The sequence below is a fragment of the Homoserinibacter sp. YIM 151385 genome (genome assembly GCF_027912415.1).
Lineage (GTDB): Bacteria > Actinomycetota > Actinomycetes > Actinomycetales > Microbacteriaceae > Schumannella.
In genome coordinates this window covers 1,632,186-2,080,133 of the sequence record NZ_CP115175.1, presented here as the reverse complement: position 1 = coordinate 2,080,133, position 447,948 = coordinate 1,632,186, and the positions used below count along the sequence as shown (strand labels likewise).

Sequence of the window (447,948 nt, the reverse complement as noted above, 5' to 3'; positions counted from 1 at the left end):
AGCGCGAGGTCCTCGCAGGCGTCGAGCGCGCCGCGGAGCTGGACGACCCACCGCCCGCGCGCCACCTGGAAGGCGTGCGCCGCATCCCCAGTCCACTCGTCCTCCGGGATGCCGGGCGGCGCGGCGGCGTCGACGGCGGCGTCCGCGGCGATGCCGCGAACCCGCACGCCCTGCTCGCGCAGCTGCTCCCGCGCGAGCTCCGTCGCCGCGGACTGCCGCGGCATCCCGCCTGCTCCGACCGCCGTCATCTCCAGCACCGACGCGCTCTGCATCCCCTGCTCCTCTTCTCCGGCCGGGACCGCGGCCGGGCGTCGATCGTGCCCCGGATGGCGCGCGCGTCACGTCGTCTGCGGCCGGATGGTGGACAAGACGGACCGGAACAGGGCTGTTGGGGAGAGGGGCCCGAGGACAGAATGGGGAGATGACCCCTGCTCCTCGCGGCGGCGCGCCCGCGCCGTTCCGCGTGTGCTTCGTCTGCACGGGCAACATCTGCCGCTCGCCCATGGCCGAGGCCGTGTTCCGCGACCTCATCCGACGGCACGGGATGGAGCGCTCGCTGCAGGTCTCGAGCGCGGCCACGGGGGACTGGCACGTCGGCGAGAACGCCGACCACCGCACCGTCACCGCCCTCGCCGCCCGCGGCTACGACGGCTCGGAGCACCGCGCGAAGCAGTTCGACCCCGCGTGGTTCGACGAGCTGGACCTCGTGGTCGCCTTCGACCGCGGACAGGCGCGCATCCTGCGCGCCCAGGCGCCGACCGAGCTCGATCACGCGAAGGTACACTTGCTGCTGGGCTTCGATCCCGAGAGCGGCGACGCCATCGACGTGCCCGACCCCTACTATTCCGACGCCGTGCACTTCGCCGCGGTGCTCGCCATGATCGAGCGCGCGAGCCTCGCGCTGTTCAGCCAGATCGAACCGGGAATCCGACAAGGAGCTCCATGAGCCTGCCTCCCCAGCCCCTCAGTCCGCTCGACGGCCGCTATCGCGCCGCGGTCCAGGGGCTCGGCGAGCACCTCTCCGAGGCGGGTCTCAACCGCGCCCGCGTCCACGTCGAGGTCGAGTGGCTCATCGCCCTCACCGAGCGCGGGATGTTCGGCTCCTCGCCGCTCGAGGCGGAGCAGGCGCGTGCGCTCCGCGCCTTCGCCGCCGACTTCGCGCAGCCCGAGATCGATCGGCTCGCCGAGCTGGAGGCGACCACCCGCCACGACGTCAAGGCCGTCGAGTACCTCGTCCGCGAGCGCCTCGACGCCCTCGGCCTCGAGCGGGTCGCCGAGCTCACCCACTTCGCGTGCACGAGCGAGGACATCAACAACCTCTCCTACGCCCTGACCGTCCGCGCCGCCGTGGCCGAGGTGTGGCTGCCCCGCGCCCGCCAGGTCGTCGCGAAGCTCCGGGAGTGGGCCGAGCGCACCCGCGACGTGCCGATGCTCGCCCACACGCACGGGCAGCCCGCGACGCCCACCACCGTGGGCAAGGAGTTCGCCGTCGTCGTCCACCGCCTGGAGCGCCAGCTCGCGCGCATCGAGCGCGGCGAGTACCTCGGCAAGTTCAGCGGCGCGACCGGCACCTTCGCGGCCCATGCCGCCGCCGACCCCGAGGCCGACTGGCAGGCGATCTCGCGTGACTTCGTGACCTCCCTCGGGCTCACCTGGAACCCGCTCACCACCCAGATCGAGTCGCACGACTGGCAGGCGGAGCTCTTCCAGGCGGTCGGGCACGCGAACCGCATCCTCCACAACCTCTGCACCGACGTGTGGACCTACATCTCGATGGGGTACTTCTCGCAGGTGCCGCAGGCGGGCGCGACCGGCTCCTCGACGATGCCGCACAAGGTCAATCCGATCCGCTTCGAGAACGCGGAGGCGAACCTCGAGCTCTCCTGCGCGCTGCTCGACTCGCTGGCCGCGACGCTCGTGACGAGCCGACTGCAGCGCGACCTCACCGACTCGACGACGCAGCGCAACATCGGCGTCGCGCTCGGGCACTCGCTCCTCGCACTCGACAACATCCACCGCGGCCTCGGCGAGATCGCGGTCGCGGAGGCGGCGCTCGCGGCCGATCTCGACGGCAACTGGGAGGTCCTCGGCGAGGCGATCCAGACCGTCATCCGCGCCGAGGTGACGGCCGGGCGCTCCTCGATCGAGGACCCGTACGCGCTGCTCAAGGAGCTCACGCGAGGCCGGCGGGTCGGTCAGGCCGAGCTCGTCGCCTTCGTCGAGGGGCTCGACATCGGCGCCGAGGCGAAGGAGCGCCTCACGGCGCTCACGCCGGCGACGTACATCGGCGTCGCGCCGGCGCTCGTCGACCACCTGGGGGAGTAGCCCCGCCCCTCCCTCCGCGCACGTCGCGGCGGCATCCCTCGCGCCTCATCGCGCCGCCATCCCGCGCGCGATGTGAGTTTCTCCGCATTCGCCGCACGGATCCTCGCCGCGAACGCGGAGAAACTCACATCTACGGGATGCGAGTGCGGGCGGGTGTGGGCGGGCTGCGGCCTGGCGCGGCGGGTCGTGGGGCACTGAGACGACGGATGCTCGCGTTCGACACGCCGCAATTCCGTAAACGTTTCCAATTTTTTTGTTCGGAGTCTTTCCTTTTGGCGCAAGGGGAGTCGGGGGGTCCCGGCCGCTCGCGCCCGCTGACCCCCTTTCGGGGGGCGCATCCCGGTTGCTAGCGTCCCGACATCCCCCCAGGGCTGTCCATGGAGACCGTGATGAAAGGGAAGACGATGAAGTCAGCTTCGACCGGGCGCCACGCGCCGGAGGCATCGCGCCGGCGCCGGATCGGGGGTGCGATCGCGCTCGCCACGGCGGCGCTGCTCGCCCTCCCCCTCGCCCCCGCGATCGCGCAGACCGGCCCCGCGACCACCGCCGGCGCCGCCACCGCCACCACCGCCGGCGCCACCACCACCACCGCCACCACCACCACCACCGCCGCCGCCGCCGCCGCCGACCGGAAGGTCGTCGGCTACTTCGCCGAGTGGGGCGTCTACAACCGCAACTACGACGTCAAGAACATCGCGACGAGCGGCTCGGCCGAGGAGCTGACCCACATCCTCTACGCCTTCGGCAACGTGACGAACGGGGCGTGCCAGATCGGCGAGAGCTACCCCGCCTACGAGAAGGCGCACACCGCCGAGGAGAGCGTCGACGGCGTCGCCGACACCTGGGACCAGGAGCTCCGCGGCAACTTCAACCAGCTCCGCAAGCTCAAGGCCGCGAACCCCGACCTCAAGGTGATCTGGTCGTTCGGCGGCTGGTCCTGGTCGGGCGGCTTCGGTCAGGCGGCGCAGAACCCGGTCGCCTTCGCGCAGTCGTGCCGCGCGCTCGTCGAGGACCCGCGCTGGGCCGACGTGTTCGACGGCATCGACATCGACTGGGAGTACCCGAACGCGTGCGGCCTCAGCTGCGACACGTCCGGCCCGGATGCCTACCGCGAGGTCATCAAGGCCCTCCGCGACGAGTTCGGCACCGACCTCGTGACGAGCGCGATCACGGCCGACGGCACCGACGGCGGCAAGATGGACCTCGCCGACTACGGCGGGGCCGCCCAGTACCTCGACTGGATCATGCCCATGACCTACGACTACTACGGCGCCTTCGCGGCGCAGGGTCCGACCGCCCCGCACTCGCCGCTCACCGACTTCGCGGGCGCGCCGAACCCCGGCTTCGACTCCGAGACCGCGATCGCGAAGCTCACGAGCCTCGGCGTCCCGAGCGAGAAGATCCTGCTCGGCATCGGCTTCTACGGCCGCGGCTGGACGGGCGTCACGCAGGAGGCCCCCGGCGGCACCGCGACGGGCCCCGCGCCCGGCCAGTACGAGCCCGGCATCGAGGACTACAAGGTGCTCAAGGAGCGCTGCCCCGCGACCGGCGAGGTCGGCGGCACCGCCTACGCCTTCTGCGACGGCCAGTGGTGGAGCTACGACACCCCCGAGACCATCGCCGGCAAGATGAGCTGGGCGAAGGATCAGGGCCTCGGCGGCGCCTTCTTCTGGGAGCTCAGCGGCGACACCGCCGACGGCGAGCTCGTCCACGCGATCGGCGAGGGGCTGCGCTGATGGGCGGCCTGACGCGACGCGGATTCCTCGGCACGGCCGCGCTCGGCGCGGTGGGCGCCTTCGGCCTCGCGACCGGCGGCGGGCTCCTCGCGCCCGCCCCGGCGCGGGCCGCGGGCCTGCCGATCACCATCCGGAACCTCTCCGGCGCCTACGAGAACCAGAACGTCTGGGTCCACGTCGTCGGCACGAGGATCGACACGGGCCAGCAGGGGCACGTCGACCTCTCGGGCGCCTTCGTGCCCGCCAGCCTCGGCGACAACTCCGGGCCCGGCGGCACGGCCGTCTACGGCTTCCCGCTCACCGACTGGGGCACCATCCAGCTGCCGCAGCCGATGTCCGGCCGGATCTACCTCTCGCTCGGCGAGCGCATCCCCTTCAAGGTCGTGGACACCGCGGCCGGCCCCGGGATCGCGCACCCGGCCGGGTGGGTCGAGAGCGATCCGTCGTTCGGCATCCTCTACGACTCCTTCGAGTTCACGCACCAGAACGGCGCGATGTACTGCAACTCGACGCAGGTCGACATGTTCAGCGTGCCGATCGCGATCCGGCTGCAGGGCGTGAACGATCAGACGGTCGGCGCCATGAAACCGGGCGGGCGCGCGGCGTTCTTCGACACGCTGCGGAACACGGAAGGGTTCTCGGGGCTCGTCGTCGACGACCGCCGGGTCATCGCGCCGAGCCACGGCATCGGGGCGGGGCGCTTCAGCGGCACCTACTTCGACGGCTACATCGCGGAGAGCTGGGATCGCTACAGCTCGGCCGAGATGTCGGTCGACACGGGGATCGGGCAGTACCGGCTCCGGCGGGACGGCGGCTCGCTCGTCGCCTTCCAGGGCGGCACGGAGCGCGTGCGCTTCGAGCGCCCCTCGACGAGCGACGTGCTGTTCTGCAACGGCAAGCTGGATGCGCCCAACGACGGCCTCCGCGGGCCGATCGCCGCGATCCTCGGCGCCGCGCTCAACCGGAGCACGATGCGCGACATCACCTCGCAGCCGACGACCGATCCCTCGCAGTTCTACCGGCAGCCGATCACGAACCACTACGCGGCGGCGACGCATGTGGCGCACTCGGACGGGCGCGCCTACGGCTTCGCCTTCGACGACGTGGCGGCCTTCGCCTCCTACATCGAGGACGGCGCGGCGAGCGCCGTGGAGCTCACGATCGAGCCGCTGTAGCGGGGTCGCGGCTCCCTCCTCGACCGGGGGTGCGGCGGCTAGTGCCCGCGCGGCTCGTCGTCGCGCTTGCGGCCCGCCTCGGGGTTCGCCGCGAGGACGAGCATCGCCATGACGACGAGGATGACGATGAAGGCGATGCCGGCCCACACCGCGGCGGTCGAGAACTCGCGCACGCCGAGGAAGACGATCACCCCGACGCCGAGCGCGAGCACGGCCGAGATGCCGAGGAGCTCGGCCGGCCGCGTCCGGTCGCGGCGGCTCGGGCGCCCGCTCACGCGCCGGGCTCCGGCGCCGAGGCCGCCGCGGGGCGCGCGTCCCCGCGGAGGCTGACGGCCGAGATCGAGAGCAGCACGCCGAGCAGGACACCCCAGGCGCCGAGGAGGCCGGCGACGAAGAGCGCGCTCGTGAGCACACCCCGATTGCCCTCGTCGCCGACGAAGGGCTGCGCGAGGTCGGCGGGCACGAGCAGCAGGGCGAGGCCGAGGAGCAGCGTGAGCCCGCCCGCGACGACCCAGTCGCGCGCGGCGTGGACCCGGCCGCGACCGCGGAGGCCGGCGGCGAGCTCGAGCGCCCCCGTGACGAGTGCGAAGCCGATCGCGATCCAGAGGAGCGAGCCCGGCAGGGCGAGGGAGGCGAGGGCCGCGACGAGCACGAGGAGCGTCGCGACGGCGTGTGCGAGGCGCAGCGGTCGCGTCGCCGCATCGAGGGGGTCGCGCCGGATCGCGAGCAGGAGCGGCACGCCGCTGAGCGCGTAGATCGCGAGGGCGAGGCCGCCGAGCGCCCAGGAGTGGTCGGCGGTGAAGGTCACGAGGAGGCCCATCGCGAGCGCGAGGATGCCGCGGGCGAGGACGAGCGACCAGGCGGTGCCGGGTGCGACGGAGCTCGCGGGGGCACCGGCCGATCCGGCCTCCGGGAGTCTCGACACGCGGCGACCTTCCTGCTGGACTTCGCTGCCAGTCTACGCGCGGCCCGGCTGCTCGGCCGCACCGGGCGGCGACCGTCGACCCTCCCGGCTCGACGCGGAGCAAAGGTAAGGCTAAGCTCACCCCACGTGACCACCGAGCTCCGCGGCGACGACCTCGTCCTCGCCTATCAGCGCGAGACGGTCGTGCACGGCGTCTCCGTCCGCATCCGCCCCGGCGTCGTCACCGCGCTCATCGGGCCGAACGGCTCCGGCAAGTCGACCGTGCTCCGCTCGCTCGCCCGCCTCCACCGCCTCGAGGGCGGCCGCGTGCACGTGCTCGACACCGCGACGGACGGGGAGCCGGATGCCGGGGCCGCCCCGTCCGGATCGCCCGCCCTGAGCGCCCGCGACTTCGCGCGCCGCGTGACCCTGCTCTCGCAGTCCCGGCCGCATCCCTCCGGCCTCGACGTCCGCGACGTCGTCGGCTTCGGCCGGCACCCGCACCGCCGGCGCTTCGCCGCCATGGGGGCCGAGGACCTCGCCGCGATCGACCGCGCGCTCGCGCTCACCGGCCTCGAGCACATGCAGCACCGACCCGTCGACCAGCTCTCGGGCGGCGAGCTCCAGCGCGTCTGGCTCGCGACCTGCCTGGCGCAGGACACGGGCGTGCTTCTCCTCGACGAGCCCACCAACCACCTCGACCTCCGCTACCAGGTCGAGACGCTCGACCTCGTGCGCGAGCTCGCCGAGGACCACGGCACCGCGCTCGGCGTCGTGCTCCACGACCTCGCCCACGCGGCGGCCGTCGCCGACGAGGTCGTGCTGCTCGAGCACGGCCGGGTCCGCGCCGCCGGCGCACCCCACGAGGTCCTCACCGACGCGCATCTGACCGAGGTGTACGGACTCCCGATCGACGTCGACCGCGACCCCGCGACCGGCGCCCTCCGCGTGCACCCGCGCGGTCGGCGGATCAGCCGCATCCCGGTCTGAGGCCCGTCGCCGTGCGCCGTCCGGAGCCCCGGCCGCGCGCAGCACCACCGCACCGCATCCCACCACCGCATCCATCACCGAAGAGAAGAGACCCCGTGACCCGCCGCACCATGCGCGCCGCCCTCGGCGCCGCCGCGATCCTCCCCCTCCTGCTGCTCACCGCCTGCGGCACCACCCAGCCGGGCGCCGACGCCGAGGCCCCGGCCGCCGCGGGCGGCGAGTGCGCCGACGACACCACCGCGACCTCCACCGGCCCCGTCTCGCTGACCGACGCGTTCGACCGCGAGGTCGAGCTCGACGCGCCCGCCGAGCGGATCGCGGTGCTCGAGTGGCAGCAGATCGAGGACGCGCTGACCCTCTGCGTCACCCCCGTCGCCGTCGCCGACGTCGAGGGCTACACCACGTGGGACACCGCCGAGACGCTGCCCGAGGGCGTCACCGACGTCGGCACCCGGCAGGAGCCGAGCTTCGACGCCATCCTCGGCGCCGAGCCGGACCTCATCATCGTCGAGGCCTCCGCGCCCGACGACGAGATCATCGGCCAGCTCGAGGAGTACGGCATCCCCGTCCTCGCGACGAAGGGCGCGGACGCGGCCGACCCGATCGGCCAGATGACCGACACCTTCGAGCTCATCGCGCAGGCGACCGGCCGCGAGGAGCGCGCCGAGGCGGTGCTCGCCGAGTTCGACGAGAGCGTCGCGGCGGCGAAGCAGGCCGTCGCGGACGCGGAGCTCGTGACCGACTCCTTCGCCTACTTCGACGGCTGGATCGACGGCGGCAACGTCTCGGTCCGCTTCTTCAGCAAGGGCTCGCTCATCGGCGCCCTCGGCGAGGAGCTGGGCCTCACGAACGCGTGGACGGGCGAGGCCGACCCGGCCTACGGCCTCGGCGTCACCGACATCGAGGGCGCGACCGCCGTCGGCGACGCCTACCTGCTGCACACGACGACGATCGACGGCGACACCGACATCATGCCGGAGCTCGCGAAGAACGACGTCTGGAACTCGATCCCCGCCGTCGCGGAGGACCGCATCGCCGGCTTCCCGACCGGCATCTGGACCTTCGGCGGCCCCCGCTCGGCCCAGCAGATCCTCGACGCGTACGTCGACGCGCTCACGCGCTGATCGCGCGAGGCGGGCAGGTCGTGGCGATCGAGACGCGAGCCGTGGAGGCGGCGGGCACCCCCGGTGCCGTCCCGCCTCCCGCTCCCGGCGACCCCGACCGCGGGGGCGCGCGCCGTGCCGCCGGCGCCGTCCGGGCCGTCGGGGCGATCGCGCTCGTCGCCGGCCTGCTCGCCCTCGCGGCCGGCATCCACCTCACGCAGGGCACCTCCGGGCTGGGTCTCGCCGAGCTCTGGCCGGTCCTCACCGGCGACGGCTCCGCGCAGGCCGGTGCCCGGGAGATCCTGCTCGGCTCCCGCATCCCGCGCCTCGCGGCGGGCATCACCGTGGGCTTCGCGCTCGGCGTCGCGGGCGCGCTCTTCCAGTCGCTCGCCCGCAACGCCCTCGCCTCGCCCGACACCCTCGCGGTGACGAGCGGCTCCTACCTCGCGGTCGCGCTCATCGCGGCCTTCGGCGTCTCGGTGCCGATCTGGGCCTCCGGCGGCGTCGCCTTCCTCGGCGGGCTCGCGGCGGCGGCGATCGTCCTCGGGCTCGCGGGCGGGGCGGGCTCCTCGACGACACGGCTGATCCTCGCGGGCTCGGCGGTCATGCTCGCCCTGCAGGCGGCGACCTCCGCGATCCTCATCCTGTTCGCGCAGGAGACGACCGGCCTGTTCGCGTGGGGGAGCGGCAGCCTCAGCCAGCTCGGCCTCGGCGCCTTCCTCCAGGCGGCACCGGTCGTCATCGGCGCGACCGTCGTCGGCGTCCTCCTGTCGCGGCGCCTGGATGTCGTGGCGCTCGGCGACGACACGGCGCGATCGCTCGGGGTCCCGGTGCGCTCGACACGCGCGATCGGCACGCTCCTCGCGGTGCTCCTCACGGCGGCCGCCGTGACGCTCGCGGGACCGATCGGCTTCGTCGGGCTCGCGGCGCCCGTCATCACGCGGCTCCTCGGCGGAGTCGTCCCGGCGCTCCACCGGCACGGCGTCCTGCTGCCGGCCTCGGGGCTCGTGGGCGCGCTCGTCGTGGTGCTCGCGGATGTCGTGATCCGCGCCCTCATCGGCGCGGAGGCCGCCGCCTCGATCCCGACCGGCATCGCGACGACGCTGCTCGGCGCGCTCCTGCTCATCGTCCTCGCGCGGCGGAGCCGGGATGCGGGCCCCACCCGGCGTCCGCCGGCGGCGACGATCGGGGTGCGCGGCCGCGGTCGCGTCGTCGCGGTGGTCGCCGTCGCGGGTGTGCTGCTCGTCGCGGCCGTCGTCATCGGGCTGCTCGGCGGACACCGCTGGCTGCTGCTCGGCGACGTCGCGCTGTGGGCGCAGCGGGAGGCCGCCCCGGTGATCCGCTTCGCGCTCGACGAGCGGGCGCCCCGCGTGCTCGCGGCCGTCACCGCGGGGGCGGCGCTCGCCCTCGCGGGCACGCTCGTGCAGGCCTCGAGCCGGAACCCGCTCGCGGAGCCCGGCATCCTCGGCATCACCGGCGGCGCGGGGCTGGGGGCGGTCGTCGCGCTCTCGACGGGCGCGGCGGCGGGTGCCGGCATCCTCCCGCCCGCGATCCTCGGCGCGCTCGCCGCCTTCGCGCTCGTCTACGGACTCGCCTGGCGGCGCGGGCTCAGCGCCGACCGGCTGGTGCTCATCGGCATCGGCGTCTGGTACGCGACGGCGGGCCTCTCGACCTTCCTGCTGCTGCGCGCGAACCCCTACGACACCCCGGCGATCTACACCTGGCTCTCGGGCACGACCTACGGACGGTCCTGGTCGGACGCGCTGCCGGTCGCGGGCGCGCTGCTCCTCGCCCTCGCGGTCGTGACGCTGTTCCGCCGCGAGCTCGACCTCCTCGCGCTCGACGACGACACCCCGCGCCTCGCGGGCGTGCGCCTCGAGCGCACGCGGCTGCTGCTCCTCGTCACGGCGGCGCTGCTCGCGGCCTTCAGCGTGAGCGCGATCGGCGTGCTCGGCTTCGTCGGCCTCATCGCCCCCCACGCGGCGCGCGCGCTCGTCGGCGGGCGCCACAGCCGCATCCTGCCGGTCGCGATGCTGCTCGGCGCGACGCTCGTCGCGATCGCCGACGTGCTCGGCCGCACCGTCATCGCCCCGGCGCAGATTCCCGCCGGCATCGTCGTCGCGCTCGTCGGGGCGCCGTACTTCATCTTCCTGCTGGCGCGATCGCGCGCCTGAGACGCCGCGGGCCCGTCCCGCTGCCGATCGCAGCGGGACGGCCCCGTGTCTCTGCCGGCGTCAGGCTGCGGGACCGGCGCCCCGTCGGCGGCGGACGAGGATCGCGATCCCGCCGCCGAGGAGAAGCAGGAGCACCGCGGCGCCCGCGACCCAACCCGCCTCCGTGCCGGTGGCCGCGAGGCCGTCGACGCCCGCGCCATCCGTCCCGGACCCGTCCGTCCCGGATCCGTCCGAGTCGGATCCGCCGTCGTCTGCTGCCGCCGCGACCCGCATCCCGTCCCAGCCGAGGAGCTCGCCGTCGGCGAGCGCGACCGCGAGGCGGTGGTCGCCGAGGGCGGCGCGGGCGGGCACGGTGACGCGGATCTCGCCGTCCGCGTCCACGGTCGCGGCCCCGAGCGGCGTCGGCGTCGAGAACAGCCAGGCGTGCACCTCGGCGCCCGCGTGCTGCTCGCCGACGACGACCGTGATCGTCTGGCCGCGATGCGCGAGGTCGGGGGCCGCGACATCGCCGCGGTTCGCGTCGGTCAGCTGCGAGGCGTCGGGGGCGACGGGCTCGACCGGCTCGACCGGCTCCTCGACGTCCGTGAAGCGGAGGCTCCAGTCGGCCGTCGCGCCCTCCCGGATCGCGAAGCCCTCGAGCGCCCGCGCCCGCACCGTCACCTCGCCGCGGCCCGGGTGCGTGCCCGGCTCCACGACGTCGTCGGCGACGAGGTACTCGACCCCCTCCGACACGGGCACCGTGAAGGTGTCGGATGCCGTCCCCGGCAGATCCGCGAAGGTCACCGCCGCGGGCGTCACGAGCGTCGGCTCCGGCGGCTCGACCGTGCCGTCGCCCGGCTGGATGAGCGTCAGGCGGTCGATCCCGATCGTGCCCGCATCGAGGCGGAGGCTCAGCGTCGGCGCCCAGCCCTCGAACACGGAGCGCTCGATCGTGAGCGGCAGGAGCCCAGAGCGGATCGGCTGCCACTCGCCGTCCTGCTCGATCCAGGAGCTCAGCTCGCCCTGGTCGAGCACGGTCGCCAGACGGTCGCCCGGCTCCCAGGCCACGGCGAGCGAGCCGCGACCGGAGGAGAGGCTCCGTCCCGCGCCGCGCTCCACGATGTCCAGACCGCTCGATCGGCGCGAGTGGTTGTACCAGCTGTGCGCACGGTTCGTCGGGCCGTCGGTGAGGCCGAGGAACAGGCTGTCCTCGCTCGCCCCCGTGCCCGCCATGGACTCCGGGGTCACGATGAGCGCGAAGCGCTCGCCCGCCTCGGCCGGCAGCGCCACGTGGCTCCAGCGGCGGCCGTCGGCCTGCGCCTCGAGCACCCCCGCGTCGGTGTCGACCGAGAGCGCAGCGGAGGCCTCGGCGGTGTCGCCGAAGATCTCGTACTCGTCGAGCCGGTCGGTCGTGAAGTCGTCCTCCCACACGACCTCGCCGAAGGTCTCCGGGTCGAAGGTGCCGCTGAACGGACGCTCGTGGTTGACCGGCGGGGTCGAGGCGTCCGGCACCTCGACGCCGGCCTCCGTGACCCACTTCGCGCCGTCGGCGCGCTTCGTGATCGTGAAGCGGTCGAGCGTGTCGCCCGCCTGCGTGCTCGCCGCGCCGCCGGGCCGCGTGTAGGTGACGACCGACTCGTAGCTCAGCGTGTCGCCGTCCACCCGGATCGACTGGAAGGTCGAGGTGTCCTGCGCCCGCTGGACGGCGACCGCGCCGTTCCGCGTCCAGATGTTGTCGTCGGCGCTCGGCAGCGTGTACTGCTTCTGCCCCGCGTTCGAGACGACGTAGACGGGACCCGCGGTCACGCCCGGCATCCCGGTCGCGGTCGAGGAGTGGTGGCCGCGGCCGTAGGTGTGGTCGTGTCCCTGGAGGACGAGATCCACGTCGTGCTTCTCGAGCACCGGCAGCACGTACTGGCGCCAGTCGCTCTCGTCGCGGAGGCCGTTGCCGCTGATGCCGGTCGAGAAGACGGGCTGGTGCGCGAGCACGACCGTCCACTCGTTCGGGTTCTGCCGGAGCACCCGGTCGAGCCAGGTCGCCTGCGCCGTCATCCACGCGCGCTTGCCGACCTCGCAGCCCGAGGTCGCGCCCCCGGAGAGGAGCATCGGGCAGATGTCGTCGCGGTTCGCGTTGAGCGAGACGAAGCGCACGCCCTGGTAGTCGGTGACGTAGACGGTGTCCTCGAGGATCTTCTCGAGGTGCGCGCCCCACTCCCGCTCGTACTCGAGGGCGTCGGCGGCGACGGGGCCGTTCGCGTCGTACTCGAAGGAGTCGAGGTAGGACTCCATGAACGGCTCCGGCCCGACCTCGTGGTTGCCCGGCGTCGTGAGCGAGTTGGTGCGCGCGCCGAGGTCCTCGATGCCCGCGAACCAGTCGCGCCACTCGCTGTCGTTGGTCGAGGTGTTCACCATGTCGCCCGCGTAGAGGGCGAGCTCGGCCTCGGGACTCGCGGCGACGGCGGCGTCGACGCTGTCGTGCCAGACGGAGCCGATCCCCTCCTGCGCGTCCCCGAAGTAGAGGAAGGTGAAGGGCTCGGCCTCCGCGGCCGCCGTCGTGAAGGTCCGCCAGACGCTGCGCTGGCTCCCCGACGCGACGCGGTACTGGTACTCCGTGTCGGGCTCGAGACCGGTGATCCGCGCCGAGTGGCTGCGCGCGGGGTACCCGCCGATCGAGCGCTCGGGCTTCTGCACGGCCCGCACCGTGCGCACCTCGCCGCCCGGCGTCCGGATCTCGACCGTGCCCTGCAGCGTCAGCGGGCTGCGCGAGCGCCACGTCACGTGCTGGGAGGTCGAGGGGTCGGCGGTCGGGTTCAGGATGACGCGCTCCGGCGTCCCGGTCGGCGCGTCCAGGTCGACGTACTCCTGCTCAGAGGTCGCGACGTCGAAGATGTGCATGATGCCGCGGTCGGTCTGCTGCGGCAGGATGACGGCCTCGACGCGCTTGGTCACGTCGAGCAGCGCGGGGCGCGTGCCGAAGACCCGGAAGGTGCCGTTCGCGGAGCCGTTCGCCATGTTGTTGCGCGAGCCGACGGTGACGAGCGTGGAGCCGCCCGCGACGGGGTTCGCGCTCCAGTCCGCGAGCTCGACGCGCACGTCCTGGGTCGTGCCGTCGGTGTACTCGACGACCGCCGTGCCCCAGGCGGGGCCGTTCGTCGCGAGGCCGAGGAAGGCGAGGCTGCCGGCGGTGCGCCCGCCGAGCTCGATCCGCTGACCGTGCGGGATCCAGTTGTCGGGTCGGCCGGGATCGGTCTGGGGCCAGGTGAACTCGATGCCGGTGCTGCCGTGACGGATCTTCTGCCCCGGTCCGGCGCCCGCCGCGGCGAGCCCCTCGCGGGAGAGCGACCAGTCGCTGAGGTCCATCGAGCCGAGGTTCCCGCGGCCGTTCGGGGTCGTCCCCACGTTGTTGCGGGCATCGGCGCCGTCGGTGTGCGAGCGGGGGACGTCGCCCGCGCCCGTGCCCCAGGTGCCGGGGCGGTCCGAGAGCGTGAACTCGAGCGTGCCGCCGTCGCGGGCGAAGTCCTCATCCAGCCAGGAGGCCGTCTGCGCGACGCCGTCGACCTCCAGTGCGGTCGTGTAGCGGGTGGCGCCGCCGGCCGCCGCGCCCGGCGCCACGATGTCGTAGACGCGGTCGCTGTCGGCGCTGCGGATCGTGATGCGCTCGAAGAGGGGCGCGGTCACGACGAGATCGGCGGTGCCGTGGATGACGGGCGCGATGCCGAGGTTCGCGAAGACGTACCAGGAGCTCAGCGCGCCCTCGTCGTCGTTGCCGGGCAGGCCAGACGGCGTCGTGTCGTACAGCTCGGTGACGGCACGGTGCAGGACGTCGGTGGAGGTGTGCGGGGCGCGGAGCCAGTTGTAGACCCAGGGGGTCGTCAGGGCGGCCTCGTTGGAGAGGTAGTTGCCCGTCTGCGTGTACGCGCCCGCGTCCAGCTGGGCCATGAGCACGTCGAGCTCGCGCGCGGACTTCTCGATGCCGCCGCGCTTCTCGATGAGCGTGCCGATGTTGTGGGGCACCATCCAGCCATACTGGTAGCCGGTGGACTGGTTGAACTGCCCGCCGCCCGTGCCGTCGCGGCCGCGGAGATCGAAGCTCCGGTCGAAGCCGGCTCGCGCCCGGGGGCGGATGTGCTGGGTCTGCGGGTCGAAGACGTTCATCCAGTTCTGGGCGCGGACCATCATGCGGTCGTAGGCGTCCTCGTCGCCGAGGCGCTTCGCGAGCTGGGCGATCGCGAAGTCGTCGACCGCGTACTCGAGGACGCGGCTCGTCGCGAAGTCGCCCTTCGCGTTCTCGATCATGCCGGTCGCGAAGTACTGGGCCGCGTTGCTGCGGGTCGACTCGGTCGCGGGGAGCTGCTGCGTCCGGAGCATCGAGTCGAGCGCGGCCTGCCGGTCGTAGTCGGTCGCCCCGAAGGCGTCGAGCGTCGAGAGGATCACCTGGTAGTTGTCGCCCGACATGCGCGCGGCCCCCGGCGACCAGCGCCCGGTCTGCTGGGTGAGGAGCACGATGGAGCGGTTGATGTCGTTCGCGACCTCCGGGAACAGCATCGCGATGAGCTGCGCCTGGCTGCGGTACATGTCCCAGCCCTGGCCCGCGAAGTTGATGCGGCGGAAGAGGTCCCGGCCCTCGGCGACCTCGTGGATGCGGCCGTCGAAGCCGAGGTAGCGGCCGTCGACATCCTGGCCGATGGTCGGCTGGAGGAGCGAGTGGTAGAGCGCGGTGTAGAGCTTCGTGCGCTCCTCCTCCGTACCGCCCTGGGCGTCCAGGGTCCCGAGCGCCGACTCCCAGGCGCCGCGCGCGTCCGCACGGACCTCGTCGAAGCCGGCGTCGCCGACCTCCGCGGCCGCGTTCGCCGCGGCGGACCCGGTGCTCACGTAGCTGAAGCCGGTCGTCGCGGTGACGACCGCGTCATCCGCGAAGGTCACCCAGCCGCCGGTCTTGTGGCGCTGGTCGGAGCTCGTCGCCCCGGCGACCGCGGCGCTCGTCGACCCGGCGGTCATCGCGGCGTCCTCCCAGGTGCCGAAGGAGGCGAAGTCCTGGTCGTAGGTGGTGGAGAAGTAGGCGCGGTAGTGGTTGCCGTTGTCGCAGACGTCGGTGCCGTACATCGAGCCGCTCACCGTGCGCGTCTCGGCGTCGATGTCGAGGGAGACCTCGAAGGTGCGGTTGTTCGCGCCTGAGGCGTCGAGGATGAGGGTGGAGCCCTCCGCGCCGCTGAAGTCGAAGCGGCTGACGGCCGTGCGGGCCGTCGCGGTGAGCTCGCTCGTGGTGCCGTCGGCGGTCGTCACGGCGTAGTAGCCGGGCTCGGCGACCTCGTCGTCGTGGCTGAAGCCGAGGAAGTAGGAGCGGTGATCGGTCGCCGGATTGCGGGGGAGGACGCCCTCCGCGCCGAGCTCGCCGGTGAAGGGGATCGTCGGGAACTCGTAGCCGCCGAAGCGGGTGTGGCAGCCGGTGCCCGAGTAGCGCGTCATGCCGAAGCCGCGGATCTGATTCGCCGTGTACTCGTAGCCGCCCTTCTCGCGGACGAGGTCGGCCGTCTCCCCCAGCTTGTAGGTGGTCGGGCTGGGCTGCACCATCCCGAACGGCACCGAGGCGCCCGGGTAGGTGTTGCCGTAGGCGTCGTTGCTCTTGTTCTGCGTCGTATCGAGCTCGGTGCCGATGAAGAGGTCGACCGCCTCGAAGGGGCTCAGCTCGGCCGCGACGGCCGGGCTGCCGGCCACGAGGAGTCCGCCGGCGAGGGATGCGACGAGGCCTCCCGCGAGGAGCCGCGGCCGTCGCCGGGCTCGGGGGGTGGTCGATCGATTCCGGCCGGATGCGCGCACGGGTGGTCCTCTCGGTTCCAAGGGGGATGGTCCCACCGTGGTCAGGGCGAGCGTCGCGGCGGCGTCGCGATCGTGTCGCGAAGGTGAACGCGAGATGGATGACAGCGCTGTCTGCCTCGATCCTCAGGCACATCCTGGCATGCGGCTGCGCTCCTCGTCGACGGCGGGGGCCGCGCGGAGGGCGAGCTGTCGTCGCGCGTCCGCGACGGCGGCGTCGAAGCCGGAATCCGGGTCGTCCATGATGCGTCGCGTCGCGATCGCGTGGGTGCCGACCTCCGGGTCGGGATGCCGCTCGGCCGCCTCCAGCGACGCCTCCGCCGCCGTGCCGAGCATCGCCATCGCCCGGCTCAGGCTGCGCTGCACCTCGCGCGCCCCACGGCCGAGCTGCCCGGCGAGCAGCGCCGCGAGCGCGGGCGCCTCGGCCTCGGGCACGAGGCCCGCGGCGGTCCGCCAGGCGGCGCGCGCCACCTCGTCGTCGGGATCGCGGAGCAGCTCCGGCGTGATCGCCGGCCACGCGCGCGCCTCGCCGAGCTTCGAGAGCGTGTGGAGCGCCTGACTCCGGGCCTGCGCCGCCGCGGAGCCGAGCTCGGCGAGCAGCCGCTCGAGCGTCGCCTCCCGCTCCTGGCGCACGAGCGCCCACGTCATCATGTCGCGCACCCCGAAGTCGGGCTCGACCGCGCAGCGCGCGACGAGCACCGGGATGAAGCCCGGATCGGGCGCCGTGCCCGCGGTGAGCGCGGCCTGCAGCCGCACCGAGCCGTCGGACGCCGCGAGGGCGGCGGCGAGCCGTGCCGCCGGGGTCGACGCCGCCATCCCGCGCTCCTCGCCGTGCTCGGTCTCGCTCATGCCTCGACCCTGACACGGGCGGGCACGCAGCGCGCGAATGTGACGCGCGGCGCCCGGCCGGGTCGCGGCCCTACTCGGGCGCCATGTCCGCGAAGCGGGAGAACGCGCCCTGGAACGCGACCGTGACGGTCGCGGTCGGGCCGTTGCGGTGCTTCGCGACGATGAGGTCGGCCTCGCCGGGTCGCGAGCTCTCCTTGTCGTAGGCGCTCTCGCGGTGGAGGAGGATGACCATGTCGGCGTCCTGCTCGAGCGAGCCGGACTCGCGGAGGTCGGAGATCGCGGGCTTCTTGTCGGTGCGCTGCTCCGGGCCTCGGTTGAGCTGCGAGAGCGCGATGACCGGCACCTGCAGCTCCTTCGCGAGGAGCTTGAGCGCGCGCGAGAACTCCGAGACCTCCTGCTGGCGCGACTCGACGCGCTTGCCGCTCGTCATGAGCTGCAGATAGTCGATGACGACGAGGCGGAGGCCGTGCTTCTGCTTGAGGCGGCGGCACTTCGCGCGGATCTCGACGAGCGTCATGTTCGGGCTGTCGTCGATGTAGAGGGGCGCGTCGGCGATGCGGCCGCGGACCTGGGCGAGCGTCGTCCAGTCCTCGGAGCGGACCTGGCCCTTGCGCATGTTCTGGAGGTAGATGTTCGACTCGGCGGAGAGGAGGCGCATCGCGATCTCGGCGCGCCCCATCTCGAGCGAGAAGAAGATGGAGGGCATGTCGTGCTTGATCGACGCGGCCCGGGCGAAGTCGAGCGCGAGGGTCGACTTGCCGAGCGCGGGTCGTGCCGCAATGAGGATGAGCTGACCGGGGTGGAGGCCGTTCGTGAGGTTGTCGAGCTCGGTGAAGCCCGTGGGCACGCCCGTGAAGGCGCCGTCGCGGCCGCTCGCGACCTCGATCTCCTCGCTCGCGGCCTCGATGGCCTCGACGAGCGGCACGTAGTCCTCGGCCTGGGTGTCGCCGGCGACGCCGTAGATCTCGGCCTGCGCGTTGTTGACGAGGTCGGTGACCTCGCCCTCGCTCGCGTAGCCCATCTGCACGATGCGGGTGCCGGCCTCCACGAGGCGGCGGAGCACGGCCTTCTCGGCGACGATCGAGGCGTAGAAGCCGGCGTTCGCGGCGGTCGGCACGAGGCCGGTGAGCGTGTGGAGGTACTCGGGCCCGCCCGCCCGCTGCAGCTCGCCCGTCTTCGTCAGCTCGTCGGTGACGGCGATGACGTCGGTGGGCTCGCCGTGCGAGTAGAGGGAGAGGATCGCGTTGTAGACGACCTCGTGCTTCGGGATGTAGAAGTCGACGCCCCGGACCATCTCGAGCACGTCGGCCACGGCGTCCTTGGACAGCAGCATGCCGCCGAGCGCGCTCTGCTCCGCGAGCAGGTCGTGCGGCGGCGTGCGGTCCCCCTGCCAGCCCTCTCCGCTGCCGCGGGGCTCGCGGTCGCCGGCGAGTCCGAGATGGGCGATCGACACGGGGATACCTCCTGGTGCACACGGTAGAGGGAGCGACCGTCATCCCGGTCGGCACGCGCGCACGCGGATGGATTCGGGGGGTGGCCTGGTCGGCGTCAGCCACGATAGGAGCGCGCGCCGGGAGTGCAAAACCTGCCTGTGGACAACGCTGTGGATGATTCGGGAGAAACGCCGGGCGCGATGTGAAGAACCTGTGGATCATTCTGTGGAATGTCCGGTGGACCAGAACAAAAATAAGGTCCTGATCAGGCGATTCCGCATCCACACCATGTGTGTAGAAACATGTTTAGAGTGGGACTTGAGGGTTGCTGGTTTTGCCCGGATACCTGTGCACAGATCCCTTGACACGAGCCCGGAACAGACGATAGCGGGAGGCCCGGAAGGGCCTCCCGCTATCGGGTGGAGCGTGCGCTACTTGGCGGCGACGACCTGCAGCGTGAGCTGCGCGACGACGTCCTCGCGCAGGCGCGCGGTCGCCTCGTGCTCGCCGATCGCCTTGATGGGCGAGGTGAGCTCGACGGAGCGCTTGTCCAGCTCGCCGAGGCCGGCGGCCGCGACCGCGGCGACGACGTCGGCGGTCGTGACCGAGCCGAACAGGCGGCCCTCGCGGCCGGCCTTCACCGACAGCTTCACGGGCGCGGACTCGAGACGGGCCTTGAGGGCCTGCGCGTCCTCGAGGGTGGCGAGCTCGCGCGCCGCGCGCGCGGAGCGGAGCTGCTCGACCTGCTTCTCGCCGCCACGGGACCACGCGACCGCGAAGCCCTGGGGGATGAGGTAGTTCCGGGCGTAGCCGTTGCGGACCTCGACGACGTCACCGGCCGAGCCGAGGCCGGAGACCTCGGACGTGAGAATGAGCTTCGACATTCGACGACTCCTTAACGGCCCGAGCCCGCGTACGGGAGGAGCGCCATCTCGCGCGCGTTCTTGACGGCGCGGGCGATGAGGCGCTGCTCCTGCACGGAGACACCGGTGATGCGGCGGGCGCGGATCTTGCCGCGCTCGGAGATGAACTTGCGGAGGGTGGCGACGTCCTTGTAGTCGATGACACCCACCTTGACGGACTTCGCGGGAGCGGCGTTCTTGCCGCCCTTCGGCCCGCGGGGCTTGCGGCGGTCGCCGCTGCTCTTTCCAGCCATGATGACTTCTTCCTGAGTTGATCAGACCCGGTCCGGCGCGCGGCCTAGAACGGGGTCTCGTCGTTGTAGTTGCCGGGCGTGTTCCACACGTCGCCCCCGGCGGAGTTGGACTGGCCGCCGGACGGCGCCCACGGCTCATCGGCGACGGCGCCCTGCGAGCGCCCCCCGCCGCCGTTGCCGCCGCCACCGGACGCGCGGGTGACCTGCGCGGTCGCGTAGCGGAGGCTGGGGCCGATCTCGTCGACCTCGAGCTCGATCGAGATGCGCTTGTTGCCGTCGCGGTCGTCGTAGGAGCGCTGCTTCAGACGGCCCTGCGCGATGACGCGCGAGCCCTTCGTCAGGCTGCCCGCGACGTGCTCGGCGAACTCGCGCCAGCAGGACGCGCGGAGGAACAGCGCCTCGCCGTCCTTCCACTCGTTCGCCTGGCGGTCGAAGGTGCGGGGCGTCGACGCGATCGTGAAGTTCGCGACGGCGAGTCCGCTCTGCGTGTAGCGCAGCTCCGGGTCGGCGGTGAGGTTGCCGACCACCGTGATGATCGTGTCCCCGGCCATGATCAGGCCTTCTCGGCCCCGGCGGGCTTCGCCGACTCGGCGGGCTTCGCGGCCTTGACGGCGGGCTTCTCAGCCTTCTCCGCAGGCTTCTCGGCGGGCTCGGCCTTCTCCGACTTGTCCGCGCGGGCGGACTTGCGGGCGGCCTTCTCGGCCTGCTCGGCCTCGTGCGCGGCAAGGCGCGCGACGGCCTCCTCGGCGCGGAGGACCTTGGTGCGGAGCACGGCCTCGCTGAGCTTCAGCTGGCGGTCGAGCTCGTTCGTGGCGGCCGAGGTCGCGGTGAAGTTGACGACGGCGTAGATGCCCTCGGACTTCTTCTTGATCTCGTACGCCATGCGGCGGCGACCCCAGATGTCGACGTTCTCGATCGTGCCGCCGTCGTTGCGGATCACGCCGAGGAACTTGTCCAGGCTGGGTGCGACGGTGCGCTCATCGATCTCGGGATCGAGAATCACCATCAACTCGTACTGATGCGTCATTGACCCACCTCCTCTGGTCTCGAACGGCTGCAGAGGCTCTGCAGCAGGAGGGTTGAATGCATCGCTGCCCGCGGACGGGCAACCTCGCAAGGGTACCCGCTTCACGCCGGGGATTCAACGCGAGCGCTCGGACCACCAGGCCAGGAGCCGGCGCTCCGCCTCCTCCGCGGCGAGGGGCCCCTCGTCGAGGCGCAGCTCGAGGAGGTGGCGGTAGGCCTCGCCGACCTCCCGGCCGGGCCCGATCCCGAGGATGCGCATGATCGCCTCCCCGTCGAGGTCCGGACGGATCGCGGCGAGCTCCTCGGCCTCCTGGAGCTCCGCGATGCGGCGCTCGATGTCGTCGTAGGCGTGGGCGAGCCGCTCCGCCTTCCGGCGATTGCGCGTCGTCACGTCGGCGCGGACGAGGATGTGGAGCCGCTCGAGGAGGGGGCCCGCGTCTCGCACGTAGCGGCGCACGGCGGAGTCCGTCCACGCGGAATCGGTGTAGCCGAAGAAGCGGAGATGGAGGCGCACGAGCTCCGCGACCGACTTCACCGTCTCGGTCGGGAAGCGCAGGGCGCGCAGCCGCTTCGCCGCGAGCTTCGCGCCGACCGCGTCGTGGTGGTGGAAGGTGACCGCGCCGCCCGGCTCGATGTGCCGCGTCGCCGGCTTGCCGATGTCGTGCAGCAGCGCCGCGAGGCGGAGCACCAGGTCGGGCTCGTGGCCGCGCTCGCGCTCGAGGTCGATCGCCTGCCGCAGCACCGTGAGGCTGTGCTCGTAGACGTCTTTGTGGTGCGCGTGCTCGTCGATCTCGAGCCGCAGTGCCGGGACCTCGGGGAGCACGACGGCCGCGAGCCCCGTCTCGACGAGGATGCGGATGCCGGGCACCGGGTCCGGGGCGAGGAGCAGCTTCGAGAGCTCGTCGCCCACGCGCTCCGCCGAGATGATCTCGAGCCGCCCGGCCATGTCGGCCATGGCCTCCAGCGCCTCCGGGTCGATCTCGAAGCCGAGCCGGCTCGCGAAGCGGGCGCCGCGCAGCATCCGCAGCGGGTCGTCGCCGAAGGAGACCTCCGGGGCGCCGGGGGTGCGGAGCCGTCGGACGAGGAGGTCGTCGAGACCGCCGGCGGGGTCGACCAGCCGGGGCGCGCCGCCGGGCTCCGCGTCGAGCCGCAGCGCCATGGCGTTGACGGCGAAGTCGCGACGCGTGAGGTCGGCCTCGAGGCTGTCGCCGAAGGCCACCTCCGGCTTGCGGCTCGACGGGTCGTACTCGTCGCTGCGGTAGGTGGTGATCTCGACCGTCTGCCCCTGCACGCGCGCGCCGATCGTGCCGAACTCGCGCCCGATGTCCCAGTGCGCCTCGGCCATGGGGGCGACCAGCTCGAGGATGCGGGCGGGGCGCGCGTCGGTCGTGAGGTCCAGATCCGAGACGGGACGGCCGAGGAAGGCGTCCCGCACGGGGCCGCCGACGAGGGAGAGCTCGTGGCCGGCCTCCGCGAAGCGGGTCGCGAGGGCGGCGATGGCGGGGGATGCGGCCAGCTGCTGGAGCCGCTGCAGGGCGGTGGCGACGCTCTCCATGGTGCCCCGAGCCTACCCGGCGGTCCGCGCGTGGAGGCCGCTCCGGGGGAGGCGGGCTCTACACTCGGAGGCATGCCGGCCGAGCGCACCCGAGGTTTCCGCGCGTGCGGATGACCCTGCTGCGCGCAGGGGCGGCCCTCGGCCTCGCCGCCCTGCCGATCGCGGCGCTGCCGACGGCCGCGAGCGCCGCGGCCCCCGCCCCGTCGCCGGCGCCGAGCACGAACTCGACGACCGCGCCCTCCGCGGGCGGCGTGCTCCGCACCCCGAGCCCCGCCGAGGCGCGGCGCACGGCGGGCGACGGCCTCCAGGTGGCGATGGTCGCGCCGCTCGTGCTCCCGCCGACCGCCGGCGGACTCGTGAGCGCGGAGGATCTCGAGGTCTTCACGGGGCCCGACGGGATGCTCACCCGGCAGCTCGACGCCCTCGCCGACCGCCCCGTGACGATCGGCATCGACCCGCGGATCATCGCCTCCATCCGCGTGCTCGGCGGCTCGGCCCCCGCCACGGCGACCGCCTGGCTCGACCGCCTCGACCGCGTCTCGAACGAGACCTTCCTCCTCGCCTACGCGGATGCGGATGTCGTCGCGACCGCGCAGGCGGGCGGCCGCGCGGCGCTCGACCCGGTCGACTTCGGCTTCGCGATCCAGGCCGACCGCTTCTCCGAGCCGGTCGAGGAGCCGGAGGCGCCCGAGGCGCCGACGCCCGACCCCGACGCGACCGCCGACCCCGACGCGACGGCGGCCCCGCCGGCCGCCGAGGACGAGGAGCCCGCGCAGCCCGCGCCGGGCGGGCTCCCCCCGCGCCCGGTCGACGTCGAGGATGTCGTCGGCTGGGACGCCGACATCGAGGGTCTCGCCTGGCCGGCGGACGACACGGTCGTCCAGGCCGACCTCCCGATGCTCCAGGAGGCGGGCGTCGAGCATCTCCTCCTCGGCTCGCGGAACGTGCGCGGCGACGCGCCCCGGCTGCAGCTCGACGACGGTCTCGACGCGCTCGTCGTCGACAGCGCGCTGAGCGACCGCCTCCGGGTCGCCGCCGAGGCCGCCTCGCTCGAGGAGGGTGCGGATGCGCGCCGGGTGCTCCGCCGTGCGGTCTCGGCCGCCGTGCGCGCCGGCGAGGGCGAGCTCGTCCTCGCGCTCGACCGCGCCTGGCCCATCCAGGACGACCCGCAGATCGGCGAGGCCGTCGACGCGGTCGCCTCCGTCGACGGCGTCCAGACGACCGGGCTCGGCGCGCTGCTCGAGGGCGATGCCGAGGCGGGCGAGATCCGCGATCGCGCCGAGGACGAGGAGCGGGTCACGCGCGTCGGGCGCCTGCTCCGCGCCGAGAGCGCCGATCAGCGCTACGCGGTGATCGCGGAGGACCCGCTCATCCTCACGGGCGAGCGACGGCTCGACCTCCTGGCCGCCCTCTCGACGACGTGGCTGCGCAACGCGACCGACTGGGAGGTCGCGACGGACGAGTTCCTCCAGCAGTCGCGCGAGCTGCGCGCCTCCGTCCAGGTCGTCGACAGCAGCGACCTCCTCGCCCTCGGCGCCGAGGCGCGGCTGCCGGTGACGGTGAGCAACGCCCTCGACGTCCCGGTGCGCGTCTACGCGACCGCCGACCCGCAGCGGCCGGTACTGTCGATCCCGGCGTCGGCCCAGCCGGTCGAGATCGTCGTGCAGCCCCAGTCGACCGCCACGGGCTACATCCCGGCGCAGGCGATCTCGAACGGGCAGGTCGAGGTCCGCATCGCGCTCGCGACCGCGGGGGAGCGGCCCGTCGGCGCCGCGAGCCGCGTCCGCGTCGACCTCCAGGCCGGGTGGGAGACGGCGGGCGTCGCGATCATGGGCGCGCTCGTCGTCGTCGTGTTCGGCGCCGGCATCGCGCGGAACATCGTGAAGCGCCGTCGCGCCCGCAGCGCCGGCGAGGCCGCCGGGGATGCGGGCGCCGAGCCCGCCGCGGACCGTGGCTGAGGCGGGCCGCAGCGGCGGACTCGGCCGCGCCAGCGTCCTCCTCGCCTCCGGCACGCTCGTCTCGCGGGTGCTCGGCTTCGTCAACGCGGCCGTGCTCGCGGCGGTCATCGGCCTCAACGGCCAGGCCTCGACGGCCTTCGCGGTCGCGAACCAGCTGCCGAACAACATCTACGCGATCATCGCGGGCGGCCTGCTGAGCGCCGTCCTCGTGCCGCAGATCGTGCGGGCTGCGCTCCACGACGACGGCGGCCAGCGCTTCATCAACCGCCTGGTGACCCTCGGCATCGTCGTCTTCGCGGGCGTCACCGTGCTCGCCACGCTCGCGGCGCCGCTCCTCGTCCGCGTCTACGCCAGCTCCGGCGGCCAGCTGCAGGGCGACGCGCTCGACCTCGCGATCGCCTTCGCCTCCTGGTGCCTGCCGCAGATCTTCTTCTACGCCGTCTACAGCCTCCTCGGCGAGGTCCTCAACGCGCGCGGCGTCTTCGGCCCCTTCACCTGGGCGCCCGTCCTCAACAACCTCGTCATGATCGGCTCGGTGCTCGCGTTCGCGCTCGCGCTCGGCGGCGACGTCCCGCTCCGCGACCCCGCGTCCTGGACGGCGGATCGCGTGGCCTGGCTCGCGGGCGGGGCGACGCTCGGCGTCGCGGCGCAGGCGCTCATCCTCGTCGTCTTCTGGCGGCGCACGGGCCTGGGCTTCCGCCTCGACTTCCGCTGGCGCGGCGTCGGCCTCGGCGCTGCGGGCCGCGCGGCCGGCTGGACCTTCGGCATGATCCTCGTGACGCAGCTGGCGGGCATCGTGCAGAGCCAGGTCGCGACCTCGGCGGATGCCGTGGACGCCTCCTCGCGCGCGCTCATGGTCGCCTGGCTCGTCTTCATGCTCCCCCACTCGATCATCGCCGTCTCGATCGCGACGCCGTACTTCACGCGCATGAGCCATCACGCCCGCGACGGGGAGCTGGATCGGGTCCGGGCGGACCTCGCCGACTCGCTGCGGACGGTCGGGATGCTGATCTTCGGCACGGGCGTCGCGCTCGTCGCAGCCTCCGTCCCCTTCGCGGCCCTCTTCGGCCGCACGGGCGCCGAGATCACGAGCACCGCGCTCGTGCTCGTCGCCTTCCTCGTCGGCCTGGTGCCGTTCAGCACGCTGTTCCTGCTGCAGCGCACGTTCTACGCGCTCGGCGACACCCGGACGCCGTTCTTCATCCAGCTCGTGCAGGCGGGGGTCTTCGTCTCGGGCGCGCTCCTCGTGCTGCTGCTCCCCAGCCCGCTCATCGCGATCGGCCTCGCGATCGTGACGACCGTCGCGGGCACGGTCCAGGCGATCGTCGCCCTGCTGGTGCTGCGGCGGCGCCTCGGCGGCCTCGACAGCGCCCGCTGGATCTCGGGCTTCGGGCGCTTCGCGCTGGCGACCATCCCCGCGGGGCTCGCCGGCCTCCTCGTCCTCTGGCCGCTCGGCGGCCTCGGACTCACCGGCGGCGCGGGGGAGCCGGGCGTCTTCGCGACCGCCCACCCCGTGAGCTCGGCGCTCTCCGTGGGCCTCGTCGGGGCCGCATCCCTCGCCGTGTACCTCGGCGTCATCGCGCTCATGCGGGTGCCCGAGCTGCGGGTCATGGCCGGCCCGATCCTGCGCCGACTGCCCGGTCGGGGCTAGGGCTCCGAACCCCTCGGCGACCCCGCCGGCGGGGAATGGCGAGCACCTAGGATGTGTTCTACCCGCCAAGGCAGCGACCAGAAGGAGACCTGCGCGATGCGCCAGCTCATCATCATCGGCTCGGGACCGGCGGGCTACACCGCGGCGATCTACGCCGCTCGTGCGAACCTCCGCCCGCTCGTCATCGCGAGCTCCGTCGAGTTCGGCGGCGAGCTCATGAAGACGACCGAGGTCGAGAACTTCCCCGGGTTCCCCGAGGGCATCATGGGCCCCGAGCTCATGATGAAGATGCAGGAGCAGGCCGAGCGCTTCGGCGCCGAGATCGTCTACGACGACGTCACCGACCTCGAGCTGGCGGGCGAGGTCAAGACCGTGCGCACCGCGCTCGGCGAGACCTACGAGGCGCTGACCGTCATCTACGCGACCGGCTCCGCCTACCGCAAGCTCGGCCTCGAGAGCGAGAACCGCCTCAGCGGCTACGGCGTCTCGTGGTGCGCGACCTGCGACGGCGCCTTCTTCAAGCAGAAGCACGTCGCGGTAATCGGCGGCGGCGACTCCGCGCTCGAGGAGGCCACCTTCCTCACGCGCTTCGCCGAGAAGGTCTCCCTCGTGCACCGCCGCGACGAGCTCCGCGCCTCCGCCGCGATGCAGGAGCGCGCCTTCGCCGACCCGAAGATCGAGTTCCTCTGGAACCAGGAGGTGGCCGACATCTCGGGCGCCGAGAAGGTCGACGGCATCACGCTGACCTCGACGCTCGACTCGGGGGAGCGCACCTCGCTCGACCTCGACGGCGTCTTCGTCGCGATCGGCGCCGACCCGCGCACGCACCTCGTGCACGGGCAGCTCGACCTCACCGCCGAGGGGACGATCGCCGTCGAGGGGCGGAGCTCGAAGACGAACCTCCCCGGCGTCTTCGCCGCGGGCGACGTCATCGACCCGACCTACAAGCAGGCGGCCACGGCCGCCGGATCGGGCGTCGTCGCGGCGCTCGACGCCGAGCACTACCTCGCGGCGCTCCCGAAGGAGACGCTCGCGAAGGCCGACGGCGTCGTCCCGGTCGACGAGATCAACGGCCGCGCCGAGGGCTCGTCGCCCGCCTGAGCCGACGGCCGCCCGGCCGATCCGAACCACGCGTCCCCCGCGGGCCGCACATCGAAGGAGCAGATATGTCCAACGCCAAGGCCGTCACCGACGCCGACTTCGCCACCGAGGTCCTCTCGAGCTCGAAGCCGATCATGGTCGACTTCTGGGCCGAGTGGTGCGGCCCGTGCCGCGCCGTCTCGCCCATCCTCGACAAGATCGCCGAGGAGCACGCCGACAAGATCGACATCGTGAAGCTCGACGTCGACGCGAACCCCGAGACCGCTATGAAGTACGGCATCACCTCGATCCCCGCCATGTACGTCTTCAAGGACGGCGAGGTCGTGAAGCGCATGGTCGGCGCGAAGCCGAAGCCCGCCATCGAGGCGGACCTCGCCGAGTTCATCGCCTGATCGGCCGGTCCACCCCGGTACCCGTGGCCCCGTTCCCGCTCGCGGGGGCGGGGCCCCGTCGTTCCCGCCCGTATCCTGGATCCCATCGACTGATCGGACGAGCAGCATGACGACACCGGCATCCCAGGGCACCAACCTCGACCCGTGGTTCGGCGCCTACGCCGCCCGCACGGCCGGCCTCAGCGCCTCCGAGGTCCGAGCCCTGTTCGCCGTGGCCAGCCGCCCCGAGGTCGTCTCCCTCGCGGGCGGGATGCCGTACGTCTCCGCGCTCCCCACCGAGCTCCTGCAGTCGGCGGTGGATCGGGCGGTGCGCGAGCAGGGACCGGTCGCCCTCCAGTACGGCTCGGGCCAGGGCTCGCCGGCACTGCGGGAGCAGATCCTCGACGTCATGTCGCTCGAGGGCATCCGCGCCTCCGTCGACGACGTCGTCGTGACGACCGGCTCGCAGCACGCGCTCGAGCTCATGGCGAAGCTCTTCCTCGACCCGGGTGATGTCGTGATCGCGGAGGGACCGAGCTACGTCACGGCCGTGACCGTCTTCAAGTCCTTCCAGGCGGAGGTCGTGCACGTCCCCATGGACGACGAGGGCCTCCAGCCGCAGGCGCTTCAGGAGACGATCGACCGGCTCAAGGCCTCGGGCCGCCGGATCAAGTTCATCTACACGATCCCGTCCTTCCACAACCCGATGGGCGTGACCCTCCCGTGGCAGCGCCGCGTCGAGATCCTCGAGATCGCCCGCCGTGCCGAGATCCTCGTCGTCGAGGACAACCCCTACGGCCTCCTCTACTTCGATCAGGCGCCGCCGCAGGCGATGCGCTCGGTCGAGGAGGACGGCGTCGTGTATCTCGGGACCTTCTCGAAGACCTTCGCGCCCGGTCTCCGCGTCGGCTGGGCTGTCGCCCCGCACGCCATCCGGGAGAAGCTCGTGCTCGCCAACGAGGCCGCGGTGCTCTCGCCGTCGAGCTTCTCGCAGACCGTCATCTCCGAGTACCTCGCGACCGCCGACTGGCGAGGCCAGATCGACACCTTCCGCGGCGTCTACCGGGAGCGGCGGGATGCCATGCTCGACGCGCTCGGACGCCATCTGCCCTCGCTCGACTGGACGGTGCCGAGCGGCGGCTTCTACGTGTGGCTGCGGCTGCCCGAGCACCTCGACTCGAAGGCGATGCTCCCGCGCGCCGTCAAGGAGCTCGTCGCCTACACGCCGGGCACCGCGTTCTACGCCGACGGGGGCGGGCGCAGCGCGATCCGCCTGTCGTTCTGCTACCCGACCCCCGACTTCATCCGCGAGGGCATCCGCCGGCTCGCGAACGTCATCAACGGCGAGCTCGAGCTCCTCGGCGAGTTCGCCCAGACCGGATCGCTCCCCGCACAGACGGAGCAGACCCGCCAGAACCTGCTGCCCCCGAGCATCGGCTAGGAGCCATGACCGCATCCTCCCTCTCCCGCGTCGTCGTGCTCGCCGGCGGGATCTCGCACGAGCGCGACGTGTCGCTGCGCTCCGGCCGCCGCGTCGCGGACGCGCTGCTCGAGCACGGCGTCGAGATCGAGCTCGTCGACCCCGATGCGAGCCTCCTCGAGCAGCTCCGCGCGAATCGGCCCGATGTCGTCTGGCCCGCACTGCACGGCGCGAGCGGCGAGGACGGCGCGCTCCGCGGGCTCCTCGAGTTCCTCGGCGTGCCCTTCGTGGGCTCGGATGCCGCCGCGTCGCGTCTCGCCTGGGACAAGCCCACCGCGAAGACGATCGCCGAGCGCGCCGGCGTCCCCACGCCCCGCTCGATCACCCTCCCGCGGGACGCGTTCCGCGAGCTCGGCGCCGATGCGGTGTTCGCGGCGATCTCGGACGAGCTCGTCCCGCCGCTCGTCGTGAAGCCCGCCCGCGGCGGCTCGGCTCAGGGCGTGACGATCGTCGAGGACGCGGCGGGCCTGCCGCGCGCGATGGTCGACGCCTACACCTACGGGGATGTCGCGCTCGTCGAGCAGCGGATCACCGGCACCGAGATCGCGGTCGGCGTGATCGACACGGGTGACGGCCCGGTCGCCCTCCCGGCGGTGGAGATCGAGCCGCTCTCCGGCGTGTACAGCTTCGAGGCTCGTTACAACGCGGGGGAGACCCGCTTCTACACCCCGGCCCGGATCTCCGAGGAGGTCGCGGCGCGCGCCGCCGAGGCCGCGCTCACCGCACACCGCGCACTCGGGCTGCGGCACGTCTCGCGCGTCGACCTCATCGTCGACGGCGCGGGAACGCCGTGGTTCCTCGAGGCGAACGTGCTGCCCGGCCTCACGGAGACCTCGCTGCTCCCCCAGGCGCTCGAGGCCGCGGGACACGACCTCGGCTGGGTCTACCTCAAGCTCGCGGAATCGGCCGCAAAGCCGGTCTGATCAGGACTTTCTGCGGCCGTCGGCTCTGCTACCGGAAGCCGTCCTGACCCAGCACCCCGAGGATGCGGTTGAGGTCGCCCACGCTCGCGAAGTCGATCGTGACGGTCCCCTTCGCACGCCCGAGCTGGATCTTCACCCGCGTGTCGAGTCGGTCCCCGAGCGCACCCGCGATCTCGTCGAGCTGACCCTGACGCCCTCCCGCCAGTGGCTTCGGCTTCGCACCCGACTTCTTCGCCTCGCTCGTGAGGGCCTCTGCAGCGCGCACCGAGAGGTCCTCGTTCACGATCTTCGCCGCGATGCGCTCCATGGCGGCCGGCTCGCCCGCCGAGAGGACGGCGCGTGCGTGGCCGGCGCTGAGGACACCCGCCGCGACCCGCCGCTGCACCGACTCGGGGAGTCGGAGGAGGCGCAGCGTGTTCGTGATCTGCGGGCGCGAGCGGCCGATGCGCTCCCCGAGCTGCTCCTGCGTGATCCCGAAGTCGGCGAGGAGCTGCTGGTAGGCGGAGGCCTCCTCGAGCGGGTTGAGCTGCGCACGGTGGAGGTTCTCGAGCAGCGCGTCGCGCAGCATGTCCTCGTCCGCGGTCTCCCGGATGACGGCGGGGATCGCATCCAGCCCGGCCGCCTTCGTGGCGCGGAGACGCCGCTCGCCCATGATGAGCTCGTACTTCGGCTCGCCCGCGGCGGCGCCCGCACGGGGGCGCACGACGATGGGCTGGAGGACGCCGAACTCCCGGACGGAGAGGATCAGCTCGTTGAGCTCCTCCTCGCGGAATTCGGTGCGCGGCTGCACCGCGTTCGGCACGATGTCGGCGGGGTCGAGTCGCGCGAGCCGCGCGCCCGGCACGGCGACGAGCTCCGGCTCCTCGACGCGCGGCGAGCCGCCCTCGGGGAAGAACACGTCGACCGGCCGCTGCTGCGTCGTCGATCCGTCGTCGGAGGTCGGGATGAGCGCGCCGATGCCGCGCCCGAGTCCCGTCCGCTTGGGAGCGGCCATCAGCGCTCTCCTCTCATGGCGATCTCGGCGGCCGCCTCCCGATAGGAGAGGGAGCCGGCCGAGTTCAGGTCGTAGCTGATCACGGTCTGCTGGTAGCTGGGCGCCTCGGAGATGCGGACGCTGCGGGGGATGAGGGTGTCGAGGACCTGCTCGGGGAAGTGCTCGCGCACCTCCTCGACGACCTGGTTCGCGAGATTGGTCCGAGCGTCGTACATCGTGAGCAGGATCGTCGAGACGCGGAGCTCGGGGTTGAGGTGCCGCTCGATGAGCTTGATGTTGTTGAGCAGCTGGCTCAGCCCCTCGAGCGCGTAGTACTCGCACTGGATGGGGATGAGGACCTCGCGCGCGGCGACGAAGGCGTTGATCGTGAGGAGGCCGAGGGAAGGCGGGCAGTCGATGAAGACGTAGTCGACCGGATCGTCGGCCTCGGTGAAGTACTCCTCGAGGGACTTCTTGAGCCGCTGCTCGCGTGCGACGAGCGAGACGAGCTCGATCTCGGCGCCCGCGAGGTGGATCGTGGCCGGCACGCACCACAGGGTGTCGAACTCGGGGCTCTTCTGCACGACGTCGTCGATGGGGATGTCGTTGATGAGCACGTCGTAGACACTCGGCGTCTCGGAGCGGTGCTCGACGCCGAGCGCGGTCGACGCGTTGCCCTGGGGGTCGAGATCGATGACGACGACGCGCGCGCCCGCGCGCGCGAGCGACGCCGCGAGGTTGACGGTCGTCGTGGTCTTCCCGACACCGCCCTTCTGGTTCGCGATGGTGAGGATGCGGGTGCGCTCGGGCCGGGGGAGGACCTGCTCCGCGAGGTTCTGCCGTCGCCGCGCGAGATCGGCGACCTCTCGCGCGAGCGGTGTCGCGGCGTCGTAGGGCTGCTGGGTGCTCACCGGTGGATCGAACTCCTGATGTTCCACGTGAAACACGCGGATCTCGCTGGCGCCGTGACGGGTCTCGGCTCGGGCGGGGGACCTCCCAACTGTACCCGCGGCGGCGGCACCGCGACGGCGTCGGCCGGAGGTGGATTCCCGAGGAGCTCGCGCAACGCCGCCCCGTCCATGTGCATGCGGCACGTCCCCGCCCCGACGCGCCATGGGAGCTCGGACGGTCATGCGAGTCGGCACCGTCTCGCGACGCGCGGGACACGCTCCGGCGCCGCGCATCACGCCGTGCCGTCGCCGGCCGGCGTGCGTCTCGGGCCGCTTCCGTGCCGTGGTGTGCGCTCTTCGATTCGGGCGTCCGTGCACGCCGAACGCGATGTCGCCCGGAATCAGGCCCTCGGTTTCACGTGAAACATCCCCGGGCACCGCTCATCTGCCAGGACCGCCCCGCGCCCGCCCCGACACGGAGGAGAACCGTTGCGGCCGTACGCCGCAATCCACGCGGACACCGCCCGGGAAGCCTGTCATCGGCGACACGCCGTCCCCGCCTGCCGGATCTCGTCCCAGGGCGAATCCCGGAATCACCTGGGTCGCGCGCGATCGTCGCGCGCCCTCGTGACGTGAGAAGGCAGCCGATCGCGCCGGGCCTCCAGCCCATCGCACTCCGAGGGCGTCGGCTGGGCATCGTGCTCAGGTCCCGCGAGACCACCCGCTTCGCCTCAGGAGGCGTTGAGCTCGGCCCGGCGGATCGACCGGGCCTCCGCGGCCCGGTGGACTCCGGCGACCTCAGCTTCGAGTCGACGGGATCTCACGCCAGGAACCCGAATCCGGCAGCCGCCCACCTCACCGCGCGGCACCGCCCGCACTCCATCGATGAGATCGAGCGCGTTCGCTCGCATCAAAGAACCGTGTCGAGAGCTCCGACGGTGGGCGACCACCTGACCCCACAGCCCCGTCCGTCACCCGGACGTGCGGCCTCCGCCGGACGCGCCCGCGCGACGCGAGCGGGGGCCGGAAGCCCGTCGTGCAGGATCGTGCCATCGCCGACCGCCATCAGCCCCACCGCCCCGCGCACTCGGAGAGCGGTCCACATCACCGTCCGTCATTCTGCGGCGAAGGGTCGGCCCAGCGCGACCGCGCGAGCCGGGGAAGGCCTGCACTCCTCGCGCAGGATCACGGCGCCACCACATCGTCGGACGTCGACTCGCAGTCCATCATCGGCGAGCATCGCGCCATCGCCGACCACCACCAGCCCACCGCCCTGGGCACTGGGGGAGCGGCCCGCATCGCCGCCCGTGATCCGGACGTACGGCGTCTGCCCGCCGTGATCGCGCGAGCCGGGGGAGAGGGAGGGGGAGAATCCCGTCGCGGAGCATCGCGCCATCGCCCACCATCACCAGCCGACCGCGCCGCGCAATCAGACGAGGACCGATATCGTCACGTCCCGGGGCGGCGAGAGAAGACATCGCTCGCGGTGATGTTTCACGTGAAACCCCCATCTCATACGACCGACATTCAAGCGAACCATCCGCACGGCCTTGATGCCGCCAACGAAGCCCGCTCCGGACGCGTCCGATCACATCCCGTCGCCTCAGCCACGTTGTCGACGAAGTCCATCCGCCCCGGTGCGCTGGATCCGAACAGACGGCCTGCATGACCGCACTGGATCACGTTGCCGGCCCCGCCGGTCACCGCGCGCCGACCGCGCGCGAACCCGAGGCCGAGCCCGAGTCACGACCGACTCAGGCGGACGCCGGCTTCGTCGCGCGGAAGACGCGCGTGACCTCGGAGATCACGCCCTCGCCGAGCACGACGGTCGACACGCTCTCGAGTCGCGCCTTCTTGATCGCCTTCTGCGCCGCCTCGATCTCCTCCTCGATGCGCGCACCCTTCATGAACACGAGCTCGCCACCGGGCTTGAGCAGGGGAGCGGTGATGGGGATGAGCTTCGAGAGGGCGCTGACCGCCCGCGCCGTCACCTGATCGAACTCGCCGCGATGCGGGCCGAGCTCCTCGGCGCGAGCGCGCTCCACCGTGACGTTCTCCAGGCCGAGCCGCTGCTGCTCCGAGCGGAGCCAGTCGACGCGGCGCTCCATCGGCTCGACGAGCACGAACTCCAGATCGGGGCGCGCGATCGCGAGGACGATCCCGGGAAGGCCCGCCCCGCTCCCAATGTCGGCGACCCGCCCGCGCAGCAGCGGCGCGACGAGCGCGCAGTTGAGCACGTGCCGCGTCCACAGGCGCGGGACCTCGAGCGGCCCCACGAGTCCCAGCTCCTCGCCGCGGCGCGCGAGCTCCCAGGTGTAGGCGCGGGCGAGCGGCAGCCGCTCGCCGAACAGCGACTCGGCGGCCGCGGGCTCGAGCTCGAGCTCGGTCGGCACCGTCGACGGGGGAGTGGGGGAGTCGGTCCCGCGGATCTCGCTCATCGATGTTTCACGTGAAACGCGTCAGGCGCGCGTGATCACCGTGTGGCGGTCGCGACCCTCGCCCTCGGACTGCGAGGTGAGACCGCGATCGGCGACGATGTCGTGCACGAGCTTGCGCTCGTAGGAGGACATCGGGGGCAGGGATGCCGTGGTGGCGCCCGCCTCGATGCGCTCGACCGCGTGGTCGACGAGCGCGGCGAGCTCCGACGCGCGGGCGTCGCGCGATCCTCCGACGTCGAGGATGAGACGTGAGAAACGCCCCGTGCTGCTCTGCACGGCGAGGCGGGTGAGCTCCTGCAGGGCCGTGACGGTCTCCGGCTTGGCGATGAGCGACAGATTCGACTCGCCCGAGGCCGTCACCGAGAGGTAGGCGCGGCCGCCGCGGGCATCGATGTCGATGTCGCCGTCGATGTCCGCGAGGTCGAGGAGCTCCTCGATGTAGTCCGCGGCGATGTCGCCCTCGTCGACGAGCTCCTGCTCGGTCGGCTCGTCACCGGACGCGCGCTCGGTCTTCACTGCATCGGTCATGGGGGGATCCCGTCATCTCTTGGCGCCGCCGCCGGACTTCTTCGATCGGTTCTTGCCCACCGGCTGCTGGCGCTGGGTCGTGACCTTCTTCTGCTCGATCTCCGCGACCTGCTCCTCAGCCAGCGTCTGCGCGTCATCCGCCATGCGGGCGCGGTTCTTCTTCGCGAGGCGTGCCTCGCGGGCGAGCGCCGCCTCGCTGCCCGGCGTCGGCATGTTGCGGATCACGAGGAACTGCTGGCCCATGGTCCAGAAGTTCGAGACGAGCCAGTAGAACATCACGCCGATGGGGAAGGCGAAGCCGGAGAAGGCGAAGACGAGGGGGAGGATGTACAGCAGGATGCGCTGCTGCCGGAACATCGGGCTGGCCATCATCTCGGGGCTCTGGTTCTTCGACATGATCTGCAGCTGCGTGATGAACTGCGACGCGGTCATGAGGATGACCATGACGGCGGCGATGATGATGACGGTCCAGTTGACCGGGTCCTGCTCGAGCGAGCTCTGGATGCTGAACCGCAGCGGGGCGATCCCGAAGAGCGAGGCGCTGCCGAACTGCTCCGACAGCTCCTGCGAGAGGAGGCCGACGCCCGCGCGGAAGCTCCCGTCGGGCTGCGGCTTCGCCTCGTTGAGCACCGAGAAGAGGCTGAAGAAGATCGGCATCTGGATCAGCAGGGGGAGGCACGAGGCGAACGGCGAGGTGCCGGCCTTCCGGTACATCTCCATGGTCTCTCGCTGCATCGCCTCGCGAGAGTACTGATCCTTCTTGCCGCGGTACTTGTCCTGGATCTTCTTGAGCTGGGGCGCGACCTCGAGCATCTTGCGCTGGCTCTTGATCTGGCGCACGAAGATGGGGATGAGCGCGGCGCGCACGATGAGGACCAGGCCGACGATCGAGAGCACCCAGGTGAGGCCGGCCGCCGGATCCATGCCGAGGAGCTCGAGCAGGGTGTGGAACCCGACGAGGATCGCCTCGATGACCCACTTGATGGGCCAGAGGATGGTGCCGATGATGTCCATGCCGGGTGTCAGGCCTTTCCATTGCCCGCGAGCACGAAGCCGAAGCGGGTGATGCGGTGTCGGGGAGGGTCGAAGTGCCCGGGGACGTCGTCGACGCCGCCCGCGGCCCAGGGGTGGCAGCGCGCGATCCGCTTCGTCCCGAGCCAGATCCCGCGCACGACGCCGTGGCGCTGGATCGCTTCGAGAGCATAAGCCGAGCAGCTTGGGTAGTACCTGCACACCTGGCCGTAGAGCGGCGAGATCACCGCGCGGTAGACGCGGAGGATCACGACGCAGACGTTGCGGGGGAGCAGCAGGATGCTCTGCCCGAGCCCGCGGATCATGCCCGCACCGACGAGGTCCGGCGCATCGCCGTCTGCAGCTCCTCGCGGAGCTCGTGGAAGTCGCGATCGGCGCAGCCCGGGAGCCCACGGACCACGACGTCCGCGCCGACGGCCCCCGCATCCACCATCTCCCGGCCGATGGCCCGGAGACGACGACGCCACCGGTTCCGCTGGACGGCGTTGCCGATGGCGCGCGAGGCGATGAAGCCGAATCGCATGGGCTCGTCCGAGCCGCGCTCGAGGCGATAGACGACCGAGGTCGGCGAGGTCGACCGTCGACCGCGGCGCACGGTCAGGCGGAAGTCCTGCGCGCGGACCACCCGGTTCGCCTTCGCGAGCACGGGACGGGTCAGGCGGAGAGCTCGGTGCGGCCCTTGCGACGACGGGCGGCCAGGATGGCGCGGCCGGCGCGGGTGCGCATGCGCAGACGGAAGCCGTGCACCTTGGCGCGACGGCGGTTGTTCGGCTGGAAGGTTCGCTTGCTCATAGTGGTCTCCAACGCCCGGCGAGGGACCGGGATGGTCGCGACCGGGAAGATCAGGTTGCAGCCGGGGGCTGCGTCAACTGATTAAAGATAGGCCCCCGGATGCCGAGGGTCAAACTGCGCAGGGCAAACGCCCATCATGCACGAGCCGTCGCCACCGGCGGGGAACGGCGCGCCGTGAATCCCGGGCGTGTCGCAAGGTCGGTCGCTGTGCTGGTTCTCCCCACGGGTTTCCACAGATCGCCCACAGCGTGGATAATCCTGTGGATAACCCATCCCGTCGAGAGGAAGCGCACGACATGGCCGACGAAGCCGACGCGACCCGCGAGCTCTGGGATGCCGTCACCGCCCGGCTGGGCGACGACACCCGCATCACGCCGCAGCTCCACGGCTTCATCAACCTCGTCGAGCCGAAGGGCGTGCTCGCCGGCACCCTCTACCTCGAGGTCCCGAACGAGCTGACCCGCGGGATGCTCGAGCAGCGGATCCGCATCCCACTCCTCGACGCCATCTCGTCGACCGGCGGCGAGTTCGGCGTCCAGAACTTCGCGATCGTCGTGAACCCCGAGATCCGCACGGAGGTCCTCAAGCCCGTCGAGGAGACGGCCGCCTCCATCTCCTACGTCGAGGACACCGCACCGCCCATCCAGGCGACCCGCGGCGACAGCCGGCTCAACCCGAAGTACAACTTCGACAACTTCGTCATCGGCGGCTCGAACCGCTTCGCGCACGCTGCGGCGGTCGCCGTCGCGGAGGCGCCCGCGAAGTCCTACAACCCGCTCTTCATCTACGGCGACTCCGGGCTCGGCAAGACGCACCTCCTCCACGCGATCGGCCACTACGCCGAGAACCTGTATCCGGGGATCCGCGTCCGCTACGTGAGCTCCGAGGAGTTCACGAACGACTTCATCAACTCGATCGCCTCGAACCGCGGCTCGGTCTTCAACACCCGCTATCGCGAGATCGACATCCTCCTCATCGACGACATCCAGTTCCTCCAGGGGAAGGACTCGACGCAGGAGGCGTTCTTCCACACCTTCAACACGCTGCACGACCACAACAAGCAGGTCGTGATCACGAGCGATGTCGCGCCGAAGCACCTCACGGGATTCGAGGACCGGATGCGGTCGCGCTTCGAGTGGGGCCTCATCACCGACGTGCAGGCGCCCGATCTCGAGACGCGCATCGCGATCCTGCGGAAGAAGGCCCAGAGCGAGAAGCTGCAGGTGCCGCACGACATCCTCGAGTTCATGGCGACGAAGGTCTCCTCGAACATCCGCGAGCTCGAGGGCACGCTCATCCGCGTCACCGCCTTCGCGAACCTCAACCGCACGGCGGTCGACCTGCAGCTCGTGCAGACGGTGCTCAAGGACCTCATCACCCTCGACGAGGACAACGTCATCGCGCCGGTCGACATCATCAACCACACCGCGGACTACTTCAAGCTCACGGTCGACGACCTCTACGGCTCGAGCCGGAGCCAGGCGGTCGCCACGGCGCGGCAGATCGCGATGTACCTGTGCCGCGAGCTCACGAGCCTCTCGCTGCCGAAGATCGGGCAGCTCTTCGGCAACCGCGACCACACGACCGTGATGTACGCGAACAAGAAGATCAGCGAGCTCATGAAGGAGCGCCGCTCGATCTACAACCAGGTCACGGAGCTGACGAGCCGCATCAAGCAGGACCAGCGCTACCGCTGAGCCGCGCCGGTCCGCCGGCCGTCGGATGCCGTCACCGGCATCCGCGCGCTCCAGCCGCCGTGTCGGAGACCGGAAGAACCCCCTCCTGCCCCCTGTTCTGGGGACTCCACTTCCCACATGTGGAGAAGTTGTGGAAAGTCGTGGACAACGCCGGAGGGGCCTGTGCACAGATCATGGTCGCCCTGTGGATTCCGGATCGGCCATGGCACGCGTCTCCACGGATGCCGCCGCGGTCATCGACAGCTCGTCAACAACTCACACGCGTGTAGTTCCCCGCCGCGAAAAGGCATCGCCGGAGTTGTCCACAGTCTCCACAGGCGTTAAGACGTTTAACGAGAGAAGATGATCCGGCTCCGTGCCGCAACCTCCTGTGGATGGGAGGCGAGACGAGCGACGGGGTCCGCCTCCCCGCCCTGATCCCGCCGTCCCTGTGACAGGATCGCTGTGGGAGTATTGACCCCCACGCCATCTCGAGCACGACAAGGGGTTCCGTCTGTGAAGTTCCAGGTCAATCGCGACGTCTTCAGCGAGGCCGTGTCCTTCGCGGTCAAGCTCCTCCCGCAGCGGACGACGCAGCCCATCCTCAGCGGCGTGCTCCTCACGGCGGAGGGCGGCTCGCTCACCCTCTCGTCCTTCGACTACGAGGTCTCGTCGCAGACCGAGATCACGGCCGAGGTCGACGAGCCCGGCACCGCGCTCGTCTCCGGCCGCCTCCTCGCCGACATCGCCAGCCGCCTCCCGAACGCGCCGGTCCAGTTCTCGACCGTCGACGGCAAGATCGCGGTCAGCTGCGGCTCGGCCAGGTTCACGCTCCTGAGCATGCCGGTCGAGGAGTACCCGACCCTGCCGAGCGTGGGCGAGCGCACGGGCGTCCTCCCGGCCGAGGACTTCGCGGCCGCGGTCTCGCAGGTCGCCGTCGCCGCATCCCGCGACGACGTCACCCCCGTGATCACCGGGGTCCAGCTCGAGGTCGCCGACAACAGCATCTCCCTCGTCGCGACCGACCGCTACCGCGTCGCGGTCCGCTCCATCGACTGGGACTCGGGCTCGACGAGCGCCGAGGGCGCGACCGCGCTGGTGCCGGCGCGCACGCTCTCCGAGATCGGCAAGACCTTCGGGCACAGCGGCACCGTCGCCGTCTCGATCGTCCGCACCGACGAGCGCGAGCTCATCGCCTTCAGCGCCGAGAAGAAGACGGTGACCTCGCTCCTCATCAAGGGCAACTTCCCGCCGGTGCGCCGTCTGTTCCCCGAGACGGTCGAGAACTACGCGGTCATCAACACGGCCGAGCTCGTCGAGGCCACGCGCCGGGTCTCGCTCGTCCTCGAGCGCGAGGCGGCCCTCCGCTTCAGCTTCTCGATCGACGGCCTCACCCTCGAGGCGGCCGGCTCCGAGCAGGCGCAGGCCTCGGAGACGATCGACGCGCACCTCGTCGGCGAGGACACGGTCGTGTCGCTCAAGCCCTCCTTCCTGCTCGACGGCCTCAGCGCCGTCCACTCGGAGTTCGTGCGCATCTCGTTCACGAAGACCGAGAACCCGAACAAGCCGGGGCCGGTGCTCATCACGAGCCAGTCGTCGAAGGAGCAGCCGGGCTCCGACGACTACAAGTACCTGCTGCAGCCCAACCTGCTGCTGCGCTGATCGGGCGACGGGCCCGCCCGGCGTGATCGTCACGCACCTGCAGCTCTCCGACTTCCGCAACTACGCGGAGGCGGAGCTCGAGCTGCACCCGGGCCCGAACCTGCTGGTCGGCCGCAACGGCCAGGGCAAGACGAACCTCGTCGAGGCGATCGGCTATCTCGCGACGCTCGGCTCGCACCGCGTCTCGAGCGATCAGGCGCTCGTGCGTCAGGGGATGGATGCGGCGATCGTCCGCGCGCAGCTCGCCTCGGGTGATCGCCGGCTGCTCGTCGAGCTGCAGTTGAACCGCCTGGGCGCGAACCGCGCCCAGGTGAACCGCGCCCCCGCGAAGCCGCGCGACCTCCCGCGCCACGTCTCGAGCGTGCTGTTCGCCCCCGAGGACCTTGCGCTCGTGCGCGGCGAGCCCTCCGGCCGCCGTCGCTTCCTGGATCAGCTGCTCGTCCAGCGCGCACCCCGCTTCGCGGGGGTGATCGGCGACTACGAGCGCGTGCTCCGGCAGCGCAACACGCTGCTCAAGACCGCCCGCGCGGCCGCGCGGCACGGCGACCTCTCGACGCTCGAGGTCTGGGACGAGCGGCTCATCGCCCTCGGCGCAGAGCTCGTGGTGGCGCGGCTCGAGCTCGTGGCCGAGCTCGAGCCCTTCGCCGCGGACGCGTACCGCGCGATCGCCGGCGAGGAGCACGTCGCGCAGCTCGCCATGCGGCTGAGCGTCCTCGGCGAGCAGCCCGATGACGAGCCCGTGTCGGAGGGGGATGCGGTGCACGGCCGGCGGGATGTCGTCGAGACCGCGGCCGCCTTCCGCGACTCGCTCGCACGGGTGCGCCGGCAGGAGCTGGATCGCGGCCTGACGCTCGTCGGACCCCACCGCGACGACCTCGAGCTGCAGCTCAACGGCCTCCCGGCGCGCGGCTATGCCAGCCACGGCGAGTCGTGGTCCTTCGCCCTGTCGCTCAAGCTGGCTGCGGCCGGCATCCTGCGTCGAGACTCCCCGACGGGCGATCCGGTGCTCGTGCTCGACGACGTCTTCGCGGAGCTGGATGCGACCCGGCGCCTCCGCCTCGCCGACGCGGTGAAGGACTACGAGCAGGTGCTCATCACGGCGGCCGTCTTCGAGGACGTCCCCCAGGAGCTCGCCGGCCATGTCGTCCGCATCCGGGCGGGCCGGATCCTCGAGGAGGGCGAGGCGTGATCCGCCGCGAGGAGGAGCCGGCCCACCTCGAGGCGTACCGGCGGGTGCGCGCCCGCTTCGGGGATCCGGCGATCGTCTCCCGCGACGGCCGGCGCCGGGCCGCGAAGGCCGAGGCCGAGTCGGAGCGCAGCACCCCGTTCTCGCCGGGCCGCGACCCGCGCGAGCTCGGCGCGGTGCTCGAGCGGCTCACCCGGCAGATGGGCTGGGACTCCTCGCTCGCGAAGTCCGACCTCCTCAACGACTGGGCGGACATCGTCGGCGCCGAGGTCGCGGGTCACACGGAGCCGGTCTCGATCGAGGACGCGACGCTCACGATCCGCTGCGACTCGACGGCCTGGGCGCACCAGCTGCGGAGCATGCGGACGCAGGTCACGACCCGCATCGCCGAGCTCCACCCGACGGCGGGGGTCGAGACGGTCCGCTTCATCGGGCCGGACACCCCCTCCTGGAAACGGGGCCCGCGAGCGATTCCAGGGCGCGGTCCTCGCGATACCTACGGCTAGGGCGACAAATCCGGTCACCCTCGCCGGGAAAACCCGTCAGAAGGCGGTTTCCGGCCGCCCGAAACGACCTCCTGGGATAGCATGGGGAGGTCGTGGAGCGCCTTCTCGAGGCCCCCGCGTGAGCCTCGTCAGGAGCAACGACTACATGACCTCATCTGCCCCGGATCCCACCCCCGCGGCGTCCGGAACGGACAGCTACGGCGCCGACCAGATCCAGGTGCTCGAAGGCCTCGAGGCGGTCCGCAAGCGCCCCGGCATGTACATCGGGTCGACCGGTCCGCGCGGTCTCCACCACCTCGTGCAGGAGATCGTCGACAACTCGGTCGACGAGGCGATGGCCGGCTACTGCGACACCATCCTCGTGACGATCCTCGCCGACGGCGCCGTGCGCGTCGTCGACAACGGCCGCGGCATCCCCGTCGACGAGCACCCCGTCGAGAAGAAGTCGACCGTCGAGGTCGTGCTCACCGTGCTCCACGCGGGCGGCAAGTTCGGCGGCGGCGGCTACGCGGTCTCCGGCGGCCTCCACGGCGTCGGCAGCTCGGTCGTCAACGCGCTCTCGACGCGCCTCGACGTCGAGGTCCGCCGGCAGGGCAGCGTCTGGCGGCAGTCCTTCCGCGACGGCGGCATCCCGCAGGCGCCGCTCGCGCAGGGCGAGCCGACCGACGAGACCGGCACCACGATCACGTTCTGGCCGGACGACACGATCTTCGAGACCGTGGTCTTCGACTTCGAGACCCTCCGCACCCGCTTCCAGCAGATGGCCTTCCTCAACAAGGGCCTCCGCATCGAGATCTCGGACGAGCGCGAGACGGATGCGGAGGGCGCCTTCCGCGGCGAGGTCTTCCACTACGAGCGCGGTCTCGTCGACTACGTCGAGTACCTCAACTCGACGAAGAAGACGGAGACGATCCACCCCGAGATCATCGCCTTCGAGTCGGAGGACACGGAGCGCAAGATCTCGCTCGAGGTCGCGATGCAGTGGACGACCGCCTACTCGGAGAGCGTCCACACCTACGCGAACACGATCAACACGCACGAGGGCGGCACGCACGAGGAGGGATTCCGCGCGGCGCTGACGACGCTCGTCAACCGCTACGCGCGCGAGAAGGGCCTCCTCAAGGACAAGGACGACAACCTCTCGGGCGACGACGTCCGCGAGGGCCTCACCGCCGTCATCTCCGTCAAGCTCGGCGAGCCGCAGTTCGAGGGCCAGACGAAGACGAAGCTCGGCAACACGGAGGCGAAGTCCTTCGTGCAGCGCATCGCCGGCGATCAGCTCGGCGACTGGTTCGAGCGCAACCCGCAGCAGGGCCGCGAGGTCGTGCGCAAGGCGATCCAGGCGGCGACCGCGCGCCTCGCCGCGCGCAAGGCGCGCGAGCAGACCCGCCGCAAGGGCCTCCTCGAGGGCGGCGGCATGCCGGGCAAGCTCTCCGACTGCTCGAGCAAGGACCCGACGCGCTCCGAGATCTTCCTCGTCGAGGGGGATTCCGCGGGCGGCTCCGCGAAGACCGGCCGGAACCCCGAGACGCAGGCGATCCTGCCGCTGCGGGGCAAGATCCTCAACGTCGAGAAGGCGCGCCTCGACCGCGCGCTCGGCAACGCCGAGATCCAGGCGATGATCACGGCCTTCGGCACCGGCATCGGCGAGGACTTCGACGGCGAGAAGGCCAGGTACCACAAGATCGTGCTCATGGCCGATGCGGATGTCGACGGCCAGCACATCACGACCCTCCTGCTGACGCTGCTCTTCCGCTACATGCGGCCGCTCATCGAGATGGGGTACGTGTACCTCGCGCAGCCGCCGCTGTACCGGCTCAAGTGGACGAACGCCGACCACGAGTACGTGTACTCGGATCGCGAGCGCGACGCCGTGCTCGCGGACGGGCTCGCCGCCGGCCGCCGACTCCAGAAGGAGAACGGCGTGCAGCGCTACAAGGGCCTCGGCGAGATGAACCACCAGGAGCTGTGGGACACGACGATGAACCCCGAGTCGCGGACGCTGCTCCAGGTCACTCTCGACGACGCGGCGATCGCCGACGGCGTCTTCTCCACCCTCATGGGCGACGACGTCGAGGCGCGTCGCACCTTCATCCAGCAGAACGCGAAGGACGTGCGCTTCCTGGACATCTAGCGGCCGGATCCACCGCCCGCCCGCAGCCCAGACGAGACGCAGGAACAGATGACCGACGACACCACCACCACGCCGGACGGCACCCCCGCCGACCGCATCGAGCAGGTCGACCTCCAGCTCGAGATGCAGCGCAGCTATCTCGACTACGCGATGAGCGTCATCGTCGGGCGCGCGCTGCCGCGCGTCGAGGACGGCCTCAAGCCCGTGCACCGCCGCGTGATCTACACGATGTACGACGGCGGGTACCGCCCCGACCGCGCCTTCTCGAAGTGCACGCGCGTCATCGGCGATGTCATGGGCCAGTTCCACCCGCACGGCGACAGCCCCGTCTACGACACGCTCGTCCGACTCGTGCAGCCGTGGGCCATGCGCTACCCGCTCGCCCTCGGCCAGGGCAACTTCGGCTCGCCCGGCAACGACGGCGCGGCCGCCCACCGGTACACCGAGACCAAGATGGCGCCGATCGCCATGGAGATGGTCCGGGACATCACCGAGGACACGGTCGACTTCCAGGACAACTACGACGGCCGCACGCGCGAGCCGGTCGTGCTCCCCTCGCGCTTCCCCAACCTGCTCGCCAACGGCTCGGTCGGCATCGCGGTCGGCATGGCGACGAACATCCCGCCGCACAACCTCCGCGAGGTCGCCGACGGCGCCCTCTGGGCGCTCGCGCACCCGAACGCCCCGCGCGAGGAGCTGCTCGAGGCGCTCATCGAGCGCATCAAGGGACCCGACTTCCCGACCGGCGCGCAGGTGCTCGGCGTGAAGGGGATCCGGGACGCCTACCGGACCGGCCGCGGCTCCATCACCATGCGCGCGGTCATCGAGGTCGAGGAGATCCAGGGCCGCACCTGCCTCGTCGTCACCGAGCTGCCGTATCAGGTGAACCCCGACAACCTGGCGATCAAGATCGCCGAGCAGGTGAAGGAGGGCAAGCTCGCCGGCATCGCCGACATCCGCGACGAGTCCTCGGGCCGCACCGGCCAGCGTCTCGTCATCGTGCTCAAGCGCGACGCCGTCGCGAAGGTCGTGCTCAACAACCTCTACAAGCACACGCAGCTGCAGGACAACTTCGGCGCGAACATGCTCGCGATCGTCGACGGCGTCCCGCGCACCCTCACGCTCGACCAGTTCATCACGCACTGGATCTCGCACCAGGTGAACGTGATCGTCCGCCGCACGCAGTACCGCCTCGCCGAGGCGGAGGCGCGGGCCCACATCCTCCGCGGCTACCTCAAGGCCCTCGACGCGCTCGACGAGGTCATCGCGCTCATCCGCCGATCGCCGACCGTCGACGAGGCCCGGGCCGGCCTCATCGAGCTGCTCGCGATCGACGAGCTCCAGGCGAACGCGATCCTCGAGATGCAGCTGCGCCGGCTCGCCGCGCTCGAGCGCCAGAAGATCATCGACGAGGCCGCCGAGATCGAGCGTCGCATCGCCGACTTCCAGGACATCCTCGCGAAGCCGGAGCGCCAGCGCACCATCATCGCCGAGGAGCTCACCGAGATCGTCGCGAAGTTCGGCGACGAGCGCCGGACCGAGATCCTGCTCGGCTTCGACGGCGACGTCTCCGTCGAGGACCTCATCCCCGAGGAGGAGATGGTCGTCACCGTCACCCGCGGCGGCTACATCAAGCGCACGCGGAGCGACAACTACCGCTCGCAGCACCGCGGCGGCAAGGGCGTGAAGGGCGCGGCGCTGCGGGCCGACGACCTCGTCGAGCACTTCTTCGTGACGACGACGCACCACTGGCTCCTCTTCTTCACGAACCAGGGACGCGTCTACCGCGCCAAGGGCTACGAGGTCGCCGAGGGCGGTCGCGACGCGAAGGGCCAGCATGTCGCGAACCTGCTCGCGATGCAGCCGGATGAGCAGATCGCGCAGATCCTCGACATCCGCGACTACGAGGTCGCCGACTACCTCGCGCTCGCGACGAAGGGCGGGCTCGTCAAGAAGACGCGCCTCTCCGAGTACGACACGAACCGCACGGGCGGCATCATCGCCGTCAACCTGCGCGAGGGCGACGAGCTCGTCTCGGCGATGCTCGTCGACGCCGACAGCGACGTGCTCCTCGTCTCGCGCAAGGGCATGTCGGTCCGCTTCACCGCGGAGGACGGCGCGCTGCGCCCGATGGGCCGCTCCACCTCCGGCGTCACCGGCATGAAGTTCCGCGAGGGCGACGAGCTGCTCTCGGCGAGCGTCGTCCCGAAGGCCCCGGACGGCGAGGATGCGCACGACGCCTTCGTCTTCACCGTCACCGACGGCGGCTTCGCGAAGCGGTCCGCGATCAGCGAGTACCGGGTCCAGGGACGCGGCGGCCTCGGCATCAAGGTCGCCAAGCTCAACGACGATCGCGGCTCGCTCGCGGGCGCCCTCATCGTCGGGCGGGACGACGAGGTGCTCGTGGTCCTTGCCAGCGGCAAGGTGGTAAGGTCTGCCGTGGCCGAGGTCGAGGCGAAGGGCCGCGACACCATGGGCGTCGTGTTCGCCCGGTTCTCGGGCGGTGACCGGATCATCGCCGTGGCCAAGAACAGTGAACGCAACCTGGGCGCCGATCTGGAACCCCAGGATCTCGACGAGTCGGCCGGTGCCGACGCCGGGAAGGACGAACCCACCTCATGACCAGTGTCGCCGAACGGCTGCAGCGGAAGTCGCAGCGTCAGGTGTCCTCCAAGCAGGTGCGACTCCGCCTCGTCTACGTGGACTTCTGGTCCGTCGTGAAGCTGTCGGCCCTCATCTGGGCCTGCCTCGGGATCGTCCTCGTCGTCGCCGCCTTCCTCGTGTGGACGGTGCTCGCCTCGACCGGCATCTTCGGCACGATCGACGGCCTCCTCCAGGATGTGCTCGGCGACTCGACCGCCTCCGTGACCGCCGGCTTCGGCGTGGGCCAGGTCGTCCTGTTCTCCTTCGTGATCGCGGTGCTCAACGTCATCATCGGCACGGTGCTCGGCGCCATCGGCGCGCTGCTCTACAACCTGAGCATGCGCATCACCGGCGGCCTGCTCATCGGCTTCACCAACAACTGAATCGGTCCCCGCGCCGGCGTCGGGCCGTTTTGGTCCGACCGGCTGGCGTGGGGTACTGTTCTATTCGGCCCGGCGCGTTCCGGGCCGGACGGGGCTATAGCTCAGGCGGTTAGAGCGCTTCGCTGATAACGAAGAGGTCCGTGGTTCGAGTCCACGTAGCCCCACTGTGTTGATATCGCGCCGCCGCTTCTGCGGCGCGATCGTCCGGGATGCTCGTCGAATCCGCCGGTAGACTGCTCTCGCACGGGGCCTTAGCTCAATTGGTAGAGCGCCTGCTTTGCAAGCAGGAGGTCAGGGGTTCGATTCCCCTAGGCTCCACCAGCTTCCGCGTCTCCTCCCGCGTGGCGTGCGCCGTCGTCGTGACGGGGTCAGCTGATGGAGGCGCTTCCCGTGTCGAGCGCGATGAAGGCGTCGTCGAGTGCGTCGCGGAGCGTGGGGGTCTCGCCGGCCGCCCACCGTCGCCAGGCGAGATCGAGGATCGCGAGGGCGGCGAGCACGATCGGTCTCGCCGCCGAGCTCGGATGGATGCGTGAGCCGAGTGCTTGCGTGAGGGCTTCTTCGTGCCCGTAGCGTCGATCGGCGAGTCGGGCACGGAGTGAGGGCGTCGTCTGGATCATCCGCACCCGGGCACGCTCTGCCTCCGATGCGGTGTCGATCGAGGTCAGCGCCTCCTGGAACAGGCGGTGCAGCAGCCCCCACGCGTTCTCGCCGGTCACCGCCGGGAGCCCCGCGAGGATCCCCCCGAAATCGATGGTGCGGCCATCGACCAGCGTGAGGACGGCATCCTCTTTCGACCCGAAGTAGCGGAAGAACGTGGCGCGGGAGATCCCCACCTCGCTCGCGGCGTCGTCCACGGTCACCGCGTCGAAGCCGCGCTCGGCGAAGATCGCGCTCATCGCCTCCGCGATCTCCGTGCGCATCGCCTCCCGCGCTCGATCCCGCACGCTCATGGTCATACGCGAAGTGTACCGGAGACGAGATGCAGCACCGCTTCTGCTAGTCTATCTCGGTCTTGATACTGAGTCTCACGTGAGGGGTTGTCGTTGTCGAACACTGGAGAGATCGTCGTCCCACCCGCGACGGCGGATCGGGGCCGGGTGCGTCCCGGTCCGGTGATCGCGGTGCTCGCGTTCGCGGGCATGGTGGGGTCGTTCATGCAGACGATCCTCATCCCGATCCAGGGTGAGCTCCCGGAACTGCTGAACGCATCGCGTGACGACACGGCGTGGGTGATCACGATCACCCTGCTGGTGTCGGCGATCTGCACCCCGATCACCGGGAAGCTGGGCGACATGTTCGGCAAACGCCGCATCGCCCTCATCCTCCTCTCCCTCCTCGTCGCCGGATCCGTCGTCGCGGCCCTGTCGCCGACCGTGGTGCCGCTGATCATCGGCCGCGGCCTGCAGGGGCTCGGGATGGGCGTCATCCCGCTCGGCATCACGATCCTCCGCGATGTGCTCCCCAGCCAGCGGCTGGGTTCCGCGATCGCACTCGTCAGCGCGACCCTGGGCGTGGGCGGGGCGCTCGGGCTCCCGTTGAGCGCGTTCGTCACGCAGAACGCGGACTGGCACATGCTGTTCTGGCTCGCCGCCGCCCTCGGTGTGATCGTGCTCGCCCTCATCGCGTGGATCGTTCCGGAGAGCCCCACCCGCACCGGCGGCCGTGTCGACGTCGTCGGTGTGATCGGTCTCGCGATCGGCCTGACCGGGATCCTGCTCGCCGTCTCCCGCGGCAACGAGTGGGGATGGGTCTCGCCCCTCACCCTCGGTCTCCTCCTCGGCGGGGTGCTCGTGCTGCTGCTGTGGGGGTGGTGGGAGCTGCGGACGTCCGCGCCGCTGGTGGATCTGCGGGTGAGTGCCCGCGGGCCGGTCCTGATCACGAACCTCGCCTCGATCGCGATGGGATTCGCGCTGTTCTCCTCCCAGATCGCGTTCCCGCAGCTCCTCGAGATGCCCGCCCAGACCGGCGGCATCGGCCTCACGCTCCTGCAGGCGAGCTTCATCCTCATGCCCGCTGGTCTCGCGATGCTCGCCATGTCCCCGATCGCGGGACGGCTGGAACGCACGTGGGGACCGAAGCCGTTGTTCATCATGGGCGGCACCATCATCGCGGCCGGCTACCTGGTCGCCGTGCTCATGGATCTCGGCCCCTGGCACATCCTCACGATCAACCTCCTCATCGGCATCGGCATCGGCCTCGGCTACGCGGCCATGCCGACCCTGATCATGCGCGCGGTGCCCGACACCGAGACCGGTGCCGCGAACGGTCTCAACACGCTGATGCGCGCCCTCGGCACCGCCACCGCGTCCGCGGTCATCGCCGCGGTCCTCGCGAACTCCACCACCGTGGTCGGCGGCGTCGCGATGCCCACCACGGACGGATTCCAGACCGCGTTCCTGTTCGGCCTGGCCGCCGCGCTGATCGCCACGGTGATCGCGGTCTTCATCCCGAAGCCCGTTCATCACGCCGGGGAGCACGAGGCCCTGACCGACGATCAGCTCTGATCCGAGACGAGGCGCCGATCCTCTCCTCGGCTCGCTCGGGACGCTGGAACGCGAAGCGGTCCTCACCCGCGAACACGTGCTCGTCGTCGCAGCGGTAGCCGCGCAGCCACGAGACGCCGTCGACGACGCGGAGGTAGAAGCCCTTCGGGTCCTCGTCGTCCGTGCTCAGCGGATCGGATGCGACGGTGAGCGAGTCCGCGGGGGCCCGACCCGTCGACATCCGCGGATCCGAGGAGGCCGTCTGATCCGAGAGGGCGAGGCGGAGGTACGGCGCGGTGTCGGCCGGGCACGGCCCGAGTCCGAGCTCCGCCGCCGCGGAGAGGAGCTCGGGAAGCGTGGCGCCGGCAGGCCGACCGAGCTCGGCGACCGAGCGGACCGCGATGACGATCGGCTCGACGGGGCGCCGCTCGAACACGGGATGCGCGAGCAGCGTCTCGGCGTGCGCGTTGCGCGCCACCCCCGCGGCATCGAGCGCGGCGAGGAGCTCGGGCCGGCTCAGCCCGCCGACCCCGAGGCGCAGGCCGTCCGCATCCCCGCTCACCGGTGCGCCAGCAGCTCGATCGCGATGACCGCGAGGCCGAGGAGGCCGGCCGCGCCGAGCGCGATCAGCCGGCGCCACCAGGTGAGGCGGGTCCGGCGGATCGCGACCCAGCCGATCACGACGAGGGTGACGACGAGCGTGATCGTGCTGGTCCGCAAGGCCGATGCGGCACCCCAGCGGCCCGTCGCCGAGATCGCGAGGAACACGATCGGCAGCGTCACGGCGCCGATCGCGCCGAAGCTGACCCGGAGTGCGCGGCGGAGCTCGTCCGCCGACATGAGGCGCTCGTGGATCGCCACGTGCGAGACGAGGTCGGCGACGAAGATCGCGAGGAGCGTGCCGACGACCGTCAGCAGCAGCGTGATGAGCGCGGCGAGGGCGTCGACCTCGCCGTGCGCGCCGGTCGCGACGAGGATCGCGAGGGCGGTGAAGCTGACGTAGATGCGCTCCTTGAGCTGATCGGCGGCCTCCCCGCGATCCCGGGGAGCCGACCACCTGCTGCTGCGTCTCGCCACGGCGAGGATGCTACCCCCGAGTCGGCCCGGAGACGACGGAGGCCCGCCGCAGATGCGGCGGGCCTCCGGACGTGCGGGGCGGGACTACGCGTCGGGCGTGAGCTCCGACTCCTCGAGGTCCTCGATCCAGAGGTCGTCGTCGGCGCGGAGCGTCTGCCAGGCGGCGTACGCGACACCGGCGGCGGCGACCACGCCGAGGCCGAGGAGGATGAACTTGCCGACCCCGCCCGAGGAGCTCGGCGGCTGGATGCGCTTCTGCGCCTTCTTGCTGAGCTGCGAGGTCGTCTTGCCGGCCTTCTTCACGACCTCCCGGACCCGCGGGTCCTTCGCGGCCGACAGGACGGCGAGCGTCGAGCCGATCGCGCCCGAGACGGCCGGGATGACGTCCTCGGCGATGCGGGAGCGGGCGTTGTAGGAGGCGGCGCGGCCGGCGGCGAGCGAGCTCGCGACCGTCGGCTTCAGGCGCTGGTCGTAGGCGTCGCGCACCCGGGGCGCGACATCGTCGCGGGCGTAGTTGCCGAGCTGTCGGCGAGCCTCGCGGAGCACGTCGTTCGCGTGGTCGAGGACCTCGCGCTGCTCGTCGAACACGTTCGAGGTCGAGCGCTTGAGGCGCTTGAGCTCCTTCGTGCGCTTGCGTGAGGATCCCATGGGGTGTCTCCCGTCGTCGGCGTAAGCGGTGCCCCAATCCTCCCACGGCACCTGCTCGGGTCAACCGGGATCGCCTGGGCGGCACCTGGGAGCCCGCTGGCATCCGACTCGGCTCCGGGGGCGAGGCGCTGTGGAAGAATCGAGCCATGCCTCTTCACACCGCGGTCGCCACCATCCACACCAACCACGGCGACATCCGCATCGACCTGCTCGGCAACCACGCGCCCATCACGGTCGCGAACTTCACCGGCCTCGCCACCGGCGAGCGCGAGTGGACGCACCCGCAGAGCGGCGAGACCAAGAACGAGCCCCTCTACGACGGCACCATCTTCCACCGCATCATCCCCCAGTTCATGCTTCAGGGCGGCGACCCCCTCGGCCAGGGCATCGGCGGCCCCGGCTACCAGTTCGACGACGAGATCCACCCCGAGCTGAACTTCAACGAGCCCTACGTGCTCGCGATGGCGAACGCCGGCATCCAGATGGGCCGCGGCACGAACGGCTCCCAGTTCTTCATCACGACGGTGCCCACCCCGTGGCTCCAGGGCAAGCACGCCATCTTCGGCACCGTGAGCGACGAGGACTCGAAGCGCGTCGTCGACGCGATCGAGAAGGTCGCGACCGACGGTCGCGACAAGCCGCTCGAGGATGTCGTCATCTCCTCCATCGAGATCGCCGAGGTCTAGGTGACCGACGGCCTCGACGACGCCGACTACTGCTACCGGCATCCGGGCCGGCAGAGCTGGATCCTGTGCCAGCGCTGCGGCCGGACCATCTGCCCCGAGTGCCAGATCCAGGCGCCCGTCGGCGTGCAGTGTCCTGAGTGCGTCGCCGAGGCCAACGGAGGTCGCGCGCCCCGCTGGACGCCGGCATCCGGATCAGCGCCCCGCGCGAGCAAGGCGGCGAGCAACGTCACCGCCTTCCGGCGCACCCCGCGCTGGCAGCAGTGGCTGAAGCGCTTCTTCTCGCCGGGCTCGAGCGCTCCGGTCGTGAGCATCGTCGTCATCGCGCTCACCGCGCTCGTCTCGATCCCGACCCTGCTCACCGGCATCCCGGGCCTCTTCCTCTACGCCGACCCGTCGACCTCGGTGCAGGTCTGGCGCTACTTCACCTCGGCGTTCGTGGTGCTCAGCCCGCTCTCGCTGATCCTCAACGCCGTCTTCTTCATGCTGATCGGGCCGACCGTCGAGCAGATGCTCGGGCGGGCGCGCTTCGCGACGGTGCTCGCGTCAGGCGCCGCGGTCGGCGCCTCTGCGATGCTGCTCTCCGGCGGGGCGGCCGCGGGGCTGACGGGAGCGATGTTCGGCATGTTCGCCGCCTACTTCGTCATCGGGCGCTCGATGGGCGCGAACATGACGCAGTTCATCGTGATCATGGGCCTCAACGTGATCCTCACGCTGGTGGTCAGCCCGGCCTACATCTTCATGCTGGTGGGCGGCGCGATCGGCGGCGGCGGCGCGGCCTGGCTGTTCTTCTGGCATCGCGACAAGGGGACGCGGAACGCCCGCCTTCCGTACCTGCACATCCTGGCGGGAGTCGCGGGCTTCATCGCCCTCGCGATCATCCGCTCGCTCGTCAGCTGAGTCGACGCCAGCGGGTTCGGCAGGTTCTCCACAGATCCGTCCACAGTGTGGACGAATCACAGGCGTGTAATTCAGCTCCGGATCAGCGCCAGCGGGTCGTCATCAGGAAGCCGATGAACATGATCCCGAAGCCCACCAGGATGTTGCCCGGGCCGAGGTCCGGGATCGGGAACTGCTGGTCGCTGACGTAGTAGACGATGATCCAGACGAGCCCCAGCAGCATGAAGCCGAACATCACCGGCTTGAACCACACCGGGTTCGGAGCGTCCTGGCCCGAGCGGACCTCGGCATCCTCGGGCTGGGAAGAGCGTGCGCGCGATCGGGCCATGCCCCCGATTGTAGCGGCGTAGAATCCAGGCATGAGCGCGGATCCGGCACGCGCGCGACCGCGTCGGCGCGTCTCCGTCCTGGGCGTGCTCGGCGAGCTGCTCATGACCGCCGGCGTCCTCGTGCTCCTGTTCCTCGGCTGGCAGCTCTGGCTCAACGACATCATCGTCGGCGGCCGGCTCGAGACGGAGTCGACGCAGCTCTCCCAGGAGTGGGACCTCGAGGCGGTCCCCGCGCCCCGGCCGAGCGAGAGCGCGGAGCCCGGCGACCCGCCGGTCGGCACCGCGCCCGCGAACGCCGAGCGCTTCGCGCTGCTCGCCGTCCCGCGGTTCGGCGCCGACTACTATCGGCCGATCGCCGAAGGGATCGGGGTGGCTGACGTCCTCAATCAGGGCGAGCTCGGCCACTACCCGAGCACGCAGATGCCGGGCGCGGTCGGCAACTTCGCGATCGCGGCGCACCGGAAGGCGTACGGCGGCAACCTCGAGCACATCGGCGAGCTGCGGCTGGGCGACGAGATCTTCGTCGAGACGCGGGAGGGCTGGTACGAGTACCGCTTCCGCAACCTCGAGTACGTGCAGCCGAGCGGGGTGGGCGTCATCGAGCCCGTCCCGCAGCAGACCGGCTTCGAGCCGGGCGACCGGCTCATCACGCTGACCAGCTGCAACCCGTTCTTCTCCACCGCCGAGCGCATCATCGCGTACGGCGTCTACGAGGGCTTCACGCCCCGAGCCGACGGCCCGCCCGGGTCGATCGCGGCGACCGTCCGGAAGGGAGCCTGATGTACGGCGCGCTCTGGCGGATCCTCCCCGGGCCCTGGTGGGTCCGCGTCCTCATCCTGCTCGTCCTCGCGGCTGCGGCCGTCGCGGCGCTGATCCTCTGGGTGTTCCCCTGGGTCGATCAGTTCGTGGCGCCGCAGGAGGTCACGGTCGGCGGATGACGCGTGTGCTCGTCGTCGACAACGACGACAGCTTCGTCTTCACCCTCGTCGCCTACCTGCGCGAGCTCGGGGCCGAGGTCGCGGTCCGGCGGTCGGATGCCGTGGAGGCCGGCGAAGGTCCGGCCGTCCTGCGCGGGCTGGACGGCATCCTGGTCTCCCCGGGACCTGGGACCCCGGCGGCGGCGGGCCGCGCGCCGGAGCTGGTGCGCGCCGCGCTCGAGACGCGACTGCCGCTGCTCGGCGTCTGCCTCGGACACCAGATCCTCGCCGAGGTGCTCGGCGCCCGGGTCGGGCACGCGCCCGAGCTCGTGCACGGCATGACCTCCCGCGTCGTCCACGACGGGGGCGCGCTCTACGCCGGGATCCCGAGTCCCTTCGCGGCGACCCGATACCACTCGCTCGCGGTCGAGGAGTCGAGTCTGCCGCCCGAGCTGGAGGTCGTCTCGCGGACGGACGGCGGCGTCGTCATGGGCGTGCGCCACCGCGAGCTCCCGGCCGAGGGGGTGCAGTTCCACCCCGAGGCCGTGCTCACCGAAGGCGGCCACCGACTGCTCGGCAACTGGCTCGAGGGGATCGGGCTCGACGGCGCCGCGGCGCTCGGCGCGGGGCTCAGCCCGCGCAGTAGGTGAGCTCGACCGCCGACTTCTGCGCCTGCTCGCCCTTGAGCGACTGCGCCGAGACCGCGCGCCCGCCGCAGCCCCGATCCGCGATGACCTTCACGGTGAGCTGATACTGGGCGCCGCTCAGGGTCGTCTGCGCCTCGTCGATCGACTTGCCCGTCACATCCGGGATCGAGATGCGACCGGTCGACACGATCAGCGTGACCTCCTGCCCCTTGTGCACCTCGCTCGCGCCGGCGGCAGGCTCCGTGCCGATCGCGACGCCCTCGGGCACGTTCGGGGAGTTCTCCTTGCGGGTCTCGCCGACGGCGAGCCCCGCCTTCTTCAGCGCCGCGGCCGCCTTCTTCGCCGACTTGTAGGACACGTCGGGGATGCGGACCATCTCCGTTCCCGACGACACGGTCAGCGTGATCTGCTGCTGCGGCGGCACCACGACATCCGGCCCCGGCTGGGACTTGATCACCTGACCGGCCGGCACCTCCTCGTCGACGACCTGCACCTGCACGGCGCGGAGGTTGGTCTTCGTGAGCTCGGCCTCGGCCTGCTCGAAGGTCATGCCCGCGACGTCCGGCACGCGGATCGCGACATTGCCGCTGTTGAGCGACGGCGGCGTGAGGTTGAAGACCCAGACGAGCGTGACGACCACGACGATCGCCATGAGCGAGATGCCCGCCCAGATCCAGGCGACCGGCGGGCGGCTCTGCGTGCGCGGCACGCGGTCGTCCTCATCGGCGGAGAGCCGGCGCAGCGTCGCGGCGGAACCGGCCGAGGCGCTCGGGTTGACCCCGAACAGCGTCGTCGAGAAGTCGTCGTCGCGACCGCCCGGGGCACGATCCGGGACCTTGCCCTCGACGGCGACATCCACATCCTCGCGGAAGTCGACCGCCGACTGGAAGCGCTCGAAGCGGTCCTTCGCGAGCGCGCGGAGCACGACCGCGTTGAGGGCGGGGGAGACCGCCGGGACGAGCGTCGCCGGCGGCACGGGCGCCTCGCTGAGGTGCTGGTATGCGACGGCGACCGCGGTGCCGCCGGAGAATGGCGGACGTCCGGTGAGCATCTCGTAGAGGACGATGCCCGCCGAGTAGAGGTCGGTGCGGGCGTCGACGGACTCGCCGCGGGCCTGCTCGGGCGAGAAGTACTGCGCCGTGCCGAGGATCGCGCTCGTCTGCGCGATCGTCGCCGCCGAGTCGGAGATGGCGCGGGCGATGCCGAAGTCCATGACCTTCACCTGGCCGGCGGCGGTCACCATGATGTTGCCCGGCTTGATGTCGCGGTGCACGACGCCCGCGCGATGCGAGTACTCGAGGGCCGTGAGCACGCCGTCCATGATCTTCACGGCGCGCTCGGGAGCGAGCGGGCCGTCGGCGATCATGTCGCTGAGCAGACGCCCCTCGACGTACTCCATGACGATGAAGGGCACCTGCACCTCGACGCCCGAGTCGTCGCGGATCGTCTCCTCGCCGGCGTCGTAGACCCGCACGATCGTCGGGTGCGCCATGCGCGAGGCCGACTGCGCCTCCTGGCGGAAGCGGCTCCGGAAGGCCGGATCGTTCGCGAGGGTCGGCTTGAGGAGCTTGATCGCGACCTTGCGGCCCAGCCGCGAGTCGCTGCCCTCGTACACGTCGGCCATGCCGCCGCGCCCCAGGAGGTCGCCGACCTGGTAGCGGCCCGCGAGGATGCGGACGCGCTCCGTCATGCGATCGGTCACAAGGGCTCCAGGCGGGGTCGGGGAATGCCAGATCAGTGTAGCCGCCGGGCCCGCGCGGATCCCGTGTCGCGCGTCTCGATCAGCTCACGATCCCCCTCGGGGCTCACTGGGCGGTGATGCTCAGCGAGCCCGACTCCGCACTCGAGATCTCGCCGCCGCAGATCGCGTGGAAGGTCACGGTCGCCTGGCCGGGGCCCTCGAAGGTGGCCTGCATGCTCGTCGCCGCGGCCGTCACCGGGTTGCCCGTGCCGAGCGAGATCGGGCCGGTCGAGGTGAACTCGTAGCCGGAGAGGGCGAAGCCGCTCGGGCAGCCCCGGTACGCCGCCCAGCTGATCGTGATCGTCTCGTCCGCCGCCGGCTGCGCGTTCGGCGTCGTCGGGGTGGCGGGAGCGCTCGGCGTCGGGAAGGCGCCGTACACGCGGATCTCGAGGGCCGCGTTCCGCGCGACGTTGCCGTCGGGCGCGATCGTCTGCACCCGGCCGACGAGATCGGGGCGCGGCGCCGCCGAGCCCGTCGTCTGCGTGTACGAGAACTCGCCGCCGAGCTGGTCGAGGCGGCTCCGCGCATCCTGCACCGTCAGCCCCTCGTAGTCGGAGGCGTCGATGCGGATCGTCTCGTCCTCGGTCTCGGTCGGCGTCGGCGACGGGGACGCCCGCGTCGGCTCGGGTGTCGCCGAGGAGTTCGAGGGCGAGGGCGTCGGGTCGCCCTGCGGCTGCAGCGCGAGCACCAGGATCAGCGCGATGAGCGCCACCGCGAGCACCGAGACGATCGCGATGAGCGGCCAGAACCACGGGCTGCGCTTCTTCTCCTCCTCGATCGGGACGTCGGTCGCCGTCGTCGCCGCGCCGTTCGCGCCCGTGAGCACGCGCGTCGCCTGCGTCTGGCCGTAGTTGGGGACGTCGATCGGGTTCGCGCCCGCGACACCGGGGACGGCCGCGATCGCGCCCGCGACATCCCCGCGCCGCAGCGCCTGCGCGGCGCGTGCGAGGTGCGCCGAGGAGGCCGGGCGGTCCTCGGGCTTCTTCGAGATCGAGGTGTAGACGAGGTTGCGCACCGGCTCGCTCACCGTCACCGGGAGCTCCGGCGGGGCCTCGTTGATCTGCGCCATCGCGATCGCGACCTGCGACTCGCCCGTGAAGGGGCGACGGCCCGCGAGCGCCTCGTACGCGACGATGCCGAGCGAGTAGATGTCGGTCGCGGCGGAGGCGGGCTGGCCGCTCGCCTGCTCGGGCGAGAGGTACTGGACCGTGCCCATGACCTGTCCGGTCGCGGTCAGCGGCACCTGGTCGGCGATGCGCGCGATGCCGAAGTCGGTGATCTTCACGCGGCCGTCGGGCGTCATGAGGAGGTTGCCCGGCTTGATGTCGCGGTGCACGAGGCCCGCCTGGTGCGCGGCCTGGAGGGCGGACGCGGTCTGGGCGACGATGTCCATGACGCGGTCGGTCGAGAGCACGCGCTCCCGCTCGAGCACCGCGCTGAGCGCCTCGCCGGGGACGAGCTCCATCACGAGGAAGGCCGAGCCGTCCTCCTCGCCGTAGTCGAAGACGTTCGCGATGCCCTCGTGGTTGACGAGCGCCGCGTGACGGGCCTCCGCGCGGAAGCGCTCCAGGAAGCCCGGATCGCCGAGGTACTCGTCCTTGAGGATCTTGATGGCGACCGTGCGCCCGATCACGAGATCGGTCGCCTGCCACACCTCGCCCATGCCGCCGATCGCGATCCGCGACGACAACTGGTATCGACCACCGAAGGTGAGCCCGCTGGAGGGTCTCATCTGCTCAGCACCGCCTCAATCACACTCTTGGCGACGGGAGCTGCGAGCAGGTTGCCGAAGCCGTCCTGTCCCATCCCGCCGCCGTCCTCCACTACGACCGCGACCGCGACCTGAGGGTCGTCGGCCGGAGCGAACCCCGAGAACCAGAGGGTGTACGGCTCGCCCTCGCCGTTCTCGGCGGTTCCCGTCTTGCCGGCGACGTCGACGCCGTCAATTCTTGCATTGCTGGCCGCGCCGTTCGTCACGCCCTGCACCATCATCTGGGTCATCGTCGCCGCCGTCTCCGGGCTGATCGGCTCGCTCAGGACCTCGGGCTCGAAGCCCTCCAGCACCGAGAGATCCGGGGCCGTGATCTCGTCGACGAGATCCGGCTTCATCAGCCGGCCGTCGTTGGCGACCGCCGCCGAGACCATCGCCATCTGCAGCGGGGTGACGCGGTCGCTCGCCTGGCCGAAGGCGGAGAGCATCGTCTGCGCCTCGCTCTCCGTCGGCGGATACACGCTCGGCGTCACCTTGAGCGGGATGCGGAGATCCTGCTCGAAGCCGAAGGCCTTCGCCTGGTCGGAGATTGCCTGCCAGCCGAGCTCGCGGCCCAGCTCCGCGAAGGGGATGTTGCAGCTGAGCCGCAGGGCCGTCGCGATCGTCGCCTCGGCGCCGCCGCCGCAGGTGCCGCCGCTCGAGTTCGTGATGACGCTCGAGGTGCCGGGGAGCGTGAGCTGCGCGGGGTTGTCGAAGGCGTCCTCGGGCGTGTAGCGGCCGCTCTCGAGGGCGGCAGCCGTGACGACGAGCTTGAAGACCGAGCCCGGGGGGTTGAGGTCGCCCGCGATCGCCCGGTTCTGGAGCGGCTGGTCCGCATCCGCGAGCAGCTGGTCGTAGCTCTGGATGACGGAGCCGGAATCGTGGACCGCGAAGACGTCGGCGTCGAAGGTCGGGCGGGACACCATCGCGAGGATCCGGCCCGTCGCCGGCTCGATCGCCACGACCGCGCCCTTCTTGCCCTCGAGCGCATCCCAGGCCGCCCGCTGGACCTCGGGGTCGAGGCTCAGCGAGACCGCCGCGCCCTTCGGGTCCTGGCCGGTGATGGTCGCGTTGAGCTGGTCGAGGAACTGCTCGTTGCTCGAGCCCGAGAGGTAGTCGTTGAGCGCGCCCTCGATGCCCGTGTTGCCCTGGTTGAGCGTGAAGTAGCCGGTCACCGGCGAGTAGATCCGGTCGGCGTAGCTGCGCTGGAAGCGGTACTGGTCGTCGACCGGCGTGCTCTCCGCGATCGCCTCCCCGCCGACGAGGATCGGGCCGCGCTCGCGCGAGTAGCTGTCGTAGAGGGTGCGGGTGTTCCGGCTGTCGGCGCGCAGCGAGTCCTGCTGGAAGACCTGGATGAAGGTCGACGAGCCGAAGAGGGCGAGGAACATCAGCAGCACGACGAAGCTGACCCGGCGGAGCTCCTTGTTCACGAGTCGATCACCAGCCTCGGCTGGTTGCGGACGGTGTCGGAGAGCCGCAGGAGCAGCGCCACGATCATCCAGTTGGCGACGAGGGAGGAGCCGCCCGCCGCGAGGAACGGGGTGGTGAGGCCGGTGAGCGGGATGACGCGGGTCACGCCGCCGATGACGATGAAGACCTGGAGCGCGATGACGAAGGCGAGGCCGACCGCGAGGAGGCGGCCGAAGTCGTCCTGTCCGCTGAAGCCGATGCGGAAGCCGCGCGAGACGAGCAGCAGGTAGAGCGCGAGGATCGCGAAGAGCCCGATGAGGCCGAGCTCCTCGCCGAGGCTCGAGATGATGAAGTCGCTCTCCGCGAGCGGCACGAGGTCGGGGCGGCCCCGGCCGAGGCCCGTGCCGACGAGACCGCCGTTCGCGAGGCCGAAGATGCCCTGCACGACCTGGAACGAGCCGCCGTCGGCCGTGAACACGTCGTTGTCGAAGGCGTCGAGCCAGGTGTGGAAGCGCCCCTGCACGTAGGTGAGCGTGCTCGAGGCGACGAGCGCGCCCGCCCCGAACATCCCGAGCCCGAGGAGCACCCAGCTGAGGCGACCCGTCGCGACGTAGATCATGACGAGGAAGATGCCGAAGTAGAGCAGCGCCGTGCCGAGGTCGCGCTGGAACACGATGACGCCCATCGCCGCGATCCAGATGATGAGGATCGGGCCCAGGTCGCGGACCCGCGGGAACCGCATCCACAGGAGCTTGCGGCCCACCATCGAGAGCGACTCGCGCGCCGTCACGAGGTAGCCGGCGAAGAACACGGCGAGCGCGATCTTCGCGATCTCGCCCGGCTGGAACGACATCGGGCCGAGGCGGATCCAGACCCGCGCCCCCGAGATCTCGCGGCCGATGCCCGGCAGCATCGGCAGGAGCAGCAGTGCGATGCCCGTGAACATGGCGATGTAGCGGTATCGGGCGAGGACGCGGTGGTTGCGCACCACGAGCAGCACGGCGACCGCGGCGACGATCGCGATGACCGCCCACACGATCTGCCGGACGGCCGCCGCATCCCAGCCGAGGAGCCCCTCGGCGATGTCGATGCGCGAGATCTCGGCGATGCCGACGCCGTTGAGGAGGAACGCGATCGGCACGAGGAAGGGGTCGGCGTCGGGCGCGGTCACGCGCAGCACGATGTGGACGACGAGCACGAGCGCCGCGAGCAGGCCGAAGGCGGCGAGCATGCCGGCGTCGGGCTGCCCCTGGGCGCCCAGCTGCACGAGGAGCAGCGCGGCGCCGGCGAGGAGGATCGAGATGACGAGCATCACGAGCTCGCGATTGCGCAGTCGGGCCGGCTGACGGAGGCGGATGCGGATCGTCCCGGTGAGCGAGGTGCGGGGACTCGCGTCGATCGGGCGGGGGGTCGTCGCGGCCGTCACGCTACTGACCCGCGGCCGAGGCGAGGCGGGCGACGATGTCGTTCGCCTCGCGGAGGTTGTCGGCGCTGATGGTCGCCTCGACGGACTGTCGCTGGAAGCTCGGGAGCTCCGAGAGCTCGATCGTCGTCGTCTGGTAGACGCTCGAGAGCGGGATCGGCCCGATGTCCTGCTGGACGCCCTGGAAGATCGCGACGCGGCCCTCGTCCTCGCCGACGAAGTAGTGCGCCTGCGTCCACTGGTAGGCGAGGAGGGCCGCCGCGACGATCGCCGCGATCGCGACCGCCACCATCGACAGCCACGCGATCCGCCGACGTCGGGCCCGCCGCTTGTCCTCCTCGATGAGCTCGACGAGGTAGTCCTCGCTCTCCGGCTCGAAGTGGGAGGGATCGGGCTTCGTCGCCTTGAGGGGATGCAGCAGCAGCGTCGGCAGGTTGAGCGGCCGCCGCGTCGTCTCGGCCTCGAAGCTGAGCGGCTGGCTCGCGGAGCCGACCAGCTCCGGCCGGGCGAGCGGCGCGTCCTCGTCGTCGGTGATGTCGAGGAGGACGACCGTCACGTTGTCGGGGGCGCCGTGGTCGAGGCTCTCGCGGACGAGCCGGTCGGCGGCGTCCTGCGTCCGGGGTGCGCTCGCGAGGATCGCGGCGATCTTCTCGTCGGAGACGTAGCTGGAGAGGCCGTCCGAGCAGACCAGCCACCGGTCGCCGGGGAGGGTCGTCAGGATGGAGGTGTCGATCTCGGGGGCGGCGTCGACATCCCCGAGCACCCGCATGAGCACCGAGCGCCGCGGGTGGACCGCCGCCTCCTCCGGCGTGATGCGGCCCGAGTCGACGAGGCGCTGCACGAAGGTGTGGTCGGCGCTGATCTGCGAGAGCTCGTCGTCGCGGTACAGGTAGATGCGGCTGTCGCCGATGTGCGCCATCGCGATCTGATCGCCGACGCGGACGAGCCCCGACACCGTCGTGCCCATGCCGGTGAGCTCGGAGTGCTCGAAGACGGTCTCGGCGAGCAGCGAGTTCGCGGCGATGAGCGCCGACTGGAGGGCGAACTCCGCATCCGTCGCCGACTCGTACTCGCGGTCGGCCTCGGCGATGCGCTTCGCCGCGATCGCGGAGGCGACGTCGCCGCCCGCGTGGCCGCCCATGCCGTCCGCCACGAGGAAGAGGTGCCGGCCCGTGTAGCCGGAATCCTGGTTGCTGGACCGGATCTTGCCGACATGGGAGACGGCCGCGCTCGTGGGGGTCGCCAAGGTCACCGCCGCAGCTCGAAGCTGGTCTTGCCGATGGTCACGGATGAGTTCATGGGGATGGGCGTCGGGAGTGTGACGCGCTGGCCGTCGAGGAAGGTGCCGTTCGTCGAGTCTAGATCCTGGACCACCCACTGGTCGTTCCAGAGCATGAGGCGCGCGTGGTGCGTCGAGGTGTAGTCGTCGCGGATCACGAGGCCCGACTCGCTCGAGCGGCCGATCGTGAGCTGCTCGGCGGGCAGGTCGATCTCGATGCCGGCGCGCGGGCCGCTCGTGATGACGAGGCGGCGCGCGGTGCGATCGGAGGCGGCGGGCACGGCCCGGCCGACCGGCTCGGTCGGGAGGGCGAGCGGCGGGGTGGAGGGGGATGCGGCCGCGCCGGAGGGCTCGGGGCGCGAGCTCATCGGCGAGCTCGGGTACTCCGACTCCGCGGGCATCTTCCGCGCGCGCTGGCCGAACAGGTCGGAGCGGAGCGTGTAGACGATGAAGAAGACGAAGCCCCACATGAGGATGAGGAACGCGATCCGGAGGACCAGCAGGGTGAGCTCGCTCAACGGCCGCCCTCCGTCCGGAGGTCGGCGAACTGGTCGACGTCGGAGGACTGCGCGAGGACCCGGAAGACGATCCGCGTCCGGCCGAGGTCGATCACCGAGTCCGGCTCGAGCGGCGCCTGGCCCAGCTTCTGCCCGTTGAGCTTCGAGCCGTTCGTCGAGCCGAGGTCGTTGACCTGGCCGCGCTTGCCGTCCCAGAGGATCTCGACGTGCTTGCGGGAGATGCCGGTGTCGTCCACGGTGATGTCCGCATCCGATCCCCGGCCGATGATCGTGCGGCCCTTCGTGAGCGGGTAGCGCTTGCCGTTGATGTCGAGCACGGGCGTCCAGGTGACGGCGCCCTTCATGTTGTCGGACTCGACGCGGACCATGCCGGTGCTCAGCGAGCCGTCCTGCACGAGCTGGATCGAGATCCCGCCCGCGAAGGAGTAGTGCTGCGCGGCGGCGTGCTGCTGGACGAGCTGCGTGAACTCGTCGAGCAGGGCGGGGCCGAGGGCGACGAAGCGCTCGTGGTCGGCGGCGGCGAGGCGCACCCGGAAGCGGTTGGGGACGAGGATGCGGTCGCGCGCGACGACGGCGGCCTTCGTGTCGAGCTCCCGGCGGAGCGCGGCTGTGACCTCGAGAGGCTGCAGGCCGCTCTTGAAGGTCTTCGCGAAGGCGCCGTTGACGGCGCGCTCGAGACCTTTCTCGAAGTTGTCGAGAATCCCCAAGGATCTCCCTCTCGGCCTGGAACGATCTCAGAAGAGACTAGTCGGCTGGGCTCGGGGTTCGGGGTGAACCTGCGGACCGGTCGTTCTGCGTGGCGGGTGCCGCCGCGGGCGCCCCTGCCGAAAGTGCCCGAACAGCCTCGACCGCGCCCGTCGTTCCGGGCGCACTCGAGGCTGTTCGGGCACGCTCGCGGCGGCCGCCACGCGTGATACTCTCGTGCGGTTGAGCGCGACGCCGCGCTCCTCACGCGCGAGTGGCGGAATTGGCAGACGCGCTGGCTTCAGGTGCCAGTACTCGCAAGGGTGTGGGGGTTCAAGTCCCCCCTCGCGCACATCGGGATCCGATTCGGGTCCACCTTCTCGGAGTCGCCCGTCTCGGGCCTGCTCGAGGGCTCAGTCCCCGATGCGGCGCAGGTCCCGATCCGGCACGCCGTCCTCGTTCATGTCGGCGAGGCGGGCCTGGCGGGCGTCCCAGCGGAGCCAGAGGGCGGCGAGCACCGCCGAGATGCCCGAGCCGAGGAGCACGGCGAGCTTGGCGGCATCCGTGTGCTCGGCATCCGGGAAGGACAGCTCCGTGATGAGCAGCGACACCGTGAAGCCGATGCCGGTGAGGAAGCCGACCGGGAGCAGGTCGCGGATGCCGATCGAGTCGGGCAGGCGCAGCGGGGTGAGGCGCGTGATGAGCGCCGTCATGCCGAGCACGCCGACGAGCTTGCCGAGCACGAGGCCCGCCGCGATCGCGATGAGCACGGGCTGCGCGACGAGCTCGCCGAAGCCGCCGCCGTCGGCGACGGAGACGCCGGCGGAGAAGAACGCGAACACGGGCAGGGCCACCGCGGTCGACCAGGGCCGCACCGCGCCCTCGAGCTGGTGCGTGCGCGGCTCGGACTCGCCGTGCACGGGTCGCGCCGGCACCGTGAAGCCCATGAGCACGCCCGCGATCGTCGCGTGGACACCCGACTCGTGCATGAGCACCCAGGCGACGAGCGCGACCGGGATGAGCAGCCACCAGCGCGAGAAGCGCGAGCGGATCACGAGCCCGAAGACGGCCACGGCGGCGAGGGCGCCGAGCAGGGCGAGGATCTGGATGGATGCCGTGTAGAAGACGGCGATGACGACGATCGCGAGCAGGTCGTCGACGACCGCGAGGGTCAGCAGGAAGGTGCGGAGCGCGACCGGCAGCCCCCGCCCGAAGACCGCGAGCACGCCGAGGGCGAAGGCGATGTCGGTCGCGGTGGGGATCGCCCAGCCGTGGAGTGCGACCGTGTCGCCGGCCGCGAGCACGACGCCGCTGAAGACGAGCGCCGGCACCGCCATCCCGCCGACCGCGGCAAGCACGGGCACCGCCGCCTCGCGCGGGCTGCGGAGGCTGCCGGCGACGAACTCGTGCTTGAGCTCCACCCCGACCACGAAGAAGAACACGGCGAGGAGGCCGTCGGCCGCCCAGGTGGCGAGGCTCAGATCGAGGTGGATCGCGGCCGGCCCGACCACCGTGGAGGAGACGGCGGCGTAGCCGTCGCGGAGCGGCGAGTTCGCCCAGGCCAGCGCGAGGGCGGCGGCCGCGAGGAGCAGGATGCCGCTCGTCGTCTCGAGGCTCAGGACGCGGCGGATGCGGGCGCGGGCGCCCGGGCGACCGGTTCGGGCGGTGTGGGTGTCGGTGCCGGGCACGGAGCTCCTCTCGGACACCCGACCCCTCGCCGGGTGACGCCGACCAGACTTCCCGGCACACCTGCTGTCGATGGTAGCGGCAGCGGAGAGGATGGGCTCATGGAGCAGCATGAGGACGCCGAGCTGGTCGCGGCCGCGGCGGCGATCCTCGGGCGCGAGCTCGAGCCGGTCCGCGTGCTCACCGCGGGGCAGCACGCCCGCACGATGCTGCTGCGCACCGCCCACGGCGGCGAGCCCGGCCCGCGCGAGCTCGTCGCCCGGGGGTTCCCGCCCGGCGATCCCGCCGTCGCGGACGAGGTCGGCATCCTCGCCCGGCTCGGACCGCTCGGCGCGGCGGCGCCCCGGCTGCTCGGGCACGGATCCTGGACCGGCGGCGAGATCATCCTCACGACCGCGATCCCGGGCGGCACCCCGCCGCCCGAGCTGCCGCTCGACGTCGTGGCCCGCGAGCTCGGCACGGTCCTGGCACGCATCCACGAGCTCGACGGCCGGGGTCTGCCCATCGGTCCCGACGCGCCGCCGGAGGGACGGCATCCCGTGATCGCGCGCGCTCGCGCCGAATGGCCGGAGCTCGATCGCGCCGAGCTCGTGCTCGGTCACGGCGACTTCTGGAGCGGCAACGCGGTGTGGGCCGACGGCCGGCTCACGGGCGTCGTCGACTGGTCGGGCGCGCGGCAGACGCCGCGCGGCGTCGATCTCGCCTGGGCGCGGATGGATCTCGCGCTCCTCGGCTCGGCGGATGCGGCCGAGACGCTGCTCGACGCCTACGAGCGGGCGGCCGGGCGCGCCATCCCCGACATGGTGTCGTGGGATGTGCACGCCGCGTCGCGCGCGGTCGAGCGCGTCGGGACCTGGGCGCCGAACTACGCCGGCATCGGCCGCGCCGACCTCGCCTCGGCCGAGCTGCATCGCCGGATGGACATGTGGGTGGAGAGCCTCCCGCCAGCGCGGTGATACCCCCCGGGGGTATGATCGGCACCATGCACGGCTACACCGACGACAAGACCGAGCTCCTCAAGCGCCTCCGCCGCGCCGAGGGCCAGGTGCGCGGCATCGCGCGCATGGTCGAGGAGGACCAGTACTGCATCGACATCCTCACCCAGGTGTCCGCCGCCACGAAGGCGCTCGAGACCGTCGCCCTCACCCTTCTCGACGACCACCTCTCGCACTGCGTCGCCGAGGCGACGAAGGAGGGCGGCGAGGTCGCCGAGGAGAAGATCCGCGAGGCGAGCGCCGCGATCGCGCGGCTCGTCCGCTCGTAGCCGCGTCCGCGCACCGGAGCCAGGGAGAGACATGAACGACATCGAGGTCCTCGTCGAGGGCATGACCTGCCAGCACTGCGTCATGAGCGTCACCGAAGAGCTCGGCGAGCTCGCCGAGGTGGAGGGCGTGGCCGTCGAGCTGCGCCCCGGTGCCGCGAGCCGGGTCGCCATCACCGCATCCGAGCCGATCGACGGGGCGCGCATCCGCGCCGCCGTCGAGGAGGCCGGCTACACCGTGGCCGGCGGCGCCGCGTGAGCGCGCCCGGGCTCGACGTCGAGCTCGACATCGCCGGGATGACCTGCGCGAGCTGCGCGACCCGGATCGAGCGCAAGCTCAACCGGCTCCCCGGCGTCGAGGCGAGCGTCAACTACGCCACCGAGAAGGCGCGCGTGCGGGGGAGCGGCGAGAGCGCCGGGGCGCTGCCGGACGAGGCCGCGCTCATCGCCGCCGTCGCGTCCGCGGGGTACCGGGCCACCATCCCCGCGCCGCCCGAGGAGACGCCGGACGCCGCCGACGCGGGGGATGCGGGGGATGCCGGGTCGGCCGCCGAGGACGAGGAGACGCGCGTGCTCCGCCGGCGGCTCGTGATCAGCGCCGCCCTCGCGCTGCCGGTGCTGCTCCTCTCGATGGTCCCCGCCCTCCAGTTCGAGAACTGGCAGTGGCTCGCGCTGACGCTCGCCGCGCCCGTCGCCGTGTGGGGCGCGTGGCCCTTCCACCGCGCCGCCGCCGTGAACCTCCGGCACGGCGCCGCCACCATGGACACGCTCATCAGCGTCGGCGTGCTCGCCGCCCTCGGCTGGTCGCTGTACGCCCTGTTCCTCGGCGACGCCGGCATGCCCGGCATGCACATGACCTTCACGCTGCTGGGGCGGCCCGAGGCGGGCGCATCCGAGATCTACCTCGAGGTCGCCGCCGTCGTGACCGTCTTCATCCTCGCCGGGCGCTACGCCGAGGCGCGGGCGAAGCGCTCCTCCTCGGCGGCGCTGCGCGCGCTGCTCGAGCTCGGGGCGAAGGACGCGGCGGTGCTCCGCGACGGGGTCGAGCGCCGCATCCCGATCGCGCAGCTGCAGGTCGGCGACCGTGTCGTGGTGCGTCCCGGCGAGCGCATCCCCTCCGACGGGCTCGTCGTCGAGGGCGCCTCCGCGATCGACGCGAGCATGCTCACGGGCGAGTCGGCGCCGGTCGAGGTCGAGGCCGGCTCGCGCGTCGTCGGCGCGACGAACAACATCGGCGGCCGGCTCCTCGTCGAGATCACGCGCATCGGCGCCGACACGGAGCTCGCCCGCATCCGCCGGCTCATGGTGGAGGCGCAGACCGGCAAGGCGCAGGTGCAGCGGCTCGCCGACCGCATCTCGGCCATCTTCGTGCCGGTCGTGATCGGGCTCGCCGTCATCGCCTTCGCGGCCTGGGCGCTCGGCGGCGCCCCGCTCGAGATCGCCTTCACGGCGGCCGTGACGACTCTCATCATCGCCTGCCCGTGCGCGCTCGGCCTCGCGACGCCGACCGCGCTCCTCGTCGGCACCGGCCGCGGATCGCAGCTCGGCATCCTCATCCGCGGGCCTCAGGTGCTCGAGCAGACGAAGCGCATCGACACCATCGTGCTCGACAAGACGGGCACCGTGACGGAGGGCCGGATGTCGGTCTCGGCCGTCGTGCCCGCGCCCGGCATCGAGCGAGACCGGCTGCTCGCGCTCGCGGCGGGCGTCGAGGACGGCTCCGAGCACCCCGTCGCGCGCGCGATCGTGCAGGAGGCCGGGGCCGGCTTCCCGACGGCCGCCGACTTCGCCTCCCACGCCGGGATGGGCGTGCAGGGCGTCGTCGACGAGCGGCTCGTCGTCGCCGGCCGCCCCGCGTGGATCGGCGAGCACTGGTCGATCGAGCTCGGCGGGCTGGCGGCGGAGGCAGCGCGGCTCGAGGATGACGGCGCGACCGTCATCGCGGTCGCCGCCGACGGCGTCCCGCTCGGGCTCGTCGCCGTCGCCGACACCGTGAAGCCGACGAGCGCGGCCGCCATCGCGGAGCTGCGCCGCCTCGGCATCCGCCCCGTCCTCGTGACGGGCGACAACGCGGGCGCGGCCGCCGCGGTCGCGCGCGAGCTCGGCATCGAGGAGGTGCGCGCGGGCGTCACCCCCGCCGGCAAGCTCGACGCGATCCGCGAGCTCCAGGCCGCGGGCCGCGTCGTCGCAATGGCGGGCGACGGCGTCAACGACGCGGCGGCGCTCGCCGCAGCGGACCTCGGCCTCGCGATGGGCGGGGGCACGGATGCGGCGATCGCGGCGAGCGACATCACGATCGTGGGCGACGACCTCCTGCTCGTCGCCGACGCGATCCGCCTCGCCCGCCGGACGCTCCGCGTGATCCAGGGCAACCTGTTCTGGGCCTTCGCCTACAACGTCGCGGCGATCCCCGTGGCGATGCTCGCCCTCCTCAGCCCCGTGCTCGCGGGGGCGGCGATGGCGGCGTCCTCGGTGCTCGTGGTGCTCAACAGCCTGCGGCTGCGGCGGTTCCGGGCGACGGGGGCGCCGGAGGTCGCGCGCGCGGTCCGGCCGACGGGCTCGGACCGGGATGCGGCACCGCTCTACGAGACGGGCCGGGCGCGGCCCCATCCCGCCCGTCCCGCGAGGTAGGCGCGGCTGCGCTCGTCGGGCGCGAGCTCGGCGGCCCGGCGGAAGGCGGCACGAGCCGCCTCCTCGCGACCGGCCCGCGCCAGCAGCTCGGCGCGTGCCGCGTGGAGCGGCTGGAAGTCGGCGGGCGCGGCGGAGGCGAGCTCCCGGAGCGCCTCGAGTCCGGCATCCGGCCCCCGCGTGCGCCCGAGGATCGCGGCGTGCGCGACCCGCGCGCCGAGCGTCGGCGCCACGGCCAGCAGCGCCGACGACAGGGTCTCGAGCGCCGGCCAGTCAGTCGCGGCGGTGCGCGCGCGATCCGCGTGGACGGCCTGCATCGCCGCCTCGAGCTCGAAGCGGCCGGGCGGGTGCGGGCTCGACGCGGCCCCCGCCCGCCGGAGCAGCGCCTCGCCGTCCGCGACGAGCGCGGCATCCCAGCCCGCCGGATCCTGCTCCTCGAGCGGCACGAACGCGTCGGTCCGGGAGCCGGCGCGCGACAGCGACAGCGCGACGAGCGACGCGAGCCCCCAGGCCTCCGGCTCGTCCTCGAGGAGCGCCGCGAGCGCGACCGCCAGGTGCAGGGCCTCGCCCGCCATCGACTCCGCCGCGTCCGGGCCGGCGCCGTCGGCATCCGCCCAGGCGATCGCGAAGCAGCCGTACACCGCCTCGAGCACGCCAGGCAGGCGCTCCGGCATCTCGCGCCGCTCCGGGATCCGGAACGGGATGCCGGCATCCCGGATCCGCCGCTTCGCCCGCACGAGCCGCTGCGCCATCGTCGGCGCCGGCACCGCGAACACCCGCGCCACCTGCGCGGCCTCGAAGCCGAGCACCGTCTGCAGCATGAGCGGGGTGCGTACCCCGGCGTCGATCGCCGGATGCGCGCAGGTGAAGAGGAGTGCGAGCCGGCGATCGGGGATCGCGTCGGGGTCGAGCTCGGCGAGCGGATCCACGGCGGCGCCCTCCTCTCCGTCCTCGAGCGGGGCCGCGGTGCGGACGGCGGCCGACCTCCAGGCGTCCCGCTGACGGTTGCGCGCCACCGCGAGCAGCCATCCCTCGGGATTCTCGGGCACGCCGGCCTGCGGCCAGCGGGCGAGCGCCTCCTCGAAGGCGCCCTGCAGCGCGTCCTCCGCGAGCGCGAGGTCGCGCGTCCCGGCGGCGAGCAGCGCGAGCAGCCGGGCGCGGGAGGCGCGGGCGGCGTGCCCGGCCGCCGCGCGCGCCCCCGCCGCCCGGTCCGAGGTCACGCGTTCGGCACCCACGTCCCGTCGACCGTGTGGGTCGCGCCGGGTCGGATCTCGACGGCGCCCCACGCCACGGGGGGTGCCTGCCTCGCCCAGCCGAGGGCGGCATCCAGGTCGGGTACGTCGATGACGACGATGCCGCCCAGCTGCTCCTTCGTGTCGGCGAAGGGACCGTCCTGGACGCGCAGCTCGCCGGTCGCCGCCGAGACGGTGGTCGTGGCGCTCGAGGGCTGGAGGACCTCGGCGCCGAGCAGGACCCCGGCGCCGCGCAGCGCCTGCGCGTAGGCGGCGAAGGCGCGCTGGCCCTCCTGCAGCATCTCCTCGCCCAGCTCCTCGGGCGCCATCTCCGGATAGTGCAGCAGCAGCGTGTATCGCATGGTTCCGATCCTCCACTCGGGGCCACGCCCCGTCCAGGGCCGTGTCTCGGCCCGTTCAGGAGGGTGACGATCGAGCACGACGCGGATCGACAGCTCCGGGCGGATCTCTCGGTATCCGTCGCGAGGATGACGCGGCGAGCGGGCGCGGTCCCGTAGCGTCGGAGCTCCACGACGGGGAGGTGCGGATGCTGGCACGAGGGATGCGCCTCGCGGTCGCCGCGATCCTCGCGGGCGCGCTCGGGACGGCGCTCGCGGCGCTGCTCTGGCCGGGTCCCGGGTACCTCGAGGGCGGCGGCATGTGCGCCGACACGCTCGGCGCGCTGGCCGGCGCCGACGCCTACCGCTTCGTCGGCGACGGCGATCCCGTCTTCGACCCGGCGAGCTACGCCCGCTGCCTCGAGCTCGTCGCGCCCGCGACCTCCGTGCTCGGCGGGGCCGCGGGCGTCGCGGCGCTCGCGGGCGGCATCCTGCTCGCCGACCGCGCGCTCCGGCGTCGTCAGCCGCGGGGCTCGGCCGGCGCGATCCCATCCGGGGCCGGCGCCTCGGCCGCGGCCGGCGACGAGGGCACGAGCTTGAGCCCGATGACCGCGCCGACGATGCCGGCGAGGAACACGAGCTTCCAGGGCGAGAGCGGCTCCTCGCCCGAGACGATCGCGATCGCGACGGTGAGCGCCGCGCCGACCCCCACCCACACCGCGTAGGCGGTGCCGATCGGGATGCCGCGGGCGGCGCGCCCCAGGCCGAGCATGCTCAGCACGAGCGCGACGAGGAACACGAGCGTCGGGAGAGGCTGGGTGAGGCCCTCGGAGCGGCCGAGCGCGGTCGCCCAGACCGCCTCGAGGACGGCGCTCGCGAGCAGCACGATCCACGGCATCCTCAGCTCACCGCCTTGAGCCCGACGACGGAGCCGACGAGCAGGACGAGGAGCAGGATGCGCGCGACGGAGGCCCGCTCGATGCCGCGGATCATCGCCCACACGACGGTGAGCGTGGCGCCGATGCCGACCCAGACGGCGTAGGCGGTGCCGGTCGGCAGCTCGGTCATGGCGAAGGCGAGGCCGGCCATGCTGAGGAGGAGCGCGACGGCGAACACGATCGTCGGGCCGACGCGGCGGAACCCCTTCGAGGAGGCGAGCGCGGAGGCCCACACCGCCTCGAGGAGGCCGGAGAGGATGAGGACGAGCCAGGACATGACGGGACTTCCCGAGTCAGTCTTGTCCGGTGCGGGTACTGCTCCCTCGTCCGCAGGCCCGGGATGCGGGCCTCTGCGACGAGCGTAGGGCACCTCCCTGATCAGGACCCGTGCAGCGATCGCCCGGAGCCGAGACCGACCGTGCGGTCGAGCGGCTGAGCGGTCGCTGCGCGGCGGCCAGCGCCGCGGCGTGCCGCCTCAGCCGTCCGAGCGCACGGCGTCACGCCCGGTCGTGCAGCGTGATCCGGTAGCCGTCGGGGTCGGCGAAGGTGAAGGTGCGGCCGAAGGGGCCGTCGATCGGCTCGGCGACGATCGGCTGCCCGGCGGCGACCAGCCGATCGTGGATGCCCTGGACGTCGTCGGCGCGGAGCCAGATGGCGACGCCGATGCCGGGGTGGGGTGCGGCCTCGAGCTCGGTGCCGGGCACGATGTCGCGCAGCGCGAAGGCGATGGGCGCCGTCTCGAAGACGACGGCGTGGGGCGGGCCGGCGGGCGAGCGCACGAGTCCGAGGTGCTGCTCGTAGAAGGCCTGCGATGCGGCGAGGTCGCGCACCTGGATGGAGATGAAGTCGGGTCCGATGGCGGTCATGATGGCTCCTCTGTGTGTCAGTTTACTGACATGCTACACCATGTGTCAGGATGCTGACATGACGGACGAGGATCGCATCCACCTCCCGAGCTCGCTCGGCTACCTCCTCAAGGAGGCCGCCTCCGCGCTCCGCATCGCGATGGAGGACGTGCTCCGACCCCTCCACATGACCGTCACCCGCTATTCCTGCCTCGAGCTCCTCGCCCAGCGGCCCGGGCTCTCCGGCTCCGAGCTCGCCCGCGGCGCCTTCATCACGAGGCAGTCGATGGGCGTGCTCCTCCAGTCGCTCGAGGAGGAGGGGCTCGTCGCCCGGGCGGAGACCCCCGCCGTCGGCAAGGCGCTCCCGGCCGAGCTCACCGCCCTCGGCCGGGAGCGGCTCCGCCTCGCGAGCGCCGCGGTGCGCGGGGTCGAGCTCCGCATGCTCGACGGCATGGGGCCCGACGAGCAGCGCGCCGCCTTCGAGCTGCTGCAGCGCATGACCCGCGCGCTCCGCGACCTGCCGGAGCCCTCGGCGCCGCCCGGTCCGGAGGGGTGACCGCGCCGCCTCCGGCCGCCTCCCCGCGCGCGTCTGCGAGGATCGAGCCCGTGCAGTGCGACTACTTCGACCGCGGCGTCTGCCGCTCGTGCACGCACATGGGCGAGCCCTACGCGACCCAGCTCGCCGCGAAGGACGCCCGCACGCGCGCCCTCCTCGCCGGCGCGAGCGGCGCCGGTCGGACCGAGTGGATGCCGCCGATCGCGAGCCCCGAGGAGGGCTACCGGAACAAGGCGAAGATGGTCGTCGGCGGGACCGCCGAGGCGCCGACCTTCGGCATCCTCGACGAGGCCGGCCGCGGCGTCGACCTCCGGCACTGCGGCATCACGGCGCCCGGGATCCGCGCCGCGCTCCCCGTCATCGCCCGCTTCACGACGCTCGTCGGGCTCGAGCCCTACGACGTGCCGGCCCGGCGCGGCGAGCTCAAGCACGTGCTCGTGACGGAGGCGCCCGGGGGCGAGCTCATGATCCGCCTCGTGCTCCGCTCGACGGCCGATCTCGCCCGCATCAGCAAGCACCTCCCCTCGCTGCTCGAGGCGCTGCCGCGCGCCGTCGTCGTCACCGCGAACATCCACCCCGAGCACCGCGCCCTCCTCGAGGGCGAGCGCGAGATCGTGCTCACCGAGGCCGACACGCTGCGGATGCCGCTCGACGAGGTCGCGCTGCACCTGCGCCCGCAGAGCTTCTTCCAGACGAACACCGCCATCGCGACCGCGCTCTACCGGGAGGCCCGCGAGTGGACCCGGGGCCTTCCGGCCGCGAGCGTCTGGGATCTGTACTGCGGCGTCGGCGGCTTCGCCCTCCACCTCGCCCGGCCGGGACGCGAGGTCCTCGGCGTCGAGCTCAGCGCGGAGGCCGTCGAGAGCGCACGACAGAGCGTCGCGGAGGCGGGCATCGAGGGCGTCCGCTTCGAGGCGGGGGATGCGACCGCCTTCGCGCTCGGGGCCGGCGCACCGCCCGAGCTCGTGGTCGTCAACCCGCCGCGCCGGGGCATCGGCCCGGCGCTCGCCGGGTGGATCGAGGCGAGCGGGGTCCGCCACGTCCTCTACTCGAGCTGCGAGCCGGCATCCCTCGCCCGGGATCTCGAGCGGATGCCGTCGATGGCGCTGCGGCGCGCGCGGGTGCTCGACATGTTCCCCCAGACCGCGCATCTGGAGGTGCTCACGCTGCTCGAGCGCGAGGATCCCGCACGGATCTGAGAGCTCCGGCCGTCCCGCCGAGAAGCGACCCCGCGATCAGCGGGTCGGGGTGCGGGCGTCGTAGGCGCGGAACGCCGGCTGCACCCGCATGAGCACCGCGATGATCGCCATGATGAGCAGCCCGCCGAGCACGGGCGGGAACCACAGCACGAGCGCCGTCGCGAGGATGCCGGCGTACAGGTCGCCGAGGCGCGGCCCGCCCGTCACGACGATCGTGAAGACGCCCTGCAGGCGCCCCCGCATGTCGTCGGGCGCGGCCGTGAGGAGCATCGTCGAGCGGAAGATCGCGCTGATCTCGTCGCTCGCGCCCATGCCGACGAGCGCGAGCCCCGCGCAGGCGAGCGCGACCGCGTTCGCCTGATCGAAGCGCTCGCCGACCGGCCCGCCGGCCCCCGTCTGCATGACGAGCACGACGACGCCGAACAGCCCCGCGAAGGCGCCGTAGACGGTGATCGCCCGGCCGATCGCGACGCCGTGCCGGTGCACGTGCGCGACCGGGCCGCTGAACAGGCTCGCGAGGAAGGTGCCGATCGCCATCGACGCCGTGAGGATGCCGACCGTCACCGGCCCGCCGCCGATCACGGTCGCCCCGACCGCCGGGAACAGCACGAAGGGCCGCCCGAAGGTCATCGCGACGATGTCGACGAGGAAGCTCATCCGGATGTTGGGGGCGCTCCGCAGGAACGCCCAGCCGTCGAGGAGCGAGCGCAGCCCCGGCTTCGCGACCTCGCGCAGCGGCGGGAGCTTCGGGAGGCGCACGATGCCGATGAACACCGCGGAGGCCAGCACGGCATCCACCGCGAAGGTCGGCGCGAAGCCGATCGAGGCCACGAGCACGCCGGCGAGCGCCGGGCCGACCGTGAGCTGGAAGCCGAAGCCGATGCCGTTGAGCGCCGCCGCCCGCGAGACGAGCTCGGTCGGCAGGATGCGGGGGATCACGGAGGCGCGGGTCGCGTTCTGCACGGTCGCGGCGACGGAGGCGATCGTCGTGAGGACGTAGAAGGGCCACACCTCGACCCGTCCGCCCTGCGCGACGAGCATCGCGTCCGCCGCGGAGAGGGCGACGAGGCCGAGCGTCGCGAGCCAGCCGAGGACGGCGCTCGCGATGAGCACGCGGCGGCGGTCGAAGGCGTCGGCGAGCATCCCGCCCCAGAGCCCGGCGATCACCATCGGCACGAGGGCGATGCCGCCGACGAGCGCGACCGCGAAGGTCGACCGCGTGATGTCGTAGAGCTGCAGGCCGACCGCGACGACCGTCAGCTGGGCGCCGACGCCGGAGATCGTCGCGCCGATCCAGAGGCGCGCGAAGGCGGGGGATCGCCGGAGCGGCGTCAGGTCGACGAGGCGCCGGCGCGGCGCGGGGTCGGCGGGGGGGGGGGGGGGCTCGGGCGCCGGGGCGCTCAGCTGCGCGCCAGGGCGACGAGGCCGGCGGTGATGCCGACGACTCCGCCGAGGGAGATGAGACCGATGAGGATCCAGAAGTACTCGACCACGTCCGTGCCGTCCTTTCGCGCGCTCCCTCGATGGTAACCGGCTCGCGCGACCGCGCGGACCGCGCTCAGCGCCGTGCGAGGCGGAAGACGGGGATGCGGCGGCCCTGGGTGCGGGTCTCGTACTCGCGGAAGCCGTCCGAGGCGCTCGTGAAGCGATCCCACGCGGCCGCCCAGGCGGGGTCCTCGAGCTGCTCGGCTCTGACCTCGGCGGTCTCGACGCCGTCCGCCCCCGCGAACTCGATCTCGATGTCGGGGTGCGCGCGGAGGTTGTGAGCCCAGGCCGGGTCCTTCGGCGAGCCGGCCGCGGAGGCGGGGATGATCCAGCCGTCGCCGTCAGGCAGCCCCATGACGGGGTTCTCACGCGGTTCGCCCGAGCGCGCGCCCGTCGTGTGGAGGATCACGAGCGCGTCGCCGAAGCGCGCCACCCGTCCTCCGTTGGCGCGGAACTCGGCCGCGATCTGCTCGTTGAATCCGCTCATGCGCGGGCCTCCTCGTGGATGCGGACCCGCAGGGTGCAGGCCCGGGCGTCCTCGCTCAGCATGGGGGCGAGGTTCTGCGGGTCGTGCCCGTACTTGGCGGTGAGCGCCGCGTCGAGCGCCTCGTGCTCGGCCGCGTGGACCGCGTCGTCGGGCACGTGCTCGACGGCGAGCTCGACCAGCTCCACCCACGCTGCGCTCGGCGTGCCCTCCGTGTCCTCGGGCTCGGCGCCGAGGTCGAGCCCCATCCAGCCGTCGGCGGTCGCGCGCCGGTACCACCAGGATCCGGGGCCGAAGGCGCTGCGCAGGTAGCCGACGCGGTCGCCGGCGCCGTCCGCGACCGCCGACCAGATGAAGGTCGGGACGAGCTCGCCGCTGCGACGCCTCGTCGCGATCGTGATGGTGTCGGTCTCGTCGAGGTGCTGGATGATGCGGTCGGCGTCGCTCACCCGGCCATGCTCGCATCCCCGGCCGGTGCCGCGCTGGCGACCGCCCGGTACCCTGGGGGCATGACCGGTTTCCTGCGTTTCGTCCGGGGTGCCGGGCTGCTCGTCCTCGTCGCGATCGCGGCGCTCATCGTCGTCGGCTCGATCGCCGTCGTCGGGCTGAGCCTCATGCCGGAGACCGCGATCGGCATCTTCTCGCACTAGCCGCCCGGGAATACGACACCCGTCGTCCGCGCTGGTCCCGGCATGACCTCTCTCGACTTCGGCCCCCTCGTACTCGGCGGCAACATCTTCGGCTGGACCTCGGACCGCGAGGAGAGCTTCGCCGTCCTCGACGCCTTCGTCGCCGCCGGTGGGCGCGCCATCGACACCGCCGACGTCTACTCGGCCTGGGCGCCCGGCAACTCCGGCGGGGAGTCGGAGACCATCCTCGGCGAGTGGCTCGCCAGCCGCGGCAGCCGCGAGGACGTCGTCATCGCGACGAAGGTCTTCTCGCTCGAGGCGCGCCCCGGCCTCTCGGCCGCGAACATCCGCGCTGCCGTCGACGACTCGCTCCGCCGCCTCCAGACCGACCACCTCGACCTCTACTACGCCCACCGCGACGACGAGTCGGTGGAGCAGGAGGAGACCGTGGGCGCCTTCGCCGAGCTCGTCGCGGCCGGCAAGGTGCACGAGCTGGGCGCCTCCAACTTCACGGCCGGGCGCCTGCGCAGCGCGGTCGAGATCGCGCGCGATGCGGGACTCGTCGGCTACACGGTCGTGCAGGACCACTACAACCTCGTGGAGCGCGGCTACGAGACCGCGCTCCGTCCGACCGTCGAGGAGCTCGAGCTCGTGGAGCTGCCCTACTCCTCCCTCGCCTCGGGCTTCCTGACCGGCAAGTACCGGCCGGGCGCCGAGGTCGAGTCGGCCCGCGCGGGCGGGGCGGCGAAGCTCCTCGAGGAGCCCCGCAACGTCGAGCTGCTCGGCACGCTCGACGAGATCGCGGCCGAGCACGGCGTCAGCGTGACGGCCGTCGCGCTCGCCTGGCTCCGGCAGCAGCCGACGGTCGCCGCGCCCATCGCGAGCGCCCGCGTCGTCGAGCAGCTGCCGGCGCTCCTCGAGTCGGCCGAGCTGCAGCTGAGCGCGGAGGAGCTCGCCCGCCTCGGCGCGTAGCCGCACGCGGACCGCCTGGCCGCGCGCCCCGGCATCCCCGGTCTCGCGCCCGACCGAGCGCCCGCGAAGGTGCCCGAACAGCCTCGAACGTGCCCGTGCTTCGGGCCGCGCTCGGGGCTGTTCGGGCACGTTCGGCGCGGGTCAGGCCGGTTGCGGCTCGGGGGCGGTCTCGGCTCGGTCCGGGTCGGAGGACTCCGCGGGATCGGATGCGGGCGCCGGGGACCGCGGCGTCCGCCCGTGCGGCAGGAGTGCCGCCGCGACGACCGCCGCGAGCGCGACGAGGCCGCCGACGAGCACGGCGGGGCGCGCCGCATCCACGTAGAGCTCCGGTGTGAGCTGCCCGCCCGCGTTCGTGAAGATCGCGGTCAGCACGGCGGTGCCGAGCACGATGCCCATCTCGCGGAGCGTCGCGTTCACGCCGGACGCCTTCGCGTGATCCTCGCCCCGCAGGGTCGCGAGGAGCGCCGTCGCACTCGGTGCGAAGAACAGGCTCATCCCGATGCCCGCGACGACGAAGGGCGCGACGAGCGCCGAGTACTCGACGGTCGGGCTCATGACGAGGGCGAGCCAGACGAGGGCCGAGCCCTGCAGGAGCACGCCGCCGACGAGCAGCGCGCGCGTGCCGACACGCGGCGCGATCATGCCGGCGAGCGGGGCGATGAGCATGGGCATGAGCGTCCACGGCGTCGTCTGCACCGCCGCCTCGAGGGGCGTCGAGCCGTGCACCACCTGCAGGTACTGGATGAGCAGGAAGATCGCCCCGAAGGCGCCGAAGCTGAACGCGAAGCCGATGAGGTTCACGAGCGTGAAGGCGCGGTCGCGGAACAGCGCGAGCGGGATGAGGGCGGCGCCCCCGCGTCGGCGCTGCCAGAGCACGAAGGCGACGAGCAGGATGCCGCCGAGCGCGTACTCGAGGGCGATGGTGGGCGAGTCCCAGCCGTCGTCCGTCCCGCGGACGGTGGTGTGGACGACGGCGAGCACGCCGAGGGCGGCGAGGGCCGCGCCGGGCAGGTCGAGCGGCACGCGCGCGCCTCGCTGCTCGGGCAGCGCCCACAGCACGAGGGGGATGGCGACGATCGCGACGGGGATGTTGAGCCAGAAGATCGCCTGCCAGTCCCAGCCCTCCATCACGATGCCGCCGACGAGCGGGCCGAGGGCGACGCCGAGGCCCGAGATGCCGCCCCAGATCCCGATCGCGAGCGGTCGCCGCTCGGGCGGGGTGGCGCCGGTGAGGAGCGCGAGCGACAGCGGCATGAGCGCGGCCCCGCCGACGCCCTGCAGGGCGCGCGCCGCGATGAGGCCGGAGGGGTCGGTGCTGAGCGCGGCGAGGGCGGAGCCGAGCGCGAAGATCACGATCCCGGCGAGGAAGACCCGCCGGCGGCCGAGCCGGTCGCCGAGAGCGCTCGCGACGAGGATCAGCGAGGCGAACACGAGCGTGTACGCGTTGACGAACCACTGGAGCTCCTCGACGCCGGCGCCGAGCTCGCGGTGCAGCACGGGCAGCGCGTTGGTCATGACGAGGTTGTCGAGGGTGGCCATGAACATCGGCAGGGACGCGGCGATGATCACGAGGGCGAGCGGGCGCGGTCGGCGGGCCGCGGGGGATGCGGGCGGCGCGTCGGGCGCGAGGGTGTCGGTCACGAGTCCTCCGTACTAGGTAATCGAATGATTACAACACCAGCACTGTAGGTAATCGACTGATAACATGTCAAGCATGAGCACCGGAACCGCCGCCACGCCGGCCGAGCAGGGCGGAAGAGCCGCGTCCCGCATGAGCGCCGGCGAGCGCCGACCCCTCATCCTCGAGGCCGCCGTCGCGGTCTTCGGCGCCAACGGCTACAGCGGCACCACGACCGATCTCGTCGCCAGCGCGGCCGGCGTGAGCCAGCCGTACGTCGTCCGCATGTTCGGCGGCAAGCAGCGCCTCTTCCTGGAGGCGCTCGACTGGGCCGTCGATCGCATCTCCGCCGCCTTCGTCGAGGCGGCCGGCCCCGCGCCCGACGGCGGCGTGCACGAGCTCGGCGCGCTCCAGGATCGGCTCAGCGCCGCCTACGTGCAGCTGCTCGAGGTCCGCGGCCTGCACCTCATCGTCAGCCAGGCCTTCCTCCTCGGCGGCGAGCCCGTCATCGGGGATGCGGCCCGGGCCCACTTCGCCCGCATCTGGACCCTGCTCCGCGAGATGGGGATGTCGGCACAGGACGTCCGCGAGTTCTACGCGGGCGGCATGCTCATCAACACGATGGTCGGCCTCCGCCTCGCCGACTCGATGGACTCCGACCCCGAGGTCACCGACATGCTCCGCGCCTGCTTCTCCGGCTCGCTCGAGGAGGTCGCGAAGACCGTGCCGCGACCGGCCGACGCCTGGTAGGCGGCGGGGTCGACAGGTGCGCGCCGGCGCGGATTCAGGAGCCGCGCCGCCTCGGCCCGCGTTGACCCTCCGGGGTCGCCGCCGCTCGCCGGGTCCGCCGGGCTCAACCCGAGCGCGACTCCTGAATCCGCGCCACCTGGGAGGAACGCCCCACACCGGATCGCGGCGGCCCCCGATCGATACGCTCAGGTGATGTCGCGCATCGTGTCCGTCGCGCCCGTCCTGCCGGAGCACGAGAACCCGCAGGCGGCGGTCACGGCCGAGCTGTCCCGCATGATGGCCGACGCCGAGCCCGGCCACCACGCCGCCCTCCTCGAGCGCTTCCACGGCGCGGCGGGCGTCGCCACCCGGCGCAGCATCCTGCCCCTCGAGGCGTACCGCGGCATCCGCGACTTCGACGAGAGCAATGCGATCTGGATGCGGGAGGGCACGGCGCTCGCGGCCCGCGCGGTGCAGGCGGCGCTCGCCGCGGTCGGCCTCGCCGCGGCCGACGTCGACCACCTCTGGTTCACCACCGTGACGGGCGCGGGCGCCCCCACGATCGACGCGCACATCGCGCCGCTCCTCGGGCTGCGGCGCGACGTCACCCGCGTGCCCTCCTTCGGCCTGGGATGCGCTGCCGGGGCGGCGGGGATCGCGCGCGTCCACGACCACCTGCTCGGGCATCCCCGCGACGTCGCCGTCGTGCTCTCGGTCGAGCTCTGCTCGCTGACCCTCCAGCGCGGCGACGTGTCGGTCGCAAACGCGATCGCGAGCGGCCTCTTCGGCGACGGCGCGGCCGCGGTCGTCATGGTGGGCGACGAGCGCGCGGCCGAGCTCGGGCTCCCCGGGGCCGAGGTGCGCGGCGCGCGCAGCGCCCTCTACCCGGACTCCGCGAGCATGCTCGGCTTCGATCTCGGCGGCTCCGGGTTCCGGATCGTCCTCACGGCGGAGATCGGCGACGCCATCCGCGCGAACTTCGCGGGCGACGTGGACGCGGTCCTCGCCGACGCGGGACTCGGCCGCGACGACGTGGACCTGTGGATCGCGCACCCGGGCGGCCCCCGGGTGCTCGACGCCTTCGAGGACTCCCTCGGCCTCGACCACGACGATCTGGAGCCGAGCCGCCGCTCGCTCGAGGCGGTCGGCAACCTCTCCTCGGCATCCGTGCTCCACATCCTCGCCGGGCTCCTCGAGCAGCCCGCCGGCACGCGCGGGATGCTGTTCGCGCTCGGCCCGGGGGTCACCGGCGAGGTCGTGCTCCTGGAGTGGGCGGCATGAGCGTCGCGCTGTTCGCCGTCTTCGTGCTGCTGACGGGCGTGGAGCGGCTCAACGAGCTGCGGGTGTCGCGCCGCAACGCGGCCGAGGCCTTCGCGAGCGGCGGCGTCGAGTCGGGGCGCGGGCACTTCCCGGCGATGGTCGCGCTGCACACGGCGCTCCTGCTCGGCGCGGTCGCGGAGGTCGTGCTGCTCGACCGCCCCTTCCTGCCGTGGCTGGGCTGGCCGATGCTCGCGATCGCGGTGCTCTGCCAGGCCGGCCGGCTGTGGATCATCGCGTCGCTCGGGCGGCAGTGGAACACGCGCGTCATCGTCGTGCCGGGTGCGGAGCGGGTGCGCCGCGGGCCGTACCGCTGGGCCTGGCTGCCGCATCCCAACTACCTCGTGGTGGTGATCGAGGGCGTCGCGCTGCCGCTCGTGCACTCGGCGTGGATCACGGCCCTCGTCTTCACGGTGCTGAACCTGGTGCTGCTGCTCGGCTTCCGGATCCCGGCGGAGGACCGTGCGCTCCGTGCGCTGCGGGATGCGGGCGGGGCCGGCCCCGATGCGGGCGCCGCGGGCTCGACATGACCGGGATCGACGCCGAGGTGCTCGTCGCGGGCGGCGGTCCGGTGGGGCTCGTCGCGGCGATCGAGGCGCGGCTCGCGGGGCTCGAGGCGATCGTGCTCGAGCCGCGCGATGGCCCGATCGACAAGGCCTGCGGCGAGGGGCTCATGCCGGGCGCCGTGCCGCTGCTCGGCCGGCTCGGGGTCGCGCCGCACGGGATCCCGCTGCGCGGCGTGCGCTACACGGACGGGAGCCGGGATGCCGTGCACCGCTTCGCGGAGGGCGGCGCGGTCGGCCTCGGGGTGCGGCGGACGACCCTGCACGACGCGCTCGCCGCGCGGGCCGCGGCGCTCGGGGTCCGCGTCGAGCCCGTGCGGGTCGCGGAGGTCGCGCAGGATGCCGACGGCGTGCGGGCCGCCGGGCTCCGCGGGCGCTGGCTCCTCGGTGCCGACGGCCTCCACTCGACGGTCGCGCGCGCGGCGGGCCTGGCCCGGCCGGCGCCGCGGGGGCGCCGCCGCTACGGGCTGCGCGAGCACCGGCGGGTGGCGCCCTGGTCGGAGCTCATCGAGGTGCACTGGACGCCGGAGGCGGAGCTCTACGTGACGCCCGTCGACGACCGGCTCGTCGGGATCGCGGTGCTCGCGCGGCAGGGCGTCGGGCTCGAGCGGGCGCTCGCCGGGGCGCCGGAGCTCGCGGCGCGCCTCGCGGACGCGCCGGTCGCGGGATCGCGGCTCGGGGCCGGCCCGTTCCGGCAGCGCACCCGCGCGCGCACGGCGGGCCGCATCCTGCTCGTCGGCGACGCGAGCGGCTACACGGACGCCATCACGGGCGAGGGCCTGCGCCTCGGCTTCGCGCAGGCGCGTGCCGCGGTCGGGGCGGTCGCGGCGGGTCGACCCTCGGGGTACGAGGGGGAGTGGATGCGGATCACGCGCTCGTTCCGGGTGCTCACGGGGGCGCTGGCGGGGGCCGCATCCTCGCCGTTCCGCGGGGCGGTCGTGCCGGCGGCGTCGCGGCTTCCGCGGGTGTTCGGCGCGGCCGTGGAGCACCTCGCGCGCTGAGATGCCGCGGGATTCGCGGACGACGGGCGCGCGTCTCAGGCGCCGCGGCTCGCCTCGAGGAGGCGGGTGAGCGCGTCGCGCGTCGCCTCGAGCTCGTCCAGCCCCAGCCCGAGTCGCGCGACCACCTGGCCGGGCACCTCGAGGGCGCGCTCGCGCAGGGCGACGCCGGCATCCGTCAGCCGGATGTCGAGGCTGCGCTCGTCGCCGGCGCGGCGCTCGCGGCTGAGGAGGCCGGCCGCCTCGAGCCGCTTCACGAGCGGGCTGAGGGTCGCGGGCTCGAGCGAGAGCGCCTCGGCCACGTCGCGGAGGGTGCGCGGGCTGCGCTCCCAGAGCGCGAGCATCACGAGGTACTGCGGGTGCGTGAGGCCGAGCGGCTCGAGCACCGGCTTGTACACGCCGACGACGCTGCGCGCGGTCGCGACGAGCGCGAAGCAGACCTGCCGGTCGAGGGCGAGCGGGTCGGCGGCGGTCATGCGATCAGCATAGCGGGCGAACAGTTAGTACACTCATCATCATGACGAAGGATGCGGACCGCGATCGATGGTGGGATCGCCTCAACCGCGCGCTGTTCCCCTACTTCGGTCCTGCCCAGCTCGGCACCGGTCGGCAGCCCGACCAGCCGCTCCCGAGCGCCGAGCGCCGCGCCGAGCGCCCGTGCCCGCTCTGCGGGCGGCCCATGACCGAGCACCGGCTCGAGCGCACGCGCGACCAGCACACCTCGACGCGCCTGCACTGCCCGGTCTGAGCGCGCGGCGCCCTCAGCTCGCGCGGTCGAGCGCCGTCAGGCCGAGCGCAGCGCGCAGCTCCTCCGCCGTGTCGACCGCCGTGATCGCGCCCGCCTGCTCGGGCGGCGAGCCGTATCCCCAGGTCGCGAAGATCGTCGGCACGCCGTTCGCGGCCGCGCCCTCGACATCGTGCGAGCGATCGCCGACGTGCACGACCCGCGCGAGGTCCGCGCCGCCCGCGCCGAGGCGGCGCAGCGCCTCCGCGACGACATCCGCCTTCGCGCTGCGCACCTCGTCCTCGCTCGCGCCCGTGACCGCGGTGAAGCAGGACGTGAGCTCGAGACGGTCGAGGATCAGCCGCGCCGGATGCTCCGGCTTCGAGGTCGCGAGCGAGAGGGGGATGCCGGCCGCCGCGATCTCGCGGACCACCTCCGGCACGCCCGGGAACGGGGTCGCGTCGAGCGCGCCGATCTCGAAGTAGTGCTCGCGATAGAACGCGAGCGCGAGGGCGCTCTCCTCCGCGTCGAAGCCGGCGAGGTCGCGCATGGAGTCGAGGATCGGCGGGCCCACCCAGGTGAGGAGCTCCGCGGGCGCCGGCACCGGCCGCCCGAGCTGCTCGTACATGTGGGCGAGCGAGGCGGTGATGCCGGGCGCGGAGTCGACGATCGTGCCGTCGAGGTCGAGGAGGATCGCGGTCCAGGGGGCCGCAGGGAGGTCGGGTCGGGGGCTGCTCATCTCGCGCTCAGCCTAGGTGCCGCGGGTGGACGGGCTCAGAACAGCCGGTTCTCGGCGTTGTCGAGGCCGCGCATCGCGTCGTAGTCGAGCAGGAGGCAGCGGATGCCGCGGTCCTCGGCGAGCGCGCGCGCCTGCGGCTTGATCTGCTGCGCCGCGAACACGCCCGCGACGGGCGCGAGCCGCGGGTCGCGGTTCATGAGCTCGAGGTATCGGGTCAGCTGCTCGACGCCGTCGATGTCGCCCCGCCGCTTGATCTCGACCGCGACGGAGCCGCCCGCGGCATCCCTGGCGAGGATGTCGACCGGCCCGATCGCGGTCATGTACTCGCGGCGCACGAGCGCGTGCCCCTCGCCGAGGAGCTCGATCTGCTCCGCGAGGAGGCGCTGCAGGTCGGCCTCGACGCCGTCCTTCTGCAGGCCCGGGTCGATGCCGAGCTCGTGGCTCGAGTCGTGGAGGATCTCGTGGATCGAGATGACGAGGAGGTCGGCCGTCTTCGCCTGCGCGACGCGCCAGATCTCGGTGACCCCGAGCTCCGCGCGCTCCTCGTCGACCTCGACCTGCGTGAGGGTGCAGGGCGGGCTCATCCAGTTGAGCGGCTTGTAGCTCAGCGAGTCCGAGTGGACGAGGACCGACCCGTCGCCCTTCACGAGCAGGAGCCGCGTGGCGAGCGGGAGGTGGGCGCTGAGCCGGCCCGCGTAGTCGACGGAGCAGCGGGCGATGACGAGGCGCACCCGACGATCCTACGGGTGGCCGGATGCAGCGCCGAGCCGCCAGAGACATGTCTGCGGCGCCGCGGACAGCCGTATGCGACCGTCCGTGGCGTCGCAGACATGTCTATTGCGAGAGGGCGGGCTACTTCGCGGGGGGACGGCGGCTCGCGCCGAGGCCCGCGCCCTGCTCGCGCGCGGCGGGCGTCGCGACGAGCGCGAGCGTGATGAGCGCGAGCACCACGATGAGCGCGTTGAGGATGCCGACGTGGTCGCCGAGGAAGCCGAGCACCGGCGGGCCGACGAGGAACGCCGTGTACGCGACCGTCGCGACCGCGCTCACCCGGGCGGCGGCCTTGCGGGGATCGTCGGCCGCGGCCGACATCCCGACCGGGAAGCCGAGCGAGGCGCCGATGCCCCACAGCACGATGCCGATCACGGTGACGGGCAGCGAGTCCACCCAGATCACGAGCGCGAGGCCGACGATCGCGGTGAGGCCCGCGCCGCGGAGCACGGGGATGCGGCCGAAGCGATCGAGGAGCGGCACCCCCGCGATCCGTCCGAGCGTCATCGCGGCGGTGAACACGCCGAACAGCAGCGCGCCCGTGCCGTGCGAGACGCCGCGCTCGTCGACCATCGCGAGGGCCAGCCAGTCGTTCGCGCTGCCCTCCGTGAAGGCCATGCCGAGCATGATGAGGCCGATGAGCAGCGTGCGCGGCTCGACCCAGATGGCGAGGCGGTCGCGGAGCGTGAGGGCGGGGGCGTCCGCGTCCTCCACGGCATCCTCGTGGCGGGGGATGCCGCGGAGCGCGAGCGGGCCGGCGATCAGCACGAGCACGGCGGCGCCGAGCAGGTGCCAGAACACGCCGATGCCGACCGGCCCGGCGGCGAGCGCGCCGATGCCGGCGCCGGAGACGGTGCCCAGGCTCCAGGCGGCGTGGAACCACGGCATGATGTTGCGGTCGAGGACCCGCTCGACGGCGGCGCCCTCGACGTTCATCGCGACATCCCAGAGGCCGGTCATGAAGCCGAAGATCGCAAAGCCGGCCCAGGCGACCGGGTAGCTCTCGAGGAGCTCGGCGCCGACGCCGAGCACGACCAGGCCGACCGCGAGGCCGGGCACGGTGAGGACGAGCGTCCGCCGCGAGCCGAGGCGGTGCACGATCTGGCTGGAGAGCGCGAGACCGAGGATGGACCCGACCGAGACGCCGAGGAGGAGCAGGCCGACCTGGCCGGCGTCGATGCCGAGGTGGTCGCGGATGCCGGGGACGCGCGAGACCCAGCTCGCCATCGCGATGCCGTTGAGGGCGAAGACGGCGAAGACGGCGTTGCGCCAGGTCGCGGTGCGGGTCGTGGTGGTGCTGGTCATGCTCGCTCTGCTCGCTCGGGGTGGGACTCGCGGGTCGGGGGATCGAACTCTCGAATCGATTCGATCGAATCGTTTCGACTACGATAGCGAGCCATGAGCGCCGGAGCAACGACCCGACCCACCCTCGCCGCCGTCGCGGCGCGCGCGGGCGTGTCCGCCTCCACCGCATCCCTCGTGTTCAGCGGCGCCGGCCCCGTGGCCGAGGCCACCCGCGAGCGGGTGCTCGCCGCCGCCGCCGAGCTCGACTACGCCGGCCCCGACCCGCGCGCGCAGTCGCTGCGGCGCGGGCGCTCCGGCATCATCGGCGTCGTCCTCGAGGACTCCATGAGCGACTCGCTCCGCGACCCCATGAACCTCGCGCTCCTCGACGGCATCGCCGCCGGCCTCGACGACGCCGGCAGCTCCCTCCTCCTCCTCGCGAACGCGGGCGAGGATGCCGGCGCCGTCTCGACCGCGCCCATCGACGCCGCCGTGCTGCTCGGCTGCAGCGCCTCCGTCGCCGTGCCCGTCGAGCTGCTCGGCCGCCGCCGCATCCCCGTCGTGGGCGTCGAGACCGAGCGCTTCCCCGGGGTCGCCGTCGTCGACATCGAGAACCGCGCCGGCTCGCGCGCCGCCGCCGCGCACCTCCGCAGCCTCGGGCACGAGCGTGTCGCGATGGTGACGATGGCGCTCGAGGCACCCCGCGCGCGCGGCGCGCTCACGCCCGAGCGCGAGGCCGCCGCGACCGGCCGCACGACGATCGAGCGCATCCGGGGAGTCCGCGAGGTGTACCCCGACGCCGACGGCCTCGCGACCTTCGGCAGCACGATCGACGAAGGCCGTCGAGCCGCACGCGAGCTGCTCGCGGCGCCCGCGGGCGCACGGCCGACCGCGATCCTCGCGCAGAGCGACCTCCTCGCCGTCGGCGTGCTGCTCGAGGCGGAGGAGCTCGGGATCGCCGTCCCGGCCGAGCTCAGCATCATCGGCTTCGACGGCGTCCGCGTCGACGACTGGACGACGCACCGGCTCACGACCGTCGTGCAGGACGGCCGCGAGAAGGGCCGCGCTGTCGGCCGGGCGCTCGCGGCGGCCGCGCGCGGGGAGACGGCGGAGCCGGTCGTGCTGCCGTGCGAGCTGCGGATCGGCACGACGACCGGGCCGGCGCCGCACGACTGAGGCGCGGGCGAGGCACCCCACCGGCACCGCCGCGAGCACTGCCTCGACAGATCCTCATCCGGTACGACCACCCCGGCCTGCCGGAGATGCTCGGGAGGATCGCGGCGCGCGATGACCAGTCCACGCCAAGGACCGCGGTCCGCTCGCTGCGCCGGGGACTTGAGTCGATGCGCGACGAGCAAATACAGGAGGCCAACGTGGGCTCTCCGAGCCATATCAGCTTTCGAGAAGTGCCAGAACTCATACGTGACGCCCGCACCCAAGTCAGGGTGCAGGCGCTACGCGGGGCTGTATCAGCCGACTTGATCGTGAGCCGAAGCAGTGGGCCTCGGCTCAGGCCCGGCCGGTTCAGATGCATCGTCAACGGCAGTGGTTTCGAGGACCCTGGCGTTCCAGGTGACGAACCAAGCACGGTGCCAGAACCCGATATCGCTGACCAGCGGATGCTCTGCCCACCGCACCGAGCCCGCTAGGCCGGCGCCCACGACCGCGAAGGGCGCCACGAGAAGCCAACCGAAACCGCCAGGGGATACGGTCTGCAGCCCGACGATCGCGAAAGGCAACAGGGCGATGCTCGCAGCGACTGGGATCCATCGGTGTCGGCGAAGGCCAACCGAGCCGAGGAGAGCGCCAAATGCGAGGCCGAGGAGCGATGCTGCGAGGTAGTCCATTGTGAGTCCTGCCCTACCGTCCGCTTACTTGCAGTGGGCGTCATGGTATCGGAATATGAACGGTCCGGGTGCGACGACCAAGAAGAGGCACGTCTTCTTCGGCCGATCGCTCTCAGCGAGGTTCGCTTGGGCCACCATGTAGGCCGCATACGCTGTGCAGGCGACGACGAAATTCGGGAAGCGCTTCGCCAGGGCACCACACATACCTAGTGCGATGCCGTAGTCGCGCACTTTCTTCGTCTCATAACGGTTCAATTTCGCGCCGTAGCCTGCGTACATCCAGATCCACACCGGGTCGGCGACCACTGGGTATTCTGCGGTCGCGTCACGTCCGATTACCTGGACGATCTCGTTGCCCCGAATCTCATAGTTCGTGGCAACTGCATTTCCTCCTGCATCACGTGCCCATGCCTCGCCGAGCGGGACGAACTGGCCGTCCTGACCTAGAAAGCCGAATTGCTCGCCGGTGTCATCGCTGACCGGGACGTAGCCTTCGATGGAGTAACCGAATTCGTGCACGGAGTCCGATGAACCGATGATGGTTTGGACTCTCGTCGAGCCGTCATCGAGGAGCTGTACCGCCAAGGCGTCACCGGTTCTGTCCCTTGCGGGATAGACGACGGTGCCGTCCGAGGCAGGCCTACCCGCGCCAAGCGGGAACTCATCGGGGAGCGCGAGGTTCACGGTGTGTTCGTCAGCGTCCACCAAGAGCGGCACCGTCGCGTACTCAGGAATTTCAGCAATCACCCCGGCCGCGGTCGCGGTAACGCCCGCTGCGGTGTCGACTCCCGCGACGACATCACCCTGATCAGGCGCAACGTCCTCGATCAGCTCGGCCGTCGCCTCGACGTGATCGGTCGCGACAGCTGGAGAGACCCCTGTCGTCAAGAGCGCCAAGGTGGTGATCGCGACGGGGGCGAGAAGGAGTCGTCGGCGATGGACCGACGTGAGCTCGCGCATAGAAGGCCCTCCGGTTCGGGTCGAGCGCCCGATGTGGGCGCTCTGGTGGCATGACGTTACGAGCCCGACGGCCTACCGTGAAGTCCTCATTATGGAGGACATGACTATTCGTCACATGTAGGCCTCGAGCCCTGCCGATGGGTGGGCGAGGCGGATCACCATGCAGAGCGAGATCCGCTCACCGCCTCGAGCTCGGCGTGCAGACCGGCCTCGCGGCAATCGGTACAGATCGCTGACGCTACCGGTGCCCCGTCACCATCCAGCGGCCGCCGCGGACGCGCAGCCCGAGCGTCGTGACGCGCGCGAGCATGTACCCGACCGCGAAGACCGCCTGCACGGCGATCACCGCGCCGACCGCGTCGAGCTCCGCCGTGCCGACGAGCACGAGCAGCGGCAGCACCGCCGCGAGGTTCACGAGCCCCGTCCAGGCGAGATAGCGCGCATCGCCCGCGCCGATCAGCACCCCGTCGAGCACGAACACGACCGCCCCCACCGGCAGGCCGAGCGCGAGCACGAGGATGCCGCCCGGCAGCGCCGCGAGCACCGCCTCGTCGTTCGTGAACACCCGCCCGAGCACGGGCGACACCGCCGCGAGCAGCACCGCCAGCCCCACACCGCCGAGCACCCCGATCTCGAGCAGCCGCCGCAGGATCCCGCGCACCCGGCCGGTGTCGCCCGAGCCGAGCGCGTGGCCGATCATCGCCTGGCCCGCGATCGCGAGCGAGTCGAGCGCGAGCGCGACGAGCGCGAAGAGGGTGAAGAGCACCTGCGTCGCGGCGAGGGATGCGGTGCCGTGCGCGGTCGCGACGGCGACCGTGGCGACGAGCGCGACCCGCAGGCTCGCCGTGCGCAGCAGCAGCCAGCCGCCGGCGCCCGCCGAGCGGAGGATGCCGGCGCGGCCCGGCAGCAGGCCGACCCCGTTCCGACGGGCGTGCCGCACCGCGATCGCGATCGCCGCCGCCGCCATGCCCCACTGCGCGAGCGCCGTGCCGACCGCCGAGCCCACGAGCCCCCAGCCCGCCCCGTAGATGAGCAGGGCATTGAGCGCGCCGTTCGCGGTGAAGCCGGCGACCGCGATCCAGAGCGGGGTCCGGGTGTCCTGCAGGCCGCGGAAGAGCCCGGTCGCCGCGATGACGAGCAGCATGGCGGGCAGCCCCCAGACCGCGATGCGGAGGTAGTCGGCCGCTGCCTGGGCGACCCCCGCATCCGCGCCGAACCAGCCGACGACGAGGGGCGCACCCGGCAGCCCGACCGCGACGAGCCCCGCCCCCACGACGAGCGCGAGCCACAGCCCGTCGATGCCGGCCGTGAGCGCGCCGGGCAGGTCGCCGGCGCCGATGCGCCGCGCGACGGCGGGCGTCGTCGCGTAGGCGAGGAAGACGAGGAGGCCGACCGCCGTCTGGAGGACGGTGCCGGCGATGCCGAGGGCCGCGAGCGGCTCCGCCCCGAGGTGCCCGACGAGGGCGGTGTCGGTCGCGAGGAACAGCGGCTCGGCGACGAGCGCGCCGAGCGCGGGGACCGCGAGGGCGGCGATCTCGCGGTCGTACGGGCGTCGGCGGGGCACTCCGCAACGCTAGCCGTGCGCACCGACGGACATCGGGCTGCGGGGGGAGGGGTGCGGCGGGCCGGATGTCCGCGCTCGCGCACGCCGTGCACGCGGCATCCGCCCCGGTAGCGTGGCCGCATGCCCTCAGCGCCCGAGGTGCTCGCGATCGGCGAGACCATGCTCCTGCTCGCCCCCGAGCCCGGCGCGGGGCTCGCGATCGGGGCTCCGTACCGCATCGGCACGGGCGGGGCCGAGTCGAATGTGGCGACGGCCCTCGCGCAGCTCGGCGTCCGCGCCGCGTGGGCGAGCCGTCTCGGCGACGAGCCCGTCGGCCGGCTGATCCGGGATGCGGTGGCCGGCCGCGGCGTCGACGTCACGAGGGTCGAGCTCGTCCCCGGCGCCTCGAGCGGCCTCTACCTCAAGGATCCCGCCTCGGCCGAGCAGAAGGTCGTGTACTACCGGGCGGGCTCGGCCGCCTCGACGATGGGCCGCGAGCTCGCGGAGCGCCTCGGCGCCGGGACCGCCCGGGCCGCCGGGACCGCCGACCGCCCCGCTTTGCGGATCGTGCACGTCTCGGGCATCACCGCCGCCCTCTCGGCGAGCTGCCGCGACCTCCTCCGGGCGGTCGTCGTCGACCGGGTGCTCGGCGAGGCCGCCGTCGTCTTCGACGTCAACCACCGCGCCGCGCTCTGGTCGGCGGAGGAGGCGGCACCGGTGCTCCGGGAGCTCGCGGCACACGCCGACGCGGTCCTCGTCGGCCGCGACGAGGCGGAGGCCCTGTGGGGTGCCGCGACCGCGGAGGAGATCCGCGGCATCCTGCCCGGGCCCCGGCACCTCGTCGTGAAGGACGCCGATGTCGAGGCCGTCGAGTTCGAGGGCGACACCCTGCACCGGGTGCCGACGCCGCCCGTGGAGGTCGTGGAGCCGGTCGGCGCCGGCGACGCCTTCGCGGCCGGCTGGGAGGCGGCCTGGCTGCGCGGCCTCGACGCGGCCGGGCGTCTCGGCATCGGGCACGCCACCGCGGCGGCGGTGCTCGTCGAGATCGGGGACCACGCGCCGCACCTGGACGGCGTGCGCGCTCGGCTCGCCGACTCCCAGCCCGACGTCGGGCGCTCTCAATAGGCTGGCCGCATGACCGACGCGCCCCTCGCCTCCGGCATCGAGATCGACCAGCTCGACCCCGCCGCCCGCCCCCAGGACGACCTCTTCCGCCACGTCAACGGACGCTGGCTGGATGCGACCGAGATCCCCGCCGACAAGGCCCGCTGGGGCACCTTCTACGTGCTCGCGGAGGAGGCGGAGGCCGCCGTCCGCGCCATCATCGAGGAGGCGCAGGGCGCCGAGCCCGGCACGGTCGAGCGCAAGGTCGGCGACCTCTTCGCGAGCTTCATGGACGAGGAGCGCGTCGAATCGCTCGGCACGGCGCCGCTCGCGCCGCTGCTCGCCGAGGTCGACGCGATCGACACGGTCGAGGCCCTGCTCCCCGCGATCGGCCGGCTCGAGCGCGGCGGCGTCGGCGGCTTCTTCCGGGCCTACGTCGACAACGACCCGGGCGACCCGGAGCGCTACATCGTGACGCTCCTGCAGGGCGGGCTCGGCCTCCCCGACGAGGCGTACTACCGCGAGGAGAAGCACGGCGAGCTCCGCGCCCAGTACCTCGAGGCGATCGCGCGCATCCTCGAGCTCGCCGGGCTCGACGACGCCGGCACGCGCGCGGGCCGCATCCTCGGCCTCGAGACGGCGCTCGCGGCGCACCACTGGAACAACGTCGACAGCCGCGACAGCTCGAAGACCTACAACCTGCGCAGCTGGGCGGAGCTCCGCGAGCTCGCGCCCGGCGTCGACCTCGACGGCTGGCGCGACGGCATGGGGGTGCCGGCGGGCGCCTTCGACGAGGTCGTGCTCGCGCAGCCGTCGTTCGCCGAGGCGCTCCCGGGGCTCATCGCGCCCGAGCAGCTCGAGGCCTGGCGCGACTGGCTGCGCTGGAACGTCATCCGCTCCCTCGCGCCCTACCTCTCGGGCGCGATCGTCGAGGCGAACTTCGAGTTCTACGGCCGCGCGCTCCAGGGCGTGCCCGAGATGCGGGCTCGCTGGAAGCGCGGCGTCTCGCTCGTCGAGGGCTCGCTCGGGGAGGCGGTCGGCCGCGTCTACGTGGAGCGCCACTTCCCGGAGAGCGCGAAGACGGCCATGGACGAGCTCGTCGACAACCTCATCGAGGCCTACCGGCAGAGCATCCGCGGCCTCGACTGGATGACCCCGGCGACGCAGGAGCGCGCCCTCGAGAAGCTCGAGAAGTTCACGCCCAAGATCGGCTACCCGGTGCGCTGGCGCGACTACAGCGCGCTCGAGATCGACCCGGCCGACCTCGTCGCGAATGTGCAGGCGACGACCGAGTTCGAGTTCCAGCGCGAGCTCGGCAAGATCGGCCGCCCGATCGACCGCGACGAGTGGTTCATGACCCCGCAGACGATCAACGCGTACTACAACCCCGGCTTCAACGAGATCGTCTTCCCGGCCGCGATCCTCCAGTACCCCTTCTTCGACGAGGGGCGGGATGCCGCGGCGAACTACGGCGCGATCGGCGCCGTCATCGGGCACGAGATCGGGCACGGCTTCGACGACAACGGCTCCCGCTTCGACGGCGACGGCCGGCTCGCCGACTGGTGGACGGCCGAGGACCGCGAGGCCTTCGAGGCACGGACCCGGGTGCTCATCGAGCAGTACGACGCGCTCTCGCCGCGCGACATCCCCGACGCGACGGTGCCCGGCGAGCTCACGATCGGCGAGAACATCGGCGACCTCGGCGGCCTCGGCATCGCGTGGAAGGCCTGGCAGCTCTCGCTCGACGGCGCCGAGCCTCCGGTGATCGACGGGCTGACCGGCGCCGAGCGCTTCTTCCTGAGCTGGGCGCAGGCCTGGCGGGCCAAGTACCGCCCGGCGGAGGCGCGTCGCCTCATCGCGATCGATCCGCACGCGCCGAACGAGTTCCGCTGCAACCAGATCGTGCGTAATATCGACGCCTACTACTCCACCTTCGGCGTCACCCCCCAGGACGCCCTCTGGTTGCCCCCGACTGACAGAGTGACGATTTGGTAGACACCTCGCTCGCGCACGGGCGGCGTGAGCGGCTCCGCTCGCGGCGCACGCCGCGGCACCGCGCCCCGAACCCGGTCTCGAACTTCGCCGGGTCCTTCGCCTCGCTCGGCGAGCTCGCGATGGAGGGCGCGCACGTCTCCGCCTCGGTGAGCGATCTCGACACGGGTCAGCCGCTCGTCGCGATCGACGAGCGCATCGTGCTCCCGACGGCGAGCGTCGGCAAGGTGCTGCTCCTCATCGAGGTGTCCACGCGGCTGACGCAGCGCGACTTCGCCGGCTACGGCATCCTCGACAAGGCACCCGCCGAGCAGGTCGGCGACAGCGGCATCTGGAAGCATCTCCAGGCGCCCTCGCTGCCCTTCGCGGATCTCGCGGCGCTCGTCGGCTCGACGAGCGACAACCTGGCGACGAACGCGCTGCTGCGCCAGGTGGGGCTCGGCGCGGTGCGCGCCCGCACCGAGTCGCTGGGGCTCACCCGCACGGCGCTCCTCGACTACGTGCGCGACCACCGGGGGCCCGACGACGCCCCGCAGCTCTCGGTCGGCTCGGCCGCCGAGCTCGCGTGGCTGTTCGCGGCACTCGCGCGCGGCGAGGTCGTCGACTCGATGACCTCCAGCCGGGTGCTCTCCTGGCTGTCGCTCAACGCCGACCTCTCGATGGTCGCCGGGGCCTTCGGGCTCGATCCGCTCTCGCACCGCTCGACCGATCACGGCATCCTGCTCGTCAACAAGACCGGCACGGATGCGGGGGTGCGTGCCGAGGCGGGCGTGGTCCGCGGTCCGCGCGCGGCGGTCGCCTACGCGGTGACGGTGCAGTTCAACGACTCGGGTCTCCCGGCACGCCTGCGGGTGCTCGATGCGCTCCGCACGATCGGCACCGACCTGCTGGAGTACGTGCACTAGCCGCCCCCCGGCCGCCCGCCCTGCCGTCCCCGCCCCGCCACCGTCCCCCTCCGCCGTGCCTCTTCCGAAATGCAGGATGAGCGCGGGGTAAGCCACCTCGAGCTCCCGCCAGCTCGGGCAGGCGACCTCGATCGTCCTGCATTTCGGAAGAGGCACGGCGGCGGGGGAGGGTGGGGATGCGGGGCGGGTGCGGCGGGCCCGGCCGGTCAGGCCGTGCGGGACGCCCACTCCTCGTCGAGGATCGCCCAGATGCCGGTGTCCGACCAGCCGCCCGCGCCGACCGGCCAGTCCTTGCGGAAGTGCGCCTCCTCGCGCATCCCGAGGCGGGCGCAGAGGCGGGTGGAGGCGGTGTTGCGGGGGTCGAGCTGGGCGACGACGCGGTGCGCGGCGCCGGCATCGGGGCGGAAGGCGAGCTCCAGGATGGCGAGGGCCGCCTCCGTCGCGAAGCCCTGCCCGGCGACGTCCGGCGAGAACACCCACCCGACCTCGTAGCCGTGATTCGCGGCCGAGGTGAGCACCAGGTGCAGCTCGCCGACGACTCCGCCGCCGTCGAGCCGCTCCGCCGCGAGCACCGCGCGCGCGCCGTCGATCGCGAGGCGGGTGGTGCGCGACTGGTGGGCGAGGCTCGAGCGCACCTGCTCGCGCGTCTGCGGCCCGTAGGGCAGGTAGCGGGTCACCGCGGGGTCGCGACGCCAGCCGTGGACGGCCGAGACGTCGACCTCGGTGAGGGTGCGCAGCCGCAGCCGCGCCGTCTCGATGGGCGCCGAGAGGTCGAGTCGCGCGGTCACCGTGGGGGCCTCGGGATCCTCGACCTCAGGAGGCGGAGGCGACGGAGCCCGCGGGGCCGTCTGCGGCATCCCCGTGCGGGGGGAGCGGCAGCTGCTGCGGTGCCGCGGCGGGGCGGATGCCGAAGACCGCCTCGAGGCCGGCCGTGAACTCCTCGCCGCGGCCGTCGCGGGCGAGCTCGCGCCCGCGCACCGAGGGGGTGTGGAGGATGACGCCGGCCAGATGCCGCAGCGCCTCGACGGTGCGCTCGTCGCCACCGCGGCCGCGCGCTCGCGCGATCTCGGCGTCGAGGGCGTCGAAGACGTGCTCGCGGAGCGCGACGATCGCGGGCGCCACCTCGCGGTCGGCGGCGTAGGCGCTCGCCGCGGTGTCGACGAGCCCGCGGGCCGTGTCGGCGGAGAGCTCGGGCAGCGGCGCGTGGAGCGCGATGATCTCGAGGTCGAGCAGCTCGACGCCGGGGATCCCGCGCACGGCCGGGTCGACGTTGCGGGGGAGGCCGAGGTCGATGACGAGGCGGCGGCGCGCGTTCGCGAAGTCCTCGGGAACGACCGTGTAGCGGGCCGTGCAGGTGATGACGACATCCGCCTCGGCGATCGCGGCGGGCAGGCCGTCGACCGCGTGGATGCCGTAGCGGCGGGCGAACATGGCCGCGCGCCCGGTGCGCGAGTAGACGCTGATGTGGGCGGCGCCGCGGTCGCGGAGTGCGGCGATCGTGGTCGCGGCGTAGCTGCCGGTGCCGACGACGAGGACCCGGGCGTGCGCCCAGTCGGTGATGCGGCTCGAGGCGAGCTCGAGCGCGAGCCGGACGAGCGAGCGGCCGGAGCCGCCGAGGTCGGTCGCGGTGCGGACGGCGCGCGAGGTGCTCGCGGCCCGCTGGAAGAGGCGGTCGAGTTCGCGGCTCGAGGTGCCGTCGCGCTTGGCGGCGTCGAAGGCGCGGCGCACCTGGCCGGCGATCTCGTCCTCGCCGACGACGACCGACTCGAGCCCGGAGGCGACGGCGAAGAGGTGCTGCGGGACCTCGGGGTCGCGCACGACGGAGACGGCGGCGCGGAGCTCGTCCGCATCCACCCCTCCCGCGGCGCTCATGACCTCGATCGTGCGGTCGACGGCGGACGCCGGATCCGCGGAGCGGTCGTCGAGGTCGAGGTAGGCCTCGAAGCGGTTGCAGGTGGCGATCACGACGGCCCCCTGCACGGCCTCCGCCTCGGCGACGAGCTCGGCGGTCGCCGACGGCGCGGCCGTCGAGAGCCGGTCGAGCAGGTCGAACGCCGCATTGCGGTGGTTCGCCGTGAGGCAGAGGAGCACGGACCGATTCTAAATCCACCTGCCCATCAGGGGTACGAAGGCGGCCCTTACCTCGCGCGCGGGGGACAATGGAGCCCGTGAGCCTTCCCGAGTCCCATCCCCTCGTCGACGGGCGCACCGCCGCCAGCCCCTTCGTGCGGGCCTACCGCGGCGAGCGCGTCCCCGTCCGCCCCGTCTGGTTCATGCGCCAGGCCGGCCGCAGCCTCCCCGAGTACCGCGCCCTCCGCGAGGGCCGGCCGATGCTCGAGTCGTGCCTGACACCGGAGATCGCGAGCGAGATCACGCTGCAGCCGGTGCGCCGGCACGGGGTGGATGCGGCGGTCTTCTTCAGCGACATCGTCATCCCCGTGAAGCTGGCCGGGATCGGCGTCGAGATCGTCGCGGGCCGCGGCCCGGTGCTCGAGCACCCCATCCGGACCGCCGCCGACGTCCTCGCGCTGCGCCCCCTCGACCCGGCGGCGCTCGACCCGATCCGCGAGGCCGTCGCGCTGACGGTCGCGGAGCTCGGCGAGACGCCGCTCATCGGCTTCGCGGGCGCCCCGTTCACGCTCGCGAGCTACCTCGTCGAGGGCGGTCCCTCGAAGGATCAGGGCCGCGCGCGGGCGCTCATGTACTCCGACCCGCACGCCTGGGCCTCGCTCCTGAACTGGTGCGCCGACGCCTCCGGCATGTTCCTGCGCGCGCAGGTCGAGGCGGGCGCGAGCGCCGTCCAGCTCTTCGACTCCTGGGTCGGCTCGCTCGGTCGTCGCGACTACCAGCGCCGGGTCGCACCGCACTCGCGCCGCGCCTTCGACCACCTCCGCGGGCTCGATGTGCCGAAGTCGCACTTCGGGCTCGGCGGCGGCGACTTCCTGGACGTCATGCGCGATGTCGGCGCGGACGTCGTCGGGATCGACTGGCGGCTCCCGCTCGACGAGGCGAATCGTCGGCTCGGCGGCACGTCGACGCTCCAGGGCAACATCGACTCGGCGCTCCTCGGCGCCTCCTGGTCGACGCTGCGCGCGCACATCGACGACGTGCTCGACCGCGGCGCCGAGGCGCCCGCGCACATCGTGAACCTCGGCCACGGCGTGCCGCCCGAGACCGACCCCGAGGTGCTGACCCGCATCGTGACGTACGTCCACGAACGGGGCTGACATGGCCCGGGAGCGCGTGCTCGTCGTCGGCGGCGGCGTCGCGGGGCTCGTCGCGGCGCGGCGGCTCGCGGCGGCGGGCATCCCCGTGACGCTGCTCGAGGCCTCCGACCGCCTCGGCGGGCAGCTCGCCCACCAGACGGTGGCGGGGGTCGAGGTGGATGCCGCGGCCGAGTCCTTCGCGACCCGCGGCGGGCAGGTGGCGGCCCTCGCGACCGAGCTGGGGCTCGGCGGCGAGATCGTGACGCCGCTCGACGCGCCCGCCTGGCTGCATCGCGCCGACGGCTCGAGCCTGCCGCTGCCGGCGACGAGCCTCCTCGGGATCCCGGCGGTCCCGCTCGCGGCGGACGTCATCCAGGCGGTGGGCGTCCGGGCGGCGCTCCGCGCGCAGCTCGACGTCCTGCAGCCGGGCCCGCGCGGCGCGAAGTCCCAGACGCTCGGCGAGCTCGTGCGCACCCGGATGGGCGCGGGCGTGCTCGAGCAGCTCGTCGCGCCGGTCGTGCGCGGCGTGCACTCCGTCCACCCCGATGAGCTCGAGGTCGATCGCGCGGCGCCGGGCCTCCGCACGGCGCTGCTCCGCGAGGGCTCGCTGGGGCACGCAGTCCGCAGCCTCCGCGACCGCGCCCCCGCGGGGTCCCAGGTGGCGGGCCTCCGCGGCGGCGTCCACCGGCTCGTGATCGAGCTGGTCGCGGACCTCGAGCGCTTCGGCGCCGAGCTGCGCACGGGTGCGCGCGTCCGCGCCGCCGAGCCCGGCCGCGTCGTGCTCGAGGGCGGCGAGGTGATCGAGGGCGAGGTGTTCGTCGCGGCGCCGGGGCTGGCGCGCCCTGCCCGGGCCGCCCGCCGCATCCACCTCGCGACGCTCGCCGTCGAGGCGCCCGAGCTGCGCGACGATCCCCGCGGCACGGGGGTGCTGGTCGCGCCGGACGCGCGGGATGTCGCGGCGCGCGCGCTCACGCACTCGACCGCGAAGTGGGCGTGGCTGCGCGAGCGCGCGGGCGGGCTCGAGATCGTCCGGCTCTCCTACGACGAGAAGCCGGCCTCGCTCGCGCAGGTGCGCGCGGACGCGTCGGCGCTCCTCGGCGTGCCCGTCCCGGAGCCGGTGGAGGCCGTCGTCGTCGAGTGGACGCGCGGCGCCCCGAGCCCTGAGGGGGTCGACGGGATGCGGCTGCTGGGCGAGGCGGGCGCGACGACGGGGCTCGCCGCGATCGTGCGTGAAGCCGGAGAGCAGGCTGAGCGTTTCCTCAGCGGAGGCGTCGACCCCGAGGGCGGGGCCCCTAGTGTGGGAACCCCGAGTCCGACCCAATCAGGGAGCTGATCATGAAGGGCAAGATCCTCCTCGTCACCGGCATCGCCATCGGCTACGTGCTCGGTGCGCGGGCCGGCCGCGAGCGCTACGAGCAGATCAAGACGGCCGCCGGCCGCATGTGGAACGACCCGCGCGTGCAGCGCCGGGTCGACACCGTCGAGGACTTCGTGAAGGACAAGGCGCCGGACGTCGCCGAGTTCGTCGCGGACGGCGCCAAGACCGTCGTGTCGAAGGTCGCCTCCAACCGCCGCAGCACGGCGCGCGGCGCCTCGTCCTCCTCGCGCTCGAGCGGCACCCGCTCGGGCTCGAAGAGCACGACGACGCGCAGCACCAGCGCGAAGAAGCCCGGCAGCTCGTCGAGCAGCAGCTCGAGCTAGCTCGCGCACGATCGAATCGGAGGCGGTGACCGCATGACCGAGGACGGCATCCCGCGCACATCGCGGAGGTCCCTCATCCAGCTCGTGACCGAGCTGCCGGAGCGCGTGACCGAGCTGGTCCACAGCGAGATCGAGCTCATCAAGACGGAGCTCATCGGCAAGCTCAAGGCGCTCGGCATCGGCGCGGGGCTGTTCGCCGCCGCGGCGGTCGTCCTCCTCTTCATGGTGGGCGTGCTGCTGACGGCCGCGATCCTCGCGCTCTCCCTCGTCATGCCCGGCTGGCTCGCGGCGCTCCTCGTGGCGCTCGTGCTGCTGATCGTCGCCGGCATCCTCGCGCTCATCGGCTGGCGGACGATGCAGGCGGGCATCCCGCCGATCCCCGACCAGTCGATCGAGAGCCTGAAGCGCGACCTGCGCGCCATCAAGGGGATCGGGGCCACGACCCCCGTCTCCCGCAACGACCGCCGAACCGACAACGGAGGAGCACGATGAGCACCCTGGACGACGCGAAGACGAAGGCCGCCGAGGCGCGGGCCGAGCTGGCGAGCACGCTCGACCAGATCGAGGGCAAGCTGAACATCCCGAAGCGCGCCGGCGAGCTGAGCAAGAAGGCCCAGATCGCCTACGAGGACAATCCAGTGCCCTTCATCGCGGCGGGCGCCGCGATCGCGGCCGGCGTCATCGGGCTCGTCGCCTGGGCGATCTTCAGCGACGACTGACCTCGCCCCGCGCGGGCCTACTCGCGCGAGAGACATGTCTGCGGCGCCGGGGACGGCGCCGCAGTCGTGTCTCCGGCGCAGTTCGAGTGTCCCTCCGGTGGCTGCGCCGCCGGTGGCCGGCCGCCTGTGGATAACCCGCCGGCCGCGACAGCGCTCGGAGGATGATCGTCGCGTGAGCGCGGCGGACGACGGGCGAGAACTTCCCGACGGCATGTATGCGATGCGCGGCGGGCGGATCATCCCGGAGTCGCGCGTGCCGATCGTGTGGACACAGGATCCGGCGGCGAGAGGATCGAGGGCGGCGGAATCGGTCGGCCCGACCCGTCTGCGGTTCTTCCTCGACTGGGGCGGCGGGATCCCGATCTGGTGGGACTTCGGCGGCGGCGGCGATGATGACATCGCCGCCCTCGGGCTCTCGGACCGGCTCCTCGAGGGCTTGCGTGCCTGGCAGCTCGACTGGGAGCGAGACTTCGACATCGACACGGGGTTCCCCACGCCCGAGCTCGAGCGGATCCACTGGCAGACCGGCGACGAGCTCCTCGCGCGGCTCCGCGCGGAGGTGGGGGATCGCGCCGTGGTCCTCGATGAGCGCTGAGGATCGAGGCTAGGATTCGCGGGGATGCGCCCGACAGGCGAGAATAGGGGCATGAGCGACGGCTCGACCCCTGCACCGACCACCCAGCCCGACTCCGGCAGTACCCCCGGCGACGGCGACGCACTCGGCTACACGCTGTACGCCGTGCTGCGCCGCGTCCGCGAGGTCGCCGCACCCCCCGAGGCGCTCGAGCGCGCCATCGTGGAGCTCGGCGCCCTCGACGTCGAGGTCCGCGGCCTCTACGACGTCTCGGGCATGCGCGCCGACGCCGATCTCATGATCTGGCTCACGGGCCCCCGCCCCGAGGCGCTCCAGTCGGCGCTCCGCCGGCTCCGCCGCGTCGAGCCGATCGCCTCCCTCGAGCCGACGTGGAGCGCCATGGGCGTGCACCGCGACGCCGAGTTCAGCCGCAGCCACGCGCCGGCGTTCTTCCGCGGCCTCCCGCCCAAGACCTGGCTCACCGTCTACCCCTTCGTGCGCAGCTACGACTGGTACCTGCTGCCGGAGGAGGAGCGCCGCACGATGCTCGCCGACCACGGCCGCAAGGGCTCCCAGTACCCGCAGGTGCAGGCGAACACGGTCGCGAGCTTCGCGCTCGGCGACTACGAGTGGCTGCTCGCGCTCGAGGCGGACGAGCTCGTCGACCTCGTCGACCTCATGCGGCACCTCCGCAACACGGAGGCGCGACGCCACGTCCGCGAGGAGGTCCCGTTCTACACGGGCCGCATGATCACCCCGCGCGAGCTGCTCGAGGTGGTCTCGTGACCATCACGAACAACGGCTCCGCCCCCGAGACCGGCGACACCGCGGTGCGCGTGCCCTTCGCGACGGATGCGGCGATCTGCGGCCCCGAGCATGTCGAGGAGGCCGTCGCGTACGACGCGATCCTGCTCGCCGGATTCGGCGGGCCGGAGGGGCAGGAGGACGTCATCCCCTTCCTCCGCAACGTGACGCGCGGCCGCGGCATCCCGGACGAGCGCCTCGAGGAGGTCGCGCACCACTACCGGCACTTCGGCGGCGTGAGCCCCATCAACCAGCACAACCGCGAGCTCAAGGCCGCGCTCGAGGCGGAGCTCGCCGCCCGCGGCATCGAGCTCCCCGTGCTGTGGGGCAACCGCAACTGGGACCCGTACCTGCGCGACGCGCTCCGCGAGGCGGAGTCGCGCGGCTTCACGCAGCTCATCGGCCTCGCGACGAGCGCCTACAGCTCCTTCTCGAGCTGCCGGCAGTACCGCGAGGACTTCGCGATCGCGCTCGAGGAGACGGGCCTCGCGGGCGGGATCCGCATCGACAAGGTGCGCCAGTACTTCGACCACCCCGGCTTCGTCGCCCCCTTCACGGAGGGCGTGCGCGACGGCCTCGCCGCGATCGCCGCGCAGGGTGTGGCACCCGAGGCGACCCGCGTGCTCTTCGCGACCCACAGCATCCCGACCGCCGACGCGCAGCGCTCCGGCCCGCGAGATCGGGACTTCGGGAACGGCGGGGCGTATGCCGCCCAGCACCTCGCGGTCGCCGAGGTCATCATGCGCGAGCTGGGCTCGGAGGTCGGGTGGAAGCTCGTCTACCAGTCGCGCTCCGGTCCGCCCACGCAGCCGTGGCTCGAGCCCGACATCAACGACGAGATCGCGGAGCTCGAGGGCGCCGGGGTGAAGGGCGTCGTGATCGTGCCGCTCGGCTTCGTGAGCGACCACATGGAGGTCATGTGGGATCTCGACACGGAGGCGATCGAGACGGCCGAGGAGCACGGGATGGTGGCGGTCCGGACGCAGACCCCCGGCACCCATCCCGCCTATGTGACGGGCCTCGTCGACCTCGTGATGGAGCGCGTGCAGGGCACGCCGACGGCCGAGCGCCCCGCGCTGACGGAGCTCGGCCCCTGGTACGACGTGTGCCGCCCGGGATGCTGCGAGAACGTGCGCGCCGGGTTCAAGCCGGCCGCGGCGGGGATCGCGCCGTGACGCTCCGGATCGGCACCCGCGCCAGCGCCCTCGCGATGGCGCAGTCCGGCTGGGTCGCGCGCCGCCTCGGCGACGCGGAGCTCGTGCCGATCACCTCGGAGGGCGACACCTCGACCGAGTCGCTCGCCTCGCTCGGCGGCACCGGCGTCTTCGCGACGGCGCTGCGCGAGGCGCTCCTCGCGGGGGAGGTGGATGCGCTGGTCCACTCCCTCAAGGATCTCCCGACCGCCGCGGCGCCGGGGCTGTCGATCGGCGCCGTGCCGAAGCGCGCCGACGCCCGCGACGTGCTCGTCGCCCGCGACGGCCTCACGCTCGAGACGCTGCCCGAGGGCGCCCGCGTGGGCACCGGATCGCCGCGCCGCCGCGCGCAGCTCGCCTCCCGCCGCCCCGACCTCGAGCTGGTCGACATCCGCGGCAACATCGACACCCGCATCGGCCGCGTGCTCGGCGACGCGGTGGAGCCCGGTCGCCGCCTCGACGCGATCGTGCTCGCCGCGGCGGGACTCGAGCGCACCGACCGGCTCGACGTCGCGACCGAGCACCTCGGCCTCGGCTCCTGGCCGACCGCGCCCGGGCAGGGCGCGCTCGCCGTCGAGGTGCGCACCGGCCGCGAGCAGCTCGTCGCGAAGCTCGACCACCGCCCCTCCCGCCTCGCGGTCGAGGCCGAGCGCGGCGTCCTCGCCCGGCTCGAAGCGGGCTGCGCCGCCCCGATCGGGGCGACCGCGGAGCTCGCCGACGGCCTCCTCTTCCTCTCCGGCCGCGTCTACGCGGTCGACGGCTCGGCGCACCTCACGAGCTCGCACGCCCTCTACCCCGAGGATGCGGCGGACCCGGCGGCCGAGCTCGCGGGGCGGGTCGCCGCGGAGCTGCTCGAGCAGGGCGCGGCCGAGCTCGCGCCGCTCGGACCGGACGCGGGCGGCACCGCGTGACGGGCTCCGGCTCGGCGTCCGCCTCCGCCGACAAGACGCTCGCCGGCTGGCGGGTGCTCGTGCCCCGCGGCGGCAAGTGGGGCGACGGGGTCGCGGCCGCGCTCCGCGTCCACGGCGCCACGCCCGTCATCGCGCCGCTCATCAATTTCGCGAGCGCCGAGGATCCGGCGCCGCTGGCGCGCGCCCTCGAGGAGCTCGCGCAGGGTCAGTTCGACTGGCTCGTCGTCACGAGCGCCACGACCGTCGACGTGCTCAAGAGCCAGTCGGTGCGCGTCCCCGAGACCACCCGCATCGCGGCCGTCGGCGAGACGACGGCCGCCGCGCTCGGCCTCGCGGGCTACGCCGTCGACTTCGCGCCATCCGCCGACAACTCGGCGCGCGGGCTCGTCAAGGAGTGGCCGAGCGCCGCCATCCACGGCCGCGTCCTCATCCCGCAGTCCGACATCGCCGAGCCGACGCTCAAGGCCGGCCTCCTGCAGCTCGGCTTCGCCGTCGAGTACGTGACCGCCTACCGCACGGTCGGCGTCGAGGTCGCGGAGAAGGTGCGGACGGATGCCGCCACGGGCCGCATCCGCGCCGTCCTCGTCACCTCGGGCAGCGTCGCGCGCCAGGTCGCCGAGCAGCTCGCGCCGCTGCCCGAGCGCACCGTCGTCGCCTGCATCGGCCCGCGCACCGCCTTCGACGCGCGCGCCGCCGGCCTCCCCGTCCACGTCATCGCGGAGGAGCGCTCCGCCGACTCCCTCATCGCCGCCCTCGTCGAGTACGCGGCCGAGACCGAGGAGGAGGGCGCGCCATGAGCGCCGACCCCCGCGACCGGCACCGCCCCGTCATCCGCCCGCGCCGCCTCCGCGCGACGCCCGCCATGCGCCGGCTCACCGCGGAGCACCGGCTCCACCCCGCCCAGCTCGTGCTCCCGCTCTTCGTCCGCGAGGGCGCGGCCGAGTCGCGGCCGATCGGCTCCATGCCGGGCGTCGTGCAGCATTCGCTCGACAGCCTCCGCGCCGAGATCGGGCGCGCCGCCGCGGCCGGCATCGGCGGCGTGATGCTCTTCGGCGTGCCCGAGCACAAGGACGCCATCGGATCCGGCGCGACCGACCCCGACGGCATCCTCAACGTCGCGACCCGCGTCGCGGTCGCCGAGGCGGGGGATGCGCTCGTCGTGCAGACCGACCTCTGCCTGGACGAGTTCACCGACCACGGCCACTGCGGCGTGCTCGCCCGGACCGCCTCGGGCGAGCTCGTCGTCGACAACGACGCGAGCCTCGAGCGCTACCGCGACATGGGCCTCGCGCAGGCCGAGGCCGGGTCGCAGCTCCTCGGGCTCAGCGGGATGATGGACGGCCAGGTCGCCGCCGTGCGCGACGCCCTCGACGGCGCCGGCCGCACGGGCACCGCCCTGCTCGCCTACTCGGGCAAGTACGCCTCCGCCTTCTACGGCCCGTTCCGGGAGGCCGTCGTCTCCTCGCTCCAGGGCGACCGGCGCGGCTACCAGCTCGACCCCGCGAACCGCCGCGAGGGGCTGCGGGAGGCCGCGCTCGACATCGAGGAGGGCGCCGACATCGTCATGGTGAAGCCCGCGCTCTCCTACCTCGACGTCCTCGCGGACACGGCCGCCGCATCCCCCGTCCCGGTCTGGGCCTACACCGTGAGCGGCGAGTACGCGATGATCGAGGCCGCCGCCGCGAACGGCTGGATCGACCGCGAGCGCGCGATCGACGAGGCGCTCACGAGCCTGGTGCGCGCCGGCGCCGACGCGATCCTCACCTACCACGCGATCGAGGCGGCCGAGCGGGCCGCGGGAGGCGGGCGCTGATGGGCGGCAACGGCTGGCAGTTCGAGCGGGCGCGGAGCGTCATCCCGGGCGGCGTCAACTCGCCGGTGCGCGCCTTCGGCTCCGTCGGCGGCACCCCCCGCTTCATGCGGAGCGCGCGCGGCGCGACCATCACGGACGTCGAGGGCCGCGAGTACGTCGACCTCGTCGCGTCCTGGGGTCCGGCGCTGCTCGGGCACGCGCATCCCGCCGTCGTCGGGGCCGTGCAGGAGGCCGCCGCGCGCGGGCTCTCCTTCGGCGCCTCGACCCCGGGCGAGACGGAGCTCGCGGAGCTGATCCGCGAGCGGCTCACGATCGACGGCACCCGCGGGGTCGAGAAGGTGCGCCTCGTCTCGACGGGCACCGAGGCGACCATGACCGCCATCCGGCTCGCGCGCGGCGCGACCGGGCGCGATGTGATCATCAAGTTCGCCGGGCACTATCACGGGCACTCCGACGGCCTCCTCGCGGAGTCGGGATCGGGTGTCGCGACGCTCGGGCTCCCCGGCTCGGCCGGCGTGCCCGCCGAGGTCGCGGCGCTCACGATCGTCCTGCCGTACAACGATCTGGGCGCGGTCCGTGCCGCGTTCGCCGCGCATCCCGGCCGCATCGCGGGCGTCATCACGGAGGCGGCCGGCGCCAACGCGGGCGTCCTCGCGCCCGAGCGCGGCTTCAACCGCGCGCTGTCGGGGATCGTGCGCGAGCACGGCGCGCTCCTCATCGTCGACGAGGTCCTCACGGGATTCCGGGTCGGCCCGGCCGGCTGGTGGGGGCTCGAGGCCTCCCGCGTCGTCCCCGACGGCGCGGGCTGGGTCCCCGACCTCGTGACCTTCGGCAAGGTCGTCGGCGGGGGGATGCCGCTGGCGGCCCTCGGCGGACGCGCCGACATCATGGACCAGCTCGCGCCCCTCGGGCCGGTGTACCAGGCGGGGACGCTGAGCGGGAACCCGGTCGCCGTCGCCGCCGGCATCGCGACGCTGCGGAACGCGAGCGCGGAGGTCTACGAGCGCGTGAACCGTGCCGCGGACACGGTCGCGGGTGCGCTGGGGGAGGCGCTCGCCGCGGCGGGGGTCGCGCACCGGATCTCGCGCGCCGGCAGCCTCTTCTCGGTCGCCTTCCGCGAGGGCGAGGTCCGCGACTACGACGACGTCCGCGATCAGGAGAGCTGGCGCTACGCGCCCTTCTTCTCGAGCATGCTCGAGCAGGGCGTCTCGCTGCCGCCGAGCGTGTTCGAGGCCTGGTTCCTCACGGCCGCGCACGACGACGCGGCGCTCGGCCGCATCCTCTCGGCGCTTCCCGCGGCGGCGTCCGCGGCGGCGTCCGCGAGCGCGCCGGGGAGCTGATCAGGGTCAGCCGACGCGGACCCGCTTGCAGCCGAGCAGCTTGTCGGCCTGCTTCGGCCCGGCGTTGACCGCCCAGACGCAGACCGCGTGCGAGCCCTTCCGCGCGGCGATCACCTTCGTGAACCCGGTGCGCGCCGGCGCCGCCTCGTAGCGGGCCGCGACATCGCTGCGGCTGCGGTCGGCGCGGATCGACTTCGAGCCCTTCTTGCCGTCGACCGTGAAGCGGACGGCGATCGACGTCGAGGCGTCCTCGTCGAAGGCCCAGCCGCTGATCCGGATCGCCGAACGGCCCCCGCGCACCAGCTCGAGCCGGCCGACCGCGGCGTGCGCCGCCGCCGGCGCGGTCGCGTACCGGCCGAAGACCTGCGTGTAGTAGGGGCGACCCTGGCTGTCGGTCGCGTAGCCGATGCCGATGTGCGTGTACGAGCCGGTCATGTTCGCGAGATGGCCGGGGGAGCCCTCCCAGCCGTCGACGACGCTCGTGTAGCCGTAGCCCATCGCGACGTTCTCGGCCGCGCCCGACCAGCCGGCCGGGATCTGCGAGGCGTAGGAGGGGTTGTGCGACATCTTCTTCGCGGCGGCCTGCTTCTTCGACCACGTCATGGCGACGGTCTGCATGCGGCTGTCGGCCTTGAGCGCCGGCTTGCCGGCACGCGAGCGGATCGCGTTGGTGTCGGCGAGGATGCGGTCGACGACCGTCTGCGCGCTCACCGCGGCGCGCGTCTCGGCGCCCGTCGGCGCGGCCTGCGCGGCGAGCGGGGTCAGCGCGGATGCGCCCAGCGCGAGCACGGCGGCGGCGACGGCGAGGAGCCGGGCCCGAGGACGGCGCGAGCGAGTCGTCGAACGGATGTCGGATGCAGCAGATCGCATGGTGGGGTCCCCCCGAACCCGGTGCGGCCTCGGCGCCCCCGCGCCGGCCTCTGATGCGCAACAGTATGCGCGAGCGGGGTGGCCCTCACAACCCCCGGCAGCGTTTTCAGACCGCGGGTCCAGCTCCCGTCGCGCTCCCCGCGATGAGCAGCGCGAGGGCCGCGAGGGGCAGCACGCCCTGCGTCGCCGCAGCCCGGGCGAGCTTCGGGCTCGAGGTCACGAGCACGACGGCGGCGAGCACCATCGAGGTGAGCGCGAACAGCAGCACCCCGAACCCGGCCGCCTCGAGCGGCAGGCCGCCGCCCCGGTTCCGGATCGAGTAGAGCACGATCCCGGTCACCACGCCGATCGCGAGGAACAGGTTGTAGAAGCCCTGGTTGTAGGCCATCGGGCGGACGTGGTCCGCCTCCTCCTGGGTGCTGAGGCCGAAGCGCCGCCAGGTGCGCGGCTGCGACCACGTGACGCTCTCGAACACGAAGATGAGGACGTGGACCAGGGCGGCCAGGGCCGCTGCGACGAGGCCCGCGATGCTGAGCGCGCTCATGGGCTCAGTCTGCCACCGCGGCGCCGCCGATGCCCACGACCACCCGACCCGTCGTCGCGCCGCGCAGGATCCGGGCGCCCGCATCCTCGACCTCCGCGAGCGGCACCTCGGTCGTGAGGGCGTCGAGCAGCGTCGGGTCGATGTCGCGCGCGAGCCGGGTCCAGACCTCCTCGCGGGCGGCGAGCGGCAGCTCCACCGAGTGGATGCCCAGCAGCGACACCCCGCGGAGGATGAAGGGGTGCACGCTCGTCGGCAGCTCGGCGCCGCCCACCAGCCCGCACGCGGCGACCGCGCCGCCCGGCACCGTCTGCGCGAGGACGTTCGCGAGCGGGATGCCGCCGATCGAGTCGACCGCCCCGGACCAGCGGGCCCGCTGCAAGGGCTTTCCGCGCTCGGCGAGCTCGGCGCGGTCGAGGAGGCTCGAGGCGCCGAGGCGCTCGAGCAGTCCCGACTGATCCGGGGAGCCGGTCGCGGCGACGACCTCGCGGCCCGCTCGCGCCAGCAGCGCGACCGCGAGCGTGCCGACGCCGCCGGTCGCGCCCGTCACGAGCACGGGGCCGTCGGGGATGCCGTGCCGTTCGAGCGCGAGGACCGACAGCGCCGCCGTGACGCCGGCCGTCCCGAGCGCGGCCGCGCGCCGCATCCCCAGCTCCGCCGGCACCCGAACGAGCAGGCCGCCGTCGAGACGGGCGCGGTCGGCGTAACCGCCGTGGCGGGTCTCGCCCAGTCCCGCGCCCGTGAGGACGACCTCGTCGCCGGGCTGCCAGCGGCCTCCCGAGCTCTCGAGCACCCGTCCGACCGCGTCGATGCCGGGGACGAGCGGGTCGACCCGCATCACGCCTCGGCTGCCGTCGAGGGCGAGGCCGTCCTTGAAGTTGAGGCTCGAATAGGCGAGCTCGACGAGCGTGTCGCCCTCGCCGAGCTCCGCGTCGGGCAGCTCGCGGAGCTCCCGTCGCACCTCGTCGCCGTCGCGGGTCACCAGGAGCGCCTGTGCCATGCCGCCACCCTACGCGGCGCCGGCTGGCGCGGGCTCAGGAACGGCGCCGTGCGCCGTCGGCGCGCACGCGCCATCCGCCCGTGATGCCGGCGCCGACGGCTCGGACCGCCGGCGCCGCTCCTGAATCTGCGCCACCGGATCGCGCGGACGCGGGCCGGCGCGGATTCAGGACGCGGCAGCCGGCCGGGTGGCGGGCGGCGTCGTTCGTCCGCGATGCCGCGCAGCCGGGCGGCGTGCGAACACGCGACTCCTGATCTCGCGCCGAGGAGCCGACGCGAACGCGGCGGGTCGGTGCCGTGCAGGCGGGCTCCGGCTCAGCCGAAGAGGATCGCCGCCTCCTCGTAGCGGGACTGCGGCACCGTCTTGAGGCGGCCGAGCGCGTCCTCGAAGGGCACGTGCACGATGTTCGTGCCGCGCAGCGCCACCATGCGGCCCCAGTGGCCCTCGAGCACCGAGTCGATCGCGGCCATGCCGTAGCGGGTCGCGAGCACGCGGTCGTAGGCCGAGGGGGTGCCGCCGCGCTGGATGTGGCCCAGCGTCGTCGAGCGGGTCTCCATGCCCGTGCGGGCCTCGATCTCGGGGGCGAGGATGTCGCCGATGCCGCCGAGTCGCGGGCGGCCGAAGGCGTCGAGCCCGCGCTCCGAGTGCGCGTCGTCCATGGTGTCGAGCTTGAAGCCCTCGGCGACGACGATGAGCGGGGCGCGGCCGCGCGAGCGGGCGGACTCGACCCATTCGGTGAGCTCGTCCATCGTGGTCTTGCGCTCGGGGATGAGGATCGCGTGCGCGCCGGCCGCCATGCCCGAGTGCAAAGCGATCCAGCCGACGTGGCGGCCCATGACCTCCGCGACCATGCAGCGGCCGTGCGAGTCGCCGGTCGTGCGGAGGCGGTCCATCGCCTCGGTCGCGATCTGGACGGCGGTGTCGAAGCCGAAGGTGTAGTCGGTGGCCGAGAGGTCGTTGTCGACCGTCTTCGGCACGCCCACGATCCTGATGCCGGCATCCGTGAGCCGCTTCGCCGCCGCGAGGGTGCCCTCGCCGCCGATCGCGATGATCGAGTCGATGCCCTGCTCCTGCATCACCTCGGCGACGCGCTCGGCGCCGCCGCCCTCGAAGGGGTTCGTGCGGGAGGTGCCGAGGATGGTGCCGCCCTGCTTCGAGATGCCCATCACCTGGGGCCGGCCGAGCGGGATCGTGTCGCCCTCGACGACGCCCTTCCAGCCGTTGCGGAAGCCGACGAACTCGAGGTCGTGGGCGGTGATGCCCTTGAGGACGGCCGCGCGGATGACGGCGTTGAGGCCCGGGCAGTCGCCGCCCGACGTGAGGATGCCGATGCTCATGATCCCCCATCATGCCGTGTTTCGGCGACCCGTCGCGCGCAGGTCGGAGGGCGCGGCTATCGTCGAGCCGATGCAGCCTGTCGAGTCCGATTACGCGCCCCCGCGGGAGGTGGCGCTGCGGCGCGTGCTCGGGGTGCTCGCGCAGGGCGGCACCGACCCGACCGTGCAGCGCGACGGCGAGATCTGGTGGCTGACGCTGCGGTTCCCCCACGGCACCGCGAGTCTCGCGCTGCGGCCGGCGGGCGCCGCGATCCGCGCGACCGCCTGGGGCACGGCGGCGGAGGCGGCGATGGACCTCGTGCCCGGTCTCCTCGGCGCGGACGACGACGACGAGGGCTTCGACCACGCTCGGCACCCGCTCGTCGCCGAGCTGCACCGGCGCGCGCCCGGGCTCCGGCTCGCCCGCACCACGCAGGTGCTCGCCGCGCTGATCCCCGCGATCCTCTTCCAGAAGGTGACCGCGAAGGAGGCGAAGGCGAGCTGGCGACGCCTCCTCCAGTGGCACGGCGAGCCCGCGCCCGGGCCTGCGCCGATCGGCATGCGCGTCGCGCCCGACCCGGCGACCTGGCGCCGCATCCCCTCATGGGACTGGCACCGCGCCGGCGTCGGGCCCCAGCGCAGCGACACGATCATGCGCGCCGTGCACGCGGCGGGCGGGCTCGAGCGGACCGCGGGCGTCGCGGGCCCCGAGGCGCGGCGCCGCATGCGGACGATCCCCGGCATCGGCGAGTGGACCGCCGCCGAGACGGCGCAGCGCTCCCACGGCGACCCGGATGCGGTCAGCTTCGGCGACTTCCACACCTGCAAGCGGGTCGGCTGGGCGCTCACCGGCGCGCGCGTCGACGACGACGGGATGCGGGAGCTGCTCGAGCCGTGGGCGGGCCACCGGCAGCGGGTGATCCGGCTCATCGAGGCATCGGGTGCGGGCGACTACGAGCGGCACGGGCCGCGGATGACGATCGCCGACTACCGGGCGTTCTGAGCGGGCCCAGCGGCGGCGCCGCTCGAACAGAGTTTCGAACAGGTGGAGAACCTGTGGATAACCGCGCCCGCCGACTCAGGCCGAGAGCGCGACGAGCACGGCCGGGAGCTCCGTCCAGCCCTCGCGATCCACGAAGTGGCCGGCGCCGGGCACGACCTGCGTGCTCGCGCCGAGCCGCGTCTCCATTCGCTCGCTGAACTCCGGCGGCACCGTCGCGTCGTCATCGGAGTGGATCGCGCGGATCTCGCCCGCGACCTCCCGGATCCTCGCGACCTCGGCATCCGACAGGCCCGCCGCGAGGTAGTCGTCGAGCGCCGGCAGCGTCGGCACCGGCTCGATCGTGCCCGCCACGAGCACCACGCCGCCGATGCGCGAGCCCGCCGACAGGGAGGCGACCCAGCGCAGCGCCGTGATCGCGCCGAGGCTGTGGCCGACGATCCACAGCCCCTCCGAGGCGCCGCCGAGCGACTCGGCGGCGGCCGCCACCGCATCCCCCCAGGCGCGCACGTCCGGGTGGTCGGAGTCCGGCAGCGGCACCACCACGGCCTCGGCCCCCGCCTGCTCGGCCTCCGCGGCGAGCCACGGGAACCAGTGCTTCGCGGGGGAGGCGGTGTAGCCGTGCACGACGACGAGACGCTCGGGGAAGCTCACACGACGACGCTAGTCCTTGTCTGCACCGCACAACCCGACCCGCGTCACACGCCGACGCATCCGGAGACGACCGACAGGGATGCGGCCCCCGGCGCGAGGCGGGCGTAGCGTCGCCGCGTGGACATCCTGCTGCGGGCCGCCCGCTACCTCCGCATCCGCGTCTCGAAGGCGCCCTCGCTCGAGCCGACCGATGTCGGCCGGATGAGCTTCCGCGTGCAGCTCAGCGACCTCGACGAGCTGCGGCACATGAACAACGGCGTGTACCTCTCCACCATGGACCTCGCCCGCGTCGACCTCATCTCGCGGACCGGCATCTGGGCGCGCATGCAGGAGCACGGCGTCTACCCGGTCGTCGCCGCGCAGACCATCAGCTACCGGCGCTCCCTCGAGCTCGGGCAGCGCTACGACATCGAGACGCGCATCGTCGGCTACGACGCCCGGGCCGCCTACCTCGAGCAGCGCTTCGTCGTCGACGGCGAGATCGTCGCGCGCGGGTACGTCGCGGGCCGGTTCCTGCGGCGTCGCGGCGGCGTCGTCTCCATGGAGGAGCTCGGCGAGATCACCGGCGTGGATGTCACGGCGCACCCGGTGCCGGACTGGATGCGGGAGTGGGCGGCGGCGGTCGCCCTCCCGTCGCGGAAGGCGAGCGCGCCGAGCGAGTGGTGAGGGGCGCCGCAGCGACTCGGTGTCGGCGCCTGATGCCAGCCTGATGAGGTGAGTGGTGGGACCGCGATGCATGCCTGGGGCGACGAGAGTGCTCGCACCCCGCGGCATGCCGAGCCCGCGTATCTCCTCGGCGCGGTGATCGCCGATCCCGAGGCCTGCGACGACTACCGCGACCGGCTGCGTCAGCTGCAGACGACGCGTTCCAAGCTCCACTGGAAGGATCTCGACCGCCGTCACCGCGACCGCGTCGTCGAGACGATCGCCGCGTTCGGGCTCGATCACCTCGTGATCGCCGCGACGCCGCTGGAGCTCAGGAGGCAGGAGCGTGCTCGCGCGCTGTGCCTGGAGCGCCTCGCCTGGGAGCTCGGCACGAGCCACGGCGTCACGCAGCTCGTCCTCGAGGCGCGGCCCGAATCGCTCATGCGCCGCGATGTGCGCACCATCGACACGCTGCGCTCGAAGCGGGCGATCCCGGCCGACCTCCGCGTCGACCACGGGCTCCCTCGCGAGGAGCCCATGCTCTGGATCGCTGACCAGGTGCTCGGCGCACTCGGTGCGTCGATCGTCGGCGAGGACCGGTGGTACACGGCGATCCGCGATTCGATCGAGGTCGTGCGGATCGACGTCTGAGAAGCGCGAAAGCCGGGTCCCGTCAAAGGGCGGGGATCCCGGCTTCTACTTTCCTGCTCCCAGCGGGAGTGGACCCCCTCAGGATACGGCAGTGCCCTGCTCTTGACCAGCCGGCATACGAGCGTCTCGAGACGCGTGCGCTCTGCGACGGGCAAAAGGGGGAGGCGGTCAGCCCGCCTGGAGGAGCGCCATCGCCGCGTTGTGGCCGCCGAGGGCGCTGACGGCGCCGCCGCGGCGGGCGCCCGAGCCGCAGAGCAGCACCCGCTCGTGCGCGGTCGCGACGCCCCACTGGCGCGCCGGGGTGCCGAGATCCGCGTCGTCCTCGACGAACGGCCACGAGAGCGGCCCGTGGAAGATGTTCCCGCCCGGCATCCGCAGCGCCTCCTCGAGGTCGCGGGTCGTCTTCGTCTCGATGCAGAGGCGACCCTCCGCGTCCTTGCGCAGCAGCGGCTCGACGGGCTCGCCGAGCACCGAGTCGAGGGAGGCGAGCACCTCGCGCTGCAGCCGCAGCCGGAACGCGTCCTGATCGGGGGCGGCGAGCGCGAGCCGGTCGGGCACGTGCAGGCCGAAGACGGTGAGCGTCTGCGCCCCCGAGGCGGCCAGCTCGGGCGGCAGGATCGACGGGTCGCTCAGCGAGTGGCAGTAGATCTCGGCCGGCAGCGGGTTCGGGATGCGGCCCGCGCTCGCGGCGTCGTGCGCGGCGCCCAGCTGGGTCCAGGTCTCGTTGATGTGGAAGGTGCCGCCGAAGGCCGCGGCCGGGTCGACGTCCTCGCGGAGGCGGGGGAGGCGCGAGAGCAGCAGGTTGACCTTCACCTGGGCGCCCTCCGGCCGCGCCGCAGCCGGGTCCGGCTCCTCGCCGAGCAGCCGCGCGAGCTCCGCGGGGGCGACGTTCGCGAGCACGTGCCCCGCGCCGATCCGCACGTCGTCGGCGTCGTCGTCGCCGAGCCGGACCGCGACCTCCCCGTCCGGGTCGATCGCGGTGACCTCCGCATCCACGACGATCTCGGCGCCCGCGTCGACGGCCGCGCGCCAGAGGGCGCCGCTGACCGCGCCCATGCCGCCGACCGGCACATCCCAGTCGCCCGTCCCGCCGCCGATCACGTGGTACATGAAGCAGCGGCTCGCCGCGAGCGAGTCGTCGACGTTCGGCGCGAAGGTGCCGATGAGCGCGTCGGTGAGGGCCACGCCGCGCACGAGGTCGCTCTGGAAGGTGCGCTCGATGGTCGCGCCGATCGGCTGCTCGACGAGCTCCTCCCAGATGCGGTCGTCGCCGAGGAGGCGGCGCGCCTCCGAGCGGGTCGCGAGCGGCTCCGTGGTGCTCGGGAACAGGGCGCGGGCGAGCCGCCCCGTGCTCTCGCCGAACTGCTGCCACGCGGCGACGTCGGCGCCCGCGCCCACCGACCAGAAGGACTCGGCGGTCGCCGCCGGGTCGCCGTGGTCGACGAGCAGGCCGCCCTCGCCGCCCGGCACGGGCGTGTAGGACGAGTAGCGCCGCCGGACCAGGCGGATGTCGAGACCGAGATCCCGGATCACCCGCTCGGGCAGCATCGAGACCAGGTAGGAGTACCGCGAGAGCCGCGCCCCGGTGCCGGCGAAGGCCTCGGCGCTGACGGCCGCGCCGCCGGTGTGCCCCAGGCGCTCGAGCACGAGCACGCTGCGCCCCGCCTGCGCGAGGTAGGCCGCCGCCCCGAGGCCGTTGTGGCCGCCCCCGACGATGACCGCGTCGTAGCGGCTGCGGCTCGGACGTCGCGGGCTCGGGCTCATGGCGCGAGCGTAACGCCTCGTCATGCGCGAGCGGCGGGCGCGCGGTTCCGCCTACCCTCGTGGAGGCCGTCACGAGCGGCCCCCACTCCACAGGAAGATCCGCCATGAGCCTCAGCGCCCGCCTCCGCCCCGTCGTCATCGCCGCCGCCGCGGCCTCCGCCCTCGCCCTCGCCGGCTGCGCCGGCGGCGGCTCGGGATCCGAGGGCAGCGCGAACGGCACGGGCGGGCTGACGCTCGAGCAGGTGCAGGACGCCGGCAAGCTCGTCGTCGCGACCGAGGGCACCTACCGTCCCTTCAGCTTCCACGAGGGCGGCGCGGGCGACCTCACCGGCTACGACGTCGAGGTCATCGAGGCCGTCGCCGAGAAGCTGGAGGTCGAGGTCGAGTTCCAGGAGACGCAGTGGGATGCGATCTTCGCCGGCCTCGACGCGGGCCGCTTCGACCTCATCGCGAACCAGGTCTCCATCAATCCGGAGCGAGAGGCGAAGTACGTCTTCAGCGAGCCGTACACGGTCTCGCCCGGTGTGCTCGTGGTGCCCGACGACTCCGACATCGCGGGGTTCGAGGACCTCGAGGGCCGCAGCTCGGCGCAGTCGCTGACGAGCAACTGGTACGAGGTCGCCGAGGGCTACGGCGCGAAGGTGGAGGCCGTGGAGGGCTGGGCGCAGGCGGTCGAGCTCCTGCGCGCGGGCCGCGTCGACGCGACCGTCAACGACGAGCTCACCTTCCTCGACTCGGAGAAGAACGGCGACGCGGAGGGCATCCGCATCGTCGCCGAGACCGACGACCCCTCGCTCAGCGCCTTCGCGCTCCGCGAGGGCAGCGACGACCTGGCCGCCGCGATCGACGAGGCGCTCGCCGAGCTCCGCGCCGACGGCACCCTCGCCGAGATCAGCGAGAAGTACTTCGGCGCCGACGTCACCGAGTAGCCTCCGGGGATGGACTGGCAGCTCGTCTGGGACTCGCTCGGGCCGATCGCCCTCGCCGGCGTCCTCGGCACGATCCCGCTGAGCCTCGCCTCCTTCGCGGTCGGCATGGTCCTCGCGCTGCTCCTCGCGCTGGCGCGGATGTCGCCGATCCTGCCGCTGTCGCTGGCATCCCGCTTCGTCATCTCGCTCGTGCGCGGCACGCCCCTGCTGCTGCAGCTCTTCATCGTCTTCTACGGGCTGCCGCTCATCGGGCTGAAGCTCGAGCCCTGGCCGAGCGCGATCCTGGCGCTGTCGATCAACGTGGGGGCGTACGCGGCGGAGGTCGTGCGCGCCTCGATCCTGTCGGTGCCGGCCGGGCAGTGGGAGGCCGGGTACACGGTCGGGATGTCGCGGGCGCTGACCCTGCGGCGGATCATCATCCCGCAGGCGGCGCGCGTGTCGGTGCCGCCGCTGTCGAACACCTTCATCAGCCTCGTGAAGGACACCTCGCTCGCATCCCTCATCCTCGTGAACGAGTTGTTCGCCGAGGCGAGGAAGATCGCCGCCTTCAGTCAGGAGTTCCTCGTGCTCTACGCGACGGCGGGCCTCGTCTACTGGGTGATCTGCCTGGTGCTGTCGACCGCGCAGGTGCGCCTCGAGAAGCGATTGGACCGCTATGTCGCGCACGCCTGAGCCCGCCGCGGTGCCCGGGGCGGCGCCTCGGCTGACGGTCGCCGGCCTCCGGAAGTCCTTCGGGTCGAACGAGGTGCTCAGGGGCGTCGACCTGGAGCTCGAGCGCGGCCGGGTCCTCGTGCTGATCGGACCGTCCGGCTCGGGCAAGACGACCGTGCTGCGCTCCCTCAACGCGCTCGAGGTGCCGGATGCGGGCGTCGTCGCGATCGACGGCGAGGCGATCGACTTCGGGGCGCCGGCGTCGGCCCGGGTCCGCGCCGAGCAGCGCGCGCGGCTGCGCGACGCCTCCGGCATGGTGTTCCAGCACTACAACCTCTTCCCGCATCGGACCGTCCTGCAGAACGTGACCGAGGGGCCGGTCGTCGTCCAGCGGCGGCCGCGCGAGGAGGCGGAGCGGGAGGCGCTCGCGCTCCTCGAGCGCGTCGGCCTCGCCGAGAAGCGGGATGCCTTCCCCTTCGAGCTCTCGGGCGGCCAGCAGCAGCGGGTCGGCATCGTGCGGGCGCTCGCGCTCAAGCCGCGCCTGCTGCTCTTCGACGAGCCGACCTCCGCCCTCGACCCGGAGATCGTCGGCGACGTGCTCGCGATCATGTCGGAGCTCGCGCGGGAAGGGTGGACCATGGTCGTCGTCACCCACGAGATCGGCTTCGCGCGCGAGGTCGCCGATGAGGTGCTCTTCCTCGACGGCGGGGTCATCGTCGAGCGCGGGGCGCCCGCCGAGCTGCTCTCGGCGCCGCGCGAGCCGAGGACCCGCGCGTTCCTCGAGCGACTGCTGCACTAGCGCCGTCGCGCGTCGACGCGGACGTCAGTCGGGGGCGTCGAGCAGCTCGCACACCGCCGGGTCGAGCGTGTCGAGGACCCGGCGCGAGGCCCGTTCCATGACCTCCAGCTCCTCGGGGGTCAGGAGGTCGAGGTAGAGGCGCCGCACATCGGCCGCGTGCCCGCGGATGGCGTGCAGGATGGTGCGCCGGCCCTCGAAGGTGAGCCCGATCCAGGTGGCGCGCGCGTCGTCGGCGCAGTCGCTGCGCTCGAGCAGCCCCCGCGTCTCCATGCGGGTGACCTGGTGCGACACGCGGCTCTTCTCCCAGGCGAGGAGCGAGGCGAGCTCGCCGACCCGCAGCTGCCGGTTCTCGGCGTTCCAGATGGTGACGAGCACGCTGAAGTCGGCGTGCGAGATGTCCGAGTCGCGCTGCAGCTGACGGTCGAGTGCGCGCGCGAGCTGGCCCTGCATCGACAGGAAGCTGCGCCACGAGGTCCATTCCTCGGGCCCGATGCCTGTCGCGTCGACCATGCGGTCAGTGTACGGGCGCTCCGACGCCTGTCGCCCGACGTGCCGGCGGTCGGACGGCGCGGACTCAGGAGCGCCCGGGCGGAGATCTCGGGGGATGCCCGTGCTCCCGGCGCACGCGGCGGTCGGGGCGACGGCGCTCCTGAATCCGCGCCAGGTCGATCAGCCGAGGAGCGCGTCCCTGACCGGTGCGCGCCGCGACGCCTCCACCGCGTCCGCGAGGATCCCGCGCACGGCCCGGATCGCGGCCGAGTCCCGGCCCGCCCGCCGCGCCGAGGTGAAGACGGTCCGCCGCGGAGCGCCCGCCAGCTCGACGAGGTGCACGCTCGGCGCTCGCCCCGCCCAGACGAGGTCGGGCAGCAGCGCGACCGCGTGGCCGGCCTCGATGAGCCGGATGTGGGCCTGCAGGTCGGCGGTCTCGAAGCGGACGTCGGGCTCGAAGCCGGCGACCCGGCAGGTCTGCTCCGCCCAGTGGCGGGAGGCGGTGCCGCGCGGCTCCATCACCCACGGCAGGCGCGCCGCCGCCTCGAGCGAGTCGATCCCGGCGGGCGCGCCGAGTCGGATCGCGTCGCCGACGAGCGGCTCGCGGTCGAGCTCGGCGAGCCGCGGCGCCGCGTGGTGCGGGTACTCCTCGGCGATGACGAGATCGAACTCGCGGGCCCACACCGCGGCGAGCGCCGTCTCGGGCTCGTGCTGCGTGACCTCGACGCGGAGCTGGGGATGCCGGGAGCTGAGCAGGGTGAGCGCTCGGGGGACGATGCCGAGCGCCGCCGACTGGAAGACGGCGAGGCGCACGGTGCCGGCCACCGCATCCCGCACGCCCGCGAGCTCTGTCTCGAGTCGCTCCATCTGATCGAGGAGCCGCTCGGCGTGCGCGACGACGAGCTCGCCCTCGGCGGTGAGGCGGACCCGCCGCCCCGACTTCTGCAGCAGCCGCGTGCCCGCCTCGCGCTCGAGCTGGGCGAGCTGCTGGGAGACGGAGGAGGGGCTGAACGCGAGGTGCTCGGCGACGGCCGCGATCGTCCCGAGGCGCGCGAGCTCGCGGAGCAGGCGCAGCCTCCGCAGGTCGAGCACGGCATCCCCCGATCGTTCGGTTCCTCCGACGATTATCGTGCAGGATTCATCGCTGTTCCCGGCGGATCCGAGACGCGACACTGGTGCCGTCCCGGCCGATGCCCAGGTGTCGGCGCCGAGCCAGAGGAAGCCCGAGGCCTATCGTGGTGAGCATGTCGTCCCCCGCGACCGAGGAGCAGGAGCCCGAGGGCAGCGCTCCCGAGAACCCCGAGAACCCCGCCCCCGAGACGCCCGCCGCGCCCGCCACGCAGCCCGCCGCCGGCCTCCCCGACGCGCGCGAGGTGATCGAGCTCGTGCGCCGCTGGCTGGCGCGCAGCCGCGACCTCCCCGTCGACCCGGGCGCGACGCGGCTCGCGGGGGTCCTCAAGGACCCCGACGGCCTCGACTTCACGCTCGGCTTCGTCGACCGCGTCGTGCGTCCGGAGGACCTCGGCGTCGCCGCGCGCAACCTCGAGGAGCTGGCCCGCCGCACCCCCCGCTTCCTGCCCTGGTACCTGCGCGCGGCGATCGCGCTCGGCGGCGCGTTCGCGCGCATCCTGCCATGGCTCGTCATCCCGATCTCGCGGCGCGTGCTCCGCGGCATGGTGGAGCACCTCGTCATCGACGCGACCCCCGCGAAGCTCGACACGACCCTCGCCGCCCTCCGCGCCGACGGCCGCCGGCTCAACATCAACCTCCTCGGCGAGGCCGTCCTCGGCGACGGCGAGGCCGACCGCCGCCTCGCCGGCACGATCGACCTGCTCGGCCGGGACGACGTGGACTACGTGTCCGTCAAGGTCTCGGCCGTCGCCTCCCAGCTCAGCATGTGGGGCTTCGACGAGACCGTCGACCGCGTCGTGCAGCGCCTGCTCCCGCTCTACGGCGCCGCCGCCCGGGCGCGCACCCGCACCTTCATCAACCTCGACATGGAGGAGTACCGCGACCTCGACCTCACGATCGCGGTCTTCACGCGCCTGCTCGAGAAGCCCGGGCTCGAGGACTTCGAGGCCGGCATCGTCCTGCAGGCCTACCTCCCCGACTCCCTCCAGGCGCTGCAGCAGCTCACCGCCTGGGCGCGCTCCCGGCGCGCGGCCGGCGGCGCCGCGATCAAGGTCCGCATCGTGAAGGGCGCGAACCTCGCGATGGAGCGGGTGGATGCGGCCGTGCACGGCTGGCCGCTCGCGACCTGGGGCTCGAAGCTCGAGACCGACGCGCACTACAAGCGCGTGCTCGCCTGGCTGCTCACCCCCGAGCGCACCGACGCCGTGCGGGTCGGGATCGCGGGCCACAACCTCTTCGACCTCGCCTTCGCGTGGCTGCTCGCGCAGCGTCGCGGGGTGGAGTCCCGGGTCGAGTTCGAGATGCTCCTCGGCATGGCGACCGCGCAGGCGGAGGCGGTGCGCCAGGACGTCGGCGGGCTCCTCCTCTACACGCCCGTCGTGCACCCGCACGAGTTCGACGCCGCGATCAGCTACCTCGTCCGCCGCCTCGAGGAGAACGCGAGCGAGGAGAACTTCATGTCGGGGGTCTTCGACCTCACGAGCGACGAGGCGATCTTCCGGCGGGAGGCGGAGCGCTTCGCGGCCTCCCTCGACGCCCTCGACGCCCGCGTGCCCGCCCCGAACCGCACGCAGGATCGCCTCTCGCCCGGCGTTCCGTCGGCCCCCGCCGACTTCGAGAACGAGCCGGACACCGATCCGGCGCTCGCGGCCAACCGGGCCTGGGGACGCGGCATCCTCGAGCGTGCCCGGGAGTCGCGCATCGGGATCGAGACGATCGAGCGGGCGGCCGTGGGGGATGCGGCGGCGCTCGGCGAGCGGGTGCGCGCCGCCCGCGCGGCCGGCGTCCGCTGGGGCGCCCGCCCCGCCTCCGAGCGCGCGGAGCAGCTCGACCGCGTCGGCGAGGTGCTCGAGGCCTTCCGCGGCCGTCTCGTCGAGGTCATGGCCGCCGAGACCGGCAAGACCATCGCCGAGGCCGACGTCGAGGTGAGCGAGGCCGTCGACTTCGCCCGCTGGTATGCCGCCCGCGCCCGCGAGCTCGACGCGATCGAGGGCGCCCGGCACGTGCCGGACGCGCTCACCGTCGTGACGCCCCCCTGGAACTTCCCGGTCGCGATCCCCGCCGGCAACGTGCTCTCGGCGCTCGCCGCGGGCTCCGCCGTCATCCTCAAGCCGGCCGGCCAGGCGCGACGCTGCGGGGCCGTCCTCGCGGAGGCGATCTGGGAGGCCGGCATCGACCGCGAGACCCTCACCCTCGTGCAGCTCGGCGAGCGCGAGCTCGGCCAGGAGCTCATCACCGCGCCCGAGGTCGACCGCGTGCTCCTCGTCGGCGGGTCCGAGACGGCGGAGCTGTTCTCCGGCTGGCGCCCGCAGCTGCCGGTGCTCGGCGAGACGAGCGGCAAGAACGCGATCGTCATCACCCCGAGCGCCGACCTCGATCTCGCGGTCGCCGACCTCGTCAAGAGCGCCTTCGGCCACGCCGGCCAGAAGTGCTCGGCGGCGTCGCTCGCGATCCTCGTCGGCTCGGTCGGCCGCAGCGAGCGCTTCCGGCGCCAGCTCGTGGATGCCGTCTCCAGCATCCGGGTCGGGTCGCCCTTCGAGGCGGACACCCTCATGGGCCCCGTCATCGAGGAGCCCCAGGGCAAGCTCCGCCGCGGCCTCACGACGCTCGGCGAGGGCGAGTCGTGGCTCGTCGAGCCGCGGCAGCTCGGCGAGGATCCGCGCCTGTGGAGCCCCGGCGTGCGCGACGGCGTGCGGGCGGGCAGCGAGTTCCACCTCACGGAGTACTTCGGGCCGGTGCTCGGCATCATGACCGCCCCGACGCTGGAGGCGGCGATCGCCCTCCAGAACGGCACCGACTTCGGGCTGACGGCCGGCATCCACTCGCTCGACCCGCACGAGGTCGCCGTCTGGCTCCGCTCGGTCGAGGCCGGCAACCTCTACGTCAACCGCGGCACGACGGGCGCGATCGTGCGCCGGCAGTCCTTCGGCGGCTGGAAGCGCTCCGCCGTCGGCGCGGGCGCGAAGGCGGGCGGCCCGAACACGCTGCTCGTGCTGGGCGGCTGGGAGCCCGAGTGGGAGGCGCCGGGCGGCGCGCTCGGCAACCTGCGGCTCGACGGGCTGGACGAGGATGTCGCCGGGCTCATCGCGGCCGCGCAGCCGGCCCTCGACTACGAGGCCTTCGCGCGGGTCCGCCAGGGCGCGCTGAGCGACGCGGCCGCCTGGGAGTCCGAGTTCTCGGTCTCGCGCGACAGCGCCGCGCTGGGCGTCGAGCGGAACGTGTTCCGCTACCGGCCGGCGGAGGTCGTGGTGCGGCTCGGCGAGGGCGGCGAGCTGGGCGAGCTCGTGCGCGTGCTCGCGGCGGGCGTCCTCTCGGGGGCGCGTCTGCAGGTCACGAGCGCGGTGCCGCTGCCGAGCGGGCTGCTGCCGTACCTCTCGGGGCCGGCGCCGCTGCTGCGCGGCGCCTCCCTCGCGACCGAGTCGGACGCCGCCTTCCTCGCGCGCGTGCCGGCGGAGCGCCCGGAGCGCATCCGTCTCGTCGGCGGGGATGCGGCGGCGGTCCGCGAGGCGCTCGCGGGCTCGATCGACACGGCGGTCTGGGCGGGGCCGGTGACGCCGGCGGGACGACTCGAGCTGCTGCCGTTCCTCCGCGAGCAGGCCGTGTCGGTCACGGCGCACCGCTTCGGGAACCCCGACCCGCGGATGGCGGCCCTCGCCGTCTGAGGTGGGTTTCTCCGCATTCGCCGCACGGATCCGCGCGGCAGATGCGGAGAAACGCACATCTCGGCGGGGATGCGGCGACCTAGCGCCCGAGCAGCGCGTCCAGCCCGACGGCCATGGCGGCCGCGAGGCGGTAGTCGACGCGCTCGTCCGGCACATCGACCGTGTAGCGGTCGCGCAGCGAGAACTGGCGCTCGCTCGACATCACGACGCGGCCGCTCGTCTTGTCTGTGAAGTCGAAGTGGAAGGAGAAGGGGAGGTCGACGAAGCGGCGGATGAGCGCGATCGCCTGGTTGCGCTCCTGGCCGTAGGCGTCGATCCCGGGGCCTGCGAGGTGGAAGCTGGAGCGCAGCAGGCTGGCCGTGAAGTCCTTCTGGAACCAGCCGAGCGCCACGCCCTGGCCGTCGGTCACGTCGTAGATCGCGGCGAGGTCCATGACCTGGCGCGCCCGGAAGGAGAAGACGGGCTGCGTGCGCTGCTCGTCGGCGTAGAAGGTCACCTGCTCCTTGAGGGCGAAGCGCTTCTGCTGCGCCATCCCGATGATGCGGCCCTCGGAGCCGTCGGGGTTCGCCGCTCGGATCTCGTAGCGGTTCACGCCGAGGGTGATGCGCTGCTTCACGAAGAAGCGGGGGAGGTGCTGGGGGGCCCGCGCCGGGGCCGGGGGGACGTTCGCGTCGGTCACGTGCCGAGCATAGGGGAGCTGAGCGCTGCTCAGGCGCTCCCCTCCAGGGCGGCGCGCACGAGCTCGGCGGCGTGCTCGGGGGCGACCCCCGCATCCCGCGCCTGCTGCGCGTAGGCCTGGGCGGCCTCCTCGAGCCGGCGCTCGGCCGCATCCGTCGACCAGGCGACGATCGTGCCGCCGCGGCCGCGCGTCTCGACCGCACCCGCCTGCTCGAGCTCGCGGTAGCTCCGCGCGACGGTGCCCGGGGCGAGGCCGAGCTCGGCCGCGAGGGCGCGGACCGAGGGGAGGCGGGTGCCGCCCGCGAGCGCACCGTCGCGGATGCGCGCGAGCAGCTGCTCGCGCAGCTGTGATGCGGCGTTCGGGGAGCCGGGGTCGATGCGGATGCCGTCCACGCTCGAACGCTACCCCGACTGCTCGGGGACCCGCGCTCAGATCACCCCCGAACTGGGCCCTGTCCTCCATTGTGCGGACAGCGATCTGTACCCCATACTGGTCTGCGGGGAGTGACCCACATCGCCCCGACATCGATCGAACCCGAACCTCGATCGACGTCAATTACCACAACAGCCGCCCGTACCCTGATCCCGGCGCGGCTGTGCCGATGGCGCCGGACCCCGATATGCCGGCGCCATCGGAGGTCCCGCTCGAGCCCCGCTCGCGACCCTCCTCCTCCTCGTTCTCCGCCAGAGACATGTCTGTTGCGCGAGGGACGCGCGCGTACGAGTGTCCGCGGCGCCGCAGACATGTCTCTCGCGGCCCGGGCTACTCGGAGCGGCGCTGGATGAGCCGCGACAGCACGATCGCCGAGCGCGTGTGGTCGACGCTCGGCGCGATGCGCACGCGCTCGAGCGCGTCCTCGAGCGAGGGGATGTCGCGCGAGCGGATGCGGACGATCGCGTCCGCGTCGCCCGTGATGGTGCAGGCGTCGACCACCTCGGGCACCCCGGACAGGATCCGCTTGAGGTCGTCGGGCGCGACGGTTCCACGGCAGAACAGCTCGACGTAGGCTTCCGTCGCGAGGCCCTCGACCGCCGGGTCGACCTGGATCGTGAAGCCGCGGATGACCCCGTCGGCGACGAGCCGGTCGACGCGTCGCTTGACGGCGGAGGCGCTGAGGCCGATGCGGTCGCCGATGTCCCCGTAGCCGGCTCGAGCGTTCTGTCGGAGGAGGTCGAGGATGCCGTGGTCGAGGTTGTCCATCCTCAGAGCGTACGCCGATTCATTGCGTTGTGCCTCTGATCTGCGCAATGACAGTGCGCATCATGCCGAGAAACGCCGGAAACCGCGTGTGACCATGGAGACGTGACGCTTACGCAGCCCGCAGCCGGCATCCCCGTCCGCACCGCGACCGCCCGCACCGTGCTCATGTGCCGGCCCGAGCACTTCACGGTCTCGTACCGGATCAACCCGTGGATGCATCCCGAGGCCCCCACCGACACCTCGCTCGCGCTGCGCCAGTGGGAGGTCCTGTACCGCACCTACCTCGATCTCGGCTTCGACGTGCACCTCGTCGACCCGATCGCCGGCCTCCCCGACATGGTCTACGCGGCGAACGGCGGGTACGTGCTCGACGGCGTCGCCTACGGGGCGCGCTTCCAGTTCGACGAGCGCGGCCCCGAGGGCCCCGCCTACATGGACTGGTTCCGCGCGGACGGCTTCGAGGTCCGCGAGCCCGTCTCCACGAACGAGGGCGAGGGCGACTTCCTGCTCGTCGGCGAAACCATCTACGCGGGCACCGGCTTCCGCTCCGACGCCGCGAGCCACGACGAGCTGCGCCGCATCTACGGCCGCGAGGTCGTGACGCTCAAGCTCGTCGACCCGAGCTTCTACCACCTCGACACCGCCTTCGCGGTGCTCGACTCCCGCGGCGGCCCCGACAGCGTGGCCTACCTGCCGAAGGCCTTCGACGACGCCTCCCGCGCGATCCTCGAGGAGCGCTTCCCGCAGGCGATCCACGTGAACGACGAGGATGCCGCCGTCCTCGGCCTCAACTCCTTCAGCGACGGGCGCAACGTCGTCATCGCCGCCCGTGCCGTCGACTTCGAGCGGCAGCTGCGCGAGCGCGGCTTCACCCCGATCGGCGTCGACCTCTCCGAGCTGCTGCTCGGCGGCGGCGGCGTGAAGTGCTGCACGCTGGAGCTGCGGCGATGAGCGCCGGCGCCGGGGCCGACGCGATCCGCGCGGAGGCGACGCGCACCGAGCGGGTCATCGAGCAGGCCGAGCGCTGGGGCGCCCACAACTACCACCCGCTGCACGTCGTCGCCGCCTCCGCCGAGGGCGCCTGGATCACGGACGTCGACGGCCGCCGCTACCTCGACTGCCTCGCCGCGTACTCGGCCGTGAACTTCGGGCACGGCCATCCGGCGCTCGTCGCCGCCGCGAAGGCGCAGCTCGACCGGCTCACGCTCACCAGCCGCGCCTTCCACAACGACCGCCTCGGCCCCTTCCTCGAGCGGCTCGCCCGCCTCGTCGGCAAGGAGATGGTCCTGCCGATGAACACGGGCGCGGAGGCGGTCGAGTCGGCCATCAAGATCGCCCGGGCCTGGGGATACCGCGTCAAGGGCGTGCCGACCGGCAAGGCCCGCATCGTGGTCGCGAACGGCAACTTCCACGGCCGCACGACGACGATCATCAGCTTCAGCGACGACGCGGAGGCGCGCGCCGACTTCGGGCCGTACACGCCCGGCTTCGTGTCGGTGCCCTACGGCGACCTCGCGGCGCTCGAGGCGGCGATCGACGAGAACACGGTCGCCGTGCTCCTCGAGCCCATCCAGGGCGAGGCCGGCATCCGCGTCCCGCCCGCCGACTACCTGCCGGGCGTGCGCGCGCTGACGACGGAGCGGAACGCGCTCTTCATCGCCGACGAGATCCAGTCGGGACTCGGCCGCACCGGGGCGACCCTGCAGGTGCGCAACGCGGGCGTCGAGCCCGACCTCATCCTGCTCGGCAAGGCGCTGGGCGGCGGGATCGTGCCGGTGAGCGCGGTCGTGGGGGATGCGGACGTGATCGGCGTCATCCAGCCCGGCCAGCACGGCTCCACCTTCGGCGGCAACCCGCTCGCGGCGGCCGTCGGGCTCGCGGTCGTCGAGCTGCTCGAGACCGGGGACATGCAGACCCGCGCCCGCCAGCTCGGCGAGCACCTGCAGCAGCGCCTCCGGGCGCTCGTCGGGCAGGGGCTGACCGAGGTGCGCGGCGTCGGGCTGTGGGCCGGCATCGACGTCGACCCGGCGCTCGCCTCGGGCCGCCGCGTGTGCGAGCTGCTCGCGGAGCGCGGGGTCCTCGCGAAGGACACGCACGGCTCGACCCTGCGGCTCGCGCCGCCGATCGTCGTCGAGCTCGCCGATCTGGACTGGGCCGTCGACCAGCTGGAGGCGGTGCTCGCGGAGCTCCGCGGCTAGGCCGTCGGCGGTGCCGCCGGCGCCGGCGGCAGCAGGAACACGCGCGCGAACTCCTCGAACGCCGCGGCCATGTCGAATTCGGGTTCGAGCAGCCACTGCTGCTGGAGGCCGTCCATGACGGCGGGGATGATGCGCGCGGCCGTGGCCGCATCCAGGTCCGCCCGGACGAGGCCGTCGCGCTGCGCATCGGCGATGACGGCCCGCGTGCGCTCGGCGCTCGCCGCGTAGCGCGCCCGGAAGTCCTCGTGGGCGGGATGCGAGGGGTCGGTGGCCTCGGCCGAGACGACCGTGTAGAGCGAGGTGAGCCCGCGCGTGCGCTGGTTGTGGGCGACGACCTTGCGCGACTGCTCGAGGAGGGTGTCCTCGGTGACGATGCCGGCGGCATCCTCGACTCGGCGGTCGCGCTCGCGGAGGACCTCGAGGAAGAGCTCCTCCTTGCTCGTGAAGTGGTGCATGACGCCGGCGCTGGTGAGGCCGACGCGCTTCGCGATCTCGCGGAGTGAGCCCGCGTGGTAGCCGCTGCGGGCGAAGACCTCGACGGCGGCGTCGAGGATCTGCTGGCGGCGCAGGATGCCCTTCGCGTAGGGCCCGCGCGCACGGTTCTCGGGCATGTCAGCACGGTAGCGGCTCGCATCCCGAATGAAAACCTTGCATGCGTTCAGGGTTCGGCCTAGCGTTGGGTGTTCCCGGCATCGTCGCCGGTCCCGACGGAAAGGCCGCCATGACCTCCCCGAACTTCCCCGCATCCTTCCTGTGGGGCGCCTCCACCGCCGCGCACCAGGTCGAGGGGGGCAACACCAACTCCGACTGGTGGGCGCGCGAGCACGGCCACCTCGGCGCCCCCGTACACGAGCCCTCCGGCGACGCCGCTGACAGCTACCACCGCTACGCCGAGGACATGCGCCTGCTCGCGCAGGCCGGGCTCACGAGCTACCGCTTCAGCATCGAGTGGGCGCGCATCGAGCCCGAGCCCGGCTTCGTCAGCCGCGCCGCCATCGACCACTACCGCCGCATGGTCGGCACCGCCCGCGAGCTCGGCCTCGAGCCGATGGTCACGCTGCACCACTTCACGAACCCGCTGTGGCTCGCGCGCGAGGGCGGCTGGCACGAGGACGGCGTCGTCGACCGCTTCGCCCGCTACGTCGAGGCGGCGCTGCCCGTGCTCGACGACGTGCGCCTCGTCTGCACCATCAACGAGCCCAACATGGTCTCGGTGCTCGCCGACCCGGAGGTCGGATTCCCGAGCGCGGGGCTCCCGCCGGGCGTCCCCGGCGTGACCGAGCGCCTCGTCGCCGCCCACCGCCGCGCCGTCGACCTCGTCCGCGGCATCGGCGCCGAGGCCGGCTGGTCGGTCGCGACGCAGGCCTATCAGCCCGACCCGGGTGCGGAGGCGGTGCGCGACGAGTACGCCTGGTCGCGGGAGGACGTGTTCCTCGACGCCGCGAAGGACGACGACTGGATCGGCATCCAGGCCTACACGCGCACCCGCATCGGCGCCGAGGGCCCCATCCCGTGGGCGGAGGACGCCGAGCGCACCCTCACCGGCTGGGAGTACTACCCGCCCGCGATCGGCGACGGCATCCGCAACTCGGCGCGCTGGGCGCCCGGCGTGCCCGTCTACGTCACGGAGAACGGGATCGCGACCGCCGACGACGCGCGCCGCATCGACTACACGGCCGGTGCCCTCTCCTCGGTGCTCGAGTGCATCGAGCGCGGGATCGACGTGCGCGGCTACCTCCACTGGAGCGCCCTCGACAACTACGAGTGGGGCACCTACGACGCGACCTTCGGCCTCATCGCCTGGGATCGCGAGACCTTCCAGCGGCACCCGAAGCCCTCGCTCGCCTGGCTCGGCGAGGTCGCGCGCGCGAACGCGCTGACGCGGGTCTAGGTCTGCGGGCTTCTCAGGGCGCGGGGCGTCTCGCGGCGTCGTGATGGGTGTCGCGGCCGTCCTCGCCCGAGAAGCCCGCGGTGAGGTCGTCGTACCGAGCTGCCGCGCGTCGGGCGGCTTCGATCTGCGCATCGTTGAGCTGGCCGCGGAAGTGCAGGTCGATCGAGTCGCTGACGGCGCCGCTCAGTCGTCGTGTGTCGAGGATGCTCTGGAGCCGGTGCATCACCCCGGCCAGAGCCGCGGCGGCGTCATCGATGCGTGCCATCGGCGCGGCGTCGTCGAGCGCGAGGAGATCGGCGGCGACCGCGGCGAGCTGCGCGGACTCGGCCTCGCTCAGCGCACCGAGCGAGGCGAGGGACGGCGAGTCGAGAAGCAGCTCCAGCACCGCCGCCGCATCGCCTTCCGTCTGCATCGACTCGGGCGTGACATCGGCGCGGGATCCGAGGGCGGCGATGTACTCGAGCGCATATGCGGGGACGTCCGCGTGAGGACCTCGCCGGCGCAACCCCGAGATGATCTCGCGCCGCTCCTGGAGCTCCTCGATCTGCTGCGCGTAGCGGCGGTCCAGCTGGGCGAGTTCGTCGTCGACGTCGACCGCGGAGTCGATGTTGGCGAGCGGCACGCCGAGCTCCGCGAGCCGTCTCACCCGCAGCACTCGCACCAGGTCCGCCGCGGTGTACGCGCGATAGCCGTTCGCGGACCGCTCGGGCTCCGGCAGGACGCCGATCTGGTGATAGTGGCGCAGCGTGCGCACCGAGACGCCCGCCAGCCGCGCGAGATCCCTGCTCCTCACGCGGCCGCCTCGCGCGTCTGCGGAGCTCCCGTGATCCGCGGGGTCATCTTCCAGAGCGCCGCCGTCGCGATCGCGACCACCAGGATCGGGATGACCACGAGCGGGCCGGACGGCGTCGAGACGGTCGCCAGCTCGTCCGCGAGGATGACCGGCAGGAGCAGCAGGGTGTTGTTCGTGGCGTGGATCAGGACGGGGAGCTCGAGGCCCCCGGTGCGCTCGGTGAGCACGGCGAACATGACGCCCATGAAGATGTAGTACACCACCGACCACGCGTCTGACGCGCCGTGGATCAGGCCGAACTGCAGCGCGGTGACGGCGGTGGCGACCGCAGACGCCACGAGGGGCCGCGCGAACCGGGCACCGATGGCGGGGAAGATCAGCCCGCGGAAGAGGTATTCCTCGCCGGCGGACTGGAAGGGGATCGTCACGAGCGCCACCACGCAGAGCACGAGACTGACGGCCGTCCACTGCGGGGCGCCGGTGCCGAGCGCAGGCTGGATCGCGAGCGCGTAGACGAGCCACACCGGCATGACGACGAGGGCCGCTCGGGCGAGGACCCCCCAGCGGAAGCGACCCGCCGCCGACGACATCGTGCGGAGTGCCCCCGCGCCGTACGCGAGCCTGCGCAGCAGCATGCTCAGCGGGATCAGCAGCGCGATCATGATGTTCCCCGAGACCCACAGGCCGATCGTGAACGACGGAGCCGCCGGGTCGAAGGGCTCGATGCCGAGCAGCATGTCCACGGCGATCCCGACCGGGACGGCGGCCGCGGTGAGGCCGAGGAGGGCGGCGATGCCGCCGACGGCGGCGACGAGCGTCCGCCAGAGCTGAGGTCGATGGCCGAGTGATCGGGCGTAGCCGGAGAGCGCCGGATGCCGGGACGGGGACGGGGACGGAGCGGACACGAGGTGATTCCTTCTGTGAGAGAGGCCGATCTCCCCAGGAGAAACTATGACGCTGCGTCGGGGTCAAGTCGCGCAGCCGCGCGCATCGCGACAGCTCCGACAACGCACCGTGCCCTAGGGTCGCCTCATGGCGCGTCGACCGTGGTACCGACGTCCATCGCGCCTGCTGCCGACGGTCGCCCTCCTCGCCGGTGTCGCGGTCGCCGGGGCGACGCTGCTCAGCCCCTGGCCCGGTGCGTTGGCGATTCGAGCGCTGTTCGAGCACAACGGCAGGGTGACCGCGGAGGAGATGAGTCGGCACGCGCCGGAGTCGGGTGTGACGAGCCGTCTGGATGTCGACACCGGTGCCCCCGGCTCGCGGCCGTTCGACCTGTTCGCGCCGGCCGCAGCCGATCCGGGCCCGCGCCCGGCCGTCATCTGGATCCACGGCGGTGCCTGGATCTCCGGCGAGAAGGGCGCGGTCGGGCCCTACCTGCGCCTGCTGGCATCCGAGGGATACGTGGCGGTGGGTCTCGACTACGCCCTCGGTCCCGAGCACGTGTATCCCGACGGCCTGCGCGAGCTGGCATCGACCATCGCCGCGATCGCGGACGACGCCGACCGATACGGCATCGACGCCTCGCGGATCGTGCTCGCCGGCGACTCCGCCGGGGCGAACCTGGCCAGCCAGCTCGCGCTCCTGGTGACCGACCCCGCCTACGCCGCCGAGGTCGGCATCCCGGCGCCGGTCGAGCGGGGGCAGCTGCGCGGTGTCGTGCTGAACTGCGGCATCTACGACGTCTCCGGCATCCCCGACGCGCCCGGCATCACCGGGTGGGGCTTCCGGGTCGCGCTGTGGTCGTATCTCGGCGAACGGGACTGGTCCCGCACGGCGGGAGCGGAGCAGATGTCCACGCTCGACCGCGTCACCGCCGCCTTTCCGCCGACCTGGATCTCCGGAGGCAACGGCGACCCGCTCACGGCGACCCAGTCCGAGCCGCTCGCCAGACGTCTCGAGGAGCTGGGTGTCGTCACCGTCCCCTTCCTCTTCCCGGACGACCACGAGCCGCGACTCGGGCACGAGTACCAGTTCGAGCTCGACGACCAGCCCGCGCGCGGCGCGTTCGACTCGACGATCCGCTTCCTCGACGCCGCGGTCGACGGCGGCTCGCGCGAGGAGTAGCCGGGCCGCTGGACTACTCGACGAGCCGCGGGCTCTCTCGCGTCGCCTGCGCCGCGGCGCCGATCAACGCGACCGTCTGATCGACGATGGCGGCTCGGTCGGACTCGAACGCGGCGCTCGTGAGCTCCGCCGGATCCTCGGGGTATTCCAGCGCAGAGATGTGGAGGTGGCCCCCCGGCAGCTGCTCCTTCCCCGCACCGAGGCGGAGGCGGTTGACCCGGTACATGCTCTCGTTGGAGAGGTAGTTTCCACCTGAGCCGGCAGCGGCCCGGGCGTTCGGGCTCGGCTCGAGGCCGAAGGTCAGCGCCGCGGAGTCGGGGTAGGTGCCGGCGGGCCATTCGAAGACACCCGGGTTGAGCGTGACCGGCAGGGGCCCGGTCTCGGCGTCGATCATCTGCTGAGCGGGCAGGGTGGTCTCGATGAACTGCGGCGAGGGCTGCGGCTGCGGCCACCGCGGCGACGCCGACACCGGCCCCCAGTTGAGCGCTCTGCTGTTGTCCGGGTCGCCGCCGCGGAATCCGCCCGCCCACTGCTCGATGTCCATCCTGCCTCGGTCGGTCTGGCTGAGCGTCATCACGAGATCGGCGTCGCCCGCGTGCTCCGGGTGGTCGTCGGGCACGAGCCACGGGCCGAAGGCGTCCTCGACGATCCCCTGATCGAAATCGGACCAGTTCACGGGCAGCATCACCGCCTGCACCCGCACCTGCCCGCGGTCGGTGTCGATCACGCGACCGTCGAGCTGCAGCGCCGCGGCTCCGGACGGATTGGAGGTGCGCAGGCTGTCGTCGAGGCCGAACGGGTCGAAGCCGCTGACGAGCACCCGGGTGGCGTCGTCGCCGGTGTCCTCGAAGTCGACCTCGTCGATCCCGCGCGAGGCGGAGGAGAAGCGGTGGATGAGCGCCTGGCGCTGCAGCGGATCGAGCTCGGTCTTCGGGCTCCACGCTCGAAGCGCCTTCGTGATCGCGGTGCGCGCCCAGTACAGCGGCCGGTCGTCGTACGCGTCCGCCGCCCCGTCCTCGGGCTCCCCCTGCGCTCGCTCGACTGCGGTGCGCCACAGCTCCGCTCCCGCCGCCCGCACCGCATCGTCGGCCTCCGGCCCCGGCTCCATCGCACAGAGCGCACGCTCGAAGTCGGCGACCTTCGCGTCGAAGCCGCTTCCCTGCATCAGCTGCTCCCCGGCGGGGACGTCCTCACCGGGCAGGGCTGCGGCGAGCCGCTGCTCTTCGACGGTGAGCTCGACGCCCGTCGTGAAGCAGTCTCCCGCATGCTCGCGGACGGTCGGGCTGCCCTGGGTCGAACTCGCCTGCTGCGGAGCCGAGCAGCCGACCAGCCCGACGCCGAGCGCCAGGGCGAGGGCTGCGGAGGTGGGGCGTCGAGGGGATCGTGAAGCACTCATGGTCCCAGTGTTCAAGGCCGCTGCCGGGCGATCATCAGCCCCGGGTCGGTCCCGCCTGGTCCTCGAGGATGAACTCCGTGGGCCGTGTCACGCTCGGCACCGTGCCGCGCCCGCGACCCGCGGCGTAGGGTCGAGCCGTGACCGTGCTGAGCGAGGAGCTGCTGGCCCGCATCCGCGAGCGGGCCGCCGTCTACGACCGCGAGAACCGCTTCTTCGACGAGGACCTCGTCGAGCTCCGCGAGGCCGGCTACCTCGCGCCGCGCAGCCTCCTCGACACCGCGCGCGATCAGCGTCGGCTCGCGGCCGCCGCGCCGGCGACGGCGCTCGGCATCAACATGCACCTCGTGTGGGTGGGCGTCGCCCGCGTGCTCCGCGAGCGCGGCGACGCGAGCCTCGAGTGGGTGCTGCGCGATGCCGCCGCGGGCGAGCTCTTCGCCTTCGGCAACAGCGAGCCCGGCAACGACCTCGTGCTGTGGGACTCGCTCACGACCGCCACCGAGACCCCCGACGGGGGTTACGCCTTCGCGGGCACCAAGATCTTCACGAGCCTCAGCCCCGCGTGGACGCGCCTCGGCGTCTTCGGCAAGCAGGCCGACCACCCCGACGGCCCTCGGCTCGTCCACGGCTTCCTCACGCGCGACACCCCCGGCTGGCGCGAGCTCGACGACTGGGACACGCTCGGGATGCGGGCCACGCAGAGCCGGACGACCCGCCTCGAGGGGGCGGTCGTCCCGCCCGAGCGCGTCAGCCGCATCCTCCCGGTCGGGCCGAACGCCGACCCCTTCGTCTTCGGGATCTTCTCGAGCTTCCTGCTGCTCATCGGCTCGGTCTACGCCGGCCTCGCCGATCGCGCGCTCGAGCTCGGCGTCGAGGCCGCCGAGCGGCGCACCAGCCTGAAGAGCGGGCGCTCGTACGCGCAGGACCCCGACATCCGCTGGCGGCTCGCGGACGCGGCGCTCGCCCTCGACGCGCTCGCCCCCGAGCTCGAGGGGCTCGCGGCCGATGTCGACGGCGTCGCGGATCACGGGTCGGCCTGGTTCCGGCGGCTCACCGGCGCGAAGCACCGGGCGACCGAGACGGCGCGCGTCGTCGTCGACCACGCGATGCGGGTCGCGGGCGGCGGAGGCTACCGCAGCTCGAGCGAGCTCGCGCGGCTGCAGCGCGACGTGCTCGCCGGGATCTACCACCCCTCCGACACCGAGTCGGTGCACGCGACGGTCGCCGCGAACCTGCTCGGGCCGCTCGAGGACTGAGCGGCGGCACGAACGCCGAGGCGCGGCGCGTCATTCCGCGCGGTACACGACCTCGAGGATCAGCTCGCGCGGCGTCTGCTCGAGCTCCGCGCCCGGGAAGAAGCGCCGCAGCAGGGCCGCGAACCAGGAGAGGCTCCGGCCGCGCGGCACCGCGAGCGTCGGCACCGTGAAGGTCGCGAGCACGGCGTCGTCCTGGGCGCGGAGCCGCGCCTGGATCGCGGACGGCGCGACGACGCCGGTCGAGCGCAGCTCGCCGAGGAAGGCGCGGAGCGCGAGCCGCTGCTGGCTCGACATGAGCTCCGCGAGCCGCTCCGGGTCGTCGATCCGCCCGACGAGGCCCTCCAGCCAGTTGCGCCCGCTGTCGGCCGACATGGTGTCGCGGAGCGCGCTCGCGAGCCGGCGCGCGTGGTCGCTGTCCTCCGCCGTGAGCTGCCCCGCCGCCGCGACGCGGTGCAGGAAGGGCGCCACCTCGGCGTCGAGGAGCGCGCTGCGGGCCGCATCCACCTCGGGCGCGATCCGGCTGCGGAGGCCGGCGACGGCCGTCCGGCTCGCGTCGCCCCGGCTCCGGAGGGCGCTGAACTGCCGCACGATCCCGAAGGCGACCGCGGTCGCGGCGGCGCCGGTCGCGGCGACGGGCGCGACCGCGACCGCGACGAGCACGACCGGCGGCGCACCGGGGCCGTCGAAGGATCCCGCGGCGAGCTCGGCGAGCGCGATCGCCGCGGTCGCCGCGACCGAGATCGCCGCAGCCGAGAGGACCTCCCATGCCGGGCGGTACACGGCCGTGAAGAGCACGATCATCGCCATCGCGACGGGCGGCCAGTCGTCGCGGACGAGGGCGTTCGCACCCCACCGCGCCACCGAGTCCAGGACGGACGCGGCGAGCAGCAGCCCGATGACCGCCGCGTGCCGGAGCCGCCCGAAGGGGAACCGGAAGGGGCTCGCGCCCCGGACGAAGAGGATGCCGGCGAGCCCGAGCGCCAGGAAGGCCGCCACCTCGAAGGCCGGCGCCCAGATCTCCTGCGCCGTCGCGAGCGCCATGCCCGCGCCGATGACGAAGGCGCAGACCGCCGCCGTCCACGCGGTCGTGCGCGCCGCGACCCCGCCGAGCGGGTCGAAGAGCTGGGGGCTCTGCCAGCCGCTCACGACGCCTCCCCGCCCGGTCGCGGGACGTCGAGGAGGATCGAGGCGCCGGCTCCGGGCCGGCTCCAGACGCGGACCGTGCCGCCGAGGGCCTCGACCCGCCCGCGCACGGATCCGCTGATCCCGAGCCGGCCGGCATCCACGCCCTCCGGGTCGAAGCCGACGCCGTCGTCGATGACCATGATCGAGATCGACTCGTCCTCGGGCGTGACGACGAGCTCGGCGCGGTCGGTCCCGGCGTGGCGGAGCACGTTGACGAGGCACTGCTCGACGGCGAGCGCGATCGCCGCGGCCGGCTCCGCGTCGAGCTCGTCGAGGACGGCCGGATCGCCCGTGACCTCCACCCGGAGCCCGTCGGCGCGGAAGCGCTCGACGAGTCCGTGGAGCTCGCTCGTCGGCTCCGGCTCCGAGCCGGCCCGCGGTGCGCTCTGCGGCGCGGGCCCCTCGGCGAGGCGGAGCGAGCGGGCGAGCTGGTCGAGCCCGCGCTCGGGGATGCGGCCGGGCGTCGTCGTCGCGAGGACCGCGAGCTCGTTGAGGATCGTGTCGTGGACGAGCGCGCGCGACTCGGCCTCGAGGAGGTGCCGCGCGCGGGCCTCCGCCTCCGCCTGCTCGGCGAGGTCGAGCGCCTCCGCCGAGCGCCGTCCGCGGAGCCGCGAGGCGCCGACGAGGAGCTGCGCGAGGGCGATCCCGAGCACGGTGAGGAGGGTCGGCACATCGAACTGCACGGCGCCGCCCGCGAGGAGCACGCCGGCATCCACGGCGCCCTCGGCGAGGAGCACGGCGACGATCGTGCCGAGCGGCCCGCTCGTCCAGCGCTCCGCCATCGAGCCGATGACGGCGACCGAGATCTTGATGAAGCTGAACACGACCGAGCCGGAGCCGCCCGGCAGCTCGGGCAGCGCGCCGATCAGCGAGGCGGCGTACCCGATGATCGCGGCGACCGTGAGCGGCGTGAGCAGGAGCACGCGCCAGAGCGAGGCGAAGGGGGTCTGCGAGAAGACGGCGGCCGCGATCCAGATGATGCCGAGGAGCGGGATGCCGAGCCAGTGCGTGCGGTCGGGGACCGAGAGGAGGAGGCCCGCGTCGAGGACCGCGACCGCGCCGAGCAGGATCGTCGAGAACCAGAAGTAGCCGCCGAGCAGCGCGCGCCGGAACGCCTCGAAGCCGGCGTCCCGTGCGGGAGCGCCTGTCGTCATATCAAGGTCCCCCTGGCTGATCCACGATCAGTCATATCCCATCGCCGGTCGCGGCGCGAATCCCCGCCCGGGACCGGCTCGGGCGGCGGGGGTAGGCTCCCGCCCCATGCGGCCCATCCTCTTCATCGGCGACAGCATCACGGACGCGGGGCGACGCGGCGATCCCGAGGGGCTCGGCGCCGGCTGGGTCCGGATCGCGGCGGCGGCGCTCCGCGAGCGGGGCGACGACCGGCCGGTCGTGAACCGCGGGATCAGCGGCGACCGGGTCGTCGACCTCCGCCGTCGCTGGGTGCCGGACGTCATCGATCACGAGCCCGAGCTGCTGACCGTCTACGTCGGCATCAACGACACCTGGCGGCGTTACGACTCGGACGACCCGACGAGCGCGGGCGACTTCGAGGCCGACTACCGCGGCATCCTCGAGCAGCTGCAGGGCGATCCGGCGCTCATCCTCGTGGAGCCCTTCGTGCTCCCGGTGACGGCGGAGCAGGAGCGCTGGCACGAGGACCTCGACGCGAAGCGCGCGGTCGTGCGGGCGCTGGCGGTCGACTTCGGCGCGGAGCTCGTGCCGCTGCAGTCGGTGCTCTCGGCGGAGACGGCCCGCGCCGGTGCGGAGGCGCTCGCCGGCGACGGCGTGCACCCGACGCCGCTCGGCTCGCGCCTCATCGCGGAGGCGTGGCTCGCGGCCTACGACGCCGAGGCGCGAGACGGGGCGGCATCCGGCTCGTCGTAGTGCGCCTGCCCGCTCACCGCAGGGCCGGCAGCACCTCCGTCGCGATGAGCTCGAGGTGCTCGAGATCCCGCGTGTCCATGATCTGCAGGTAGAGGCGGTCGGCGCCGAGCTCGCGGATGCCGCCGATGCGGTCGATCACCTGCTGCGGCGAGCCGAAGAGGCGCACGTCCTCGCGCTCGACCGGTGCGCCCACGCGGGTCGGCAGCGCCGCCGACAGCCGCAGCGTCGCCGGGTCCCGATCGATCGCCTCCGCGGCGGCCCGCGCGCCCGCGAACTTCTCGGCGATCGCATCCCGCCCCACGAAGCCGATGTTGAACTCCGTCGCGAAGCGGGCCGCGATCGCCGGCGTCCGCGTCACGCCGGCGCCGCCCACGATGACCGGCACCGGCGACTGGAGCGGCTTCGGCAGCGCGGGGGAGTCGATGACGTCGTAGTGGCGCCCTGAGAAGTCGTAGCGCCCGCCCTCCGGGGTCGACCACAGCCCGGTGATGATCTCGAGCTGCTCCTCGAGGATCCCGAAGCGCCTGGGCGGGTACGGGATCCCGTAGGCGGCGTGCTCCTGCTCGAACCACCCGGCGCCGAGCCCGAGCTCGACTCGACCGCCCGACATCCGATCCACCTGCGCGACCTGGATCGCGAGCAGGCCCGGATGCCGGAACGTGACCGGCGAGACGAGCGTGCCGAGGCGGATGCGGCTCGTCTCGCGCGCGAGGCCCGCGAGCGTCGTCCAGGCGTCCGTCGGACCCGGCAGGCCGTCGCCGTCGCCCATCGCGAGCACATGGTCGGAGCGGAAGAAGCCGTCGAAGCCGAGGCGCTCCGCGGCTCGCGCGAAGGCGAGCAGCTCCTCGTAGTCGGCGCCCTGCTGGGGCTCGGTGAAGACGCAGAACTCCATGGGCCCAGTCTGCCCCGGGCCTCCGCTTCCTGCCGACTCGGTCACGATCGCGCGTCGCGCGCGGCGAACAGGCCCCGCAGGGGTTCTGATGAGCGGGTGCCTCCCACTGCCGTCTCCCGCCGCCGCTGGGACGTCGTCGCGACCCTCGCCTTCGTCCTCGCGGGCGCCGCGTTCTGCGTCGTCGCGGGCGTCATGAGCCTCTGGGCGAGTTTCGCCTTCGAGGCGTGCGCCGAGGGCGGATGCGACCGCTCGCTGGGGGATGCCGCGTATCAGCTGGGCGTGTGGGGGCCGACCGCGGTGCTCGGCCTCCTCCTCGTCGCGCTGCTCGTGCGCGTGAGGCGCCGCCGACGCGGCTGGCCGCTCGCGCTCGTCGCGCTCGCCCTGCAGTCGGCGCTGCTCGCCGTCTCGTGGGCGCTCGTCTCCCTCGCGCTGACGGGGCCGCATCCCCTGCCCTGGCTTCCGCTCTAGCGGCCCCGAGTCGCCACCCGACCGCCACCGGCCGTTCACCGGACCCACCCGCGCGCGTTGGATCCCCCTCCGTACGGTGACGGGAATCAGTCCGCGGGGAAGGGAGCCGTCGTGTCCGTGATCGCCGTCATCCCCGCGCGCGGGGGCTCCAAGGGCGTGCCGTTCAAGAACCTGCGCACGGTCGGCGGGGTGCCCCTCATCGCGCGTGCCGTGCGGGCTGCGCTCGCCGCCTCCGCGGTCGACCGCGTGATCGTCTCGACCGACGACCTCGACATCGCGACCGCCGCGCTCGCCGCCGGCGCCGAGGTCGTCGACCGGCCGGAGGAGCTCGCCGACGACGGCGCGAGCTCCGAGTCGGCCCTGCTCCATGCGCTCGAGCACCTCCGGGAGCGCGGCGACGCGCCCGCCGGGCAGCTCGTGTTCCTCCAGGCGACCTCGCCCTTCATCGACCCGGCCGCCCTCGACGACGCCGTGCGCCGGGTGCGCGACGGCGAGGAGGATGTCGTCTTCTCCGCCGTCGAGACGCACGTCTTCCTCTGGCGCGACGGCGGCGCGGGCGCGACGGGCGTCAACCACGACGCCGCCCACCGCCCCCGCCGCCAGGACCGCGAGCCCCACTACGCCGAGACGGGCGCCTTCTACGTGATGGACGCCGCCGGCTTCCGCGCCGCCGGGCACCGCTTCTTCGGCCGCGTCGGCATCGCGCTCGTCGACCCGCGCGGCGCCGTGGAGATCGACGACGTCGACGACCTCGACCTCGCGGAGGCGATCGCGCCCGTCATCGACGGCGAGGCGGGGGCGCGCGCCGACACGGCCGTCGCCTCCGGCGCGGAGCTCCTCTCGAGCCGCGAGCAGCCGATCGACGCCGAGGCCGTCGTCACCGACTTCGACGGCGTCCACACCGACGACCGCGTCATCGTGAGCGACGACGGGCACGAGTACGTCATCGCGAACCGCGCCGACGGGATGGGGGTGCGGCTGCTCCGCGAGGCGGGCGTCCCCATGCTCATCCTCTCGACCGAGGTGCACTCGGTCGTCGCCGCGCGGGCCCGCAAGCTGCAGGTGGATGTCATCCACGGCAGCGACGACAAGGCCGCGGCCCTGCAGTACTGGGCCGAGGAGCACGGGGTCGACCTCGCGAAGGTCGCCTACCTCGGCAACGACGTCAACGACCTCGGCTGCCTCGACCTCGTCGGGTGGCCGGTGAGCGTCGCGGACGCCAATCCGGAGGTGCGGGCCGCGTCCCGCATCGTCCTCCAGTCTCCCGGCGGCCACGGCGCCGTCCGGGAGCTCGCCGACCGCGTCCTCCGCGGTCGAGCGGATCACCGCAGGAAGCGCAGCAGGGAGCGAGCCGGATCATGACCATCCGCATCGGACAGCACGAGGTGGGCCACGGCGCGCCCGTCTACGTCATCGCCGAGATCGGCCTCAACCACAACGGCGACGTCGAGCTCGCGAAGCGGCTCATCGACGTCGCGGCGGACGCCGGGGCGCAGGCGGTGAAGTTCCAGAAGCGCACGCCGGCGATCTCCACCCCCGAGCACATGAAGCAGACCCCGCGCGAGACGCCGTGGGGCACCATGACCTACCTCGAGTACCGGTACCGCGTCGAGTTCGACCGCGAGCAGTACATCGAGATCGGCGACCACGCGACCATGCGCGGCCTCGACTGGTTCGCGTCGCCGTGGGACGTCCCCGCGGTCGAGTTCCTCGAGGAGCTCAACACCGTCGCCTACAAGATCGCCTCCGCCTCCGTCACCGACCTCGAGATGCTCGAGGCGATCGCCCGCACCGGCAAGCCCGTCATCCTCTCGACCGGCATGTCGACCCTCGAGGAGATCGACCGCGCCGTCGCGGCGCTCGGCACCGAGAACCTCGTCATCCTCCACGCGACCTCGACCTACCCGCTGCCGCCCGAGGAGGCGAACCTGCAGACGATCGCGACGCTCCGCGACCGCTACCAGGGCGTCCCCGTCGGCTACTCGGGTCACGAGCGCGGCCTCCAGATCTCGCTCGCCGCGGTCGCCCTCGGCGCCCTCGCGGTGGAGCGCCACATCACGCTCGACCGCACCATGTGGGGCTCGGACCACGCCGCCTCCCTCGAGCCGCAGGGCCTCGAGCACCTGGTGCGCGACATCCGCGTCATCGAGCAGGCCATGGGGGATGGCGTCAAGCGGGTCTTCCCGGGCGAGCTCGCGCCGAAGGCGAAGCTCCGCCGCGTCGGCGCCGACGCGCCGCCGGCGTGAGCGAGGGGGCGGCGAGCCTCCGCCGCCTCACCGCGATCGCGATCGCCGACACCGACTCCTACGTCAAGTGGGGGGCCGCGCTGCTCGACCGGGCGCCCGCCGAGTGGGATCGGCGCATGCTCGTGCTCGACTCGCCGCTGCGGCCGAGCGACGCGCAGCTGGGGGCCGCGCTCGCCGGGACCGCCTTCGCCGCAGGCCCGGCGGACGGGGATGCGGATCCGGTCGCCCGACCCGCGGGGGGCGCCGTCGGGCCGCACCCCGCGGAGGTGGTCGGGCTGGCCGGCTTCACCCGCCGGATCGCCGAGCTGCGGCCGGATGTCGTGCTCCTCACGGCGCGCGGGCCGGCCGTCAAGGTGCTGCTGCGCGCCGCACTCCAGGCACGCGGGGTGCGCCCCGTCTTCGTGACGGGCCTCCCCGGCATCTCGATCCCGGCGACCCGCCGGGCCATCGGCTACCGGACCCAGTGCGACCTCTTCGTCGTGCACAGCCGCCGGGAGGTGCGCGAGTTCGGGCTCCTCGCCGAGCGGATGCGGCTCCCGCAGCGCTTCGCGCTCGCGACCCTGCCCTTCCTCGCCGACCGCGGGCCGCAGGACGCCGGCCACTCGCACTCGGGCGGCGACGTCATCTTCGCGGCGCAGGCCAAGGTCCCCGTCGCCCGCGAGGAGCGCCTCGAGCTGCTGAGCTGGCTCGCGGAGGCCGCCCGCCGGGCTCCGGGGCGCCGGGTCGTCGTGAAGGTGCGCGGCCTCCCGGGCGAGCCGCAGACGCACGTCGAGCGCTGGAGCTACCCCGAGCTGCTCGCCGAGCTCGACCCCGCGCCGCCCGCGAACCTCGTCGTCGCGGGCGGGCCCATGGCCGAGCATCTCGACGGCGCGGCCGGGCTCGTCACCGTCAGCTCGACGGCCGTCGTCGAGGCGGTCGCCGCGGGCGTGCCCTCGCTCGTCCTCGACGACTTCGGCGTCTCGGACCGCCTCATCAACTCGGTGTTCGTCGGCTCCGGCCTGCTCGCCGGCTCGCGCGAGCTCGTGACGGGCCGGTTCCGGCATCCCGACCCGGCCTGGCTCGACGACAACTACCTCCACGATCCCGCCGACGCGGACTGGGCGGCACAGGCCGCCGAGCTCGTCGCGGCGCGGGACGCGGGGATGCTGCCCCTGCGCCCGCAGCGCTTCGGCGCGGCCGGCGGCCCGCTCCGCCGCGCCTGGGATCGCAAGCGCGCGCTCGGCTCGGCCGACCGCTCGCTCTCGGGGCTGCTCGCGCTCGGCGTCGGGATCCCGGCGCGCGGGCTGCTGCTGATCGCCCGCGAGCTGCGGGCGCGGCGGACGGCGGCGGCCGCAGCGGCTGCTGCTGCGGCTCAGTCGGCGGGCGTCGCGGGCGGGGTGCCGAGCTCGGTCTCGAGCTCATCCCAGAACCCGGTGGGGATGCCGGCCGCCGCGGCCGCGAGCCCGGGCAGCGCCTCGACCCGCTCGAGCGAGTAGACGCCGACCACGGTCGAGTGGATGCGCGGCTCGCGCATCGAGAAGGCGAGCGCGACGGCCGCGACGTCCAGCCCGTGCGCCGCGCAGAGCGCGTGCAGGCGGTCGATCCAGGAGGCGAGGTCGTCGCTCGCCGGCTGGTACGCGTACTGCTGCCCGCGGAACGCGGAGCCCGCGAGGATGCCGCCCCCGAACGGCGCCGCGTTGAAGACCGTCATGCCCCGCTCGGCCGCCGCCTCGATGATGCCGAGCCCGGATCGCTCGACGAGCGTGTACCGGTTGTGGGTGAGGACCGCGTCGAAGACGCCGCTGCGGACGTACTCCTCGACGAGCGCCCGCGTGCCCGCCGCGATCCCGATCGCGCCGACGAGCCCCTCCTCCTTGAGCCGGAGGAGCGCCTCGACGGGGCCGCCCTTCCCGAGGCCCTCCGCGACGGTGATCGTATAGGGGTCGTGGAGGTGCAGGAGGGGGAGCGTGTCGAGGTGGAGGCGCCCGCGCGTCTCCTCGAAGGAGCGCATCGCGCGGTCGTAGTCGAAGACGCCTGTCTCCGGGTCCTGGTCGATCTTCGAGAACACGACCTTGCCCGCGGGGAGCCCGCCCGCCTCGTCGAGCGCGGCGCCGAGCAGGCGCTCCGTCTCGCCGAGCGCGTAGTTGTTGCTCGTGTCGAGCTGCGCGAGCGGCGACTCGAGCATGGCGCGCGCGACGCGGGCGTCGGCGCCCGGCCGCTTGCCGAGTCCGCTCGTGCCGATCGTGACGGGTTCGAGGTCGATGCCGATGCCCATGCCCCGATCCTCGCATCTGCTCACCGGGCGTCTCGCGCCGGCCACCTCCGGATCGCCCGGGTATCGTGCGGGCCGCAGGAGGCGGGTCCGGCAGCGCCGGCGCCCCCTGCCGCTCAGTCGCGGCGGAGGGGGAGCCGTCGGGTGGAGTCGATCGCGAGCGCACCGATGCCGAGTGCCGTGAGCACGGCACCGAGCAACCCGAGCGGCATGGTGTCCGTGCCGGTGGTCGCGAGCCGTCCGCCGTCCGCCCCGCGGCCGCCGCTCCCGCCCGCGCCGTCCGTCGCGCTGCCGCCGTTCCCGCCGCCGTTCCCACCGGGCGGCTCCTGCTCGCCCGGTGCAGCCGCGACGGTCAGCTCGACCTCCGCCGCCGTCACGGGCGCATCGCCGAAGCTCTGTCGCACGCGGTACACGCCGGTGCCCGTCGGGAGCGGCTCCGCCGGGCGCAGGACGAAGGTCCCGTCGTCGCCGACCCGCGCCGTGAGCGCGCCGCCCACCAGCCGGACCGGGCGTCCGGCCGGGTCGATGAGCTCGACGCTCGCGCCGGGCTCGCCCGTGCCGCGGAACACGGCATCAGGCCGCACGGTGTCGCCGGCAGCGGGCGAGCGGACCTCGACGGGCTCCGCGACGAGACGCTCCGTGACGGCGATGGCGTGCCGCAAGCCCGCCGTGACGAGGCCGACCCGCTCGCCCACGAGCGCCGTCCCGGCGGTCGTGACCCGCGTCGCGAGCGTGCTGTGGTTGCGATCCGGCTGGAGCGGCGGGGCGCCGAGCTGATCCGAGCCGTTCCCGCCCCAGCTGACGGCCTCCCCGCGGTCGGTGAGGGCGACGGTGAACTCCTCGCCCGCGCTCACCTGCTCGACGGTGCGTCCTGCGAGGTCGGAGGTCGTCATGTCGACGGCGACCGGGCGGAGTTCGCTCGCGGTCGTGCCGGTGCCGAGCTGGCCAGAGTAGTTCTGGCCCCAGGCGTAGAGCCGGCCGGAGCGGGTGAGGGCCACGCTGTGCTCGAGCCCGCCGCCGAGCGCGACGACCGACTCCCCGGCCGCCGTCAGCGCGCCGAGGTCGACGCGCACGGGGCTCGCCTCGTCGCCCGTGCTGCCGGTGCCGAGCTGCCCGGAGTTGTTGAAGCCCCAGGCGAGCACGGCGCCGTCGGAGGTGAGGGCGAGCGAGTGCCGCTGCCCCGCCGTGATCGCCGTGACCTCCGCACCGGCGGGGATGTCGCTGCGCAGCGGCACGGAGGAGTAGCGGTCCCGGTCCTGCTCGGTCGTCCAGACGTCGCCGCGCCCGAGCTGGCCGAGGTTGTCGCGCCCCCACATGGCGACGGTGCCGTCCGACATGAGCGCCATGCTCTGGCTCTCGCCCGCCGAGACGGCGGTCACGGTGAGCCCGTCGAATTCGTCGCCGAAGCTCACGGGGGTCACGGTCCGCGCGTCGAGGACGGTGCCGTCGCCGATCTGCCCGAAGAAGTTGAGGCCCCAGGCGTACACCGTCCCCGCATCGGTGAGGGCGAGGACGTGCTGGTCGCCGCAGGCGATGGCGGTCACGGCGACGCCGCCCGGCAGCCCGAGCGCGACCTCGACCGGGACGGCGGAGTCGGTCGTGGTGCCGTCGGCGAGCTGCCCGTAGTAGTTGCTGCCCCAGGCGAGCACGCGCCCGTCGCTCGTGAGCGCCGCTGAGTGCTCATAGCCGGCGCAGACCTCCACGAGGTCTGCGCCGCCGAGCGCGTCGAGGTCGACCGCGGTGGCGCGGGAGCGGTTCGAGCCGGCCTCGCCGATGCCGAGCTGCCCACGGGAGTCGAAGCCCCAGGCGGCTGCGCCCGTCGTCTCCGTCGTCGCGGCGAGTGCGGGCGTCGCGGCGAGCCCGACGACGCCGGTTGCGAGCGCGGCGGCAATCAAGAGCGACAGCCTCGTGCGCACCTCGCCACCTCGTCTCGTCGGGTCCCGCCGTCATCGGTGCCGTGACATTCTGGCACGCCCGCCAGACGCCGTCGAGTGCTCAGCCCCGCTGCGACGCCGCCTCGACGACCCCGCCTCGACGACGGCGATCACGGGGGCGGGAGCGCGGCCGCCGCGCGGCTCAGAAGAGCGGGTGGCCCTCGCCGACCGCGATCGTGCCGGGGACGGCGAGCGTGGAGCGCAGCAGGCGCGAGCGGTAGCGCCGCGCGAAGATGAGGCTCGTGCCGGCGCCCGCCTCGGAGACCTCCACCATGACGGCGTCGCCGATGCCGTTGCCGACGGTCACGTAGCCGTCCCAGCAGAGCAGCGCGCGGTCGTAGCCGGTGCTCGCGCGGAGGAAGTGGCGTGCGGCGCCCGTCGACTGCTCGAGCCGCTCGGTCGCGAAGCGGTGGAACTCGCGCTCGCCGGCGCGCTCCGTCATGACGAAGGGCACGAAGGGGCGACGGCCCTCGAGGATCTCGCCCATGGCGCGATCGAGCGCGGTCTCGGCGAGCTCCTGGATCGCGGTGGTGGTGACGAGCATGGCGCCACGCTATGGTCACCCCGGGCTCACCCGGGAGTCCCAGTAGGGGTCGCCCCCGACCGGGGTACAGCGCCGGGGGACAACTCCTCAGGATCCTCGAACCCGCATCCGAAACACCCGCGCAACACGTGCCGAATAGGCTCGGGTCATGGGCCACCTCTTCGAGGGCTACGACGCGACCGCGACCCGGAGGCGGGGCGCGCTTCCCTTCGACGAGATGTTCGCGCCCGGGAGCGACGTCCGCATCCCGTATCGCGAGATCCACGACGCGCTCGCCGCGATGACGCAGGAGGAGCTCCGCGGCCGCACCGAGGCGCTCGCCTCCAGCTACCTGGCGCAGGGCGTCACCTTCGACTTCGCGGGGGAGGAGCGGCCGTTCCCGCTCGACGCCGTGCCGCGCGTCATCCCGCAGTCCGAGTGGTCGGAGGTGGAGGCGGGGGTGGCGCAGCGGGTGCGCGCGCTCGAGGCCTTCCTCGCAGACGTCTACGGGCGGCAGCGGGCGGTGCGCGACGGCATCATCCCGGCGCGGCTGATCAGCTCCTCGAGCCACTTCCACCGCGAGGCGGCCGGCATCGAGAGCGCCAACGGGGTCCGCATCCAGGTCTCCGGCATCGACCTGATCCGCGACGAGCACGGCGGATGGCGGGTCCTCGAGGACAACGTGCGCGTGCCGAGCGGCGTCAGCTACGTCATCTCGAACCGCCGCGTCATGGCGCAGACCCTCCCGGAGCTCTTCGTCTCGATGCGGGTCCGTCCGGTCGGCGACTACCCGCAGAAGCTCCTCCATGCGCTCCGGGCGGCGGCGCCGCGCGGCGTCGACGACCCGACGGTCGTGGTGCTGACGCCCGGCGTCTACAACTCGGCCTACTTCGAGCACACGCTCCTCGCGCGCCTCATGGGCGTGGAGCTCGTCGAGGGGCGCGACCTCTACTGCTCGGGTGGCCGCGTCTTCATGCGCACGACCGCCGGCCCGACCCGCGTCGACGTCATCTACCGTCGGGTCGACGACGAGTTCCTCGACCCGCTGCAGTTCCGCGCCGACTCGATGCTCGGCTCGCCCGGCCTCCTCCTCGCGGCCCGCCTCGGCAACGTGACGATCGCGAACGCGGTCGGCAACGGCGTCGCCGACGACAAGCTCGTCTACACCTACCTGCCGGAGCTGATCCGCTACTTCCTCGGCGAGGAGCCGATCCTCAAGAACGTCGACACCTGGCGCCTCGAGGAGCCGGGCGCGCTCGAGGAGGTGCTCGACCGCCTCGACGAGCTCGTGGTGAAGCCGGTCGACGGCTCCGGCGGCAAGGGGCTCGTCGTCGGCCCCGACGCCTCGCCGGCCGAGCTCGACGCCCTCCGCACCCGCCTCCTCGCCGACCCGCGCGGCTGGATCGCGCAGCCGGTCGTGCAGCTCTCCACCATCCCGACCCTGGTGGAGGACGGGATGCGGCCGCGGCACGCCGACCTGCGCCCCTTCGCCGTGAACTCGGGCGACGACATCTGGGTGCTGCCGGGCGGCCTGACGCGCGTCGCCCTCCCGGAGGGGCAGCTGGTCGTGAACTCCTCACAGGGCGGCGGCTCGAAGGACACCTGGGTCGTGGGGCCGGCGAGCCCCTGGGGGGCGCCCGTCCCCGCCCCCGGCGAGACCCGCATCCAGGACCTCGTCGCGGATCAGGCCTCGGTCACGCAGTCGATCCCGATCGTCGCGGCGGAGCACCTCCAGGACCACAACCCCCAGGACGCCCCCCACCGGGACCAGCAGCAACAGCAACAGCAGGCCGCGATAGACATGTCTGCTGCTGGGCAGACGGCGGTATGCGGCTGTCCCCCCGGCGAGAGACGTGTCTCTGGCGAAAGAGGAACCGTCGAGGGGAGCGCCGCATGCTGAGCCGCATCGCCGAGAGCCTCTTCTGGATCGGGCGCTACATCGAGCGCGCCGACGGCACCGCGCGGATCCTCGACGTCCACCTCCAGCTCCTCCTCGAGGATCCGTGGATCGAGGAGGACACCGCCTGCCGCTCGCTCCTCAGCGTCATGGGCACCGAGCCGCCCGCCGAGACCGCCGTCGGCCGCGGCGACGTGCTCGGCATCCTCGCCGTCGACCGGCACCAGCCGGCGTCGATCGCCTACTCGCTCGGCGCCGCCCGCGAGAACGCCCGACGCGCCCGCGAGGTCGTCTCGACCGAGCTCTGGGAGGTCCTCAACACGACGCGCGCGCGGATGCCGCGGCGCATCGCCCAGGAGAAGGTCAGCGACTTCTTCGCCTGGGTCCGCGATCGCTCGGCGCTCGCCGTCGGCACCATGGAGTCCTCCTCCAGCCGCGACGAGGCCTGGTCCTTCTTCACGCTCGGCCGCTCCATCGAGCGCGCCGACATGACGGCGCGCCTGCTCGCCACCCGCAGCCTCACGGAGGCGAGCGGGCCGAGCTGGACGACGATCCTCCGCTCGGTGGGCGCCTACGAGGCGTACCTGCGCACCTACCGGGGCGTGCCGAGCGCGCGCAACGCGGCCGAGTTCCTGCTCCTCGACCGGCTGTTCCCGCGTAGCATCCTCTTCGCGGTCACCCGCGCCGAGTCCTGCCTGCGCGAGATCGAGCCGCGCAGCGAGCGCGTCGGCGTCGGCGACCCCTCGCTGCGGCTGCTCGGGCAGATCCGCAGCCAGCTCGAGTTCCGCTCCGTCGCGGACACGCTCGACGACCTCCCCCGCCACATGGACGAGGTGCAGGTCGCGACGAGCGCCGCGAGCGAGGCGATCCGGCAGCGCTACTTCCCGACGAGCGCCGCCCCGAGCTGGGTGGGGGAGCTGCCGTGAGCCGACTGCGCATCCGACACGAGACGGGCTTCCGCTACGAGGGCGAGGCCGCCTCCTCCTACAACGAGGCGAGGATGCTGCCGCAGTCGAGCGACGGGCAGCTCGTGCTCGCCTCCGCGCTCGACATCGCGCCGGTCTCCGGCGTCCACGACTATCTCGACTACTGGGGCACGCGCGTCTCCTCCTTCGAGGTGCTCACCCCGCACCGCGAGCTCGTCCTCACCGCGACGAGCCTCGTCGAGGTGCGTCCGCGCGCCCACCCCGAGCACCGGCTCGAGTGGACGGCGCTCGCCGATGCCGCCGACCGCAGCTCGGAGCTCGTCGAGCAGCTCGGGCAGACCGCTCGCACGAGCCCGCCGGACGAGGTGCGGGAGCTCGCGGCCGGCATCCTGAGGGATGCGGCGACGCCCTGCGAGGCGGCCCTGGCGATCGCGCGCGCGATCGGCGAGCGCATCGAGTACGTGCCGGGCTCGACCACGGTGACGACGACCGCGGCGGAGGCATGGGCGCACCGGAAGGGCGTCTGCCAGGACATCGCCCACCTCGCCCTCGGGGCGCTGCGCTCGGCCGGCATCCCCGCCCGGTACGTCTCCGGCTACCTGCACCCGGTGCCGGACGCGGAGATCGGCCAGGCGGTCGCGGGCGAGTCGCACGCCTGGGTCGAGTGGTACTGCGGCTCATGGCGCGGCTTCGACCCCACGAACCTCATCGACATCGGCGAGCGGCACGTGACGGTCGGCCGCGGCCGCGACTACGCCGACGTGCCGCCGCTGCGCGGCGTCTACGCGGGGCCGACCTCCTCGCAGCTGTTCGTGCGCGTGGAGATCACGCGGGAGGCGTGAGCGCGGCGCGCAGCGCCATGCCTCCGCTCAGACCTTCGTCGGCCAGACCTGCGGCACGCCCGGTCGCGGCATCCGCAGCTCGTCGAGCACGCTCGAGCGCAGCGGCACCGTCACCCAGCGCGCCTCCGCGGTGCCGGCCGCGGGATCGAGGGCGACGCGGAGGCGGTGCGGCGTCTCGAGGAAGGCCAGGTCGGCGACGAGGCCGCCCGCCGCGTCCCAGCTCGCCGAGCCCGCGACCGGCACGGGCTCCTCGGTGACCGCCCACGCGCCGTCGCCGAGCTCGAGCTCGTGGACGCGCTCGCCCTCGTGGAGCTCGAGGATGCGGCGCACGCCGTCGACGCGCACGGCCGCGCCCGTCACGGTCGTCTGGATCTCGGCCCCCTCGCCCGTCGCGGGCAGGAGGCCGATCGCGTCGCCCGGCTCCGCATCCCGGGGCCGCGGCTCGAGCGCGAGTCCCGCGAGGCGCGCCGCGAGCTCCCCCTCGGCGATCGGGTCGGGCTCGCGCGCCTCGCCGACGGCGGGCAGCAGCGTCGACCACACGGCGTCGAGCACGGCCTGCCCGTCGGTGCTCTGCGTCGTCAGCGCGACGACGAGCTCGAGCTCGGGGACGACGATCGCGAACTGCCCGTAGGCGCCGTCGCCGCGATAGCCGTGGCGGGACATCCAGAACTGGTACCCGTACCCCTGTGCCGAGTCGGGGGCGCCCTCGCCGGCCGTCGAGACCTGCTCGCGCGTCGCCGCATCCACCCACTCGAGGGGGACGAGCTGCCGGCCCTCCCACTCGCCGCGCTGCAGCATCAGCTGCCCGAGCCGCGCGACCGCGTCGGTCGTCGCGTGCAGTCCCGAGAAGCCGAAGTCGCGCCCCGGCGGGTGCTGCTGCCAGCCGACCTCGCCGATGCCGAGCGGGTCGAGGAGCCGCGGCCGCAGGTACTCGGTGAGGGTCTGGCCCGACTCGCGCTGCACGATGGCGCCGAGCGCGTAGGTGCACGGCTGGTTGTAGGCGAAGACGCTGCCCGGCTCCTCCTCCGGCGGGGTGAGGAGGAAGCCGCGCACGGGCTCCAGGAAGTCGATCGCGAGCGCGCCGTCGAGGGTCTCGCCCGTGTGGCCGCTCGCCATGGCGGCGACGTGGCGGACGAGGATGCGGCGGCTCCGCTCATCCGTCACCTCGGCGTCCAGCTCGGGGAAGTAGGAGAGCACCGTGCGCTCCGGGTCGAGCAGGCCCTCGTCCACGGCGATGCCGGCGGCGAGCGAGGTGAAGCTCTTCGAGAGCGAGTAGAGCAGATGCGGGCGGTGCGCGGCGTACGGGGTCCACCAGCCGGCGGCGAGGAGCTGGCCGCCGCGCAGCACCATGAGCCCGTGCGGCTCGATCTGCGGCGAGGCCTCGAGTGCGTCGACGAGGGCGTGGATGCCGGCCGGGTCGACGCCGGAGGCGGCGGGGGATGCGGTGGGCAGGGACGTCGTCGTCATGCCTCCACGCTACGCGCGCGCCCTGCGCGCCCGCTCCGCTCTCGGCATCCCCGCATCCCCGCACCCCGCCGTGTGAGGGGTGCGTAGGGATCGGCCCCCGCGGCGTGAGGATCCCGTGAGGAGCGCCTGGAGAACGGTGCCCCGGGAGTCGAATGGACGAGGCGCCGCGAGGTGCGGCGCCTGGACCCGACACCCGAGACCTGGAGTCACCCCGTGCTCGACATCCTCTACGTCGCCGGCGCCCTCGCGCTGCTGGCGCTCGTCGGCGTCATCGGCCGGGCGGTGGAGAAGCTGTGATCGCCTTCGAGCTGATCGCCGCCGTCCTCGCCGTCGCCGCGATCGTCTACGTCGTCATCGCCCTCGTCCTCCCGGAGAAGCTCGGATGAGCCCGGAGATCTGGGGCGGCATCGCGAGCATCGCGATCCTCTTCGCCGCCCTCGCCATCACCCTGCGCCCCCTCGGCGACGGGATCGCCCGCATCTTCACCTCGGAGCGCCACCTGCGCGCCGAGCGCTGGGTCTACCGCATCATCGGGGTCGACCCGGACGGGCGTCAGAGCTGGGGCGCCTATCTGCGCTCCGTGCTTGCATTCTCAGCCGTCGGCTTCGCGGTGCTCTACCTCCTGCAGCGCACCCAGCACCTGCTTCCGCTCTCCCTCGGCATGCCGCCGACGAGCGAGCATCTCGCCTTCAACACGGCGATCTCCTTCGTCTCGAACACGAACTGGCAGTCCTACTCGCCGGACGCGACCTTCGGGTACGCGGTCCAGGCGCTCGGCCTCGCGGTGCAGAACTTCGCCTCGGCGGCGGTCGGCATCGCGGTCGCCGTCGCGCTCTTCCGCGGCCTCGCGGCGCGCGGCACGGGCGACATCGGAAACTTCTGGGTCGACCTCGTGCGCGGCACCTTCCGCCTGCTCCTCCCGCTCTCGGCGGTGGCGGCGGTCGTGCTCCTCGCCGGCGGCGTCATCCAGAACCTCAACGGCTTCCAGGCGATCGAGACCCTCACGGGCGGCGCCGCCACGATCCCGGGCGGACCCGTCGCCAGCCAGGAGGCGATCAAGCTCCTCGGCACGAACGGCGGCGGCTTCTTCAACGCGAACGCCTCGCATCCCTTCGAGAACCCGAGCGGCTGGACGAGCCTCTTCGAGGTCTACCTCATCCTCGTGATCCCGGTCTCCCTCACTCGCACCTTCGGCCGCATGGTCGGGGATGTGCGCCAGGGCTGGGCGGTCCTCGGCGCGATGGGAGCGCTGTGGCTCGTCTCCGTCTCGCTCCTCTCGTGGGCGGAGCTCTCGGCCGGCGGCACCGCGCCGCAGGCGGCCGGCGGCGCCATGGAGGGCAAGGAGCAGCGCTTCGGGATCCTCGCCTCCGTCCTCTACGCCGCGAGCACGACGCTCACCTCGACCGGCTCCGTCAACTCGATGCACGACAGCTACACCGCCTTCGGCGGCGGCATCGCGCTCGTGAACATGATGCTCGGCGAGGTCGCCCCCGGCGGCGTCGGGGCCGGCATGTACGGCATCCTGGTGGTCGCCGTCGTGGCGGTGTTCGTCGCAGGCCTCATGGTGGGCCGCACCCCCGAGTACCTCGGCAAGAAGATCGGACCCCGCGAGATGAAGCTCGCGAGCCTGTACATCCTCGTGACGCCGACGCTCGTGCTCGCGGGCTCCGCCCTGAGCTTCGCGATCCCGGCCGTGCGGGCGGACGTCGAGTCGACGAGCATCTGGAACCCGGGTCTCCACGGCTTCTCCGAGCTCCTGTACGCCTTCACGAGCGCCGCGAACAACAACGGCTCCGCCTTCGCCGGACTCACGGCGAACACCCCGTGGCTCAACACGGCGCTCGGCGTCGCGATGCTCCTCGGGCGCTTCCTCCCGATCGCGTTCGCCCTCGCCCTCGCGGGCAGCCTCGCCGCGCAGAAGCCGGTCCCGGCGACGAGCGGCACGCTTCCGACCCACCGGCCGATGTTCATCGGCCTCCACATCGCCACGATCCTCATCGTGTCGGCCCTCACCTACTTCCCGGTGCTCGCACTGGGCCCCCTCGCAGAAGGACTCTCGTGACCTCCGCATTCTCGATCGGCCAGCTCCGGCAGGCGCTCCCGGGCGCCATCCGCAAGCTGAACCCGAAGCACCTCTGGCGCAACCCCGTCATGCTCCTCGTCGAGGCCGGCGCGGTGCTCACCACCGCGATCGCCATCGCGGAGCCCTTCATCGGGCGCGACGCGAGCGGCGGCAGCGAGCTGCCCGTCTCGTTCAGCGCCGGCATCGCGGTCTGGCTCTGGGCGACCGTCCTCTTCGCGAACCTCGCGGAGTCGGTGGCCGAGGGCCGAGGCAAGGCGCAGGCGGCCTCCCTCCGCGCCACCCGCACGACGACCCAGGCGACACGCGCCGAGTCCTACGACGAGCAGGGCGACCCGGAGGCGCGGCGATCGCGCACGGCCTCCGTCGCCTCCGCGGATCTGCGGCTCGGGGATGTCGTGATCGTCGAGGCCGGGGAGCTCATCCCCGGAGACGGGGACATCGTCGCGGGCATCGCGACGGTCGACGAGTCCGCCATCACGGGCGAGTCGGCGCCGGTCGTGCGCGAGCACGGCGGCGACCGCTCCGCCGTGACCGGCGGCACGCGGGTCCTCAGCGACCGCATCGTCGTGCGCATCACCTCGAAGCCGGGCGAGACCTTCGTCGACCGGATGATCTCGCTCGTCGAGGGCGCCGCGCGGCAGCGCACGCCCAACGAGATCGCGCTCAACATCCTGCTCGCGAGCCTCACGATCATCTTCCTCGTCGTCGTCGTGACCCTGAACCCGATCGCCGACTCCGCGGGCACCGCCGTCAGCATCCCCGTCCTCGTCGCGCTCCTCGTGTGCCTCATCCCGACGACGATCGGCGCGCTCCTCAGCGCGATCGGCATCGCCGGCATGGACCGACTCGTGCAGCGCAACGTGCTCGCGATGTCCGGCCGCGCCGTCGAGGCGGCGGGCGACGTGACGACGCTGCTGCTCGACAAGACGGGCACCATCACCTACGGCAACCGCCGCGCGGTCGAGTTCCTCCCGCTCGCGGGCGTCGAGCACCTCGACCTCGTGGATGCCGCGAAGCGCTCCTCGCTCGCCGACCCGACGCCCGAGGGCGCCTCGGTCGTCGAGCTGGCGGGGGGCCCGATCGAGCTCGCGAGCTCGGCCGTGCCCGTCCCCTTCACCGCGCAGACCCGCATGAGCGGCGTCGATCTCGCCGACGGCACCGAGATCCGCAAGGGCGCCGCCTCGGCGGTCGCGACCTGGGTCGCGGAGTCGGGCGGCGACCGCGACGGCGAGCGCTCGGGCCTCGACGCCATCGTGGAGCGGATCTCGGCCTCGGGCGGCACCCCGCTCGTCGTCGCGGTGCGCTCCGCGGGCGGCGCGGCCGCGACGCTCGGCGTCATCCACCTCAAGGACGTCGTCAAGGAGGGGCTCCGCGAGCGCTTCGCGGAGCTCCGGGCGATGGGCATCCGCACGATCATGATCACGGGCGACAACAAACTCACCGCGACCGCGATCGCCGCGGAGGCGGGTGTCGACGACGTCCTCGCGGAGGCGACACCGGAGGACAAGCTCGCGCTCATCCGACGCGAGCAGGAGGGCGGCAACCTCGTCGCGATGACGGGCGACGGCACGAACGATGCGCCCGCCCTCGCGCAGGCGGATGTCGGCGTGGCCATGAACACGGGGACCTCCGCCGCGAAGGAGGCCGGCAACATGGTCGACCTCGACTCCGACCCGACGAAGCTCATCGACGTCGTCCGGATCGGCAAGCAGCTGCTCATCACGCGCGGCGCGCTGACGACCTTCTCGATCGCCAACGACATCGCGAAGTACTTCGCCGTCATCCCGGCGATGTTCGCGGGGGCGCTCCCGGGCCTCCAGGCGCTCGACATCATGCAGCTCTCGAGCCCGGCGTCGGCGATCCTCTCGGCGATCATCTTCAACGCGCTCGTGATCATCGCGCTCATCCCGCTCGCCCTGCGCGGTGTGCGCACGCGGGTCGGGTCGGCGTCGAGCGTCCTCGGGCGCAACCTGCTCGTGTACGGGCTCGGCGGCGTCATCGCGCCCTTCATCGGCATCAAGCTCATCGACCTCGTCGTGAGCCTCATCCCCGGCTTCTAGGAGCAGATCAGCATGGCCACCCGCCACCCCCTCCGCCAGACCTGGACGGCCGTCCGCGCCGTCCTCGTCCTCACCGTCGTGCTCGGCCTCGGCTACACGGCGATCATCACCGCGATCGGCCAGGTCGTGATGCCCTCGCAGGCGAACGGCGCGCTCCTGCGCGGCGTCGACGGCGAGGTCGTCGGCTCGGCGCTCATCGGCCAGTCCTTCACGGACGCCGACGGGAACGCGCTGCCCGAGTGGTTCCAGTCGCGGCCCTCCGCTGCGGGCGACGGCTATGACGGCTCGGCATCGAGCGGATCCAACCTCGGCCCCGAGAACGAGGACCTCGTGGCCGCGATCGAGGATCGTCGAGCCGCGATCGCCGAGCTCGAGGGCGTCGACCCGGCCGTCGTCCCGGCGGACGCGCTCACCGCATCCTCGTCGGGCCTCGACCCGCACATCAGCCCCGAGTACGCCGCGATCCAGGTCGCGCGCGTCGCCGAGGCCCGCGGCCTCGAGGTCGCGCAGGTCGAGGAGCTCGTCGCCGCCGCGACGACGCCCGCCGACCTCGGCGTCGCCGGCCGCCCGGTCGTCAACGTGCTGCAGCTCAACCTGGCGCTCGCCGAGCTGGATGCCGGCTAGGCTCGGCGGCCGCCCCGGGGTGGGAGACTGACCGCCATGGGACGAGGCCGCCTGCGCGTGCTGCTCGGCGCCGCGCCGGGCGTCGGCAAGACGTACACGATGCTCGAGGAGGGTCGGCGTCTGCGGGCGGCCGGCGTGGATGTCGTCGTCGGGGTCGTCGAGACGCACGGCCGGGCGGCGACGGCCGCGCTCGTCGAGGGGCTCGAGCTCGTGCCGCGCCGCCGGGTCGAGCACCGCGGGGTCGTGCTCGAGGAGCTCGACCTCGACGCCGTCATCGCCCGAGCGCCGCAGCTCGCGCTCGTCGACGAGCTCGCCCACACGAACGCCCCGGGCTCCGCGCACGCGAAGCGCTGGGGCGATGTCGAGGCCCTGCTCGATGCGGGGATCGACGTCATCTCGACCGTCAACATCCAGCACATCACCTCGCTCGGCGATGTCGTCACGCAGATCACGGGGGTCGTGCAGCGCGAGACGATCCCCGACGACGTCCTCCGACGCGCCGAGCAGATCGAGCTCATCGACCTCGCACCGCAGGCGCTCCGCGACCGCCTCGCGCAGGGCGTCGTCTACCCCGCCGCGCGCATCGACGCCGCCCTCAGCAACTACTTCCGTCTCGGCAACCTGACCGCCCTGCGCGAGCTCGCGCTGCTCTGGCTCGCCGACGAGGTCGACTCCGCGCTGCAGCGGTACCGGGCCGAGCAGGGCATCGACGCCGCGTGGGAGGCGCGCGAGCGGGTCGTCGTCGCGCTCACCGGCGGCGCCGAGGGCGAGACGCTGCTCCGCCGCGGTGCCCGCATCGCGGCGCGCTCCGGCAAGGGCCAGCTCGTCGCCGTCCACGTCGCGAGCCCGGACGGCCTCCAGGACGCGGATGCGGCCCGCCTCGCCGAGCAGGCGGATCTCGCGCGCACCCTCGGCGGCAGCTACCACCGCATCGTCGCGGAGGACGTCGCGGCCGCGCTCGTCGAGTTCGCGCGGGCCTCGAACGCGACCCAGCTCGTCATCGGGGTCTCCCGCCGTTCGCGCGTGACCCGCCTCCTCGGCGGCTCGGGCACCTCCTCCGAGGTGATCCGCCGCTCGGGCGACATCGACGTGCACATCGTCACCCATGCGGAGGCCGGCGCGGTCCGGCGCTGGCAGCTGCCGAAGATCGGCGGTGCGCTGGCGCCCTCGCGGCTCATCGCGGGCTTCGCGCTCACGCTGCTCGGCCTGCCCGCCCTCACCTGGGCGCTCGTGCGGTTCCGCTCGGAGGCGACCGTCGTGAGCGACGTGCTCCTCCTTCAGCTCTTCGTCGTCGTGGTCGCCCTCGCCGGCGGGATCTGGCCCGCACTCCTCGCCGCGATCGCGGCGGGCGTCGTCTTCGACTACTTCTTCGTGCTGCCGTACTCGACGCTCGCGATCGACGATCCGCTGCACGCGCTCGCCCTCGCGATCTTCGTCGCCGTCGCGGTGCTCGTCTCGATCGTCGTCGACCGCGCGGCGCGGCGCGCCCGCGTCGCCGACCGCGCCCGGGCCGAGGCCGAGGTCCTCGTCTCCGTGGCGGGGGCGATGCTGCGCGGCGGGGATGCCCTCGGCACCCTCGTCGACCGGCTGCGGGAGGCCTTCGGGATGGCGAGCGTGCTGCTGCGCCAGGACGGCCGGATCGCGGCGGCCGCGAAAGAGCCCGAGCGGCTCCGCGGCGACGACGAGGAGACCGAGATCCCGCTCGGCGCGGGCGCCAGCCTCTACCTGCGGGGCCGCCCGCTGAGCGCCTCCGACCGCCGCATCCTCGGCGCCTTCGTCGCCCAGCTCGAGGGGGCGCTCGAGCAGCGCCGCCTCCAGGAGGTCGCGGCCGAGGCGGCGCCGATCGCCGAGGCCGACCGCCTCCGCAGCGCGCTCCTCGCGGCCGTCGGGCACGACCTGCGCCGCCCGCTCGCCGCCGCGACCGCCGCCGTCGGCTCCCTCCGCACCTCGGGCGCGAAGCTCACGAAGGCGGACCGCTCCGAGCTCCTCGAGACCGCCGACGAGAGCCTCGCCTCGCTCGGATCCCTCGTCACCGACCTGCTGGATGCCAGCCGCCTCCAGGCGGGGGTCCTCGGCGTCGCGCTCGCCCCGGTCGCGCTCGAGGAGCTCGTCGTGGGGGCGCTCGACGAGCTCGGCCTCGCCCCCGGCGACGTCGAGCTGCGCCTCGACGAGACCCCGTCGGCCCTCGCGGATGCCGCCCTCGCGCGCCGGGCGATCGTCAACATCCTCGCGAACGCGCTGCGCTTCGCGCCGGAGCCGCCCGTCGTCGCGACGAGCGCCTTCGCGGGACGCGTGCAGCTGCGCGTCGTCGACACCGGCCCCGGGGTCCCCGAGGACGAGCTGGAGCGGATCTTCCTGCCCTTCCAGCGCCGCGGCGACCTCGACAACACGGCGGGCGTCGGGCTGGGTCTCGCGCTGTCGCGCGGCTTCGCGGAGGCGATGGGCGGCGCCATGCACGCCGAGCCGACCCCGGGCGGCGGCCTCACGCTCGTGCTCGACCTGCCGGCCGCCGAGCGGGGGGAGGCCGCGGCATGAGGATCCTCATCGCCGACGACGACCCGCAGATCCTGCGGGCGCTCCGCATCACCCTCGCCGCCCACGGCTACGAGGTGACGACCGCCTCCGACGGCCGCGCCGCCCTCGAGGCCGCGAGCCGCACGCATCCCGAGCTCGTCGTCATCGACCTCGGGATGCCGGGACTGACCGGCGTCGAGGTCATCCAGGCGATCCGCGGCTGGAGCGCCGTGCCGATCCTCGTCGTCTCGGGCCGCACCGAGTCCTGGGACAAGGTGGAGGCGCTCGACGCGGGCGCCGACGACTACGTGGTGAAGCCCTTCGCGATCGAGGAGCTGCTCGCCCGGCTCCGGGCGCTCGGCCGGCGAAGCGCGCCCGCCGAGGAGGCGCCCGTCGTGTCGTTCGGGGATGTCGTCGTCGATCTCGCGGCGCGCGTCGTGACTCGCGATGGCCGCTCGGTGCGGCTCACGCCCACCGAGTGGCGGCTGCTGGAGGTGCTGCTGCGCAGCCCCGGCCGTCTCGTCAGCCGCGAGCACCTGCTCACCGAGGTGTGGGGTCCCCAGTACACGCGCGACACCGGCTACCTGCGCCTCTACTTCTCGCAGCTGCGCCGCAAGCTCGAGGTCGACCCCTCGAACCCCGTGCACCTCGTGACCGAGCCCGGCATGGGCTACCGCTTCGCGGAGTAGCCCGCCGCGCCTGCCTGGCTGCGCCGCCTGGTCCCGTCCCGCATCCCCTCGCGCGCGCTCGCATTCCCGCAAAGCGACCTGCGCTCGTGAGGGGTCCCATATGACGGGTTCCGGGGTTCTCGAACGGTCATATGGGACCCCTCGCGGGAGGCGGGAGGCGGGAGACGGGAGACGGGAGGCGGGAGGCGGGAGGGCGCGCCGCTCGCGGGTCAGCCGCGCTGCGCCGCCGCCTCGACGACCGCGATCTCCTGCGTCGCGAGCTCGCGGTCGCGCCCGTCGCCGCGATACCGCCAGCTGAGGCGGAGGCGCGCGTCCGGGTCGTAGCGGAGCCGCAGCCCGTGCGCCCGCATCATCCAGGCCACGGCGATCCCGGCGGCGAGCACGCCGGAGAGGGCCCCGACCCCCATCGACCAGCGCGGGCCGGCGAGGTTCGCGATCCACCCCACGAGCGGCGCCCCGACGGGCGTCCCGCCGACGAAGATCGCCATGTAGAGCGCCATCACCCGGCCGCGCATGACGGGCGAGGTCGTCGTCTGCACGTAGGCGTTCGCGCTCGTCATCATGGTGAGCGAGCAGAAGCCGACCGCGACGAGCACGGCGGCGTAGCTCCACAGTCCCGGCATGAGCGCGGCGGTCGCGGTCGCGAGCCCGAAGCCGCCCGCCGCCGCGACGACGATCCGCAGCCGGGGCCGCTCGCGCCTCGCCGCGATGAGCGCCCCCGTGACCGAGCCGATCGCGATGATGGAGCTCAGCATCCCGAACTCCCCGGCATCCCCGCCGAACTCGACCGCCATGGTGGAGGCGAAGATCGGGTAGTTCATGCCGAAGGTGCCGACGAGGAACACCATCGCGAAGATCACGAGGATGTCGGGTCGGCCCCGCACATAGCGGAACCCGGCGCGGATCTGGCCGCGCTCGCGGGCGGCGCGCGTCGCGGGGCGCAGCTCGCCGCGGCGCAGGAGGAGGGTCGCGCCGACGACCGCCGCGAAGGTCGCCGTGTTGATCATGAAGACCCAGCCGGCGCCGACCGCCGCCGTGAGCAGGCCGGCGACTGCGGGGCCGATGAGTCGCGCCCCGTTGAAGGAGGCCGAGTTGAGGGCGACCGCGTTCGCGAGGTGGGTGTCGGGCACGAGCTCGCCCACGAAGGTCTGGCGGGCCGGGGCGTCGAGGGCGGAGACGATGCCGAGGGCGAGCGCGAAGCCGTAGACGATGAGGAGCGTCGCGGTGCCGGTGACGGTGAGGATGCCGAGGCCGAGCGCGAGGAGCCCCATGGCGCTCTGGGTGAGCAGCAGCATCCGCCGCCGGTCGACGCGGTCGGCGATGAGCCCCGAGACGGGCACGAGCAGCAGCTGCGGCGCGAACTGGAGCGCCATGGTGACGCCGACGGCGGCCGCGTCGTGGTCGGTGAGGTCGGTGAGGACGATCCAGTCCTGGGCGGTGCGCTGCATCCACGTCCCGACGTTGGAGACGAGGGCGCCGGCGAACCAGATGCGGTAGTTGAAGACCCCGAGGGATCGGAACATCGCGCTCACGAGTCCGCGAGGCGGCGCAGGGTGGGGATCACCGCCTCGAGGGCGCGTCGCTCGTCCTGGGGGAGGTCCTCGAGTCGCAGCGTGAACCATCGGCTGCGGAGGCGCCGGGTCTCGGCGATGACCGCACGGCCGGCGTCGGTGAGCTCGACGTCGACCTTCCGGCCGTCGTCGGCGCGGGGCACGCGGCGGATGCGGCCCTCGGCCTCGAGGGCGTTGAGGGTTCGGTTGACGGAGGGCGGGGTGACGCGCTCGTGCTCGGCGAGCCGGCCGGGGGTGAGCGGGCCGTGCTCCTCGAGGCGGAACAGGATGCTGAGCTGCGCGTCGCTGATGGCCTCGTCGGCCCGGTTCACGCGGATGCGGCGCGAGATCTTCTGGAACAGGATGCGGAGCTCGTGGTCGATCGCGTCCTGATCCCGTGCCGTCATAATCTCATTAGCCTAGCTCATTAGCGCGGCTAATGTTCCCCGCCCCCGCGTGTGACCGCCATAGACATGTCTCCGGCGCCCGGGACGGCCGTGCATCGATGTCCGCGGCGCAAGAGACATGTCTATGGCGAGGGGGGTGCGGGGGGAGCGGCCGTAGGATGCGGGCATGCCCGAGGATGCCGGCGTCGCCCGCGAGGACCGCAGCTACACCGACGCGTGGGGGATCCGCATCCACGCCTACCTCTGGCCCGCGCGCGAGCCGCGCGGGATCGTGCAGATCGCGCACGGCGTCGGCGAGCACGCCCGCCGCTACGAGCACGTCGCGCAGGCGCTCGCCGCCGCCGGGTGGACCGTCGTCGCCGACGACCACCGCGGCCACGGCGCGACCGGACTCGGCCAGCACGGCGGCGACCACGCCCGGCTCGGCCGCCTCGGCCCCGGCGGCACGCACGCCGCGACCGAGGGGGTCCGCGGGCTCACGCGACTCGTCCGCGAGGAGCTTCCCGGCCTCCCGCTCGCGATCCTCGGCCACAGCTGGGGCTCCCTCCTCGCGCAGCGCATCATCGACCGCCACGCCGGGGAGTACGAGGCGGTCGTGCTCAGCGGCACCGCCCTCCGCACCCTCCGCCGCATGAACGGCGGCGACCTCGCGAAGCGGCACCGGCCGCCCGGAGGCGGCACCGGCGTCGAGTGGCTGAGCCGCGACCCCGAGGTGGCGGAGGCGTTCCTCGCCGACCCGCTCACGCTGGATGCGAAGGTGCCGCAGCTGTTCGGCGTGCTCGAGGCCGCGAAGCTGCTCGGCACCCCGCGCCGGCTCGCCCGCGATATCCCGATGCTGATCCAGATCGGCTCCGAGGACACCCTCGGCGGTCCCCGCAGCGTCGAGCTGCTCGCGGCCGCGTACCGGCGGGCCGGCCTGAGCGAGGTCGAGGTGCAGATCTACGAGGGCGCCCGGCACGAGGTCTACAACGAGACGAACCGTGCCGAGGTCATCGCGGAGCTCGCCGACTGGCTCGACCGGCACCTCGCCCCTGCGCCCGCCTAGGCTGGCCCCATGCACGGAGAGTTCAAGGTCCCCGGCGGCAAGCTCGTGGTCGTCGACCTGGAGGTCGTCGACGGCCGCATCCGCGACTTCCGCCTCGCGGGCGACTTCTTCCTCGAGCCCGACGACGCCCTCGCCGCGATCGACGCCGCCATCGAGGGCCTCCCCGCCGAGACGGATGCGCGCAAGCTGGCCGCCGCCGTCCAGGCCGCGCTGCCCGAGGGGGCGGTCCTGCTCGGCTTCGCCCCCGAATCCGTCGCGACCGCGATCCGCCGCGCCATCACGACGACGACCGACTGGTCCGACTACGAGTGGGAGCTGCTGCATCCCGGCCCGCTGCCCGCGAACATGCACCTCGCGCTCGACGAGGTCCTCACCCAGGAGGTCGGCGAGGGGCGACGCCGCCCCACCCTCCGCATCTGGGAGTGGAGCGAGCGCACCGTCGTCATCGGCAGCTTCCAGTCGGTGCGGAACGAGGTGGATGCCGTGGAGGCCGAGCGGGAGGGCTTCCGCGTCGTGCGGCGCATCTCCGGCGGCGGCGCGATGTACATCGAGCCCGGCAGCGCCGTCACCTACTCGCTCTACGTGCCGGGCGAGCTCGTGCAGGGCATGACCTTCGCCGACAGCTACGCCTACCTCGACGACTGGGTCATCCAGGCGCTGCAGGGCCTCGGCATCGACGCGGTCTACAAGCCGCTCAACGACATCTCGTCGCCCACCGGCAAGATCGGCGGCGCCGCGCAGAAGCGGCTCGGCGGCGGCGGCGTGCTCCACCACGTGACCATGTCGTACGACATGGACGGCGAGAAGATGTCGCGCGTGCTCCGCATCGGCCGCGAGAAGCTGAGCGACAAGGGCACGACGAGCGCCGCGAAGCGCGTCGACCCATTGCGCAGCCAGACCGGACTGCCGCGCGAGGAGATCATCGAGCGGATGCTCGACACGTTCCGCTCGCTCCACGGGCTCGCGCCCGGCGAGCTGACCCCCGAGGAGCTGGCCCACGCCGAGCAGCTCGTCGCCGACAAGTTCGGCACCGAGGAGTGGCTGCACCGCGTCCCCTGACGTCATAGATACGTCTCTTGCGCTCGGGACGGCGAGATGCAGTGGTCCGCAGCTCAGTCCGGGTGTCTGAACGGGCGCGGAGGGAGACGTGCACGAGGCGCGGATCCGCATCCGCCTCGGGGGAGTCGACGCGCGTCGCGGGCAGCCGGGCGGCTAGCGGTCGAGGAGCTCTCGGTAGGCGGGGTTGTCCTCGATGACGTGCGCCACGAAGGGGCAGGTCGCGATGACGCGGTCGGTGCTGTCGTCGCCGATCTCGTCGAGCGCTCGCGTGACGAGCAGCTCGCCCATGCCCTGCTCGCGCTTCTCGGGATCGATGCCGGTGTGCGTGAGCTCGATCTGCCCGGGCGCGCGCACGTAGCGCAGCTCCCCGAGCTCCTCGTCCCCGCGGAGGAGCACGAAGCGCTGCTCGGCGGGGCGGTCGACGACGGTCATCCCAGCGGCCATCCCCTTACGCTACGCGCTTCGCGCCGCGCGTGCCGCGCGTGCCGCGCGTGCCGCGCCAGGTCGGGCGCGGATTCAGGAGCGCGTTCCCGAGGGGCGCCCGGGCGGCGAGGGCGAGCCCCGGGATCCCGGCGGAGTCGTGGCCGCGGGGACGCCGAGCACGCGGTCGACTCCTGAATCCGCGCCGGGCCGCGAGCCCCGAACGGCGGGCCCGCGCGCCGAGCTGCGCTCGACGCCCTACGCGCTCTCGCGCACGACCACCTCGGTCGGCATGATGCGCGAGCGCGGCACGTCCTCGCCCGCGAGCATCCGCAGGAGCGTCCGCGCCATCTCGGCGCCCATCTCGACGGAGGGCTGTCGCACGGTCGTGATCGCGATCTCGCCGCTCAGCGCGGCCGGGCTGTCGTCGAAGCCGAGCACCGCGAGGTCCTGGGGCACGCGGAGCCCGCGCTCGCGGATCGCGCCGAGCGCGCCGACGGCCATGAGGTCGCTCGCGACGAAGACGGCGTCGATCTCGGCCTCGCGGGCGAGCAGCTCGCGCATCGCCCGTGCGCCGCCCGGCAGCGTGAAGTCGCCCTGCGCGACGAGGTCGTCGCGGAGGTCGGCCGCCCGCAGCGCGCGGCGCCAGCCCTCGAGCCGGTCGATGCCGGCGGGCATGTCGGCGGGGCCGGCGATCGTGGCGATGCGGCGGTGCCCGCGCTCAACGAGGTACGCGACGCCGGATGCGGCCGCGGCCGCGTTGTCGACGTCGACCCAGCATCCCGAGTCCGTCGCCGGGTCGAGGGGGCGGCCGCCGAACACGACCGGCATGCGCTCGCCGAGCGAGGCGAGGAAGCCGTCGCCCGTGTGATGCGAGACGACGAGCGCCCCGTCGACGTTGCCGCCGAGCAGGTACCGCACGGTCTTGTCGGAGGGGCTCTCGGGGCTCGCGAGCTGCAGGTTGAGCACGTAGTCGCTCGCCTCGAGCTCGCGCGTGATGCCCTGCACGATGGCCGCGAAGTAGGGGTCGCCGAAGAAGCGGGCGGTCGCCTCCGGCACGACGAGCGCGATCGCCATGGTGCGCCGGGCGGCGAGGGAGCGGGCGGCGCGGTTCGGCGTGTAGTCGAGCTGCTCGATCGCGAGCTGCACGGCGCGCATGACGTCGGGGCTCACCTTCGGCGAGCCGTTGACGACCCGCGACACGGTCGAGCGCGACACCCCGGCGGCGGCCGCGACCTGCTCGAGCGTCGGCGCTCCGGCGCCTGCCGTCGGGATCATGCGAGGAGTCTAGAGCGCCCGCGCGTCGATGATGCGCTGGTACTCGCGGCCGCTCCGCTTGACGGTGCGCCGCTGCGTCTCGTAGTCGACGCGCACCAGTCCGAAGCGCTTGTCGTAGCCCCAGGCCCACTCGAAGTTGTCCATGAGCGACCAGTAGAAGTAGCCGCCGACGCGGGTCCCCTGCTCGATCGCGTCGAGCACGGCGCCGAGGTGCGCCCGCAGGAACTCGGTGCGCGCGGCATCCTCGACGAAGCCGTCCGCATCCGGCCGGTCGTCGTAGGCGGCGCCGTTCTCGGTGACCATGAGCCGCACGCCCGCGGGGCCGGCGTACTCGCGGTCGAGTCGGCGGAGCAGCCGCGTGAGCCCCTCCGGCTGCACCTCCCAGTCCATCGCCGTCACGGGGAGGCCGCGGGAGTGCCAGTGCACGCCGTCGACCGCCGGGAAGGGGGTGCGCTTGGGCCGCTCGGAGGGTGCGGCGCCCGTGCTGACGACGCCGGGTGCGGGCCGCGAGCTCACCGCCTCCCCGTGGTAGTAGTTCACGCCGAGCACGTCGATGGGGCTCGAGATGGCCTCGAGGTCGCCCGGCTCGACGGGGATGCGGAGGCCGACCGCCTCGAGGTCGCGCACGACGTCCTCGGGGTACTCGCCCCGGAAGATCGGGTCGAGGAAGATCCGGTTGAGCTGCCCGTCGATGCGGCGCGCGGCGTCGAGGTCGCCGGGGGATCCCGGGTCCACGGGGTCGGCGATCGTCTGGTTGAGCGTGATCCCGAGCTCGAGCGAGGCGTCTCGGCGCCGGAGCTCGCGGATGACGAGCCCGTGCGCGAGGAGCAGGTGGTGCGCCGCGTCGACGCCCGCCTGCGGGTCCTGCCGGCCGGGTGCGTGCTCGCCGCCCGTGTAGGAGAGGAAGGAGGCGCACCACGGCTCGTTGAGGGTCGTCCAGGCGTCGATGCGGTCGCCGAGCGCGTCGTGGACGTCGCCCGCGTACTCGAGGAAGCGCTCGGCGGTCGCGCGCGAGGTCCAGCCGCCCTGCTCCTCGAGGGCCTGCGGGAGGTCCCAGTGGTAGAGCGTCAGCCAGGGCTTGATGCCTGCCTCGAGCAGCTCGTCCGTGAGCCGCGAGTAGAAGTCGAGCCCGACCCGGTTGAGCGGCCCGCCGTCGGGTCGCACCCGCGACCAGGAGGTGGAGAAGCGGTAGGTCTGCATCCCGAGCTCCGCCATCATCCGGACGTCGTCGCGGGAGCGGTGGTAGTGGTCGCAGGCGGTGTCGCCGTTGTCGGCGCCGACGACGGCGCCGGGCACGCGGCTGAAGGCGTCCCAGATGGAGTCGGTGCGGCCGTCCTCGTGGGCGGCCCCCTCGATCTGGTAGGCGGCGGTCGCGACGCCGAAGAGGAAATCCTCGGGGAAGGCACGGCGGCCGGGCGCGGTGCGGACGGGCTGGGCGAGGGTGTCGGTCATCCCTTGATGGCTCCTTGCATGATGCCGCTGACGAGCTGCTTGCCGGCGACGACGAAGAGGATCAGCAGCGGGATCGTCGAGAGGACGACGCCGGCGAGCACGATCGAGTAGTCCACGAAGTGGTTGCTCTGCAGCAGCGAGAGCGCGACCGGGAGGGTCGGGTCCTGGGGGTTGAGCACGATGAACGGCCAGAAGAAGTTCGTCCAGGTGGCGATGAAGGTGAACAGCGCGAGCATCGCGGCGGCGGGCCGCGCGGCGGGCAGCGCGACCGACCAGAAGGTGCGGATCATGGAGGCGCCGTCGACGCGGGCCGCCTCGATGAGCTCGGAGGGGAGCGCCTGCGAGAGGTACTGCGTCATCCAGAACACGCCGAAGGCGGTCACGAGCGCCGGCAGGATGACGGCCCCGATCGTGCCCTGCAGCTGCAGGTCGCGCATGACGAGGAACAGCGGCACGACGCCGAGCTGGGTCGGCACCGCCATCGTCGCGATGACGAAGACGAGCAGCGGGCGGCTGCCCCGGAACCGGAGCTTCGCGAAGGCGTAGCCGGCGAGGGTCGAGAAGAACACGACCGAGACGGAGACGACGGTCGAGACGAGGATGCTGTTCCCGATCGCCTTCCAGAAGTTCACGGCCGGGTCGTTGAGGACGGCGGCCGCGTTCGCGAGGAAGTTGCCGCCGGGCCACCACGGGATGTCGCGGCGGTTCACGGTGGAGGCGTCGCCGGATCCGATGAGGAACGACCAGTACAGCGGGAACACGCTCGCGATGAGCACCGCGATGAGGAACACGTAGGCGGGCCAGCCGGCGCGCTGCCCGTTGCGGAGGCGTCCGCGGCGCCGGGGCGCGACCGGCTCGCCGTCCTTCCGGCCGGGTCGGGCGTCGAAGCTCGCGTCGTAGGGCGCGGGGGCGAGGGGCACCTGGCTCATCGCGCGACCTCCTTCTTCCGGCGGCGGGCCCGCGGCGCATCGGCCGAGGCGATCCGCTGCGAGATCAGGTAGTTGAGGATGCCGAAGACGACGATCAGCAGGAACAGCAGCCACGCGACCGCGGCGGCCTTCCCGAAGTCGAGCTGCCCCCAGCCGAGGTTGTAGAGGTAGATGGTGATCGTCATCCACTGACCCGAGGCGCCGCCCTGGCCGTATTGGTCGAACATGCGCGGCTCGTCGAAGATCTGGAGCCCGCCGATGGTGGAGGTGATGATGACGAAGATGAGCGTCGGCCGGAGCGACGGGATCGTGACGGAGAGGAACTGGCGCAGCTTCGAGGCGCCGTCGATCTGGGCGGCCTCGTAGTAGTCGCGCGGGATCGCCTGCATGGCGGCGAGGAGGATGAGCGCGTTGTAGCCGGTCCAGCGGAAGTTGACCATGGTGGCGATCGCGAGGTGGCTGGAGAGGGTGTCGGCGTGCCAGCGGATCGGCTCGATCCCGAGGGAGGTCAGGACGTTGTTCACGACGCCGTACTGATCGCCGAACATGTTCGTGAAGATCAGCGACACCGCGACGGGCGCGACGACGTAGGGGAGCAGCACGCCCATCCGCCAGAACGTGCGGGCGCGGAGGTTCTGGTCGAGGGCCGCCGCGATGATGAGCGCGAAGATCACCTGCGGCACGCTCGAGACGAGGAAGATGCTGAAGGTGTTCCGCATCGCGAGCCAGAAGCGGTCCTGGCCGAGCACCCAGGCGAAGTTGTCGAGGCCGACGAAGTCGCCCTGGCCGCCGATGAGGTGCCACTCGTGCACCGAGACGACCGCCGTGTAGAGGAGCGGGAAGAGCCCGGTCACCGCGAAGAGGATGAAGAACGGCGAGATGTAGAGATAGGGGGAGAGCCGGAAGTCCCAGCGGGAGAGCCGCTGCGAGAAGGCGATGCGGCGGATGCGGCGGGCCTCGGCACGCGGATCGGGGCGGGGCGCGCGGCCGTCGGGGGAGCCGCCCGCGGGGGCGGCGTCGGCGCCGCGGGTGATGGTGTCGGTCATGTCTTCCTCGTCGAGTGGTGCGCGGGCCGCACGGGGGTCCATCCGTGCGGCCCGCGAGTCGTCAGGCGACCGGCCTAGCCGAGCGCCTCGACCTCCTTGACCCACTCGTTCCACGACTCGTCGACCGACTGGCTCTTGTCGACGTCGACGCGGGTGAGGGCGCGCTGCAGCGCGTCGTTGATGGGGAAGTACTTCGTGCTCTTGTAGGGCGCGACGGTCACGGCCTCCGAGCGCGAGATGAGGATCTCGCCGGTGGGCGCGTCGTTGAAGTACTCGTTGGTGGCGCTGGTCAGCTCCTCCGACTCGTAGGTGTCGACCTGGCTCGGGAAGGTGCCGGCGTTGGCGAAGGCCTGGAGCTGCACCTCGGGCGAGGTGAGCCAGGCGGCGAACTCCGTGGCGGCCTCCGCGTTCTTGCCCTGCGCCGGGACGGTCAGGTACGAGCCGCCCCAGTTGCCGCCGCCGCCCGGGAAGGTGTCGGCGATGTCCCAGCCGGTCACCTCGGGCGCCAGGCCCTCGATGACGCCGAGCATCCAGCCGGGGCAGAGCATGGTGGCGAAGTCGCCGTTCGCCATGCCCGCGTTCCAGTCCTCGCTCCACTGGCCGAGGTGCGCGGAGAGGTCCTCGCTCTCGGTGAGGACCTTCTCGAAGTTCTCCTTGATGACGGGGTTCTCGGTGGCGATGACCGAGCCGTCCTCCTTCTCGTAGGCGTACTCGACCTGGTTGATCATGCCCTGCCAGGTCGCGCCGGCGGAGTCGAAGAAGGGCTTGCCGGTGGCCTCGGTGTACTGGTGGCCGACCTCGAAGTAGGTGTCCCAGTCGCCCTCGAGGAGCGCCGCGACCTCCTCGCGGTCGCTCGGGAGGCCGGCCTCCTCGAACAGGTCCTTGCGGTAGCAGACGCCCTCCGGCCCGATGTCGGTGCCGTAGCCGATGAGGCGGCCGTCGGCGTCGGTGGCGGCGGCGCTCTTCCAGTCGACCCAGCGGCCTTCGAGCTCGGGGTCGGAGAGGTCGGAGAGGAGGTCGGAGTACTGCATCATCTCGGCGAACCAGTCGATCTCGACGGCCTCGACGTCGGCGAGGCCGGAGCCGGCGCCGAGCTTGGTGAAGAAGTTCTCGCGGGCGTCGTTGGAGGTCGCGGCCCGGTTGTGCTCGATCTTCACGTTGGGGTGCTCCTCGGTGTACTGCGCGAGGAGCTCGTCGGTGTAGCCGAAGTCGTTGAAGGTGGCGAGCGTCAGCGTGACGGGGGCGTCGGGGTCGGCCTGGCTGGAGCCGCCGGCGCAGCCGGTGGCGACGAGGGCGATGGCGGCGGCGGTCGAGACCGCCGCGGCTGCGGTGGTGCGTCGTGAACGTCTCACGGTCACTCCTTTGTGTGCGTGGATGTGGTGGTGCGGGCGCGTGGGAGCGCTCTCATGCGCGGGGCGTGGGAGCGCTCTCACGATGTTGCGCACACACTATGCAAGCGCTTCCGGCGGTGTCAATCCCCGGGTTGAAAACGTTACCGGCGGGGTGGCGGGCGCCGGCGCGATGCGGCGGAGCACCCCGCCCTCGCATGCAGCGCACCCCGCGAGTCGTCACGTTCCGCCCCCGAGCCGGCTCGGGACGGGCGGAACGCGACACCTCGCGGGGTGCGGGGTGCGGGGCGGGGGGCGGGATGCGCCCCGGTCGCGCTACCGGGGGCCCGCGCCGACCGTCGGGATGCTGTCCGTGTTCGGCGCGACGGGCGCGCCCACGAGGTCCGCCGCCCGGCGCGCCTCGACCTCGAGCTCGGCCGCGGCCGCGCGCGCCTCGGCGGCCTCCGCGACCGCCGACTTCTGGCGCAGCGGCGTCGCCTTGAGGAAGAAGCTCAGGAGGAACGCGACGAGCACGACGAGCGCCGACACCCAGAACACCGTCACGGTCGCGGTCGCGAAGCCGTCGCGGAACGGCGCGGTGAGCGCGTCCGAGGCGCCGTTGAGGAAGGAGCTGTCGGTCGCGAAGGAGCCGCCCGCACCCGAGCCGCCGCCGAATCCGCCCGCGCCCGCCTGCTGCACGATCTGGTCGACGACGCCCGCGCGCACCTGGTCGTCGGCGAGGTCGACGCCGGCCGGGAGGTTCGCGGCGACCTGCTGCGTGATCGGGCCGTAGACGCCCTCCATGATCGCGGCGTTCTCGGGAGCCTGCGCGACCGCCGGGTCGAGGGCCGCATCCAGCGCCGCGCGCAGCAGCTCGGGCTTCTGGAACGACTCCGAGATGGTCTCGGCGACCCGCGAGAAGAGCACCGAGAAGACGATCGCGACGCCCAGCGTGCCGCCCATCTGGCGGAAGAAGGTCGCGGCGCTCGTCGCGACGCCCATGTCCTTCGCCCCGACCGCGTTCTGGCTCGCGATCGTGAGGGTCTGCATGAGCTGGCCGAGGCCGAGCCCGGCGATCCCCATCCCGATCATCGTGAACCAGAGCGGCTTGTCGTAGCTCGAGAAGGTGAGGAGGAGGAACGCGCCCGAGAGCAGCCCGGTGCCGAGGATCGGGAAGACCTTGTAGCGGCCGGTGCGGGCGATGATCTGGCCGCTCGCGATCGACGAGATCATGAGGCCTCCGATCATCGGGAGCATCATCCAGCCGGCCTCGGTGGGCGTCGCGCCGTCGACGAGCTGGAGGTAGAGCGGCAGCGTCATCATCGCGCCGAACATGCCGAAGCCGACGAGCACGCTGAGGATGGTCGCCATCGAGAAGGTGGGCGAGCCGAAGAGCCCGAGCGGGATGAGGGCGTCGGCCCCCATGCGGCGCTCGACGAGGATGAAGGAGACGATGCCGATCGCGCCGAGGACGTAGCAGAGGATCGCGCCCGCGGAGCCCCAGCCCCACTCGCGGCCCTGCTCGGCGACGAGGAGGAGCGGGACGACGGCGAGCATGATCGTCGCGACGCCCCACCAGTCGATGCGCACCCGGCCGGGCGCGTGGTGCGGGATGTGGAGGAAGGCCATCACCATGATGAGCGCGCCGACGCCGATGGGGAGGTTGATCAGGAAGACCCAGCGCCAGCCGGTGATGAAGAGGATCTCGTCGGCGCCGGCGAGGAGGCCGCCGACGAGCGGCCCGATGACGCTCGAGATGCCGAAGACGGCGAGGAAGTAGCCCTGGTACTTGGCGCGCTCGCGCGGCGCGAGGATGTCGCCCATGACGGTGAGGGGGAGCGCCATGAGGCCGCCCGCGCCGACGCCCTGGAGGGCGCGCCAGGCGGCGAGCTCGATCATGGTGTTGGAGAAGGTCGCGAGGACGGAGCCGGCGAGGAAGATGACGATCGCGATGATGAAGAGCGGGCGGCGGCCGAAGAGGTCGCTGAGCTTCCCGTAGATCGGCGTCATCACGGTCGAGGTGATGAGGAACGCGGTCGTCACCCAGGCCTGCTGGTCGAGCCCGTGGAGGTCGTCGGCGATGGTGCGCATCGAGGTGCCGACGACCGTCTGGTTGAGGGACGAGAGGAACATCGCGGCCATGAGGCCGACGATGACGAGGGTGATCTGGCGGGGGGTCATCTCGCCGCCGGCCTCGGCGAGGGCGCGGGCGCGCTCCCGTCCGCTGAGGCGCTTGGTGCTGCTGGTGCTCATGGGTGCTCCGTGTCCGGTGGTTCTGGGGGTCGGGATGCGGCCGACGCACGGGAGGCCACCGGGACGCGGGTCCGACGGTGGCCTCGAGAAATTTGCGCGACGTGCAAATTTACATCTTGCGCACCCAATCGCGCAAGACGGGGCTCGTCGGCATCCCGCCGTAGGCTGACCGCATGACGTCCCCCGGCGCCGAACCCGATCCGCTGCCCTCCCGACGCGACGCCCGGATGCGCGTCACGCGCCGCGGTCGGATCGTCGGGGCCGCCGCCCTCGCGATCGTGCTCGTCGTCGCGGTCGTCGCCGTCCTCGTGCTCCTCCAGCCGCAGCCGGCGCCGCCCGCGGCGACCCCCGAGCCGACCGCGAGCGCGCCGAGTGCGACGCCGACCCCGACCGCCACGCCGACCCCGACGCCCGAGCCCGAGGAGACGTTCGACATGACGAGGAACTCCATCGACGACCCCGGCAGCTTCTGGGTCGTCGTCGACAAGCTGCGACCACTCGAGCCGCGCGACTACGCCGCTCCCGACCTCGTCGACGTCCCCGTGCCCTACGTCTACGCGCCGAAGCTGCGCAAGAAGGCGGCGGATGCGGTGGTCGCCATGTTCGCCGCCTACGAGCGGGAGACGGGGCTGCGCATGCAGTCGCAGAGCGCGTACCGCGCCTACGCGACCCAGGTGACCACCTACAACGGGTGGGTCTCGCAGCTCGGGCAGAAGGGCGCCGACCTCACGAGCGCACGGCCCGGATACAGCGAGCACCAGACCGGCCTCGCGATCGACATCAGCGCGCTCCCCGCGAACTGCGCGCTGCAGGCGTGCTTCGCCGACACCCCGCAGGGCACCTGGCTCGCCGAGAACGCCTGGAAGTGGGGCTTCATCCTCCGCTACCCGGAGGGCAAGACGAGCGTCACCGGCTACGAGTTCGAGCCCTGGCACTACCGCTACGTCGGGAAGGCGCTCGCCGCGGAGATGCGCGAGCAGGGCGTCGAGACGATGGAGGAGTTCTTCGACCTCCCCGCCGCCGCGGACTACGCCGGCTGAGCGGGAGGCTGCTCAGCCGCCGAGCGCGGCATCCACGATCGTCTTCGCCTCGGCCTGCACCTCGGCGAGGTGCTCGGGCCCGCGGAAGGACTCCGCGTAGATCTTGTAGACGTCCTCCGTTCCGGACGGGCGGGCCGCGAACCAGGCGTGCTCGGTCTCGACCTTGACGCCGCCGATCGCCGCCCCGTTGCCGGGCGCCGCCGTCAGCCGGGCGGTGATCGCATCGCCCGCGAGGGTGTCGGCCGTGATGTCGGCGCCGGACAGCCTGCCGAGGCGCGCCTTCTGCTCCTTCGTCGCCGCGGCATCCACGCGGGCGTAGGCGGGCTCGCCGAACTCGGCGGTCAGCTCCGCGTAGAGCTCCGACGGGCTCCTGCCGGTGACCGCGCGGATCTCGCCCGCGAGGAGCGCGAGGAGGATGCCGTCCTTGTCGGTGGTCCAGGTGGAGCCGTCGAGCTCGAGGAAGCTGGCCCCCGCGCTCTCCTCGCCGCCGAAGGCCACCGAGCCGTCGACGAGGCCCGGCACGAACCACTTGAAGCCGACCGGCACCTCCCACAGGCGACGGCCCAGGGAGGCGGCGACCCGGTCGATCATGGAGCTCGACACGAGCGTCTTGCCGATCGCGGCATCCGTGCGCCAGCCCTCGCGGTGCTCGGCGAGGTACCTGATCGCGACCGCGAGGTAGTGGTTCGGGTTCATGAGCCCCGCGTCGGGCGTGACGATGCCGTGCCGGTCGGCGTCGGCGTCGTTGCCGGTGACGATGTCGTACTGCTCGCGGTACCGCAGCACCGAGGCCATGGCGGAGGGCGAGGACGGGTCCATCCGGATCCTCCCGTCCCAGTCGAGCGTCATGAAGCGCCAGGTCGGGTCGACCTCCGGGTTCACGACCGTGAGGTCGAGGCCGTACCGCTCGCCGATGAGCTTCCAGTAGCCGACGCTCGCGCCGCCCAGCGGGTCGGCGCCGAGCCGGATGCCGGCCTGCTTGATCGCGCCGACGTCGATGATCGAGGCGAGGTCGGCGACGTACTCGCCGCGGAAGTCGTAGGTGTCGACCCCGCTCGGCTCGCCGCGGCGGACGTCGCGGTTCCCGCCCGCGATGAGCTCGTTCGCTCGGCCCGCGATCCAGTTCGTCGCGTCCGAGTCGGCGGGGCCGCCGTGCGGCGGGTTGTACTTGAAGCCGCCGTCGCGGGGCGGGTTGTGACTCGGGGTGATGACGATGCCGTCCGCCTGGGGGGCGCCCTCGGGGAGGCCGCGGTTGTGGCGGATGATGGCGCGGCTGAGCGCCGGGGTCGGCACGTAGTCGTCGAAGGCGTCGACGAGCGCGTGCACGCCGTTCGCCTCGAGCACCTCGAGGGCGGTCGTCTCGGCCGGGCGAGAGAGGCCGTGGGTGTCGCGGCCGATGAACAGCGGGCCCGTGATGCCCTGCTCGGCGCGGTACTCGACGATCGCCTGCGTGATCGCCGCGATGTGGGTCTCGTTGAAGGCGGTGTCGAGGCTCGAGCCGCGGTGGCCGCTCGTGCCGAAGGCGACGCGCTGCGCCGGATCCGCCGGGTCGGGCGTCCGCTCGTAGTAGGCCTCGACGAGCTCGCGCACGTCGATGAGGTCGGATTCCTGGGCGGGGGTGCCGGCGCGGTCCGTCATGGGACGATCCTGGCATCCGGGGCACCGTGCGCGCGATCCTCCCGCCGCATCCCGCACCCGCCTCCCAGTCTGTCTCGGCGGGAGGGTCTCTGACCGACACGCCGCCGCCGGGTCGCCCGTGGGCGGCGTGTCGGTCAGAAACCCTCCGCAGGCGAGCGATCTGCGGACCGCTAGGCTCGCGGCATGGCAGCCCCCGAGTCTCCCGCGGTGTACAGCTACCTGGGACCGGTCGGCACCTTCACCTGGACGGCGCTCATGCAGTCGCCGGTGTCGGAGGGGGCCGAGCTGCGCGACGTGAACAACGTCGGCGAGGCGATCGACGACGTGCTCTCGGGGCGCAGCCGCGGCGCCATGATCGCGATCGAGAACAGCGTCGAGGGCGGGGTCAGCGCGACGCAGGACGCCCTCGCGACGATTCCCGGCCTCCGCATCGTCGGCGAGGAGCTCGTGCCCGTCGACTTCGTGCTGGTCGCGCGGCCCGGCACCCGCCTCGAGGACGTCCGGACCGTCACCGCGCACCCCGTCGCCTACGCGCAGTGCCGGCTCTGGCTCGACGCCGAGCTGCCGAGCCACGGCCACCTGCCGGCGACCTCGAACGTGGCGGCCGCCGCATCCCTCCTCGAGCGCGACCTCGCGGACGCCGCGATCGCCCCGCCCGGGATCACCGAGCACTACGAGCTCGAGGTGCTCGCCGAGCACATCGGCGACAACCCCAACGCCGTCACCCGCTTCGTGCTCGTCGAGCGCGAGGGCGCCGTGCCGGAGCGCACCGGGGCCGACAAGACGAGCGTCATCGTCGAGCTCCCGAGCGAGGCGCCCGGCTCGCTGCTCGAGATGCTCGAGCAGTTCGCGACGCGCGGCGTCAACATGAGCCTCCTCGAGTCGCGTCCCATCGGCGACGCCCTCGGGCGCTACCGCTTCGTCATCGACCTCGACGGGCACGTGCGCGACGAGCGGGTGGCGGACGCGCTGCTCGGCCTCAAGCGCTTCAGCCCGGGCGTCACCTTCCTCGGCTCCTACCCGCGAGCCGACCGCGAGCCGGTCGTCGTCGACGACCGCTACCGCGACGAGGTCTTCATCGACGCGCGCGACTGGCTGCGCGAGCTGCTGAGCGGGGAGGCCGGGCGGGCATGAGCGGACCGGACGGCGTGGATCGACGCTACGACCCGAGATTCCAGCGGGGATTCCAGGGCGGCGATCCGGGTGCCGAGGCGGCCCCGCAGCCCGCCGTGCCGCCGACCGCGCAGCCCGATGCCCAGCCCGCCGTCCGGGCGCCGGAGCCGATCCGCGTGAGCGCGGCGCCCATCGCATCCGATCGCCCGTCCGCCGCCGAGCCGCGCGGACGCGAGCCGGAGCCCGAGCCGGAAGAGCTCCCGCGGGAGTCGATCTGGCGGAACCCCTACCTCGTCGCGATGCCGATCCTCAGCGCTGCGATCATCGCCTTCGGCTCCTGGTGCGTCTGGCTGATCGCCGAGCAGCAGCGCCTGTGGAGCTCCGGCGGCGGCGAGGTCGACCTGGACGACGGCTTCGCGCGCTTCGTCGAGACCCTCGGCTACACGGGCGCCGGCTCGCTCCTCGCGGCGGGCGCCACCGGCCTCCTCCTCACGCTCGTCACGGCGGCCGTGCTGCACCGGCGCGACCGGGCCTGACCGTGCTCCTCGGGCGCTCGGCGATCGCCGCCGCCTGGGCCGCGGCGCTCGCCCTGCTCGCCCTCGCCGCGACGCTCGCGGTCGGGGTGCTCGACCGGCAGCGGCGGCTCGTCGAGCTGTACCAGCGGGCGGAGGACGGTGTCACCGGCGGGGCCGTCGACACGATCGGCCGCGAGCTGGATGCGATCTCCGCCGCCTCCGACCTCCTGACGGGGCTCTTCGGCGGCGCGCTGCTCGCCGGAGCGCTCGCCCTGCTCGGCGCGCTCATGCTGCACGCGCTGCGCCGCGCCGCGAGCTAGGTCTGCGGCTGCGCCGCGTCGGCGGGCTCCTCGGTGTGGCGCGGGCTGTCGATCGTGCGGCCCTCGGGGATGCGGACCCGCAGCGCGAGCGGATCGACCGTCGTGCGGAAGGCGATGACCTCGCCGAACACGTCGCCGTCGAGCTCGAACTCGTCGGGCCGGTCGAGCCGGGCCGTGAAGGTCGCGCCCTTGAGGTAGCGCAGCGTGCGCACCTCCTTCGTGAGCCCGATGAGCTTGCGCCCGACCTGGCTGCGGCGGAGCACCCCGTTCTCCCAGATGATCTTCGTCCAGATCTGCACCCAGCCGATGAAGCCCTCCGGCCGCAGCGCGACGATGTCGAAGAACCCGTCGTCGACCGCCGCCTCGGGCAGCAGCAGGATGTTGCCGGGCAGCGAGCCGCAGTTGCCGACCATGAGGGTGTGGACGCCCATGCCGCGCACCGGCTGGTCGTCGATCTCGTAGCGGACCCGGATGCGGTCCCGGTCGCGCAGGGACTTGATGATCGCGTCGACGTAGGCGAGCCAGCCGACCTTCTTCTTGAGCTCCGGGTTCGTGTTGACGACCATCTGGGCGTCGATGCCGATGCCCGCCATCACGAGGAAGGCGTGCTCCTCGCGCGTGCCGTCCTCGCGCTCGAGCCGCGCGATCCCGAGGTCGATGCGCTCGTCGTGGCCGGTGAAGGCGGTCTCGACGGAGCCCTCGATGTGGTCGAGATCCAGGTTCAGGTTGCGGGCCAGGAGGTTGCCGGTGCCCGAGGGGAGGAGCGCGAGGGCGGTGTCGGCGTCGCGCAGCGCCTCGGCGACCGCGCGCACCGTGCCGTCGCCGCCCGCCGCGATCACGACGTCCACGCCGGCGTCGACGGCCTCCCGCGTCTGCCCGCCGCCCGGGTCCTCCTCGCTCGTCTCGAGCCAGAGGGTCTCGGCCCAGCCGTGCTCGCGCTCGGCCCGGCCGACCGCGGCGCGCACCGCATCCTGATCGATCTTGATCGGGTTGTAGACGACGGCGGCGCGGCGTGCTCCGCGGGTCTCGGGGGCGGCCATGGCACCACCGTAGGGCATGTGCCGCCCGTAGGATGGGGCGCGTGATCGACCCTCAGCTGCTTCGCGACAACCCCGACGCCGTGAGGGCCTCGCAGGCCTCCCGCGGCGAGTCGACCGAGCTGGTGGATGCGGCGCTCGACGCCGACGCCGCGCGCCGTCAGGCGATCTCCGAGTTCGAGGCCCTCCGCGCCGAGCAGAACGCCTTCGGCAAGACGGTCGCGAGGGCGAGCAAGGAGGAGAAGCCGGCGCTCATCGCGCAGGTGCAGGAGCTCGCCGAGCGGGTCAAGGCGGCCCAGCAGCGCAGCGGGGAGGCGGAGGCCGAGTTCGAGCGCCTCGCGCGGGGCATCGGCAACATCGTCCTCGACGGGGTGCCGGCCGGCGGCGAGGACGACTACGTCGTGCTCAAGCACGTCGGCGAGGTGCCCGCCTTCGACTTCGAGCCGCGCGACCACCTGGAGCTCGGCGAGAAGCTCGACGCGATCGACATGCCGCGCGGCACCAAGGTCTCGGGCGCCCGCTTCCACTATCTCAAGGGCATCGGCGCGCGCCTCGAGCTCGCGATCATGAACCTCGGCCTCGACCGGGCGCTCGCCGCGGGCTTCACGCCGCTCATCACGCCGACGCTCGTGCGCCCCGACATCATGGCGGGCACCGGCTTCCTCGGCGCCCACGCCGACGAGATCTACCGCCTCGAGGCCGACGACCTCTACCTCACGGGCACGAGCGAGGTGGCGCTCGCCGGCTACCACAAGGACGAGATCCTCGACCTCTCCGCCGGTCCCCTCCGCTACGCCGGCTGGTCGACCTGCTATCGCCGCGAGGCGGGCTCGCACGGCCGCGACACCCGCGGCATCATCCGCGTGCACCAGTTCCAGAAGCTGGAGATGTTCAGCTACGTGGAGCCGGCGACGGCCGTCGAGGAGCACGAGCGGATGCTCGCCATGCAGGAGGGGATGCTGCAGTCGCTGGGCCTGAGCTATCGCGTCATCGACACGGCGGCCGGCGACCTCGGCTCGAGCGCCGCGCGCAAGTACGACGTCGAGGCCTGGGTGCCGACGCAGGGCGCCTACCGCGAGCTCACCTCCACCTCGAACTGCACCACCTTCCAGGCGCGCCGCCTCGACACCCGTCACCGCACGGAGAGCGGGAAGACCGCGCCCGTGGCGACCCTCAACGGCACGCTCGCGACGACGCGCTGGCTGGTCGCGATCCTCGAGACCCATCAGCAGGCGGACGGCTCGGTGGTCGTGCCGGAGGCGCTGCGCCCGTACCTCGGCGGCCTCGCCGTGCTCGAGCCCGTCCGATGACGGCCGCGCGCCGGGCGCTCGTCGCGCTCGACATCGACGGCACGGTGCTCCACGAGGACGGGACGCTCTCGGACGCGGTGCGCGAGCAGATCCTGCGGGTCCGGGATGCGGGGGTCGAGGTGACCCTCGCGACCGGCCGCTCCGTCTCCATGACGCTGCCGGTCGTGGCGCGGCTCGGCATCCAGCCGGAGTACGTGGTGTGCTCGAACGGCGCCATCACGATGCGCCGGGACGAGACCGCCGAGGACGGCTACGCGCGCTGGCACGTCGAGACGTTCGACCCGACCCAGGTGCTCACCACCATCCACGAGAACCTCGAGGGCGCGAGCTACGCGGTCGAGGACGAGCACGGCGCGTACCGCTTCGAGGGCCGGTTCCCGGAGGGCGCGCTCGGCACCACGAGCGAGCAGGTGTCCTTCGAGGAGCTGCTGCGCACGGGGGCGACGCGCGTCGTCGTCATCTCTCCCGAGCACGACACCGAGGAGTTCCTCCAGGTCGTCGAGCGCATGGGCCTCCACCAGGTCAGCTACAACATCGGCTGGACCGCCTGGCTCGACATCGCGCCCGACGGCGTCAACAAGGGGACCGCGCTCGAGCGGGTCGCCGAGGAGCTCGGCGCGGACCGGGATGCGGTGGTCGTCATGGGCGACGGGCGGAACGACATCGACATGTTCGGCTGGGCGGTCCGCGGCGGCGGCACGGCGGTCGCGATGGGCCAGGCGCCGCCCGAGGTCGTCGAGGCCTCGAGCGAGCAGACCTCCACCGACCTCGAGGACGGCGTCGCGGCGGCGCTGCGCCGCCTCTTCCCCGGCTGACGCGCCGAGCTGACGGAATCCCAGGTCCCTCCAGGGTTGCCGGGCGACCCTCGGTTATGATCGAGGCTCCGTCGGGAGGGCTGTCCGAGCGGCCGATGGAGCTGGTCTTGAAAACCAGTGGGCAGCAATGCCTCGTGGGTTCGAATCCCACGCCCTCCGCGTATCCGACCCGACCCGCCCGCCTGAGCCGGCGAGCACGAGCCAGGGAGAACCCCGCATGAGCGAGCTGACGCGGGACCGCGCGAACCGCGCGCCCAAGCCGCCGAGCGTGGCCCGCCACGGGCGTCTGCCCCGGCGCGGCGCGGGGCGCACGATCGCGGCGCTCGTGTCGAGCACGCTCGCGGTCCTGCTCGTCGGGGGCGGCTCCGTCGGCGCGATCTGGGCCTGGCAGTTCCAGACCGGGATCGCGGACGAGGCGGTCGCGATCAACGAGGACGGCGAGGTCGCGGTCCCGCCGACGATCGGCGCGTACGAGGGCGGCTTCAACATGCTCGTCGTCGGCAGCGACGCCGACTCGGATCGCGAGAGCGTCCTCAACGACGTCAACATCCTCATCCACGTCTCCGCCGACCAGACGAACGCGGTCGCCGTGAGCCTGCCGCGCGATCTCGTCGTGCCCTTCCCGTCCTGCAAGCGCTCCGACGGGACGGAGAGCTCGCCCATGGCCGGGCGCCCCATCAACGAGGCGCTGTACTACGGCGGCCTCGCCTGCGCCGTGAAGGTCGTGGAGGGCGTCAGCGGCGTCGACATCCAGTTCGCCGGCATGATCACCTTCGACGGCGTCGTGAAGATGTCGAACGCGATCGGGGGCGTCGACGTCTGCGTCGCGCAGGACATCGACGACTCGTACACGGGCCTTCATCTCAAGGCCGGGGTGCACACCTTGAAGGGCCGGAACGCGATGCTCTTCCTCCGCACCCGGCACGGGGTCGGCGACGGCTCCGACCTCACCCGCATCAGCTCGCAGCAGGTGTTCCTCTCCTCGCTGCTGCGCAAGGTGAAGAGCGAGGACACGCTCACCGACCCGGGCAAGCTGTTCAAGCTGGCGGGCGCCGCGCAGAAGAACATGACCCTGTCGAAGGAGCTCGCGAGCCTCGACACGATGGTCGCGATGGCGCAGGCCCTCAACAACATCGGCCTCGACCGCATCACCTTCGCGCAGTTCCCGGGCACGACGGGCGTCGGCGGCATCTACGAGGGCAAGGTCGCCCCCATCCAGGCGCAGGCGGACGCCCTCTTCGCGGCCATCCGCAACGACCAGCCGATCGCGTTCGAGACGGCGGGCGACGACCGCGGCTCGACGGCCGACCCGAACGCCACGGAGGAGCCCGAGCCCGATCCCGAGCCGTCGGCGACGCCCGGCACGGGCGAGACCGCCTCGCCGAGCCCGACGAAGAAGCCCGGCAAGGACCCGGTCACGATCCCCAGCCTGCGCGGCCAGACGGCAGCGCAGCAGACCTGCTCGGTCGGGCGGTAGGCCGTGGCCGACGAGCAGGCACGTCCCCGCACCCGCCGGGAGGCGCGGGAGGCCGCGCCCGCCCGACCCGCGGGGCTCGCGCGTCACGGCCGCCTCGCCCCGCGCCGCGCGATCCGCGGGGTGCTCGCGCTCGTGGCCTCGACGCTCGCCGTCGCCCTCGTCGCGAGCGGCTCGGTCGCGGCGATCGCCGGCTGGCAGCTCCAGCAGAACATCGCCGGCGGCGTCGACCTCGACCCCGACGGCGGCGAGCCGATCGTGCCGCCGACCATCGGGGCCTACCCCGGCGGCTTCAACATGCTCCTCGTCGGCAGCGACGCGGACGCGGCGACGCGCGACTCGGTCCTCAACGACGTCAACATCCTCGTCCACGTCTCCGCCGACCAGACGAACGCGGTCGCGGTGAGCATCCCCCGCGACCTCATCACGCCCTTCCCGCCCTGCAAGCGCGAGGACGGCACGATGTCGAGCGCGCTCTCGGGGGCGCAGATCAACGAGGCGCTCCTCTACGGCGGGCTCGGCTGCGCCGTGACGGTCGTCGAGAGCATCACCGGCCTCGACATCCAGTTCGCGGGCATGATCACCTTCAGCGGGGTCATCAAGATGTCGAACGCCATCGGCGGCGTCGACGTCTGCGTCGCGCAGGACATCGACGACTCGTACACGGGCCTCCACCTCGCCAAGGGCACCCACACGCTCAAGGGCAGCCAGGCGCTCAAGTACCTCCGCAGCCGGCACGGCGTCGGCAACGGCTCCGACCTGACGCGCATCAGCTCGCAGCAGGTCTACCTCTCTGCGCTGCTGCGCAAGCTCAAGAGCGACGAGACCCTCACGGATGTCGGCAAGCTCTTCTCGCTCGCGAACGCGGCGACGAAGAACATGGAGCTCTCGAAGCAGCTCTCGAATCTCGACACCATGGTCGCGATGGCGAAGGCGCTCGACAACATCGACCTCTCGCGGATCACGTTCGTGCAGTACCCGACGACGTATCTCACGGGTGCGCAGGCGGGACGCGTCACGACGAACGTGCCGAAGGCGCAGGAGCTGTTCGCCGCGATCAAGGCCGACAAGGGCGTCAAGCTCGACAAGGCCGGCGACGACGAGGGCTCGACCGCCGACCCGAACGCGACGAAGACGCCGAAGCCGGATCCGTCCGGCTCGGCGAGCGCGGACCCGGAGGCGAGCGAGCAGCCGGACGACTCGGCCGTCGTCGGCGGCGTCTCGGGCCAGGACGCCTCGCAGTCGACCTGCTCGGTCGGCTTCGGCGGCTAGTCTTCCCCGCCCTCCGGGCTCAGCGGCGCTGCGCGCTCGGCGTCCGCCGCATCCACGGGAGGCGGTCCTTCGCGCGCATCGCCGGCGCCTCGACGAGGTGCCAGCTCAGCAGGGCGAGCACCGCGCTCACCAGGGTGACGAGGCCGATGCCGGCCCACACCGGCATCCCCGGGCTCAGGTGGAGCAGCGTCTGCTGCACCGGGAACGCCCACAGGTACATGCCGTAGGAGAGGTCGCCGAAGCGCGCCGCGCGTCGCGCGACCGGCGTCGAGGCGAGACCCGCCGCGACGATCACGAGGGGGAGGGCGACCCAGCTGAGCAGGCGGCCCGCCTCCGGCAGGAGCGCGCTCGCCACCGCCCACAGCCCGAGCGCGAGGAGCGCGGGCAGCGGGCCGAGGAGGCGGCGCGGCGCGAAGCGGAGGAGCGCGCCGGCGCCGAAGTAGACGAGGACGTCGGCGGCGGAGGACACGTCGGCGTCGGCGACGCGGAGGTCGAGCATCGAGATCGCGGCGGCCGCGATCGCCGCCGCCGCGATCGCGCCCGGGCGCGCGCGGGCCGGGACGAGCGCCAGCAGCGCGACCGCGAGGTAGCAGAGGAACTCGACGCGGAGGGTCCAGAGCGAGCCGTTCACCGCATCCGGGTACGGCAGCTCGGTGAAGACCCCGGGCAGCTCGTACTGCGGCACGACGGGCACGAGGTTCGCGAGGTACGCCCAGGTCGCGCCGCTCGAGAGGTACTCGCCGAGCGGCAGCGTCGAGACGAGCGGGCCGAGCAGGAAGGCGCAGACGAGCGTCACCGGCACGAGGGCGGGGAGGATGCGGGCCGCCCGGCTGGTCGCGTAGACCGCGAGGGCCGGCCGCCGCATCCAGCTCCCCATGATGAGGAAGCCGCTGATCGCGAAGAAGATCGCGACGCCGAGCGTGTGCAGCGCGAGACCGAAGGCGTAGGGCGTGCGCCCGGGCTCCCCGTGGAGCACGAAGCCGTGGCCGACGATGACGAGGACCGCGCCGAGGAGCCGCAGCGCGTCGAAGTCGTTGCCGTGACGGCCGCCCGCGGATGTCGGCTCGGGCGGGTGGGAGGTCACGGTCACCCAGTATCCCGGATGGCGCCTGCGCGCCTGCGGATCGGTTCGGCGGGGTGCCGTGCAGAGCTGCGGACATCCGGGTCGAGAGGGCTCCGATCCGCGCCGGATCGCCCGGATGTCCGCAGATCGGCACGGCGCGCGGAGTGTGGCAAGATAGCCGGGTACTTGGAGACGTCGCATAGTCCGGTCGAGTGCACCACCCTGCTAAGGTGGAGTCCCCGCAAGGGGACCGCGGGTTCAAATCCCGCCGTCTCCGCCACACGCGAAGCCCCTGGTCTCCAGGGGCTTTCGTCGTTTCCGGGGGGAGTCGGCGCGGGGCCGGCGCTCGCGAGGAGCGCCCGGCCCCGCACCCCTCAGACGTCGCGGCGCCGCAGCACCGCCGTCGCGATGCCGAGCGCGAGGGCGGTCAGCGCGAGCAGCGCCGCGCCGGCGACGGCAGGCGGCAGGAGGCCGGGCGCTGCGCCGATGGTCGCGCGGGCGAGCGCGAGGGGGAGCACCTGCGCCCAGGCGGGCAGCTCGCCGACGATGAGCTGCGCCGCGGACTGGATGATCGGCTCCAGGAACAGGATGCCGAGCATCGCGAGCACGCCGGCCACGCCCCGGCGGGCGATGAGGCCGACCGCGAGGCCGATGACGGCCAGGCAGGCGATCGCCCCGATGCCGCGCCCCAGCGTGGCGATCACATCGAGCGGGCCGAGGACGAGCGGCGTGCGGAGGATCGCGAGCGAGCCGGCGAGCGCGAGCCCGCTGACGAGTGCGTAGACGAGCCCCGCGACGGCCCCGGCGACCGCGACCGCGGCCGCCTTCGAGGCGAGCAGCCGGCCGCGGCGGGGCTGCGCGATGAGCGCCGACGCGATGCCGCCGCTGCGGAGGTCGCTCGTGCCGGCGAGCACGCCGAGCAGCGCGATCGCGATGACGGCGACCCCGATGGAGCCGGCCCCGCTCGACCCGCCGAGCGGATCCAGGGCGCCGAGCTGGGCCGCGCGCGAGGCGAGGTCGACGACCGGGAGGTCCTCGCCGAGCTCCTCGACGCCGGGCCCGATGGCGCCGGACGCGAGCGCCGGGATGAGGGTGACGAACAGCAGCTGGGTGAGGGCGAGGCCCGCGGCGCCGATCGCGATCGCGATGCGCGGCGCCGGCAGGGTGGACAGCTTGAGCAGTTCTGCGCGGACCATCAGCGCACCACCGCCCCGCCCTGCACGAGCTGCAGGTAGAAGCGCTCGAGGTCGCCCGCCGCGGTCGCATCCGCGAGCGTGACGTCCGCGGCGACGCGGCCGCCCACGATGACGACCACGTCGTCGGCGATCTGCGCCACATCCGCGAGCAGATGCGAGGAGAGCAGGATGGCGCCGCCCGCATCCGCGAAGGCGCGCAGCCGGCCGCGCAGCCAGTGCATCGCCTCCGGGTCGAGCCCGTTCGCCGGCTCGTCGAGGACGAGCAGGCTCGGATCGGCGATCAGCGCGGCGGCGAGGGCGAGCCGCTGCCGCATCCCCAGCGAGTAGCCGCCGATGCGGCGATCCGCGGCGGCGCCGAGCTCGACCTCCGCGAGCAGGGCGTCGACCCGGTCTGCGCCCGCGCCGGCCTGCGCCGCCGCGATGCGGAGGTGCTGCCGCCCGGTGCGGGCGCCGTCCAGGCCGCCGCCGTCGAGGACGGCGCCGACGATGGAGGCCGGCCGCGGGAGCTCGGCGATCGGCCGCCCGCAGATGAGCGCGTCGCCCGCGTCGGCCGAGGCGAGGCCGAGCAGGATGCGCATGGTGGTGGTCTTGCCGGCGCCGTTGGGGCCGAGGAGCCCGACGATGCGGCCGGGCCGGACGGTGAAGCTGACCTCGTCGACGGCGACGGCCCGGCGGTAGTGCTTCCGCAGGCCGCGCACCTCGACGGGCGGGGCGAGTTCGGTTTCCATGCCTCGATCGTCGCGATCGGGCGCGGCGCGCGACCCCTCCCCGGGGCCGGTCGACCTGGCCGGGGGGACAGGATGCGGGCGTCCGCCGTTCTCCCGCTCGTCAGGTCGCGCGGTATCCCAGCCGCTCCGACATCCGCGCCGAGGCGTCCCGCACGGCGAGCCCGACCTCCTCGATCGACATCGTCGCGAGGCGGTCGGCGGGCATCGACATCGTGATCGCGCCCGCGCACCGCCCGCTCGCGTCGAAGAACGGCGCCCCGATGCCGGCCCCGTTCGGCACCCAACGGCCGGGGGAGTAGGTGTAGCCCAGCTCGCGGTCCTTCGCGAGCTGCTCGCGGACCTCGTCCGCCGAGGCGAAGCTCTGCGGGGTGTTCCGGTCGATCGGCCGGCGGAGGACGGCGTCGATCTCGTCATCGCGGAGGCCGGAGAGGATCGCGAGGCCGGAGGCGCCGCCGACGAGCGGGAACGGCTTGCCGAGCTCGATGACGTAGCGGATGGTGTGCTCGCAGTCGACCTTGCTGCGGAAGACGAGGTGGTCGTCGACGCGCGCGCCGAGGTAGCAGGTCTCGTTGAAGCGCTCGACGAGCTCGTGGAGGAGGGGGCTCGCGGCCCGCACGAGGGAGTCGCGCTCGCTGAGGGCGGCGACGAGGGAGAACAGGCGGGGGCCGGGGCTGTAGACGCCGCGCTCGCCGTCCTGCTCGACGTAGCCGAGCTCGTCGAAGTGGGTGAGGATGCGGCTCACGGCGCTGCGATCGATGCCGGTGCGGCGGGCGGCGTCGCGCACGCCGATCCCGTCGCCGTGGCTGGAGACGAGCTCGAGCAGGGTGATCGCCCTCGTCAGGACGCTCGGCTTGCCGCCCCCGTTCAGCGATTCGGTCTCGCTCATCGTCCGCGTCCCATCTCGTGGCGGCCCCGCGCCCGGCCGCCGCGGCCGAGCGGTCCACATGCTACGGGAACGGCGACGGGGGCCTTGACAGATGCGCGCCGCGTCTCGTAGTAATAAGACATCGTCTTGTTGAACAAGACACATGCAACGGCCGCTCGACGACGAGCGGACGCCGGCGATGAGAACGGAGCGGTTTTCATGGTGGAGACGACGGGTGCGCGGTACCTGGCGCGGGCGCTCGACGCCGCCGGCACGACCGCCGTCTTCCTCGTCCCGACCGTGCTCTCCGCGACCCTCGTCGCGATGGAGCAGGAGACCGGCATCCGCCGCATCGTCACCCACGGCGAGAAGGCCGCGGCGTACATGGCCGACGGCTACGCCAGGGCGAGCGGGCGCGTCGGGGTCTGCATGGCGCAGAACATCGGCGCCGCCAACCTCGCCGCGGGGCTCCGCGACGCCGTCCTCGGCTGCTCGCCTGTCCTCGCGATCACCGGCGGGCCCTACCCGTACAGCCGCGGCCGCAACTACTACCAGGAGATCGAGGACCTCCCGCTCTTCAAGCCGGTCACCCGCTCCAGCCGCCAGGTCTTCGAGGCCGAGCGCCTGCCCGACCAGCTCGCGCAGGCGCTGCGGGATGCCACGGTCGGGAAGCCGGGACCGGTCCACCTCGAGCTCGCCGGGCACACGGGCGACCTCGTCGAGAACGGGACCCTGGATGCGCCCCCGCCCCCGCCCCGCGAGGCGCGCGTGCCCGGCATCCGGATCGAGCCGGACCGCGACGCCGTCCGGGCGGCGGCGGCCGCGATCGCGGCGGCCGAGCGGCCGGTCGTCGTCGCCGGCGGCGGTGTGCGCGCCTCCGGCGCCGCGGCCGAGGTCGTCGCGCTCGCGGAGCGGATCGGCGCGCCCATCGCGACCTCCATGAACGGCAAGGACACGGTGCCGTCCGACCACCCGCTCGCGATCGGCATCCCGGGGCTCTACGCGCGCGCCTCCGCCAACCAGGTCCTCCTCGAGGCGGATCTCGTGATCTACGTCGGCAGCCAGACGGGCAGCCAGCTCACGCTCACCTGGCAGGTGCCGCCTCCCGAGACGCGCGTCGTGCACCTCGACATCGAGCCGAGCGAGCCCGGGCGCCACTACGCCGACACCCTGCCGCTCGTCGCCGACGCCCGCTCGGGCCTCCGCGCCCTGCTCGAGGCGCTCCCCGAGACGGACCTGGATGCGGGTGCCGCCTGGCGCGAGCGCGCCCGGGAGCTCGCGGCGCGCTGGCGGGAGGAGGTCGCCCGGCACGTCGAGTCGGAGGCCGCCGAGCTCCGGCCCGAGCGGCTCGTCACCGAGCTCTCGCGCCTGCTGCCGGAGGACGCGATCGTCGTCGCCGACACCGGCCACGCGGGCATGTGGACGGCCGCGCACCTCGACCTCGCGCATCCCGGGCAGGGCTTCATCCGCGCGGCGGGCTCGCTCGGCTGGGGCCTCCCGGCCGGCATCGGCGCCCAGATCGCGCGCCCCGACGCCCGCGTGGTCGTCTTCACGGGCGACGGCGGGCTGCTCTACCACCTGAGCGAGCTGGAGACGGCGGCGCGCTGGCAGATCCCGCTCACGATCGTCGTCAACGACAACAGCTCGCTCAACCAGGAGATCAACCCGTACACCGTCGCCTACGGCGGCGAGCTGTCGGGCCGCCACGGCGAGCTGTGGCACTTCCGCGAGACGGACCTCGCGGCGGTCGCCGAGTCGCTCGGCGTCACCGGCATCCGCGTCACCAGCGCGAGCGGGCTCGCCTCCGCGATCGCGCAGGCGGACGAGACCCCCGGCCCCGTGCTCATCGACGTCGTCACCGACCGCGCCGCCGTCGCGCCGAAGGGCTCGTCCGAGCGGGCGCGCTGACCACCCGAACCCTGACCACCCGATCCCAGACCACCCGAACCCAGACCCCGGAACCGAGGACCCCGCATGAACCTTCACACGCTCAACGTCCGCTCCTTCCTCGAGGACGCGGTCGCCGGCAACGCGTCCTCCCCCTACCTGATCTGGGAGGACACGGAGCAGAGCTACGAGGACTTCAACGCCCGCGTCGACGAGGCGGCGGCGCTCTGGCACAACATGGGCATCCGGAAGGGCGACCGGGTCGCCTTCATGGCCGACAACAGCCCCGGCTTCCTCCACGCCTGGCTCGGGCTCGCGAAGATCGGCGCCGTGCTCGTCGCCGTCAACACGGGCTTCAAGTACGAGGAGGCGAAGTACCTCATCGACCACTCGGAGGCGCGCTTCGCGCTCATCGACCCCGCGCACGGCGAGCTCTTCCGCCGCATCTCCGACGGCTCCCCGCATCTCGGGCAGACGCTCGCGCTCGGCGCCGCGGACGGCTACGAGGACTTCGCCGACGAGGCACGCCGTGCCGGGGGCCGCGCGCCCTCCGTGCAGCTCGAGGGGGACGACCTCATCAGCCTCATCTACACCTCGGGCACGACGGGTCGGCCGAAGGGCGTGATGCAGACCCACCGCAACTACGTGCTCACCGGCCAGGCCTACCCCGCCTGGATGAAGATGGAGCGCGGCGACCGCATCTACGCCTGCCTCCCGCTCTTCCACATCAACTCGCAGGCCTACTCGACGATGGGCGCGATCGGGGCCGAGGGCGCCATGGTGCTCGCCCCCCGGTTCAGCGCGAGCCGGTTCTGGCCGGAGGTGCGCCGGCACCGCGTCAACGTCTTCAACTACATCGGCGCCATGACCGTCATCCTCTCCAAGAGCGAGGTCACCCCCGAGGACCGCGATCACGACGTCCGCGTCGCCTACGGCGTCCCGGCCCTCCCGCACGATGTGCGGATGGGCGTCGAGGAGCGCTTCGGCGTCGCCTGCGTCTCCGGCTTCGGCATGAGCGAGACGACCTACGGGCTCCTCGAGCCGATCGACGGCGAGCGCGTGCCGGACTCCATGGGCGTGCCGCGCTCGCATCCCGACCCCTCGGTCCCGAGGACGGAGGCCATGATCATCGGCGAGGACGGCGCGGAGCTCCCGCGCGGCGAGGTCGGCGAGCTGGTGCTCCGCGGGCCGGCGACGATGCTCGGCTACTTCAAGGACCCGGAGAAGACGGCCGAGGCGCTCGTCGACGGCTGGCTGCGCACGGGCGACAGCGCCTGGCAGGACGCCGAGGGCCGCTTCTTCTTCGTCGACCGGAAGAAGGACATCGTCCGCCGCCGCGGCGAGAACGTCTCCTCGCTCGAGGTGGAGATGACGATCAACACCCACCCGGATGTCCGCGAGAGCGCCGTGATCGGCGTCCCCTCGGACATGACCGACGAGGAGCTCTGCGTCTTCGTCGTCGCGCAGCCGGGCCGCGAGATCGACCCCGAGTCGATCATCGCGTGGGCCGACGACCGTCTCGCGGCCTTCAAGATCCCACGCTACGTCGAGACGATCGAGGCGCTGCCGAAGACCCCCACATCCAAGATCGAGAAGCACCGCCTGCGCTCGGGGGACTACTCGGCCGGCCCGCGCTACGACGGCGGCGTCCGGAGCACCCGACGGACCCCGGCCTGACCGCGATCCGCCCCATCCACGCACTCGAAGAAGAGGAAGCAGAACCGATGACCACCGAGAAGCCGTCCGTCGACACCGTGCGCGAGCTCAGCGAGCGCTACCGCAACTGGGGCCGCTGGGGCGACGACGACGAGCGCGGCACCCTCAACCACGCGACGCCCGAGCGGGTCGCCGCGGCCGCCGCGAGCATCCGCTCCGGCAAGCGGATCTCGATGGCGCTGCCCATGGACGCCACCGGCCCGCAGGTCGCGGGCGGATTCGGCGGTCGCTTCAACCCCATCCACCTCATGTTCCGCGACGGCGGCGACATCGAGATGGGGACCGTCATCGACGAGTTCTACGGCGGTCGCGACCGGCACCTCCGCGGCACCGACGACATCATCATCATGGCGCTGCAGTCCTCGACCCAGTGGGATGCCCTCGCGCACATCTTCTTCGACGGGCACATGTACAACGGGCGCACGCCCGACCAGGTCACGAGCAAGGGCGCCCGCTTCGGCTCCGTCGCGAACGCGACCGACCAGATGGCCGGCCGCGGGGTCCTGCTCGACATCGCCCACCTCAAGGGCGTCGACGCGCTGGAGCCCGGCTACGCGATCACCGCGGAGGATCTGGAGGCGGCGGAGGCCGCGCACGGCGTCACGGTCGGCGAGGGCGACTTCGTCATGATCCGCACCGGCATGGTGGGGGAGCGCCGCGGCGACTGGGGCGACTACGCGGGCGGCCCGGCCCCGGGGCTCGGGCTCGAGAGCGTGCCCTGGGTCGCGGAGCGGAACATCGCCGGCCTCGCCGTCGACACCTGGGGCATGGAGGTGCTGCCGAACCAGACGGAGGACGTCTTCCAGCCGCTGCACTGCGTCTTCATCGTCGCGATGGGCCTCTGGGTGGGCGAGATTTTCGACTTCGAGGAGCTCGCCGCCGACTGCCGCGAGGACGGCCAGTACGACTTCTTCTTCTGCGCGCCGCCGCTGCCCTTCACCCGCGCGGTCGGCTCGCCCGTGAACCCGATGGCGATCAAGTGAGCTCCCCGCGGCACCACGCCGTCGCGGTGCTGCCGGGCGACGGCATCGGCGTCGAGGTCATGCCGCCCGCGCTCGAGGCCGTCGACCTCCTCGGCGGGCTCCACGGCTTCGAGGTGGCGTGGACCGAGTACCCGTGGGGCTGCGACCACTACCTGGAGCACGGCGCGATGATGCCGGAGGACGGGATCGCGGCGCTCGCCGAGCACGACGCCATCCTCCTCGGCGCGGTCGGCGCGCCCGGCGTGCCCGACCACGTGTCGCTGTGGGGGCTGCTCATCCCGATCCGCCGGGCGTTCGACCAGTACGTGAACCTCCGCCCGGCGCTCCTCCTGCCCGGGGTCGAGAGCCCGCTCCGTGAGACGGCCGGCGGGATCGACATCCTCGTGGTCCGCGAGAACAGCGAGGGCGAGTACTCCGAGATCGGCGGCCGGGTCTTCCCCGGCACGGACCGCGAGCTCGCCCTGCAGGAGGCCGTGTTCTCGCGGCGCGGGATCGAGCGGGTCGTGCGGTTCGCGGCCGGGCTCGCCGAGTCGCGCGGCGGCACCCTCGTCTCGGCGACGAAGTCGAACGGCATCATCCACTCGATGCCCTTCTGGGACGAGGTCTTCGCCGACGTGCTCGCCGAGCACCCCGGGGTGGAGGGGCGGCTGCTCCACGTCGACGCGCTCGCGGCCCGCTTCATCAGCCACCCGGGCGAGCTCGACGTCGTCGTCGGCTCGAACCTCTTCGGCGACATCCTCACCGACATCGGCGCGGTCATCGTCGGCAGCATGGGCATGGCGCCCTCCGCGAACCTCAACCCCGAGCGCGAGCACCCCTCCATGTTCGAGCCGGTGCACGGCTCGGCCCCCGACATCGCCGGCCGCGGCATCGCGAACCCGATCGGCCAGATCTGGTCGGCGGCGATGATGCTCGACCACCTCGGGGAGCGCGCCGCGCACGATGCGGCGCTCGCCGCGATCCGGCGGGTCCTCGGCGAGACCGGGATCCGGACGCCCGACCTCGGCGGCACCTCGAGCACCCGCGAGGTGGCGGATGCCGTGCTCGCCGCGATCCGGGACCACGCGATGGCGGGCGCGCGATGAGCCCGGCGACCCGGCGGCCGCATCCCGCACTCCGCGGCGAGGAGCAGGTGTTCTACGACGCGCTCCGCGAGCACCGGCTCGTGTACCAGCGCTGCGCGGAGGACGCGGCGGTCGTCTTCCCGCTGCGCACCGTCTGCCCGCGCTGCGGGGGCGCCGAGCTCGCGCTCGAGACCTCCGCCGGACTCGGCGTCGTGCACTCGCACACCACGCAGTATCGAGCGGGCTCGCCGATCCTCGGGGATCTGGCGCCCTACGCGCTCGCGCTCGTCGACCTCGACGAGGGCTTCCGCGTGCTGACTTCCGTCCCGGAGGGCGTGGAGGTCGCGGTCGGCACGCCCGTGCGGATCGCGTTCGACGACGGGGACCCGGAGCTCACGGTGCTCGCCGTCGAGCTCCGCGACCCGGCCGAGGAGGGAGCAGCATGAGCATCAGCGGCAGCGCGGCGATCATCGGCGCCGCCCAGGTCGACACCTTCAAGGCCCGGGGGCGCTCGCCCGCGGGCGTCATGGCGGTCGCCGTCGCACAGGCGGTGCAGGATGCCGGCCTCCGGCTCTCGGACGTCGACGGGCTCTTCACCTCCTCCTCCTACTACGCGATGCCGACGCTGACGCTCGGCGAGTACCTCGGGGTGAACCCGACGTACGTCGACTCGACCGCGCTCGGCGGCGCCTCCTTCGTCGCGCACCTCGGCCACGCCGCGGCAGCGATCCAGGCCGGCCTCTGCTCGGTCGCGGTCGTCGCCTACGGCAGCACCCAGCGCAGCGACGCCGGCTCCCTTGTGAGCATGGCCGAGCAGTCGGCGTACGAGCTGCCCTACGGGCTCATCCACCCGATCGGCGCCTTCGGCATGGTCGCCCACCGGCACATGGCGCAGTACGGGACGACGGGCGAGCAGCTCGCGGCGCTCGCCGTCGCGGCGCGCGAGTGGTCGCTGCTCGTCGACGACGCACCCTTTCCGGAGCCGCTCACGATCGACGAGGTCATGTCCTCCCGGGTCATCGCCTCGCCCCTCCACAAGCTCGACTGCTGCCTCGTCACCGACGGCGGCGGCGCGGTCGTCCTCGTCTCGGCCGAGCGGGCCCGCGATCTCAGCCCGCATCCCGTCTACCTGCTCGGCTCGGGTGAGGCGCAGAACCACCGCAACGTCTCGGCGATGCCGGACCTCACGACGACGGAGGCGGCTCGCAGCTCCGAGCGCGCGCTCGCGATGGCGGGGGTGCGGCTCGACGAGATCGACACGGCGCACGTCTACGACGCCTTCACCATCAGCCTGCTCGTGCTGCTCGAGGACCTCGGGTTCTGCGCGAAGGGCGAGGGCGGCGCGTTCGCGGCGAGCGGCGCCGTCGCCCCGGGCGGGAGCCTCGCGCTCAACACGAACGGCGCGGGGCTGTCGTACACGCACCCCGGGATGCTCGGCATCTTCCTCGTGATCGAGGCGGTGCAGCAGCTGCGCGGCGCCGCGGGCCGGCGGCAGGTGCCGGATGCGCGCCTCTCCCTCGTGCACGCGATGGGCATGACCCTCGCGGGGCACGCGACCGCGGTGCTCTCGAACCGACCGGAGGCATGATGAACGTGAACGCCATCCCGCACCCGACCCCGAGCGCCGCGAGGGAGTGACGCCATGCAGGCCTGCGAGCGCGTCTCGATCACGATCCTCGTCGACAACTACATCGACATGCTCATGCAGAACACGCCGACGATCCGGCGGCAGGGGATGCCGGAGCACTTCCTGCCCCGGCGCGGCACGCCCCTCGCCGAGAACGGCATCTCGTTCCTCATCCGCGCGACGACCGCGGGACGCACGACGACGATCCTCTTCGATGCCGGCATGAGCGGCATCCCGATCATCCACAACGCCGGCGTGCTCGGGGTCGACCTCGCCGAGGTCGACCAGGTGGTGCTGAGCCACGGGCACCCCGACCACTTCGGCGGCATCTATGCCGCCCTCGGGGCGATCGGGCGGCGCGTGCCGCTCGTCGTGCACCCTTCGGCGTTCCACCCGCGCTCGATCCGCCGGCCGGATCTCATGCTCCAGTACTTCAACCGGGCGCTGACGGAGGCCGAGCTCGTCGAGGCGGGCGCCGGCGTCGTCGCGGTGCGCGAGCCGCTCGACCTCGCGCCCGGCATCACGACGAGCGGCGAGATCCCGACGACGGTCGACTTCGAGCACGAGGTGCCCACCGGCCGCATGACCATCCGCGACGGCCACGTGCACCCGGACCCCATCGAGGACTACCTCACGCTCGTGCTGAACGTCGCCGGCGTCGGACTCGTGGTGCTCGACCCCTGCGGGCACTCGGGCGTGCTGAGCTCGCTCGACCACGCGCGGACCGTCGGCGACGGCGAGCGCCTCCACGGCGTCCTCGGCGGCTTCCACCTGGGCCACGCGGGCATCACGCAGGAGAAGATCGACCAGACGGTCGACGGCCTCATCGAGCGCGAGCTGCGGCTCGTCTCCCCGATGCACTGCTCCGGGTTCCGGGCGCAGCGCGCGGTCGCGGAGCGGATGCCGGAGGCCTTCGCGCTCATGACGGCGGGCGCCGAGCTCGTGATCGAGGCGCGGGCCGAGTCCGAGCGGGTCCCGACATGATCCGGACGAGCACCACCCGAGGCGCCGGGACGCGCGCCGGCACCCCCCTCTGCACCACCCTCTGCACCGAACCGAAGGAGATTCGAGCATGAAGAAGCAGCACCTGGCGCCCGCGGTCATCGCGGTCGCCGTCCTGGGACTCACCGCCGGCTGCACCGGAGGCGGCGACGACGGCGCCGACGGGCGCCAGTCGATCACCATGGCCATGGCCGCCGCCGACACCTACACCGCCGAGTGGTGGGGCTGGCTCGCCGCCGACGAGCTCGGCTACTACGACGACCTCGGACTCGACGTCGACTTCGTCGCGACCGGCGGCTCGGGCGATGCGATGGAGCAGATCATCGCCGGCAACGCCGACGCGGGGAACCCCTCCGCGCCGGCCTTCGGCGAGGCGGCCCTCGTCGGCCTCCCCGTCGTCAACATGTTCACCTACTCGAGCGGCGCGATCTTCGGCATCTTCGTCCCCGAGAGCGAGGGCATCAGCGACATCGCGGGGCTCAAGGGCAAGAACATCGGGATCTCGGAGCCGGGCGGCGGCGAGGTCGCGTTCCTCGAGGCCGCGCTCCGCGACGCCGGGATCGACCCCATCACGGAGGTGCAGCTCATCCCCATCGGCGACGGCGGACCGGAGACGCTCGCGGCGCTCGACAGCGGCTCCGTCGACGCCTACTCCACCGCCTACAACGACATCTTCGCGCTCCAGACGGCCGGCTACGACCTCCTGGACTTCACCCCCGACATCTACAACACCTTCCCCGCGCGCGGCATCATCACCACCCAGTCGGTGATCGACCAGAAGCCGGAGGCGCTCCAGGCCTTCGCCCGGGGCACCGCGATGGGCATCTACTTCTGCCTGCAGAACGAGGACGCCTGCCGCGACATGATGAAGGGCGCGATCCCGGCCGCCTTCGAGCCGAACGCCGACGGCGTCTCGCAGGGCGACCTCCGCTTCGACCTCTCGCTCGAGCAGGTGCCGCCGGCGGACGAGGCCGCGATCGGCGCGCACGACACCCAGGGGACGCAGGAGTTCCTCGACCTCATCCGCTCGACCTCCGACGAGTACCAGGAGACGAGCGCGGACTCCGTGCTCAACTCCGAGTGGATCGAGTACGCCAACGACTTCGACCGCGACGCCGTGGCACAGGACGCCGCGGACTACGAGCTGCAGAACGGCTGAGGCCGCGAGCAGAGGAGAGGAGAGGACCATGACGACGACGACGGAGACGTCGGCACTGGTGCAGACGAGAGGGATCACGAAGACCTTCGGGTCGGGCGATCGGGAGATGGTCGCGCTGAGCGGCCTCGACCTCGAGGTGCGGAAGGGCGAGTTCCTCTCCCTGCTCGGGCCGAGCGGCTGCGGCAAGTCCACCGCGCTCAACATCATGGGCGGCCTGCTCGCCCCGACCTCGGGCGACATCACCTTCGACGGGCAGCCGATGACGGAGCCGCGGCGCGACATCGGGATGATGTTCCAGCAGGCGGTCATGTTCCCGTGGCGCACGACGCTGCAGAACGTGCTCCTGCCGGTCGAGATCGCGGGCGAGTCGAAGAAGGCGCACGCGCCGAAGGCCCGGGAGCTGCTCGGCATGGTGGGGATCGGCGAGTTCGCCGACTCCTACCCCTGGCAGCTCTCGGGCGGCATGCAGCAGCGCGCGGCCCTGTGCCGGGTGCTGCTCGACGACCCGAAGCTGCTCCTGCTCGACGAGCCCTTCGGGGCGCTCGACGAGTTCACGCGCGAGACCATGAACCAGGAGCTGCTGCGGCTCCAGGCCTACTCGGGCAGCACCGCGGTGCTCGTGACGCACAACATCACGGAGGCGGTCTTCATGTCGGACCGGATCGCCGTGATGAGCGCCCGGCCGGGGCGTCTCGTGGACATCATCGAGGTGCCCTTCGACCGCCCGCGCACCCCCGACCTCCAGACGACGAGCGACTTCGTCGCACTCGTCGCGAAGGCCCGCCGCATGCTGGAGCTCCAGTGACCGTCATCGCGCCGGACCCGGGCGTCACGCGGGTGCCGGCGAGACGGCCGGGGGTCGTGCGGCGCATCCGCGAGGGCTCGGCCTGGATCACGATCGTCACGATCGGCGTCATGGTCCTCGCCTGGGAGCTCGTGCCCCGCCTCGAGGGCGTGAACCGCATCCTGTTCCCCACCTTCAGCGACGTCGCCGCCGGCTTCGTGCAGCTGCTCGGCTCCGGCTACTGGTGGGAGGACCTCGGCAAGACGATGGGCGCCGTCGCGATCGCCTGGGCGATCGGGGTGTCCTTCGGCTTCGCGATGGGCGTGCTGCTCGGCACCTCGCCCTTCATCCGCACGGCGATCACCCCCTACGCGATCGCCGTCCAGGCGCTGCCGAAGGTGGTGCTCGCACCGCTCCTCATCGGCTGGCTCGGCTTCGGCCCGGAGAGCAAGATCGCGCTCGCCGTCATCATCTGCTTCTTCCCGGTCTGGATCGACACCATGGTCGGCCTGGCGCTGCCCGCCGCGAACGAGTTCAAGCTCATGCAGTCGCTGCGGGCGTCGCGGACGCAGGTGTTCCTCAAGCTGCAGCTCCCCTCGGCGCTGCCGATGATCATGGTCGGCGTCAAGCACAGCCTGCTGCTCGCGTTCACGGGCGTGCTCGTCGCCGAGATCCTCTCCGCCTCCGATGGCGGCCTGGGCAAGCTCGCGAAGGAGTTCGCCTCCCAGCTGAACATGCCCCTCACCTACTCGGTGGTCCTCGTCGTCGTCGTGCTCGCCGTCGTGCTCGTCTCGGTGGCCGACGTGATCGAGCGCCGAGTCGTGTTCTGGTCCGACGAAGCCCGAGCGAGGAAGCGATGACCCGCACCGAATCCCTGGCCGTGGCCGCCGAGCGCGGCTCCACCGCGGCGCGCCGCCGACGGCGCTCGCCGTACCTGCTGACCGCCGCCATCCTGCCCGTGATCCTGCTCGCCTGGTTCGCGGCGACCGAGACCGGGGCCGTGCCGCGCATCCTGCTCCCCTCGCCGATCGCGGTGCTCGAGTCGATCCCGCGGGTCGTGGGGGCGAACGGCTTCGGCGCGCAGGTCGCGCGCACCCTGCTCGAGATCGTCGGCGGCTTCACCCTCGGCGGCGCGGTCGGCTTCCTGCTCGGGATGCTGCTCAGCGCCTCGAGCCGGCTGCGGGCGGCGTACCTGCCGTTCCTGTCGGCGCTCGAGGCGATCCCGACCGTCATCCTCGCGCCGATCATCATCGCCGCGCTCGGCTTCGGCATCGAGGGCAAGGTGCTCCAGGCGGCGATCGCGTGCTTCTACGCGGTCTTCATCACGACGCTCTCGGGCCTCGGCCTCGCCGAGCCGAACGCCGTGAACCTCATGCGCTCGCTCGGCGCCTCGAAGTGGCAGACGATGGTGAAGCTGCGCATCCCGACGGCGCTGCCCGTCATCTTCGGCGGGCTCCAGCTGGGCGCCACGACCGCCATCATCGGCGCGATCGTCTCCGAGTTCATCGGCGCGAACGGCGGCCTCGGGTACCTGATGCTCCGCTACCGCTCGGGATTCGACACCCCCGCGTACTGGGTCATCATCTTCCTCTTCCTCGTGATCGGCCTCGTCGCGTACCTGCTCATCTGGTTCGCCGAGCGGCGCATCGTGTTCTGGCGCGCGGCCGCGATCACCCGACCCGACCTGGAGAAGTCATGACGATCGACATCCACGCCCACACCGTGCCGGAGGCCTTCATCGAGGAGCTCCGCGGCACGGTGCCGGAGGCGGCGCCGAGGATCGTCCGCGAGGACGACGGCTGGTGGTTCGAGTACGGGAGCGGGCGTCGCAGCGGGCCGATCCCCGCCGGCATGTTCGACACGGAGGCGCGCCTGGCGGACATGGACCGGCTCGGGATCCAGGTGCACGCGCTGAGCGTCCCGCCGCCGCACTTCCACTACCGGCTCGCGCCCGAGGCGGCCGCGGAGGCCGCCCGACTCCACAACGCGGCGATGCTCGGGATGGCGCGCGCGCATCCCGAGCGCTTCGTCGTGCTCGGCCACCTGCCGATGCAGAGCGAGGAGCACGCCCTCGCCGAGCTCGCCCGGCTCGTCGCCGATCCCGCCGTCGTCGGGCTCGAGCTCGGCACGAACGTCGCCGGCGTCAACCTCGGCGACCCGGCGCACGACGCCGTCTGGCGGGCGATCGACGCGGCCGGGCTCGCGGTGGTCCTCCACCCGGGCGCGGACGTCGCGGGGGCCGACCGCATGCACGACCACTACCTCCACAACTTCGTCGGGAACCCGACCGACACGACGATCGCGGCGGGCTCGCTCATGTTCAGCGGGGTGCTCTCGCGCAACCGCGCGCTGCGCTTCGGCCTGCTGCACGGCGGCGGGTTCCTGCCGTACCAGATCGGCCGCTTCGACCACGGATGGGAGGTGCGGTCCGAGCCGCGCGAGCAGCTCGACGTGCCGCCGTCGACCCTCCTCGACCGCTTCTGGTTCGACACCCTCACCCACGATGCGCACGCCATGCGGTTCCTGCTCGAGCGCGTCGGCCCCGACCGGCTCTGCCTCGGCAGCGACTACCCCTTCGACATGGCGGATGCGGACCCGGTCGCCTCGGTTCGGGCGGCACTCGACGAGCGGCCGGAGGTCATCGAGCGCGTGCTGCACGAGAACGCGCGGGAGCTGCTCACCCGACGGCCCGCCTGAGGCTCGGTCCGCTGAGCCGCGCGGCTCAGTGCCGGTGCCGCAGGGAGCGCCGGAGCCGCGAGCTCGCGGAGGCCATGTGCGCCGCCATCGCCTCGGCCGCGCCCTCGGGGTCGCGGATCGCGATGGCGTCGTAGACGAGCTCGTGCTCGCGGAGCGTGCCGCTGAGGTCCGCCTCCTCCGCGACGGCCCGCGCGACCCAGACCTGCAGCAGCGAGCGCACGCTCGAGAGCAGCTCGACGATGACGGAGTTGCGCCCGGCGGTCGCGGTGAGGAGGTGGAACTCGACGTCGGCCTCCGCGAAGGCGGCGGGGTCGCGCACGCTCGCCCGCATCCGCTCGAGGCAGGCCGCGAGCGCCTCGAGGTCGGCCGCCGCGGCGCGCTCGGCCGCGTGCCGCGCGGATGCCGCCTCGAGGTCCTGCCGCAGCTCGACGAGGTCGAGGGTGCGCGGCTGGTCGAGGATGAGGCCCCAGTCGATGACGTTCGACAGCAGCGAGGAGGAGGTCGAGCGCACGTAGGTGCCGGAGCCGTGCCGGGTCGTGACGATGCCGAGCACGTCGAGCACGGCGAGGGCCTCGCGCACCGTGCTGCGCCCGACGCCGAGCCGCTCGGCGAGCTGGCGTTCCGGCGGGAGGCGGCTGCCGCGCTCGAGCGCGCCGGAGGCGATGACCTGGATGAGGCGCTGCGCGACGGCCGAGACGCTGGGCTCGCCCTCGAGGGGGCCGAGGAGGTCGACCTCTGCGCGGCCCGCGCGGCCTCCGTCTGCAGTCATGCGACCACGGTAGCGCGACGCGAACGGCGGGCCGGGCACGCGCGAGCGCCCAGTTGGTCGATCTATTTGCGTAAGAGGTTGACCAATTGCGCGCCGGGCGGGTAACGTCATCCGCGACCCGGCCGGGCAGCACCGGCCGCACCGCACAAGGGAGTGAGGCACCGCCTTGATCGACGACGACACGACGGCCCGCGAAGGAGCAGGACGATGAGCGAGCAGAAGACGGCATCCCTCGAGATGTTCCGTGCCTACAAGTCCATCGGCGACCAGGCGATGACCCCCGCCGAGGAGCGCTTCGAGCGCCGCCGCCAGACCTCCGGCCTCATCCTCGCGCCGCTGCTCGGCGCGGTCATGCTCTTCGCGCCGCTCGATCTGCCCTGGAACCAGCAGTCGCTCGCGGCCGTCTTCATCTTCACCATGGTGCTCTGGCTCACGGAGGCGATCCCGATCCCGATCGCCTCGCTGCTCGGCGTCGCCCTCATGATCCTCTTCGGCGTCGCGCCCGCGAACGAGGTGCTCGCCTCCTTCGGCAACACGATCGTGCTGCTCTACCTCGGCGCCTTCTTCCTCGCGCAGGCGCTCCTCAAGCACGGCGTCGCGCAGCGCATCGCCTACTCGGTGCTCGGCTCGCGCGTCGTCGGCGACTCGGTCGTCAAGATGATCGTCGCCTTCGGCGCCGTCACCTGCGTCTTCTCCGCCTTCGTCAGCAACACCGTGACGGTCGCGATGCTCCTGCCGACCGCGCTCGGCCTCATCGTCGCCGTGAGCCGCCAGCTCGGCCAGGAGGATCCCACCAAGCTCCGCATCGGCACCGCGCTGCTGCTCATGCTCTCCTTCAGCGCGAGCATCGGCGGCGCCATCACGCCCGTCGGCGCCCCGCACCAGCTCATCGGCCGCGACCTCATCGAGGCGGCCACGGGCAACACCATCAGCTTCTTCTCCTGGGTCGGCGTCGCGCTCTGTGCCGCGATCCCGCTCTTCGGCTTCCTCGTGCTCCTGCTGACGAAGCTCAACAAGCCCGAGGTCACCAGGCTCGCGGGGCTCCGCGACAGCATGCGCGCCGAGCGCGAGAAGGCCGGCCGCATGAGCCGTGGCGGCGTCGCGGTGCTCGCGGTGTTCGGCCTCGTCGTCATCGGCTGGCTCACCCCCGGCTTCCTCGGCCTCGTCGCGGGCACCGAGTCGGAGATCTACACGGCCGTCGGCGACGTGCTCGACGAGGGCATCGTCGCGATCGTTGGCGCCGCCCTGCTCTTCCTCATCCCCGTCGCCTGGAAGAAGCGCGAGTTCGCGATGACCTGGGGGGATGCCGTCAAGACCGACTGGGGCACGCTCCTCTTCATCATCTGCGCGGCCGCCTTCGGCTCGCAGCTCTCCTCGACCGGCCTCGCCGAGCGCGTCGGCCAGCTGCTCGGCGACACCTTCGGCGTCGCGGACGTCGTCGTGCTGACCTTCGTCGCCGTGCTCCTCGCGATCCTCATCTCGGAGGTCGGCAGCAACCTCGCCGCCGTCGGCGTCGTCGTGCCGATCGTCATCTCGATCTGCACCGCGAGCGGCATCGACCCGACGCTCCCCGCGCTCGCGGCGACCTTCGGCTCCTCCTTCGGCTTCATGCTGCCGATCTCGACGCCCCAGAACGCGCTCGTCTACGCGACCGGCGCGGTGCCGATCACGCGCATGGTGCGATCGGGCATCGTGTTCGACGTGCTCGCCGCCGTCTTCGTGACCGCCTCGGTGACCCTCACGGGCCGCCTCTTCGGCATCGTCTGACCCGCCCCACCCGGAAGGAACCACCACCATGTCCAGCTACCGCATCGCCGTCCTCGCCGGAGACGGCATCGGCCCCGAGACGACGGCCGAGGCCCTCAAGGCCGCCGACGCCGCCGCCCTCGCCACGGGCCTGCCCGCGCTCGACTACGAGCACCTCGACGCGAGCGCGCAGCGCTGGGTCGACACGGGCGTCGCCATGACGGACGAGCAGTACGACGCCTGCGCGGCGGCGGACGCCATCTACATGGGCGCGATCGGCCTGCCCGAGGCCCGCCACCCCGACGGCCGCGAGGTCAACGGGGATGTCATCTTCCGCCTCCGCTTCGGGCTCGACCTCTTCGCCGGCATCCGCCCGATCCGCACCCTCCCCGGGGTCCCCTCGCCGCTCGCGAAGCCCGAGGGCATCGACTACGTCGTGGTCCGCGAGAACGTCGAGGGCCTCTACGCCTCGCGCACGGGCGGCACCAACGTGCGCGGCGAGGTCGCGACCGACACGATCGTCATCACGAAGGTCGGCACCCAGAAGGTCGTGCGCCAGGCCTTCGAGCTCGCCCGCGCCCGCCACGAGAAGAACCCCGAGCGCCCCGCGAAGGTCACCTGCGTCGACAAGGCGAACGTGCTCTCGAGCTACGCCTACTTCCGCAGCGTCTTCGACGAGGTCGCGGCCGAGTACCCCGACGTCGAGGCCGACTACGCCTACGTCGACGCCATGACGGCCTTCCAGGTGCTGCGCCCGCAGCAGTACGACGTGCTCGTCGCGGAGAACATGTTCGGCGACATCATCTCCGACCTCGCCGCCGCGAGCGTCGGCGGCCTCGGCCTCTCGGGCTCGGGCGATGTCGGCCACGACCACGGGCTCTTCCAGTCCTCGCACGGCTCGGCGCCCGACATCGCGGGCAAGGGCATCGCGAACCCCGTCGCGGCGATCCTCTCGGCGGGCATCATGCTCGACTGGCTGGGCCGCCGGAGCGGCGACCAGGCCGCGGTCGAGGCGGGCGCGCTCGTCGACGCCGCCGTCGAGCACGCCCTCCAGGACCCGGCCAACCGCACGCCCGACCTCGGCGGCACCGCCACGACGGTCGAGCTCGGCGACGCCGTCGTGCGCAGCATCCAGGCCCTCGCGGCGGAGCGCGCGTGAAGACCGTCGTCCTCGACGACGATCCCACCGGCACCCAGTCGGCCGAGGCCGTCGAGGTGCTGCTCGAGTGGGACGCGGACGCGATCAGGGAGGCGCTGTCGGTGGCAGACAGCGTCTACCTGCTCGCGAACACGAGGGCGATGAGCGAGGAGGCCGCGGTCTCGCGGCTCGCGGAGACCCGCGAGCAGTGCGCCGAGGCGGCCGCCCGCCTCGGCGCCGAGCTCGCCTTCGTGCTCCGCGGCGACTCGACGCTGCGCGGCCACGTCATGGCCGAGACGGAGGTCTTCGCGCAGCCCGACTCCGTCATCGCCTTCGTGCCCGCCTTCCCCGCGGGCGGCCGGGTGACGCTCGACGGGGTGCATCTCGTGCGCCTCGACGGCGAGCTCGTGCCGGCCGACCGCACGGAGTACGCGGAGGACCCGGTCTTCCCCTTCGACACCGCGGTGCTCGTCGACTACCTCGCCCAGCGCACGGCGCGGCCCGCGATCGCGGTCCCGCTCGCGGTCGTGCGGGATGCCGCCGCCCTCGACGCCGCCGTCCTCGAGGCGGCGGCGGGCTCGGTGCTCGCCTTCGACGCCGAGACGGACGCCGACGTCGTCGGCATCGCGAGCGCGATCCGCGCCGCGCAGGCCGCCGGCCGATCGCTCGTCGTCCGCTCGGCGGCGACCCTCGCGGCCGAGCTCGCGGGCGTGCGCAGCCGCGGCCTCCTCGAGGCGCCGCTCGCGCGCGATGCGGGCCGCACCCTGCTCGTCTGCGGCTCGCACACGCAGGGCGCCTCGCGGCAGCTCGCGCCCGTCGCGGCCGCGCACGGTGCGCCCGTCGAGATCGACACGGCGGCGGCGCTCGACGCCCCCGAGGATGCCGGGCGCGCGGCGGGCGCACGCGTCGTCGAGACGCTGCGCGGCGGCCGTCTCGGATTCCTCGCGACCGAGCGCGTGCGCTCGGGCGCGCACGACACCCTCGACCACGGCGAGCGGGTCATGCGCGCCCTCACGACGGCTGTCGCCGAGGCCGAGCCCGAGGTGACCGCGGTCGTCTCGAAGGGCGGCATCACCTCCGCCGAGGTCGCGCGGCTCGGGCTCGGCGCCCGTCGCGCGCGCGTGCGCGGGCAGGTCGCGCCAGGCGTCTCGGTCTGGGATCTCGAGGGCCGCAGCGGCCGTGCGATCACCTACGTCGTCGTCCCCGGCAACGTCGGGGCGGAGTCCACGATCGTCGACGCGCTGGGGGCGCTCGGCGTCGCGGCGCCGACTCCGGCCCCGGCATCCGCGGGAGGCGCGTCGTGATGCGCGCGATCGACCACGTCGCGGTGGCCGTCCGCGACGCGGACTCGGCCATGCGCTACTACCTCGACGTGCTCGGCCTCGAGCTCGTCGGCGACGAGGTGGCCGAGGATCCGGGCGTGCGGCTCGTCTACCTCGCGGCGGGACCCGACCGCGTGCAGCTCGTGCAGCCGCTGCGGCCGGGGCCGGTGCAGACCTGGATCGAGGAGCGCGGCGAGGGGCTGCACCACGTGTGCTTCGAGGTCGGCGACATCCCGGCGGTGCTGGGCGGCATCCCCGGCCAGGCGGAGCGCCCGGTGTTCCGCGGCGGGCGCGGGCGGCGGGCGTGCTTCCTCGCGGAGACCCCGACGGGCGTCAACATCGAGCTGACGGAGACCGAGCCGAGCTTCTAGGCGTCGGCGGCGGGCTCGGCCCCGAGCGGAGCCCGCTCCGTCAGACCTGCTCCGGCGCTGCGCCGCCGCCCTCGCTCCAGGCGGGCTTGCCGCCCTCCGCGGTCGAGGTCACGGTGCGGCCGATGACGAGGAAGCTCGCGCCCGCCGCCGACACGGGCGCGTGCTGGACGCCCTGCGGGACGACGAAGAGCTGACCCGGCGAGAGCGGCACGGCGCGCTCCTCGGGGTCGCGGAGGCGCACGACGAGCTCGCCGCTCAGCACGAGGAAGGTCTCGTCCTGGTCGTCGTGCTGATGCCAGGAGACCTCGCCGATGCCCTTCGCGACCTTGAAGAGGCTGCCGTTCGCCTCCGCGAGCACGCGCTGCGACCAGAACTCGTCCAGTCGCGCCGCCTCGTCCTGCAGGTCGATCGCCTCGCTCATGCGGCCATCCTCTCCTCGTCGTGCGGTGATCCCGGTCCGAGTCTGCGGCGTCGTGCGACCGGGGTCGCGGGCCGATCCGGGCACCGTGGCTCCCGGGTCGCGGCCGCGCGGGGCATCCCGTCGCATACGATTCGATCGTGGCGAAGACGACGGCGACCGCGGAGGCGGCGACCTCCGACATCCAGGCCGTCGCGCGCGTGGGGCAGATCTGCGCGCTCTTCGGGCAGTCGGCGGTCGAGCTCACGGCGGCGGACGTCGCCGAGCGCATCGGCCTCAACCGGACGACCGCCTACCGCTACTGCGCCTCGCTCGCGGCCGCCGGCATCCTCGACCGCGGTGCTCGCCGCGGCACTTTCGTGCTCGGCGGCCTGCTGCTCCGCCTCGGCATCAACGCCCTCGCGCACCGCCCCGTCGTCGACGTGGCGCCGCCGCACCTGGCGCGACTGCGCGCCGCCGTGAGTGCGACCGTCGTCCTGAGCCTCTGGACCGCGGAGGGCCCGGTCGTCGCCCTCGTCGACGAGGATCGCAGCCGCACCGTCGTGCTCACGATCCGGCCGGGCGCGCAGCTGGATGCGGCCGCGGCGCAGACGCACGTCTTCCTCGCGCACCTGCCGGAGGCCTCCCGCGCCGACTGGCTGCGCGCGCATGCCGCGACCGCCGAGCGCGAGTCGCTGGATGCCGTGATCGACGAGGCGGCCGAGCTCGGCTACTCGGCAGTGGCCGAGCCGCGCGGCTACTTCGCCGCCGTGCCGGTCCTCGGGCCGGCGGGCATCGTCGCGACGATCGCGGGGCTCGAGCCCGATCCGGCACTGGACGAGGCCGCGCGATCCGCGTTCGTCGGCGAGCTCCGCGCCGCGGCGGCGGCGATCGGCGCGGAGCTCGGAGCGGCCGCGCCCGGCCGCGCGGGCTAGCACGACCGGAGCACCTCGACCGCGAGCTCCATCGCCTCGCCCGCCTCCGGGGTCCGCCGGGCGGCCATGAAGAGATGGAAGCCGGACGGCCAGATCGCGAGGCGACACGCGCCCCCGGCCCGCGTGATCCGCTCCGCGAGCCGCTCGGCGTCCTCCACGAGGAGGTCGTGCCCGCCCGCGAGGATCGTCACCGGCGGCAGGCCGTCGAGCGCGGCACGGAGGGGGCTCACGAGCGGGTCGTCGACGGAGCGCGCCCCGGCCCAGAGTCGTCCGGCCCGCCGGAGGGCCGCGACCGTGAGCATCGGGTCGCGCCGCGGGAGACGCGGGTCGACGCGGTCCGGGACGGCGAGGTCGAGCCAGGGCGAGAACAGGAGCACCGCCGAGACGGGCGACCCGGCGTGCCGGCTGCGGACGGCGGCGGCGAGGGCGAGCCCGCCGCCCGCGGAGTCGCCCGAGAGCACGAGCGGCACGTCGGGCGCGCGCGCCGCGACCTCGGCCAGCACCGCCGCGAGGAAGCGTGCGGCGTCGTCGGCCGTCCCCGCGGGCGCGAGCTCGTACCGCGGGACGTGGATGTCGGCGCCGGAGCGCACCGCGAGCTCGGCGAGCCCCAGCCAGTGGGCCGCCTGGATCGCCCCGACGTAGGCGCCGCCGTGCAGGTGCAGGACCTGCGCGCCCGTGCGGCGGCTCCCGTCGCGGGCGGTCAGCGTGACGACCGGTCGGCCGGCGATCTCCCGCTCGACGACGTCGCAGCGCTCGTGCACGCGGCTCGGCACGGGCGCCGGCCCCGCCCGCGACGCGAGGAAGGCGGGCGTCGCCAGGGCGTCGCGGCGCGCACGGTATCGCCAGCGGACCACCGCGCGTGCGATCATCATGCGAACGGTCATTGCGCATCCCGAACTTCTCGTGGCTGTGCTCGACATTCTCAACCGATTCCGCGCGAATCGCCACTCGATCGAAGAGGATCCCCATGGACGACGAGCTCACGACCCCCCTCGCCTTCGCGGATGCGCTGCCGCCGGACTACGGCCGCTTCCTGCGCGGCGCCTTCGACCTCCACGCGCACGGGCAGCCGGATCTGTCCGCGACGGCGCTCAACCGCGGTCCGGATGTCGGCGTCGCGCGGCTCGCGAGCGCGTACGGCATGCGCGGCTGGGTCCTGAAATCCCATCTCTGGCCCACGATGGATCGCGCCGCGATCGTCCAGCGCGAGCTCGGCGACCTCCCCTTCGAGGTGCTGGGCAGCATCACCCTGAACCCGCAGCTCGGCGGCGTCGACCCCGCGGTCGTCGAGCTCGCGGCGGACGCCGGCGCCGAGGTCGTCTTCCTGCCCACCTGGGGCGCGCGGGCCGACGTCGAGCGCTGGGGCTACATCTCGCGCCTGCTCGAACGCCAGTCCCCGCGGTTCCGCGGCTTCGCCGAGGCGAACGCGGTCTCGCTCCTGGATGCCGGGGGCGGCCTCCGGAGCGAGGTCGCCGAGGCGATCGAGGTGTGCGCGCAGCGCGGGCTGCTCCTCGGCACCGGCCATGTGTCGCTCGAGGAGAGCCTCGCGGTCGTGCGCGAGTGCCGCCGCCTCGACGTGCCGGTCATGCTCACGCATCCCCTGCACTTCACGGACGACCCGGCCGAGCTCCACGTCTTCACCGAGCTCGGTGCGAAGGTCGAGTTCTCGAGCGCGCCGCTCATCAACCCCGAGTCGCATCACGGCGTCCGCGACTTCGCGGCGGCCATCCGCGAGCTCGGGCCGGAGCACGTCGTGCTGAGCTCGGACGTGTTCTCGCGGTGGGTGCCGCCCCTGCCGGAGTCGCTGCGCACCCTCGCCGAGCAGCTCTTCTACCTCGGCCTGACCCCGGAGGAGCTGCGCCGGATGCTCGTGGTGAACCCGCATGAGCTGCTGCGCCGTCCGGTGCCCGAGCTCGAGGCCGCGGCATGAGCCGGGTGCCGGCGATCGATCCGGCCGGGCTCGAGGGGGCCGGCGCCGAGCTCTACGCGGTCTACACGACGGGGGAGCGCGCCGCGCCCGGGGCCGACTTCCGGCTCGTCGACGATCTCGGCCGCCTCACCGGCCCGCCGGCGAGCTGGATGCTGCATCCCGAGCTCGGGCTGGCCCTCGAGGGGCTCGGCGGGCGGGTGCGCTTCGGCCTCGACCTGTCGCCCCGGCAGCGGGAGCTCGTGATCCTCGCGGTCGCCGAGGCGGAGGACAGCGACTTCGAGCGCTTCGCCCATCACCGCGCGGCACGGCGGGCGGGGATCGACGACGCGGAGATCGCCCGGCTCGCGACGGGCGGCTACGAGCCGCGCGACGCGGGGGAGGCGGTGCTCCTGGAGCTCACGGCGGACCTGCTGGCGGGTTCCGACGTCGCCGACGAGCTGTGGGGGCGGGCCGAGGAGCAGCTGGGCCGTCGCGAGGTCTTCGAGGTCGTGACGCTCATCGGGTACTACCGGATGATGGCGCTGCAGCTGCGCGCGTACCGCATCCGTCCACCTATGTGAACTTCATGTTCACGATACGCATTGACATGGATCGTATGACAGTCGTACAGTGCTCCTGTCCACCGGCGCCGCAGTCCGCTCGATCCCTCACCGAGCGGCAGACCACGGCGGCCGGACTCGAAGATGAGAGAAGGGCCCCATGAGCACCGCAGCCGGCGTCGACACCTCGACCACCGATCCCACCGTCCGCCGGAGGCGCGCCATCCGCGGCGCCTTCTTCGGCTTCCTCGTCGATTCCTTCGACATCTACCTCCCCTCCGTCGCGCTCCTGCCGGCGATGATCTACTTCACCCAGGGGCTCGACCCCGCGCAGACGGCCGTCGTCACGGGCTTCACCCTCGCCGCGACCCTCTTCGGACGCCCGATCGGCGCCTTCCTCTTCGGCCACCTCTCCGACCGCCTCGGCCGCAAGCGCGTCGGCGCCATCGCCATCTACGGCTTCAGCGTGGTCACCGTGCTCATCGCCTGCCTGCCGGGCGCCGAGCAGATCGGCGGCGTCGCCGCGATCTCCCTGCTCCTCCTGCTCCGCTTCGTCGACGGCATCTTCCTCGGCGGCGAGTACACCGCGGCGACCCCGATGGCCATCGAGTACGCCAAGACCAACCGGCGCGGACTCGTCGGCGGCTTCGTGCAGAGCGCATCGACGGTCGGCTACCTCGCGATCGGCGTGTTCACCTTCGTCGCACTGCAGATCGCGCCCGCCTCCGACATCGACTCCGCCTACGTCCAGTGGGGCTGGCGCATCCCCTTCGTCGTCGGCGCGGTCTTCGGCTTCATCGTGGCCCGCTTCCTCCGCAAGGACGTCGAGGAGTCGGTCGTCTGGATCACCTCCGAGAAGGCCAAGCACCCGATCCGCGAGATGCTCGGCCGCCGCGGCATCGCCGCCTTCATCCAGGTCTTCATCCTCATGACCGGCGTGTTCTTCATGGTCAACATGGTCGGCTCGGTCGTGCCGCAGCTCATCATCGGTCGCGGGTTCACCCCGAACGAGTTCAGCCTGAGCATCATCTTCGCGAACATCGTGGTGCCCTTCGCCTACATGCTCTCCGGCCTCCTCAGCGACCGCTTCGGCCGCAAGCCGATCCTCCTGACGGCGGGCCTGCTCGTCCTCCTCGTCATGACCTCGCTGTTCTGGCTGCTCGGCAGCGACGTGCCGCTGCCCTTCGGCGTCCTCATCGCGGTCATCTTCTTCGTGCAGTGCGTCAACGGCTTCACGATCGGCACCCTGCCCTCGTACATCAACGAGCGCTTCCCGACCCGGATCCGCTCCTCCGGCTGGGGCATCGGCTACTCGCTCGCGGTCGTGATCCCCGGCTTCTTCGCCGCCTACCAGGCGGGGCTGTCGAACTTCATGCCGCTCACGCTCACCCCGGTCGTGCTGCTCGTCATCGCCGGCCTCCTCATCATCGGGAGCGTGCTGGCCTCGCCCGAGACGCGCGGCATCGACCTCGCGGGCGAGGAGATGGTGAGCGCGACCGCCCGGAAGAAGGCGGCGCCCGCCGTCGCGGACGCCGATGCCTGAGCTCGCCGAGCTGCCCTCCTACCGGGACCTGCTGGCGCGCACCGACGCGCCGGCGGGCTCCTCCTGGAACGTGTTCGGCGAGGGCGACCAGCTCGGGGCGCTCGGATTCATCGGACCGGAGCAGGCGGTGCACGCCGCCTCGCTCGTCCGCACCGGCCGGGTCTTCGATCTCGACTACCCGATCAACGCCTTCGTCCCGAGCATCGCCGGCACGCGGCCCGCCACCGAGCACCGCATCTTCGCGAACAACCCCAACCACCGGGACGACTGGCTCGACTCCTTCTACCTGCAGTCCACCTCCCAGATCGACGGGCTGCGGCACATGCGGCACCCCGAGCACGGCTTCTACGGCGGCGTGCCGGATGCGGCGATCGCCGAGGGCACGCCGGATCTCGGCATCCAGCTGCTCGCGGAGCGCGGCATCGTCACCCGCGGGGTCCTGCTCGACATGCCCCGCTACCTGGAGTCCGTCGGGCGGCGGCTCGAGCTCGACCGGAACCAGGCCATCACGGCGGCGGACCTGCGCGGGGCGGCGGCCTTCCACGGCGTCGTGTTCCGCCGCGGCGACGTCATCCTGCTGCGCACCGGCTGGGCGGAGGACTGGCTCGGCCTCACCCCCGCCCAGCAGGAGGCGCGCAAGGCCGACTGGGGCACACCCGGCATCGCGCAGAGCCACGACGTCCTGGAGCTGCTGTGGGACGAGGGGATCGCGATGATCGCCTCCGACAACGCCGGCGTCGAGGCGTTCCCCGTCGACCCCGACTCCGGATTCATCGACCCCGAGGAGCCGCTGCCCGAGCGCGGCCCGATCCACAACGGGATGCTGCACCGTCCCCTGCTGGCGCTCCTCGGCATCTACCTCGGCGAGCTCTGGCGCCTGGATGGGCTCGCCGAGGCCTGCGCGGCCGACGGGCGCTTCGAGTTCCTCCTGACCTCGAAGCCGCTCGCCGTGCCCGGCGGCGTCGGATCGCCGCCCAACGCCATGGCCGTGAAGTAGCGGCCGGAAGGATCACCATGACCGTCATCGACGACCTGCTCGACGGAGCCGTCGACCTCCACTGCCACTCCGGGCCCTCGCCCATGCCGCGGCGCATCACGCACGTCGAGGCGGCGCAGCAGGCGGCCGACGCCGGATTCCGCGCCATCCTCGTGAAGTGCCACTATCACGACACCGTCACCGACGTGCTGTCGATGGCGCCGCAGCTCGAGGGGCTGCCGACCGCCGTCTACGGCGGGATCGCCCTCAACAGCGTCAACGGCGGGCTCAACCCCTGGGCGACCGACCGCTCCTTCCGGATGGGCGGCCGCATGGTGTGGTTCCCGACCATCTCCTCCCGCATCCACCTCGCGCACGCCGAGGCGCACGCCGAGACGAAGGCGCACTTCCAGCCGCTCGGGATGCTGCAGAGCGAGGAGGTCGCGGTCGTCGACGGCGACGGCGAGGTCCGGCCCGAGGTGGGCGCGATCATCGAGCAGGCGCGCGACGCGGGCGCGATCGTCTCGACCGGGCACCTCGACTCGGCGTCGGCGCTCGCCGTCGTGCGCACCGCCCACGGGCTGGGGCACGACCGGATCGTCGTCAGCCACCCCGACTTCGTCTCCGACATCGGGCGCGAGCAGCTCGCCGAGATGATCGAGCTCGGCGCCGTCGTCGAGCACGAGATCGCGATGTACCACCGCGACCACATCTTCCCGGCCGAGCAGCTGGTCGACTGGATCCGCGCCCTGGGACCCGAGCACACCATCCTCGGCTCCGATCTCGGCCAGGTCGGCAACCCGCTGCCCGTCGAGGGCTACCGCGGGCTCCTCGGCCGGCTTCTCCAGCTGGGCGTCGCCGAGGAGGATCTCGCGCTCATGGTGCAGCGGACGCCCGCCCGCCTCCTCGGGCTCGAGTCATGAGCGTCGGACGCCGTCCCGGCTTCGCACGCGCGCTGCGCGAGGCCGACCGGGCGCTCGTCGGCACGTGGGCCAAGATCCCCTCGCTCGAGACGGTCGAGATCCTCGCGCTGGCGGGGTTCGACTTCATCGTCATCGACCTCGAGCACGCGCCGCTCGACCTCCCGTCGGCGTACGCGGCGACGGTCGTCGCGCAGGGCCTCGGCCTCCAGGTGCTCGTCCGCGTGCCGGACCGCTCCGGCAGCCACCTCCAGCGACTGCTCGACTCGGGTGTCGACGGCATCCTGGTGCCCAGGGTCGAGACCCCGGAGGAGGCGGCGGCCGCCGCGAGCGCCATGACCTTCTCGCCCCGCGGCACCCGCGGCAACGGCAGCACCTCGCGTGCCGGCGCCTGGGGCGGGATCGGGCTCGAGGAGTACCTCGCCCGCGGCGACGACGCGCTGCGGGCGGTGCAGATCGAGGACCTCGACGGGCTCCGCGCGGCGCCCGAGATCCTCGCCGTCCCCCACCTCACGGGCGCGTTCCTCGGCATGGGCGATCTCCAGCTCTCGAGCGGGATGCCGGCCGGCGACCCCGTCATCCAGGCGGCCGTCGACCGGCTGCTCGAGACCGCCGCCCGCCACCGAATCCCCGTCGGCACGGCCGTGCAGACGCCCGAGCAGGTCGAGGCGGCGGCCCGCCGCGGCTTCGCCTACGTGATGGTCGCGAACGACGCCGGGATCCTGCGCGGCGCCGCGACCTCGCTCGTCGACGACATCCGGGCTCGTCTCGACGCCTGAGCCCGCCCCCAGCCCACCGACACGGAGGACCCCCATGCCCTACGACGCCGCCGACCCCCGCTCGGCCCTGACCGCCCCCGCCGCCGCCCCGGCCGCGACCGACTACTCGGGGATGTCGTACGCCGAGTTCTCGGAGCTGCCGCCGACGCTCGTGGAGCCCGGCCGTGCCGAGTGGATCGCCCGTGCGCAGAACCTCGTCCTCGCGCTCGCGACGGTCGACGGCGACACCGATCTCGGCGAGCGGGACGAGCCGGAGGAGCACATCGCGATCGCCGTCGACCCGGGCGTCTCCCTCGTCGTGGAGGCGGGCGGCGAGCGGGTCGAGGCGCCGGGGGAGCGGCTCGTGATCGTGCCGCCCGGGCGCTCCCGGATCACGGCGAGCGGCTCCGGTCGCGTCCTGCGCCTCGTGCGCTCGACCGCCTCGGACCTCGTCGCGCAGAGCGTCAACGCCGAGGACTACGCCTCGCCGCATCACAACGTGCCGCCCTTCGCCGCGTGGCCCGAGCCGGTCGGCGGGTATCGCATCCGCGTCTACGACCTCACGGTGCCGACGCTGCCCGGCTCGCCGTTCCGCCTCTACCGCTGCACGACCTTCATGGTGAACTGGATCGCGCCGCAGGACGGGCCGCGCGACCCGGCGAAGCTGTCGCCGCATCACCACGACGACTTCGAGCAGTGCTCGCTCGTGCTCGAGGGCGAGTACGTGCACCACATCCGGTGGCCGTGGACCACCGACCGCACCGTCTGGCGCGAGGACGAGCACCACCTGACGCCCGCGCCCTCGCTGGCCGTCATCCCCCCGCCCAGCCAGCACACGAGCGAGGCGGTCGGCGAGGGCCGGAACCGGCTCGTCGACATCTTCAGCCCGCCGCGCCTCGACTTCTCGCGCATGCCGGACTGGGTGCTCAACGCCGAGGACTATCCGATGCCGGCCGGAGCGGAGGCGTGAGCCGCGGCGGGCGCAGGCGGCTCCGCGTCGGCATCATCGGCTCGGGCTTCGGCGGGATCGCCCTCGCCGTGAAGCTGCAGCGGCGCACCTCCGCCGAGTTCACAATCTTCGAGCAGTCGGAAGGCCTCGGCGGGACCTGGTTCGAGAACCGCTACCCCGGCTGCGAGGTCGACATCCCCTCGCACGCGTACTCGTTCTCGTTCATGAAGAAGGACTGGCCGCGCACCCACGCGACCCAGCCGGAGCTGCTCGCCTACGCGAACGAGGTGGTCGACCGCTTCGGGCTCCGCTCCCGCATCCGGCTGTCGACGCGCGTCGAGGAGGTGGTGTGGAGCGACGAGCGGCGCGAGTACACGGTCACGACCGCCGACGGCTCGACGGAGCGCTTCGACGTCGTCGTGTCGGCCGTCGGCCTGCTCAACGTGCCGCGCTACCCGGAGTGGCCGGGGCTCGAGGACTTCCGGGGGATCGCGTTCCACACCTCCCGCTGGGAGCCGCAGCACGACCTCGCGGGCAAGCGGGTCGCGGTCGTCGGCACCGGCTCCACGGCCGCGCAGGTGGTGCCGGCGCTCGCGCCCGAGGTCGGCGAGCTCAGCGTCTACCAGCGCGAGCCCGGCTGGATCGAGCCGAAGTTCGAGCGGGCGTACACGCCGCGCGAGCGCTGGGTCTACCGGCACGTGCCGCTCGCGCAGCGCCTGCATCGCGCGTACCAGTTCGCGGTCGCGGGACGCCGCTTCAAGGCGAACGACGTCGAGAGCCGGCGGCAGCGGCAGATGCGGCAGATGTGCCTCGACTACATCGCCGAGTCGGTCGACGATCCGGCGACGCGCGCGGCGCTCACGCCCGACTACCCGTGGGGGTGCAAGCGGCCGATCGTCGCCTCCACCTACTATCCCGCCTTCAACCGGCCGAACGTCTCGCTCGTCCCGCACCCGGTCGTGCGGGTGACGGAGACCGGGATCGTGGATGCGACCGGCGTCGAGCGGCCCGTCGACGTGCTCGTGCTGAGCACGGGCTTCCAGCCGCAGCAGTTCCTCTCGAGCCTGCGCGTGACCGGGTCGGGCGGCCGCGACCTCCACGAGGCCTGGGTGGAGCGCGCGACCGCGTTCCTCGGCATCACGGTGCCCGAGTTCCCGAACTTCTTCATCCTGTACGGGCCGAACACGAACGGCGGCACCTCGATCATCGCCCAGCTCGAACGGCAGGCGGAGGTCGCGGTGAGCGCCATCCGCCGTCTCGAGCGCGGCGGCGGCATCGTCGACACGGATGCCGGCGCGACGCGCGAGTGGGTGCGCTGGATCGACGAGCAGCTCGACACGCACGCGTCGGCGATGAGCGCGGGATGCCACAACTACTACACGGTGGCGGGCGGCGCGAACGTCACCCAGTGGCCGCGGACGCACCTCATCTACCTGCTCGTCACGCGGCTCCTGCGGGGGCGGGGACTCCGGTACCGGCGGTAGCGGCCGAGCGGGCGGCCGCAGGGTCGGCGACCGGTGTCAACAATGTTGACAAACCGGGGTCCGCGGGCGCACACTCCTGCTGACGCCGCCGCCGACGAAGGAGTGCCATGTCCGAGAAGCCGATCACCGCCAAGTCGTCCATCGGGCAGTGGCTCAAGCACCCCGAGGGCGGCCGCATCCTCCGCGAGATGCTCGCGCAGGCCGGCCAGACGGAGAAGGCGCTCGCGCCCGCGAAGCTGTTCTCGCTGGAGCGGGTCGCCGGCATGAGCAACGGGATGCTGACCGCAGAGATGGTGGCCGACATGGTCGCGCGCGCGAACGGCGGGGCCGTGCCGGCCGCCGGCGAGGGCGACGAGGACGACGCCGCCGCGGCCGCGATCGCCGCGCCCTTCGAGGAGCGCATCACGCCCGGCCGGTTCGCGGGCCGGACCGTCATCGTGACCGGGGCGGGCAGCGGCATCGGCCGCGCCACCGCCAGCCGGATCGTCCGGGAGGGCGGCCGCGTCATCGGCGTCGACGTGTCCGCGGAGCGCCTGGAGGCGCTCGCCGCCGAGCACCCCGGGGCCGACATCGTCGCCGTCGTCGGCGACATCACGGCGCAGGACGACGTCGACGCGATCGTCCGCGCCGCCGGCGGCCGCATCGACGGCCTCGCGAACATCGCGGGCATCACGGACGACATGACGCCCCTCCACGAGGTGGGGGACGCGGTCTGGCAGCGGGTGTTCGCCGTCAACGTCGAGGGCACCATGCGCCTGAGCCGCGCCGTGCTGCCCATCATGCTCGCGGCGGGCTCCGGCTCGATCGTCAACACCTCGTCCGAGGCGGGCCTCCGCGGCTCGGCGGCGGGTGTCGCGTACACGGCGTCGAAGCACGCCGTCATCGGGATCACGAAGAGCAGCGCGTTCATGTATGCCGGCTCCGGCATCCGCGTGAACGCGGTCGCTCCGGGCGGCGTCGCGACGAACATCGGCGCGACCTTCGCGTCCGAGTTCGCGGCCGAGCGGCTCCAGGGCGCGATGGCGAACATCCCCTCCGTCGCGGAGGCGGCGCAGCTGGCGGCCTCCATCACCTTCCTGCTCTCCGACGACGGCACCAACGTCACCGGCGCCGTGCTGGCCTCCGACGGCGGCTGGTCGGCGGTCTGAGCACCCGCCTGCGGGCCCGTCCCGCCGGCGAGGTCAGGGCGTGATGAGCCGCTGCAGCAGTGCGCCGTAGCGCACCACGATGAGCTCGGGGTCGGCCGCTGCGAGCGCCTCGTCGCGGACGGCCCAGAACGAGTAGAGCAGCCCTCCGACGAGGGATGCCGCGAGCCGGGCGCGCAGGTCGGCATCCGGTCCCTCCAGTCGGGCGCGGAGCGGCTCGACGAAGAAGCGGTCGTGCACCGCGCGCAGCCGCGAGCCGATCCCGTCGGCGTCGCTCGCGCGGAGCAGGGCGAGGAACACGCCCCGCACGTGGGCGTCGCTCGAGAGCACGAAGCGGATGAAGTCCTCGCCGACCGACTCGAGCGGGCCGTCCAGCGGCGCCGCCTCCGGCATCCGCTCCTCGACCGTGCGGAGGAACAGCTCCTCCTTCGAGCCGAAGTGCCGGATGATGAGCGACGCGTCGACCCCGGCGCGCGCGGCGATGTCGCGGAGCGGGGTGGCCGCGTAGCCGCGCTCCACGAAGAGCCCCGCCGCGGCGTCGCGGATGGCGTCCTTCGAACCGGGCATGCCGCCAGGCTAGTCGCGCGCGTCCGGCGCGGCGCCCGGCGGGGCATCCGCGGTCGGCACCGCGCCCGTCGTCGGGCCCACCGGATCCACCGCGATCGCGGCGTGCGGATCCTCGGGTGCCGGCTCCTCCTCGATCGGCGCCGCGAACTGCGCCGCGGAGAGCCGCGCGTACGCGCCCCCGCGGGCGACGAGCTCCTCGTGCGTGCCCTGCTCGACGATCGAGCCGGACTCCATCACGAGGATGAGGTCGGCATCCCGGATCGTCGAGAGCCGGTGGGCGATGACGAAGGAGGTGCGGGAGCGTCGCAGCTCCCGCATCGCCCGCTGCACGAGCAGCTCGGTGCGGGTGTCGACGCTCGAGGTCGCCTCGTCGAGGATGAGCAGCGCGGGCCGCGCGAGGAACGCGCGCGCGATCGTGATGAGCTGCTTCTCGCCCGCCGAGACGTTGCCGCCCTCCTCGTCGAGCACCGTGTCGTAGCCCTCGGGCAGCGAGTGCACGAAGCGGTCGACGAAGGCCGCCTCCGCCGCCTCCAGGATCTCGGCCTCGCTCGCATCCGGCCGCCCGTAGGCGATGTTGTCGCGGATGCTGCCCTGGAACAGCCAGGTGTCCTGCAGCACCATGCCCGTGCGGGAGCGGAGGTCGTCGCGCGTCATCTCGCGGACGTCGACGCCGTCGAGCGTGATGCGCCCGCCGTCGAGCTCGTAGAAGCGCATCACGAGGTTCACGAGCGTCGTCTTCCCGGCGCCCGTCGGGCCGACGATCGCGATCGTCGAGCCCGGCTCCGCGACGAAGGAGAGATCGTCGATGAGGGGCGTGTCGGGCGCGTAGCGGAAGTCGACCGCCTCGAAGGCGAGCCGCCCCGCGCCCGCGGGCGCCGTCACCGGGGAGGCCGGATCGTCATCCTGCTCCTCGGCGTCGAGCAGCTCGAACACCCGCTCGGCGCTCGCGACGCCCGACTGCAGCAGGTTCACGATCGAGCCGAGCTGGCTGAGCGGCTGCGTGAACTGCCGCGAGTACTGGATGAAGGCCTGCACGTCGCCGAGCCGCATCGACCCGTTCGCGACCATCAGCCCGCCGACGACCGCGATGCCGACGTAGACGAGGTTCCCGACGAACATGCTCGCCGGCATGATGATGCCGCTGATGAACTGCGCGCCGAGCGAGGCGCGGTAGAGCTCGCCGTTCTTCTCGCCGAAGCGCGCCTCCACCTCGCGGTGGCGACCGAACACCTTCACGAGCGCGTGGCCCGAGTAGGCCTCCTCGATCTGCGCGTTGAGCTCACCCGTGTGCGCCCACTGCGCCGCGAACAGCTTCTGCGAGCGCTTCGCGATGAGCGCCGTGATGAGCAGCGTCAGCGGCACGGCGACGAGCGCGACGAGGGCGAGCAGCGGCGAGATGACGAGCATCATCGCGACGACGCCGATCACCGTGAGCACCGCCTGGATCATCTGGCTCAGCGTCTGCTGGAGGCTCTGCGAGACGTTGTCGATGTCGTTCGTGACGCGGCTGAGGAGCTCGCCGCGCGGCATCCGGTCGAAGTAGCCGAGCGGGAGCCGGTGCACCTTCGCCTCGACGTCCTCGCGGAGCCGGAGCACGGTCCGCTGCGTGATGCCGTTGAGGATGAGCCCCTGCGCGTACTGGAACACGGAGGAGAGCACGTAGAGCAGCATCGCCGCGCCGAGCACGAGGTGGAGGGCGGCGAAGTCGATGCCCTCACCCGGCACGATGTCGAGCCCGCGGAAGAACTCCGCCTGCTGCGTCTCGCCCGCCGCGACGAGCGCGTCGACGACCTGCCCCTTCGTCGTGCCCTCGGGGAGGCCGGCCGAGATCGCGCCCTCGAAGATGAGGTCGGTCGCGGCGCCGAGCACCTTGGGGCCGGCGACCGCGAGCGCGACGCTCACGATCCCGAGCAGCACGACGAGGACGACCCCGGCGCGTTCGGGGCGGAGGCGCCCGAGCAGGCGCTTCGCGGAGGGCAGGAAGGCCGCGCTCCTGCCGGTGGGCGGGGGTGCTCCGAAGCTCATCGTCCCGCCTCCTCGGCCGCGAGCTGGCTCTGCACGATCTCCGCGTACTCGGGGGAGGTCTCGAGCAGCTGCGCGTGCGTGCCGCGTCCGACGACCTCGCCGTGGTCGAGGACCAGGATCTGGTCGGCCTCCACGATCGTCGCGACGCGCTGCGCGACGACGATGCGCGTCGCCTCCGGGACGGCCGCGTCGAGGGCGGCGCGGAGCCGGGCGTCCGTCGCGGTGTCGAGCGCCGAGAAGGAGTCGCCGAAGAGGTACACGGGCGGGCGCTTCACGAGCGCCCGCGCGATCGCGAGCCGCTGGCGCTGCCCGCCCGACACGTTCGTGCCGCCCTGCGCGATCGGCGCCTCCAGCTGACCCGGCATGGCCTCCACGAAGTCCCGCGCCTGGGCGATCTCGAGCGCCCGCCAGAGCGCCTCGTCGTCCGCCTCCGGGTCGCCGTAGCGGAGGTTGGAGGCGACGGTGCCCGAGAACAGGTAGGCCCGCTGCGGCACGAGGCCGATGCGCGACCAGAGCGCCTCGGGGGCGAGTCGCCGGACGTCGACGCCGTCGACGAGCACGGCGCCCGCGGAGGCGTCGAACATGCGCGGCAGGAGGCCGAGCAGCGTCGTCTTGCCGGAGCCGGTGCTGCCGATGATCGCCGTCGTCGTGCCGGGGCGCGCCTCGAGGTCGACGCCGCGGAGCACCGGCTCCTCGGCGCCCGGGTAGGCGAAGGTCACATCCCGCAGCTCGACCACCCCGCGGGCGGGCGGCGCGGGCTCGGGGTCGCTCGGCGGGACCACGCTCGACGCCGTCTCGAGGACCTCGCCGATGCGGCCGGCCGACACGGTCGCGCGCGGCAGCAGGAAGGCGAGGAAGGTCGCCATGAGCACGGCGCCGAGGATCTGCATGATGTAGCTGAGGAAGGCGATGAGCGAGCCGACCTGGAGCGTGCCGTCCTCGACGCGGGCCGCGCCGAACCAGAGCACGGCGACACCCGACACGTTGAGCACGAGCATGATGAGCGGCATCATGAGCGCGAACAGGCGGCCCACCCGCATCGCGGTGTCGGTGAGCTCGGCGTTCGCGTCCGCGAAGCGCGCCACCTCGCGGCGCTCGCGCACGAAGGCGCGGACCACGCGGATGCCGGTCAGCTGCTCGCGGAGCACCCGGTTGACGGCGTCGATGCGGTCCTGCATGCGCCCGAACAGCGGGGTCATCCGCACGATGAGGAGGCCGACGCTCAGGATGAGCACCGGGACCGCGACCGCGAGGATCCAGGACAGGCCGGCGTCCTCGCGCAGCGCGAAGACGACGCCGCCGATCGCGAGGATCGGCGCCGACACGATCATCGTGCAGGTCATGAGCACGAGCATCTGCACCTGCTGCACGTCGTTCGTCGTGCGGGTGATGAGCGAGGCCGGGCCGAAGCGGCTCACCTCCTGCTCGGAGAACCGGCCGACCTGGGCGAAGAGCGCCGCCCGCACGTCGGCGCCGAAGCCCATCGCGGCGCGCGCCCCGAAGTAGACGGCGGCGATCGTGCACGCCACCTGGAGGAGCGTGACCGCGAGCATCGCGACGCCGAGCCCGACGATGAGGCCCGTGTCGCCCTGCGCGACCCCGTCGTCGATGATGTCGGCGTTGAGCGCCGGGAGCACGAGGGAGGCGATGGACTGCGCCGCCTGGAACAGGACGACGAGCAGGAGGAGGTGCCATGAGCCGCGCAGGAAGCGCACGAGGATTCTGCCGAGCATGCCGTCAGTAGACACCCTGCCCCTGGGGCAGGGTCAAGTCGGATCGGTCAGGCCTTCTGCAGGGATCGCGCCCGGCGGACTCCGAGCAACGCCGTGGCCGCGATGGCGCCGGCGATCATGGCGAGACCGAGGACGGTGATGACGGTCCCGCCTTCGACGAACACCGAGAGCTCGCCCCCCGCGGCGCGAGCGAACCGACAGGTCATCCCGGTCGGCAGGAGCGAGAACGTCGGCGGTTGCTCGCTTTCGTGTTCCAGCCCCTGTTCGGGGCCATCTCCCGGCCATGCGCACGACCATCATCGACGTCCTGTCACCGTGCCCGGCGCCAGGGCGTGCCGCGCCGCGTCACTCGATGTCGCCGGTCTCCGCCAGCTGATCTCGCAGCACCTTCCGCGCGCGGGAGAGGCGGGCGCGGATCGCGGGGGCCGGCCTGCCGAGCACCGTCGCGACCTCCTCCTGCGTGAAGCCGTCCCAGTAGACCAGGCGCACGATCTCCTGGTCGATCTCGGGGAGGCGGGCGATCAGCGAGCGGACATGCTCCAGTTCGTGATCGTCCGCGGCAGAGGCCTGCCGGGTGTCGAGCTCTGCCGCGAGCGTCGTCCGCAGACGGTCGCTCAACGCGGAGCGCCGGCCCCGTCCGCGACGGTACCTGGACATCGTCTTCCGGGCGATGCCGAACAGCCAGGCGCGAAGCAGATCCGGCTCGACCGTGCTCGTCCGGCTGGACTGCCAGGCTGCGAGGAACGTGTCGCTCACCAGGTCGGCGGCGTCCTCCGCTGGAACGCCGCGCTTGATGAAGAACCCCAGCAGGCCGCCCGCCTCGCGCCGGAACGCCTCCGTCAGATCTGCGCTCACCCGCGCTGGAGTCGACATCGTCGCCGCGCCGGTCAATGCAGCTGTCCCGCGCAGTCGGTCTGCAGCTCGGCCGCGCCGCTCTGGCCCGACGACAGTCCGAGCTCGTTCTCGACATCGAGCACGATGAAGTTCAGCATCGACTCGGTGAGCGCGCTGCGGTCCGGCAGGGGCTCCCAGTCGGGACTGCTCCCGTCGCCGGGGAGCCAGCCCACGGAGTCGGGGAGGTCGGCCGGGGTGCCCTGCTCGTCCCCGGCGAGGACGAGCGCGTAGTCGTAGATGCGCTGGCCGATCCCGTCGGCGGCGAACTCGTGCGTCGAGTAGTACTCGGCGACGTCCGCGAGCCGCGGCGAGAAGAGGGAGCTCGAGATGTGGGCGGTGCAGGACACCGTCACGCCCGTGTCGGTCGTGTACTCGACCGCGATGGGCACGTCCAGCCGCGTCATCTGCTCGGCCACGACGGCGCCGGCGGTCAACGCGCCCGCCGCGATCACCGCTCCCGGGACGAGCCAGAGCAGCTGCTTCCGCCGTCTGCCTCCACGCCCGGACCCCGCGTTGCGCGACTCGAGGACGAGCGCGTCGAGCGCCGCCTCCGTCGCGACCGAGGGGACGAAGGTCGGGTTGCTGCCCGACAGGACCTCATCAACGCTGCGCTTGCTCATGCCTGCCCCATCCATCTGCGACGGCGGGACCTCCGCCGTCACAGGGAGATGCCCGGCACGACGCGAAGTGTGACATCGCACCCGCGAGCACCCGGGCGGCTCAGTCGTCCTCGCGGACCGTCTTCCCGGGGCGCACGCTCGCCGTGTCGGCGACGTCGATCCGGGTCCGGCCGTCCTCGCCCTCGCTCGTCTCGATGCGCGGCGCCGCATCCCGTTCGTCCGACTTGGGGGCGCGGGTCAGCTGATCGTGCCGCTTCTCGTCATCCGTCATGTCCTCGACCATGACGGCAGTCTCGCGCAGCGCGACGGCCCCGTCGCCAGGGTCTCAGCCGCCACCCGGCTCGTGGCTACTCGGGCTCCTCGCCGACGAGCGGCGCGGGGATGCTCGCCGTGATGACCGAGCCGTCCGGGCGCCGCTGGCCCGCGATGTCGGCCGAGGCGGGCGTCCCCTCGATGACGACCCCCTGATGCGCGAGCGGCACCGAGACCGGCTGGCCCGGCATCACGACGACGGCGGAGCCGCGCACCGAGACCGTCACGGCCTCGCCGGACGCGATCTCGAAGGCGATCGCCTCGCGCGTCAGCGTGACCCGCAGCCGCGAGCCGCGCAGCGCGATGGAGAACGCCAGCTCCGTCCAGGCCTCCGGGAGGCGCGGATCGAAGTCGAGCTGCCCGTCCCGATCCCGCATCCCGCCGAAGCCGTTCGTCAGCGCGCTCCACACGCCGCCGGTGGACGCGACGTGGATGCCGTCCGCCGTGTTGCGGTGCAGGTTCGCGAGATCGACGTAGATGGCGGAGGTGAAGTAGTCGATCGCGAGGTGCGCGTAGCCGACCTCCGCCGCCACGATCGACTGCACGACCGCCGACAGCGTCGAGTCGCCGGTGGTCAGGGCGTCGTAGTACTCGAAGTCTCGGCGCTTCTCCTCGGCCGTGAACTCGTGGCCCTGCAGCCAGAGCGCGAGCACGACATCCGCCTGCTTGAGCACCTGGAAGCGGTAGATGACGAGCGGGTGGTAGTGCAGCAGCAGCGGCCGCTTGTCGTCGGGGGTGTTGTCGAGATCCCAGAGCTCGCGCTCCAGGAACTGCGCGTCCTGCGGGTGCACCCCCAGGCCCTCGTCGTAGGGGATGTGCATCGCCTGGGCCGCATCCCGCCACTCCGCGAGCTCCGCCGTGTCGAGGTCGACGCGCAGCGCCATCCGCGCGTAGGCGTCGGGGTCGTCGCGGAGCAGCCGGTCGCACATGTCGACGGCCGCCTGGAGGTTCGCCTTCGCCATGACGTTCGTGTACAGGTTGTCGTTGACGACCGTCGTGTACTCGTCGGGGCCGGTGACGCCGTGGATGTGGAAGCCGCGCACGCCGTTGCCCCGCCAGAAGCCCAGATCCGCCCACATGCGGGCCGTCTCCACGAGGATGTCGATCGCCCCGCGCGCCACGAAGTCGAGGTCGCCCGTCGCGTTGACGTACTGCATGAGCGCATGCGCGATGTCGGCGTCGATGTGGTACTGCGCGGTGCTCGCCGCGTAGTACGCGCTCGACTCGAGGCCGTTGATGGTCCGCCACGGGAACAGGGCGCCGCGCTGGTTCAGCTCGGCGGCGCGCTCGCGGGCGGCCGGCAGCATCCCGAGCCGGAAGCGCAGCGCGTTGCGCGCCACATCGGGGGTCGTGTAGCTGAAGAAGGGGAGCGCGTAGATCTCCGCGTCCCAGAAGTAGTGGCCGCCGTAGCCGGAGCCCGAGACGCCCTTCGCGGCGATGCCGCCGCCGTCGGTCCGCACGCTCGCCTGTGCGAGCTGGAACAGGTTCCAGCGCGTCGCCTGCTGGATGTCGGGGGCGCCCCCGATGCGGACGTCGGAGCGCTCCCAGAAGTCGGCGAGCCATGCCGCCTGATCGGCGAAGAGCTGCACGGCCCCCGCCTCGGCGGCGCGGTCGAGCGTGCGGTCGCAGCGGTCCGCGAGCTCGCGCGTCGGCACCCCGCGGGAGGAGTGGTACGTGACCGTCTTCGTGAGGCGGGCGGTCGTGCCGGGCGTCGCGCGGATCCGGTACACCTGCTTCGCGTGATCCTGGTCGAGGTGGGCCGACTGCTCCCACTCGTCGAGCGTCTCGAAGCGGTGGTCCATGCCCGCCGCGACCGTCATCCGGGAGTTCGCGGCGCGGTAGCCGAGCAGGTAGCGCCCGCCGCGCTCGCGGCTGAGCTGCGGGATGAGGACGCGCTCCGTCAGGGACTCCGCCTTGCGCGGGTCGAAGTCCTCGTCGCCCGAGAGCGGCTTCGCGCGGTACTCGTCGGTCGCGTCCTGGCGGTTGAGCATCTGGCTCGAGATGAGCACCGAGGCGTGCGCGTCGAGCACCGTCACCTCGTAGTCGATGACGCCGAGGTGCCGCTCCACGAAGGAGACCATGCGGCGCGAGCGGATGCGCACGTGCTTGCCGCTCGGGGTGCGCCACACGAGCTCGCGCGTCAGGACGCCCGTCTTCAGGTCGAGCGCGCGGCGGTACTCGGTGATGTCGGCCTCGAAGGGCACGAAGGGCTCGTCGTCGACGTAGAGGCGGATGATCTTCGCATCCGGCACGTTGACGATCGTCTGCCCGACCCGCGCGAAGCCGTAGGCCTCCTCCGCGTGGCGGATCGACCAGGTCTCGTGGAAGCCGTTGACGAAGGTGCCGTCCATGTGGCTGTCGCGGCCCTCGTCGAAGTTGCCGCGCATCCCGAAATAGCCGTTCCCCACGGCGAACAGGGTCTCGACGGCGCCGAGGTCGTCGCGGCGGAGCTCGCTCTCGATGAGCGACCACTCGTCGACGGGGAACCGCGTGCGGTCCATGGGGTCGGCGGTGATGCGGTGCACGGTCAGTCCTCTCCGTCGCGGCGGGATGCGCCGACGAGCACGTGGGTCAGCTCGGCCAGGTCGTCGACCACGAGGTCGGCGCCCGAGGCCGTCAGAGTGTCGGCGCCGACGCCGCGGTTCACGCCCAGCACCAGGCCGAAGCCGCCGCGGGCGCCCGCCTCGACGCCGGAGTGGGCGTCCTCGACGACGACGCAGTGCTCCGGGGCGATGCCGAGGGCGCTCGCCGCGTGGAGGTAGGTGTCGGGCGCGGGCTTGCCGGGCAGCCGCTCGGCGCGGGCGACCTGCGCGTCGACGACGAGCTCGACCCGGTCGAGGAGGCCTGCGGCGCGCAGCACCGGGACCGCGTTCGCCGAGCTCGAGACGACCGCCGCGCGGATGCCGGCGGCGAGGCCCGCATCCAGGAACGCGACCGAGCCCGGGTACGGGGCGACGCCGTGCTCCTCGAGCTCGCTCGTGAAGGCCGCGTTCTTGCGGTTGCCGAGCCCGCAGACGGTCTCCGCCTCGGCGGAGTCGGTCGGCTCGCCCTCGGGCAGCGTGATGTCGCGCGAGGCGAGCATCGCGCGGACGCCGTCGTAGCGGGGTCGGCCGTCGATGTACGAGAAGTAGTCGGCATCCGTGTACGGGCGCGCGTCGCCGCGGGCGGCGAGATACTCGGTGAAGAGCCGCGCCCAGGCGCGCATGTGCACCTCGGCGGTCGGGGTGAGGACCCCGTCGAGGTCGTAGAGGATGGCGCGGGCGGCGTCCAGCGGCAGCGGGGTGCGCATCGGTCCTTCGCTTGGTCTCGGGTGGTTCGCGGGATGTGGTGCGGGGTGCATCGGCAGGGATGCGCGTCGGTGCGCGGGGACCAGTCTTGCGCACTCGCGGCACCCGTCGGAACCGGCTCGCGCGGATTCGGCGGGGCGACATCCTGGGTGCGGCGGGTGCGCGAGGGCGGGGGGACGCGCGCTCGTCCCGCCGTGCGGGCGCGCGGGCGGCGCCGGTCCGCGCTCAGGAGGACAGACCGGGTCGTCGCGTAGGGTCGCGCGGGTGGACGTCCTCGCGATCATCGGCCGCACCGTGCAGCAGCTCGGCGTCATCGGCTTCGCGGTCGGCGTCCCCGTGCTCGCCGCCGCCCTGCTGCCCGTGACCTCCCGTCTGCGGGCGGACCGACGGCGCTCGCTCCGGCGCGCCGGGCTGTGGCTGGTGCTCGGCGGGGTGGCGCTCGTGCTCCTCGTGCCGCTCCTGCAGCTGGGCCTCGCCGCCCTCGGGCTGCGCTAGCCGCACACGGCCGTCCCGCGCGCGCCCGTCCCGCGCCCCCGTCGAGCTCCGGTCGGCCGGACGCCGTGAGGGGTCCCATATGACGGGATTCGGGTGCCCGAACCGGTCATTCGGGACCCCTCACGCGCGGGGCGCGCCCCGATGGGCCGGGACCGGGAGGCGGTGGCGCGGGCGCGAGCGCCGCCGTCAGCGTCGGCGGGGCTGGGCCGCGAGGCGCCGGAGGATCGTGAGCGCGTCGTCGGCTCGGTGCACGGGCACCACGAGATGGTCGTGGCGGAGGCCCGCGATGACGTTGCAGGGGATGCTCGCGTTCGCGAGCGCGCCCGAGACGGCCGCGGTGAGCCCCACGAGGTCGAGCGCCGAGTCGACCGAGAGGGTGATCCAGGCGCCGACGAAGTCGTAGGAGATGCCGCGGGCGTCCGCCTCGGCCCGGCTCATCACGACCGACAGGCCCTCGGGCTCGCGGACGCTCGCGAGTACCTCGACCTCGGGCGGGAGGCCGTCGCCGATCGCGAAGACGACCTCGCCCTGCCGCACCTGCGGCTCGAGCGAGCGCATGATGTCGACGATGTCGGGCCGGGCCATGCCCGGCATCCTCCCACGCGATCGGCGCCGGATGCGAGGCGACGGGTTCCTGCCGTCGGCCCGCGACGGCCTGCCAGACACGGCGGGATGCGGTCGGCGGCGGTGCGGGAGGCCGTAGCGTCGCGGCATGACCGACACCGCCGCGACCGAGCCGACCTCGCACGAGCAGCTCCCCGCGCCCGCCCCGCTGCCCGCTCTCCTCGAGACGATCGACACCTATTTCCGCGCCCTCCACGCCTGCGACGTCGACCTCCTCGACGCGGCCTTCGACCCGCGCGCCTCGCTCTTCGACGCGGACGGCGGCGAGCTCCTCGCGGAGCCCTACCCCGAGTGGCGGGAGCAGGTCCGCAGCCGCCGCTCGCCGGCCGATGCCGGCCAGAGCCGGCACGACGAGGTGCTGCTCGTCGACTGGCTCTCGCCCCGGATCGCCGTCGTCAAGGTGCGGCTGCGCATCCTCGACGAGGTCTTCGTCGACCATCTCAGCCTCGTGCAGGGCGCCGACGGGCGCTTCCGCATCGTCGCGAAGACCTGGCACTCCCAGCGTCGGCTGCCCGGCGCCGCCTGAGCCGGTGAGCTCGATCGATGGATCGGGTACCCCTCGTGCCGTGATATCGTCGTCAGGTTGCGTTCGCGACATCCGATCGGCTCTGCCGGTCATGCGCCCGTAGCTCAACGGATAGAGCATCTGACTACGGATCAGAAGGTTGGGGGTTCGAATCCCTCCGGGCGCACACTGGTTGAGACAGTCCGAAGGCCCCCGCATCGCGGGGGCCTTCGTCATTCCCGCGCTCCTCGTCCGAGCCGTCGGCGGAGTGCGCCTGTTCTGCAGGAGATCCCGAGCCGGACACGCATCCGATGGCGGGCTGGGCCCGGCGGTCCTGCAGAACGGCGACATCGGCGGCTGAACCGACGCCTGAGCCCCCGCCGCTCCGCTAGCGTCGGCACGTGACCGTCGACATCCGCCGCGCCCCCGCCGCCGAGCTGGACCCCGTGACCCTGTACCGCATCCTCGAGCTGCGGGTGCAGGTCTTCATCGTCGAGCAGGCCGCCGCCTACCCGGACCTCGACGGCCGCGACATCGAGCCCGGCGCGGAGCTGCTCTGGGCCGAGGAGGACGGTCGCGTGCTCGCGACCGTCCGCGTGCTGCACGAGGGGGATGCGATGCGGATCGGGCGCGTCGCGACGGCGCTCGAGGCGCGCAGCCGCGGCGTCGCGAGCACGCTCATGCGGGCCGCCGTCGAGCGCTGCGAGGAGCTCGCCCCGGCCTCCCCGATCGAGCTCGGGGCGCAGGCGCACCTCGCCGACTGGTACGGCCGCTTCGGCTTCCGGCCGACCGGCGAGCTCTACGAGGAGGACGGCATTCCCCACACCGGGATGCGCCGCCCCGGACTGGGGTGACCCGAGCGGTCCATTCCGGGTGAATCTCCCCGCGGGCTGACGTATCCTCCGGGCATGGACCTCGGATCTCGACTGCGCCGCACGCTCGCCGCGCTCGCGGGGATCGTCGTCGCCTCGGTCGTCGCGGGCGCCCTCGTCGCGGTCATGCTCGCCCCCGCCGTCGTCCTCACCGGCAGCGCCGCCTCGAGCACCATCGGCGTCTTCGAGTCGCTGCCCGAGTACATCCAGATCGGCCAGCAGAAGCAGCGCAACGAGATCCGGATCAAGAAGGCGGGCGGCGGCACCATGCGGATCGCCCAGGTCTACGACCAGAACCGCGAGGAGATCCCGCTCGAGAAGATGAGCGACGCGCTCAAGCTCGCGGCCATCTCGGGCGAGGACCGCCGCTTCTACGAGCACAACGGCATCGACACGAACTCGGTCGGCCGCGCGCTCGTCGGCGTCGTCACGAAGCGCAAGGACACCGGCGGCGCCTCGACGCTCACGATGCAGACCGTCCGCAACATCCTGCTGCTGCGCGCCTTCAACGACGACTCGCTCTCCGAGGAGGAGCGGGCGACGGCCCAGGCGGAGGCGACCGAGCCGACCGCGGGCCGCAAGCTGCGCGAGATGAAGCTCGCGATCGGGCTCGAGAAGGCGTACTCGAAGGACGAGATCCTCGCCGCCTACCTCAACATCGCGAACTTCGGCGGCAACACCTACGGCGTGCAGGCGGCCGCGCAGCAGTACTTCTCGCGGCCCGCCTCGAAGATCACGAACGCGCAGGCGGCGAGCCTCATCGCGATCGTGCAGAACCCGACCACCCGCGGCCTCCAGAACCCGAAGAACTTCGAGCGCAACCAGGCGCGCCGCGACTTCATCCTCGACCGCATGCTCGCCGACGGGAACATCACCCAGGAGGAGCACGACGAGGCGATCGCGATCCCGGTCGACGAGAAGTTCCTCAAGCAGAGCAAGCCGTCGAACGGCTGCTTCGCCGCGAAGAAGGACTACCAGTGGTTCTGCGACTACGTGGTCCGCTCCGTGCCGCACCTCGAGTCGCTCGGCGACAGCCCCGAGGAGCGCCTCGCGAACTGGAAGTACGGCGGCTACACCCTCTACGGCTCGCTGAGCTCCGGGCTGCAGAAGGTGGCGCGCCAGACGGTGCGGCAGTACGCCGACCCGAACGCCGCCACCTTCAACCTGGGTGCCGCGGCCGTGACCGTCCAGGTCGGGACGGGCCGCATCCTCGCGATGGCCCAGAACCGCGACTTCGACAACCGCAGCAAGCCCGCGAAGGGCACGACCGCCGTCAACTACACGAGCGACTTCGAGCACGGCGGCTCGGCCGGGTTCCAGCCCGGCTCCACCTACAAGCCGTACACGCTGCTCGCCTGGCTGGATGCCGGCAACAGCGTCAACGAGGGCTTCAACGCCGGCATCACGACGCTCGATCAGGCGGCCTTCGCAGACCGCTGCAACGGCGCCTCGGGCGGGCAGTACAAGTTCCGCAACGACGCCTACGAGACCGGCCGCTACACGGGCGTCTCCGGCACCGCCGCCTCCATCAACTCCGTCTTCCTGCAGATGGCCGAGAAGCTCGACCAGTGCGACATCCGCGACATCGCGCGCTCGATCGGCGTGCACCGGGCGAAGGGCGCCGCCGACGGCAGCGACCTCTCCACGCTGCCCTCCTGCGTCATCGGGGGATGCGAGAACAACATCGCGCCGATCACGCAGGCGGCCGCCTACGCGGCGATCGCGAACAAGGGCGTGTTCTGCAACCCGATCGCGGTCGAGAAGGTCGTCGGACCGGATGGCGCGGAGCTGCCCGGCGAGGATGCGAAGTGCCACCAGGCGCTGAAGCCGGGCGTCGCGAACACGGCCGCCTACGCGATGCAGCAGGTCATGTTCGGCACGGCCGGCGCCTCCAACCCGAACGACGGCACGCCCTACATCGGCAAGACGGGCACGACCGACGAGTCGGTCCACACCTGGATGGTCGGCTCCTCGACCCGCGCCGCGACCGCCGTCTGGGTGGGCAACGCGAAGGGCAAGGTCGCGATGCGCAGCGCCGCCGTCAACGGGCGGAGCGCCGCGCTGCTGCGCCACTCCATCTTCCGGCCGATCGCCCTGCGGGTCGACGCCTCCCTCCCCGGCGGCGCCTTCGCGGCGCCGGACCCCGAGCTCATGCGCTACGTCCCCGGCTACTTCCCGGCCCCGCCGAAGCAGGACGACGACGAGGACGACGACCGCGGTCGGGGTCGCGACCGCGACCGCGGCGGTCCCGGCAACGGGCGCGGCGGCCCCGGCCGCGACTGACCGCGCGTCCCGGCCTCCCGAGCTCGGCACGGGCCGGTTCGCGCACCGTGAGGGGTCCCATATGACGGGTTTCGCGGCCCCGAAGTCGTCATATGGGACCCCTCACGGGATGCGTGCGGACCCCTCACGGGATGCGCGTGGGCGGGATGCGGGTGCCGGGCGCCCGGAGCGCTCAGCGCGCGTCGGGAGCGTAGATCGCGACCGCGAGGGCGTCGAGCACCTCGGGGGTGCGCGGCCCGAAGGCGAGGATCTGCCCGTCCTCCATGTCGACGATGCGGCGCTTCTCGCCCGCGGTCGTGAGCGCGACCGACGGCTGCGCCTCGAGGAGGCCCTCGACGCCGCCCGTCGACTCGAGCCCGTGCGTCATGACGAGGATGAGGTCGGGGTCGGCGGCGACGAGCGCCTCGTCGGTCATGGGCCGCATCCCCGTCCAGCCCTGCTCGCCGGCGATGTCGATGCCGCCGAGCGCCTCGATGAGCGAGTCCGCGCCCGACTCGGCGCCGAACAGGTAGTAGATGCCGCTGCCGCCGCGGATGTAGAGGAACACGATCCGGAGCCGATCGCCCGGGTCCGCCGGCGCGACGGCCGCGATCTCGGCGGCCTTCGCCTCGATCGCCTCGTCGAGCGATCGCGCGAGCTCCTCGCCCGCGTCGGGCACGCCGAGTGCGGCGCCGACCTGGCGGGCCAGCTCGGCGGGCGCGTCGAGCCCCGTGCCCGGGTCGACGTAGACGACTGAGATGCCGACGTCGCGCAGCTGCAGCACGACGTCGTCGGGGCCGATCGAGCCGTCCGTCACGACGACGTCCGGCTGGAGCGCGATGACGGACTCCGCCTCGACCGTGTGGCCGTCGCCGGTCACGACGGGGAGCTCGGCCGCTTCCGGAATGGTCGTCGAGATGTCGCGGCCGACGACGCGCTCGCCGAGGCCGAGCGCGAAGATCGTCTGCGCGACGGAGCCCGAGATGTCGATGCCGAGGATCCGCTCGGCGGCGTCGACCTCCACCTCCCGCTCGCCCTGCAGGTCGTGCGAGGTGACGGTCGCGGGCAGCTCCGGCTCGCCCGCCTCGACCGACAGCGCCGAGCCGCCGCCGGGCAGCAGCGCCGTCGAGGGGCCCTCCCAGTCGTGCGGGTCGGCGAGCGGGCTCGCGTCGGCGAGGCGGACGGTGCCCGCCTCCGCCGCTTCGACGGCATCCCCGGAGCCCGCCATGCAGCCGCTGAGGAGCGCGACGACGGCGGTCGCCGCGAGCAGCGCGCCGAGGCGGGCGGGGCGGCGGGGGATGCCGGGGCGCTCAGGCGAGGACGTGCGCACGGGCCAGGTCGCCGAAGACGGCGGTGTTGAAGGCGTAGGCGCGGAGCACCTCGGCGATCATCGTCTCCTGCTCCTCGCCGCTCCACGTCTCGGCGAGCGCATCGAGGCGGGTGCGGTACTCGTCCTTGTACGCCTTCGGCTTCTCGATGCCCTCGAAGCGGTAGAAGCGCACGCCGTCGGCCTCGTAGCCGAAGCGGCGCTGGAGGAGGGTGCGGATGATCTGCCCGCCCGAGAGGTCGCCGAGGTAGCGCGTGAAGTGGTGCGCGAGGTAGGCGACGGGCTCGGACGCCGTCTGCCGCACGCGCGCCGCGTACTCGGCGGTCGCGGGGAGCGCCGCGAGGATGCCGTCATCGCCGTCCGGGTCGACGCCGAGGTGGCGCAGGTCGGCGACGATGCTCGGCACGCGCTCGAGCGCCGGATCGAGGAGCCCGCCGAGGGGCAGGCGGACCGCCGCCAGGCGCCCCGTCTCCTCGATCGCGCGGTAGATGTGGAGGTGCTGCGCCGCGAGGGCGGCGTAGTCCTCCGCGCCGCGGGTCCCGTCGAGCAGCTCGGCCATGAAGGTCGCGCCCTCGCTGGTCTCGTGCCCCGACCAGGTGCGGGCGCGGAGCCGCGCGCTGAACGGCTCGGGCTGCGTGGTCTCGCTCATCAGGACTCCTCGGTCTCGGCGTGGTGGGGGTGCTCGGTTTGCTCAGCGGCGCGGTGGCGGGGGTCGTTCCCGCCGGTCGCGATGCGGTGCAGCTCGACGACGGCGCGGCGGAGGTCGGCGCGCTCGCGCACCTCGATCGGCCACGCGACCCGCAGGGTGCGCCCGCCCTCGGGCTCGACGACATCCCACACCCCGGCCTCGCGGTCGAGGTCGACCATGCTCGCGGCGATCGCCTCGGGGGCGCCGTGCGCCTGCACGATCTGGAGGCTGTCGCGGCCGTGGTCCTCGTTCATGTGGCGCAGGACGGCGGTCGCGACCTCCGGCTCGAAGCGGCTCATGCGCGCCGCCCGCGGGCGCGGATCGCGAGGACGAGGACGACGGCGGCGATGAGCGCGGCGAGGGCGATCGCGGCGATCAGCCATCCGTCGATGCCGCCCTGGTCGGCGGCCGGCGCGAGCTCGGCGGCCGCGTCGTCGGCGGGTGCCGCGGCGGGCGCCTCGGGCTCGTCCGGGGTGTCGGCCGCGGCGCAGTCGGCATCGACCTGGATCGACAGGTCGACCGGGTCCAGCTCCTCGCCCGGCTCGTAGGTGCCGAAGGCCTCGGCGCCCTGCGTCGTGAGGGCCGCCGGGGCGTCCTCGACCGTGTAGACGCCGTCGGCGACGACCGCCTCCGAGAGGTCGAGCTCCGCGAAGCGCACGGCCTTGACCGCCACCGCCTCGCCGCCCTGCGTCTCGCCCGTGACGTCGAGCAGGAGGTACGCGGTGTCGCCCGCGAGCTCGAGCGCCGGGTTCGCGACGGTGGTGTCGAGGACGCCGCCGTGGCCGGTGAAGCGGATCGCGCCGTCGAAGGCGACGAGGCCGGAGCCGGCCGCCGCATCCAGGTCGCCGCTCGCGCCCGTCCAGGTGAACTCGGGGGTCGCGTAGGCGACGTCGCCGCTCGTGGTCCACTCGCCCTTCGCGATGGAGCCGGAGATGTAGGAGCGGAAGGAGGCCTTGACGCCCCAGACGAGCTCGGCGGAGCCGACCGCGCAGCCCTCGGCCGTGCGCGTCCCGATCTCGAGGACCGCACCGCGCGCGACCGAGCCCTGGATGGTGAGCGTGTGCGTGCCCTCGAGGCCCGCGGGGAGCCGGCCCGTCCAGCTCGCGGCGCCCGAGGCGTCCGCCGTCACGTCGTCCGCGAGCAGCACGGGGTCGGAGTAGATGACGACCTTGATGCCGGTCTCGCCGGGCCGGAACCCGGTCGCGCCGATCGTCACCTCGTCGCCCGCGACGAGCTCGCCCTCGCCCCACTCGACATCCAGCCCCGTGGTCGCGGGCGGGGTCGTCGGGATCGCGGAGGAGGTGTCGGCCGCGGCGCTCGCGACGAGGCCCGTCGAGCCGCCGCCGACGACCCCGGCCGAGTTGCGGCCGATCGTGAAGGAGACGGGGTCGAGGCGCTCGCCGGCGGGGTAGAAGCCCTGGAAGGCGGACACGCCCGCCGCGGTGAGGGTCGCGGGGACGCCCGTGTAGCGCAGCGCGCCGCCGCTCGTCGAGCGGGTGCCGCCGCCGAGCGCGAGGTCGGCGAGGACGATGCGCGAGCCCGCGACGGTCGCGGTGAGCTCGCCGCGCGTCGCCGAGACGACGCGGACGGCGGGGGAGGCGATCGTCAGGTCGAGCGCGCCCTCGTGGCCGGTGAAGCGCACCGCGCCCCGGAAGGCGGCGCTGCCGGTGCGCGCGTCGTCGGCGAGCTCGGCCTGCGACTGCGGGAAGACGAAGCGGCCGTCGGAGGCGGAGGCCGCCCCGCCCGAGACGGTGATGGCGCCCTTCGCGATGCCGCCCGTCACGTAGCTGCGGAAGCTCGACTTGACGCCCCAGCGGAGCTCGCCGGCGACCTTCGTGCCGCTCTCCGGCCCCGCCTTCTGGACGATGGTCACGGTCGAGCGGGCCGTCGTGGACCCGGCCCAGGCGGCATCGCCGCTGACGAAGACGGTCTGCACGGTGTGCGCGCCGATCGCGAGCTTCGAGGTGCGGTAGTCGATGGCGCCCGACTCGGAGGTCTCGACGACCTCGCCGTCGACGAGGAGCCGGAGCTCGCCGACCGCCTCGGCCGGCTGGACGGCACTGCGGATGCGGAGCTCGGCGCCGGCCTCGACCCGGCTCGCGGAGAGCGTCTGGGATGCGGTGGTCGCGGTCGGGGCGACCTCGGGCTCGCGGATGCCGAGCGGCGTCCAGGTGTCGAGGCTGCGGTCGGTGATCGAGAGGCCGTGGGCCGCGAAGGTGGCGACCCCGTACTCCTGGGCGGCGTCGACGGCCGCGCCGGCGGGCAGCGTCAGCGTGGTCGTGAACGTGCCGTCGACGATCTGGGCGGGGCGGACCCAGCCGCTCGCGATCCAGCCGGCCTGGCCGGGGGTCTGCCCCGGCTGCCAGGCCGCCTTGGTGCCGAGGTTGACGTAGGCGCCGTTCGCGGCGCCGGGGCCGGTGAAGCCGGAGCCCGTGATGGTGATGACGGTCGCGACCGCGGGGTCGAGGTCACGCGCGGGGCTCACGGTCACCTTCGGTGCCACGGCGGGCGCGGCGAAGGCGATGGGCGTGAAGGTGTCGAGCGTGCGGTCGGTGACGGAGAGCCCGTGGGCGGCGAAGGTCGCGACGCCGTAGGTCTCGTCGAGGTCGGCGGCGGCGCCCGCCGGGAGGGTGAGAGTCGTGGTGAAGGCGCCGTCGATGATCTGGGCGGGGCGGACCCAGCCGCTCGCGATCCAGCCGGCCTGGCCGGGGACCTGGCCGGGCTGCCAGGCGTCGGTGCCGATGTTGACGTAGGCGCCGTTCGCGGCGCCGGGGCCCGTGAAGTGCTCCCCGGTGATGGTGAGGACGGTCGCCGCCTCGCGGTCGATGCCCGCGGAGGGCGTCACGGTGACGCTGGGCTTCGGCGCGGGTGCGCGGAAGGCGATGGGCGTGAAGGTGTCGAGCGACCGGTCGGTGAAGGCGAGCTGGTGGGCGGCGAAGGTCGCGACGCCGTAGGTCTCGTCGACGTCGGCGGCGGCACCCGCGGGAAGCGTGAGGGTCGTGGTGAAGGCGCCGTCGACGATCTGGGCGGGGCGGACCCAGCCGCTCGCGATCCAGCCGGACCCTGCCGGGACCGTGCCCGGCTCCCAGAAGGAGGCCGCGCCGAGGTTGACGTAGGCGCCGTTCGCGGCGCCCGCCCCCGTGAAGCCGGTCCCGGAGATCGTGAGGACGGTCGCGGCCTCCCGGTCGATGCCCGTCGAGGGGCTCACCGTGATCTTCGGCGCCGGCGCGGCCTTGAAGGAGAGCGGCGTGAACGTGTCGAGGCTGCGGTCGGTCGCGGAGAGCGCGTGGGCGGCGAAGGTCGCGACGCCGTAGGTCTCGTCGGGGTCGACGGCGGCGCCGGCGGGGAGGGTGAGGGTCGTGGTGAAGGCGCCGTCGACGATCTGGGCGGGGCGGACCCAGCCGCTCGCGATCCAGCCGGCCTGGCCGGGCACCTGGCCGGGCTGCCAGGCCGTCTTGGTGCCGAGGTTGACGTAGGCGCCGTTCGCGGCGCCGGGTCCGGTGAAGCCGGTGCCGGAGATGGTGAGGACGGTCGCGGCGGTGCGGTCGATGCCGGTCGAGGGGGAGACGGAGACGGCGGCGTCGACGGCAGGGGCGGGCTCCGGCTCAGGCTCAGGCTCGGGGTCGGGGTCCGGGGCGGCGGCCGTGAACGCGAGCGCGCTCCAGGTGTCGAGCGTGCGGTCGGTGACGGAGAGGCCGTGGGCGGCGAAGGTCGCGACGCCGTAGGTCTGCGCGGCGTCGGCGGCGGCGCCGGCAGGGAGGGTGAGGGTGGTCGTGAAGGCGCCGTCGACGATCTGGGCGGGGCGGACCCAGCCGCTCGCGATCCAGCCGGAGGAGGCGGGGACGCTGCCCGGCTGCCAGGTGTCGGCCGTGCCGATGTTGACGTAGGCGCCGTTCGCGGCGCCCGGCCCGGTGAAGCCCGCGCCCGTGATCGTGAGGACGGTCGCGACGTCCCGGTCGATGCCGGTCGAGGGCGACACGGAGACGGTCGGCCCGTCGGCGGCCGCGGCCGGGGCGAGGCCGGCGCCGAGCGCGGCGCCGATCGCGAGCACGGCCGCGAGGAGCGCGGCGAGGGGGGTGCGGAGTGCTGTGGGCATGCGTGGACGTCCTGTGGCGAGATTCGGAGGGTGCGGGATGCGGCGACCGATCGGGTTCGGCGCGCGAGATGCGGCTAGGGTAGGTATGCCTTACCTATCCATGGCTGACCCTATGGCGAGGCCAGGCCGGTTGTCAAAGGCTAGCCTTGCCTAACTTCTGCGATATCGTCCTCGGGTGACCGCGACCAGAGCCGAGCCGCAGCGCGCCGCCGCGACCGTCGGCCGGGCCGCCCGCCGCATCCGCATCGGCGCGGTCGCCGCCGTGCTCGCCGGGGCCATCGTCCTCGCGATCGTCGTCTCGGCGGGTGCCGGGCAGCTGGCGCTCGCACCGGGGGAGACGCTCCGCGTGCTCCTCGCCGGGCCCGATGCCGCATCCGCCGGGCACGGCATCGACCCGGCCTCGGCGGGCGCCGTCTGGACCATCCGCGTGCCCCGCATCCTCCTCGCCGCCCTCGTCGGCGCGGCGCTCGCCGTGAGCGGCGGACTCATGCAGGCCGTGTTCGCGAACCCGCTCGCCGACCCCGGCGTCGTCGGGGTCTCGGCGGGTGCCGCGCTCGGCGCCGCCCTCGCGATCGTCCTCGGCTGGACGGCGCTCGGCAGCTGGACGGTCGCCGCGGCCGCCTTCGTCGCCGCCCTCGGCACCACACTCTTCGTCGTCGCGACCGCCCGCGCCGAGGGCCGCACCGAGGTCGTCACGCTCGTGCTCACCGGCATCGCGATCACCGCCTTCTCGGGCGCCGGCCTCGCCCTCATGACCTTCCTCGGCGACACGACGACCCGCGAGCAGATCGTGTTCTGGCAGCTCGGCACCCTCGGCGGCACGCGCTGGCACGAGCTCGCGGTCCTCGCCCCGATCGCGCTGCTCGGCATCGTCGCCGCCGTCCTGCTCGGGCGCCGACTGGACGCCCTCGCGCTCGGCGAGCGGGAGGCGGGGCATCTCGGCGTCGACGTCGAGCGCCTCCGCACCATGACGATCGTGCTCGTCGCGCTCCTCACCGGCACCGCCGTCGCCTTCACCGGGATCATCGGCTTCGTCGGGCTCGTCGTGCCGCACATCGTGCGCATGGCGATCGGCCCCGCGCACCGCCCCCTCCTCGCCGTCTCGGCCCTCGGCGGGGCGCTCCTCGTGCTCGCCGCCGACACGACCGCGCGGACCGTCGTGCCGGGCGCCGAGCTGCCGATCGGGATGCTCACGACCCTCATCGGCGGGCCCTACTTCTTCTACCTCCTGCGTCGGATGCGCCGCGCGACGGGATCCTGGGCGTGAGCGCCGCGGAGCCCGTCGAGCCGGTCGCCACGGCGCATGCCGCGAGCGGCATCCAGGCGCGGGGGATCGTCGTGCGCCGCGGCGGGCGGGTCGTCCTCGACGGCGCGGACCTCGTGCTCCGGCCCGGCGAGCTGCTCGCCGTCGTGGGACCCAACGGCAGCGGCAAGTCGACGCTGCTCGAGGTGCTCGCGGGCGATCGCGCCCCCGAGGCGGGCGAGGTGCTGCTCGACGGGATGCCGCTCGCGGGCGTCGCGGTGCCGGAGCGCGCGCGGCGGCGGGCCGTCATGACGCAGCACCAACGCGTCGCCTTCGCGTTCCGCGTGCGGGAGGTCGTCGCGCTCGCGCGCGCGCCCTGGCGGGGGAGGCCGGAGTCGGCGGGCGACGAGCGCGCCGTCGCCGAGGGGCTCGCGCGTGCCGACGCCGAGCACCTCGCGGAGCGCGCCGTGACCGAGCTCTCCGGCGGCGAGGGCGCGCGCGTCGCGCTCGCGCGGGCGCTCGCGCAGGAGTCGCCGACGATCCTGCTCGACGAGCCCACCGCATCCCTCGACCTCGCGCACCAGGAGGCCGTGCTCGGCGTGCTCCGTGCGGCGGCGCGTGCCGGGTCGGCGGTGCTGGTCGTGCTGCACGACCTGGATGCCGCGGCGGCCTACGCGGACCGGATCGCGATCCTCTCGGGCGGCCGGATCGTCGCCGACGGCCCGCCGGCGGAGGCGCTCGACGAGACGCTGCTCGAGCGCGTCTACGGCTGGCCGGTGCGCGTCGCGCCCGAGCCCTCCGGCCGGCTCGGCGTGCGGCCGGTGCGGGCCTAGTCGCGCCCCCTCCCGGTCCGCTCGCCGCCAGGTCGACCGCACCATGCCGCCGATGCTCGTCCGGCCCGCGCGGGATCGCGGGTCGCCGCCTTAGCGTGAGGGCATGACGCACGCGCTCTTCTCCTTCGGCACCCTCCGGCTCGATCGCGTGCAGCAGGCGCTGTTCGGCCGCGCCGTCCCGACGACGCCGGACGCGCTCGCGGGCGCCCGGCTCGGGGAGGTGCGGATCACCGACCCGGCCGTCATCGCCGCGAGCGGGACCGACCTCCACCCTGGCCTTCTCCTCGATGCGGACGCCGGATCGCGCGTCGAGGGCGCCGTGCTCGAGCTCGACGATGCCGAGCTCGCGGCGGCGGACCGCTACGAGGAGGCCGCCTACCGCCGCGTCGAGGTCGCGCTCGTCTCGGGTCGCGCCGCCTGGGTCTACGTGCCGAAGGCGCCGCCGGAGGGCTGACGCGTCCAGGCGAGCGGAGTACCCTGGCACGCTGACACGGGGGCCACCCCGCCACGCCCATGACGAATCGCACCCAGCCGAGCGCCCGCCGCCGCACCCAGACGCCCATCCGGCGGCGTCCCGGCGTGCGCATGGGCCGTGTGCCGCTCGCGCGGACGCGTATCGGAGCCGGGCTCGCCGCCTTCGCGCTCGTCGGCAGCGTCGCCGTCGCGGCACCGGGAGTCGCCCTCCCGGCCTTCGAGGAGGAGGCCGTCATCGACGCGCAGAGCTTCCAGGTCTCGGACGCGGTCGCCTCCGCGCGGGTCGCCCCGCGCGACGAGGTCGGCACCGCTCCCGGCTACGAGGCGCTCATCGCGGGCGGCACGAACGAGGACTGGGCGAAGCTCGTCATGCTCTACGGCGGCTGGCCGATGACGCAGTCGAACGTGACCGTCATGATGCGGTGGATGCGGCAGGAGAACTACGAGAAGAACTGGTGGCAGCGGAACAACCCGCTCAACAACGGCTTCGGCTCGGGCGGCGGCTCCGGCCTCGGCAGCTACGACGACCTGAACATCGCCGCGGAGATGGCCGCCGACAACCTCAACAGCGGACGCTACCCGGAGATCGCGGCCGGCTTCGCGGCCTCCGCCCCGACCGAGCAGATCGAGCGGGCCATCTGGGCCTCGCCCTGGGCTTCCAGCCATTACCAGAACGGCGCCCACTGGCACTATCACGACTACGACGTCGTGCGGGCGCCGGCGGACGCCTGGCCGTAGGCCCGGCGGCCGAGCCCCGCCTGCGCCTGTATCTGCGGGCGCTCAGCGCAGCGTGCGGCCCGCCGCGAGCAGCGCCGCGTACTCGCGGACCCGTCGCTCGCGCGTCTCGGCGCGCTTCAGCGAGGTCAGCCGGAAGATGAACGGCCAGCGCGCCGTCGAGCCCAGCGCCGCCCACGCGGCCGCCGCGGCGGGATCCGCGTCGATCGCCGCCTGCAGATCGGCCGGGGTCTCGACGCCCTTCTGGCGGTAGGCGGCATCCCAGCGCCCGTCGGCCTTCGCGCGGTCGATCTCCGCCTGGCCGGCCGGCCGCATCCGCCCCTCCTCGATGAGGCGCACGACGTGCTCCCGGTTGACGATCGACCACGGGCTGGCGCGGCGACGGGGCGTGAAGGCCTGCACCGAGAACTGCGTGTCGTGGCTGCCCGCCTGGCCGTCGATCCAGCCGTGGCAGAGGGCGACATCCAGGGCCTCCTGCCGCGTGAGGCCCGGATCGACGGCGCCCTTCTTGCGGATCAGGAGCCGCACGCCGTCGGGATCCGGCGAGCCCGCGAGGTACGCCTCCCACTCCGCCGGCGTCGTGAACGGCAGCAGCGGCTTCTCGGCGAAGGAGGACATGGCCGAAGGCTACCCCCGGCCCCCGACTTGGGATGGGGCGGCGGATCAGGCATTCCGATACCCTGAGTGGGTGGATGCCCGGGCCGTGACCGAGGACCTCCGCGCCCGACTCCAGCGTCTCAACATCGGCCATCAGGTCGAGTTCGTCGCCGGTGCGGCCGCGGAGGGCGTCATCGTGCGCGGGCCCTACGCGGATCCGGTGACCGTCGTCGAGCACGCCGGCAACTACCAGCTCGTCGCCTCCGACGCCGCGGGCCAGACGAAGGTCATCGACACCGAGATCTCGGCGACCGCCTCGACCGAGCTCGTCGCCCTCTACCTCGCCTTCCATTCGCTGTGGGCGATGAAGCGCCTCGTCGACCGCCACGGCCCCGAGGCCGTCGCCCGCACGATGCCCCAGCTCTCCACGCACCAGCAGCTCGTGATCGCCTTCATCGCGGGCTCGATCGCCTCGAGCGACCAGAACGCCGCGTCCTACGCGCAGGGTCTCCTGCAGAACGCGACGACCATGCTCCAGGAGGCGTGATGCCGGCGGGCGCGATCCGGGTCCTCGGAGCGCTCGCCGACCCCGCGCGCCTGCGCTGCCTCGCCGCCCTCCAGGGCGCCGTGCCGGAGGGCCTCGGCTTCGCCGCCCTCGCCGCGGAGCTCGGGATGCCGGAGTCGCGAGTGCGCAAGCTCGTCGCCGTGCTGGCGGGCGCCGGCCTCGTCGAGCCGGGACGTGCCGGCGTGGTCGCGGTCGCCGGTGCGGTCGCGGCCGCACGGGAGGCGGCGCTCGCCGAGCTGCCGCTCGGCTCGCTCGCCGCCGAGGAGCCCCGGCTCCGGACGGTCGCGCCCGACGGGATCGTCGAGCGGCTGCCCGTCGACGCGGCGCTCCGTCGCGAGCTCACCGAGCGCATCGCCGCCGTCCTTCCGCGCTTCGAGCGCGCGAGCGAGGACGAGCTGATGACGATGCTCGCGCCGATCACGACCGACCCTGCGCTCGTCCGCCGCGAGCTCGTCGACCAGGGGCTCCTGGAGCGCTCCGCGGACGGCGCCGAGTACCGCCGGCCCTGATCCGCTGGCCACCGGCGTGCGTAACGTCGGACATTCGGCCCGCGATCGCCGTCGTCAGCGCTTCCGGCGGCCGGCGTCCGCGGTTGCGCACACCGTCAGCCTGCGTATCGCTCCGCGAAGCCGCGCAGCACGAGGTGGGACGCGCGCACGTCCGCCGCGGCCACCCGGGCCGCGACCGCATCCACCTCGTCCGCGGGGAAGTAGCCGCTCGTGCGGTAGAGCGCGACGCGGGCGAGCATCGCGGTCGCATCGAGCTCGGGATGGAACTGGGTCGCGTACTGGTGGGTGCCGACCCGGAACGCCTGCACCGGGCAGGCGGCGCCCGTCGCGAGGAGGACGGCGTGCGGGGGCAGCTCGCTCACGGCCTCCTTGTGCCCGACGAAGGCGTCGAAGACGCGGGGGAGGCGGCCGAACAGCGGGTCCGCCTCGCCCTCGGGGGTGAGCGTGATCGGCACGGCGGCGGTCTGCTCGCCGAAGCGTCGGTCGATCGTGGCGCCCTGGTGGAGTCCGAGCGTGCCGATGCCCCAGCAGGCGCCGAGGAAGGGCGCGTCGGCCGCGATCACGCGGTCGAGGAGCTCCGCCACCTCGTGCTCGACCCGCAGCTGCGCCGCGCTCTTCGACTCGACGGGATCGGTGGAGGTGTATGGGCTGCCCGCGAGGAGGATGCCGGCGTAGTCGGCGGGATCGATCGACGGCAGCGGCGCCTGCTCGGCGCGGACGTGCTCCAGCCGCTCGGGCTCGAGGCCCATGAGCCGCAGGAAGAGCTCCCGCTCGCCGCGCGCGGCGACGTCGTCGTCGCGCGTCGTCACGAGGAGGAAGGGGCGGGGCACGCTTCGAACCCTAGCGCGGGCGCGAGGAGGGGGATGCGGCGCCCGGGCGCCGACGCGCGATCAGCCCCGGATCCCGCGCTTCTCGAGCGAGTTCTCGACGATCGTGAGGCCGTCGAGGCCCGGCAGCTTCGCGATGTGCGCGTCGATGTCGCGGATGAGCTTGCGCCCCTCGGGGCCGGCGAAGAGGTGGCCCATGACGTGCGTGACCTCGTCGTCGTCCATGACACCGGAGCCGACCGGGCCCCAGGCGTTGTTGAGCGCGAACCGCGCGATGACGCGCGCCTTCTTCGACTTCGCGAGGCGGTCGCGCGCCTGCGAGGCGTAGAAGGCGACGTGCTTCGTCTCCTGCTGCGCGATGCGCTTGAGCAGCGGCGACAGGGTGGGGTGCGACTCCATCGCGGCGAGGCGGTGGTACGCGGCGTTCGCCGACCACTCGTTCGCGGCGCCCCACGCCATGTGGACCGCCACGAAGTCCATGCCGACGAGCTTGCCCATGAGGCTCTGCTTGATCGGGTCGAGGCGGTCCTTCCAGCCGAGCTTGAGGCGCGTCGCCTTGAGCTGGTCGAAGTCGACCGTGATGCCGTGCCGGTCGAGCACCGCGGCGAGCGCCTCGCCGTGCCAGAACTCCTCGCGGTTCCACATGGTCATGAACGCGCCCACCTCGGGCTCGTTGTGCGAGGGGGTCGTGAGCATGTCGCGCATGTAGCAGACCGTGTGGTACTCGATGTCGCACATGTAGCGGAGGGTGCGCAGGGTCGACTCGGGCAGGGGGTCTCGATCGAACTCGTCGAAGTCCAGATCGGCCCACTGCACGCCGACCGAGTTCTTCGTGTACTTGTCGATGTCGAACGCCATCGCCCTAGTCCTTCCGTGCTGCCTTCGCAGCGATCACATCACGTCGGACCCCTGCTCCGCCGGATCGCCAGCGGTGGATCGACCACTGGCGGCGGTGGGCCTCACGAGAGAGTTCGGAGTCGGGGTTGATCGCGGTGGGGTTCCCGACCAGCGAGAGCCACGAGAGATCGGAGTGGTTGTCGCCGTAGCCGTACGAGCCGGCCAGGTCGAGGCCGTGGCGATCGGCGTACTGCACGAGCCAGGCGGCGCGCGCCTCGTCGACGAGCGGCGGCTTCGCGAGGTAGCCGGTGAGCAGCCCGTTGCGCTCGTGCATGCTCGAGGCGACGACCTCGTCGAAGAGCGCCGCGAGGGGGGAGGCGAGGAGGCCGATCGAGCCCGTCACGAGGACGGTGCGGTGGCCCGCGGCGCGGTGCTCGAGGATGCGCTCCACGGCCTCCGCGCTCGTGTGGCGGAGCATCGTGTCCGCGTAGCCGCGCTCGACGATCTTCTCGAGGCGGCGGACCGGCATCCCCTTGTAGCGGCGCAGGAAGGCGCGGATGAACTCGCCGCGATCGCGGCGCTCGGCGCGCAGGTATCCGGGGAGCGAGCCGAGGAGGTTGACGACCTCCTTCGGCCAGGCCGCCTTGCGGTAGCCCGCCGAGCGCACCCAGAGGTACTGCTCGACGATGTTCGACTCGACGACGGTGCCCTCGAGGTCGAACACGGCGACGACGTCCGAGCGCTCCGCGAGCGCCTTCCGCGGGCGGGCGGAGGCGGGCACGGCCGCGGACTGCTTGCGGCGCTGGTAGGCGCGCGTCATGTCGGTGATCGCCGGGAAGTGCACCCGCTGGAGGTAGTCCTCCCAGTCGATGCGCTCGACGTCGAAGCCGCGGTCCTCACGGTGCCTCGCCGGGAGGGCGGCGTCGAGGGCGCGCGTCTGGCGGTCGTCGAAGATGATCTCGGTCCGCACGTAGGCGCGGTAGAGGTCGGTGAAGTTGCCGAGCGTGTCGATGCCGGCCTTGAGCTTCGCGAGCTCGGCCTCCTTGGCCCGCTTCCGGTCGTCGTTGGGGAGGCGGCGCAGCCACAGCTCGGAGAGCTCCGCCTTGCGCTTCGCGAGGGCGACCCCGCGGTTGAACTTCCGCTCGCCCGAGAAGGACCAGTCGGGGACCTCGATGACGCCGTCGCCCTTCGGCATCGGGTTCGCCAGGTAGTACTCGCGCACGTTCTGGAACATGCGGTGGAAGGGCAGCGGGTTCGAGGCGCCGGAGGCGATGTGGAAGTACTCCGGCGCGTTCCGCTTCACCGGGTTCGCCGCCGCCGCGATGATCGCGTTGACGACGAAGTCGACCGGGATGAGGTCGAGGATCGAGTCGGGGAGGCCGGGGAACTCGGGCAGCTGGCCGCGGCCGTAGGCGAGGATCAGCGGGTCGGCGACCTTGAAGCCGTCGATCCATCCGGGGAAGGGATGCTGCAGGGCGCTCTCGATGATCGCCGGTCGGATGACGGCGAGACGGTGGCCGTCCTCGCCCCACATCTCCTCGGCGGCGCGCTCCGCCATCGCCTTGGTCAGGGTGTAGACGTCCGTCCAGCCGAGGCTACGCGCCCGGAGCCGGCCGGCCTCCACGAGCTGCTCGCGCACCCACGCGACGCGGAGCGCCTCGCTGGCGCGGGCGACCGCGATGGGGCCCTCCTTGCCGTGCCGGCGGGTGGCCTCCGCGATGAAGCCCTCGAGGGCGGCGGGCTCGCGCGAGGCGAGCTCGGTGCCGTCGTGCGCGCTGCGGGCCGACTCCCACTCCCGGCGCCAGTCCACCTCGTGCTCGAGCTTCGCCTCCGGCACGACGCCGCGGCGGAGCCCCCCGACGTAGCAGGTGGAGACGTGCACGACGCTGGGGTCGCCGCCGGCCTCGCGGAGCGCCGAGTAGAGCGAGACGGCGCCGTTGACGTTCGTGTCGAAGGCCTCGTGGATGGGCGGGTCGAAGGACACCGTGGAGGCGGAGTGGATGACGACGTCGAGGTCGGCGGGGAGGGGCGGGATGCTCGTCATGCTGCCCTCGAGCACGTTCACGCGCGCGGCGACCGCCGCATCGGCCGCCTCGGTGCCGAGGCGCTCGCGCCAGGCCTTGAAGACCGGCTTGCGCATGAGCTGGCGCAGGCGGTCCTGGCCGGTCTGGCTGCCCTTGCCGCGCACCAGGATCGAGATGCGGGTGCCGGGGTGGTCGGCGAGGAGGCGCTCGAGCACCGCCTGGCCGACGAAGCCGGTCGCCCCCGTGAGGAGGACGTGGGCCTCGCCGAGATCGATCTTGGCGCGCTTGGGGGTCACGGGACGAGCCTCGCTTCGACGTTCGCGGCGACACCGGGTCCGATGCCGGGGAGGTGCTCGAGGAGGCGGCGGATGGCGCCCGCCTCGGCGCGGCCCTCGTCGGAGCCGAAGACCATGCGCTCGAAGAAGCTGCGCTCGTCGTCCGAGCGGCCGACGGAGCCGATGGGCCAGGCGGCGCGATCGAGCTCGCGCCGGGTCAGCTTGCGGGCCCGCTCCGAGACGCGCAGGCGGCGCTCCGCCTCCTCCTGGAGGAAGCGGATGTGGCGGTCCTTGACCTCGATGACGGTGTCGACGAGCCCGTGGAGGGCGTGCGCGGCGCCCGCGAGGCGCCGATATGCCGCCTGCGTGATCCACTCGTCGACGAGGCCGGTCGTCACATGCGCGGCGACGATCTGCGGGCCGTCGAAGTTCGAGGCGATGGCGCGGAGGATGGGGCCTCGGCGCTCGGCGCGCTCGCGCCGGGTGCGGCGGGCGGCGCCGTCCTTCGCCGGGAGGTCCTCGGCGGCGGAGCTCTGCTCGAGGACCGCGTCGAGCGCGTCGGCGAGCCAGAACTTCTCGTACATCCAGGTCGTGAGGAACGCGGTCACGCGGGCGTCCTTGTGGGTCGCCGTCACGAGCAGGTCGCGCATGCGATGCAGCGTGCCGCGCTCGAGATCACGGAGCGCGCGCACCAGGCGGGCGGCGTCCGCGTCCAGCGGCTGCGTCTCCAGGCCCGAGAGGTCGAGGGCGTCGCGGTGGCTGCCGCGGGCGGTCCGCGCGAACTCGCGGACGTCGAAGACGGCCCGCTCGGGAGCGGTCGCCGTGTCGTCGTTCGCGGTCATGCGGGGATCGCCTTCGTGATGGAGCGGATCGTCGTGGTGCGGGTCCGGGGGATGCCGTCCTGTCGCCGGGCAGGACTCCCCAGCACCGTATCGTAAGCGCTATGGGAACTGCGCTCGTCACGGGCGGGACCTCGGGCATCGGCGCGGCCTTCGCGCGGGCGCTCGCGGCCCGCGGCCACGACCTCGTCCTCGTCGCGCGCGACGAGGCCCGCCTCGAGGAGACCGCGGCCGAGCTGCGCGCGACCGGCCGCCACGTGGAGGTGCTCTCGGCCGACCTCTCGGTGCGCGCCGACGTGGATCGCGTCGCCGCCCGCATCGAGGACCCGTCCAGGCCCGTCGACCTGCTCGTCAACAACGCCGGCTTCGGCGTGCACTGGAAGCTCACCGCGAGCGACGTCGAGGTGCACGACCGCGCCATGGAGGTCATGGTGCGCGCGGTGCTCGTCCTCGGCGGCGCCGCGGGGCGCGCCATGCGCGAGCGCGGGCACGGCGCGATCGTCAACGTCTCGAGCACGGCCGGCTTCATCACGATGGGCGCATACTCGGCCATCAAGGCCTGGGTGACCTCCTACACGGAGGGGCTCTCGAACGAGCTCCACGGCACGGGCGTCACCGTGACGGCCCTCTGCCCCGGCTGGGTTCGCACGGAGTTCCATCAGCGGGCCGGCATCCGCTCGTCGAGCATCCCCGAGTCGCTCTGGCTGGATGCGGACGCGCTCGTCGCGACCTCGCTGCGGGATGTGGACCGGGGCCGGGTGATCTCCATGCCGAGTATTCGGTACCGGGTGCTCATCTGGTTCACCCGCCATCTCCCGCGCACGACGGTCCGCTGGATCTCGCGCCGCATCTCCTCCTCGCGAGCCTGACCCCGCCCGCCTCGCGCGCCGACCAGCGGATCGCGCGAGGGCTCCGAATACCGCTGCGGGCATCCGGCAGTAGGCTTGCCCGGTACGTCCACCAGACGCGGGCACGGACCCGCACGGGAGGGGTTCCATGGCCGCGATGGCGCGTGACCGCTTCACGTCCCGCTCGCAAGCCGCCGCGCGCTTCGTCGCCCAGCGCGGCCTGCTCAAGGCGGTCGTCTGGACGATCACCAGGGTCACCGTGATCGGCCGCGAGCAGCTCAAGGGCGTCGACTCCTCCTACGTCGTCGTCGCGAACCACAGCTCGCACCTCGACGCCCCGCTCATCCAGGGCGCCATCCCGCGTCGACTCGGCCGCTACCTCGCGGCCGGCGCCGCCGCCGACTACTTCTTCGACGTGTGGTGGCGCCGTCGGCTGACGGCCCTCTTCTTCAACGCCTTCCCGGTCGACCGCACCGGCGCCGCGAAGCGGAGCGTCAGCGCGAAGGAGCTCCTCAGGCGCGGCGTCCCGCTCCTCGTCTTCCCCGAGGGCACGCGCACCCGCTCGGGGCGGATCGCCGCCTTCAAGCCGGGCGCCGCCGCCCTCGCCGCGTCCGCCGAGGTTCCGGTCCTCCCCGTCGCGATCATCGGCGCCTACGAGGCGCACCCGCGCGGCTCGAAGTGGCCGAAGCCCGGCCGCCTCCCCATCGGCGTCGTCTTCGGGGCGCCCATGCGCCCGCTGCCCGGCGAGACGCCCGTCGATTTCACGACCCGCATCCGCGATGCGATCCTGGCCATGCACGCCGAGCACGCGAGCCGCATCCTCGGCCGCCCGGCCGCACCCCACGACCCCGACACCACCCGAGGAGATCCCGCGTGACCGACGTCAAGCACATGAAGTGGTGGGGCTGGGGCCGCGAGGGCGTCGGCTTCCACCACGAGGACAAGCCGAACTTCGCGCCCTTCGTGCTCGACGCCGTCGGGCTCGACCTGTGGTCGGCCGAGAAGGCCGAGCGCCCCGACTTCGACGCCCTCGATGTGCCGGAGTCGAAGGCGACGACGCCCTTCCGGGCGAAGCTCGCGGAGATCGTCGGCGAGGAGCACGCGCACGTCGACGACATGACCCGCGTCGTCCACGCCTACGGCAAGAGCCTCCGCGACCTGGTCCGCGTCCGCGCCGGTGACCTCGGCCGCGTGCCCGACATCGTCGTCTACCCGGCCGACGAGGCCGAGGTGCAGCGGATCGTCGATGCCGCGGTCGCCCAGGACGCCGTCATCATCCCCTTCGGCGGCGGCAGCAACATCGCCGGCAGCCTCGAGGCCCCGCGCGAGGAGACCCGCGTCATCGTCTCGCTCGACCTCGGCCGCCTCGACCAGGTGCTCGAGATCGACGAGGCCTCCGGTCTCGCCCGCATCCAGGCCGGCGCCCAGGGTCCGGACCTGGAGGCGCAGCTGGGTGCGCAGGGCTGGACGATCGGGCACTTCCCCGACTCCTTCACCCACTCGACGCTCGGCGGCTGGGTCGCGACCCGCTCCTCCGGCATGCAGTCGGACAAGTACGGCGACATCGCCGACATCGCGAAGGGCCTCCGCGTGGTCCGCCCGGGCGGCACGCTCGTCATCCGCGCCATCCCCTCGGCCTCCACCGGCCCGAGCGTCCGCGAGATGATCCTCGGCTCGGAGGGCCGCCTCGGCGTCATCACCGAGGTCACCGTGCAGGTGCACCGCGTGCCGGAGCGGCGCGACATCTTCGCCTACTTCTTCAAGACCTGGGAGGACGGCCTCGCCGCCATGCAGGAGATCTCGGAGTCGGATGCGACGCCGAGCGTCACCCGCATCTCCGACTCCAACGAGTCCGGCTTCTCGCTCGCGACGAGCAAGGAGTCGAAGGGCATCTCGAAGAAGGTGCAGGACGGCCTCTTCGCGTTCCTCGAGGGCCGCGGCTGGGACATGGACGAGGTCTGCCTCTCCTTCATCGGCTTCGAGGGCGGCGAGGCGCACGCGAAGCGCCAGAAGGCGATCGTCGACCGCATCGTCCGCAAGCACCACGGCCTCGGCGTCGGCAAGGGTCCCGGCGTCCTCTACGACCAGAAGAAGTTCGACACCCCCTACCTGCGCGACTTCCTGCTCGACATGGGCGCGGCCGGCGACGTCAGCGAGACGGCCGGACCGTGGTCGAAGCTGGCCGGCATCCACGACGGCGTCTACGCCGCCGCGAACGCCGCCTACGAGCAGATCGGCCGCAAGGGCTGGATCATGTCGCATCTCTCGCACTCGTACCACTCGGGCGCGTGCCTCTACTTCACCTTCGCGTTCGTGATGGGGGATGAGGACCCGCTCGGCGAGTACGACATCGTCAAGCGCGCCATCCAGCAGGCCTTCATCGACTTCGGCGGCACGATCTCGCACCACCACGGCGTGGGCGTCGAGCACTCGCCGTGGCTCGAGCAGGACATCTCCTCGGAGGGCGTCGCGGTCATGCGCGGCCTGTTCGAGGCGGCCGACCCGAAGCGCACCTTCAACCCGGGCAAGATCACCGGCTGAAGCGCCCTCCGCCGGTCGAGGCGGCGCTCGACGACGCCCGCGCACGCGAAGAGGGCCCCCGCCATGCGGCGGGGGCCCTCCGTGTCGGTGCTGCGTCAGCTCAGACGATCAGCGGCCGAGGATGTTGTCGAGGTCGACCGAGTCGGTCACGTCCTCGACGATCGCGTCGGCGTCGACCGCGTTCGTGACGTCCTTGACGACGTCCTTCACGTCGGTGGTGACATCCGTGGTCGCGTCGGTCGTGGTGTCGACGACGTCGCTGACGTCGTTCGTCACGTTGCCGACCGAGTTGCCGTTGCCGGAGCCGTTGCCGACGTTCGCCTCGTTGCCGTTGCCGGCGTTCGTCTCGTTGCCCGAGGCGACGGGGGCCGTCACGTCGTTGCCCGACGCGGTGGCGTTGCCGGAGGCGATGTCACCCGTGCTGATCTCGGGGGCGAGGGCGATGGGCGAGGCGTTCGTCACGTCGCCGATGCCGAAGAGGTCGGTGAACTCCGAGCCGGACAGCAGGTGGGTCGCGGTCGAGTCGTGGCTGTCGTTGGTCTCCACATCCGTGGCGGCCATCGCGGGGGACGCGAAGCCGACGGTGAGGAGCGCGGCGCCCGCAGCGCCGACGATGCCGAAAGCGGTCTTCTTGGTGGTGTTCACGAGTGAATCCCTTCCTAGATTTTTCGGGGACAGGCCAGGGTGACCCGTTGCCGGTCGGACCGGTTCGATCCGGCCGACATGGGTGCTCCGGAGCCCCCACCACCCCCGTTTGGGGGTGGGGCTGGCAGGGTCGTGGCAGCCCGCTGGCAGTCGTGTGGGCATCGGGATCGCGACCAATCCGCCTCGGGGGTCGGCTCCGGGCCGCAGACACGAACGTCGCTCACCCGATCCGGCCGCATGTCCCCCTTTAGGCTGACACGGTGACCCGCTCCGCCTCCGCCGCCGCCATCCGGGTCGTCCCGGCCGCCGCGCCCGCCGCGCTCCGATGACGTCGCGCGAGCGCATCGTCGTCGTCGGCGACCTCCTCAACGACATCGTGGCCGTGCCGCGCGGCGGCTTCCAGCGCAACACCGACACGACGGCCTCGATCCGGCAGCGCCCCGGCGGCTCGGGGGCCAACACGGCGGCCTGGCTGGCCTCGCTCGGTGCCGACGTCGACTACGTGGGCGCGGTCGGCAGCGCCGACGCCGCGCGCCACCGGCAGATGTTCGCGGATGCCGGGGTGCGCGCGCACCTGCAGGTGGAGGTGGGCGTCCCGACCGGCACGGTCGTCATCGTCATCGAGGGCGACCGCCGCACGATGCTCACGGAGCGCGGCGCGAACGCGCTCCTCGACACGGCCGCCCTCACCCCCGCGCTCCTCGAGACGGCGTCCGTCGTGCACCTCAGCGCCTACAGCTTCCTCGACGGCTTCGGCGTCGAGGGAGCGCGGGAGATCGTGGATGCGGCGACCGCCGCCGGCGTCCCCGTCGCGCTCAATCCGGGCTCGATCGGCTATCTCCGCGACTTCGGCGTGCCGGCCTTCCGCGAGGCGACCGAGGGCGTCCGGGTGATCTTCCCGAACCTCGTCGAGGCCGAGCTGCTCACGGGCGAGCGCACCCCCGCCCGCATGGTCGCATCCCTGCTCGAGCGCCACGAGGTCGTGGCGCTCACGATGGGGGCCGAGGGCGTGCTCGCGGCCCGTCGCGGCGAGGAGCCCCGCCGCACGCCGGCCCCGCGCGTCCGGCTCGTCGACCCGACGGGCGCCGGCGACGCCTTCGCGGCGGGCTTCCTGCATCGCTGGGCGCAGGACGGCGATGTGGATGCCGCGGCCGCGAGCGGGGTCATGGTCGCGGCGCGCGCGGTCCTCGCGATCGGCGGACGCCCGCCCTTCTGAGTGCGCCCGGCAATCAGCCGCGTCCGGCGGCCTTCACGGCCTCGTAGGCGTCGAGCGCCTCCTGCCGCGTCGCCTTGAGGTCGACGATCGGATCGGGGTAGTCCTCCGTGCCGAGCTCGGGCACCCAGCGCGCGATGTACTCGTTCCGCGGGTCGAACTTCTTGGCCTGCAGCTCCGGGTTGAAGACGCGGAAGTAGGGCGCCGCGTCCGCCCCGGAGCCGGCCACCCACTGCCAGTTGCCCGGGTTGTTCGCCTCGTCGGCATCCACGAGCGTGTCCCAGAACCACTGCTCGCCGATGCGCCAGTCGATGAGCAGGTTCTTCACGAGGAAGCTCGCGCACACCATCCGCACCCGGTTGTGCATGACGCCCGTGTGCCAGAGCTCGCGCATGCCCGCATCGACGAGCGGGATGCCGGTGCGGCCCCGGCGCCAGGCCTCGAGCTCGCCCGGCTCCGGGCGGTGCCAGGGGAAGGCGTCGAAGGCGGGGCGGTAGTTGTCCTGGTCGAGGGTCGGGACGTGGAACAGGATGCTGTGGTTGAAGTCGCGCCAGGCCAGCTCGGAGAGGAACTTCTCGGCGTTCTTCTTCGCCGGCGCCGCGGTGACCGCCCGGGTCCGGTTCCAGATCTGGATGGGGCTGACCTCGCCGAAGCGGAGGTGGGGGCTGAGCCCGGAGGTCGCGTCGACCCCCGGCTCGTCCCTGCGGTGGTAGTCCTCGAGCCGCTCCTCGAGGAAGTCGTCGAGGCGGCGCCGCGCCGCGAGCTCGCCCGGCTCCCAGGTCTCGCGGAGTCCGCCCGCCCAGTCGGGGCGGGTCGGCAGCAGCCCCCAGTCGTCGAGGCGGTCGCCCTCGGCGCGGCGGCCCTCGATCTCGCGCGGGGCGGGCAGCTCGGGCCGCAGCTCGGTCGCGCGCAGCGCGTTCCAGAACGGGGTGTAGACCTTGTACCCCTCGCCGCTCCCGGTCGTGAGCTCCCAGGGCTCGACGAGCAGGTTCGCCGCGTGGCTCTCGACCTCGAGGCCGTCATCGCGGAGCTCCCGCTTGAGCCGGGCGTCGATCTCGCGGCTGCGGCCGTAGCGGCGGTTCCAGTGGATGCCCTCGGCCCCCGTCTCCGCGAGCACCTCGCGGAGGACGGTCTCGGCGGCGCCGCGGCGGAGCGTCAGGCTCGCGCCGCGCTGCTCGAGGGAGGCCGCGAGCGCTGCGAGAGAGTGGTGCAGCCACCAGCGGCTCGCCCCGCCGAGCTCGCGCATCTCGCGGCTCTCCTCGTCGAGCACGAAGAGCACGACGACGGGACGGTCCCCGTCGACGGCGGCCCGCAGCGCCGGGTTGTCGGCGAGGCGGAGGTCGTCGCGCAGCCAGACCACGACCGGGCGGCGGGGGCTCACGCGCGACCCGCCCCCTCGGGTCCGGCGGGCTCCTCGCCCTGTCGCAGCTTGTTCGTGAGCCGTGCGAGCTCGGCGAGCTCCTCGTCGGTGAGCGCGGAGCTCATGCGCTCGGCGATGACGCGGGAGTGCTGGATGCCGGCCCGGCGGAAGAGCTCCCACCCGGCCTGCGTGAGCTCCACGACGGTGCCGCGCGCGTCGTCCGGATCGCTCGCCTTCGCGACGAGACCGCGTGCGGCGAGTCGGTCGACGAGCCGGCTCACGCTCGGCTGGCTCAGCAGCAGGTGCTTGTTGAGATCGCGGATGCGGCTGCGGCGGCCGGGCTGGCGCGAGAGGTTGAAGAGGACGTCGTAGTCGGTGAAGGTCACGCCCTCGGGGAACTCGGAGCGGATGTGCCGCAGGACGGCGACCTGGGCGCGGTAGAGCGCCTCCCAGGCGTCGACGGCATCCCTCCGCGAGTTCATCGTCACACCCTATTGGGCGCGACCGACACCGCGGGATCCGCGTGACGCGGCGCACCTCCCGGACACAGCGAGAGCCGGCCGCAGAGGCGTGCGGCCGGCTCTCTTCCCTTGCACCAAGAGTGTCCTGCAATCACATTCCGCGTCCGCTGCCACAGCAAACAACTGACGCTCTTGAAATGTATAACGACGAGGTAACGGTGTCCAGTTACCGGATCGTTATTCTTCCTGCCAGTCCGCTGGGAGCGGCTCGCGCGTCAGCCGCCCACCTCCACGAGCCCGGTGCGGATGCCCCACAGCACCGCCTGCAGGCGATCCCGCGCGGCCGTCTTCTGCAGGAGACCCGCCAGGTGGTACTTCACCGTCGTCGGCTCGATGAACAGCCGGGCCGAGATCTCGGCGTTCGAGAGGCCCTCGGCGAGCAGTCGCAGCACCTCGAGCTCGCGGTCCGTCAGGGGATGCGAGCCGGACGGCGGCGGCACCGGCCGGCCGCCGGCCCGCCGGCTCGTGAACTCGCGGAGCACGCGTCGCGTCAGGCGCTGGTCGAGCGTGCCCTCGCCGGCCGCGACCGAGCGGATCGCGCCGAGCAGGCGGTCCTCCTCGGCGCCCTTGAGGATGAAGCCGGCCGCGCCCGCCTCGAGCGCCGCGAACACGTCGTCGTCGACGTCGAAGGTGGTCACCACGAGCACCTCGCTCGAGATGGCGGGATCGGCGGCGATCGCGCGGGTCGCCTCGATGCCGCCGAGACCCGGCATCCGCAGGTCCATGCTCACGACGTCCGGCTGCAGCTCGCGCGCCAGCCGGATCGCCTCCGCGCCGTCGGCGGCCTCGCCGACGACCTCGATGTCGGGCTGGGCGCCCGCGATGACCGAGAGGCCGGCGCGCACGACGGCCTGATCGTCGACGACTAGGAGGGTGATCATCCGATGCTCCGATTCCGATCGAGGGGGATGCGGAGGCGGTTCGCCCAGCCGCCGTCGGCGGTGGGTCCCGTGTCGAGCCGGGCGCCGATCAGCTCGGCGCGCTCCTCCATGCCCTCCAGCCCGTAGCCGCGCGAGGCGGCCCGCTGGCGGCGGGCGGCCGCGCCCCCCGGCGCCGGATCGTTCGAGACGCTGATGGCGATCTCGTCCTCGCGGTGCTCGACGCGGATGCGGCAGGCGGCACCCGGGGCGTGGCGGGCGGCGTTCGCGAGCGACTCCTGCACCATCCGGTACCCGGCCGTCTCCGCGAGCGGGCCGAGCCCGATCGGCTCGCCCGTGACCTCCAGCTCGACGTGGCGCCCGCGCCGCACGGCGGAGTCCGCGAGCTCGGGGATGCGGGCGAGCGTCGGCGCCGGGGTCGGGTCGCCGCCCTCGCCTCCGTCGGCGTCGCCGTCGCCGTCCGCCCGGAGGAGGCCGACCGTGCTGCGCAGGTCGGCCATCGTCGTCCGCGCGTCCTGCTGGAGGGCGGCGAGCATCGCGCCGGCACGGGCCGGATCGCGATCGACGAGCGCGGCCACGGCCTGGGCGCTGACGATGATCCCCGAGAGGTGATGCGCCGCGATGTCGTGGAGCTCGCGCGCCATCACCGTGCGCTCGGCGAGCCGCTCGCGCTCGATCCGGCCCTGCTGCTCGCGCTCCGCGAGCTCGGCGCGCTCCCGGAGGGCCTCGACGAGCTGCCGGCGGCCGCGGACCGCCTCCGCGATCGCCGCCGGCACCGCGTAGTCGAGGAGCACCCGCACGGCGGCGACGCCGAGCGCCGCGAGCGCCGGCGCCGTGCCCGCGGCGAGGAGGGAGGCGCCCCCCACCACCGCGGTCGCGGCGGCGGCGGCCCCGAGCGCGAGCGCGCGACGCCGGGGCGGGCTCGGCGCGGCGGTCGCGGCGTAGGCGGCGAACATGACCGCGAGGGAGCCGATGCCGAGCTCGCCGCCGCTCGTCGCGAGGAGGACGGCATCCACGGCCGCGATCGCGGCGAGCGCGGGGGCGGGCGCGCGGTGCCGGGCCAGCAGCACGAGGGCCTGGAGGAGGACGAGGCCCGCATGGGCGGCGGCGGGCAGGCCCGGCGTCGCGTGCTCGGAGCCCTCCAGGGCGTCGAGCCAGAGGTAGCCGGCGGCGCTCGCCGCGACGAGCAGCGGCGGCAGCGACCGGAGCAGCGCCGGCGGGATCCGCGGCGGCTCGGCGATCATCTCGCGAGTCAACCACGAGCGGTGCCCGGGCGCATCCGCCCGGGCACCGTCCTGCTCGATCAGCGGTCGCACAGCGTCTCGTCGAGCGCGTCGAGCACGATCCGGTACTGGTCCAGCAGCCGCTCCTCGTCGCTCTGGTCGACGACCGCCCACGGGAGGGCGTTCACCGCGATCGTGACGGCGGTGCCGTCCGGGCCGACCGCGTTGCGGGTCTGCATGCCGGGGATGTCGCCGCCGTGGCCCCAGGCCGCGCCGCCGCAGCTGAGCGGGTAGCGCTGGAGGCCCAGGCCGTAGCTCGCGTCGGGAGTGATCTCGTCGCCGGCCGGCACGGCATCCTGCATCTCGCGGAGGGCGGCGTCGCTCAGCAGCTCGCCGCCGAGCAGGGCCTGCATGAAGCGGTTGAGCTCGCCGGGCGTCGAGATCATCGCCCCGGCGGCCCAGGCGAAGGCGGGGTCGAGCTCGGTGATCGCGCGCAGCTCGCCGTCGCCGTCGAGGTGGTACCCCTCGGGGTGCTCGCCGGGGATGCGCTCGTCGCCGGGCTGCGGGAAGACGGTGCGCTCGAGGCCGAGCGGCTCCGTGATGCGCTCGCGCACGAGCTCCGCGACGGGACGCTCGACGACCCGCTCGACGAGCAGCCCGAGGAGGAGGTAGTTGGTGTTGCTGTACTCCCAGCGCTCGCCGGGCCGGAAGCCCGCGGGCTTCTCGAGGGCGATGTCGAGCATGTCGCGGGGCGAGAGGTAGCGGTGCTGCGCCCCGAAGGCGTCGGCGGCGACCTCGTCGGCGTACTCGGGCAGGCCGCTCGTGTGCTGGAGCAGCTGGCGGACCGTGATCTCGCGGCCGTCGATGCCGTCGCCGCGGACGAGCCCCGGCAGCACGGCCTCGATCGGCTCGTCGAGCTCGACGAGGCCCTCGTCGACGAGCTGGAGCACCAGCACGGCGACGAACATCTTGGTGTTGCTCGCGATGCGGACCGCGCCGTCGCGGGGCGGCGCCTCGCCGGTCTCGAGGTCGCCGGCGCCCGCGACCGCATCGATCTGCTCCCCGCGCGCGTCGGTGACGGCCGCGAGCACGCCGGGGTACCCGGCGTCGACGAGGTCGTCGATCCGGCTCTGGAGCGCCGGCGGCGCGGTGCTCGCGTCGGCCGGCTGGCTCCGGACCCAGGCGCCGAGGCCTACGGCGGAGGCGAGGAGCGCGCCGGCGGCGGCGATGGCCGCGATGCGGAGGCCGCGTCGACGCGGCGGACGGGGGGACTGGGTCGAGGTGTCGTTCTCCATGCCTCGAGCCTTCCGGCGCGGGCGCCCGCGCACCCCGGCCGTGCGGACCATGGCCCTGGCCGGATGGACAGTGGCGGTCGCGACCCGGCGCCCCAGGTTGTCGAGCCCGGCCCGGCCTGCCAACCTGGAGGCATGGCCGCCGACGGAACCGACCGCCCGACCACCGCGACCGCCGAGCCCGCGCCGCCGCGGCGCGCATCCCGTCCCGGGACACCGCTCCGGGAGCGCGCGCTCGCCCCCGACGTCGCCCGCGGGGCGATGCTGCTCTTCATCGTCATCGCGAACTCGCCGTTCTACCTCTGGGGGCGCGGGAGCGCGTCCTTCGGCTCCAACCATCCCGAGCCCGAGAGCGCCGCCGACGCCGTCGCGCAGGCGATCACCATGATCGCGATCGACGCACGCTCCTACCCGATGTTCGCCTTCCTCTTCGGCTACGGGATCTGGCAGCTCTTCCGCCGCCAGGTCGCGAGCTCGGGTGAGGCCGAGGCCCGTCGGATCCTGCGGCGCCGGCACTGGTGGATGGTCGCCTTCGGCGCGGCGCACGCGCTCCTGCTGTGGATGGGCGACATCATCGGCGCCTACGGCCTCGCGGGGCTCGTCCTCGTCGCCCTCTTCATCCGCCGCCGGGACCGCACCATCGTCATCTGGTGCGTCGTCCTCCTCGCCCTGCTCGTGCAGTGGGCGGCGCTGTCGCTGATCGGCGGGATCGTCGTCGCGGGGCTGCCGGAGGCGGAGGCCGGCCTCGCCGCGACCGACGGCGGCATGCTCCCCACCGCGGCCGGCATCGAGGATCCGCTCCTCGCGGCGCTCGCCCGACTCGGCTTCTGGGCGGTGCTGGCACCCGCCCAGGGCCTGCTCGGCATGGTCGTGCCGCTCGCGATCCTGCTCGCCGTCCTCGCCGCGCGCCGCGGCGTGCTCGAGGAGCCGGAGCGCCACCGGCGGCTGCTCCGCCTCGTCGCCGGCATCGGCATCCCGATCGGCTGGGTCGTCGGCGCGGTGTCGGCGGCGACGCACCTCGGGGCGATCCCGATCCCGGAGGCGGCGAGCTGGATGCTCCTCGGCGTCCACCAGCTCGCGGGGCTCGCCTGCGGGCTCGGCTACGTCGCCGTCTTCGCGCTCATCGCCGCGCACGTCCGGGAGCGCATGGCCTCGGGCGGCGCCGGCCCCGGCGGGCTGCTGCGGGCGCTGCAGGCGCTCGGCCAGCGCTCGCTGACCTTCTACCTCGTGCAGTCGCTCGTCTTCGCCCCGCTCATGAGCGCCTGGGCGCTCGGACTCGGCGAGCACCTCACGACCGCCACGATCACCCTCGTCGCCGTCGCGACCTGGCTCGCGACGCTCGGGATCGCCGCCTGGATGGGGAGGGCCGGCCTCCGGGGGCCGGCGGAGGTGCTGCTGCGGCGGCTCGCCTACGGCGGGAGGCCGGCGGCGCCGACGGGATCGCCGCCGCCCGCGGCCGCGCCGCCCGTCAGCGGCTGATCACGACCTTCCCGACGACCCCCTCCGACTCGATGAGCCGGTGCGCCTCGCGCAGCGTCGCCGCGTCGAGCCCCTCGAGCCGGGTGGTGGCCGTCGTCTGGAGCTCGCCCGCATCCACGAGCTCGGCGACCCGGTCGAGCGCCTCGCCCTGCCGGCCCATGTCGGGTGTGGCGCTGCGGGCGCGCGTGAACATCCACTCCCAGTGCAGCGTGAGGCTCTTCGGCGGGATGCCGGACAGGTCGAGCGTGCGCGGCCCGTCGATCGAGGTGATCTGGCTGAACGGCTTCGCGAGCTCCACGTAGGAGGCGAAGTGCTGCTCGGTGTACGGCGTGAAGATGTAGTCCGTGCCGTCGGGGGCGACGGCGCGCACCTCGGCGACGAGATCGGCGTGCCCGACGACGTGATCCGCGCCCATCCGCGCCGCGAAGTCGCGCGACTCGGGGCGCCCGGCCGTCGCGACGACGGTGAGGCGGGTGAGGCGCTTCGCGAGCTGCGTGAGGATCGAGCCGACGCCGCCCGCGCCCGCGACGACGAGCAGCGTGCCCTCGGCGGCGGCATCCACCCGGAACCGGTCGAACAGCGTCTCCCAGGCGGTGAGGGCCGTGAGCGGGAGGGCGGCGGCATCCGCCCAGTCGAGGCTCGCGGGGCGGCGCCCGACGATGCGCTCGTCGACCGCGTGATAGGCGGCGTTCGTGCCCTGGCGGCCGACGTCGCCCGCGTACCAGACCTCGTCGCCGACGGCGAAGCGCGTCACCCCCCGGCCCGTGGCGACCACGACGCCCGCCGCGTCGAAGCCGAGGATCGCGCTGCCGTCCGCCGGCGACACCGCCCGCCGCTTGCGGTCGACGGGGTTCACCGACACGGCGCGGATCTCGACGAGGAGGTCGCGCGGACCCGGACTCGGGACGGGCGCCTCGCCGTCGCGGAGCGCACGCGGATCGTCGAGCGGGAGGCCGCCGGTCGCGAAGACGGCGGGCATGGTCTCGGGGAGCTGGGGGGCCATGCCCGACAGGCTAGGGGCGATCCGGATCATGTGCCGGAATCGGCGGACTCCTCCTGTCGAGACGCCCGGAGCTTGTAGGGCATCGACAGACGCGGGCGGAGGCCACGGGGCCGGGTTCGTCGGCCTCCACGAGCATTCGGGGCGAGGTCGGCGGCCGGGGTTACGGTCATCCCGTCCCCACCGCAGAGGAGTCACGCATGCGCACCCGAGTGCTCGACGAGCCCGCCGCCGAGGCGCTGCCCGCCGCCCACCACGACGACGGCGAGGCCGCCGCCGGCCCGAGCATCGACACCGCGCTGCTCGGCGAGCACCTGCTCGGCCGATGGGGCGAGGTGCGCCGGCACTCGCGCGAGCTGCTCCGCGAGGAGCGCTACCACCGCATCGACGGCCTCGGCATGGCCGAGCATCGCGAGCGCGTCCTCGGGCAGCTGCGTCAGCTCGTCGCGGACGGCGCCGTCCACCGCGCCTTCCCGCGCGCCCTCGGCGGCGAGGAGGCGCACGGCGCCAACATCGCCTCCTTCGAGGAGCTCGTCCTCGGCGACGCCTCCCTCCAGATCAAGGCGGGCGTCCAGTGGGGGCTCTTCGGGGCCGCGATCCTGCACCTCGGCACCGAGCGCCACCACGAGGCGTACCTCCCGGGCGCCATGGACCTGCGCGTGCCCGGCGCCTTCGCCATGACCGAGACCGGCCACGGCTCGGATGTCGCCTCCATCGGCACGACCGCCACCTACGACGAGGCCGCCGAGGAGTTCGTCATCCACACGCCCTTCCGCGGCGCCTGGAAGGACTACCTCGGCAACGCCGCGAAAGACGGCCGCGCGGCGGTGCTGTTCGCGAAGCTCATCACGAAGGGGGTGGATCACGGCGTCCACGCCTTCTATGTGCCCATCCGCGACGAGGCGGGGGCGTTCCTGCCCGGCATCGGCGGCGAGGACGACGGCCTTAAGGGCGGGCTCAACGGCATCGACAACGGGCGCCTCCACTTCGACCGGGTCCGCATCCCGCGCACCGACCTCCTCGACCGCTACGGGCAGGTCGCCGCCGACGGCACCTACACCTCGCCGATCGCGAGCCCCGGCCGCCGCTTCTTCACCATGCTCGGCACGCTCGTGCAGGGCCGCGTCTCGCTCGACGGCTCCTCGACGGTCGCCGCGAAGCTCGCCCTCACGATCGCGATCCGCTACGCCGCCGAGCGCCGCCAGTTCACGGCCGGCGCCGACGACGCCGAGGTCGTGCTGCTCGACTACCAGCGCCACCAGCGACGGCTGCTGCCGCGCCTCGCCCAGACCTACGCGATGTCCTTCGCGCACGAGCGTCTCCTCGAGAAGTTCGACGGCGTCTTCAGCGGCGCGCACGACACCGACGAGGACCGGCAGGATCTCGAGACCCTCGCGGCCGCCCTCAAGCCGCTCTCCACCTGGGCCGGACTCGACATCCTCCAGGAGTGCCGCGAGGCCTGCGGCGGTGCCGGCTTCCTCGCGGAGAACCGCTTCACGCAGCTCCGTGCCGACCTCGACATCTACGCGACCTTCGAGGGCGACAACAACGTCCTCCTCCAGCTCGTCGCGAAGCGCCTCCTCGGCGACTTCGCGCAGCGCATGCGCTCGGCGGATGCCGGCGACATCGCGCAGTTCGTCGCCGGCCAGGTGGGGGAGGCGGCGCTCAACCGCTCCGGTCTCCGCCAGCTCGCGCAGCGGGTCGCCGACTTCGGCTCCACCGCCCGCTCGGTCGGCTTCGTGCGCGACGCCGACTCGCAGCGGCAGCTCCTCACCGACCGCGTGCACACCATGGTGGGCGAGATCGCGAACCGCATGCGCAACGCCTCCAAGCTGGATGCGGACGCCGCGGCCGAGCTCTTCAACCAGAACCAGAACGAGCTCATCGAGACCGCGATCGCGCACGCCGAGCTCCTCCAGTGGGAGGCCTTCACGGAGGCGCTCGAGACGATCGAGCACGACGGCACGAGGCAGGTCCTCACCTGGCTCCGCGACCTCTTCGGCTTCACGACGATCGAGCGGCACCTCGCCTGGTATCTCCTCAACGGCCGGCTCTCCGCCTTCCGCGCGCACGCGATCACCGACTACATCGACGACCGGCTCCTGCCCCGCCTCCGGCCGCAGGCGCTCGACCTCGTCGAGGCCTTCGGCTTCGCCCCCGAGCACCTTCGCGCCGAGATCGCGACGGGTGCCGAGCGCGCGCGCCAGGATGAGGCGCGCGCCCACTACACGGAGCTCCGCGAGGCGGGCGCCCTGCCCACCCCGGAGCCCTCCCCGAAGCGCCGCTGACCCGGGACCGCCCCACACCATCCCGCCCCCGCCCCGGGCACCCCTTCCGAAATGCAGGACCGTTCGGCGTGCGCCCAGCAGTTCTCGGGCGCGGCGGATCTCGGGTGCGCAGCCCGTCCTGCATTTCGGAAGAGCGCCGCCGGGCGCCCCTTCCGAAATGCAGGATGCGGGCCGCCGGGATGCCGTGCAGGCCCCGGCAGGCCGGGCGCAGCCCGCGAATCGTCCTGCATTTCGGAAGTCGGGCTGCCGGGCGGCAGGGGGGGCGGTTGACGGGGAGGGCGCGGGCGCGTTGCATGGGGGGATGCTGCGGATCGGGAGCATCGTGATGGGCGTCGACGACCTCGCGAGGGCGATCGAGTTCTGGAGCGCCGCACTGCACGCGCGACTGCGGCGCGAGCCGGACGTCGACTTCGCGATCCTCGAGGCGGAGGGAAACGTCGGCGAGGGCGGCGTCGCGCTGTCGCTCGATGCCGGGCACTCGCGGGTCTCGCTGCCGCCGCGCATCCACCTCGACCTGTATGCCGACGACCAGGCGGCGGAGGTCGAGCGGCTGCTGGCCCTCGGCGCCCGGCACATCGACTGGGCGGGGCGGCCGGCGGAGGCCGACGACGAGATCCTCGAGGACCCCGACGGCAACCGCTTCTGCGTCATCGACGCCTCGCCCGACGGCGACACCGCCTGGCGGGTGAGCCGTGCCGGAGCGGCCCGGACCGAGTTGCGCGGCTAGCTCGCCGGCAGCGCCGCCGCGATCGCGTCGCCGAGCTCGGCGCCGCGGGTGAGCTGCGGCCAGTGGCCCGTCGGGAGCTCCACGATCACGGCATCCGAGAGCGTCGCGAACTCGGCCATGAAGGGATGGCCGCCCGCCGCGAGCTCGTGGATGAGCGCGGCCGACATGGTGCTCGAGATGACGGTCGCCGGGATGTCGCGTCGGCGCGCGTCGCGGAGGACGCGGCGGTCGGTCGCGACGCGGAGCGGCTGCGGCACGGCGCGCGCTCGGAAGGCGGCGAGGCCGCCCTCGTCGAAGCCCGCGAGCTCCGCATCCTCGAAGGCGCTCCAGTCGGGCAGCGGGATCTCGCCTCCCTCGGCGGGCAGCTCCTCGTTGATCGCGGCTCCCTCGGAGAGCGGGCCGGAGTCGACGTAGATGATCCGGGCCACCTGGTCCACGCGCCGGTCGGCTGCGTCGTAGGCGATCGCTCCGCCGCCGGAGTGCCCGACGAGGACGACGGGACCGTCGGCCGCGTCGATCGCGGCGACGACCGCATCCACGTGGTCTTCGAGGCCGATGTCGGACCGCGGCGAGGCCGCTGACTCCAGACCGGGCAGCGTCAGCGGCCGCGGCTCGTGCCCCGCCTCCCGGATCGCGGGGATCACCGCGTCCCAGGAGGACGCGTCGAGCCAGAAGCCGGGGATGAGGATGACGTCCATGCGATCACGCTACGGCGACCCGCCGACAGCCGCGGATGCCGCGTGCCGTCTCGGGTCAGAAGACGTCGGGCGAGGGCGTGGACGCCCAGCGGATCGCGACGTCCGCGTGGCGGTCGAAGCGGTAGCCGGCGCCGCGGACGGTGCGCACGATGTCCTCGTAGGCGCCGAGCTTGGAGCGGAGGCGTCGGACGTGCACGTCGATCGTGCGCTCGTTCGGGGCCTCCTCCTCGGTCGTCTCGGCCCAGAGCGACTGGATGATCTCCTGCCGGTCGATCGTGCGGCCCTCGCGGAGCACGAGGAACTGCAGCAGCTCGAACTCCTTGTAGGTGAGGGGCGCGGTCTCGCCGTCGAGCTGGACGCGCTTGCGCGAGATGTCGATCACGACACCTCCGCGCGCCTCCGGCTCCTGGGCCGGCGCCGCCGCCTGGCGGTGCTTCGCGAGCGCGGCCGGGTCCTGCAGGGCGAGCCGCACGACATCCACGTCGCGGCCGCCCGCGCCGACGGGGGCGAGCGCGACGGACGCGTAGGTCTCGGCGCCGGGCACGAGATCGCCGAGGAGGCGCTTGATCGCCTGGACCACGGTGCCGAGGTCGGTGCCGGCGCGCACCGCGGTCTCCTCGTCGAGGCCGACGTACAGGGCGAAGCCGCGGGCCTCGGTGCCGGCGGGCACGGCGCGGATGCGGCCGGCCTCCGCGGATGACGGCGTGGTCGCGGGGGCCGCGGCGGCGCCATCGGCCGCAGGAGCCGGGGCGGGCGCCGAGTCGCCGATCGGCGGGACGGCGCGGACGGGGGATGCCGGGGCGGGCGCGGCGGGCCGGCGGCGGGCGGGGCGGATGGTGTCGATGGTCGCGAGGGACATGGTGTCGAATCCTTCAGGCTGCGCGGGCGGCGTCCGGGTCTCATCCATCGGAGCTCGCCTCGCTGTGTCGTCGTCGTGCAGAGGTGCGGACGCATCCGTCGATCGCGACGGGGTCCGGGAGTCCTCGCCTGGACCCGGACGATGCACGTCAGCGGGATCCATGGGGACTCGGGCGGGAACGGCCTCTCAGGCGCACATTCGACAGCACATGACCGCGTCCGTCGGCATCATCATGCCGACGACCCCATCCACCTCGCGGGCGAACTGGGTGTGCGGAAGGGCGGTCATGCGTGCAAGTTTCTTGCACGCGCGCAACATCTGTCAACCCGCGCTCGCGGCGACCTCTCGCCGCACCCTGCGCTGCACCCCGCCGTAGACATGTCTATTGCGGCGCGGACCCCGGCACGACGCCGTCCCTCGCGCCGCAGACATGTCTATCGCGAGAGGAGCGCGGGGGTCAGACCAGGCCGTAGAGCCGATCGCCCGCATCCCCCAGGCCGGGCACGATGTAGCCGACCTCGTTCAGCTTCTCGTCGACCGCGCCGAGCACGATCGACACGTCCGCCCGGCCCTCCATCGCCCGCTCGACGGCGGCGAGGCCCTCGGGGGAGGCGATGAGGCAGACCGCGGTGACATCCCGGGCGCCGCGCGCGAGCAGGAAGTCGATCGCGGCGATGAGCGAGCCGCCGGTCGCGAGCATCGGGTCGATGACGAAGCACTGGCGGTCGGAGAGGTCCTCGGGCAGCCGCTCCGCGTAGGTCTCCGGCTGCAGCGTCTCCTCGTTGCGGACCATCCCGAGGAAGCCGACCTCGGCGGTCGGGACCAGCTTGACCATGCCCTCCAGCATCCCGAGCCCGGCGCGGAGGATGGGCACGACGAGCGGCTTCGGGTCGGCGATGGCGAGCCCGCGCGCTTCGGCGACCGGCGTGCGCACCGTGACCTCCTGCGTGCGGACGCCGCGCGTCGCCTCGTAGGCGAGGAGCGTCACGAGCTCCTCGGCGAGCGCACGGAACGTCGGCGCGGGGGTGCGCTCGTCGCGGAGGACCGTCAGCTTGTGGGTGACGAGGGGATGGTCGGCAACGTGCACTCGCATAGGCTCAGGCTACCGTCCGAGCGGGCGGCGAGAGGATGCGGGATGCGGCCCGACGCGGACGACGAGCGCTGGATGCGGCGCGCGCTCGAGATCGCGGCGGCGGCGACCCGGACGGGCGACGTGCCGGTCGGCGCGGTGCTGCTGGATGCGGACGGCGCGGTCCTCGCGGAGGCCGGCAACGAGCGCGAGCTGCTGGGCGACCCGACCGCGCACGCGGAGGTCCTCGCGATCCGCCGCGGCGCGGAGGCCCGGGGCGGGTGGCGCCTCGAGGGCGCGACCCTCGTCGTGACGCTCGAGCCCTGCGTGCTCTGCGCGGGCGCGATCCTCGCGGCCCGCATCCCGCGCGTCGTCTTCGGCGCCTGGGACGAGAAGGCGGGCGCCGTGGGGAGCGTGCACGAGCTGCTCCGCGACCGCCGGCTCAACCACCGGGTCGAGGTCGTCGCGGGCGTGCTCGCCGAGGAGGCCTCGGCGCAGCTGCGAGCCTTCTTCGACGCGCACCGCTGAGCGCGCACCGCTGAGCGCGCACCGCTGAGCGCGCACCGCTGAGCGCGCCCGGCGCGCGCACCGCTGAGCGCGCGCCTAGTCGCTCGCCTTGATGACGATCGCGTCCGTCGAGGGGCTGCCCTCGCCGGGCGTCACGTAGATGTCGGGCTCGATGTAGATGACGCGGGCGTGCGGGATCGTCTCGCGCAGGTCCGCCTCGAGCCGGTTGATGGAGGCGGCGACCTCGGCGATACGGGTCTGGCTCGGGAACGCGACCTTCGCCGCGATCATGAGCTCCTCCGGCCCGAGGTAGAGCGTCTTCATGTGGATGAGCGCCTCGACCTCGCGGTGCGCGTTGAAGACCTCGCGGATGCGCTGCGTCTCCTCCGGCGTCGCGCCCTCGCCGACGAGGAGGCTCTTCGTCTCGATGCCGAGGATGATCGCCACGAGCACGAGGAGCACGCCGATGCAGATCGTGCCGATCGCGTCGAAGACGGCGTCGCCGGTGATGGCGGTGAGGCCGACGCCGAGGAGCGCGAGCACGAGGCCGGTGAGCGCGGCGACGTCCTCGAGGAGCACGACCGGCAGCTCGGGGCTCTTCGCGCGGCGCACGAACTGCACCCAGCCCTGCTTCCCGCGGACGTGGTTCGACTCCCGGACGGCGGTGCGCAGCGACAGCGACTCGAGCACGATCGCGATGAGCAGGACGATGATCGGCAGCCACACGTTGTCGAGCTCGTGCGGGTGCTGGATCTTCTCGATGCCCTCGTAGAGCGAGAACATGCCGCCGACGGAGAAGAGGATGATCGCGACGACGAAGGCGTAGACGTAGCGCTCGCGGCCGTAGCCGAAGGGGTGCTCGGCGTCGGCCGCGCGGCGCGCCCGGCGACCGCCGAGCAGCAGGAGCAGCTGGTTGCCGGCGTCGGCGAGGGAGTGCACGCTCTCGGCGAGCATCGAGCTGGAGCCCGAGACGAGGAAGGCGACGAACTTCGTCACCGCGATCCCGGTGTTCGCCAGCAGCGCGGCCACGACCGCCTTCGCCCCGCCTGACGCGCTCATGCAGCCCCGCTCCCTCTGTCCCGGTGAGGCCTCCAACCTACACTCGGAGTCATGAGCGTCGACCTGCCCCGCATCGCGATCCTCGGAACCGGCTCGATGGGCGGTGCGATCCTCTCGGGTCTCACCGCGGACGGCGTCGTCGTCGACGGCGGCATCCGCGTCACGAACCGCACCGAGGCGAAGGCGGCGGCCCTCCGCGCCCCCGAGGTCACCTCCCTCGCGACCGAGCTGGAGCCGGAGGCGAACCGCATCGCGCTCGCCGGCGCCCGGGTCGCCATCATCGGCGTGAAGCCCGGGATGGTGGCGGACCTCCTCCGCGAGGTGGCGCCGGCGCTCGAGCCGGACACGATCCTCGTGAGCGTCGCGGCGGGGGTGACGACCGCATCCATGGAGGCGCTCGTGCCGAACGTCGTCGTGCGGGCCATGCCGAACACGCCGTCGCTCGTCGGGCGCGGCGTGACCGGCATCGCGGCCGGGTCGCGGGGGGATGCCGAGGATCTGGGCCTCGTGCGCGCCGTCTTCGAGACGGTCGGGGAGGTCCTCGAGGTGCCGGAGTCGCAGATCGACGCGCTCTCGACGATCAGCGGCTCGGGGCCGGCCTACGTCTTCTTCCTCATCGAGCAGCTGAGCCGGACGGCGGTCGGGATGGGCTTCACGGCCGAGCAGGCCGCGGTCATGGTCGAGGGGACCTTCCGCGGCGCGAGCGAGCTGCTCGCCCGCTCGGAGGGCGACCCGGCCGAGCTCCGTCGTCGTGTCACCAGCCCGAAGGGCACGACGGAGCGCGCGATCGCCGAGCTCGAGGCGGCGGAGCTGTCGGCCGTGTTCGACCGCGCCACGGCGGCGGCGCTGGCCCGGGCCCGGGAGCTCGCGGCCGGCTGACGCGCGGCCGGCGGCGCGGGCGGCGGCGCGGGCGGCTCAGCCCGCGACGCTCGCGAAGCGCTCGATGTCGGCGGAGGAGCCGCTCGCGATGATGAGGTCGTGGTTCGAGATGACGGTGTCGGGCGTCGCATAGGTGAAGTCCTTGCCGGGGCTCTTCACGCCGACGACCGTGATCCCGTACTTCTTCCGCACGCCCGACTCCGCGAGCGTGACGCCGCGGATCGGCTTCGGCGGGTACATCTTGACGACCGCGAAGCCGTCGTCGAACTCGATGAAGTCGATCATGCGTCCCGAGACCAGGTGCGCGACGCGCTCGCCGGCCTCCGCCTCCGGGTAGATGACGTGGTTCGCGCCGATGCGCGAGAGGATCTTGCCGTGCGACTGGCTGATCGCCTTCGCCCAGATCTGCGGGATCTTGAGGTCGACGAGGTTCGCCGTGATGAGCACGCTCGCCTCGATCGAAGAGCCGACCGCGACGACCGCGATCGAGAAGTCCTGGGCCCCGATCTGGCGGAGGGCGTCCACCGAGCGGGCGTCGGCCTGGACGGCGTGGGTCACGCGCTCCGACCACTTCTGCACGAGCGACTCGTCGGCGTCGACCGCGAGCACGTCGCGGTCGAGGCGCTGCAGCTGACCTGCCGTGGCGGCGCCGAAGCGCCCCAGCCCGATCACCAGGACGGGTGCGTCGTGCGGGATCTTGTCGACCAAGGGGTGCGGTCCTCTCGAGACGGTGGTGCGTCGGGCGTGCTGGTCGGCTGCTCAGCCGACGATCGGCCGCTCCTCGGCTCTGCGGTACAGCTGTCGTCGTTGCGACGCAGCAAGCGCCGCGGCCAGCGTAACCGTCCCGACTCGACCGGCCCACATGGTCGCGGAGAGGATGTACTTGCCGGAATCGGGCAGCGACTCGGTGAGCCCGGTGCTGAGACCGCAGGTGGCGAACGCGGAGATGACGTCGAAGAGCACCCGGTCCAGCGGCTCGCCGGTGAGCTGGAGGATCGCGATCGAGGCGGCGGCGACGATCGTCGCGCCCCAGAGCACGACGCTCACCGAGAGGCGGAGGACATCGGTCGGGATGCGGCGCTCGAAGACCTGCATGTCGTTGTCGCCGCGCGCCTCGGCGATCGCGGCGAGGAACAGGACCGCGAGCGTCGTCACCTTGATGCCGCCCGCGGTCGACGCCGACCCGCCTCCGACGAACATCAGCATGTCCATGGCGAGCAGGCTCGAGCCGTTCATCTCCCCGACGTCGATGGTCGAGAATCCGCCGGATCGGGTCATGACGGAGGTGAAGACGGCGGTCACGGGCCGCCACCATGGATCCTCCCCTCCGAGGGTCGACGGGTTGTCCCACTCGAGTGCGAGGATCGCCAGCCCGCCGAGCGCGATCAGGATGAGGGTCGTGTAGATGGTGAGCCGCGCGTGCACGGACAGCCGTGCCCGGAGCCGCACCCGACGGGCGAGCGCGAAGATGACCGGGAACCCGATGCTGCCGAGGAACACGCCGATCGCGATGACGCTGAGGAACCAGGGGTCGTGGCGGAAGGGCTCGACCCCGGCCTCGGTCGGCACGAACCCGGTGTTCGTGAACGCGGACGCGGCGAAGTAGAAGCTCTTCCAGACCGCGGCCCAGGGATCCAGACCGTAGATCAGCAGCTTCGGCACGAGCGCGAGGGTGAGGGCGAGCTCGATGACGAGGGCGCTGATCGCGACGGTCGCCAGGAGGCCGCCGATCTCGCCGAGTCGGACCGCCTGAGATTCGGCGACCGGTCCGACTCTGAGGCGCGAGGGGTTGCTGTCGCTCGCGGCGATGAGCCGCTGCTGCAGGCCGAGCTTCCGCGAGACCGCCAATCCGAGGATGCTCGCGAGGGTCAGGACGCCGATGCCGCCGACCTGCAGTCCGATCAGGATGGCGACGTTGCCGAAGGTCGACCAGTGCGTCGACATGTCGACCACGGTCAACCCGGTCACGCAGATGGTCGAGACCGCGGTGAACAGGGCGTCGGCGAGCGAGGTGCCGCCCGGTCCCGCGCTCGAGACCGGCAGCATGAGCACGATCGTGAGCACGACAATCAGGCTCGTGAACACGAGGATCGCGAAGCGCGACGGCGAGGTCTTGGCGAAGTGGCCGATGCGGTGGCGGATCCGGTCGCCGAGCGAGGCGTTCTCGGAGAGGCGGGCCTTCGCCGCGACAGGACTGCTGCGCACGGGGGGCAATGGTACTCCCGGCCCGTGCTGACTACCCTGTCGTCATGGCCGACATCTTCGACGTCGTCGCGGACCCCACCCGCCGCGAGCTGCTCACCCGCCTCCTCGAGGTCGCCGAGGATCCGGGCAGCGCCCGCGGCGAGATCAGCGTCGGGGAGCTGGTCGCGGCCCTCGGCATCAGCCAGCCGACCGTCTCGAAGCACCTCAAGGTGCTCCGCGAGCACGGGCTCGTGCAGGTGCGCGAGGAGGGGCAGCACCGCTACTACCGTCTCGACGGCTCCCCGCTCGGCGAGCTCGACCGGTGGATCGCGCCGTTCGCGGATCGTCTCGGCGGCCGTGCCGGCGCCGACGACCCGGCGGTCGGGGACGAGGGCGACACCGTGTACGCGGCGGCGTTCGCGGCCTGGGCGGGCGCCGAGCAGGCGGGATCGCGGCTCGGCCGCGCCGCGGCGGAGACGGCGCACACGGCCCGCAGCGTCGTGCACGACGCGCAGGAGCGCATCCAGGGCGCGCAGGAGCGGCTCCAGGAGGGCGTCGCCCGGATCACCGGCCGCAGCTGAGCACCCCCTGAGTCTTTACAGGCGCTGACGCGACCCCCTAGGGTGTCGCCTGGGCACTCCAGTCACACTGGCAACACGGCGCCCATCTTCGATCGAGGGACGGACATGGCAGGCGAGCTCGACGACGTGCGCTTCCTCACGGTCGCGGAGGTGGCCGAGATGATGCGCGTCTCGAACATGACCGTGTACCGCATGGTCAAGGCGGGCGACCTGCCGGCTATCCGATTCGGGCGCTCGTACCGCATCCCCGAGTCCGCCGTGGCGGCGATGATCCGCCTCGGGGACGCCCAGGTCGGCTGAACAGGCTAGAATCCCCAGGTTGACTTACTCGAGGTTCTGACACGGACCCGGTGGTCCGATCAGTCCGAACGAATGAGGTGAATCATGGGCTCTGTCATCAAGAAGCGCCGCAAGCGGATGGCCAAGAAGAAGCACCGCAAGCTGCTGCGCAAGACGCGTCACCAGCGTCGCAACAAGAAGTAGACCGCCTCGCGGTCGTGAGCGCCGGGCCCTACGGGGTCCGGCGCTTCTTCGTGTCCGGGCCGCCGCCGGGGTCGGTGCGCCGCGCGTCCTTCCGCACCGCCCGCGCCTCGCGCTTGACCCGCCGCTGCGCCTCGCGGATGCTCGCGGGCTTGAGCTGCAGCACGGGCCAGTCGTGCTTCGCCGCGTGGAGGCGGAGCGGGACGTCGGGGTTCACGACGACCCGGTTGCCGACGAGGGAGAGGAGCGGGATGTCGTTGCGGCTGTCGGAGTACGCCCAGCAGTCCTCGAGGCGGGCGCCGATGCGGCCGGTCAGCTCGCGCGCCGCGACCGCCTTCTGCTCGCCGTGGAGCACGTGGCCGACGAGCTTGCCGGTGTAGATCCCGTCCTCCCGCTCGACGACGGTGCCGAGGGCGCCCGTCAGCCCGAGCCGCCGGGCCATGAGCCGGCCGACCTCGATCGGGGTCGCGGAGATGAGCCACACCTCGTGGCCCTTCGCGAGGTGCTCCTGCGCGATCCCGACGGTCTCCGGCCAGAGCCGCGGGCGGATGCGGGTCTCCCAGATCTGCTCGGCGAGCGCCTCGATCTCGTCGGGGCTGTGGCCGCCGATGAGCTCGAGCGCCCGCTCCCGCGCCGAGCTGAGATGGGCGTCGTTCTCGCCCTTCGCGATGAAGCGCATCTGGTGCCAGGCGAAGGGGAGGATGTCGCGGGGCCCGATGACGCCCTCCCGCCAGGCCTCGATGCCGAGGTGGAAGAGGCTCGTGCCCCGCATGAGCGTGTTGTCGACGTCGAAGAAGGCGACGATCGGGGACGAGCTGGGGCCGCCGGGGTCGACGTCGTTCACCTCGGGCATGGTCGGGCCAGCCTAGCGGAGCGCTCCGCGCCGCCCGCGGAGCGCGCGGTCTACGCTGGAGTCGTGCCCCGCGTCACCCTCGTCGGCAAGCCCGGCTGCCACCTCTGCGACGACGCCCGCGCCGTGCTGGCCGAGGTCCTGCCGGAGTTCCCGTCCGCGCAGCTCGAGGAGCGCTCGATCCTCGACGACCCGGAGCTGCACGAGCGCTTCGTGGAGGAGATTCCGGTGGTGCTCATCGAGGAGCGCGTGCACACCATCTGGCGCGTGGATGCGGACCGCCTGCGCCGCGCGCTCACCGACGCCGAGGAGGCATCAGCATGATCAAGCACATCGTCGCCTGGACGCTGAAGACCGAGGACGCCGCGGAGCGGCAGGCGCAGATCGCCGACATCGCCGCGAGGCTCTCCCCGCTCGTCGACCTCGTGGAGGGCCTCGCGTGGCTCGAGGTGCACGCCGACCTGCACGAGACCGAGGGCAACTCGGATGTCGTCCTCGTCTCGCTCTTCGAGTCCCGCGATGCGCTCCAGGCGTACCAGGTGCATCCCGAGCACGAGGCCGCGGCCGCCGTGATCCGCGGCTACGCCGCCTCCCGCGCGGCGATCGACTTCGAGTCCGAGCACTGATGTCGCTCGACCGGCCCTCGCTGGAGTGGCTGGCGGCGTCGCCCGAGGAGCTGCGCCGCAGGCGGCTCAAGCTCCTGCCCTTCGTCGGCGTCGCGGCCGTCGTGGGCGCGGTCGTCGTGGTCGCGTTCTGGGCGCCCGGCAGCTGGACCGTGTGGGCCGGCGTCGCGCTCGGCTGCATGGTCGTGAGCATCGCGGCGCTCGTCGCAGCCCTCCCGGCCCCCGCGCGCATGATGAACCTCCGGCACCTGCTCCACGCGGAGCGCCGGCTCGTGCGCGCGGCCGTGTTCCGCGGCGGCGAGCTGCCGGGGGAGCTCGCGGCGCCGGCCCGCGACTACGCGACCGTCTACGCGCGCTACGCCCCGTGGCAGATGCTCCAGCAGGGGGCGCTGCTGTCGGGGCTCCTCGCGCTGCAGCTCTCGATCGGGGCGGACTCGGATCTCGCCTGGATCCGCACCGTCCTCATGGTGCTGCTCGCGGCATCCCTCGTGGTCCTGCTCGTGTCGCAGGGGGTCGGGGTGCTCCGGGCGCGCCGGTACCTCGCGGGGCTCAGCGCGCCCGCCGGCTGAGGGACCGGCGACCTGGGTGCCGCCTGCGCGCTCGCGGACCGCTCCGCGCCGGCGCGTAGCGTTCCCGGCATGGGTCTCAGGAGGCGCGGGATGATGCGCAGCCCGGTGCGGATCGCGACGTCGGCGCTCGCCGTCGTCGCGGCCTCGGCGCTGGCCGGCTGCGTCCCGAGCATCCCGGCCGATCCGGATGGCGCGCTGGACCGCATCCGCGAGGACGGCCTGCGCGTCGGCGTGACCGAGAGCCCCGGCTGGGTGCAGCTCGTGGAGGGCGAGGATCCGGCGGGCGCCGAGATCGACCTGGTCGCGGGCTTCGCGGAGTCGCTCGGGGTCGGGATCACGTGGCGGCAGGAGAGCGAGCAGCGTCTCGTCGAGGAGCTCGATGCGGGGGCGGTCGACCTCGTCGTGGGCGGGATCCGGCCGGACACGCCGTGGTCGGACCGGGCGAGCACGACGCAGGCCTACGTCCTCGACGACGCTCGCGGCGAGCGTCGCGAGGAGCTCGTCATGCTCGCGCCGCTCGGCGAGAACGGCCTCGTGCTCGAGCTCGACCGCTACCTCCAGGAGCACGACGATGCGCGCTGAGCCGGGCGCCCGCATCGGGCGCACGGAGCTGCCGGACGAGCAGCGCGACGCGCTGCGTCTCGCCGTCCGCCTGGAGTGGGCGAGCATCGCCTTCCTCGCCGTCACCGTCGTGATCGTCGCGCTCGTGCTCGGCAGCTCGCAGGCGATGCGGGCGGCCTGGATCGAGGACCTGCTCTCCTTCCTCCCGCCGATCGCGTTCCTCGCGGCCCGCCTCGTCGTGCGCCGCCGCCCGGATCAGCGGCATCCCTACGGCTACCACCGCGCGACGGGCATCGCGCACCTCGTCGCGGCGGTCTCGCTGCTCGTCATGGGTGCGTACCTCATCGTCGACTCCGGCTCGAAGCTGCTGGCCGCGGAGCATCCGGCGATCGGCGGGGTCACCCTCTTCGGCGAGACGATCTGGCTGGGCTGGCTCATGATCCCGGCGATGGCGCTCACGATCCCGGCGCCCGTGATCCTGGGCCGGAAGAAGATGCGCCTCGCCGAGACGCTGCACGACAAGGTGCTCTACGCCGACGCCGACATGAACAAGGCGGACTGGATGACGGCCGGCGCCGCGATCGTCGGCGTCCTCGGCATCGGCGTCGGGCTGTGGTGGGCGGATGCCGCGGCCGCGCTCGTGATCGCCGCCTCGATCGCACGGGACGGCTGGAAGAACCTCCGCCGCGCCGTGTCCGCCCTCATGGACAGCCGCGCGAAGACCTTCGACGATGCCGAGCCGCATCCGCTCGGGCGGGAGATCGACAAGACCCTCCGCGCGATCGACTGGGTCGGGGATGCCGCCTCGCGCGTGCGGGACGAGGGCCACGTCTTCCACGTGGAGTCCTTCGTGATCCCCGCGGGCGGCCGCATGCCGACGCTCGCGCAGCTGGAGGCGGCGCGCGAGCGCTGCGTCGAGCTGGACTGGAAGGTGCAGGACATGGTCATCGCCCCCGTGGCCGAGCTGCCGGAGGAGCTCAGCCGGGGCTCGAGATGATCGCCGAGCGCTAGGCGGCGCAGGTGGTCCGCCCGAATCCGAGGAAGCGGACGGTGGTGATCTTGACGCTGCCGGTGGACGCGGTGGTCCAGGTGCTGGTGAGGTCGGTGCGGATGCTCACGGTGGAGGTCCGCCAGGAGAACAGGCCCTCGGGGCTGAGGATGGTGGAGCGGGCGGCGCCGTCGACGGCGGCGCCGGGTGTGCCGTCGACGATGGTGGTGAAGCGCTCCGGTCGGGCTCCGGCATACTTCCAGCCCACGGTGACGGAGCCGTCGGCGTTGTTCGTGCAGGTCAGACCGGTCGCGGGTGTCGCCGCCGCGGTCGAGATGGTGCTCGCGGAGGCGGTGGCGGCGGAGAAGGCGGCCGCCGCGGCCGGCGCGGGGACGGCCAGGATCGCGATCACGACGGCGGTCGCCGCGACGCCGAGGGGGAGCGGTCGCGCGAGACGGCGGCGCCGGCGGTGTCGTCCTCGTCGGGGCGCGGGCTCGCCGGCGTCGCCGCCGGCGACCGCGGGGACGACCGCCACCGCCGCGAGGAGGAGGAGCCCGGCGCCGAGGGCGACGAGCGGTGCGGTGCGGTGCTCCGAGATCCAGACCGCGGGGGTGCCGATCAGCGGCACGCGGAGGTAGCCGACGCCGGAGACCGTCCCCCGGTCGATGCGGGTGGAGTCGGCGGCGACGTTGGCGTCGCCCTTGGTGATCAGCCCCCCGTCGTCGTCGATCGCGTCGAAGCGGTGCAGTCGGAGCGTTCCGGGGTGGTCGGCGTCGGGGAAGAGCAGGACCTGCCCGGGCCGCAGCTCGTGCGCCTCGACCGGCTTGCTCACGACCACGTCGCCGACCTGCAGCGCAGGCTCCATCGACCCGGTCATCACGGTCGTGCTGTGCCAGCCGAGCACCATCGGCGCCGCCGCCCAGAACGCCAGGCCGGCGATCGCCGCGAGCAGTGCCCGCGCCGCCACGACCGCGGCGAACCGTCCCCACGCCAGCATGTCCGACTCCCCTTCTCCCCGCTCCGGTCTAGGAGTTCTGGGCTTCCCAGGTGAAGCCGAGGCTCGCCGACGCTCCCATGAGCGACGCCGGTGCATCGGGCGAGACGGTGTAGGTGATCTGGAAGGTCCGCGTCTCGGCCTTCTTGCCGGCGGGCTTCCACGTGCCGATCCCGGTCGCGTAGTCGGTCCGGCTCGTCGCGAACGTCGCGAGGGAGTCGTCGAACAGGGTGCCCTCCGCGCCGGAGGCCGGCGTGAAGCCGTTGCAGGTGCCGTAGCCGCCGCCCGAGCCCTGCTTCACCCGCAGCGTGACGTGCGAGGCCAGCCCCTTGGTCTGGTGCACGTCGGTCGCGTACAGCTTCACCGCGCTCGCCAGCGACCCGGTGGAGGTGACGGCGATGCAGTTGGTCCCGGTCGACCCGGGCTTGAGGTCCTCGGCCGAGAACAGCGCACCGTTGGCGGCATCGCTGCTCAGCGCGACGGAGCCCATCGACCAGTTGCTGGCGCCATCGGAGGTGGTCGCCGAGAACGCCGAGTACGACGCGGTCGACACGGCGATGCCGGCGACCAGGAGCGCGGACGGGATCGCGGCGAAGGCGGCGATACGGGACAGGGTGCGGTTCGGGCGACGCATGACGATGGTTCCTTCAGTCGAATGTACTGCTCGAAACTCGAGCTACTTGCAGTGTATGACTCGAAGTACGTTCATGTCAATTTTCGACTCAAACGTTTATCGACTAGCATGCCCGCATGGACGAACCCGAGGATGCCGCGGAGCGGGCGGACGAGGACCGCATCCTGGATGCCGCCGTGACCGCGTTCTACAGCGCGCAGGTGGAGCACGCCCATCTGATGCAGCACCTCGCGGTCCTGCACGATCTGAATCCGGTCGACCTCCGAGCGCTGAAGTTCCTCGGCGCGGTCGACGAGGACCGGACGCCGAAGGAGCTCGGGCGGTACCTCGAGATGGGCACCGGCGCCGTCACCGCGCTGCTCGATCGCCTCGCGAAGCGCGGACTGCTCGACCGGGTCCGCAATCTCTCCGATCGCAGAAGCGTGCGGATCGAGCTGAGCGCCGAAGGATCCCAGGTCGTGGGTGCGCTGCGCGCGGCCTACCGCCGAGCGCTCTCCCAGTCCGTGCCGATCGACGCCGTGGACGTCTTCATCGCGTTCACCGAGCGCGTGTCGGTCGCCTTCCGCGACGCGAGCAGCGAGACCGGCGACTGAGCGATCCGGTCTCGGCCCGCGCCCGCCCGAGTCCGCCCGAGGGGGCGTCGGCGTCGTGACGGCCGGGAGGTCCGGATCGGAGAGAAGATGAGGGCCGCCGCTCCCCAGCGGCGGCCCTGGCAGCTCCACCCGAAGGAGCTGGCATCAGCTCCACCCGAAGGAGCTGGAGGATCAAGGAACCCGAATCCCTGACCGGCTGATTAGATTCTCTACGAAGAGAATTCGATCGGCATATTCCCCACTTCGGGGGTATGTCGCAACGACCGCCGCCGGAGTTCAATACGGAGGCGGAGGAGGACCACCATGCCCCAGAACCTCGTGCGCCGTGAAGCACTGCATCTCAACGCCGCCCCGCCGGCCAGCCCCGAAGGCGCCGCCGCCGTCCGCGAGCTCCTCCACCTCCTCGACGCACAGCGCTCCATGGCGAAAGAGGTCCTGCGGCGCCTCGACCTGAGCAGCAACGAGACCCAGGCCCTGCGCTTTCTCGCCCAGGCGCGACGCGAGCAGCGGACCGTGACGGCCAAGGAGCTGTGCACGATGCTGAACGTCACCACCGCCACGGTCACGCACGTCGTCGATCGACTCGAGGCGCTCGGCGACGTCGAACGCGTCATCAACCCCGCCGACCGCCGCGAACGCGTCATCACCGCCACCCCCGCCGGCGTCGACAAGATCACGGCCGCCTACGCCCGGTACCACCAGCACTGCGCCGACGTCTTCGGCGAGCTCGCCCCCGCCGAGGCGGCGCTCCTCGCGGAGACCTTCGCCGAGCTCGCCGCCCGCATCGAGGGCACCGCGACACGGCCCTGACACCGCGGAGGTCGTGCCGCGACCCCGAGGGGTCGAGCAGCACGCCCTAGGGCAGGAGGCGGTTCGGCCCGCGGAACAGGTAGGTCACCTCGCGGATCGAGGACTGCTCGAGGAGCAGCATGATGACGCGGGAGAGGCCCATGCCGAAGCCGCCGTGCGGCGGGACGCCGTAGCGGAAGAAGTCGAGGTAGAAGCCGAGCTCCTCCGGGTCCATGCCCTTCTCGCGGGCCTGCGCCTCGAGCACGTCGACGCGGTGCTCGCGCTGGGCGCCCGTCGAGATCTCGGTGCCGCGGAAGATGAGGTCGTAGCTCTTCGTGAGCTGCGGGTCGTCCGCGTGGCGCGCGTGGTAGAAGGGCCGGATCGAGGTGTCGTAGTCGGTGAGGAACACGAAGTCGGAGCCGTGCTCCTCCTTCGCCCACGCGGCGATCTGGCGCTCGCCCTCCGGGTCCATGTCGGCATCCTGACGGGGCACCGTGTAGCCGCGCTCGGCGACGACGCGCTTCGCCTCGGCGAGCGGGATGCGGGGGAACGGCGTCGAGGGGATGACGACCTCGAGGTCGAAGAGCGCCCGGATGTCGTCGCCGTGCTTCTCCTTCACCGCGGTGAGGCCCGCGACGATGAGCTGCTCGTGGATCGCCATGACGTCCTCGTGGTCGACCCAGCTGAGCTCCATGTCGACGCTCGTGAACTCGGTCGCGTGGCGGCTCGTGAAGCTCGGGTCGGCGCGGAAGGCGGGCGCGATCTCGAACACCTTGCCGAAGCCGGCCGGCTGCGCCATCTGCTTGAAGAACTGGGGGCTCTGGGCGAGGTAGGCCTTGTTCTCGAAGTACTCGACCTCGAAGAGCTCGGCGCGCGACTCGGAGGCGGAGGCCATGAGCTTCGGCGTGTGGATCTCGATGAAGTCGCGCTCGACCCACCAGCTGCGCAGCGCGTGCTCGAAGGTCGTCTGCACGCGCGCGATGAGCTGCTGCTCGGGGCGGCGCAGGTCGAGGAAGCGCCAGTCGAGGCGCTTGTCGATCGAGGTGTCGTCGGCGATCGGCGACTCGAGGGCGGGGGCGCCGCTCACCTCGATCGAGGCGAGCTTCACCTCGATGCCGCCCAGCTTGACGCGCTCGTCGTGCTTGAGCTCGCCCTCCACGGAGAGGAAGGTGCCGGTGCTGAGCGCCGAGATCTGCTCGGCGAGCGGGTCGGGGGTGACGCCGTCGTGGTCGACGCGCGGGTGCACGAGCTGCACCGAGCCGGACTCGTCTCGGAGGATGACGAACTGGACCTTCTTCTGATCCCTCACCGTCTCGACCCATCCCGAGACCCGGACGGGTCCGTCGGCGGAGGCGGCGAGCTGCTTGACGAGGGTGCGGTCGGTCACGGTGCCCGAGTCTAGTCGCGCGCCGGGCGCCCGCTCTCGACGCCGGCTCGCGCGGACGCCGGCGCCCGCGCCGATTTCGACGGCGCGTAGAATACGAGTGTGCCCGCCGACCGCATCCATCTCGTGCGCCATGGCGAGGTCCACAATCCGACGCGGGTCCTCTACGGCCGCCTCCCCGACTTCCACCTCTCGGAGCTGGGCGTGCGCATGGCCGAGTCCGCCGCCGCATCCTTCGAGGGGCGCCCCGTCACGGCGCTCTACTGCAGCCCCCTCGAGCGCACCCAGGAGAGCGCCGCGCCCTGGGCCGCGCGCTTCGGCCTCGAGCCCGTGCACGAGCACCGCGTCATCGAGCCCGCGAACCGCTTCGAGGGCATGAACATCCGCCGCGAGCTCCGCAACCCGGCCCGCTGGCCCTGGCTCGCCAACCCGGCACTGCCCAGCTGGGGCGAGCCGTTCGCCTCCATCGCCCGCCGCATGCTCTCGGCGCTCCGCGACGCCTGGGATCTCAGCGAGGGCGGCGAGGTCGTCATCGTCTCCCACCAGCTCCCCATCTGGATGGTCGCCCGCAGCGTGCAGGGCCGCCCGCTCGCCCACGACCCGCGCCGCCGCCGCTGCACCCTCTCGAGCATCACGAGCCTCGAGCTGCGCGGCGACCGCTTCCGGGAGGTCGACTACCAGGAACCCGCGAGAGACTTGCTGGCGCAGTCCATCGACCTGGGAGCCGTGTGAAGCGCCTCGTATCCGCCGTCGGCGCCCTCGCCGCGGCCCTCCTCCTCGCCGCGTGCACCTCCGGCGGCTCCGGCGACCTCGTCGAGAGCTACACGAAGGGGGATGCCGGGGGCGGCTACATCTCGGGCGACGGCAGCGTCGTGACGGTCGCCGTCGGCGACCGGAAGCCCGTCCAGGCCTACGCGGGCGAGCTCGACACGGGCGCGGGCTTCGACAGCGCCGAGCTCGAGGGCAGGGTCTCCCTCCTCAACTTCTGGTACGCGAACTGCCCGCCGTGCCGCACCGAGGCGCCCGACCTCGCCGAGCTCCACGAGCAGTACGAGGCCGACGAGGACGTCGTCTTCCTCGGCGTCAACGTCGAGGACTCCGCGCCGCGCGCGCTCGGCTTCGCGCGGGAGTACGGCATCCGCTACCCCTCGATCCTCGACCAGGGCGACAACGCCGTGCAGCTCGCCTTCGCCGGCACCGTCGCCCCGAACGCGGTGCCGACGACGCTCGTCCTCGACCGCGAGGGCCGCGTCGCCGCCCGCTTCAGCGGCATCATCACCGACCCCGCGCTCGTGTCGACCATCATCGACGACACGCTCGCCGAGGGCGACTGAGGTGGGCCCCGGCGACATCGTGACGAGCGGCGGGCTCCAGCTGGCGCTGCCGATCGCGCTCGCCGCCGGGCTCCTCTCCTTCCTCTCGCCCTGCGTGCTCCCGCTCGTGCCCGGCTACCTCGGCTACGTGAGCGGCGCGACCTCCGGCCGCGAGCACAGTCGCCGCCGCACGGCGCTCGGGGCGGCCCTCTTCATCGCGGGCTTCTCGATCGTGTTCTTCGGGCTGTTCATCCTCGCGGGCACGCTCGGCCGCTTCATCCTCGAGTACCAGGCGGTCCTGCTCCGCGTCGGCGGCGCGCTCGTCATCGTCATGGGGCTCGTCTTCATCGGCCAGGTCACGGTGCTGCAGCGCACCGTCAAGCCGCGCTGGCAGCCGCGCACCGGCCTCCTCGGGGCGCCGCTGCTCGGCCTCGTGTTCGCGATCGGCTGGACGCCCTGCATCAGCCCCACCCTCACCGCGATGTCGACGCTCGCGCTCTTCGGGGGCGACCCCGGCCGCGCCGCGCTCATCGCGGCCGCCTACTGCATCGGGCTCGGCATCCCCTTCGTCCTCGTGGCCCTCGGCTTCGGCTGGGTCGGGAGCTCGGTCCGATGGGTGCGCCGCCGGATCCGGCTCGTCAACATCATCGGGGGCGTGCTCCTCATCGTCGTGGGCGTGCTCATGCTGACCGGCCTGTGGCAGCTCGTCATCACCGCGATCGGAGGGTTCAGCAGTGGCTTCCAGAACCCCCTCTGACGACGGCGCCGAGCAGGGCGCGGCCGAGCAGGGCGCGGCCGCGCAGGACCCGCTGCGCCCCGACGACCACCGGGATGCGCGGCCCGCCGCCCGCGAGGACGTCGCCCAGCCGCGCCTCGGCCCGCTCGGCTACCTGCGCTTCTTCTGGCGGCAGCTGACGAGCATGCGCACCGCGCTCGTGCTGCTCCTGCTCATGGCGCTCGCCGCGATCCCCGGCTCCCTCGTGCCGCAGAACACGAGCGACCCGAACGGCGTCCGCCAGTACGAGATCGATGACCCCGAGCTCTACAAGGTGCTCGACGGCATCCAGCTCTTCGACACCTTCGGCTCGGTCTGGTTCTCGGCCATCTACCTGCTGCTGTTCATCTCGCTCATCGGCTGCATCATCCCGCGCACGCTCCACCACGCCAGGGCGCTGCGGGCGCGGCCGCCGAAGACGCCGGCACGGCTCTCGCGGCTCGTCGGGTACCAGCGGGCGACGAGCGCGGCGGATGCCGACACGGCGATCGAGGAGGCGGCCCGGCTCCTGCGCCGCGGCGGCTACCGCGTCGAGCGCTACCCCGTGCGGGGCGGGACCTCGGTCTCGGCGGAGCGCGGGTACCTCCGCGAGACCGGCAACCTCGTCTTCCACGCGGCGCTCGTCGGCGTGCTCCTCGCGGTCGGCCTCGGCCAGGGCTTCGGCTACACGGGACAGCGGGTCCTCGTGCAGGACAGCACCTTCACGAACACGCGCGCCGGCTACGACTCCTTCAACCCGGGGCGCTTCGTCGACGGCGAGGGGCTCGCGCCGTACTCGCTCCGCCTCGACGACTTCACGAGCGAGTACACGATCAACCCCGTCAACGGGAAGGTGCAGGCGGAGGACTTCGAGGTCTTCGCGTCGGTGCGCGAGCAGGGCGGCGACTGGCGCGAGGAGCGCATCAAGGTCAACCACCCGCTCGAGGTCGGCGGCACGCAGGTCTTCCTGCTCGGCAACGGCTACGCCCCCGAGATCACGGTGCGAGACCCAGACGGGAACATCGTCGACGAGGGCCCGGTCGTCTTCCGCCCGCAGGATGCGAACCTCTCGGGCCTCGGCGTCCTCAAGGTCCCCGACGGCCTCGCGGAGCAGGTCGGCCTCATCGGCTTCTTCTACCCGAGCCCCTTCGGCGAGGAGGGCGGCCCGTACACCTCCGTCTATCCGGAGGCGGGGGAGTCGAGCCTGCTCACCCTCCAGGTCTTCACGGGCGACCTCGGGCTCGACGACGGCGTGGCGCGGAACGTCTACCTCCTCGACACGAGCGAGATGACCGCCGTCGCCGGACAGGATTCGGGGACGGCGGCGCTCGAGCTGAAGCAGGGCGAGCGGGTCGAGCTGCCGGACGGCCTCGGCTCGGTCGAGTTCACCGGGCTCAAGCGCTTCGTCGCCCTCGACATCCACCACGACAGCTCCCAGACCTGGGTGCTGGTGTTCGCGCTGCTCGCGGTCGCCGGCCTCCTCACGAGCCTCTTCGTGCCGCGCCGGCGCCTGTGGGTGACGGCCGTGCCGGTGGATGCGGCGGATGCCGGTGCGGGGAGTCGCATCGAGTTCGCGGGTCTCGCCCGCGGCGACGACCCGACGCTCGAGCGGGCCGTCGAGGATCTGGCCTGGCGTCACCGGGAGCAGCTGGGCGATCCCGCCCCCGAGGCACGGGCCGAGGCCCGGGATTAGGATGACCGCGTGAACGACCTCGCCGATATGTCGCTGATCGCCGTGTACTCGGCGGCGGTCGTCTACACGCTCGCCTTCATCGTCTACACGCTCGATCTCGCGAAGCGCTCCGCCCGGCCGACGGCCGCGGTGCAAGAGCGGGAGGCGGTGCTCGCCGGTGCGGGCGCGGCCGCGGCCGGCGCGGCCGCGGCCGGCGCCTCGGATGCGCCCGGCGCGAGCGTCTCGCCCTACCGTCCCGAGCAGCGCGACGGCGGTGCGACCGGACCGGCCGACCGCCGCTACCAGCGCGTCGCCTTCGCCCTCACCGCCCTCGCCTGGGTCATCCACGCGGGCGCCGTCCTCCTCCGCGGCTTCGCCGCCGAGCGGGTCCCGTGGGCGAACATGTTCGAGTTCGCCCTCACCGGCACCGCGATCATCGCCGGCGTCTTCCTGCTCGTGCAGGTGTGGCGCGACCTCCGCTTCCTCGGCGCCTACATCACCGGCATGGTCGTGCTGCTGCTCGTGAGCGCCACCATGAACTTCTACGTCGACGTCGCGCCTCTGCCGCCCGCGCTCCAGTCGGCCTGGCTGGTCGTGCACGTGCTCGTCGCGATCCTCGCGACCGGCTTCTTCGCGGTCGGCGCGGGCCTCTCGATCGTCCAGCTGCTCCAGCACCGCCGCGACCTCGCCGGCGGCGAGACGAAGCTCGGGTTCCTGCGCACCATGCCGAGCGCGGAGACGCTCGAGACCCTCGCCAACCGCGTCATCATCGTCGGCTTCGTGTTCTGGACCTTCACCCTCATCTTCGGCGCCATCTGGGCCTCCTTCGCCTGGGGCCGCTACTGGGGATGGGACACGAAGGAGGTCTGGACCTTCGTGATCTGGGTCGTCTTCGCCGGCTACATCCACGCCCGCGCGACCCGCGGCTGGGCCGGCACCCGCTCCGCGTGGCTCGCCCTCATCGGCTTCGCCGCGGTCCTGTTCAACTTCACCGTCGTCAACCTCTTCTTCAAGGGGCTGCACGCGTACTCGGGGCTGTAGGCCGCGCCCGCCGTCGGAGGGTGCTCGACGGACGCGTCGCGAGCTCCGCCGCCTAGGCTGGAGTCGATGTCCAGCACCGTCCCGCCCCTGCCCGACCTCGTCCTCCGGCTCGACGGTGCGACCGTCGTGCGCTCCGGCCTCGCGCTCATCGACGGCGTCTCGCTCGAGGTCCGCGCGGGCGAGCACTGGGCGCTCATCGGCCCGAACGGCGCCGGCAAGTCGACGACGCTCGCGCTCTGCGGCGCGCAGGGTCACCCCACCTCCGGCACGGTCGAGATCCTGGGCGGCCGGCTCGGCCGGGTGGACGTGCAGGAGCTGCGCCGGCGCATCGGGCACGTGAACCCGCGGCACGGGATCGACGTCCCGCGTACCGTCCTCGAGGTCGTGCTCACCGGCATCACGGGCACCCTCGACCTGCCGCCGCGCTGGGAGCCGAGCGCCGCCGAGACGGCCCGCGCGCGGTCCCTCGTGCACGACCTCGGGCTCGGCGAGGTCGAGGCGTCCCGCTGGCCGACCCTCTCGCAGGGCGAGCGCGGGCGCGCGCTCATCGCCCGCGCGCTGATCGCCGAGCCGAGCCTGCTGCTCCTCGACGAGCCCTCCACGGGCCTCGATGTCGCGGCGCGCGAGCAGCTGCTCGAGACCGTCGACCGTGTCCGCCGCCTCCACCCCGAGGTCGCGTCGATCCTCGTCACCCACCACCTCGAGGAGCTGCCGGAGTCGACCACCCACGCCGCCCTCATCTCGCACGGGCGCATCACCGCATCCGGCGAGGCGGCCGGGGTCCTCACGACCGAGCTCGTCTCGGCCGCGTTCGACCACCCGATCGAGGTGCGCCACGACGCGGGCCGCTGGTCGGCGCGGTCGGTGCGCAGCAGCTGAGCTCGGCTGCGTCCCGCTGGGCCCGCAGTCGTGGCGCGGATTCAGGAGCTCTCTCGTCCGGGAGCGATTCCGGAGCACCGCGGCGTGCGCGACTCCTGAATCCGCGCCAGTGCGCGGCCGCGCCGCCGCTCAGCCGAGGAACGTCTCCAGATCGCGTCGCATGGTCGCGAGCTGCTCGAAGTCGCCGAAGGCCGCCTGCATCCGCTCCACTGCGGCGAGCAGGATGCGCCCGCCGTCGGCGTCAATCCGTCCGTGCATGCGCAGGATCAGGAACCCGAGGCCGACGATCGACATGTCGAAGGAGGGGTCGTCCTCGTCGGGATCGTCGATGACCGCGTCGCCGCCGACGTCGGCGAACTCGCGTGCGACGAGCTCGCGCAGGGTGGTGGCGGCGGTGATCGGCGGTCCGTCGAGCGCCTCGGTGATGCTGTCGGCCGCCTCGTCGCTGCCGAAGGGCCCGAGATCGTCGCCGGGCTCGTCGTAGATCGGGTCGGTGAAGTGCTGCGCGAACTCGGGGTGCGCCGGTGGCAGGGGCGATTCGTCGTCCATGCGGCGATCGTATTCGCCGCATGGCGCGGATTCAGGAGCCTCGTCGTCCGGGAGCGATTCCGGAGCACCGCGGCGTGCGCGACTCCTGAATCCGCGCCAGCGCGCCGCCGCGCCGCGGCTCAGCCGGCGAGGCGCTCGTGCACCCGGGCGAGGCGCTCGTGCCACCAGGCCGTGCGCTCGGGTGAGGCGGTGTGCCGGGCCAGCAGCTCCGCATCCGGCTCGACCCGTCGCACCTCGACGGCGCCGTCGACCGGGAGGAGCGGGGATGCCGTGACGTCGGCCGCGAGCAGCGCCGCCGTGCCGAGGCCGCAGTCGTAGTCGAGCTCGGGCAGCGCCGCGGCGAGGTGCGCGCCCATCGAGAGGCCGATGCTCGTGTCGAGGGCGCTCGAGACGATGGCCGGCAGACCCGCCTCGGCGACGAGGTCGAGCGCGCGCCGCACCCCGCCGAGCGGCTGGGCCTTCACGACGAGGAGATCGGCGGCGCCGGCCCGCGCGACCGCGAGCGGGTCCTCGGCCCGGCGGACGCTCTCGTCGGCGGCGATCGGCAGCTGCCAGTCGTGGAGACGCGCCCGCAGCTCGGCGAGCTCCTCGACGCCCGGGCACGGCTGCTCGAGGTACTCGAGGTCGAAGGGGGCGAGCTCGTGGGCGGCGCGCTCGGCCTCGTCGAGGTTCCAGCCGCCGTTCGCGTCGACGCGGATGCGGCCCTCCGGCCCCAGGACCTCGCGCGCGGCGCGCACGCGGGCGACGTCGTCAGCGAGCGTCTGCCCGCGTTCGGCGACCTTCACCTTCGCGGTGCGGCATCCCGGGAACCGCGCGAGCACCTCGGCGACCCGTGTCGCCTCGACGGCGGGCACGGTCGCATTCACGGGGATGCGGTCGCGGCGCGGCGCGGGACCGGCCGACCACCCGAAGTCGACGGCGGCGCGGAGCCAGGCCGCGGACTCCTCGTCGTCGTACTCGGCGAAGGGCGAGAACTCGCTCCAGCCCTCGGGCCCGCGCATGAGCAGCGCCTCGCGCTCGTCGATGCCGCGGAAGCGGACACGCAGGGGGAGTGCGACCACGACGGCGCCGTCGAGCAGCTCGCGCAGGTCGGGAACGTCGGCGGTCACGAGCCCAGTCTGCACCCGGTGGTGGCGCGAACTCAGGAGATCGGGCGCCGACTGCCGCCCGGCAGCGATTGCGGCCCCGGCATCTCCTGAGTCCGCGTCGCGTCTCGCCGCTAGGCTGAGCGCGAGAGGGGGACGGATGTCGGAGAATACGGGCGAGCCGGCGACGACGACGCGCACCCTCGCCGACTACCTCTCGCAGGCCTCCGGCACCGCCTGGACGCCCACCGCGCTCCCCGGCTCGACCGTGATCCCGGTCGGACGCGACTACGGGCTGACGTCGACGAGCGCCACGGCCGACGCGGCGACGGCAGCCGATCCGATCGCCCGGGCGGCCCCCCGGCAGGCCGCCGCCGAGGAGCTCCATCCGGCCGACGCGAGCGGCGTCCCCGAGGGCGCCGTCCTCGCCGAGTCCGAGGCCCCCCTCGCGGACGCCGCCGTCGCCGAGGTGCGCAAGGCGATCCCCGACCCGCAGTCCGAGCTCGCCTCGACCTCCCTCGAGCAGGTGCTCGCCGCCTCGCAGCAGGAGCTCGCGCGGCGCGAGGCCGAGCTGCTCCCCGCCGAGGTCAGGCGCGCCATGGCGGGACCGCTCGGGCAGGATGCCGGAGCCGCGGCGGGCCCCGGACCCGCGCCATGGGCGATCCCCGCCGATGCGAGCGGGGTGTCGATCCAGGCCGGCGCGCCCGCCGTGCAGCCGAGCTCCCGGCGTGCCGCCCGCGCCGCGCGCGCGGGCATCGGCCCCGACGGCCGCCCCGTGCCGGCCCCCGGCCCGCGCATCCCGCGGCAGCCCGGCCGGGGCACGCTCGGCAAGGTCTCGACCGTCTTCGCGCTCATCGGATTCGGCATCGAGATGGTGGGCATCGCGAGCAACGAGCGGGACACCTTCTTCCTCGCCTTCCTGCCGATCGCGGTGTCCTTCGTCCTCGCGCTCGTCGGCCTCGCGCGGCCCCCGCGCGGCTGGGCGGTCCTGGGCCTCGTCCTGTCGCTCGCGTGCAACCCGATCATCGTCGCGCTCATCGGCTCCTCGATCTCCGTGTCGTGACCCGCCGTTAGGCTGGGATGCGAGGAGGGCCTGCATGAGCGAGCCGATGCCGGACCGTGCCGCGGGCCTGGCCCCGAGACCGGCCCGGAGCCCCGCGCCGCGTGCCGCGCCCGACATCGAGGTGCCGCCCCCCGGTGCGCGGGATGCGGGTGCGGCGACGCGTGCACCGCGCGCACGCCGCGTCGGCTCGCCCCGGCTCCCCGGCATCCTCGCGCTCGTCCTCGCCGTCGTGCAGGCGGTGCTGGTCGGCGCGGGGGTCGAGATCGCGCTCGCGGAGCCGGTCGTCGCGACCGTCCTCGCGATCGTCGCCATGGCTGCGGGGGTCGCGGCGGTCGTGTGCGCCGTCATCGCGCTCGTGCGACGGCGCACCCGCCTCGCGGCGATCGCGGGCCTGGTGCTCGCTGTGCTCGGCAACCCCCTCGTGCTCACCTACGGACTTCGACTGCTGGGAGGACTGTGATGGTCTCGGAGCTCTTCGACGCGACGCGCTGGCGGGAGGTAGACGGCTTCGGCGAGCTCGCCGACACGACCTACCACCACGACACGACGGGCCGCATCGCCCGCATCGCCTTCGACCGGCCGGAGGTGCGGAACGCGTTCCGCCCGCGCACGGTCGACGAGCTGTACCGCGCGCTCGACGACGCCCGCGAGAACCCGCGTATCGGCGTCGTGCTCCTCACCGGCAACGGGCCGAGCCCGAAGGACGGCGGCTGGGCCTTCTCCTCGGGCGGCGACCAGCGCATCCGCGGCCGCGACGGCTACAAGTACTCGGAGGACGAGACCGCCGTCCGGGATCCGGCGCGCGCGGGCCGGCTCCACATCCTCGAGGTGCAGCGGCTCATCCGCTTCATGCCGAAGGTCGTCATCGCGCTCGTGCCCGGCTGGGCGGCGGGCGGCGGGCACTCGCTCCACGTCGTCTGCGACCTCACGATCGCGAGCCGCGAGCACGGCCGCTTCAAGCAGACGGACGCGGATGTCGGCTCCTTCGACGCGGGCTACGGCAGCGCCTACTTCGCCCGCCAGGTCGGCCAGAAGTCGGCGCGCGAGGTGTTCTTCCTCGCGGACGAGTACGACGCGCAGCGCGCCCACGAGATGGGAGCCGTGAACCGCGTCGTGCCGCACGCGGAGCTCGAGTCGACGGGTCTCGCCTGGGCCGAGACGATCCTCGGCAAGAGCCCGACGGCGATCCGGATGCTGAAGTTCGCGATGAACGCGGTCGACGACGGGATGGTCGGCCAGCAGGTCTTCGCGGGCGAGGCGACGCGCCTCGCCTACGGCACGGACGAGGCGGCGGAGGGGCGCGACGCGTTCCTCGAGAAGCGGGACCCCGACTGGGGCCCGTACCCGTGGCACTTCTGAGGTCCGGCCGATGACCCGCGAGCTGCGCGTCGTGCCGGCTGGCCCCGAGGTCCTCGAGGCGCTGCGGGCGGCGCTCGCGGGCGGGCCGGCGATCCTCGTGCGGCCCTCGGGTGCGCCGCCGGCGGAGGCCGGCCGGTCGCCCGAGCTCCCGCGCGAGGTGCCGCAGAAGGTGGCGCTCGTCGTCGAGACGAGCGGCTCGACGGGCCGCCCGAAGCGGGTCGCGATCTCGGCCGACGCCCTCCTCGCGAACGCGGCCGCCGGGCAGGCGGCGCTCGCGGCGGGGTCGCCGGGGGCCTGGGTGCTCGCGCTGCCGACCCACTACATCGCGGGGCTCAACGTGCTCGCGCGCTCGATCGCGGCCGGCATCGACCCGGCCGTCGTCGCGCCGGGGCCGTTCACGGCGAGCGCCTTCGTGCGTGCCGCGGCGCGTGTCGCCGAACCGCATCCCCTCGTCTCGCTCGTGCCGGCGCAGCTCGCGACGCTGCTCGGCGACGAGCCGGCGCGGGCAGCGCTCAGCGGCTTCGGCGCGGTGCTCGTCGGCGGCCAGGCCACCCCCGCGGCGCTCCTCGACGCGGCGCGCGAGGCCGGCATCCACGTCGTGCGCAGCTACGGCTCGAGCGAGACGAGCGGCGGCTGCGTGTACGACGGCGAGCCGATCGGCACGACGCGGATGCGGGTCGTCGACGGCGAGGTCCAGCTCGGCGGGCCGGGCATCGCGGAGGGCTACCTCGGCGATCCGGCGCTGAGCGGCGAGCGCTTCCTCGAGGAGGACGGCGTGCGCTGGTTCCGCACCGCCGACGCGGGCTCGGTGGATGCCGACGGCCGCCTCCGCGTGACCGGCCGCCGCGACGACGTCATCGTCTCGGGCGGCCTCAAGGTGGCGCTCGGCGACATCGAGCGGGTCGCGCGCGAGGAGCCCAGGCTCGTGGATGCGGTGGCGGTCGCGGTGCCGCATCCACGCTGGGGCGAGCGCGCGGTCCTCGTGACGGCAGCCCCTGAGGATGCGGAGCTCGGCGGGCGGCTCGACGCGCGCCTCGCGGCGGAGCTCGGCCCGGCCGCGCGCCCGCTGCGGATCGTGTGGGGCACCGGCATCCCCACCCTGGCCTCCGGCAAGCCCGACCGGCTCGCGCTGCACCGGCTCGCGCTCGACGGCTGATCCTTCGGGAGGGGTTTCAGGCGACGCGCCGGGCTGGAGCCCTTGGGGATCGGCGTGTCGGCCGGATCCCCTCCCGGAGAGCGCGCGGGAGGAGGCGTCGAGCGGCGCCGAATAGACTCCGGATCGTGGCAGGAGCGAAGCAGCAGCGGATCGACCCCCGAGATGCGAACCGGGCGGCCGTCGCCCGGCCGGTGCCGCCGAAGGCGCGCGCCAAGGCGGGGGCGAAGAAGAACAGCCGGCCGGCGCCGGTGAAGCCGGCGACCCCCGGCGACTGGATCCGCGGGGCCCGCCCGCAGACGCTCGCGCTCGCGATCTCGCCGGTCGCGCTCGGCTGGGCCCTCTCCACCTACTACGTCGAGGAGCTGTGGACGCACTGGCTGCGCGCCGTCCTCTGCCTCGTCATCGCCTTCGCGCTGCAGATCGGCGTGAACTTCGCGAACGACTACTCGGACGGCATCCGCGGCGTCGACGGCGCGCAGCGCCAGGGACCGCGCCGCCTCGTCGGCTCGGGGGCCGCGAAGCCGCGGACCGTGCTGACGGTCGCGTTCGTGTTCTTCGGCATCGCGGCGGCGGCGGGACTCGCGATCACGATCGTCACGCAGCACTGGTGGCTGCTCGCGGTCGGCGCGGTCGCGATCGTCGCCGCGTGGTTCTACACGGGCGGCAAGCGCCCCTACGGCTACCTCGGCCTCGGCGAGGTGGTCGTCTTCGTCTTCTTCGGGCTGGTCGCGACCGTCGGCACGGCCTTCGTGCTCTCGGGGCAGGTCCCGGCCGACGCCTGGGTGCTCGGCAGCGCGGCGGGCGCCTTCGCCTGTGCCGTGCTCATGTCGAACAACCTCCGCGACCGGGAGCGGGATGCGGTGAGCGGCAAGCGCACGCTGGCGGTGCTCCTGCCGGACATGGCCGCCCGCATCGTCTACGTCGTCCTCATGCTCGCGCCGTACGGCATCCTCGCGTACCTGTCGCTCATCTACTTCAACGTCGCCTACGCGTACTTCACGCTGCTCGGCGCGGTCCCGGCGATGATCATCGCGGTGCTCGCGAAGACGACCGCCGAGCACCTCACGGTGCTGCGCCTGACGGTGCTGACCTCGCTCGTGTGGGGCCTCGCGGTCGCGGCCGCGATCGCGTTCTAGGCGGGCGAGCTCAGACGTCCTCGGCGCGCTCGTCGCCCGCGGCGGCCTGATCGCGGGTGCGGCGCGCGGCGAGCTGCCGCGCGATCTCGTCGCGCTGCCCGCGGAAGAAGATGTACGCGATCGCGAAGCCGCAGACGGCGGCGACGATCGCGGCGATGACGAACGGCACCTGCATCAGCAGGAGGCCCGCGAAGATGACCGCGAAGAGCCCCAGGCGGATGATCGTGTATCGGACCCAGGTCGGCACCGGGCAAGTCTAGGCTCCGCCGCCTGATCGCCCGCCGGGCGCACGGCCTGCGCCCGGGCGCGTCGCCTAGAATCGGGGCATGGCACGACTGTGGGCGATTCTCGGCTTCATCTCGGTCGCCCTCACGATCTTCGCGATCGTCGACATCATCATGATCGACGAGAGCCGGGTCCGCGGGCTCCCCAAGTGGGCGTGGGTGCTCATCTGCCTGCTCCTCGGCGTGGGCCCGATCCTCTGGTTCATCATCGGCCGCGAGCGGCTCGAGCAGCGCCAGCACGGGCGCTATCCGGAGCGGAAGCGCTCTTCGGCGCCGGACGACGACCCCGCCTTCCTCGAGCGGATCGGCCGCGACCACGATCGCGACGAGCGCATCCGCGACCTCGAGCGCCGCCTCGCCGAGCTCGATGAGGACGGGTCGGGCGCGGCGGCGGCCGGCGGCGACGCGGCCGGGCCTGGCGCTCCCGACGGCCCTTCCCGGGGCGAGAAGCCCGACGACGAGACCGGCGGCGCCGCGGGCGGCGCGCGGGCCTGATGACCCGATCCCCGGCCTCCGAGCTCGCGTCGGCGCTGCTCGGCGAGCTCGTCCGCCGCGGCCTCCGCGATCTCGTCGTGTGCCCCGGCTCCCGCTCGCAGGCGCTCGCGCTGGCGGCCGCGCGCTTCGAGCAGGCGGGGCTGCTGCGGCTTCACGTCCGCATCGACGAGCGCGTCGCCGGCTTCCTCGCGCTCGGCCTCGCGGTCGAGACCGGGGTGCCCGCGGCGGTCGTCGTGACCTCGGGCACGGCGGTCGCGAATCTGCATCCGGCGGTCCTGGAGGCCTCGCACGCCGGCATCCCGCTGCTGGTCCTCTCAGCCGATCGGCCGGAGGAGCTGCGCGGCATCGGCTCGAACCAGACGACGGTGCAGCCCGGCATCTTCGCGGGCGCCGTGCGGCGCGAACTCGACGTGCCCGCGCCCGACGACGCGACCCCGATCGCGGAGCTCGCCGCCGCCCTCGCCGAGGAGGCCCTGGGGGAGACGACGGGTCCCGTGCACCTCAACCTCGCCTTCCGGGAGCCGCTCTCGGGCGCCGTCTCGCTGCCGGACCTCGACCCGGGGGAGTGGGCCCCCGCATCCCCGGCCGGCGAGACCGTCGTGCTGGAGCCCGGGCCCGGCACGGTCGTCGTCGCGGGTGCGGGCGCCGGCGCCGAGGCGGAGGAGCTCGCGCACCGGCTCGGCGCCCCCCTCATCGCGGAGGTCGCGAGCGGCGCGCGCTTCGGCCCCAACCTCGTCGTCGCCTACCGCCGGCTGCTCGGCACCGCGAACTTCGGCGACCGGGTCGAGCGGGTCGTCGTGCTCGGCCACCCGACGCTGAGCCGCGAGGTGCCGGCCCTCATCGCCCGCCGAGGGGTCGAGACGATCGTCGTGACGCGGCCCGGCGTCGAGCGCTACGACCCGGGGCACGCGGTCGCGCGCTTTGCCGACGCCGTCGAGGTCTCGGATGCGGAGCTCCCGCCGGAGCGCGCCCGCGCCGCCCGCGCCTGGGTCGGCCGATGGGTGCAGGCCTCCCGCGCCCTCCTCGAGCGCGATCCCGCCGAGGCCGGGCCCTCCTCGAGCATTGGCACCGACTACCGCGAGCGCGCCGCCTTCGCGAAGGAGCAGCTCGCCCACCTCCGTGCGCAGGTGAGCCGACGCGATCTCGTCGAGGCGGTCTGGGCGGCGAGCTGGCCGCACGACCGGCTCGTGCTCGGCGCGAGCCGCCTCATCCGCGAGGCCGACATGGCGGTCCCCGGCAAGAAGCTGCGGGTCCACGCGAACCGCGGGCTCGCCGGCATCGACGGCACGGTCGCGACGGCCATGGGCATCGCCCTCGCCTCGCAGGATGCGGGGGAGGGGGATGCGGCGTCCTCGCGCGGGACGACGCGGGTCCTCCTCGGCGACCTCGCGCTGCTCCACGACGTCGGCGCGCTGCTCGTCGGCGAGGGGGAGCGCTCGCCGCGCATCCAGGTCATCGTCGGCAACGACGGCGGCGGCACCATCTTCGACGGCCTCGAGGTCGCGGGGTCCGCCGACCGGGCGCACTTCGACCGCGTCATGCTCACGCCGCAGCGGGTCGAGCTCGCGTCGCTCGCCGCGGCCTACGGGTGGGAGCACCGGCTCGTCGCCACCCGGGGCGATCTCGAGCAGGCGCTCACCGCGACGCCGGGCCGTGTCATCCTCGAGGTCCCGCTCGCCCGTTGAGCTGACGACGGGGGCCCGGTGCGTGGCCGCGCGCCGAGCCCCCGTGGCTTGCGAGGTGCATTTCTCCGCACTCGCCGCGAGGATCCGCGGTGCGAGTGCGGAGAAATGCACAGGGGGGGGTCAGTAGAGGGTGTACCCGCCGTCGATGACGAGCACCGAGCCCGTCACGAAGCTCGAGGCGTCGGAGGCGAGGAACACCATCGCGCCGCCGAGCTCGTCGGGGGTCGCGTAGCGCTGCATGGCCGAGTCCTCGATCCACATGCGGCGGTAGGCGGGCTCGTCGACGGGCGACATGTCGGTCTTGATGTAGCCGGGGGCGATCGCGTTGACGCGCACGCCCTGGGTGCCCCACTCGGCCGCGAGCGACTTCGTGAGCTGGTGCACGGCCGCCTTCGAGGCGTTGTAGGCCGGCTGGTGCTGGGGGCGGTTGACGATCTGCGCCGAGATCGAGCCGACGTTGACGATGACGCCCGCCTGCCGGCCCACCATCTGGCGGCCCACGGCCTGCGACATCCGCCAGAGCGCGGTCACGTTGGTGTCCATGACGTGCGCCCACTCCTCGTCGGTCACCTCGAGGGCGGGGCGGTGGATGCAGGCGCCGGCGTTGTTGACGAGGATGTCGACCTCGCCCGCGGCGGCGGTCGCCTCGGCGACGACGGCCTCGGCGCCCTCGGCGCTCGTGAGGTCGCCGATGACGACATGCGCCTGGCGGCCGAGGGCGCGCAGCTCGGCCGCGACCTCCTCGGCGGCGGCGGCATCGCGTCCGTGGACGACGATGTCGGCGCCGGCCTCGGCGAGGGCGGTCGCGAAGGCGCGGCCGAGGCCGCGGGTGGCGCCCGTGACGAGGGCGGTGCGCCCGGTGAGGTCGAAGCGGTCGATGACGGTCACGTGGGGTCTCCTGAGATCTGGGTGCGGGTCGTGCGGGTCGTGCGGGATGCGGACGGGGGACGGGCGCAGCGCCCGTCCCCCGTCGCGTCGGCGGGTGCCGACTACTTGATGAGGCCGGCCTCCGTGTACAGCTCGACGTACTCGGCGGCGTTCTCCTTGGTGATGACGGGGTTGCCGATGTCGACGTTCACCGAGTCCTCCGCGCCCGTGAGGAGGTCGTGGACCGCCTTCATGTTGAGCTCGGCGAGCTCCTGCGCGTTCTGGAGCGTGGTGGCCGTCATGGTGCCGTCCTGGATGAGGAGGGTCGCCTCGGGGGTGCCGTCGACGCCGTAGGCGAGGACGTCGGCGAAGTCGGCGTTGCCCTTCACGGCCTCGAGCGCGCCCGCGGCCATGTTGTCGTTCATCGAGATGATCGCGTCGACCTTCCCGTTGGCGAGCACCCAGTCCTCCATGAGGGTGAGGGCCTCGTCCTTGTTCCAGTTCGCGATGTCCTCCGCGACGATCTCGACGTCGGGGCGCTTGTCGAAGAACTCGGCCTGCCAGGCGTTGCGGCGCTCCGTCGAGTGGAAGTTGCCGCCGGGGCCGTTGAGGACCACGACCTTCGCGTTCTCGGGGATCTGCTCGACGCCGAGCTGCGCGACGCCCGCACCCTGGTCGTAGGGGCTCGCGTCGACCGAGTTGGCGCCCTCGATGTCCTCGACGCGGGGGTTCGTCGTGATGGTGACGATGCCCGCCTGGACGGCCTGCTCGATGTACGGGCGCTGCGCCTCGCCGTTGTTGGCCTGGATGATGATCGCGTCGAAGCCGTTGGCGATCGCGTTCTCGATCTGGGTGTTCTCGATCTCGTCGTTGGCCTGGCCGTCGAAGACCTCGAGGGTGATGTCGTCGTAGTTCTCGGCCTCGGCCTTCATCTCGTTCGCGAGCCAGGCGGCGAACGAGTCGACCTGCGCGCGGGCGATGTAGGCGACGCGGTAGCCGTCGCCGTCTCCGCCGCCGGCTGCGGTCGAGCAGCCGCCGAGGGCGGTGACGGTCGCCGCGGCGATGCCGAGGGTCAGGATCTTGCGGGTGAGGTGCTTCACGTTCTTCTCCTTCGAGGAATGTGCGGTGCGGGTGGTGGTGCGGGGTCGGTGGGTCGGGTTCAGGACTCGGCGGACTTCGACGAGCTCACCCCCTCAGGCGTCGCCGCCCCGGGCGCCGAGGTGCCGGCGTCGGTCGTGGCGGTCTTGTCCTGGCGGGGCTTGAGGATGACGGTGCGCTTCTTGCCGCGCTTCGACCACACGTCGTAGGCGACGGCGGCGGCGATGATGAGGCCCATGACGATCTGCTGGATGTAGGAGCCGACGCCCGTCAGGTTCATGATGTTGCCGAGCACGCCGACGATGAGCGCGCCCGCGAGGGTGCCGGCGGTGGTGCCGACGCCGCCCGAGAAGCTCGTGCCGCCGATGATGGGGGCGGTGATCGCCTGGAGCTCGTAGCCGACGCCCGCGTTCGGGAGGCCGGCGTTGACGCGCGCCATGAAGAGCACGCCCGCGAAGCCGACCAGGAGGCCGTTGACGACGAAGGCCTGGTACTTGACCTTGGCGACGGCGATGCCCGCCGCACGCGCCGCCTCCTCGTTGCCGCCGACCGCGTAGAGCGAGCGGCCGTAGCGGGTCTGGGTCATGAGGTACCAGACGACGATCGTGATGAGCACGAGGAACAGGGTCGGGAGGGGGACGGGCCCGAGCGAGCCCTGCCCGATCTCCACGAAGTCCCCCAGCTGCAGGACGTTCTGGCCCTGGGTGAGCTCGAGGACCGCGCCTCTCGCGACGAGCATCATGCCGAGCGTCACGATGAACGCCGGCGTCTTGAGGGTCGCGACGAGGAAGGCGTTCGCGAGGTTGCAGGCGACGCCGACGACGAGGGCGGCCGCGATGGCGAGGGCCATGCTGCCGGTGTCCTTGTAGACGAGCACGGAGACGACGCCCGCGAAGGCCATGACGGCACCCGCGGAGAGGTCGATCATGCCGCCGATGATGAGCGTCATCGCGCCGTAGGCGAGGATCGTGATCACCGCGACCTGGCGGAGGACGTTCGTGATGTTGTTCCCCGTCATGAAGTTGGGGCTCAGGAAGCTCGCGATGATCACCACCGCCGCGAGGATCAGGAAGATGGAGTAGCGGCCGGTGTCCAGGCCCTTGAGTTTCGCCAGCATGGTCAACCAACCTCGATCTCGTTCATGGCGTGCGTGAGGATCGTCTCCTGCGAGTACTGCTCGGGAGACAGCTCGGCGGTGATGCGTCCCGCCGACATGACGTAGATGCGGTCGCACATGCCGATGAGCTCGGGGAGCTCGGAGGAGATCATGAGGATCCCGCGGCCCTGCGACGCGAGCTGCGTCATGATCTTGTAGATCTCGAACTTCGCGCCGACGTCGATGCCGCGCGTGGGCTCGTCGAGGAGCAGCACCTTCGGCTCGGCGATCAGCCAGCGGGCGAGCAGCACCTTCTGCTGGTTGCCGCCCGACAGCGACTGGATGAGCGTCTCGGTGCTCGGCGCCTTGACGTTCATGCGCGTGAAGTACTCGTCGACGAGCCGCTGCTCGGTCCGGCGGCGGGTGAATCCGCCGCGGATGACCTTCTTGAGGCTCGCGAGCGTCGCGTTCTTCTTGATGCTCAGCTCGGGGATGATGCCGACGAGCCGGCGGTCCTCGGAGAGCATCGCGATGCCCTCGGCGAGCGCCTTCTTCGGGGAGGAGATGCGGACCTCGCGGCCCTCCACCTCGACCGTCCCGGCATCCAGCTTGTCGAGTCCGAAGATCGAGCGGACGACCTCGCTGCGGCCGGCGCCGATGAGGCCCGCGAGCCCCACGATCTCGCCCTTGCGGACGCGCAGGGAGATGTCCTCGAAGGTGAGCTCGCGTGCGAGCCCCTTCGCCTCGAGGACGGTCTCGCCGATCTCGACGCGCTCCTTCGGGTACGACTGGTGATCGAGGTCGCGGCCGACCATCTCGGCGATGACCTGCGAGGGCGTGATCTCGGAGGCCGCCTGGCTGCTCACGACGGAGCCGTCGCGGAGCACGGTCACGTCGTCGGCGAGCTCGAAGACCTCGTCCATCTTGTGCGAGATGTAGATGATCGACTTGCCCTGCTCGCGCAGCACGCGGATCTTCGCGAAGAGCGACTCCACCTCGCGGTGGGCGATCGCGGAGGTCGGCTCGTCCATGATGAGGATGTCGGCCGAGTGGTACACGGAGCGCAGGATCTCGAGCATCTGCACCTCGGAGACCGTGAGGCTCCCGAGCCGGCGCGAGACCGAGTAGTCGAGGCCCTCCTCGCGCAGGATGCGGGCGGCCTCCTTCTTGATGAAGCGCCAGTCGACCTTGCCGGCCTTGTGCGGCAGCCGGCCCATGAAGAAGGACTCGGCGATCGTCATGTCGGGGACGTAGTTGAGCTCCTGCGAGATCATCGCGATGCCGTGCGCACGCGCCTCGATGGGGTTGCGCACCTTGATCGGCTCGCCGTCGACGCGGAGCTCGCCGGCATCCGGCTGGTAGATCCCGTTGATGATCTTCATGAGCGTCGACTTGCCGGCGCCGTTCTCGCCGCAGACGGCGTGGACGGTGCCGGGGCGGACGTCGAAGGAGACCTCCTCGAGCGCCTTGACGCCGGGGAAGGACTTCGCGACGCCGCGGATGGAGAGGCGGGGCTCGGTCACGCGACACCCCCTCGCGCGGCGGCGACCGGGTCGTCGATGCGGGCGGTGCCGGGGACGACGATGCGCTTGAGGCTGTCGAGCGCGCCGTCGCCGGAGAGCGCCTCCTCGACCTGCTCGAGGCCGAAGACGTGGGTGACGAGGGAGTCGAGCTCGACCTGGCCGGACTCGACGAGCGCGATCGCGATCGGCCAGGTGCCGGTGTAGCGGAAGATGCCGGTCACGTTGAGCTCGCGCATCGCGACGTCCGGGACGGAGAGCGGGATCTCGTCCGCCGAGCCGACGAGGACGACGGTGCCGCCGGGGCGGGTCGCGCGGATGCCGGCGGTGATGGCCGGGGTCGCGCCCGAGGCGTCGATGAAGACGTGGGCGTCGAGGCCGTCGAGCGACTCCTGCGTCGGGTCGATCGTGCGGGTCACCCCGTACCGCTCGGCGAGCTCCCGGCGGGCCGGGTTGATGTCGGAGACGACGACCTCGATCGCGCCGAAGGCCTTCGCGACCTGCGCGGCGATGATGCCGATGGGGCCGCCGCCGGCGATGAGGACGCGGTCGCCGACCTTGATGCCGCCCTTCTGCGCGGCGGCGATGCCGACCGAGAGCGGCTCGAGCAGGGCGCCGGCGTGGTCGCTGATCGTGTCGGGGAGGTCGAAGGCGAAGTCGTCCTGGATGGTGACGTAGCCGCAGAAGGCGCCGTCGATGGGCGGCGTCGCGTAGAACTCCATGTGCGGGCAGAGGTTGTAGTCGCCGGCCTTGCAGAAGTCGCAGACGCGGCAGGCGCGCTGCGGCTCGACGGCAACGCGCCGGCCGACGCGGGCGGGGTCGACATCGGCGCCGACCGCGACGATGCGGCCGCTGAGCTCGTGGCCGAGGACGATGGGCTGCTCGACGACGTAGTCGCCGATGCGGCCGTGCGCGTAGTAGTGGACGTCCGAGCCGCAGACGCCGACGCTCGCGACCTCGATGAGGACCTCGTCCGCGGCCGGGGTCGGCGTGGGGCGCTCCTCGATCGCGATGTCGTGGATCTTCCGCAGCACGCTCGCGGACATGGTGGCGGGGATCTCGCTCATGCTCTCGTCTCCTGGGGGGTCGGGGTGCCGGGCTCTGCGCCCTGCGCGATGGTCTCGAAGTCGGCGGCGGCCTGGACGGTCAGCTCGTCGGCGAGCATCGCGCGGGCGATGTCGATCGAGACGGTGTGGTCGTGGGCGCCGGCGGCGGCCACCTCGGCGAGCTGGTCGACGCTGCGCAGGCTGGCGGAGAGGATGCGGGGCGCCTGGGGACCTGCGGCCGCGGCGAGTCCGCGGACGAGCTGGATGCCGTCGCGGCCGGCGCTCGTCGCACGGCCGACATAGGGGGCGACCCAGCGGGCGCCCGCGGCCTCGGCGAGCAGCATCTGCGACGGGTGGTAGATCGCGGTGACGAGGACCTCGCGGCCGGCGTCGGCGAGCTCGCGGGCGACCTGGAGGCCGGGCTCGCTCGCGACGAGCTTCACCACGACCTCGTCGCCGAGCTCCGCGATGCGGGCCGAGGTCTCGCGGAGCGCGCCCGCATCCTCGCCAGTCGCCTGTGCGAAGAAGCGGCGGCAGCCGGCGTCGCGGAGTCGGGCGTGGAGCTTGGGGAGGTCGCGCGCCGAGAGCCCGGCGCGGTCGAGGATGAGCGGGTTCGTCGTGACGCCGGCGTAGAGGCCGGTGCCGAGGAGCGGCAGGACCTGCGAGGCGTCGGCGCTGTCGAGGTAGAGCATCAGAAGGTCCTCCCCTCGGCCTGCACCCGGGCGAGCCGGTCGTAGCGCTCGAGCAGCTCGCCGCCGCGATCGTGCTCGGGGGTCGTGATGGAGGTCGTCGCGGGCGCCCACTCGGCGGTGAGGGCCGCGACGGTCTCGCCGCGGACGACGGCGGCGGCCTGCACGGCGGCGCCGCGCGCGGTCGCCTCCGCGGCATCCACCGTGTGCGCCTCGCGACCGGAGAGGTCGGCGACGATGCGGCGGTAGGCCTCCGACTTCGCGCCGCCCCCGATGAGGATCGCGCGGCCCGAGGCGGGGACCCCGAACTCGGCCATGCGGCGGGCGCCGCGCTCGAGCCCGAGGACGACGCCCTCGTAGGCGGCGAGCGCGAGCTGCTCGCGGGTGATCCCGGTCGAGATGCCGGCGAGGATGCCGCGCGCCCACGGCATGCGCGGGGAGCGCTCGCCGTCGAGGTAGGCGGCCATGACGGGACGGTCGGGGGCGGTCGGCGCCGCGAGCGCGAGGCGGCTCAGCTCCGCGTGGTCGACGCCGAGGAGGCGGGCCGCGGCGTCCGTGACCTTCGCGGCGTTGAGCGTGCAGACGAGCGGGAGGTAGCCGCCGGTCGTGTTCGCGACGCCGTCGATCTCGCCCGAGAGGTCGTGGACCGGCGCCGCGCTCGTCGCGAAGACGACGCCCGAGGTGCCGAGGCTGTACGCCATCTCGCCCTCGAGGAGTCCGATGCCCTGCGCCGCGAGGTGCTGGTCGCCGCCGCCCGCGCCGACGAGCGCGTCGGCGTCGACGCCGAGCTCGGCCGCGGCCTCCGCCGTGATCGTGCCGGCGGCCTCGTCGGGGCCGAGGACCTCGGGCAGCATGCTCGCCCAGTCGCCCTCGCCCGCGACCTCGGCGATCAGCTCGGGGCGCCAGCGATGCGTCGTCGCCTGGAAGTAGCCGGTGCCGGAGGCGTCGGAACGGTCGGTGACGTGGCGTGCCGTGAGCCGGGTCGTGATCCAGTCGTGGGGCACCGAGAGGCGGCGGATGCGGGCCAGCGACGCCGGCTCGTGCTCGGCCAGCCAGGCGAGCTTCGTGATCGTGAGGGCCGCGGAGGGGACGACGCCGAGCTCCTGCGCCCACCAGGCGGCGGGGTGGCGCTCGAGGGCGGCGGCCGCCTGCGGGCCGGAGGTGGTGTCGTTCCAGAGCTTCGCGGGGCGGATGACGGCGCCGGCGGCATCCGTCGCGACGAGGCCGTGGCACTGGGCGCCGACGCTGATGCCGCGCACCCGCACGGGGCGGCCGGCCGCCTCGAGCGCCTGGCGGCTCGCGGCGACGAGCGCCTGCCACCACGCCTCGGGGTCCTGCTCGCTCACGGGCGGGTGGGTCACGGGGTGCGGCGCGCGGCCGGTCGCGACGAGCGCGCCCGTCGCGAGCTCGCGGAGCTCGACCGTCGAGGACTGCGTCGAGCTGTCGACGCCCATCACGACCTCGGTCATGCGCGCACCGTCTTCGCGCGGGCGGGCAGCTCGTCGAGGCCGGGCAGCTCGAGACGGGGCAGGTCCTCGGGGAGCTGCTCCCGCATCCCGACGGCGCCCGCCGGGTGGGTGTGCATGAACTGCGCCCAGGTGTAGCCGCGGGCGCGCATGAGGACCTCGGCGAGCGCGTCGCCGAGCGCCGACTGCGCGAGCGTGATGCCGGTCGCGATGGTGCCGCCGATGTCGGCGTCGCCGTGCACGGCGACGAGGAGGCTGTGGTCGGCCTCGCGCGCGAGCGGCGTCTCGTGGCCGCGGGTGATCGCGATGATGCGGGCGCCGTGCGAGGCGGCGATGCGGGCCGACTCGATGACCTCGCTCGAGGCGCCGCCGTTCGAGATGAGGATGACGGCGTCGGCCGGGCCGATCGCGCCCGAGGCGCCGTGGAGGGCGTCCATCGGGGAGAGGAAGACGGCGGGGGTGCCGGTGACGGAGAAGACGTGCGCCATCCGGCGCGCGACGGCGCCCGAGGTGCCGGAGCCGCCGATGAACACCTTGCCGGGGGTGTCGAGGATGAGGGCGGCGGCGCGGACGAAGTCCTCGTCGAGCCCGGCGATGAGGGCGGTGATGGCGTCGGCCTCCGCGGCGAGACGCTGGCGCGCCACGTCGAGGACGTCTCCGTTGACACTCACCGGGGGTACTCCTTCATCGCAGCGGGGGAGCCGATCACGCGGGCCGTGGATCGAAGTGATGCTCATCTGAGCGGATCGGCTGGTCAGTTGAGCGTATGGCTCGACCTGGGCCATCATAGGCATCGTGAGCACATATGCAACAAGAACGTGATGTAATCGCTCATATGAGCGCAACGCCGCCTCCGGGAGAGACCCCCGACGACCGGACCCTGATGGTGCAGGTCGCGAGGCTCCACTACGAGCACGACGTCCCCCGCGTCGAGATCGCCGAGCGTCTCGGCATCTCGCGCTTCAAGGTCGCGCGGCTCATCGCCCGCGCCCGGGAGGAGGGCGTCGTCCGGATCACGATCGACGACCACGGCGTCCCCGACCAGATCCTCGCCGAGCGCCTCCGCGAGGTCCTCGGCATCGGCGAGTGCACCGTGGTGCGCGCCACCGGCGACGAGGAGCGCGTGCGCCAGCAGGTCGGCGCCGCCGCGGCCCACCTGCTCAGCACCACGCTCCGCGAGGACGAGGTGCTCGGGATGACCTGGGGCCGCACCCTCACCGCGACGACCACGCAGCTCGCCTCGCTGCCGCGCGTCACCGTCGTCCAGCTCACCGGCTTCGTCGCGGGCGACCTCGCGACCTCGCCCATCGAGCTCGTGCGGCAGATCTCGCAGCGCTCCGGCGGCGCCGTCTACCCGATCTTCTCGCCGCTGTTCGTGCGCGACGTCGAGACCGCCGAGAGCCTCAAGAGCCACCCCGACATCCGCAGCGCCATCCGCCTGTTCCCGGAGGTGACGACCGCGGTGCTCTCGGTCGGCAGCTGGAATCCCGCGAGCACGCAGGTGCGCGAGGTGCTCCCCGCCGCGGATGTCGAGCGCGCCGAGGCGCTCGGCTGCGTCGCCGACATCGCCGGCATCCTCGTCCGCGAGGACGGCTCGCTCGTCGACCCCGAGTTCCAGCGCCGCTGCGTCTCCATCAGCTCCGCGCAGCTCGTCGACGTCCCCCGCGTCATCGCGGTCGCGGGCGGCGCCGAGAAGGCGACCGCGATCCGCGCGGTCGCCCGTGCCGGCCTCATCACGAGCCTCGTCACCGACGACCGGCTCGCGGAGGCCGTGCTCGCGGCGGCCGGTGGCTGAGGTCGCGGGAGGCCCGTCCGGCGCGGTCGCGGTCGCGGGCTCGCTCTGGTCGGTGCCGGAGGACGCGCGCATCGATGCCGTGCGCGCGCTCGCGGAGCGCGGGATGCGGCGCCTGCACTGGGACATGACCGACGGCCGCTTCGCCGTCGCGGGCGGCTTCGACCCGGCGGCCGCGGCGCGCATCGCCGAGACCACCGGCATGACCGGCGAGGCGCACCTCATGGCCGAGGAGCCCCTCGCGATCGTCGACGCCTGGGCCGAGGTCTGCGACACCGTCGTGGTGCACGCCGAGTCCACGGGGTGGCGCACCGCCGTCGACCGCCTCGAGCAGCGGGGATGCCGGGCCGCCATCGCCGTCTCGCTCGCGACCCCGGCCGCCGCCGTGCCGTCCTGGCTGCCCGTCATGTGCATGTCGATCGTGCCCGGACAGGCCGGCAGCGCCTTCGACCGGCGCGTGCTCGCGAAGGTCGCCGAGCTGCGGGAGGCCGGGGGACCGGGCCGTCCGATCGGGCTCGACGGCGGCGTGACGCGCGCCATCGCCGACGACGCGATCGCCGCGGGCGCCGACTGGCTCGTCGTCGGCACCGACCTCTTCGCGGCCGGCGGCGCCGACCGCTGGGCGGACCTGCTCGGCTGAGAGGCCTCGTCCCCGCCGGTCGAGGAGCGGGATCGGGGTCTACCCGAAGGCCTCCACGACGGGGCGGAACTTCAGCTTCGTCTCGGCCAGCTCCTGGTCGGGGTCGGAGCCCGCGACGATGCCGGCGCCCGCGAAGGCGGTGATCCGGCCGTCTTCGGCGACCTCCGCGCTGCGGAGCGCGATCGCCCACTTGCCGTCGCCGGCCGCATCCACCCAGCCGACCGCGCCGCCGTAGCGCTGGCGGTCGAAGGGCTCCAGCTCGTGGATGAGCGTGAGCGCGGCATCCGTCGGCGTGCCCGCGACGGCGGCCGTCGGATGGAGCTCGCCCACGAGGTCGAGCGCGGTCGAGCCGTCGCCGAGGGTGCCCTCGACGTCGCTCGCGAGGTGCCACAGGTTCGGCAGCTTCAGGGTGAAGGGGATCTCGCTCCCGGCGAGCGTGCGCGCGTGCGGCTCGAGCGCCTGCAGCACGCTCCGGACCGCGAAGCGGTGCTCGTCGAGGTCCTTCGTGCTCGTCGCGAGGGCGACCGCGGCCGCGTGGTCGGCCTCCGCATCCGATCCGCGGGCGATGCTGCCCGCGAGGACCCGCGCCGAGACCTGGCCGCCCTTGACGCGGACGAGCGTCTCGGGGCTCGACCCGATGAGCCCGTCGACCGCGAAGCTCCAGGTGTCGGGGTACCCGAGTGCGAGCTCCATGAGCACGCGGCGGAGGTCGCCGCCCTCCGGCAGCCGCCCCTCGAGGTCGCGTGCGACGACGACCTTGCGCACCTCGCCCGCCTCGATGCGCTCGACCGCCGCGCCCACCGCGGCACGGTATCCCTCGCCGTCGAGACGACCGGGGTGGAGGGCGATGCGGTACTCGTCGCCGAGCGGCGCGGCGGCGAGCCTCGGCTCGACGAGCGGCTCGCCCGGCGTCTCGATTGTCGTCGTCCAGGTCACGCCGTCGCGTCGGCCGATCACGACGCGCGGCACGATGAGCACGCTCGCGCGCGCGGAGGCGTCGTCGAAGGCGAAGGCGCCGAACGCGACGAGCCCCGAGCCGGAGCGCCGGATCGGGTCCTCGATGCTCGCCGCGGCCGCGATCCGCTTCCAGGCGGCGGCCGCCTCCCGGAAGCGATCCGGCCCCGAGAACTCGAGCCGCAGGGCCTCGCCGAGGCCCGCGACCCCCTCGCCGCGCCGCACGAAGACGAGCGGATGCCGCGCATCGAGGAGCGGGAGGAGGGAGGTGGCGGGGGCGATCTCGCGGGTCGTCACCCGGAAGGCGGGGACGTCGTCCGCAAGGGTGCTCACGATCCCCGATCCTACCCAGCCGGATCTCGGTAGGATCGGGGGCTGTGAGCAGGGCGGACCTCAGCAAGGACCCGGAGCAGGTCTCCGGCATGTTCTCGCAGGTCGCGCGCGGCTACGACCGGACGAACTCCATCCTCTCGGTGGGCAACGACCAGCTGTGGCGCGTCGCGACGCTGCGAGCCGTCGACCCGCGCCCCGGCGAGCGCATCCTGGATGTCGCGGCCGGCACGGGCGCGTCGGCGGCGGCGTACGCGAAGCACGGCGCGAGCGTCGTCGCGGTCGACTTCTCGGCGGGCATGATCGAGGAGGGGCGACGCCGCCACCCCGGCATCGAGTTCGTCGAGGCCGATGCGATGAAGCTCCCGTTCGGCGACGACGAGTTCGACGCGGTCACGATCTCTTTCGGCCTCCGCAACGTCTCGCAGCCGCGCATCGCGCTCGCCGATATGTACCGGGTGCTCAAGCCCGGCGGCCGGCTCGTGATCTGCGAGTTCTCGAAGCCGCCGCGCGTGCTGCTCCGCGCGGGGTACCGCGTGTACCTGAAGCGCATCATGCCGCTCATCGTGCGCGCCTCGAGCAGCAACCCGGACGCCTACGGCTACCTCATGGAGTCCATCGAGGACTGGCCGGATCAGGGCACGCTGAGCCAGTGGATCCGCGGCGTCGGGTTCACGCGGGTCGCATACCGGAACCTCACGGCCGGCGTCGTCGCCCTCCACCGCGGTCGGAAGCCCGTGGACGCGGCGGTGCGCGCGCACGTCGCGAAGCGCCGCGCGACCCGCTCGCCGCGCCCCCAGGGCGGTGCCGAGTGAGCCGCACCCCCACCCTGACCGGCTCGCTGGGCCTCGGCGAGAAGGTCCTCGCGAGCCCTGCCGAGCGCCGGCTCGCCGCCGCCGTCGAGGACGGCCTCGAGCTCGTCGAGGAGCGCCTGCGCGCCGAGGTCCGCTTCGCCGACCCGATGGCGGATGCGATGAGCCGCTACCTGCTGGAGGCGGGCGGCAAGCGCGTGCGCCCCACCCTCGCGCTCCTCACCGCGCAGCTCGGCGGCGGCGTCGTCCCGGATGTCGTCACGGGCGCGGCCGCGGTCGAGCTCACCCACCTCGCCTCGCTGTACCACGACGATGTGATGGACGAGGCGGAGCTGCGCCGCGGCGTCCCCGTCGCGCAGTCCGTCTGGGGCAACTCGGTCGCGATCCTCGCCGGCGACCTCCTCTTCGCGCGTGCCGGCAAGCTCATCGCGAGCCTCGGCGCGGTTGGCCTCGACCTCCACGCGCGCACCTTCGAGCGCCTCTGCCTCGGCCAGCTCCACGAGACCCTCGGCCCGCAGGGCGGCGAGGATCCGGTCGCCCACTACCTGCAGGTCCTGGCCGACAAGACCGGCTCGCTCATCGCCGCCTCCTCGCAGATCGGCGTCCTCTACTCGGGCGCACCCGACGAGTTCCGGGCCGCCGCCGAGGTCTTCGGCGAGCGCGTCGGCGTCGCGTTCCAGCTCGTCGACGACGTGATCGACCTCTCGGCCGAGACCGAGCAGACCGGCAAGCGCGCCGGCACCGACCTGCTCGCCGGCATCCCGACCCTGCCGCTCATCCACCTGCGCCGCATGGCCGCCGAGGACGCGGCCTCCGCCGAGCTCCTCGCGCGGATCGAGCGGGATGTGGATGCCGAGGAGGGCGCGGTCGACGACCCGGCCGCCTCCGCCGACTTCGCGGCCGCGATCGCGCAGCTGCGCGCGCATCCCGCCACGCAGGCGACGCTCGAGGAGGCCCGCCGCTGGGCCGCCGAGGCGGTCGCCGCGCTCGCACCGCTCCCCGAGGGGCCCGTCAAGAAGGCCCTCACGCGATTCGCCGACGCGATCGTCGAGCGCTCGAACTGACCACGGCTCCGAAGCACCTCCGCGCGGACGACCGCGCCGAAAGGACGAACGACTCCCCATGAAGCTCCGTCTCGCCATCGTGGGCGCCGGCCCCGCCGGCATCTACGCCGCCGACATCCTGCTCAAGCACGAGCGCGCCTTCGACGTGTCGATCGACCTGTTCGACCAGCTGCCCGCCCCCTACGGCCTGGTCCGCTACGGCGTCGCCCCCGACCACCCCCGCATCAAGGGCATCATCACGGCGCTCCGCGACGTGCTCGACCGCGGCGACATCCGCATCTTCGGCAACGTCCGCTTCGGCGAGGACCTCACGCTCGACGACCTCAAGCAGCACTACCACGCGGTCATCTTCTCGACGGGCGCCGTCAAGGACGCCGACCTCGACATCCCCGGCATCGACCTCCCCGGCAGCTACGGCGCCGCCGACTTCGTCAGCTGGTACGACGGGCACCCCGACTACCCGCGCGAGTGGCCGCTCGAGGCGCAGTCGATCGCGGTCGTCGGCGTCGGCAACGTGGCGTTGGATGTCGCACGCGTGCTCGCGAAGCACGCCGAGGACCTGCTGCCGACCGAGATCCCGGCGAACGTCTACGAGGGGCTGAGCTCCTCGCCCGTCACCGACGTGCACGTCTTCGGCCGCCGCGGCCCCATGCAGGTGAAGTTCACGCCGCTCGAGCTGCGCGAGCTCGGCGAGCTGCGGGATGTCGACATGATCGTCCACGACGAGGACTTCGACTACGACGAGGCCTCGCGCAACGCGATCTCGTCGAACAAGCAGGTCTTCGTGATCGACAAGGTCCTGAACCAGTGGCGCCAGCGCGAGACCGGCTCGGCCTCGCGTCGCCTCCACCTGCACTTCTTCGCGAAGCCGGTCGAGGTCGTCGCGGGCGAGGACGGCGCGGTGTCGGCGTTCCGGTACGAGCGCACCGAGCCGGATGGCGCAGGCGGCATCCGCGGCACGGGCGAGATCCGCGAGGTGCCGATCCAGGCGATCTACCGCGCGGTCGGCTATTTCGGCTCCGAGCTGCCGGACGTGCCCTTCGACGCCGAGCGCGGCGTCATCCCGAACCACGAGGGCCAGGTGCTCGACCACCACAACGAGCAGGTGCCGGGCGTCTACGCGACGGGGTGGATCAAGCGCGGACCGGTCGGCCTCATCGGCCACACCAAGTCGGATGCGATGGAGACGATCAAGCACCTCGTCAACGACCAGGCGAGCTGGTGGACGCCGGCCCACCCCGAGGAGGAGGCCGTGACGGCGCTGCTCGAGGAGCGCGGCGTCGCCTACACCGACCTCGAGGGCTGGCACCGCCTCGACGAGCACGAGATCGGGCTCGGCGAGCCCGAGGGCCGCGCCCGCGTGAAGGTCGTGCCCCGCGAGGAGATGGTGCGGGTCTCGCGCGGCGAATAGGCCCGCTGATCGAGGAGCGCCCGATGCGGACGCCCGCGCGTCAGCCCTGCTCGCCGGTGCGCTCGGAGGCCCACGCGAGGCGCAGCAGCTCGACGAGCACCTCGCGGTCGAGCCGGCCGAGATCCTTCACGTAGACGCAGCCCGTGCCGAGCGTGTGCGGCCCGAGGCGGACGAGGAGCGGGCCGGCCTCGGGGTGGTCCTGGAGGCCGTAGAAGGTGAGCGCGGTCTTCCGGCCGGAGAGCCCCACGCGCGGCGCATCGCCCTCGTGTCCGCTCGCGGAGCGGGAGTGGTACGAGCCGAAGCCGACGATGCTCGGACCCCACATGACCGGCTCGGCGCCCGTCGTCTCGCGCGCGAGGGCGACGGCCTCCACCGCATCCCGCCGTCGACGCTCCGGCTCGATGCCCGCGAGGTAGGCGTCGACGGAGCCGTCGTGGGGGAGGGTCTTCTGCCCGGCCATGCCGACAGGGTAGGCCCGTGCGCGGGCGCGAGTCGAGGGCTCAGCGCCAGTCGAGCTCGGCCAGCACGGGGAAGTGGTCGGAGGGCCAGACGGTGCCCTCGTGCTCGTCCATGGTGCGGGCGGCCCGCAGGCGGAGGCCGCGCTGCAGCACCCAGTCGATGCGCTCGCCGGGCTCGCCCGTGAAGCCGTGGAAGGTGCCGTCGGGTCCGGTGTGCGGCCCCTCGTCGTGGACGTCGGCGAGCGACTCGCTGAGGATCTCGTGGACCGCGCAGTCGGGCCCGCAGTTGAAGTCGCCCGTGAGCACGATCGGGTCGCCGGCCGCGATCTCCTCGAGGCGGTCGAGGATGAGCCGGGCGCCGCGCTCGCGGGCGTCCGCATCCTCGGGTCGGTAGGGGAGGTGGGTGTTCGCGTGGACGAGCTCGCGGCCGGTCGCCCGCTCGCGCACCCGCACCCAGGTGGTGATGCGGGGGAAGGCGTTCCCCCAGGTGATGCTGGCGACGAGGTCGGGGGTGTCGGAGAGCCAGAAGTCGCCGTGCTCGCGCACCTCCAGGCGGTCGTCGCGGATGAGGATCGCGCAGTGCTCGTCATCGCGCCCGCCGCGGCGGTCGCGGCCCAGCATCCGCATCCCCGGCATCGCCTCGAGGAGGTCGCGGGCCTGCAGGCTGGTGAGCTCCTGCGTGCCGATGAGGTCCGGCTGCGCGTCGGCGAGCGTCCTCGCGAGGAGGGGGCCCCGCGCCTCCCAGCTCGCATCCCCCTCGTCGACGGGGATGCGCACATTCGCGCTGATGACCCGGATGCGGTTGGCGTCTGCCGTCGTCGTCACGCGTTCGAACATAGGCAGGTCGTGGAGCCGGATGCGGGCAGCTCGCCCGCGCGTCGCCGACTGTTCACCTGCGGCGGCCGCCGGGCCGCGCTCGGGGGCTACTGCACCGCCGCCGTGAGCCGCGCGATGTTGTCGAGCACGTGGAGACGGAGCGGGCGGCCCATCCACTCGTCGAGCGTGAGCTCGCGGCTCTCGAGCCGGTAGAGGTCCTCGACGGCGCGGAGGCGCTCGACGAAGCCGCGGTCGCGGATCATGACCGAGATCTCGAGGTCGAGGGTGAAGGAGCGCATGTCCATGTTCGAGGATCCGATGACGGCGACCTCCTCGTCGACCGTCATGTGCTTCGCGTGGAGGACCGTCGGCGAGCGGTAGAGGAAGATCCGCACGCCGGCCTTGAGCAGCGCCTCGTAGTAGCTGCGCTGCGCGTGGAAGACGAAGAACTGGTCCCCGATCTCGGAGACGAAGAGCTGCACGTCGATCCCGGACTGCGCGGCCGTGGTGATCGCGTAGAGCATCGAGTCGTCGGGCACGAAGTAGGGGCTCGTGATGATGAGCTGGCGCTGCGCCGCGTAGACGAGCGAGTTGAACAGCCGGAGGTTGTTCTCGCCCTCGAAGCCGGGCCCGCTCGGCACGACCTGGCAGTCGAGCCGGCCGTTCGTGACGGGGCGGACGGGCGTCGTCACCTCGCGGGTGAGCAGCTCGTCGGTCTCGGAGTACCAGTCGGTGACGAAGAGCGCATCGATCGCGGCGACGACCGGCCCCTCGAACCGCACCATGAAGTCCTTCCAGTGGAGGCCCTTCCGGTGGTTCCCGCGCTTCTGGTACGGAGTCTCGATGACATTCTGCGAGCCGGTGAAGCCGACCGTGCCGTCGATGACGAGGAGCTTGCGGTGGTTGCGGAGGTCGGGGCGCTGATACCGGCCGCGCAGCGGCTGCACGGGGAGCATGAGGTGCCAGTCGGCGCCCATCGCGGTGAGGCGCTTCTTCGTGCGCCGGAAGCCGGGGTACTGCCAGTTGCCGAGGTGGTCGAGCAGCACCCGGACCTTCACGCCGCGCGCGACGGCCTCCTCGAGCGCGTCGAAGAAGTCGGCCGTCTCGTCGTCGAGGGAGAGGATGTAGAACTCGCAGTGGACGGTGCGCTCCGCCTTCCGGATCGCCTTCGCCATGGCCGCGAGGGCCACCGCGTTCTCGTCGTAGAGCTTCGCCCGGTTGCCGCCGACGAGCGGCATCGCCCCCAGCGTGCGGTTGAGCTCGACGATCGACTCCAGCCAGGACGGCCAGGCGCCCGTGCGGGTGACCTGGTCGATGCCCTCCGTCGTCTCCTCGATGTAGCGGTTGATCTCGGCCTGCTTCTCGCGGCGGCGCTTCGGCAGGTAGTTGGAGCCGAGCAGCCAGAACAGCAGGATGCCGAGGTACGGCAGGAAGAAGATCGCGAGCAGCCAGGCGGTCGCCGTCTGCGGTCGCCGGTTCCGCGGGATGAGGACGATCGCGAGCACGCGGATGACGAAGTCGATGACGAGGAGCGCGATCGTGACGATGAATGCGATCGACCCGGGCTCCACATCCGGAGCCTATCGGGCGGGTGCGACGGCCCGGGTCGCGCCGCGACCTAGCGGAAGTTCACGAACTGCAGCGCGACATCCAGGTCCTTGCCCTTGAGGAGGGCCATGGTCGACTGGAGGTCGTCGCGGCTCTTCGACTGCACGCGGAGCTCGTCGCCCTGGATCTGGCTCTTGACGCTCTTCGGCGCCTCGTCGCGGATGATCTTCGAGATCTTCTTCGCGTCGTCGGAGGCGATGCCGTTCTTGAACGACACGTCGATGCGGTACTCCTTGCCGCTCGCGTAGGGGTCGCCGGCGTCGATCGAGCGGAGCGTGATGCCGCGCTTGATGAGCTTCTGCTCGAGCACCTCGAGCACCGCCTTCACGCGCTCCTCGGCGTTCGCCTTGAGCAGGAGCTTCTCGCCCGACCACTCGACGCTCGCGCCGACGCCCTTGAAGTCGTAGCGCTGCGCGAGCTCCTTCTGCGCCTGGCCGACCGCGTTCTGGGCCTCCATGTTGTCGACCTTGCTGACGATGTCGAAAGAGGAATCTGCCATGGACTCATGTTAGAACTCATCGGTGCCCCGATCCCGGATCCTCGTCATCGCCCTCGCGAGCGCGCTGGTCCTCGTGGGCACCGCGTGCGCGGCCGGGTTCGTCATCCTCGGCGGCCTCGAGCGCATCGGCTGGCTGAGCACGGCGTGGAGCGGCGAGGACGCGGGCGAGGATGCGGCGGCGGCGCCCGCGGACTGGGCCCCGCCCGCCGCGGTGCCGATGGCGGCGACCGCGGGCTCCGGCTACGGCGACGGGATCACGGCCCGGGTCGACGCCGACTGGGTCGCCGTGCAGAGCGGACGGACCGGCATCCCCGAGCGCGTGCTCGCGGCCTACGCCGGCGCGGCGCTTGCGAAACAGGGCGAGCTGCCCTCCTGCGGGCTGTCGTGGTCGACGCTCGCCGGGGTCGGCTGGGTGGAGAGCCGGCACGCGAGCTACGACGGCAACGCGCTCGACGAGCGCGGCACCGCCCAGCCCGGGATCTTCGGGGTGGCGCTCGCCGGTGACGGCACCGCCCACATCCCCGACTCGGACGGCGGCCGGATCGACGGCGACGCCGACTACGACCGCGCGGTGGGGCCCATGCAGATGATCCCCGAGGCGTGGCGCAACTGGGGCACCGACGGCTCGGGCGACGGCCGCGCCGACCCGCAGAACATCGACGACGCGGTCCTGAGCGCCGCGAACTACCTGTGCCGCTCGGGCGAGGACCTCTCGGGGGAGCGCGGCTGGCGCGTCGCGATCGCGAGCTACAACAGCGCCGACAGCTATGCGGGGCTCGTCGCCGAGGCCGGCACCGGCTACGGGGATGCCGCCGGCCGCTGAGCTGGCTCGGTGCTGATGGCGCGGATTCAGGAGACGCCGCGCGGAGCGCGATCGGCGAGCCCCGCGGACGCTGCCGGCGACGGGCGCCGAGGGTGCGGCCGCCGACGCGGATCCTGATCTCGCGCCGGCTCGGCGCTGGTTCGACGGGCCCGGATTTCCTTGTATCCTGATCCGAGCGCTTCCGGTCGGTGACTACACGGGACGGGCGCGCCTCGGCGAGTTACCCTAGCGGCCAAAGGGATCTGACTGTAAATCAGACGGCTCAGCCTTCGGGGGTTCGAATCCCTCACTCGCCACCAGCACGGCCCCCGCAGCGCCTCGCGCCGGGGGCCGTTCTCCTCCCGCCGACCGAGCTCAGCGCAGCAGCCGCTTCGCCATCTCCAGCTCGCGCTGCCGCGGGTCCAGCGGGTACGGGCGCCACTCGCCGGTCGGCTCGTAGCCGTGCCGCTCGTAGAACGCGATCGCCCGCGGGTTCTCCTCGTTGACCTCGAGGAGGATGCGGTCCCAGTACCGGGCGACCTCCTCCTCGACGCCCGCGAGCAGCGCATCGGCGACCCCCGCATCCCGGCCCCGCGCCGACGGCGTGACGTAGACGCCGACGAGCACGGGCGAGGCCTCGCCGTCGCGCGGGCGCGCCCAGCCCATCGTGCCGAGCCAGCGGCCCGAGGCGTCGATCGCGGCGAGGTAGCCGCGCTCGCCGCGGGCCCGCCAGACGGCCTCGCCGTGGGCGCGGGCGTCGGGCAGGCGCTCGAGGAACGCCAGCGGGGTGTCGGCGAGCATCTCGAGGCGCAGCTCGCGGACGTCGCGCCAGTCGTCCGCGGTCGTCTCGCGGATGCGGAAGTCGAGGACCACCCGCCGAGCCTATGCCGTCGCCCCGGGCGCGCCGCGTGTGGTTGGCTCAGGGCATGAGCATCGAGCTGCGCGACCTGGCCCGCGACATCGCGATCGAGGCGGGCGCCCTCGCGGCACGCCGCCGGGCCGAGGGGGTCGAGGTCGCCGCGAGCAAGTCGAGCCCCGTCGACATCGTCACCGCGGCCGACCGCGAGACGGAGGAGCTGATCCGCCGCCGCATCCTCGAGGCCCGCCCCGACGACGGCATCCTCGGCGAGGAGGGCGGCACGACGGGCGGCACCAGCGGGCTCACCTGGGTGGTCGACCCGATCGACGGCACCGTCAACTACCTCTACGGCATCCCGCACTACGCCGTGAGCATCGCGGTCGTCGAGGGGGAGCCGGACCCGCTCACCTGGGATGCGGTCGCGGCCGCCGTGCACAACCCGGCCAGCGGCGAGACCTTCGACGCCGCCCGCGGCGAGGGCGCCCGGCTCGGCGGCGAGCCGATCGCGGTGCGCGCGCCCGTCGAGCTCTCGCAGGCGCTCCTCGCCACCGGCTTCGCCTACTCGGCCGAGACGCGGGGCCGGCAGGGGGAGGTCGTCGCGCGGCTCCTCCCGCAGGTGCGCGACCTGCGCCGGCCCGGGACCGCATCCCTCGACCTCTCCTTCCTCGCGTGCGGGCGGCTCGACGCCTACTACGAGCGCACCCTGAGCCCCTGGGATCACGCGGCCGGCGTCCTCATCGCGCGGGAGGCCGGCGCGCTCGTGCTCGGGAAGGACGGCGCGGCGCCCGACCGGCAGCTCTGCATCGCCGCGCACCCCGAGCTGGCGGTCGTGCTCGAGCGGGCCGTGCGGGAGGCCGGGGCACTCGACTGGGACGTGTGACCCGCACGCGGGGTGGAGTCGCCGTTAGGGAATTGTTACCATCGACGGACCCGATGCGTGCGGGCTCAGCCCGCCACCCGAGACCGATCGCCACGGCGATGATGGAGCACTGCGCATGAACCCCAGGAGCCGACGCGAGTCACGCGCGCGCTCCGGGCGCCACGCCCGCCCCGGCCTCGGCCGTCAGCTCCTCTCGATGGGCGCCATGCTCGGCGTCGGGGCGCTCGCCGTCGGGCTCTCCGTCCCCGCCGATGCGTTCCTCTCGCCCGGACAGCATCGCGCCGAGGCCGAGCCGAGCGGCATCGCCGCCGAGACGACCGTCCAGTCGCTCGCCATCGGCGAGGTCGCCGCCGTCGCCGTCGACCGCGACGGGTTCACCGCGAAGGCCAAGCCGAAGCCGCAGGCGCCGGCCGCCGCGACCTTCACGGCGACCCGCGTCTACCCGCGTCTCGCGACCGCCGGCACCGTGCGCTGGCCGTTCCCGGGCCAGGTCCGGATGTCGGACGGCTTCGGCCCCCGCGTCTCGCCCTGCTCCGGCTGCTCCTCCATGCACGAGGGAACCGACTTCCTCCCCGGCGAGGGCAAGCCGATCTACGCGATCGCGAGCGGCGTCGTCACCATCCACGAGGACGGCTCGGGCGGCTTCGGCAACTACGTCACCCTGACGCACTCCATCGGCGGCTCGACCGTCACCACGACCTATGCGCACATGCAGCGCGGCTCCAGCCCGCTTCGCGCCGGCCAGAAGATCAGCATCGGCGACTTCATCGGCACGGTCGGCCGCACGGGTGCCACGACCGGCCCGCACCTGCATCTCGAGATCGCGGTGGACGGCACCAAGGTCGACCCCTACGCCTGGCTGCAGACGAACGTCGGCTGAGGCCCGCTTCCCCGCCGGTCGAGGAGCGGAGATGCGGACGAGGGCCGGCGCGCCATCCCGGCGCTCCGGCCCTCGCTACGCAACCGCCCTCCCTCAAAGGCGGTCGCGGTCCTGAGGTCCTCGACGACGTGCGCGGACGAGGTCGGTGACGAGCCCGACGATGACGATGCCGAGCGTCATGATGATGAGCTGGGTGAGGGTCCCGCCGAAGACGAGGACAACGGCGCCGACGACGACGACGAGGACGGCGCTGCGGGCGAGGCTGCTGAGGATGCTCATTCGATCCCCCTCAGCCTCGGCAGCTCGACGATACGTGCGAGGACCACAGCGCCGGACCGGTTCCCCACACATAGTGGAGCTCGGCGCACTTCCCCTTCGCCGCTGCGGTCTTGAAGGTGCCGAGCCAGCGTGCGACGGTGACGGCGGTGAGCGCCGCGCACACGATGCCGGGAACCGTGGCGCTGATCGCGCGGCAGAACGCCGCAGCGCCTGCGGCGCCGTCCTGGCGCGAGAGGTTTCGCGTCTCGGTCTTGCTGAACTTTATGCGGACGCCCCATCCGAAGTGCTTGAGTGTCGGGTCGGCGACGACCGGGTACGCGACGTCGCCGCGACGGTGATCGACGATCTGGGTGAGGGTGGGTCCGCCGATCTCATATCGGGTGGGGACAGCGCGCCCGCGCGCATCCAGCGCCCAGGGCGCGGCAATGGTGGCGATCGCCCGCCTGCTCTCGGTGTCGACCACGATGGCACCGCGGCCGTCCGGCCTAAGTTCGGCGCCATCCGGCAGGTCGAGCCGGTAGACGTGATCCGTGGGCGCATCAGCGTCGGCGAGGACAGTCGCGATGCGCACGCCGTCATCGGACGCCGTGGCGACGACGTCGAGCGCGTCGCCCGTGTAGGCGGCCGCGTCGCCGCGCACTGTGCCATCTGCATCCACGTCGTCGGCGATCGGGAGCTCGATGCCGATGGCCTCGTCGCCTCCTGCGTCCGTCAGGATGATCGGCTCGCCGGCGTCCGACGGGAACTGGACGCGCGCGAGCTCGCCTTCGGCCACGGCGAGCGCCCCGGCTCGGGCCGGCTCGTCGAGTGGGAGCGCTTCGCGGCGCGGGTCGAGTCCGGGATCGTCGTTCGCGGCCACTGCGCCCGCGACCGCGTCGAGCGGGTCGAGCTCGGCGGCTTCGGCCGGCGGAGCGAGCAGGAGACTCGCGACGACAGCCGTCGCCGCGACCGCCGCCGCGATGCGACGTGCGGGAGGTGATGTGGGTGGGAGTTCGGTCGCCATGGAGCTGTTCACGGTGGCACCTTTCGATCGGTTGGCAACCAACCTATTTCGGTGCGAAACACGGAGTGCGTGTTATCCACAGGCCAGCCGCCGAGGCGGCTTGTCCGCCCGACCCGCTCAGCCCTTCGGTGCCCGCAGCCAGACCGTCGTGTCGCCGGGCAGCACGCCCTCGCCGAGCGGACCCGAGGCCGTGATGACCTCGCCGTCGAGCAGCGGCGCCGCGCCGGCCGAGACGTTCGCGATCACGAGCACGTCGCCGTTGCGGTAGGCGAGCAGGCCCTCGCCCGTGCCCTCGACCCACTCGAGCGCGCCCGAGCCGAGCCCGTGCGCACGGCGGGCGGCGAGCGCCTCGCGGTAGAACTCGAGCGTCGAGCCCGGGATCCCGCGCTGCGCATCGCGCGCGTAGGACGGCCAGAACGCCGGCTGGGGCAGCCAGCTGGCACCCGTCGTGCTGAAGCCGGTGCCGGGCGCCGCCGCCTCCCAGGGGAGCGGGACGCGGCAGCCGTCGCGGCCGTACAGCTCGCCGCCGGTGCGGAGGAAGGTGGGGTCCTCGCGGGCCTCGTCGGGGAGGTCGGCCACCTCGGGGAGGCCGAGCTCCTCGCCCTGGTAGAGGTAGCTGGAGCCGGGGAGGCCGAGCATGAACGCGGTCGCCGCGCGCGCCCGGCGGAGGCCGACGACGGCATCCGGCTTGGGCTGGGTGCGCGGCCCGATCCCGGAGCCCTGCACGGGCGGCGGGGTCAGCGCGAGGCGGCTCGTGTGGCGGATGACGTCGTGGTTCGAGAGCACCCAGGTGCTCGGCGCCCCGACGGAGCCGAAGGAGTCGAGCGAGCTGTCGACGACCGCCCGGAGCGCGCCCGCATCCCAGGCCGTCTCGAGGTAGCCGAAGTTGAAGGTCTGGTGCATCTCGTCGGGGCGCACCCAGTTCGCGAGCTTCGAGATCGGCTGCACCCAGGCCTCGCCGGCGAGGATGCGGGCCGGCTCGTACTCGTCGAGGATGCGGCGCCAGTCGCGGAAGATCTCGTGCACGCCGTCCTGCGCCCAGTACGGCACGTCCGGCTCGTCGCCGCCCATGGAGCCGGAGTCGGCGGGCGGCGTGTAGTCGGGGAGGCCGTCCACCTTGGCCAGGCCGTGCGCGACATCGACGCGGAAGCCGTCGACGCCGCGGTCGAGCCAGAAGCGGAGGACGGCGCGGAAGAGCTTCCGCACCTCCTCGTTCGTCCAGTCGAAGTCGGGCTGCGAGCTGTCGAAGAGGTGCAGGTACCACTGGCCGGGCGTGCCGTCGGGCTCGGTCACGCGGGTCCAGGCGTCGCCGCCGAAGACCGACTGCCAGTTGTTCGGCGGCAGCTCGCCCGTGTCGCCGCGGCCCTCGCGGAAGATGTAGCGGCCGCGCTCGCCGCTGTCGGGTGCCGCGGCCAGCGCATCCTGGAACCAGGGGTGGTCGCTCGAGGAGTGGTTCGGGACGAGATCGACGATGACCTTGAGGCCCAGCGCGTGCGCCCGCTCGCGCATGGCGTCGAAGTCGGCGAGCGTGCCGAACAGCGGGTCGACGTCGCAGTAGTCGGCGACGTCGTAGCCGGCGTCGCGCTGCGGCGAGGTGAAGAAGGGGGACAGCCAGATCGCGTCCGCGCCGAGCTCGGCCACGGCGTCGAGGCGGCCGGTGATGCCGGCGAGGTCGCCGATGCCGTCGCCGTTCCCGTCGGCGAAGGAGCGGGGGTAGATCTGGTAGATGACGGCGGTCCGCCACCACTCGTTCGAGGCAGTCACGCGCTCCAGCCTAGGAGGTGGGGTGCGTGCGCCGCGACCTTGAGACGGGCTGAGGATCGGCCGCCGCGGCCCGGATGCGGTCGCGGCCCGGGCGTAGCGTCGTGGGCATGAGCGGCGCGCAGGGGACGAGCGGATCGGGCACGAGCGCGAAGGTGGTGGGCCTCGCGGTGGCGGGGGCGATCGGCGGGTTCCTCTTCGGCTTCGACTCCTCGGTCATCAACGGCGCGGTCGACGCGCTCGCCGACGAGTTCGCGCTCTCCGACTTCGTGAAGGGCTTCTCGGTCGCCTCCGCCCTGCTCGGCTGCGCGGTCGGCGCTTACCTGGCCGGCCGGATCGCGGACCGCTTCGGCCGCATCCCCACGATGATCGTCGGCGCGGTGCTGTTCCTGGTGAGCGCGCTCGGCACGGGCTTCGCCTTCGGCGTCGCCGACCTCATCGTGTGGCGCATCGTCGGCGGCTTCGGGATCGGCATCGCCTCGGTCGTCGCGCCCGCCTACATCTCCGAGATCTCGCCGAAGCACCTCCGCGGGAGGCTGGCCTCCCTCCAGCAGCTCGCGATCACGGTCGGCATCTTCGCGGCCCTGCTCAGCGATCAGCTCTTCGCCGAGTCGGCGGGCGGCGCCTCCGAGCCCGGGCTCTTCGGCCTGGCCGCCTGGCGCCTCATGTTCCTCGCGGGGGCCGTGCCCGCCGTCGTCTACGGCGTCATCGCGCTCCTGCTCCCCGAGTCGCCGCGCTACCTCCTCATCAAGGAGCGCGAGGACGACGCCCGGAAGGTGCTCGGGCGGCTCATGTCGCAGGACGAGGTCGACCGCGCGGTGCGCGACATGCACCGGCAGATCGAGCAGGATGCCCAGGCGGCCGAGACGGGCACCCTCCGCGGGCCGCGCTTCGGGCTCAAGCCGATCGTGTGGGTCGGCATCGTGCTCTCGATCTTCCAGCAGTTCGTCGGGATCAACGTGATCTTCTACTACTCGACGACCCTGTGGCAGTCGGTCGGCTTCGAGGAGTCCGACTCCTTCCTCATCTCGACGATCACCTCGGTGACGAACATCCTCGTCACCCTCATCGCGATCGCGCTCGTCGACCGCGTGGGCCGCCGCCCCATCCTGCTCACCGGCTCCATCGGGATGACGGTCGCGCTCGGGACCATGGCGCTGGCGTTCAGCCAGGCCGACGTCTCGAGCGGCGACCCGAGCCTGCCGGGTGCCTGGGGGCCGGTGGCGCTCATCGCCGCGAACCTCTTCGTGGTCGCGTTCGGCGCCTCCTGGGGGCCGCTCGTGTGGGTGCTGCTCGGCGAGATCTTCCCGAACCGGATCCGCGCCCGCGCGCTCGGCGTCGGCGCGATGGCGCAGTGGATCGCGAACTTCCTCGTGACGGTGAGCTTCCCGCCGCTCGCCGAGCTCTCGCTCGCGATCACCTACGGACTTTACGCGCTGTTCGCGCTGCTCTCCTTCGTGTTCGTGTTCAAGGTGGTGCCGGAGACGAACGGCATCTCGCTCGAGGAGGCGGAGACGCTGTTCCCGCCGAAGGGCTCGGCGAAGGCGAAGGCTGGCGCGAAGCGCTGACGCCGCTCGCGCTAGCGGAGCGCGTCGACCGCGGCGTCGAGGTCGAGCGACTGCGCGATCTCGACGGAGGTGTTGTAGACGCGGCCCTCGAGGGTCACGTAGACGCGGCCCGCTCGGACCACGTAGCCGATGGTGTGCGTGTCGATGTCGACGCGGAAGGTGCCGGGGACGACCTCGGCGACGCGGAGCTGCAGCGGTTCGGCGCCGACGGCGCCGGCCCGGATCGTGGTGGCCATGGGGACGTACCTCGTCTCGCTCGGAATCCCGGCGGGTGCGGGGGCACGCGCCGATCCTCGGGAGCCCTCGTCGGGTACAAGAAGCCTGGATACGACGATGACACCACGTGGGAGCGCGGCCACGGAAGCCCTTGCGTCCGACGATCATCTGTGAGCCGAAGAAGGCTCAGCGCGCACCCTCCTCGAGCGCCCGCACCTTGCCGAGCAGCACGTCGCGCTCCCGCTCGTTGCCGACGCGGCGCGCCGCCTCCGCGAGCGCGTCGACGGCCTCCTCGCGCCGCCCCAGCTGGGCCAGCAGCTCGCCCCGGACGCTCGGCAGCATCGCCGTGCCGGCGAGCGAGCCGTCGCGCTCCAGCTCCTCGACGATCCGGAGCGCGGAGGCCGGCCCCGTCGCCATCGAGACGGCGACCGCGCGGTTCAGCTCCACCACCGGCGACGGCGCGATCCGCCCGAGCGCCTCGTAGAGCACCACGATCTGCTCCCAGTCGGTCGACGCCGTCGACGCCGCGACCGCGTGGCACTCGGCGATCCCGGCCTGCAGGGCGAAGGCGCCGCGTCCCCGGCCCAGCGCATCCGCGCGCGCGAGGGCCGCGCGCCCGCGCGCGATCGCCCCGCGATCCCAGCGGCGTCGATCCTGGTCGCCGAGCAGCACCGGCTCACCCTCGCGCGTCACCCGCGCCGCGAAGCGCGAGGACTGCAGCTCGAGCAGGGCGAGGAGGCCGTGGACCTCCGACTCGCCTGGCACCAGGCTCGCGAGGACGCGCGCGAGGCGCACCGCCTCCAGCGCGAGCTCCGGCCGCATCCAGTCCGGCCCCGAGGTCGCGGCGTAGCCCTCGTTGAAGATCAGGTAGACGACGCCGAGCACCGAGGCGAGGCGCTCGCGGTGCTCCTCCCGCGGCGGCGACTCGACGGGCACGTGCGCCGCCGCGAGCGTCCGCTTCGCCCGCACGATGCGCTGCTGCACCGTCGCGGTCGGGATCATGAACGCCCGCCCGATCTCCTCCGAGGTGAGGCCGCCCACCACCCGCAGCGTGAGCGCCACCTGCGCCTCGCGCGACAGGACCGGGTGGCAGGCGATGAAGACCAGCCGGAGCACGTCGTCCTGGATCTCATCCGGATCCCAGGGGGCCGCCTCCGGATCCCGCCGCTGCCCCTCCTCCAGATCGTGCGCGATCGCCGCGAGCCGCGCATCCAGCCGCTCGCGTCGGCGCCACAGATCGATCGCCCTCCGCTTCGCGACCGCCGTCAGCCACGCGCCCGGATTCGCGGGGACCCCGTCGCGCGGCCACTGCGCGAGCGCATCCAGCAGCGCCTCCTGCGCCAGATCCTCCGCGAGCCCGAAGTCGCCCGTGACCCGCGTCAGCGTCGCGACGATGCGCGCCGACTCGATGCGCCACACCGCCTCCACCCGCCGACGGGCGGACGCCGCGGCCTGCTCGGCCCCGGCCTCCGCCCCGCGCTGGGACACGGCGTCCGCTCCGCGCCGCTCAGGCCCCGACGGGCTTGTCGGTGCCGAGCTGCTCGCGCCAGCCGTACTCCTTCTGCACGTACTCGTTCTCCTGGTCGAACTCCTCGGTCTCCGTCACCCGGCGCAGCTCGAGCTTCATGCCGGGGCCCAGCGGGCAGCGCTTCGCCCACTCGACCGCCTCCTCGCGCGTGGCGGTCTGGATGATCCAGAAGCCGTTGAACAGCTCCTTGACCTCGCCGTAGGGCCCATCGGTGACGAGCGGCGGGGTCTGCTCGAAGTCGATCACGAGACCCTCCTCGGCGGGGGCGAGGCCCTCGCCGGCGAGCAGGACGCCCGCCTCCATGAGCGATTCGTTGTAGGCGCCCATCGCGTTGACGATGGCGGTGAAGTCGAGGTCCGCGGGGAGCTCGACCTCGGCGGGCTGGCGCATGATGAGCATGTACTTCATGGGGGTTCACTCCTCGATTCCGGGGCCGTGTCTCGACCCTCTCACTCATGCGTCGAACGGGGACATGCCGGATCGACACCGGATCTCGTTGACTTGTACCGGTTCCCGGGTGCGGCGGGGAGACCGGGTCAGTCGGTGACGGCGGCCGAGTCCGCGGGGAGGACGAGGTGGCCCGCATCGAGGCCGGGGACCGTCGCGAGGCGGAGCTCGCCGACGGGTCCGAGATCCCAGGGCTCGCGCGCCAGGTTCACGAGGACGTGGGCGGCACCCCGGCCGAGGCGCCACTGGCCGGGGCGCGGGCCGGGCTCCGCCGTGAGCTCGTCCATCCGCGCGGGGGCGGGGAGCTCGTGGCGGAGCGCGATGAGGCGGCGGTAGAGATCGAGCAGCGCCGCGTGCTCGGGGCGCTCCGGCTCCGCCCAGTCGAGCTTGGAGCGCTCGAAGGTGGCCGGATCCTGCGGGTCGGGCACGGCATCCGGATCCCAGCCCATGCGCTCGAACTCGGCGATGCGGCCCTCCGCGGTCGCGCGGCCGAGCTCCGGCTCCGGGTGCGAGGTGAAGAACTGCCACGGGGTGCGGGCGCCCCACTCCTCGCCCATGAAGAGCATCGGTGTGCCGGGCGCCATGACGGTGAGCACCGCCGCGACGGCGAGCCGCTCGGGCGAGAGGGATGCGGTGAGCCGGTCGCCCGCGGCGCGGTTGCCGATCTGGTCGTGGTCCTGCGAGAACTCGACCAGGCGCCACGGCTCGGTCGCGGCGGGCACGGGGCGGCCGTGCTCGCGCCCGCGGAAGGAGGAGAAGGTGCCGTCGTGGAAGAAGCCGCGCGACCAGACCCGGCCGAGCGCCTCCGGGTCGGCGAAGTCCTCGTAGTAGCCGCTCGTCTCGCCCGTCAGCGCGACGTGCACGGCGTGGTGGTAGTCGTCGCTCCACTGGCCGCTCAGCCCGTAGCCCTCCGGCCGTGCCTCGAACATGACCGGGTCGTTGAGGTCCGACTCGGCGATGAGGTGCAGCGGGCGGCCGAGCCGGGCGCTGAGCTGATCGGTCTCCGCGCCGAGCTCGGCGAGCAGGTGCACGGGGCCGTCGTCGACGAGCGCGTGCACCGCATCCAGTCGCAGCCCGTCGACGCCGTACTCGCCGAGCCACATGGCCGCGTTGTCGAGGATGTAGCGCCGCACCTCGGGTGAGGCGAGGTTCACCGTGTCGCCCCAGGTGTTGCGCGAGCCCTGCACGAGGTAGGGGCCGAAACGGGGGAGGTAGTTGCCCGAGGGCCCGAGGTGGTTGTAGACGACGTCCTGGATGACGCCGAGGCCGAGCGCGTGCGCGCGGTCCACGAAACGGCGGTACGCCTCGGGGCCGCCGTAGCCCTCGTGCACGGTGTGCCAGGCGACGCCGTCGTAGCCCCAGTTCCAGGTGCCGTTGAAGCCGTTGACGGGCAGCAGCTCGACGAAGTCGATGCCGAGCTCGACGAGGTGGTCGAGCCGCGCCGCGGCGCCGTCGAGGGTGCCCTCGGGGGAGTAGGTGCCGAGGTGCAGCTCGTAGATGACGGCCCGCTCGAGCGGGCGACCCGCCCAGCCGGTGGAGGCGGCATCCGTCGGCGGGAGGGGCGCGGTCGCCTCGCTCTCGCCGTGCACGCCGTCGGGCAGCCGCCGGCCGCGCGGGTCGGGCAGCGCCGTCTCGTCGTCGTCGAGGAGGAAGCCGTAGCGCTGCCCGGGGCGGGGCTCGGGGCCCGACCACCAGCCGCCGCCGATCGACACCATGGCGTGCGCGTGGCCGTCGATCCGGATCCTCACCCGCTCGGCCGCGGGGGCCCAGACGCTCGAGCTCATGCCGCATCCTCCGTCGTCTCGTCGCGGTGGTCGTCGTCGCGCACGAGGAGCGCGACCGGGTATCGATCGAGCAGGGCCGCGAGCGCGGCGGGGCCGCCCTCGTGCACGGCGCCCGTCAGCGCGTCCCGCCACCGTCCGCCGGGGAGGACGACGCGGGTGCCGCGCCAGCCGCCGCCGTCGGCGAGGCCGATCGGCAGCCGGGTCGCGAGGGCGATCGCGCCACCGCGGTCGACCGCGACCGCGTGCGCGGCCGCCTCGCCGACGACGGGCAGCGGTCGGTAGCGCTCGAAGAGCTCCGGCCGGTCGCGGCGCAGGCGCAGCACGCGGCTCGTGACGAGCAGCTTCGCGGCCGCGTCCTCGCCGAGCTCCGGCAGCTCGCCGGCGTCGAGCGCCGCGAGGATGCCGGCGCGCTCCGCGAAGTCGACCGAGCGCCGGTTGTCGGGGTCGACGAGCGAGCGCTCCCAGAGCTCGGAGCCCTGGTAGACGTCGGGGACGCCGGGGCCGGCTAGCTGGAGCAGCTTCGCCGCGAGCCCGTTCGACCAGCCCGCGGGCCGCAGCCGCGCGGTGATCGCGTCGAGCGCCGCGACCGTCTCGGGGTCGTCGAAGCAGGCGTCGACGAGCGCGTGGAGGCGCGACTCGAAGGCCTCGTCGGGGGCGGTCCAGGTGGTCGAGGTGCCGCCCTCGCGGGAGGCCTTCATGACGTAGCCGTGGAGCGCCTCGCGCTCGCGCGGCCGGCACCCGACGATCGTCTGCCAGACCAGGTGCTCGAGCGGGCCGTCGCCGAGCGGGTGCGCGTGCATCCGGCCCTCGACGAAGGCGCGCCACTCGTCCGGGATCTCGCTGATCGCGTGGATGCGGGCGCGGGTGTCCTCGCCGCGCTTCGTGTCGTGCGTCGAGAGCGTCGTCATCGAGTCGGGGGAGGCGGCGAGCCGCCGGCGCTGCGCCGCATGGAAGTCCGACGGCGCGAGCGCGAACAGGTCCGGGTCGCCCCCGACCTCGGTGCGGCTCGCGAGCCGCGACACCCGGTAGAAGGCGGTGTCCTCGACGCCCTTCGCCATGACCATGCCGCTCGTCTGCTGGAAGCGGCGGGCCGCATCCGTGGCCGGATCGCCGAGGATCGGCGCGAGCAGGTCGAGCTCGGCACCGAGCTCGGGGCGGCGGCGCCGGCTCTCCGCGAGCGCGTGCGCGAGGTGCTCGACACCCGCCGGGAGGTAGGAGCGGTAGACGGGGAAGGCGGCGAGCAGCTCGGCCATGGCGTCCGCCACGCGCGCCTCGTCGGCACCGGGCGGCAGCTGCGGCCGCGCGTCGCGCACGAGCCGCAGGACCTCCGAGCGGAGGATGCCGTCGGCGATCCCGCGCTTGGTCGCGTGGATGAGGTCCTGCCAGCCGGTCGGCGTGCCGAGCCGCTCGCGCAGCTCCGCGTCGAGTGCGGTGAGCGGGGCCTCGCCGGCGGGGTCGACGAGGAGGCCGTCGATCTCGGCGAGCGCGTCGTAGCCGGTCGTGCCGTCGGCGGCCCAGAACGCGGGCAGCTCCTCGCCGGGCTCGAGGATCTTCTCGACGAGCACGTAGGCGCCGTCCGTCACGGCGGCGAGGCGCTTGAGGTAGCCGCCCGGATCGGCGAGGCCGTCCGGGTGGTCGACGCGGAGGCCGTCGGCGAGGCCCTCGCGCAGCCAGCGCAGGATCTCGGCGTGGCTCGCGTCGAAGACGGCGTCGTCCTCGACGCGGATCGCGGCGAGCTCGTTGACGGCGAAGAAGCGGCGGTAGTCGAGCTCGGCGTCCGCGCGGCGCCAGTTCATGAGCTCGTAGTGCTGACGCGAGTGGACGGTCAGCGCGTCGGCGCCGTCGTCGGCGCTGCCGGGCGCGAGCGGGAAGCGGTGCTCGAAGTAGCGCAGCTCCTCGCCCTCGACGCGCAGCTCGCCGGCCGCCGCGGCCTCCTCGATGGTGCCGCCGAGGACGGGCAGGCGCACGCGCCCCTCGCCGAAGGCCCAGTCCACGTCGAACGCCCCGGCGTGCTCGGACTCCCGCCCGTTCCGCAGCAGATCCCACCACCACGGGTTCTCGACCGGCTTCGCGACGCCGACATGGTTCGGGACGATGTCGACGAGGATGCCGAGGCCGGCCGCGCGGGCCGCCTCCGAGAGCACGCGGAGACCCTCGGGGCCGCCGCGCTCCTCGTCGACGACCCGGTGGTCTGTCACGTCGTAGCCGTGACCCGAGCCGCGGGTCGCCTGCAGGATCGGCGAGAGGTAGAGCCAGTCCGCCCCGAGCGCGCGGACGTAGGGCACGACGGCCGCCGCATCCTGCATCGTGAAGTCGGCGGTGAGCTGCAGTCGGTAGGTGGAGCGGGGGATGCGGCGCACGCTCACGCGGACGCCTCCGGCTCGGCGTCGCCCGCATCGTCCGAGTCGCCCGAGTCGCCCGCGCCGCCCGCGCCGGGCCCGGCCGCCGAGGCGACCCGCTGGGTCGCGATCGACGCCGCGACCGAGTCGTCCGCGACCTCCTCCGCCTCGTGCTCGCGGAGCACCACGAGCGAGTGCGCCGCGAGCGTGAAGCTCGCGCCGCCGCCGATCGGCGCCCAGCCGGCCTGGGCCGCGGTGTCGACCACGGCCTCCCAGCGGGTGCCGGCCCCGTTGTCGGGGATCGTCACCTCGACGTCGCCGTCGTGCGCCGAGAAGTACACGAGGAAGCTCCGGTCGACGATGCGCTCGCCGCGGGGCCCGCGGCCGCGGATCCCCTCGCCGTTGAGGAAGACGCCGACGACCTTGCCGAAGCCGGCCTCCCAGTCCTCGGGCGACATGACGCCGCCGTCCGGCTGCAGCCACTCGATGTCGGGCAGCGGCTCGCCCTCGCCGCGGCGCACCGGGCGCCCGTCGAAGAAGCGGCTGCGGCGGAAGGTGGGGTGCTCGCGGCGGAGGCGCGCGAGGGAGGCGGTGAACTCGACGAGCGGCCGGTCCGCCTCGTCCCAGTGCACCCAGCTCAGCTCGGAGTCCTGCGCGTAGACGTTGTTGTTGCCGTCCTGGGTGCGGCCGAGCTCGTCGCCGTGGGCGAGCATCGGCACGCCCTGCGAGAGGAACAGCGTCGCGATGAAGTTGCGCTGCTGCTTCGCGCGGAGCGCCCAGATCGCCTCGTCGTCGGTCGCGCCCTCCGCCCCCATGTTCCAGGAGCGGTTGTGGCTCTCGCCGTCGTTGTTGTCCTCGCCGTTCGCCTCGTTGTGCTTCTCGTTGTACGAGACGAGGTCGCGGAGGGTGAAACCGTCGTGGGCGGTCACGAAGTTGATCGACGCGACGGGGCGGCGGCCGTCCTGCTGGTACAGGTCGGCGGAGCCGGTGATGCGGGAGGCGAACTCGCCGAGCGTCGCCGGCTCGCCCCGCCAGAAGTCCCGGACGGTGTCGCGGTACTTGCCGTTCCACTCCGTCCACTGCGGGGGGAAGTTGCCGACCTGGTAGCCGCCGGGACCGACATCCCAGGGCTCGGCGATGAGCTTCACCTGGCTGACGATCGGGTCCTGCTGCACGAGCTCAAAGAAGGCCGCCAGCCGGTCGACGTCGTGGAGCTCGCGGGCGAGCGCCGAGGCGAGGTCGAAGCGGAAGCCGTCGACGTGCATCTCGGTCACCCAGTAGCGGAGCGAGTCCATGATCAGCTGCAGCGAGTGCGGGTGGCCGACGTTGAGCGAGTTGCCCGTGCCGGTGTAGTCCATGTAGTACTTCTCGTCGCCCTCGACGAGGCGGTAGTAGGCGCCGTTGTCGATGCCGCGCATCGAGAGCGTCGGGCCCAGGTGGTTGCCCTCCGCCGTGTGGTTGTAGACGACATCCAGGATCACCTCGATGCCCGCCTCGTGCATCGCGCGCACCATCCCCTTGAACTCCTGGACCTGCTGGCCGAGGGCGCCTGCGGCGGAGTAGCCCGAGTGCGGGGCGAGGAATGCGATCGTGTTGTAGCCCCAGTAGTTCGAGAGGCCCTTCTCCTGCAGCGTCGAGTCGTTGACGAACTGGTGCACCGGCATGAGCTCGATCGCCGTGACGCCGAGCTTCTGCAGGTGCTCGATGATCGCCGGGTGGGCGAGGCCGTTGTAGGTGCCGCGGAGCTCCTCCGGCACCTCCGGGTGCAGCATCGTCATGCCCTTGACGTGCGCCTCGTAGATGACGGTGCTGCTGTACGGGGTGCGGGGGTGGCGGTCGCCGGTCCAGTCGAAGTAGGGGTTCACGACGACGCCGAGCATCATGTCGGCCGCCGAGTCCTCCTCGTTGAAGGAGTCCTCGTCGCCGAAGTCGTAGGAGAAGAGGGACTGCCCCCAGCGGATCTCGCCGCAGGTCGCCTTCGCGTACGGGTCGAGGAGCAGCTTCGCGGGGTTGCAGCGGAGCCCGTTCGCGGGATCCCACGGTCCGTGCACGCGGTAGCCGTAGCGCTGGCCGGGCTGGACGCCCGGGAGGTAGGCGTGCCAGACGAAGGCGTCGACCTCGATGAGCTCGACGCGCGTCTCGACGAGGCCCGAGCCGTCGGGATCGTCCTCGAAGAGGCAGAGCTCGACGCGCTCGGCCACCTCGCTGAAGAGCGCGAAGTTGGTGCCGTTGCCGTCGAAGGTCGCCCCGAGGGGATAGGCGGAGCCGGGCCAGGTCTGCACGAAGTGCCTCTCGTCGTGGTGGTGTGGCGCCGAGCCGTCTGCCGTGTCGGGCGCCGGGTCTAGTCTTCCCGCATGACGGCCAGAGTCGGCAACATCACGTTCTATGCCCAGGATCCCCGAGGTCTCGCGGCGTTCTGGAGCGAGGTCCTCGGCGCCTCCGCTCCCCGCTCGGGGGCGTCCGGCGGCGCGGTCGCCGGATGCTAGAGTGCTCTGGTGCCGAGGCGGCTTCAGCCTGTTTCGCGCGCCCCCTTAGCTCATTGGTAGAGCACTTCCTTGGTAAGGAAGAGGTAGTGGGTCCGATTCCCACAGGGGGCTCTGCATCCGTCACCGGGATGCACCCGGCGGGGTAGCTCAGGTGGTTAGAGCACACGGCTCATAATCGTGGTGTCGCGGGTTCGAGTCCCGCCCTCGCTACTCTCAGGACCGCCTTGCGTCGCGCAGGTGGTCACCTCGCGTCTCGCGCATCGCGCATGGCTTCGCGCAGTCCCGTCATCGGGGGCGCCGCGCACGCGCATGCCCGCACGCACGCCTCAGAGGCCGGCGCCGCCGCGGTAGCGCGCCGCTCGGTGCCGCTCGGGCAGTCGCGCGCCCTCGCCGAAGATCCGCTCGCGAAGGGTCTCGCCGGGCCGATAGGACTCGCGGAGACGGCCGCGGCGCCGCAGCTCCGGTGCCGCGAGCTCCGCGAAGTCGCGGACGGTCTCGAAGGAGTGGTACTGGCGCAGGTTGATCCCGTCGATGCCGTCGACATCGAGCCAGTGCTCGATGGTGTCGGCGACCTGCTCGGGTGTGCCGACGGCGAGGAAGCGCTCGTCCCAGGCCTCGTCGACCGCGCGCCGGAAGGCGCCGACCGTGAGGTGGAGCGGCAGCCCGCCGCGCGCGACGACGTCGTGTCGCCCCTCGCGCTCGAGCGCCTCTCGGACGGTGATGTCATCCGGGTGCTGGAGCGGATGGAAGGGCACGCTCATGTGGACGAACGCGCCCTCGGCGTCGCGGTAGCCGCGGTAGCGCTCGAGCTTCGCGCGGGCCTCCTCCTCGGTGCGGCCGACGATGACGGTCGCCATCACGAGGAAGCGGGTGTCGTCCGGGCGCCGGCCGGCGGCGACGGCGGCCTCTCGGATGCTCGCGATGTTCGCGGCGAGCGCGCCGGCCGGACGGTCGGCGGTGAAGAGGACCTCTGCGTGCTGTGCGGCGAAGGCGATGCCGGCTCTGGAGGCGGAGGCCTGGAAGAGCAGGGGCGTGCGCTGCGGGGAGGGCTCGGAGAGGTGGGGCCCGGCGACGCGGAAGTGCCGGCCGACGTGGTCGATGCGGCGCACCTTCGAGGGGTCGGCGTAGAGGTCGCCCGGCTTGTCGACGAGCACGGCGTCGTCGTCCCACGATCCCTCCCACAGCTTGTAGAGCACCTCCATGTACTCCGCCGCGATCTCGTAGCGGAGGTCGTGCTCGATCTCCTCGGCGAGGCCGAAGTTGCGGGCGGCGTTCGGGAGGTAGGAGGTGACGATGTTCCAGCCGACGCGCCCCTTCGTGAGGTGGTCGAGGGTCGACATCCTCCGCGCGAAGGCGAAGGGGGGCTCGTAGGTCGTCGAGAAGGTCACGCCGAAGCCGATGTGCTCGGTGACCGCCGCCATCGCGGGGATGAGGAGCATCGGGTCGTTGTTCGGGATCTGCAGTCCGCGGCGCACGGCAGGTGCGAAGTCGTCGTCGTAGACGTCGTAGGCCCCGATGACGTCGGCGAGGAAGATGGCGTCGAAGCCGCCGGCCTCGGCGAGGCGGGCGAGCTCGATCCAGTACTCGATCTGCGTGTAGCGCTCGCGCTGGTTGTCGGGCTGGCGCCAGAGTCCGTGCGTGATGTGGCCGGGGGTGTTCATCTCGAACACGTTGGCGACGAGCTGCTTGGTCATGCGCCCGTCGCCTTCGTCACGACCGGGATCGACCATTCGGGTGCCGTGCCGTCGAGCTCCCAGACGCCGATGGCGCGGGATCGGTGGACAGCGGGGTTGTGCGTGGCGATGGTGCGCGCGTTGCGCCAGTGCCGGTCGAGCGCGGCGTCGCGATCGACCGCGGAGGCGCCGCCGACCTCGAACAGCTCGCTCGCGGCGTCGATGACGAGTGGAAGCACGGTCTGCTGAGCGCGGTAGACGTCGAGCTGAGCCTGCGTGAATCGCTCCGGATCGCCGTGCCCTCGCCGGAGGCCGTCGAGCGCGGTGTCGAGGGAGCGCGCGGCGTGCAGGGTGATCGCCTCGGCGGCGTGCGCGGAGGAGGAGAGGCGGCCGATGACGGACTGGACCAGGGCGTTCTCGCGGGGGAGCGCTTCGCCCGCGTACCCGAAGATGCGCCGTCGCGGCCGGACGTACTCGACGGCGTCGTGGAGCGCCGCCCGCCCGATGCCCGCGACGACCGCGAGGAGCACCAGCTGGAAGAAGCCCATCAGGTAGGGGTGCCGGAACCCGTCGTCGTCGGCGGAGTACGGTCGCACCTCGCGCTCCTCCACGAGCGCGGCGGTGAAGGTCGTGGTGCCGCTGCCCGTGAGGCGCTGACCGAAGCCCTTCCAGTCGTCGATCGAGGTCACGCCGTCCTGGTGCGTGGAGACGAGCACCTGGTGGTCCTCGCCTCGGTAGCGGGCGGAGAGGTCGATCCAGTCGGCGTAGATGCTGCCCGTCGTGTAGTACTTGCGCCCGTCGAGCCGGAGGCCGTCGGGGGTCTCGGTGAGCGTCGTCGACAGATCGGCGGTGCCCCCGACCTCCGACTGGGCGTTGCCGATCAGCTCGCCGTCGAGGATGCGGCGGATCCACCGCGCCCGCCGCTCGGCATCCGGTTCGAAGAACTGCTGCTCGACCACCGCGAGGTGGCCCCGGAAGACATGGGCGACGTTCGCGTCGGCGGCGGCGACCTCGATGAGCCGCTCGACGAGCTCGACGACCGCGATGCCCTCGCCGCCGTCGTCCTGCGGGACGCGGGCGCTGCCGAATCCGGCGTCGAGCAGCGCGCGGATCTGCTCGTGCGGGAGCTCGCGGTCCCGGTCGCGCTGCACGGCGCCGGCGCGGATCGCGGCGATGAGGTCGGGGTCGAGTGGCATGCGTGGTCCTTACTTGACGGCGCCGAGGGAGAGCCCGCTCACCAGGCGGCGCTGGGAGACGAGGAAGACGAGGAGGAGCGGCAGGGAGGTGATGACCGCGAGCGCCATGAGGCTGTTCCACTCCGTGGAGTAGACGGAGCTCTGCTGCGCGAGCAGCCCGCTGACGGGGAGCACGACGCCCTGGGGGAGGAAGTTGATGGCGTAGACGAACTCGCCCCAGGTCGAGATAAAGACGATGGCGAGCACGGTCGCGATGCCGTTGCCGAGCATCGGCACCGTGATCGAGCGGAAGGTCTGCCAGCGCCCGGCGCCGTCGAGCTCCGCGGCCTCGTAGACCTCCTCGGGGACGGCGAGGGCGAACGGCCGGAGCAGCATGATCGCGAACGGCAGGAGCAGCGCGATGTCCGCGACGATCAGGCCGCCGAGCGAGCCGAGCAGCCCCCAGGAGGCGAGCACGCTGTAGAGCGGGATGACGGTCATCGGCTGCGGCACCATCTGCAGCACGAGCAGCGTCGCGAGCGCGATCGCGACGGCTCCGCCCCAGCGCCGACCGCCGCGGCGCGACAGCGCGTAGGCCGCCGGAACCGCGAGGATCAGCACCGCCGCGGTCGTGAGCACCGCGATCTGCAGGGAGGTGGCGATCGCGCCGAGTCCGTCGAGGACGACATCCGCGTAGGTGGCGAGCGTCGGAGTGAAGAGGATCCCGGTCGGGTCCTCGAGCACCTGCTGGCGCGTCTTCAACGAGGTGAGCACGACCCAGACGAGCGGCACGAGGTACGCGAGCCCGAGGACGACGGCGAGGAGGCGGAAGGCGGTCCGGGTCGGGCGGGAGATCATGCGTGCTGCTCCTCTCGGCGCACCGCGCGCACATAGGGCACCGCGAAGACGGCGACCACGAGCATCGAGATGAGCGCGACCGTCGCGCCCTCGCTCATCTGGAAGTCGCTGAAGGCCGCGCGGTAGGCGAGCACCGGAAGGGTCGTCGTGGTGGTGCCGGGGCCGCCCTGCGTCGTGACGTAGAAGAAGTCGAAGCTCTTGAAGGCGTAGAGCACGGTGAGGATGCCGAGGATGCCGAGCGTCGCGCGCAGCTGCGGGAGCACGATCCGCAGCTGGGTGCGCCAGTAGCCGGCGCCGTCGAGCGCGGCCGCCTCGACGAGCTCGGGCGACACCGCGAGCAGGCCGCCGCGGATCACGAGGATCGAGAACGGCAGCGCCGCCCAGGCGATGATCGCGGAGAGGGTGAACAGCGCGAGGTCGGGCGAGGCCAGCCACGACACCGGCTCGGCGCCGAGCGCCTCGAGCGCGGTGTTCACCGGGCCGGAGTCGTCGAGCAGGAACTTCCAGGTGCTCCCGGAGACGAGCGGCGGGAGGGCCCAGACGAAGACGAGGAGGCCGAGCACGGCGTCCGTGATCCGTCCGCCGGTGGCGAGGATCGAGGCCGCCGCGAAGCCGATCACGAAGTTCGAGACCAGCAGCACGGCGGCGACGGCGAAGGTGCGTCCGATCGCCGCCCACAGCTCGTCGTCTGCGACGGCGGCGGCGAAGTTGGCCAGGCCGACCGCGGACCACTCCCCGATGATGTTCGTCGGGCCGACGTCGCTCGTCGACATCCGGACGAGGACGATCAGCGGGTACACGGCGAATCCGCCGAGCAGCCCGGCCGCGGGGATCAGGAACCAGATCGGGGTCCGGGCGCGCGGCCGGCGGCGTGCGCCGACCGCGGCGCCCGGTGCCGAGGTCACGAGCAGGTCCCGCCGCCGTCCTCGATCGCGGCGGCGACGTCCTCGATCGCGGCGGCGCTCGCCTGTGCGGCACCCGTCTGCCCCGAGTAGACGCTGCTCGCGGCCTCGCCGAGCGCGGTCTGGATGCTCGCCGTGTTCTCGTTGTTCGGCCACGTGCCGGCGGTCTGGGCGGCGCGGACGAAGGGCTGGACGGCCGCGTTCTCCGCGATCGCGGGCAGCTCCGCGGTGTCGGTGCGCACCGGGATGGAGCCGGCGGCCTCGAAGATCGCCTCGCCTGCCTCGGGGCTCAGCACGGCCTGCTCGATGAACTGCCAGGCGAGGTCCTTGTGCTCGGACTTCGCGCCGATGCCGAAGCCCTCCCCGCCCGGGTAGACGATGCTCTCGCCGCCGGCCGGGGCCGGGTACTGCGACGTGCTCCAGTCGAAGTCGACCTCGGCGGCGTTCCCGAGGTTCCAGTTGCCGTTGATGCCGAAGGCGTAGTCGCCGGTCGCGAACTGCTGCCAGGCGTCCGTCTGATCCCAGGTCGCGGTGGCCTGCGGCGTCGAGCCAGACTGCGCCCAGCGCTCGATGCGCGCGAAGGCGGCGTCGACCTCGGCGCCCTCGAAGCCGCAGTAGTCGACGCCGAGGCCGAGCAGCTGCGGGGCGAACAGCCAGGCGCCCTCGACGCTCGGCGCGCCGGAGAGCGCGATGCCCTTGTGGCGGCCGTCCGCCTCCACCGCCTCGAGCGCGGCGTCCAGCTCGTCGAGCGTCGTGGGGACCTCGTCGATGCCGACCTCCCCGAGGATGTCCTCGTTCGCATAGAGGCCGATGAGGTTGGTGAAGGGCAGCAGGTTGTAGACCCGGTCGTCGGTCCGCCAGGCGGCGGCCTCGGGGTAGATGTCCGCGTCCCCGTAGGCGTCCCAGTAGTCGCTGAGGTCGGCGGTGACGCCGCCCGCGACGAGCGTGGGGTAGTCGACGACGATGTTGTTGATGAAGAGGTCGGGGGTCGTGCCGGTCGCCACCGAGGCGAGCAGCTTCTGATCCTGCTGGTCGCCGACCGTCTGCACGATGTCGATCGAGACGTCGGGGTTCGCCTTCTCGAAGGCGGCGACCTGCGCCTCGAGCCAGTCGGCCTGGGTGCCGCTGTAGTAGCTCCAGAAGGTCAGGGTGGTCCTCCCGTCCGCAGCGCCGCCGTCGGAGGAGATGGCGCAGCCGGTGAGCGCGAGACCCGCGGCGGCGGCGACGGCGACGATTCGGACAACTCGGGATGCGGGCATCGGGCTCTGCTCTCGACAGGGGGCCGGCGGGATCCGGCGCACTCGCAGACTAGGAAGCCGACGCCTGTCGCGGTGTCGTTCGAGTCACACGCCGACACCCGACGTCACACGTCGACACGTGACGTCACACGACGACTTGCCCGCCGCATCCCCTCTTGCGCCCCCGCTATTCAGCGATACTATGTACCGGTACTCACTGTCACTGAATACCAGTGATGCCGGGTACCGGAGGCCGACGCGGCGGAAGAGGAGGTCCGATGGGCAAGCAGGAGACCGAGATGCTCAAGGGCACGCTCGAGGGCATCGTCCTCGCGATCCTCGCGGGACGATCCGCCTACGGCTACGAGATCACCTCGTGGCTGCGCGAGCAGGGCTTCGCGGACATCGCGGAGGGCACCATCTACGCCCTCCTCGTCCGCCTCGAGCAGCGCGGACTCGTGGACGTCGAGAAGGTCCCCTCCGAGAAGGGACCGCCCCGCAAGGTGTACTCGCTCAACGCCGCCGGCCGCGGGTACCTGGGCGACTTCTGGAGGACCTGGAGCTTCCTCGCAGATCGGATCGAGCAGCTCCGCGGAGAAAGGGAATGACCATGTGGATCGAGAAGATCATCGGCCCGCTCGACCAGAAGAAGCAGTACCGGCAGAGCCAGGCGCGCATCGAGGCGCTCCCGGCGCCCTACGCCGCGGCCGCGAAGGCCGTGCAGCGCTACCTCACCTACAGCGGCGGCATCGTCGACGGCGAGACGCTCGTGCAGCTGAACGTCGACCACGCCGACCTCTGGGAGCGGGCGGCCGCCGACGGCACGAGCGTCCGCGACATCGTCGGCGAGGACCCGGTCGGCTTCGCCGAGGACTTCGCCCGCGCCTACCAGGGCCGCCAGTGGATCGACAAGGAGCGCACGCGCCTGACCGACGCCATCGACCGGGCCGCGCGAGACCAGGAGCGGGAGTCGTGAGCGCCGCGATCGAGCTCCGCGGCCTCGAGAAGTCCTACGGGGAGGTCGCGGTGCTGCGCGGCGTCGACCTCGCGGTCGAGCGGGGCAGCATCCACGCCCTCCTCGGCTCGAACGGCGCGGGCAAGACGACCGCGATCCGCATCCTCTCGACCCTGTCGAGGCCGGACGCGGGCACGGCCGTCGTCGCCGGCCACGACGTGGTGCGCGACGGCGCCCGGGTCCGCGCCGCGATCAGCCTGACCGGCCAGTTCGCGGCGGTCGACGAGCGGCTGACCGGGCGCGAGAACCTCGTGCTCGTCGCGCGGCTCCGGCACCAGCGGGAGCCCCGCCGCATCGCCGACGAGCTGCTCGCGCGCTTCTCGCTCGTCGAGGCGGGCGGCCGCCGTGCTGCCACTTACTCGGGCGGGATGCGGCGGCGGCTCGACATCGCGATGAGCCTCATCGGCGACCCGGAGGTCGTGTTCCTCGACGAGCCGACGACCGGCCTCGACCCGGAGGCGCGGCGCGAGGTGTGGGCGACGATCGAGCAGCTGCGCGCCGGCGGCACGACCGTGCTCCTCACGACGCAGTACCTCGAGGAGGCGGAGCGCCTCGCCGACCGGATCGCGATCCTCCACCGCAGGCGCATCATCGTCGACGGCACGCTCGCCGAGCTGCGCGCGCTCCTGCCCGCGGCGACCACCGAGCTCGTCGAACGGCAGCCCTCGCTCGAGGAGATCTTCCTCGCCATCACGGGCGAGCCCGACACGGAAGGAGACGCGGCATGACCTCGCACGCGCTCGGCGACACCGCGACCCTCACGGGCCGCTCGCTGACCCACATCCTGCGCAGTCCCGACACGATCATCACGACCGCGGTCATGCCGATCGCGTTCCTGCTGCTGTTCGTGTTCGTCCTGGGCGGCGCGATCGACACCGGACAGGGCGCGGGGGAGGGGAGCTATGTCGGCTACCTGCTCCCCGGCATCCTGCTCATCACGATCGCCTCGGGCATCGCGTACACCGCGTACCGGCTGTTCCTCGATCTGCAGGGCGGCATCCTCGAGCGCTTCCAGTCGATGGCGATCGCGCGCTCGGCGGTGCTCTGGAGCCACGTCATCACCTCGGTGGTGTCGATCCTGGTCTCGCTCGTCCTCGTGGTCGGCGTCGCGCTGCTCATGGGCTTCCGCTCCGGCGCGGGGCCGCTCGAGTGGCTCGCGGTGCTCGGGATCCTCGTGCTGTTCACGCTGGCGCTGACCTGGCTCGCCGTCATCCCCGGTCTCACCGCGAAATCGGTCGACGGGGCGAGCGCGTTCTCGTACCCGCTGATCTTCCTGCCCTTCCTCAGCTCGGCCTTCGTGCCGACCGACTCGATGCCGGGCCCCGTGCGCGCCTTCGCCGAGCACCAGCCGGTGACCTCGATCGTGGACACCATCCGCGCGCTGCTCTCGCAGCAGCCGGTCGGCCCGGAGATCTGGGTCGCGCTCGCCTGGATGCTCGGCCTGCTCGTCGTCGCCTTCGCGATCTCGGGCGTCGTGTACCGGCGGCGCCTGCGCTGAGTGTGCTGCCCGGGCACGTCGGTCAACGTGCCCGGGCAGCACTTCTCGGCGGGCGGCGTCAGGGACGGGTCGCGCGGCGCTCGTTCCCGCGCCGATAGTCGCCGGTGGCGCGCTGGAGGAGCGCCTGATCGCGCTGCTCGTCGACGCCGAGCCGCGCCGCGAGCTTGTCGGCGGCGGCCCCACGCACCGTCGTGACGAGCCGCCCGCCGCGGCGGATGAGGACGCTGCCGTCCTTCGCCACCTGCGCCTCGAAGGGCTCGTACCCGGTCATGCGCCCAGCCCAGCGCAGGATGCGGTCCCGCGCAAGCGGGTGCCGGGCTCGGCGCGACACGCCGGGCGCGCGCACGGGTTTCGGGACTTCGGATGTCGGTGGTCGCCCGTAGTCTGGGCCCAGTCGGTGCGACACGCCGAAACCACTACATCTAGGGGAATGACACACCTGTCATTCCGGCTATATAGTGGGGAACCTCGGCGCCGGAGACGGCGACGGGCCCAGATTTCCAGACACAGTGAGGGGGTCCCACATGGACAACGACAGCATCGACGGCTACGACATCCCGGTCGACCCGATGGACCTGCTGCAGTGCGACAGCTGCCAGTAGGCATCCTCGTCCGGAGCTGCTGATCCAGCAGTGCCGCAACGAATCACCGAAGCCCCCGGCGCCTCACGGCCCGGGGGCTTCGCCGTTCCCGCCCCGCCCCCGTCACCCCCATCCGCCCCGCTCCGCCCGCACCCCCCCCCTTCCGAAATGCAGGACGGGCGAGCCCCACTCGCCGCCGGCGCCGAGGGCCTCCGCCTCCGGAACGGCTTCCGTCCTGCATTTCGGAAGGGGAGGGGGGCGGAGGGGGGCGGCGGGAGGGTGCGCGGCCGAGCAGGCAGGGCTCCCGCCGGCGCCCCCGGGTAGGCTCGACGCCGTGCCAGTGAACCCCGACCTCCAGGGCCGCACGCTCCCGGCGGCCGCCCCATACCTCGTGGGACGCGAGAAGGTGCGCGAGTTCGCGCGCGCCGTCCTCGCCGACAGCCCGCTGAACCTCGACCCGGCGGCGGCCCGCGCGGCCGGCTACCCGGATGTCGTCGCACCGCCGACCTTCCCCATCGTCGTGACGGCCGCGACGCTCGAGCAGCTGCTCGCCCTCCCCGATGCCGACATCGACTTCACGCGCGTCGTCCACGGCGACCAGCGCTTCGCCTACACCCGCCCGGTCGTCGCGGGCGACGAGCTGACGCCGCAGCTCACCGTGACGAGCGTCAAGAGCCTCGGAGCCCACAGCATGATCACGACCGCGACGGAGATCCGCGACGCCGCGGGCGCCCACGTCGTCACCGCGACCTCCACCCTCGTCGTGCGGGGCGACGAGTGAGCGCCGTGCCCGCGATCGCGGGACTCGAGCTCGGCGCGATCGTCGCCGAGCGCACCATCGTGCTCCATCGCGACCACCTCGTCCGCTATGCGGGCGCCTCGGGCGACTTCAACCCCATCCACTACCGCGACGACGCGGCGGCGGGCGTCGGCCTCCCCGGGGTCCTCGCGCACGGGATGCTGACCATGGGCGCCGCGGTCCAGCCGGTCGTCGACTGGCTCGGCGGCGACAGCGGCCGCGTCCTCGACTACCAGGTGAAGTTCACGCGCCCCGTCGTCGTCGACCCGCGCGAGGGCGCGGAGGTCTCGATCACCGCGAAGGCGGGCGCGCTCGAGCCGGACGCCGAGGGCGGCCCGGTGGCCCGCATCGACCTGACCGTCACGTACCAGGATCAGACCGTGCTCGGGAAGGCGCAGGTCCGCGTGCGCCTCGCCGCCGACGCCGGCGCCGCATCCTGACGACCGGATCCACGGGAGCCGCATGACCGTCGTCCTCGCCGACTACACGACCCTCCGCATCGGCGGGCCCGCCGCCCGGCTCATCGAGCCGGAGACGGAGCGCGACCTCGTGCTCGGTGCGCTCGAGGTGTGGCGCCGCGGCGAGGACTGGCTGGTCCTCGGCGGCGGCTCGAACCTCCTCGTCGGCGACGAGGGCTTCGACGGCACGGTGATCCGGATGGCCGGCCGCGGGGTGCGGCGCATCGACGGCGACCGCGAGGACCGCGTCCGCGTTCGCGTGCAGGCGGGGGAGCCGTGGGATGCCTTCGTGGCGCTCGCGATCCACAACGGCTGGGCGGGCGTCGAGGCGCTGAGCGGCATCCCCGGCTCGGTGGGGGCGGCCCCGATCCAGAACATCGGCGCCTACGGGCAGGATGTCGCGGAGACGCTCGTCGCGGTCGACTTCCTCGACGAGGCGTCGGGCGACCGCCTCCGCATCCCGGCGGAGGAGCTGCAGCTCGGCTACCGCACGAGCGCGATCAAGCGCGGTCGCCGCGGCATCGTGATCGCGGTGGAGTTCGATCTCGTCCCGACCATGGACCGCGCCTCGACGGGCGGCCCGGTCCGCTACGGGCAGCTCGCGGCGGCGCTCGGGGTCGAGCTCGGCGCCCGCGTGCCGCTCGCCGAGACGCGCCGCGCGGTGCTCGAGCTGCGCGGCTCGAAGGGCATGGTGCTGGATGCGGCCGACCCCGACTCGGTGAGCGCGGGCTCCTTCTTCACGAACCCGATCGTCCCGGAGTCGTTCGCGCGCGGCCTCCCCGCGGATGCGCCGCGCTTCGCGATGTCGGCGGAGCCGGCGCCGCTCGTCGTGCCGCTCGATCTCGGCCCCGAGGCGATCGCGGCGGCGGCGGCGATCCGCGCGGCGACGACGGACCGGGGTCCGGCGCAGGTGAAGCTCAGCGCGGCGTGGCTGATCGAGCGGGCCGGCATCCGCCGCGGCTTCGCGCTGCCGGGCTCGCGCGCCGGGATCTCCTCGAAGCACACGCTCGCGATCGTGAACCGCGGCGGTGCGACCGCGGCGGAGGTCGTGCAGCTGGCCGACTACGTGCAGACGCGGGTGCACAGCGAGTTCGGGGTCCGCCTGCATCCGGAGCCGGTCTTCGTCGGCGTGGAGACCTGATCGCCGATCGCGGGAATGTAGGTGATGTGTCACCGGTTGGGGCGGACATGACCATCACCACCCCTGCCGCGGGCACCCGCCGCACCAGCGAGACCAGCGTCCCCATCACCCCCCTCCTCGACGAGCGCTGGAGCCCCCGCTCCTACGACGAGACGGCCGAGATCGACGACGCCACCGTCGACTCGCTCCTGGAGGCGGCCCGCTGGGCGCCCTCCGCGATGAACCTCCAGCCGCGCCGCTTCATCGTCGGCCGCCGCGGGACCCGGACCTTCGAGCTCATCCTCGAGAACCTCATGGGCTTCAACTCGGCGTGGGCGCACCGCGCGAGCGTCCTCGTGCTCTCCGCGGTCGAGTTGGGCGCGGGCGACGGCTCGCACGACCAGCTCGCGCTCTACGACCTCGGCCAGTCGGTCGCGCACCTCACGGTGCAGGCGCACGATGCCGGCCTCCACGTGCACCAGATGAGCGGCATCGACATCCCCGGGCTCCGCGCGGCATTCGACCTGCCCGAGCACCTCGTCCCCGCGACCGTGACGGCCGTCGGCGTCGTCGCGGAGGCCTCGCAGCTCGAGGGCCCCGCCGCCGAGCGCGAGACCGCGCCGCGCTCGCGCAAGCCGCTCTCCGAGCTCGTCCTCCGCCGCGACTGATCCCCCGCCCCGTCCGGAGATCTCCCAGCGCACCCGTCCGTCTCGGTGCGCTGGGAGATCTTCGCCACCGGCGGGGTCGGTACGCTCGGGGGATGACGGTCGTCGTGCTGGGCAGCGCCAACATGGATCTCGTGGTGCGGCAGCCGCGCCTCCCGGAGCCGGGAGAGACGATGTTCGGCTCCGGCTTCCAGACCGTCGCAGGCGGCAAGGGGCTCAACCAGGCGGTCGCCGCCGCGCGGGCCGGCGCCCCGGTCGCATTCGCGGGCGCCGTCGGGGCGGACGCGAACGGCGCCGAGCTGCGCGCCGTCCTCGAGGGCGAGGGCATCGCGACGGCGGCGCTCGCCGAGCTCGATGCCCCGACCGGCATCGCCGCGATCTCGGTGCTCGACGACGGCGAGAACTCGATCGTCGTCGTCTCGGGCGCGAACGCCGAGGTCGCCGCACTCGACGACGCGGCGCGCGAGGCGATCCGCGGCGCCTCCCACCTCGTCATGCAGTTCGAGCTGCCGCAGTCCGCCCTGCTCGAGGGTGCGCGGCTCGCGCGCGAGCTCGGCGCCGTGACCGTGCTCACCCCGGCCCCCGCGCTCGATCCGGTCGACGGCCTCCTCGAGCTCGTCGACATCCTCGTGCCGAACGGCGGCGAGGCGCGCGCGCTCTCGGGCGCCGACGACGACGCGGAGGCGGCGCGCATCCTGAGCGGGCGGGTCGGCACGGTCGTCGTGACGCGCGGCGGCGAGGGCGCGCTCGTCGCGCGCGGCGGCGAGATCGTGCACGAGGTCGCGCCGGTCCGCGTCGAGCCGGTCGACACGACCGGCGCCGGCGACACCTTCGTCGGCGTGCTCGTCGCGGGTCTCGCGGACGGGCTCGAGCTCGAGCCCGCCCTCGCCCGTGCGGCCGCGGGCGCGGCGGTCTCGGTCACGCGCGCCGGCGCGACGAGCTCGATGCCGAGCCGCGACGAGATCGACGCGGCGCTCGCCGGCTGAGCCGACTCCGCATCCCTGGCCCGCGCCGCGCACGTGAGGCCCAGGTGCCGGCGGCGGGACGGGCCTAGCCGCCGAGGGCGAGCGCGACGGCGAGCCCGAGCATGAGCAGCGCGATGCCGCCGTCGAGGATGCGCCAGGCGAGCGGCTTCGCGAACACGGGGGCGAGCGCGCGGGCGGCGAGGCCGAGGGCCGAGAACCAGAGCACGCTGCCGAGCACGGCGCCCGCCGCGAAGGCCCAGCGCAGCTCGCCGTGGGACGAGCCGACGGAGCCGAGCAGCACGAGCGTGTCGAGGTAGACGTGCGGGTTGAGCCAGGTGAGCGCGAGCGCCGTGCCGACGACCGCCGGCAGGCCGCGCGAGCTCATGGTGACGGTGGGGGTCTCCGTTGCGACGACGGATTCGGAGATCCGGGCTCCCTCGGCGCCGGCAGGCTCCACGCCGCCGGGGACCTCCGCATCCGTGCCGCCCGTCGGTGCCTCGGCCGGTGCCGCCGCGACGAGGCCCCGCGCATCCGCCGCGGGCCGGCGCAGCGCGCGCCGCGCCGCGAGGATGCCGTAGACGAGCAGGAACGCCGCGCCGCCGTAGCGCGCGACCGTCTCGAGCCAGGGCACCGCGCGGAACAGCGCGCCGGATCCGGCGACGCCCGCCGTGATGAGCAGCGCGTCGGAGACGATGCAGACGAGGACGACCGCGAGGATGTGCTCGCGGCGGACTCCCTGCCGCAGGACGAAGGCGTTCTGCGCGCCGATCGCGACGATGATGCCGAGACCGAGCGCGAGCCCGGCGAGGCCGGCGGCGAGGGCGGGGAGGGCGTTCACGTCGTCGAATGTAGGACCGAGTGGGTGCGCAATCCAGTTCAGGATTCTGCACCGGCATTAGCATGATTCATCATGCGCATCCCCTCCGAGCTCCTCGAGACCCTCACGGCGGTCGTCGCCGAGGGCACCTTCGAGCAGGCGGCGCGCGTCCTCCGCGTCACGCCGAGCGCCGTCAGCCAGCGCATCAAGGCGCTCGAGCAGCGCCTCGGGCGCGTGCTCGTCGTGCGCACGAAGCCCGTCGCCGTGACGGAGGCGGGGGAGGCGGTCCTGCGCCTCGGCCAGCAGCTCGCCGTGCTCGAGCGCGAGACCCTGCGCGAGCTCGGCGCCGAGCCCGCGAGCGAGCGGCCGCCGGTCGTGCCGATCGCGGTCAACGCCGACTCGCTGAGCACGTGGATCCTCCCCGCCCTCGCGCGCGTCGCCGAGCGCGAGCACCTCGTGCTCGACCTCGTCCGCGACGACCAGGACCACACCGCCCGCCTCCTCGCGGCCGGCACGGTCATGGCGGCGGTCGCGAGCGACGCCGTGCCCGTCGCGGGGTGCACCTCGACGCCGCTCGGCCGGATGCGGTACCGCGCCTTCGCGACGCCCGCCTACGTGCGCCGCTGGTTCCCGGAGGGCGTCACCGCATCCGCCCTCGAGCGCGCACCGCTCATCGACCTCGACCGCAAGGACCACCTCCAGGTCCGCTTCGCCCGCCGCCTCGCGCGCCGCGCGGTCGATCCGCCGCGCCACTACGTCCCGGCGACGGCCGACTTCGCGATGGCGGTCCGCCTCGGCATCGGCTGGGCGATGCTGCCGGCGGCACACGCCGACGAGGCGGAGGCGGCGGGCGAGATCGTCGACCTCGCCCCCGGGCGGCACCTCGACGTGCCGCTGCACTGGCAGCAGTGGGATCTGCGCTCGAGCCTCGTCGACGCGATCGCCGCCGAGGTGCGGGCGGAGGCGGACCGGGTCCTGAGCTGAGCCCCGGGCGGTCGCCGCCCGGGGCTCAGCCGGCTCAGCGCGCCTGGCTGCGGGTCACCGGCTCGCTCATCCGCTGCACGGCCGGGGTGTCCGGACGGAGGCCGGTCACCCGGACCTGCAGCTGCTTGTACTGCGAGGTGGACGTGACCTTGTAGCTCGCCGAGGTCGAGCGGCCCTTGATCGCCTTGCCGTCGGCGAACCACTGGTACTCGAAGGTCGCGGCGGGCGTCCACGATCCGGGGACCGCGGTGAGGAGCTCGCCGGCCGCGACCGTGCCCGAGATCGTCGGCACGGGCGCGCTGGTGAACGTGCCGCGGACGAGCTTCGCGGCGGACTCGCGCTTGAGCGACTTGAACCCGGGCGCGCTGCCGGTCACCACGAGCGTGACGGTGTCGGCCGCCTCGTCCGCCGTCAGGGTGTAGCTCTTCGCGGTGGCGCCCTCGATCGGGCTCCCGTTCGCGTACCACTGGTAGCGGTACCCGGCCGGCTTGGGCGTCCAGGTGCCGACGTGGCCGCGGAGGGTCTCGCCGACCGTCGCGGTGCCCAGGATCCGGGGGGTCGCGCCGGTGAAGGTCCGCTGCGGCATCCGCTGGTACGTCCCCTCCGAGGTGCCGTCGCTGAGCCAGAGCGCGCCGACCTCGAGGCGGTCGCGCACCGCGAGGACGACATGATCGCCGGCGACCGCCAGCTCCGAATGGGATGCGGTGTTCCGGGACATCCCGAGGCTCTGCACGAGGCGGGTACCCGCCTCGGTGCCGTCCGAGCGGATCAGGCTGCCGTTCGCGATGAGGTAGAGCACGCCGTCGGCGTAGGCGGTGTCGAAGGTCTCCGTGCGCCGGGAGGAGCGGTAGACGTCCGCGACGCGGACGGCGTCGCCGCCGGGGGCGACGGCGTGGAGCACGCCGAGTCGCGTCCCCGCCGAGTAGGTCAGGAACCAGAGGCGGTCGCCGTGCACGGCCACGCCCTGCGCGGGCGCGGTCGAGACCGTGGTCGGGGCCGAGCCGGGCACGACCCTGCGGAGCGTGTCGCCCGAGACCCGGTAGTAGAGCGCGCCGTCGAAGGAGACGAGCTCCTCCCCGAACCGGATGCCCGAGTTCGCGACGATCCGCTCGGTGCCGGCCGGCGTGCCGTCGGTCACCCAGATGTCGCGCGCGCTGCCGCGCTGGAGGACGAAGGCGAGGCGGCCGTCGTGCTCGACGAGCTGACCCTCCTCCTGGAAGGAGCCGTCCGCCGGGTCGATCGAGAGCGCCACCTCGACGTCGTCGCCGTCCGTGACGTAGAGGTCCTCGCGCCCCGTGGCGGACGCCACGAAGTACAGGAGGTCGCCGACCTGGGTGAAGTCGTGCGGGAAGGAGCCCGGCGCGCGGTGGGCGGGCTCCGTCGTCCGGATGTCGAAGGCGAGCCGCGTGCCGGCGGGCGTGCCGTCCGAGGTCCAGACCTCCTTGCCGCGCTCCTCGTCGACCGCGGCGAAGTAGAGGAGCCCGCCGAAGGGTGTCAGATCGGTCGGGGCCGCGCCGCCGAAGCCCGGGATCGGGATCTCGGAGGTCAGCGTGACCGTCCCGGCGGCGCTGCCGTCGGTCACCCAGAGCTGTCGGCCCAGGTCTGCCGTCTGCGCCTCGAAGAAGGTCCGGTCGCCGATGCTCGTGAAGCGGGCGGCGTTGCGCTCGGGCGTCTCGCCGTGCAGCGAGCTCGCGGCGCCGGGGGCGATGTCCTTGACGAGGGTGGTGCCGGCGTCCGTCCCGTCGGTCTTGAACAGCTCGACGCCCTTGCCGCGGGCGAAGCCGGCGAAGTACGCGACCTCGCCGTCGGCGGAGGTGCTCGGCGAGTGGTACTCCAGCTGCTCGGCGGATGCCGAGGCGGGGAGCGCGACCGCCGTCGTGAGGAGGGATGCGGCCGCGGCGGCGGCGGCGGTTCTGCTGAGGCGGGACATCGGGTGCTCCTGTTCGACGGGATCGTGATGCTCAACCTAGAGCGCGACGCCGCCTTCCAGAGGAATACTCGATCACGGATCGGTATCGTTCGGATGTCGATCTGCACACGCACCTCGGCGACGAGTGCGGGCGCGCCGCGGTACCGGGGCCTCGACGCCACGGCGGGCGCCGCCGGCAGTGTCCGTCCCGGCGCTACGCGAAGAGGCGCTGCAGGCGCGCGACGCCCTCCGCGAGGGCGTCGTCGCCGAGGGCGTAGCTGAAGCGCAGGAAGCCGGAGGGGCCGAAGGCCTCGCCGGGGACGGCCGCGACCTCCGCCTCCTCGAGCACGAGGTCGGCGAGCTCGAGCGAGGTGCTCGGCGTGCGCCCCGCCCACTCGCGGCCGAGCAGGCCGCTCACGTCCGGGTAGACGTAGAAGGCGCCGGTGGGCGTGGGGGTGCGGATGCCGTCGATCGCGTTGAGCCCCTCGACGATCGCCCGGCGGCGGCGGTCGAAGGCGGCGAGCATCTCGGCCACCGGCTCCTGCGGGCCGGTGAGGGCGGCGATCGCGGCGCGCTGGGAGACGTTCGAGACGTTCGAGGAGAGGTGCGACTGCAGGTTCGAGGCCGCTTTGATCGCATCGGCCGGGCCGACCATCCACCCGACGCGCCAGCCGGTCATGGCGTAGGTCTTCGCGACGCCGTTGACGAGGATCGTGCGGTCGGCGAGCGCCGGCGTCGCCTCGACGATGGATGCCGCGCGGACGCCGTCGTAGGTCAGGTTCTGGTAGATCTCGTCGCTGATGACCCAGAGCCCGTGCTCCTCGGCCCAGGCGCCGATCGCGGCGGTCTGCTCGGGGCTGTAGACGGAGCCGGTCGGGTTGGAGGGCGAGACGAAGAGCAGCACCTTGGTGCGCGGGGTGCGGGCGGCCTCGAGCTGCTCGACCGTCACCAGGTACTCCTGCTCCGAGCCCGCGAAGACCTCGACGGGCGTGCCGCCGGCCAGCGCGATCGCCTCCGGGTACGTCGTCCAGAACGGGGTCGGCACGAGGACCTCGTCGCCCGGGTCGAGGAGGGTCGCGAAGGCCTGGTAGACGGCCTGCTTGCCGCCGTTCGTGACGACGACCTGCGAGGGCTCGACGGCCCAGGCGCTGTCGCGCGCCGTCTTCGCGGCGATCGCCTCCCGGAGCTCGGGGAGGCCGGCCGCGGGCGTGTAGCGGTGGTTGCGCGGGTCGTGCACGGCGGCGGCGGCCGCCTCGACGATGTGCTCGGGCGTCGCGAAGTCCGGCTCGCCCGCGGCGAAGCTGATGACGGGCCGCCCCGCGGCCTTGAGGGACTTGGCCTTGGCGTCGACCTTGAGGGTCGCCGACTCGGCGATGGAACCGATGCGCTGGGAGATGCGTGCCACGACCTCAAGCCTAGTGACGTACACTGGGCGCAGGTGGTTGAAATCCGCCATACTTCGTCGTGCCCGTGATGGGGCGCCGAACCCGGGAAGCCGGGGGATGCGCGGCGTGGTCTGGCAGGTCTCGCGCCGAATAGGGCGGTGGCTCAATTGGTAGAGCAGCGGTCTCCAAAACCGCAGGTTGCAGGTTCGAGTCCTGTCCGCCCTGCTGGTCCGGCATCCCGGACGAACCGAGAGGAATGACGACGTGGCACGCACGACCGCGGACGAGCCCAGCGAGGACCTCGTCGCGAGCGCGAAGCAGGAGCGCGCCGCACGGCGCAACCCGTTCGGCCGCATCGCCCTCTTCATCCGCCAGGTGTTCGCGGAGCTCCGCAAGGTCGTCACGCCGACCCGCAAGGAGCTCTTCAGCTACACGGCCGTCGTGCTCGTCTTCGTCGTCATCATGATGGCGATCGTGACGGGCCTCGACTACGGCTTCGGCTGGCTCATCTCCTGGGTCTTCGGCGACGGGCAGTTCACCGGCTGATCCCCGCGCGTCCGCGACCGCGCACGCAACGCGACAAGCAAGCCCGGTGTGGTGCCGGGCGCAAGGTAAGGAAGCATCCCGTGTCTGAAGAAGAGCGCCGCGACATCGATCTCGCGACGGCCGCCGAGCAGTCGTCAGAGGAGGACGAGGCCCAGGAGGGCGACGTCCTCGCCGCCGAGGAGAGCGCCGTCGGCTCCGCCGAGCACGGCGCCATCCACGTCGTCGACGAGTCGGACGAGGCCGAGAGCGACACGAGCGACCTCGAGGGCCTGCTCGACGCGCTCGACGCGGCAGCCGACCCCGAGGCGGACGCGATCGTCGACGACGCGCTCGACATCGACTCCCGCGACGAGGCCGAGGCCGCGGTCGCCGCGACCGACGACGAGGCGGACGAGGACGGCGAGGCCGCTGCGGCCGAGGCGCCCGAGGCCGCCGAGGACGCGGAGGAGGCGGAGGTCGACCCCTACGCCGAGTTCCGCATGGAGCTCCGCACGAAGCTCGGCAAGTGGTACGTCATCCACTCCTACGCGGGCTTCGAGAAGCGCGTGAAGCAGAACATCGAGTCGCGCCGCCAGTCCATGGGCATGGAGGACCACATCTTCGAGGTCCAGGTGCCGATGGAGGACGTCGTCGAGATCAAGAACGGCCAGCGGAAGCTCGTCAACCGCGTGCGCATCCCCGGCTACGTGCTCGTCCGCATGGACCTCAACGAGGACAGCTGGTCGGTCGTGCGCCACTCGCCCGGCGTCACCGGCTTCGTGGGCAACGCCCACAACCCGACGCCCCTCCGCTTCGAGGAGGCCTTCAACATGCTGAAGAGCCTCGTCCAGGTCACCGAGGCCCCGGCGAAGGCCGGCGCCGCGAAGTCGGGCGGCCCCGGCAAGGCGGCGCCCCGCGTCGTCGCGGCCGAGGTCGACTTCGAGATCGGCGAGACCATCACCATCAAGGAGGGCTCCTTCGCGGGCCTCCCCGGGACGATCTCCGAGATCACGCCGGAGCGCGGCAAGCTCACCGTGCTCGTCTCGCTCTTCGAGCGCGAGACGCCGGTCGAGCTCAGCTTCGACCAGGTGACGAAGCTCTAGCGGCGTCCCGCACCGAGGGCCCCGACGGCATCCGCTGTCGGGGCCCTCGTCGTCTGCAGACGGGTCGGTGTGTCACCGACTCGTCAGTGGTACACTCCGGGCATGCCGACGACCAAGCCGAGGTACCAGATCACCGACACCGACGAGGTCGCTCTCGCATTGGATGCCGCCGAGCTCCGCTGGCCCGGGGAGCCGCGATCCCGGCTCGTCGTCCGTCTGCTCGTCGAGAGCGGGCTGCGCATGGCCGAGGTCGGCAGGGAGGAGGCGGCCCGTCGGCGCGCGGCGATCGAGGCCTTCGACGCCGGCTTCTCCGAGGCCTACCCGCCCGGGTATCTCGAGGAGCTGCGGAAGGACTGGCCCGAGTGATCGTCCTCGACGCGAGCGTGATGATTGCATGGCTCCGCCGGGTCGACGCCCATCACGCCTCGGCGCGGAGGATCTTCCTGGACCACGTCGACGAACGGCTCGTCGCGCATCGGCTCACGCTGGCCGAATCCCTGGTCGGGGCCGCGGGCATCGGCCGTGTGGTCGAGGCCGCCTCCTCGCTGGATGCGGTCGGGATCGGCCGTCTGGACGAGCCGGACGACCCCGTCGAGCTGGCGGTGCTGCGGGCGCGGACCGGCCTCCGCCTCCCGGACGCCTGCGTCCTCCTCGCTGCGCGCCGAGATCACGCGGGACTCGCGACCTTCGATGCGAAGCTCGCGGCGGCGGCGCGGCTCGAGGGCGTAGCCGTCATCGGCGCGGCCTGACCGTCGCGCTGGGCCCGCCGATCGCGTAAGATACCCAGGTTGGCCGTCGGCCGACATCCCATCCCACCACTGCCGGGCTCGGTCCGGTTCGTGGAAGCGCGTCCTCGGACGCACGAGAGAAGGAAGCCACATGGCACCGAAGAAGAAGGTGACCGGCCTGATCAAGCTCCAGATCAACGCCGGCGCCGCGAACCCCGCGCCGCCCATCGGCCCCGCGCTGGGTCAGCACGGCGTGAACATCATGGAGTTCTGCAAGGCGTACAACGCGGCGACCGAGTCGCAGCGCGGCAACGTCATCCCGGTCGAGATCACCGTGTACGAGGACCGCTCGTTCACGTTCATCCTCAAGACCCCGCCCGCGGCCGAGCTCATCAAGAAGGCCGCCGGCGTCGCCAAGGGGTCCTCGACCCCGCACACCGTCAAGGTCGCGAAGCTCACCAAGGAGCAGGTGCGTCAGATCGCCGAGCAGAAGCAGGCCGACCTGAACGCGAACGACATCGACGCGGCGTCGAAGATCATCGCGGGCACCGCCCGCTCCATGGGCATCACGGTGGAGGGCTGATCATGGCGAAGTCGAAGGCGTACCGCGCCGCAGCAGAGAAGATCGAGGCCGACAAGTTCTACGGCCCCACCGAGGCCGTCACGCTCATCCGCGAGACCGGCTCCGCCAAGTTCGACTCGACCGTCGAGGTCGCGCTCAAGCTCGGCGTCGACCCGCGCAAGGCGGACCAGATGGTGCGCGGCACCGTCATCCTCCCGCACGGCACCGGCAAGACCGCGCGCGTCATCGTGTTCGCGACGGGCCCGGCGGCCGAGGCCGCGATCGCGGCCGGCGCGGACGAGGTCGGCGGCGACGAGCTCATCGAGCGCGTCGCGGGCGGCTGGACCGGGTTCGACGCCGCGGTGTCGACCCCGGAGCTCATGGGCAAGGTCGGCCGTCTCGGCAAGGTGCTCGGCCCCCGCGGCCTCATGCCCAACCCGAAGACCGGCACCGTCACCCCCAACGCGGCGAAGGCCGTCGAGGACATCAAGGGCGGCAAGATCGAGTTCCGCGTCGACAAGCACGCGAACGTGCACTTCGTGATCGGCAAGGCGGGCTTCACCGCCGAGCAGCTCGACGAGAACTTCAAGGCCGCGCTCGACGAGATCAACCGCGCCAAGCCGTCCTCCTCGAAGGGCCGCTACATCCAGAAGGCGTCGGTCTCGACGACCTTCGGCCCGGGCGTGCCGCTGGACGTCAGCGTCATCTGACCCGGTCACCGCACCACGGACGGGGCTCGCGCATCGCGCGGGCCCCGTTCCGCGTCTGCGGGGGATGATGCGGAGGGATGGCGTCAGAGCGTCGCCGAGTAGACCTTCCGCAGGGTCTGCCGCACGGTCCAGCGGGTCCGCTGGCCCTCGCGCAGCCGGAGCATCGTGCCGGGCGCGAGCGCGACCGAGCGTCCCTGGTCGACGCCGTCCTCGAAGTCCACCGTCGCATCCCCGAAGAGCACGACGAAGGTCTCGTCGACCTCCACGTCCCACGCGATGCCGGGCGTCATCTCCCAGACGCCGAGCTCGCGGCCCTCGCGCTCCTCGAGGATCCGGACCGCCGTCGTCGGGGCGCCGTGGATGACCTGCTCGGGCGGCAGCGGCTCGTGCTCGAGCTCGAGGGCGGCGGCGAGGATCGCCATGCCGGGCTCGAGCGGCTCGCCGGGCGCCCCGGGGATGTCGACGCCGGTCACGAGTCGAACCCCAGTCCGAGCGCGTCGAGCGTCGTGAGCAGGATGTTGCGGCGTCCGCCCCGGTGGTCGGCCTCGTCGAGCGACCAGCGGGTCGCGTTGATGCCGAGGGATGCCGCGGGCTCGGGCGGGAACGGCAGCGGCCGCTCGCGCACCATCCGCAGCTCGGTGCGGTGCGTGGGCTCGCCGCCGAGCAGGTCGAGCACGGTGTCGGCGGCGAAGCGCGCCGCGCCGACGCCGAGGCCGGTGAACCCGGCGGCGCTCGCGACTCGGCCGTGGCGGGCGGTCGTGAAGAACGCGCAGAAGCGGGTCGAGGTGTCGATCGCACCCGCCCAGCGGTGCGTGAAGCGCACCCCCTCGAGCTGCGGGTAGGTCGTGAGGAAGTGGCTCGCGAGACGCCGGAAGCTCTCCGGGCGCCGCTCGTGCTCGGCCCGGACACGGCCTCCCGCGTGGTACACGGCGTCGTAGCCGCCGTAGAGGATGCGGTCGTCGGCGGTGCGGCGGGAGTAGTGGAACTGGTTGGCGAGGTCGCCGATGCCCTGGCGCCCCGCCCAGCCGATGGCGTCGAGCTGGCGGCGGCTCAGCGGCTCCGTCATGAGCACGTAGTCGTAGACGGGCACGGTCATGAGCCGGTCGCGGCGCAGCAGCGAGGGGAAGACGTTGGTCGCGAGGGCGACCCGGTCGGCGAGGATGCGGCCGGCATCCGTGCGCACCTCGACCGCGCCGCGGCCGCGCGTCTCGAGCCGGAGGACGCGGCTGCCCTCGTGGATCTCGACCCCGAGCGCGGCCGCGAGGCGCGCGAGCTCGAGGGCGAGCTTCGCGGGGTGCACGAGCGCGGTCGTGCGGCGGTGCCAGGTGGCGCCGAGGTAGGCGGGGGAGTCGACCTGCTGCCGGAGGCGGGCGGCGTCGAGCCGGACGACCTCGGGCCAGGCGGCGGGGTCGTCGCCGACCGGCTCCTCGCCCTCGAGCCAGTCGAGCTGGTGCGGCTCGACGGCGACCTCGAGCGAGCCGGTGCGCTCCCACTCGACGTCGAGCCCGTGGCGCTCGATCGTCGCCTGCATCCCCTCGAGGTTCTCGCGGCCGAGCTCGTCGAGCTCCTCGAGCTCCTCCGGCCAGCGGCGGCGTCCGTTCTCCTCGCCGTGCGTGAGGCTCGCCTCGACGAAGCCGCCGTTGCGGCCGGAGGCGGCCCACGCGATCCGCTTCGCCTCCAGGAGAACGACGCGTCGGCCCGGGTCGCGCTCCTTGGCGCGGACGGCCGTCCAGAGCCCCGTGTACCCGCCCCCGACGACGACGAGGTCGGCGCGGGCGTCGCCGCGGAGCGGGGGATGCGCGGGCCGGTCCGGCAGGGAGTCGAGCCAGAACGCCGACTGCCGGGTGCCCTCGAGCGCGTGCTCGATGGCGGCAGCGGGCGCGGGATAGCGCTCGTAGACGGTCGTGCCGCGCGCCATGTGGTCTCCATCGTCGGGTCCTGGGGCGGGGTCCATTCAAGCGGGGCGGCGCCCCGGGATGCAATCGGCGCGCGCGTCGGATCCCTAGACTCCTCGCGTGCCCGATCTCATCCGCCTCGCGCTGCCCGCCGACGCCGCCGCGCTGCACCGCATCGCGGCCCTCACCTTCCCGCTCGCCTGCCCGCCCGACGCGACGGAGGCGGCGAAGCGCTCCTTCATCGCCGAGCACCTCAGCGAGGAGGCCTTCGGGCGCTACCTCGCGGACCCGGCGCGCATCCTCCTCATCGCGGTCGAGGCCTCGAGCGGCGAGCCGCTCGGCTACACGATGCTCATCGGGGGTGAGCCCTCGGACGAGGACGTCGCGGGCGCGATCCGCATCCGCCCGACGATCGAGCTCTCGAAGATCTACGTGCACCCCGGGCACCACGGCGCCGGGCTCGCGGCCCGGCTCATGGCCTCGAGCCTGGATGCGGCGCGCGGCACGGGTGCGGCCGGCATCTGGCTGGGCGTCAACGACCAGAACGCGCGCGCGAACGCGTTCTACGCCCGGCAGGGCTTCGAGCAGGTGGGCCGCAAGCGCTTCCGGCTCGGGGACCGCTGGGAGAGCGACTTCGTCCGGGAGCGACCCCTCTGAGCCCGGCGCCTGTCTAGGCTGGGGCGCATGCGCATCCGCTCCGCCATCGTCGGCGGCGGCATGATCGCCGCGGTCCACCGCCGTGCGATCCAGGCCGCCGGCGGCGAGCTCGTCGCCGTCATGTCGTCCCGTCCGGAGCGCAGCGCGGCGCTCGCCGACCGCTGGGGCGTCGACTCCGCGGACTCCCTCGAGGCGCTGCTCGAGCTCGACGTCGACGTCGTCCACGTGTGCAGCCCGAACCAGACCCACGCGCCGGTCGCGCTCGCGGCCCTCCGCGCCGGGAAGCACGTCGTCGTCGAGAAGCCGGTCGCGACCTCCGCCGCCGACGCCGCCGAGATCGCGCGGGTCGCCGAGGAGACGGGGCTCACGGCGACCGTGCCTTTCGTCTACCGCTTCCACCCGATCATCCGCGAGCTCCGCGCCCGGCGGATCCGCGGCGACTTCGGCCGCTGGTACGCGCTCCACGGCTCGTACCTGCAGGACTGGATGCTGTCGCCGTCGGCGGGCAACTGGCGCGTCGACTCGGAGGAGGGCGGGCGCTCGCGCGCCTTCGGCGATGTCGGCTCGCACTGGTGCGACCTCGTCGAGTTCGTCTCGGGCGAGCGCTTCGCCGAGCTGAGCGCGACGACCGCGATCGCGATCCCGGAGCGTCCGGCGCCCTCGGCCGAGACCTTCACGCTCGCCGACGCGGACGCCCCGAAGGTGCGGGTCAGCACCGAGGACCTCGCGGCGGTGACGATGCGGACCGGCTCCGGCATCCTCGGCAACGTCATGGTCTCGCAGGTCTCGGGCGGGCGCCGCAACCGGCTGTGGTTCGAGCTCGACGGCGCGGAGGCCTCCGCGGTCTTCGACCAGGAGGAGCCGGAGACCGCGTGGATCGGGAGCCCCGAGCAGGGCGTGACGATCGCCCGCGGCGCGGGCCGGGCGGCGGACGACGCGGCGCGGCTCAGCTACGTGCCCGGCGGCCACGCGCAGGGATATCAGGACTGCTTCGACGCCTTCGTCGGCGACACCTACGCCGCGATCGGCGGCGCCGCCCCGGAGGGGCTCCCGACGATCGCCGACGGCCTGCGCTCGGCGCGGATCGTCGACGCCGTGCTCGCCTCGGCCGACGGCCGCGGCATCTGGACCGAGATCGAGGAGGATCCCGCATGAGCACCCACCCCGTGACCCTGTTCACCGGCCAGTGGGCCGACCTGAGCCTCGAGGAGGTCGCGGCGCACGCGGCCTCGTGGGGCTACGACGGCCTCGAGATCGCGTGCTCGGGCGAGCACCTGGACGTCTGGCGGGCCGCCGAGGACGACGACTACCTGCAGTCGCGGGTCGACATCCTCGACCGGCACGGGCTGAAGGTGTGGGCGATCTCGAACCACCTGACCGGCCAGGCGGTGTGCGACGACCCGATCGACTTCCGGCACGAGGCGATCGTGCGCAAGCGGGTCTGGGGCGACGGCGACCAGGAGGGCGTTCGCCAGCGTGCGGCGGAGGAGATGAAGCTGACGGCGAAGGTGGCGCGCAAGCTCGGCGTCGACACCATCACGGGCTTCACGGGCTCGAGGATCTGGCCCTACGTGGCGCTCTTCCCGCCCGTGCCCGACCACGTGATCGAGGCGGGCTACCAGGACTTCGCCGACCGCTGGAACCCGATCCTCGACGTCTTCGACGCCGAGGGCGTCCGCTACGCGCACGAGGTGCACCCGGGCGAGATCGCCTACGACCACTGGACCTGCGTGCGGGCGCTCGAGGCGATCGGGCACCGGGAGGCCTTCGGCTTCAACTGGGACCCCTCGCACATGATGTGGCAGGGCATCGACACGGTCGGCTTCATCTCCGACTTCGCGGAGCGGATCTACCACGTCGACTGCAAGGACACGCGGATCCGGCCCTCCTCCGGGCGGGCGGGCGTGCTCGGCTCGCACCTCGGCTGGGGCGACCCGCGCCGCGGCTGGGACTTCGTCTCGACCGGCCACGGCGACGTCCCGTGGGAGGACGCCTTCCGCGCGCTGCGGCACATCGGCTACGCCGGGCCGATCTCCGTCGAGTGGGAGGACGCGGGGATGGACCGCCTGCACGGCGCCGAGGAGGCGCAGCGCTTCGTGCGCTCCCTCCTCTGGGAGCTGCCGACGGCCTCCTTCGACGCCGCCTTCGCCGCCAACGCCGAGTGACGGTCGCAAGAGACATGTCTCTCGCGTGTTGGACAGCGCGGTGACGCCGTCCCTCCCGCGAGAGACATGTCTCTCGCGTGGGGAGGGTCAGCCCTCGCAGACCTTGAGGACGAGCTTGCCGCGGGTGTGCCCCGTCTCGAGGCGGCGGTGCGCCTCCGCGGCGTCGGCGAGGTCGTACACGCCGTCGACGTAGACGCGGACGTCGCCCGACTCGAGCAGCCGCGAGATGACCGCGAGGCGCGTGCCGTCGGGGGCGACCCGGTAGCCGGTCGCGCGCACCCCGGCCGCCGCCGCCTCCTCGGCCATGCCCGGCCAGCTGCCCGTCGGCGCGTTGACGAGCAGGCCGCCCGGTCGGAGGACGCGGAGGGATCGCGTGCCCGTCTCGTCCTGGACGTTGCCGATCAGGTCGATCACGACATCCACCTCTCGCGCCGCCTCCTCGAAGCGCTCCGTCGAGTAGTCGATCACCTCCGCCGCCCCCAGCTCGCGGAGCCACGAGCCGTTGCGGGTCGAGCCCGTCGCGATGACGTGCGCGCCGAAGTAGGCGGCGAACTGCACCGCGAAGTGCCCGACGCCGCCGGAGCCGGCGTGGATCAGCATCCGCTGCCCCTCGTGCGCCTTCGCGGTCTCGACGACCATGCCCCACGCGGTCAGCGCCGCGAGGGGCACGCCCGCCGCCTCGACGTGCGAGAGCGTCGAGGGCTTCCGCACGACGCTGAGCTCCGTGACGCTGAGGTACTCGGCGTAGGCGCCCGACATGCGCGGCACCATGCCCATCCCGTAGACCTCGGTGCCCGGCTGGAGCGCGTGCGCCTCGTACGGCGCCTCGACGACGATGCCGCTGAAGTCGTTGCCGAGCACCGCCGGGAACTGCGCGATCGCCCCGTACGCCCCGCGGCCCGCGCGGGTCTTCGCATCGATCGGGTTCACTCCCGCCGCGACGACCTTCACGAGGATCTCGGCATTGGCCCGCACCGGCATCGGCGCGCTCCCCATCCTGAGCACCTCGGGCCCCCCGGCGCCCGAGAACGTCATGGCCCGCATCGTCGACATCGTCATCGCCTCCCCGATCTGGTCTCATCCCACCGCATCGATGAGTCGTGGATGTTACGGCCGGGTCACGGTCGCGAGTAGCATCCGAGGCATGCGACCGCGCTGCACCGCCCTCCGCGTCGTCGGCGTGGTGGGCGCGACCCGGGTCCCGCGCGCCGGGGCGGGCGCACGGCCGGCGGACGCCGAGGTCTGATGCGCGACCGGATCCTCGCCGCCGGCGGCGCCGCGCTCATCGCCGCCGCGCTCGCCGCCATCTGGGCGGCGCGCTCGACCGTCCGGCGCGACCTCTACGTCTCCGAGCTCGGGGCGGTCGGGATGCCGACGGAGCACTGGTTCGAGGCGGCGCTCCTCGGGATCGTGGCCGGGGCGAGCCTCGTCGCGCTCGCCGCCCGCGGCATCCGCTCGCGTCCCGCCGTCCTCGCCGCCTGGAGCCCCTCGCTCTCGCTCTGGATCTCGTGCGCCTTCTTCCTCGTCGCCTCCCAGGCGAACTGCACGGCGGGCTGCCCCCTGCCGCTGGGTGCGACCTTCACCTGGCAGGACCTCGTGCACACGGTCGTCGCGGTGCTCGCCTTCGCGGCGGCGTGCTGGGCGATGCTGCAGTGCTCCTTCGCGGTCGGGCACCGCGGGCTCGCCCGCGCATCCCTCGCCGCGGCGCTCTCGGTCGCGCTGATCGCGGGCGCCGGCGGCCTCATGTCGCTGCTGCGCTGGAACGCCGCCTTCGGCAGCCGGCTCGAGCTCGTCGCGACGACCATCGGACTCGCCTGGATCCTCGCGCTCGGCTGCTCGATCGCGTTCCGACGCGCCGCGACGGCCGCGTCAGCGGCGCATGAGCTCGAGGAGCTCGTCGGCGAGCCCCACGAGCCGGTGGATCTCGGACTCGTCCCGGTCCACCCAGCGGCAGCTCGGTTCGGGGTCGACCGGCACGAAGTCGACGTGCCGCTCCCACACGACGAGCGTGCGCTCGGCGCCGAGGACGTACTGCTGCCACCACACCTGCCGCAGGTACGAGCGGGGGATGCTGCGCCAGGTCGATGACGTCGTCTTGATCTCGCAGAGCTCGAGCACGCCCTCGCGCTCCCGGTAGCCGTCGGGCGTCGCGAGGTGGCGCGGGTCGGCCTCCGCGTGGAACAGCTCGCCGGAGTGCCGCATCCCGTAGACGCGGTTCGCCCAGCGGCCGATCTCGGGCTCGCGCGCGCGGCCGTGGGCGGTGAAGGCGTTGCCGGTGAATCCCGTGCCGAGCAGCTTCTCGAGGGCGAGCGCCTGGAGCGCCCTCCGGCTCGACATGCGGGCGACATCCGTCGCGGTCACGCCGCGGGCGCGGGCGCGGAGCCAGCCGACCCGGTCGTCGGAGTGCGCGACGATGCGGTCGCGGTGCGACGGCGCGCGCTCCTCGCCCCAGAGGGGGAGCTGCGGCTGCACGATCGTCACGGCATCCATCATCGCCCCTGCCGGCGTCACGAGGCGACGCACGACGCCGTGAGCGCCTAGACTCGACGCGGGTCCGAAATCAGTCCGCCGACGACGTCTGGAGTCGACACCGTGTCCCGTCAACCTCTCTCCGTGCAGCTCTACACCGTGCGAGACGCCCTCGCCGCCGATCTGCCCGGCACCCTCTCCCGCCTGGCCGAGATCGGCTACCGCGACGTGGAGCTGTTCGGCTTCGTCGACCGCGTCGAGGAGCTCGAGCAGGGCCTCGCCGCCGCCGGCCTTCGCGCCCCCTCCGGCCATGCCCCGCTCGTCGACGCCGAGGATCCGGCGCCCGCCTTCCGCGCCGCCGCCCGGCTCGGGCTGGAGACGATCATCGACCCCTTCATCCCCGCCGAGCGCTGGGAGACCCGCGAGCAGGTCGAGCAGACCGCCGCCCGCCTCGTCGAGCTCGCACCGCAGGCGGCCGAGCACGGTCTCCGCCTCGGCTACCACAACCACGCGTGGGAGCTCTCGAGCCGCATCGACGGCACCCCGGCCCTCGAGGTCCTCGCCGACCTCCTCGGCGATGCGGTCGTCCTCGAGGTCGACACCTACTGGGCGGCCGTCGGCGGCGTGGACGCGCCCGAGCTGCTGCTCCGCCTCGGCGAGCGGGTGACGCACCTCCACATCAAGGACGGCGACCTCTCGCACGACAACGAGGCGCAGGTCGCGGTCGGGACGGGCGCGATGGATGTGCCCGCCGTGCTCGCGGCGGCCCCCTCGGCGCAGCCGGTCGCCGAGCTCGACGACACCCGCGGCGACGTCTTCCAGGCGCTGATCGACAGCTACGACTACCTCGAGTCGGGGGTGCGCCCGTGAGCGCCGCGGCGAGCGGCCAAGTCGGCGTCGGGATCATCGGCGCGGGCGTCATCAGCGGCCAGTACCTCGACAACCTGACCTCCTTCGCGGATGTCGAGGTGCGCTTCATCGCCGACCTCGACCTCGCGCGGGCCCAGGCGCAGGCGGAGGCCTACGGCGTCGCCGGCCACGGCACGGTCGACGAGCTCCTCGCCCGCGAGGACGTCGAGATCGTCGTCAACCTCACGATCCCGGCCGTGCACGTCGAGGTCGGCCTCCAGATCGTCGCCGCCGGCAAGCACGTGTGGAGCGAGAAGCCGATCGCGCTCGACCGCGAGAGCGGGCGGCGACTCCTGGATGCGGCGGCCGCGGCCGGCGTGCGGGTCGCGTGCGCGCCCGACACCTTCCTCGGCGCGGGACTCCAGACGGCGTTCCGCGCGCTCGCGGCGGGCGAGATCGGCCAGCCGCTGACGGCGCTCGCGGCCGCGCAGTCCGCGGGTCCCGAGTCCTGGCATCCGAATCCGGCGTTCCTCTTCGACACGGGGGCGGGCCCGCTGTTCGACATCGGCCCGTACTACCTGACGGCGCTGGTGCAGATCTTCGGCCCCGTGTCGCGGGTGAGCGCGACGGCCTCCACCGCGCGCCCCTCGCGCACGATCGGGTCGGGGCCGCTCGCCGGCACCGACTTCCCGGTCGTCGTGCCGAGCCACCACGCGGCGCTGCTCGAGTTCGAGTCGGGCGCCTCGGCGCAGGCGATCTTCAGCTTCGACACGCACATCGCGCGCGAGGCGATCGTCGAGGTCGGCGGCTCGGCGGGCGGCATCGAGCTGCCGGACCCGAACACCTTCGAGGGCGCGTCGACGCTCTGGCAGCCGGGGGAGCCGGGCCGCGAGCTCGACGCCGAGGGCTCCACCTGGGGTCGCGGCTCGGGCGTCGTCGATCTCGCGCGGGCGATCCGCGCGGGCGTCCCGGAGCGGGCGAGCGGCGAGCTCGCCTTCCACGTGCTCGACGTCATGGTGTCGATCGCGGATGCCGCGGCGCGCGGCCGCGCGGTCGACGTGGCGAGCACGGTCGGCCCGCAGGCCCCGCTGCCCGCCGACTGGGACCCGAGCGCCGCGACCCTCTGACCGCCGCCCCCGCCTGCGCCGCCGCTGCACTCCGCCCGCCGGTCCCCGCCCGCCATCACCTTCCGAAATGCAGGACCGGCCGCCCCCGCGCCGCGTCCGGGCCCCGGCATCCCGGGGTCCGGTCGGCGCCGCTCCTGCATTTCGGAAGAGACGTGACGTGACGTGGAGCGACGTGACGTGAGGCGGAGTGAGGCGGAGCGGCGTGGGGCGGGCGGTACCGTCGTGCCATGATCGGGTCCGCGCGCCGCGTGCTCGCGGCGCTCGCCGCGGGGGCGCTGCTCGCGCTCGTCGCGGCGCCGGGCGCCGCGGTCGCGGAGTCCGGCGACTCGGCCGGCTCCGTCCCGCTCGAGGTGCGGGACTTCGTGCGCGACGACCTCGTCGATCGGCTCGACCGCTTCTATGGGGACGACGCCGCGGGGCAGGGGCTCGACGCCTCCGAGGCGGAGCCGGACGGCATCCACCGGGTCTGGTGGCTCGCCGAGGCCTGGTTCGAGGATCCCGCGACCGAGCCGCCGACGGTCCTCGCGAACGCGTGGGTCGTCCCCGTGCGCGTCGGCGACGGGCGTCCCGGCTACGCGATCGTCTGGATCGACCCCGACGTCGAGGCTCCCGAGCTCGCCGGCTTCGCGGCCGACCCGGACGCCGCCGAGGCGATCGCGGGGATGCCGGAGGCGGCGCAGCTGATCGAGGTCCCCGAGGCGGGCGCCTGGCTCGCCCTCGACGACGACGGCACGCTGTCGGCGCTGCGCTCGGGCGGCTCGGGGATCGCGGCGCCGGTCGCGATCGACGAGGCCCGGGTCGAGCGGCCGGACGGCGCCGCGACCCCGCCCGGCACGGTCGACCCGAGCGGTGCGGTCGTCGCGGCCGTGCTCCTGCTCCTCATCGTCGTCGCCGCGCTCCTCATCATGCGCGGGCGCCGGTTTGCGCGCGGCCCGCGCACGGGGTAGCCTGTCCGAGCCGCAGACCGCTGGTCTCGACGCGCCCGACCGGATCCGTCCGATCGGATGCGTCGACGAAGTCCTCGAGAGAGGGTCCCGCGCAGGTGACACGAACGATGTGACGGATCGCGAGATCCGATTCCCAGAGCTCCGTGCGCATGCGCCGGAGCTCTTCTCTTTTCCGTCCAGGATCCCGCATCCAGGACACGGCTCCGCGGCAGATCATCCACGACAAGCACAGGAGCACCATGGCGAACAAGGAAGCTGCCGTCGCCGAGCTCGCGGAGAAGTTCCGCGACTCGAACGCGGTCCTGCTCACCGAGTACCGCGGTCTCACCGTCGCTCAGCTCAAGCAGCTGCGCAAGAGCATCAGCGACGACGCGACCTATGCCGTGGTGAAGAACACGCTGACGAAGATCGCGGCGAACGAGGCGGGTATCACCTCGTTCGACGACCAGCTCGCTGGTCCCTCCGCGATGGCGTTCGTGCACGGTGACACCGTCACCGTCGCGAAGGCACTGCGCGACTTCGCCAAGGCGAACCCGCAGCTCGTGGTCAAGGGAGGCTACTTCGATGGCGCCCCCCTCGACGCGGCTGAGGTCACCAAGCTCGCCGATCTCGAGTCCCGTGAGGTGCTGCTGGCCAAGCTGGCCGGCGCCTTCAAGGCCTCGCTCTTCGGCGCTGCCTACATGTTCAACGCGCCCCTCGCGCAGGCCGTCCGCACGGTCGACGCGCTGCGCGCGAAGCAGGAGTCCGAGGCCGCCTGAGGGCGCCCCGGCGAATAGACACCCACACACCCAAGGAGAAACACCATGGCCAAGCTCACCACTGACGAGCTGCTCGACGCCTTCAAGGAGCTCTCGCTCATCGAGCTCAGCGACTTCGTCAAGAAGTTCGAGGAGACCTTCGAGGTCACCGCCGCCGCTCCGGTCGCCGCCGCCGCTCCCGCCGCCGCGGGTGGCGCGGGCGCCGCTGCCGAGGTCGAGGAGAAGGACTCCTTCGACGTCGTCATCGAGGCCGCCGGCGACAAGAAGATCCAGGTCATCAAGGAGGTGCGTGCCCTCACCAGCCTCGGCCTCGGTGAGGCGAAGGCCCTCGTCGACGGCGTCCCCGGCACCGTGCTCGAGGGCGCGAACAAGGAGACCGCCGAGAAGGCCAAGGAGCAGCTCGAGGCTGCCGGCGCGACGGTCGTCCTCAAGTAACGACCCGCACCACACGACAGGGCGTCGCATCCTCCGGGGTGCGGCGCCCTTCGTCGTCCCCGAGTGCGAGGGCGCGTGCGGCGCCGAGATGAGCGGGGACGATCCGGAGCCAGCCGGTCGCCCCCGCTCGAAGACCGCGCTCGCACGGGGATCAGGGACCGCGCGAGTTTCGGGCCTCGGCCATCCAATCAGCCCGGACCGCGTTTCGGCGCGCCCGCGCGGGTGAGGAGGGGGTGACGCCCGGAGGTCACCCGACCGCTCGGCGCGGGAGGACCGGGCGGTCTCCCCTTCACAGGTAGAGGCCGAGGGCCTCCGCCTTGCGGACCGCCTCCTCGCGGGATCGGACCCCGAGCTTCCGGTAGATGTTGCGCAGATGGGTCTTCACGGTGTTGGGCGAGAGGTACAGGGCGCCGGCGACACCGGCGACGCCGTGCCCGAGGCGGGCCTGCTCGAGGACGCCGAGCTCGCGATCGCTCAGCGGGCCCGGCAGCGCGTCGCCGTCCACGGGATCGACGGTCGCGACCGCGGCCGATCCTCCGACCGAGCGCAGCCCCTCGATGAGCGCGAGCACGACCTCCGGCTGCGGGCGCGCGGCGGCGGCCTCGAGGATGCCGGGGCGGAGCGCGTCGGGGATGATGAGCGCGGGCAGGTGGAGGCCGCCCTCCGCCATCCGGCGCAGGGCCCGGTCGATCCAGTGGCCGGTCGCGCGTCCGCGCTCGCGACTGTGCTCGATCGCGCCGCGGAGCAGCATGACCTCGACGAGGGTGCGGCCCGTGTGCGCGTCGCCGGCCTCGCCGCAGGCCTCGAGCGCCCGCTCGGCGCCGGCGAGGTCGCCGTTCTCGAGCCGGAGGCGCGCGATGATCCGGCCGGGGCATGCGACATGCCGGGGATCCGGTGCGATCGCGGTGAGGATGCGCCAGGTCTCGTCGCCCTGCCCGAGCGCCATGAGCGCGGCGGCGCGCAGCGTCTCGGCGAGCGGCCCGACGATGGGCTCGCCCTGCCAGGACTCGAGCGCGCGGCTCGCCGCGCGCAGGTGCTCGAGGGATCCGACGAGGTCGTCGCGGAGGGCCGCGAGCCGCGCGGAGGAGACGGCGGCGAGCGGCAGCCAGTCGCTCCGCCGGGCCGCGCGCGCGATCTCGGGCGCCAGATGCTCGGCGCGTTCGAGCTCGTCGCGCTCGAGTGCGACGAATTGCTCCGCGATGAGCGCGGGCGCGGCGACCGGCGAGGCGAGCAGGCGGGTGCCGGCGGCGAGGGCGCGCACCTCCGCCACGGCGCCGAGGGCGGTCTCGGGCTCGCCGTCGGCGTGGCGGATGAGGGCGAGCGCCCCGAGCATCTCGATGCGCTCGGACCGCAGGAGGTGGCTGCGGAGGCCGTCGGCCGTGCGGAGCTCGCGCTCGGCGTCGTGCAGCCGGCCGCGGTGCATGGCGAGCAGCCCGCGCTCGAGCGCGAGGCCCGCCTCCGCGCCGATGCGCTCGGGCAGCTCGGCGCCGGTCCGGTCCGCGAGCTCCTCCGGCTCGGACAGGAGCTCGTGCGCGTCGTCGAGCCGCCCCGCGCAGCGCAGGGCGGCGGCGTGCGCGAGGCGCACGGCGAGCCGCCGCCCGCCGTCGTCGGGCGCGGAGACGAGGATGCCGCGGGCCGCCTCGAAGTAGGCGAGCGCGGCGCCCGGCTCGAGGGGGTCGGGGGAGCGGTGGCTCGCACCGAGCGCGGCTGCGATCGCCGCACGGCGGCGCCAGACGTCGGGGGACAGCTCGCGGACGAGGACGCGGAGGAGGGCGCCGTGCTCGGAGGCCGCGATGCGCCATCCCGCCTCGATGGCGTCGGCGGCGCCGTCCGGGTCGCCGTCGGCGCGCGCGGAGCGCACCGCGTGCTGCAGCGTGTCTGGGAATCCGGGGTCCACGGAGCGTTCTCTCGTTCGGACGGCGCCGTCGGGGGTGGGGCGCCGAGGGAGGTCGGGCTCGATGCGGGGCGCCGAATCCGGGTTCCCAGTCCCCGGATGCGGGTTATGCACATCCTTCGACAGGGTACTTGCGGCCCAGATGGGTGTCCACCATACTGAGGACAACTTTGCTCACCCCCCACGAGCCGAGTTGCCGATCGCCCCCCACGATCGGTCCCGACTGGCCCGACGCCGGTCGACTGGAGCTGCGTCTCGAGAGCCTTACCCTCTGTCGAGCCGCCCACGAAGCCCCGTCGACAGCGACGTGCCGTGAATGAGAGAGCTCCCCCGAATGCTTTCTGGTGCCCGCACCCGAGCGCGCCGTGACGGCGCAACCGTCCCCCGCCCGCGTCGGCGGATCATCCAGCTCATCGCGGCCGCGGCCGCGGCGGTGCTGGTCGCCTCCGGCGTCGTGCTCGCCACGACCACGACGGCCGAGGCGCACACGCCGAAGGTCGCCCCGAGCTGCTCCGGCGTGCAGGTCAGCCTGCTCAGCTACAACGGCTCGAAGGGCGAGGCCAACTCGGTCACGTTCACGCAGGACGGCGTCGCGACGACGACGAAGTTCGGGTCGAAGTTCGAGAAGTTCATCCCCTTCACCGATCCCAGCACGGCCACCACCTGGTCGGTCGACGTCGACGCGTGGGACGACCCGGGCACCAAGGGCTGGGACTACACGACCTCCCAGACCAGCCAGCCGTGCCCCGCGCCGGCGATCGACCTCAGCGCGACCCAGTGCACCGAGCCGGGCGCGACGAGCGACCTCACCGCGGGCTTCACGGGTCTCGTGGCCTCCAAGGCCTACGACGTCGCGATCTCGAAGAACGGCTCGACGGTCGATGCGCTCGCCAAGTCCTTCACGGCCGACCGCACGGAGCACTCGGTGAGCTGGACCGGCCTCGAGCCGGGCGCGAGCTACGAGGTGCGCGTCACCGAGCGCGGCACGACGCTGAGCGCCGCGAAGTCGGTCACGATCGAGCCCTGCCCCGAGAACGCGGCCATCGAGATCACGATCGATCAGTGCACCGCCCCCGGCTACAGCGCCACGGTCAACGTGCTGCTGTCCGATCTCGTCGCGGGCCGCCAGTACACCGCGACGCTCGTCGGCGCGAACGGCACGCGGACCTTCGTCGCGCAGGGCCCCTCCGAGACGCTCACCTTCTCCGCTCCGGCCCCCGGGACGGAGTACCGGGTCACGCTGACCGACTCCGTCACGAAGAAGGTCACGACCTCGAACACCGTCACCGCGGTGCCCTGCCCCACGCAGCCGGCGACCCCCGTGCTCCAGCTCGCGGACTGCACGCTCGGCCAGGCGGCCGGCGAGCTGAAGATCTCGCTCGACCAGCTCCAGCCGGGCCGCGAGTACGAGGTCACCATCAACGGCGCCGCGATCGACGGCGGCCGCTTCACGGCCGACGCCGCGCAGAAGGACCTCGTCGTGGATGTGGAGCCGGGCAAGCGCCTCTCCGTCACCGTGGCGGACGTGCTCGCGTCGAAGTACGCGAGCAGCGACACCGTGACCTCCCTCGCCTGCGCGCTCGTGCCGAGCTTCTCGCTCGCGGCGAGCGTCTGCACGGCGCCCGGCGACAGCGCCGACCTCACGGTCGAGCTCGACGGCCGCCTGGCCGCGGGCCGCAGCTACGACGTCGCGATCTCGCAGGACCTCGAGCCCGTTCCGAACCAGCGCGTGCAGACGGTCGTGGCGAGCGCGGGCATGGAGCCCGTCGTCTACCGGGGCCTGACCCCGGGCCTCGACTACACGGTCACCGTCGCGGACACCCGCGACGACGGCGCCCGCGCCTCCGTGACCGAGCAGGTCGCGGCCTGCCCGCGGAACCCCGCGCTCGCGATGGACCTCGAGCAGTGCACCGCGGTCGGCGGCAAGACCGCCATCTCGGTCGGGCTCAAGGACCTCGAGGACGGCGAGGACTACACCGCGAAGCTCGAGCGGGTCGTCGACGGCGACTACGTCGCGGCCGGGAAGGTCGCCGGCATCGTGAGCGGCGACGAGCGGGTCACCTTCGACAAGCTCGTCGCGGGCAGCGACTACCGCGTGACCGTGGCGAACTCGACCGGCGTCCTGCACGCCTCGGAGACCGCGACCGCGCGGGCCTGCCCGAGCGAGCTCCCGACGCTGCCGATCCCGCCGGGTGACCTGCCGACGCTCGCGATGACCGGCGCCTCGGCGACCGGCCCGGTGGTCGGCGCGCTCGCGCTCCTGCAGATCGGCCTCGCCCTCGTCGTCATCGGATTCGTCCGCCGTCGACGCGCCAGCTGAGCGACCGGAGGGGTTGCCCAGAGCGGAGGGGCCGGGCCACGCGGCCCGGCCCCTCCGTGCGTCTGCTCGGCGGCGGGTGCCCGCCCGGCGGCGAGCGCCTACTCGGCGGCCGGCGCCGTGGTGCTCGTCCGGACCCGCAGGCTCGTCGGGATCAGCCGGGGCCGGGCGTCGAGCGGCCTGCCGCCGCCGAGCGGGCCCAGGATCGCCTCCACCGCGGCGGCGCCCTGCTCGCGGGGCGACTGCCGGACGGTCGTGAGGCCGAAGATCTCCGCGAGCTCGTGATCGTCGATCCCGACGACCGAGAGCTGCGCCGGCACCTGGATGCCGAGCTGCCGTGCCGCGGTGATCGCGCCGATCGCGATCTCGTCGCAGCCCGCCACGATCGCCGAGGGGCGGGTCCGCGGGTCCGCGAGGAGGTGGATCGCCGCGTGATACCCGCCCGCGACCGAGAACGGCGTCGCGACGAAGTCGTCGGCCGCATCCCCGGTCGGCACCCCCGCCGCCGCGAGCGCCGCGCGGAAGCCCTCGAGCCGCTTGCCGTGCACCCGGAAGTCCATCTGCTCGTCCTGCTCGCCGCCGAGGTGCACGATCCGCCGGTGCCCGAGGCTGAGCAGGTGCTCCGTGACGAGGCGGGTCACCGCGACATCGTCGATGCGCATGGTCGGGATCCCGGGGACGTCGCCTCCGATCCCCACGACCGGCTTGCCGAGGAGGTGGAGGAGATCGACCTCCTCCCGGCTCAGCGCGACCCCGATCGCGATGACGGCATCCACCCGCTTCCGCATGAGGAAGTAGTCGAACACCCGGCGGCGCTGCGTCGCGTCGTCGCCGATCCGGTAGAGGGTGAGGTCGTAGCCGGCCTCGATGAGCGCGCCCTCGACGCCCTCGAGCACCTCTGCGAAGAACCATCGGCTGATGTACGGCGTGACGACGCCGACGTTGCGGGTCGAGCCGGTCACGAGGCTCGCCGCCGCGCTCGAGGCCACGTAGCCGAGGTCGGCCGCCGCCTCGACGACTCGGGCGCGGGTCGTGTCGGAGACGTAGCCGGCGCCGCTCAGCGCTCGGGAGGCGGTCGCCTTCGAGACGCCGGCACGGCGCGCCACCTCGGAGAGCGAGCCCATGGATCCCTCCTCGGCATCCGCGGCCACCGGACGCCGTCATCCGGTGTGGAACCGATTCCATGATTGCAGGCATCCCGCGCGCCGTCGAGCCCGGATTCCGGGCGCCTCGCCGTTCCAGTCCCGTCACGGAATCGTGACATCCGGAGGCCGCCAAAGCACTTGCAGGAGTCGCCGGGCTCCCATAACGTGACGTGTGGAAGCGGTTGCGGGTCGGAGGATCACAGCGTCGATCCGCTCCCCCCGTCCGCGGGACACGCGGGCACGAAGGGCTCGACCCGAGTCCGAATGGAGACCTCGATGAGGAGGCAGTTCATGGGTTCCACCACCTTGCACCGTCGCGTGCTGTTGCCGATCGCGATCGGCGGCATCGCAGCCCTGACCCTCGCGGCCTGCTCCGGCGGCGGCGGACCGGCCGGCGACGGCCCGGGCGACCGCGGCGAGGCCGATGGCGTCGTGACCATCTACGGCACCATCGCCGACACCGAGGCCGAGCTCCTCGAGCAGTCGTGGGCCGACTGGGAGACCGAGAACGACATCGACATCCAGTACGAGTCGTCGAAGCAGTTCGAGGCCGAGATCGGCAGCCGCGCGCAGGCCGGCGACACCCCCGACCTCGCGATCTTCCCGCAGCCGGGCCTCCTCGGCGACCTCGCCGACCGCGGCTACGTGCAGCCCGCCCCCGAGGGCGTCGCCGACAACGTCGCCGAGGGCTGGTCGGAGGACTGGGCGGGCTACGCGACCGTCAACGACACCCTCTACGGCGCGCCGCTCATGGCGAGCGTCAAGGGCTTCGTCTGGTACTCGCCGAGCCAGTTCGAGGAGAACGGCTGGGAGGTCCCGCAGACCTGGGACGAGATGCTCGCCCTCAGCCAGACCATCGCCGACACGGGCGAGAAGCCCTGGTGCGCGGGCTTCGGCTCCGACGCCGCGACCGGCTGGCCGGGCACCGACTGGGTGGAGGACCTCGTCCTCCGCGAGGCCGGCCCCGACGTCTACGACCAGTGGGTCGAGAACGAGGTCCCCTTCACCGACCCGGCGATCAAGACCGCCTTCGAGTCGGTGGGCGAGATCCTCCTCAACCCGGACTACGTCAACGCGGGCTACGGCGACGTCACGACGATCAACTCGACCCCCTTCGGCGACCCGGCGACGGCCCTCGTCGACGGCGACTGCGCCCTCCACCACCAGGCCTCCTTCTACGACGGCTTCATCTCCGACGCCGGCGGCGAGGTCGCGGAGGACGGCGACATCTGGGCGTTCCTGACCCCGGGCACCGAGGCGGGCGCGAGCGCCGTCACGGGCGGCGGCGAGATCGTGGCCGCGTTCTCGAACGACGAGGACACGATCGCGGTGCAGGAGTACCTCTCGAGCGCCGACTGGGCCAACAGCCGAGTCAGCCTCGGCGGCGTCATCAGCGCGAACAAGGGCCTCGACCCGGCGAACGCGTCGAGCGGCATCCTCACGCAGGCCATCGAGATCCTCCAGGACGAGAACACCACGTTCCGCTTCGACGCCTCGGACCTCATGCCGGGCGCCGTCGGCTCGGGCACCTTCTTCAAGGGGATGGTCGCCTGGGTGAACGGGGACGACCTCGACACCGTCCTCGAGCAGATCGAGGCCGGCTGGCCGAGCGAGTAGTCAGCGCGGTGCGCGGGCCGTCCGGGGATCCCTCCCCGGGCGGCCCGCTCGCCCCTCGGCTCGCCGCTGAGCCCACGTCGTCAACGCCGACAACGAGAGAGGCATCATGAAAGACCTCCTGTCCGCGATCGGGAAGCTGCCTCCGCTGGCGCAGATCCCGATCGTCATCCTCCTGTTCCTCGCCGCGGCCGCCCTCGTGCTGTTCCTCATCGAGATCGCGCCGCGCAAGGGCCGCACGTACACGATCATCCGGGCCGTCGCCTGCATCCTGATCCCCGTCGCGGTCTTCCTCCTCCTCGGCTCCGTCTGGTGGGCCGCCGCCGTCGCCGCCGTGCTGGGCGGCGTCTTCTTCGTGCTCGACTACCGGCAGAAGGAGGGGACCGGCTACCTCTTCGCGCTGGCCGGCTTCCTCGCGCCGGCCTTCGTGCTCCTCGTGATCGGCCTCGTCTACCCGACGATCCAGACGCTCATCAACTCGTTCCTCAGCTCGCGCGGCAACTTCATCGGCTTCGACAACTTCGTCTGGATCTTCAGCTCGGAGAACAACCTCGTGACGATCCGCAACACGATCATCTGGGTCCTCGTCGTGCCGATCGTCTCGACCGCGATCGGCCTCGCCTACGCGGTCTTCATCGACCGCTCCCGCGGCGAGCGGTTCTTCAAGGCGCTCGTCTTCATGCCGATGGCGATCAGCTTCGTCGGGGCGTCGATCATCTTCCGCTTCATCTACGCGTACCGCGAGGAGGGGCAGAGCCAGTACGGCCTCCTCAACCAGATCGTGGTGTGGTTCGGCGGGAGCCCCGTCAACTGGCTGCAGCAGGTGCCGCTCAACAGCTTCCTGCTCATGGTGGTCCTCATCTGGGTCCAGACGGGCTTCGCGATGGTGATCCTCTCGGCGGCCATCAAGGGGGTGCCCGCGGAGCAGATGGAGGCGGCGCAGCTCGACGGCACGAACGCCTGGCAGCGCTTCTGGAACGTCACGATCCCGGGGATCTCGAGCTCGCTCGTCGTCGTCATCACGACGATCTCGATCGCCTCGCTCAAGGTGTTCGACATCGTCCGCACCATGGGCATGGCCTATCCGGACACGGGCGTCATCGCCAACGACATGGTGAGCCTGCTGCAGAACTTCGAGACCGGCCGCTCCTCCGCCTTCGCCGTGATCCTGTTCCTGCTCGTGCTCCCGATCGTCATCTTCAACGCCCGGCAGATCCAGAAGCAGAGGGAGATCCGATGACCACGGCAGTCTCGGCGGCCCCCGCCATCGACGAGCGCAGCTTCAGGGCGGCGACGAAGCGCACGAAGCGCCGGCTCACCAGCCGCGGGGCGACGATCGCCTCGCTCGTGATCGCGGTGCTCTGGACGATCCCCACGGTCGGCCTCTTCGTCACCTCGATCCGCCCCCGCGACGAGATCATCCGCACCGGCTGGTGGGAGATCTTCGTCAACCCGACGGTCACCTTCGAGAACTACGAGGCCGTGCTGTTCGGCAGCGAGAGCCTCATGGGGCCGTTCATCAACTCGATCGCGATCTCGCTGCCGGCGACGGTGTTCCCGCTCGTGATCGCCTCGATGGCCGCCTACGCCTTCGCCTGGATGCCGTTCAAGGGGCGCGACACGATCTTCATCCTCGTGTTCGCCCTCCAGATCGTCCCCATCCAGATGGCGCTCGTGCCCCTGCTGTCGCTGTTCTCGCGTGGCGTGAAGCTCGACAACGACAACGTCATCTACGAGGGCCTGCAGCAGGCGGGGCTCTTCTCGCAGGTGTGGGTCGCGCACACGATCTTCGCGCTCCCGCTCGCGATCTTCCTGCTGCACAACTTCATCAGCCAGATCCCCGGGGATGTCATCGAGGCGGCCCGCGTGGACGGCGCGAGCCACGGGCAGATCTTCTTCCGGATCGTCCTGCCGCTCTCGCTGCCCGCGATCGCGTCCTTCGCGATCTTCCAGTTCCTCTGGGTCTGGAACGACCTCCTCGTGGCGATCATCTTCGCCGGCGGGCAGGCCTCGCCGATCACGCGGGCGCTGGGCGAGCTGACGGGCGAATTCGGCCGCAACTGGCAGCTGCTGCCGGCGGGCGCGTTCATCTCGATCATCGTCCCGCTCATCGTGTTCTTCTCGCTGCAGCGCTACTTCGTGCGCGGCCTCCTGGCGGGCTCGACGAAGGGCTGATCCGGGAGGGTCCAGACCGGCCGGGGGCCGGGTGCCGCGGAGGGCGCCCGGCCCCCGTCCTCTGCCGGGGGCGGGCCGAGGGCGGGCCGAGGGCGGGCGGTCCGGGTCGGCGGGCGCGAGCGCACCGTCGGCGGGCCGCCGTAGGCTCGCCTCGTGAGCATGGGAGCGCCGGGGCGGCCGGGCGGGGCCGGGAGCCCGGGACGCTACGGCAAGCCGCGCACCCGCATCGGCGCCGCCGACGCCGCGGCGCAGCGCGCCGAGAACGCGGCCGCGCCCCGCATTCCCGACCTCCTGCCGCGCATCGGCTCGCTGTTCCGGCCGCACCGCCGGGCGCTCGTGCTGACGGTCGTGCTCGTGCTCATCGGCGCCGGCATCAGCGTCGTGCCGCCGCTGCTCACCCAGCAGGCCTTCGACCGCGGGCTCTTCCCCGCATCCGGTCGCCCCGACGTCCCCGTGCTCGTCGAGCTCGTCGCGCTCATGGTCGTGCTCTGGATCGGGTCCGCCCTGCTCGGCGTGTGGCAGACCTACCTCACGGCCCGGGTCGGCAACGAGGTGATGGGGTCGCTGCGCGTGCGCCTGTTCACGCACCTGCAGGCGATGGAGCTCGGCTTCTTCACGCGCACGAAGACGGGCGTCATCCAGTCGCGGCTCCAGAACGACGTCGGCGGGGTCGCCGGGGTGCTGAGCAACACGGTCTCGAGCGTCATCGGCAACACCGTGACGGTCATCGCCGCCTTCGTCTCGATGCTCGTGCTGAGCTGGCAGATGACGCTCGTCGCGGTCGTGCTCCTGCCGGCGATCGCGTTCGCGCAGCGGCGCGTCGGGCAGGTGCGCGCGCGGGTCGCGACCGAGACGCAGGAGTCGCTCTCGCAGATGACGGCGATCACGCAGGAGGCGCTGAGCGTCTCCGGCATCCTCCTCGCGAAGGCCTTCACCCAGCAGGGCTCGGAGGTCGGCCGCTACCGCGAGGAGAACCGCCGCCAGATCCGCCTGCAGGTGCGGCAGACGATGACCGGCCAGGGCTTCTTCGCGCTCGTCAACATCTTCCTCAGCATCATCCCCGCGGTCATCTACCTCGTGGCGGCCTGGCTGATCTTCCAGGATGTGGCGGTGACGGCGGGCACCGTCGTCGCGTTCACGACCGTGCAGGCTCGGCTCACCTGGCCGCTCATGGGGCTCATGCGGGTCGCGCTCGACCTCCAGACCTCGCAGGCGCTCTTCGCGCGCATCTTCGAGTACCTCGACCTCGTGCCCGCGATCGTGGACCGCGAGGATGCGAGGGAGGTCCGGCGGGACCGCCTCGGGGAGGTCGCCTTCCGCGACGTGACGTTCCGGTATCCGGACGCGCCCGCCGACTCCCGCCCGACGCTCGAGCACGTCGACTTCGAGATCCTGCCCGGGCAGCACGCGGCCTTCGTCGGTCCCTCGGGTGCCGGCAAGACGACCGTCTCGTACCTCGTGCCCCGGCTCCACGAGGCCGTGTCGGGCCGGGTGGAGTTCGCGGGGGACGACGTCCGCGAGCTCCGGCAGGAGTCGCTCGTCGGCGCGATCGGGATCGTGAGCCAGGAGACCTACCTGTTCCACGCGTCCATCGCCGAGAACCTCCGCTACGCGAGGCCGGACGCGAGCCAGGAGGAGCTGGAGGCGGCGGCGCGCGCCGCGAACATCCACGAGACGATCGCCGCGTTCCCGGACGGCTACGACACGATCGTGGGGGAGCGCGGCTATCGGCTCTCGGGCGGCGAGAAGCAGCGGGTCGCGATCGCGCGCGTGCTGCTCAAGGATCCGGCCGTGCTCATCCTCGACGAGGCGACCAGCGCCCTCGACACCGTGAGCGAGCGCGTCGTGCAGCACGCCCTCGACACGGCCGCCGCGGGCCGCACGACGATCGCGATCGCCCACCGGCTCTCGACCGTCGTCCGGGCCGACGTCATCTTCGTCGTCGACGGCGGGCGGATCGTGGAGCGCGGCAGCCACGCGGAGCTCCTCGCGGCGGGCGGGGTCTACGCGCGGCTCGTGGCCGAGCAGCTCGCGGGGCGCAGCGCGTCCGCCCCGCTCCCGAGCCCCGAAGAGGTGGGTTTCTCCGCATCCGCCGCGCGGATCCGCGCGGCGGATGCGGAGAAACCCACCTCTTAGGGGAGGGGGCCGCCGCGCTCCTCGAGCATCTCCGTCATGGCGTCGATCTCCGAGGTCTGCGCGAGCTGCATGCTCCGCGCGAGGGTCAGCACCTTCTCCTGATCGGTGCGCACCGCGATCGCATCGGCCATCTCGACCCCGCCCCGGTGGTGGGCGAGCATGAGCTCGAGGAAGTACCGCTCGGCGTCGGCGCCCTCGAGCGCGCGGAGGCGGTCGAGCTGGGCGTCGGTCGCGAGCCCCGGCATGGGCTCGCCGGGCACGTGCGCCCCGCCCTCGTGCTCGTGGCCGCTCCCGTCGATCGGCGGGATCGTCATCCAGGTCATCCGCTCCTGGCGGCTCGCCTGGGGGAGATCCCACGAGAACAGGAGCGCGTACATCTGGCCAGCCTGGTTGGACTGGGAGGTCGCGATGTCGTAGGCCATGCGGCGGACGTCCTCGTCCAGGGTGCCGTCGCGCACGATGAAGGACATCTCGACGGCCTGCGCGTGGTGCACCTGCATGTCGCGCAGGAAGCCCGCGGCGGGGCTCTCGCTCGTCGGCGGCGCCGTCTGCCCGACGCTGATCCGTCCGACGACGAAGGCGCTCGCGACGAGCACGAGCGTCACGAGGACCGCCGCGAGGACGAGCCGGCCGGAGCCGCCGCCTCGGGCGGGCTCCGTCTCAGGATCGGGCCCCACGGCCTCCTCGACCCGGGTCACGCCTGCTTGCCGGGGCCGTCGATCGCGCCGGCGCAGGAGGCGCCCGGCTCCGGCACGTCCGGCGAGCGCCAGTACTGCTCGATGAAGTCGGCGACGGCCGCGTCGGCCGGGTCCTCGAACTTCAGCTGCGCGCCCCAGGCGGAGACCGCCATGGGCGCATCCAGGTTCGGGAACGGCGAGAGGATCGCGTACTCGTCGGGCACGACGGCCGCGAGCGCCTCGAGCTCGGCGCCCTCGACCTGCGCCGGGTCGTAGGTGAACCAGAGCGCGCCGTGCTCGAGGGAGTGCACGGCGTTCTCGTTCTTCTGCGGCTCCGTGTAGATGGCGCAGTTGAGCCAGGCCGGGTTGTGCGGGCCGCCGGCGGGCGGGTACATGTCGTACTCGCCCTCGTAGTCGACGGTGCTGCCGGTGTGGACGCTCTCGAGGTCGTCCCAGGTCTGCACCTCGCCGGTCGCGGCGGGGTCGCGCGGCGGCGCGGGCACGAGCGCCGGGACGACGACGAAGCCGATCACGAGGCCGAGGACGGCGACGCCGGCCGTGATCGCGGCCGCGATGCCGATGCGGCGGTTGCGCTTCTCGGCCGCCTGCTTCCGCCTGAAGGAGGCGAGCTTCTCCTCGCGCTGGGCGGCTCGCTGCTGCTTGATGGTGGGCTTGCCGTCGCTGGGCTGGTTCATCGCGTGGCCTCTCGTCGCGCGGTGGGATGGGTGACCTGTCGACACGATCCATGCAGGTGCAACCACATTGTCCCCCATCCGATCCCGGGAGTCCGCCCGCCCGCGTAACAGACGCGCCGCCCCGGTAGCCTCGTGGGCATGCGCTACGCGGAGTCCGTGCTCGATCTCGTCGGCGACACCCCGCTCGTGCGGCTCAACCGCGTGACGGAGGGGATCCGGGCGACGGTGCTCGTGAAGGTCGAGTACGTGAACCCCGGCGGCTCCTCGAAGGACCGCATCGCGACCCGCATCATCGACGCGGCCGAGCGCGACGGGCACCTGAAGCCGGGCGGCACGATCGTCGAGCCGACCTCCGGCAACACCGGGATCGGCCTCGCCCTCGTCGCCCAGCAGCGCGGCTACCGCTGCGTCTTCGTCTGCCCCGACAAGGTCAGCGCCGACAAGATCAACACCCTCCGGGCCTACGGGGCCGAGGTCGTCGTCACGCCGACCGCGGTCGCGCCCGACAGCCCCGAGTCCTACTACTCGGTGAGCGACCGGCTGGCCCGCGAGATCCCCGGCGCCTTCAAGCCCGACCAGTACTCGAACCCGAACGGCCCGCTCAGCCACTACGAGACGACCGGCCCCGAGATCTGGCGCGACACCGATGGCCGCATCACCCACTTCGTCGCGGGCGTCGGCACGGGCGGCACCATCACGGGCACCGGCCGCTACCTGCGGGAGGTGGCGGGGGATGCCGTGCGCATCATCGGCGCGGACCCGGAGGGCTCGGTCTACTCGGGCGGCGGCGGGCGGCCGTATCTGACGGAGGGCGTCGGCGAGGACTTCTGGCCGAGCGCCTACGACCCGTCCGTCGTCGACGAGATCATCGCCTCCTCCGATGCGGAGAGCTTCGAGCTGACCCGCCGCCTCGCCCGCGAGGAGGGCCTGCTCGTCGGCGGCTCGAGCGGCCTCGCGGTCGCCTCCGGGCTCAAGGCGGCCCGCGAGCTCGGCCCGGAGGCGGTCATGGTGATCCTCCTGCCGGACGGCGGCCGCGGCTACCTCGGCAAGATCTTCGACGACCGCTGGATGCGGTCCTACGGCTTCCTGCCGCCGGACGGCGAGCAGACGGTCGCCGACATCGTCGGCACGAAGGATCCCGATCTCGCGGGCCTCGTGCACGTGCACCCGAGCGACACCGTGCGGCACGCGATCGACAAGATGCGCCGTCACGGCATCTCGCAGATGCCGGTCCTCACCGCCGAGCCGCCCGTCGTGATGGGCGAGGTCGTGGGCGCCATCGACGAGAAGGCCCTCGTGGATGCGGTGTTCAGCGGGCGGGCCCAGCTCACCGACGCGCTCGAGGGCCTCATCGCGCCGCCCCTGCCGCTCATCGGCCTCGGCGAGCACGTGGACGCGGTGCGCGAGAAGCTGACCGCCTCCGACGCGCTGCTCGTGGTCGGCGACGGCAAGCCGGCCGCCGTCCTGACGCGCCACGACCTCCTGACCTTCCTGAGCCGCTGACCTTCGAGGACGAGAGCACCATGACCGATCACGACTTCGCGACCCGCGCCATCCACGCCGGCCAGGCCTTCGACCCGACGACCGGCGCCGTCGTCCCGCCCGTCTACCTGACCTCCACCTTCGTGCAGGACGGCGTGGGCGGCCTCCGCGGCGGCTACGAGTACGCGCGCGCCGCGAACCCGACGCGCGACTCCCTCCAGGAGCTGCTCGCCTCCCTCGAGGGCGGCGACCGCGCCTTCAGCTTCGCCTCGGGCCTCGCGGCCGAGGACGCCCTGCTCCGGGCGCTCGTGAAGCCGGGCGACCACGTGCTCATGGGGAACGACGTCTACGGCGGCACGCACCGCCTCGTCCGCAAGGTGCTGGGGCCCTGGGGCGTGGAGCTCTCGACCGCGGAGTTCGGGGATGCGGACGCGGTGCGCGCCGCGATCCGCCCGAACACGAAGGTCGTGTGGGTCGAGACCCCGAGCAACCCCTTCATGAAGGTGACCGACATCGAGGCGATCGCCGAGATCGGCCGCGCGGCGGGCGCGGTCGTCGTGGTCGACAACACCTTCGCGACGCCCTACCTCCAGCAGCCGCTCGCGCACGGGGCCGATGTCGTGGTGCACTCGACGACGAAGTACCTCGGCGGCCACAGCGACGTCGTCGGCGGCGCGGTCGTGCTGCGCGACGGCGAGCTCGCCGAGCAGGTCGGCTTCCTGCAGTTCGCGGCCGGCGCCGTCTCGGGGCCGCTCGACGCGTGGCTGACGGTCCGCGGCATCAAGACGCTCGCGGTCCGCATGGACCGCCACTCGCAGAACGCGCTCGCGATCGCGCGAGCGCTCCACGGCCACGCCGCGGTCGAGCGCGTCTACTACCCCGGCCTCGAGGGGCACCTGGGCGCGGAGGTCGCGGCGCGGCAGATGCCGCGGGGCGCGGGCGGCATGCTCTCGATCGCCCTCGCGGGCGGCGAGGCGGCGGCGCTGCGGCTCGCCGGGTCGATGGAGCTCTTCCAGCTCGCCGAGTCGCTCGGGGGCGTCGAGTCCCTCGTCAACCACCCCGCGCAGATGACGCACGCCTCGGTCCGCGGCACCGAGCTCGAGGTGCCGGGCAGCCTGCTGCGCTTCTCGGTCGGGATCGAGTCCGTCGACGACCTCCTCGCGGATGTCCTCCAGGGGCTCGAGCGCCTCTAGCCTCGCGCCCCGCCACCCGCCCCGCCGGGTGGGTTTCTCCGCACTCGCCGCGCGGATCCCCGCGGCGAGTGCGGAGAAACCCACCTCGGGAGGGATGGGGGCGCCGGGATGGCGCGCGGGGCGCTCGGGAGGGACTATGGTTGTGTTCACTTCTTGATCGCAAGGACACCCCGTGTCGAACACACCACCCCCCGCCGGCGCGAAGGTGCGCCGGCCCCGACGGCCCGGCTCGCAGACCGCGCTCCGCCAGCTCAACCGGGATCGGATCGTCGGCGCGCTCGCGGCCAACGGCCCGCTGACGCAGGCCGACCTCTCGCGACGGACCGGTCTCAGCGCCGCGACCGTCTCGAACATCGTCCGGCTCATGATCGAGGACGGCGCCGCCGCCGCCGAGCAGATCACGAGCTCCGGCCGCCGGGCCGCCGCCATCCGCCTCCTCAGCGACGGGGAGGTCGTGGTCGGCATCGACTTCGGCCGCCGCCACGCGCGCGTCGTCGTCGTGAACCCCGGCTACGAGGTGCTCGGCGAGGCGGCCATCGAGCTCCCGCTCGGCTACCCGGCCATGGAGGGCGTCGACGCCGCAGCGCGGGTGCTGCGCGAGCTCCTCGCGCACGAGCACCTCGAGAACGCGACCGTCCTCGGGATCGGCCTCGGCATCCCCGGCCCCATCGACCGCCGGACCTCGACCGTCGTCCAGGGCACGATCCTCCCGGAGTGGCTCGGCGTGACCCGCGAGGACCTCGAGATCCGCCTCGGGCACCCCGTGCTGCTCGACAACGACGCGAATCTGGGGGCGCTCGCCGAGGTCACCTGGGGCGCCCACTCGGCCGTCGACAACCTCCTCTTCGTGAAGATCGGCTCCGGCATCGGCTCGGGGCTGATCATCGACGGCCGCCCCTACTACGGCCACACGGGCGTCACCGGCGAGATCGGCCACATGGCGATCGACGACTACGGCGCGGTGTGCCACTGCGGCAACCGCGGCTGCCTCGAGACGGTCGCCTCGACGACCGTGATGATGGGGCTCCTGAGCCGCAGCTCGCCCGGCCTGGTGACGACGGGCGACATCGTCCAGCGCGCGCTCGAGGGGGATGCGGGGACGCTCCGCGTGCTCGACGACGCGGGTGCCGCGATCGGCAAGGCGCTCGGCTCGGTGGCGAACTTCGTGAACCCCGCGGTGATCGTGATCGGCGGCCCGCTCGCCGATGTCGGCCCCGTCATCACGGAGCCGATCGCGCGCTCGATGCGCCGTCACGCGATCCCGCTCGTGGGGGAGGCGACGATCGTCACCACCTCCTCGCTCGGCGCCCGCGCGGAGGCGCTGGGGGGCGCCTCCCTCGCGCTGCGCCACGCGCGCGCCGCCGCGCCCGCCTGACACCGCCCCACCGCGCCGACGGGCGGGGTCGTGACCGAACTGTTGCGTTCAAGAGTTGGCGACAACAGGGATGACCGCCTACAGTTGCCGAAGACGGCTTCCCACCGACGCGAAGGGCCAGACATGGCGGACTCACCCGTGATCCTCGAGATGCGGAACATCACCAAGGAGTTCCCCGGGGTGAAGGCCCTCGACGACGTCTCGATGACGGTCCGGGCCGGTCAGATCCACGCCATCTGCGGAGAGAACGGCGCCGGCAAGTCGACGCTCATGAAGGTCCTCTCGGGCGTCTACCCTTTCGGCACCTACGGCGGCGACATCGTCTACCAGGGCGAGGTGGCCCGCTTCGGCGACATCAAGCAGTCCGAGGCCGAGGGCATCGTCATCATCCACCAGGAGCTCGCGCTCATCCCCGAGCTCTCGATCACCGAGAACATCTTCCTCGGCAACGAGCCCGCCCGCTTCGGCCGCATCGACTGGACCGCCGCCCACCAGCGCGCCGTCGACCTCCTCGCGCGCGTCGGGCTCCGCGACGACCCCGAGACGCAGATCAAGAACATCGGCGTCGGCAAGCAGCAGCTCGTCGAGATCGCGAAGGCGCTCAACAAGAACGTCAAGCTGCTCATCCTCGACGAGCCGACCGCGGCCCTCAACGAGAGCGACTCGGCGCACCTCCTCGACCTCATCGAGGGGCTCAAGAGCCGCGGCATCTCGTCCATCATGATCAGCCACAAGCTCAACGAGATCGAGCGCATCGCCGACTCGATCACGATCATCCGCGACGGCAAGACGATCGAGACCCTGGATGTCGCCGCGGGCGGCGTCGACGAGGACCGCATCATCCGCGGCATGGTCGGGCGCACGCTCGAGAACCGGTTCCCCGAGCACGACGGCTCCTCGATCGGCGAGGTGTTCTTCGAGGTCCGCGACTGGACCGTGCAGCACCCGCAGACGGCCGAGCGGCTCGTCGCGAAGGGCTCCAGCTTCACCGTCCGCCGCGGCGAGGTCGTCGGCTTCGCGGGGCTCATGGGCGCCGGCCGCACCGAGCTCGCGATGAGCATCTTCGGCCGCTCCTACGGCACCTTCCTCTCGGGCGAGATCATCAAGGACGGCGAGCGCATCGAGCTCCGCACCGTCTCCGACGCGATCGGCCACGGCCTCGCCTACGTGAGCGAGGACCGCAAGGCGCTCGGCCTCAACCTGCTCGACGACATCAAGACGAGCGTCGTCTCGGCGAAGCTGCCGAAGATCTCGCGCGGGCCCGTCGTCGACGACCTCCAGGAGCACAAGATCGCGGAGGAGTACCGCAAGGAGCTCCGCATCAAGACCCCGACGGTCGACGAGGGCGTCAACAAGCTCTCGGGCGGCAACCAGCAGAAGGTCGTCCTCGCGAAGTGGATGTTCACCGACCCCGACCTGCTCATCCTCGACGAGCCGACCCGCGGCATCGACGTGGGCGCCAAGACCGAGATCTACGGCATCATCCGCAAGCTCGCGGAGCGCGGCGCCGGCGTCATCATGATCAGCTCCGAGCTGCCCGAGCTGCTCGGGGTCTCCGACCGCATCTACACGATCTTCGAGGGGGCCATCACGGCCGAGCTCCCCGTCGCCGAGGCGACGCCCGAGACCCTCATGAAGAACATGACCAGCAACCCGAACGCGAAGAAGAAGGACGCCGCCTGATGAGCGACACCACTGCACCCCAGAAGTCCGGAGGGATCCGCGACCTCGGCAAGATGTTCGGCGGCGGGCAGTCCAGCCTGCGCCAGTTCGGCATCCTCGGCGCCCTCATCGCCATCATCATCGTCTTCCAGATCCTCACGGGCGGGAAGACGCTGCAGCCGGGCAACGTCATCAACATCGTGCTCGCGAACTCCTACGTGCTGATCCTCGCGATCGGCATGGTCATGGTGATCATCGCGGGGCACATCGACCTCTCGGTCGGCTCGATCGCCGCCTTCGTCGGCATCATCGTCGCGATCTCCATGAACCGCTGGGACTTCCCGTGGCCGGCCGCGATCCTCCTCGGCCTCGTCGTGGGCGCGCTCATCGGCGCCTGGCAGGGGTTCTGGGTGGCCTATGTCGGGGTGCCGGCGTTCATCGTGACGCTCGCCGGCATGCTCCTGTTCCGCGGCGCCAACCAGTTCGTGGGCCGCTCGACGACCGAGCCCATCGCGAACGAGGCCTACCGCCAGATCGGCGGCGGGTACCTGCCCGACCCGGCGTGGGGCGTCCCGCTCAACCTCACGACGCTCGTCCTCGGCGTCCTCGCGATCGCCGCGGTGATCTACAACGAGATCTCGCTCCGCCGCCGCCAGGCGAAGATCGGCGCCGAGATGGCGCCGGTCTGGGTCTCCGGCATCAAGATCGCGGCGCTCATCGCCGTCATCGTCGCCGCCTCCCTCCTCTTCGCGAGCGGCCGGCCCGGCCAGAGCCTCCCGATCTCGGGCGTCATCCTCATCGCGCTCGTGCTCGTCTACTCCTTCGTGACGAACCACACGATCATCGGCCGGCACATCTACTCGCTCGGCGGCAACTCGCACGCGGCCGAGCTCTCGGGCGTCAAGATCAAGCGCGTCAACTTCTTCGTCATGATGAACATGTCGATCCTCGCGGCCGTCGCCGGCATGGTCTTCATCTCCCGCTCGCGCTCCTCGGGCCCGCTCGACGGCAACAGCTGGGAGCTGGATGCGATCGCGGCGGTCTTCATCGGCGGCGCGGCCGTCTCGGGCGGCATCGGCACGGTCATCGGCTCGATCGTCGGCGGTCTCGTCATCGCCGTCCTCAACAACGGCCTCCAGCTCCTCAGCGTCGGCGCCGACCGCGTCCAGATGATCAAGGGGCTCGTGCTGCTCCTCGCGGTGGCCGTCGACGTGCTCTCGAAGCGCAGCGGACGGCCCTCGATCCTCGGCCGGTTCGGCCGCGGGAAGCCCTCGGACGCGGGCGACCCGCTCACCGTCTCGACGCCCATGCAGCGACCCGAGGTCGTTCCCGGCGAGGGAGGCCCCGACGCCTCCTCCCGGCCCCCGAGCACTACGCCGAACGCGTAGCCGGAGCATCGCGCTCCATCCCTGCACCACCAACCCATCACAACGAAAGTGACTGAACACATGCGAAAGATCGCACTCACGACTACGGCAGTCGCCGCGGTCGCGCTGATGGCGCTCGCGGGATGCTCCTCCCGCGCCGACACCGAGACCGGCACCGAGGGCGACGGCGGCTTCGCGGCCGACTCGCTGATCGGCGTCGCGCTGCCCGACAAGACCTCGGAGAACTGGGTGCTCGCGGGCGGCCTCTTCGAGGACGCGATCGCCGAGGCCGGCTTCAAGGGCGAGGTGCAGTACGCGGGCCAGTCGACCCCGGTCCCGGACCAGCAGGCCCAGATCGACGCCATGGTCACCAACGGCGCCAAGGTCATCATCATCGGCGCGAAGGACGGCGGCCAGCTCGGCGCCCAGGTCGCCGCGGCGCGCGAGTCCGGTGCCGTCGTGATCGCCTACGACCGCATCCTCGAGAACACCGAGGACATCGACTACTACCTCGCCTTCAACAACTTCGCGGTGGGTCAGGCCCAGGGCCAGGCGCTCCTCGACGGCCTCGAGGCGAAGGGCGATGGCCCGTACAACGTCGAGCTCTTCGCCGGCTCGCCGGACGACCCGAACGCCGCCGTGTTCTTCAACGGCGCGCTCGACATCCTCCAGCCGAAGATCGACGACGGCACGCTCAACATCGTCTCGGGTCAGACCGAGTTCGAGCAGGTCGTCACCCAGGGCTGGGCGCCCGAGGAGGCCCAGAGCCGCGCGGACACGCTGCTCCAGGCCAACTACGGCTCGACCGAGCTCGACGGCGTCCTCTCGCCGAACGACACGCTCGCCCGCGCCGTCATCACCTCGGTCGAGCAGGCCGGCAAGCCCGACATCGTGATCACCGGCCAGGACTCCGAGGCCGCCTCGATCCCGCTGATCATGGAGGGCAAGCAGTACATGACCATCTACAAGGACACGCGTCGCCTCGTCGCCGCGGCCCTCGACATGGTCAAGGCCCTCGCCGCCGGCGACGAGCCGGAGACGAACGCCGAGGAGAACAACAAGACCATCGAGGTCCCGACGTTCTACCTCGACCCGGTGACCGTGACGGCGGAGAACGCCGCCGAGGTCTACGCCGACAACCCCGACCTCGAGCCGCTCACCAAGTAGTCCGCTCGCAGTCGAGGAGGGCCGTCCGGGCGACCGGGCGGCCCTTCCGCGTGTGCGGCGGCTCCGGCGCGGGCACTGGCAGGATCGCGATGTCCGGTCTCGCGTTCCTCATGCCATCATGAACGCACGACCGCGCCGGATCGCGGTCGCGGCGATCGCCGCCTCCCCCGCCCCGCACCGCCCAGAGGAGTCCACCGCGTGACGACCACCGAGCCCCGATCCCGCCGGGTGATCGACCTCAGCCACCCCATCCGCGAGGGACTGCTCACCTACCCCGGCCTCCCCGAGCCCGTCATCACCCCGCACCTCACGCGCGAGGACTCGCGCGGCCGCTACGCGCCGGGCACCGAGTTCCGCATGGACGTGATGACCCTCATCGGCAACACCGGCACCTACCTCGACAGCCCCTTCCACCGCTACGAGGGCGGCGCCGATCTCGCGGGGCTGCCGCTCGACTCCCTCGTCGACCTGCCGGCCGAGGTGCTGCACCTCCGCGATCTCGGCACGCGGGGCATCCCGCCCGAGGTGTTCCACGACCGCGAGCTGCGCGGCGCCGCCGTGCTGCTCGACACCGGCTGGGATGCGCACTTCGGCACGCCGGAGTACGCGAGCGGCGCGCCCTTCCTCACCGGCGAGGCGACCGAGTACCTCGTCGCCGCGGGCGCGGTGCTCGTCGGCATCGACTCCCTCAACATCGACGACACCGAGTCCGGCGGCGAGCGCCCGGCGCACTCGGGGCTCCTCGGCGCGGGCGTGCACGTCGTCGAGCACCTCCGCGGCCTCGACCGCCTGCCGTCGCGGGGTGCGCGCTTCACGGCGGCGCCGCCGGCGATCGAGGGCTTCGGCACCTTCCCGGTGCGCGCCTACGCGACGCTCGGCTGACCTCCTCCTCGTCTTCTTCTTCCGGAGGGGTTCTGCCCGACACGCCGACGGCGCAGGCCCGAACCCCGGCGTGTCGGGCAGAACACCTCCGGAAGGGGGGAACGGCGAGGGCGGGCACGGGATGCGAGCAGGGCTCGGGGCATAATGGGCTCGCCCGCCCATGTGAACGTGCGCATGGATGCGGCGGCACCCCGACGAGGACGATTCGATGGAGACAGACCGGGTCCGCGCCCCGAACATCCGCGATGTCGCCGCGCGCGCCGGGGTGTCGTATCAGACCGTCTCGCGCGTCCTCAACGACAGTCCCAGCATCCGCGAGGCGACGAGGGACCGGGTGCTCGCCGCGATCGCGGAGCTCGGCTACCGCCCGAACCAGGCCGCCCGCGCGCTCGTCACGAGCCGCTCGCGCACCATCGGCATCCTGTCGGCGATGACGACCCACTACGGCCCGCAGACCGCGATCAACGCGATCGAGCTCGCCGCCCGGGAGGCCGGCTACCGGCTCACCATCACGAACTCGCAGACGAGCGACTACGCCTCGATCAAGGCGAGCCTCGACTACCTGCTCTCCCAGTCGATCGAGGCGCTCGTCGTCATCGCGCCGCAGGTGCGGGTCTACGAGGCGATCCACGAGCTCAGCATCTCGGTGCCCTTCGTGGCGATCGAGTCGACGGGCCGCGACATCGGCCGCAGCCTCTCGGTCGACCAGGTCGCGGGCGCCCGGCTCGCGACCCGGCACCTCATCGATCTCGGGCACACCGACATCCTCCATATCGCGGGCCCGCAGGACTGGATCGAGGCGGAGGCCCGCATGCAGGGCTACCTGCGTGAGCTGGGGGATGCGGAGCTGCGCACGCGCGCCCCGATCCTCGGCGACTGGTCGGCCTCCTTCGGCTACTACGCGGGGCTCGAGCTGCTGCGGGTGCGCGACTTCACGGCGATCTTCGCCGGCAACGACCAGATGGCGCTGGGGCTCCTGCACGCGGCGCGCGACTCGGGCGTGGACGTGCCGGGCGAGCTCTCGGTCGTCGGCTTCGACGACATCCCCGAGTCGGCGCACTTCCTGCCGCCGCTCACGACGGTGCGGCAGAACTTCGCGGAGATGGGCCGGCGCGCGGTGGGAATCCTGCTCGAGGAGCTCCGCGGGTCGCTCGACGCGGATCACGCGATGATCGCGCCGGAGCTCGTCGTGCGCGAGTCGACGGGGCCCGCGGCGGTCTGAGGCCGCCGCGTCGCGCCTGCCGGCCGCACGCCCCGCAGACCGTGTGCGGGATCGGGTCTTGACAGATGTGACCGTTTCGCCGGTAGAGTCGTCGCACGCGATGTGAACGGTCACACGAGGCCGGGAGCACCGTCGCCCCCACCCGCCGACACCGGAGTCGCCGTGAACGCCGCATCCCCCGCCGAGCCGCAGGCCGAGCCGCACGCGGCGTCGTCGGCGCGGCAGCCCGCCCGCCACGTCGTCGGGATCGACTTCGGCACGCTCTCGGGCCGCGCGCTCGTCGTCCGCGTCGAGGACGGCGCCGAGCTCGGCTCCGCCGTCCACGAGTACCGCCACGGCGTCATGGATCGCGAGCTCGCGGCGACCGGCGCCGAGCTCCCGCCCGAGTGGGCGCTCCAGGACGCCGCCGACTACGTCGAGGTGCTGCGCGAGGCCGTGCCCGCCGCGATCCGCGCGGCCGGCATCGATCCCGCGAGCGTCATCGGGGTCGCGACCGACTTCACCGCATCCACCCCGATGCCGGTGCTCGCCGACGGCACGCCGCTCAGCGACCTGCCCGAGCTGCGCGAGCACCCGCACGCCTACGTGAAGCTCTGGAAGCACCACGCGGCGCAGGCGCAGGCGACCCGCATCACCGAGCTCGCGGCCGAGCGCGGCGAGACCTGGCTGCCCCGCTACGGCGGCTCGATCTCGAGCGAGTGGGAGGTCGCGAAGGCGCTCCAGCTGCTCGAGGAGGACCCCGAGGTCTACGCGCGGACGGTGCACTGGATCGAGGCGGCCGACTGGATCGTGTGGCAGCTCTCGGGCGTCTACCTCCGCAACGCCTGCACGGCCGGCTACAAGGGCATCCGACAGGACGGCGCCTCGCCGAGCGCGGCGTTCCTCGGCGCGCTGAACCCGGACTTCGCCGGGTTCGCGGACGACAAGCTCGACCACGAGATCGGCGAGCTCGGCGACCGCGCCGGCGGTCTCACGGCCGAGGCCGCGGCCTGGACGGGCCTCCCCGAGGGGATCGCCGTCGCGGTCGGCAACGTGGATGCGCACGTCACCGCCCCCGCCGCCCGCGCGACCGCGCCGGGCGAGATGGTCGCCATCATGGGCACCTCGACCTGCCACGTCATGAGCTCCGACCGCCTCGCCGAGGTGCCGGGGATGTGCGGAGTCGTCGACGGCGGGATCGTCGCCGGCCTCTACGGCTACGAGGCGGGCCAGTCGGGCGTCGGCGACATCCTCGGCTGGTACGTCGAGCGGCAGGTGCCGGGGGAGCTGCGCGCCGAGGCCGAGGCCGCCGGGCGCAGCGTCCACGAGCACCTCTCCGAGCTGGCCTGGGCGCGCCCCGTCGGCGCGCACGGCCTCCTCGCCCTCGACTGGCACTCCGGCAACCGCAGCGTGCTCGTCGACACCGAGCTGTCGGGGCTCGTCGTCGGGCTCACGCTCGCGACCCGCCCCGAGGACGTCTATCGCGCGCTCGTCGAGGCGACCGCGTTCGGCGCGCGGCAGATCGTGGAGACCTTCCGGGATGCGGGCGTGCCCGTCACGCGCTTCGTCGCGGCGGGCGGGCTGATCCGCAACCGGCGCCTCATGCAGACCTACGCGGACGTGCTCCGGATGCCGATCGACGTCATCGGCAGCGAGCAGGGTCCCGCCCTCGGCGCGGCGATCCACGCCGCCGTCGCGGCCGGCGCCTACCCGGACGTGCGGGCCGCGGGCGAGGCCATGGGCCGCCGGATCGACGCCGCCTTCGTGCCGGATGCCGCATCCGCCGACGCCTACGACGCGCTCTTCGCCGACTACCGCGAGCTGCACGACCACTTCGGCCGGGGCGGCAGCGAGGTCATGCGCCGGCTCAAGCGCCGCCGTGCGGCCGCCCTCGCGAGCACCGCCGAGGAGGTGGCGTGATGCCGACGCTCGCCCCCGAGATCGAGGTGCAGATCGCGCGCGTCCGCGAGGAGGTGGCGGCGCTCCACGGCGAGCTCACCCGCAACGGCCTCGTCGTGTGGACGGGCGGCAACGTCTCGGGCCGCGTGCCCGGCGCCGAGCTCTTCGTCATCAAGCCGAGCGGCCTCGGCTACGACGAGCTCGCGCCCGAGAACATGGTCCTCTGCGACCTCGACGGGGTCGTCGTCCCGGCGACGCCGGGGAGCGACCGCAGCCCCTCGTCCGACACGGCCGCGCACGCCTACGTCTACCGCGAGATGCCGGAGGTCGGCGGGGTCGTGCACACGCACTCCACCTACGCGACCGCCTGGGCGGCCCGCCGCGAGCCGATCCCCTGCGTCATCACCGGGATGGCGGACGAGTTCGGCGGCGAGATCCCGATCGGCCCCCTGGCCCTCATCGGCGACGACTCGATCGGCCGGGGCATCGTCGGGACGCTCCGCGGCCACCGCTCGCGGGCCGTCCTCATGGCGAACCACGGCCCCTTCACGATCGGCCGCGACGCGCGGGATGCCGTCAAGGCGGCCGTCATGGTCGAGGATGCGGCGCGCACCATCCACATCGCCCGGCAGCTGGGGGAGCCGGTCGCGCTCGCCCCCGAGCAGATCGACGCCCTCTACGACCGCTACCAGAACGTCTACGGCCAGTCGCCGCAAGGAGCCCTCCAGTGACCCGCAGCATCGTCCCCGATCCCGCCGAGCGCGAGATCTGGCTCCTCACCGGGAGCCAGCACCTCTACGGCGAGGAGACCCTCCGCCAGGTGGCGGAGCAGTCGCAGCGCGTCGCGGCGGGCCTCGAGGGCAGCGCCGACGTGCCGGCGCGCGTCGTCTGGCGGCCCGTCCTCACCGACCAGGCCGCGATCCGCCGCGCCGCGCTCGAGGCGAACTCCGACGAGCGCGTCATCGGGGTGATGGTGTGGATGCACACCTTCAGCCCCGCGAAGATGTGGATCGCGGGGCTCGACGCGCTCGACAAGCCGCTGCTCCACCTCCACACGCAGGCGGAGTTCGCGCTGCCCTGGTCGGAGATCGACTTCGACTTCATGAACCTCAACCAGGCCGCGCACGGCGACCGCGAGTTCGGCTACATCACGGCCCGGCTCGGCGTGCCGCGCACGATCGTCGTCGGGCACGTCTCGGATCCCGCCGTCACCGCGCGTGTCGGGACCTGGGCGCGGGCCGCCGCCGGCCGGGCGGCGCTGCGGGAGCTGCGGCTCGCCCGCTTCGGCGACAACATGCGCTACGTCGCCGTCACGGAGGGCGACAAGACGGAGGCGGAGCTGCGCTTCGGCGTGCAGGTCAACACCTGGGGCGTCACCGAGCTCGCGGAGGCGGTGGAGGCCGCCCCGGCCCCCGAGGTCGACGCGCTCGTCGAGGAGTACCTCGAGTCCTACGAGGTCGCGCCCGAGCTGCGTCCGGGCGGCGAGCGCCACGACGCGCTCCGGGACGGCGCGGCGATCGAGGCGGGGCTGCGATCCTTCCTCGAGGCGGGCGGCTTCGGCGCGTTCACGACGAGCTTCGAGGACCTCGGCGGGCTCCGGCAGCTGCCGGGCCTCGCGGTCCAGCGCCTCATGGCGGACGGCTACGGCTTCGGCGCGGAGGGCGACTGGAAGACCGCCGTGCTCGTGCGGGCCGCCGCCGTCATGGGCGCGGGCCTGCCCGGCGGCGCGAGCCTCATGGAGGACTACACGTACCACCTCGAGCCCGGCGCCGAGCTCATCCTCGGCGCGCACATGCTCGAGGTGAGCCCCTCGCTCACGACGAGCCGGCCACGGCTCGAGGTGCACCCGCTCGGGATCGGCGGCAAGGACGACCCGGTCCGGCTCGTCTTCACCGCCGACCCCGGCCCGGCGCTCGTGATCGCCATGAGCGACCTCCGCGACCGCTTCCGCCTCACCGCGAACGTGGTCGAGAACGTCCCGCTCCCGGAGCCGATGCCGAAGCTCCCCGTGGGGCACGCCGTCTGGCGTCCCGCCCCCGACTTCCGCACGAGCGCCGCCGCGTGGCTCGCCGCGGGAGCCGCCCACCACACCGTCATGACGACGCAGCTCGGGATCGACGTGATCCGCGACTTCGCCGAGATGACGGGCACCGAGCTCCTCGTCATCGACGAGAGCACCGAGCTCGGCGGCTTCCAGCGGGAGCTCCGCTGGAACGCCGCCTACCACCGGCTCGCGCAGGGCCTCGCCACCTAGAGGCCCGCGGACCGGACCGCACCACCCCTCGCACCACCCCATCCACCCACCACCACCTGCACCACCCAGATCGGGAAGGAACCACCGTGAAGAAGTCGAAGAAGACCCTCATCGGGATCGCGGCCCTCGGGATCGCGTCGCTCGCGCTCGCCGGCTGCTCGGGAGACCGCACCGGCGGCGGCGACGACGGCGAGACCGCCGGCGGCACCGTCGGCGTCGCCATGCCGACGCAGCAGTCGGAGCGCTGGATCGCCGACGGCGACAACGTGAAGACGCAGCTCGAGGAGCTCGGCTACAAGGTCGACCTCCAGTACGCGAACGACGACATCCCCACCCAGGTCTCGCAGATCGAGAACATGATCTCCTCGGGCGCCGAGGCGCTCATCATCGCCTCGATCGACGGCACCACCCTCACCGACGTGCTCCAGCAGGCGGCCGACCAGGACATCCCGGTCATCGCCTACGACCGTCTCATCAACGGCACCGAGAACGTCGACTACTACACGACCTTCGACAACTACGAGGTCGGCGTGCAGCAGGCGACGTCCCTGCTCACCGGGCTCGGCATCCTCGACGAGAGCGGCGAGGAGACCGGCGAGGAGGGCCCCTTCAACGTCGAGCTCTTCGCGGGCAGCCCCGACGACAACAACGCCAAGTTCTTCTGGGACGGCGCGATCGACACCCTCCAGCCGTACCTCGACGCGGGCACGATCGAGGTCCCGTCCGGCCAGACCGAGTTCGAGCAGGCGGCGATCCTGCGCTGGCTGCCCGAGACCGCGCAGACCCGCATGGAGGACATCCTCACCGTCATCGGCGACACGCAGCTCGACGGCGTCCTCTCGCCCTACGACGGCCTCTCGATCGGCATCATCTCGGCCCTCACCTCGGGCGGCTACGCCGCCTCCGACCTGCCGGTCGTGACCGGCCAGGACGCGGAGGTCGGCAGCGTCAAGTCGATCATCGCCGGCGAGCAGTACTCGACGATCTTCAAGGACACCCGCCTCCTCGCGGAGCAGGCCGTCACGATGGTCGACTCGGTGCTTCAGGGCGACGAGCCGGAGGTCAACGACACGGAGACCTACGACAACGGCGTGAAGGTCGTGCCCTCGTTCCTGCTCGCGTCGACGATCGTCACGGTCGACGACTACGAGGAGATCCTCGTGGACAGCGACTACTACACCGAGGACGATCTGAAGTGATCCGCCGGGAGGCGGGGCGGCACCGCGCCGCCCCGCCTCCCGCGCAGCCACGCGACGACGCGAAGGAGGCGAGATGAGCACGATCCTCGAGATGCGCGGCATCACGAAGGAGTTCCCGGGCGTGAAGGCCCTGCAGGATGTGACGATCCAGGTGGAGCGCGGTCACGTCCACGCGATCTGCGGCGAGAACGGCGCCGGCAAGTCCACCCTGATGAAGGTGCTCTCGGGCGTGTACCCGCACGGGAGCTATGACGGCGCGATCGTGTTCGAGGGCGAGGAGCAGTCGTTCCGCGACATCCGCGACTCGGAGCGCGCCGGGATCGTCATCATCCACCAGGAGCTGGCGCTCAGCCCGCACCTCTCGCTGGCCGAGAACATCTTCCTCGGCAACGAGCGGCAGCGGCGCGGCTTCATCGACTGGGACGCCACCAACCTCGAGGCCTCGAAGCTGCTCGCGCGCGTCGGACTCGGCGACAGCCCCGCTACCCGCGTCAGCGAGATCGGGGTGGGGAAGCAGCAGCTCGTCGAGATCGCGAAGGCGCTCTCGAAGGAGGTGAAGCTCCTCATCCTCGACGAGCCGACCGCGGCGCTCAACGACGAGGACTCCGCCCACCTGCTCGACCTCATCCGGCACCTGCGCGAGCAGGGGATCACCTCGATCATCATCAGCCACAAGCTCAACGAGATCCGCGAGATCGCCGACGAGGTCACCATCATCCGCGACGGCCGCACGATCGAGACGCTCGAGCTCGACAGCGGCGAGGTCACGGAGGACCGCATCATCAAGGGCATGGTCGGCCGCGACCTCGAGCACCGCTACCCGGATCGGAACGCGAAGCTCGGGGAGGAGGTGCTCCGCATCGAGGACTGGCGCGTCCACCACCCCGCCGACCCCGAGCGGGTCGTCATCCACGACGCGTCGCTCGCCGTCCGGGCGGGCGAGGTCGTCGGCATCGCGGGCCTCATGGGCGCCGGGCGCACCGAGCTCGCCATGAGCGTCTTCGGCCGGAGCTGGGGCACCCGCATCTCGGGCCGGATCCTCGTGCACGGCCGCGAGGTCCAGATCCGCTCCGTCGCGGACGCGATCCGCGTCGGCATCGCCTACGCGACCGAGGACCGCAAGCGCTACGGCCTCAACCTCATCGACGACATCAAGCGGAACGTGTCGATGGCGGCGCTCGACAAGCTCGCGGCGGCAGGCCTCGTCGACGACGGGCGCGAGCACCTCGTCGCCGAGGAGTACCGCCGGTCCATGAGCATCAAGACGCCCTCGGTGGATGCCGTGGTCGGCAAGCTCTCGGGCGGCAACCAGCAGAAGGTCGTGCTCTCGAAGTGGCTGTTCTCGGACCCCGAGGTGCTCATCCTCGACGAGCCGACGCGCGGCATCGACGTGGGCGCGAAGTACGAGATCTACACGATCATCAACCGGCTCGCCGCCGAGGGGAAGGGCGTGCTCGTCATCTCGAGCGAGCTGCCCGAGCTGCTCGGCATCTGCGACCGCATCTACACGCTCTCGGAGGGCCGCATCACGGGCGAGGTGCCCGCGGCCGAGGCGACCCCCGAGCTGCTCATGCAGTACATGACCAAGGAGAAGGAGGCCGACCATGTCCTCGGCTGAGCGCACCGCCGCACCCTCGACGATCCGCAGCGCCGCCGGCTTCCTCGCGAGCCGCCTGCGGCAGATCGGCATCTTCATCGCCCTGCTCGTCATCGTCGCCCTGTTCCAGGTGCTGACCGACGGGCGCCTGCTCACGGCCGGCAACGTGGCGAACATCATCGTCCAGAACAGCTACATCCTGATCCTCGCGATCGGGATGGTGCTCATCATCATCGCGGGCCACATCGACCTCTCGGTCGGCTCGGTCGCGGCCTTCGTCGGCGCCATGTCGGGCGTCATGGTGGTCGACTGGGGCTGGCCGTGGTGGGCGGGGATGCTCGCCTCCCTCGCGATCGGCCTCGCCGTGGGCGCGTGGCAGGGCTTCTGGGTGGCGGTGGTCGGCATCCCGGCCTTCATCGTCACGCTCGCGGGCATGCTCGTGTTCCGCGGGCTCACCCAGATCGTGCTCGGCAACACGCAGATCACGCCGTTCCCGACCGAGTACCGGCAGCTCGGCGGCGGGTACCTGTTCCCGCAGCTGTTCCCGCCGAGCTCGTCGCCGGTCGAGTGGATCACGGTCGGCCTCGGGGCCTTCGCCTTCGTCTTCTTCGTGGGCGCGCAGCTCCGCGGTCGTGCGAAGCGGGTGCGCCTCGGCCTCGAGTCGGAGCCGGTGGCCTGGTTCGCGGTGAAGGTCGCGTTCGGCGCGGGCCTCATCCTCGTGCTCACCTACCTGCTCGGCGTCGCCGACGGATCGCGCGGCACCCCCGTGGTGCTCGTCGTGCTGGGGCTCCTCGTCGTCGTGTACACGGTGCTCGCGAACCGCAGCGTCTTCGGCCGCCACGTGTACGCGGTGGGCGGCAACCGGCACGCGGCCGACCTCTCGGGCATCAAGTCGAAGCGCATCGACTTCTGGCTGTTCGTGAACATGGGCGCACTCGCGGCGCTCGCGGGCCTCGTCTTCACGGGCCGCCTGAACTCCGCGGGCCCCGGCGCGGGCAACCTCTTCGAGCTGGATGCGATCGCGGCGGCCTTCATCGGCGGCGCGGCCGTGCAGGGCGGTGTCGGCACCGTCGTCGGCGCCATCACGGGCGGCCTCATCATGGGCGTGCTCAACAACGGGATGTCGCTCATGGGCGTCGGGACCGACTACCAGCAGTTCATCAAGGGCATGGTGCTGCTCGTCGCGGTCGCCTTCGACGTCTGGAACAAGCGCCGCACCCGCTCGCGCTGATCGCGCCCGCGCGGGATCCCGGCCTCCGGGGTCCCGCGCGCCGTGCGGTGCCCCCCACACGGGGGAGGGTGGAACGACGTGTTTCTGGGTAAATTCTCAGCATCGGGGTCGTGAGACTTCGTCGCGGTTGCGCCGGCAGGCGGCGCGCCGCCGAGGCCTCGGGGGCCACGTGTCACTCCTTTCGCATTCGGTTCGGACTGTCTGCCTTGTCGCTCTGACCGCGACCGCACTTGTCGCCGGGACGTTGACGGCGGCCGAGGTCCCTCACGCTGCGGCTGAGTCCGTCGAGGTCGATCTCACCGATCCGGGCACGCACAGCGCGGTCCCGCTGATCCCCAACGCGGTGGTGGAGGGCGAAGCGCAGTTCGTGCCGCAGGGTGACTTCTCCGGGGACGCCTCGCTGTCGGCGGGCGACACGGAGGTGTCGACGCCGGCGGAGGGTGCAGGTGTCGATGCGGACGTGCTCGAGGACTTCGTCCCGGCCGAGTCCGATGTGATCTCGCGTTCGCTGTACGAGACCGTCTACGACGCCGGCGACGGCATGAACGTCTCCCTGCTGTCGCGGCTGCCGAAGAACGTGCAGCTGGCAGACGGGGAGTGGGTTGCCGCGTCCGACGAGGTCGTCTCGGCCGGGGGAGGGGATCTGGTCGCGGATGAGCACCCGCTGGCGCCGGAGTTCGAGAACTCCTCGAGCAATCCGGATCTGCTCACGGTGACGGATGGCGACTACGACGTGTCCTTCTCGCTGCTCGGCGCTGCGGCGCGTCCGGCGACGGCGGACGACAACGAGGTCACCTACGCGAACGTGTTCTCCGGTGTCGACCTCAATTACGAGGTCCAGACCGGTGCGGTCAAGGAGACGCTCGTCCTCGACGGCGCCCCGGACTCGGCGCCGGTGTGGGTCTTCGAGGTCGACGCTCCCGGTCTGGAGATCGTGGAGAACGAGCTCGGCGGTTTCGAGTTCCTCGATGCCGACGATGAGATCCGTTTCTCGATCCCGGCGCCGCTCATGTGGGATTCCTCCGGGGTCGAGGGGATGCGTGAGCCGGCGAGCGCGCCGGTCGATGCGACGGTGGTCGAGGCGGGATCGAAGTGGTGGTTCTCGCTCGCCCCGGATCTGGACTGGCTGACGGACCCTGCCCGTGTGTACCCGGTGTCGGTGGACCCGACGACGACCTACGGCGACAGCAACGTGGCGGCGTTCAAGTCGAACGGCGCCACCCGGACGGACGGCGTGTTCATCGGCAACACCCGCGAATCGAACACGAACGCCTACTGGCGTTCGCAGGTGAAGTTCCCGTACTCGAATCTCTTCGGCAAGCAGGTATGGGAAGTTGCTCTCGGCGCCGGGTATGTCGGAGGGACCACGACTTCGCAGCAGGGATCGGTCAACACCTCCGACTGCGCCGGATACTCCTGTGTGGGCGAGCGTCTGCAGTTGTGGAGCATCGACACGTCGGGCACTGCCAACGGCCCGAACCTGCAAGAGCAGATCGAGTACTGGGTGCGAAAGGAGGTCGTCGGGAAGAGCCTGATGATCCGAGGAGCTGAGGGCTCCGCGTACAGCTACAAGCAGCTCGACCTCCAGCTCGGTGTGGCCTATAAGAACCTCCCTGACATCACGGGAGCTCCCGCCCCGTCTCCGGGGAACGGAGAGACGAAGGTGTCGCTGATGCCGACGTTCAAGATCACCGCGACTGATCCCTCCGGTGATGGTCTTGCGTTCAAGTATCGGATCAGCACGAAGTCGGATCACTCGGACACCGTGTGGGAGTCGGACTGGTCGAAGGAGGCCGAGCAGCAGGTCCCGAGCGGCCCTCTCGATCCGGGGAAGAAGTACTACTGGAAGGCGTACGTCCGCGACAAGTTTTTCAACGCTCTGGGGCCGGACAAGTTCGACGAGTCCCAGGACGGCCGCAACTTCACCACACAGCAGCCGGCGCCGACTCCCGCCGAAGCCTCGGCGAGCATCGACGATGACGCGGTCATCACCTCGCTCACCCCGACCATCACGACCGGCACCGTCACCGACCCGGACTCGTCGACACCGTCGTCGCCAGTCACGTATCGGCTGCGTGTCGTGACCGGCGACGACGGCATCAACGGCGTTGTGTACACCTCCGAGTGGAAGCCGTCGCCGTCGTTCACGGTGCCGACCGGGGTCCTCGAGGACGGTGGACGGTACTCGTACATGATCCTCACCGACGACGGTGTGGACTCCGAGCTCGACGCCTCCTGGACGCACTCCTTCACCGTCAACCGTCGCGTCGGGACTGCCGGTCCGTCACCGCAGGACACCGCTGGGCCGATCACGGTGAACCTCGCGAACGGCAACGGCAACCTCAGCTTCGGCTCTCCGATGGTGAACACCCTCGGCGGGCCGATGGGGATGTCGTTCAACTACGACACCCTGACCGCGCCGGATTCCGAGTTCGGACTCACCGCGTCGTACTACAACGCGATCGACGAGGGCGAGACCGAGCCGTCGTACATCTTCGGCAGTCGTGAGCCGGTGCTGGTGCGCACCGAGTCGGCCATCAACGCGAAGTGGGCGAAGAACGAGTCGCCCGCGGAGGGTGTGCCGCACGATGACTTCATGATCCGGTGGACCGGGCAGATCCGTCCGCCGGCGGGGAAGTGGCAGTTCGGGTACCGGCGAGACGCCGGCGTCAAGATGATCCTCGCACCGCCTGGGGCGGCCGAGAAGACCGTCTTCGATGCTTGGGACGTCGACCGCACCGGACTCAAGTGGGGCGGCAACCACACCTTCAACGGCTCCGCGGTGCCGATGCGGTTTGCGTTCTTCGATCACCGCAACGGCGCTGAGGTCTCGCTTTGGGCCCGCGAGATGACCGGCAGCACCTACGGCCCGTCTTTCGTCGTGCCGTCCCAGTGGTTCACCCCGGACGAGCAGACCCTCCCCGCCGGATGGGACGCGTCGGCGCCGCTGGTCGGCGGCCCAAGCGCCTACGTGAAGGCGAAGGTCACCGAGTCCGCGGTCGTGCTGACCGACCGGAAGGGCGGCAAGCACACCTATCCGAAGAAGAAGACGAAGAAGAACGGGGAGGCCACGAAGCGCAGCTTCAAGACCCCGAAGGGCGAGTACGGCACTCTCGCCCTCGACAGCAAGGGTGCGGTGACGCTCGTCGAGGATGACGGCACCGTGTACTCGTTCACGAAGGCCGGCAAGCTCAGTGCCGTCGCCGCGCCGGGGGACTCGAAGAAGGAGTCGACGCCGATCCCGGCCTACAAGCCCGGGACATCCGTCCTGGATTCGATCAGCGACCCGGCATCCCGGGTCGGAACCGCGAATCCACCGGTCTACGACCGGCAGGTCACCTTCCACTACGAGACCAGCAGCACGACTCCCACGTGCGATACCGCAGGTGACTTCAAGCGGCCGCACCCCGGGTACCTGTGCGAGATCCGCTACCCGGACGGCACGAAGACGAAGCTGAAGTACACCGAGCAGATCGTCGACCTTCCCGGCAACAACGTCCCCGACCTCAAGGTCTACCGGCTCGGAGAGATCGAAGACCCGGGGTCGGAGATCACGCGCTTCTCCTACGGCGACAGCCTCGGACGGCTGAACGCCATCACCGACTCGCTCGCGATGGACTGGCTCGCCGTCAACCCGACCGCCACTCCTGAGCTCGTCACCACCCAGCTCGAGTACGACACGGAGGGCAAGATCACCTCGGTCACCCTTCCCGCCCCCGACGGGGCCACCGCGGCAGACCGGCCGAAGAAGATCTACACCTACGCCGCCGCCGACACGACTCACGTCGACGTCGACGGCCTCGACATGCCCCCTGGGACGCACGCCACCACCGTCACCTTCGATGATGCGTGGCGGCAGCTCACGACCACGAGCGCGATGGGCCTCACCGCAACCCAGGTGTGGGATCCGAAAGACAAGGTGCTCTCGGCCACCGACCCGCAGGGGCTGATGACCACCACGATCTACGACTCGAGCGACCGCCCCACCCACAGCTACGGCCCCGCACCCGCGAGCTGCTTCGCCGCGGATCGGACACCGCTCGCCAGCTGCCCGATCACGCCGGCGCACTCGGAGACGCGGTACGACGAATCGCTTCATGGGCTGCACGTCATGTACCACGCCAACCCCTACCTCGCCGGCGTCCCGAAGATCCACACCTTCGGCCTCGAGGACGACGAACAGGGCGGCGTGATCGATCACGACTGGGTCGCCTCTCAGCCGGCCGAGCTCGGCGCGACCAGCAACAACAACTGGTCCGCCCGCATCACCGGCCTCATCACCTTCCCCGACACCGGCGACTACCAGTTCCGCATCAACGCCGACGACGGCGTCTCGATGTGGCTCGACGACATCGAGGTGCTCGACCGGTGGAACAACGAAGGTGCGCAGCTGACCGTGCCGTTCACCTACCCCGCGACGGCCGGGCAGCAGGAGAAGATCCGCCTCCACTACGTCGACCGGACCGGCAACGCCAAGCTCCGACTGCAGTGGAAGCGCCCCGGCGCGAGCACCCCGTGGGAGGCCGTCCCCGCGTCGGCACTGTCGCCGGACTACGGTCTCGCGAACAAGACCATCACCCACGACGAAGCGCCCGCCGGTGTCGCCGCCACCCAGGTCACCTCGCTGACGGCGAGCGTCCAGTACGAGCACCCGTGGCTCGGCGCGGCGACCAAGTCGATCGTCGACCCCGACGGCCTCGCACTCGCGACCGCGACCACGTACGAGCAGCCCGGCGACGGGTTCCTGCGCCGCCTCACGAAGCGCCTCCCGGCGGCGGTCGGTGCGAGCTCGGACGCCGGTGAGTCCAAGTTCCAGGCCTACGGCGCCACCGAGAACGCGCTCGCCAATACCTGCACGAATGCCAGCGGCAAGCAGTACGGGATGGCGAAGAGCTCGCAGGGACCGCTCAACTCCTCCGGCAACCGGCTCCAGACGCAGTACGTCTACGACGTCATGGGCCGCACCGTCGGCACCAAGCGATCCGGCGACAGCGACTGGTCGTGCGTCACCTACGACACCCGGGGGAGAGCAACAAGTTCAACCTATGCCGCCTTCGGAGGCGAACCCCAGCGCGTAGTGACCAATGACTATGCAGTAGGCGGCAACCCGTTGGTGGCTGCAACGACCGATCCAACCGGAACGACGACGGCAGAGATTGATGTGCTCGGCCAGTCGGTCTCGTATGTGGATGTCTGGGGTACTAGGACGAGCTCGGAGTACGAATCGAGGACAGGCCGGGTGCTCTCGACCAAGGTCGAGCCGCCCTCGGGCGCCGACTCGGTCAGTGAGTTCACCTATGACCTGGACGGGAACCTGCTCACCACGACTGTCGACGGGGTGGAGATGGCTCAGTCCACATATGGCCCCACAGGACTCCTCGAATCGGTCGAGTATGGCAATGGCTCCGCTCTCACCAGCCTCACTCGAAACGCTGCCGGCGTACAGACCGGCTCCACCTGGAACTTCGCCACCGGCGCCGACGTGGCAGAGCAAGTCAAGAGATCGCAGGCTGGCCGTATCGTTCGGAGCGTTCTCACCGACGACACAACCGTAGAAATTTCCGACTACACATATGATGCCGCCGGCCGGCTGACGAAGGCGGAAATCCCAAGACACGTACTCGAGTATCGCTTCGATATGAACACCAGCTGCGGTGAAAATTCGCACGCCGGCAAGAGCGGCAACCGCACGTCTTTCTCAGACACCCTCGATGGCGGAATTCCGACGACGGTCACGTATTGTCACGACTGGGCGGACCGGCTTACCGCAACTCAAGTTGCAGGTGCGCACCCGGACACCGCGCCGGTCGGAAGCGTAAACCTGACTATGGAAGGCCCGATGCCCTCGCTGACGTACGACGCGCATGGGAACACGACTCGACTTTCCGACCATCAGCTCTCTTACGACGCAGCTAACCGGCATATACGTTCTGAACTCGACGACGGAACCGTCGTCGAGTACCTGCGGGACGCGTCCGATCGGATCATCCAACGTACTCTCAGCGTGCCTGGCGAGGCGCCAGAGGTGCTCCGTTTCGCATTCACCGGCTCGGGTGACGGGGCATGGGCAACATTGAACGGGGCGGGTCACGTGATCGAGCGGTCGATTTCCTTGCCAGGCGGAGCAATGATGACTCTGCCGGCGGGTGGAAACGCGACTTGGTCGTACCCAAATCTCCACGGTGACCTGATCGTGACGGCGGACTCGAACGGAGCGCGAACCGGGGCGCGGTCATCGTACGACCCATTCGGGCAGCCGATCGATCCCCTCACTGGGCTAATCGGCACTAATACCTCGGACGACTCCGGCCCCGATACGATCGGCGGCTCAGATGCTGGCTACGGGTGGGTCGGCTCGCACCGGAAGCTCACAGAGCGACAGGGGAACATCCACGTCATTCAGATGGGTGCCCGAGTATATGTGCCGGCCTTGGGCCGATTCCTCGGGATTGACCCGATCGAAGGCGGCGTGTCGAACGATTACGACTACCCCGCGGATCCAATTAACGGCTTCGATCTGTCAGGTGAACGCATGTGCGTCAGAAACTTCTGTAGCGGCGGCCCGGGCGGCAATCGCGGTATCAGTCGATCGATCGCTGTCATCGAGCGTTTTCACGAGCAGTCCCGCCGGGCGTCTGCTGCGCTACGAGCCCGAGTACACATTGCGCGAAAGCGTGTGCGTTACCCAGCCGGTGAGAGATTCGAGTACTCCGAGGTGATCGTGGAGGAAGGTCAGGGCGGGCGACCGAAACTCAGAGTGAAATTCACACCCGCGTTCACGTTCGAGCTGGCCAATGGTTCACTCGGTGAACTCGGGTGGAAGCAGTTGGTCGAGGCGCACGGCCATCTGCTAGACGTACCGTCGGTGAAGCAACAATATGATTGCCATGTTGCCGGGCATTCTGGTCTCGTGTACACAAACGATCCCTACTACGATCTGGAAATGAGACGTCCGGACCTCCCCGACTGGGGTATGTCAGCGGGAGCAAGGATCATAGAGCAGCGAGGGCTGGGGGGCGCGTGCAACTGGTGAGATCGATGCGAGTGGCACTGGCGGCCGCTGCGTCGGCGGGTCTTCTGGCTGGCTGCTCGAGCTACACGGAGTCGGATGACATCGAGGTCGAGTACTCAGGATCTCAAGACGGCTTCGCTCGCGCCTGCGCATGGGCAGCCGCTGACGGATCGCTGCGGCCCTCTGATCGCGCGCCCCAGAGAACCCAGCTCTCCGATATCTCTGACCCCATCCAGGAAAGCACACCGGAGGACGGCTCCGGCCCCTATCGGTACCGACTTGAGGGCAAGCTCGAAACCGGCGGGACGGAGGCGGTGACGGGAGGCGACGAGACGTTCAAATGGGTGTGCATCGTCGAACGCGACAACGCCGAGACCGGTAGCGAAGCGTTGTCGAGGCTTACAGCCACCATCACTAAATTCGAAAAGGTCTCCGCGGCCGATGATGACTGACGCGGACTGAAGGCAGTTATAGTGCGCGATCAGCCGAGGTGCGTTGCGGGACCTCGATCAGCTGAAGCCTCGCTCAACCAGGCGCTTGCAGGACCGCACCCTTGGGCTCGGGGGTTGTGAGCTATCGCATTGCCAAAAGGCGGTCCAGCCATTATCGCGATTCTCAGATGTCCGATAATCCTCGTTATGTCCGGTCCAGTGACCACCGGTGATCGCGATGTCGAATCCGCATGCGAGGGCGAAACGCGTTTGCAGAGGACACCGCGGCCGTAAACTTCGGCAACCGCACCTCGTTCTCGGACACCTTCGACGGCGGCACCCCGACAACCGTGACCTACTGCCACGACTGGGTGGACCGCCTCACCGGAACCCAGGTGACGGGCGCGCACCCGGACACGGCGCCGGTCGGCAGCGTGAGCCTGTCGATGACGGCCCCGCTGCCGTCGCTGACCTATGACGCGCACGGCAACACGACCCGCCTCGCCGACCACCGGCTGGTCTACGACGTCGCCGACCGGCACATCCGATCGGAACTCGACGACGGGACGGTGATCGAGTACCTGCGAGACGCATCCGATCGAATCATCGAGCGCACCATGACTCCACCAGGCGAGAACCCGGAGGTGCTCCGCTTCACCTTCACCGGTGACGGGGACGGGGCGTGGGCGACGCTCAACCAAGCCGGGCAGGTCCTGGAGCGCACGATCTCGCTGCCCGGCGGGGCGATGGTGACCCTGCCCGCGGGTGCGGACGAGCGGTGGGCGTACCCGAACCTGCACGGTGACCTGATCCTCACCGCCGACGACGCCGGCGCTCGCACCGGAACACGTGCGACATACGACCCGTTCGGACAGCCGATCGACCCGGTCACCGGACGGATCGGCACATCGGCTGCGGACGATGCCGGACCCGACACGATCGGCGGTTCGGATGCGGACTACGGGTGGGTGGGCTCACACCGCAAGCTCACCGAGCGGCAGGGCAGCATTCACATCATCCAGATGGGAGCGCGGGTCTACGCGCCGGCGCTCGGGCGGTTCCTGGAGGTGGACCCGGTCGAAGGCGGCGTCACCAACAACTACGACTACCCCTCCGATCCCATCAACGGCTTCGACCTGAGCGGTGAGGTCATGTGGATCGACGGGATCGGCACCCTGGCGGCGATCAAGGCGATGGCAGCGGCGAAGAAGGCTAGACCAGGGCGCACCTCACGAGGTGGGATCGCGCTCGGGCCAGCTCCGCCGTCGCCGGATCGGCCTAAGTTCAGCCTTCCGCAGTGGGTTGAAGACCTCATTGAGACTGTCCGGAAGGAAGTGCGTGCGGCCGTCGTCAACAAGGTGGGTGTCGGCGTGAGTTTTGATGCTTGTTTCTTCGTGTGTGCGGGCGTGGGTGTGTCTTACATCAACAGCGATGCCCTCAGAATTTCAGTCCAAGCCGGGGCCGGCAACGAAGTCGGTGTCTCAGTGGGGCCGGTACTAACCTTGGGGGGATCAGCCGGCATGGCGGTGCTCGGGCGCTGCAGCGCCGTGGTAACAGGCGGCGGCAACATCGAGGCCGGTTGGGGCGGACCGGGGACTGGCTATATTGCGGCCGGGGCGGCGGCCGGGGCCCAACTGGGCTGTTCGGCAGGATTTAGCGGATCGTGGGACGTACCACTGTGAGGTGTTCATGAGCAATGTATGGATGACGATCTTGTTCTTCGGCGTTCCGGCCTGTTTGCTCGGGCTAGCGATGATCAGGTGGCGTAAGCCTCTAGCGAATCTGTACTCCAGGTATGAGGCAAGAGAATCCACGCGCTTCTTCAGAGCGCCCTCGGCTGGCATGATCGCCTTCGTTGGAATCGTAGGGGTCGCGCTCGGGATATTCGGGATCGTCTTCGGGATTACGCGCCTGTAGTGGAACCCTGAGGCTGGCGGGCGTGGCTCGGCAGGCCGCCCGCTTGAGCGATCGCGATACTAGGTGTCACCGCTCTGGCGGACGCATCGGCCGGCAGGAGTTGTCATCCGTCGCGATCGCGCCGATGGAGCCGCTGGCGGGGGCGCTGAATGACGCTGTGAGGCGCAGCAAGATCGAATGGTCGATTCACGAGCGTCACGCGACCCTCAATTCCTACCGGCGGCCGGCGAAGAAGGCCCCGACCCAAGACGAGTCAAGGTCGACCCGTCCTGTTACGCGAGCTACTGCGCTCACCGAGCCGCTCCGCGCGGAAGCGGAGAAGACAGTCACGGAGATCTGCACTCGAGTCGAGGCGGCACGGCGAACGGGTCTCCAACACCCGATAACTGAGCGCCGATAGTCTCCGCCACGTCATTCGCTCTGGCCTGTCACACGTTCCTGTCTCCGCCTCTCGGGTCGGTGTGGATTCGCTCGATGAGATGCGCGTTCTCCTGGAATGCGGCGGCGAGTCTGACTGTGCTGAATCGCCACCCGTGCGCTGTCCGGACGACGTCGTTGTCGTAGTGCCCGACGACGAGCCACCGGTTCGGCCCGCCCTCCGCGAGCTCCCGCGGCACCCAGTGTTCGGCCCGCACCTGGGCGTGGGCGGTCGCACGGTCTCCCGTGACCTCGACCACGTGTCCGGTGATGGCGTGGTGGGTGGCGTCGAACGGTGCGAACGCGCCGCTGAGGGCCGTCACGTAGTCGGCGAGCGTCGTCTGCTGTGGCGGCATGCCGGTGACGGATTCGAAGTCCATGGTGAAGGGGTCGGTGTGGACGAGCGGAGGCAGCTCGTCGAAGTCCTTCAGATCGGCGATATCGGCGTAGCGACCGAAGAGCTCGATGATCTCGGCGCGGTCGGTGTCGGTGGTCATGGTGTGGGGCCCTTCGGGTTCCGGGGAGTAAGGATTCGATCCATGAGGCGGGTCGGGAGGAGGCGGTTCAACGGCAGGGTGAGCGCCGCATCCGGGCCGAGCGTGTAGGTGGTGCGCGGTCGCTTCGCGATGGCGACCTGCGCGATCCGACGGGCGGCGCGCTCGGCAGTGATCGCGCGGTCGAGGAACCTGGCCTGGAAGGCCACGGTCGCGCTGATCAGGTCGCCGTAGAGGTGAGAGTGCTCGGCGCTCATCTGCTCGGCGAGTCTGAGGGAGAGCGGGCCGCTCTCTGCCGCCATCGGGGTCCGCACTCCTCCGGATCGGACGATCACGACCTCGATGCCCTGTGCGGCGACTTCGCGGCGTAACGCATCGCTGGCCGCCTCGAATGCGGCTTTGGTTCCCGCGTAGGCGCCGTAGATGGGCAGGGCGATCTGGGCTCCGACCGAGCTGATGTTGACGATCCGACCTCGGCTCTTCCGCAGAGCGGGCAGCAGGCTCTGGGTCACAGCGATGTGTCCGAACAGGTTGACCTCGAACTGTCGTCGCCAGATCTCGAGCGGGAGCACCTCGACAGGCGCATTGATCTCGATCGCCGCGTTGTTGATGATCGCTCGCAGCGGCCTGCTGTGCGGATCGGCGTCGACGCGCGCGCGAAGTGCCGCGACGTCGGCGGGGTCCGTGACGTCCAGTCTGATCGGCTCGATGCCTTCGGCGCTGATGGCCTCGGCGTCGTCATCGCGCCTGACGCCCGCGAGGACATGGAACCCGCGCGTCGCCAGCGCACGCGCTGTGGCTGCTCCGATCCCGGTCGACGCGCCGGAGACGAGGATCAGCTCGTTCATCGGCCGCGTCACCGTTGCGTCACCGTGGAGCTGATGCTGACGAGTCGGCGATGCAGCTCGTACGCGAACAGGTGATTCGCGAGCTTCGACTGCACATAGGCGCCGTACGGGCGGTACGCGCGGCTCGTCCAGTCGAGGTCGGCGAAGTCGATCCTGCCGATGAGATGTCCGAGTGAGCCGACGGTGAACACGCGGTCGCGGATCCGTCGCAGCAGCAGGTTGGTGAGCGCGAAGTGGCTCAGGTGATTGACTCCGAAAGCGGACATGAGCACAATGTAGCCACTGTCAACACCATGTTGTCAATGCCTACAGCTGCCGGTAGCCTCGATCTCGTGAGCGATCAGTCGCAGCGGCGCCCGTATCACCACGGCGGCCTGCGCGTGGCACTGCTCGATGCTGCCGAACTCAGTCTGCGCAGCGGCGGCGTCGAGCAGCTCTCGCTGCGTGATCTCGCGCGTGAAGCGGGCGTGAGTCATGGCGCACCCCGCCGGCACTTCTCGGACAAGCGCGATCTGCTCGATGCGCTCGCGGAGCGGGGGTTCCGTCGTCTCGGAACGTCGATCCGCGCGTCGATCGGCGGCGACGCGACATCGTTCTCGGCACAGGTCGCGGGCGCGACGGCGGCCTTCGCCCGCTTCGCGACCGACGACCCGGAGCTCCTCGCGCTGATGAACGCCGCGAAGCACCGGCCGCAGCATCCGGCGGTCGAGCACGCCGCGAACGAGGCGTTCGCGCCGCTCGTCGATCTGATCCGGGAGGGTCAGGCGACGGGGAGGCTGCGAGCCGGTCCGGTCGAGGAGATCGGCCTCGTCCTGTACGCCACGATCAACGGGCTCGTGACGCTCGTCAATACGGGGCTCGTCGACCTCGGGCGTCTGGACGCGCTCGTCGAGACCGCCGTCGACCAGTTCGTGCGGGGTGCCGCGCCGTGATCGGGCGCGAGGAAGTCTGCGTCCTGCCCGATGCGCGGATCTGCCGGATACGGAGGCGGCGTGCGGCCGTCGGTCCCGCCGCGGCTGACGATCCGACCGGCTGAACGCCGTTCACCCGAGCGGACGATGCAGGTCATCCCCGAGCATGTCGAAACCGACGCGACCGCTCCCGACCATCGATGTATGACCACACGAACACGAATTCTTCGCGGCAGTATCGCCGCCGCCACGGCCGCGGCCGCGATCGCATCCCTCGCGGGCTGTTCGCTCTTCGAGCAAGAAGGGCTGCAGGGCACCCCTCAGTTCGACTTCGCATCGGCGGACGAGGCTCGCGCGTCCGAGGAGGCATGGCGCATCCCGCGCTTCCTGAGCGGCGATGCGACCGACGTGTCGCTCCACGTCGACTATCAACGAGTCGGAGCGAACCTGCGTTGGTCGAGCGAGGACGGCATCACCGCGGGCTACTGCGCGAAGGGACCCATCTCGGGCGAGACCGTGCTGAGGACCGACTGGTGGCCGGACGTGCCTGCCGACGGCTGGGACTGCGGACGCTGGATCGCATTCCAGGTCGACGACACCTACTACGCCTGGGATCAGGGACCGCAGGCCGACCCCGAGAACGACTGACGCCGTCCGGCGGCGCGCGCGGTCCGGAGCGGCGCCGCCGATGCCGACGATCCGGCCGTGCGGGCGGGAGACGAAGCTCTCGCTCGCGCGGCCGGATCGATGGCCCAGCGATCCGCGGTTGATCGACGGCTCCTTCGGCGGAGCTGCGCTCGAGCGCACCCGGCGCGCGTGTCAGGCGGGGAGGCCGACGTGCTGGGCGGTGGTGGTCCAGAGGCGGGCGAGGCGCTCCGGGGCGGTGGTGTGCGGAGCGGTCTCGACCTCCTCGCGGTTCGCGAAGTAGCGGCCGGTGACGCCCTCGAGATCTGGGGCGGTGGCGACCCAGTAGGGCGTGTCGGCGCCATCCTCGGGGAGCGGGACGTCGTGCTCCGTCGCGCCGAACATCGCGAGGGCCTTCTCGGCGAGTCCGTCGATGCCGCCCATGATGCCGGTGCCGCCGATGATGCCGGGGTGGGCGCCGTTGACGGTGATGGCGGTGCCGGCGAGGCGCTCGGCGAGGCCGGCGGCGAGCATGACGTCCATGTTCTTGCTGTGCCCGTAGAGGGCGAAGGCGCGCAGGTCGTCGTCCGGGAAGAGCAGGTCGACGCCCCGGTAGGTGAGGTCGTCGACATCGACCACGAGGTTCGCCGACCCGGCGGGCTCGGCACCGAGGATGACGTAGCGGGCGGCGTGCTGCGGGAAGACCTCGACGAGGCGGCGCAGCAGGAGGTAGGGCGCGACGTAGTTCACCGCGATGGTCAGCGGCACGCCGGCCGCGTCGCGCTGGTCGACGGGCGCGATGAGGGCGGCGTTGCTGATGACGACGTCGAGGGCGCCCTGGGTGACCAGGCGGTCGGCGAGTGCGCGAACCTGCTCGAGGTCGCCGAGATCGGCCTGCTCGGTCGTGATCTGCACGGTCGGGGCGATGCGCTGCAGCTTCGCCGCGGTCGCGGCGAGGCGGTCCGCGCTGCGGCCGACCAGGACGACGTCGTGGCCGTCGGCGGCGAAGCGCTGCGCGAGCGCCTCGCCGATGCCGCTGGTCGCGCCGGTGATGAGTGCCTTCATGGTGAAGCTCCTTATTCGTTCGGGCTGGTTGACGTCGTCAACCGACGAGAACTGTATCATCGAAGTTGACCTTGTCAACCACGTGAGCGGAGAAGGCCATGAGCCCCGTCGACACCCGCGGCAGACTGCTGCATGCCGCACAGGAGCTCCTCGACGAGGGCGGGCCCGCGGCGGTGACGCTGCGCGAGGTCGGCCGGCGCAGCGGCGTCTCGCACAACGCCCCCTACAAGCACTTCGACAGCAAGGAGCTCCTGCTGGCCGAGCTCGCGGCGCTCGAGCTCACGCACCTCCACCAGGCGCTCGCACGCGACCTCGATGCCGGCGCTCCGCCCGTCGACGCGCTCGAACGCTCGTGCGCCGAGCAGGTCGCCCGCGCCGTCGCGTATCCCGAGCGGTACCGGTTGATCTACGGTCGGTGGGAGTCGACCGAGGTGCTCGACGGCGTCGCGCTCGAGTCCTCCGCCCTCATGGCCCGCACGGTCGCCGACGCGCAGGCGAGTGGCGCCATCGCCCCCGGCGAGCCGGAGCGGGTCTCCGCGCTGCTGCGCGCGATGGTGCGCGGAGCCGCCGAGCTCCAGACCGCAGGGCACCTCGCCGCAGACGGCAAAGGGCGCGCCGACGCTGCCGACCTCGTCAGCGACGTGCTGAGCCTGCTCAGGCGTTGAAGCAGGATGCCGGGTTGAGGCGCCCGGGCTCGCATCCGGGCGGGCGGCGTCAATGGCGCGCGGCTCACGACCTCGCGCCGATGAGCGCCGCGCTCAGCCGGCGACGCGCGCCCGGTACTGCTCGAGGATGCGCGGCTCGTGCGCGGCGTCCGGCCGGTCCGCGATCTCGACCGGCCACACGGGCCGCGAGCCCGTGAGTGCCCAGCCGGCCTGCACGCTCGCGCCCGCCGCGACGACCTCCCCGGGTACGGGGACCGCGATCGGCAGGTCGAGCACCTGCGCTGCGATCGCGGCGACCGCGCGGTTCTGCGCGGCGCCGCCGATGAGCGAGACCTGCCGCGCCTCGACGCCCTGCGCGCGCACGGCGTCGAGTCCGTCGGCGAGGCCGCACAGCATCCCCTCGATCGCGGCGCGCGCGAGATGCTCGCGGGTCGTGGAGGCGAGGGTCAGCCCGAAGAGCGTCGCGGTCGCGTCGGGGCGGTTCGGGGTGCGCTCGCCCTCGAAGTAGGGCTGGAGCACGGCGCCCGCGGCGCCCGGCTCCGAGGCGAGCGCGAGGCGGCCGAGCTCGTCGTGGTCGACCCCGAGGAGCCCCGAGATCGCGTCGAGGACGCGCGCGGCGTTCAGGGTGGCCGCGAGCGGGAGGTGGTGGCCGCTCGCGTCCGCGAAGCCGGCGACGGCGCCGCTCGCATCCGCGGTGGGCGCGTCGGTCACGGCGAAGACGGTGCCGCTCGTCCCGATCGAGACGGCGACATCCCCGGTCCGCAGCCCGAGGCCGAGCGCGGCGCCCGCGTTGTCGCCCGCGCCCGCGCCGACGAGGATCCCGGACGGGATGCCGGCCACGGCCCCGTCGGTCTCGCCCGCCGCCTCGGACGGGCCGAGGACCCGCGGCAGGATCGCGTCGTGGCCGAGGGAGGCCGTGAGCAGCTCCCGGTCGTACTCGTCGCGGCGCGGATCGAAGTAGCTCGTGCCGGAGGCGTCCGAGCGGTCGGTGCGGAGCGCCTCGAGGCCGGTGTCGACGGCGGCCCCGCCCGCGGCACCGGGCGCCCGGCGTCCGAGCAGGCGCCAGGTCAGCCAGTCGTGGGGGAGCGCGACGGCGGCCACCCGCGCGGCGTGCTCCGGCTCGTGCTCGCGGAGCCAGCGCAGCTTCGTCGCGGTGAAGGAGGCGACCGGCACGCTGCCGGTGCGGCGCGCGAGCTCGGCGGCCCCGAACTCCTCGATGAGGGCGAGCGCCTGCGGTGCCGAGCGCGTGTCGTGCCAGAGGAGGGCGGGGCGGATCGTCTCGCCCGCCGCGTCGAGCGCGACCATGCCGTGCTGCTGGCCGGCGATCGAGACCGCCGCGACATCCTCGAGTCCGCCCGCCGCGGCGACCGCCTCGAGGAGGGCGCGCCACCAGTGCTCGGGGTCGACCTCGGTGCCGAGGGGATGCGCGGCGCGGCCGGTGCGGACGATCCGGCCGTCGTCGAGGTCGCGCACGACGACCTTGCAGCTCTGCGTCGAGCTGTCGATGCCGGCGACGAGGGGCATGGACCGTCCTTCGGGAGTGTCGTCGGCGAAATCGTACCGGCTCCAGCCGAGCGGAATACCCGGCAGGCGTGCGGGTTCTACGATGGTGAGTCCGGGCGCATCCGCCTGCGATCCCACCACCGAACCCCCACCGAGGCGGCATCCCGACGTGACCACCGTCATGCACCCCGGCGACGCCCTCACGCGCGCGCAGCGGCTCGTCTACATCATCGTCCTGGGCGCCCTCGTCGGCCTCGGGCCGTTCACGATCGACCTCTACCTCCCGGCCTTCCCGGTCATCGAGGAGCAGCTGCGCACGAGCGACACCGCCATCCAGCTGACCCTCACGGCGACGACGATCGGCTTCGGCCTCGGCCAGCTGCTCATCGGCCCGCTCAGCGACAAGGTCGGGCGCCGCTGGCCGCTCATCGCGGCGACCGCCGTCCACATCCTCGCCTCCGTCGGGGTCGCGCTCGCGCCGACCGTCGAGTGGATCACGGCGCTGCGCGTGCTCCAGGGCGTCGGCGCGGCGGGCGGCGGCGTCGTCGCGATGGCGATGGTGCGCGACCTCTTCGGCGGGCAGCCGCTGGTGCGCATGCTCTCGCGCCTCGCGCTCGTCACGGGTCTCGCGCCCGTGCTCGCGCCGGTCATCGGCTCGCAGCTGCTGCTCGTCGTGGACTGGCGCGGGGTGTTCTGGGCGCTCGCCGCCTACGGCGGGCTCGTGATCCTCGCCGCCCTCCTCCTCATCGTCGAGACGCTTCCGCCCGCCCGCCGCCGGGATCGCGGCCACTCGACCGCGGGCGAGCGCTACAAGGCGCTCTTCACCGACCGCATCTTCATCGGCGTCGCGGTGATCGGCGCCATGCAGTTCTCGGCGCTCTTCACCTACCTCTCCGCCTCCTCCTTCCTGCTGCAGGACGTGTACGGCCTCGACGCGCAGCAGTACGGGCTCGTCTTCGGGCTCAACTCGCTCGGGCTCGTCGTCGGCAACCAGATCTCGGCCCGCATCATCCGCCGGGTCGGGCCGCAGTGGATCATGCCGTGGTCGCTCGGGGCGATCCTCCTCGGCTCGCTCGCGATCGTCGGCTCGGGCGCGCTCTGGGGCGGCGGGATCGCGGGCGTCCTCATCCCGCTCTTCGTCATCCTCACCGCCTGCGGCTTCACCTTCCCCTGCGTGCAGGTGCTCGCGCTCGCGAACCACGGCAAGGAGGCGGGCACGGCCGCGTCGCTCCTCGGCGCCGTCAACTTCGGCACGGCGGGCGCCGTCTCGCCCATCGTCGGCGCGCTCGGCATCTCGACGCTCGCGATGGGCTCCGTGATGGCGGCGACGATCGTCGTCGCGATCCTCTCGCTGTGGTTCCTGGTGCGTCCCTGGACGGTCCCGGCGCTCGAGCCCTGAGCGGCTAGCCTGCGGGGATGACGCCCCTGCCCACCGCGCGCCGCCGGCGCGTCTCGCCGCGGGTGGCGGGTCTCGTCGCCGCCGTCGCCGCGATCCTGCTCGTCGCCGGCCTCGGCCTCCTCATCACCCTTCGGGGCACGACGCAGCTCGACCTCGATGCCGAGTGGATGGCGGAGCTGCTCGAGCGGCGGATCGGCGCGCTCGTCGCGGTCGCCCTGCTGTTCGACTGGCTGGGCGGCGGCATCGTGGGCGTCTTCGTCGTCCCGATCGGGATCGCCGTGCTGCTGCTCGTGCGGCGCCGGCCGTGGGGCGCACTCGCCTTCGTGCTCGCCTCGGCGCTGAGCGCGGGGCTCGTGCAGGTGATCAAGCACCTCTTCGGCCGGGAGCGCCCGGTCGACATCCTCGTCGTCGCCGACTACGGCTCCTTCCCCTCCGGCCACACCGCGAACGCGGCGACGATCGCGGTGGTACTCGGCCTCATCCTGCAGCGGCGCTGGGTGTGGATCGCAGGGCTCATCTGGACGATCGGGATGCTGCTGGCGCGCACCTACGTCGGCGCGCACTGGCTGACCGACACGCTCGGGGGCTCCTCACGGGCGCGGCGGTCGCGGTCATCGTCTGGGCAGCGCTCGCGCGGCGGCTGAGGCTGGAACGGGAGCGGATCGAGGCGCTACCGTCGCAGTCATGAGAATCCTCCTCGTGGGCGCCGGCGGCGTGGGCGACGCCTTCGCGAAGATCATCGCCCGGCGCGACTTCTTCGAGCTCGTCGTCGTGAGCGACTACGACCAGGGGCGCGCCGAGCGCACGGTCGCGGCGGTCGAGCAGCGTCATGGGCCGCAGGGCGGCCGCTTCCTCGCCGCGCGGATCGACGCCTCCGACCCCGAGTCGGTCGCCGCGGTCGCGCGCGAGCACGGCGCGACCCACGTCATGAACGCGGTCGAGCCGAAGTTCGTGCCCACGATCTTCCAGGGCGCGCTCCAGGCGGGTGCCGACTACCTCGACATGGCGATGAGCCTCTCCGAGCCGCACCCCACCGACCCCACTTCGGAAACCGGCGTGAAGCTCGGCGACGACCAGTTCGCGCAGGCCCCCGACTGGCAGCAGGCGGGCCGGCTCGCGCTCGTCGGCATGGGCGTCGAGCCCGGCCTCTCCGATGTCTTCGCGCGCTACGCCGCCGATCACCTGTTCTCCGAGATCGACGAGCTCGGCACGCGCGACGGCGCGAACCTCGTCGTCCGCGACGAGGCCGGCAACGAGATCTTCGCGCCCTCCTTCTCGATCTGGACGACCATCGAGGAGTGCCTCAACCCGCCCGTCATCTGGGAGGAGGGGGCCGGCTGGTTCACGACCCCGCCCTTCTCCGAGCCGGAGGTCTTCCACTTCCCGGAGGGCATCGGTCCGGTCGAGTGCGTCAACGTCGAGCACGAGGAGGTCCTCCTCATGCCGCGCTGGGTCGACGCGAAGCGCGTCACCTTCAAGTACGGGCTCGGCGAGGAGTTCATCGGGGTGCTCAAGACCCTCCACCTGCTCGGCCTCGACTCGACCACCCCGATCCGGGTGCGCTCCGCCGACGGGCCCGTGGAGGTCGCGCCGCGCGACCTCGTCGCGGCGGCTCTGCCCGACCCCGCCACGATCGGCCCGCGGATGACCGGCAAGACCTGCGCCGGGCTCTGGGTCACGGGCCTCGGCACGGACGGCGCGCCGCGCGAGGTGTACCTGTACCACGTGAGCGACAACGAGTGGACGATGGCCGAGTACGACGCGCAGTGCGTCGTCTGGCAGACCGCCCTCAACCCCGTCATCGCGCTCGAGCTGCTCGCCGCCGGCACGTGGTCCGGCACCGGCGTCCTCGGCCCGGAGGCCTTCGACGCCGAGCCCTTCCTCGAGCTCATGGCGAGGCCGGAGGCGGAGGGCGGCTACGGCCAGGCCTGGGGGCTCGAGGAGCGGGAGCCGGCCGCGCGCTCGTGAGCGGGGCGCGCATCCGCGGACTCCGAGAGGGCGACCTGCCGGCGCTGCGGGCGATCTGCCTCGCGACGACCCTGGGCCCCCGGCCGACGGGCGCCGCCGAGGGGATGCTGCCGGACGTCTACCTCGAGCCGTATGTCCGGCGGCATCCCGACTGGGCCTGGATCGCGGCCGGCGCCGACGACGAGCCGCTCGGCTACCTCGTCGCGGCGCCCGACTCGGCGGCCTTCGCCGCGTGGTGGCGGGAGTCGTGGTCGCCGGTCTTCCGCGAGCGCCACGGCGACGACGGCTCGGAGCTCGCCCGGCACGGCCTCCTCGGCGACGACCTCGAGCCTCCCGGCACCGAGGGCTTCCCGGCGCACCTGCACATCGACCTCCTCCCCGAGCTCCAGGGGCAGGGGGTCGGGCCGCAGCTCATGGCGCGGCTGCTCGCCGCGCTCGCCGAGGCCGGCATCCCGGGCGTGCACCTCGGTGTCGCCCCCGAGAACCACGGCGCGAAGCGCTGGTACGCCCGCCAGGGATTCCGGCCCGTCGGCGGCGACGAGAACCTCCTCGCCCGGCGGATCGGCGACCGCTAGGAGCCCGCGATCGGGACGCCGACGATCGCCATGACGATGCTCGCGACGGCGACCGTCGAGACGATGATGGCGGTGATGACGGCGACCCGGACGACCGGCTTGTCCTCGAACCAGTACGCGGCCCCCGGGAAGCGGCGGTAGAAGGCCCGCATCGACATGGCCTCGGGCAGGTGGACGGCCTCGACGGGGAGCGCCTCGGCGAGCGCCTGCAGGTCGCCGCGGTTCCAGTAGTTCCCGCGCATGCGGAACAGCCGTCGGCCGTGCTCGTCGCGCACGAGGAGCTGGGTCGTGAGGTCGGGGGAGCTGCCGCGGTAGGTGTCGACGAGCAGCACCTCGCGGATCTCGCCGAGCGGGACGCGCACGATGGGCGTCGCGATGCCGTTGCCGAGGAGCGCCTCGTCGGTGACGGCGCTGAAGAGCGTGAGCTGACGCGCGAGGGCGGTCGCGCAGGCGGCGACGATCGCGACCTGGGCGACGAGCACGACGGGCCAGTTCCCGGCCGGGATCGCGAAGAAGTAGAGCGCGCCGAAGATCGGGACCATGGAGCAGACCATGGTCACGAAGGCGGTCGGCATGAGGGCGCGCCTCGGCCTGATGTGCACCCTGGTCGCCTGCAGCGTCATCCCGCATCCATCCCCGAACGATGGCCGGACCCCGATCGTCCGGCGCGCCGCGCGGGACCCGGCTCCCGTCTGACGTGCGGCAAGCCTAGAGGGGTGGACCGGTCGCCCGAAACCCTGAGCGCCCACCCCGAAGAGGGGGTCACCGAGTTTTGCTCAATAAGAGTCGGAGCCTCACGCCGGACCGGCATCACCTCAGATGGTCGGGGGCGCGGTGTAGCTTGTCGAGTGACAACCTGGCCGGGCGCTGATCAGAAGGGAACGGTATGAGATACCGAGGCGAGACGATCGTGGCGCACAGCGGGTTCGAGTCGGCAGAGGCGGCCCGCGCCGCGCTCGAGGCGGCCCTCAGCGAGGTCGTGTCGGCGCACCCCGGGGTCGCCGAGATCGGGGTCGCGATCGGCGCGCGCCCGGGCGAGCTCATCGTCCAGATCGTCTTCGACGGTCCGAATGCGAAGTATCTCGACGACTTTGCAGATGAGCTCCTCGAGACTGCGTTCGGGATCGTCGGGCGGGGTGCGACGAGACCGGGGCTCGATTTGCGGGAATCGATGTTGTCCGCGGTCTGATGGCCGACACGACGGCGCCCCTGCGCCATCGAGTCGCCGACCGGCTCGTCGGGTCCTTCCGTGCCAACGCGAGTTGGATCCTCCTCTCGGCCGGAGCCGCATCGCTCACGGCGGCTGGGATCGCGGACTCCGACTGGCTTCCGGCCGTGGTCGGACCGGAGCCGGCGCTTCGGCTGGCCGAAGCGCGTCCTGCGCTCACCATCACCGGCGTCATCTTCGGGCTGGTCGGATTCGCCCTCCGCTTCGTCGTGCGTCCTACCTACGCCGAGGCGGTCCGGCGGATGGAGCGAGCAGAAGCCGTATCCGCTCAGACCTCTTCCGCGCTGGAATCCGCCCTCCATTCGCTCCTCGTCCGGCTCGCCAGGCACTGCGAGCTCGACAGCTCGCACCAGCGTGTCTCGATCTACCTGCAACACGGCGAGGAGTTCGTCATCCTCGCTCGGTACTCGAGCAACCCTGAGCTGGCCAAGGTCAAGCGGACCACATACCCCTCAGTCCAGGGGGTCATCGGCCGCGCCTGGCAAGGGCGAGAGGAATTCGTGCGTCGGCTGCCCGAGTCACCCGACGAGGGGATCCGGCATCAAGTCGAGCACTACGGGTTCACCGAGGAGGAGGCCCGTGCGGTATCGACGCGGTCGAGGAGCATCTGCGGTTTTCGGATTGATCACGCAGACCGCAGTCTCGGCGTCCTGGTCATGGAGAGCCTCAACAAGCAGGGCGTCAGCCAGCGTTCACTCGATGCGGCCAAGAACTCATTGCTGCTCGAGAGCGCCGGGAAGATCTTGTACGCATCGTCACCGAGTTTTCCCGCCATCGCCGATCGGGCCGGTTGACGTGCCGAGCCGATGCGAGGCGGCGAACGCAATGCGCCGTCCGTGAAGAACTTGAGCGGAGGATGGGGGATTCGAACCCCCGAGGGCTTTCACCCAACACGCTTTCCAAGCGTGCGCCATAGGCCACTAGGCGAATCCTCCAGCAGCCGCACCGGGGCGCGGCCTGGAGTAGAGCATACCGGCATCCACCCGCCTCCCTCGACGCCGAGGCACTCACAGCCGCGCGACACCCGATCTCCCTAGGCTCGCCTCATGACGACGCGGATCTACATCACCTCCGCCGAGGGGCACGCCGGGAAGTCCACCGTCGCGCTCGGCGTCCTCGGGCTCCTGCAGCGCACGGCCGAGCGGGTGGGGGTGTTCCGCCCCATCGCCCGGTCCTCTCGGACGGCCGGTGAGCGCGACTACGTGCTCGAGCTGCTCCTCGCCCAGGCCGACGCCGATCTCGACTACGAGGAGGCGATCGGCACCACCTACGAGCGCGTCCACACCGACCCGGATGCGGCGCTCGCCGAGATCATCGCCCGCTTCGCCGCCGTCGAGGAGCGCTTCGACGCGGTCGTCATCGTCGGCTCCGACTACACCGACGTCGGCAGCCCGACCGAGCTGAGCTTCAACGCGCGCGTCGCCGCGAACCTCGGCGCCCCCGTCCTCCTCGTGCTCGGCGGGCGCACGAGCGACGGCTCGGACGCCCGGACTCCGGGCGAGCTCCGCCAGGTCGCGGAGGTGACCCGCTCCGAGCTCGCCGGCCAGCACGCCTCCCTCCTCGCGGTCGTCGTGAACCGCGCCGACGCCGAGCACCTCGCGGAGATCGTGCAGGGCGTCGAGGCGTCGTTCGACGAGGGCGAGGCGCGCGTGCACGTCTGGGCGGTGCCGGAGGACCCGGTGCTCGTCGCGCCCTCCTTCCGCGCCGTCGTGGAGGCGCTCGACGGGGAGGTGATCCGCGGGGATGCGGACCTCCTCGACCGTGAGGTGCTCGGCACGGTGATCGGCGCGATGACCCTCGACAACGTCCTGCCCCGGCTCCTCGAGGGCGCCGCAGTGGTCGTGCCGGCGGACCGCTCCGATGTCCTCGTCGGCACCCTGCTGGCCCACGCCTCCGGCACCTTCCCCTCGGTCGCGGGCGTCATCCTCAACGGCGGGATGGACCTCGACCCCGCCATCGAGCGCCTCCTCGACGGCCTCGGCTCGCCGCTGCCGATCGCGCGCTGCGAGAGCGGCACCTTCGACACGGCGGTGCGCATCACCCGCACCCGGGGGCGGCTCGCGGCCGACTCGCCCCGCAAGCACGATCGCGCCCTCGCGCTCTTCGAGGAGGCGGTCGACGGCGAGACGCTGACGGCGCTGCTCGACCTCGCCCCGCCGAGCGCCGTCACGCCGCTCATGTTCGAGCACGGGCTCATCGACCGGGCGCGCGCCGACCGCCGGCACATCGTGCTGCCGGAGGGCGACGACGACCGCGTGCTGCGGGCGGCGGCGACCGTGCTGCAGCGCGGCGTCGCCGAGCTGACGATCCTCGGCGAGGAGGCGGCGATCCGCGGCCGCGCGACCGAGCTCGGCCTCGACCTCGCGGCGGCGCGTATCGTGAGCACCTCCGACCCCGAGCTCCGGCAGCGCTTCGCCGAGGAGTACGCGCGGGTCCGCGCCCACAAGGGCCTCACGGTCGAGCAGGCCCTCGACACGGTCGTCGACGTCTCCTACTTCGGCACGCTCATGGTGCATCTGGGGCTCGCGGATGCGATGGTGTCGGGCGCGAAGCACACCACGGCGCACACCATCCGGCCGGCCTTCGAGATCATCAAGACCCGTCCCGGCGTCTCGGTCGTCTCCTCCGTGTTCCTCATGGCCCTCGCCGACCGCGTGCTCGCCTACGGCGACTGCGCCGTGATCCCCGACCCGACGAGCGAGCAGCTCGCCGACATCGCGATCTCCTCGGCCGAGACGGCCGCGCAGTTCGGGATCGAGCCGCGGGTCGCGATGCTGAGCTACTCGACGGGCGAGTCCGGCTCCGGCGCCGACGTCGACAAGGTGCGCGCCGCGACCGCGCTCGTGCGCGAGCGGCAGCCCGAGCTGCTCGTCGAGGGCCCCATCCAGTACGACGCGGCCGCGGACCCCGTCGTGGGTGCGCAGAAGATGCCCGGCTCCGAGGTCGCGGGCCGGGCGACCGTGTTCGTCTTCCCGGACCTCAACACCGGCAACAACACCTACAAGGCGGTGCAGCGCTCGGCGGGCGCCGTCGCGATGGGGCCGGTGCTGCAGGGTCTCAACAAGCCCATCAACGACCTGTCGCGCGGCGCGCTCGTGCGCGACATCGTCAACACGATCGCGATCACCGCCATCCAGGCGCAGGCCGCGGAGAAGGGCGGCGCCTGATGGCACTCGTCTTCGTCGTCAACTCGGGGTCCTCCTCGATCAAGTACCAGCTCATCGACCCCGAGGCGGGGGCGCCGGAGCTCAAGGGCTCGCTCGAGCGGATCGGCGAGCCGGGCGGGGATGCCGCGGATCACACGGAGGGGATGCGCGTCATCCTCGATCGGCTGGGTTCGGGGGCCGAGATCGCGGCGGTCGGGCACCGGGTCGTGCACGGCGGCTCGCGGTTCGACCGGGCGACCGTCATCGACGCCTCGGTGGAGGCGGCGATCGAGGAGCTCTCCTCGCTCGCGCCGCTCCACAACCCGGCGAACCTGCTCGGCATCCGCGCGGCGCGCGAGGTCCTGCGGGAGGTGCCGCACGTGGCGGTCTTCGACACGGCCTTCCACCAGACGATGGAGCCCGCGGCGTGGCGCTACGCGATCGATCGCGCCCTCGCCGACGAGCATGGCATCCGCCGCTATGGCTTCCACGGCACCTCGCACAAGTACGTCTCGGAGCGCACCGCCGCCGTGCTGGGCAGGCCGCTCGAGGAGCTGCGGACGATCATCCTGCACCTCGGCAACGGCGCCTCCGTCACGGCGGTCGACGGCGGGCGCAGCGTCGACACCTCGATGGGCCTCACCCCGCTGCAGGGACTCGTCATGGGCACCCGCTCGGGCGACCTCGACCCCGCCGTCGTCTTCCACCTGGAGCGGGTCGCCGGGCTGTCGAGCTCGGCGGTCGACGAGCTGCTCAACAAGCGCTCGGGGCTGCTCGGCCTCACCGGCCGCGGCGACATGCGCGACGTGCAGCGCGCGGCCGCGGACGGCGAGCCGGATGCGGTGGAGGCCCTCGCGATCTGGCGCCACCGGATCCGCCACTACATCGGCGCGTACGCGGCGCTGCTCGGCGGGGTCGACGCGCTCGTCTTCACGGCGGGCGTGGGCGAGAACAACGCGCTGCTGCGCCGACGGGCGCTGCAGGGGCTCGAGTTCCTCGGCATCCGCATCGACGACGACCGCAACGAGCTGGACTCGCGAGCCGAGCGGCGCATCTCGCCGGACGGCGCGGGGGTCGAGGTGCTCGTGATCCCGACCGACGAGGAGCTCGAGATCGCGCGGCAGGCGCTCGCCCTCATCGGCTGAGTCGGCAGCGGAGCAAAGAAAGGACCCCCCGCGCACCCGCCAGAGCCCGGTTACCCTTGCTGCGTCTCCGCCCTGGGGGAGTTGGCCTGGATGGCGCCACGCGGGGAGCCGTCGTCCAGTGTACTCGGAGCCGGGGGTGCCACGGTCGTGGGATGAGAATCCTCATCGCCGGAGGCCACGGCAAGATCGCCCGACTGCTCGCCCGCATCCTCGCCGACGACGGCCACGAGCCGGTCGCGCTGATCCGGAACCCCGATCATGCGGCCGATGTGGAGGAGGTCGGGGCCCAGCCGCTCGTGCTCGACCTGGAGGCCGCCGACCCCGCGGAGATCGCCCGCCACCTGGAGGGGGTCGACGCGGTCGTCTTCGCCGCGGGCGCCGGTCCCGGCAGCACGCCGGAGCGCAAGCTCACCGTCGACCGCGACGGCGCCGTGAAGCTGCGCCACGCGGCCGAGCTCGCGGGCACGTCCCGCTACGTGCTCGTCTCGGCGATCGGCGCCGACCGCTTCGACCCTGAGAGCGACGACGTGTTCCAGGTGTACCTGCGCGCGAAGAGCGAGGCGGACGCCGATCTGCGCTCGAGCGAGCTCGACTGGACGATCGTCCGCCCCGGCGGCCTCACGGACGGCCCGGCGACGGGCCTCGTGGAGGTCGCGGAGGAGGTCGAGCGCGGCGAGGTGGCGCGGGCGGATGTCGCCTACGTCGTCGCGCACGTCATCACCGCGCATGTGGCGCTGCGGCAGCAGTTCGAGCTCGTCGCCGGCTCGACCCCGGTGGCGGAGGCGCTGAACCGCTGACGCATGCCGACCCGGGTCGGGCGGGCTCAGATGCTCGGGCGCCCCGACGGCAGCCACGGCTCGCTCACGGCCCGGCGGGCCTCGTGCTCGCCGATCAGGTCGGCGTGGCGGAGCGTGAGGTCGATGGGGTCGAAGCCGTTGACGAGGCTGTGGTGGGAGGCGTCGTCGAGGAAGAACGGCTCGTCGAGCATGCCGACCGCCGCGCAGGTGACGGTCCGCCCCACCACATCGATGGTGATCTCCATCGCGGCGTCGGCCTCGGTGCCGTCCATGAGCCGCTCGACCATCGCCTCGGGCAGCTGCACCGGGACGAGGCCCTCCGTGGGGAGGTTGGTGCGGTGGATGTCGGCGATCTCGCTGCTGACGACGGCGCGGATCCCGCCGTCGCGCAGGGCCCACACGGCATGCTGCCGCGATGAGCCGCAGCCGAAGTTGGGCCCGGCCAGCAGGATGCTGGCGGCGGCGCGCTCGGGACGGTCGAGCACGAACCCCGGCTCGGCGCGCCATGACTGGAACAGCCCGTCGCCGTAGCCGGTGCGCTGGACCCGCTTCATCCAGACCGCCGGGATGATCTGGTCGGTATCGATGTTGGCGCGGCGGATCGCCGCGGCCGTCCCGGTGAGGGTGCGGACCGGTTCCATCAGCGGATCGCCTCCGTGCGCGAGTCGGTCAGGGAGCTCGGCGTCGCCAGATGCCCGGCGAGCGCGGTCGCGGCAGCGGTCTCGGGCGAGACCAGATGGGTGCGCGCGCCGCGCCCCTGCCGGCCCTGGAAGTTGCGGTTCGACGTGGATGCGGCGTGCCGGCCCTCGGGGACCGTGTCGCCGTTCATCCCGACGCACATGGAGCAGCCGGGGCTCCTCCACTCGAATCCCGCGCCGGTGAAGACGGCATCCAGGCCCTCCGCCTCCGCCTCCGACTTGGTCCTGGCCGATCCGGGGACGACGATGGCGCGGATGTCGCGGGCCACGCTCCCGCCCGCCGTCCGGATGACGTCGGCGGCGGCCCGCAGATCCTCGAGCCGCCCGTTCGTGCAGGAGCCGATGAACACGGTGTGGATGGGGATGTCGGCGGTCGGCTGCCCGGGGCGGAGCCCCATATAGGCCAGCGCGGCCTCCGCGGAGGCGCGCTCGTGCTCGGTGGCGAAGGTGCTCGGGATCGAGGCGCCGACGGGGACCGCCTGCCCCGGGTCGGTGCCCCAGGTGACCATGGGGCCGACGCCCGTGACGTCGACGGTCACCTCGCGATCGAACCGGGCCCCGTCATCGGTCCGGAGGGAGGACCAGTGCGCCACCGCCTGCTGCCAGGTCGGGCCGCCGGGCGAGCGCTCGCGATCCCGCAGCCACGCGAACGTGGTCTCGTCCGGGGCGATCAGGCCCGACCGCGCGCCCGCCTCGATCGCCATGTTGCAGAGCGTCATCCGCCCTGCCATCGAGAGGCCCGTCACCGGGGCGCCCCGGAACTCGATGAGGTGGCCGGTGCCGCCGTCGTGTCCGATGCGGGCGATGATCGCGAGCGCGAGGTCCTTCGCGGTGGCGTCGGGATGCGGCGTGCCGGTGAGCGTCACCGACATCGTCTTCGGGCGGGCGACTCGCAAAGTCTGGGTGGCCATGACGTGCTCGACCTGGCTCGTGCCGATCCCGAAGGCGATCGCGCCGAAGGCGCCGTGCGTCGCCGTGTGGGAGTCGCCGCAGACGATCGTCATCCCCGGCTGGGTCAGCCCGAGCTCTGGTCCGATGACGTGCACGATGCCCTGACCCGCGGAGCCCATCGGGTGCAGCTCGACGCCGAAGTCGCGGCAGTTCTCCTCCTGGAGCCGGAGCTGCGTGGTCGCCGTCTCATCGGCCAGCGGCAGGGTGAGCGGCCCCGCGGTGGGCACGTCATGGTCGGCGGTGCCGACGGTCAGGTCCGGCCGGCGGAGCCGGCGTCCGGCGAGCCGCAGCCCCTCGAACGCCTGCGGCGAGGTGACCTCGTGGATGAGGTGCATGTCGATGTAGATCAGGTCGCCGTCGCCGCTCTCGAGCAGCCGCGAATCCCAGATCTTGTCGATCAGGGTGCGTGCGGTCGATGTCATCGGGCCGCTCCCGTCGCGGTCAGCACCGCGCGGGCGAGCAGGTGCGCGCGCAGCGCGAACCCGACGAGCGCGGGGGAGGCGTCGTCCGGCACGTCGAGGCGGTCGACGTCGAGCGCGTTGACCACGATCACGTAGCGATGCACGCCGTGCCCGGGCGGTGGCGCCGCGCCGAGGAACCCGGCGAAGCCCGCGTCGTTGCCGAGCTGTCGTGCACCGCCGGGCAGGTCGGCATCCGCCGTGCTCCCGGCGCCCGCGGCGAGCTCCGAGACGTGCGCGGGGAGATCCGCGACGACCCAGTGCCAGAAGCCGGAGCCGGTCGGCGCGTCGGGGTCGTAGACGGTCACGACGTAGCTCCGGGTCCGCTCCGGCGCGCCGCTCCACCGCAGATGCGGCGAGCGGTCCTCGCCGCCGACGACGCCGAAGCGCGCGGAGTACTGCGCGAGCGGCAGCGGCGCCCCGTCCGCGAGCGTGTCGCTGTGCAGATCGAATGCGGGCACGTCGTCGAGTCGCGCGAAGGGGTCGTTCCCGGCGACCGTCGCCGTGCTGCTCTCATCTCGGGTCATCGGTCCGTCGTCCTCTCGGTCGTGTCGGTCGTGTCGGTCGTGTCGGCGGTCTCGGCGCCGAGGGGCTCGCCGCCCTCGAGGACGGCGATCGCGCCGGCCTGGAGCAGCCGTGCCAGCCGGACCGCCTCCTCGGCGTCGCGGGCGCGGATGGCGCCCACGATGTCGTAGTGGGCGTCCACGTGCGCGTTGGCCCGACCCGGGTCGGCCCGGTCCAGGAACCGGCTGTCGACGAAGGCCTCGACGAGTCGGGGCTCGAGCGAGACGAACACGTCGAGCAGCACGGTGTTGCCCGACGCCGCGACGATCGCGCGGTGGACGGCGATGTCCCTCGCGGCGAACTCCGGCGTCCGCGAGGGGACCTGGTCCCGGTGCGCCAGCGCGTGCTCGAGCGCGAGGAGATCCTCCTCGGTGCGATGGCGACAGGCGAGCTCGGCGGCATAGGTCTCGATGGCGCAGCGGGCGTGGAAGATCTCGACCAGCGCCGCGGTCGCCAGCCGCTCGCCGTACGGCGTCTTGCCCGTGGCGTAGACGCCGGAGCCCTGGCGGCTCACGAGCAGGCCCTCCGTGATCAGCGCACGCACCGCCTCCCGGACGGTCGTGCGCCCCACCCCCATCGTCTCGGAGAGCTGCGCCTCGGTCGGGAGCTTCGCGCCGGCCGGGTAGTCGCCGGCTCGGATCGCCTCGCGCAGCTGCTCGGCCACGCTCTCCGAGAGCCGAAGCCGCGATGTCGTGTCGAACGCCATGGTCCACCTCCGATTCGTCTGCTGACCTGACGAATCGTAGCGCAGTCGCGACCCGCTCGAGAGCGCGGCCGCCGCGGGAGCTCACCGCCTCGCGGCGGCGCCGGCGTTCAGCCGCCGAGCACCTCGCGCACCGCGTCGTACGCGGGCGTCGGCTCGCCGTCCTCGAAGAGGAGATCGTGCCCCTGATGCAGGGCGCCCTCGTCGTCGACCCACCAGTCGTAGCGGTCGTCGACGCCCCACGTCGTGTAGGCGACGCAGGCTTCCGAACCGAGGCAGGTCGCGAGGACGGTCGCGAACTGCTCCGCCTGCGCCTCCCGGCCTTCGGCATCCGTCACGTCGTTCTCGGAGATGCGGACGAGCAGCCCGGCGTCCGCGACCGCGTCGAGCGTCGTGGTCAGGTCCTCGGCCGTGATCTCGTCGGTGCCGAGATCGTAGACGTGTGCCTGGAGGCCCACGCCCTCGATGTGCCCGCCCTGCTCGTTGGCATCGAGCACGAGCCGGAGCAGGGCGTCCTGCCGGGGCCCGGGCACGTCGGCGCCGTTCTCGTTGACGAACTGCCGCACCTCGGGGTCGGCGTCGTGCACGGCCCTCGAGACGATCGCGGGGTACGCCGGCCCGAAAACGCGGAACCAGATGTTCTCCTGGAGGCCGGTGCCCTGATCGACGTCGAAGGGCTCGTTGACGACGTCGAGCGAGTCGAGCCGTCCCCGGAAGTGCGTGACGACGGTGGTCACGTAGTCGAGCAGGATCTCGGCGCTCGCTCGCCGCTCCCGATCGGTGCCGGTGGGGAGCTCCCGCATCCACCGGGGCATCGCCTCCGTGAACGCGATGGTGTGCCCGTGAACGGCGAGCCCCTTCGCCTCGGCGAGGTCGAGGAGGGCGTCGGCCTCCTCGAAGCGGTACTCGCCCTGTCGCGGGGCGATCGCCTGCGCCTTCATCGCGTTCTCGGGGGTCAGCGCGCCGAACTCGCCGACGAAGCGGCTCGCGTAGTCCTCGTCCGAGGCGAGCGGCCCGAGCGCCACGGCCGCGCCGATCCGGAAGCCGGGACGGATGCGGTCGGCGAGCGCCTGCAGGCCATCCGGCGACCGCTCCGCATCGGCGGCGGCCGGGCCCGCCGTCGACATGGCGGCACCGGCCGGCGCGGTGGCCGTGAGCTCGTCGACGGCGAACCTGCCCTCCTCGCTCGAGAGCCCCAGCCAGAGCTCGCCGGATGCGAAGACGCCGCCGAGGGGCTCGGACGCCAGCGTCTCGCCGTCGCTCGCGATCTCGAGCAGCTCGCCGGTGCGGCGCACCGAGAGCTCCGCCTCCGGGTCGGGGACGCTCACCCGCTCGTCCCAGACGGGTTGCGGGTCGGCGACGTCCCGCTGGGCTGCGCCGTCGAAGAGCGTGATCCGGAGGGCGTCGCCGCGGAGTACGAGCCGGAGGCCGGCGGGCTCGATGCGGAACTCGTCGGCGATCACCGGCGGGCGGTCGTACACGGCCAGGCCGACATCGGCGGTCGCGTCCGCGAAGACGGCGCCGATCGAGAAGTCCTGCTCGGCCAGCAGGTGCGTTCCGACCAGACCGAGCGGCGGGTCCGGCTGGCCGCCGCTGCCGTCCTGCTGGACGATCCGCCGATCCGTGGCGACGACCCGCAGACGATCGCCGTCGGCGGCGACCCCGGGCACCCGCGACCAGTCCTGCTGCAGCAGGTCGATGACGGCACCCCGGGACGCCGCCGGCAGCGGCGTGCAGCCCGCCAGGAGGAGCAGGAGGCCGACCGCCGCCGCGCTCGCGTGAGAGTGCCCCATGCGGTGAACGTAGCAAGGGCCGGCGCGAGTCTCGCGAACGCCGCCGGACGCGCACGCGGGCCTGCTCGACTCGGCTGGACGTCGGGGGCGGCGACTATCCTGAACGGGTGGTCACCGCCCTCTACCGCCGATACCGGCCCGACACCTTCGCCGAGCTGATCGGCCAGGTGCAGGTGACCGACCCGCTCCGCACCGCGCTCCGCACGGACCGCGTCAACCACGCCTATCTCTTCAGCGGCCCGCGCGGCTGCGGCAAGACGACGAGCGCGCGCATCCTCGCCCGCTGCCTCAACTGCGCAGAAGGCCCCACCGACACCCCGTGCGGCACCTGCGAGAGTTGCGTCGAGCTCGGCCGCGGCGGGGGCGGATCGCTGGACGTCGTCGAGATCGACGCGGCGAGCCACAACGGCGTCGACGACGCCCGCGACCTGCGCGAGCGCGCGTTCTTCGCGCCCGCCCGGGACCGCTTCAAGATCTTCATCCTCGACGAGGCGCACATGGTGACGCCGCAGGGCTTCAACGCGCTCCTCAAGATCGTCGAGGAGCCGCCGGAGCACGTGAAGTTCATCTTCGCGACGACCGAGCCCGACAAGGTCATCGGCACGATCCGCAGCCGCACCCACCACTACCCCTTCCGACTCGTGCCGCCCGCGCAGATGCTCGAGTACGTGCAGCAGCTCGCCGAGTCGGAGGGCGTCGAGGTGCAGCCGGGCGTGCTGCCGCTCGTCGTGCGGGCGGGCGGCGGCTCGGTGCGCGACACGCTCTCGCTGCTCGATCAGCTCATCGCGGGCTCCGAGGGCACGGTCGTCGAGTACGAGCGCGCGGTTGCGCTCCTCGGCTACACGCACGCCGCCCTCCTCGACGAGGTCGTCGACGCGCTCGGCTCGCGGGAGGCCGCGACGGCCTTCGCGGCGATCGATCGCGTCGTGCAGACGGGTCAGGATCCGCGGCGCTTCGTCGAGGACCTGCTCGAGCGCCTCCGCGACCTCATCGTCGTCGCCGCGACGCGGGAGGGCGCCGCGGCGGTGCTCCGCGGCGTCCCCGCCGACGAGCTCGAGCGCATGCAGCACCAGGCGCTCGCCTTCGGCGAGGCGGAGCTCTCGCGCGCGGCCGACGTCGTGAACCAGGCGCTCACCGAGATGTCGGGGGCGACCTCGCCGCGGCTCCACCTCGAGCTCCTCGCGGCGCGCCTGCTCGTGCCGGCAGCGGATGCGACGGAGCGCGGCGCGCTCGCCCGCGTCGAGCGGCTCGAGCGCCGGGTCGGCATCGACGGCGCGCCGGGCGGTGCGGCGGCTGGAGCTGCTCCGGCGGCGGCGCCCGCTCCGGCGGCCCGGCCCCAGGCGTCGGCTGCTCCGGCTGAGGCCGCTCCTGCGCCCGTCGCCGCGCCCGCTGCCGCGCCCGCTGCCGCGCCCGCTGCCGCGCCCGCTGCCGCGCCCGCTGCCGCGCCCGCTGCCGCGTCCGCGGCCGAGGCCGCTCCTGCGCCCGCGTCGGCCGCCGCGCCGCCGCCCGCCGCCGTGGCGGACGCCGAGCCCGCGGCCGAGGTGCCGCGGATCCAGCAGCCCCACGAGCGCGCCCAGCGCCCCGCCGCGCCCGCCTCCGTCGGCCCCGTGTCGCTCCAGCAGCTGCGCGACGCGTGGCCGGAGGTGCTCGAGGTCGTCGAGAAGGCGAAGCGGAGCGCCTGGATGGTCGTCTTCACGGCACAGGCCCGCGCCCTCGACGGCGACGTGCTGACGCTGAGCTTCCCGAGCGAGCGCGACGTGCAGCGGTTCAAGGAGCCGGTCACCGCCGGCGAGAGCACGAGCGAGCTCCTGCGCCGCGCGATCCTCGAGGTGCTCGGGCTCCGCGTGAAGTACATCGCCCGCGTCGAGACGGCCGCGTCGCCCACGCCGGCCGAGCCGCGCCCCGCGAAGCCCGCCCCGCCCGCTGCCCCTGCGAAGCCGTCCACCCCCGCGAGGCCGTCAGCCCCCGCCCCCGCCTCCACCTCGGACTGGGTGGTCGCGAAGATCCCGAGCGATGCGGACGCGCCCCCGAGCGCGCCCGAGCCCGAGCCCGACGACATGGGCCCGCCGAGCCGCGCCGAGACGGCCCCGACGAGCGTCGCCGAGCGCGCCCCGGCATCCCGCCCCTCCGTCCCCTCGCAGCCCGGGGCGGCGACGCGCGGCGCCCCGCAGCGCGCCGCGACGCCGCGCGAGCAGGGCGAGGCGCGCGCCGCCTCGGCGCCCGCGCCCGAGCCGCTCGCGCCCGCCGCGGCGCCGAACGGCCGTGCCCGCTATGGGGAGGCGGTCGTGCGCGAGCTGCTCCAGGCGAGCTTCATCGAGGAGGAGCAGGTCGCCTCGGCGGTCCGGCCGATCGCTCCCGCGAGCCCCGCGAGCGAGGAGTAGGCCGTGTACGAGGGCATCGTGCAGGACCTCATCGACGAGCTCGGCCGCCTTCCCGGCATCGGGCCGAAGTCGGCGCAGCGCATCGCGTTCCACATCGTGCAGACCGAGTCCTTCGACACGACGAAGCTCGCGCAGACGCTCACCGACATCCGCGAGAAGGTCCGCTTCTGCCAGCAGTGCGGCAACGTCGCCGAGCAGGAGCTGTGCGGCATCTGCCGCGACCCGCGTCGCAGCCCGACGACGATCTGCGTCGTCGAGGAGGCGAAGGACGTCGTCGCGATCGAGCGCACGCGCGAGTTCCGCGGGCTCTACCACGTGCTCGGCGGCGCCATCAGCCCCATCGACGGCATCGGCCCCGACGATCTCCGCATCTCGCAGCTGCTGCAGCGCCTCGCGGACGGCACCGTCACCGAGGTCATCATCGCGACCGACCCGAACCTCGAGGGCGAGGCGACGGCGACCTACCTGACCCGCCTCCTCATCCAGCCCGGCCTGCGGGTGACGCGCCTCGCCTCCGGGCTCCCCGTCGGCGGCGACCTCGAGTACGCCGACGAGGTCACCCTCGGCCGCGCCTTCGAGGGCCGGCGCCTCGTCGACTAGCCCGGCCGCGAGTCCCGCATGACCCCCGAGCGCCGTGCCGAGCTCGTCGCCCTCCGGCGGGCGCGCGACCTCATGGACCGCGAGTTCGCTGTCGGGCTCGACGTCGCCGCCGTCGCGCGGCACGCGCTCATGTCGCCGGCGCACTTCTCACGGCGCTTCCGAGCCGCCTACGGCGAGAGCCCCAACGCCTATCTCATGACGCGGCGCATCGAGCGCGCCATGACGCTGCTGCGCGGCGGCCTCGGCGTGACGGAGGCCTGCACCGCGGTCGGCTACAGCTCCCTCGGCTCCTTCAGCAGCGCCTTCCTCCAGCTGACCGGCGAGACGCCGAGCGCCTACCGCGCGCGCGACCACGACGCCATCGAGTCGATGCCGGGCTGCGTGGCGCGCGCGGTCGGCCGCCCGGTCCGGCTCCCGGGGCGGCCGCCGAGCCCTGCGGATCGGGCAGGATCCGAGAAGCCGGATGCGGGCGCGCGGGCGTAGCGTGGCGCCATGACCATCGCGCTGCGCTTCGTGAACATCACCGTCGACGACATCGACGCCGCCGTCGCGTTCTATCGCGACGCCCTCGGCTTCGAGGTGCGGAACACCGTCGAGTACGGCCCGCACCGCTGGGTGACCCTCGGCAGCCCGGACGAGGCGGCGGAGCTGGTGCTCTCCGAGCCGCACGCGGGACGCTCGCAGGAGGACGGCGACGCCCTCCAGGAGCTGCTCGTGAAGGGCATGCTCCCGAACCTGATCTTCAAGGCCGACGACGTCGACGCGGCGTTCGCGCGCGTCCGCGCGTCCGGCGCCGAGATCGTCCAGGAGCCGATGGACCAGGACTGGGGACCGCGCGACTGCGCCTTCCGCGACCCGGCCGGCAACATCCTGCGCCTCGCCGCCGCCTGAGCGCCGCATGCCGCCGACGGCATGCGATGTGGCGTGGGAGGAGGCCTCCGCTCGCTAGGATGGAGCGTCCCCGAACCACCGCCAGGAGCCCCATGAGCCTCATCGTGCAGAAGTACGGCGGCTCGAGCGTCGCCGACGCCGAGAGCATCAAGCGGGTCGCGAAGCGCATCGTCGAGGCGCGCCGCGCCGGCCACGAGGTCGTCGTCGCGGTCAGCGCGATGGGCGACACGACCGACGAGCTCATCGACCTCGCGCACGAGGTCACGCCGATCCCCGACGCCCGCGAGATGGACATGCTCCTCACGACCGGCGAGCGGATCTCGATGGCGCTGCTCGCCATGGCGATCAAGTCGCTCGGCTTCGAGGCGCGCTCCTACACGGGCAGTCAGGCCGGCATGATCACCGACGCCCAGCACGGCGCGGCCCGCATCGTCGACGTCACCCCGGTCCGCGTCCGCGAGGCGCTCGACGAAGGCGCGATCGCGATCGTCGCCGGCTTCCAGGGCTTCAACCGCGACTCCCGCGACATCACGACGCTCGGCCGCGGCGGATCCGACACGACCGCGGTCGCCCTCGCGGCGGCGCTCGAGGCGGACGTCTGCGAGATCTACACCGACGTCGACGGCGTCTACACGGCCGACCCCCGGGTCGTGCCGAGCGCGCAGAAGATCGAGTCGGTCACGAGCGAGGAGATGCTGGAGCTCGCGGCGGCGGGGGCGAAGGTCCTCTACATCCGCGCGGTCGAGTACGCGAGGCGCCATGGGGTCACGCTCCACGTGCGGTCCTCGTTCAACAACTCCGAGGGCACGCTCGTCGTCGAAGCCACCGAGGGAGAGAACATGGAAGAGCCGATCATCACCGGCGTCGCGGGGGATCTCAGCGAGGCGAAGATCACGGTCGTCGGCGTCCCCGACGTCCCCGGCAAGGCGGCGGAGATCTTCACGATCGTCGCGAAGACGGGCGCGAACATCGACATGATCGTGCAGAACGTGTCGGCCGCCGCGACGGGCCTCACCGACATCTCCTTCACGCTGCCGAAGTCGGACGGCCAGAAGGTCCTCACGGCGCTCACGGCCGAGCAGGCCCCCACCGGCTTCGCGAGCCTCCAGTACGACGACCAGATCGGCAAGCTCTCCGTCGTCGGCGCCGGGATGCGGACGAACGCGGGCGTCAGCGCCCAGCTCTTCCGCTCGCTCAGCGAGAACGGCATCAACATCGAGATGATCTCCACCTCCGAGATCCGGATCTCGGTGGTGACGCGCGCCGACTCGCTGCCGGAGGCGATGCGCGTCGTCCACACGGCCTTCGGCCTCGACGGCGACGGCGTCGCCGCCGTGCACGCCGGAACCGGCCGCTGATCCACGACATCCTGCCGACCTCCGCGCCATGAGCGCCCGTACCGCGAGGGCGGGTGCGCTGCGGCCTAGACTCGTCGGCATCCTCGAACCACGGGAGTAGCAATGGGCATCAAGCTGGGCGTCGTCGGCGCCACCGGCCAGGTCGGCGCGGTCGTGCGCCGTCTCCTCGAGGAGCGGGAGCTCCCGATCGACGGGATCCGCTTCTTCGCGAGTGCGCGCAGCGCGGGCACGACGCTCCCGTTCAAGGGCGAGGACATCGTGGTCGAGGATGCCGCGACCGCCGACCCCGCGGGCCTCGACGTCGCGATCTTCTCCGCCGGCGCGACCATGTCCCGGGTGCAGGCTCCGCGCTTCGCGGCCGCCGGCGTCACGGTGATCGACAACTCGAGCGCCTGGCGCATGGACCCGGAGGTCCCGCTCGTCGTGAGCGAGGTCAACCCCGAGGCGATCGACGAGGCCGTCAAGGGCATCATCGCGAACCCGAACTGCACGACCATGGCGGCGATGCCGGTGCTCAAGCCCCTGCACGCCGAGGCAGGCCTCTCGCGCCTCGTCGTCTCCACCTACCAGGCGACCTCGGGCGCCGGGCTCAAGGGCGGTGCGGAGCTCCTCGCCGAGGCGCGCGCCGCGGTCGAGCAGGATGCCATCCAGCTCGTGCACGACGGCTCGGCGGTCGAGTTCCCGGCCGCGGAGGCCTTCCCGACCACGATCGCGTTCAACGTCATCCCGCACGCCGGCGACTTCGTCGACGACGGCCTCGACGAGACCGTCGAGGAGCAGAAGCTCCGTCACGAGTCGCGCAAGATCCTCGGCATCCCGGGTCTCCCGGTGAGCGGCACCTGCGTGCGCGTGCCCGTGTTCACGGGCCACTCGCTCTCCGTCAACGCCGAGTTCTCGCGCGCGCTGAGCCCCGAGCGGGCGCGCGAGCTCCTTGCCGACGCGCCGGGCGTGCAGCTGGTCGACGTGCCGACGCCGCTCGCCGCGGCGGGCGCCGACCCGAGCCTCGTGGGCCGCATCCGTCAGGACGAGGGCGTCGAGGGCGGCCGCGGGCTCGCGCTCTTCATCTCCAACGACAACCTCCGCAAGGGCGCCGCCCTCAACGCGGTGCAGATCGCCGAGCTCATCGCGTCGCGCGTCGCCGTCTGACATCCGGGGTGCGGGCCTCGCCGTCTGAGCGGTCGAGGTGCGGGGGCCGTCGAGGTGCTGGGCCGTCGAGGTGCGGGCTTCGCCGCATGTCTTGACCCCCACTCGGGGGGCGTGTCAGAGTGTGCGGGGCTCGACGGCGAGCTCGTCCACGTCCGTCCTCAGGGAAGCCCCCGATGCTGCTCATCCTCTCCGCCGAACCCCAGCGCCTGCGTCTCGCCGATGCCGGCGTGGACACGGTCTTCGGCGTGGTCGCGGTGGCGATCGGGCTCGTGACCTGCGGGCTGCTCCTCCTGCTGGCGCGCCGTGCGCGACGCGAGCAGCTCGAGCGCCGCGAGCTCGAGCAGGCGCGCGGCGAGGACTGATCCCCGTTCAGAGCGAACCGTCGGGGCCGCCTGCTCGAATACCCTGCATGAGGTCTCGAGTCGCGCTCGCCGCCGCCCTGCTCGGGGCGGCCGTCGTCCTGGCCGGCTGCGCGCCGGCATCCTCGGATCCGGAGGGCCCCGTGACCGACCCCGACGCCCCGCTCGCCGCCTTCTACGGCGACTCCTACACGCTCGGCACCGGCGCCTCGGAGGAGTCCCGGCGCTGGTCGACGATCATCTCGACCGAACGCGGCTGGCGCGAGTTCAACCCGAGCGTCAACGGGCTCGGCTTCGTCAACAACCGCGGCACCCTCGACCTCCCGGCGGCCGTCATCCGGCAGGATCCCGACCTCCTCTTCATCACGATGGGCCTCAACGACAACTTCTCGTACCGCTTCGGTCCCGAGGCGATCGAGGCGCAGATCGACGCCGATCTCGAACGGCTGCGCGACGAGCTGCCCGAGTCCCGCATCATCGTCGTGGAGCCGTTCTGGTACACCGACGAGCGACCCGAGTCGGTCGCGGCGATCATCGGCTGGGTCCGGGACGCCGCAGCGGCCATCGACGCCGAGTACATCCCCGGCGCCTCCCGCTGGATCGAGGGGCATCCCGAGTGGATGGCGGCCGACGGCCTCCACCCGAACGACGAGGGGTATGCGGAGATGGCGGCGCGGATGGACGCGGAGCTCCGAAAGCTCGGCCTCTGACCACCTGGCGGGCGCCCTCCCGGCGGGCTCCTAGAATGGGCGGGTGACGACGAAGCCTCTCGACGTAGCCCTCATCGGCGGAGGGATCATGAGCGCGACGCTCGGGACGATCCTCAAGCAGCTCGAGCCGAGCTGGACGATCGGCATCTTCGAGCAGCTCAGCGACGTCGCCCTCGAGAGCTCGAACCCGTGGAACAACGCCGGCACCGGGCACAGCGCCCTCTGCGAGCTCAACTACACGCCCGAGAAGGCGGACGGCTCGATCGACATCTCGAACGCCGTCAAGGTCAACGAGCAGTTCCAGGTCTCGCGCCAGCTGTGGTCGCACCTCGCCGACACGGGCGTCCTGCCGGACCCCTCGCGCTACATCTCGAGCGTGCCGCACATGAGCTTCGTGTGGGGGACCGAGAACGTCGAGTACCTCCGCAAGCGCTACGAGGCGCTCAAGGACCACCCGCTCTTCGCGGGCATCGAGTACTCGGAGGATGCGGCCGTGATCCGCCGCTGGGCGCCGTCGCTCATCCCCGGCCGCCGCCGCGACCAGCCGATCGCGGCGACCTACACGGCCGCCGGCACCGACATCGACTTCGGCTCGCTCACCCGCCTGCTGTTCGGCGGCCTCACCTCGCTCGAGGGCGTGACGCTGGAGACGGACCACCGCGTGAAGCGCCTGAAGCGCGACCGCGAGGGCCTCTGGCACGTCGGCATGTCGCACGAGATCGGCGGCACCTACATCGAGAAGACGGCGCGCTTCGTGTTCGTCGGCGCCGGCGGCGGCGCGCTCAACCTGCTGCAGAAGGCCGGCATCCCGGAGATCCGCGGCTACGGCGGCTTCCCCATCAGCGGCCAGTTCCTCCGCACCGACGACCCCGAGATCGTCGCGAAGCACACCGCGAAGGTGTACGGGAAGGCCTCGGTCGGCGCCCCGCCGATGTCGGTGCCGCACCTCGACACCCGGGTCGTGGACGGCAAGTCGAGCCTGCTGTTCGGCCCCTACGCCGGCTTCTCGACGAAGTACCTCAAGCAGGGCTCGTGGCTCGACCTCTTCCGCGCGCTGCGGCCGCACAACATCGGCACCTTCCTCGGCGCGGGGCTCAGCAACCTCGACCTCGTGCGCTACCTCGTCAGCGAGGTCTTCGCGAGCCGCAGGAAGAAGATCGCCGCGCTCCAGGAGTTCGCGCCGAAGGCCGACGGCTCCGCCTGGCGCCTCATCACGGCGGGCCAGCGCGTGCAGATCATGAAGCGCGGCGCCGACGGCAAGCCGGTGATCCAGTTCGGGACCGAGGTCATCTCGGGCGCCGACGGCTCCATCGCGGGGCTCCTCGGCGCCTCGCCGGGTGCCTCGACGGCCGCGCCCATCATGTTCTCGCTCATCGAGCAGTGCTTCCCGGACCGGGTCGAGGCGTGGCGTCCGCGCATCGAGGAGATGGTGCCGAGCTACGGCCAGCGCCTCGCCGACAACAAGCAGAAGGCGAAGCGCTCGCTCGCCCGCACGGCGAAGGCCCTGCAGATCACGACCTGAACCAGATGCGGGTTTCTCCGCATTCGCACGGAGGATCCCCGGTGCGAACGCGGAGAAACCCACATCTCGAGCACGCGGGACGGTTGACGCCTGAGCGGGCCGGCTCCGGACGGCACGGTCGATCGTCCACTGTTCCGTTTCGTCGCTTGCCGGATGCTCGAACATGTGTTCGAATGTCCGCATGCGGTGGAGCGGGCAGGCACTCGAGTCGGAGGCGGTCTCGGCGCTGGCCCCGCTCGCGCGGCTGAGCAATGTGGTGCGCTCCGTCTCGACCCCCGAGTTCGCGGGGGTCACCTTCCACGAGATCCTCGCGAAGAGCGCGCTCAACCGCGTGCCCGGCGCGAGCGCCCTGCCCTTCGGCTGGACGGTCAATCCCTACCGCGGCTGCTCGCACGCCTGCGTCTACTGCTTCGCGCGTCCCACGCACGAGTACCTCGACCTCGATGCGGGGCGGGATTTCGACAGTCAGGTGGTCGTGAAGGTCAACGTCGCGGAGGTCCTCGCGCGCGAGCTCGCCCGCCCGAGCTGGGGCCGGCATCCCGTCGCCCTCGGCACGAACACCGACCCCTACCAGCGCGCCGAGGGGCGCTACCGGCTCATGCCGGGCATCGTCGCAGCACTCGCCGCCTCGGGCACGCCGCTGAGCATCCTCACGAAGGGCACGCTGCTGCGGCGGGACCTGCCGCTGCTCGTGGAGGCCTCCGAGCGCGTCCCCGTCGACGTCTCGATGTCCATCGCCGTCTTCGATCCGGAGCTGCAGGCGAGCATCGAGCCGGGCACCCCGTCGACGGCGGCGCGCCTCGCGACCGTGCGCGCCCTGCGGGAGGCGGGCCTCGGGTGCGCCGTCTTCCTCATGCCCGTCCTGCCCCACCTCACCGACTCCCGCGCCGCGCTCGACGAGGCGCTCGGCCGGATCGCCGAGGCCGGCGCGACGAGCGTCGCCTACTCGGCACTGCACCTGCGACCCGGCGTGCGGGAGTGGTTCCGCGACTGGCTCGCGCGCGAGCACCCCGATCTCGTGCCGCGCTACGCGGAGCTCTACGGCACCTCCGTCTACGCGCCGAAGGAGTACCGACGCTGGCTCGCGCAGCGGATCCGCCCCCTCATCCGCAAGCACGGGCTGGATCGCGCCGAGCTCGAGCAGGGCACGGGCACGCTGCGCTCCTCCGCGCGCCGGGAGGGCCGCGCCGGCGCGATCGTGCCCGGCGGCGCGCGCCGGGGGAGCGGCGCCGGAGCGACGCGGCTCGCCGCCGAGCTCGCACCCGAGACGGCGGCGGCGCTCCAGCCGACCCTGTTCTGAGCGTCGCGCGGGGTGGACGGCCGGTGCGCGGCAATAGGCTTAGGGGCATGAGCATGTCCGATGCGGCGTCGAGCCCCCCGGCGTCGGCTGCGCTGCCGGGCACGGCGGCGGACGGCATCGAGACGCCCGAGCGGCGCATCCGCCTCGCCATCCTCGACGACCACGAGGTCCTCCTCGACGCGCTGTCCACGTGGATCGGCGCCAACGCGCGCGACTTCGAGGTCGTCCTCGTCGCGGCGACCTGGCTGCAGCTCGTCCACAGCGCCAACTTCCCCACCGACCTCGTCTTCATCGACTTCCAGCTCAACGAGCCCGTCTCCATCGAAGCCCGCGTGCGCACCTGCCGCGCCGCCGGCGCCAAGGTCGTCGTCCTCACCAGCCTCGACACCCGCGAGGCGCGCGACCGCGCCCTCGCGGCCGGTGCCGCCGACTTCCTCTCCAAGTCGCTGCCCATGAGCGAGGTCATGGATGCCGCCCGCCGGGTCATGGGCCTCCAGGGCGAGCAGCCGACCGAGCGCTCCTGGCGTCCGCTACCCGTCGGTGGCGCCGCCGCGCACGCCCGCCCGCGGCTCAGCCCCGGCGAGGAGGAGGCGCTGCGCCTCTACGTCGCCGGCCACAGCACGGCCGGCGTCGCCGAGAACATGAACGTCCAGTACGAGACCGCGAAGACCTACCTGCGGCGGGTGCGCGAGAAGTACGCCCGCGTGGGGCGACCGGCCGGCAAGAAGGCGGAGCTGATCCGTCGAGCCGCCGAGGACGGATACCTGCAGTAGATGTCGAAGCTCTACTTCCGCTACGGCGCGATGAACAGCGGCAAGTCGACCGCCCTGCTCCAGGCGGCGTACAACTACGAGGAGCGCGGACAGCGCGTGCTCCTCGCGAAGCCCGCCATCGACTCCAAAGGCGAGGCCTCCATCGTCTCCCGCCTCGGCGTCACCCGGCCCGTCGACTTCACCGTGACCGCCGAAGACGACGTCTACCAGGTGTTCACCGCCCAGCGCGAGAAGGTCATCCGGGACACCGGGCGGGATGTGAGCTGCCTCCTCATGGACGAGGTGCAGTTCCTCTCCGAGACGCAGGTCGACGACCTGCTGCGCATCGCCATCATGGAGGACGTGCCGGTGCTGGCCTACGGCATCCGCACCGACTTCCAGACGATCGCGTTCCCGGGGAGCCGCCGCCTGCTCGAGGTCGCCCACTCGCTCGAGGAGCTGAAGACGATCTGCCGCTGCGGGCGGAAGGCGATCTTCAACGCGCGGACCGTCGACGGCGAGTTCGTGTTCGACGGGGCGCAGGTCGCGATCGACGGGGTCGACGTGACGTACGAGTCGCTGTGCGGGCAGTGCTACCTGGAGGAGTCGGGCGGCTCGCTCAACAACGCCTGGCGGCCCCGCATCGACTTCGCGTACGGCGACGAGCCCGACGCCGACTTCACCTGAGGACCTCGCGGGGGTGGGTTCGGTCCTCGCGGGGGTGCGGGGCGGCGGCGGATGCGTCCGCGTCCGCGTCCCGCGCTGCTCCTGCGTCGCGGCGCCCGCCAGGCCCGACCAGCGGCCGCGAACGCATCCGCCGCCGCCCCGCGTCTGCCGCACAAAAGCTTGCGCCGTCGGGGGCGGCTGCGTCGTCGCAGGCCGCATGCCGGGGCGCGCCGCGTGCTCATCTCCCAACAGCGACGCCGTCGGCGCGCTGGAGGCAGACGATCAGAACCCCGCCTCAGGACCCGTCCACCTGGCTGCCCATCAGCGACGTCTTCGACGCGCCTGCGCGTCGAAGACCAGAAGGCACGAACGACCAGAGCCCCCATTCGCGAAGCGAATGAGGGCCCTGGCCTCTGGTCGGGGTAACAGGATTTGAACCTGCGACCTCGTCGTCCCGAACGACGCGCGCTACCAAGCTGCGCCATACCCCGATACTGCTGTCGCCTGACGGCAACCGGTCAATCGTACCCGATTTCGGCGGCGGTGAGCGTCAGCACGATCGCCTCGGGCGGGCAGGCGAATCGGACGGGTGCGTAGATGGAGGTGCCGAGTCCTGCCGAGACCTGGAGGAAGGCGCTCGAGCCGGCGTGCCGCCAGACGCTCAGGCCCTGCGCCTGCTCGGCGGGGATGTCGCAGTTGGTGACGAGGGCCGGCCGCCCGGGGATGCGGACCTGCCCGCCGTGCGTGTGCCCGGCGACGATGAGGTCGGCGCCCTGGGTGGTGAGCCCGTCGAGCACGCGGCGGTAGGGGGCGTGGGTGACGCCGACGCGGAACACCGGCGCGTAGCCCTCCTCGGACCACTCGACCTCCTCGCGCATCTCCTCGACGCGGCCGGGGAGGCCGACCAGATCGTCCCAGCCGCGGTGGGCGTCGCCGGTGCCGAAGAACTCGAAGCGGTTGCCTCGGATCTCGATCGCGTGCGCCTCCGTCTCGAGGGGGAGCCAGCCGAGCTCGCCCTCGAGGTAGTCGTCGAGCGCCTCCGCGTCGAGGTCGGGCGGGCTGACCTTGAGGGGGCGGTCGGGCAGGAAGTACCCGAAGGGGTTCTTGAGCACCGGCCCGTAGTAGTCGTTCGAGCCGTGCACGTGCACCCCGGCGACCCCGCGGAAGGGGTCGAGCGCGGCGCGGAGTCCGGCGAGCCCGTCGACGTGGCCGAGGTTGTCGCCGGTGCCGATGACGAGGTCGGGCTCGTAGCGGGCGAGCGAGCGCACGAAGTCCTGCTTGTCGTGCTGCCAGGGCGCCATGTGCAGGTCGCTGAGGTGCAGGATCGTGACGTCCCGCGACCCGGGCTCGAGGACGCGCAGCACCTCGTGGCGGACCTGGAAGCGCCGCCGCTCGACGAGCGCACCCCAGGCGAAGGCCGCCGCCCCTGCGGCGGCGGCGCCGACCAGGGCGCCGCCGACGACGCGCCGGGGGCTCATCGTCGGACCCGCCGATCGCGCGCGATCAGCATTCCGCCCGCCGCACGGTCAGCGTGACGGTGCGGTCGTTGCTCGCCATGCCTCCCGCCTTCGGGTCCTGCTTGACGACCTTGTCGAGGTCGGAGTCGGCGAGCGGATCGTCGGAGGACTGACACGATTCGACGACGTTCGCGAAGGCGGAGAATCTCGCCTTCGCCTCCTCGAAGCTCAGGCCGATGACATCCGGCACCTCCGCGCCCTTCCCGTTGGAGCGGAAGACGGTGACGATGCTGCCCTTCGGCACGGAGGCGCCCGAGGCGGGCTCCTGCCGGACGATGGTGCCGACCGGCTGGTCGGAGGCGACGCCGCCGCCGTCCTTCATGCTGAGCTCCGCGTTCTGGATGACGCCGCGGGCCTGGTCGACGGTGGATCCGAGGACGTCGGGCACGAAGGTCGGCTGGCCGTTGAGCAGCTCGGACGACGCGCCCGGGAAGGCGGTGCCGGGGAGCGAGGCGTCGATGCGCTGCGCGATGGGCCGGAAGATGTAGTGACGCAGGAGCGCGGCGCTGTTGCCGTTGACGGCCGCCTGGCGCAGCGGCTGCTTGCCGCGGGTGTTGCCCACCCAGACGGCGGTCGCGGCGCGGGTCGAGGAGCCGACCATCCAGGTGTGGACCGAGTTGTCGGTCGTGCCCGTCTTGCCGATGTAGGGCGTGCCGTCGTTCGGGTTGGACGCCGCGGCCGTGCCGCCCATCACCTGCTGCATCGCATAGGCCGCGGTGTTGGCGACCTCGGGGCGGATGGCCTGGTGGCATCCCGCATCCTGGCCCGGGAGCTCCTCCTCGTCCGGTCCGACGACCTTGTCGACGGCGATCGGCTTGCAGTAGATGCCCTTGTTCGCGATGGCCGCATAGGCGGCGGCCTGGGTCATCGGCGAGACGGTGTTGTCGCAGCCGCCGATGACGCAGGACGGCATCGTGTAGAGATCGGAGCCGTCCGCCTTGCCGTCGGCGCGGTGCACGCCGATCGAGCGGGCGATGTCGCGGATGTCGCACTGGTCGATCTTGGAGGCCATCTGGAGGAAGACGGAGTTGATGGAGGCGGCGGTGCCCGAGACGCCGGTGTAGCGGCCGGTCTCGTAGGCGTCGTTGCGGAACTTGTACTCGCCGCCCCACGGGCCGTTGCAGCGGTCGGCGAAGTCGGCCTGGTTCAGCGTCGTGATGCCGGCGTTGAAGCCCTCGTTGACACCGCGGCCGGCATCCAGCCAGGCGAGCAGGGTGTAGGGCTTGTAGGTCGAGCCCGGCTGGAAGCCGCGTGAGCCGCCGTAGCGCTGATCGGCCGTGTAGTTGACGGCCGTGGTGCCCTTGGCGGCCTTCTCGCGGTTGTCGAAGTCGCGGTTCTGCGCCATGGCGAGGATGCGGCCGGTGCCCGTCTGGACGGTCACGGCGGCCGCGCCGAGGTTGAAGGTCGCGGCGTTCGGGTCGGCGTACTGCCGGGTGACGCCCCGGGCGGTGTCCTGGATGCCGGCGCTGAGGGTGCCGTAGAGGGTGTAGCCGCCGAACTTCCAGTTCTGGAGGCGCTCCTCGGGGGTCTTACCGAGCGCCTCGAGGTCCTTGACGGAGTTGACGACGTAGTCGCAGAACCACTGGTAGTTCTTCTTCGCGGCGAAACAGCCGTTGGAGGGCTTGTTGAGCTTGAGGAACTTCTCGTCCACCGGCGTCGCGATGGCCTCGTCGAGCTCCTCCTGCGTGAGGTGGTCGTCCTTGAACATCGCCTTGAGGATGAAGTCGCGGCGGATCTGGTTGCGCTCGAAGTTCTCGGGGTTGTCGAGGCTGCGCGCGTTCGGGTACTGGACGATCGCGATGAGGCTCGCGGCCTGAGCCGGGGTGAGCTTCGCGGCGGTCGTGGAGAAGTACTGCTGCGCGGCGGCCTGCACGCCGTAGGTGTTCGCGCCGAAGTTCGCGATGTTGAGGTAGCCGGCGAGGATCTCGTCCTTCGAGTAGGCCTTCTCGAGCCCGATCGCGAGCTTCATCTCGCGCAGCTTGCGGCCCGCGGTCGGCTCGAGTGCCTCCTGCTGGGCCTGGATGCTCTCCTCCTCGCTGAGCGTCTCGTCGTTGAAGGCCTCGAGGACGAGGATGTTGCGCACGGTCTGCATCGTGAGGGTCGAGGCGCCGCCGGAGTCCGAGGAGCCGCCGACGAGGCCGACGGCCGCGCGGGCGACCGAGTTCGGGTCGACGCCGTTGTGCTCGTAGAAGCGGCGGTCCTCACCCGAGATGGCGGCGAACTTGAGGTAGTCGCTCATCTTGTCGAGCGGGATCTCCTCGCGGTTCTGGTCGTAGATGGTGGCGATCCGCTGGCTGCCGTTGCCCTTCTTGATGCGGATCTCGTTGCGCTGCTTCTGCTGGCCCAGCTGGATGTACTCGGGGAGGCCGTCGAAGATGCCGATCGTCGCGTTGGCGGTGATGCCGGTCACGGCGATGGCGGGGGCGACCATCACGGTCACGAGCAGGCCGGCGAGTGCGGAGAAGCCGATGGCTCCGAGCGCCGCGCCGATGAGGCTCGAGGCCGTCTTCTTCTGGGCAGACATAGACAGTAGGGTACGCGAAGACCCCATCCGCCGAGCTGAATGGAAGCCCAACGATGCAGACCTGGGAGTACACGACGACCCCCCTGATCGTCCACAACACGACCGCGATCCTCAACAACTGGGGCGCGCAGGGCTGGGAGCTCGTGCAGGTCGTGCAGGGCCCCGAGGGCGGGCTCGTCGCCTACCTCAAGCGCCCCTCGGGCGAGGTCTCGGCGTGAGCGCGGTCGAGGCGCGGCTCGCGGAGCTCGGGCTCGAGCTCCCCGGCGTCGCGGCCCCCGCGGGCGCGTACCTCCCCGCGGTCGTCAGCGGGAACCTCGTCTTCACGGCGGGGCAGATCCCGCTCGTGGACGGTCAGGTCGCGGAGACCGGCAAGGTCGGCGCGGGCGTGAGCCCCGAGCGCGCGAAGGAGCTGGCCGCGATCTGCGTGCTCAACGGACTCGCCGCCGCGGCCTCCGTGATCGGCTCGCTCGACCGCGTGACGCGCGTCGTCAAGGTCACCGGCTTCGTCGCATCCGACCCGGCCTTCAGCGGGCAGCCCGGCGTCGTGAACGGCGCCTCGGAGCTGCTGGGCGAGGTCTTCGGGGATGCCGGCCGGCACGCCCGCAGCGCGGTCGGCGTCGCGGTCCTCCCGCTCGACGTGCCCGTCGAGGTGGAGCTCGTCCTCGAGTTCGCCTGACCGCGCCTCGATAGACATGTCTGCTGCGCGGGGGACGGCTGTATCCGGCCGTCCCCCGCGCGCCGCAGGTGTCCGGCGCGCTACTTGAGCTTGTCGGTGATGATCTGCATGACGGTCGTGTCGGCGAGCGTCGTCGTGTCGCCGATCTCGCGCCCCTCCGCGACGTCGCGCAGCAGCCGCCGCATGATCTTGCCGGAGCGCGTCTTCGGCAGCTCGTTCACGACGTAGACCTGCCGCGGGCGCGCGATCGCGCCGATCTGCTCGGCGACGTGCGCACGCAGGATGGAGCTCGCCTCATCGGCGGTCGCGACATCCGCCTGGCTCGCCTTCACGATGACGAAGGCGACGACCGCCTGCCCCGTGGTCTCGTCGGCGGCGCCGACGACGGCGGCCTCCGCGACGAAGGGATGCGAGACGAGCGCCGACTCGATCTCGGCGGTCGAGAGGCGGTGGCCGGAGACGTTCATCACGTCATCGACGCGGCCGAGGAGCCAGATGTCGCCGTCCTCGTCCTTCCGCGCGCCGTCGCCCGCGAAGTACATGCGGCGTCGGGCACCCGGCTTGTCGAACTTCTCCCAGTACGTCTCGATGAACCGCTCCGGGTCGCCCCAGATGCCGCGGAGCATGCTCGGCCACGGCTCGGTGACGACGAGGAGGCCGCCCTGGCCCTTCTCGACGGCCGCGCCGTCGTCGTCGAGCACGTCGATCGAGATCCCGGGGAGCGCGACCTGCGCGCTGCCGGGCTTCGTCGCGGTGAGACCCGGGAGGGGGCTGATCATGATCGCGCCCGTCTCCGTCTGCCACCAGGTGTCGACGATGGGGGCCGTGCCGCCGCCGATGATGTCGCGGTACCAGATCCAGGCCTCGGGGTTGATCGGCTCGCCCACCGAGCCGAGCACGCGGATCGAGGAGAGGTCGGAGGCCTGGGGGATCTGGCGTCCCTGCTTCATGAAGGAGCGGATCGCGGTCGGCGCCGTGTAGAAGATCGACACCTTGTACTTCTCGACGAGCTGCCACCAGCGGCCCGGCTCCGGGAACTCCGGGGTGCCCTCGTAGAGCACCTGGGTGGCGCCGTTCGCGAGCGGGCCGTAGACGACGTAGCTGTGGCCGGTGACCCATCCGATGTCCGCCGTGCACCAGTAGACGTCGGTCTCCGGGTGGAGGTCGAAGACGTTCTTGTGCGTGTAGGCGGTCTGCGTGAGGTACCCGCCGCTCGTGTGGAGGATGCCCTTCGGCTTCCCCGTCGTGCCCGAGGTGTAGAGGATGAAGAGCGGGTTCTCGGCGTCGAAGGCCTCCGCCTCGTGCTCCGCGTCCATGGTCGCGATCTCCTCGTGCCACCACAGGTCGCGGCCCTCGGTCCAGTCGACCTCGTTCTCGCCGCGGCGCACGACGAGCACGTGCTCGACGCTCGTCTCGGTGACGGCCTGGTCGACCGTCTTCTTGAGCGGGAAAACCTTGCCCTTGCGCCAGCCGCCGTCGGCGGTGATGACGAGCTTCGCCTCCGCGTCGTCGATGCGGGAGCGGAGGCTGTCTGCGCTGAAGCCGCCGAACACGACGGAGTGCACGGCGCCGATGCGCGCGATGGCGAGCATCGAGATGACGGCCTCGGGGATCATCGGCAGGTAGATCGCGACGCGGTCGCCGCGCCGGATGCCGAGGCTCGCGAGCAGGTTCGCCGCCTTCTTCACCTCGGCGGTGAGCTCGGCGTAGGTGATGGTGCGGGTGTCGCCCGGCTCGCCCTCCCAGTGGATCGCGACGCGGTCGCCGTTCCCGGCGAGGACGTGGCGGTCGAGGCAGTTGTAGGCGACGTTGAGCTGCCCGTCGGCGAACCACTTCGCGAAGGGCGCCTGGGTCCAGTCGAGCGTCTGGGTGAAGGGCCGATGCCAGTGGAGGAGCTCGCGCGACTGGTCCGCCCAGAACTGCAGGCGGTCGGCCGCGGCGGCCTCCGCGAGCTCCGGCCCGGCGACCGCGGAGGCGGCGAACTCGGGGGTCGGCGGGAAGCGGCGGTCCTCGTGGAGCAGGCTGTCGATCGAATTCATGGAGGTCGTATCCTCGGTCGATTCCGCGAACGTGCCTGGTTCGTCGCGAAGAGCGGCAATGGTCTTGAGCACCGATCCTAGCCACGCCCGACGGCATCCCGCCCGGGGGACGCCGGAGGGCGGCGCGAAGTCGCCGGGTCCGCGCGGATCCCGGGCGGAATCACCCGTTGCGACGTCCCCCGTTTGGAGTACACTCGACTCAGCCGAGGGCGACCTCGGCCCGCAGCGTTTCGCGATTCCCCCCAATCCAAGCGTTGCAGTGGCGGCGCCTGTTCCCCCCAATAGGCGCCGCCCCTCTTCGTTTAAGGCGGGTTCCGTTCAAGGCGGGTTCCGGCAGCGCTCGGCGCGCCCCTCCTCCACAGGTGCGCTTCCTGCGGATCGATGCACATCCGCCGCCGACCCGGCGCTCCCGCCGCCCCGCACCCGGCAGGCTCCTCGCATGCAGCAGCCGGATCCCGACCCGCCTGGCGGCGATGCGCCCTTCGCGGCCGTGCCGCCTCCCGGCGCGCCGGCCGCGGCAGCCGGTCGGAGCGGCGCGCCCCCGGCGCCGGCGGCCGGCGCGAGCGGCGTCGAGGGCGTCCCCGCCGGGCTCGCCCGGGTCCTCGGCCCGCTCGCCCCGCACGTCCTCGACCGCGCGGCGACCGACGTGTTCCTCAACCCGGACGGGGCGGTCTGGGTCGACCGCGGCGCGGGCGTCCTGGCCGTCCCCGGTCTCCGCATCCCGCCCGACGCGGCGCGGCGCCTCGCGGTCGAGCTCGTGTCGGCGGGAGGCCGCCACATCGACGAGCTCGCGCCGTGTGTCGACGTCCGCCTCGGGGGCGGGCTCCGGGTCCACGCGGCGCTCCCACCCGTCGCGCGCGGGGGTCCCGCGATCTCGATCCGCATCCCCGGTCGAGTCCGGCCCACGCTCGACGACCTCGACGCGCTCGGCCTGTTCGCGCCGGACGACCTGGCGCGTGTGCAGGAGATCGTGGCGGCCCGGCGCAACGCGCTCATCTCGGGTGCGGGCGGCAGCGGCAAGACGACGCTCCTCGGCGCCATGCTCTCGGCGGCTCCCGCCGGCGAGCGCATCGTGCTCATCGAGGACGTCGCGGAGCTGCGCCCCGAGCACGATCACGTCGTCGCGCTCGAGGCGCGGCAGGCGAACACGGAGGGCGCGGGTCTCGTGCCGCTCGAGCGTCTGGTGCGCGAGGCGCTGCGGATGCGGCCCGACCGCCTCGTCCTCGGCGAGTGCCGCGGCGCCGAGCTCCGCGAGCTGCTCGCCGCCCTCAACACCGGCCACGACGGCGGGGCGGGCACGATCCACGCGAACTCGCTCGAGGACGTGCCGGCTCGGCTCGAGGCGCTCGGCGCACTCGCCGGGCTCGACCCGCTGGCGCTGGCTCGCCAGGTCGCGAGCGCGATCGACGTCGTGCTGCACCTCGAGCGTCGCGCCGGGACGCGGCGCCTCGCCGCGATCGGACGGCTCGAGCTCGACGGCGGCGGGCGGCTGCGGGCGGTCGCCGCATGAGCCGCGCGTCGAGGCGCGGACAGGGTCGTCGCGCCGCCCCGCGGGGTGCGGAGGCCGATGCCGCGGCCGAGGTCGTCGAGCGGCTCGCGGTCCTCCTCGACGCGGGGATCGCGCCCGTCTCGGCGTGGGGTCACGCGGCGGCGTCGACGCGATCGGCCGTGGCCCGCGAGGTCGCGGCCGGACTCCGCTCACCGGTCGGCATCCCCGCGGCCGTCGAGGCGGCGGTCGCGCCCGGCTCGGCGGGGGAGCTCTCGCGGCTCGACTGGCTCCCGCTCGCGGCGTGCTGGCGGCTCGTCGCCGAGCTCGGCGCGCCCATGGCCGCCTCGCTGCGGGCGCTCGCCGAGGCGCTGCGCGATCTGGGGGATGCGGCTCGCGAGATCGAGGCGGCGCTCGCCGGCCCGCGGTCATCGGCGCGCATCGTGCTCGCGATGCCGCCGCTCGGCCTGCTGCTCGCGGGCGCGCTCGGCATCGATGCGCTCGGCGCACTCGTCTCGGGCCCGGCCGGCTGGGCGTGCGCGCTCGCGGGCTCCGGCCTCCTCCTCGCCGGCCGAGGCTGGATGTCGCGGCTCGTCGCCGAGGCGAGCCGGTCGGCCGGATTGCCCGGACTTCCGCTCGAGCTCGCGGCGATCGCGGCATCGGGGGGCGCTGCGCCCGACCGGATCGCCGACCGTGTGACGTCGACGCTGCGCGAGGCGGGGCTGCCGGGGCCGGACGAGGGCGAGCGTCGCGAGCTCGAGGCGCTGCTGGAGCTCGCCGCCGCGGCCGGCATCCCGGTCGGGTCGCTGCTGCGCGGCGAGGCGGCCGCGGGGCGGCGCCGCGCCCGCTCGCGGGCTCGCGGCGTCGCCGCGCAGCTCGGGGCGCGGCTCATGCTGCCGCTCGGGCTCTGCGTGCTGCCGTCGTTCATCGCGCTGGGCGTCGCCCCCGTCGTCCTCGCGCTCCTCTCCTCCACAGGCGAGCTCTGGTGAGCGGCATCCACAACTCGACCGGCGGCGGCCCGGCCCGCGCTCCCGGCACGGCAGGCTCGCATGCAGCACCGGGCGCCCCATCAAGAGAAAGAGGAACGACATGACCTCTGCACGACGCACGGGCGGCGCCCGGTGCACCCTTCCGCCTCTTCGCGCTCTGGGCGCCGCGGCCGCCGACGAGCGCGGCGCCGCGACGGCCGAGTACGCGGTCACGATCATGGCGGCCGTCGGCTTCGCGGGGCTGCTCGTCGCGATCCTGCGCTCGGGCGAGGTCCGCGCCGCGCTCGCGGACCTCGTCACCCGCGCGCTGAGCGTCGCCGGATGACGCGCCGGAGACGGGTTGCGGGGCTCCGCGCGCGAGGCGAGCGCGGCAGCGCGACCGTCGAGCTCGCCGTGGTGCTGCCCGCGGTGGTGGCGCTGCTCGTCGTCGTCCTCGCGGCACTCCAGCTCGCGGCGACCCGGGTGCGGCTCGCGGATGCGGCCGCGGACTCGGCACGGAGCCTCGCGCGCGGCGAGGGTGCGGCGCACGCGGCGGCGGTCGCCGCGCGGCACGTGCCCGGAGCGAGTGTGCGCGGCGGGGCGTCCGGCGGGGGGATGCAGTGCGTCGAGGTCGTGGTCGCGGCACCCGTGCTCGGCCTCCGGACGGTGCCGCTCAGCGCGCGCGGCTGCGCCCTCGAGGCGGGGCGATGAGCGCCGTCGCGAGCGCCGCGATCGTCGCGGCGCTCGGCATCGGGGCCGTCGCGGTGACGGGTGCGGGCGCCGTCTCCGCCGAGCGGCAGCGTGTCATCGGCGCCGCCGACGCCGCCGCGCTCGCCGCGGCCGACGGCGCCTCGGGCCTCGTCGCCGGCGCGCCGTGCGAGCTCGCGGCGCGGGTCGCCGCCGCGAACGGCGCCAGGCTGCTCGGGTGCGGGGTCGACGGCGTCGACGCGACCGTGCTGGTCGAGGGCGCCGTCGCGGGCCTCGCGGTCCGCGCGCGGTCGACCGCGGGGCAGGCGCCGTGAGCGCCGCGGCGCCGGAGCAGACTGACGGCGCGACTGTGTATGGTGTGCCTCGGAACGCGATGAGGCCGGGGCTCCGCGCTCCACTCGTCCATCCCGAGCGGCCCTCGACGCCGCGGGATCACCTCTACGCAAGGAAGAGGAGCGGGGTGCCTGCCACCAAGAAGCTCGTCATCGTCGAGTCGCCGGCGAAGGCCAAGACGATCGCCCAGTACCTCGGCGACGGCTACGAGGTCCAGGCCTCCGTCGGCCACATCCGCGACCTCGTCGAGCCGAAGAACCTCCCGGCCGAGCTCAAGAAGGGCTCGCTCGGCAAGTTCTCGATCGATGTCGACAACGGGTTCCAGCCGTACTACGTCGTGAGCGACGAGAAGAAGCGCACCGTCACCGACCTCAAGAAGGCGCTGAAGGAGGCCGACGAGCTCTACCTCGCGACGGATGAGGACCGCGAGGGCGAAGCCATCGCGTGGCACCTCCTCGAGGTGCTGAAGCCCAAGGTGCCGGTCAAGCGCATGGTCTTCCACGAGATCACGAAGGAGGCCATCCAGCGCGCGCAGGAGAACACTCGCGAGCTCGACACGGCCCTCGTCGACGCGCAGGAGACCCGCCGCATCCTCGACCGCCTCTACGGCTACGAGGTCTCGCCGGTGCTCTGGCGCAAGGTCGGGCCGGGCCTCTCCGCGGGGCGCGTGCAGTCCGCCGCGACCCGTCTCGTCGTCGACCGCGAGCGCGAGCGCCTCGCCTTCGTCTCCGCCGTCTACTGGGATCTCTCCACCGAGCTCGGCACCTCGGCCGAGGAGGGCGCGGCGGGGTTCCAGGCGCGTCTCGCGCGCCTCGACGGGCGCCGCATCGCGACCGGTCGCGACTTCGACGACCGCGGCGCGCTGAAGAGCGACGCGGTCGCCCTCGACGAGGCGGCCGCCGAGACGCTCGCGTCCGCGCTCCGCGCCGAGTCGACCACGGTGACCGTCGCGAGCGTCGAGTCGAAGCCCTACACCCGCCGACCGGCCGCGCCCTTCACGACCTCCACGCTCCAGCAGGAGGCCGCCCGCAAGCTCCGCTTCTCCGCCCGCCAGACCATGAGCGTCGCGCAGGCCCTCTACGAGAACGGGCACATCACCTACATGCGCACCGACTCGCCCTCGCTCTCGAAGCAGGCGATCGACGCGGCGCGCTCGCAGGCCGCTCGCCTCTACGGCGCGGAGACCGTGCCCGAGAAGCCGCGCGCCTACGCCGGCAAGTCCAAGAACGCGCAGGAGGCGCACGAGGCGATCCGCCCCGCGGGCGACGTCTTCAAGACCCCGTCCGAGCTCAGCGGCACGCTGCGCGGCAACGACTTCAAGCTCTACGACCTCATCTGGAAGCGGACCGTCGCCTCGCAGATGGCCGACGCGCGCGGCTCCACCGCGACCGTCACCATCCAGGCGAAGACGGCTGACGCGGGCGAGGCCGAGCTGACCGCCTCCGGCACCGTCATCACCTTCCGCGGCTTCCTCGCCGCCTACGAGGAGGGTCGCGACGAGGAGCGCGAAAGCGCCCCCGAGGCCCGCGAGGAGCGCCTGCCGCAGCTCGCCGAGGGCCAGAGCCTGGTGCTCCGCGAGGTGGAGGCCAAGGGGCACGAGACGAGCCCGCCGCCCCGCTACACGGAGGCGAGCCTCGTCAAGACGCTCGAGGAGCTCGGCATCGGGCGGCCCTCGACCTACGCGGCCATCATCTCGACGATCGTCGACCGCGGCTACGTCACCCCCCGCGGCACCGCGCTCGTGCCGAGCTGGATCGCCTTCAGCGTCGTCCGGCTCCTCGAGGAGTACTTCGGCGACCTCGTGCAGTACGACTTCACCGCGAGCATGGAGGACGACCTCGATCGCATCGCGGGCGGCGGCGAGGATCGCGTCGAGTGGCTGAAAGGCTTCTACTTCGGCGGCGCCGGGCACCGCGGCCTCCGCAACGTCATCGACAACCTCGGCGAGATCGACGCGCGCGACATCAACTCGATCCGCATCGCCGACGACATCACCCTCCGCATCGGGAAGTACGGCCCGTACCTCGAGGTGCCGGCGCCCGAGGGCGAGACCCCGCGGCGCGTGAACATCCCCGAGGAGCTGGCCCCCGACGAGCTCACGCCCGCGAAGGCGCGCGAGCTCATCGACGCGCCCGTCGTCGGCGATCGGGTGCTCGGCACCGACCCCGACAGCGGCAAGCAGATCGTCGTGAAGGACGGCCGCTTCGGCCCCTACGTCACCGAGCTCGAGCCGGAGCCCGAGGTCGCGGAGGAGGCGCCCAAGCCGAGCCGCAAGAAGAAGGAGGCCGCGCCGAAGCCGCGCACCGCATCCCTCTTCAAGTCCATGGACCCGGCGACGGTCGACTTCGACACCGCGATCCGCCTCCTCGCGCTGCCGCGCGTCGTCGGCCAGGATCCGGAGTCGGGCGACGACATCACCACGCAGAACGGCCGCTACGGCGCCTACCTCAAGAAGGGCTCCGAGACGCGCTCCCTCGAGAGCGAGGACCAGATCTTCGAGCTCGACCTCGCCGGCGCCCTCGCGCTGCTCGCGCAGCCGAAGTACGGCGCGAAGCGCGCATCGAGTGCCCTCAAGGAGTTCGACGCCGACCCCGAGAGCGGCAAGCCGATCCGGGTGCGCGACGGCCGCTTCGGCCCCTACGTCACCGACGGGATCACGAATGCGACGATCCCGCGCGGCGAGGACGTCGAGGCGGTCGACTTCGACCGCGCCGTCCAGCTGCTCGCCGACAAGCGCGCGAAGGGGCCGGTGAAGCGCAAGGCGCCCGCCAAGAAGGCGCCCGCGAAGCGCAGCACCGCCGCGAAGAAGAAGTGACGGGAGCCGCGCACCGCATGGCCGGGCTCTTCATCACCCTCGAGGGCGGCGACGGCTCCGGCAAGACCACGCAGTCGCGGCGGCTCACCGCCTGGCTCGAGGAGCAGGGTCGCACGGTCGAGCACGCGCGCGAGCCCGGCGGCACCGAGCTCGGCCTCGAGCTTCGCGAGATCATCCTCCACCGTCGCGGGTACATG

At 72.6% G+C, this 447,948-nt stretch carries 429 protein-coding genes, 12 tRNA genes, 1 other RNA gene, 3 pseudogenes and 1 riboswitch (2 of these 446 running past the window's edge); of the genes and pseudogenes, 261 read left to right on the top strand and 184 right to left on the bottom strand.

Annotation, left to right across the window (positions count from 1 at the left end; genetic code table 11):
* Positions 1-272, bottom strand: the 5' portion of a protein-coding gene (locus OF852_RS10130; protein ID WP_271119037.1) for a hypothetical protein. 37 nt of this gene lie to the left of the window's left edge; only the first 272 of its 309 coding nucleotides appear in the window; its start codon is at positions 270-272; its stop codon lies off the left edge, out of view.
* Positions 273-421: 149 nt separating this feature from the next.
* Between OF852_RS10130 and OF852_RS10125 the strand changes: the two genes are divergently transcribed.
* The 4 genes from OF852_RS10125 (at position 422) to OF852_RS10110 (ending at position 5,236) form a co-directional block, all read left to right on the top strand.
* Positions 422-946 (top strand): low molecular weight protein-tyrosine-phosphatase, encoded by a 525-nt coding sequence (locus OF852_RS10125; protein ID WP_271119036.1) that lies wholly within the window; start codon positions 422-424, stop codon positions 944-946.
* Complete coding sequence (gene purB, locus OF852_RS10120; RefSeq protein ID WP_271119035.1) at positions 943-2,325, top strand: adenylosuccinate lyase; 1,383 nt, start codon at positions 943-945, stop codon at positions 2,323-2,325. The genes OF852_RS10125 and purB overlap by 4 nt, the downstream gene beginning before the upstream one ends.
* A 389-nt stretch (positions 2,326-2,714) precedes the next feature.
* Positions 2,715-4,061 carry a glycoside hydrolase family 18 protein gene (locus tag OF852_RS10115; RefSeq protein WP_271119034.1) on the top strand — a complete coding sequence of 449 codons (1,347 nt, stop codon included), beginning with the start codon at positions 2,715-2,717 and terminating at the stop codon, positions 4,059-4,061.
* A complete protein-coding gene (locus OF852_RS10110; protein WP_271119033.1) occupies positions 4,061-5,236 on the top strand; it encodes a beta-1,3-glucanase family protein in 1,176 nt (391 codons plus the stop codon). Before OF852_RS10115 ends, OF852_RS10110 begins: the two co-directional genes overlap by 1 nt.
* Positions 5,237-5,274: 38 nt before the next feature.
* On the opposite strand, the gene OF852_RS10105 is transcribed toward OF852_RS10110, so the two are convergent.
* Both OF852_RS10105 and OF852_RS10100 read right to left on the bottom strand, forming a co-directional pair.
* Positions 5,275-5,511, bottom strand: coding sequence for a hypothetical protein (locus OF852_RS10105; RefSeq protein WP_271119032.1), 237 nt, complete (start codon positions 5,509-5,511; stop codon positions 5,275-5,277).
* The gene (locus OF852_RS10100) at positions 5,508-6,161 is read right to left on the bottom strand and encodes a hypothetical protein (RefSeq protein ID WP_271119031.1); all 654 of its coding nucleotides are present in this window, start codon (positions 6,159-6,161) and stop codon (positions 5,508-5,510) included. Before OF852_RS10100 ends, OF852_RS10105 begins: the two co-directional genes overlap by 4 nt.
* A 126-nt stretch (positions 6,162-6,287) precedes the next feature.
* On the opposite strand from OF852_RS10100, the gene OF852_RS10095 reads away from it, so the two are divergent.
* The 3 genes from OF852_RS10095 to OF852_RS10085 all read left to right on the top strand — a co-directional run bounded on the left by OF852_RS10095 (position 6,288) and on the right by OF852_RS10085 (position 10,407).
* Positions 6,288-7,130, top strand: a complete 843-nt coding sequence (locus tag OF852_RS10095) for an ABC transporter ATP-binding protein (protein WP_271119030.1) — start codon at positions 6,288-6,290, stop codon at positions 7,128-7,130.
* A 95-nt stretch (positions 7,131-7,225) separates the two neighbouring features.
* Positions 7,226-8,254, top strand: coding sequence for an iron-siderophore ABC transporter substrate-binding protein (locus OF852_RS10090; protein ID WP_271119029.1), 1,029 nt, complete (start codon positions 7,226-7,228; stop codon positions 8,252-8,254).
* A 20-nt stretch (positions 8,255-8,274) separates the two neighbouring features.
* Complete coding sequence (locus tag OF852_RS10085) at positions 8,275-10,407, top strand: iron ABC transporter permease (RefSeq protein ID WP_271119028.1); 2,133 nt, start codon at positions 8,275-8,277, stop codon at positions 10,405-10,407.
* Positions 10,408-10,467: 60 nt separating this feature from the next.
* Here OF852_RS10085 and OF852_RS10080 read toward each other — a convergent pair whose 3' ends face one another.
* The 8 genes and pseudogenes from OF852_RS10080 to OF852_RS10045 form a co-directional block, all read right to left on the bottom strand.
* Positions 10,468-16,101 (bottom strand): GH92 family glycosyl hydrolase, encoded by a 5,634-nt coding sequence (locus OF852_RS10080; RefSeq protein WP_271119027.1) that lies wholly within the window; start codon positions 16,099-16,101, stop codon positions 10,468-10,470.
* Positions 16,102-16,326: 225 nt separating this feature from the next.
* Positions 16,327-17,049, bottom strand: a complete 723-nt coding sequence (locus OF852_RS10075; protein WP_271119026.1) for a HEAT repeat domain-containing protein — start codon at positions 17,047-17,049, stop codon at positions 16,327-16,329.
* 70 nt (positions 17,050-17,119) lie between these two features.
* The gene (gene dnaB, locus OF852_RS10070) at positions 17,120-18,502 is read right to left on the bottom strand and encodes a replicative DNA helicase (protein ID WP_271119025.1); all 1,383 of its coding nucleotides are present in this window, start codon (positions 18,500-18,502) and stop codon (positions 17,120-17,122) included.
* 411 nt (positions 18,503-18,913) lie between these two features.
* Positions 18,914-19,366 (bottom strand): 50S ribosomal protein L9, encoded by a 453-nt coding sequence (rplI, locus tag OF852_RS10065; protein WP_271119024.1) that lies wholly within the window; start codon positions 19,364-19,366, stop codon positions 18,914-18,916.
* Positions 19,367-19,377: 11 nt separating this feature from the next.
* Positions 19,378-19,638 (bottom strand): 30S ribosomal protein S18, encoded by a 261-nt coding sequence (gene rpsR, locus OF852_RS10060; RefSeq protein ID WP_271119023.1) that lies wholly within the window; start codon positions 19,636-19,638, stop codon positions 19,378-19,380.
* 44 nt (positions 19,639-19,682) lie between these two features.
* Entirely contained in the window at positions 19,683-20,189 is a 507-nt protein-coding gene (locus OF852_RS10055; RefSeq protein WP_271119022.1) for a single-stranded DNA-binding protein, read from the bottom strand.
* A gap of 110 nt (positions 20,190-20,299) precedes the next feature.
* Positions 20,300-20,665, bottom strand: a pseudogene (gene rpsF / locus OF852_RS10050) (30S ribosomal protein S6); the annotation flags it as partial.
* A gap of 114 nt (positions 20,666-20,779) precedes the next feature.
* The gene (locus OF852_RS10045) at positions 20,780-22,219 is read right to left on the bottom strand and encodes a CCA tRNA nucleotidyltransferase (RefSeq protein WP_271119020.1); all 1,440 of its coding nucleotides are present in this window, start codon (positions 22,217-22,219) and stop codon (positions 20,780-20,782) included.
* Positions 22,220-22,329: 110 nt separating this feature from the next.
* Between OF852_RS10045 and OF852_RS10040 the strand changes: the two genes are divergently transcribed.
* The 6 genes from OF852_RS10040 to OF852_RS10015 all read left to right on the top strand — a co-directional run bounded on the left by OF852_RS10040 (position 22,330) and on the right by OF852_RS10015 (position 29,703).
* Positions 22,330-24,177, top strand: a complete 1,848-nt coding sequence (locus OF852_RS10040; protein ID WP_271121161.1) for a DUF6049 family protein — start codon at positions 22,330-22,332, stop codon at positions 24,175-24,177.
* Positions 24,170-25,828, top strand: a complete 1,659-nt coding sequence (gene murJ, locus OF852_RS10035; RefSeq protein ID WP_333781458.1) for a murein biosynthesis integral membrane protein MurJ — start codon at positions 24,170-24,172, stop codon at positions 25,826-25,828. Before OF852_RS10040 ends, murJ begins: the two co-directional genes overlap by 8 nt.
* Before the next feature lie 96 nt (positions 25,829-25,924).
* On the top strand, positions 25,925-26,929 hold the full coding sequence (gene trxB / locus OF852_RS10030) for a thioredoxin-disulfide reductase (protein WP_271119018.1): 1,005 nt from the start codon (positions 25,925-25,927) through the stop codon (positions 26,927-26,929).
* Positions 26,930-26,994: 65 nt separating this feature from the next.
* Positions 26,995-27,321 (top strand): thioredoxin, encoded by a 327-nt coding sequence (trxA, locus tag OF852_RS10025; RefSeq protein ID WP_271119017.1) that lies wholly within the window; start codon positions 26,995-26,997, stop codon positions 27,319-27,321.
* A gap of 106 nt (positions 27,322-27,427) precedes the next feature.
* On the top strand, positions 27,428-28,741 hold the full coding sequence (locus OF852_RS10020; RefSeq protein WP_271119016.1) for an aminotransferase-like domain-containing protein: 1,314 nt from the start codon (positions 27,428-27,430) through the stop codon (positions 28,739-28,741).
* 5 nt (positions 28,742-28,746) lie between these two features.
* Positions 28,747-29,703, top strand: a complete 957-nt coding sequence (locus OF852_RS10015) for a D-alanine--D-alanine ligase family protein (RefSeq protein ID WP_271119015.1) — start codon at positions 28,747-28,749, stop codon at positions 29,701-29,703.
* Positions 29,704-29,731: 28 nt separating this feature from the next.
* On the opposite strand, the gene OF852_RS10010 is transcribed toward OF852_RS10015, so the two are convergent.
* The 8 genes from OF852_RS10010 to rpmH form a co-directional block, all read right to left on the bottom strand.
* A complete protein-coding gene (locus OF852_RS10010) occupies positions 29,732-30,697 on the bottom strand; it encodes a ParB/RepB/Spo0J family partition protein (protein WP_271119014.1) in 966 nt (321 codons plus the stop codon).
* Entirely contained in the window at positions 30,697-31,587 is an 891-nt protein-coding gene (locus OF852_RS10005; protein ID WP_442908622.1) for a ParA family protein, read from the bottom strand. Before OF852_RS10005 ends, OF852_RS10010 begins: the two co-directional genes overlap by 1 nt.
* Before the next feature lie 1,733 nt (positions 31,588-33,320).
* Complete coding sequence (gene rsmG / locus OF852_RS10000) at positions 33,321-34,004, bottom strand: 16S rRNA (guanine(527)-N(7))-methyltransferase RsmG (protein WP_442908621.1); 684 nt, start codon at positions 34,002-34,004, stop codon at positions 33,321-33,323.
* A 21-nt stretch (positions 34,005-34,025) separates the two neighbouring features.
* Positions 34,026-34,532, bottom strand: coding sequence for a Jag family protein (locus OF852_RS09995; RefSeq protein ID WP_271119012.1), 507 nt, complete (start codon positions 34,530-34,532; stop codon positions 34,026-34,028).
* A 12-nt stretch (positions 34,533-34,544) separates the two neighbouring features.
* Entirely contained in the window at positions 34,545-35,546 is a 1,002-nt protein-coding gene (gene yidC / locus OF852_RS09990) for a membrane protein insertase YidC (RefSeq protein ID WP_271119011.1), read from the bottom strand.
* Between the two features lie 8 nt (positions 35,547-35,554).
* Positions 35,555-35,869 (bottom strand): membrane protein insertion efficiency factor YidD, encoded by a 315-nt coding sequence (gene yidD / locus OF852_RS09985; RefSeq protein ID WP_271119010.1) that lies wholly within the window; start codon positions 35,867-35,869, stop codon positions 35,555-35,557.
* A complete protein-coding gene (rnpA, locus tag OF852_RS09980) occupies positions 35,866-36,189 on the bottom strand; it encodes a ribonuclease P protein component (RefSeq protein ID WP_271119009.1) in 324 nt (107 codons plus the stop codon). Before rnpA ends, yidD begins: the two co-directional genes overlap by 4 nt.
* A gap of 29 nt (positions 36,190-36,218) precedes the next feature.
* Entirely contained in the window at positions 36,219-36,356 is a 138-nt protein-coding gene (gene rpmH, locus OF852_RS09975) for a 50S ribosomal protein L34 (RefSeq protein ID WP_022881903.1), read from the bottom strand.
* A 296-nt stretch (positions 36,357-36,652) separates the two neighbouring features.
* Between rpmH and dnaA the strand changes: the two genes are divergently transcribed.
* The 9 genes from dnaA to OF852_RS09930 all read left to right on the top strand — a co-directional run bounded on the left by dnaA (position 36,653) and on the right by OF852_RS09930 (position 46,867).
* Positions 36,653-38,053: a chromosomal replication initiator protein DnaA gene (gene dnaA, locus OF852_RS09970; protein WP_271119008.1), complete on the top strand. Its 1,401-nt coding sequence runs from the start codon at positions 36,653-36,655 to the stop codon at positions 38,051-38,053.
* A gap of 495 nt (positions 38,054-38,548) precedes the next feature.
* Positions 38,549-39,694 carry a DNA polymerase III subunit beta gene (dnaN, locus tag OF852_RS09965; protein ID WP_271119007.1) on the top strand — a complete coding sequence of 382 codons (1,146 nt, stop codon included), beginning with the start codon at positions 38,549-38,551 and terminating at the stop codon, positions 39,692-39,694.
* Between the two features lie 22 nt (positions 39,695-39,716).
* Entirely contained in the window at positions 39,717-40,883 is a 1,167-nt protein-coding gene (gene recF, locus OF852_RS09960; protein WP_271119006.1) for a DNA replication/repair protein RecF, read from the top strand.
* The gene (locus OF852_RS09955; protein WP_271119005.1) at positions 40,880-41,386 is read left to right on the top strand and encodes a DUF721 domain-containing protein; all 507 of its coding nucleotides are present in this window, start codon (positions 40,880-40,882) and stop codon (positions 41,384-41,386) included. Before recF ends, OF852_RS09955 begins: the two co-directional genes overlap by 4 nt.
* Before the next feature lie 145 nt (positions 41,387-41,531).
* Entirely contained in the window at positions 41,532-43,520 is a 1,989-nt protein-coding gene (gene gyrB, locus OF852_RS09950; RefSeq protein WP_271119004.1) for a DNA topoisomerase (ATP-hydrolyzing) subunit B, read from the top strand.
* A 48-nt stretch (positions 43,521-43,568) separates the two neighbouring features.
* Positions 43,569-46,142: a DNA gyrase subunit A gene (gyrA, locus tag OF852_RS09945; RefSeq protein WP_271119003.1), complete on the top strand. Its 2,574-nt coding sequence runs from the start codon at positions 43,569-43,571 to the stop codon at positions 46,140-46,142.
* Entirely contained in the window at positions 46,139-46,546 is a 408-nt protein-coding gene (locus tag OF852_RS09940; protein WP_271119002.1) for a DUF3566 domain-containing protein, read from the top strand. The genes gyrA and OF852_RS09940 overlap by 4 nt, the downstream gene beginning before the upstream one ends.
* 90 nt (positions 46,547-46,636) lie before the next feature.
* Positions 46,637-46,710 (top strand) — tRNA-Ile (locus OF852_RS09935).
* Positions 46,711-46,791: 81 nt separating this feature from the next.
* A tRNA-Ala gene (locus OF852_RS09930) sits at positions 46,792-46,867 on the top strand.
* Positions 46,868-46,914: 47 nt separating this feature from the next.
* On the opposite strand, the gene OF852_RS09925 is transcribed toward OF852_RS09930, so the two are convergent.
* A complete protein-coding gene (locus OF852_RS09925) occupies positions 46,915-47,502 on the bottom strand; it encodes a TetR family transcriptional regulator (protein ID WP_271119001.1) in 588 nt (195 codons plus the stop codon).
* Between the two features lie 183 nt (positions 47,503-47,685).
* Between OF852_RS09925 and OF852_RS09920 the strand changes: the two genes are divergently transcribed.
* Positions 47,686-49,050, top strand: coding sequence for an MFS transporter (locus OF852_RS09920; RefSeq protein ID WP_271121159.1), 1,365 nt, complete (start codon positions 47,686-47,688; stop codon positions 49,048-49,050).
* On the opposite strand, the gene OF852_RS09915 is transcribed toward OF852_RS09920, so the two are convergent.
* The 3 genes from OF852_RS09915 to OF852_RS09905 all read right to left on the bottom strand — a co-directional run bounded on the left by OF852_RS09915 (position 48,989) and on the right by OF852_RS09905 (position 50,754).
* The gene (locus tag OF852_RS09915; protein ID WP_271119000.1) at positions 48,989-49,591 is read right to left on the bottom strand and encodes a hypothetical protein; all 603 of its coding nucleotides are present in this window, start codon (positions 49,589-49,591) and stop codon (positions 48,989-48,991) included. The genes OF852_RS09920 and OF852_RS09915 overlap by 62 nt on opposite strands.
* The gene (locus OF852_RS09910) at positions 49,588-50,106 is read right to left on the bottom strand and encodes a hypothetical protein (RefSeq protein ID WP_271118999.1); all 519 of its coding nucleotides are present in this window, start codon (positions 50,104-50,106) and stop codon (positions 49,588-49,590) included. Before OF852_RS09910 ends, OF852_RS09915 begins: the two co-directional genes overlap by 4 nt.
* Before the next feature lie 84 nt (positions 50,107-50,190).
* Positions 50,191-50,754 carry a hypothetical protein gene (locus OF852_RS09905; protein ID WP_271118998.1) on the bottom strand — a complete coding sequence of 188 codons (564 nt, stop codon included), beginning with the start codon at positions 50,752-50,754 and terminating at the stop codon, positions 50,191-50,193.
* A 146-nt stretch (positions 50,755-50,900) separates the two neighbouring features.
* On the opposite strand from OF852_RS09905, the gene OF852_RS09900 reads away from it, so the two are divergent.
* Positions 50,901-51,440: a peptidylprolyl isomerase gene (locus OF852_RS09900; protein ID WP_271118997.1), complete on the top strand. Its 540-nt coding sequence runs from the start codon at positions 50,901-50,903 to the stop codon at positions 51,438-51,440.
* Positions 51,441-52,337: a rhomboid family intramembrane serine protease gene (locus tag OF852_RS09895; RefSeq protein ID WP_271118996.1), complete on the top strand. Its 897-nt coding sequence runs from the start codon at positions 51,441-51,443 to the stop codon at positions 52,335-52,337. It begins immediately after the preceding gene.
* Positions 52,338-52,419: 82 nt separating this feature from the next.
* Here the strand turns inward: OF852_RS09895 and OF852_RS09890 are convergent, their stop codons facing one another.
* On the bottom strand, positions 52,420-52,665 hold the full coding sequence (locus tag OF852_RS09890) for a cell division protein CrgA (RefSeq protein WP_271118995.1): 246 nt from the start codon (positions 52,663-52,665) through the stop codon (positions 52,420-52,422).
* 31 nt (positions 52,666-52,696) lie between these two features.
* Between OF852_RS09890 and OF852_RS09885 the strand changes: the two genes are divergently transcribed.
* Genes OF852_RS09885 through OF852_RS09875 form a run of 3 tightly spaced genes read left to right on the top strand, consistent with a single transcriptional unit; the run spans position 52,697 to position 54,233 of the window.
* Entirely contained in the window at positions 52,697-53,446 is a 750-nt protein-coding gene (locus tag OF852_RS09885) for a class E sortase (RefSeq protein ID WP_271118994.1), read from the top strand.
* Positions 53,446-53,604, top strand: coding sequence for a hypothetical protein (locus OF852_RS09880; protein WP_271118993.1), 159 nt, complete (start codon positions 53,446-53,448; stop codon positions 53,602-53,604). Before OF852_RS09885 ends, OF852_RS09880 begins: the two co-directional genes overlap by 1 nt.
* A complete protein-coding gene (locus OF852_RS09875; RefSeq protein ID WP_271118992.1) occupies positions 53,601-54,233 on the top strand; it encodes an anthranilate synthase component II in 633 nt (210 codons plus the stop codon). Before OF852_RS09880 ends, OF852_RS09875 begins: the two co-directional genes overlap by 4 nt.
* Here the strand turns inward: OF852_RS09875 and pknB are convergent.
* The 7 genes from pknB to OF852_RS09840 all read right to left on the bottom strand — a co-directional run bounded on the left by pknB (position 54,214) and on the right by OF852_RS09840 (position 63,058).
* Positions 54,214-55,920 carry a Stk1 family PASTA domain-containing Ser/Thr kinase gene (gene pknB / locus OF852_RS09870; RefSeq protein WP_271118991.1) on the bottom strand — a complete coding sequence of 569 codons (1,707 nt, stop codon included), beginning with the start codon at positions 55,918-55,920 and terminating at the stop codon, positions 54,214-54,216. The genes OF852_RS09875 and pknB overlap by 20 nt on opposite strands.
* A gap of 115 nt (positions 55,921-56,035) precedes the next feature.
* The gene (locus OF852_RS09865; RefSeq protein ID WP_271118990.1) at positions 56,036-57,703 is read right to left on the bottom strand and encodes a serine/threonine-protein kinase; all 1,668 of its coding nucleotides are present in this window, start codon (positions 57,701-57,703) and stop codon (positions 56,036-56,038) included.
* Positions 57,700-59,151 (bottom strand): peptidoglycan D,D-transpeptidase FtsI family protein, encoded by a 1,452-nt coding sequence (locus OF852_RS09860; protein ID WP_271118989.1) that lies wholly within the window; start codon positions 59,149-59,151, stop codon positions 57,700-57,702. The genes OF852_RS09865 and OF852_RS09860 overlap by 4 nt, the downstream gene beginning before the upstream one ends.
* A complete protein-coding gene (locus OF852_RS09855; protein ID WP_442908619.1) occupies positions 59,148-60,557 on the bottom strand; it encodes an FtsW/RodA/SpoVE family cell cycle protein in 1,410 nt (469 codons plus the stop codon). Before OF852_RS09855 ends, OF852_RS09860 begins: the two co-directional genes overlap by 4 nt.
* Before the next feature lies 1 nt (position 60,558).
* Positions 60,559-61,800 carry a PP2C family protein-serine/threonine phosphatase gene (locus OF852_RS09850; protein ID WP_271118988.1) on the bottom strand — a complete coding sequence of 414 codons (1,242 nt, stop codon included), beginning with the start codon at positions 61,798-61,800 and terminating at the stop codon, positions 60,559-60,561.
* A gap of 2 nt (positions 61,801-61,802) precedes the next feature.
* Entirely contained in the window at positions 61,803-62,351 is a 549-nt protein-coding gene (locus OF852_RS09845) for an FHA domain-containing protein FhaB/FipA (protein WP_271118987.1), read from the bottom strand.
* Positions 62,348-63,058 carry an FhaA domain-containing protein gene (locus tag OF852_RS09840; RefSeq protein WP_271118986.1) on the bottom strand — a complete coding sequence of 237 codons (711 nt, stop codon included), beginning with the start codon at positions 63,056-63,058 and terminating at the stop codon, positions 62,348-62,350. Before OF852_RS09840 ends, OF852_RS09845 begins: the two co-directional genes overlap by 4 nt.
* Positions 63,059-63,303: 245 nt before the next feature.
* Between OF852_RS09840 and OF852_RS09835 the strand changes: the two genes are divergently transcribed.
* Positions 63,304-63,387: transfer RNA gene (locus OF852_RS09835), tRNA-Leu, on the top strand.
* 61 nt (positions 63,388-63,448) lie between these two features.
* Here the strand turns inward: OF852_RS09835 and nhaA are convergent.
* Positions 63,449-64,723: a Na+/H+ antiporter NhaA gene (gene nhaA / locus OF852_RS09830; protein WP_271118985.1), complete on the bottom strand. Its 1,275-nt coding sequence runs from the start codon at positions 64,721-64,723 to the stop codon at positions 63,449-63,451.
* Positions 64,724-64,822: 99 nt separating this feature from the next.
* Here nhaA and OF852_RS09825 point away from each other — a divergent pair, with 99 nt between their 5' ends.
* From OF852_RS09825 to OF852_RS09810, 4 genes are read left to right on the top strand one after another with little or no spacing between them, the layout of a single operon-like run.
* On the top strand, positions 64,823-65,677 hold the full coding sequence (locus tag OF852_RS09825) for a phosphotransferase family protein (RefSeq protein ID WP_271118984.1): 855 nt from the start codon (positions 64,823-64,825) through the stop codon (positions 65,675-65,677).
* A 26-nt stretch (positions 65,678-65,703) separates the two neighbouring features.
* Positions 65,704-65,985, top strand: a complete 282-nt coding sequence (locus OF852_RS09820; RefSeq protein WP_271118983.1) for a metal-sensitive transcriptional regulator — start codon at positions 65,704-65,706, stop codon at positions 65,983-65,985.
* Positions 65,986-66,016: 31 nt separating this feature from the next.
* Positions 66,017-66,241 carry a heavy-metal-associated domain-containing protein gene (locus tag OF852_RS09815; protein WP_271118982.1) on the top strand — a complete coding sequence of 75 codons (225 nt, stop codon included), beginning with the start codon at positions 66,017-66,019 and terminating at the stop codon, positions 66,239-66,241.
* A gap of 38 nt (positions 66,242-66,279) precedes the next feature.
* Positions 66,280-68,613, top strand: coding sequence for a heavy metal translocating P-type ATPase (locus tag OF852_RS09810; protein WP_271121157.1), 2,334 nt, complete (start codon positions 66,280-66,282; stop codon positions 68,611-68,613).
* Here OF852_RS09810 and OF852_RS09805 read toward each other — a convergent pair.
* The 5 genes from OF852_RS09805 to OF852_RS09785 form a co-directional block, all read right to left on the bottom strand.
* Entirely contained in the window at positions 68,565-69,830 is a 1,266-nt protein-coding gene (locus OF852_RS09805) for an RNA polymerase sigma factor (RefSeq protein ID WP_271118981.1), read from the bottom strand. The genes OF852_RS09810 and OF852_RS09805 overlap by 49 nt on opposite strands.
* Entirely contained in the window at positions 69,827-70,204 is a 378-nt protein-coding gene (locus OF852_RS09800; RefSeq protein WP_271118980.1) for a YciI family protein, read from the bottom strand. Before OF852_RS09800 ends, OF852_RS09805 begins: the two co-directional genes overlap by 4 nt.
* Before the next feature lie 496 nt (positions 70,205-70,700).
* Positions 70,701-71,078 (bottom strand): DMT family transporter, encoded by a 378-nt coding sequence (locus OF852_RS09795; protein WP_271118979.1) that lies wholly within the window; start codon positions 71,076-71,078, stop codon positions 70,701-70,703.
* 2 nt (positions 71,079-71,080) lie between these two features.
* Positions 71,081-71,395, bottom strand: a complete 315-nt coding sequence (locus OF852_RS09790) for a DMT family transporter (RefSeq protein WP_271118978.1) — start codon at positions 71,393-71,395, stop codon at positions 71,081-71,083.
* Positions 71,396-71,405: 10 nt separating this feature from the next.
* Positions 71,406-71,471, bottom strand: a riboswitch (guanidine-III (ykkC-III) riboswitch).
* A 144-nt stretch (positions 71,472-71,615) separates the two neighbouring features.
* Positions 71,616-71,984 (bottom strand): VOC family protein, encoded by a 369-nt coding sequence (locus OF852_RS09785; RefSeq protein ID WP_271118977.1) that lies wholly within the window; start codon positions 71,982-71,984, stop codon positions 71,616-71,618.
* 58 nt (positions 71,985-72,042) lie between these two features.
* Here OF852_RS09785 and OF852_RS09780 point away from each other — a divergent pair, with 58 nt between their 5' ends.
* Together OF852_RS09780 and rlmC are read left to right on the top strand one after the other, a co-directional pair.
* Entirely contained in the window at positions 72,043-72,519 is a 477-nt protein-coding gene (locus OF852_RS09780) for a MarR family winged helix-turn-helix transcriptional regulator (RefSeq protein ID WP_271118976.1), read from the top strand.
* A gap of 50 nt (positions 72,520-72,569) precedes the next feature.
* Positions 72,570-73,718, top strand: a complete 1,149-nt coding sequence (gene rlmC / locus OF852_RS09775) for a 23S rRNA (uracil(747)-C(5))-methyltransferase RlmC (RefSeq protein WP_271118975.1) — start codon at positions 72,570-72,572, stop codon at positions 73,716-73,718.
* 36 nt (positions 73,719-73,754) lie between these two features.
* On the opposite strand, the gene OF852_RS09770 is transcribed toward rlmC, so the two are convergent.
* The 3 genes from OF852_RS09770 to OF852_RS09760 form a co-directional block, all read right to left on the bottom strand.
* Positions 73,755-75,053, bottom strand: a complete 1,299-nt coding sequence (locus OF852_RS09770) for an MFS transporter (RefSeq protein WP_271121156.1) — start codon at positions 75,051-75,053, stop codon at positions 73,755-73,757.
* 223 nt (positions 75,054-75,276) lie between these two features.
* Complete coding sequence (locus tag OF852_RS09765) at positions 75,277-75,690, bottom strand: nitroreductase/quinone reductase family protein (RefSeq protein ID WP_271118974.1); 414 nt, start codon at positions 75,688-75,690, stop codon at positions 75,277-75,279.
* Positions 75,687-76,136: a DUF2255 family protein gene (locus OF852_RS09760; RefSeq protein ID WP_271118973.1), complete on the bottom strand. Its 450-nt coding sequence runs from the start codon at positions 76,134-76,136 to the stop codon at positions 75,687-75,689. The genes OF852_RS09765 and OF852_RS09760 overlap by 4 nt, the downstream gene beginning before the upstream one ends.
* A gap of 60 nt (positions 76,137-76,196) precedes the next feature.
* On the opposite strand from OF852_RS09760, the gene OF852_RS09755 reads away from it, so the two are divergent.
* Together OF852_RS09755 and OF852_RS09750 are read left to right on the top strand one after the other, a co-directional pair.
* Positions 76,197-76,337: a hypothetical protein gene (locus tag OF852_RS09755; protein WP_271118972.1), complete on the top strand. Its 141-nt coding sequence runs from the start codon at positions 76,197-76,199 to the stop codon at positions 76,335-76,337.
* A 42-nt stretch (positions 76,338-76,379) separates the two neighbouring features.
* Complete coding sequence (locus OF852_RS09750; RefSeq protein WP_271118971.1) at positions 76,380-77,288, top strand: aldo/keto reductase; 909 nt, start codon at positions 76,380-76,382, stop codon at positions 77,286-77,288.
* Positions 77,289-77,429: 141 nt separating this feature from the next.
* Here the strand turns inward: OF852_RS09750 and OF852_RS09745 are convergent, their stop codons facing one another.
* The gene (locus tag OF852_RS09745) at positions 77,430-78,929 is read right to left on the bottom strand and encodes an MFS transporter (RefSeq protein WP_271118970.1); all 1,500 of its coding nucleotides are present in this window, start codon (positions 78,927-78,929) and stop codon (positions 77,430-77,432) included.
* Between the two features lie 73 nt (positions 78,930-79,002).
* Here OF852_RS09745 and OF852_RS09740 point away from each other — a divergent pair, with 73 nt between their 5' ends.
* The 4 genes from OF852_RS09740 to OF852_RS09725 all read left to right on the top strand — a co-directional run bounded on the left by OF852_RS09740 (position 79,003) and on the right by OF852_RS09725 (position 82,516).
* On the top strand, positions 79,003-79,656 hold the full coding sequence (locus OF852_RS09740; protein ID WP_271118969.1) for a TetR/AcrR family transcriptional regulator: 654 nt from the start codon (positions 79,003-79,005) through the stop codon (positions 79,654-79,656).
* A gap of 192 nt (positions 79,657-79,848) precedes the next feature.
* Positions 79,849-80,916 (top strand): type III polyketide synthase, encoded by a 1,068-nt coding sequence (locus tag OF852_RS09735; RefSeq protein WP_271118968.1) that lies wholly within the window; start codon positions 79,849-79,851, stop codon positions 80,914-80,916.
* Complete coding sequence (locus tag OF852_RS09730) at positions 80,913-81,482, top strand: isoprenylcysteine carboxyl methyltransferase family protein (RefSeq protein WP_271118967.1); 570 nt, start codon at positions 80,913-80,915, stop codon at positions 81,480-81,482. The genes OF852_RS09735 and OF852_RS09730 overlap by 4 nt, the downstream gene beginning before the upstream one ends.
* Complete coding sequence (locus OF852_RS09725; RefSeq protein WP_271118966.1) at positions 81,479-82,516, top strand: NAD(P)/FAD-dependent oxidoreductase; 1,038 nt, start codon at positions 81,479-81,481, stop codon at positions 82,514-82,516. Before OF852_RS09730 ends, OF852_RS09725 begins: the two co-directional genes overlap by 4 nt.
* 35 nt (positions 82,517-82,551) lie before the next feature.
* On the opposite strand, the gene OF852_RS09720 is transcribed toward OF852_RS09725, so the two are convergent.
* Positions 82,552-82,989: a MarR family winged helix-turn-helix transcriptional regulator gene (locus OF852_RS09720; RefSeq protein ID WP_271118965.1), complete on the bottom strand. Its 438-nt coding sequence runs from the start codon at positions 82,987-82,989 to the stop codon at positions 82,552-82,554.
* Between the two features lie 41 nt (positions 82,990-83,030).
* On the opposite strand from OF852_RS09720, the gene OF852_RS09715 reads away from it, so the two are divergent.
* Entirely contained in the window at positions 83,031-83,261 is a 231-nt protein-coding gene (locus OF852_RS09715) for a hypothetical protein (RefSeq protein WP_271118964.1), read from the top strand.
* A gap of 13 nt (positions 83,262-83,274) precedes the next feature.
* Here OF852_RS09715 and OF852_RS09710 read toward each other — a convergent pair whose 3' ends face one another.
* The 3 genes from OF852_RS09710 to OF852_RS09700 all read right to left on the bottom strand — a co-directional run bounded on the left by OF852_RS09710 (position 83,275) and on the right by OF852_RS09700 (position 86,052).
* Positions 83,275-83,976 (bottom strand): HAD hydrolase-like protein, encoded by a 702-nt coding sequence (locus OF852_RS09710; RefSeq protein ID WP_271118963.1) that lies wholly within the window; start codon positions 83,974-83,976, stop codon positions 83,275-83,277.
* Positions 83,977-84,011: 35 nt separating this feature from the next.
* On the bottom strand, positions 84,012-84,707 hold the full coding sequence (nucS, locus tag OF852_RS09705) for an endonuclease NucS (RefSeq protein ID WP_271118962.1): 696 nt from the start codon (positions 84,705-84,707) through the stop codon (positions 84,012-84,014).
* Between the two features lie 121 nt (positions 84,708-84,828).
* Positions 84,829-86,052, bottom strand: a complete 1,224-nt coding sequence (locus OF852_RS09700; RefSeq protein ID WP_271118961.1) for an MFS transporter — start codon at positions 86,050-86,052, stop codon at positions 84,829-84,831.
* 93 nt (positions 86,053-86,145) lie between these two features.
* On the opposite strand from OF852_RS09700, the gene OF852_RS09695 reads away from it, so the two are divergent.
* Positions 86,146-87,207, top strand: a complete 1,062-nt coding sequence (locus tag OF852_RS09695; protein ID WP_271118960.1) for a LacI family DNA-binding transcriptional regulator — start codon at positions 86,146-86,148, stop codon at positions 87,205-87,207.
* Positions 87,208-87,902: 695 nt separating this feature from the next.
* Here OF852_RS09695 and OF852_RS09690 read toward each other — a convergent pair.
* Both OF852_RS09690 and OF852_RS09685 read right to left on the bottom strand, forming a co-directional pair.
* The gene (locus tag OF852_RS09690) at positions 87,903-88,838 is read right to left on the bottom strand and encodes a hypothetical protein (protein ID WP_271118959.1); all 936 of its coding nucleotides are present in this window, start codon (positions 88,836-88,838) and stop codon (positions 87,903-87,905) included.
* A gap of 238 nt (positions 88,839-89,076) precedes the next feature.
* Entirely contained in the window at positions 89,077-90,402 is a 1,326-nt protein-coding gene (locus tag OF852_RS09685; RefSeq protein ID WP_271118958.1) for an MATE family efflux transporter, read from the bottom strand.
* 120 nt (positions 90,403-90,522) lie between these two features.
* On the opposite strand from OF852_RS09685, the gene OF852_RS09680 reads away from it, so the two are divergent.
* The 3 genes from OF852_RS09680 to OF852_RS09670 are packed head-to-tail and all read left to right on the top strand — an operon-like array spanning position 90,523 to position 94,382.
* The gene (locus OF852_RS09680; RefSeq protein ID WP_271118957.1) at positions 90,523-91,506 is read left to right on the top strand and encodes a sugar kinase; all 984 of its coding nucleotides are present in this window, start codon (positions 90,523-90,525) and stop codon (positions 91,504-91,506) included.
* 9 nt (positions 91,507-91,515) lie between these two features.
* Entirely contained in the window at positions 91,516-93,480 is a 1,965-nt protein-coding gene (locus tag OF852_RS09675) for a M13 family metallopeptidase (RefSeq protein ID WP_271118956.1), read from the top strand.
* The gene (locus tag OF852_RS09670; RefSeq protein ID WP_271118955.1) at positions 93,474-94,382 is read left to right on the top strand and encodes a serine hydrolase; all 909 of its coding nucleotides are present in this window, start codon (positions 93,474-93,476) and stop codon (positions 94,380-94,382) included. The genes OF852_RS09675 and OF852_RS09670 overlap by 7 nt, the downstream gene beginning before the upstream one ends.
* Before the next feature lie 206 nt (positions 94,383-94,588).
* Here the strand turns inward: OF852_RS09670 and OF852_RS09665 are convergent, their stop codons facing one another.
* Positions 94,589-95,170, bottom strand: a complete 582-nt coding sequence (locus OF852_RS09665; RefSeq protein ID WP_271118954.1) for a GNAT family N-acetyltransferase — start codon at positions 95,168-95,170, stop codon at positions 94,589-94,591.
* 25 nt (positions 95,171-95,195) lie between these two features.
* A complete protein-coding gene (locus OF852_RS09660) occupies positions 95,196-96,473 on the bottom strand; it encodes a glutamyl-tRNA reductase (protein WP_271118953.1) in 1,278 nt (425 codons plus the stop codon).
* 68 nt (positions 96,474-96,541) lie between these two features.
* On the opposite strand from OF852_RS09660, the gene hemE reads away from it, so the two are divergent.
* The 12 genes from hemE to hemL all read left to right on the top strand — a co-directional run bounded on the left by hemE (position 96,542) and on the right by hemL (position 106,643).
* Positions 96,542-97,609 (top strand): uroporphyrinogen decarboxylase, encoded by a 1,068-nt coding sequence (gene hemE, locus OF852_RS09655; protein ID WP_271118952.1) that lies wholly within the window; start codon positions 96,542-96,544, stop codon positions 97,607-97,609.
* A gap of 1 nt (position 97,610) precedes the next feature.
* Positions 97,611-98,921, top strand: coding sequence for a protoporphyrinogen/coproporphyrinogen oxidase (locus tag OF852_RS09650; protein WP_271118951.1), 1,311 nt, complete (start codon positions 97,611-97,613; stop codon positions 98,919-98,921).
* A gap of 2 nt (positions 98,922-98,923) precedes the next feature.
* The gene (locus OF852_RS09645) at positions 98,924-99,289 is read left to right on the top strand and encodes a YtxH domain-containing protein (protein ID WP_271118950.1); all 366 of its coding nucleotides are present in this window, start codon (positions 98,924-98,926) and stop codon (positions 99,287-99,289) included.
* A 33-nt stretch (positions 99,290-99,322) separates the two neighbouring features.
* A complete protein-coding gene (locus OF852_RS09640; RefSeq protein WP_271118949.1) occupies positions 99,323-99,781 on the top strand; it encodes a phage holin family protein in 459 nt (152 codons plus the stop codon).
* Entirely contained in the window at positions 99,778-100,008 is a 231-nt protein-coding gene (locus OF852_RS09635) for a DUF3618 domain-containing protein (protein WP_271118948.1), read from the top strand. Before OF852_RS09640 ends, OF852_RS09635 begins: the two co-directional genes overlap by 4 nt.
* A 172-nt stretch (positions 100,009-100,180) precedes the next feature.
* Entirely contained in the window at positions 100,181-100,603 is a 423-nt protein-coding gene (locus tag OF852_RS09630) for a hypothetical protein (protein WP_271118947.1), read from the top strand.
* A 51-nt stretch (positions 100,604-100,654) separates the two neighbouring features.
* Positions 100,655-101,368, top strand: a complete 714-nt coding sequence (gene hemQ, locus OF852_RS09625; RefSeq protein ID WP_271118946.1) for a hydrogen peroxide-dependent heme synthase — start codon at positions 100,655-100,657, stop codon at positions 101,366-101,368.
* Positions 101,365-102,561, top strand: coding sequence for a ferrochelatase (locus tag OF852_RS09620; protein WP_442908618.1), 1,197 nt, complete (start codon positions 101,365-101,367; stop codon positions 102,559-102,561). Before hemQ ends, OF852_RS09620 begins: the two co-directional genes overlap by 4 nt.
* On the top strand, positions 102,504-103,490 hold the full coding sequence (gene hemC / locus OF852_RS09615; RefSeq protein ID WP_442908617.1) for a hydroxymethylbilane synthase: 987 nt from the start codon (positions 102,504-102,506) through the stop codon (positions 103,488-103,490). Before OF852_RS09620 ends, hemC begins: the two co-directional genes overlap by 58 nt.
* Positions 103,487-104,287, top strand: coding sequence for a uroporphyrinogen-III synthase (locus tag OF852_RS09610; RefSeq protein WP_271118945.1), 801 nt, complete (start codon positions 103,487-103,489; stop codon positions 104,285-104,287). The genes hemC and OF852_RS09610 overlap by 4 nt, the downstream gene beginning before the upstream one ends.
* 65 nt (positions 104,288-104,352) lie before the next feature.
* Positions 104,353-105,303, top strand: a complete 951-nt coding sequence (gene hemB / locus OF852_RS09605; RefSeq protein ID WP_271121153.1) for a porphobilinogen synthase — start codon at positions 104,353-104,355, stop codon at positions 105,301-105,303.
* Entirely contained in the window at positions 105,303-106,643 is a 1,341-nt protein-coding gene (hemL, locus tag OF852_RS09600) for a glutamate-1-semialdehyde 2,1-aminomutase (protein ID WP_271118944.1), read from the top strand. The genes hemB and hemL overlap by 1 nt, the downstream gene beginning before the upstream one ends.
* Before the next feature lie 6 nt (positions 106,644-106,649).
* Here the strand turns inward: hemL and OF852_RS09595 are convergent, their stop codons facing one another.
* The 4 genes from OF852_RS09595 to OF852_RS09580 all read right to left on the bottom strand — a co-directional run bounded on the left by OF852_RS09595 (position 106,650) and on the right by OF852_RS09580 (position 110,391).
* Positions 106,650-107,513 carry a CAP domain-containing protein gene (locus tag OF852_RS09595; RefSeq protein ID WP_271118943.1) on the bottom strand — a complete coding sequence of 288 codons (864 nt, stop codon included), beginning with the start codon at positions 107,511-107,513 and terminating at the stop codon, positions 106,650-106,652.
* Between the two features lie 106 nt (positions 107,514-107,619).
* The gene (locus OF852_RS09590; RefSeq protein ID WP_271118942.1) at positions 107,620-108,057 is read right to left on the bottom strand and encodes a DUF1304 domain-containing protein; all 438 of its coding nucleotides are present in this window, start codon (positions 108,055-108,057) and stop codon (positions 107,620-107,622) included.
* A gap of 4 nt (positions 108,058-108,061) precedes the next feature.
* Entirely contained in the window at positions 108,062-109,054 is a 993-nt protein-coding gene (locus tag OF852_RS09585; protein WP_271118941.1) for an MDR family oxidoreductase, read from the bottom strand.
* Positions 109,055-109,368: 314 nt separating this feature from the next.
* Positions 109,369-110,391: a 6-phosphofructokinase gene (locus tag OF852_RS09580; RefSeq protein WP_271118940.1), complete on the bottom strand. Its 1,023-nt coding sequence runs from the start codon at positions 110,389-110,391 to the stop codon at positions 109,369-109,371.
* A 70-nt stretch (positions 110,392-110,461) separates the two neighbouring features.
* Here OF852_RS09580 and OF852_RS09575 point away from each other — a divergent pair, with 70 nt between their 5' ends.
* On the top strand, positions 110,462-111,373 hold the full coding sequence (locus OF852_RS09575) for a DNA-3-methyladenine glycosylase family protein (RefSeq protein ID WP_271118939.1): 912 nt from the start codon (positions 110,462-110,464) through the stop codon (positions 111,371-111,373).
* A 75-nt stretch (positions 111,374-111,448) separates the two neighbouring features.
* Here the strand turns inward: OF852_RS09575 and OF852_RS09570 are convergent, their stop codons facing one another.
* Positions 111,449-112,024, bottom strand: coding sequence for an RBBP9/YdeN family alpha/beta hydrolase (locus OF852_RS09570; RefSeq protein ID WP_271118938.1), 576 nt, complete (start codon positions 112,022-112,024; stop codon positions 111,449-111,451).
* A gap of 117 nt (positions 112,025-112,141) precedes the next feature.
* Between OF852_RS09570 and OF852_RS09565 the strand changes: the two genes are divergently transcribed.
* Both OF852_RS09565 and OF852_RS09560 read left to right on the top strand, forming a co-directional pair.
* Complete coding sequence (locus tag OF852_RS09565; RefSeq protein WP_271118937.1) at positions 112,142-112,690, top strand: acyl-CoA thioesterase; 549 nt, start codon at positions 112,142-112,144, stop codon at positions 112,688-112,690.
* 135 nt (positions 112,691-112,825) lie between these two features.
* Positions 112,826-113,320 (top strand): hypothetical protein, encoded by a 495-nt coding sequence (locus tag OF852_RS09560; RefSeq protein ID WP_271118936.1) that lies wholly within the window; start codon positions 112,826-112,828, stop codon positions 113,318-113,320.
* Positions 113,321-113,488: 168 nt separating this feature from the next.
* On the opposite strand, the gene OF852_RS09555 is transcribed toward OF852_RS09560, so the two are convergent.
* Positions 113,489-115,084 (bottom strand): phytoene desaturase family protein, encoded by a 1,596-nt coding sequence (locus OF852_RS09555; RefSeq protein WP_271118935.1) that lies wholly within the window; start codon positions 115,082-115,084, stop codon positions 113,489-113,491.
* Positions 115,085-115,188: 104 nt separating this feature from the next.
* Here OF852_RS09555 and OF852_RS09550 point away from each other — a divergent pair, with 104 nt between their 5' ends.
* From OF852_RS09550 to OF852_RS09540, 3 genes are read left to right on the top strand one after another with little or no spacing between them, the layout of a single operon-like run.
* Complete coding sequence (locus OF852_RS09550; protein ID WP_271118934.1) at positions 115,189-116,013, top strand: amino acid ABC transporter substrate-binding protein; 825 nt, start codon at positions 115,189-115,191, stop codon at positions 116,011-116,013.
* 9 nt (positions 116,014-116,022) lie between these two features.
* Entirely contained in the window at positions 116,023-116,685 is a 663-nt protein-coding gene (locus tag OF852_RS09545) for an amino acid ABC transporter permease (protein ID WP_271118933.1), read from the top strand.
* The gene (locus tag OF852_RS09540) at positions 116,669-117,463 is read left to right on the top strand and encodes an amino acid ABC transporter ATP-binding protein (RefSeq protein WP_271118932.1); all 795 of its coding nucleotides are present in this window, start codon (positions 116,669-116,671) and stop codon (positions 117,461-117,463) included. Before OF852_RS09545 ends, OF852_RS09540 begins: the two co-directional genes overlap by 17 nt.
* Before the next feature lie 24 nt (positions 117,464-117,487).
* Here OF852_RS09540 and OF852_RS09535 read toward each other — a convergent pair whose 3' ends face one another.
* Both OF852_RS09535 and OF852_RS09530 read right to left on the bottom strand, forming a co-directional pair.
* Entirely contained in the window at positions 117,488-117,973 is a 486-nt protein-coding gene (locus tag OF852_RS09535) for a MarR family winged helix-turn-helix transcriptional regulator (RefSeq protein ID WP_271118931.1), read from the bottom strand.
* A 159-nt stretch (positions 117,974-118,132) separates the two neighbouring features.
* The gene (locus tag OF852_RS09530; protein WP_271118930.1) at positions 118,133-119,044 is read right to left on the bottom strand and encodes a LysR family transcriptional regulator; all 912 of its coding nucleotides are present in this window, start codon (positions 119,042-119,044) and stop codon (positions 118,133-118,135) included.
* Between the two features lie 152 nt (positions 119,045-119,196).
* Here OF852_RS09530 and OF852_RS09525 point away from each other — a divergent pair, with 152 nt between their 5' ends.
* Positions 119,197-122,745 (top strand): bifunctional proline dehydrogenase/L-glutamate gamma-semialdehyde dehydrogenase, encoded by a 3,549-nt coding sequence (locus OF852_RS09525; RefSeq protein ID WP_271118929.1) that lies wholly within the window; start codon positions 119,197-119,199, stop codon positions 122,743-122,745.
* A gap of 79 nt (positions 122,746-122,824) precedes the next feature.
* Here OF852_RS09525 and OF852_RS09520 read toward each other — a convergent pair whose 3' ends face one another.
* From OF852_RS09520 to OF852_RS09510, 3 genes are all read right to left on the bottom strand, one after another.
* Entirely contained in the window at positions 122,825-123,424 is a 600-nt protein-coding gene (locus tag OF852_RS09520) for a hypothetical protein (protein WP_271118928.1), read from the bottom strand.
* A gap of 29 nt (positions 123,425-123,453) precedes the next feature.
* Positions 123,454-123,816, bottom strand: a complete 363-nt coding sequence (locus OF852_RS09515) for a GntR family transcriptional regulator (protein ID WP_271118927.1) — start codon at positions 123,814-123,816, stop codon at positions 123,454-123,456.
* 370 nt (positions 123,817-124,186) lie between these two features.
* Entirely contained in the window at positions 124,187-124,624 is a 438-nt protein-coding gene (locus tag OF852_RS09510) for an Lrp/AsnC family transcriptional regulator (protein WP_271118926.1), read from the bottom strand.
* A 102-nt stretch (positions 124,625-124,726) separates the two neighbouring features.
* On the opposite strand from OF852_RS09510, the gene ddaH reads away from it, so the two are divergent.
* Together ddaH and rocD are read left to right on the top strand one after the other, a co-directional pair.
* Positions 124,727-125,575: a dimethylargininase gene (gene ddaH / locus OF852_RS09505; RefSeq protein ID WP_442908616.1), complete on the top strand. Its 849-nt coding sequence runs from the start codon at positions 124,727-124,729 to the stop codon at positions 125,573-125,575.
* Positions 125,572-126,822 carry an ornithine--oxo-acid transaminase gene (gene rocD / locus OF852_RS09500; RefSeq protein WP_271118925.1) on the top strand — a complete coding sequence of 417 codons (1,251 nt, stop codon included), beginning with the start codon at positions 125,572-125,574 and terminating at the stop codon, positions 126,820-126,822. The genes ddaH and rocD overlap by 4 nt, the downstream gene beginning before the upstream one ends.
* Here the strand turns inward: rocD and OF852_RS09495 are convergent.
* Positions 126,819-127,433, bottom strand: a complete 615-nt coding sequence (locus tag OF852_RS09495; protein ID WP_271118924.1) for a TetR/AcrR family transcriptional regulator — start codon at positions 127,431-127,433, stop codon at positions 126,819-126,821. The two genes, rocD and OF852_RS09495, sit on opposite strands and share 4 nt — an antisense overlap.
* A gap of 110 nt (positions 127,434-127,543) precedes the next feature.
* Here OF852_RS09495 and OF852_RS09490 point away from each other — a divergent pair, with 110 nt between their 5' ends.
* Positions 127,544-128,713, top strand: coding sequence for a glycoside hydrolase family 1 protein (locus OF852_RS09490; protein ID WP_271118923.1), 1,170 nt, complete (start codon positions 127,544-127,546; stop codon positions 128,711-128,713).
* Positions 128,714-128,726: 13 nt separating this feature from the next.
* On the opposite strand, the gene OF852_RS09485 is transcribed toward OF852_RS09490, so the two are convergent.
* On the bottom strand, positions 128,727-129,506 hold the full coding sequence (locus OF852_RS09485; RefSeq protein ID WP_271118922.1) for a MerR family transcriptional regulator: 780 nt from the start codon (positions 129,504-129,506) through the stop codon (positions 128,727-128,729).
* The gene (locus OF852_RS09480; RefSeq protein WP_271118921.1) at positions 129,503-130,411 is read right to left on the bottom strand and encodes a CPBP family intramembrane glutamic endopeptidase; all 909 of its coding nucleotides are present in this window, start codon (positions 130,409-130,411) and stop codon (positions 129,503-129,505) included. Before OF852_RS09480 ends, OF852_RS09485 begins: the two co-directional genes overlap by 4 nt.
* 127 nt (positions 130,412-130,538) lie before the next feature.
* Here OF852_RS09480 and OF852_RS09475 point away from each other — a divergent pair, with 127 nt between their 5' ends.
* On the top strand, positions 130,539-131,573 hold the full coding sequence (locus OF852_RS09475) for an alpha/beta hydrolase (protein ID WP_271118920.1): 1,035 nt from the start codon (positions 130,539-130,541) through the stop codon (positions 131,571-131,573).
* Positions 131,574-131,586: 13 nt separating this feature from the next.
* On the opposite strand, the gene OF852_RS09470 is transcribed toward OF852_RS09475, so the two are convergent.
* Complete coding sequence (locus OF852_RS09470) at positions 131,587-132,969, bottom strand: pyroglutamyl peptidase (RefSeq protein ID WP_271118919.1); 1,383 nt, start codon at positions 132,967-132,969, stop codon at positions 131,587-131,589.
* Between the two features lie 137 nt (positions 132,970-133,106).
* Here OF852_RS09470 and OF852_RS09465 point away from each other — a divergent pair, with 137 nt between their 5' ends.
* Positions 133,107-134,222: an acyl-CoA dehydrogenase family protein gene (locus OF852_RS09465; RefSeq protein ID WP_271118918.1), complete on the top strand. Its 1,116-nt coding sequence runs from the start codon at positions 133,107-133,109 to the stop codon at positions 134,220-134,222.
* A 30-nt stretch (positions 134,223-134,252) separates the two neighbouring features.
* Here the strand turns inward: OF852_RS09465 and OF852_RS09460 are convergent, their stop codons facing one another.
* Complete coding sequence (locus OF852_RS09460; RefSeq protein ID WP_271118917.1) at positions 134,253-135,368, bottom strand: hypothetical protein; 1,116 nt, start codon at positions 135,366-135,368, stop codon at positions 134,253-134,255.
* Positions 135,365-136,561 (bottom strand): sensor histidine kinase, encoded by a 1,197-nt coding sequence (locus tag OF852_RS09455; RefSeq protein WP_271118916.1) that lies wholly within the window; start codon positions 136,559-136,561, stop codon positions 135,365-135,367. The genes OF852_RS09460 and OF852_RS09455 overlap by 4 nt, the downstream gene beginning before the upstream one ends.
* 106 nt (positions 136,562-136,667) lie before the next feature.
* Here OF852_RS09455 and OF852_RS09450 point away from each other — a divergent pair, with 106 nt between their 5' ends.
* The gene (locus OF852_RS09450; RefSeq protein ID WP_271118915.1) at positions 136,668-137,294 is read left to right on the top strand and encodes an SGNH/GDSL hydrolase family protein; all 627 of its coding nucleotides are present in this window, start codon (positions 136,668-136,670) and stop codon (positions 137,292-137,294) included.
* A 13-nt stretch (positions 137,295-137,307) separates the two neighbouring features.
* On the opposite strand, the gene OF852_RS09445 is transcribed toward OF852_RS09450, so the two are convergent.
* Positions 137,308-138,186 carry an LLM class F420-dependent oxidoreductase gene (locus tag OF852_RS09445; RefSeq protein WP_271118914.1) on the bottom strand — a complete coding sequence of 293 codons (879 nt, stop codon included), beginning with the start codon at positions 138,184-138,186 and terminating at the stop codon, positions 137,308-137,310.
* Positions 138,187-138,282: 96 nt separating this feature from the next.
* Here OF852_RS09445 and OF852_RS09440 point away from each other — a divergent pair, with 96 nt between their 5' ends.
* The 4 genes and pseudogenes from OF852_RS09440 to OF852_RS14005 form a co-directional block, all read left to right on the top strand.
* Complete coding sequence (locus tag OF852_RS09440; RefSeq protein WP_271118913.1) at positions 138,283-138,654, top strand: hypothetical protein; 372 nt, start codon at positions 138,283-138,285, stop codon at positions 138,652-138,654.
* 111 nt (positions 138,655-138,765) lie between these two features.
* On the top strand, positions 138,766-140,016 hold the full coding sequence (locus OF852_RS09435; protein WP_271118912.1) for an acylneuraminate cytidylyltransferase: 1,251 nt from the start codon (positions 138,766-138,768) through the stop codon (positions 140,014-140,016).
* Positions 140,013-140,900, top strand: coding sequence for an N-acetylneuraminate synthase family protein (locus OF852_RS09430; protein WP_271118911.1), 888 nt, complete (start codon positions 140,013-140,015; stop codon positions 140,898-140,900). The genes OF852_RS09435 and OF852_RS09430 overlap by 4 nt, the downstream gene beginning before the upstream one ends.
* Positions 140,897-141,961, top strand: a pseudogene (locus OF852_RS14005) (DUF6716 putative glycosyltransferase); the annotation flags it as partial. The gene OF852_RS09430 and the pseudogene OF852_RS14005, both read left to right, overlap by 4 nt.
* Before the next feature lie 290 nt (positions 141,962-142,251).
* Here the strand turns inward: OF852_RS14005 and OF852_RS09425 are convergent.
* The 3 genes from OF852_RS09425 to OF852_RS09415 form a co-directional block, all read right to left on the bottom strand.
* Complete coding sequence (locus OF852_RS09425) at positions 142,252-143,154, bottom strand: aldo/keto reductase (protein ID WP_271118910.1); 903 nt, start codon at positions 143,152-143,154, stop codon at positions 142,252-142,254.
* 113 nt (positions 143,155-143,267) lie between these two features.
* Complete coding sequence (locus tag OF852_RS09420) at positions 143,268-145,046, bottom strand: RCC1 domain-containing protein (RefSeq protein WP_271118909.1); 1,779 nt, start codon at positions 145,044-145,046, stop codon at positions 143,268-143,270.
* Positions 145,047-145,227: 181 nt separating this feature from the next.
* Complete coding sequence (locus OF852_RS09415; RefSeq protein WP_271118908.1) at positions 145,228-145,629, bottom strand: hypothetical protein; 402 nt, start codon at positions 145,627-145,629, stop codon at positions 145,228-145,230.
* A gap of 148 nt (positions 145,630-145,777) precedes the next feature.
* On the opposite strand from OF852_RS09415, the gene OF852_RS09410 reads away from it, so the two are divergent.
* From OF852_RS09410 to OF852_RS09400, 3 genes are read left to right on the top strand one after another with little or no spacing between them, the layout of a single operon-like run.
* Positions 145,778-147,508 (top strand): circularly permuted type 2 ATP-grasp protein, encoded by a 1,731-nt coding sequence (locus OF852_RS09410; RefSeq protein WP_271118907.1) that lies wholly within the window; start codon positions 145,778-145,780, stop codon positions 147,506-147,508.
* Positions 147,502-148,431, top strand: coding sequence for an alpha-E domain-containing protein (locus OF852_RS09405; RefSeq protein ID WP_271118906.1), 930 nt, complete (start codon positions 147,502-147,504; stop codon positions 148,429-148,431). Before OF852_RS09410 ends, OF852_RS09405 begins: the two co-directional genes overlap by 7 nt.
* Positions 148,428-149,273 (top strand): transglutaminase family protein, encoded by an 846-nt coding sequence (locus tag OF852_RS09400; protein ID WP_271118905.1) that lies wholly within the window; start codon positions 148,428-148,430, stop codon positions 149,271-149,273. The genes OF852_RS09405 and OF852_RS09400 overlap by 4 nt, the downstream gene beginning before the upstream one ends.
* A 27-nt stretch (positions 149,274-149,300) precedes the next feature.
* On the opposite strand, the gene OF852_RS09395 is transcribed toward OF852_RS09400, so the two are convergent.
* Positions 149,301-150,740, bottom strand: a complete 1,440-nt coding sequence (locus OF852_RS09395) for a serine hydrolase domain-containing protein (protein WP_271118904.1) — start codon at positions 150,738-150,740, stop codon at positions 149,301-149,303.
* Positions 150,741-150,911: 171 nt separating this feature from the next.
* Between OF852_RS09395 and OF852_RS09390 the strand changes: the two genes are divergently transcribed.
* The 7 genes from OF852_RS09390 to OF852_RS09360 are packed head-to-tail and all read left to right on the top strand — an operon-like array spanning position 150,912 to position 158,710.
* The gene (locus tag OF852_RS09390) at positions 150,912-151,037 is read left to right on the top strand and encodes a hypothetical protein (protein WP_271118903.1); all 126 of its coding nucleotides are present in this window, start codon (positions 150,912-150,914) and stop codon (positions 151,035-151,037) included.
* Positions 151,034-151,126: a potassium-transporting ATPase subunit F gene (locus OF852_RS09385; RefSeq protein ID WP_271118902.1), complete on the top strand. Its 93-nt coding sequence runs from the start codon at positions 151,034-151,036 to the stop codon at positions 151,124-151,126. The genes OF852_RS09390 and OF852_RS09385 overlap by 4 nt, the downstream gene beginning before the upstream one ends.
* Entirely contained in the window at positions 151,123-152,802 is a 1,680-nt protein-coding gene (gene kdpA, locus OF852_RS09380; protein ID WP_271118901.1) for a potassium-transporting ATPase subunit KdpA, read from the top strand. Before OF852_RS09385 ends, kdpA begins: the two co-directional genes overlap by 4 nt.
* Positions 152,799-154,883, top strand: a complete 2,085-nt coding sequence (gene kdpB / locus OF852_RS09375) for a potassium-transporting ATPase subunit KdpB (RefSeq protein WP_271118900.1) — start codon at positions 152,799-152,801, stop codon at positions 154,881-154,883. Before kdpA ends, kdpB begins: the two co-directional genes overlap by 4 nt.
* A gap of 12 nt (positions 154,884-154,895) precedes the next feature.
* On the top strand, positions 154,896-155,507 hold the full coding sequence (kdpC, locus tag OF852_RS09370; RefSeq protein WP_271118899.1) for a potassium-transporting ATPase subunit KdpC: 612 nt from the start codon (positions 154,896-154,898) through the stop codon (positions 155,505-155,507).
* 36 nt (positions 155,508-155,543) lie between these two features.
* A complete protein-coding gene (locus OF852_RS09365; RefSeq protein WP_271118898.1) occupies positions 155,544-158,042 on the top strand; it encodes a DUF4118 domain-containing protein in 2,499 nt (832 codons plus the stop codon).
* Positions 158,039-158,710, top strand: a complete 672-nt coding sequence (locus tag OF852_RS09360; RefSeq protein ID WP_271118897.1) for a response regulator — start codon at positions 158,039-158,041, stop codon at positions 158,708-158,710. Before OF852_RS09365 ends, OF852_RS09360 begins: the two co-directional genes overlap by 4 nt.
* Positions 158,711-158,919: 209 nt before the next feature.
* Here OF852_RS09360 and OF852_RS09355 read toward each other — a convergent pair whose 3' ends face one another.
* Together OF852_RS09355 and OF852_RS09350 are read right to left on the bottom strand one after the other, a co-directional pair.
* The gene (locus tag OF852_RS09355; RefSeq protein WP_271118896.1) at positions 158,920-160,233 is read right to left on the bottom strand and encodes an MFS transporter; all 1,314 of its coding nucleotides are present in this window, start codon (positions 160,231-160,233) and stop codon (positions 158,920-158,922) included.
* Between the two features lie 5 nt (positions 160,234-160,238).
* A complete protein-coding gene (locus OF852_RS09350; RefSeq protein ID WP_271118895.1) occupies positions 160,239-160,667 on the bottom strand; it encodes a MarR family winged helix-turn-helix transcriptional regulator in 429 nt (142 codons plus the stop codon).
* A gap of 166 nt (positions 160,668-160,833) precedes the next feature.
* On the opposite strand from OF852_RS09350, the gene OF852_RS09345 reads away from it, so the two are divergent.
* Together OF852_RS09345 and OF852_RS09340 are read left to right on the top strand one after the other, a co-directional pair.
* Positions 160,834-161,712 carry an alpha/beta fold hydrolase gene (locus OF852_RS09345; RefSeq protein WP_271118894.1) on the top strand — a complete coding sequence of 293 codons (879 nt, stop codon included), beginning with the start codon at positions 160,834-160,836 and terminating at the stop codon, positions 161,710-161,712.
* A gap of 9 nt (positions 161,713-161,721) precedes the next feature.
* On the top strand, positions 161,722-162,771 hold the full coding sequence (locus OF852_RS09340; protein WP_271118893.1) for a lipoate--protein ligase family protein: 1,050 nt from the start codon (positions 161,722-161,724) through the stop codon (positions 162,769-162,771).
* A 153-nt stretch (positions 162,772-162,924) separates the two neighbouring features.
* On the opposite strand, the gene OF852_RS09335 is transcribed toward OF852_RS09340, so the two are convergent.
* The 7 genes from OF852_RS09335 to OF852_RS09305 form a co-directional block, all read right to left on the bottom strand.
* Complete coding sequence (locus OF852_RS09335; protein WP_271118892.1) at positions 162,925-163,215, bottom strand: GNAT family N-acetyltransferase; 291 nt, start codon at positions 163,213-163,215, stop codon at positions 162,925-162,927.
* Between the two features lie 234 nt (positions 163,216-163,449).
* Complete coding sequence (locus OF852_RS09330; protein WP_271118891.1) at positions 163,450-164,469, bottom strand: LacI family DNA-binding transcriptional regulator; 1,020 nt, start codon at positions 164,467-164,469, stop codon at positions 163,450-163,452.
* Positions 164,470-164,478: 9 nt separating this feature from the next.
* Entirely contained in the window at positions 164,479-165,921 is a 1,443-nt protein-coding gene (locus tag OF852_RS09325; protein WP_271118890.1) for a GH1 family beta-glucosidase, read from the bottom strand.
* Positions 165,918-166,850, bottom strand: a complete 933-nt coding sequence (locus tag OF852_RS09320; protein ID WP_271118889.1) for a carbohydrate ABC transporter permease — start codon at positions 166,848-166,850, stop codon at positions 165,918-165,920. The genes OF852_RS09325 and OF852_RS09320 overlap by 4 nt, the downstream gene beginning before the upstream one ends.
* Positions 166,847-167,896 (bottom strand): carbohydrate ABC transporter permease, encoded by a 1,050-nt coding sequence (locus OF852_RS09315; protein WP_271118888.1) that lies wholly within the window; start codon positions 167,894-167,896, stop codon positions 166,847-166,849. Before OF852_RS09315 ends, OF852_RS09320 begins: the two co-directional genes overlap by 4 nt.
* A gap of 74 nt (positions 167,897-167,970) precedes the next feature.
* A complete protein-coding gene (locus OF852_RS09310; protein ID WP_442908614.1) occupies positions 167,971-169,254 on the bottom strand; it encodes an extracellular solute-binding protein in 1,284 nt (427 codons plus the stop codon).
* 306 nt (positions 169,255-169,560) lie between these two features.
* Positions 169,561-171,405, bottom strand: coding sequence for an MDR family MFS transporter (locus OF852_RS09305; protein ID WP_271121151.1), 1,845 nt, complete (start codon positions 171,403-171,405; stop codon positions 169,561-169,563).
* A 245-nt stretch (positions 171,406-171,650) separates the two neighbouring features.
* On the opposite strand from OF852_RS09305, the gene OF852_RS09300 reads away from it, so the two are divergent.
* Positions 171,651-172,517 (top strand): M15 family metallopeptidase, encoded by an 867-nt coding sequence (locus OF852_RS09300; RefSeq protein ID WP_271118886.1) that lies wholly within the window; start codon positions 171,651-171,653, stop codon positions 172,515-172,517.
* A 12-nt stretch (positions 172,518-172,529) separates the two neighbouring features.
* Here OF852_RS09300 and pgm read toward each other — a convergent pair whose 3' ends face one another.
* Positions 172,530-174,155: a phosphoglucomutase (alpha-D-glucose-1,6-bisphosphate-dependent) gene (pgm, locus tag OF852_RS09295; protein ID WP_271118885.1), complete on the bottom strand. Its 1,626-nt coding sequence runs from the start codon at positions 174,153-174,155 to the stop codon at positions 172,530-172,532.
* 183 nt (positions 174,156-174,338) lie between these two features.
* On the opposite strand from pgm, the gene pheA reads away from it, so the two are divergent.
* Genes pheA through OF852_RS09280 form a run of 3 tightly spaced genes read left to right on the top strand, consistent with a single transcriptional unit; the run spans position 174,339 to position 176,103 of the window.
* A complete protein-coding gene (pheA, locus tag OF852_RS09290; protein ID WP_271118884.1) occupies positions 174,339-175,289 on the top strand; it encodes a prephenate dehydratase in 951 nt (316 codons plus the stop codon).
* Positions 175,286-175,804, top strand: a complete 519-nt coding sequence (locus OF852_RS09285) for a hypothetical protein (RefSeq protein ID WP_271118883.1) — start codon at positions 175,286-175,288, stop codon at positions 175,802-175,804. Before pheA ends, OF852_RS09285 begins: the two co-directional genes overlap by 4 nt.
* Positions 175,805-175,806: 2 nt before the next feature.
* Positions 175,807-176,103 carry a hypothetical protein gene (locus OF852_RS09280; protein ID WP_271118882.1) on the top strand — a complete coding sequence of 99 codons (297 nt, stop codon included), beginning with the start codon at positions 175,807-175,809 and terminating at the stop codon, positions 176,101-176,103.
* Here OF852_RS09280 and OF852_RS09275 read toward each other — a convergent pair.
* Entirely contained in the window at positions 176,100-177,143 is a 1,044-nt protein-coding gene (locus tag OF852_RS09275; protein WP_271118881.1) for a diacylglycerol/lipid kinase family protein, read from the bottom strand. The genes OF852_RS09280 and OF852_RS09275 overlap by 4 nt on opposite strands.
* Positions 177,144-177,184: 41 nt before the next feature.
* Here OF852_RS09275 and serS point away from each other — a divergent pair, with 41 nt between their 5' ends.
* The 5 genes from serS to OF852_RS09250 all read left to right on the top strand — a co-directional run bounded on the left by serS (position 177,185) and on the right by OF852_RS09250 (position 182,011).
* On the top strand, positions 177,185-178,450 hold the full coding sequence (gene serS, locus OF852_RS09270) for a serine--tRNA ligase (protein WP_271118880.1): 1,266 nt from the start codon (positions 177,185-177,187) through the stop codon (positions 178,448-178,450).
* Positions 178,447-179,265, top strand: coding sequence for an HAD family hydrolase (locus OF852_RS09265; RefSeq protein WP_271118879.1), 819 nt, complete (start codon positions 178,447-178,449; stop codon positions 179,263-179,265). Before serS ends, OF852_RS09265 begins: the two co-directional genes overlap by 4 nt.
* A 74-nt stretch (positions 179,266-179,339) precedes the next feature.
* Positions 179,340-179,424 (top strand) — tRNA-Ser (locus OF852_RS09260).
* A 58-nt stretch (positions 179,425-179,482) separates the two neighbouring features.
* On the top strand, positions 179,483-180,742 hold the full coding sequence (locus tag OF852_RS09255; protein WP_271118878.1) for an LCP family protein: 1,260 nt from the start codon (positions 179,483-179,485) through the stop codon (positions 180,740-180,742).
* A gap of 3 nt (positions 180,743-180,745) precedes the next feature.
* Positions 180,746-182,011 carry an LCP family protein gene (locus OF852_RS09250; protein ID WP_271118877.1) on the top strand — a complete coding sequence of 422 codons (1,266 nt, stop codon included), beginning with the start codon at positions 180,746-180,748 and terminating at the stop codon, positions 182,009-182,011.
* A gap of 19 nt (positions 182,012-182,030) precedes the next feature.
* Here OF852_RS09250 and OF852_RS09245 read toward each other — a convergent pair whose 3' ends face one another.
* A complete protein-coding gene (locus OF852_RS09245) occupies positions 182,031-183,095 on the bottom strand; it encodes an acyltransferase family protein (protein ID WP_271118876.1) in 1,065 nt (354 codons plus the stop codon).
* 167 nt (positions 183,096-183,262) lie between these two features.
* Here OF852_RS09245 and OF852_RS09240 point away from each other — a divergent pair.
* Positions 183,263-183,354 (top strand) — tRNA-Ser (locus OF852_RS09240).
* Positions 183,355-183,448: 94 nt separating this feature from the next.
* On the opposite strand, the gene OF852_RS09235 is transcribed toward OF852_RS09240, so the two are convergent.
* From OF852_RS09235 to OF852_RS09225, 3 genes are all read right to left on the bottom strand, one after another.
* A complete protein-coding gene (locus OF852_RS09235) occupies positions 183,449-184,270 on the bottom strand; it encodes a hypothetical protein (protein ID WP_271118875.1) in 822 nt (273 codons plus the stop codon).
* The gene (locus OF852_RS09230; protein ID WP_271118874.1) at positions 184,270-184,998 is read right to left on the bottom strand and encodes an ABC transporter ATP-binding protein; all 729 of its coding nucleotides are present in this window, start codon (positions 184,996-184,998) and stop codon (positions 184,270-184,272) included. Before OF852_RS09230 ends, OF852_RS09235 begins: the two co-directional genes overlap by 1 nt.
* A gap of 100 nt (positions 184,999-185,098) precedes the next feature.
* Positions 185,099-185,884, bottom strand: coding sequence for an IclR family transcriptional regulator (locus tag OF852_RS09225; protein ID WP_271118873.1), 786 nt, complete (start codon positions 185,882-185,884; stop codon positions 185,099-185,101).
* A 198-nt stretch (positions 185,885-186,082) separates the two neighbouring features.
* Between OF852_RS09225 and OF852_RS09220 the strand changes: the two genes are divergently transcribed.
* From OF852_RS09220 to OF852_RS09165, 12 genes are all read left to right on the top strand, one after another.
* Positions 186,083-187,771 (top strand): thiamine pyrophosphate-binding protein, encoded by a 1,689-nt coding sequence (locus OF852_RS09220; protein WP_271118872.1) that lies wholly within the window; start codon positions 186,083-186,085, stop codon positions 187,769-187,771.
* A 66-nt stretch (positions 187,772-187,837) separates the two neighbouring features.
* Positions 187,838-189,427: an AMP-binding protein gene (locus tag OF852_RS09215; protein ID WP_271118871.1), complete on the top strand. Its 1,590-nt coding sequence runs from the start codon at positions 187,838-187,840 to the stop codon at positions 189,425-189,427.
* A 47-nt stretch (positions 189,428-189,474) separates the two neighbouring features.
* Positions 189,475-190,449, top strand: a complete 975-nt coding sequence (locus OF852_RS09210; protein WP_271118870.1) for a cyclase family protein — start codon at positions 189,475-189,477, stop codon at positions 190,447-190,449.
* Positions 190,446-191,534: a tartrate dehydrogenase gene (locus OF852_RS09205; protein WP_271118869.1), complete on the top strand. Its 1,089-nt coding sequence runs from the start codon at positions 190,446-190,448 to the stop codon at positions 191,532-191,534. Before OF852_RS09210 ends, OF852_RS09205 begins: the two co-directional genes overlap by 4 nt.
* Positions 191,531-191,959 carry a Zn-ribbon domain-containing OB-fold protein gene (locus OF852_RS09200; protein WP_271118868.1) on the top strand — a complete coding sequence of 143 codons (429 nt, stop codon included), beginning with the start codon at positions 191,531-191,533 and terminating at the stop codon, positions 191,957-191,959. Before OF852_RS09205 ends, OF852_RS09200 begins: the two co-directional genes overlap by 4 nt.
* Positions 191,956-193,101: an acetyl-CoA acetyltransferase gene (locus tag OF852_RS09195; RefSeq protein WP_271118867.1), complete on the top strand. Its 1,146-nt coding sequence runs from the start codon at positions 191,956-191,958 to the stop codon at positions 193,099-193,101. The genes OF852_RS09200 and OF852_RS09195 overlap by 4 nt, the downstream gene beginning before the upstream one ends.
* Before the next feature lie 54 nt (positions 193,102-193,155).
* Positions 193,156-194,124, top strand: coding sequence for an MBL fold metallo-hydrolase (locus OF852_RS09190; protein WP_271118866.1), 969 nt, complete (start codon positions 193,156-193,158; stop codon positions 194,122-194,124).
* An 88-nt stretch (positions 194,125-194,212) separates the two neighbouring features.
* Positions 194,213-195,301, top strand: coding sequence for an ABC transporter substrate-binding protein (locus OF852_RS09185; protein ID WP_271118865.1), 1,089 nt, complete (start codon positions 194,213-194,215; stop codon positions 195,299-195,301).
* Between the two features lie 28 nt (positions 195,302-195,329).
* Positions 195,330-196,106 (top strand): ABC transporter ATP-binding protein, encoded by a 777-nt coding sequence (locus OF852_RS09180; RefSeq protein ID WP_271118864.1) that lies wholly within the window; start codon positions 195,330-195,332, stop codon positions 196,104-196,106.
* A complete protein-coding gene (locus tag OF852_RS09175) occupies positions 196,103-196,945 on the top strand; it encodes an ABC transporter permease (protein WP_271118863.1) in 843 nt (280 codons plus the stop codon). Before OF852_RS09180 ends, OF852_RS09175 begins: the two co-directional genes overlap by 4 nt.
* Positions 196,942-197,784: an ABC transporter permease gene (locus OF852_RS09170; RefSeq protein WP_271118862.1), complete on the top strand. Its 843-nt coding sequence runs from the start codon at positions 196,942-196,944 to the stop codon at positions 197,782-197,784. The genes OF852_RS09175 and OF852_RS09170 overlap by 4 nt, the downstream gene beginning before the upstream one ends.
* Positions 197,781-198,782 (top strand): amidohydrolase family protein, encoded by a 1,002-nt coding sequence (locus OF852_RS09165; RefSeq protein WP_271118861.1) that lies wholly within the window; start codon positions 197,781-197,783, stop codon positions 198,780-198,782. The genes OF852_RS09170 and OF852_RS09165 overlap by 4 nt, the downstream gene beginning before the upstream one ends.
* A gap of 25 nt (positions 198,783-198,807) precedes the next feature.
* Here the strand turns inward: OF852_RS09165 and OF852_RS09160 are convergent, their stop codons facing one another.
* The gene (locus OF852_RS09160; RefSeq protein ID WP_271118860.1) at positions 198,808-199,551 is read right to left on the bottom strand and encodes a FadR/GntR family transcriptional regulator; all 744 of its coding nucleotides are present in this window, start codon (positions 199,549-199,551) and stop codon (positions 198,808-198,810) included.
* A 207-nt stretch (positions 199,552-199,758) separates the two neighbouring features.
* On the opposite strand from OF852_RS09160, the gene OF852_RS09155 reads away from it, so the two are divergent.
* Genes OF852_RS09155 through OF852_RS09140 form a run of 4 tightly spaced genes read left to right on the top strand, consistent with a single transcriptional unit; the run spans position 199,759 to position 204,128 of the window.
* Positions 199,759-201,318, top strand: coding sequence for an SLC13 family permease (locus OF852_RS09155; protein WP_271118859.1), 1,560 nt, complete (start codon positions 199,759-199,761; stop codon positions 201,316-201,318).
* A gap of 28 nt (positions 201,319-201,346) precedes the next feature.
* Positions 201,347-202,456: an isocitrate/isopropylmalate dehydrogenase family protein gene (locus OF852_RS09150; RefSeq protein ID WP_271118858.1), complete on the top strand. Its 1,110-nt coding sequence runs from the start codon at positions 201,347-201,349 to the stop codon at positions 202,454-202,456.
* Positions 202,453-203,739, top strand: coding sequence for a four-carbon acid sugar kinase family protein (locus OF852_RS09145; RefSeq protein WP_271118857.1), 1,287 nt, complete (start codon positions 202,453-202,455; stop codon positions 203,737-203,739). The genes OF852_RS09150 and OF852_RS09145 overlap by 4 nt, the downstream gene beginning before the upstream one ends.
* On the top strand, positions 203,739-204,128 hold the full coding sequence (locus OF852_RS09140; protein WP_271118856.1) for a VOC family protein: 390 nt from the start codon (positions 203,739-203,741) through the stop codon (positions 204,126-204,128). Before OF852_RS09145 ends, OF852_RS09140 begins: the two co-directional genes overlap by 1 nt.
* Before the next feature lie 40 nt (positions 204,129-204,168).
* Here OF852_RS09140 and OF852_RS09135 read toward each other — a convergent pair whose 3' ends face one another.
* A complete protein-coding gene (locus OF852_RS09135) occupies positions 204,169-204,549 on the bottom strand; it encodes a cupin domain-containing protein (RefSeq protein WP_271118855.1) in 381 nt (126 codons plus the stop codon).
* 137 nt (positions 204,550-204,686) lie between these two features.
* Between OF852_RS09135 and OF852_RS09130 the strand changes: the two genes are divergently transcribed.
* Positions 204,687-205,460, top strand: a complete 774-nt coding sequence (locus tag OF852_RS09130; protein ID WP_271118854.1) for a helix-turn-helix domain-containing protein — start codon at positions 204,687-204,689, stop codon at positions 205,458-205,460.
* On the opposite strand, the gene OF852_RS09125 is transcribed toward OF852_RS09130, so the two are convergent.
* Positions 205,457-206,332 carry an alpha/beta hydrolase fold domain-containing protein gene (locus OF852_RS09125; RefSeq protein WP_271118853.1) on the bottom strand — a complete coding sequence of 292 codons (876 nt, stop codon included), beginning with the start codon at positions 206,330-206,332 and terminating at the stop codon, positions 205,457-205,459. The genes OF852_RS09130 and OF852_RS09125 overlap by 4 nt on opposite strands.
* Before the next feature lie 95 nt (positions 206,333-206,427).
* Between OF852_RS09125 and OF852_RS09120 the strand changes: the two genes are divergently transcribed.
* The 9 genes from OF852_RS09120 to OF852_RS09080 all read left to right on the top strand — a co-directional run bounded on the left by OF852_RS09120 (position 206,428) and on the right by OF852_RS09080 (position 215,707).
* Complete coding sequence (locus OF852_RS09120; protein WP_271118852.1) at positions 206,428-207,390, top strand: DUF6282 family protein; 963 nt, start codon at positions 206,428-206,430, stop codon at positions 207,388-207,390.
* Positions 207,387-207,950 carry a carboxymuconolactone decarboxylase family protein gene (locus OF852_RS09115; protein ID WP_271118851.1) on the top strand — a complete coding sequence of 188 codons (564 nt, stop codon included), beginning with the start codon at positions 207,387-207,389 and terminating at the stop codon, positions 207,948-207,950. The genes OF852_RS09120 and OF852_RS09115 overlap by 4 nt, the downstream gene beginning before the upstream one ends.
* Positions 207,951-208,089: 139 nt before the next feature.
* Complete coding sequence (locus OF852_RS09110; RefSeq protein WP_271118850.1) at positions 208,090-209,472, top strand: MFS transporter; 1,383 nt, start codon at positions 208,090-208,092, stop codon at positions 209,470-209,472.
* Positions 209,465-210,469: a cyclase family protein gene (locus OF852_RS09105; RefSeq protein ID WP_271118849.1), complete on the top strand. Its 1,005-nt coding sequence runs from the start codon at positions 209,465-209,467 to the stop codon at positions 210,467-210,469. Before OF852_RS09110 ends, OF852_RS09105 begins: the two co-directional genes overlap by 8 nt.
* Positions 210,470-210,486: 17 nt before the next feature.
* Complete coding sequence (locus OF852_RS09100) at positions 210,487-211,371, top strand: DUF6282 family protein (RefSeq protein WP_271118848.1); 885 nt, start codon at positions 210,487-210,489, stop codon at positions 211,369-211,371.
* Positions 211,368-212,147: an HpcH/HpaI aldolase family protein gene (locus tag OF852_RS09095; RefSeq protein ID WP_271118847.1), complete on the top strand. Its 780-nt coding sequence runs from the start codon at positions 211,368-211,370 to the stop codon at positions 212,145-212,147. Before OF852_RS09100 ends, OF852_RS09095 begins: the two co-directional genes overlap by 4 nt.
* A gap of 34 nt (positions 212,148-212,181) precedes the next feature.
* Positions 212,182-213,096 (top strand): hypothetical protein, encoded by a 915-nt coding sequence (locus OF852_RS09090; RefSeq protein WP_271118846.1) that lies wholly within the window; start codon positions 212,182-212,184, stop codon positions 213,094-213,096.
* Positions 213,093-214,559 carry a flavin-containing monooxygenase gene (locus tag OF852_RS09085; protein ID WP_271118845.1) on the top strand — a complete coding sequence of 489 codons (1,467 nt, stop codon included), beginning with the start codon at positions 213,093-213,095 and terminating at the stop codon, positions 214,557-214,559. The genes OF852_RS09090 and OF852_RS09085 overlap by 4 nt, the downstream gene beginning before the upstream one ends.
* Positions 214,560-214,666: 107 nt before the next feature.
* Positions 214,667-215,707, top strand: coding sequence for an SDR family NAD(P)-dependent oxidoreductase (locus OF852_RS09080; protein WP_271118844.1), 1,041 nt, complete (start codon positions 214,667-214,669; stop codon positions 215,705-215,707).
* Between the two features lie 33 nt (positions 215,708-215,740).
* Here the strand turns inward: OF852_RS09080 and OF852_RS09075 are convergent, their stop codons facing one another.
* The 8 genes from OF852_RS09075 to OF852_RS09040 form a co-directional block, all read right to left on the bottom strand.
* On the bottom strand, positions 215,741-216,271 hold the full coding sequence (locus tag OF852_RS09075) for a TetR/AcrR family transcriptional regulator (RefSeq protein WP_271118843.1): 531 nt from the start codon (positions 216,269-216,271) through the stop codon (positions 215,741-215,743).
* A 9-nt stretch (positions 216,272-216,280) separates the two neighbouring features.
* Positions 216,281-218,296, bottom strand: a complete 2,016-nt coding sequence (locus OF852_RS09070) for an ABC transporter ATP-binding protein (protein WP_271118842.1) — start codon at positions 218,294-218,296, stop codon at positions 216,281-216,283.
* Positions 218,293-220,029 carry an ABC transporter ATP-binding protein gene (locus OF852_RS09065; protein WP_271118841.1) on the bottom strand — a complete coding sequence of 579 codons (1,737 nt, stop codon included), beginning with the start codon at positions 220,027-220,029 and terminating at the stop codon, positions 218,293-218,295. Before OF852_RS09065 ends, OF852_RS09070 begins: the two co-directional genes overlap by 4 nt.
* Positions 220,030-220,374: 345 nt before the next feature.
* Positions 220,375-220,884 (bottom strand): RNA polymerase sigma factor, encoded by a 510-nt coding sequence (locus tag OF852_RS09060; protein WP_271118840.1) that lies wholly within the window; start codon positions 220,882-220,884, stop codon positions 220,375-220,377.
* Between the two features lie 32 nt (positions 220,885-220,916).
* On the bottom strand, positions 220,917-221,543 hold the full coding sequence (locus OF852_RS09055; protein WP_271118839.1) for a hypothetical protein: 627 nt from the start codon (positions 221,541-221,543) through the stop codon (positions 220,917-220,919).
* A 100-nt stretch (positions 221,544-221,643) separates the two neighbouring features.
* Entirely contained in the window at positions 221,644-221,826 is a 183-nt protein-coding gene (locus tag OF852_RS09050; protein ID WP_271118838.1) for a multidrug transporter, read from the bottom strand.
* Between the two features lie 64 nt (positions 221,827-221,890).
* A complete protein-coding gene (locus OF852_RS09045; RefSeq protein WP_271121150.1) occupies positions 221,891-224,356 on the bottom strand; it encodes a glycoside hydrolase family 65 protein in 2,466 nt (821 codons plus the stop codon).
* Between the two features lie 26 nt (positions 224,357-224,382).
* Positions 224,383-225,144 carry an HAD family hydrolase gene (locus OF852_RS09040; RefSeq protein ID WP_271118837.1) on the bottom strand — a complete coding sequence of 254 codons (762 nt, stop codon included), beginning with the start codon at positions 225,142-225,144 and terminating at the stop codon, positions 224,383-224,385.
* Positions 225,145-225,406: 262 nt separating this feature from the next.
* On the opposite strand from OF852_RS09040, the gene OF852_RS09035 reads away from it, so the two are divergent.
* Positions 225,407-225,637, top strand: coding sequence for a hypothetical protein (locus tag OF852_RS09035; protein ID WP_271118836.1), 231 nt, complete (start codon positions 225,407-225,409; stop codon positions 225,635-225,637).
* Positions 225,638-225,823: 186 nt separating this feature from the next.
* Here the strand turns inward: OF852_RS09035 and OF852_RS09030 are convergent, their stop codons facing one another.
* The gene (locus OF852_RS09030; protein WP_271118835.1) at positions 225,824-226,222 is read right to left on the bottom strand and encodes an ACT domain-containing protein; all 399 of its coding nucleotides are present in this window, start codon (positions 226,220-226,222) and stop codon (positions 225,824-225,826) included.
* Positions 226,223-226,349: 127 nt separating this feature from the next.
* Here OF852_RS09030 and OF852_RS09025 point away from each other — a divergent pair, with 127 nt between their 5' ends.
* From OF852_RS09025 to OF852_RS09010, 4 genes are all read left to right on the top strand, one after another.
* Positions 226,350-226,787: a nuclear transport factor 2 family protein gene (locus OF852_RS09025; protein WP_271118834.1), complete on the top strand. Its 438-nt coding sequence runs from the start codon at positions 226,350-226,352 to the stop codon at positions 226,785-226,787.
* 93 nt (positions 226,788-226,880) lie between these two features.
* A tRNA-Arg gene (locus OF852_RS09020) sits at positions 226,881-226,953 on the top strand.
* 214 nt (positions 226,954-227,167) lie between these two features.
* Positions 227,168-227,620, top strand: coding sequence for a GNAT family N-acetyltransferase (locus OF852_RS09015; RefSeq protein WP_271118833.1), 453 nt, complete (start codon positions 227,168-227,170; stop codon positions 227,618-227,620).
* Positions 227,621-227,674: 54 nt separating this feature from the next.
* On the top strand, positions 227,675-229,921 hold the full coding sequence (locus tag OF852_RS09010) for a transglycosylase domain-containing protein (RefSeq protein ID WP_271118832.1): 2,247 nt from the start codon (positions 227,675-227,677) through the stop codon (positions 229,919-229,921).
* Positions 229,922-230,093: 172 nt separating this feature from the next.
* Here OF852_RS09010 and OF852_RS09005 read toward each other — a convergent pair whose 3' ends face one another.
* From OF852_RS09005 to OF852_RS08990, 4 genes are read right to left on the bottom strand one after another with little or no spacing between them, the layout of a single operon-like run.
* On the bottom strand, positions 230,094-231,230 hold the full coding sequence (locus OF852_RS09005) for a heme/hemin ABC transporter substrate-binding protein (protein WP_333781457.1): 1,137 nt from the start codon (positions 231,228-231,230) through the stop codon (positions 230,094-230,096).
* Positions 231,211-231,876, bottom strand: coding sequence for a biliverdin-producing heme oxygenase (locus tag OF852_RS09000; RefSeq protein ID WP_271118831.1), 666 nt, complete (start codon positions 231,874-231,876; stop codon positions 231,211-231,213). Before OF852_RS09000 ends, OF852_RS09005 begins: the two co-directional genes overlap by 20 nt.
* Positions 231,876-232,214, bottom strand: a complete 339-nt coding sequence (locus OF852_RS08995) for a DUF2470 domain-containing protein (RefSeq protein WP_271118830.1) — start codon at positions 232,212-232,214, stop codon at positions 231,876-231,878. The genes OF852_RS09000 and OF852_RS08995 overlap by 1 nt, the downstream gene beginning before the upstream one ends.
* Complete coding sequence (locus OF852_RS08990; protein WP_271118829.1) at positions 232,211-236,011, bottom strand: HtaA domain-containing protein; 3,801 nt, start codon at positions 236,009-236,011, stop codon at positions 232,211-232,213. Before OF852_RS08990 ends, OF852_RS08995 begins: the two co-directional genes overlap by 4 nt.
* 175 nt (positions 236,012-236,186) lie before the next feature.
* On the opposite strand from OF852_RS08990, the gene OF852_RS08985 reads away from it, so the two are divergent.
* The 4 genes from OF852_RS08985 (at position 236,187) to OF852_RS08970 (ending at position 239,299) form a co-directional block, all read left to right on the top strand.
* The gene (locus OF852_RS08985; protein ID WP_271118828.1) at positions 236,187-237,278 is read left to right on the top strand and encodes a FecCD family ABC transporter permease; all 1,092 of its coding nucleotides are present in this window, start codon (positions 236,187-236,189) and stop codon (positions 237,276-237,278) included.
* Positions 237,275-238,087, top strand: coding sequence for a heme ABC transporter ATP-binding protein (locus OF852_RS08980; RefSeq protein ID WP_271118827.1), 813 nt, complete (start codon positions 237,275-237,277; stop codon positions 238,085-238,087). The genes OF852_RS08985 and OF852_RS08980 overlap by 4 nt, the downstream gene beginning before the upstream one ends.
* A 103-nt stretch (positions 238,088-238,190) precedes the next feature.
* Positions 238,191-238,541, top strand: coding sequence for a gamma-glutamylcyclotransferase family protein (locus OF852_RS08975; protein ID WP_271118826.1), 351 nt, complete (start codon positions 238,191-238,193; stop codon positions 238,539-238,541).
* A 59-nt stretch (positions 238,542-238,600) separates the two neighbouring features.
* Positions 238,601-239,299: a hypothetical protein gene (locus tag OF852_RS08970; RefSeq protein WP_271118825.1), complete on the top strand. Its 699-nt coding sequence runs from the start codon at positions 238,601-238,603 to the stop codon at positions 239,297-239,299.
* A gap of 42 nt (positions 239,300-239,341) precedes the next feature.
* Here OF852_RS08970 and OF852_RS08965 read toward each other — a convergent pair whose 3' ends face one another.
* Positions 239,342-239,914: a YdeI/OmpD-associated family protein gene (locus OF852_RS08965; protein ID WP_271118824.1), complete on the bottom strand. Its 573-nt coding sequence runs from the start codon at positions 239,912-239,914 to the stop codon at positions 239,342-239,344.
* Between the two features lie 70 nt (positions 239,915-239,984).
* Between OF852_RS08965 and OF852_RS08960 the strand changes: the two genes are divergently transcribed.
* Together OF852_RS08960 and OF852_RS08955 are read left to right on the top strand one after the other, a co-directional pair.
* On the top strand, positions 239,985-240,440 hold the full coding sequence (locus OF852_RS08960) for a hypothetical protein (RefSeq protein ID WP_271118823.1): 456 nt from the start codon (positions 239,985-239,987) through the stop codon (positions 240,438-240,440).
* Positions 240,440-240,967: a DUF2087 domain-containing protein gene (locus OF852_RS08955; protein WP_271118822.1), complete on the top strand. Its 528-nt coding sequence runs from the start codon at positions 240,440-240,442 to the stop codon at positions 240,965-240,967. The genes OF852_RS08960 and OF852_RS08955 overlap by 1 nt, the downstream gene beginning before the upstream one ends.
* Before the next feature lie 95 nt (positions 240,968-241,062).
* Here the strand turns inward: OF852_RS08955 and OF852_RS08950 are convergent, their stop codons facing one another.
* From OF852_RS08950 to OF852_RS08935, 4 genes are read right to left on the bottom strand one after another with little or no spacing between them, the layout of a single operon-like run.
* Positions 241,063-241,797: a glutamine amidotransferase gene (locus OF852_RS08950; RefSeq protein WP_271118821.1), complete on the bottom strand. Its 735-nt coding sequence runs from the start codon at positions 241,795-241,797 to the stop codon at positions 241,063-241,065.
* A gap of 60 nt (positions 241,798-241,857) precedes the next feature.
* A complete protein-coding gene (locus OF852_RS08945) occupies positions 241,858-242,652 on the bottom strand; it encodes a ferritin-like domain-containing protein (RefSeq protein ID WP_271118820.1) in 795 nt (264 codons plus the stop codon).
* A gap of 4 nt (positions 242,653-242,656) precedes the next feature.
* Positions 242,657-244,951 (bottom strand): SDR family oxidoreductase, encoded by a 2,295-nt coding sequence (locus tag OF852_RS08940; protein ID WP_271118819.1) that lies wholly within the window; start codon positions 244,949-244,951, stop codon positions 242,657-242,659.
* Entirely contained in the window at positions 244,948-245,772 is an 825-nt protein-coding gene (locus OF852_RS08935) for a hypothetical protein (RefSeq protein ID WP_271118818.1), read from the bottom strand. Before OF852_RS08935 ends, OF852_RS08940 begins: the two co-directional genes overlap by 4 nt.
* A 101-nt stretch (positions 245,773-245,873) precedes the next feature.
* Here OF852_RS08935 and OF852_RS08930 point away from each other — a divergent pair, with 101 nt between their 5' ends.
* From OF852_RS08930 to OF852_RS08920, 3 genes are all read left to right on the top strand, one after another.
* A complete protein-coding gene (locus OF852_RS08930) occupies positions 245,874-246,638 on the top strand; it encodes an SDR family NAD(P)-dependent oxidoreductase (protein ID WP_271118817.1) in 765 nt (254 codons plus the stop codon).
* Between the two features lie 136 nt (positions 246,639-246,774).
* Complete coding sequence (locus OF852_RS08925; RefSeq protein ID WP_271118816.1) at positions 246,775-247,494, top strand: lysophospholipid acyltransferase family protein; 720 nt, start codon at positions 246,775-246,777, stop codon at positions 247,492-247,494.
* The gene (locus OF852_RS08920) at positions 247,491-249,158 is read left to right on the top strand and encodes an FAD-binding oxidoreductase (protein ID WP_271118815.1); all 1,668 of its coding nucleotides are present in this window, start codon (positions 247,491-247,493) and stop codon (positions 249,156-249,158) included. The genes OF852_RS08925 and OF852_RS08920 overlap by 4 nt, the downstream gene beginning before the upstream one ends.
* 108 nt (positions 249,159-249,266) lie before the next feature.
* On the opposite strand, the gene OF852_RS08915 is transcribed toward OF852_RS08920, so the two are convergent.
* Entirely contained in the window at positions 249,267-249,803 is a 537-nt protein-coding gene (locus tag OF852_RS08915) for a hypothetical protein (protein ID WP_271118814.1), read from the bottom strand.
* A gap of 325 nt (positions 249,804-250,128) precedes the next feature.
* Between OF852_RS08915 and OF852_RS08910 the strand changes: the two genes are divergently transcribed.
* Complete coding sequence (locus tag OF852_RS08910; protein ID WP_271118813.1) at positions 250,129-251,019, top strand: carbohydrate kinase family protein; 891 nt, start codon at positions 250,129-250,131, stop codon at positions 251,017-251,019.
* A gap of 13 nt (positions 251,020-251,032) precedes the next feature.
* On the opposite strand, the gene OF852_RS08905 is transcribed toward OF852_RS08910, so the two are convergent.
* From OF852_RS08905 to OF852_RS08885, 5 genes are all read right to left on the bottom strand, one after another.
* Positions 251,033-252,397, bottom strand: coding sequence for a cryptochrome/photolyase family protein (locus tag OF852_RS08905; RefSeq protein WP_271118812.1), 1,365 nt, complete (start codon positions 252,395-252,397; stop codon positions 251,033-251,035).
* On the bottom strand, positions 252,394-252,858 hold the full coding sequence (locus OF852_RS08900) for a MarR family winged helix-turn-helix transcriptional regulator (protein WP_271118811.1): 465 nt from the start codon (positions 252,856-252,858) through the stop codon (positions 252,394-252,396). The genes OF852_RS08905 and OF852_RS08900 overlap by 4 nt, the downstream gene beginning before the upstream one ends.
* Before the next feature lie 254 nt (positions 252,859-253,112).
* Positions 253,113-253,778 carry a response regulator gene (locus tag OF852_RS08895; RefSeq protein ID WP_271118810.1) on the bottom strand — a complete coding sequence of 222 codons (666 nt, stop codon included), beginning with the start codon at positions 253,776-253,778 and terminating at the stop codon, positions 253,113-253,115.
* A complete protein-coding gene (locus OF852_RS08890) occupies positions 253,775-255,091 on the bottom strand; it encodes a sensor histidine kinase (protein WP_271118809.1) in 1,317 nt (438 codons plus the stop codon). Before OF852_RS08890 ends, OF852_RS08895 begins: the two co-directional genes overlap by 4 nt.
* Positions 255,079-256,293, bottom strand: a complete 1,215-nt coding sequence (locus OF852_RS08885; protein ID WP_271118808.1) for a serine hydrolase domain-containing protein — start codon at positions 256,291-256,293, stop codon at positions 255,079-255,081. Before OF852_RS08885 ends, OF852_RS08890 begins: the two co-directional genes overlap by 13 nt.
* A 132-nt stretch (positions 256,294-256,425) precedes the next feature.
* Here OF852_RS08885 and OF852_RS08880 point away from each other — a divergent pair, with 132 nt between their 5' ends.
* The gene (locus OF852_RS08880) at positions 256,426-257,769 is read left to right on the top strand and encodes a DUF418 domain-containing protein (protein WP_271118807.1); all 1,344 of its coding nucleotides are present in this window, start codon (positions 256,426-256,428) and stop codon (positions 257,767-257,769) included.
* Here the strand turns inward: OF852_RS08880 and OF852_RS08875 are convergent.
* Entirely contained in the window at positions 257,759-258,772 is a 1,014-nt protein-coding gene (locus OF852_RS08875) for a zinc-binding alcohol dehydrogenase family protein (protein ID WP_271118806.1), read from the bottom strand. The two genes, OF852_RS08880 and OF852_RS08875, sit on opposite strands and share 11 nt — an antisense overlap.
* Positions 258,773-258,969: 197 nt before the next feature.
* Between OF852_RS08875 and OF852_RS08870 the strand changes: the two genes are divergently transcribed.
* Together OF852_RS08870 and OF852_RS08865 are read left to right on the top strand one after the other, a co-directional pair.
* Positions 258,970-261,057, top strand: a complete 2,088-nt coding sequence (locus OF852_RS08870; protein ID WP_271118805.1) for an acyl-CoA dehydrogenase family protein — start codon at positions 258,970-258,972, stop codon at positions 261,055-261,057.
* Positions 261,058-261,358: 301 nt separating this feature from the next.
* Complete coding sequence (locus OF852_RS08865) at positions 261,359-261,784, top strand: VOC family protein (RefSeq protein WP_271118804.1); 426 nt, start codon at positions 261,359-261,361, stop codon at positions 261,782-261,784.
* Here OF852_RS08865 and OF852_RS08860 read toward each other — a convergent pair.
* The 3 genes from OF852_RS08860 to upp form a co-directional block, all read right to left on the bottom strand.
* Positions 261,781-262,482, bottom strand: a complete 702-nt coding sequence (locus OF852_RS08860) for an alpha/beta fold hydrolase (RefSeq protein WP_271118803.1) — start codon at positions 262,480-262,482, stop codon at positions 261,781-261,783. The two genes, OF852_RS08865 and OF852_RS08860, sit on opposite strands and share 4 nt — an antisense overlap.
* A gap of 55 nt (positions 262,483-262,537) precedes the next feature.
* Entirely contained in the window at positions 262,538-263,341 is an 804-nt protein-coding gene (locus tag OF852_RS08855) for a winged helix-turn-helix domain-containing protein (protein ID WP_271118802.1), read from the bottom strand.
* Positions 263,342-263,798: 457 nt separating this feature from the next.
* A complete protein-coding gene (gene upp, locus OF852_RS08850) occupies positions 263,799-264,434 on the bottom strand; it encodes a uracil phosphoribosyltransferase (RefSeq protein ID WP_271118801.1) in 636 nt (211 codons plus the stop codon).
* Positions 264,435-264,476: 42 nt separating this feature from the next.
* Between upp and tadA the strand changes: the two genes are divergently transcribed.
* Positions 264,477-264,938: a tRNA adenosine(34) deaminase TadA gene (gene tadA / locus OF852_RS08845; protein WP_271118800.1), complete on the top strand. Its 462-nt coding sequence runs from the start codon at positions 264,477-264,479 to the stop codon at positions 264,936-264,938.
* A 75-nt stretch (positions 264,939-265,013) separates the two neighbouring features.
* Here tadA and OF852_RS08840 read toward each other — a convergent pair whose 3' ends face one another.
* Positions 265,014-265,976: a cation diffusion facilitator family transporter gene (locus OF852_RS08840; protein ID WP_271118799.1), complete on the bottom strand. Its 963-nt coding sequence runs from the start codon at positions 265,974-265,976 to the stop codon at positions 265,014-265,016.
* A gap of 51 nt (positions 265,977-266,027) precedes the next feature.
* Between OF852_RS08840 and proC the strand changes: the two genes are divergently transcribed.
* Positions 266,028-266,855 (top strand): pyrroline-5-carboxylate reductase, encoded by an 828-nt coding sequence (gene proC / locus OF852_RS08835; RefSeq protein WP_271118798.1) that lies wholly within the window; start codon positions 266,028-266,030, stop codon positions 266,853-266,855.
* A 36-nt stretch (positions 266,856-266,891) separates the two neighbouring features.
* Here proC and OF852_RS08830 read toward each other — a convergent pair whose 3' ends face one another.
* Together OF852_RS08830 and OF852_RS08825 are read right to left on the bottom strand one after the other, a co-directional pair.
* Positions 266,892-267,563 (bottom strand): potassium channel family protein, encoded by a 672-nt coding sequence (locus OF852_RS08830; protein WP_271118797.1) that lies wholly within the window; start codon positions 267,561-267,563, stop codon positions 266,892-266,894.
* Between the two features lie 51 nt (positions 267,564-267,614).
* Positions 267,615-269,060, bottom strand: a complete 1,446-nt coding sequence (locus OF852_RS08825; RefSeq protein WP_442908613.1) for a TrkH family potassium uptake protein — start codon at positions 269,058-269,060, stop codon at positions 267,615-267,617.
* A 44-nt stretch (positions 269,061-269,104) separates the two neighbouring features.
* Between OF852_RS08825 and OF852_RS08820 the strand changes: the two genes are divergently transcribed.
* The 3 genes from OF852_RS08820 (at position 269,105) to OF852_RS08810 (ending at position 270,103) form a co-directional block, all read left to right on the top strand.
* On the top strand, positions 269,105-269,620 hold the full coding sequence (locus OF852_RS08820; RefSeq protein ID WP_271118796.1) for an ArsR/SmtB family transcription factor: 516 nt from the start codon (positions 269,105-269,107) through the stop codon (positions 269,618-269,620).
* A 105-nt stretch (positions 269,621-269,725) separates the two neighbouring features.
* Positions 269,726-269,920 (top strand): helix-turn-helix domain-containing protein, encoded by a 195-nt coding sequence (locus OF852_RS08815; RefSeq protein WP_271118795.1) that lies wholly within the window; start codon positions 269,726-269,728, stop codon positions 269,918-269,920.
* A gap of 84 nt (positions 269,921-270,004) precedes the next feature.
* The gene (locus OF852_RS08810; protein ID WP_003792170.1) at positions 270,005-270,103 is read left to right on the top strand and encodes a 30S ribosomal protein bS22; all 99 of its coding nucleotides are present in this window, start codon (positions 270,005-270,007) and stop codon (positions 270,101-270,103) included.
* 28 nt (positions 270,104-270,131) lie between these two features.
* On the opposite strand, the gene OF852_RS08805 is transcribed toward OF852_RS08810, so the two are convergent.
* Entirely contained in the window at positions 270,132-270,953 is an 822-nt protein-coding gene (locus OF852_RS08805) for an HAD family hydrolase (RefSeq protein ID WP_271118794.1), read from the bottom strand.
* A 63-nt stretch (positions 270,954-271,016) separates the two neighbouring features.
* On the opposite strand from OF852_RS08805, the gene OF852_RS08800 reads away from it, so the two are divergent.
* From OF852_RS08800 to OF852_RS08780, 5 genes are all read left to right on the top strand, one after another.
* Positions 271,017-271,274 carry a glutaredoxin family protein gene (locus OF852_RS08800; protein WP_271118793.1) on the top strand — a complete coding sequence of 86 codons (258 nt, stop codon included), beginning with the start codon at positions 271,017-271,019 and terminating at the stop codon, positions 271,272-271,274.
* Complete coding sequence (locus tag OF852_RS08795) at positions 271,271-271,576, top strand: Dabb family protein (RefSeq protein WP_271118792.1); 306 nt, start codon at positions 271,271-271,273, stop codon at positions 271,574-271,576. The genes OF852_RS08800 and OF852_RS08795 overlap by 4 nt, the downstream gene beginning before the upstream one ends.
* Complete coding sequence (locus OF852_RS08790) at positions 271,576-272,142, top strand: hypothetical protein (protein ID WP_271118791.1); 567 nt, start codon at positions 271,576-271,578, stop codon at positions 272,140-272,142. The genes OF852_RS08795 and OF852_RS08790 overlap by 1 nt, the downstream gene beginning before the upstream one ends.
* A gap of 69 nt (positions 272,143-272,211) precedes the next feature.
* Positions 272,212-272,724, top strand: a complete 513-nt coding sequence (locus OF852_RS08785; protein ID WP_271118790.1) for a transporter substrate-binding domain-containing protein — start codon at positions 272,212-272,214, stop codon at positions 272,722-272,724.
* Entirely contained in the window at positions 272,714-273,700 is a 987-nt protein-coding gene (locus tag OF852_RS08780) for a cation diffusion facilitator family transporter (protein ID WP_271118789.1), read from the top strand. Before OF852_RS08785 ends, OF852_RS08780 begins: the two co-directional genes overlap by 11 nt.
* Before the next feature lie 10 nt (positions 273,701-273,710).
* On the opposite strand, the gene OF852_RS08775 is transcribed toward OF852_RS08780, so the two are convergent.
* Complete coding sequence (locus OF852_RS08775) at positions 273,711-274,688, bottom strand: signal peptidase I (RefSeq protein WP_271118788.1); 978 nt, start codon at positions 274,686-274,688, stop codon at positions 273,711-273,713.
* Positions 274,689-274,716: 28 nt separating this feature from the next.
* Positions 274,717-275,319 carry a hypothetical protein gene (locus OF852_RS08770; protein WP_271118787.1) on the bottom strand — a complete coding sequence of 201 codons (603 nt, stop codon included), beginning with the start codon at positions 275,317-275,319 and terminating at the stop codon, positions 274,717-274,719.
* Positions 275,320-275,435: 116 nt separating this feature from the next.
* Between OF852_RS08770 and OF852_RS08765 the strand changes: the two genes are divergently transcribed.
* A complete protein-coding gene (locus tag OF852_RS08765; protein WP_271118786.1) occupies positions 275,436-275,912 on the top strand; it encodes a MarR family winged helix-turn-helix transcriptional regulator in 477 nt (158 codons plus the stop codon).
* A gap of 303 nt (positions 275,913-276,215) precedes the next feature.
* The gene (locus OF852_RS08760; RefSeq protein WP_271118785.1) at positions 276,216-276,722 is read left to right on the top strand and encodes a MarR family winged helix-turn-helix transcriptional regulator; all 507 of its coding nucleotides are present in this window, start codon (positions 276,216-276,218) and stop codon (positions 276,720-276,722) included.
* A 46-nt stretch (positions 276,723-276,768) separates the two neighbouring features.
* On the opposite strand, the gene aspS is transcribed toward OF852_RS08760, so the two are convergent.
* On the bottom strand, positions 276,769-278,088 hold the full coding sequence (aspS, locus tag OF852_RS08755) for an aspartate--tRNA(Asn) ligase (RefSeq protein ID WP_271118784.1): 1,320 nt from the start codon (positions 278,086-278,088) through the stop codon (positions 276,769-276,771).
* 99 nt (positions 278,089-278,187) lie between these two features.
* Here aspS and OF852_RS08750 point away from each other — a divergent pair, with 99 nt between their 5' ends.
* The 6 genes from OF852_RS08750 to OF852_RS08725 all read left to right on the top strand — a co-directional run bounded on the left by OF852_RS08750 (position 278,188) and on the right by OF852_RS08725 (position 283,744).
* Positions 278,188-278,817: a histidine phosphatase family protein gene (locus OF852_RS08750; RefSeq protein WP_271118783.1), complete on the top strand. Its 630-nt coding sequence runs from the start codon at positions 278,188-278,190 to the stop codon at positions 278,815-278,817.
* A complete protein-coding gene (locus OF852_RS08745; RefSeq protein WP_271118782.1) occupies positions 278,814-279,419 on the top strand; it encodes a TlpA family protein disulfide reductase in 606 nt (201 codons plus the stop codon). Before OF852_RS08750 ends, OF852_RS08745 begins: the two co-directional genes overlap by 4 nt.
* 1 nt (position 279,420) lies before the next feature.
* Positions 279,421-280,155, top strand: a complete 735-nt coding sequence (locus OF852_RS08740) for a cytochrome c biogenesis CcdA family protein (protein ID WP_271118781.1) — start codon at positions 279,421-279,423, stop codon at positions 280,153-280,155.
* The gene (gene resB, locus OF852_RS08735; RefSeq protein WP_271118780.1) at positions 280,133-281,845 is read left to right on the top strand and encodes a cytochrome c biogenesis protein ResB; all 1,713 of its coding nucleotides are present in this window, start codon (positions 280,133-280,135) and stop codon (positions 281,843-281,845) included. The genes OF852_RS08740 and resB overlap by 23 nt, the downstream gene beginning before the upstream one ends.
* A gap of 27 nt (positions 281,846-281,872) precedes the next feature.
* Positions 281,873-282,865 carry a c-type cytochrome biogenesis protein CcsB gene (gene ccsB / locus OF852_RS08730; RefSeq protein ID WP_271121147.1) on the top strand — a complete coding sequence of 331 codons (993 nt, stop codon included), beginning with the start codon at positions 281,873-281,875 and terminating at the stop codon, positions 282,863-282,865.
* 66 nt (positions 282,866-282,931) lie between these two features.
* A complete protein-coding gene (locus OF852_RS08725; RefSeq protein WP_271118779.1) occupies positions 282,932-283,744 on the top strand; it encodes an ABC transporter ATP-binding protein in 813 nt (270 codons plus the stop codon).
* 129 nt (positions 283,745-283,873) lie between these two features.
* On the opposite strand, the gene OF852_RS08720 is transcribed toward OF852_RS08725, so the two are convergent.
* A complete protein-coding gene (locus OF852_RS08720) occupies positions 283,874-284,293 on the bottom strand; it encodes a hypothetical protein (RefSeq protein ID WP_271118778.1) in 420 nt (139 codons plus the stop codon).
* A gap of 119 nt (positions 284,294-284,412) precedes the next feature.
* Positions 284,413-285,402 (bottom strand): o-succinylbenzoate synthase, encoded by a 990-nt coding sequence (locus OF852_RS08715; protein WP_271118777.1) that lies wholly within the window; start codon positions 285,400-285,402, stop codon positions 284,413-284,415.
* 136 nt (positions 285,403-285,538) lie between these two features.
* Between OF852_RS08715 and OF852_RS08710 the strand changes: the two genes are divergently transcribed.
* The 5 genes from OF852_RS08710 to OF852_RS08690 all read left to right on the top strand — a co-directional run bounded on the left by OF852_RS08710 (position 285,539) and on the right by OF852_RS08690 (position 290,092).
* Positions 285,539-286,441 (top strand): hypothetical protein, encoded by a 903-nt coding sequence (locus OF852_RS08710; protein WP_271118776.1) that lies wholly within the window; start codon positions 285,539-285,541, stop codon positions 286,439-286,441.
* A gap of 34 nt (positions 286,442-286,475) precedes the next feature.
* Complete coding sequence (locus tag OF852_RS08705; RefSeq protein WP_271118775.1) at positions 286,476-286,901, top strand: hypothetical protein; 426 nt, start codon at positions 286,476-286,478, stop codon at positions 286,899-286,901.
* Positions 286,901-287,800, top strand: a complete 900-nt coding sequence (locus OF852_RS08700; RefSeq protein WP_271118774.1) for a 1,4-dihydroxy-2-naphthoyl-CoA synthase — start codon at positions 286,901-286,903, stop codon at positions 287,798-287,800. The genes OF852_RS08705 and OF852_RS08700 overlap by 1 nt, the downstream gene beginning before the upstream one ends.
* Positions 287,801-287,810: 10 nt before the next feature.
* Positions 287,811-288,956: an AMP-binding protein gene (locus tag OF852_RS08695; RefSeq protein WP_271118773.1), complete on the top strand. Its 1,146-nt coding sequence runs from the start codon at positions 287,811-287,813 to the stop codon at positions 288,954-288,956.
* 125 nt (positions 288,957-289,081) lie between these two features.
* The gene (locus OF852_RS08690; protein WP_271118772.1) at positions 289,082-290,092 is read left to right on the top strand and encodes a 1,4-dihydroxy-2-naphthoate polyprenyltransferase; all 1,011 of its coding nucleotides are present in this window, start codon (positions 289,082-289,084) and stop codon (positions 290,090-290,092) included.
* 10 nt (positions 290,093-290,102) lie between these two features.
* Here the strand turns inward: OF852_RS08690 and OF852_RS08685 are convergent, their stop codons facing one another.
* Positions 290,103-290,339, bottom strand: coding sequence for a DUF4229 domain-containing protein (locus OF852_RS08685; RefSeq protein WP_271118771.1), 237 nt, complete (start codon positions 290,337-290,339; stop codon positions 290,103-290,105).
* Positions 290,340-290,418: 79 nt separating this feature from the next.
* On the opposite strand from OF852_RS08685, the gene OF852_RS08680 reads away from it, so the two are divergent.
* Positions 290,419-290,871 (top strand): PLD nuclease N-terminal domain-containing protein, encoded by a 453-nt coding sequence (locus OF852_RS08680; RefSeq protein ID WP_271118770.1) that lies wholly within the window; start codon positions 290,419-290,421, stop codon positions 290,869-290,871.
* Positions 290,871-292,556, top strand: a complete 1,686-nt coding sequence (gene menD / locus OF852_RS08675; RefSeq protein WP_271118769.1) for a 2-succinyl-5-enolpyruvyl-6-hydroxy-3-cyclohexene-1-carboxylic-acid synthase — start codon at positions 290,871-290,873, stop codon at positions 292,554-292,556. The genes OF852_RS08680 and menD overlap by 1 nt, the downstream gene beginning before the upstream one ends.
* Positions 292,557-292,676: 120 nt before the next feature.
* Here menD and OF852_RS08670 read toward each other — a convergent pair whose 3' ends face one another.
* The 8 genes from OF852_RS08670 to OF852_RS08635 form a co-directional block, all read right to left on the bottom strand.
* Positions 292,677-293,444, bottom strand: coding sequence for an SDR family NAD(P)-dependent oxidoreductase (locus tag OF852_RS08670; RefSeq protein WP_271118768.1), 768 nt, complete (start codon positions 293,442-293,444; stop codon positions 292,677-292,679).
* Positions 293,445-293,545: 101 nt separating this feature from the next.
* Positions 293,546-294,523, bottom strand: a complete 978-nt coding sequence (locus tag OF852_RS08665; protein ID WP_271118767.1) for a sugar ABC transporter substrate-binding protein — start codon at positions 294,521-294,523, stop codon at positions 293,546-293,548.
* Positions 294,524-294,582: 59 nt separating this feature from the next.
* Positions 294,583-295,638, bottom strand: coding sequence for an ABC transporter permease (locus OF852_RS08660; RefSeq protein WP_271118766.1), 1,056 nt, complete (start codon positions 295,636-295,638; stop codon positions 294,583-294,585).
* A 2-nt stretch (positions 295,639-295,640) separates the two neighbouring features.
* The gene (locus OF852_RS08655) at positions 295,641-297,140 is read right to left on the bottom strand and encodes a sugar ABC transporter ATP-binding protein (RefSeq protein ID WP_271118765.1); all 1,500 of its coding nucleotides are present in this window, start codon (positions 297,138-297,140) and stop codon (positions 295,641-295,643) included.
* Positions 297,137-298,204 (bottom strand): NAD(P)-dependent alcohol dehydrogenase, encoded by a 1,068-nt coding sequence (locus tag OF852_RS08650; RefSeq protein ID WP_271118764.1) that lies wholly within the window; start codon positions 298,202-298,204, stop codon positions 297,137-297,139. The genes OF852_RS08655 and OF852_RS08650 overlap by 4 nt, the downstream gene beginning before the upstream one ends.
* Complete coding sequence (locus OF852_RS08645) at positions 298,201-298,875, bottom strand: transaldolase family protein (protein WP_271118763.1); 675 nt, start codon at positions 298,873-298,875, stop codon at positions 298,201-298,203. Before OF852_RS08645 ends, OF852_RS08650 begins: the two co-directional genes overlap by 4 nt.
* A complete protein-coding gene (gene xylB, locus OF852_RS08640) occupies positions 298,875-300,341 on the bottom strand; it encodes a xylulokinase (RefSeq protein WP_271118762.1) in 1,467 nt (488 codons plus the stop codon). Before xylB (OF852_RS08640) ends, OF852_RS08645 begins: the two co-directional genes overlap by 1 nt.
* Positions 300,338-301,009, bottom strand: coding sequence for a KpsF/GutQ family sugar-phosphate isomerase (locus OF852_RS08635; RefSeq protein WP_271118761.1), 672 nt, complete (start codon positions 301,007-301,009; stop codon positions 300,338-300,340). The genes xylB (OF852_RS08640) and OF852_RS08635 overlap by 4 nt, the downstream gene beginning before the upstream one ends.
* 164 nt (positions 301,010-301,173) lie before the next feature.
* On the opposite strand from OF852_RS08635, the gene OF852_RS08630 reads away from it, so the two are divergent.
* Positions 301,174-302,133: a sugar-binding transcriptional regulator gene (locus OF852_RS08630; RefSeq protein WP_271118760.1), complete on the top strand. Its 960-nt coding sequence runs from the start codon at positions 301,174-301,176 to the stop codon at positions 302,131-302,133.
* Positions 302,126-302,770, top strand: a complete 645-nt coding sequence (locus OF852_RS08625) for a hypothetical protein (protein ID WP_271118759.1) — start codon at positions 302,126-302,128, stop codon at positions 302,768-302,770. The genes OF852_RS08630 and OF852_RS08625 overlap by 8 nt, the downstream gene beginning before the upstream one ends.
* Before the next feature lie 39 nt (positions 302,771-302,809).
* Here the strand turns inward: OF852_RS08625 and OF852_RS08620 are convergent, their stop codons facing one another.
* Entirely contained in the window at positions 302,810-304,057 is a 1,248-nt protein-coding gene (locus tag OF852_RS08620; protein ID WP_271118758.1) for an isochorismate synthase, read from the bottom strand.
* Positions 304,058-304,101: 44 nt separating this feature from the next.
* Here OF852_RS08620 and ubiE point away from each other — a divergent pair, with 44 nt between their 5' ends.
* From ubiE to OF852_RS08605, 3 genes are read left to right on the top strand one after another with little or no spacing between them, the layout of a single operon-like run.
* Entirely contained in the window at positions 304,102-304,869 is a 768-nt protein-coding gene (ubiE, locus tag OF852_RS08615) for a bifunctional demethylmenaquinone methyltransferase/2-methoxy-6-polyprenyl-1,4-benzoquinol methylase UbiE (RefSeq protein ID WP_271118757.1), read from the top strand.
* Entirely contained in the window at positions 304,866-305,930 is a 1,065-nt protein-coding gene (locus OF852_RS08610) for a polyprenyl synthetase family protein (RefSeq protein ID WP_271118756.1), read from the top strand. Before ubiE ends, OF852_RS08610 begins: the two co-directional genes overlap by 4 nt.
* A gap of 58 nt (positions 305,931-305,988) precedes the next feature.
* Positions 305,989-307,341, top strand: coding sequence for an FAD-dependent oxidoreductase (locus tag OF852_RS08605; protein ID WP_271118755.1), 1,353 nt, complete (start codon positions 305,989-305,991; stop codon positions 307,339-307,341).
* A gap of 40 nt (positions 307,342-307,381) precedes the next feature.
* Here the strand turns inward: OF852_RS08605 and OF852_RS08600 are convergent, their stop codons facing one another.
* The 4 genes from OF852_RS08600 to OF852_RS08585 form a co-directional block, all read right to left on the bottom strand.
* On the bottom strand, positions 307,382-307,801 hold the full coding sequence (locus OF852_RS08600; protein ID WP_271118754.1) for a DUF1801 domain-containing protein: 420 nt from the start codon (positions 307,799-307,801) through the stop codon (positions 307,382-307,384).
* Positions 307,802-307,841: 40 nt separating this feature from the next.
* A complete protein-coding gene (locus OF852_RS08595) occupies positions 307,842-308,624 on the bottom strand; it encodes an endonuclease/exonuclease/phosphatase family protein (RefSeq protein ID WP_271118753.1) in 783 nt (260 codons plus the stop codon).
* Between the two features lie 98 nt (positions 308,625-308,722).
* Positions 308,723-310,186 (bottom strand): cardiolipin synthase, encoded by a 1,464-nt coding sequence (gene cls / locus OF852_RS08590; protein WP_271118752.1) that lies wholly within the window; start codon positions 310,184-310,186, stop codon positions 308,723-308,725.
* Between the two features lie 47 nt (positions 310,187-310,233).
* On the bottom strand, positions 310,234-310,722 hold the full coding sequence (locus tag OF852_RS08585) for a YajQ family cyclic di-GMP-binding protein (protein WP_271118751.1): 489 nt from the start codon (positions 310,720-310,722) through the stop codon (positions 310,234-310,236).
* Between the two features lie 22 nt (positions 310,723-310,744).
* Between OF852_RS08585 and OF852_RS08580 the strand changes: the two genes are divergently transcribed.
* Both OF852_RS08580 and OF852_RS08575 read left to right on the top strand, forming a co-directional pair.
* Complete coding sequence (locus tag OF852_RS08580) at positions 310,745-311,545, top strand: lytic transglycosylase domain-containing protein (RefSeq protein WP_271118750.1); 801 nt, start codon at positions 310,745-310,747, stop codon at positions 311,543-311,545.
* A 214-nt stretch (positions 311,546-311,759) separates the two neighbouring features.
* Positions 311,760-311,844 (top strand) — tRNA-Tyr (locus OF852_RS08575).
* A 55-nt stretch (positions 311,845-311,899) separates the two neighbouring features.
* Here the strand turns inward: OF852_RS08575 and OF852_RS08570 are convergent.
* Positions 311,900-312,397, bottom strand: coding sequence for a GNAT family N-acetyltransferase (locus tag OF852_RS08570; protein WP_271118749.1), 498 nt, complete (start codon positions 312,395-312,397; stop codon positions 311,900-311,902).
* A 53-nt stretch (positions 312,398-312,450) separates the two neighbouring features.
* Between OF852_RS08570 and OF852_RS08565 the strand changes: the two genes are divergently transcribed.
* Together OF852_RS08565 and OF852_RS08560 are read left to right on the top strand one after the other, a co-directional pair.
* Positions 312,451-313,263, top strand: a complete 813-nt coding sequence (locus OF852_RS08565; RefSeq protein WP_271118748.1) for an inositol monophosphatase family protein — start codon at positions 312,451-312,453, stop codon at positions 313,261-313,263.
* A gap of 115 nt (positions 313,264-313,378) precedes the next feature.
* Positions 313,379-314,143 (top strand): M23 family metallopeptidase, encoded by a 765-nt coding sequence (locus OF852_RS08560; RefSeq protein WP_271118747.1) that lies wholly within the window; start codon positions 313,379-313,381, stop codon positions 314,141-314,143.
* A 93-nt stretch (positions 314,144-314,236) separates the two neighbouring features.
* Here the strand turns inward: OF852_RS08560 and OF852_RS08555 are convergent, their stop codons facing one another.
* From OF852_RS08555 to OF852_RS08545, 3 genes are all read right to left on the bottom strand, one after another.
* Positions 314,237-314,422 carry a hypothetical protein gene (locus OF852_RS08555; RefSeq protein WP_271118746.1) on the bottom strand — a complete coding sequence of 62 codons (186 nt, stop codon included), beginning with the start codon at positions 314,420-314,422 and terminating at the stop codon, positions 314,237-314,239.
* Between the two features lie 10 nt (positions 314,423-314,432).
* Positions 314,433-315,437, bottom strand: coding sequence for a hypothetical protein (locus OF852_RS08550; protein ID WP_271118745.1), 1,005 nt, complete (start codon positions 315,435-315,437; stop codon positions 314,433-314,435).
* A gap of 105 nt (positions 315,438-315,542) precedes the next feature.
* Positions 315,543-317,189 (bottom strand): glycoside hydrolase family 13 protein, encoded by a 1,647-nt coding sequence (locus OF852_RS08545; RefSeq protein ID WP_271118744.1) that lies wholly within the window; start codon positions 317,187-317,189, stop codon positions 315,543-315,545.
* A 107-nt stretch (positions 317,190-317,296) separates the two neighbouring features.
* Between OF852_RS08545 and OF852_RS08540 the strand changes: the two genes are divergently transcribed.
* Entirely contained in the window at positions 317,297-318,754 is a 1,458-nt protein-coding gene (locus OF852_RS08540) for a sugar porter family MFS transporter (protein ID WP_271118743.1), read from the top strand.
* Positions 318,755-318,765: 11 nt separating this feature from the next.
* Here the strand turns inward: OF852_RS08540 and OF852_RS08535 are convergent, their stop codons facing one another.
* The 6 genes from OF852_RS08535 to glgX all read right to left on the bottom strand — a co-directional run bounded on the left by OF852_RS08535 (position 318,766) and on the right by glgX (position 327,350).
* Complete coding sequence (locus OF852_RS08535) at positions 318,766-318,990, bottom strand: hypothetical protein (protein ID WP_271118742.1); 225 nt, start codon at positions 318,988-318,990, stop codon at positions 318,766-318,768.
* A gap of 166 nt (positions 318,991-319,156) precedes the next feature.
* The gene (locus OF852_RS08530) at positions 319,157-320,458 is read right to left on the bottom strand and encodes an RNA polymerase sigma factor (RefSeq protein WP_271118741.1); all 1,302 of its coding nucleotides are present in this window, start codon (positions 320,456-320,458) and stop codon (positions 319,157-319,159) included.
* Between the two features lie 19 nt (positions 320,459-320,477).
* Positions 320,478-320,906 carry a YciI family protein gene (locus tag OF852_RS08525; RefSeq protein ID WP_271118740.1) on the bottom strand — a complete coding sequence of 143 codons (429 nt, stop codon included), beginning with the start codon at positions 320,904-320,906 and terminating at the stop codon, positions 320,478-320,480.
* 128 nt (positions 320,907-321,034) lie between these two features.
* Positions 321,035-322,729, bottom strand: a complete 1,695-nt coding sequence (gene treZ / locus OF852_RS08520; protein WP_271118739.1) for a malto-oligosyltrehalose trehalohydrolase — start codon at positions 322,727-322,729, stop codon at positions 321,035-321,037.
* Positions 322,726-325,035, bottom strand: coding sequence for a malto-oligosyltrehalose synthase (treY, locus tag OF852_RS08515; protein WP_271121146.1), 2,310 nt, complete (start codon positions 325,033-325,035; stop codon positions 322,726-322,728). Before treY ends, treZ begins: the two co-directional genes overlap by 4 nt.
* A 56-nt stretch (positions 325,036-325,091) precedes the next feature.
* A complete protein-coding gene (glgX, locus tag OF852_RS08510; RefSeq protein ID WP_271118738.1) occupies positions 325,092-327,350 on the bottom strand; it encodes a glycogen debranching protein GlgX in 2,259 nt (752 codons plus the stop codon).
* A 72-nt stretch (positions 327,351-327,422) separates the two neighbouring features.
* On the opposite strand from glgX, the gene OF852_RS08505 reads away from it, so the two are divergent.
* The 3 genes from OF852_RS08505 (at position 327,423) to OF852_RS08495 (ending at position 327,764) form a co-directional block, all read left to right on the top strand.
* Entirely contained in the window at positions 327,423-327,554 is a 132-nt protein-coding gene (locus OF852_RS08505) for a hypothetical protein (protein WP_271118737.1), read from the top strand.
* 39 nt (positions 327,555-327,593) lie between these two features.
* A tRNA-Thr gene (locus OF852_RS08500) sits at positions 327,594-327,665 on the top strand.
* A 25-nt stretch (positions 327,666-327,690) separates the two neighbouring features.
* Positions 327,691-327,764: transfer RNA gene (locus OF852_RS08495), tRNA-Met, on the top strand.
* A gap of 116 nt (positions 327,765-327,880) precedes the next feature.
* Here OF852_RS08495 and OF852_RS08490 read toward each other — a convergent pair.
* From OF852_RS08490 to OF852_RS08470, 5 genes are read right to left on the bottom strand one after another with little or no spacing between them, the layout of a single operon-like run.
* The gene (locus OF852_RS08490; RefSeq protein ID WP_271118736.1) at positions 327,881-329,248 is read right to left on the bottom strand and encodes an NtaA/DmoA family FMN-dependent monooxygenase; all 1,368 of its coding nucleotides are present in this window, start codon (positions 329,246-329,248) and stop codon (positions 327,881-327,883) included.
* Positions 329,245-330,423 carry an acyl-CoA dehydrogenase family protein gene (locus tag OF852_RS08485; protein WP_271118735.1) on the bottom strand — a complete coding sequence of 393 codons (1,179 nt, stop codon included), beginning with the start codon at positions 330,421-330,423 and terminating at the stop codon, positions 329,245-329,247. The genes OF852_RS08490 and OF852_RS08485 overlap by 4 nt, the downstream gene beginning before the upstream one ends.
* A 9-nt stretch (positions 330,424-330,432) precedes the next feature.
* Positions 330,433-331,260: a carbohydrate ABC transporter permease gene (locus tag OF852_RS08480; RefSeq protein WP_271118734.1), complete on the bottom strand. Its 828-nt coding sequence runs from the start codon at positions 331,258-331,260 to the stop codon at positions 330,433-330,435.
* The gene (locus tag OF852_RS08475; protein ID WP_271118733.1) at positions 331,257-332,165 is read right to left on the bottom strand and encodes a carbohydrate ABC transporter permease; all 909 of its coding nucleotides are present in this window, start codon (positions 332,163-332,165) and stop codon (positions 331,257-331,259) included. The genes OF852_RS08480 and OF852_RS08475 overlap by 4 nt, the downstream gene beginning before the upstream one ends.
* Positions 332,162-333,421 carry an ABC transporter substrate-binding protein gene (locus OF852_RS08470; protein ID WP_271118732.1) on the bottom strand — a complete coding sequence of 420 codons (1,260 nt, stop codon included), beginning with the start codon at positions 333,419-333,421 and terminating at the stop codon, positions 332,162-332,164. The genes OF852_RS08475 and OF852_RS08470 overlap by 4 nt, the downstream gene beginning before the upstream one ends.
* A 257-nt stretch (positions 333,422-333,678) precedes the next feature.
* Here OF852_RS08470 and OF852_RS08465 point away from each other — a divergent pair, with 257 nt between their 5' ends.
* From OF852_RS08465 to OF852_RS08450, 4 genes are read left to right on the top strand one after another with little or no spacing between them, the layout of a single operon-like run.
* The gene (locus OF852_RS08465) at positions 333,679-334,008 is read left to right on the top strand and encodes a PadR family transcriptional regulator (protein WP_271118731.1); all 330 of its coding nucleotides are present in this window, start codon (positions 333,679-333,681) and stop codon (positions 334,006-334,008) included.
* Positions 334,005-334,376, top strand: coding sequence for a DUF1048 domain-containing protein (locus OF852_RS08460; RefSeq protein ID WP_271118730.1), 372 nt, complete (start codon positions 334,005-334,007; stop codon positions 334,374-334,376). The genes OF852_RS08465 and OF852_RS08460 overlap by 4 nt, the downstream gene beginning before the upstream one ends.
* Complete coding sequence (locus tag OF852_RS08455; protein ID WP_271118729.1) at positions 334,373-335,143, top strand: ABC transporter ATP-binding protein; 771 nt, start codon at positions 334,373-334,375, stop codon at positions 335,141-335,143. Before OF852_RS08460 ends, OF852_RS08455 begins: the two co-directional genes overlap by 4 nt.
* Entirely contained in the window at positions 335,140-335,913 is a 774-nt protein-coding gene (locus tag OF852_RS08450; RefSeq protein ID WP_271118728.1) for an ABC transporter permease, read from the top strand. Before OF852_RS08455 ends, OF852_RS08450 begins: the two co-directional genes overlap by 4 nt.
* A gap of 58 nt (positions 335,914-335,971) precedes the next feature.
* Here OF852_RS08450 and OF852_RS08445 read toward each other — a convergent pair whose 3' ends face one another.
* On the bottom strand, positions 335,972-336,184 hold the full coding sequence (locus tag OF852_RS08445) for a hypothetical protein (RefSeq protein ID WP_271118727.1): 213 nt from the start codon (positions 336,182-336,184) through the stop codon (positions 335,972-335,974).
* 238 nt (positions 336,185-336,422) lie between these two features.
* On the opposite strand from OF852_RS08445, the gene OF852_RS08440 reads away from it, so the two are divergent.
* From OF852_RS08440 to OF852_RS08415, 6 genes are all read left to right on the top strand, one after another.
* Positions 336,423-336,515, top strand: coding sequence for a ribonucleotide-diphosphate reductase subunit beta (locus OF852_RS08440; protein ID WP_271118726.1), 93 nt, complete (start codon positions 336,423-336,425; stop codon positions 336,513-336,515).
* A 313-nt stretch (positions 336,516-336,828) separates the two neighbouring features.
* A complete protein-coding gene (locus OF852_RS08435; RefSeq protein WP_271118725.1) occupies positions 336,829-337,275 on the top strand; it encodes an FAS1-like dehydratase domain-containing protein in 447 nt (148 codons plus the stop codon).
* Positions 337,272-337,733: a MaoC/PaaZ C-terminal domain-containing protein gene (locus OF852_RS08430; protein WP_271118724.1), complete on the top strand. Its 462-nt coding sequence runs from the start codon at positions 337,272-337,274 to the stop codon at positions 337,731-337,733. The genes OF852_RS08435 and OF852_RS08430 overlap by 4 nt, the downstream gene beginning before the upstream one ends.
* Positions 337,734-337,755: 22 nt before the next feature.
* Complete coding sequence (locus OF852_RS08425) at positions 337,756-338,892, top strand: UDP-N-acetylmuramate dehydrogenase (protein ID WP_271118723.1); 1,137 nt, start codon at positions 337,756-337,758, stop codon at positions 338,890-338,892.
* A 47-nt stretch (positions 338,893-338,939) separates the two neighbouring features.
* Positions 338,940-339,539: a nitroreductase family protein gene (locus tag OF852_RS08420; RefSeq protein WP_271118722.1), complete on the top strand. Its 600-nt coding sequence runs from the start codon at positions 338,940-338,942 to the stop codon at positions 339,537-339,539.
* 92 nt (positions 339,540-339,631) lie between these two features.
* Positions 339,632-340,522: a ribokinase gene (locus tag OF852_RS08415; protein ID WP_271118721.1), complete on the top strand. Its 891-nt coding sequence runs from the start codon at positions 339,632-339,634 to the stop codon at positions 340,520-340,522.
* 64 nt (positions 340,523-340,586) lie between these two features.
* On the opposite strand, the gene OF852_RS08410 is transcribed toward OF852_RS08415, so the two are convergent.
* Positions 340,587-341,339 (bottom strand): LysE/ArgO family amino acid transporter, encoded by a 753-nt coding sequence (locus OF852_RS08410; RefSeq protein ID WP_271118720.1) that lies wholly within the window; start codon positions 341,337-341,339, stop codon positions 340,587-340,589.
* A gap of 72 nt (positions 341,340-341,411) precedes the next feature.
* Here OF852_RS08410 and OF852_RS08405 point away from each other — a divergent pair, with 72 nt between their 5' ends.
* Positions 341,412-342,302: a LysR family transcriptional regulator ArgP gene (locus tag OF852_RS08405; RefSeq protein ID WP_271118719.1), complete on the top strand. Its 891-nt coding sequence runs from the start codon at positions 341,412-341,414 to the stop codon at positions 342,300-342,302.
* Positions 342,303-342,336: 34 nt separating this feature from the next.
* Here OF852_RS08405 and OF852_RS08400 read toward each other — a convergent pair whose 3' ends face one another.
* Both OF852_RS08400 and OF852_RS08395 read right to left on the bottom strand, forming a co-directional pair.
* The gene (locus OF852_RS08400) at positions 342,337-344,232 is read right to left on the bottom strand and encodes a hypothetical protein (RefSeq protein WP_271118718.1); all 1,896 of its coding nucleotides are present in this window, start codon (positions 344,230-344,232) and stop codon (positions 342,337-342,339) included.
* Between the two features lie 193 nt (positions 344,233-344,425).
* Positions 344,426-345,616, bottom strand: coding sequence for a pyridoxal phosphate-dependent aminotransferase (locus tag OF852_RS08395; protein WP_271118717.1), 1,191 nt, complete (start codon positions 345,614-345,616; stop codon positions 344,426-344,428).
* A 132-nt stretch (positions 345,617-345,748) separates the two neighbouring features.
* On the opposite strand from OF852_RS08395, the gene OF852_RS08390 reads away from it, so the two are divergent.
* The 7 genes from OF852_RS08390 (at position 345,749) to rplA (ending at position 349,224) form a co-directional block, all read left to right on the top strand.
* A tRNA-Trp gene (locus tag OF852_RS08390) sits at positions 345,749-345,821 on the top strand.
* Between the two features lie 39 nt (positions 345,822-345,860).
* On the top strand, positions 345,861-346,142 hold the full coding sequence (gene secE / locus OF852_RS08385) for a preprotein translocase subunit SecE (RefSeq protein ID WP_271118716.1): 282 nt from the start codon (positions 345,861-345,863) through the stop codon (positions 346,140-346,142).
* Between the two features lie 80 nt (positions 346,143-346,222).
* The gene (gene nusG / locus OF852_RS08380) at positions 346,223-347,224 is read left to right on the top strand and encodes a transcription termination/antitermination protein NusG (protein ID WP_271118715.1); all 1,002 of its coding nucleotides are present in this window, start codon (positions 346,223-346,225) and stop codon (positions 347,222-347,224) included.
* A 102-nt stretch (positions 347,225-347,326) separates the two neighbouring features.
* The gene (locus tag OF852_RS08375) at positions 347,327-347,590 is read left to right on the top strand and encodes a hypothetical protein (protein ID WP_271118714.1); all 264 of its coding nucleotides are present in this window, start codon (positions 347,327-347,329) and stop codon (positions 347,588-347,590) included.
* The gene (locus OF852_RS08370) at positions 347,587-347,973 is read left to right on the top strand and encodes a type II toxin-antitoxin system VapC family toxin (RefSeq protein WP_271118713.1); all 387 of its coding nucleotides are present in this window, start codon (positions 347,587-347,589) and stop codon (positions 347,971-347,973) included. The genes OF852_RS08375 and OF852_RS08370 overlap by 4 nt, the downstream gene beginning before the upstream one ends.
* Positions 347,974-348,103: 130 nt before the next feature.
* On the top strand, positions 348,104-348,535 hold the full coding sequence (gene rplK / locus OF852_RS08365; RefSeq protein WP_271118712.1) for a 50S ribosomal protein L11: 432 nt from the start codon (positions 348,104-348,106) through the stop codon (positions 348,533-348,535).
* A 2-nt stretch (positions 348,536-348,537) separates the two neighbouring features.
* A complete protein-coding gene (gene rplA, locus OF852_RS08360) occupies positions 348,538-349,224 on the top strand; it encodes a 50S ribosomal protein L1 (protein ID WP_271118711.1) in 687 nt (228 codons plus the stop codon).
* Positions 349,225-349,307: 83 nt separating this feature from the next.
* Here the strand turns inward: rplA and OF852_RS08355 are convergent, their stop codons facing one another.
* Both OF852_RS08355 and OF852_RS08350 read right to left on the bottom strand, forming a co-directional pair.
* On the bottom strand, positions 349,308-349,697 hold the full coding sequence (locus tag OF852_RS08355) for a cupin domain-containing protein (protein WP_271118710.1): 390 nt from the start codon (positions 349,695-349,697) through the stop codon (positions 349,308-349,310).
* Positions 349,694-351,142, bottom strand: a complete 1,449-nt coding sequence (locus OF852_RS08350) for an NAD(P)/FAD-dependent oxidoreductase (protein ID WP_271118709.1) — start codon at positions 351,140-351,142, stop codon at positions 349,694-349,696. The genes OF852_RS08355 and OF852_RS08350 overlap by 4 nt, the downstream gene beginning before the upstream one ends.
* A 97-nt stretch (positions 351,143-351,239) precedes the next feature.
* Between OF852_RS08350 and OF852_RS08345 the strand changes: the two genes are divergently transcribed.
* The 3 genes from OF852_RS08345 to OF852_RS08335 are packed head-to-tail and all read left to right on the top strand — an operon-like array spanning position 351,240 to position 353,941.
* Positions 351,240-351,776 (top strand): GNAT family N-acetyltransferase, encoded by a 537-nt coding sequence (locus OF852_RS08345; protein ID WP_271118708.1) that lies wholly within the window; start codon positions 351,240-351,242, stop codon positions 351,774-351,776.
* Between the two features lie 27 nt (positions 351,777-351,803).
* Positions 351,804-352,931 carry a Gfo/Idh/MocA family protein gene (locus OF852_RS08340; RefSeq protein ID WP_271118707.1) on the top strand — a complete coding sequence of 376 codons (1,128 nt, stop codon included), beginning with the start codon at positions 351,804-351,806 and terminating at the stop codon, positions 352,929-352,931.
* Positions 352,928-353,941 carry a sugar phosphate isomerase/epimerase family protein gene (locus OF852_RS08335; protein WP_271118706.1) on the top strand — a complete coding sequence of 338 codons (1,014 nt, stop codon included), beginning with the start codon at positions 352,928-352,930 and terminating at the stop codon, positions 353,939-353,941. Before OF852_RS08340 ends, OF852_RS08335 begins: the two co-directional genes overlap by 4 nt.
* An 87-nt stretch (positions 353,942-354,028) precedes the next feature.
* On the opposite strand, the gene OF852_RS08330 is transcribed toward OF852_RS08335, so the two are convergent.
* Positions 354,029-354,994, bottom strand: coding sequence for an NADP-dependent oxidoreductase (locus OF852_RS08330; protein WP_333781456.1), 966 nt, complete (start codon positions 354,992-354,994; stop codon positions 354,029-354,031).
* Between the two features lie 192 nt (positions 354,995-355,186).
* Between OF852_RS08330 and OF852_RS08325 the strand changes: the two are divergent.
* Positions 355,187-355,714 (top strand): annotated as a pseudogene (locus OF852_RS08325) (DUF998 domain-containing protein); the annotation flags it as partial.
* Between the two features lie 96 nt (positions 355,715-355,810).
* Here the strand turns inward: OF852_RS08325 and OF852_RS08320 are convergent.
* Positions 355,811-356,422: a YqaJ viral recombinase family protein gene (locus OF852_RS08320; RefSeq protein ID WP_442908612.1), complete on the bottom strand. Its 612-nt coding sequence runs from the start codon at positions 356,420-356,422 to the stop codon at positions 355,811-355,813.
* Between the two features lie 132 nt (positions 356,423-356,554).
* On the opposite strand from OF852_RS08320, the gene OF852_RS08315 reads away from it, so the two are divergent.
* The 5 genes from OF852_RS08315 (at position 356,555) to rplL (ending at position 360,526) form a co-directional block, all read left to right on the top strand.
* Positions 356,555-357,280 carry a sugar phosphate isomerase/epimerase family protein gene (locus OF852_RS08315; RefSeq protein ID WP_271118704.1) on the top strand — a complete coding sequence of 242 codons (726 nt, stop codon included), beginning with the start codon at positions 356,555-356,557 and terminating at the stop codon, positions 357,278-357,280.
* A complete protein-coding gene (locus OF852_RS08310) occupies positions 357,277-358,386 on the top strand; it encodes a Gfo/Idh/MocA family protein (protein ID WP_271118703.1) in 1,110 nt (369 codons plus the stop codon). The genes OF852_RS08315 and OF852_RS08310 overlap by 4 nt, the downstream gene beginning before the upstream one ends.
* A 227-nt stretch (positions 358,387-358,613) precedes the next feature.
* Positions 358,614-359,333, top strand: a complete 720-nt coding sequence (locus tag OF852_RS08305; RefSeq protein ID WP_271118702.1) for a hypothetical protein — start codon at positions 358,614-358,616, stop codon at positions 359,331-359,333.
* Between the two features lie 239 nt (positions 359,334-359,572).
* Complete coding sequence (rplJ, locus tag OF852_RS08300) at positions 359,573-360,091, top strand: 50S ribosomal protein L10 (RefSeq protein WP_271118701.1); 519 nt, start codon at positions 359,573-359,575, stop codon at positions 360,089-360,091.
* 45 nt (positions 360,092-360,136) lie between these two features.
* A complete protein-coding gene (gene rplL / locus OF852_RS08295) occupies positions 360,137-360,526 on the top strand; it encodes a 50S ribosomal protein L7/L12 (RefSeq protein ID WP_271118700.1) in 390 nt (129 codons plus the stop codon).
* Between the two features lie 289 nt (positions 360,527-360,815).
* Here rplL and OF852_RS08290 read toward each other — a convergent pair whose 3' ends face one another.
* Entirely contained in the window at positions 360,816-362,423 is a 1,608-nt protein-coding gene (locus tag OF852_RS08290) for a LuxR family transcriptional regulator (protein ID WP_271118699.1), read from the bottom strand.
* 331 nt (positions 362,424-362,754) lie between these two features.
* Here OF852_RS08290 and OF852_RS08285 point away from each other — a divergent pair, with 331 nt between their 5' ends.
* On the top strand, positions 362,755-364,740 hold the full coding sequence (locus tag OF852_RS08285) for a hypothetical protein (RefSeq protein ID WP_271118698.1): 1,986 nt from the start codon (positions 362,755-362,757) through the stop codon (positions 364,738-364,740).
* Between the two features lie 98 nt (positions 364,741-364,838).
* Here OF852_RS08285 and OF852_RS08280 read toward each other — a convergent pair whose 3' ends face one another.
* Entirely contained in the window at positions 364,839-365,861 is a 1,023-nt protein-coding gene (locus tag OF852_RS08280) for a LacI family DNA-binding transcriptional regulator (protein WP_271118697.1), read from the bottom strand.
* Positions 365,862-366,173: 312 nt separating this feature from the next.
* Between OF852_RS08280 and OF852_RS08275 the strand changes: the two genes are divergently transcribed.
* From OF852_RS08275 to OF852_RS08260, 4 genes are all read left to right on the top strand, one after another.
* Positions 366,174-367,499 carry an ABC transporter substrate-binding protein gene (locus OF852_RS08275; RefSeq protein WP_271118696.1) on the top strand — a complete coding sequence of 442 codons (1,326 nt, stop codon included), beginning with the start codon at positions 366,174-366,176 and terminating at the stop codon, positions 367,497-367,499.
* Between the two features lie 106 nt (positions 367,500-367,605).
* A complete protein-coding gene (locus OF852_RS08270; RefSeq protein ID WP_271118695.1) occupies positions 367,606-368,736 on the top strand; it encodes a carbohydrate ABC transporter permease in 1,131 nt (376 codons plus the stop codon).
* Positions 368,733-369,671, top strand: coding sequence for a carbohydrate ABC transporter permease (locus tag OF852_RS08265; protein WP_271118694.1), 939 nt, complete (start codon positions 368,733-368,735; stop codon positions 369,669-369,671). Before OF852_RS08270 ends, OF852_RS08265 begins: the two co-directional genes overlap by 4 nt.
* A 159-nt stretch (positions 369,672-369,830) precedes the next feature.
* Positions 369,831-371,807 carry an ABC transporter ATP-binding protein gene (locus OF852_RS08260; protein WP_271121144.1) on the top strand — a complete coding sequence of 659 codons (1,977 nt, stop codon included), beginning with the start codon at positions 369,831-369,833 and terminating at the stop codon, positions 371,805-371,807.
* On the opposite strand, the gene OF852_RS08255 is transcribed toward OF852_RS08260, so the two are convergent.
* Both OF852_RS08255 and OF852_RS08250 read right to left on the bottom strand, forming a co-directional pair.
* On the bottom strand, positions 371,804-372,505 hold the full coding sequence (locus OF852_RS08255; protein ID WP_271118693.1) for a DUF305 domain-containing protein: 702 nt from the start codon (positions 372,503-372,505) through the stop codon (positions 371,804-371,806). The two genes, OF852_RS08260 and OF852_RS08255, sit on opposite strands and share 4 nt — an antisense overlap.
* A complete protein-coding gene (locus OF852_RS08250) occupies positions 372,502-373,179 on the bottom strand; it encodes a DUF3105 domain-containing protein (protein ID WP_271118692.1) in 678 nt (225 codons plus the stop codon). The genes OF852_RS08255 and OF852_RS08250 overlap by 4 nt, the downstream gene beginning before the upstream one ends.
* Before the next feature lie 138 nt (positions 373,180-373,317).
* Between OF852_RS08250 and OF852_RS08245 the strand changes: the two genes are divergently transcribed.
* The 17 genes from OF852_RS08245 (at position 373,318) to OF852_RS08165 (ending at position 400,813) form a co-directional block, all read left to right on the top strand.
* On the top strand, positions 373,318-374,682 hold the full coding sequence (locus OF852_RS08245; RefSeq protein WP_271118691.1) for a cystathionine beta-synthase: 1,365 nt from the start codon (positions 373,318-373,320) through the stop codon (positions 374,680-374,682).
* 20 nt (positions 374,683-374,702) lie between these two features.
* The gene (locus OF852_RS08240; RefSeq protein ID WP_271118690.1) at positions 374,703-375,854 is read left to right on the top strand and encodes a cystathionine gamma-synthase; all 1,152 of its coding nucleotides are present in this window, start codon (positions 374,703-374,705) and stop codon (positions 375,852-375,854) included.
* Between the two features lie 172 nt (positions 375,855-376,026).
* The gene (locus tag OF852_RS08235; RefSeq protein ID WP_271118689.1) at positions 376,027-377,229 is read left to right on the top strand and encodes an ROK family transcriptional regulator; all 1,203 of its coding nucleotides are present in this window, start codon (positions 376,027-376,029) and stop codon (positions 377,227-377,229) included.
* Between the two features lie 123 nt (positions 377,230-377,352).
* Entirely contained in the window at positions 377,353-378,912 is a 1,560-nt protein-coding gene (gene mmsA, locus OF852_RS08230) for a multiple monosaccharide ABC transporter ATP-binding protein (protein WP_271118688.1), read from the top strand.
* A complete protein-coding gene (gene mmsB / locus OF852_RS08225) occupies positions 378,912-380,279 on the top strand; it encodes a multiple monosaccharide ABC transporter permease (protein WP_271118687.1) in 1,368 nt (455 codons plus the stop codon). Before mmsA (OF852_RS08230) ends, mmsB (OF852_RS08225) begins: the two co-directional genes overlap by 1 nt.
* Positions 380,280-380,339: 60 nt before the next feature.
* Positions 380,340-381,425 (top strand): substrate-binding domain-containing protein, encoded by a 1,086-nt coding sequence (locus tag OF852_RS08220; protein WP_271118686.1) that lies wholly within the window; start codon positions 380,340-380,342, stop codon positions 381,423-381,425.
* A 198-nt stretch (positions 381,426-381,623) separates the two neighbouring features.
* Positions 381,624-382,307, top strand: a complete 684-nt coding sequence (locus OF852_RS08215) for a cyclase family protein (protein WP_271118685.1) — start codon at positions 381,624-381,626, stop codon at positions 382,305-382,307.
* Between the two features lie 208 nt (positions 382,308-382,515).
* A complete protein-coding gene (locus OF852_RS08210) occupies positions 382,516-383,529 on the top strand; it encodes a LacI family DNA-binding transcriptional regulator (RefSeq protein ID WP_271118684.1) in 1,014 nt (337 codons plus the stop codon).
* A gap of 246 nt (positions 383,530-383,775) precedes the next feature.
* Positions 383,776-385,428, top strand: coding sequence for a ribulokinase (araB, locus tag OF852_RS08205; protein ID WP_271121143.1), 1,653 nt, complete (start codon positions 383,776-383,778; stop codon positions 385,426-385,428).
* Positions 385,428-386,138 carry an L-ribulose-5-phosphate 4-epimerase gene (locus OF852_RS08200; RefSeq protein ID WP_271118683.1) on the top strand — a complete coding sequence of 237 codons (711 nt, stop codon included), beginning with the start codon at positions 385,428-385,430 and terminating at the stop codon, positions 386,136-386,138. The genes araB and OF852_RS08200 overlap by 1 nt, the downstream gene beginning before the upstream one ends.
* A gap of 8 nt (positions 386,139-386,146) precedes the next feature.
* Complete coding sequence (araA, locus tag OF852_RS08195) at positions 386,147-387,661, top strand: L-arabinose isomerase (protein ID WP_271121142.1); 1,515 nt, start codon at positions 386,147-386,149, stop codon at positions 387,659-387,661.
* A gap of 86 nt (positions 387,662-387,747) precedes the next feature.
* Complete coding sequence (gene chvE, locus OF852_RS08190; protein ID WP_271118682.1) at positions 387,748-388,860, top strand: multiple monosaccharide ABC transporter substrate-binding protein; 1,113 nt, start codon at positions 387,748-387,750, stop codon at positions 388,858-388,860.
* A gap of 73 nt (positions 388,861-388,933) precedes the next feature.
* Positions 388,934-390,478, top strand: a complete 1,545-nt coding sequence (mmsA, locus tag OF852_RS08185; protein ID WP_271118681.1) for a multiple monosaccharide ABC transporter ATP-binding protein — start codon at positions 388,934-388,936, stop codon at positions 390,476-390,478.
* Positions 390,465-391,688, top strand: coding sequence for a multiple monosaccharide ABC transporter permease (mmsB, locus tag OF852_RS08180; protein ID WP_271118680.1), 1,224 nt, complete (start codon positions 390,465-390,467; stop codon positions 391,686-391,688). Before mmsA (OF852_RS08185) ends, mmsB (OF852_RS08180) begins: the two co-directional genes overlap by 14 nt.
* A 244-nt stretch (positions 391,689-391,932) precedes the next feature.
* Positions 391,933-398,721, top strand: a complete 6,789-nt coding sequence (locus OF852_RS08175; RefSeq protein WP_271118679.1) for a PA14 domain-containing protein — start codon at positions 391,933-391,935, stop codon at positions 398,719-398,721.
* 11 nt (positions 398,722-398,732) lie between these two features.
* A complete protein-coding gene (locus tag OF852_RS08170; protein WP_271118678.1) occupies positions 398,733-399,152 on the top strand; it encodes a hypothetical protein in 420 nt (139 codons plus the stop codon).
* A 230-nt stretch (positions 399,153-399,382) separates the two neighbouring features.
* Entirely contained in the window at positions 399,383-400,813 is a 1,431-nt protein-coding gene (locus tag OF852_RS08165) for an RHS repeat-associated core domain-containing protein (RefSeq protein WP_271118677.1), read from the top strand.
* 663 nt (positions 400,814-401,476) lie between these two features.
* Here OF852_RS08165 and OF852_RS08160 read toward each other — a convergent pair.
* Genes OF852_RS08160 through OF852_RS08150 form a run of 3 tightly spaced genes read right to left on the bottom strand, consistent with a single transcriptional unit; the run spans position 401,477 to position 403,073 of the window.
* Entirely contained in the window at positions 401,477-401,962 is a 486-nt protein-coding gene (locus OF852_RS08160) for a nuclear transport factor 2 family protein (RefSeq protein ID WP_271118676.1), read from the bottom strand.
* Positions 401,959-402,807 (bottom strand): SDR family NAD(P)-dependent oxidoreductase, encoded by an 849-nt coding sequence (locus OF852_RS08155; protein ID WP_271118675.1) that lies wholly within the window; start codon positions 402,805-402,807, stop codon positions 401,959-401,961. The genes OF852_RS08160 and OF852_RS08155 overlap by 4 nt, the downstream gene beginning before the upstream one ends.
* 8 nt (positions 402,808-402,815) lie before the next feature.
* Positions 402,816-403,073 (bottom strand): hypothetical protein, encoded by a 258-nt coding sequence (locus tag OF852_RS08150; protein ID WP_271118674.1) that lies wholly within the window; start codon positions 403,071-403,073, stop codon positions 402,816-402,818.
* On the opposite strand from OF852_RS08150, the gene OF852_RS08145 reads away from it, so the two are divergent.
* Positions 403,050-403,739 (top strand): TetR/AcrR family transcriptional regulator, encoded by a 690-nt coding sequence (locus OF852_RS08145; protein WP_271118673.1) that lies wholly within the window; start codon positions 403,050-403,052, stop codon positions 403,737-403,739. The genes OF852_RS08150 and OF852_RS08145 overlap by 24 nt on opposite strands.
* Before the next feature lie 126 nt (positions 403,740-403,865).
* On the top strand, positions 403,866-404,366 hold the full coding sequence (locus OF852_RS08140) for a hypothetical protein (protein WP_271118672.1): 501 nt from the start codon (positions 403,866-403,868) through the stop codon (positions 404,364-404,366).
* 171 nt (positions 404,367-404,537) lie between these two features.
* Here the strand turns inward: OF852_RS08140 and OF852_RS08135 are convergent, their stop codons facing one another.
* Positions 404,538-405,407, bottom strand: coding sequence for an SDR family NAD(P)-dependent oxidoreductase (locus OF852_RS08135; protein WP_271118671.1), 870 nt, complete (start codon positions 405,405-405,407; stop codon positions 404,538-404,540).
* Between the two features lie 98 nt (positions 405,408-405,505).
* Between OF852_RS08135 and OF852_RS08130 the strand changes: the two genes are divergently transcribed.
* The gene (locus OF852_RS08130; RefSeq protein ID WP_271118670.1) at positions 405,506-406,072 is read left to right on the top strand and encodes a TetR/AcrR family transcriptional regulator; all 567 of its coding nucleotides are present in this window, start codon (positions 405,506-405,508) and stop codon (positions 406,070-406,072) included.
* 93 nt (positions 406,073-406,165) lie between these two features.
* Here the strand turns inward: OF852_RS08130 and xylB (OF852_RS08125) are convergent, their stop codons facing one another.
* The gene (gene xylB / locus OF852_RS08125) at positions 406,166-407,596 is read right to left on the bottom strand and encodes a xylulokinase (RefSeq protein ID WP_271118669.1); all 1,431 of its coding nucleotides are present in this window, start codon (positions 407,594-407,596) and stop codon (positions 406,166-406,168) included.
* 148 nt (positions 407,597-407,744) lie between these two features.
* On the opposite strand from xylB (OF852_RS08125), the gene OF852_RS08120 reads away from it, so the two are divergent.
* The 4 genes from OF852_RS08120 to OF852_RS08105 are packed head-to-tail and all read left to right on the top strand — an operon-like array spanning position 407,745 to position 411,517.
* Positions 407,745-408,974 carry a multidrug effflux MFS transporter gene (locus tag OF852_RS08120; protein WP_271118668.1) on the top strand — a complete coding sequence of 410 codons (1,230 nt, stop codon included), beginning with the start codon at positions 407,745-407,747 and terminating at the stop codon, positions 408,972-408,974.
* Between the two features lie 17 nt (positions 408,975-408,991).
* Entirely contained in the window at positions 408,992-409,618 is a 627-nt protein-coding gene (locus OF852_RS08115) for a phosphatase PAP2 family protein (RefSeq protein WP_271118667.1), read from the top strand.
* A 40-nt stretch (positions 409,619-409,658) separates the two neighbouring features.
* The gene (locus OF852_RS08110; protein WP_271118666.1) at positions 409,659-410,942 is read left to right on the top strand and encodes a saccharopine dehydrogenase family protein; all 1,284 of its coding nucleotides are present in this window, start codon (positions 409,659-409,661) and stop codon (positions 410,940-410,942) included.
* Complete coding sequence (locus OF852_RS08105; RefSeq protein ID WP_271118665.1) at positions 410,939-411,517, top strand: GNAT family N-acetyltransferase; 579 nt, start codon at positions 410,939-410,941, stop codon at positions 411,515-411,517. Before OF852_RS08110 ends, OF852_RS08105 begins: the two co-directional genes overlap by 4 nt.
* Here OF852_RS08105 and OF852_RS08100 read toward each other — a convergent pair.
* Entirely contained in the window at positions 411,514-412,092 is a 579-nt protein-coding gene (locus tag OF852_RS08100) for a hypothetical protein (RefSeq protein ID WP_271118664.1), read from the bottom strand. The genes OF852_RS08105 and OF852_RS08100 overlap by 4 nt on opposite strands.
* A gap of 335 nt (positions 412,093-412,427) precedes the next feature.
* On the opposite strand from OF852_RS08100, the gene OF852_RS08095 reads away from it, so the two are divergent.
* Complete coding sequence (locus OF852_RS08095) at positions 412,428-412,706, top strand: hypothetical protein (RefSeq protein WP_271118663.1); 279 nt, start codon at positions 412,428-412,430, stop codon at positions 412,704-412,706.
* Positions 412,706-413,539 carry a hypothetical protein gene (locus OF852_RS08090; protein WP_271118662.1) on the top strand — a complete coding sequence of 278 codons (834 nt, stop codon included), beginning with the start codon at positions 412,706-412,708 and terminating at the stop codon, positions 413,537-413,539. Before OF852_RS08095 ends, OF852_RS08090 begins: the two co-directional genes overlap by 1 nt.
* A 56-nt stretch (positions 413,540-413,595) precedes the next feature.
* Here the strand turns inward: OF852_RS08090 and OF852_RS08085 are convergent.
* A tRNA-Ser gene (locus OF852_RS08085) sits at positions 413,596-413,680 on the bottom strand.
* A gap of 111 nt (positions 413,681-413,791) precedes the next feature.
* Between OF852_RS08085 and pta the strand changes: the two genes are divergently transcribed.
* Both pta and OF852_RS08075 read left to right on the top strand, forming a co-directional pair.
* Complete coding sequence (gene pta / locus OF852_RS08080; protein WP_271118661.1) at positions 413,792-415,912, top strand: phosphate acetyltransferase; 2,121 nt, start codon at positions 413,792-413,794, stop codon at positions 415,910-415,912.
* Positions 415,912-417,036 (top strand): acetate/propionate family kinase, encoded by a 1,125-nt coding sequence (locus OF852_RS08075; protein ID WP_271118660.1) that lies wholly within the window; start codon positions 415,912-415,914, stop codon positions 417,034-417,036. Before pta ends, OF852_RS08075 begins: the two co-directional genes overlap by 1 nt.
* A gap of 16 nt (positions 417,037-417,052) precedes the next feature.
* Here the strand turns inward: OF852_RS08075 and ffs are convergent.
* An RNA gene (ffs, locus tag OF852_RS08070) (signal recognition particle sRNA small type) lies at positions 417,053-417,149 on the bottom strand.
* Positions 417,150-417,188: 39 nt separating this feature from the next.
* Between ffs and OF852_RS08065 the strand changes: the two genes are divergently transcribed.
* Positions 417,189-417,833 (top strand): SDR family oxidoreductase, encoded by a 645-nt coding sequence (locus tag OF852_RS08065; RefSeq protein WP_271118659.1) that lies wholly within the window; start codon positions 417,189-417,191, stop codon positions 417,831-417,833.
* 26 nt (positions 417,834-417,859) lie between these two features.
* Here OF852_RS08065 and leuD read toward each other — a convergent pair whose 3' ends face one another.
* The 5 genes from leuD to OF852_RS08040 all read right to left on the bottom strand — a co-directional run bounded on the left by leuD (position 417,860) and on the right by OF852_RS08040 (position 423,000).
* Positions 417,860-418,474, bottom strand: coding sequence for a 3-isopropylmalate dehydratase small subunit (gene leuD, locus OF852_RS08060; RefSeq protein WP_271118658.1), 615 nt, complete (start codon positions 418,472-418,474; stop codon positions 417,860-417,862).
* Positions 418,474-419,904, bottom strand: coding sequence for a 3-isopropylmalate dehydratase large subunit (leuC, locus tag OF852_RS08055; RefSeq protein WP_271118657.1), 1,431 nt, complete (start codon positions 419,902-419,904; stop codon positions 418,474-418,476). Before leuC ends, leuD begins: the two co-directional genes overlap by 1 nt.
* Complete coding sequence (locus OF852_RS08050; protein ID WP_271118656.1) at positions 419,901-420,467, bottom strand: YbhB/YbcL family Raf kinase inhibitor-like protein; 567 nt, start codon at positions 420,465-420,467, stop codon at positions 419,901-419,903. The genes leuC and OF852_RS08050 overlap by 4 nt, the downstream gene beginning before the upstream one ends.
* Positions 420,464-421,210: a FadR/GntR family transcriptional regulator gene (locus OF852_RS08045; protein WP_271118655.1), complete on the bottom strand. Its 747-nt coding sequence runs from the start codon at positions 421,208-421,210 to the stop codon at positions 420,464-420,466. The genes OF852_RS08050 and OF852_RS08045 overlap by 4 nt, the downstream gene beginning before the upstream one ends.
* Positions 421,211-421,317: 107 nt before the next feature.
* Positions 421,318-423,000 carry an endo-1,4-beta-xylanase gene (locus OF852_RS08040; protein WP_271118654.1) on the bottom strand — a complete coding sequence of 561 codons (1,683 nt, stop codon included), beginning with the start codon at positions 422,998-423,000 and terminating at the stop codon, positions 421,318-421,320.
* A gap of 107 nt (positions 423,001-423,107) precedes the next feature.
* Between OF852_RS08040 and OF852_RS08035 the strand changes: the two genes are divergently transcribed.
* The 12 genes from OF852_RS08035 (at position 423,108) to OF852_RS07980 (ending at position 434,706) form a co-directional block, all read left to right on the top strand.
* A complete protein-coding gene (locus OF852_RS08035) occupies positions 423,108-425,381 on the top strand; it encodes a DNA polymerase III subunit gamma and tau (protein WP_271118653.1) in 2,274 nt (757 codons plus the stop codon).
* Positions 425,382-425,384: 3 nt separating this feature from the next.
* Entirely contained in the window at positions 425,385-425,981 is a 597-nt protein-coding gene (recR, locus tag OF852_RS08030) for a recombination mediator RecR (RefSeq protein WP_271118652.1), read from the top strand.
* Positions 425,982-425,999: 18 nt separating this feature from the next.
* Complete coding sequence (locus OF852_RS08025; RefSeq protein WP_271118651.1) at positions 426,000-426,464, top strand: helix-turn-helix transcriptional regulator; 465 nt, start codon at positions 426,000-426,002, stop codon at positions 426,462-426,464.
* A gap of 9 nt (positions 426,465-426,473) precedes the next feature.
* The gene (locus tag OF852_RS08020; RefSeq protein ID WP_271118650.1) at positions 426,474-426,872 is read left to right on the top strand and encodes a VOC family protein; all 399 of its coding nucleotides are present in this window, start codon (positions 426,474-426,476) and stop codon (positions 426,870-426,872) included.
* A gap of 92 nt (positions 426,873-426,964) precedes the next feature.
* Positions 426,965-428,230: an aspartate kinase gene (locus OF852_RS08015; protein ID WP_271118649.1), complete on the top strand. Its 1,266-nt coding sequence runs from the start codon at positions 426,965-426,967 to the stop codon at positions 428,228-428,230.
* Between the two features lie 102 nt (positions 428,231-428,332).
* A complete protein-coding gene (locus tag OF852_RS08010) occupies positions 428,333-429,376 on the top strand; it encodes an aspartate-semialdehyde dehydrogenase (protein WP_271118648.1) in 1,044 nt (347 codons plus the stop codon).
* A 173-nt stretch (positions 429,377-429,549) separates the two neighbouring features.
* Entirely contained in the window at positions 429,550-429,738 is a 189-nt protein-coding gene (locus OF852_RS08005) for a hypothetical protein (RefSeq protein WP_271118647.1), read from the top strand.
* 47 nt (positions 429,739-429,785) lie between these two features.
* Positions 429,786-430,445 carry an SGNH/GDSL hydrolase family protein gene (locus OF852_RS08000; RefSeq protein WP_271118646.1) on the top strand — a complete coding sequence of 220 codons (660 nt, stop codon included), beginning with the start codon at positions 429,786-429,788 and terminating at the stop codon, positions 430,443-430,445.
* A gap of 43 nt (positions 430,446-430,488) precedes the next feature.
* A complete protein-coding gene (locus tag OF852_RS07995) occupies positions 430,489-431,967 on the top strand; it encodes a malate:quinone oxidoreductase (protein ID WP_442908609.1) in 1,479 nt (492 codons plus the stop codon).
* Positions 431,968-432,148: 181 nt separating this feature from the next.
* Positions 432,149-433,267: an Rv2578c family radical SAM protein gene (locus OF852_RS07990; protein ID WP_271118645.1), complete on the top strand. Its 1,119-nt coding sequence runs from the start codon at positions 432,149-432,151 to the stop codon at positions 433,265-433,267.
* Positions 433,268-433,314: 47 nt separating this feature from the next.
* Positions 433,315-434,040, top strand: coding sequence for a response regulator transcription factor (locus OF852_RS07985; protein ID WP_271118644.1), 726 nt, complete (start codon positions 433,315-433,317; stop codon positions 434,038-434,040).
* Entirely contained in the window at positions 434,041-434,706 is a 666-nt protein-coding gene (locus OF852_RS07980) for a thymidine kinase (RefSeq protein ID WP_271118643.1), read from the top strand.
* Positions 434,707-435,099: 393 nt separating this feature from the next.
* On the opposite strand, the gene OF852_RS07975 is transcribed toward OF852_RS07980, so the two are convergent.
* From OF852_RS07975 to OF852_RS07965, 3 genes are all read right to left on the bottom strand, one after another.
* Positions 435,100-435,176 (bottom strand) — tRNA-Pro (locus OF852_RS07975).
* Between the two features lie 27 nt (positions 435,177-435,203).
* Positions 435,204-436,163 carry a metallophosphoesterase gene (locus OF852_RS07970; protein WP_271118642.1) on the bottom strand — a complete coding sequence of 320 codons (960 nt, stop codon included), beginning with the start codon at positions 436,161-436,163 and terminating at the stop codon, positions 435,204-435,206.
* A gap of 25 nt (positions 436,164-436,188) precedes the next feature.
* On the bottom strand, positions 436,189-438,726 hold the full coding sequence (locus OF852_RS07965) for a transglycosylase domain-containing protein (protein WP_271118641.1): 2,538 nt from the start codon (positions 438,724-438,726) through the stop codon (positions 436,189-436,191).
* 53 nt (positions 438,727-438,779) lie between these two features.
* Between OF852_RS07965 and OF852_RS07960 the strand changes: the two genes are divergently transcribed.
* Entirely contained in the window at positions 438,780-438,944 is a 165-nt protein-coding gene (locus OF852_RS07960; RefSeq protein ID WP_271118640.1) for a hypothetical protein, read from the top strand.
* A complete protein-coding gene (locus tag OF852_RS07955) occupies positions 438,941-439,402 on the top strand; it encodes a RidA family protein (RefSeq protein WP_271118639.1) in 462 nt (153 codons plus the stop codon). Before OF852_RS07960 ends, OF852_RS07955 begins: the two co-directional genes overlap by 4 nt.
* Positions 439,403-439,482: 80 nt before the next feature.
* Here OF852_RS07955 and acs read toward each other — a convergent pair whose 3' ends face one another.
* Complete coding sequence (gene acs / locus OF852_RS07950) at positions 439,483-441,441, bottom strand: acetate--CoA ligase (RefSeq protein WP_271118638.1); 1,959 nt, start codon at positions 441,439-441,441, stop codon at positions 439,483-439,485.
* 439 nt (positions 441,442-441,880) lie between these two features.
* On the opposite strand from acs, the gene OF852_RS07945 reads away from it, so the two are divergent.
* The 7 genes from OF852_RS07945 to tmk form a co-directional block, all read left to right on the top strand.
* Positions 441,881-442,951 carry a TadA family conjugal transfer-associated ATPase gene (locus OF852_RS07945; RefSeq protein ID WP_271118637.1) on the top strand — a complete coding sequence of 357 codons (1,071 nt, stop codon included), beginning with the start codon at positions 441,881-441,883 and terminating at the stop codon, positions 442,949-442,951.
* On the top strand, positions 442,948-443,916 hold the full coding sequence (locus OF852_RS07940; protein ID WP_271118636.1) for a type II secretion system F family protein: 969 nt from the start codon (positions 442,948-442,950) through the stop codon (positions 443,914-443,916). The genes OF852_RS07945 and OF852_RS07940 overlap by 4 nt, the downstream gene beginning before the upstream one ends.
* 100 nt (positions 443,917-444,016) lie before the next feature.
* Entirely contained in the window at positions 444,017-444,241 is a 225-nt protein-coding gene (locus tag OF852_RS07935; protein ID WP_271118635.1) for a DUF4244 domain-containing protein, read from the top strand.
* Entirely contained in the window at positions 444,238-444,606 is a 369-nt protein-coding gene (locus tag OF852_RS07930; RefSeq protein ID WP_271118634.1) for a TadE family type IV pilus minor pilin, read from the top strand. The genes OF852_RS07935 and OF852_RS07930 overlap by 4 nt, the downstream gene beginning before the upstream one ends.
* Positions 444,603-444,917: an Rv3654c family TadE-like protein gene (locus tag OF852_RS07925; RefSeq protein ID WP_271118633.1), complete on the top strand. Its 315-nt coding sequence runs from the start codon at positions 444,603-444,605 to the stop codon at positions 444,915-444,917. The genes OF852_RS07930 and OF852_RS07925 overlap by 4 nt, the downstream gene beginning before the upstream one ends.
* A gap of 146 nt (positions 444,918-445,063) precedes the next feature.
* Positions 445,064-447,751: a type I DNA topoisomerase gene (gene topA, locus OF852_RS07920; protein WP_271118632.1), complete on the top strand. Its 2,688-nt coding sequence runs from the start codon at positions 445,064-445,066 to the stop codon at positions 447,749-447,751.
* A 17-nt stretch (positions 447,752-447,768) separates the two neighbouring features.
* On the top strand, positions 447,769-447,948 hold the 5' portion of the coding sequence (gene tmk / locus OF852_RS07915; RefSeq protein ID WP_271118631.1) for a dTMP kinase. The gene runs 453 nt beyond the window's last position; 180 of the gene's 633 nt are visible here — the first part of the coding sequence; the start codon lies at positions 447,769-447,771; the stop codon falls past the right edge of the window.

Excerpts from the sequence above, each read along its gene's own strand:
- OF852_RS08270 (WP_271118695.1), top strand. The coding sequence starts at position 367,606 with ATGAAAGACCTCCTGTCCGCGATCGGGAAGCTGCCTCCGCTGGCGCAG.
- OF852_RS09755 (WP_271118972.1), top strand. The coding sequence starts at position 76,197 with ATGACCGGTTTCCTGCGTTTCGTCCGGGGTGCCGGGCTGCTCGTCCTC.
- OF852_RS09450 (WP_271118915.1), top strand. The coding sequence starts at position 136,668 with ATGCGGCCCATCCTCTTCATCGGCGACAGCATCACGGACGCGGGGCGA.
- kdpA (WP_271118901.1), top strand. The coding sequence starts at position 151,123 with ATGAGCCCGGAGATCTGGGGCGGCATCGCGAGCATCGCGATCCTCTTC.
- OF852_RS09160 (WP_271118860.1), bottom strand. The coding sequence starts at position 199,551 with ATGACTGCAGACGGAGGCCGCGCGGGCCGCGCAGAGGTCGACCTCCTC.
- OF852_RS08925 (WP_271118816.1), top strand. The coding sequence starts at position 246,775 with ATGGCGCGTGACCGCTTCACGTCCCGCTCGCAAGCCGCCGCGCGCTTC.
- OF852_RS08480 (WP_271118734.1), bottom strand. The coding sequence starts at position 331,260 with ATGATCTCCCGCCCGACCCGGACCGCCTTCCGCCTCCTCGCCGTCGTC.
- OF852_RS08785 (WP_271118790.1), top strand. The coding sequence starts at position 272,212 with ATGGGTCTCAGGAGGCGCGGGATGATGCGCAGCCCGGTGCGGATCGCG.
- OF852_RS09135 (WP_271118855.1), bottom strand. The coding sequence starts at position 204,549 with ATGAGCGAGGCGATCGACCTGCAGGACGAGGCGGCGCGACTGGACGAG.
- OF852_RS09190 (WP_271118866.1), top strand. The coding sequence starts at position 193,156 with ATGCAGGCCTGCGAGCGCGTCTCGATCACGATCCTCGTCGACAACTAC.
- yidD (WP_271119010.1), bottom strand. The coding sequence starts at position 35,869 with ATGATCCGCGGGCTCGGGCAGAGCATCCTGCTGCTCCCCCGCAACGTC.
- OF852_RS10075 (WP_271119026.1), bottom strand. The coding sequence starts at position 17,049 with ATGAGCGAGACCGAGCACGGCGAGGAGCGCGGGATGGCGGCGTCGACC.
- OF852_RS08245 (WP_271118691.1), top strand. The coding sequence starts at position 373,318 with ATGCGCTACGCGGAGTCCGTGCTCGATCTCGTCGGCGACACCCCGCTC.
- OF852_RS08860 (WP_271118803.1), bottom strand. The coding sequence starts at position 262,482 with ATGGACGTCATCCTCATCCCCGGCTTCTGGCTCGACGCGTCCTCCTGG.
- OF852_RS08600 (WP_271118754.1), bottom strand. The coding sequence starts at position 307,801 with ATGGCCGGGCAGAAGACCCTCCCCCACGACGGCTCCGTCGACGCCTAC.
- OF852_RS09715 (WP_271118964.1), top strand. The coding sequence starts at position 83,031 with ATGACGAAGGATGCGGACCGCGATCGATGGTGGGATCGCCTCAACCGC.
- OF852_RS09105 (WP_271118849.1), top strand. The coding sequence starts at position 209,465 with ATGCCTGAGCTCGCCGAGCTGCCCTCCTACCGGGACCTGCTGGCGCGC.
- OF852_RS08930 (WP_271118817.1), top strand. The coding sequence starts at position 245,874 with ATGGGAACTGCGCTCGTCACGGGCGGGACCTCGGGCATCGGCGCGGCC.
- gyrA (WP_271119003.1), top strand. The coding sequence starts at position 43,569 with ATGACCGACGACACCACCACCACGCCGGACGGCACCCCCGCCGACCGC.
- OF852_RS09095 (WP_271118847.1), top strand. The coding sequence starts at position 211,368 with ATGAGCGTCGGACGCCGTCCCGGCTTCGCACGCGCGCTGCGCGAGGCC.
- OF852_RS08335 (WP_271118706.1), top strand. The coding sequence starts at position 352,928 with ATGAGCACCCACCCCGTGACCCTGTTCACCGGCCAGTGGGCCGACCTG.
- OF852_RS08115 (WP_271118667.1), top strand. The coding sequence starts at position 408,992 with ATGACGCCCCTGCCCACCGCGCGCCGCCGGCGCGTCTCGCCGCGGGTG.
- OF852_RS08875 (WP_271118806.1), bottom strand. The coding sequence starts at position 258,772 with ATGGCCCCCCAGCTCCCCGAGACCATGCCCGCCGTCTTCGCGACCGGC.
- OF852_RS08005 (WP_271118647.1), top strand. The coding sequence starts at position 429,550 with ATGCTGCTCATCCTCTCCGCCGAACCCCAGCGCCTGCGTCTCGCCGAT.
- OF852_RS08805 (WP_271118794.1), bottom strand. The coding sequence starts at position 270,953 with ATGCCCGAGGTGAACGACGTCGACCCCGGCGGCCCCAGCTCGTCCCCG.
- OF852_RS08970 (WP_271118825.1), top strand. The coding sequence starts at position 238,601 with ATGACGAATCGCACCCAGCCGAGCGCCCGCCGCCGCACCCAGACGCCC.
- OF852_RS08045 (WP_271118655.1), bottom strand. The coding sequence starts at position 421,210 with ATGGCGTTCGACACGACATCGCGGCTTCGGCTCTCGGAGAGCGTGGCC.
- OF852_RS08165 (WP_271118677.1), top strand. The coding sequence starts at position 399,383 with ATGCGAGGGCGAAACGCGTTTGCAGAGGACACCGCGGCCGTAAACTTC.
- OF852_RS09235 (WP_271118875.1), bottom strand. The coding sequence starts at position 184,270 with ATGGTCCGCGCAGAACTGCTCAAGCTGTCCACCCTGCCGGCGCCGCGC.
- OF852_RS09150 (WP_271118858.1), top strand. The coding sequence starts at position 201,347 with ATGTCCAGCTACCGCATCGCCGTCCTCGCCGGAGACGGCATCGGCCCC.
- OF852_RS08405 (WP_271118719.1), top strand. The coding sequence starts at position 341,412 with ATGCGCATCCCCTCCGAGCTCCTCGAGACCCTCACGGCGGTCGTCGCC.
- OF852_RS08855 (WP_271118802.1), bottom strand. The coding sequence starts at position 263,341 with ATGTCCCTCGCGACCATCGACACCATCCGCCCCGCCCGCCGCCGGCCC.
- OF852_RS08275 (WP_271118696.1), top strand. The coding sequence starts at position 366,174 with ATGGGTTCCACCACCTTGCACCGTCGCGTGCTGTTGCCGATCGCGATC.
- OF852_RS09885 (WP_271118994.1), top strand. The coding sequence starts at position 52,697 with ATGAGCGCGGATCCGGCACGCGCGCGACCGCGTCGGCGCGTCTCCGTC.
- rplA (WP_271118711.1), top strand. The coding sequence starts at position 348,538 with ATGGCGAAGTCGAAGGCGTACCGCGCCGCAGCAGAGAAGATCGAGGCC.
- OF852_RS08425 (WP_271118723.1), top strand. The coding sequence starts at position 337,756 with ATGACCGTCGTCCTCGCCGACTACACGACCCTCCGCATCGGCGGGCCC.
- OF852_RS09275 (WP_271118881.1), bottom strand. The coding sequence starts at position 177,143 with ATGGCCGCCCCCGAGACCCGCGGAGCACGCCGCGCCGCCGTCGTCTAC.
- OF852_RS08050 (WP_271118656.1), bottom strand. The coding sequence starts at position 420,467 with ATGACCCGAGATGAGAGCAGCACGGCGACGGTCGCCGGGAACGACCCC.
- OF852_RS08420 (WP_271118722.1), top strand. The coding sequence starts at position 338,940 with ATGACCATCACCACCCCTGCCGCGGGCACCCGCCGCACCAGCGAGACC.
- OF852_RS08445 (WP_271118727.1), bottom strand. The coding sequence starts at position 336,184 with ATGACCGGGTACGAGCCCTTCGAGGCGCAGGTGGCGAAGGACGGCAGC.
- OF852_RS09535 (WP_271118931.1), bottom strand. The coding sequence starts at position 117,973 with ATGGTCGACGCGACAGGCATCGGGCCCGAGGAATGGACCTCGTGGCGC.
- OF852_RS09320 (WP_271118889.1), bottom strand. The coding sequence starts at position 166,850 with ATGAGCCAGGTGCCCCTCGCCCCCGCGCCCTACGACGCGAGCTTCGAC.
- OF852_RS09490 (WP_271118923.1), top strand. The coding sequence starts at position 127,544 with ATGACCTCCCCGAACTTCCCCGCATCCTTCCTGTGGGGCGCCTCCACC.
- OF852_RS08820 (WP_271118796.1), top strand. The coding sequence starts at position 269,105 with ATGGCCGACATCTTCGACGTCGTCGCGGACCCCACCCGCCGCGAGCTG.
- rplL (WP_271118700.1), top strand. The coding sequence starts at position 360,137 with ATGGCCAAGCTCACCACTGACGAGCTGCTCGACGCCTTCAAGGAGCTC.
- upp (WP_271118801.1), bottom strand. The coding sequence starts at position 264,434 with ATGCGAGTGCACGTTGCCGACCATCCCCTCGTCACCCACAAGCTGACG.
- pheA (WP_271118884.1), top strand. The coding sequence starts at position 174,339 with ATGGCAGCCCCCGAGTCTCCCGCGGTGTACAGCTACCTGGGACCGGTC.
- OF852_RS09055 (WP_271118839.1), bottom strand. The coding sequence starts at position 221,543 with ATGAGCAAGCGCAGCGTTGATGAGGTCCTGTCGGGCAGCAACCCGACC.
- OF852_RS09030 (WP_271118835.1), bottom strand. The coding sequence starts at position 226,222 with ATGGCCCGGCCCGACATCGTCGACATCATGCGCTCGCTCGAGCCGCAG.
- OF852_RS08870 (WP_271118805.1), top strand. The coding sequence starts at position 258,970 with ATGCGCACCCGAGTGCTCGACGAGCCCGCCGCCGAGGCGCTGCCCGCC.
- OF852_RS09210 (WP_271118870.1), top strand. The coding sequence starts at position 189,475 with ATGACCACCGAGAAGCCGTCCGTCGACACCGTGCGCGAGCTCAGCGAG.
- OF852_RS08415 (WP_271118721.1), top strand. The coding sequence starts at position 339,632 with ATGACGGTCGTCGTGCTGGGCAGCGCCAACATGGATCTCGTGGTGCGG.
- OF852_RS08880 (WP_271118807.1), top strand. The coding sequence starts at position 256,426 with ATGGCCGCCGACGGAACCGACCGCCCGACCACCGCGACCGCCGAGCCC.
- OF852_RS09590 (WP_271118942.1), bottom strand. The coding sequence starts at position 108,057 with ATGAGCGCGCTCAGCATCGCGGGCCTCGTCGCAGCGGCCCTGGCCGCC.
- OF852_RS07960 (WP_271118640.1), top strand. The coding sequence starts at position 438,780 with ATGCAGACCTGGGAGTACACGACGACCCCCCTGATCGTCCACAACACG.
- OF852_RS10045 (WP_271119020.1), bottom strand. The coding sequence starts at position 22,219 with ATGGAGAGCGTCGCCACCGCCCTGCAGCGGCTCCAGCAGCTGGCCGCA.
- OF852_RS09265 (WP_271118879.1), top strand. The coding sequence starts at position 178,447 with ATGACGGCCGCGCGCCGGGCGCTCGTCGCGCTCGACATCGACGGCACG.
- OF852_RS08900 (WP_271118811.1), bottom strand. The coding sequence starts at position 252,858 with ATGAACTCGCGGAGGGATGCCGTCGACGCCTGGGAGGCGCTCTACCGC.
- OF852_RS08765 (WP_271118786.1), top strand. The coding sequence starts at position 275,436 with ATGGACGAACCCGAGGATGCCGCGGAGCGGGCGGACGAGGACCGCATC.
- OF852_RS09000 (WP_271118831.1), bottom strand. The coding sequence starts at position 231,876 with ATGAGCGAGACCACGCAGCCCGAGCCGTTCAGCGCGCGGCTCCGCGCC.
- hemB (WP_271121153.1), top strand. The coding sequence starts at position 104,353 with ATGCGCCGGCTCACCGCGGAGCACCGGCTCCACCCCGCCCAGCTCGTG.
- OF852_RS09140 (WP_271118856.1), top strand. The coding sequence starts at position 203,739 with ATGCGCGCGATCGACCACGTCGCGGTGGCCGTCCGCGACGCGGACTCG.
- OF852_RS09305 (WP_271121151.1), bottom strand. The coding sequence starts at position 171,405 with ATGACCCCCCGCCAGATCACCCTCGTCATCGTCGGCCTCATGGCCGCG.
- OF852_RS10115 (WP_271119034.1), top strand. The coding sequence starts at position 2,715 with ATGAAAGGGAAGACGATGAAGTCAGCTTCGACCGGGCGCCACGCGCCG.
- OF852_RS09215 (WP_271118871.1), top strand. The coding sequence starts at position 187,838 with ATGAACCTTCACACGCTCAACGTCCGCTCCTTCCTCGAGGACGCGGTC.
- rocD (WP_271118925.1), top strand. The coding sequence starts at position 125,572 with ATGAGCGCCGGCGCCGGGGCCGACGCGATCCGCGCGGAGGCGACGCGC.
- OF852_RS08010 (WP_271118648.1), top strand. The coding sequence starts at position 428,333 with ATGGGCATCAAGCTGGGCGTCGTCGGCGCCACCGGCCAGGTCGGCGCG.
- OF852_RS09170 (WP_271118862.1), top strand. The coding sequence starts at position 196,942 with ATGACCCGCACCGAATCCCTGGCCGTGGCCGCCGAGCGCGGCTCCACC.
- OF852_RS09810 (WP_271121157.1), top strand. The coding sequence starts at position 66,280 with ATGACCTGCGCGAGCTGCGCGACCCGGATCGAGCGCAAGCTCAACCGG.
- hemQ (WP_271118946.1), top strand. The coding sequence starts at position 100,655 with ATGAGCGACGGCTCGACCCCTGCACCGACCACCCAGCCCGACTCCGGC.
- OF852_RS08895 (WP_271118810.1), bottom strand. The coding sequence starts at position 253,778 with ATGATCACCCTCCTAGTCGTCGACGATCAGGCCGTCGTGCGCGCCGGC.
- OF852_RS09475 (WP_271118920.1), top strand. The coding sequence starts at position 130,539 with ATGGCGCGTCGACCGTGGTACCGACGTCCATCGCGCCTGCTGCCGACG.
- OF852_RS08210 (WP_271118684.1), top strand. The coding sequence starts at position 382,516 with ATGGAGACAGACCGGGTCCGCGCCCCGAACATCCGCGATGTCGCCGCG.
- OF852_RS09675 (WP_271118956.1), top strand. The coding sequence starts at position 91,516 with ATGACCGACGCGCCCCTCGCCTCCGGCATCGAGATCGACCAGCTCGAC.
- OF852_RS09585 (WP_271118941.1), bottom strand. The coding sequence starts at position 109,054 with ATGGCACAGGCGCTCCTGGTGACCCGCGACGGCGACGAGGTGCGACGG.
- OF852_RS09335 (WP_271118892.1), bottom strand. The coding sequence starts at position 163,215 with ATGGCCGCTGGGATGACCGTCGTCGACCGCCCCGCCGAGCAGCGCTTC.
- OF852_RS08265 (WP_271118694.1), top strand. The coding sequence starts at position 368,733 with ATGACCACGGCAGTCTCGGCGGCCCCCGCCATCGACGAGCGCAGCTTC.
- OF852_RS09495 (WP_271118924.1), bottom strand. The coding sequence starts at position 127,433 with ATGCCCGAGAACCGTGCGCGCGGGCCCTACGCGAAGGGCATCCTGCGC.
- OF852_RS09365 (WP_271118898.1), top strand. The coding sequence starts at position 155,544 with ATGGGACGAGGCCGCCTGCGCGTGCTGCTCGGCGCCGCGCCGGGCGTC.
- tadA (WP_271118800.1), top strand. The coding sequence starts at position 264,477 with ATGCGGCCCGACGCGGACGACGAGCGCTGGATGCGGCGCGCGCTCGAG.
- OF852_RS09575 (WP_271118939.1), top strand. The coding sequence starts at position 110,462 with ATGCAGCCTGTCGAGTCCGATTACGCGCCCCCGCGGGAGGTGGCGCTG.
- OF852_RS09900 (WP_271118997.1), top strand. The coding sequence starts at position 50,901 with ATGCCTCTTCACACCGCGGTCGCCACCATCCACACCAACCACGGCGAC.
- OF852_RS07940 (WP_271118636.1), top strand. The coding sequence starts at position 442,948 with ATGAGCCGCGCGTCGAGGCGCGGACAGGGTCGTCGCGCCGCCCCGCGG.
- OF852_RS07930 (WP_271118634.1), top strand. The coding sequence starts at position 444,238 with ATGACGCGCCGGAGACGGGTTGCGGGGCTCCGCGCGCGAGGCGAGCGC.
- OF852_RS08790 (WP_271118791.1), top strand. The coding sequence starts at position 271,576 with ATGTCGCTCGACCGGCCCTCGCTGGAGTGGCTGGCGGCGTCGCCCGAG.
- OF852_RS08285 (WP_271118698.1), top strand. The coding sequence starts at position 362,755 with ATGCTTTCTGGTGCCCGCACCCGAGCGCGCCGTGACGGCGCAACCGTC.
- OF852_RS08155 (WP_271118675.1), bottom strand. The coding sequence starts at position 402,807 with ATGAACGAGCTGATCCTCGTCTCCGGCGCGTCGACCGGGATCGGAGCA.
- dnaA (WP_271119008.1), top strand. The coding sequence starts at position 36,653 with ATGGCCGACGAAGCCGACGCGACCCGCGAGCTCTGGGATGCCGTCACC.
- OF852_RS09230 (WP_271118874.1), bottom strand. The coding sequence starts at position 184,998 with ATGGAAACCGAACTCGCCCCGCCCGTCGAGGTGCGCGGCCTGCGGAAG.
- OF852_RS08865 (WP_271118804.1), top strand. The coding sequence starts at position 261,359 with ATGCTGCGGATCGGGAGCATCGTGATGGGCGTCGACGACCTCGCGAGG.
- OF852_RS10110 (WP_271119033.1), top strand. The coding sequence starts at position 4,061 with ATGGGCGGCCTGACGCGACGCGGATTCCTCGGCACGGCCGCGCTCGGC.
- yidC (WP_271119011.1), bottom strand. The coding sequence starts at position 35,546 with ATGGACATCATCGGCACCATCCTCTGGCCCATCAAGTGGGTCATCGAG.
- rplJ (WP_271118701.1), top strand. The coding sequence starts at position 359,573 with ATGGCGAACAAGGAAGCTGCCGTCGCCGAGCTCGCGGAGAAGTTCCGC.
- OF852_RS08945 (WP_271118820.1), bottom strand. The coding sequence starts at position 242,652 with ATGGCGTTCGACATCGACAAGTACACGAAGAACTCGGTCGGCGTGCAG.
- trxA (WP_271119017.1), top strand. The coding sequence starts at position 26,995 with ATGTCCAACGCCAAGGCCGTCACCGACGCCGACTTCGCCACCGAGGTC.
- OF852_RS09045 (WP_271121150.1), bottom strand. The coding sequence starts at position 224,356 with ATGGACCGCACGCGGTTCCCCGTCGACGAGTGGTCGCTCATCGAGAGC.
- OF852_RS08965 (WP_271118824.1), bottom strand. The coding sequence starts at position 239,914 with ATGTCCTCCTTCGCCGAGAAGCCGCTGCTGCCGTTCACGACGCCGGCG.
- OF852_RS08720 (WP_271118778.1), bottom strand. The coding sequence starts at position 284,293 with ATGGACGACGAATCGCCCCTGCCACCGGCGCACCCCGAGTTCGCGCAG.
- OF852_RS09925 (WP_271119001.1), bottom strand. The coding sequence starts at position 47,502 with ATGACCATGAGCGTGCGGGATCGAGCGCGGGAGGCGATGCGCACGGAG.
- OF852_RS10040 (WP_271121161.1), top strand. The coding sequence starts at position 22,330 with ATGACCCTGCTGCGCGCAGGGGCGGCCCTCGGCCTCGCCGCCCTGCCG.
- mmsA (WP_271118688.1), top strand. The coding sequence starts at position 377,353 with ATGGCGGACTCACCCGTGATCCTCGAGATGCGGAACATCACCAAGGAG.
- OF852_RS09345 (WP_271118894.1), top strand. The coding sequence starts at position 160,834 with ATGCCCGAGGATGCCGGCGTCGCCCGCGAGGACCGCAGCTACACCGAC.
- OF852_RS08135 (WP_271118671.1), bottom strand. The coding sequence starts at position 405,407 with ATGAAGGCACTCATCACCGGCGCGACCAGCGGCATCGGCGAGGCGCTC.
- OF852_RS09165 (WP_271118861.1), top strand. The coding sequence starts at position 197,781 with ATGACGATCGACATCCACGCCCACACCGTGCCGGAGGCCTTCATCGAG.
- xylB (WP_271118669.1), bottom strand. The coding sequence starts at position 407,596 with ATGCCCCTCGTCGCCGGCATCGACAGCTCGACGCAGAGCTGCAAGGTC.
- OF852_RS10020 (WP_271119016.1), top strand. The coding sequence starts at position 27,428 with ATGACGACACCGGCATCCCAGGGCACCAACCTCGACCCGTGGTTCGGC.
- OF852_RS09080 (WP_271118844.1), top strand. The coding sequence starts at position 214,667 with ATGTCCGAGAAGCCGATCACCGCCAAGTCGTCCATCGGGCAGTGGCTC.
- OF852_RS09220 (WP_271118872.1), top strand. The coding sequence starts at position 186,083 with ATGGTGGAGACGACGGGTGCGCGGTACCTGGCGCGGGCGCTCGACGCC.
- OF852_RS08795 (WP_271118792.1), top strand. The coding sequence starts at position 271,271 with ATGATCAAGCACATCGTCGCCTGGACGCTGAAGACCGAGGACGCCGCG.
- OF852_RS09940 (WP_271119002.1), top strand. The coding sequence starts at position 46,139 with ATGACCAGTGTCGCCGAACGGCTGCAGCGGAAGTCGCAGCGTCAGGTG.
- OF852_RS09470 (WP_271118919.1), bottom strand. The coding sequence starts at position 132,969 with ATGAGTGCTTCACGATCCCCTCGACGCCCCACCTCCGCAGCCCTCGCC.
- OF852_RS08110 (WP_271118666.1), top strand. The coding sequence starts at position 409,659 with ATGAGAATCCTCCTCGTGGGCGCCGGCGGCGTGGGCGACGCCTTCGCG.
- OF852_RS09185 (WP_271118865.1), top strand. The coding sequence starts at position 194,213 with ATGAAGAAGCAGCACCTGGCGCCCGCGGTCATCGCGGTCGCCGTCCTG.
- treZ (WP_271118739.1), bottom strand. The coding sequence starts at position 322,729 with ATGAGCTCGAGCGTCTGGGCCCCCGCGGCCGAGCGGGTGAGGATCCGG.
- OF852_RS08605 (WP_271118755.1), top strand. The coding sequence starts at position 305,989 with ATGAAGCTCCGTCTCGCCATCGTGGGCGCCGGCCCCGCCGGCATCTAC.
- OF852_RS08020 (WP_271118650.1), top strand. The coding sequence starts at position 426,474 with ATGACCATCGCGCTGCGCTTCGTGAACATCACCGTCGACGACATCGAC.
- OF852_RS07980 (WP_271118643.1), top strand. The coding sequence starts at position 434,041 with ATGTCGAAGCTCTACTTCCGCTACGGCGCGATGAACAGCGGCAAGTCG.
- OF852_RS08555 (WP_271118746.1), bottom strand. The coding sequence starts at position 314,422 with ATGAGCATCCTCAGCAGCCTCGCCCGCAGCGCCGTCCTCGTCGTCGTC.
- OF852_RS09325 (WP_271118890.1), bottom strand. The coding sequence starts at position 165,921 with ATGACCGACACCCTCGCCCAGCCCGTCCGCACCGCGCCCGGCCGCCGT.
- OF852_RS08305 (WP_271118702.1), top strand. The coding sequence starts at position 358,614 with ATGATCGGGTCCGCGCGCCGCGTGCTCGCGGCGCTCGCCGCGGGGGCG.
- OF852_RS09825 (WP_271118984.1), top strand. The coding sequence starts at position 64,823 with ATGGAGCAGCATGAGGACGCCGAGCTGGTCGCGGCCGCGGCGGCGATC.
- OF852_RS09525 (WP_271118929.1), top strand. The coding sequence starts at position 119,197 with ATGTCGTCCCCCGCGACCGAGGAGCAGGAGCCCGAGGGCAGCGCTCCC.
- OF852_RS09355 (WP_271118896.1), bottom strand. The coding sequence starts at position 160,233 with ATGTTCCGATCCCTCGGGGTCTTCAACTACCGCATCTGGTTCGCCGGC.
- OF852_RS09395 (WP_271118904.1), bottom strand. The coding sequence starts at position 150,740 with ATGACGACGACGTCCCTGCCCACCGCATCCCCCGCCGCCTCCGGCGTC.
- OF852_RS08220 (WP_271118686.1), top strand. The coding sequence starts at position 380,340 with ATGCGAAAGATCGCACTCACGACTACGGCAGTCGCCGCGGTCGCGCTG.
- acs (WP_271118638.1), bottom strand. The coding sequence starts at position 441,441 with ATGAATTCGATCGACAGCCTGCTCCACGAGGACCGCCGCTTCCCGCCG.
- OF852_RS09155 (WP_271118859.1), top strand. The coding sequence starts at position 199,759 with ATGAGCGAGCAGAAGACGGCATCCCTCGAGATGTTCCGTGCCTACAAG.
- OF852_RS09880 (WP_271118993.1), top strand. The coding sequence starts at position 53,446 with ATGTACGGCGCGCTCTGGCGGATCCTCCCCGGGCCCTGGTGGGTCCGC.
- OF852_RS09405 (WP_271118906.1), top strand. The coding sequence starts at position 147,502 with ATGCTGAGCCGCATCGCCGAGAGCCTCTTCTGGATCGGGCGCTACATC.
- OF852_RS09690 (WP_271118959.1), bottom strand. The coding sequence starts at position 88,838 with ATGCGCGAGCTCACGTCGGTCCATCGCCGACGACTCCTTCTCGCCCCC.
- mmsA (WP_271118681.1), top strand. The coding sequence starts at position 388,934 with ATGAGCACGATCCTCGAGATGCGCGGCATCACGAAGGAGTTCCCGGGC.
- OF852_RS08340 (WP_271118707.1), top strand. The coding sequence starts at position 351,804 with ATGCGCATCCGCTCCGCCATCGTCGGCGGCGGCATGATCGCCGCGGTC.
- OF852_RS09725 (WP_271118966.1), top strand. The coding sequence starts at position 81,479 with ATGACCGGGATCGACGCCGAGGTGCTCGTCGCGGGCGGCGGTCCGGTG.
- rpsR (WP_271119023.1), bottom strand. The coding sequence starts at position 19,638 with ATGGCTGGAAAGAGCAGCGGCGACCGCCGCAAGCCCCGCGGGCCGAAG.
- OF852_RS09050 (WP_271118838.1), bottom strand. The coding sequence starts at position 221,826 with ATGGTCGAGGACATGACGGATGACGAGAAGCGGCACGATCAGCTGACC.
- OF852_RS08560 (WP_271118747.1), top strand. The coding sequence starts at position 313,379 with ATGAACCCCAGGAGCCGACGCGAGTCACGCGCGCGCTCCGGGCGCCAC.
- kdpC (WP_271118899.1), top strand. The coding sequence starts at position 154,896 with ATGGCCACCCGCCACCCCCTCCGCCAGACCTGGACGGCCGTCCGCGCC.
- OF852_RS08955 (WP_271118822.1), top strand. The coding sequence starts at position 240,440 with ATGCCGGCGGGCGCGATCCGGGTCCTCGGAGCGCTCGCCGACCCCGCG.
- OF852_RS08995 (WP_271118830.1), bottom strand. The coding sequence starts at position 232,214 with ATGAGCCGCTTCGAGCCGGAGGTCGCGACCGCCGTCCTGCGCCACATG.
- rplI (WP_271119024.1), bottom strand. The coding sequence starts at position 19,366 with ATGTCGAAGCTCATTCTCACGTCCGAGGTCTCCGGCCTCGGCTCGGCC.
- OF852_RS09740 (WP_271118969.1), top strand. The coding sequence starts at position 79,003 with ATGAGCACCGGAACCGCCGCCACGCCGGCCGAGCAGGGCGGAAGAGCC.
- OF852_RS08695 (WP_271118773.1), top strand. The coding sequence starts at position 287,811 with ATGACCCGCGAGCTGCGCGTCGTGCCGGCTGGCCCCGAGGTCCTCGAG.
- OF852_RS09445 (WP_271118914.1), bottom strand. The coding sequence starts at position 138,186 with ATGGAGTTCTGCGTCTTCACCGAGCCCCAGCAGGGCGCCGACTACGAG.
- OF852_RS09780 (WP_271118976.1), top strand. The coding sequence starts at position 72,043 with ATGACGGACGAGGATCGCATCCACCTCCCGAGCTCGCTCGGCTACCTC.
- OF852_RS08990 (WP_271118829.1), bottom strand. The coding sequence starts at position 236,011 with ATGCCCACAGCACTCCGCACCCCCCTCGCCGCGCTCCTCGCGGCCGTG.
- OF852_RS09040 (WP_271118837.1), bottom strand. The coding sequence starts at position 225,144 with ATGCGCACCCCGCTGCCGCTGGACGCCGCCCGCGCCATCCTCTACGAC.
- OF852_RS07945 (WP_271118637.1), top strand. The coding sequence starts at position 441,881 with ATGCAGCAGCCGGATCCCGACCCGCCTGGCGGCGATGCGCCCTTCGCG.
- OF852_RS09330 (WP_271118891.1), bottom strand. The coding sequence starts at position 164,469 with ATGATCCCGACGGCAGGCGCCGGAGCGCCGACGCTCGAGCAGGTCGCG.
- OF852_RS09905 (WP_271118998.1), bottom strand. The coding sequence starts at position 50,754 with ATGGGATCCTCACGCAAGCGCACGAAGGAGCTCAAGCGCCTCAAGCGC.
- mmsB (WP_271118687.1), top strand. The coding sequence starts at position 378,912 with ATGAGCGACACCACTGCACCCCAGAAGTCCGGAGGGATCCGCGACCTC.
- OF852_RS08450 (WP_271118728.1), top strand. The coding sequence starts at position 335,140 with ATGACCTCGCACGCGCTCGGCGACACCGCGACCCTCACGGGCCGCTCG.
- OF852_RS09890 (WP_271118995.1), bottom strand. The coding sequence starts at position 52,665 with ATGGCCCGATCGCGCGCACGCTCTTCCCAGCCCGAGGATGCCGAGGTC.
- OF852_RS09765 (WP_271118974.1), bottom strand. The coding sequence starts at position 75,690 with ATGAGCGGATTCAACGAGCAGATCGCGGCCGAGTTCCGCGCCAACGGA.
- gyrB (WP_271119004.1), top strand. The coding sequence starts at position 41,532 with ATGACCTCATCTGCCCCGGATCCCACCCCCGCGGCGTCCGGAACGGAC.
- OF852_RS08725 (WP_271118779.1), top strand. The coding sequence starts at position 282,932 with ATGTCCAGCACCGTCCCGCCCCTGCCCGACCTCGTCCTCCGGCTCGAC.
- OF852_RS09580 (WP_271118940.1), bottom strand. The coding sequence starts at position 110,391 with ATGAGCATCGGCATCCTCACGTCGGGCGGCGACTGCCCGGGCCTCAAC.
- OF852_RS09640 (WP_271118949.1), top strand. The coding sequence starts at position 99,323 with ATGACCGAGGACGGCATCCCGCGCACATCGCGGAGGTCCCTCATCCAG.
- OF852_RS08140 (WP_271118672.1), top strand. The coding sequence starts at position 403,866 with ATGCAGGTCATCCCCGAGCATGTCGAAACCGACGCGACCGCTCCCGAC.
- OF852_RS09455 (WP_271118916.1), bottom strand. The coding sequence starts at position 136,561 with ATGACGACAGGCGCTCCCGCACGGGACGCCGGCTTCGAGGCGTTCCGG.
- OF852_RS08660 (WP_271118766.1), bottom strand. The coding sequence starts at position 295,638 with ATGCTGGCGAAACTCAAGGGCCTGGACACCGGCCGCTACTCCATCTTC.
- OF852_RS09115 (WP_271118851.1), top strand. The coding sequence starts at position 207,387 with ATGAGCCGGGTGCCGGCGATCGATCCGGCCGGGCTCGAGGGGGCCGGC.
- OF852_RS09555 (WP_271118935.1), bottom strand. The coding sequence starts at position 115,084 with ATGAGCCCGAGCCCGCGACGTCCGAGCCGCAGCCGCTACGACGCGGTC.
- OF852_RS09710 (WP_271118963.1), bottom strand. The coding sequence starts at position 83,976 with ATGAGCAGCCCCCGACCCGACCTCCCTGCGGCCCCCTGGACCGCGATC.
- OF852_RS09820 (WP_271118983.1), top strand. The coding sequence starts at position 65,704 with ATGCACGGCTACACCGACGACAAGACCGAGCTCCTCAAGCGCCTCCGC.
- OF852_RS08240 (WP_271118690.1), top strand. The coding sequence starts at position 374,703 with ATGACCGATCACGACTTCGCGACCCGCGCCATCCACGCCGGCCAGGCC.
- OF852_RS08775 (WP_271118788.1), bottom strand. The coding sequence starts at position 274,688 with ATGCTGGCGTGGGGACGGTTCGCCGCGGTCGTGGCGGCGCGGGCACTG.
- hemE (WP_271118952.1), top strand. The coding sequence starts at position 96,542 with ATGGAGCCCGTGAGCCTTCCCGAGTCCCATCCCCTCGTCGACGGGCGC.
- OF852_RS08025 (WP_271118651.1), top strand. The coding sequence starts at position 426,000 with ATGACCCCCGAGCGCCGTGCCGAGCTCGTCGCCCTCCGGCGGGCGCGC.
- OF852_RS08375 (WP_271118714.1), top strand. The coding sequence starts at position 347,327 with ATGCCGACGACCAAGCCGAGGTACCAGATCACCGACACCGACGAGGTC.
- OF852_RS08565 (WP_271118748.1), top strand. The coding sequence starts at position 312,451 with ATGAGCATCGAGCTGCGCGACCTGGCCCGCGACATCGCGATCGAGGCG.
- proC (WP_271118798.1), top strand. The coding sequence starts at position 266,028 with ATGAGCGTCGACCTGCCCCGCATCGCGATCCTCGGAACCGGCTCGATG.
- OF852_RS08100 (WP_271118664.1), bottom strand. The coding sequence starts at position 412,092 with ATGCCGACCGCCTTCGTGACCATGGTCTGCTCCATGGTCCCGATCTTC.
- OF852_RS09180 (WP_271118864.1), top strand. The coding sequence starts at position 195,330 with ATGACGACGACGACGGAGACGTCGGCACTGGTGCAGACGAGAGGGATC.
- OF852_RS09545 (WP_271118933.1), top strand. The coding sequence starts at position 116,023 with ATGGACTGGCAGCTCGTCTGGGACTCGCTCGGGCCGATCGCCCTCGCC.
- OF852_RS09750 (WP_271118971.1), top strand. The coding sequence starts at position 76,380 with ATGACCTCTCTCGACTTCGGCCCCCTCGTACTCGGCGGCAACATCTTC.
- OF852_RS08075 (WP_271118660.1), top strand. The coding sequence starts at position 415,912 with ATGGCACTCGTCTTCGTCGTCAACTCGGGGTCCTCCTCGATCAAGTAC.
- OF852_RS07990 (WP_271118645.1), top strand. The coding sequence starts at position 432,149 with ATGCGGTGGAGCGGGCAGGCACTCGAGTCGGAGGCGGTCTCGGCGCTG.
- OF852_RS09415 (WP_271118908.1), bottom strand. The coding sequence starts at position 145,629 with ATGCTCGTCACCACCACCGCGATCCAGGAGCTCGCCGAGACCGCGCTC.
- purB (WP_271119035.1), top strand. The coding sequence starts at position 943 with ATGAGCCTGCCTCCCCAGCCCCTCAGTCCGCTCGACGGCCGCTATCGC.
- OF852_RS08645 (WP_271118763.1), bottom strand. The coding sequence starts at position 298,875 with ATGCTCTACCTCGACAGCGCCGACGCCTCGCAGGTCCTGCCGCTCCTC.
- OF852_RS08815 (WP_271118795.1), top strand. The coding sequence starts at position 269,726 with ATGGCAGGCGAGCTCGACGACGTGCGCTTCCTCACGGTCGCGGAGGTG.
- OF852_RS09865 (WP_271118990.1), bottom strand. The coding sequence starts at position 57,703 with ATGAGACCCTCCAGCGGGCTCACCTTCGGTGGTCGATACCAGTTGTCG.
- OF852_RS09110 (WP_271118850.1), top strand. The coding sequence starts at position 208,090 with ATGAGCACCGCAGCCGGCGTCGACACCTCGACCACCGATCCCACCGTC.
- OF852_RS08200 (WP_271118683.1), top strand. The coding sequence starts at position 385,428 with ATGCCGACGCTCGCCCCCGAGATCGAGGTGCAGATCGCGCGCGTCCGC.
- mmsB (WP_271118680.1), top strand. The coding sequence starts at position 390,465 with ATGTCCTCGGCTGAGCGCACCGCCGCACCCTCGACGATCCGCAGCGCC.
- trxB (WP_271119018.1), top strand. The coding sequence starts at position 25,925 with ATGCGCCAGCTCATCATCATCGGCTCGGGACCGGCGGGCTACACCGCG.
- OF852_RS09735 (WP_271118968.1), top strand. The coding sequence starts at position 79,849 with ATGTCGCGCATCGTGTCCGTCGCGCCCGTCCTGCCGGAGCACGAGAAC.
- OF852_RS08585 (WP_271118751.1), bottom strand. The coding sequence starts at position 310,722 with ATGGCAGATTCCTCTTTCGACATCGTCAGCAAGGTCGACAACATGGAG.
- pta (WP_271118661.1), top strand. The coding sequence starts at position 413,792 with ATGACGACGCGGATCTACATCACCTCCGCCGAGGGGCACGCCGGGAAG.
- OF852_RS08090 (WP_271118662.1), top strand. The coding sequence starts at position 412,706 with ATGGCCGACACGACGGCGCCCCTGCGCCATCGAGTCGCCGACCGGCTC.
- OF852_RS08460 (WP_271118730.1), top strand. The coding sequence starts at position 334,005 with ATGACCATGTGGATCGAGAAGATCATCGGCCCGCTCGACCAGAAGAAG.
- OF852_RS09070 (WP_271118842.1), bottom strand. The coding sequence starts at position 218,296 with ATGAGCTTCGGAGCACCCCCGCCCACCGGCAGGAGCGCGGCCTTCCTG.
- OF852_RS07925 (WP_271118633.1), top strand. The coding sequence starts at position 444,603 with ATGAGCGCCGTCGCGAGCGCCGCGATCGTCGCGGCGCTCGGCATCGGG.
- OF852_RS08525 (WP_271118740.1), bottom strand. The coding sequence starts at position 320,906 with ATGAAGTACATGCTCATCATGCGCCAGCCCGCCGAGGTCGAGCTCCCC.
- OF852_RS09790 (WP_271118978.1), bottom strand. The coding sequence starts at position 71,395 with ATGTCCTGGCTCGTCCTCATCCTCTCCGGCCTCCTCGAGGCGGTGTGG.
- OF852_RS09540 (WP_271118932.1), top strand. The coding sequence starts at position 116,669 with ATGTCGCGCACGCCTGAGCCCGCCGCGGTGCCCGGGGCGGCGCCTCGG.
- OF852_RS09700 (WP_271118961.1), bottom strand. The coding sequence starts at position 86,052 with ATGACCAGCACCACCACGACCCGCACCGCGACCTGGCGCAACGCCGTC.
- OF852_RS08700 (WP_271118774.1), top strand. The coding sequence starts at position 286,901 with ATGGTCTCGGAGCTCTTCGACGCGACGCGCTGGCGGGAGGTAGACGGC.
- OF852_RS08710 (WP_271118776.1), top strand. The coding sequence starts at position 285,539 with ATGTCGGAGAATACGGGCGAGCCGGCGACGACGACGCGCACCCTCGCC.
- OF852_RS10010 (WP_271119014.1), bottom strand. The coding sequence starts at position 30,697 with ATGGCCGCTCCCAAGCGGACGGGACTCGGGCGCGGCATCGGCGCGCTC.
- OF852_RS09340 (WP_271118893.1), top strand. The coding sequence starts at position 161,722 with ATGCACGGAGAGTTCAAGGTCCCCGGCGGCAAGCTCGTGGTCGTCGAC.
- OF852_RS08680 (WP_271118770.1), top strand. The coding sequence starts at position 290,419 with ATGGCACGACTGTGGGCGATTCTCGGCTTCATCTCGGTCGCCCTCACG.
- OF852_RS08470 (WP_271118732.1), bottom strand. The coding sequence starts at position 333,421 with ATGCCCGCATCCCGAGTTGTCCGAATCGTCGCCGTCGCCGCCGCCGCG.
- rplK (WP_271118712.1), top strand. The coding sequence starts at position 348,104 with ATGGCACCGAAGAAGAAGGTGACCGGCCTGATCAAGCTCCAGATCAAC.
- OF852_RS09795 (WP_271118979.1), bottom strand. The coding sequence starts at position 71,078 with ATGCCGTGGATCGTGCTGCTCGCGAGCGCCGTCCTCGAGGCGGTCTGG.
- OF852_RS10125 (WP_271119036.1), top strand. The coding sequence starts at position 422 with ATGACCCCTGCTCCTCGCGGCGGCGCGCCCGCGCCGTTCCGCGTGTGC.
- OF852_RS09695 (WP_271118960.1), top strand. The coding sequence starts at position 86,146 with ATGAGCGCCGGAGCAACGACCCGACCCACCCTCGCCGCCGTCGCGGCG.
- OF852_RS08770 (WP_271118787.1), bottom strand. The coding sequence starts at position 275,319 with ATGCGTCGCCCGAACCGCACCCTGTCCCGTATCGCCGCCTTCGCCGCG.
- OF852_RS09425 (WP_271118910.1), bottom strand. The coding sequence starts at position 143,154 with ATGGGCATCGGCATCGACCTCGAACCCGTCACGATCGGCACGAGCGGA.
- OF852_RS09645 (WP_271118950.1), top strand. The coding sequence starts at position 98,924 with ATGAAGGGCAAGATCCTCCTCGTCACCGGCATCGCCATCGGCTACGTG.
- OF852_RS08705 (WP_271118775.1), top strand. The coding sequence starts at position 286,476 with ATGAGCGAGCCGATGCCGGACCGTGCCGCGGGCCTGGCCCCGAGACCG.
- OF852_RS08490 (WP_271118736.1), bottom strand. The coding sequence starts at position 329,248 with ATGACCAAGCAGCTCGTCGCCAACGTGTTCGAGATGAACACCCCCGGC.
- OF852_RS08280 (WP_271118697.1), bottom strand. The coding sequence starts at position 365,861 with ATGGGCTCGCTCTCCGAGGTGGCGCGCCGTGCCGGCGTCTCGAAGGCG.
- hemL (WP_271118944.1), top strand. The coding sequence starts at position 105,303 with ATGGGCGGCAACGGCTGGCAGTTCGAGCGGGCGCGGAGCGTCATCCCG.
- OF852_RS08015 (WP_271118649.1), top strand. The coding sequence starts at position 426,965 with ATGAGCCTCATCGTGCAGAAGTACGGCGGCTCGAGCGTCGCCGACGCC.
- pknB (WP_271118991.1), bottom strand. The coding sequence starts at position 55,920 with ATGACGGAGCGCGTCCGCATCCTCGCGGGCCGCTACCAGGTCGGCGAC.
- pgm (WP_271118885.1), bottom strand. The coding sequence starts at position 174,155 with ATGACGGACCGCGCCGGCACCCCCGCCCAGGAATCCGACCTCATCGAC.
- OF852_RS08465 (WP_271118731.1), top strand. The coding sequence starts at position 333,679 with ATGGGCAAGCAGGAGACCGAGATGCTCAAGGGCACGCTCGAGGGCATC.
- OF852_RS07965 (WP_271118641.1), bottom strand. The coding sequence starts at position 438,726 with ATGTCTGCCCAGAAGAAGACGGCCTCGAGCCTCATCGGCGCGGCGCTC.
- rsmG (WP_442908621.1), bottom strand. The coding sequence starts at position 34,004 with ATGAGCGAGATCCGCGGGACCGACTCCCCCACTCCCCCGTCGACGGTG.
- OF852_RS09410 (WP_271118907.1), top strand. The coding sequence starts at position 145,778 with ATGGGCCACCTCTTCGAGGGCTACGACGCGACCGCGACCCGGAGGCGG.
- OF852_RS09195 (WP_271118867.1), top strand. The coding sequence starts at position 191,956 with ATGAGCATCAGCGGCAGCGCGGCGATCATCGGCGCCGCCCAGGTCGAC.
- OF852_RS09635 (WP_271118948.1), top strand. The coding sequence starts at position 99,778 with ATGAGCACCCTGGACGACGCGAAGACGAAGGCCGCCGAGGCGCGGGCC.
- OF852_RS09315 (WP_271118888.1), bottom strand. The coding sequence starts at position 167,896 with ATGACCGACACCATCACCCGCGGCGCCGACGCCGCCCCCGCGGGCGGC.
- OF852_RS08650 (WP_271118764.1), bottom strand. The coding sequence starts at position 298,204 with ATGAGCGAGATCCCCGCCACCATGTCCGCGAGCGTGCTGCGGAAGATC.
- OF852_RS08910 (WP_271118813.1), top strand. The coding sequence starts at position 250,129 with ATGACGTCGCGCGAGCGCATCGTCGTCGTCGGCGACCTCCTCAACGAC.
- OF852_RS10055 (WP_271119022.1), bottom strand. The coding sequence starts at position 20,189 with ATGGCCGGGGACACGATCATCACGGTGGTCGGCAACCTCACCGCCGAC.
- OF852_RS09300 (WP_271118886.1), top strand. The coding sequence starts at position 171,651 with ATGACGTCCCCCGGCGCCGAACCCGATCCGCTGCCCTCCCGACGCGAC.
- OF852_RS09650 (WP_271118951.1), top strand. The coding sequence starts at position 97,611 with ATGGCCCGGGAGCGCGTGCTCGTCGTCGGCGGCGGCGTCGCGGGGCTC.
- OF852_RS08350 (WP_271118709.1), bottom strand. The coding sequence starts at position 351,142 with ATGGCGCGCGGCACGACCGTCTACGAGCGCTATCCCGCGCCCGCTGCC.
- OF852_RS09285 (WP_271118883.1), top strand. The coding sequence starts at position 175,286 with ATGAGCGGACCGGACGGCGTGGATCGACGCTACGACCCGAGATTCCAG.
- OF852_RS09010 (WP_271118832.1), top strand. The coding sequence starts at position 227,675 with ATGGACCTCGGATCTCGACTGCGCCGCACGCTCGCCGCGCTCGCGGGG.
- OF852_RS08885 (WP_271118808.1), bottom strand. The coding sequence starts at position 256,293 with ATGGAGAACGACACCTCGACCCAGTCCCCCCGTCCGCCGCGTCGACGC.
- OF852_RS08840 (WP_271118799.1), bottom strand. The coding sequence starts at position 265,976 with ATGAGCGCGTCAGGCGGGGCGAAGGCGGTCGTGGCCGCGCTGCTGGCG.
- hemC (WP_442908617.1), top strand. The coding sequence starts at position 102,504 with ATGCTGCGAGAACGTGCGCGCCGGGTTCAAGCCGGCCGCGGCGGGGAT.
- OF852_RS09550 (WP_271118934.1), top strand. The coding sequence starts at position 115,189 with ATGAGCCTCAGCGCCCGCCTCCGCCCCGTCGTCATCGCCGCCGCCGCG.
- OF852_RS08505 (WP_271118737.1), top strand. The coding sequence starts at position 327,423 with ATGACGGCCAGAGTCGGCAACATCACGTTCTATGCCCAGGATCCCCGA.
- OF852_RS08250 (WP_271118692.1), bottom strand. The coding sequence starts at position 373,179 with ATGAACCAGCCCAGCGACGGCAAGCCCACCATCAAGCAGCAGCGAGCC.
- OF852_RS08810 (WP_003792170.1), top strand. The coding sequence starts at position 270,005 with ATGGGCTCTGTCATCAAGAAGCGCCGCAAGCGGATGGCCAAGAAGAAG.
- OF852_RS09815 (WP_271118982.1), top strand. The coding sequence starts at position 66,017 with ATGAACGACATCGAGGTCCTCGTCGAGGGCATGACCTGCCAGCACTGC.
- OF852_RS08130 (WP_271118670.1), top strand. The coding sequence starts at position 405,506 with ATGAGCCCCGTCGACACCCGCGGCAGACTGCTGCATGCCGCACAGGAG.
- OF852_RS09225 (WP_271118873.1), bottom strand. The coding sequence starts at position 185,884 with ATGAGCGAGACCGAATCGCTGAACGGGGGCGGCAAGCCGAGCGTCCTG.
- treY (WP_271121146.1), bottom strand. The coding sequence starts at position 325,035 with ATGCAGGATGCGGCGGCCGTCGTGCCCTACGTCCGCGCGCTCGGGGCG.
- OF852_RS08330 (WP_333781456.1), bottom strand. The coding sequence starts at position 354,994 with ATGTCGACGATGCGGGCCATGACGTTCTCGGGCGCCGGGGGGCCCGAG.
- rpmH (WP_022881903.1), bottom strand. The coding sequence starts at position 36,356 with ATGAGCAAGCGAACCTTCCAGCCGAACAACCGCCGTCGCGCCAAGGTG.
- OF852_RS08065 (WP_271118659.1), top strand. The coding sequence starts at position 417,189 with ATGAGAATCCTCATCGCCGGAGGCCACGGCAAGATCGCCCGACTGCTC.
- leuD (WP_271118658.1), bottom strand. The coding sequence starts at position 418,474 with ATGGAACCGGTCCGCACCCTCACCGGGACGGCCGCGGCGATCCGCCGC.
- OF852_RS09125 (WP_271118853.1), bottom strand. The coding sequence starts at position 206,332 with ATGATGATCGCACGCGCGGTGGTCCGCTGGCGATACCGTGCGCGCCGC.
- OF852_RS09720 (WP_271118965.1), bottom strand. The coding sequence starts at position 82,989 with ATGACCGCCGCCGACCCGCTCGCCCTCGACCGGCAGGTCTGCTTCGCG.
- OF852_RS09785 (WP_271118977.1), bottom strand. The coding sequence starts at position 71,984 with ATGACCGCCATCGGACCCGACTTCATCTCCATCCAGGTGCGCGACCTC.
- OF852_RS09920 (WP_271121159.1), top strand. The coding sequence starts at position 47,686 with ATGGTGGGGTCGTTCATGCAGACGATCCTCATCCCGATCCAGGGTGAG.
- OF852_RS08975 (WP_271118826.1), top strand. The coding sequence starts at position 238,191 with ATGACGCACGCGCTCTTCTCCTTCGGCACCCTCCGGCTCGATCGCGTG.
- OF852_RS09100 (WP_271118848.1), top strand. The coding sequence starts at position 210,487 with ATGACCGTCATCGACGACCTGCTCGACGGAGCCGTCGACCTCCACTGC.
- OF852_RS08000 (WP_271118646.1), top strand. The coding sequence starts at position 429,786 with ATGAGGTCTCGAGTCGCGCTCGCCGCCGCCCTGCTCGGGGCGGCCGTC.
- OF852_RS08780 (WP_271118789.1), top strand. The coding sequence starts at position 272,714 with ATGCGCGCTGAGCCGGGCGCCCGCATCGGGCGCACGGAGCTGCCGGAC.
- OF852_RS09350 (WP_271118895.1), bottom strand. The coding sequence starts at position 160,667 with ATGACGGCACGGGATCAGGACGCGATCGACCACGAGCTCCGCATCCTG.
- OF852_RS09075 (WP_271118843.1), bottom strand. The coding sequence starts at position 216,271 with ATGCCCGGTTCGAAGGACGCCATCCGCGACGCCGCGGCGGGGCTCTTC.
- OF852_RS09595 (WP_271118943.1), bottom strand. The coding sequence starts at position 107,513 with ATGCGATCTGCTGCATCCGACATCCGTTCGACGACTCGCTCGCGCCGT.
- OF852_RS08535 (WP_271118742.1), bottom strand. The coding sequence starts at position 318,990 with ATGGCCACCACGATCCGGGCCGGCGCCGTCGGCGCCGAACCGCTGCAG.
- OF852_RS08040 (WP_271118654.1), bottom strand. The coding sequence starts at position 423,000 with ATGGGGCACTCTCACGCGAGCGCGGCGGCGGTCGGCCTCCTGCTCCTC.
- OF852_RS09800 (WP_271118980.1), bottom strand. The coding sequence starts at position 70,204 with ATGCGATACACGCTGCTGCTGCACTATCCGGAGATGGCGCCCGAGGAG.
- OF852_RS08400 (WP_271118718.1), bottom strand. The coding sequence starts at position 344,232 with ATGTCCCGCCTCAGCAGAACCGCCGCCGCCGCCGCGGCCGCATCCCTC.
- OF852_RS08260 (WP_271121144.1), top strand. The coding sequence starts at position 369,831 with ATGGGAGCGCCGGGGCGGCCGGGCGGGGCCGGGAGCCCGGGACGCTAC.
- OF852_RS09510 (WP_271118926.1), bottom strand. The coding sequence starts at position 124,624 with ATGGACAACCTCGACCACGGCATCCTCGACCTCCTCCGACAGAACGCT.
- OF852_RS07985 (WP_271118644.1), top strand. The coding sequence starts at position 433,315 with ATGAGCATGTCCGATGCGGCGTCGAGCCCCCCGGCGTCGGCTGCGCTG.
- OF852_RS09255 (WP_271118878.1), top strand. The coding sequence starts at position 179,483 with ATGAGCGAGCTGACGCGGGACCGCGCGAACCGCGCGCCCAAGCCGCCG.
- OF852_RS07935 (WP_271118635.1), top strand. The coding sequence starts at position 444,017 with ATGACCTCTGCACGACGCACGGGCGGCGCCCGGTGCACCCTTCCGCCT.
- OF852_RS08160 (WP_271118676.1), bottom strand. The coding sequence starts at position 401,962 with ATGACCACCGACACCGACCGCGCCGAGATCATCGAGCTCTTCGGTCGC.
- OF852_RS08150 (WP_271118674.1), bottom strand. The coding sequence starts at position 403,073 with ATGTCCGCTTTCGGAGTCAATCACCTGAGCCACTTCGCGCTCACCAAC.
- OF852_RS09995 (WP_271119012.1), bottom strand. The coding sequence starts at position 34,532 with ATGACCGATGCAGTGAAGACCGAGCGCGCGTCCGGTGACGAGCCGACC.
- OF852_RS09680 (WP_271118957.1), top strand. The coding sequence starts at position 90,523 with ATGCCCTCAGCGCCCGAGGTGCTCGCGATCGGCGAGACCATGCTCCTG.
- OF852_RS09065 (WP_271118841.1), bottom strand. The coding sequence starts at position 220,029 with ATGCTCGGCAGAATCCTCGTGCGCTTCCTGCGCGGCTCATGGCACCTC.
- OF852_RS09025 (WP_271118834.1), top strand. The coding sequence starts at position 226,350 with ATGACCGACACCGCCGCGACCGAGCCGACCTCGCACGAGCAGCTCCCC.
- OF852_RS09875 (WP_271118992.1), top strand. The coding sequence starts at position 53,601 with ATGACGCGTGTGCTCGTCGTCGACAACGACGACAGCTTCGTCTTCACC.
- OF852_RS08540 (WP_271118743.1), top strand. The coding sequence starts at position 317,297 with ATGAGCGGCGCGCAGGGGACGAGCGGATCGGGCACGAGCGCGAAGGTG.
- OF852_RS07970 (WP_271118642.1), bottom strand. The coding sequence starts at position 436,163 with ATGAGCCCCCGGCGCGTCGTCGGCGGCGCCCTGGTCGGCGCCGCCGCC.
- OF852_RS09730 (WP_271118967.1), top strand. The coding sequence starts at position 80,913 with ATGAGCGTCGCGCTGTTCGCCGTCTTCGTGCTGCTGACGGGCGTGGAG.
- OF852_RS09360 (WP_271118897.1), top strand. The coding sequence starts at position 158,039 with ATGAGGATCCTCATCGCCGACGACGACCCGCAGATCCTGCGGGCGCTC.
- OF852_RS10015 (WP_271119015.1), top strand. The coding sequence starts at position 28,747 with ATGACCGCATCCTCCCTCTCCCGCGTCGTCGTGCTCGCCGGCGGGATC.
- OF852_RS08935 (WP_271118818.1), bottom strand. The coding sequence starts at position 245,772 with ATGACCGCGAACGACGACACGGCGACCGCTCCCGAGCGGGCCGTCTTC.
- OF852_RS09090 (WP_271118846.1), top strand. The coding sequence starts at position 212,182 with ATGCCCTACGACGCCGCCGACCCCCGCTCGGCCCTGACCGCCCCCGCC.
- leuC (WP_271118657.1), bottom strand. The coding sequence starts at position 419,904 with ATGACATCGACCGCACGCACCCTGATCGACAAGATCTGGGATTCGCGG.
- OF852_RS08485 (WP_271118735.1), bottom strand. The coding sequence starts at position 330,423 with ATGCCACTCGACCCCGACCTCATCGCCGCGATCCGCGCCGGCGCCGTG.
- xylB (WP_271118762.1), bottom strand. The coding sequence starts at position 300,341 with ATGACCGAGGTCGTGATGGGCGTCGACAGCTCGACGCAGTCCTCGACG.
- menD (WP_271118769.1), top strand. The coding sequence starts at position 290,871 with ATGACCCGATCCCCGGCCTCCGAGCTCGCGTCGGCGCTGCTCGGCGAG.
- OF852_RS08630 (WP_271118760.1), top strand. The coding sequence starts at position 301,174 with ATGAGCGCAACGCCGCCTCCGGGAGAGACCCCCGACGACCGGACCCTG.
- OF852_RS09120 (WP_271118852.1), top strand. The coding sequence starts at position 206,428 with ATGGACGACGAGCTCACGACCCCCCTCGCCTTCGCGGATGCGCTGCCG.
- OF852_RS08760 (WP_271118785.1), top strand. The coding sequence starts at position 276,216 with ATGCCCCAGAACCTCGTGCGCCGTGAAGCACTGCATCTCAACGCCGCC.
- OF852_RS09200 (WP_271118868.1), top strand. The coding sequence starts at position 191,531 with ATGAGCCCGGCGACCCGGCGGCCGCATCCCGCACTCCGCGGCGAGGAG.
- ccsB (WP_271121147.1), top strand. The coding sequence starts at position 281,873 with ATGTCGCTGATCGCCGTGTACTCGGCGGCGGTCGTCTACACGCTCGCC.
- OF852_RS09430 (WP_271118911.1), top strand. The coding sequence starts at position 140,013 with ATGACCATCCGCATCGGACAGCACGAGGTGGGCCACGGCGCGCCCGTC.